We start from the raw sequence: 461,373 nt of genomic DNA, 5'->3' as shown, positions 1-461,373 counted from the left end.
ATTTGAACTGGTGTGAAGTTACTGAAGTTATAAGGATCTGCTTTTGCGTTTTTCTCTAGACGTTCAGCATTCACTTCTTGAGCATTTTTATATTTGCTCTTGTTGTAAGTGTAACCTAAAAAGAGTTGCCAGTTTTCAGTGAGATTGCCTGTAGCTTCGATTTCAAAGCCCTTACTTTCAACTCTTCCTATTGGTTTCGCAATGGTTTGGAAAGAGCCTTGTCTACCTGTAAAATCAGGAACAAAACCAAAATTAACAACGGTTCTATTCTTTTGCTCTAAGGTAAATAAAGCCAATGACGCATTTAAACGATTGTCTAAAAATGCTCCTTTCCAACCGACTTCGTAATTTGTTCCAACAAGGGGTGGCAAGGTTGTTTTTGTTGTGACATCAACATTATCTTGTTGCTTAAAGATTTTGGTATAACTCGCATAAACGCTGTGATTATCAGTAAGATCATAAGTTATCCCCAAATAAGGCGTAAACTTATGCCCCGTCATACTGGCTTTATAATGTTCATTATCCGCTTTAACATTACTGGCTGACTGGAAGTTTTGCTAGGTTCACCATAACGAACAGGCATTTCTTTCTGCTGTGAAGTGGTAAAATGTACAAAACTTAACCCAGTTAAGACATGCAATTTATCTGTGGCATTAAAGCGGTTACTTGCTGTAATGGTGTGAGTTTGATTTTTGTTAAAATATTTAGCGTAATTATATTGTGCCAACATATAATCATCTGGGATTTTAACTTGTTTATAAACAGGTGTAGTACCTGCAAAACCAAAAAAAATAGGATTGCCTTTTTCATCAACTTCCTGAATCTTATTACCATTGGCATCAAGTTCATAAACTGGCTCTAAAGCAGGTACTTTATTACCAATAATCATCAATTTTATAAATTTGTTTACCACTGGCATCAAGCATCGGTTTATATTTGGTTTTAATGGCATTTTTACAATCTGGTTCATAGATACTCACATTTCCATATTCATTATATTTATCCCAATCCAGCTCACGATTTCCTTTTTCTGTTGGTAGTTTATTACTACCTAATGGATGTACTTCACATAAGCCATCAAATTGGGCATGAATAGTTCCAGTACTTGGGCGTGGTCTATATTTCTTTTGGAAAATTTCAAGATAAGTTGATTCTATATTTTCATTGTTATAAGCATAACCAAGATAAAAATCGTGGCTTCTATCAAAGAGTTCATAGTTGCCTTTTAAATTTAATTTAATACCATATTGTTTATCCTTTTTTTGATATCTCATTGGCATATAGTTAAATCGACGATTTATCACATCTCGATTATTATAGGCTGAATCATATAAACGATTAGGGAAGCGTTCATTTGGATTATCACTAATTCCCTGATCGGCAAGCACTTTATTAATAAAATCTTGTTTGTATTCTTCATCAGTCAAGGCAGGATAATAACCATCGCAGAAGAAATCCAATGTTCCCCCATCAATACATTGCTGGCGTAGTAAAGTGCGGTCATTTATACGTTTATTTTTATATTGCTCAAAATCTTGTTGATTAAAACCATTCTTTAAATAATCTGCTTTTTTAGATTCAAATTCTGTTTTGGCGTCTTTGCGATATGAAGCTAGTTTTTCTAATGCTTTATCTTTAGGCTCAAAGGGAATTACTTCACCTTTTTCAGTTAAAAAGCTTGTAGCATCTGCGCCAGAAACCCCTGCTGCATGTTCATCTTTAATAAAATATTGCCCCACTTTGGCATCGGAATTATTTTGTGTATAAGAAAGTTCTAAACTTAATTCCCAATCATTATCTAAAAATAATTTTGTTTCAGAGAAAAGATTATATTTATCACCTTTTAATCGAGACCAATTTTCGCCTAAGTATGTACTTCGTGGAAATTTAAGAGGATCTTGGCAAGCTGGGCGAGAAGAAAATGCCGCAACTTTTGGATTCTCACAAGGCAACATAACACCGGAAAAATCTGGTACTTCATTAATTTTTTGATACATACCGCCAAGGGTAAATAAACCTTTATCACGGATATTGCTCTCAAATAAGCCATAAACCATTTGTTTACTGCCTTTTACATCTTGCTTGAAAGAATGTGATTTTTCATCCACGCCCTCGTACGTTTTTTTCTTTATTCATTGGACCTGACACATCAAGCATAGTGCGAACACTGCCACGGTGATCTACGGTAATTTCACCTAAATGTTGGAATTTATCTGTTGTGCGTTTGCGAATAAGATTAATGGTTCCGCCTGGTTCGGAATTAGAATTAGATTGAGTTAAACCAGTTGCACCGCGTACTACTTCAATATGATCGTAAACGGCTAGATCTGTGCTCGGCACCACATCAATTTTAGCGGTATAACCTGAATGCCCGCCTACATTGGTAGTGATACCATCTTCACCAATTTGATCCACATAGAAACCACGAGAGAGAAAACGGGTTTGTAAACCAGAATCATGCACAACATTCACACCGGTAGCGTTTTTCATTGCGTCTTCAAGGGTATGAATCGCGCGATCATCAAGTTGTTTTCTTGTTACCACACTCACAGATTGTGGCGTGTCTTTACCAGAAATACGCAAGCCAGTGGCTGTATTCATTGATTTGATAGTATAGCTTTTACTGCCAGCTGTGGAGTTAACAGGGCTTTCATCAACAACATTGATTTGCTCTAAGCTTTCAGCCTAAGCAAAGGGATGAAAAGCAAATATCGCTAAAGAAATGAGACTTAAAGAAAAGCCTAGGATAGGGGTAGGATTTGTTTGTTTGTTTGTTTATTTGTTTGTTTGTTTGTTTGTTTGTTTGTTTGTTTGTTTGTTTGTTTGTTTGTTTGTTTGTTTGTTTGTTTGTTTGTTTGTTTGTTTGTCAAAGACTACATTATTCGGCATAACTTACTCCAGTTGTTTTCTTGTGTTCCATACATTTCTCCATTTGCTTACATCATTGAATAATTATAAAAAAGAAAGAATAGAGAATACCCTAAAGTTATATTAATGATAATGATTTGCATTATTTTAGTAAAGTATAAATTTAGATTTTTGAGTGAAAAAGAAAATCGGCGAACCAAAAGAACCACCGACTTATCAAAAAAGAAAAATATTGCGTTTATTTCACCGCTTTTTCAAGCTCCGCAGCAATAATCTCCATGGATTCCAATCCTCCAAAAGCCAAATACCAATTTGCGGCATCTAAATATACGATATGGTTGTTTTTAAAGGCGTTTGTTTGTTGAATGAGGGAATTATCAAGCACTTTTTGTGCGTTATTTACTTTGTCGGTGACTGCCGCTGTGCGATCCACCACAAGTAAATAATCTGGATTTTTTTCTAAAATATATTCGAAACCAACGCTCATTCCGTAAGTGGAAGATTTAATATTCGGATCCGCTGGTTTAAAGCCAAATTTTTGATACACCATGCTATAACGCGAGTTGTCGCCAAATGCGCTGATTTTGCTTTCATTTACTAATACGAGCAACGCCGTTTTGCCTTTCGCATCTTTTGCCACTTGCACTACTTTGTTTTCTAAAGCATCCAATTTTTCTTTTGCCACAGTGTCTTTATTGAAAATTTTACCAAGCGCGGTCACATTTTCTTGGAAACTGGGGTAGTAATTGGCGTAGTCATTTTGTACATAGAACACCAGCGCGATTTCTTTCAATTTATCCAACAATTTTTGTTGGCGCGGCGATAATTAAATCCAGATTGAGTTCGTTGATGGCTTCAAATGCTGGTTCAGGTAGGGTGCCGATGTTTTTGAATTTGTCTTGGTTGAACTCAGCCAAATACGCTGGAATATGCCCTGCTTTCGGGAAGCCCACGATTTTACCAGCATCGCCTAAGGCGCGGATGATATCCGCTACGCCAAAATCCAGCACCACTACTTTTTTTGGATTTAGTGGCACGATTTGTTCACCATCTGCATTTTTTACAGTGATGTCTTGTGCGTTTGCCGTTGCCGCTGCGAAAACTGCAATGCTAAGTGCGGTGAGTTTTTTCAATGTTTTCATAGTGTTTCCTTGTGTAATGTTATTAAGGTAAAGAATGCTTCGCTCACCCTGTTTACAGAGGAGGTGCGCAAGTTGAGAAGGGAACTCTATATGGTCCCTTCCTCCCTTTGGGCACGTTATTCGCTACGCTCACCCCATAGGGTTCGTTGGCAAAGCCAACATTCAAAATGCTACGCATTTTGTCCCCCACAAGCAGTGGAAGGGCAAGATAATTTTTATTTAATAAAAGATCATTCCTGACGAAAATAAACCGCAATCTTTCTCCCATCAATTTCTTGAATCGGAATCGTCATTTCGTAAATATCCTGCAGCACTGGTGATTGCATCATTTCTTCCACAGAACCTTGCGCAACGAGCTTACCTTGTTTCATGGCGATAATGTAATCAGAATAACAGGACGCAAAATTGATATCATGAATCACAATCACGACGGTTTTATTCAGCTCCGTGACGAGTTTATGCAGCACCTGCATAATTTGCACGGAATGTTTCATATCCAAATTATTGAGCGTTTCATCGAGCAAAATATAATCTGTATCCTGCGCTAAAGTCATCGCAATATAAGCACGCTGGCGTTGTCCACCACTTAGGTTTTCAATGTATTGATGGCGAATTTCATCTAAATTCATATAAGCAATAGCGTTGCTAATAAAAGTGCAGTCATTTTCGGTGAGATTTCCTTTAGAATAAGGAAAACGACCGAATGCCACCAATTCTTTCACGGTAATGCGCAAATTAATGTGATTGGATTGTTTTAAGATGGCTAATTGGCGCGCAATGTCAGTACTTTTTTGTTCATTCAGTAACTGATTATTCAGATACACTTCGCCGCTATCGGCTGCTAACAATCGGCTGATAATGCCTAGAAGGGTGCTTTTCCCTGCACCATTCGGGCCGATAAAAGATGTAATTTTCCCAGTGGGAATGGTGAGTGATACATCATCCACCACTTTTTTGAACCGTAAGATTTATGAATATGTTTGATTTCTATTGCCATTTTTTATTTGCTCTCAATAACAGAGAAAGGAAATATATGCCGCCCACAAAATTAATTATCACGCTCAGTGGTATGCTGAAAGTAAATACTTGCGCCAATAAAAATTGTCCGCTTACTAAGGTAAAAATAGAAAGTAACATAGCTGCTGGAATAAGGAATTTATGACGATAATCACGCATAAATTCAAAGGTCACATTCATCACCAGCAAGTCTAAAAAAGTCAATGGTCCCACAAGCGTGGTGGAAACAGACATTAAAATTGCCACAATAATCAGCAGTTTTTTAATCATCGGTTGATAATCCACGCCCAAATTAATCGCCTGTTCGCGCCCCAGTGCCAGCACATCCAAGTATTTCCAATAACGCAAGCTAAACAGTATGACGACAATCAAAATCACCAACGCTAACCAAAGAATATGAGTATTAATTCGGTTGAAACTGGCAAAGCCAATATCTTGCGAGATTTGGAATTCATTGGGGTCAATCAATACTTCCATAAAGGTCGTCAGGCTGCCAAAAAACGTGCCAAACACAATCCCGACGAGCAATAAAAAGAAAATATTCTGTGATTCCTTTTTGAACAGAAAATGATAGAGTGCAAGCATAAAGCAAATCATCACGCTAGTACTGCCGAGAAAAAGCGTAATCGGATTGATGGAAAGTAGCGTGTTCGAACCGAATAAAAACAAAATGCCTGTTTGGATTAATAAATACAGTGAATCCACCCCTAAAATGCTCAGCGTGAGAATGCGATTATTTACCACTGTTTGGAAAAGCATCGTAGCTAACGCAATCGCAATGCCTGTTACGACAAGCGCCGTTACCGATAAAACGCGATTGGTTAAAGCATATTGCCAGCGATTTGGTAAATGATAGCCAAGATATAAGGCAATGCTCACGAGCACTAGAACCCCTAAAATCACTAAATGAAGGAACGATGATTTACGCATAACGATCCCGTTTTAGTAAGAAATACAAGAAAATGCCACTGCCAATCACGCCAACGACAGCATTAATAGAAATCTCGTAAGGGTAAATTAGGCTTCGTCCCAAAATATCGCAGAACAACACAAAAACAGCACCTAAAAGTGCGGTGTGAGAAAGGTTTTTTTCAAGTTATCACCCAAATACAATGTGACGAGATTCGGCACAATCAAGCCTAAAAAAGGAATTACGCCGACAGATACAATAATAATCGACGACACCGTTGCCACAATCATCAAGCCAACATAAAGCACTTGGTTATAATTTAAGCCGAGATTGGTCGCGAAATCTTTACCCATTCCGACGATAGAAAAACGATGCGCAAACAGATAAGACACAATCAACATAGGGATGCTGAAATAAAGCAGCTCGTAGCGGCCGCTCATGACAAGAGAAAAATATCCTTGTAACCAGCAGGAAAGGTTCTGCAAGAAATCTTGTTGATAAGCGATAAAAGCAGTGATCGAACTAATGATATTGCCGAACATCATCCCAACTAAAGGTACAAAAATCGTATCTTTGAACTTCAGGCGGGATAGGATCATCATAAATAACAGCGAGCCAAGGAAAAACACCAGTACCGCGATAGTGGTTTTCAGCAATATCGAGGCACCTGGAAAAAATAGAATCGCCAGCAAAATCCCAAGACGCGCGCTATCCATTGTGCCAGCGGTTGTTGGCGATACAAAACGATTTCGGCTCAGTTGCTGCATCACCAAGCCACAAATGCTCAACGACGCGCCCGCAATCAAAATACTCACTAAACGTGGCACGCGACTATCAAGAAAAATCTGCCATTGATTGCCTTTAAAATGGAGCAATCCCTGTAAACTAACCGTACTTATGCCAAGAAAAAGAGAAATAGCGGAAAGTAAAACTAATAGAAAAACTAAGTATCGCCGTTTAAACATCTTAAAATGAGAATGATTCGTAATGAAAAAAAGGATAACATATCAAAGTTAAAAAAGAAAAGGAGATAGTACGATTATTAATAATAACCAATTACATCAATTTATAGCATTCTTCATAAAAATTAGGCAAAATACGGAAAATTTTTGAGTTCAAAAAGGATCAAACTATGACTAAACATTATGATTACATCGCCATCGGCGGCGGTAGCGGCGGTATTGCTTCGCTTAATCGTGCAGCAAGCTATGGCAAAAAATGCGCTATTATTGAAGCTAAACACCTTGGCGGCACTTGTGTAAATGTAGGTTGCGTACCTAAAAAAGTAATGTTTTATGGTGCACATATTGCAGAAGCAATTAACAATTATGCGCCAGATTATGGTTTTGATGTTGAAGTGAAAAAATTTGATTTTTCAAAACTAATTGAAAGTCGCCAAGCCTATATTGGTCGTATTCATACATCTTATAACAATGTATTAGCAAAAAATAACATTGATGTAATTAACGGTTTCGGAAAATTTGTCGATGCCCATACTATTGAAGTAACACTTGCTGATGGTACAAAAGAGCAAATAACCGCAGATCATATTTTAATCGCAACAGGTGGTCGCCCATATCGTCCAAACATTAAAGGACAAGAATTCGGTATTGATTCAGATGGTTTCTTTGCATTAACCGAATTACCAAAACGAGCTGCTGTTATTGGTGCTGGCTATATTGCCGTTGAACTTTCTGGTGTATTAAACAGCCTAGGCGTGGAAACGCATTTACTAGTGCGTCGCCATGCGCCAATGCGTAATCAAGATCCATTAATCGTAGAAACATTAGTGGAAGTGCTTGCACAAGATGGTATTCAATTACATACCAATTCTACACCATCTGAAATTGTTAAAAATGCAGATGGCTCTCTTACAGTAAAATGTGATGGTCAATCTGATGTTATTGTAGATTGCGTTATTTGGGCAGCAGGTCGTGTTCCTGCGACAGATAAAATTGGCTTAGAAAATGCTGGCGTAGAAACGAATGAACGCGGCTATGTCAAAGTAGATAAATATCAAAATACTAATGTGAAAGGCATTTATGCAGTAGGCGATATTATCGAAAACGGCATTGAATTAACACCAGTTGCAGTTGCAGCAGGTCGCCGCCTTTCTGAACGTTTATTCAATAATAAACCGACTGAACATTTAGATTACAATTTAGTTCCAACCGTTGTATTCAGCCATCCACCAATCGGCACTGTAGGTTTAACTGAACCTCAAGCTATTGAACAATATGGCGCTGAAAATGTTAAGGTATATAAATCCTCTTTCACAGCAATGTACACTGCGGTCACTCAACATCGCCAACCGTGCAAAATGAAATTGGTTTGTGTGGGTAAAGATGAAAAAGTTGTGGGTTTACATGGTATTGGTTTCGGTGTAGATGAAATGATTCAAGGATTTGCCGTAGCAATCAAAATGGGCGCAACAAAAGCTGATTTTGATAACACCGTGGCTATTCACCCAACGGGTTCAGAAGAATTTGTGACCATGCGTTAATCTTTAGAGCAAACAAAAAAGGGTTGTAAATTATCGCTCAGCCCAAAAAGTTAAACTATTAAATCAAGAAGAACTAAGCTCTCTAATTAATGAGCTTAGTTCTTTTAGTTTACACTGAATACGCTTATGATTGTAATCATGAATCGTTTTTCGACCGGCTCAAAAGTATCAAATTATTTTACATCGCAGCACGCTGTTTTTAACAGCCCCAAAAGTTCTCTATGGCCACATTATCTGAACAATTTCCTTTTATCGACATACTTTGTCGAATACAATTTTCAACAGGATTTCTTGATAACTTCCCATTTGATATTGCCACACTTGAGCAAAATGTAAAATAGGTGTTGTTCCCTCAAGTCTTGATAACGCTTTCTATATCATTCAGATAATTTGCTCAGAATTAAGGCTCATTAATAAATCATTAATTGTCAATAAATAAAGCTTACCTTCGATACCTTTAAATTCACTGAGGTTTGTTACCCATTTTTCATTCTGTCAGCTTGTAGCAATTTTCTCTCTTATATTTCTCTTAATGTCCAATATATTCATCATACGTTGGACTTTTTTATGATTGATATTGAGTTTTTAGTGTAAAGTAACACAAGATAACCATAACATTCATGATTATCACGATAAATCCGCATAATTTGTTGTTATATCGTTGTATCTTTATTGATTTTTTCAAATGATAAAAGAAAACATCGCGTGCTAAACCCAATATCTGAAGCGGAAAGTTCCACCTTAATACCTTTACGACAGAGGCTTTTTCTGTATTTTTTTGTTGGTTAAGAGCCTACAACTTTTTAGAATCGTATTCTCCGCACGGAGTTTGAGGTTCTCTAATTCCAACATCACCTCTCATATTTTAGGCTTAGGTGGCATTTTGGCGTAGTTAGGTTTCATACTCGGAGGAGCTTTAGATTTCGGCATTAAGCCGTTTATATCTTGTCTTTCAAAGGGGGAATCATGAGTGATTATACTTGAATTGGCAATACATATTGGCACATTCCGTATTGAACCGCTTGAATAACTGTGAGTTTAAATTCTAAGAATACGTTTGTTTCTCACTCACTACTGACAATCCATTGCCCCTACTATGATTAGATTGTTTAATCCAGTGTCTTAATGTTTTATCAGCAAAATAAAAATATTTTTTGTAAGTGAACTATTTTTACCGTTTTAAATATAAAAATCGATCACCTGTTGTTTGAAAGATTAGTTGTATTTAGTCATAAAAAATCTACACCTTAATCAGTTGGTTGTTTAGCCCAACTTTTGAGGTGCAGATCAAATCAAGGCTTAGTTTTATATACAAAATTGTTTGTATTTAAGTACAAACAATTTTAACTGCAAGTCCACCTTGCGATGTTTCGCGATACTTAGCATTCATGTCTTTGCCTGTTTCATACATTGTTTCAATCACTTTATCCAAGGTTACTCTTGGATTAGTGGTACGGCGTAAAGCCATACGTGATGCATTGATTGCTTTTACTGAAGCAATCGCATTGCGTTCGATACAAGGTACTTGAACTTGACCGCCGACAGGATCGCAAGTTAATCCTAAGTTATGCTCCATTGCAATTTCAGCTGCGATGCATACTTGCAGTGGATTACCTCCCAGAATTTCAGCTAGTCCTGCAGCAGCCATTGAACAGGCTACACCCACTTCACCTTGGCAACCTACTTCTGCGCCAGAAATCGAAGCATTCATTTTATAAAGTGAACCAATCATTCCTGCTGCTAATAAATAGCGTTCAATGATTTCAGGTGTTAATGGTGAAATGAACTTCTCATAGTAAGCTAATACGGCAGGAATAATCCCACATGCACCATTAGTTGGAGCAGTGACTACACGTCCGCCCGCTGCATTTTCTTCATTGACAGCAAGCGCAAACATATTAACCCAGTCGATCACTCGCATTGGATCGTTGGACAAATTAGTATTTGCTTGCAACATACGATAAAGAGATGCTGCACGACGTGGCACTCGTAATGGCCCAGGTAAAATCCCTTCAGTATGAATACCATGTTCGATACAAGCTTGCATCGTCTTCCAGACATTCTCTAGATGAGCACTGACAGCTTCTTTTCCATGCAAGGCAACTTCATTTTCCAACATCACAGTGGAAAGCATTAAGCCGTTATCACTGCAATGTTTCAAAATATCTTCTGCATTTTTGTAAGGATAAGGTACTTGGACTATAGTTTTTTCTTCTTGACCAAAATGGGCTTCATCGACAATAAAACCACCACCGATCGAATAATAGGTTTGGCGATAAAGTTCTGTGCAATTGTCATCAAGTGCGGTAATTGTCATGCCATTTTCGTGCAGTTTTAAAAAAGTGCGGTGGAAAATGAGGTTATTTTCAAAATCAAATTTTACCGTTTTTTGACCAACATTAATTGGTAAAAGCGCAGTTTGTTTCACTTTCTCGATGAAACCTGAAATCATATCGATATCCACATTATGTGGTAAATAACCCGCTAACCCCATGATGATGGCGATATCTGTACTGTGACCTCTCCCTGTCATCGAAAGAGAACCATAAACATCCACATGAATTTCAGCGGTTTGTTCAAACTGATTTCGTTCAATTAAGTCATCTATAAATTGTTTGCCAGCTTTCATTGGACCAACCGTGTGGGAACTGGATGGACCAATTCCCACTTTAAACATATCAAATACGCTAATCATAAATTTCTCAAAATTCGCTAAACTTTAAAGGGCGCTTATAATAATCCATAAACAACCGCAGAGATAGCGATTAATCCCATAATCGTTACAAAAACATTGCTGAAACGTCCGCTGTAGCGTTTCATTGCTGGGATTTTGCGAATCGCGTACATTGGCATGATAAACAAAATCATCGCAATGATTGGGCCGCCAAGAGATTCGATTAAGCCTAAGATGCTAGGATTAATAATTGCAACGCCCCATAACGTTAATAAGAAGAAAAGTGCGGTCGCATAATTGAGTTTTTTACGATTTACAGATTCGCCTTTCATTTTTAAATATAAGCCTTCTAAGCCTTCACGTGCGCCCATATAGTGGCCGAAGAATGAGCTAGTAATCGCTAAGAATGCGACAAGCGGGCCAAAATAAGAGATATATGGATTATCAAATTTATTCGCTAAGAAAGACAAGATACTGATATTTTGTGCTTTTGCTGCCACTAATTCTTCTGGCGTTAGTGTTAATACACAGCTAAATACGAAGAACATTACAAAGAATAACAAAATCGTTGAGGCGCCTTTTTCTGTATGGCTGATATGGCGTTCTGCACCATCGAAAGTTTTGTATTCACGGAATTGTGAGCAAGTGAAAGATGAAATTGCTGGTGAATGGTTAAATGAGAATACCAATACAGGAATAGTAAGCCACAATGTTGTGACAAAACCGCCTGCTGTTGGGAATTCATGTAACATCGCACCATTCCATTCTGGAATTAAGTAAATAGAAAGTGCGAATAAAATTAATACTAATGGGTAAACAAGCCATTCTGTGATTTTTAACATCACTTTTTCATTAAATAGCATGACGGAAATCAATATTGCAATTAATACAAAAGAGAGAATCGCTCGGTTTGGTGATGCCATACCAAGTTGATTCACAATGAAAGAATCAACTGTGTTAGTAATACCGTTTCCGTAAATTAAAAGAATGGGAAAAATCGCGAAGAAATAAAGTAGGGTGATAAGTTTACCCGCTGTTTTACCAAAGTGTTCTTCCACTACTTCAGTAATATCGCTGCCAGGATTTTTTGATGAAAGTACAAAGTAGGCTAAGCCACGGTGAGCAAAATAGGTCATTGGTCCGACGATAATTGCCATTAAAACTAACGGCCAGAATCCCCCCATCCCTGCGTTAATCGGTAGGAATAAGACACCAGCGCCAACCGCCGTACCGAAAAGGTTTAACATCCATGTTGCATCAAATTTGTTCCATTTGAGTTTTTCTGTTGGTTTCATAGTTTGCTCCAAAGCATAAATTACTTAAATTTGTCAATTTGCAGAGCAAAATATGCCCTAACAAAATTTGAGTATTATGTTACGCCGATAAATAGAGAATCTCAAAGAGCAAATTCTAAAATTGTGATCAAGTTAAAATTTTTTTATAAAAAGTGCGGTAATTTTCTGCGACAAAAAAATCGGTGTGATCACGACACCGATTGCGCATAAAAATAAATAAAATTAAAACCGCACTTTTTTCAACCTTAAGGCGTTCATCAATACGGAAATTGAACTCATCGCCATCGCAGCGCCTGCAATGACTGGATTTAGAAAACCCAAAGCGGCAAGAGGGATGCCGAGAATATTGTAAATCAAAGCAAAAAATAGATTTTGTTTGATATTTTTCAAGGTTGCTCTTGCAATAAAAAGCGCATCTATAAGTTGATTCACTGAATGTTGCATAAGTGTTGCAGAAGCCGTTTGCTCTGCAATATCTGAACCTGATTTCATCGCAAAACTGACGTTTGCAGCAGATAAAGCAGGCGCATCATTTATTCCATCCCCTACCATTGCTACAACATGACCTAGAGATTTCAGGTTTTGAATTTTTTCCGCCTTATCTCTAGGACTGAGGCCTCCAAAGGCTTTCTTAATGCCGAGCTGTTTTGCTATGTAATCCACGACAGATTGTTGATCGCCACTCATAATTACTACATCAATATTTTGCTGTTGTAAGCGTTGAATGGCGTGCAAGATATCGTTTTTTAAGGTGTCCGTCAGCGCAAATGCGCCAATAGGTTCATCATTTATAGATACCGCGACAATGCTCGCAATTTGCCAGATATCCTCTAAATTTTTAGGCAAGATTAAACCGCAATAATCAGGTTTACCGACTTTTATTGTTCCCACTTGTTCTAATTCGGCTTGAATTCCTTGGCCGACTTCCATCTTTGAAAAAAGTGCGGTAGGAATTTCTAACATTTTTTGTTCTGCTGCTTGCACAATAGCTTTTGCAATTGGGTGGTTAGCTTGTTGTTCAACGGCTGCGGCAAAACGATACAAATCTTCTTCAGAATACCCCGCACTTTGTGGCTGCCATAGTGCTGAAATTTCAAGCTCTCCCTTTGTTAGTGTGCCAGTTTTATCAAATACAACAGTATCCACGTGGGCGGTTTCCTCCATTGCTGCCGCATCTTTAAACCATACGCCAGCATTGACCGCTTTACCTAAACCAACCATTATGGCGGCTGGTGTGGCTAATCCCAAGGCACAAGGGCAGGCAATCACAAGCACGGATACCGCGTGAATAAGTGAAGACACACTATCATTAGTTAGAACGTAAGTGAGGGCGAAAGTAACAAGTGAAATCAGTAATACAGCAGGTACAAACACTGACGCAACTTTGTCAGCAAATCGTGCAATTGGCGCTTTTGAGCCTTGCGCATCTGATAATGCATTCATCATATCGCCAAGTAAGGTTTGGCTACCAAGCTGATTTGCTTGATAGATAATAGAACCTTCTGTTACCATCGCCCCCGCTAATACTTTTCCACCTTTCTGTTTTTCTTCTGGACGAGATTCGCCCGTTAAATGACTTTCATCACACCATCCATTTCCATTTTCAATTATGCCGTCTGCTGCAATACGCTCGCCTTGATTCGCACGAATGATTTCGCCGATATTTACTTGGTCAAGGGCAATCTCAGTCCATTTGTCATTACGTAGAGCGGTGACTTTTTTCGGTGTCAGTTGCAAGAGCATGCTTAAGCTATTTAGGCTGTGCTTTTTAGTGCGATCTTCAAGAAATTTTCCAAGACTGACAAAACCAATCACCATAACAGAAACTTCAAAGTACACATGTCCCATTGCATGATTGTCGTGGTAAAACAACATGAAAGCAGAATAAAGATAAATGGTGAGCGTTCCTGTACTGACAAGGACATCCATATTGGCAAGCCCACCACGAATACTACCGATTGCTCCGCGATAAAATGGAATAGCTAACCAAAGTTGCACAATGCTCGCTAATGCAAATTGCCAAATAGGTGGCAACATTAAGTTATATGAGCCACTCATCATGCCAAGCATACCAATCAGAAATGGAATATTGATTATCCAAAGTATGATTAATCGCCAAGGGATGGATGTATTTTTTTCTTCTATTGGCAATTCATTGGCTTGTTTGATATGAGCAGAAAAACCTGTTTTATGAATAATCTCTATAATTTCAGTTTCGCTTACTTGCGTAGAGTCAAATACAACTTGTGCTTCTTCGGCGGCAAAATTCACTCCCGCTTGTTGCACAAATGGTTTTTTATTTAAAACTTTTTCAATACGATTGGCACAAGATTGGCAGGTCATCCCACCAATCTGAATCGAAATTTTTTTACTCTGTGGCGTCAAATCCGGCATCTTCAATGACCTCAATCAACTGTGCAAGATTGACTCGATTTTCATCAAAAGTAATATTTGCTTTCCCTTCTAGTTGCACATCAGCAGATTGTACGCCATCTAATTCAGTTAAAACTTGAGTAAGACTTTTTACGCAACAGCCGCAATGTATGCCTTTTATGTTTAATGTGATAGTTTTCATTTTTACTCCTTGTGAGTTGTTTTATTGAGGGCTACACTATAAACCTTTACGTAAGGTTAAGGTCAAGAAATTTTTTATGAATATTAGTGAAGCCGCAAAATTAGTAGGTTTATCTACAAAACAAATCCGTGATTATGAAAAAATGGGTTTAATTAAACCCGCTGTGCGTAGTTTGTCAGGTTATCGAAATTATGGAGAAAGTGATTTAGAAAGGTTGCATTTTATTCGTCACTCACGCAATGTTGGGTTTTCGTTACATCAAATCGCACAATTATTAGCACTACAAGATAATCCTAAGCGTAGCTGCCGAGAAGTGAAAGTGCTAACTGCTCAACATATTGCGATGTTGAATCAACAAATAGAACAGTTACAAAAAATGGTACAAGAATTGCAGCGTTGGCATGATAATTGTCAGGGCAATGACTACCCTGAATGTTCAATTTTGAATGGCTTGAACGGATAAGTGAAAAGTGCGGTTAATATTCCCAACTTTCTGGGTCGACACCTAATTCGCGCATAAGCACTTTGGCATCTTCGGGAATTTCATCATTACGCTCTTTCATTAAATCTGCATCGGTGGGCAAAGGTTGACCAGTGAATGCATGCAAAAATGCTTCGCAAAGTAATTCACTGTTGGTTGCATGACGTAAACTTTTTAATTGGCGGCGAGTGCGTTCATTTGTCAAAATTTCCAATACTTTGATTGGAATAGACACAGTGATTTTTTTTACTTGCTCGCTTTTTTTGCCATGTTCTGCATAAGGGCTGATATATTTTCCGTCCCAATCCGCCATAATTTACCTTAGTGCTTATTGATAACCTTACAAATTGTCCGTATTCTAATGAAAAATCAAATAAATAACAATCTAGACGGCTAAACTTCTATGTTAAAAAGAGAAAGAAAAGTGTGGTAATTTTTTAGATTAAATATAAAGAAACGCTAGACAGTACTGGGTTTTAGTGGTAATTTACGCGCCATTCAAAGGGTGCAAGCCCACCATTCGAATCATCAATTCTTATTATATTCATTATGCATTTAACTGAACTTAAAAATACGCCTGTTTCTGATCTTGTGAAACTTGGTGAAGAACAAATGGGCTTAGAGAATTTAGCTCGTTTGCGTAAACAAGATATTGTCTTCGCAATTTTAAAACAGCACGCCAAAAGCGGTGAAGATATTTTCGGCGGTGGCGTGTTAGAAATCTTACCAGATGGTTTTGGTTTTCTTCGTTCTGCTGACAGTTCCTACCTTGCAGGCCCTGATGATATCTATGTTTCCCCAAGTCAAATTCGTCGTTTTAACCTTCAAACTGGTGATAAAATAGAAGGTAAAATCCGTCCGCCAAAAGAAGGCGAACGCTATTTTGCACTTTTAAAAGTTGATCAAGTTAATGATGACAAACCTGAAGTTTCTCGTAGCAAAATCTTATTTGAAAACTTAACGCCATTACATGCTAACTCTCGTTTAAGAATGGAGCGAGGCAATGGATCAACAGAAGATTTAACCGCACGTATTTTGGATTTAGCATCACCAATTGGTAAAGGTCAACGTGGTTTGATTGTTGCTCCGCCAAAAGCAGGTAAAACCATGTTGCTGCAAAACATTGCACAAAGTATCACGCATAATTATCCTGATGTAGAGCTTATCGTATTATTGATTGATGAACGCCCAGAAGAAGTGACAGAAATGCAACGTTCAGTAAAAGGCGAAGTGATAGCCTCTACTTTTGATGAGCCTGCAACTCGTCACGTTCAAGTGGCAGAAATGGTAATCGAAAAAGCGAAACGTTCAGTTGAGCATAAAAAAGATGTGGTAATTTTGCTTGACTCTATTACACGTTTAGCACGTGCTTACAATACAGTCACTCCAGCTTCAGGTAAAATTTTATCTGGTGGTGTGGATGCTAATGCATTGCATCGTCCAAAACGTTTCTTTGGTGCTGCGCGTAACGTGGAAGAAGGTGGTAGTTTAACGATTATTGCGACTGCGCTAGTTGATACCGGTTCGAAAATGGATGAAGTTATTTTTGAAGAATTTAAAGGTACAGGTAATATGGAATTACACCTTTCTCGTAAAATCGCAGAAAGACGTGTATTCCCAGCCATTGATTTTAAACGCTCAGGAACTCGTAAAGAAGACTTACTCACAACATCTGATGAATTACAAAAAATGTGGATTCTTCGTAAGATTCTTAATCCAATGGATGAAGTGGATGCAATGGAATTCTTGATTGATAAACTCATGATGGCGAAAACTAACGAAGAGTTTTTTGAAGTGATGAAACGTTCGTAAAAGTAACCGCATTTCTATGAAGAACAAGGGGAAAATATTATGTTTTCCCCTTTTTAATATCCGTAATATTTGACGAAATAAATTATGATAGCCGATAAGTTCATAAAAGGGGCAAAAGGTAAAAATTCTTTTTTCTTCCTATGAATAAGCGAAAAACATATTCCAAGAACTGAGGCTAATAATAAAAAGTGCGGTAAAGTTTCTAAATGAATAAAGCTTCCTAATGCCATTGCCAACCAATAATCTCCCCGTCCAAAGGCTTCTTTTCCGTAATAGAATTTTGCAAGCCAATAGATTGCGTAGAAAACAATAAAAAAACTTGCCGCACTTTTTATGCTTTCAGATAACGTAAACAATGAAAAGTGATTGTCTGCTCCAAATAATCCGAGAGTAAGTAACCATAAACAGGGCGTAGTAGAAATAAGTTGATAGTGCCAATCAAGATAACTGATTGCCCAAAGGATAAGAAGTGTGAGTCCGAACCATACAGCAAAAATAGAGTCCTTGAAGGCAATTTGTAAAAATATAAACCCAACTCCAACACTTAAAAAATACCTCAAAATATGACCACACTTTTTTTGTTGAATAGAGGCAAAGTGCGGTTTAAATGGAGAACGGTTTTGTGGAAATAATTCAACGTAAGTCGCATAAATCTCTTGCTGTGAACGCGTAATAAAACCAGATAGGTAGAACCACAATGCGCTCCCTAATATACAGCCTAATAAAAACATTGCGAAGTAAATCATTGAATAACAGAGCCCATATTAAAGATAGGTAAATACATTCCCATCATAATAATTCCAATCAGACTGCCGATGATCACCATCATTAATGGTTCTAGCATTTGTGAGAGTAAGTCAATTTGATGATTAAGTTTTTCTTGGTTATTATCCGCGATGTGTTCTAGCATCAAAGCGAGTTTTCCGCTTTGCTCACCAATTTGGAGCATTTGTTGTGCTTCCATCGGGAAAAGATCGCTACTTACACTATGAGAAAACGAATAGCCTTGAGAAACCCATTGTAAAATTGACCGCACTTCTTTATCTAATACGATGTCATTTACAAGCGTTTTCTTGGTTTGCCACGTTTGTGTGCGAGGGAGAAAACTCTCTAGTGCTTGATTAAGCGGTACTCCGGCCTGCAACATAATTTGTAAACTTTGACTAAAGTTCACTAAACGTGAAAGCTTTTGAATTGTGCCAAAAATAGGCGTGATAGAAATAAGTTTATTTTTCTTTTGATAAAACCAGGTCTGGCGTTTTAGATAGAAGTAATAAAATAGAACAAAACTAAAAGCGAAAAATAGCAAAATGCCAATATTTTGCTTAAGAAAATTGGATATAAAGAGCAATATTGCGGTTATTGTTGGTAATTCGGCATTATTGCCACTGTACATTTCAGCAAATTGAGGCACGATAAAAAGCAGTAATGCGAGTGTCAATAATAGAGAAATTCCCAACACCATTGATGGGTACAATATAATTTTCTGTAATTTGCGTTGTAATGCTAAAGATTGGCTACGATGCGTGGCTATTTTTTTACAAACAACGGAAAGTTTTCCTGTCATTTCTCCCACTTGAATCAGTTGAATTTCTTGTTGTGTGAGGTATTTCCCTTGTTGTTCAATGGCTTGTGATAATGCTAAACCAGATTCAATAGATTGAAGCAGCCGCTCAAGCCACTCATTGAGCATAATTTGAGTGCAATTTTGTTGCAAAATTTGCAGACTGTTTTTTAACGGAATTGCGGACTGTAGCAATGTTGCTAATTGATTGAGTAATTCGCTAATTTCTGGATTTTTGGGGTTTGCCCCAAATTGCCAGTTTTGTTGTAATTTGATGTGAGTAAGCCCGCGGCTTATTAATTGAAAGTGTGCTTGTTGTTTTGTATCCGCAATAATTGAGCCTTTTTGTTTCTGATTTAATGCGTTACTACCTTGATAATAAAAGAGTTTTTTAGTCATGAGTTTTTACCTAACACACGTTCAATTTCTTTCTCATCTGTTATACCTTGGCTAACTTTTTCTAGACCACTCGCATGTAAATTTTTAAAATCGGTTTGATAGCCATTCTGCTGCCAATGTAGAAATTGATAAACACCGATTCGACCTCGATAACCTTGATGGCAATCACAAGAATTTATTAAATTTCCACCGCACTTTGGACAGATTTTTCGTACAAGACGCTGCGCAATAACGAGCAGTAAACTGTTTTCAATTTCATGTTGTTGAATACCGAGTTGTTGTAAACGAGAAATGGCAGATATTGCATCATTAGTATGTAAAGTTGAAAGCACTAAATGCCCAGTTTGGGCGGCACGTAGTGCCATCATTGCACTTTCTTCATCGCGAATTTCACCTAGCATAATGATGTCGGGATCTTGGCGTAAAAAAGCGCGCAATAGACGGCTAAAATCCAATCCAATCTGTGGATTAATTTGGCTTTGAATAATGCCATCAAGCTCAATTTCAATGGGATCCTCAGCGGTCATAATATGTTTATCAGGCGTGTTTAGCCACTGAAGTGCAGTGTAAAGTGAGATACTTTTCCCACTTCCTGTTGGGCCGGTTACTAAAATTAATCCTTGTGGTTGGCTAAGCGCCCGTTGAAATGCTTGTTGCTGACTCTTGGTCATTCCTAGTTCAGAAAAGCTGAGTTCCACTGGTTTATTTTGCTGTGCTCTCAGGACAACTTTCTCTCCCCAATGAGTTGGTAACGTTGAAAGACGGAAATCAAGAATATCGGAAAACGTAGTTTTAAATTGAAATCGCCCATCTTGTGGAAGGCGGGTTTCACTGATATCTAATTTAGCGAGAAGTTTTAGGCGAGAAATAATTCGATTAGCCAAATTTTTGCTAAGTCTAGGCTGAGCTTGTAAAACACCGTCAATTCTAAACCGCACTTGGAAATGATCCGATAAGGTCTCCAAATGAATATCTGAGGCATTATTTTGTAAAGCAGATTCAAAAATTTGATTAAGCAAGCGAATGACAGGCTCATCATCTTGTTGTTCTAGATGAGTCTGTTCTTGATGTTGGTAATATTTAACTTGCTCTTCCACTTTAGGTTGATTAGGAGCAAGTTGCTGTAATAGTTCTTTAAGTTGATTGCTTTCTAATAAGACAGGCTCAACAAGCTTGCCAGTTATAAACGCAATAGTTTCACAGGCGGAAAGATTAGAAAGAGAATCAACACCTAACCAAAGACGATTATTTTCTTCTTTGAGTGGTAAAGCAAAATAACGTAACAGCAGTGACTGTTGTTGCTGATTACGCCCCCATAACTCTGGCGAGATCGTAAATATCTCGCCATTTTGTGCTTTTACTCGAGGTTTTGCACTAGTTAAGTCGATCATTTTGAACAGAATCCAGCAGGGAAAATATCGGCATTCGTTGTGCCACAGGTGGTTTTCCATGTAATGCCTTTTGCACTATCGCCTTCCGCTGTGAGTGTGTAACTCATTCCATCTAATGTACCATTACCCGCTACTGTTATTGCACCGTTGCTTGTTGTCACTGATTTTACATAGCCTTTTGCTGTTGTAATATCAGCAGCAATTCCATTGCTTCCTCCCGAGCAAGTGGAAGGGGCACCTGTGCTATAAACGCATAATTCCACATCTGACTTATAAGGTGCGGAAGCTTGCAGTAATTCGGATACTGCGGCTTTTTTGGTATAATTTTGATAAGAAGGAATAGCGATAGTGGCTAAAATCGCGATGATGGCGATGACTATCATTAATTCAATTAAGGTAAACCCTTTTTTCAAGGTTGTTTGTGTAGTTAGTTTCATTTATTTTCCTTTCGTTAAGCCTTTATTGGCTGAAATATTGTGAAAAGGGAAAATTGTTTTGTAAAACAGACCGCACTTTTTCTGCGATCCTGATCGCAAAAATAGGAAAAATGTATGCGAAAAATAAAAGATATTGAGAAAGGATTGCTGACTAATTGTCGACAAATTCCATCTCCGCATTTTGACGAACGCCCAGATTTACAAGATATTTCACTTCTTGTGATCCATTACATTAGCTTGCCGCCAGAACAATTTGGTGGCGGATATGTGGATGATTTTTTTCAAGGGAAATTAGATCCTAAGATTCATCCTTATTTTGAAGAAATTCATCAAATGCGTGTTTCTGCCCATTGTTTGATTGAACGAGATGGGCGAATCACGCAATATGTTAATTTCAACCATAGGGCTTGGCATGCAGGATTATCTAGCTTTCAAGGGCGAGAAAAATGTAATGATTTTGCCATTGGAATTGAGTTAGAAGGTAGTAATGAACAACCTTTTACTAATGAGCAGTATTTGGCATTGCAAGAACTAACTAACTTAATCATGAAAAGTTATCCTAAAATTACGAAAGAGCGGATTGTTGGGCATAGTGATATTTCGCCAGGACGTAAGATCGATCCAGGCCAATATTTTGATTGGGAACGTTATTTTGCCAGCCTAAAATAATTTGTTTAAAAATTAGACATTAAAATTTAGGGACTTCTGTGTATTACAAATATTGTAATATTTTATCTATAAGTGATTGAATTTAAATGGATAAATTTTATCTTGAAATTATATTAGAAAGGTTTGTTTGAGTTATACAACATTATGGATTTTCTCAACCACAATTTTATCCACAGAAATATTGAATAACTCAAAGAGATGACCAAAAGATCTTTGATGAATGGAATCGCTTTAAAAATTGTATTTTTTTACCGCACTTTCTTGCATTTTTGTGTGTAAAAAGTGCGGTTTATTTTTGTTTTAGATCTTTTGATTGGAAATAACTCAATTTATTTTCAAGTTTGATGAGATAAGGCTCCTTCTTTGTTTTTACGTGATCAATTCACAATCAGAAATCCATTATTCACAATGTTATCCACAATCTGTGTATTTTCTTGTGTAACCAGCCCTTTGGTTGATAAAAACACTGATTTATGAAACAATCTGCAGATTATTTTTATATGAAAAATTTAAGGTAAAACGATAGTGATCGATTTTGATGGCTACCGTCCAAATGTGGGTATTGTGATTTGTAATCGCAAATGGCAAGTACTTTGGGCGAAGCGTTGTGGGCAAAATTCGTGGCAGTTTCCGCAAGGTGGCATTAATGATAATGAAAGTGCCGAGCAAGCGATGTATCGTGAGCTGTACGAAGAAGTTGGTCTACAGCCTAAAGATGTGCGCATTTTATATGTATCTAAGCATTGGTTGCGTTATAAATTACCAAAACGTTTGTTGCGTTATGACAGCAAACCGATGTGTATAGGACAAAAGCAACGCTGGTTTTTGTTGCAGCTTGTTGGCGATGAAAAAAATATCAATATGCAAACAACCAAATCACCAGAATTTGATGGGTGGCGTTGGGTGAGTTTTTGGTATCCTGTTCGTCAGGTCGTATCTTTCAAAAAAGAAGTGTATCGCAAAGCAATGAAACAGTTTTCGGGCATATTGTTCTCAGAAAATCCTCCTGTATATCAACCTACACGAGAATTGGAGCAAAAATCTTATACTCATCCTAAAAAATATAATGGTTCAAAATTTCCAAAACGTTCTTTTAATAAAACAAGGAATTCATAATGCTTAGCTTTATTTTACTTTGTTTGCTTGTGGGGGCGGTTGCTGGCTTTTTTGCGGGGCTTTTTGGTATTGGTGGTGGATTGCTGATTGTTCCTGTGTTGGTGTATTTATTACCAATGGTGGGTGTGCCTGAATCTTTATTAATGTCTACCGCACTTGGAACTTCTTTCGCAACGATTGTTATTACTGGTTTTTCTTCGGCTCAACGACATCATAAGTTAGGTAATGTTGTGTGGAGCGCGGTGAAGATCCTTGCTCCGAGCATTATGGTTAGCGTATTTATTTGTGGTTTTTTTATCGGAAAACTTGATCGCGATATTTCTAGTAAATTATTTGCCTGTTTAGTGGTTTATCTCGCAGTTAAAATGGTCCTATCTATTAGACCTAAGACAAATAAAACAGTTAAACCTTTAACGACTCAATCATCTATTATCGGTGGAATTCTAATTGGCATGGCATCTAGTGCTGCAGGTATCGGTGGAGGCGGATTTATTGTGCCGTTTTTAAATTCTCGCGGTATCGATATGAAAAAGGCTATTGGTTCCTCGGCTTTCTGTGGCATGTTACTCGGAACTTCTGGAATGTTCAGTTTTATGTTAAGTGGCTGGGGGAATGCTGCAATGCCAGAATATTCTTTAGGTTACATTTATTTCCCTGCAGTGTTATGTATTACTGCCTCATCGTTTTTCACGTCAAAACTTGGTGCGACAGCCACCTCAAAACTACCAGTGCCAACTTTAAAGAAAGGGTTTGCACTTTTATTAATTACCATTGCTGTTGATATGTTTATTAGATAGAGAAAATTATGAATTCAAATTACTTGCTTCTGCCTCATTTTGATCCAACCATTTTTACTCTTGGCGATAGCAATATCGGCTTACGTTGGTATGGTTTGATGTACCTTTTAGGTTTTATTTTTGCACGCTGGCTTGCGGTTCGTCGTGCTAATCGCCCAAATAGCGGTTGGACAGTAGATCAAGTTGATACCTTACTGTTCAATGGTTTTATGGGCGTATTTATTGGAGGACGTGTTGGCGATGTATTTTTTTATAATTTGGAGCGTTTCTTACAAGAGCCGCTTTATTTGTTCCGTGTTTGGGAAGGTGGAATGTCTTTCCATGGCGGCTTAATAGGCGTCATTGTTGCCATGATTTGGACGTCTTATTCACAAAAACGTAATTTTTGGCAAACGGCTGATTTTGTTGCGCCTTTGATTCCGTTTGGTTTAGGTTTAGGTCGAATTGGTAATTTCATTAATCTTGAACTATGGGGACGCGAAACGGATGTGCCTTGGGCAATGATTTTCCCGAATGATCCGCTATTACTTCCTCGTCATCCATCACAACTTTATGAAGCTTTTCTAGAAGGCATAGTGTTGTTTGCAATTCTGAATATTTTTATTAAAAAGCCACGTCCAATGGGCTCTGTTGCAGGCTTATTCTTAATTGGTTATGGCGTCTTCCGTTTTATTGTGGAATATGTGCGTGAACCTGAAGTTGAAAATTTCTTTGGGGTTATTACGCGAGGACAAGCGCTTTGTTTACCAATGATTATTGGTGGTGCTTTAATTATGGCTTGGGCTTATTCACACAAAAGTGCGGTAATAAAATAGGAGATTTTTATGAAGCAATATCTTGATCTTTGTCGTCGCATTATTAATGAAGGTGAATGGGTTGCCAATGAGCGTACAGGTAAGCGTTGTCTAACGGTTATTAATGCAGATTTAGAATATGATGTGGCGAATAATCAATTTCCGTTGATAACCACGCGTAAAAGTTATTGGAAAGCTGCAATTGCCGAATTTTTAGGTTACATTCGTGGATATGACAATGCCGCTGATTTCCGCGCACTTGGTACTAAAACTTGGGATGCTAATGCGAATGAAAATGCCGCATGGCTTGCGAATCCGCACCGTAGAGGCGTTGATGATATGGGGCGTGTATATGGTGTGCAAGGCAGAGCATGGCGTAAGCCTAATGGAGAAACCATCGATCAGTTACGCAAAATTGTTAATAATTTGACCAAGGGCATTGATGATAGAGGAGAAATTTTAACCTTCTTTAACCCAGGGGAATTTGATCTTGGTTGTCTTCGTCCTTGTATGCACACTCATACTTTTTCCCTTGTGGGCGATACTTTACATCTTACTAGTTATCAACGTTCTTGTGATGTTCCACTTGGATTGAATTTCAATCAAATCCAAGTGTTTACTTTTTTGGCGCTTATGGCACAGATTACGGGTAAAAAAGCCGGCAAGGCATATCATAAAATTGTGAATGCGCATATTTATGAAGATCAGCTTGAGTTAATGCGTGATGTGCAACTTAAACGCGAGCCTTTCCAATTGCCAAAATTAGAAATCAATCCAGATATAAAAAGCCTTGAAGATTTAGAAACTTGGGTCACGATGGATGATTTCAAAGTCATTGGCTATCAATCTCATGATCCGATTAAATATCCGTTTTCTGTATAATGGATGCAGCAAAAGTGCGGTCAGAATTTGACGAGAAAATGATGCGCTATGCCCTTGATCTTGCCGATAAAGCAGAAGCGTTAGGTGAGATTCCTGTGGGGGCGGTTTTGGTTGATGACGCTGGAAATATTATTGGAGAAGGTTGGAATCTCTCCATTGTTCAAAGTGATCCTACCGCACATGCTGAAATTATCGCTTTGCGTGACGGAGCAAAACATCTCCAAAATTATCGTTTACTGAATACTACGCTTTATGTGACATTAGAGCCTTGCACAATGTGTGCTGGGGCAATTTTGCATAGCAGAATTAAACGCCTTGTGTTCGGCGCTTCTGATTATAAAACTGGTGCGGTTGGATCACGTTTCCATTTTTTTGATGATTATAAGATGAATCATACTCTGGAGATTACATCTGGTGTATTAGCAGAAGAGTGTAGTCAGAAATTAAGCGCATTTTTTCAGAAGAGACGCGAAGAGAAAAAAATAGAGAAAGCATTGTTAAAAAAGTCTGATTGATATTAAATCTCCATTTTCTCCCACTTCTTAGCTTTTAAAAACCAGGGTTTATTGTTATCTCAAGTCGTTTTACATGCGGAAATTCTTCTTGAATAAGTTTCAATAATTCAGTCCGTCTGAATAAAATTCCTTGGCGAACAATGGCATTTGCAGTCTCAATAAAAATTGAGTTATCTGTCATATTACCAATACGAAATTTGCCGTGAAATTCTTGTGGAAAAATGCGGTTAAATTTTTGATTCAGTTCATTGATGGCAAGACCTTTTTTCATTATTTTGGCAAAGGGCGATTGCTCAAGCACATCCATAATATTAACTGCTTTTTGATAACGCTCAGCCTTGTTTTCCATAAAGTCTGCCCTCAGTAAATGACATTAGTTTAGATTTCCGCTACAATACACGCAATTTTCATAATAAACAACGAGACGATGATTTCAGGCACTGTCAAACCGACTTTTTGGTCGCGATTACTTTTAAGTATTATCGCGATTTTTGCTTTGCCTAACGCACAAAGTTTTGAAAATCAAAATAATGCGGAAAATTATTCCTCGAGTGTTTCGATTCAACAAGTGTTGGAAACGGTAAAAGTTTCACGTGAAGTGCAACGGCAAGCCATTCCTCAACCTTCAATTTCCCACCAAACTGAAAAACAACTTAAAATTCAACCGCACTTTTTAGCAGATGTGTTGAATCTTAGTGCGCCAATTCGAGCTGGCCCCTTGCTTATTTAATTTTCTGTTTTCTGTAAAGAATATTGCTATTGAAATAGCGATATTTTAAAAAATTATTGTGCATGAAAAAAAGTATTTCATACGCATTTAACTATTTAACTTATATATTTAAAAAGAGAAATTATGAGCATTTTAACGAAAATTTTTGGCAGCCGTAACGACCGTATTTTACGTAAATTAAGAAAACAAGTTGCAAAAATCAATAAATTAGAACCTGAGTTTGAAGCCCTCACAGATGAACAACTTCGTGCAAAAACAGATGAATTCCGTCAACGTTTAAGTGCGGGCGAAACTTTGCAACAAATTTTACCAGAAGCATTTGCAACGGTACGTGAAGCAAGTAAGCGCGTGCTTGGTATGAGACATTTTGATGTTCAGCTTATTGGTGGGATGGTATTGACTAACCGCTGTATCGCAGAAATGCGCACTGGCGAAGGTAAAACATTAACTGCGACTTTGCCTTGTTATTTAATCGCACTTGAAGGTAAAGGCGTTCATGTTGTGACGGTGAATGATTATCTTGCTCGCCGAGATGCAGAAACAAACCGTCCGTTATTTGAATTTTTGGGCATGAGTGTAGGCGTAAATATTCCTGGTTTACCGCCTGAAGAAAAACGTGCAGCTTATGCAGCAGATATTACTTATGCAACCAATAGTGAACTTGGTTTTGATTACTTACGTGATAACTTGGCTCACTCAAAAGAAGAGCGTTTCCAACGAACTTTAGGCTATGCGCTGGTGGATGAAGTGGATTCCATCTTAATCGATGAAGCGCGTACACCATTGATTATTTCTGGTCAAGCCGAAGACAGTTCTGCGCTTTATATTGCAGTCAATAAACTGATTCCAAACTTAATTAAGCAAGAAAAAGAAGATACAGAAGAATATCAAGGCGAAGGGGACTTTACTTTAGATCTTAAATCTAAACAGGCGCACTTAACTGAACGTGGCCAAGAAAAAGTGGAAGATTGGTTGATTGCCCAAGGTTTAATGCCTGAAGGGGATTCTTTGTATTCTCCTGGTCGAATCGTGTTGCTTCATCATGTTATGGCAGCCTTGCGTGCGCACACATTGTTTGAAAAAGATGTCGATTACATTGTGAAAGATGGTGAAATCGTGATTGTTGATGAACACACTGGTCGTACGATGGCAGGGCGTCGCTGGTCAGATGGTTTACACCAAGCCATTGAGGCGAAAGAAGGGGTGGAAATTAAGAGCGAAAACCAAACTGTTGCGTCAATTTCTTACCAAAACTACTTCCGTTTATATGAGCGTCTTGCGGGTATGACGGGAACGGCGGATACCGAAGCGTTTGAGTTCCAACAAATTTACGGATTGGAAACTGTTGTGATTCCAACAAACCGCCCAATGATTCGTGATGATCGCACAGATGTGATGTTTGAAAATGAACAATATAAATTTAATGCGATTATTGAAGATATCAAAGATTGTGTTGAACGCCAGCAACCAGTATTAGTGGGGACGATTTCAGTAGAAAAATCAGAAGAATTATCTAAGGCCTTAGATAAAGTGGGTATCAAACACAATGTGTTGAATGCGAAATTCCACCAACAAGAAGCGGAAATCGTGGCAGAAGCTGGTTATCCCGGTGCTGTGACTATCGCAACGAATATGGCGGGTCGCGGTACGGATATTATCCTTGGTGGTAACTGGAAAGCACAGGCTGCTAAATTAGAAAATCCAACTCAAGAACAAATTGAAGCGCTTAAAGCTGAGTGGGAAAAGAATCATGAGATTGTAATGAAAGCAGGTGGTTTGCATATTATCGGTACAGAGCGTCATGAATCTCGCCGTATTGATAACCAGTTGCGTGGTCGTTCTGGTCGTCAAGGTGACCCAGGTTCTTCTCGTTTCTACCTTTCTTTGGAAGATGGCTTAATGCGCATTTATTTAAATGAAGGTAAACTCAATTTAATGCGTAAAGCGTTCACCGTGCCTGGTGAGGCTATGGAATCGAAAATGTTGGCGAAAGTGATTGCATCTGCTCAAGCAAAAGTTGAGGCCTTCCACTTCGATGGTCGTAAAAACCTACTTGAATATGATGATGTAGCAAATGACCAACGTCATGCCATTTATGAGCAACGCAATTATTTGCTTGATAATGATGATATTTCTGAAACTATTAACGCCATTCGCCACGATGTATTTAATAGCGTGATTGATCAATATATTCCACCGCAATCTTTGGAAGAACAATGGGATATTAAAGGGCTTGAAGAACGTTTAGCTCAAGAGTTTGGTATGGAATTACCAATTTCTCATTGGCTGGAAGAAGATAATAATCTGCACGAAGAAAACTTGCGTGAACGCATAGTCGAAGTCGCCGAAAAAGAATATAAAGAAAAAGAAGCACTAGCTGGTGAAGAAACCATGCGCAACTTTGAAAAAGGTGTCATGTTACAAACCTTAGATGAGCTTTGGAAAGAACACTTAGCGGCGATGGATTATTTACGCCAAGGTATTCATTTACGCGGTTATGCGCAAAAAGATCCAAAACAAGAGTATAAAAAAGAATCTTTCCGTATGTTTACAGAAATGTTGGATTCTTTAAAACACCACGTTATCACGACTTTAACGCGTGTGCGTGTGCGCACTCAAGAAGAAATGGAAGAAGCTGAACGTGCTCGTCAAGAAATGGCTGCTCGTATCAATCAAAATAATTTACCAGTGGATGAAAATGGTCAGGCAATCCAGAATTCAGATTCTGAAGATTATTCAGATCGTCGTATTGGACGCAATGAGCCTTGTCCTTGTGGTTCGGGTAAAAAATATAAGCATTGTCATGGCAGTCGTGCTGCTCGCCATTAATGATTAGCCAAAGTGCGGTGATTTTTCACCGCACTTTTTTCATAGGTGCTATTGGATAGAAGAAATGGATAAAAAAATTATACCAGTTGCTGCGGGGATTATTCGTAATGAGTTTGGTCAGATCTATTTAACGCAGCGTTTAGAAGGACAGGATTTTGCCCAATCTTTAGAATTTCCTGGTGGAAAAGTGGATGCGGGAGAAACCCCTGAACAGGCTTTAAAACGTGAGCTGGAAGAGGAAATTGGAATTGTTGTATTAAATGCAGAACTTTATGAGCGTTTCCAATTCGAATATCCAACAAAGATTATTTCTTTTTTCTTTTATGTCGTAGATGAATGGATTGGTGAGCCTTTTGGGCGAGAAGGGCAAGAAGGTTTTTGGGTTGATCAACATGCATTAGATGCGGGACAGTTTCCTCCCGCTAATGCAAAATTAATTCATCGGTTATTGAATGAAATTCTCCATCCTATAAACTAAAACCCTAGTCAAACTAGGGTTTATATAACATCTATTGATTCTTTTCCAAATTATTTCGGCATTGCTGCTTTCATTTGTTTAAGTTGCTCTGCCGCTTGATTACAAGCCTGATCTTGTGCCGCTGCGGGCATTGATGCAAATTGTTGTTTGCTTGATTCATATTGTGCTTTCATTGCATTTGCTTGCGCAGCTGGCATTGATGCTAAGAAAGAATCAATTTCAGCGAAATAAGTTTTACAACTTGCAGACAAATCAGCTGCAGAAGCTGAAAAACCAAATCCCATTAAAATAAGTGTAGCTAGTGTTTTTTTCATCATGATATCCTCACGAAAATTAATTAATAAGTTATTGCCGATATGGCGTTTTATTATACCGCTTTAGTGCAAAAAAAAAACAATAGCAATTATAAACAAATTTTTACAGATAAATCAGCGAGTTTAATCCACACTTCATCGCTAAACTCTTGCTTAGCAAGACGTTCAATATTGGCGAGCTCTTGGATAATTTCGTAGAGTTTTTGGTAGGTTAAACGTTGAATCGCACTTAAAAAGAGCGGTCGGCGATTTTGCCAGATTTTTAGACGGTCAAATTCAGTCTTAATTTGTTGAGTTGGAAGTTTTTCCGTTGTCATAATACGTTGCTGTGGTTTGGTGAGTTCAAGCAACGTAAATAATTCTCTCTGTAGCGTGCGTAATAAAATAACAGGTTGCACATCTTCAGCTTGTAACCCTTTTAAAATACGTTTAGCACGATTTGCTTTTCCCATTAGCAAAGCATCAATCCATTGAAATGGTGTAAAAATTGAGGATTGTTCGACTACGCTAATGACACGATTATAGTTAAGTTTATGGTCAGGATAGAGCAAATCTAAAAGCTGCAGAGCTTGTTTGAGTGCGAGCAGGTTATTCTCATAACTGTAACAAAGTTGTTGGATTGCTTCATCATCAGCGTCTAATCCCATCGCTTTGGTACGATTTTTTACCCAACGAGGGAGATTTTCAGTCGTAGGTGTTTGGCAATTTACGAGAATCGCACTGGTTTCATATTGGTTTAGTTCAACAAACCATGCTTGGTTTTCATTTGCTTTGGCTAGCTTTGCAATTTGTAAAATCAGCAAGATATCGTCATGTAGAACCGAAATAAATTCTTGCAGATTTTTCTGTAAAAGTGCGGTGAAATTTTCAGGTAAATTTAATACCATGACTTGTTTATTAAAAAACAATCCCATGGATTGACAGGATTCTATGAGTTGTGCCCAGTCAGTTTGGCTATCAATCTGAATGTTATTTTTCTCATCGAATCCTTGTTGGTTGGCTATTTTATAAATGGCATCTTCACTTTCACTCAGTAACAATGGATCTTGCCCTACCAAAAAGTAAACTTTGGCTAAACGTTGGGAAAGATGTTGATTAAGTTGCTCAGGGAAGATGCGATTCATTATTTGTTTTTCACTTGTTTTTCTAATGCGACCATTTTAGTAATGAGCTGACGTGCAGCTTGTTCTCGCATATCATTCCAAATTACTTCTCGTTCGCTAGATTTAGCTAATGCTGCGCGAGAGTTATCAAAGAAAGTGCGGTTGACTTTTGCCGTGATTGGATGGCTTTCACCATTCGCTAAACGAATGCTAGCTTCCACTTCTAACATCAATACTTTTTCAGCTTCGCGTCCGCGTTTAAAGACAGAGGCAACTTCATCATTTGTGCGGAATTTATTTATGCGCAAAACAGGAATGCCTTGAGTCAAATTGACGAGCTGAATGTTGTTCGCTTGTAGTTGATTACGCATCGCAACTGATATTTCGCTGTATGGATCGGGGCTCTCAAATGTAAGAGTACGTAATTCTTGTGGAATTAATGTACCGTTTTGAAAATGCCAGCCGCAAGCAGAAAGCGCGGTAATGCTTGCCACAATGAACAATACTTTGATTGATTTAATCATAAAAATTACCTTTATTGTGGAGTGTATGAATTTAAAATCCATACACTAATAAAGATAGAATCTGTGAAATATCAATATTCCACAGATTCTACGGATTATGGTTTAACCACAAAATTCAACATTTTTAATGGAATATAGATTTCTTTAAGAATTTCTTTTCCATTAAGGAATTTTGCAACATTAGGATCTGCTTTGGCTGCTGCTTTAATTTCTTCTTCTGAAGAGGTTGCTGGGACAGTAACTTTTCCACGAACTTTGCCATTTACTTGCACAACAATGAGTTTTTCATCTTCTACCATTGCTGCTTCATCAGCTTTCACCCATTCAGCGGTATCGATGTTGCTTTCATTTCCTAGCGCTTGCCATAATTCAAAGCAGATATGTGGCGTAATTGGATAAAGCATACGAACAACTGCACTTAACGCTTCCGCCATGACAGCACGATCTTGATCGCTTTCTAAGGAAGCCTTAGTCAGTTTATTCATCAACTCCATTACTGCTGCAATTGCAGTATTAAATGTTTGACGGCGACCAATATCATCACTCACTTTTGCAATGGTTTTATGTACTTCACGACGAAGCGCTTTTTGTGTTGCTGAAAGTGCGATGATATCTAGGCTAGTTTTTGCTGGATTTTGTTGATATTGATATACCAAATTCCAAACACGTCCTAAGAAACGTTTCGCACCTTCTACGCCAGATTCTTGCCATTCCAAGGTCATTTCAGCTGGAGAGGCAAACATCATAAACAGACGAACAGTATCGGCACCATATTTTTCTACCATTTCTTGTGGGTCAATACCATTATTTTTGGATTTCGACATTTTGGTCATGCCACTATGGACTAGTTCACGCCCTTCAGGATCGGTGGCTTTAATGATGCGACCTTTCTCATCACGCTCAAGGGTCACTTGAGTTGGACTTACCCAAATACGCTCGTTAGTCGGACTGGTGTAGTAGAAGGCATCTGCAAGCACCATACCTTGACATAATAATTTATCGGCTGGTTCGTCACTGGTTACAAATCCCGCATCGCGTAATAATTTGTGGAAAAAACGGAAGTAGAGTAAGTGCATTGTTGCGTGTTCAATACCACCGATATATTGATCCACTGGTAACCAATAGTTTGCTTCTTCCGCATCAAGCATGCCATTTTGATATTGTGGACAAGTGTAGCGAGCGTAATACCAAGAGGATTCCATAAAGGTATCAAAGGTATCAGTTTCTTTTAATGCTGGTGCGCCGTTAAGGGTTGTTTTTGCCCAGTTAGGATCAGCTTTAATTGGACTTTTCACGCCATCCATTACCACATCTTCAGGCAGAATAATAGGTAAATCTTCCATTGGCGCAGGCACTACATCGCCATTTTCAAGGGTTAGCATCGGAATTGGTGCCCCCCAATAACGTTGGCGCGAAACGCCCCAGTCACGTAAACGGTAATTCACTTGGCGTTTTCCAACACCTAATTTTTCTAATTTATCTGCAATGCCGTTGAATGCACCATCAAAATCTTTACCATCAAACTCGGCTGAGTTCACTAATTTACCGTGTTCAACAAAAGCTTGTTTGGTTAAATCAATTTCTTCATCTGCAAGCGGTGCGATCACTTGTTTAATTGGCAAACTGTATTTTTGAGCAAATTCAAAGTCGCGTTGGTCGTGAGCTGGAACAGCCATTACCGCGCCGGTACCATAGTGCATTAACACGAAATTAGCGACCCAAATCGGTAATTTTTCACCCGTCAATGGATGAATAGCAAATAAGCTCGTTGCCATTCCTTTTTTCTCCATTGTCGCAAGATCAGCTTCTGCTACTTTGGCGTTTTTCGCTTCTTGGATAAAGGCGGCTAACTCGGGATTGTTTTGAACTGCCAAACTTGCTAATGGATGTGCTGCCGCAATGCCTAAATAACTCACGCCATAAAAGGTATCTGGACGCGTGGTGTAAACTGCTACTTTTTCATTGGTATCTGCAACATCAAAGGTAATTTCTACCCCTTCAGAACGACCGATCCAGTTACGTTGCATGGTTTTTACCATGTCAGGCCATTGTGGAAGAGTATCTAAACCACCTAATAATTGCTCGGCATAGTCAGTAATTTTGATAAACCATTGTGGGATTTCTTTTTGTTCCACCGGTGTATCACAACGCCAGCAACAATCTTCGTGTACTTGCTCGTTTGCGAGTACGGTTTCATCATTCGGACACCAGTTTACGGTTGAGGTTTTTTTGTACACTAATCCTTTTTTGTAAAGCTCAGTGAAGAACCATTGTTCCCATTTGTAGTATTCTGGTTTACAGGTTGCGATTTCACGATCCCAGTCGAAACCAAAGCCTAAAAGCTGAAGTTGTTTTTTCATGTAGGCGATGTTTTCGTACGTCCATTTAGCAGGCGCAGTTTTGTTTTTAATTGCGGCACCTTCTGCTGGTAAACCGAAAGCATCCCAACCAAATGGTTGTAATACGTTTTTGCCTAGCATGCGTTGATAACGAGAAATTACATCTCCGATAGTGTAGTTGCGCACATGCCCCATATGCAGACGGCCAGAAGGATACGGGAACATAGAAAGACAGTAATATTTTTCTTTAGATTCGTCTTTGATTGCTTTGAAAACTTTATTTTCTGCCCAGTATTGTTGAACCTTTGGTTCGATCATATCGGGGCGATATTGTTCTTGCATAAAATCACCTTAAATTTTAACCGCACTTTTGCAGCATTTTGATAATAGAAAATGTGGTATAGAATACCGTAAAAAGGCATAAATTGATAGGGCAGGAGACCAAAGTGCGGTGATTTTTTTCTTTGTTTTTACAATAGATTTTGAATTTCTTTTGGAATTAATTTGGGTTCAGGAATCCAAACTTGTTTGTGTCTGCTCAATTCCCCTTTTTCTAAAATAATACTGCTTTTAGGCACTTTGAAGGATTTACTTAAAAATTTCAATAAATGCGCATTTGCTTGACCATCAACAGGTGGCGCAGTAATGGTAATTTTTAGTTCATCATCGTGAATGCCAGCAATATGATCTTTACTGGCTTTTGGTTGTAAGAATATTCTTAATCTAATACCGTCTTTATTTTGTTCAATAGCAGACATAAATTTTTTGTTTTGTTTATTTTTCTTTATTATAAAAATGAATTAAGTAAAAAATAAAGTATGGATTAAGGCTCGCTAATCCATAGCAAGCAAATACAACTTATGATATAGTTCACAGCCGAATTTATAGGGATCTTTTTATAATAAAAATAATGATAGAACTCGATCAAAACAATATTCCAAAACACGTTGCCATTATTATGGATGGTAATGGGCGGTGGGCAAAACAGAAAAATAAAATGCGAATTTTTGGCCATACCAATGGTGTATCTGCAGTTCGCCATGCGGTAAGTTATGCTCGCCAAACTGGAGTAAATTTTCTTACACTTTATGCCTTTAGTAGCGAAAATTGGAATCGACCAGAGCAAGAAGTCAGCGCATTAATGACGCTTTTTATGCAAGCTTTAGATCGCGAAGTGAAAAAATTACATAAAAATAATATTCGCTTGAAAATTATTGGCGATGTATCTCGTTTTAGTGAATCTTTACAAGAAAAAATTGCAAAAGCGGAAAATTTAACAGAAAAAAATACCGCACTTACGCTCAATATCGCTGCAAATTACGGCGGTTGTTGGGATATTGTACAAGCGACAAAACAACTCGCAGAAAAAGTAAAAAATAATGAAATGAACGTTGAAGAGATTGATGAAATTACTTTTCAGTGTCATTTGGTTACACAAGATGAACCACCAGTAGATCTGTTGATTCGTACCAGTGGTGAACAACGAATTAGTAATTTTTTATTATGGCAAATTGCATATGCGGAACTTTATTTTTCCGATGTGCTGTGGCCAGATTTTGATGAGGCGGAATTTAACCGCGCCATCGCATGTTATCAACAACGTCATCGCCGTTTTGGTGGGACAGAATAATTCAATAAATGGATTAAAATTATGCTTAAACAACGAGTTTTATCTGCCATTGTGTTAATCGCAGCGGTGTTATGTGCACTATTTTTATTCACGCCTTTTTATTTTGCCCTTGCGTTAGGTGCTGTGGCGACTTTAGGCGTTTGGGAATGGACTCAGTTTGCTCGCCTTAAACAGCCTTTAGCGCGTTTTTGTGTCGCGGCTTTTTTAGGCGCATTTATCTTTTTATGGCTCTATACTGAGGGCAACTATTTAGATGCCGGTCGTGTGTTTGAACAGCATCTCCAGCTTTTATTGATGAATGCTGTTGGTTGGTGGGGTTTAGCTTTATTGCTTGTGGTGAGTTATCCTAAATCAGCTAAATTTTGGTCTAAAAATCCTCTTTTACAGCTTTTACTTGCCTTTTCTACTTTGATTCCATTTATCGCGGGTGTATTACGTTTACGTTTAGAACACTATACCCATGATCCTTATCACGGCTTATTTTTATTACTTTATGTATTTGTGCTTGTTTGGGCGGCTGATTCTGGTGCTTATTTTAGCGGACGAGCATTTGGTAAACGTAAACTTGCGCCAAAAGTTTCACCAGGCAAAAGCTGGGAAGGCGTTGTTGGTGGTTTAATTACTGCGTTAGTGCTTGCTTTTGTGTTTATTCATTTCTCTGGCGATGCTTTAGTTGGTGAGCGAAATATCACTGGATTCGTTATCCTTTCCGTTGCAACAGTTGCAATTTCGGTATTGGGTGATTTAACTGAAAGCATGTTTAAACGTGAGTCTGGTGTGAAAGACAGCAGCCAATTAATTCCTGGTCATGGTGGTGTATTAGATCGTATTGATAGCTTGACTGCAGCGGTACCTTTTTTCAGCTACTTCTATTTCTTTGTGTTATAAGGATTTTGAATGTCATTTTTGTGGTCGCTAGGTTCTTTTATCATTGCTATTGCGGTATTAGTATCCGTTCACGAATATGGTCACTTTTGGGCTGCTAGAAAGTGCGGTATAAAAGTCCATCGTTTTTCAATTGGCTTTGGTAAGGTAATTTGGAAACGTATCGATAAGCATGGTACAGAATTTGCGGTTTCAATGATTCCTTTAGGCGGCTATCTAAAAATGCTTGATGGACGCAATGAAGAGGTTCCAGTTGAACAAAAGCCACAAGCATTTGACAGTAAAAGCGTATTACAACGCGCATTTGTGATTATCGCCGGTCCTTTGGCAAATTTTATTTTCGCGATTTTTGCCTATTGGGTCATCTATCTTTACGGAATACCAAGTGTTAAACCTGTGATTGAATTGATAACGCCAAGTTCAATCGCGGCACAATCGCATATTGAACCCAATACACAAATTCTAGCGGTTGATGGCGAAGAAACTCAAGATTGGGAAACTATCAATATGCTGCTTGCCACAAAAATGGGGGAGCCTAATGTTGAGATTACCCTTTCTTCTTTTGGTTCCAATATTGAACAACAACGGACTTTAAATCTTGCAAATTGGACGTTTGATCCTGAAAAAGAAAGTGCGTTTGAGGCATTAGGGATTATGCCTATGCGTCCTAAAGTTGAAATGGTGCTTTCTAAAGTTGTTCAAGGTTCTCCCGCTGAGAAAGCGGGTTTACAAATCGGTGATAAAATTTTAAAAGAAAATTTAACCGCACTTCCTTGGCAAGATTTTATAAAACAGGTCGAACAAGGCGAATCTTTTTCTATTAAAGTTGAACGTAATGGGGAAACGCTTGACAAAATTATCACTCCAGTGCGTAATCAGAGTGGAAAATGGTTTGTGGGTTTAAGCCCAACTTTCGTAAAATTATCTGATGAATATCGTACAGAATTAAAATATGATATTCTTGACGCCTTGCAAAAAGGCATTGAAAAAATTGGCCGACTTTCTGTGTTAACCTTGAAAGTGTTAGGGAAATTAATCACGGGTGATTTGTCATTAAACAATTTAAGCGGTCCGATTTCCATTGCTAAAGGTGCTGGTGCATCTGCTAATATTGGATTGGTGTATTTTTTAAGTTTTATGGCATTGATTAGTGTGAATTTAGGCATTATGAATTTATTCCCATTGCCTGTATTAGATGGCGGCCATTTAGTTTTTTTAGCTATGGAAGCTGTTAAAGGAAAACCTGTTTCTGAACGGGTGCAAAGCATCTGTTATCGAATTGGCGCAGCGCTGTTATTAAGTTTAACGGTGTTTGCATTATTTAATGATTTTTTACGTCTATAATTTATATAGGATACAATCGATGAAAAAACTTCTAATCGCAAGTTTATTATTCGGTACGACAACGACTGCGTTTGCCGCACCTTTTGTGGCAAAAGATATTCGTGTGGATGGTGTTCAAGGTGACTTAGAACAACAAATCCGAGCAAGTCTACCTGTTCGTGCTGGTCAGCGTGTGACTGACAATGATGTGGCTAATATTGTCCGCTCTTTATTCGTAAGTGGTCGATTCGATGATGTGAATGCACATCAAGAAGGCGATGTCCTTGTTGTTAGCGTTGTGGCTAAATCGATCATTTCAGATGTTAAAATCAAAGGTAACTCTGTTATTCCAACTGAAGCACTTAAACAAAACTTAGATGCTAACGGTTTTAAAGTTGGTGATGTTTTAATTCGAGAAAAATTAAATGAATTTGCAAAAAGTGTAAAAGAACACTATGCAAGTATAGGTCGCTATAACGCAACAGTTGAACCTATTGTCAATACGTTACCAAATAATCGTGCTGAAATTTTAATTCAGATCAATGAAGATGATACAGCAAAATTAGCATCATTAACTTTCAATGGTAATGAATCTATTAGTAGCAGTACGTTGCAAGAGCAAATGGAATTACAACCTGATTCTTGGTGGAAATTATGGGGTAATAAATTTGAAGGCGCTCAGTTCGAGAAAGATTTACAGTCAATTCGTGATTATTATTTAAACAATGGTTATGCCAAAGCACAAATAACTAAAACTGATGTTCAGTTAAATGATGAAAAAACGAAAGTAAATGTAACCATTGATGTCAATGAAGGTTTACAGTATGACCTTCGAAGTGCTCGTATTGTTGGTAATGTGGGTGGTATGGCTTCTGAACTTGAACCGTTACTTTCTTCATTACATTTAAATGACACTTTCCGTCGCAGTGATATTGCCGATGTTGAAAATGCGATTAAAGCAAAATTGGGTGAACGTGGTTACGGTAGTGCAACGGTGAATTCTGTACCTGATTTTGATGATACAAATAAAACTTTAGCCATTACTTTTGTTGTTGATGCTGGTCGACGTTTAACTGTTCGTCAACTACGCTTTGAAGGAAATACTGTTTCAGCAGATAGTACTTTACGTCAAGAAATGCGCCAACAAGAAGGGGCGTGGTATAACTCGCAATTAGTTGAGTTAGGTAAAATCCGTTTAGATCGTACAGGATTCTTCGAAACTGTAGAAAACCGAATTGATCCTGTAAAAGGTACGGATGACGAAGTCGATGTCGTGTATAAAGTTAAAGAGCGTAATACAGGTAGTATCAACTTTGGTATTGGTTACGGTACAGAGAGTGGTATTAGTTATCAAGCTAGTGTTAAACAAGATAATTTCTTGGGAACTGGTGCTTCAGTTAGCCTTGGTGGAACACGTAATGACTACGGTACTAGCGTAAATTTAGGTTATGTTGAGCCGTATTTCACGAAAGATGGAGTCAGTTTAGGTGGCAATGTTTTCTTTGAAAACTATGACAACTCTAGAAACGATACCTCTTCTAATTATAAACGTACGACTTATGGTGGTAACGTTACTTTAGGTTTCCCTGTCAATGAAAATAACTCTTACTATGTAGGATTAGGTTACACCTATAATAAAATTAGTAATTTTGCGAAAGAATATAGCCGTGAATTGTATATGAAATCGATGAACTTTAATGGAAATGCCATTAAAACAAATGACTTTGATTTCTCATTCGGTTGGAACTATAACAGTCTTAATAGAGGATATTTCCCAACTAAAGGGGTTAAAGCAAGTCTTGGTGGACGAGTTACAACTCCTGGTTCTGATAATAAATACTATAAATTAAGTGCAGATGTTCAAGGATTCTATCCATTAGATCGAGATCATCGCTGGGTAATGTCAGCAAAAGCATCGGCTGGTTATGCAAATGGATTTGGTAATAAACGCTTACCGTTCTATCAATATTATACTGCTGGTGGCATTGGCTCTTTACGTGGATTTGCGTATGGTGCTATTGGACCTAATGCTATTTATTTAAATCCAACCCAAAATAAATGGGTGCCAAGCACAGATGTTGTTGGTGGTAATGCAATAGCTACAGCTAGCGCAGAGTTAATTGTGCCAACTCCATTTGTCGGTGATAAAGGCCAAAACTCTGTTAGAACTTCATTATTTGTGGATGCAGCAAGTGTGTGGAATACAAAATGGAAATCCGATAAAGCATTAAATGCAAGTATTGCTGCGTTAAATTTACCTGATTATGGAAAATCTAGTCGAGTTCGAGCCTCTGCCGGGGTAGGTTTCCAATGGCAATCACCTATTGGACCATTGGTATTCTCTTATGCCAAACCGATTAAAAAATATGAAAATGATGATGTAGAACAATTCCAATTTAGTATTGGTGGTTCTTTCTAATTAGATTGAACTTTTTTCATCATTCGAATGTCAAAGATAGCATTCTCTGCCTAATTTTGTTAGGCAGAGAAAATACTAAACTAACCACAATTTAATTAAGGATCTTTATCAAATGAAAAACATCGCAAAAGTAACCGCACTTGCTTTAGGTATCGCACTTGCTTCAGGATATGCAGCAGCTGAAGAAAAAATTGCTTTCATTAATGCAGGTTATATTTTCCAAAATCACCCGGATCGCCAAGCGGTAGCGGATAAACTTGATGCTGAATTTAAGCCTGTAGCTGAAAAATTAGCTGCAAGTAAAAAAGCAGTTGATGATAAAATTGCAGCTGCTCGTAAAAAAGTAGAAGCAAAAGTTGCAGCTTTGGAAAAAGATGCGCCTCGTTTACGTCAAACAGATATTCAAAAACGCCAAGAGGAAATTAATAAATTAGGCGCGGCTGAAGATACTGAATTACAAAAATTAATGCAGGAACAAGATAAAAAAGTTCAAGAGTTCCAAGCGCAAAATGAAAAACGTCAAGCAGAAGAGCGTGGTAAATTATTAGATAGTATTCAAACTGCTACAAATAATTTAGCAAAAGCGAAAGGTTATACTTATGTGCTTGATGCAAATTCAGTTGTATTTGCGGTAGAGGGTAAAGACATCACAGAAGAGGTCTTAAAATCTATTCCTACTAGTGAAAAAGCAGTACCTGCTAAAGCAGAAGAGAAAAAATAATAGGTTCTCATAATGCAAAAATCCTATTCTTTACAAGAATTGGCAACTCAAATCGGCGCTACCGTTCGCGGTAACGCCGATGTTGTTGTTGAGAATATAGCTCCACTCGATAAAGCCCAATCAAATCAACTTACTTTTATTTCTAACGCAAAATTTCGTGCGTTATTGAAAGATTCTAAAGCTGGAATTTTGGTTGTTTCTGAAGAGGATATCGAACACTGCTCTCCAGAAAGCAATTTACTTATTGTTAAAGATCCTTATGTAGCTTACGCAATTTTGGCTCAATATATGGATAGCACACCAAAGGCTGCGCAAGACATTGCAAAAAGTGCGGTGATTTTTGATAGTGCTTCTTTAGGTGAGAATGTTTCAATTGGCGCTAATGCTGTTATTGAAGAAGGCGTTTTACTTGGTGATAACGTGATCATTGGTGCAAATTGCTTTGTTGGTAAAAATACCAAGATCGGTTCAGGCACTCAACTTTGGGCTAATGTAACTGTTTATCATAACGTTGAGATTGGCACTAATTGCTTAATTCAATCAGGAACAGTCATCGGTAGTGATGGTTTTGGTTACGCAAATGATCGTGGTCGTTGGGTTAAAATTCCACAAGTAGGGCAAGTAATAATTGGTAATAACGTTGAGATTGGTGCGAATACCTGTATCGATAGAGGCGCATTAGACGCAACGATTATTGAAGATAACGTGATTATCGATAACCTTTGTCAAATTGCGCATAATGTTCATATCGGTACTGGTACAGCTGTTGCGGGAGGCGTTATTATGGCGGGTAGTTTGACTGTTGGGCGTTATTGCTTAATTGGAGGTGCAAGTGTGATTAATGGCCATATGGAAATTTGCGATAAAGTCACGATTACTGGAATGGGAATGGTTATGCGCCCAATTACAGAGCCTGGTGTATATTCCTCTGGTATTCCATTGCAAACGAATAAAGAATGGCGTAAAACAGCAGCTCTGACGTTAGGTATTGATGGAATAAATAAACGTTTAAAAGCGTTAGAAAAGAAAATTTCTTAATTTCTTCTGAAGTTTTATTACAAAATAAACACTTTAAAAGTTTACTATTAAAGTGTGGATTTTTTATTTTACTAAACGTAACTAAAAAAGTTTAAGCCCGTTAATTAAGTAGCTTATCCTATAAAACAAATAAGCCCAACTTAAGTTGGGCTTATTAACATATCGTTATCTTTAAAGAATTACGCGTTACCGCCAGTGATTTTTGCAACTTCAGCTGCGAAGTCTTCTTCTTTTTTCTCGATACCTTCACCCACTTCTAAACGGATGAAATTAGAAACTGAAGTGTTTACTGATTTTAAGAAGTCACCTACAGATACAGAAGGATCCATTACGAATGGTTGGCCAGTTAATGAAACTTCACCAGTGAATTTCTTCATACGACCTTCAACCATTTTCTCTGCGATTTCTTTTGGTTTACCAGAGTTAACTGCGATGTCGATTTGGATTTGACGTTCGTGTTCAACTACTTCTGCTGATACATCTTCTGGATTTACGAATTCAGGTTTAGATGCAGCTACGTGCATAGCTACTTTTTTAAGTTCATCTGCAGAACCTTGACCTGCAACTAATACACCGATTTTCGCGCCGTGTAAGTATTGAGCAATTACTTGACCATCTAAGTAAGCAACACGACGGATGTTCATGTTTTCACCGATTTTAGCTACTAATGCAGCACGTTTTTCTTCGAATTGTGCTTGTAATGCTTCGATAGTTGTACCTTTGTTTGCTGCTGCGAAATCAGCTACTTCGTTTGCTAAACCTAAGAAACCAGCATCTTTTGCTACGAAGTCAGTTTCACAGTTCATTTCAACTAATACACCGAAACCATTTTCTACACGAGCAAGGATAACACCTTCAGCTGCAACACGGCCTGCTTTTTTAGCTGCTTTAGCTTGACCAGATTTACGCATGTTGTCGATCGCTAACTCGATATCACCGTTTGCTTCAACTAATGCTTTTTTACATTCCATCATACCTGCGCCGGTACGTTCACGAAGTTCTTTTACTAATGATGCTGTGATTTCAGCCATTTTTAAAATCCTCTGTCGAAAATGCGGTTTATTTTGACCGCACTTTTAGATAAAAATATAGGGGCTAAATTTTAGCCCCTATGCCAATTAATCGTTTGATTATTAAGGGCTTCGCCTTATTGCAAGGCTTAAATTATTCTGCGTCAGCTGCTAATTCTTCAGCAACTTGAGCTTCATTACCACGACCTTCTTTAACCGCTGCTGCAGCTGCAGAAAGGTAAAGTTGGATAGCACGAGTCGCATCATCGTTACCTGGGATAACGAAATCTACGCCAGCTGGAGTTGAGTTAGTATCAACGATAGCAAATACAGGAATACCTAAGTTGTTTGCTTCTTTAACTGCGATATGTTCATGGTCTGCTCCGATAACAAATAATGCATCTGGTAAGCCGCCCATATCTTTGATACCGCCAAGGCTTAATTCAAGTTTTTCCATCTCACGGCTACGCATTAACGCTTCTTTTTTGGTTAATTTATCAAAAGTACCGTCTTGAGACTGGGTTTCTAAATCTTTTAAACGTTTAATTGATTGACGAACGGTTTTCCAGTTAGTCAACATACCACCTAACCAACGGTGGTTTACGTAATATTGCTGACAATCTAATGCTGCTGCTTGAACCGCTTCAGACGCTGCACGTTTTGTACCAACGAATAATACTTTACCGTTGTTGCTAGCAATACGAGTTAATTCCGCTAAAGCTTCGTTGAATAAAGGTAAAGTTTTTTCTAAGTTGATGATATGAACACCGTTACGAGCACCAAAAATGAAAGGTTTCATTTGTGGGTTCCAGTAACGAGTTTGGTGTCCGAAGTGTACGCCCGCGTTGATCATGTCGCGCATTGAAACTTGTGCCATAATATTTTCCTTTTGTTGGGGTTGAGCCTCCACATATCAGCTCATCGACCGTTTGGCACCCCGATGAAGCCTTGATGATATGTGTGTGTTGTTTAAGTTAAAAATTTTACTCTTTTCTAATGGTAAAAAGAGCGGTGCGATTTATATCATAAAGTGCGGTGAAATTCTAGTTTATTTTTTGACTATTTTCGCTTGAAGCTTGTTGCAATGCATGCAAGGTTATCATTGCAATATCGGCTTTTTCATAAGGTACAAAAATATGATCGTGACAATTTCCAGCCACGACATTACAACTTATATTCGCTTCGCCTAATACTTTGGCAAAGGCGGCGGTTAAGCCTACAGCGGCGAGATCGGAATGAACGGTCAAGGTAATCCAAGCTACTTTAAACTGCACTGCTAGTTTGTAATTTTGGGCAGTTTCTTCTGTGACAACAACGGATAAACCTTCTTCTTCACGAATAGTAGCAATGAGTGCAGAAAGCGGTAAATCTTGCTCAGGTTTTAAGGTGGCGAAATAATAAATGCCCGCATTTAAAGTGGGTTCCATTGAGGCTAAGAGGAGATTAAGATTCGTTATTGGATTTTTCATATTTTCTCTCTATTTTTTTGTCGCTTTTATAAATAATAACACGGGGCGATGCTGTAAATCTTTAAATTCTGCTTGCCATTCAGTTTTTTCTGCCAGCATAGGTTCTGCCATTTGTTCTATTTGGAAATCTTTTTCTATCAAATTATTAATAATTGTGGCGGTAGTGCGATGATAGGTTTTGAAAGGTTGTTGAAACCAATTTCTCTCTCTCAGTCCTTCATCACGGTAATGATTTAAACGATAAGCGAGTTGCTGTTTTTTCTCATTTTTTTCCCAGCGTTCCCCTTCTTTATGGCAAGTCGTAATCGGATGCTCTTGGGAAAAAACTAATGTGCCGTTAGGTTTAAGTTTGTTGGCAATAGAAGCTAATAAAGCGAGAAAATCTTCAATATAATGAAAAGCAAAAGAGCTGGTAATGATATCAAAATCACTTTCTGGCAATTCTGCTAATTTTTCCATCGGTAACTGATATAACGAAAAACGTCCAGAAAATTGGCCGCATTTTTGCAGATCTTTTTCAGCTTGTTCGAGCATTTTTTCGGAAAGATCGGTTCCTATCACTTTAGCCGCACCTCGTTCTAGATAAAGTTGTAAATGCCCTCCCGTGCCACAGCCTAAATCGAGTAATTTTTTCCCTTTTAAATCAGGCAACAGTGAGAGCATGGTAGGCTTTTCAACAATTTCATTGAGACTAATTGGATTTGCGCGGAGTTTCTGATAAAGCTCAAAGAAGTTTTCTTGGTCATAAACGCTAGTTTTATTATTCATCTCGTATCCTATATTACAAATAAAAAGGAGAATATTGATCTGTTGCCCCCAAATTTATATTAGACAACTAACTGATTAAAGTGTAGATTTTTTATGACTAACTACAAGCAACTCTTCAAACAATAAATGCTCAATGTTTATCTTCAATGCAGTAAAAATCATTCTCTCCCCTAAGGCATCTTAAACGTCCCGAACAAACATTACATCGTTGAATGTAAACAATTTAATCTTGGTAGAATCAATGGTTACAAGTCTTTGAAAGACAAGGTATAAACAGCTTAATGCCTAAAAGGCATCCAACGCACTAAAATGCTACTTAAGTCCAAAATACGAGAAGAAACGTTGGAATTAGAGAAGCTCAAACTTTATGCGGAGAATGCTATTCTAGAAAAGTTATAAGTCTCAAATAACAGAAAAAGCCACCATCGTCAAAGCATTAAGGATGGGCTTTCTAATTCAGATATTGCTTGATTTAACGGCGTTAGCACTCAATGTTTTCTTTTGTCATGAAAAGTGGATATTCATTATTACCACCATGAGAGTATTCGGTGTAAACTAAAAAACTAAGCCCTGTGAATCACAGAGCTTAGTCCTTGATTTAATAACTTAACTTTTTTTGGAGGGATAAAATTTCACCGCTCTTTTGCTTTTCTTTGTTTAGTTTATTTTCAATACTAGTTTTCAAACGAATCTTTTAAGCGTTCATCTGCTCGTCGAGATTCACTTTTATGTTGAAGTTTATTAAGCTGACGTTCCAATTTTTCTTCAACTTCATTAATTGCTTTATACATATCATCTGAGGTTGCACTTGCCAATAAATTGCCTAGTGGCGTGCCAATAGATGCTTCTACAGTAAATCCATTCGGTACTTTGTTTAAAACAAAATGCGGGTTAATTAACTGTGTTTGCCATTTACCTAATTTCGCGAGTCTTTCCTCCACGTGTTCACGAATTGCAGGGGTGATTTCCATTTGTTTGCTGGTGATATTAAGTGTCATAGTATTTACCTCTTTGTTGCGTGATTTACAGTTTTCTTTAATTACAAAATAGCTTTGTTAATTCAGGTTTTCAAGGGCTTTAAGAGGAAATGTCAAAGTAATTTTTAAAAATATGATCTATGTCTAATTTCTAAAAAAAGTTGCTTTTCTTTCTAAGATAAGTTGTTAAGATAGGAAATTGCGATAAGAAAAAAGGTGTGGATATTGACTGTATCCACACCTTTTTTCATTTGATTATTCTACGATTTCGTCTTGATCGTGATGATTTATTTTCAATCGTTGGAAATAATCTTTTGTTTCTTCAATCACAACTTTTCGCAATCCAATGAGTGCGATGAGATTTGGAAAGGCCATTAAACCATTTACGATATCGGCGATAATCCAGATTAAATTTAAGTGTAAGAATGAGCCTAACCCTACCAACACAATATAAGCTAAACGATATAGTTTTACGCCGCGAATACCAACGAGATAAACAAAGCAACGTTCACCGTAGTAACACCAGCCTAAAATAGTTGTGAATGCAAAAAATAATAAACCGACGGTTACAATCGTTGCGCCAATTGATGCTCCTAAACCTTGTGCAAAGGCGTAGTTTGTTACTGTTGCACCCGCTAATTCAGGGTTATTCCAAGCGCCTGTTAACACTAATACAATGCCTGTCATTGTACAAACGATGATGGTATCCAAGAATGTACCTGTCATGGAAATTAAGCCTTGGCGAACAGGTTCACGAGTTTGTGCCGCTGCAGCTGCAATTGGTGCGCTTCCTAAACCTGATTCATTGGAGAATATACCTCGAGCGACACCTGATTGAATAGCCTTCATTACAGTGAAGCCAACAGCGCCACCTAGCGCAGCTTGCGGATCAAAAGCGCTATAAATAATTAATGAGATCGCATCTGGTACTTTTTCTATATTTAAAAGGATAATAACCAGTGAAGTAGTGACGTATAAAATCGCCATAAACGGCACAATTACCGATGATGCGGTTGCGATACGTTTTACACCACCAAGAATGATTAAGCCGACTAAAAGCGTCACAATAATTGCAGTAACTAAAACGGGAATATTAAACGTATCTTGCATTGCATGGGTAATCGCATTGACCTGTGGGAATGTACCGATCCCGAAAAAGGCAACCATTACACCAAATAATGCAAATAATTTTGCTAGCCACTTGATACCTAGACCGTGTTCAATGTAATACATTGGACCACCAGCCATAAAGCCATTTTTATCGCGAACACGGTATTTAACTGCGAGTAAACATTCTGCATATTTTGTTGCCATTCCTAACAAGGCGACTACCCACATCCAAAAAATAGCGCCAGGCCCACCTGCTTGTACAGCAGTTGCAACGCCCACAATATTCCCAGTTCCGATCGTTGCAGCTAATGCGGTACAAAGTGCGGCAAAAGATGACACATCGCCTTTTCCGCCTTTATCTTTTTTAAATAAATAACCTAGCGCACGTGGTAAATAGCGAATTTGAATAAAGCCTAAACGTAGCGTTAAATAGAGCCCCGTGCCCGATAAGAGTATGAGTAGCGGTGCACCCCAAATAAAGCTATCAATAGCTGAAAGAATTGACTCAATTGTCATGTGATTCCTCGTCGTTTAAATCAAAAATAAACACGACAAGAAGACGAAAAGATACAATAGAAAAGAAAGTGCGGTGAAAAGATAGATAATTTCCACACTTACGATAGATTGTCTTTTGCCCCTGTCCTTTTGCCTGAGCGTTTGAAAAACGATTGAAAAATTAACCGCTCTTTTGCGCCTTCGGCGTCCATTTCTAAAATGGATCTCTCCAAGGGTTCGTCCAGTAACAGTCCCTGCCATCGCACCTGAAAGATTTTACATCGTCGGTGTGGGGTCAATTCCCCGCTCTCCAGCTACCTTCATCCGAACTCACTTTTCATTGTGACAATCACAATGAAAGCGTATGGATTCTATCAAAATGGGAAATTAATTTCAAAAAGGAATTTTAAAATAGTCTCTCAGTTGATAGAAATAATGACTTTATTCTATATCCCCACAAAAACGATATCCTTCACCATGCACCGTCATAATGATATTTGGGGTATTAGGATGATCTTCAAAATGTTTTCTGATACGTCGAATTGTGACATCTACAGTACGATCCTGAGGTTTCAATTCACGTCCCGTCATTTTTTTTAGTAATTCTTCGCGAGTTTGTAATTTTCCTGGATTTTCACAGAAATGTAGCATTGCACGAAATTCACTGCGAGGAAGTTTAAATTCTTGACCTTCTGGCGTAATTAAACTGTGGCTATTTAAGTCTAATTTCCAGCCGTTAAAACGATAGAATTCTCGACCAAATGTATTTTCTTTTTCTTGATGCGGCATTGTTCGATGCAATAGATTACGTGCACGGATAGTCAATTCTCGAGGGTTAAAAGGCTTGGTTAAATAATCGTCGGCACCGATTTCTAGCCCTAGAATTTTATCGACTTCATTATCACGACCAGTTAAGAATATAAGCGGCAAGTTGAGTTCTTCGCGGAGCTCTCTTGCTAATAATAAACCGTTTTTACCCGGTAAATTAATATCCATCACCACCAAATTTATATTGTGGTTTTCTAACATGTGATGCATCTCTGCACCATTTTCTGCTTCAAGCACATCATACCCTTCCGCTTCAAAAATCCCTTTAAGCGTATTTCGGGTAACGATTTCATCTTCAACAACGAGAATTTGTGGAGTAGCCATTTTCCATCCTTATACTTATTTTGGTGTATGCTATCATGATTCCATTCTAGCGGTGTAACATTGTTGTAACAATAAAAAAGTGCGGTTATTTTTTATAAGATTTTCCTTTTTATGATCTAAATCATAGTTTTAGGTATTCAAATTTCTTTGTGATAGAATTTCGCGCATTTTTACTTTTACTTTCAATTCTATGAAAAAACTTTTTCTTTTTTTTACACTGATTTTTACCGCACTTGCAACTAACGCAGGTCTATTTGATAAAAAACAATCTTTCTTGAAAGTAGATGATGCTTTTGCATTTTCTGCCACTTTATCTACGGATAAAAGTCAATTACAGGTTCATTGGGACATAGCTGATGGCTATTATTTATATCAAGATAGGATTAATGCTGAATTAGTGGGTAAATCGGATGCTCTCACTTTGTATGCTCAACAAGCAGCTGAATTACATCAAGACCCTTATTTTGGTGAAGTGAAGGTGTTTACTCGCTCAATTGATGGCGTATTTAGCGGCGCATTTAGCGGCGCATTTAGCAATGCTGATGAGCAGGTTGAAATAAGTTATCAAGGATGTACCGAAGGTTTTTGCTATCCGCCTGAAACTAAAGTATTACGAATTGGGGATTTAGCTATTTCTCAAGAGAAAACTGTCGAAAAAACAGTTGAAAAAAATACCGCACTTTTATCTGAACAAGATCGTTTAGCTGATGGTTTATTCCATAGTAAATGGACAATCTTCGGTTTCTTTTTATTGGGATTGGGGCTGGCTTTTACGCCTTGCGTATTGCCAATGTTACCGTTGCTTTCTGCCATTGTTATCGGTCAGCAACAACGTCCAAATATGATGCGAGCGTTTAGTTTAGCTTTTCTTTATGTTCAAGGCATGGCACTGACTTACACCTTGTTAGGGCTCGCAGTAGCGGCTATCGGTTTGCCGTTTCAAATTGCCTTGCAACATCCTTATGTGATGGTTGGGCTTTCTATTTTATTTGTTGTTCTTGCTCTTTCAATGTTTGGCTTATTTACTATTCAATTGCCAAATAGCTTACAAAATAAATTAAATACATGGAGCCAAAAACAAACCTCGGGTGCTTTTGGCGGTTCCTTTGCGATGGGCATGATTGCTGGGCTTGTGGCATCACCTTGTACATCTGCACCACTTTCTGGTGCTTTACTTTATGTGGTGCAAAGTGGTGATTTATTCACCGGCGCAGCAACCCTTTATTTACTCGCACTTGGTATGGGCGTGCCGCTAATGTTAATCACATTGTTTGGTAATAAAATTTTGCCAAAATCAGGTGAGTGGATGAACACAGTGAAACAAACATTCGGCTTTGTTATGTTAGCGTTACCTGTGTTTTTAATTTCTCGTATTTTGCCTGAAGCATGGGAGCCACGCTTATGGGCTGGATTAGCGACAGCATTCTTTATTTGGTTTGCGTTGCAGATGCCTAAGAGTGGTTTTGGCTATGCCATTAAAATTATTAGTTTTGCGTTGGCTATGGTTTTCGTACAACCTTTGCAAAATTGGATTTGGCAAACTCAAACTACAACACAAAGTGCGGCAGAAAATAAGCCTGCTTCTCAGGTTAAATTTAAGCAAATTAAAAATATTGAAGAACTTGACCGCACTTTAGCTGAAAATCTGGATTCGATCGCGATGTTAGATTTATACGCGGATTGGTGTGTGGCTTGTAAAGAATTTGAAAAGTTGACTTTTTCAGATCCAAAAGTGCAACAGCAATTTCAGAATATTTTGTTATTACAAGTGAATATGACAAAGAATAGCCCAGAAAATAAAGCATTAATGGAACGCTTTAATGTGATGGGATTACCCACAATTTTATTTTTTGATAAGCAAAATAATGAGATTCAAGGAAGTAGAGTAACGGGCTTTATGGATGCTGATTCTTTTTCTAATTGGATTGAAAAGCTACTTTAGTTATTTTTTACTTTTAATAAAAAGTATTTTTCAATTTTAATTATTGTTTAACTATCCGTTAAAGATTAATATGGCGCTGTTTTAATTCATCTTTAAACAAAAGGAAAGCAAATGAATAAGCTTGAAAAATATCGCCCTTATGTATTAGCGCTATTACGCATCACTGCGGCTTACATGTTTATCTTACATGGCACAGCAAAATTTTGGGAGTTTCCAATTTCTATGACGGGTGGAAATGGCCCGGTCGGTGATTCAATGATGATTGTAGGTGGCGTGATTGAAATTGTCGGCTCAATCTTATTAATTTTAGGATTATTTACGCGCCCAGCTGCGTTTATTTTATCTGGCCAAATGGCTTTTGCATATTTCTTTATGCATGTGGCTGGAAAAGGGAATTTACTATTCCCAATTACAAATGGCGGTGAGCTTGCGTTACTTTACTCTGTACTCTTCTTATATTTTGTATTTTCTGGCGCTGGTGCTTGTGCCTTAGATAACAAGTTTTTTAGAAAGTAGTTTAGTTGTAGTTTCATAATTTAATCCTTTTATTTGCCCACATTTATGTGGGCTTTTTTATGCTTGAAATTTACCGCACTTTATTCTGATTACATTTTATTTAATCTTTTCTATATTTGAGCAAACGTTTGCTTTATAATTCCCCGTGCTTATTTTTAACCATTTAATTAAAGGAAAATGTAATGACAGATTGTCCAATTCGTCAGGCTTTACTGAGTGTTTCTGATAAAACCGGTATCGTAGAATTTGCTCAAGGCTTAGTACAGCGTGGTGTAAAACTACTTTCCACAGGCGGTACCGCAAAATTGTTGGAGCAGCATGGTTTGCCGGTGACTGAAGTGTCTGATTATACGGGGTTCCCTGAAATGATGGACGGTCGCGTGAAAACCTTGCATCCAAAAGTGCATGGCGGGATTCTTGGTCGTCGTGGTACAGATGATGCCATCATGCAGCTACATGGCATTGAAGGCATTGATATGGTGGTGGTGAATTTATATCCATTTGCATCCACCGTGGCTAAACCAGATTGTACCTTGGCTGATGCAGTAGAAAATATTGATATCGGTGGACCAACCATGGTGCGTTCTGCAGCGAAAAACCATAAAGATGTGGCGATCGTGGTGAATAATCATGATTTCAATGCAATTCTTGCAGAGATGGATAAACATCAAAACAGCCTAACGCTTGAAACCCGTTTTGATCTTGCGATTAAAGCATTTGAACATACTGCTCAATATGACTCTATGATTGCCAACTACTTTGGACAAATGGTGAAACCATATCATGTAGCAGAGGAAGAAGATGCGAATGCGAAGTGCGGTCAATTCCCACGGACTTTAAACCTTAACTTCGTGCGTAAACAAACCATGCGTTACGGTGAAAACGCCCATCAAAATGCTGCTTTTTACGTTGATTTGAATGTGAAAGAGGCGAGCGTGGCTACGGCTAATCAACTCCAAGGTAAAGCCTTGTCTTACAATAATATTGCAGACACCGATGCAGCGCTTGAATGCGTGAAAGAATTTGATGAGCCAGCTTGTGTAATCGTTAAACATGCCAATCCATGCGGTGTAGCTTTAGGTAAAGATATTTTAGACGCCTATAATCGCGCTTACCAAACCGATCCAACTTCTGCATTTGGCGGCATTATTGCGTTCAACCGTGAATTAGACGAAAAAACCGCGAATGAAATTGTGGAGCGCCAATTCGTTGAAGTGATTATTGCGCCGAAAGTTTCTGCTGAAGCGCAAGAAGTCGTGAAACGTAAGAAAAATGTTCGTTTGCTTGAATGTGGTGAATGGACGTCACGTTCCGAACGTTTAGATTTCAAACGCGTGAACGGTGGCTTGTTAGTACAAGATGCCGATTTAGGCATGGTTGGTTTGGATGATTTAAAAGTGGTGAGTAAACGTCAACCAACTGAACAAGAATTAAAAGACTTATTATTCTGCTGGAAAGTGGCGAAATTCGTGAAATCCAATGCCATTGTTTACGCCAAAGATAATCAAACTATCGGCATTGGTGCAGGCCAAATGAGCCGTGTGTATTCGGCCAAAATCGCAGGTATTAAGGCGCAGGACGAAGGCTTAACCGTAGCCGGTTGTGTGATGGCATCTGATGCTTTCTTCCCATTCCGTGATGGCATTGATGCGGCGGCGAAAGTAGGGATTCAATGTGTGATTCATCCGGGTGGCTCAATGCGCGATCAAGAAGTTATCGATGCAGCAGATGAACATAATATGGTGATGGTATTAACTGGAATGCGTCATTTTAGACATTAATTTATCTAACTATCCCCCTCTTTCGTAAAGAGGGAGCAGGAGGGAGATTTAAACGGTGCTAAATATACTATGAGGTTGAAATAACTTCTGCCAAATCTCCTCTATCCCTCTTTGCTAAAGAGGGGATTAAATTCAAAAAGATACAAGGAGTATTATGAACATCCTCATCATCGGAAATGGCGGTCGTGAACACGCCTTGGCTTGGAAAGCAGCACAATCTCCATTAGCGGACAAAGTTTTCGTTGCACCGGGCAATGCCGGAACGGCATTAGAACAAAAGGTCGAAAACGTTAATATCAGTGCAACGGATATTCCTTCATTGGTTAAATTTGCCCAAGATAACCACATTGGTTTAACGATTGTAGGGCCAGAAGCACCACTTGTGATTGGGGTGGTGGATGCGTTTCGTGCTGCGGGTTTAAACATTTTCGGACCAACGCAAGCGGCGGCGCAATTGGAAGGTTCAAAAGCTTTTACCAAAGATTTCTTAGCCCGTCATAAAATCCCAACAGCGGAATATCAAAACTTCACTGAAGTCGAACCGGCATTGGCTTACTTGCGTGAAAAAGGCGCGCCAATTGTCGTTAAAGCGGATGGCTTGGCGGCAGGCAAAGGCGTGATTGTAGCGATGACGTTGCAAGAAGCGGAAGAGGAGGTGCGCGATATGCTTTCCGGCAATGCCTTTGGTGAAGCAGGCAGTCGAGTGGTCATTGAAGAATTTTTAGATGGGGAAGAAGCGAGCTTTATTGTCATGGTGGACGGCAAAAACGTTGAACCTATGGTGACCAGCCAAGACCACAAGCGTGTGGGTGAAAAAGACACGGGCTTGAACACCGGCGGCATGGGGGCTTATTCCCCTGCGCCTGTGGTAACACATGAAATTCATGCGCGCGTGATGCGTGAAGTGATCTATCCAACGGTCAACGGCATGGCAGCAGAAGGCAATGTTTATACTGGCTTCCTTTATGCAGGATTAATGATCATGCCAAATGGCCTGCCAAAAGTGATCGAATTTAACTGCCGTTTCGGTAATCCGGAAACCCAACCGATTATGTTGCGTTTGGAATCGGATTTGGTGGAACTTTGTCTTAAAGCCTGTGATGGCAAATTGGACGAAGTGAAATCTCAATGGAACCCTAAGGCTTCTTTGGGTATCGTATTGGCAGCAGAAGGCTATCCGGGGGATTATCGTAAAGGTGATGAAATCTCCGGTTTGCCACAAAGTGCGGTCGAAAATGAAAAAGTTTTCTTGGCGGGCGTAGAATCGAAAGCGGGCAAGTTAGTCACTAACGGTGGTCGTGTACTTTGTGCTACAGCATTGGGTGAAAGCGTATTTGAGGCACAACAGAAAGCGTTAAAATTGGCTGAGCAAATTCAATGGTCTGGACGTTTTTACCGTCGAGACATTGGTTACAGAGCTGTAGAACGAGAGTTGCAAAAATAATTCATATCATTATGATGAATTAATTTCATTTAAGTGATGAAAATTTAGGAATGAAATTTTAATTAAGTTTTTATCTATAAACAGTTAAACTATCTGCCATAAATTACATAACAGGAGAACACAATGTTTACTAGAAATATGACTATCGCTGATTACGATCTGGTATTGTGGCAAGCGATTCAAGATGAAAATCGTCGTCAAGAAGAGCATATCGAACTAATTGCATCTGAAAACTATGCTAGTCCGCGTGTGATGGAAGCTCAAGGTTCACAATTCACTAATAAATATGCTGAAGGCTATCCAGGTAAACGTTATTACGGTGGTTGTGAGTATGCAGACATTGTGGAACAGTTAGCAATTGACCGTGCGAAAGAATTATTTGGTGCTGATTACGTGAATGTTCAACCGCACTCTGGCTCACAAGCAAACGCTGCAGTGTATGGTGCATTGATTAATGCGGGCGATACTATTTTAGGTATGGATTTGGCTCACGGTGGGCACTTAACTCACGGTGCAAAAGTCAGTTTCTCTGGCAAGATTTATAACTCTGTGCTTTATGGAATTACTGCGGATGGCTTAATTGATTATGAAGATGTTCGTCAAAAAGCATTAGAATGTAAACCAAAACTTATCGTCGCTGGTTTCTCGGCTTATTCACAAATTGTGGATTGGGCGAAAATGCGTGAAATCGCAGATGAAGTTGGTGCGTATTTATTTGTGGATATGGCGCATGTAGCGGGATTAATTGCAGCGGGTTTATATCCAAATCCACTGCCTCATGCACATGTTGTGACAACAACAACCCATAAAACATTGGGCGGTCCGCGTGGTGGTTTAATTCTTTCATCTTGTGGTGATGAAGAAATCTACAAAAAATTACAATCATCTGTATTCCCTGCAAACCAAGGTGGTCCATTAGTTCATATTATTGCAGCAAAAGCAGTTTGCTTTAAAGAAGCATTAGAGCCTCAATATAAAGAATACCAAGCAAATGTGTTGAGAAATGCAAAAGCAATGGTTGAAGTATTTAAACAACGTGGTTATGACGTTGTGTCAAATGGTACTGAAAACCACTTGTTCTTAGTAAGTTTCATCAAACAAGGATTAACTGGTAAAGCAGCTGATGCAGCATTAGGTAAAGCAAATATTACAGTGAATAAAAATGCTGTACCAAACGATCCGCAAAAACCATTTGTTACTTCAGGTATCCGTGTAGGCACACCATCTGTGACTCGCCGTGGTTTCAATGAAAATGATGTGCGTGAATTAGCTGGCTGGATGTGTGATGTTTTAGATGCTTTAGGCAAAGAAAATGAAGAACAAGTGATTGCTGAAACTAAAGAAAAAGTATTAGCAATTTGTAAACGTCTTCCAGTTTATCCGAAATGATTTATTTTCTTTCGTTGATTATATGGTTAGCGGCGATCAATATCGCCGCTTATTTTTTATGTGGAGAGATAAAATTCGGGCCGTGCGTAACGAGTGGAGAATTCCTGAAAAAACGTTTTTTCTTCTAAGCCTTTTAGGTGGCTTTATGGGAATACATTTAGCTATGAAACATTTTCGTCATAAAACGCTGCATTTTAGTTTTAAATTTATTGTTGTCATTAGCGCATTTCTTTGGGTTGTTATTTTTCCATGGTTATATTTTTCTTTTATTTTTCAATATGTAAAAGCATGATAATGTAGACAAACTAATTTGTTATGCCTCTCGAAACATTGTGCTTGGAGAACTGATTTTTACTAGCGTTATTTTGTATAATATTGGAAATTTTTTTATGGGAAATCATATGACTTATATTGTTGGCTTAACTGGTGGCATTGGTAGTGGTAAAACAACGATTGCTAATTTATTTGCCAATCTTGGCGTACCTCTAGTGGATGCAGATGTGGTTGCTAGAGAAGTCGTCGCGAAAGATTCCCCTTTATTGTCTAAAATTGTTGAACATTTTGGTGCTCAAATTTTAACGAAACAAGGCGAGCTTAATCGCGCGGCTTTACGAGAGCGAGTGTTTAGTCATGATGAAGATAAATTGTGGTTAAATAATCTTTTACATCCCGCTATTCGTGAACGAATGAAACAACAATTAGCTGAACAAACTGCGCCTTACACATTATTTGTCGTCCCTTTATTAATCGAAAATAAATTAACCGCACTTTGTGATCGTATTTTGGTGGTGGATGTTAGTCCGCAAACTCAACTTGATCGTTCATCGCAACGAGATAACAATAATTTTGAACAAATTCAACGAATTATGAATTCTCAAGTTTCTCAACAAGAGCGTTTAAAATGGGCGGATGATGTGATTAACAATGATGCTGAACTGGCCCAAAACTTACCGCACTTGCAACAAAAGGTGCTAGAATTGCACCAGTTTTATTTACAACAAGCGGAACATAAAAATGTCTGACGAAATGATTGAAGTGCCTTGTCCGATTTGCCAAAAATCGGTGCCTTGGACAAATGAAAGTACTTTTCGCCCTTTTTGTAGCAAACGTTGCCAGTTAATCGATCTTGGTGAATGGGCGGCTGAAGAAAAAGCGATTCCAAGTGATACTGCTGATTTTGCAATGGATCCAAATATGAGTGACGAATGGAGCATTAAATAAAAATTAACCGATAGGAAACCCTATCGGTTAATTTTTATAAGTGCGGTCCTTTTTTGAGGATTTTCCCTAAGCATGCTATGCTAAACGTAATTTTATTATTCTAAAATGTGATTTTTATGCAACAAGATTATTTAAGCCAACAACGATTCTCCGATCTTCCTCTACACCCGATTGTACGAGATGCTTTGGCAAAAAAAGGCTTTGATTTTTGTACCCCAATTCAGGCTTTATCCTTGCCTATTAGTTTAAATGGACGAGATGTCGCAGGACAAGCTCAAACTGGTACAGGCAAGACAATGGCTTTTTTAACGGCTACTTTTCACCACCTTTTAACTCACCAAGATCCTAATCTTGAATATCCTCACCCAAGAGCTTTGATTTTAGCGCCTACTCGAGAATTAGCAGTGCAGATTAGTAATGACGCAGAATTTCTTGCCAAAGCGAGTGGATTAAAGACCGCACTTGCCTATGGTGGCGATGGTTATGATAAACAACTACAAGCGATTGAGCGTGGCGTCGATATTTTGATTGGTACGACTGGGCGAGTCATTGATTATGTAAAACAAGGCGTAATTCGTTTAGATGAAATCCAAGTTGTCGTGCTAGATGAAGCGGATCGAATGTTCGATCTTGGATTTATCCGTGATATTCGTTATTTATTGCGTAAATGCCCCATTCCACAAGCGCGTTTAACGATGTTATTTTCAGCGACGCTTTCTTATAAAGTGCGTGAATTAGCATTTGAAGATATGAATGCCCCTGAATATATTGAAATTGAACCAGAACAAAAAACAGGACATAGAATTAAAGAAGAACTTTTTTATCCATCTAATCAGGATAAAATGGGTCTTCTCTTAACCTTAATGGAAGATGAATGGCCTGAGCGTTGTATTGTATTTGCTAATACGAAACATCGTTGTGAAGAAATTTGGGGTTATTTGGCAGCAGATGGTCATCGTGTTGGTTTATTGACTGGTGATGTAGCACAGAAAAAACGTTTGTCGTTATTGAAACAATTTACTGATGGTGATTTAGATATTTTAGTGGCAACAGATGTTGCCGCTCGTGGCTTGCATATTTCTGATGTGACTCATGTTTTCAATTATGATTTACCCGATGATCGAGAGGATTATGTTCACCGAATCGGCCGTACTGGACGAGCAGGGGAAAGTGGTGTTTCTATTAGTTTCGCTTGCGAAGAATATGCGATGAATTTACCCGCAATTGAAGAATATATAGGCCATTCTATCCCAGTGAGCCAATATGAAACAGAAGCCTTGCTTGAACTGCCGAAACCATATCGGTTAAAACGTGCAGTACCACCGCAAGGGCATACAAGACATCGTTCTTATCACACAAAATAGTGATATAATTTTTTAGTCTCAATAATTAATAAGGAAATCATTATGGCTATTTTAGTGACAGGTGGCGCCGGTTATATCGGTTCTCACACAGTTGTAGAATTATTAAATGCTGGCAAAGAGGTGGTGGTGTTAGACAATCTTTGCAATTCATCGCCAAAATCCCTTGAGCGTGTAAAACAAATTACAGGCAAAGAAGCAAAGTTTTATGAAGGTGATATTTTAGATCGTGATTTATTACAAAAAATTTTTGCAGAAAATGAGATTAACTCTGTTATTCACTTTGCTGGATTGAAAGCTGTAGGGGAAAGTGTTCAAAAGCCGACAGAATATTACATGAACAATGTAGCTGGCACCCTTGTATTAATTCAAGAAATGAAAAAAGCGGGTGTTTGGAACTTTGTATTTAGCTCATCTGCAACGGTTTATGGTGATCCAAAAATTATTCCAATTACAGAAGATTGCGAAGTCGGTGGTACAACCAATCCTTATGGTACATCTAAATATATGGTTGAACAGATTTTACGCGATACAGCCAAAGCGGAACCAAAATTTAGCATGACCATCTTGCGTTATTTTAATCCAGTTGGGGCACATGAAAGTGGCTTAATTGGTGAAGATCCAAATGGTATTCCCAATAATTTATTGCCTTATATCAGCCAGGTCGCTATTGGTAAATTAGCACAGCTTTCTGTATTTGGTAGTGATTACGACACTCATGATGGAACGGGTGTGCGTGATTATATTCATGTAGTGGATTTAGCCGTGGGGCATTTAAAAGCGCTTCAACGTCATAAAAATGATTCTGGTTTACATATTTATAACCTTGGTACAGGCCATGGTTATTCCGTATTAGACATGGTAAAAGCCTTTGAAAAAGCCAACGACATTACCATTGCATATAAACTTGTAGAGCGCCGTCCTGGTGATATTGCGACATGCTATTCAGATCCTAGTTTAGCTGCAAAAGAGCTTGGTTGGGTGGCCGAACGTGGTCTTGAAAAAATGATGCAAGATACGTGGAACTGGCAGAAAAATAATCCGAAAGGGTACAGAGATTAATATTCTCTCATATTTGTTTTCTTCTTTATGAAGAAGAACGATAAACATTGGGGGATGTGATTAAAAATCCCCCTAAGTTTTACACTTATCCTTTAATTGAAAGGCGAAATTTCTAAAATACAACCAAAATTAACCGCACTTTATGTCAAATTCCCTTTCTTCTCAAATTTTTACACGCAAGATGTTGATTTGCGTATTCACAGGTTTTAATTCTGGTTTGCCATTATTTGTGTTATTGCAAATGTTGCCTGTTTGGCTGACAGATAAACATCTTTCAATTGAGCTTATTGGTGCAGTAACGGGTGTGATGTTGCCTTATGGATTAAAATTTTTGTGGGCACCATTATTGGATCGTTATTTTCCGAGTTTTTTAGGGCGTCGTCGTAGCTGGATGTTGCTTTCACAAGTGGCATTATTGATTTTACTTTACATAATTAGCCTTTTTGATCCGCTCACACAACTGAGCACAGTGGCAAATATTGCTTTGCTTATCGCCTTTTTTTCAGCCACACAAGATATCGTGTTGGATGCGTATCGTCGTGAAATTTTGAGTGATCATGAATTAGGTTTGGGAAACACTATTCATATTAATGCTTATCGAATTGCAGGATTAATTCCGGGTGGATTATCGCTATATTTGGCGGCGATTTATCCTTGGGAAACAATCTTTTTATGGACCGCACTTTGTATGTTAGCGGGCATCTTCATGGCACTCTTTTTAGCAAAAGAGCCTAAAATAAACATACAGCAATCTAATCAGCCGTTCTATCAAGCATTTTGGATTCCATTACAAGAATTTTTCCAGCGTAAGGGCGTTGTTCAGGCTATCGGTTTTTTACTGTTTTTGTTTTTGTATAAGTTCGGGGATTCTTTTGCCACAACGCTACAAACCAAATTTATTTATGATATGGGGTTTAGCAAAGAGGATATAGCCATTGTTGTAAAAAGTACTGCACTTTGGTCAAGCATTTTATCTGGGCTTGCTGGTGGTGTGATAATGCTAAAACTGGGTATTAACCGTGCATTGTGGCTATTTGGGCTTGTACAGATGGTGACAATTGGTGGCTTTATTTGGTTGGCCGCTTTCGGTCATTTTGATGTTATTACATCAGCCGAGTTATGGAAACTGGGTGTTGTGATTGCCGCAGAATATATCGGCGTTGGACTTGGCACCGCAGCTTTTGTGGCTTTTATGGCGCGTGAGAGTAATCCTCTTTATACCGCAACACAGCTTGCACTTTTTACAAGCCTTTCAGCTTTGCCAAGTAAAGTGTTAGGTATGCTTTCTGGTTATGTTGTGGGAGCAGTGGGGTATTATCAGTATTTTTGGTTTTGTTTATTTTTAGCGATTCCAGGCATGCTTTGTTTATTTTGGGTAGCGCCTTGGAATCAAGAAAATAATACGGCAAATTCACTATAAAAGTGCGGTAAAAATTATAAAAAATTTGACCGCACTATGCTTTATCAGTATCTTAATCACGTTTTTTATTAATGGAGATTTTTTATGAAAATTATTCTTTTAGGTGCACCAGGCGCAGGTAAAGGCACTCAAGCACAATTTATTATGAACAAATTTGGTATCCCGCAAATTTCAACTGGCGATATGTTCCGTGCTGCAATCAAAGCAGGGACTCAACTTGGCAAACAAGCCAAAGCATTAATGGATGAAGGTAAATTAGTACCAGATGAATTAACCGTTGCCCTTGTAAAAGATCGTATTGCTCAACCTGACTGCGCAAATGGTTTCTTGTTAGATGGTTTCCCTCGGACTATTCCTCAAGCGGATGCATTGAAAGATTCAGGCGTTAAAATTGACTTTGTTTTAGAATTCGACGTGCCAGACGAAGTGATTGTTGAACGTATGAGTGGTCGTCGTGTACACCAAGCGTCTGGCCGTTCTTACCACATCGTTTATAATCCACCAAAAGTGGAAGGTAAAGATGATGTAACTGGTGAAGATTTAATTATTCGTGCAGATGATAAACCAGAAACTGTATTAGATCGTTTAGCCGTATATCATAAACAAACCAGCCCATTAATTGATTATTACCAAGCAGAAGCGAAAGCGGGCAATACTCAATATTTCCGTTTAGATGGTACACAAAAAGTAGAAGAAGTTAGCCAAGAGTTAGATAAAATCTTAGGCTAAAAATAATCTAAAAAATAAACCGCACTTTGGGTGACCTAAGTGCGGTTTGTTTTTTCTATGTTTTAATTAGTGGGTTGTTTTATTTTCATCAAAAACCGGTAATGGTTTATGTTCGGTTGCGACATAGCTATATACCACAGGCAATACGAATAAGGTGAAAATAGTACCAATGGATAATCCCGCTACAATCACTATCCCCATACTAAAGCGAGATACCGCTCCCGCACCTGTTGCATAGAGTAAGGGAATTAAGCCAGCGACCATTGCAGCGGTTGTCATTAGAATTGGGCGTAAACGTACTTTTGCAGCATGAGTGATTGCCTCAATTCGCGTTTTACCATGGTTTAGTTGTTCTTCTTTTGCCACTTCACACATTAAGATACCGTGCTTGGTGATTAATCCTACGAGAGTAATCAACCCAACTTGAGAGTAGATATTTAATGTTGTTCCCGCGATACCAAAGAAGGATAAAATATTTAAGCTCACTAATGCACCACTTACGGCTAATGGTACGGAAATCATAATTACCATTGGGTCACGTATAGATTCAAACTGAATGGCAAGTACCAAGAATATGATGATAACAGCCAATGCAAAAGTGACGGCTAATGCATTACCTTCTTGTACTAATTGACGTGCTTCAGATTTAAAATCAAACGTATAGCCTTGCGGTAAATTGTCAGTCGCATATTGTTGTAGCCATGCAACAGCATCTCCCGTTGATGAACCTGGCATTGGTACTGCGCTAATCCGTGCTGAGTTTAATTGGCTAAAGCGCGATAATGAAGTAGGCTGTGTTTCTAGCTTCATTGTGATTAAACTGCTTAATGGCACAGATTGCCCATTACTTGCCGTTAAGTAATAGTTTTTGAATGCTTCGGGCGATAAACGGTCATCACGTTTGACTTGCGAAATGACTTTATAAGCTCGTCCATCCACATCGACTCGCGTAATCGTTGCACCAGATAAGAAACTTCCTAAAGTATTACTAATTTGTTGCATCGTAATACCGTAAGTCCCAGCTTTCTCTTTATCGACTGAAATTGTCATTTGTGCCGTGTCATAGGTCAAATCTAAATCCGTATAAATAAATTTACCCGAGTCTTTCATCGCACTTAGGAATTTCTCTGCGGTATTTGCCAAAGATTTATAATCTTGAGCAGTTTTTAACACAATAGCGATTGGAGGGCCTTGTTCCCCTGTATCAATTTCAGGAAAGTTAAATGCAGATACGGAGACTTCTGGAATTGATTTCGCTTTTGCGTTGATTTCATTCATTACGGCAGATTGTTTACGTGAGCGTTCTTTCCAGTCTTTCAATGTGATGATATTTAACGAACCATTAGAATTTGGCGCGCCTGCAATACTCATACCAAAAGAAACTTCAGGTGTTTCCATTACATTTTTCATGTACGGTTTCATTGCATTTTGAATGTAATCCACATTCACGCTAGATGGTGCGTTACCAATTGCAATAAATGCACCTTTATCTTCATTTGGTGTTAATTCATTGGAAAGTGAATTAAACAAAAATGGGAGCGTTGAGAAAATCACCACCGCAAAAGCTAGCATTGATTTACGATTGAGCATAACGAGATCAAGCATGTATTCGTAAATACGATTTACTTTACCTAAGGTATGTTCTACGCGTTCTTCCATCCATGTTGGTTTAGCATTGGATTTGAGTAACTTACTACTCATCATTGGCGATAACGTTAATGCCACAATACCAGAAATAAATACCGCACCAGCAAGGGTTAAAGCAAACTCTTTAAACAATGTGCCAGTAATGCCACCCATTAAAGCCATCGGTGAATAAACTGCGATCAATGCGATAGTCATGGAAATTACAGGCACGGCAATTTCACGAGTACCAATAATTGCAGCGCGGAATGGTGTTTCTCCTTCTTTAATATGGCGATCTACGTTTTCTAACACCACAATCGCATCATCTACGACTAAACCGATAGCGAGAATAAGTGCTAATAATGTCATTAAGTTAATAGAAAAATCTAAACTTTGTAGCATCATTAAAACACCGATCAACGAAATCGGAATGGTGAGAACTGGAATTAAAATTGCGCGAAGCGATCCAATAAACATCAAAATAACCACTAATACAATAACAGTTGCTTCCACAATAGTTTTAATTACTTCATGGATTGAACTATTAATCGCAATAGTACTGTCATAAAGAATGTCAGTTTCCATACTATCTGGTAGTTGCTTTTTGATGTTTTCAAAGAGCGGTCGGATTTTTTCTGCAACGGTTAATGGATTAGCTGATGAAGTAGGATTAATGCCTAATACGACAGAATCTGCACCATTTGCCGTTGCACGAGAATTATCGCTTTCTTTGTTCAATTCAATGGTTGCGATATCGCGCAGGCGTACCAAATCATCACCACGAGAAGCAACAATTAAGTTACCTAATTGCTCAACGGATTTGGTCGTTGTTTCAACTTTGTTGCGGTAAGTGACATAGTAGCCGTTATCATTACCAGCCGCCGTTTGTACATTATTTGCAGAAAGGGCAGACATCACTGTTGGCGCAGAAAGATTTTGTGACGCCATTTTTTGAGGATCTAGCCAAATACGTAATGCATATTCCGCTGCACCAAATACTTGTACTCCAGCTACGCCTTCAATCGTAAAGAATTGAGGTTTGACTACACGATTAATGTAGTCTGTTACTTGACTTGAGTCTAGTTTATTGGAGCGGAAACTTATATACATAATCCCCGTACCACCTGATGAAGAGGCTACGCTTGGTGCTTCAATTCCACTTGGTAATTCAGAACGCACAGCATTTACTTTTGCCAATACATCAGCAAGTGCTCCAGCAGGATCGGTATTCAGTTTCATTTTGACTGTAATAGTCGATGCATTTGGTGCGCTGCTAGATGACATATAGTCAATGTTATCTGCTTGAGCGATAGATTCTTCTAATGTAGAAGTAACAAATGCTTGAATTAGATTTGCATCAGCACCAGGGTAGGCGGTTGTTACCGTAATTACCGTGGTGGTCATTTTGGGGTATTCACGCACTGCCAATTTCGAAATAGCTTGCAAACCTAAAATAATAATAAGCAAGCTAATTGAAATCGCTAAAACAGGACGACGAATAAATATATCGGTAAATTTCATTCGTATTTCCTAGTTAATTAAAGGTTAGTTTTATTTACTGGCTCTGTTGCACCTACAATGTCTTTTTCAATCCATTCTACAAGACTGCCATTGCCGATACCTTGTTGACCGCCAGTGATAATTTTATCACCAGGTTTTACCTCATTACCTTGTAATTGAGAATAAATGCCTTGGCGATCTTTAGTGAATACTGTGATTTGTTTTGCTCGATATAAACGATCTAATTTTTTATTCTCCGCCATTTTCTCCTTGTCTTCATCAGATAATGGTGTGAGTAAGTAAGCAATTTCACCATACATGTTGTAGCTAATAGCTACTTGTGGAACGACAACTTGATTTGTTTCAGTTGGTAGCGCTATGCGTAAGCGAGAGAACATACCAGAAAGCAATTTACATCCATCTTCAGGATCAAATGTAGCCTGAACATCAACTAAACCAGTTGATGAATTAATGGCTGGTTCAATAGCCGTGATTCGAGCTGAAAATGTTTCGCCCAAACGAGCATCTGTTGTCGCTGTGACGCGTTGACCGATATGCAATTTATCTAAATCATTTTGTGAAAGAGCAAAATCCACTTTCATTGAGCTAGTATCTTCTACACGCACAATTTCTGTTCCAACATTTACATATTGACCAACGTTTACTTTCACAATACCTGCTTTGCCATCAAATGGCGCAACGATTTTACGGCGTTCAATTGCTGCTTTGAGAGATTCGATATTGGCTAATTGAGCATCATAAGCCGCTTTTGCGTTATCCATTTCTTGTCGTGAAACGGCATTGCTTTTCAATAAATTCGCATAACGTTGATAAGTTTGACGAAGAGCTAGAAGTTGTGCTTGTGCAGCTTGAAGGCTTGCATGTTCTACTGAACTGTCGAGTTCAATGAGTAAATCGCCTTTTTTAACTTGTTGGCCATTTTGCACGAGCACTTGAGAAATCGTACCTGCATTTTGTGTACTGAGCATCGCGCCTTGATTTGGACGCACAAGACCTGTTGTGTTGATAACTGGCGTCCATTCACGAGGTTGAACTTCAAGTGCGGTCACTGGGTTTGAAGGTTCTGGCATTCCTGCGATTGCTCGGCTTATCATTACGCCTTTTATCATATTAAAACCGATGACACCGGCAAAAATTAAGACAAATACCACTAAAATTATTTTCATAAAGAAAATATGTGAGCGTTTTGGTCTTTGATGTTGAGTTTGACTCATGTTTAAAGCTCCGTTATAAAATAACAACTATTATTTCTGAATTGCACGCCAAGAGCGTTCAATCACAAATTCTAAAATTTCAGGCTTAAGATCGAAATCGATAAATTTTGCATCAGAGGCTAAATTTATCGCCGTTTTCAAACTTAATAAAAAGAGAATATCTTCAGATAATTCTGCTAATAAGCCAGCCTTTTGGGCTTGATGACAAAATAAATCCCAACGGCAATTTTTAACGTTTTTACAAATATCCTTGAAATTAGGCAAAGATTCATATTGCTTTAAATTGGATAGAATGGTGGGATTTTCTTGTAAGAAATACCAAATGTTTTTCCACATTTGTCGATACTGTTCGAAAAAAGGCTTAGATTCATCAAAATCTTTTTCAAGTGTTGCCATAAACATTGAAAACACTCTATGTGCAAATTGTTCAAGCAACTCATCTTTGTTTTTGAAATAAAGGTAAATCGTTCCTGCTGCTACATTTGCTTCTTTAGCAAGTTTGTGCATAGAAAGTTGATTCAACCCTTCTTTTGCCATTAAACGATCTGTCACTGAAAAAATCTGTTCAGCTAGGTCTGTTTTAGATTGTCGCATAAGATCCTTGAGTAAAATAAGGAGCAATAATTGCTCAAAAATGAATGAGCGTTCATTTTATTTATTTTTTGTTTTTTGGCAAGTTAAAAAACACAAAAATACAACGAAAATGGGCAATATTTAAAAGCTAGATTTTTGAATCAACTTTTAAATATTGCCCATTTTGACCGCACTTTTGATTAGTGAGAATAAACAGCTAAATTGGTTCTAGTCCTAACACTTTACGACCGTTAATACTTGCAATATTGACCATTTCATCTAAGTGTGGGAAACGGCAACCCGCAGCCAATAGGCTTAATTCTTGCCATAAATCGCCTTCACATAGAAGAACCATGTAATCACAAATATTATCTGTGCCTAGGGCAACAGTGATACCTTCGGGAATCATTTCATCTGCAGGCGTAAGTGTATTATGGAATGGCATAAGATCTTCTTTGCGATTACTGTCAATCCATGCCATCGGACAGGCTATCATCATCATTTTGGCTTTACGCATTTTTTCGTAAAGTTTGTAGCGATATTCTTTTGAATGTGAGCCAATGGAAATACCGTGGATACCCACAACTCGCCCCTCCATTCCGTGTTCAATGGTTTTGTCGCAAAGTTGCTCAGTTTCTTTTTCACTTGGATTGTTGAATTGGTCGACATGTACATGACACATAATTCCAAGCGATTTAGCCTTATCTAACAAGATATCCATCGCCTCTAGGCCACGTCCATAATCCAATTCATCACGATATGGTAAGCCACCAATCATATCTACCATTTCTGCACCAATATCAAACCATTTACGCGCAGTGGGTTCGATTACCCCTTTTAAAGTTTGATTGGCAAATTTTAAAATAATGTCGTGTTTATACACTTCGCGAGCTTTGTGTGCGGCAATAATTGCACGATCTTCACAAATAGGGTCTATATCGACAAAGGTACCAAATGCGGTTACACCTTGGGATATCATTAATTCAATGGATTGGCAAAAACGTGCGTAATAATCACCAACACTGGAAGTGCGTTTTACTTCATCAACCAAATCCCATTTTTGTTGCAAATTACTGCTATGATAAATCCCAATTTTCTCTGGCGTCATCGTAAAAGCGCGGTCAGCATGTGCATGGGCATTTACCTATCCGCCTTTTTTGATAATTTCATCGCGAATATAGGTTTTAAAACTACGAACGTGGCTTTTCATACAAACTCCATAAAAAAGAAAGGATAAAAAGACGAGAATGTATATTAATTGAAAGGTGCTGTAAGTACGGCGAGAAGCATTATGATAATGTTATGAAAAACTCACGGATTTTCATTAATAACATTTTTCAGTCTTAAACTTAGTCGTGAGTATAAAGGCTTAAGGGCAAAAAATCTATTCTTTTATGCCCTTATAGATTATTTTTCAAAGAAGAAATTTTGTAATTGGAAGGCTTCTAAGAAGATCCCAAGTGGCGGTCTGTCTGAAGATTGCTCGATATAATCTTTATCGAATTTTTTGTAATTACCTTTGCGATCAATATGATATTGTGTTCCATCAGGTTGAATCACCACATTCCAGTGGAAATTAGAAGCAAGCACCCAGTCATCCCCCTTAAGATCAAAGAGATTACGTCCCTGACTATAATCCATCAACGGGTTTTCTACGCTGAACACTGTTTGCATTAATGCAGAAAAAATATCAGCATGATTACTTAATCCATTCTGTTTGCCTACCGGTAAATCTTTCCAATATACAAGCAATGGCACTTGAACTTCATCGCGCCCAAAGTAGTTTTCTCGCTCTTTTTCATTCATTTCATTAAAGGTTACACCATGCTCTGACGTGATAATGACTAACGTATTTTCAAGCGGTGTAGTTTCTAACGTTTTTGCTAAAAGAGAATCAATGTCCTGCAAAGTGCGGTCATAATCTGATGGATTTTTACCCTCCAAGGCTAAATCCAAATAAGCAAACCAAGGGGAGTCTGTTTTTTGCGCTTTAATAAAATCATTGAGATTTTTTACCGCACTTTCATTATTTGGTTTGTTGGTTTTATTTGATGGAAGTTTTATTTCACGAAATAATGCTTGGCGGAAGACGCTATCTTTGAAATTCGTAGAAGAAAATAAACCCAATTGATAATTTTCAGCACGTAATTTTTCGATTAAAACAGATTGGGTATGATTGCTTAAAATGCTATCTGTGTAATTTGCATTTAGCCCGTAAAATAATCCAATTAAGCCTGCGTTGTTACTGTTACCTGTGCTGTAATGATTAGTGAATTCTGTTGAACTTGTCGCAAATTCAGCAAGTTTTGGCATCTTTTCACTAGAAATCGCATCATAGCGCAAACCTGAAACCGTTACGATCAGAATATTAGGTTTGTACGTAATGGGTGCGTAAGTGAGTTCTTTTTTCGGATAATCAATTTTTAAGGCATCTAAACGACCTTCTTGCGCCAATTTTTGCGTATATTCTTCTCCATCCAAGAAACCGTGTTTTTCTAAAAAAGAACGAGCTGTCATTGGATAAGATAAAGGGAAATTAGAGCGTTGCATGGTGATAGGACGATACAAATAAGCATCTGCCCAAGCATAAATTAAATGCGTCGCAATGAACATTGCGGTTAAGAATATGCCGGTGCCTTTTAGCCATTTTTGGCGTTCAAGACTGCGTAATTTTTCCCAACTCCAGCGAGAAAATAACATTTGTGCCAGTAAAACTATTGGCATTGGTGCAAAGAATATTTGCCAATCGCGTGACATTTCACCATTTTCTGGATTGACCAGCAAATTCCATACAACAGAGGATAAATGCAGATTAAAACGATTGAAAACAGCAGTATCAAATAATAATAAAGTTGTACAAATGGTGGAAAAAATTACGGTTAATCCGCGAAAAGTGCGGTGATTTTTAACAATGAAACTCAGTGGAAAGACAACGAGTAAGTACAACGCAAAAACATTGAAACTAAAATGCCCGAACAAACTCACAAAGAAATAAAGTTTTCCTGCTAGAGTATCTGGCCAGTCAATGATAAAGGCATAACGAGTGCCAATAAGAATAGCAACAATAATATTAAAAAAGGCAAACCAATGGCCCCACGAAATTTTTCGTGAAACGTCATCGCGGTATTGTTTGCCGCTGAAGGTGCCTTTTTTAATCCATTTCATATTAACGTGTTTTTACTGCATTGATTAAGGAATTAGAAAACGCTTGAGCCAATGCCTCGCGTTGAGTTTGTGGCACACTGGTGGTTAATAAATTGCTTGCCATGTTACCCAGAGCGATTAAAGAAAGATCTACTGGTGCTTTATGTTTTTCTAATACTGTGATCATATCGTTTACAATCGCACTTAATTGAGCATCAGAATATTTAGAATGTTGAGCCATAATGTCAAAAATAAAACAAAAAATTTGGCTTATGATACCCGATTATTTCGTAGAACCTAAATAATTTCTTTTTTCTTGCTGAAAAAGTGCGGTTATAATTTGCGACAAATTTTTCAAAGGTGACAAAAATGAGTATTACCGTTAATCAAATTGTTTTGCATCAGTTAGTCAAAAATGTGGATGGCGATAGCATAAAAATGGAAAGCGTATTACGCGATGAGTTGCTGTTAATTACGCCAGAAGTAGAACAAATGATGTTGCAACTTCATCAAGGCTATCAAAATAAAGCTAAGGCTTTTGGTGTGTTTCAGGAAAAGTCTATATTTGCACAACATTTAAATCGTTTATTGGAACAAGAAATTGAGTTTTTAGGTTTTAGTCAATATTCAACAAAATTGCTTGCAGATGAGCTAGGTAAATATAACTTTGCAGACAGTGGAACCTTGATTTTATGTCAATATAATTTCTTAGCGACAGATTATTTGTTTATTGCATTACTTGATAGCCGTCATAGCATGTTAGTCGATGAGCATTTAGATATTCGCCGTACAGAATATCTTGATATTACTCAATTTGATATTGCGGCAAGAGTGAATTTGACGGATTTGCAGGTGAATGCGAACTCTAATCGTTATTTAACTTTCATAAAAGGCCGTGTAGGTCGCAAAATTAGTGATTTCTTTATGGATTTTTTAGGTGCCGAAGAAGGATTAAATCCACAAGTACAAAATCAGTGTTTATTGCAAGCAGTGAGTGATTACTGCGATCAAGGCGAACTCAACAAAGAGCAAACTCAAGCAGTGAAAAAACAAGTGTTTGAATATTGCAAAGCTCAACTTGCTGGCGGTGATGAAATTGAATTGCAGGAACTTTCTGATTCCTTACCCACTCTAAACGAACAGCCTTTTGTTACCTTTGCGGGAGAACAAAACTATGGCTTGGAAGATAGCATTCCGCCAGTACGTTCAACCTTAAAATCCCTAACGAAATTCACTGGATCAGGAAAGGGAGTGAGTATTAGTTTCGATGCCGATTTATTAAATACTCGAATTCAATGGGAACCGATGACGGATACGCTTACTATCAAGGGTTTACCGCCGAATTTAAAAGATCAATTACAAAAGGCTTTAAAATCAGAGAATTAATTTGGAAATATGCTCAAACTTGGGTATTATTTGACAGTACTTTTGCACAAATAAGGTAAAGAAAATGCAAGTTAAAACACTTTTAGGCGCAACCTTTTTAGCATTAAGCGTCGCTTCTTGTTCCACCGTTGAAAAAGTTGTATATCGAATTGATGTACCACAAGGCAACTATTTAGAAGCGACTACAGTTGCTCAAGTTAAAGAAGGCATGACTGCTCAACAAGTACAATATTTGTTGGGTACGCCAGTATTAATCGATCCTTATAATAGTCAGACTTGGTACTATGTGTTCTTACAACAACGTGCTTATGAAACACCTGTTCAACACACTTTCACGGTAAAATTTGATCAACGTGGGATGGTGACTGAAACCAATCTAGATAAACCTTTGCCAGAAGTTTCGCAACAAGGCGAGAATAACACCATTATTCAAACTGGTGAGAAAGCAAAATCAAGCTGGTGGCAATTCTGGAAATAATCTTTCTATTTTCACCGCACTACAACAAGAACTATTGATAAAAAGAAATCCCCAATGTCAAAACTCTTGCTCGTTGATGATGATGTTGAATTGACGGAGTTACTTTCATCTCTTTTAACGCTAGAAGGGTTTGATGTTCAAACAGCAAATAATGGATTAGAGGCATTACAAAAACTGGATGAAAGCCATGAGTTGGTTTTACTTGATGTGATGATGCCTAAGCTAAATGGTCTTGATACATTAAAAGAAATTCGTAAAGTCTCTAATGTGCCAGTGATGATGCTTACTGCAAGAGGTGACGATATCGATCGCGTGCTTGGCTTAGAATTGGGGGCAGATGATTACTTGCCTAAGCCATTTAATGATCGTGAATTAGTGGCAAGAATTAGAGCGATTTTGCGTCGAAGTGTGTCGCCATCAAATAATGTTGACGATACAAAAGAAATATTATCTTTTGAGAATGTAACCTTATATTTGACTCGCCAAACTGTAATGCATGGTGAGGAAAACTTAAATTTAACGGATTATGAGTTTAAGATCCTTCAGCGATTAATAGAATCAAAGGGGGATATTGTTACTCGTGAAGAATTAAGTTTAGAAGTGCTAGGAAAAACATTAAGTCCGTTCGACCGCTCTCTTGATATGCATATATCTAATTTGAGACGAAAGCTACCAGAGCGAGAAAGCAAATTGCCTTGGTTTAAAACTTTACGCGGAAAAGGCTATCTTTTAGTCACTTAGTTTTATGAAATTGCGTAGTTTTTTCTGTTTAAATCAACTTGCAATCAGAACATTTGCTATGTTCTGGTTTTCTTTTTTTATCATGATGAGCCTTGTGATCGTGCTACCCAATCTCGATCTTAGACTCTATTCTCCTCTAGAAGAAGCAGATATTGTTAACTATCAAAAAAAAATCCTAAATATCGTTCGTAATGGTCAATTACAGGGGCTAATTTCAGAAGTTCCTGATTTACCTTCAGATAAATTTCAACCTTCTAGACCAGTTCTGATTAATTTACAAACTAAAGATATTCTAGGTGAATTACCCGAGGAAACCACCTATATTCGAAGATTTACGGAGGCATCCAATAATTTTTCAGAACCTAAACGTAAAAATTTCAATGAAGTACAGATATCAGGTCCATTTCAAGTATATTTAGGGGATGGGGCCAATTCTTATGCCTTATACTTTATTTCTTACGTTAACCCACAGCGTGAGATCTTTAATTATGTTTTTGATAGACCTATTATATTGATTCTGCTTATTCTTTTAATTACTAGCCCGTTACTTTGGTGGTTTACAAGAATGCTGACTAAGCCGATTTCTCGCTTGCAAGAAGCAGCGAATTCAGTGGCATTAGGCAATTTTAAAATTGATAAGAGCTTAGTGGCTAATGGTCCATTAGAATTACGTCAAGTTGGTCAAAGTTTTAATCGAATGGCAGCCTCTATTGATCATCTAATCTCTAATCAACAAACACTACTTTCATCTATTTCACATGAATTAAAAACACCACTCACTCGTTTACAGTTGACTACAGCGCTTGTTCGCCATGAATGTGGTGAAACAGATAGCGTAAAACGCATTGAAAGAGAAATTGGGCGCATGGATAAAATGATTAGTGAATTGCTTCTACTTTCACGCCAGCAAATGAATAGCCAAATGGAACGGGATATTTTTTATGCCAATACGCTTTGGACTGATATTATCAACGATGCAAAATTTGAGGCAGAGCAACGTGGTATAGCGTTTCTCACAAATATTCGTTTACCAAAAAATGAATTACAACTTAACGGCAATTTTAGATTGCTAGAAAGTGCGATCGAAAACATTGTGACAAATGCGCTTAAATATACCAAGGATAAGATCGAACTTCATATTTTTATCCAAGAAGAAGAAGAAGAAGAAGAATTTCTCAGGATCCGTATAGATGACAACGGATCTGGAGTCCATCCAGATGAATTTGAAAAAATCTTCAAACCATTTTATCGAGTAGATGAGACGCGAACTAGAACGACTGGCGGTACAGGACTAGGATTGGCGATTGTGTCTAATGTTATTCAGGAACATCAAGGAAAGGTCTGGGCTGAAAAAAGCCCACTAGGCGGGCTTACTGTTACTATACGATTGCCGTTATGGCTCAGTAAATAAAAATAATAATCCGCACGTAAAACGTGCGGTTTTTAGGCTCCCCTATAAGGGCCTATACTTCACAAGCCCCTCAAGGGGCTTGTGAGAACTGACAACTGCGTCTAATTATTTCCTTGATTACCCCTTAAAGGGGTCAACATGTTCTTTCGTTGATAAATTATCTTGAACCATATCTTCTTTTTCTTGGTTTCTTATATAATCCTCTACCACTTTTGTATTTAACCCTACTGTGCTTACAAAAAATCCTTTCGCCCAGAAATGCCTATTTCCATATCTATATTTTAAGTTCGCGTGTCTTTCAAAAATCATCAGCGCTGACTTCCCCTTCAGATAGCCCATAAAACCTGATACTGATATTTTAGCTGGGATTTTTAAGAGCATATGGATATGGTCTGGCATTGCATGCGCTTCTATTATCTCCACATTTTTATAGTCACATAACTGCCTCAATATTTGACCTATATCTGCTCTTAACTTTCCATAAATTGCTTTTCTTCTATACTTCGGGATAAATACAATGTGATACTTACAGTTCCATTTTGTGTGTGATAGACTTGAATCGTCACTGGTTTTACTTACCATGATAATCCTCCTATATGTTGAATTTTGGTTGTCAGCCTTGTTCATTATATAGCGAGGATTTTTTCTGTTTATCGCTTAAGCTATTTGGCTCCATACGCATAGCGTATGGTTTTTATAGCCAGACTTTTGTCTGGCTATAATCAAAAGTGCGGTAAATTTTCACCGCACTTCTCGTCTAGGCATTATCCACGGCAAAAGAAATCACTTCATTAATTTTTTCACAACCTAACGCAACCATAATTAGACGATCGACTCCCAGCGCAACGCCAGAAGAATTTGGTAAGCCAGCTTCCAATGCAGCCAGAAAACGTTCGTCAATATCTCGAACTGGCAATCCATGTTTCTTTCTTTGCTGATTATCTAATTCAAAACGATGTCTTTGTTCTCGTGCATCTGTCAATTCATGGAAACCATTTGCCAGTTCCAAGCCTTTGTAATAAAACTCAAAGCGTTCTGCAACCCGCTGATCTTCTGGGCTCACTTGTGCTAGGGCGGCTTGTGTTGAAGGGAAATGATAAACCGCAACAGGTCGATCTTTTCCTATTTGAGGTTCAACGACTTCACTAAATAAGAACTGCAATAAAGTATCGCGTTCTTCATCATCTTCAGCAATAAAGTTATGTTTACGCGCGGTTTCGATTAATTCTGAACGTTCTGCAGATAAAGGATCTAAGCCTACATATTCTTGGAAAACAAATTGATAGCTTAAACTTTCTGCAGGTGGGCAATCTAAAATTTGTTGGAGTAAATCATCCACTTCATTAATTAAACGATGCATACTAAAGTGCGGTCGATACCATTCCAACATGGTAAATTCTGGATTGTGGCGATTACCAGCTTCTTCATTACGGAACACTTTACTGATTTGGAATATTGGTCCACTGCCTGCAGCAAGCAAGCGTTTCATATGATATTCAGAGCTTGTAGAAAGCCAAAGTGTTTTGGATTGTTCACCAAAAGGCGCGAGAAATTCCGTGCTAAATGTGGAAAGGTGCAAATCAGTAACGCCAAATTCACTTAGAACAGGCGTCTCAACTTCAAGCAAGCCTCGCTCTGTAAAAAATTGACGAATTTCAGCAATAATTTTTGCACGTTTAAGCAGATTTTTTATATCGGCAGAAGGTTGCCAATGAGTAAGTGCGGTCATTTTTATTCCCATTTTTAAATTTGCATCATTGTAAACGAGAGCTCTTCTCAACTCAATCTAAGCTTTTTTGAGGTAGATCACAAAATCATCTTTTTCCCCTTTCCCTACATAAAAAACGTTATTAATTTGTAACAAAAAATGGCAGAATGACCTCCTAGATTACCCTTTTAGGGTGATTTCTATTTTTTACTTTCTACATTTATTGGAGGATATCGTGCAAACAGTTAATGTCGATATTGCAATTGTTGGCGCTGGTGGCGGCGGTTTACGTGCAGCGATTGCAGCTGCAGAAGCAAATCCTAACTTAAAAATTGCATTAGTTTCAAAAGTGTACCCAATGCGTAGCCATACTGTGGCAGCAGAAGGTGGCGCAGCGGCAGTTATCAAAGAAGAAGATTCTTACGATAAACACTTCCAAGATACTGTTGCTGGTGGTGACTGGCTTTGCGAACAGGATGTTGTGGAATATTTCGTACAACACTCACCAGTGGAAATGACTCAATTAGAACGTTGGGGATGCCCTTGGAGCCGTAAAGCTGATGGCGATGTAAACGTGCGTCGTTTCGGTGGGATGAAAATCGAACGTACTTGGTTCGCGGCAGACAAAACCGGTTTCCACTTATTACATACTCTTTTCCAAACATCCATTCAATATCCACAAATTCAACGTTTTGACGAGCACTTCGTTTTAGATATCTTAGTTGATGATGGTCATGCTCGCGGTATGGTAGCAATGGATATGATGGAAGGTTCCCTTGTTCAAATCAACGCAAACGCGGTTGTGATTGCAACTGGTGGTGGTTGTCGTGCATTTAAATTCAATACCAACGGCGGTATTGTAACAGGTGACGGGTTATCTATGGCGTATCGTCATGGTGTACCACTTCGTGATATGGAGTTTGTTCAATATCACCCAACAGGTTTACCGAATACCGGTATCTTAATGACTGAAGGTTGCCGAGGTGAAGGTGGTATCTTGGTTAATAAAGATGGCTATCGCTATCTTCAAGATTACGGTCTAGGACCAGAAACACCAATTGGCAAACCACAAAATAAATATATGGAACTTGGCCCTCGCGATAAAGTTTCTCAAGCATTCTGGCAAGAATGGAAAAAAGGTAATACCTTAAAAACTGCGAAAGGCGTAGATGTGGTGCATTTAGATTTACGTCATCTTGGTGAAAAATATTTACATGAGCGTCTGCCATTCATTTGTGAATTAGCAAGTGCTTATGAAGGTGTAAATCCAGTGAATGAACCAATTCCAGTTCGTCCAGTTGTTCACTACACGATGGGCGGTATTGAGGTTGATTTTAACAGCGAAACTCGTATCAAAGGTTTATTTGCTGTAGGTGAATGTGCATCTTCAGGTTTACATGGTGCAAATCGTTTAGGATCTAACTCTTTAGCTGAACTTGTTGTGTTAGGTCGTGTAGCAGGGGAATATGCGGCGCAACGTGCAGTTGAGGCTCAATCTGTAAATCAAAGTGCGGTTGATGCTCAAGCAAAAGATGTTGTTGCTCGTTTAGAAGCCCTTCATAAACAAGAAGGTAATGAATCTTGGTCTGAAATCCGTGATGAAATGGGTTCTGTAATGGAAGAAGGCTGTGGTATTTACCGTGACCAAGCAAGCATGCAAAAAGCAGTAGATAAAATTGCAGAATTAAAAGAACGTTACAAACGTATTCGCGTAGCAGATAACTCAAGCGTGTTCAATACAGATGTACTTTACACAGTTGAGTTAGGCTACATCCTAGATGTTGCACAATCTATTGCAAATTCAGCGATTGAACGTAAAGAATCTCGTGGTGCCCATCAACGCTTAGATTACACTGAACGTGATGATGTAAATTATTTAAAACACACACTTGCTTTCTACAATGAGAATGGTGCGCCTCGCATTGAATACAGTCCGGTGAAAATTACTAAATCTCAACCTGCAAAACGTGTTTACGGTGCGGAAGCAGAAGCTCAAGAAGCAGCTGCGAAAGCTAAGGAGCAAGCAAATGGCTAATTCACCAGTAATGAATGTTGAAGTATTACGCTACAATCCTGAAATCGATCAAGAGCCGCATCTAAGTACCTATCAAGTACCTTATGATAATCAAACTTCATTGCTTGATGCGTTAGGTTATATTAAGGATAAACTTGAGCCATCTCTTTCTTATCGTTGGTCTTGCCGTATGGCGATTTGTGGTTCTTGCGGGATGATGATAAATAATAAACCGAAATTGGCTTGTAAAACGTTCTTACGTGATTACAGCGGCCATATGCGTATTGAGCCGTTAGCAAACTTCCCAATTGAACGCGACTTAGTGGTTGATTTAAGCCACTTTATCGAAAGTTTAGAGGCAATTAAACCTTATATTATTGGTAACGAAGCACCTGCATTAGATGGTAAACCGCATCCATCGAAAGAATTGCAAGCAAGTCGCACTAAACAAACACCAGCACAGCTTGAGAAATATCGTCAATTCTCAATGTGTATCAACTGTGGTTTATGCTATGCCGCTTGCCCTCAATTTGGTTTAAATCCTGAATTCTTAGGCCCAGCAGCTATTACTATGGCTCATCGTTATAATCTTGATAACCGTGACCATGGTAAAGCAAAACGTATGTCATTATTAAATGGTAAAAACGGGGTTTGGAGTTGTACTTTCGTTGGCTATTGCTCAGAAGTTTGTCCAAAACATGTGGATCCTGCTTCTGCAATTAACCAAGGAAAAGTGGAAAGTGCCAAAGATTATGTTATCTCTATGCTAAAACCAAAAAGCTAAGGGGGAAGGAATGTCAGTAACAGTGAGTAAACGTAAAAAATATGTTCGTCCAATGACAGCGACTTGGTGGCAAAAATTGGACTTCTACAAAGCTTATATGCTACGTGAAGCGACTTCAATCTTTGCTGTATGGTTTTGTATTGTATTGCTTTATGGTGTTCTTTGCCTTGCAAGCAATCTAATGCCAGGCTTAGGCATCTTGAGCTTTATTGAGTTTTTAAGAAACCCAATTGTGGTGTTCTTAAATATTATTACGCTTATCGCAACGCTTTATCATACGGTAACATATTTCTTAATGACCCCGAAAGTGATGAATATCATTGTAAAAAATGAACGCTTACCACACACTGTTGTAAGAAATGCACTTTGGGCGGTAACCGCATTAGTTAGCGTGATTGCGTTAGTTTTAGTTTATATTTAAGGGAGAGAAAAAATGGTTGATCAAAATCCAAAACGCTCCGGCGAACCGCCAGTATGGTTAATGTTCGGTGCAGGCGGCACAGTGAGTGCAATTTTCTTCCCAGTCGTTATTTTAATTATCGGTTTGTTATTACCATTTGGTTTAGTCGATGCGCATAATTTAATTACTTTTGCTTATTCTTGGATTGGTAAATTAGTTATTTTAGTGCTTACTATTTTTCCAATGTGGTGTGGTTTACACCGTATTCATCACGGTATGCACGATCTTAAAGTACACGTGCCAGCAGGTGGATTTATCTTTTATGGTTTAGCCACAATTTATACTGTTTGGGTATTATTTGCGGTAATAAACCTGTAATAAAAATGATATAAATAAAAAAACGAGTCTAAGACTCGTTTTTTTATTTTATATATCAAGTAAACATTTTTTAGTTTGTTTTACTTTATAAATTTGATTGAATTTTTTATAAATGGCTTAAGTATTCAGTACCTAAATTTCCCATTTGTCTCAAAATCCAAGCTTGTTTTTTACGAACTAATAAGCTTGGCTTATTTACTTTATAAATGATTGGATTGGGTAACACAGCAGCTAAAAGTGCGGCTTCATTTTGAGATAAATTTTTAGCGGATTTTTTAAAGTAATAGCGACTTGCCGCTTCCACACCAAAAATACCGTTCCCAAATTCTGCAATATTTAAATACACTTCTAAAATACGTTTTTTTGACCAAGTCAGCTCGAGCAACATAGTTGCTGGAACTTCTAAACCTTTTCTTAGCCAATTTTGTCCATGCCAAAGCATTAAGTTTTTAGCGGTTTGCTGGGAAATGGTTGATGCCCCTCTAATTCCTTTTTTAGATTTTTCGTTATACCGAATTGCTCGTTGGATAGCCTCAAAATCAAAGCCTAAATGTTCAGGAAAACGCTGATCTTCTGATGCAATCACGGCTAGCTGAATATTGGGAGAAATATTTTCTAGGCTGACCCAGTCATATTGAATTTGGTATCGAAAATCGCCTTGTAAAAGATTAGCGACTTTTTGTTGTACCATATAAGCGGAAAATGGAATAGGTAAAAAGCGAAAAAGCAGCAACAAAGCAAAAACGGCGAAAAAAAAACGAAAGACAACTCGCTGCCAGTTTTTTTTCCACCATTTAGGACTAAATAAGTGAGAAAGTGCGGTAAAAATTCGCTTAGTTTTTTTTAATGAGATCAATATGTTGTTTCATCCATTGCATAAAATCAGGCTCCATCGTTTTAATCATATTGGAACCTCGAGTGATTGTTGCAGCACTTGTATTCAGATTTTGTTGAATTTCACGCTGAGGCATATTTTTATCAATCAGCTGAGAGACAATCTGCAAGCGTAATCCTACTGCATCCCGTTCGTCTGCCGTTAATAATAAGGTTAGAAATTCCTGCGCTTTGTTTTCTTCAAAGGCAGTTTTTAGCATTTGAAGAAAGGCATTCCATTGTTCTAAATTGCGGCTGATATACATAATTACGCTCCCATTCCACACTATTAAACTAGTGCGTTTAGTATAGCCGATTCAATTCTTCTTGGCTAAATATTTGTGGGTTTTCTTTATTTTGTAAAATTTGATAGTAAAAATCATAAGTGACTACATTTTGCACATAACCACGAGTTTCGTAAAAAGGAATGGAGGAAACAAATTCGTCTAATGCAAGTTTTCCATTAGCGCGGCTTAACCATTTTTCTACTCTATTTGCCCCTGCATTGTAAGCTGCTGCAATCAATATTCGATTATTAGGATATTTTCCATTGAGTTCATTCAGATGTGTGGTACCTAGCAAAATATTATTCAATGGTTTGAATAAATCTTGTTCGCCTTGATAAGATAGTTGATTATTCTCTGCAGTCAATTTTGCCGTGCTTGGCAGAAGTTGCATTAAGCCCCGCGCATTTGCAGAAGATTGTGCCATTGGATTCCAAGCACTTTCTTGACGGGCTATTGCCATAGCAAAAGTTTTGCTGATATTTAAATCCTGTAATGCTGCATTGAAGTATTCAGGATAAGCATTTGGCAGTCGAAGGGTCAGGTAATCCCGCGCTTTTGCAACAATAGAAGCATCAACAGTTAATTCAAACCATTGTTGGTTTTCAGCATATTCTGCAAGTTTTAGCTGTGTTGTGAAATCAGCGTTATCAAGTAAAATTCTCCAACGTTGTTTTGCTAAACCATTTCGTCCAAGTTCTCTAAGCTCTCGAATCATCGCGAAAACTTGCTCGAAAGGAAGTTGTTCTTCTACGGTAAAACTTGGTGCTACTGGAAAATCGACTTTATATGCTTGCTTTAATTGTGCAGCAGCCAACATTGGATAGAATCCCCGCTCTTTTGAAAGTGCGGTCAGTTTTTCTATATTTTTTGATATATCTTGTTTAGCTTCCCAATAACGCCATTCTTGTTTTGCTTTTCCTTCAGTAGTAAGTGAATTAAGCCACGGAGAAAGCTCTGTCTTCTGCCAAATTGCCATTCGTAAACGGCGTTCGGTTAGATTATCAGTTTTTAATTGTTGGATTTGTTCATCACGCCATTTTTGAAAATCAACATTTTCATTATCAAAAAAACGATTTAAAAAGGCTGTTTTCCACTGTTTGATTTCATCTTCTGAGAGTTGCCAAGTTTCAGCCCATTGCTGATAGAGTTCAAAACTTGGATTCTCTATTTCTTCCGATAATGTTTTTAGATAACGAGGAAAAGCGTCGATTAATATACTTTTATATAAAGTGCTAGGATTGCTGTTCTTTATAATCTCAGCAAGTTGTTTAGGATTTTCTACTTGATTTTGTTCTTCTTGAACCCTGTTATTTTCTTTAGCATTATCAGACGTTGCTGATGTTTGTTGTTCCTCTAACGTGGATAGTTTTTGTAATAAGGTTTGAAATGCTGGCGTCACAAAAGGGTAATTTTGTTGCACTAATGCATTGAGTTCATTTATTGCTTGTTGTTTGCCCTGAATGTCATCATTTTTTAAAAAGGCGATTTTGGTTTCCCAAAAGCGTGCTAGTAAATCATATTGCAAAGGATAGCCTTGCAATGAGTCTATTAAGGTTTTTGTGATATTTTGAGTCGTTTCAGAAAATTGCTGGCTTTTTACCGCACTTTTTAGCAAACCTTCAACCTGCAAAAAGGTTTCACGTTGTTTCAAATGTTTTAAGTAGTCTTGATGCTGTGCTGACGCCCAGTTTTGTTTTTCTTGCTCAAGATTGATGGATGCTGTTGCCGTGTTAGGTGAATCGGCAAAAGCAGAAAGTTCGGTCAAAATGCAGAGAGAAATTAAAGCGACTTTTTTCATGTTAGCTTATTAGAATTGAGGATGGCTAAAATACTTTTTTAAATGGTTTTACAATAACATTACCATATACGCCAGCTTCTACATAAGGATCTTGTGCCGCCCAGTCTTTTGCTGCTTGTAAGTTTTCGAATTGTACAATTACGGTTGAACCAGTAAAACCTGCCTCTCCAGGATTTTCATCGTCGATAGCTGGATTGGGACCTGCCGTAAGTAAACGGTTTTCTGCTTGAAGTTGTTTTAAACGAGCTAAGTGTTGCTCGCGTACGGCAAGACGTTTTTCTAATGTATTTGGAATATCTTGAGCAAAAATCACATAGAACATCATTATTTCCTTATATTAACAGGCGTTTTGTTCCGCCTCTAACTCCGCAATTGAGGCTAATGCTTTTTCTAATTCGTGATTATTTTCACGAGGAATCGTGCGTGAGCGACTATTATTATCTACTGCAACGAAAGTAAATACCGCATCAGTCACGCAATAACGTTCACCAATTGGCTCACTTGCCACTTTTTTCACCCATACTTCTACTTTAATTTTAATAGAAGAGCGTCCTACTTTTAGACATTGACCGTAGCAACAAACCACATCGCCTACAGAGATTGGTTTGATGAAATTCATGCTTTCAACCGCAACAGTAACTACGCGCCCATGTGCGATTTCTTTTGCTAAAATCGCACCGCCCATATCCATTTGAGACATGATCCAACCGCCGAAAATATCTCCATTAGCATTGGTATCAGAAGGCATTGCTAAGGTTCTTAGTAATAGAATCCCTTTGGAATGGCGGCCATTTTTATCAGTAAAATTGGAAGACATTATTTTTCTCCATCTTTTGAATTTGAATCATCTTTAGGTAAATAGCGATAGATATAAGCACCTGAAATAATCGTTGCAATCACCGTCATTCCAATAATTCCGAAAGATTTGAAATCAACCCAAGCTTCTTCCGACATATTATGGCTGATATAAATATTCACCAACATACAAATAATAAAGAATAATGCCCAGCCGAGGTTAAGTGTATTCCAAGCCTTTTCGGGCAGTTGTAGCTCTTTGCCAAGTAATTTCTTGATTAATGAGGTTTTAAATTGAAATTGTGCGACGAGTAAAACAATAGCAAACAAGGCATTGATAATTGTCACTTTCCATTGCAAATAGCGGATTTCATTAAAGTAAGCAGTTAAAAGTCCAAAAAAAACGACCGCACTTGCCATGATTTTTTGTTGTTTTTCAACTGTTCCGTATTTCCATTTTAAAATCACGATCTGCAAAATTGTTGCAACTACTAATACGATGGCTGCTTCACGTACACCACCAAGTTTGTAAGTGACAAAAAATAAAATTAAAGGGATAAAGTCAAGGAGTTGTTTCATATTGATTAATCCTTCATAAATAAACTGTAGAAACGATAAGTCACTACTAGCATAAAAATATTAAGCAATGTGGTGAAAATACCTATTACTATATCAAATACAGCGTTATTGGAAAATGCGCTTAATTGGAAAATGAGAACTGGCACTAGAAAATAAACCAGTAGAGTGTAAATAAACAATACGCCTTTTCGAGTATTTCCTCGCATCCAAATTTTTCGGATAGTTTGCGAAAGTGTATCTTGAGTCGAAAGATAATGTACTACCGTTAAATTTAAACGGGCGAAGAACCAAACACCAACAATCATCGCGATAAGAGACATTATAGAGGGAGATTTTTTTGTGAGTAACGCAGCAAATGCTTCTCCAAGACCAAGTAACATTGGGGCAACCATTAATAGATCTAACAGTATTACGCCTACAAAACGACGCAAGGTAAGTGAGAAGGTTTCACCCAAAGTGCGGTAAATTTGTAAGCTAATTTTATGGATTGAGGTTAATCCCCAAGCTGCAATAAAGCTCGTTAAAATTTGAGTGATTGCAACTGAAAAGATAAAACCAGTGATATCTGTATTGGCGAGATTTAATACATCATTTTTATTTTCATCATTAACTAGAAAACTTAAAAGTGCACTGGCGCTTTGCACAATAAATAAAATTGCGACAAATTGCAGCATGATTTTTTGTTGATTACGGAAAAAGTTCCAACTGTCTTGCAATACTTGTGTAAAGTTAATTTGCATGATTATCTCTCTATAAAAATGGTGGCGCAATTATACAAGGTTTGCTGATTATTGCATAAATATCGTTAGTGAGGTTATGAATTCACGTTGAATTGAGTATATAAGACAAAAGTGGGCAAGTATGCCCACTTTTTTGTTACCCTTAGGGAGGTTGTTTGTATTATTTTTTCTTCGCGTATTTTAATGAGTCAATGGCTACCGCTAGAATAATAATGCTTCCTTTGATGATGTATTGCCAGTAAGGGTTTACACCGATGTAAGTTAAACCGTAGTTGATAACAGTAAAGATAATAACACCTGTGATAACACCAATTACGGTACCTACACCACCAGCGAAAGACACACCACCCACTACGCAAGCGGCGATAGCGTCTAATTCATACATGAAACCTAAGTTGTTAGTTGCAGAACCGATACGACCAGCTTCGAGCATACCGCCAAAGGCATAGAACATACCTGCAATCATATAGATTACAACTAAGTTACGTGCAACGTTTACACCAGATACTTTCGCTGCTTCTGGGTTCCCCCCAATAGCAAAGACGTTTTTACCGAAGCGTGTTTTGTTCCACATAATCCATACTAATAATGCTGCGATAGCTGCATAGATCGTGATGTAAGAGAGTTTAAAACTACCGATTCGGAAGAAACCTTGTGCGAATATTGAAAAATTTTCGCTAAAACCTGCGATTGGGGAACCACCTACTGCATCATAGTAAAGTGAGTTGAATCCATATACGATAATCATTGTGCCCATTGTCGCAATAAATGGAGTCACATTTAAATAAGCAATAATTAAACCATTAATCAAGCCGATTAGCGCACCCACCGCGCATACTGCGAGAATTACGACAGGAATTGGAATTTCTCCCATTTCAGGGAACACTCGGTTCATATTTTCCATTGACTGCAACATGGTTGCAGAGATAACCGCAGCCAAACCAACTTGGCGACCAGCAGATAAGTCTGTCCCTTGTGTAATCAACAATCCAGCAACCCCGAGAGCAATAATTAAGCGCACAGAAGATTGGGTTAAGATGTTACTGAAGTTGATTAAATTTAAAAAGGTTGGATCTTGCGCAATAATAATGCCGAGCAAAATCAGCAAGACAAAATAAATCGCATTTTGTTTTAATAAATCAAAGGATTTGTTTTTTTGTAAGGCACTCATGATTTGTTCCTTTTATCTTTATAAATATTTCGCAGCGAGTTGCAAGATTTCTTCTTGTGAAGTTTTTGCAGTTTCTACAATACCCGCTAATTTACCGTTACTCATCACTAAAATACGGTCAGTTACACCTAGTAATTCAGGCATTTCTGATGAAATCATAATAATGCCTTTATCTTTTTTAGCGAGTTCTTGAATGAGTTGGTAAATTTCAAATTTTGCCCCGATGTCGATACCACGAGTCGGCTCATCAAGCATCAGAATTTCAGGTTGAGTTAAAAGCCAACGACCGATAATGACCTTTTGTTGGTTGCCGCCAGAAAGAGAACCAATTGCTGTTCTATGTGATGGCGTTTTAACATTCATTGAATCAATTACCCACTGGGTATCACTTTTCATTTTCTTCGTGCTAAGTAATTTCCATGGTGTGAGATAAGATTTCATATTTGAAATCAAAGAGTTAAATTCAATGCTTAAATTAGAGTAAATACCTGTTGAACGACGCTCTTCAGTTACCAATGCAAAGCCATTATTAATCGCTTCAAGTGCGGTATGATTTTTCACGGTTTTTCCGTGTAACTTGATCGTTCCTTCGGTTAATTCACGTACGCCAAAAATAGCTTCAACGATATCGGTACGTTTAGCCCCTACAAGACCTGCAATACCGAGAATTTCACCTTTTCGTAATTCAAAAGATACGTCTTGAATGGATGGTTGATTTTTAGCGGTAAGATTTTCTACCTGTAAAATTACTTCTTTTGGCGTGTTTGTTTTTTCAGGGAAACGCTGTGTTAATTCACGACCAACCATCATTCCGACAATTTGTTCCATGCTGGATTCTTTCACGTTTACCGTATTGATCCATTTACCGTCGCGTAGAATAGTAATTTCATCACAGATTTTGAAGATTTCATCCATTTTGTGAGAAATATAAATAATGCCACAACCGCGTTGTTTTAATTTGTCGATAATTTTAAACAGATGCTCAACTTCTTTTTCAGAAAGCGAGGATGTTGGTTCGTCCATAATTACGATTTTAGCGTTGTATGAAAACGCCTTCGCAATTTCGATCATCTGCATTTGAGAAACTGAAAGTTTGGCGACTTTTTCTTTAGGATCTACATCAATATCCAATTCATCAAAAATCGCTTTAGTATCACGGTACATTTTGGCGTGATCGACAAAAGGTCCTTTAAGTGGATAGCGCCCAAGCCACAAGTTATCCATTACGCTAGTTTGGCGCACTAGGTTGAGTTCTTGGTGCACCATTGAAATACCATTCTCAAGGGCTTCTTTAGATGTTTTAAAGTTGACGGGTTGACCTAGGAAAAGGATTTCACCTTCATCTTTGGCATAAATGCCAAATAAGCATTTTAATAATGTAGATTTGCCCGCGCCGTTCTCACCCATTAAGGCATGAACAGAATGTGATCGAACCGTTAAGTTTGCGTTATCTAAGGCTTTTACACCTGGAAAGGACTTGCAGACATTGGTCATTGTGAGCAGCACTTGGCTGTCTTGACTTTGAGTTTGAGATGTCATATCCAACCTCGTTAAAAAGGGGAAGGGTAACTTCCCCTTGGATTACAACAAAAATTGATGAGAAATTATTTTAAGAAGTCACCTAAGTTGTCTTTATCTACACCAACATAAGGGATACGTACAACACGATCTTTTAATTCCCATTTTGTGCCTTCAGTTGCTGCTTTGCCTTGTGCTAAGTTGTTAGATAATTGAACAACCGCTTTACCTTGGTTCACACCATCGTTTAACACAGTACCAGCAAGTTCACCTTTTTTGATGAGTTGTAATGCTTCTGGTAATGCATCTACACCGAAGATAGGGAGTTTTTTACCATGTGCTTTGGTTGCTTCTAATGCGCCTAATGCCATGCCATCGTTGTTAGAAATAATGACTTCAATGTCGTTCGCTTTAGAGCTAGATAACCAAGCATCTACTTTATCTTTCGCCATTGCAGCATCCCACATACCAGTATCAATAAATAATTGTTCAGTTTGGATACCTTTCGCATTAAGTTCTTCAACTACGAATTTTGTACGAACTTCAGCATCTGGGTGACCTGGTTCACCTTTTAATAATACAAATTGGATTTTACCATCTTTATTTAAGTCTAGAGCTGGATTCGCTTTCCATTGTTTTGCAATTAAATCCCCTTGAATTAAGCCAGATTCTTTTGGTTCAGTACCTACATAGTAAGCGTGTTCATAAGAACCGATAACTTTTGCACCTGGGTCTTTATTAAAGAATACAACAGGAATGTTATCTGGTTTTGCTTTGCTAATAATAGTTGGTGCTGCAGCTGGGTCAACTAAGTTAATTGCAAGAGCTTTCACACCTTTGGAAAGTAATACATCAACTTGGTCATTTTGAATTGATTGTGCATTTTGGGAGTCATTCATTAAAAGTTTAATACCGCCAACTACTTTAGCCTCTTTGTCGATCTCTTTACGCATTAATGACATAAAATTATCATCATATTTGTAAATAGTGACGCCGATTTTACTATCGGCTGCAAAACTTGAAGATACTGCTCCTAAACCGATAGCCAAAGCAACCGCACTTAATACTGCTGTTTTTTTCATAATAACGCTCCTATTTTGGAATGTTGATGTTAGAGGGAAATATTGCATTACATTCTGCAATTAATCCCATATTAGCGAATAATTTACTCGGAATCTGTGATCAAACTCACATAAAATGAAAACGATTACATTAAAAATTCAGATTTGTGATCACTATCACATTTTATGAGTGATCACCTTCAAATTTAGATAGATTCCACAGAAAAACGACGTACTAATGTTGGGTTAAATTGAATTGTTGATGGCGTTCCCACCTCATTATCGACAAGGCTTAATGCAAGATTAGCCGCATAAGTTGCCATTAAATCAATAGGATAGCGAATAGTTGTCAATTTCGGAATTAAATAACGAGCAATTGGCATATCGTCAAAACCAATGATTGAAAATTGGCTTGGTACACTAATATTATTTTCATTGAGAACTGAAATGGCTCCCGCAGCCATCGAATCATTATAAGCCACAACTGCAGTGAGATCTTTGTTATAACTAAGCAAATCAATCATAGCTTTTTCTCCACCTTCGAAGTCTGGTGAATTGTGCGTGATGGCATGCTCAATAATTGGATAATTGTGATCTTTTAATGCAGTCAGATAACCATCTCGACGCTCAATTTCATCGAAAATTGCATGGTTAGATCCAATATATGCGATATGTTTATGACCACAACGGATAAGCATTTCCGTTGCTAAGTAGGTTCCTTTTTTATTATCTAAACTTACGCAACAATTTTCATAGCCTTGAATCACTCGGTTGATAATCACCATTCCTGGTACTGTTTTCAAATAATGGCTAAGTTCATCGTCAGATAATGCTTTGGAATGCACAACTAAACAACTACAACGCTTGCGAAGTAAAGTATCAATAGCTTCACGCTCCTTCTCTGCATGGTGATAGCCAATGCCAATCAAAATTGTTTTACGATGTGCTTCTGCAACTTTATCTACGGCTTTCACTAAAATAGCAAAAAACGAGTCTGTTACATCGGTAACAACCACACCAATCGTATCGGTGTTTTGTATTGCAAGGGCTTTAGCATTTGCATTTGGTTGATAATTAAGTTGCTCAATTGCTTGTCTTACGGCAAGGCGGGTATCTTCACTCACTGAGGGATGTTGATTTACAACGCGAGAAACAGTAGCAATAGATACATGGGCTAATTCGGCTACATCATGAATGGTGCTCATAGAATGCTCTCCATAATGAAATCACGTTTCTTATTATGTTCTTTCTAAATAAAATTGAAAGCGGTTACTTTCTGATTTGTAACCGAGATCACAAAAAACTTTTAGAGATTTTCCCATTATGTGATACTGATCACGGTTTATTTTTTTGAATTTGCTATCTTATGCGCAGTATTTTGTGTAATCGTTTACAATTTAGCAAGGGAGCCAATTATGAGTGATATTTTTGAACCAACAGAGCATCCACATCGTCGCTATAATCCGTTAATTGATCAATGGGTTTTGGTATCACCACATCGTGCTAAGCGTCCATGGCAAGGGCAACAAGAAAAAGTGAATGAAGAACAAAAACCAAGTTATGATCCAACTTGTTATCTTTGCCCGAGTAATAAGCGTATTACAGGTGAATTAAATCCAGATTATCGTAAACCTTATGTGTTTAAAAATGATTTTTCCGCGCTTTTAGAAGATACGCCAGCCCCTGAAAAATCCTCAGATCCACTTTTCCAAAGTTCCCAAGCCCGTGGTGAAAGTCGAGTCATTTGTTTCTCTCCAGATCATAGTAAAACATTGCCATTATTGACCGCACTTGAGATTGAAGAAGTGATTAAAGTATGGCAAGAACAACTTCGTGAACTCGGCGCAAAATACCAATGGGTGCAAATTTTTGAAAACAAAGGGGCAGCAATGGGGTGTTCGAACCCACATCCACATGGTCAAATTTGGGCGAATAGTTTCTTGCCAAATGAAGTTGCTCGTGAAGATCACACGCAACGCGATTATTTATTAAAACATGGTTCAGTAATGTTAGTGGATTATGTGAAACGAGAACGGGAGTTACAGGAACGTATTGTCGTTGAAACTGAGCATTGGGTAGCTTTAGTGCCTTATTGGGCTGTTTGGCCATTTGAAACATTGCTTTTACCAAAAACGCATGTAAAACGTTTAACTGAATTAAGTGACGAACAATCAAAAGATCTTGCGGTTATTTTGAAAAAATTGACAACCAAGTACGACAATCTATTTGAGACCTCTTTCCCATATTCAATGGGGTTTCATGCCGCACCATTTAATGGAGAAGATAACGAACATTGGCAGCTACATGCTCATTTTTACCCTCCTCTTTTACGCTCAGCAACCGTGCGTAAATTTATGGTTGGATATGAAATGTTAGGCGAAAGTCAGCGCGATTTAACGGCAGAACAGGCTGCAGAGCGATTACGTGCTTTGAGTGAAGTTCATTATAAAGAAAGAACTAAATAATATAGCCAGCCTCCTCTTTAGCAAAGAGGGGGCAGATCGAGTACAGATTTAATATAAAGGATAGAAATATGACCCCAATCCAAAATGCTCAACAAATTTTCAATAAACAGCATAAAAATTTGCCAGAAATTACCGTCTATGCACCTGGCCGAGTAAATATCATCGGCGAACATACCGACTACAACGACGGCTTTGTTATGCCTTGTGCGATTAATTTTGGTACAGCCGTTTCTGGTACAAAACGAGATGATCATATTTGGAATGTTTATGCGGCGGATCTTGATGAAACTGATGAATTTTCTCTCAATGTTGAAATCCCTAAGAGTGAACACAAATGGGCTAATTATGTGCGTGGGGTTGTAAAATTTATCCAAGAACGTTACCCGCACTTTCAACAAGGTGCAAATTTAGTGATTTCTGGAAATGTGCCGCTTTCTTCTGGATTAAGTTCATCTGCAGCGTTAGAAGTTGCGGTGGGTAAATTCTGCCAACAACTTGGCGATTTGCCGCTTTCTCACACGGATATTGCACTGAATGGGCAAAAAGCAGAAAACCAATTTGTTGGTGCTAATTGTGGCAATATGGATCAGTTAATTTCTGCGCTTGGGCAGGAAAATCACTTACTGATGATCGATTGTCGTAGTCTTGAAACCACTCCAACACCCGTGCCACAAGATGTTGCCGTTATTATTGTGAATTCAAACGTACCGCACGATTTGGTAACGGGTGAATACAATACTCGCCGTCAGCAATGTGAAGAGGCGGCAAAATTTTTTGGGGTAAAAGCATTACGTGATGTTTCAGTTGAGCAATTCCAAAAAAGAGAAGCGGAATTGACCGCACTTTCTCTGTTAGTAGCAAAACGTGCTCGCCATGTCGTAACAGAAAATCAACGAGTACTCGATGCAGTGGAAGCATTGAAGAAAAATGATTTGACTCGTTTAGGTGAGTTAATGGGGGAATCTCATGATTCAATGCGTGATGATTTTGAAATCACCGTGCCACAAATTGATTATTTAGTTGAATTAGCTCAACTTGTTATTGGCAAAAGTGGCGGTGCACGTATGACGGGCGGCGGTTTTGGTGGTTGTATTGTCGCACTTGCGCCGCATGATAAAGTCGATGCAGTTCGTAAAATTATTGCGGATAATTACGAGAAAACGACTGGTTTAAAAGAAACTTTTTATGTGTGCACAGCATCTCAAGGTGTTCGAGTGATTTAAGAGAAAATGATGTTAGAACAAACCACTTTTAATGCGCCTGATGGTGCCCCTTATCAGCTTATAACCCTGCAAAATGAAAATGGGATGCATGTTCAATTTATGGATTGGGGGGCCACTTGGCTTTCTTGTAAAGTGCCAGTGAATGGCACTTTACGCGAGGTTTTATTGGGTTGTAAGGTAGAGGATTATCCCACTCATCAAAGCTATTTAGGCGCAAGCGTAGGGCGTTATGCAAATCGTATTGCAAATGCACAATTTGAATTGAATGGTGAACTCATTCAATTGAAAAGTAATCAAGGTAAACATCAACTTCATGGTGGAGAGGGCTTTGATAAACGCCGTTGGAAAATTCAAGAGTGCGGTGAGAATTTTGTGTGCTTTTCATTACATTCAGAGGATGGTGATCAAGGTTTTCTTGGTAATGTGGATGTGTCTGTAACCTATACGCTAACAGATGATAATAGCGTAAAAATTGAATATGCAGGGATGAGTGATAAGGATACTGCATTGAACTTAACGAATCATGCCTATTTCAATTTAGAAAATGCAGAGCAAGGCAGTGACGTGCGTGAACATACATTACGTTTAAATGCTGATTTTTATCTGCCTGTAGATAATGAGGGGATTCCTAATTCTCCATTAAAGCACGTAGTGAATACGAGTTTTGACTTCCGTATTGCTAAACCCATCAAACAAGATTTTTTACAAGGAGATCAGCAAGCAACAAAAGGTTACGATCATTCCTTTATTGTCAATAAAGCTTGGCAAAAGCCTTGCGTGTTACTAACTTCTCCAACTGGTGATTTAAGTTTGGAAGTAAGAACCTCGCAAGCCGCATTGCAGGTTTATACGGGTAATTATCTTGCAGACACACCAACGAGAAATGGCGGACAATATGCCGATTTTTCTGGCATAGCACTAGAAACTCAATGCTTACCCGACACACCAAATCATCCTGAATGGCAAAATTACGGCGGAATTCAAAAAGCAGGCGAGCAATATTATCAATGGACAGAGTTTAAGTTCTTATAGAATTGAAGTGCGGTAGAAAATAAAGAGATATTTCACCGCACTTTTCTTTTATCTTGCTTTATCTTTTGCGAAGATGATCAAAATATGATACTTTTTCGCCGTCAATAAGACATCAACTACAAACCAATATGAACGACGAACAGCAAAATTCAAACCAATCTGAAAATACAAAAAAAACTTTTTTCCAATCTTTATTTGGTCGCTTTTTTCAAGGTGAACTAAAAAATCGTGAAGAACTTGTCGAAGTGATTCGCGATTCAGAACAAAACGATTTAATTGATCAAAATACGCGTGAAATGATTGAAGGCGTGATGGAAATCGCGGAGCTTCGTGTTCGCGATATTATGATTCCTCGTTCACAAATTATTTTTATTGAAGATCAACAAGATTTAAATACTTGTTTAAACACAATTATTGAATCCGCTCATTCTCGTTTTCCTGTGATTGCCGATGCGGATGATCGCGATAATATCGTAGGTATTTTGCATGCGAAAGATTTATTGAAATTTTTACGTGAAGATGCCGAAGAGTTTGATTTATCTTCATTATTACGCCCCGTCGTGATTGTTCCAGAAAGCAAAAGAGTGGATCGTATGTTGAAAGATTTCCGCTCTGAGCGTTTCCATATGGCTATTGTGGTGGACGAATTTGGCGCGGTATCCGGCCTTGTTACCATTGAAGATATATTAGAACAAATTGTTGGCGATATTGAAGATGAATTTGATGAAGAAGAGGTCGCGGATATTCGTCAGCTTTCTCGTCATACTTATGCTGTGCGTGCGCTCACAGATATTGATGATTTTAATGCGCAATTTAATACGGATTTTGATGATGAAGAAGTGGATACCATTGGTGGGCTGATTATGCAGACTTTTGGTTATTTACCAAAACGTGGTGAAGAAATTACGTTGAACAATCTTCAATTTAAAGTCACCTCGGCAGATAGTCGCCGATTGATTCAACTTCGAGTCACTGTGCCAGATGAACATTTGGCAGAAATGGATGATGTGGAAGAAAAAGCCGAATAGCATTTTATCATCCTTAAATGATGGCGCGCGTTTTATAACGCGTGCTTTTTATTTACTTGAAATGGAATTTTAAATTTCAACACAAAAGACGCTCGTGAGGGCGTGCAAAATATAATTGAATCTATGAATAAATATTTTACTTATCTTATCGCGATTACGTCTGGTTTACTCGGTGTTTTTGCCTTCTCGCCATTTGATTATTGGCCTTTAGCCTATGTGTCTTTACTCGGTTTACTTTATGTCGCTAAAAATCCTAAAAAATCCACCGCACTTTTAGCGACGTTTTTGTGGTCGATGGGATTTTTCTGCTTTGGGGTGAGTTGGCTTAATGTCAGTATTCACCAATTTGGCGGTGCGTCTTTAGGTGTGAGTTATTTCCTTGTCGGTTTACTTGCGGCTTATCTTGCGCTATACCCGATGCTCTTTACCTATTTGGTTCAGCGTTTCAACGTTCAAAGTGCGGTAATTTTCGCCGTGATTTGGACATTGACAGAATTTTTACGAGGTTGGATTTTTACCGGTTTTCCTTGGCTTCAGTTTGGTTATACACAAATTGACAGCCCATTTTATGGCATCGCTCCGATTTTTGGAGTAACAGGATTGACGTTTTTTACCGTTTGGGCAAGTGCGGTGGTTTTTAATTTTGTTTTATCTTTGTTTAAAACAAAAAATCTTAAATTAGTCTTGGCGAATGTTTTGTTATTGATCATCGTGGGGGGATTAAGTGCTTATTCATCCCGAATTCACTTTGTAAAATCTGTTGAAGATAAGGCAATTTCAGTCACACTTGCGCAAGGAAATATTGAACAAAATCTAAAATGGGATCCGGCTTATTTTTATTCTACTGTGGCGATTTATCAAAAATTAATCGTAGAAAATCTTGGTAAAACCGATTTAATTATTTTGCCTGAGTCAGCATTACCAACTCTTGAAAATGCGATTACGCCATTTTTTGAAGGATTAGATCGAGCGGCTAAAGAAACGAAAACGGAGATAATGGTTGGAACCGTATTCCAAGATACGAAATCTGGTAAGTTGCTTAATTCTATTATGACCGCTGGAAACCCAGATTTTCCTTATCAGCCAGATACGTTAAATCGTTATAGTAAGCATCATCTTGTGCCTTTCGGTGAATATGTTCCGCTAGAAAGTATTTTGCGACCACTTAATTCCGTGTTTAATTTGCCGATGTCTGCATTTCAAAGCGGGGAGGCGATTCAGCCCTCTTTAATGGCAAAAAAACGCGCTTTTTCGCCAGCAATTTGCTATGAGATTATTTTCGGTGAACAAGTGCGACAAAATTTGAAACAAGATACGGATTATTTGCTCACAATTTCTAATGATGCCTGGTTTGGTGATTCGATTGGGCCTTGGCAACATTTACAGATGGCAAGAATGCGGGCTTTAGAATTGGGTAAACCGCTTATTCGTGCAACGAATACGGGGATTTCAGTCTTTGTTGATGCACAAGGTAAGGTGTTGGCGCAGGCACAGCAGTTTATTGAAACAACGTTGACGCATAAAATTGCACCAGCGGAAGGCAAAACCCCTTATTCTGTGTTGGGAAATATGCCTTTATATGCTTTATCATTGTTGTTTTTAGTATTACACGGCATGATGGCGTTTGTTCGTCGTAAGATGAACCTTTCACAAAAACGCTAGTCAAAACGACCGCACTTTTTATTTATAAACGAGATTTTAATGAATCAAAATCTAATTGAAGTTAAGAATCTCACCTTTAAACGCGGTGATCGCGTGATTTACGATAACCTGAATTTGCAAGTAAAAAAGGGAAAAATCACTGCGATCATGGGACCGTCGGGGACTGGTAAAACCACCTTACTTAAATTGATCGGTGGGCAGCTAATACCAGAACAAGGTGAAATTTTGTTTGATGGGCAAGATATTTGTCGCCTATCTAATAGTGAACTGTACGAAGTACGCAAGCGGATGGGGATGTTATTTCAATCCGGTGCGCTTTTTACGGATATTTCTACTTTTGATAATGTCGCCTTTCCAATTCGTGAACATACACATTTGCCTGAAAGTTTAATTCGTCAAATCGTATTGATGAAATTGGAAGCGGTTGGGTTGCGAGGCGCTGCCGCATTGATGCCTTCAGAACTTTCTGGTGGTATGGCTCGTCGAGCTGCATTAGCACGCGCTATTGCGCTTGACCCTGATTTAATTATGTTTGATGAGCCATTTACTGGGCAAGATCCAATTAGTATGGGCGTAATTTTGAGCCTGATTAAACGATTAAATGAAGCGTTAAATTTGACTTCTATCGTGGTGTCACACGATGTGGAGGAAGTATTGAGTATTGCAGATTATGCCTATATTATTGCAGACCAAAAAATCATCGCAGAAGGAACATCTGAGCAGCTTGTACAAAGCCAAGATCCGCGAGTGGTGCAATTCTTAAAAGGTGAATCTGATGGTCCTGTGCGCTTTAAGTACCCAGCGCAAGATTATGTGAAGGAATTGTTTGAATGATCGTCAATTTTATTTCTGCTTTAGGAAAACAGGTGATCGACTTTTTCCGTGCATTAGGGCGAGCAGGTTTTATGTTATTTGGCGCATTGATCGGCAAGCCACAAATTCGTAAGCATTTTCCTTTGCTTGTGAAGCAAATGCATGTTTTAGGTGTCCAATCGTTACTCATTATTTTGTTGTCCGGTTTATTTATTGGGATGGTATTAGGACTACAAGGTTATGTCGTGTTAGTCGATTTTTCTGCTGAAACAAGTTTAGGTCAGCTTGTGGCGCTTTCTCTTTTGCGAGAATTAGGGCCTGTTGTTACCGCACTTTTATTTGCTGGTCGAGCAGGTTCTGCATTGACGGCTGAAATAGGTTTAATGAAAGTCACTGAACAACTTTCTAGTCTTGAAATGATGGCTGTTGATCCTTTACGTCGAGTGATTGCACCTCGTTTTTGGGCCGGCGTTATTTCCATGCCAATTTTGTCAATCTTGTTTATCGCAATTGGTATTTGGGGCGGTTCCTTAGTCGGTGTGGATTGGAAAGGTGTTGATTCAGGCAGCTTTTGGTCTGTGATGCAAAATTCCGTGAGTTGGAGCTATGATCTTTTAAATGGATTTATTAAAGCGGTTTTCTTTGCGGTTGCTGTAACTTGGATTGCGCTGTTCAATGGTTATGATTGTATGCCAACATCAGAAGGTATTAGCCAAGCTACAACACGAACAGTTGTGCATGCATCTCTTGTTGTTCTTGGATTAGATTTTATTTTGACTGCTATTATGTTTGGAGCAGGTTAAGGATTTTTTATGAGACAAACAATTAAATATGAATTTTGGGTTGGGTTATTTTTATTACTTGGTATTGGCGCTTTGGTTTTTTTAGGTTTGCGCGTAGCCAACGTACAAGGTTTTGGTGAGACGAAATCTTATACTGTGACGGCAACTTTTGATAATATTGGTGGACTTAAAGTACGTGCACCATTGAAAGTTGGTGGAGTGGTTATTGGGCGTGTGAGCGGTATTACGCTTGATGAAAAAAGCTATTTACCAAAAGTCAGTATTGCTATTAACCAAGAATATAATGAAATCCCAGAAAACAGTTCTTTATCAATTAAGACATCTGGTTTATTAGGTGAGCAATATATTGCATTAACAATGGGATTTGATGATGGTGAATCGGCAATGCTTAAAGAGGGTAGCCAAATCCAAGATACAAAATCTGCTATGGTGTTGGAGGATTTAATCGGCCAATTCCTTTACGGCGATAAAAAATCTGATGGTAACAGTGAAAAGACTGAGCCTACAGTACAATAACAACTAACATTTATTTAGGAGATTTATGATGAAATTTTTCCAAGTGAAAAAATGGTTTGCAATTTTAACTTTAGTATTTACCGCACTTTTTGCTGCTGGTACTGCTATGGCTGAAACAAGTCCTTATATATTAATGCAACAAGCGTCAGATAAATTGTTTTCTGATATTCAGACAAATCAAAACCAGATTAAAAAGAATCCAAATTATTTACGTACTATCGTTCGTAATGATTTACTGCCTTATGTTCAAGTCAATTATGCAGGTTCTTTGGTGCTAGGTTCTCATTTCAAATCTACTACACCTGAACAACGCGAAAAATTCTTTAAAGCTTTTGGTGATTTTATTGAACAAGCTTATGCACAAATATTAACGGCATATTCAAATCAACAAATTCAAATCGAGCCAGAAAAAGCATTAGGCGATAAAAACTTAGTAAATATTCGTGTGAATATCATTCAAGTTAACGGAGCTGCGCCAATTAAATTAGATTTTAAATGGCGTAAAAATAGTAAAACTGGTGAATGGCAAGCTTATGACATGGTTGCTGAAGGTGTGAGTATGGTTGTGACAAAACAACAAGAATGGAGTGGTATCTTACGTCAACATGGCATTGATGCATTAACTGCACAAGTACAAAAATCAGCAGCCCAACCTGTAACATTAAGCAAATAATCTTGTTGCCATGTTAAATTGGGATTTAAAAAAAAATGATGATAAGATAGCGCTCCTTTTGTCTGGGGAGCTATCTCGCAACACGTTGTTGCCTATGTGGCAGCAACGTGATGTTTTTTTATCAGCTAATGTGCTTAATAAAACGGTTGTTGAATGGGATTTGTCTGGTATTCAACATATTGATTCAGCTGGTTTTGCAGCTCTTTGTGATTTTTTACGAGAGTGCCAAAAGCTTAACAAAACAGTGCGATTAGTTTATCCACCAAAACAATTATTAACCCTTGCGGATCTTGTTGGTTTATCTGATTGGATCGCAAATTTTACAGATCTTAATTAAATGGAAATCTGATGGAACTTCAAGAAATTGAACGAATTTTAAAAGATGTGCTAAACGTAGAAGAGGTTTATGCTCAAGGTGAAAATGCGCATTTTGGCGTGATTGTAGTGAGTGATGAAATTGCCGCACTTTCTCGCGTAAAACAACAACAAACAATTTATGCTCCGTTAATGACTTATTTTACTACTGGCGAAATTCACGCGTTAACAATTAAAACTTATACCACTGAAAAGTGGAAACGTGATCGTGCATTAAACCAACTTAATTAAGGATTCAAAAATGGAAAAATTTCGTGTTTATGGGCAATCTCGTTTAAGTGGAACCGTGAATATTTCAGGTGCAAAAAATGCCGCACTTCCAATTCTTTTTGCCGCTATTTTGGCAACAGAACCAGTTAAACTCACGAACGTTCCTGCGCTTAAAGATATTGAAACTACGTTGAAAATTTTACGTAAATTAGGCGTGGTTGTGGATCGTGATAAAACTGGCGCAGTTTTATTAGATGCATCGAATATCGATCATTTCACGGCTCCTTATGAATTGGTCAAAACCATGCGTGCTTCGATTTGGGCATTGGCGCCTTTAGTTGCTCGTTTTCATCAAGGCCAAGTATCGTTACCTGGCGGTTGCTCTATCGGTGCTCGTCCAGTTGATCTCCATATTAGCGGTTTAGAAAAATTAGGCGCGGACATCGTTCTCGAAGAAGGATATGTAAAAGCACAAGTATTAGATCGCCTTGTGGGAACAAGCATTGTAATGGAAAAAGTAAGTGTAGGTGCAACTTTATCTATTATGATGGCAGCAACGCTTGCGAAAGGAACCACAGTGATTGAAAACGCGGCTCGTGAGCCTGAAATTGTAGATACCGCAAACTTCCTTAATAAAATGGGCGCGAAAATATCTGGTGCAGGTTCTGATCACATCACGATTGAAGGTGTTGAATGTTTAACTGGTTGTGAACATAGTGTCGTGCCAGATCGTATTGAAACGGGTACATTCTTAATTGCCGCAGCAATTTCGGGCGGTCGTGTTGTTTGTCAAAATACTAAGGCTGATACTTTAGATGCAGTGATCGATAAACTTCGCGAAGCTGGCGCTCAAGTTGATGTTACAGAGAATAGCATCACTTTAGATATGCTTGGAAAGCGCCCTAAAGCAGTGAATATTCGTACGGCACCACATCCAGGGTTCCCTACTGATATGCAGGCTCAATTCACCTTATTAAATATGGTAGCAGAGGGTACAAGCATTATCACTGAAACGATTTTTGAAAATCGTTTTATGCATATTCCTGAATTAGTTCGCATGGGTGGTAAAGCTGAAATTGAAGGGAATACTGCGGTATGTCATGGTGTTGAACAGTTATCTGGCGCAGAAGTGATGGCGACAGATTTACGCGCATCAATCAGTTTAGTTCTTGCAGGTTGTATCGCAACAGGTGAGACTATTGTAGATCGTATTTATCATATCGATCGTGGTTATGAGCATATCGAAGATAAATTACGAGGTCTAGGTGCGAAAATTGAGCGTTTTTCTGGAAGTGATGAAGCGTAATTAGGTACGCTACTTTTCTATTAGACATTACAAGTTTATTTATAATCTTAAATTTCTATTAATGCCTTTCTTTAGAAAGGCATTTTTTTACTGAAATTTTATAAGAGTAGATTGAACACATTGTTTAGAAACCTGTTTTTCTATAAGAAAGTGCGGTAGATTACTTTTTTATTTTGATAGTAATCAGTCATATCGCTTTTTTATAACTAAAATTTATAAACTATAAATAAATAATCTTGTTTTTTCATAAGTTTGGTTTTTATAATCACGCTTAGACAAACACAACACAAGGAAGAAAAAATGAAAAAATTATTTTTTACAACCGTACTTTTAGGTGCTGGTATTGCTTTCTCAACATTTTCTCACGCTGGTGAAATTGCTGACCGCGTTGAAAAAACTAAAACTTTATTAGTGGGAACTGAGGGTACTTATGCGCCATTTACTTTCCATGGTAAAGACAGCAAATTGACAGGTTTTGATGTAGAAATCATTGAGAAAGTGGCAGAAAAATTAGGTTTGAAAATTGAATTTAAAGAAACCGCTTGGGATGGAATGTATGCAGGTTTGAATGCAAAACGATTTGATGTTATTGCAAACCAAACGAATCCAAGTCCAGAGCGCTTAAAAAAATATGATTATTCTGCGCCTTATAATTATTCTGCTGGTGTTATTGTGACGAAAGAAAATAATAACAGCATTAAGACTTTCTCTGATTTAAAAGGGAAAAAATCAGCTCAATCAGCAACGAGTAACTGGAGCAAAGATGCTCGTGATAATGGCGCGATTATTGTGACAGTGGATAGCCTTGCGCAAAATCTTGAAGCTGTCAAACAAGAACGTGTTGATGCAACAGTGAATGATAAATTAGCTGTGCTTGATTATTTCAAAAAACAACCAAATGCAGGTTTAAAAATTGCCGTTGAGAGCGATAAGAAAATCCCAACAGGTTTCGCATTTTTGAAAGGTGAAGAAGAACTCATTGCAAAAGTGAATAAAGCACTAGAAGAATTACGCCAAGACGGTACATTAAAACAACTTTCAATTAAATGGTTTGGTGATGACATTACTCAATAATTTGTTAGCGAGTCTTCCATTTATGAGTGCAGAACGAGCTGATTATATAATCAGCTCGTTTTGGCCTATGTTGGAAGGCGCAATTTTATATACGATTCCCTTAGCCGTTATTTCCTTTTTTTGTGGCTTATTTATTGCGGTAATTGTTGCCGTAATTTGTACGCTCCCTCATCCAAATTTTATGACTAAACTTTTGCAAAGTATTTGTCGCGCTTATATTTCTATTATTCGTGGTACGCCAATGCTTGTGCAGATTTTTATTATTTTCTATGGATTGCCTGAAGTCGGCATTAAACTCGAGCCTTTCCCAACTGCAATTATTGCCTTCTCAATCAATATTGGTGCTTATGCTGCAGAAACAGTGCGTGCATCAATTATTGCAATCCCAAAATGGCAGTGGGAGGCTTCTTATGCTATAGGAATGAATTATCAACAGGCATTTATTCGAACGATTATGCCACAGGCATTACGCATTTCCGTCCCATCGCTTTCTAACACTTTTATTAGTACGGTGAAAGATACTTCTTTGGCTTCCTTAGTATGGATTGCAGAACTGTTTCGTGTCGCACAAAATATTACAGCTGAGAATTATGAGTTTATTTTGATTTATAGTGAGGCTGCATTGATTTATTGGGTTTTCTGCCTTGTGTTATCTATTGGTCAAATGCGTTTAGAAAAACGCCTTTCTCGTCACTTGTAAGGATTGTCTATGTTAAAAGTAAGTAATATTCATAAAAACTTTAATGGCAATCATGTGTTAAAAGGCATTGATTTTGAAATTAATAAAGGTGAAGTGGTCGCAATTTTAGGACCTTCTGGTTCTGGAAAAACTACCTTTTTACGTTGCTTAAACTTGCTTGAGAGACCAGAGCAAGGCATTTTGGAATTTACTGATGGTAGTCTAAAAATTAATTTTAGCCAGAAAATTAGTAAAGCAGATGAATTGAAGTTGCGCCGACGTTCATCAATGGTATTTCAACAATATAATTTATTTCCTCATCGCTCCGCCCTTGAAAATATCATGGAAGGAATGGTTGTTGTGCAAAAACAAGATAAGAGTCAGGCTAGAGAAAAGGCTCTTAGCTTGTTAGAGAAGGTAGGACTAAAAAATAAAGCGGATTTATTTCCATCCCAACTTTCTGGTGGCCAGCAACAGCGAGTCGGGATTGCCCGAGCCCTTGCGGTTAAACCTGATATTATTTTATTAGATGAACCTACATCGGCGTTAGATCCAGAATTGGTTGGCGAGGTGTTACAAACACTAAAAATGCTCGCTCAAGAAGGCTGGACAATGATTATTGTTACTCATGAAATGCAGTTTGCGAAAGATGTTGCGGATCGTGTAATTTTGATGGCAGATGGGCATATTGTAGAACAAAATACAGCAAATAAATTCTTTTCTTGCCCACAACACGAGCGGACTAAACAGTTCTTATTACAAGCCAAAATAGCACTTGATCCAGATTATTGCATTTAAAGTGCGGTGAATTTTTAGAGAGTTTTCTGAACAATGGATTATTTAGGATTTAATTGAAACGTGATGAATTTCACAAGTTGAGAATTAAATGTCTCTGAATCTTTACATTATCAACAAACAATGCAAGAATGCTCGCATTCAAATTTAAGTCAACAGGAGTAAATCATGACTTTGGCAGAACGTTTAAAACAAGAATTTGTTTCTGGTTGGAAACCTTTTGAGGTCGTTTGGCTTGCGCTTTTCATCATCGCGCAAATTTGGGCTTATGTACAAGCGCCAGATTCTTGGTTAGCAATGATTTCTGGTATTTCCGGTATTTTGTGTGTGGTATTGGTAAGTAAAGGTAAAATTAGTAATTATTTCTTTGGATTAATTTTTGCTTACACTTATTTTTATGCCGCTTGGGGATCAAATTTCTTAGGCGAAATGAATACCGTACTCTATGTATATTTGCCATCTCAATTTATTGGTTACTTCATGTGGAAAGCCAATATGCAAAAGAGTGATGGTGGAGAAAGTGTGATTGCCAAAGCTTTAACTGTTAAAGGATGGATGACATTAATTGTTGTGACTACGCTTGGTACTTTGCTTTTTGTTCAAGCATTACAAGCGGCTGGTGGAAGTTCAACAGGTTTAGATGGTCTAACTACCATTATTACGGTTGCTGCACAGATTTTAATGATTTTGCGTTATCGTGAACAGTGGTTGTTATGGATTGCTTTAAATATCCTTTCTATTTTCTTATGGGCAGAAACACCAGCGATGTACTTAATGTATTCAGCCTACTTACTTAACTCGTTGTACGGTTATTATAACTGGACGAAATTGGTTAAACATAGCTAACTAAACATACTTAAGCAAAATTAAAAAACCAAAAGAGTGGTAATAATGAAGCTGTCCTCCCAAAAATCAGACTGTTTAATCAAAGTCCAAACTCTTGATTAAACAGTCTGATTTTTTGGGATAGATCATTTTTACAAGGCTTTGTTATCAGATCTAAATATTATCTAGCACTACAGAATCATTTTCACCAATTTATCCGCTTTAATTCGTGCAAATTTTTTCAAAAGTTTTTGCACTGGTTCTGGGTATTGATTCAATTCTCCTAATTCAGTGTAATGTTTTAATACTTTTGTATGTTGGCGAATTTGGTTTTGCTCTTTTTCCACTTGAGCTAAAAGCTGTTGTTGTGGATCGTAAATTAATAAGCCATTTTCTGCATCCAAACGCCATGCTCGAGGGTTAAGATTATTTCCCGTAAGTAAAATATAACGGTCATCTACCCACACACCTTTTAAGTGGTAGGTATTATCGCCATCACGCCATAAACGCACCACAAGCTGACCATTTTCAATTTGAGTCTCAAATTTTTCACAGAAACGGCGAAGATTACTTTCATAAAGATAAGGTAACGCTCCCGCCATTTTGAATGGTTGTTCTGGTGGAATGTAAAAATCGTTTGCGACTTTATCGCCAACAATAATTTCTACTCGTTTACCGTTTTCCAATAACGTTGCTATTTTATGTTGCAATGTGCGTGGGAAATTAAAGTATGGCGTACAAATCACCAATTTTTCTTGTACTTGCAAGAATAAATCTTCAATCACTTGATTTAATTCATTGCCTGATGCCCCTAAGCCAAAGAGCGGCGATACACTTAAAACATTCGGTAATTTCACCGCACTTTTTAATGAATATTCACCATTTTGAGCAAGATCTTTACGATAAGCGCGAATATTTCCTCGGATCTCTTTGGTGCGAGGGCGGTTGGTGACATCAAGTGGATAAACTGCACTGAAATCTAACAAGTAATCATTGATGAAATTCACCATCGAATCAGCTAATTCGGCATGAGTGATTTTTTGATAGCGGTCGTAACGATATTTTTCAAATTGATGAAGATAAACATTATTAATGCTTGCACCGCTATAAAGCACCGTATCATCAAATACAAAGCCTTTAACGTGCAATACACCAAAAACTTCGCGTGTATTAATTGGCACGCCAAAGAACATATTCGGATCATCAGGCAACTGATAAGTTTGGCGTTGCTCGCAATACCAATCTGCATTAGTGGCCGATTTTTCCGCCCCTAATAAATTGCGTTGTGCGCGATGCCAATCTATGAGAATTTTTACATCCAAATGTGGATTTTCTTGCTTCACACGATAAATTTCATCGAGGATTTCCTGCCCCGCTTCATCTTTTTGCCAATAAAGGGCGGTGACATAAATACGTTTTTTTGCGTTTCTGATTAATTCAATAATTTGAGTTTTAAATTCAGCTGGGCTACCCAAAAATTCAATTTGCTCAGCTTGCAAGGCAAGGAATGGCAAATTATTTAAATTTTGTTCAGCTCGTTTGGTTTTATTGATTAACATAATCCATCTCGTGATTAAAGACTAGTGCGTTAGTTTACAATATTTCACGCGCTTATTAATAGAAAAAAGGCTTTTTTTCGTTATAATGCTCACAAATTTTAGCATTTTTCGGCTAAAAAATAGCCATTTTTATTCAGGAAAACCCTATGAACGACAAACACAAACCGTCTTTTCAATCCGCTGGCAGATCCTTTCAAGAACGCTCAGTAGGTGAAAAATACAGAGAAAAACCAACTCAAAATCGACCGCACTCTAATGATAAATTTAATGGAAATAGAAACGAAAAATCTCGTTTTTCTCGTGATAAACAAGAAGTGAAAGAAACTAAAATTACGCAACTTTCTTTATCTCGTGTGCCATCAAATAAAAATGTAGAACAACCTAAAGTTCAAGTGACGATAAAAAGTACGGGTACGGTTTATAAAACAAAAGAAAAGAAAACGGGTGCGCTTTCTCCTCGAGCACCTGAAAAAATTAAGAAAAACCGTGCGGAAGAAATGAAGGTTTACGGTGAAAATGCCTGTTTAGCTTTATTTGCAGAACGCCCTGAAAGTATTGTTCGATTGTGGGCAAGCGTGCAAATGTCACACAAAATTGGTGAGGTATTGAGTTATTTAGCCGAAAACAAGAAGGCTTATCATGTTGTAGATAGCGAAGAATTAGCTCGAGTGAGTGGAACAGAACATCATGGTGGCATTTGCTTATTGGTGAAGAAACCGCGTGCTTTCACGTTGCAAGGGTATTTGGATATTCCTCGTGAAGAGGATTGTTTAGTGCTATTAGATAACGTGAATAATGCGCAAAATATTGGTGGGGTATTGCGTACTTGTGCTTATTTTGGCGTGAAAAATATTGTCGCCGATAATGTGGAAAATCTGTATTCGGCAGCCTCAATGCGCGTAGCAGAAGGTGGCGCGGAATATATTCGTGTGTTAGAAACGGATTATATTGATTCCGCTTTAATGCAATTGCGCAAATCAGGCTATCAAATCGTATATGTGTCGCACAATAAACAAGGCGAGCCGTTGGATAAAGTGCGGTTAAAAAATAAAGTGGTTTTTGTGCTAAGTGAAAGTTCTACGGAAAGTTTAGCGACTTCAGAAGACACACAAGTGCGTTTAACGCTTGCAAGTCCAATTAAATCAGGCTTAAACATTGCAGTGAATGCTGGGGTGTTGTTGGCGAAGTGGTATTTTAGATAGTGTATGATTTAAAGGGGAAAATGATTTCCCCTTTAAAATTTCAAATAAAAGTCTTTAGTCAATTCAATAAACTCTTCAGTGTATTGGTTATCCTCATCATAAATTACCAATTGATCTTGTATTGAAACTTGGGGTTGTTTAGAAAACGTGAGTAGCATTCTTTGGGGAGTTTTCCCACTTTAGTAATGACATTCGTCTGTTTTATGCAAAAAAGTGCGGTGGATTTTATAAGCATTTTTCCTGCATCATAAGGCAAAACAAAACTTATTCTCCCATTTTCCGATAAGCGCGTGTCAGCCCATTCTAACCAATTTAAGTGGCTTTGCTTGGTATAACGAGCCAATTCTCGTTCCTCATTCTTACAAGCAATACCTTGTTCAAAATAAGGTGGATTGGCTACAATTAAATCAAAGGTTTGTTCAGTGGTTTGTAAAAAATGTTGTATATCCGTTTGAATAAGTTGAATGCGATTTTTCCACACAGAATCATTGATGTTTTCTTGCGCTTGTTTTGCTGCAATGGGATCCAACTCAACCGCTTGAATTTGGCAGCTTTCTTTTGTTCGTTGTGCCAACATTAAAGACAATAATCCTGTGCCGCTCCCCATATCTAAAATATTTTTACAATGCTTTATATCTGCCCAAGCACCTAACAAAATGCCATCAGTGCCGACTTTCATGGCACAAGAATCTTGATTAATATGGAATTGTTTAAAGGTAAACTCGCTCATAAATTTTTCGTAAATTGACCGCACTTTTAGGTGCTTTTCGGGTATAATTCGCGCCAATTTTAACAAAGAACCGCACAATAATGAATTTACCCCAATTTGAACAATTCGATCTTTCTCCTGAGCTTTTAAAGGCGCTTGAGAAAAAAGGTTATTCCCGCCCAACAGCTATTCAGATGGAATCCATTCCTGCCGCAATGGAAGAGTGTGATGTATTAGGCTCTGCTCCAACGGGAACAGGGAAAACTGCTGCTTTTTTATTACCTGCGCTACAACATTTATTGGATTATCCATGCCGTAAACCAGGTCCACCGCGTATTTTGGTATTGACACCAACCCGTGAACTGGCAATGCAAGTAGCTGAACAAGCGGAAGAATTAGCGCAGTTCACCCATTTAAATATTGCGACAATTACAGGTGGTGTGGCGTATCAAAATCACGGCGATGTATTCAATACCAATCAAGATTTAGTGGTGGCTACGCCCGGTCGTTTATTGCAATACATTAAGGAAGAAAATTTTGATTGCCGTTCCGTTGAAATGCTGATTTTTGACGAAGCCGATAGAATGTTACAAATGGGATTTGGACAAGATGCGGAAAAAATTGCGGCTGAAACCCGTTGGAGAAAACAAACCTTGTTATTTTCTGCAACCTTGGAAGGGGAGTTGTTGGTCGATTTCGCGGAGCGTTTGTTGAATGATCCTGTGAAAGTAGATGCAGAACCAAGTCGCCGCGAAAGAAAAAAAATCAATCAATGGTATTATCACGCAGACAGTAATGAACACAAAATCAAATTGCTTGCGCGTTTTATTGAAACTGAAGAAGTGACGCGTGGCATTGTGTTTGTTCGTCGTCGTGAAGATGTGCGTGCACTTTCAGAAACATTGCGTAAACGAGGCATTCGTTCCGCGTATTTAGAAGGCGAAATGGCACAAACTCAACGTAACAATGCGATTGATAAATTGAAATCAGGTATTGTGACGGTATTGGTTGCAACCGATGTGGCGGCGCGCGGTATTGATATTGATGATGTAAGCCATGTAATGAATTTTGATTTGCCATATAGTGCGGATACTTATTTACATCGAATTGGACGTACAGCGCGAGCAGGTAAAAAGGGCACGGCAGTCTCTTTTGTAGAAGCTCATGATTATAAGTTACTGGGTAAAATCAAACGCTATACTGAGAAAATTTTAAAGGCGCGCATTTTAGAAGGTTTAGAACCTCGCACTAAGCCACCAAAAGATGGTGAAGTGAAATCTGTCAGCAAAAAACAAAAGGCACGTATTAAAGAAAAACGTGAAGAAAAGAAAAAAACAGAGGCGAAGAAAAAAGTAAAATTACGTCATAAGGATACGAAAAATATCGGCAAACGACATAAGCCGAGCAACTCAAATACTGAGCAATAATTCAATAATTAGAGAGCCTTTCCTCATATTTTTGGAAAGGCTTTTGTCTATGCTTGATTTAACCTCTGTCTAGGCAAACATTATTCAATAAAAAGTGCGGTAAATTTGTAATATGATTTTATAGTCTAGTTTTTTCGCCACCAAATTCATCTAATAAATTTTCGGTGAGTTTGGCTAAAATACCTGTCATCAGTACAAAATCTGCATCGAAACGCTGTGCAAAATCTTCTTTCAGAATATCATCATTTTTTTCACGTACACTATCTGCAAATTTTAAACGTTTGAGGGTGCAATCCTCGTTAAAAACGAAAGTTAAGGTATCCTCCCATTCTAAGGCTAATTTGCTTACTACTTTTTTGCCATCTTGCAGAAGGGCGAGAATTTCTTCATTTTCTAAGGGTTGTTTTTTACAACGGATAACGCTGTCTTCCTGACTGCCACGAAGCTCGGCTTCTTCTAATGCAAGTAACCAATGCGGTAAGCTATCTTGAATGATCCAATTGGTTAAAATCGTGCTGGGTTCATTAGCAAAGGTTAAAGGCACGACAGGAAACGAACCTAAGGATTTGCGCAGTAATGCGAGCGCATCTTCCGCGCGTTTACTCGATGCGGCATCAACATGAACAAAATTATTTTCCGTATCAATCCACAGTGCCGTATGCTGATTTTTACTAAATGCACGAGGCAATAAATTCATAACAACATCATCTTTTAATGTCTGTTTTTCTACCTTTTTAAGTTTGCGATTTTCTTTTTTTTCAAGGGTTTCAATGCGGTCATCTAATTCACGTTTGACCACATTTGCCGGCAAGATTTTTTCTTCTTTTTTGGCGATTAATAGAATTTGTTTTCCAACAGAAAAATAGAGTAAATCAGCGCCTCGTAATGGGGCTGACCAGCCAAATTTACTTTGATCTTGAGCACCGCAAGGATGGAATTGACAATCTTCCAATTGAGTTTGTAGCTGTGCAAGATCCCAATCTAGCGGTTTAGTCAGCCTATAAGTCATTAAATTTTTGAACCACATCGTAACACTTCCTTCAATATAGGGTAGAATGTGCGACATTATAGCCCATAAAAGTAGGAAAAACGATGCAACACAAATTGATTGCCTTTATTGGCGGCGGCAATATGGCGCAGGCTATTATTCTTGGATTATTGAAACAAGGTTATCCTGCCGAGCAAATTATTGTGAATGATCCGAATGAGGAAAAAAGAGCATTTTTTGCTAATCTTGGCGTGGCAACTTCAGAAAATAATGTGGAAAGTGTAATCAAAGCAGAAGGTGTATTGCTTGCGGTAAAACCTCAAATGATGGCTGATGTTTGTTCGCCACTAAGTGCGGTGGATTTTTCCGATAAATTATTAATTTCCATTGCTGCGGGCATTTCAACTGAACGTTTGAACGCATTAATTCCAAGCGTAAAATCAATAGTGCGCGTCATGCCAAATACGCCCTCATTGGTGGGGGAAGGCATGGCGGGGTTATTTGCACCGAAAAATACGAGCGAAAATTACCGCACTTTTGCACAAGATTTATTGGGCGCTGTGGGAAGAACAGTTTGGGTGGATGATGAAACTCAAATGCACGCAGTAACCGCCGCTTCAGGAAGTAGCCCAGCCTATTTCTTTTTAATGCTGGAAGCAATGCAGCAGGCCTTAATCAAAATGAATATTGATGAGAAAACTGCGCGTGAATTAGTGCAGCAATCCATGCTTGGTGCAGCAAAAATGGTGACAGAGAATCCGCAAATTGCACTTTCAACTTTGCGTGAAAATGTTACCTCGAAAGGTGGCACCACTGCGGCAGCGTTAGCAGTATTTGACGCACAACATTTTAATCAAACAATAGAGCAAGCTATGCAGGCTTGTTTGTCTCGTTCACAAGAAATGGAAACTTTATTCTGATGCAAGTTCGTCCTTTTTATTGGCTCGCACTGAGCTTTCTAGGTTACTACTGCGCTTATGGTGTGTTTTTGCCGTTTTTCCCCGCATGGTTGAAATCACAACAATATGGCGAAGAAATGATTGGTTTGGTGATCGGGAGTGCTTATATTTTCCGATTTGCGGGCGGATTATTTTTTTCATCGCTAATTAAAAAAGCCAATCATATTATTATTTCCTTACGTCTATTGGCGTTAGCATCGGCCATTATTATGGCTGCAATGAGTTTAGTTGCACATAATTTTTGGCTGTTATTTATTGCTATTGGTTTGCATGCCTCTGTGAATTCAGCGGGAATGCCGATTGGGGATTCTTTGGCATCTACTTGGCAACGCCAAATCGGCTTGGATTATGGCAAAGTACGTTTAATTGGCTCTTCTGCCTTTATCCTTGGGGTAGTGGTATTTGGTGGCATGATTGGCTGGGTTGGTGAACAAAATATCGTGTGGATTTTGACCGCACTTTTATCCTTCTATACCATCATTCAGCTTTTAAAACCGAGCATTCCCCCAAAAGATGAAATACCTGAAGGTGGCGCTCCAAATGATGTTGGTTTTATTGCTTTACTGAAAAATCCTATTACATTGCGAGTCATGATTGCAGTAGGGCTGATTCAAGGCTCTCATGCGGCTTATTATGTTTATAGCACGATTTATTGGACAAGCATTGGAATTTCTGTTTCACAAACTAGCTTACTTTGGGGCATTGGCGTATTAGCGGAAATTGTATTATTTTTCTTCTCTCGTCGCTTATTTCAAAATATTTCTATCAGTGTGCTGCTTTATATTTCTGCGTTTGCGTGCATCGGACGCTGGGCTGTAATGGGATATATTGAAGATTTTTGGTTGGTATTCTTATTGCAACTTATGCACAGTTTAACCTATGCCGTTTGCCATTATGCGATTGTTCGCTATATCACCACTCAACCGCAAAGCCATATTGCGAAGTTACAAGGTTTGTATAATGGTTTATCGAATGGTGTGCTTATTGCCATTTTCACTGCGATTGCTGGCATGATTTATCCAACATCGCCGGCGATGACATTTGTATTTATGAGTATCATTGCAGCTGCAGCATTTTTTGTGATTCCTCGTAAGTTAAATGCCTTTTTGATTGTTCAGCATAAATAGGATGCATCGCTTGCCTTGTAGAAAAGTAATATGAAAAATCTTGCGCTCATTGATTTGTTTCTTAACGAATATTGGATTGAAAAAGGGCTTTCAGAAAATACCGTTCAATCTTATCGTTTGGATTTAACCGCACTTTGTGATTGGTTGAATAAAAACGACTTGTCTTTGGAAACTTTAGATGCTGTTGATTTGCAAGGTTTTCTGGGTGAACGTTTGGAGAAAGGTTACAAAGCCACGAGCACTGCGCGAATGTTAAGTGCAATGCGTAAACTTTTTCAATATTTATATCGGGAAAAATACCGAGTTGATGATCCAAGTGCGGTGCTAAGTTCGCCTAAATTACCCAGTCGCCTGCCAAAATATTTAACTGAGCAACAAGTGTCTGATTTGCTCAATACGCCAGATGTTGAAGTGCCTTTGGAGTTGCGTGATAAAGCAATGTTGGAGTTGCTTTATGCAACGGGGCTTCGTGTAACTGAGTTAGTTTCGCTGACGATTGAAAATATGAGCGTGCAACAAGGCGTGGTGCGAGTGATTGGTAAAGGGAATAAAGAGCGTATTGTGCCAATGGGGGAAGAAGCTGCCTATTGGGTTCGTCAATTTATGCTTTATGGTCGCCCTGTGCTATTAAATGGACAAAGTTCTGATGTTGTGTTTCCAAGTCAGCGTGCACAGCAAATGACTCGTCAAACTTTCTGGCATCGTGTAAAACATTATGCCATTCTCGCGGATATTGATGCTGATGCACTTTCCCCACACGTTCTTCGCCATGCTTTTGCCACCCATTTAGTAAATCACGGTGCGGATTTACGCGTGGTGCAAATGTTGCTAGGGCATACAGATTTATCCACAACACAAATTTATACTCACGTGGCAAAAGAAAGATTGAAACGATTGCATGAAAGGTTTCATCCTAGAGGATAGATAAATCTAACAAGGCTTTACATGCTAATTGTGGTTTTCTAATTGAGTTCATTGACCAAATCAGGTAAACTACCGTCCCGTCTTTGATAGCTAGTTATCTTCGATTTTTGACCGCACTTTTGGTTGATTTTGTCTGTAAGATGATTAGCTATAATCATTTATATCCCAATACAGATTAGGTTCCCTATGGCTACAAATTATATTTTCGTCACTGGCGGTGTGGTTTCATCGTTAGGTAAAGGCATTGCGGCAGCATCATTGGCGGCAATTTTAGAAGCTCGTGGTTTAAACGTAACTATTATGAAATTAGATCCATATATTAATGTGGATCCAGGTACGATGAGCCCAACCCAACATGGGGAAGTTTTCGTTACTCAAGATGGTGCTGAAACAGATTTAGACTTAGGTCACTATGAGCGTTTTATCCGCACGAAAATGACTAAACGTAATAACTTCACCACGGGTAAAATTTATTCTGAAGTATTACGTAAAGAGCGTCGTGGCGATTATCTTGGTGCAACAATTCAAGTGATTCCACATATCACCAATGAAATTAAAGATCGCGTCATAGCTGGCGCTCAAGGTCACGATGTTGTGATTGTTGAAGTGGGCGGTACCGTTGGCGATATTGAATCACTCCCATTCTTAGAAGCATTGCGTCAATTAGCCGTTCAAGTTGGTCGTGAACACACCTTATTTATGCACTTAACTTTAGTGCCTTATATTCCAACAGCGGGTGAAGTAAAAACTAAACCAACTCAACATTCTGTAAAAGAATTGCTTTCTATTGGTATTCAACCTGATGTGTTGATTTGCCGTTCAGATCGCATGATTCCGCCAAATGAACGTGCGAAAATTGCTTTATTCTGTAACGTTCCAGAACGTGCAGTCATTTCATTAAAAGATGTAAATTCGATTTATCAAATCCCAGCATTATTAAAATCTCAAGGTTTAGATGATTTTGTCTGTGAACGTTTCCGTTTAACTTGTCCTGAGGCGGATCTGTCTGAATGGGAGCAAGTGCTTTACAAACAAGCTAATCCAGTGGGTGAAGTGACCATTGGAATGGTGGGTAAATATACTGAGTTACCAGATGCCTATAAATCAGTAAATGAAGCATTGAAACATGCAGGCTTAACTAATCGTTTAAGCGTTAACATTAAATATATTGATTCCCAAGATGTTGAAACCAAAGGTGTTGAAGTATTAAAAGGCATTGATGGCATTCTTGTTCCTGGTGGATTCGGTTATCGTGGTGTGGAAGGTAAGATTCGTACCGCCCAATATGCACGTGAAAACAAAATTCCTTACTTAGGCATTTGTTTAGGTATGCAGATCGCGTTGATTGAATATGCACGTAATGTAGCGGGTTTAACTAAAGCAAATTCGTCTGAATTTGATAAAGATTGTGAACAACCTGTGGTTGCATTAATCACGGAATGGCAAGATGCAGATGGTAATACAGAAGTGCGTACCGATGAATCTGATCTTGGCGGAACAATGCGTTTAGGCGCGCAGCAATGTCATTTGGTGTCAGGCAGCCGTGCTCGTGAGCTTTATGGCAAAGAAACCATTGAAGAACGTCATCGTCATCGCTATGAAGTGAACAATACCTTGCTTCCACAAATTGAAAAAGCAGGATTGAAAGTAACGGGTTTATCTGCAGATAAAAAATTGGTAGAAATTATCGAAGTGCCAAATCATCCTTGGTTTGTCGCTTGCCAATTCCATCCAGAATTTACTTCTACGCCTCGTGATGGTCATCCGTTGTTTGCAGACTTTGTAAAAGCAGCTTATGAAAATCACAAACAATCTTTGAAGTAATGGATTAAATTAGAGTAAAAAGAGCGGTGAGAAACAACGAATTTTTTCGGTATTATGTAGCAGTTGCACAAAGTCCGAAAATTGACTAATTTACCGCGTAAATTTAAATGCCTTTCCGAATGAAAATCGTGAAAGGCATTTCTTTTACCTAAAATTCTAACTTCAACCTCGCAATTTTTCACATCAATTTTCCATTTTTTCAAACTCAAGGCGTAGCTATTCCGCTCAACCTTCATTCGATAAGCTATTTCTTTCTATCTAAGTCTATTGCGTATATAAGATTCTCTAAGTCTATTAGCGTATATAAGATTCTATGCTGCCATCAGAATTTCATCGTATGCAGCTTGTTCTTCAAGTCGCTTAAAGTAGAGTGATGAAATTTCGTTAGGTGCAAAGGCTTTCATACCGAGAAGCTCACCTTCACGATGATTTCCCTGCCAATAACCAACCCACTCTTTGAGCGGCAATACCCATAAGCAACGTTTGAGAACATCTTCAAAGAGTTCCCCATTCGATTTACGGCGATTATCTGAAAAGAATGCAGCTTGATTGGCATAGTGTAAGGCATATTTATTGTCGGCTTTATGGTGTGTACCACGCATTAAATCACGCATTCTGGCATTAAAAGATTCCGCAAGGTTATTATTTACACCTTTCGCACTATAAGCCTCTTGAAGATTCACCGACCAACGGGTGTAGTGAAAATCAAGGCTTTTATAAGCAGGGTTTTCATCACACATAATATCACTGCCTGCTTTTACAAAGCGTTGATTCAATGCAAAAACAGTATCCGCATTTTCGGTGTAATCCATTGCAACAATGGTACGATTTGCTCCAGATATATTACTATCATTTGCAGCACGTTGTGTAATAGCGAATAGACAACGTTTAGTCGTTCTAAATTTAGGATATTTGCAACCTTTCTCATCGGCTTTTTGACGTTGTTTATGATTGTTTTTACGAAAATTAGTTGGACGCAAGGTAAAGTTGATCCACATTCCATCTTCGTGAATTTCGCCTGACAATGAACTTAAATCGCGCGTTTTAAATAAAGCTTCGCGAACTTTCCCACAAAGTACAAATGCCGTTTTGTAGTTCAAATTAAGATGACGACTAACATCAATCGCACTAATGCCTTTTGAGCTATTTACCATCATTAAGATGACAGCAAGAATATCGACTAAATCAACTTTATGAAAGGCAAAGGCTGTATTTGTTGTAATATAAAAATGGCGTTTGCAATGTTTACAACACCAACGTTTACGAGAAGGAAGGAAATAGGCTTCGTGGCGAATACCACAATGCGGACAGCATACATCACGAACATTATTAGGGTTTCCCCAACGGTGAGTTTTTAAAAGGTGAAAAGCATCTTCTTCTGTAAGGCGTAAAATATCTTTTAAATTGATGTTTTTTGATTTGCTTGAAAGTAAATAATGTTGAGCCATTGCGAATTTCCTTGTGTAGTACAAGGCATTCGAGATTTGCTAAACGCCAGACACAAAAAAAACCACCCATCTGAAAAATCAGATCGGCTCAAAGCGTTTATGCCTCGAATACCGTACTGTCACAAGAAAATTTGTGAACTAAGCGCCTAGACAAACTCATTGCAGCATTCGCCCATGATGTGCAAGATGCTCAATTTTTGCGGTTTATCTATCTTCCCCATTTTAAGGGAAGCTAAAGGCAAAATAATTATTTCGTTGGCAAATTGTAGTCATTCTCGGAGGGAGTTTTTCCCTAAAGAACGAGATTTGAATGTAATCCTAAATTACGGATTCGTCAAGTAAAACAATTCCTTTGAGGGGATATCTTATTTTACTACCTACCTTTTAGTATTTTTAATTAACTATTTAGTTAATATATTTTTAAATTAGCTTATAATGCAATGAAACCTTAATTTTTTCATGGCAAGATAAGATACGATTATGACAATAAGACATATTACTTACCACATCTTACATAAAGAGCAAAACGGTGAAGCTAAGTTAGAGCTTAACCCTAGTCTACTTACCCCAAGTGAAGCTCATCATAATTTCTTGGAAACATTAACAAAAGCATATAGAGTTCGGGCAGGGAAAGGGTTTGGTTCATTTGATGGTGATGAAGACAATTTCCCAATGCCTAGATTCTTAAATGATTATTTGGGAGATGATGACTTTCAACACTTAACAGTAAGAATGATGAATACTCTTCTAGTAAAGATTCAAAGCCAATCTTTTGCCACAGGTGGAAAAGTATTTATCGCGCATTATGAAAATCAAGACAGCAATTACCTATTAATTGCCATTTTAGCTGACCGTGTTGGTTTCTCTGCTCAAAACTGGGAAATGTTAGAAAATGAAATGCTGGATATTGAGCATCTCAAATACGCTGGACGTATTGATTTAACTGCTTGGCAAGCAAATGAAACTCGTTATATTAGTTTCCTTAAAGGACAAGGTGATGTATCTGTTTACTTTAAAGAATTTTTATCTTGTAACGATGCTCTTGTTGCACGAGAAGAAACTAAAAAATTGGTAGTCTTGCTTGAAGAATTTACTCGTGAACAAGGTTATGAGTTAGAGCAAAAAACAGCATTCTTTAATGACATAAAATCTTATTTAACAGATATTAGTAATAATGGCGGATCATTTAATACTGAGGAGTTTACTAATCGAGTCTGTCCAAGCAATCCGCAGATTTTACAAGAAAAATTAAGTGATTTAGAACATGGTGTATAAGATGGATTTACGCCAGATAAAGTTTCACTTAAACGATTAGTTACTTTTGTAGGAAAAACAAGAAATTGGCGGTTATCATTTGATCGAAATGCGATGTCAGAAGGTGATATTACTCAAGAAAATGGTAAAATCATTATACATAACCCAACACCTGAATTATTAGAAGCATTTAACGAATGAGCGTAACTTTTTCTGATTTAATACAAATTTATCGTAGTTCTGAACCTGTAAATGGTTCAGATATGCGTGCTTTTTATATTCAAACAGAAGAAGAGTTAAATTTGCTTAATCAATTATTATCTGATGAAAATTACGATAATACTGCATTAACATCTGACAAAACACCTCAGCTTGATATGGTGATTAACCTCACTTTCGGAACGCCTAAACTTCAATTTGGACGTTTTTTTGACAAAATAGAAAACTTAATAAAAGGTGACATAGCTCAATTTAATAATACTTTACTTTCTCAATCTCCTTATTTTATAAAATCTGAAAACATTGCTTCATTTGATCAAAATATCTCTATTTTAGAATCCTATCAAGTTGTTAAAGAATTTTTGCAACAACTGATTTTAATGGATTCATATACAGATATTGTAAATAAAAAACTTATATTTTTTAGTAAAAAGACGTTTGAATTATCCATTGACGTAACAAATAAATTAAGTGAGTTTGTTCAGATTATTAAAAATCTTGACATCAGCAAGCGTAAACTGATTACCGACTTTCAAGAATGGATGAATGATGAATCCACCAGTAGCCATATAGATGAAAAGAAATCAATTTTAGCCTTTGTCTTATCAGATTCTTTATCACAAGAGGCTAATTTGTTAGATGTAATTCAGAATATTCAACATATAAGTGAATCAGTGCAAGCACAATATGCTTTGTACTTAGAAAACTTTAGTTATGAGAAATTTGTTAAAAAATTAGAGGAAAATACAGAAAAATTTGTATCAAAAATCAATGACACAATTAGTAAAGTTCTTCCTCAATTTTTAGGATTACCATTTCTTACTGCCGTACCATCAGCTTTAAAATCAGGTGATAATTGGCTTATCTATCTTGCCCTCATTATATATTGTTTAATATGCGGATATGGATTATCTAATCAGAAATTGATTTTAGACAATCTTAGACAAGATGTAGATAGATTTGAAGAAAAAGGGAAGGTTCCTGAAAAGTTAAAAGAACAATGGAAAGAAGATAAAGATAGAATAAGTAAGTTACTTCTAAAACAAAGACACCTATATCGAATACTCTTTATTTCTTTATTATTCTTTTTATCTTACGGTATTTATAAATTTATATCTATTATATATAGTTCATTTGTTTGTAACTAATGGCGAGCGCATGATGAAAATTAGAACCTATGGCTGGATTCAAAATCCATCGTCTTTTCAATCATTAAAAAAGGTAGTTCAAATCTTTGATACTGCATCACAGCATTATCAAAACTTAAAGGATAATTTAATTAACTCAATCTATAATGAAGTAATTCGTAATAACTTGAAAGATAAGTTAATTAATAATGAAAATGAATTTACTTACCTTGAATTGGTAGGAACTTCTAAAAACAAACAAGGTAAACCGCCTTCATCAAGAAAAGATGCGGTAGCTGATGCACTTATTCAAATTAGTATCGAGCCACAGCAAATAAAATCGACAGGGAAAACTTGGACAGATAACTGGACCGCCGATGGTTTTCTAAGATGGGCTGTTAGTTTTAATTTTATCAAAGTAGATAGAGAAAAAGATACTTTTAGTATCACTGAAAAAGGTCTAGCTTTTTCACAAGCCAATGATGAAGAACAAGAATTAGATATACTAAGAACAGCTTTACTTGCGTATCCACCTGCAACTCAGATTCTATCGTTGTTAGAAGAGAATGGTGATTATTGTACAAAGTATTATCTCGGTTCTAAATTAGGTTTCCGTGGTGAAAAGGGATTTACTTCATATAATGAAGATATTATGTATGATTGGCTTGCATCTTCATCAGCTGTCGAGAAAAAGAAAATTAAATCGGATATTGAAGGAACAAGTGATAAGTATGCCCGTGGAATCTGTAACTGGTTAAAAAATGTCGGTTTTGTCCAAACAAAACAAGTGAAAAGAAAATTTCAAAATGGACAAAAAGAAAGTCTTCAAGGATATAAAATTACTGGCAGAGGAATCATAGCTTTACACCGTTCAATAGGGCATTCTAGCAATCGGCGTATTGAAAAATTCATTATGTGGGAATTTTTTGCCACCGATGGACATAACAGGGATTACATAAGGTCTCGACGTGCTAATATTGTAAAATTATTAATATCAACTATTTCATTTAAAAATTTAGTCTCTGAAATGAGAAATAATGGCTTTCAAGATCCAGAGGATATATTTTTATCTGATATTGATGGTTTAAGATTATTTGGTTTACGTATAGAGCTTAAAAACAATAAGTTTAGATTACTAGATAAAATTTGTGATTTTTCTATTCCAAAATTAAATTTAACAGAAGAGCTACGCGATAAAGTAATAGAAGAGCAAAAAGCGATTTTTTTACAAAAAACTAAATTGCCACTTTCATATATAGAACTTCTTGAAATTGCTAGGGATGGTAAACGCAGTAGGGATTTTGAGCTTATTACAATGGAATTATTTAAAAATATATATAAAATCAATGCCAGTATATTGGGTGGTGCTCGCAAACCTGATGGTGTTTTGTATATGCCAGAATTTGGGGTCATTGTTGATACAAAAGCTTATGCAGATGGATATTCGAAAAGCATTGCTCAAGCCGATGAAATGATACGTTATATCGAAGATAACAAACGTCGAGATCCAAGTAGAAACTCAACGAAATGGTGGGAACATTTTCCTACATCAATTCCTGCAAATAACTTTTACTTTTTATGGGTATCGAGTGTATTTGTGAATAAATTTCACGAACAACTTAGCTATACAGCACAGGAAACCCAAACAGTAGGTGCAGCACTTAGCGTTGAACAGCTACTGTTAGGGGCAGATTCTGTTCTTAAAGGTAATTTAACAACTGAAAAATTCATAGATTCGTTTAAGAATCAAGAAATTGTTTTCGCACCTTCAATATTGCATAGTTAGTAGTTTGTAATGAGCACTTCTACGCTTTCCTGCTTAGAAGTGTTATATGAAGCATTACCATAATGAAAATCTAAGTAATGAACTTTAAAGCCATGTTTCGAAATGAAGTCTTTCAGCATATCATGGCTTTTACCTTTATGCTCTAAAACATTACTTAAAGCAAAACGAATACCTTTTTCGTTTAATCTAAGTATTAATTGATACATTTCTAATTCCTGCTCTTCACCCCAGTCTTGAAATCCTCTATTTCCATCGTTATAACTACCTGTTGTGATAAGATAAGGAGGATCGAGATATACAAAATCCTGTGTATTCAGTTCACTTATATCAAATTCATGAATAAAATTATCGGTAAATGTTGCATTAAGTCCTTTCAAGCGTTGAGTGAAGTAACATAAGTTTTCTTTCATCCTTTCGTTGAAGCTACTTCTATTCCTACCAAATGGATTATTAAATTGCATTTTGCTATTAAAGCGGAATTGATAATTATAACTAAATGAAGATAAAACATATAAATCAAGAGGATTAGGGTTGTTATTATAATCTGATCTAAATTTAAGAAATCCTTCTTCATTAGTTTTACTTAACTGATATTGACTAATTCTATACTCAATTGAGGATAGGATAGTTTCTATTGGCATTTTTTGGAATAATCTGAACATATCATTAATAAGATAATTCATATCATTAAAAATATATTTCTCAGCTTCAACATTAATGCCAACATTAGCTCCACCACTCAATAGATCAACAAAAGTTTTTATGTTTTTAGGAAATAATGGTAGAATTTGTTTTAATAGTCTATACTTCCCTCCAATATAATTTAATGGACTTTTTACCCACTTTTTTTGAGGGAAATAATCTTGAGTTAGTTTAAATTCTTCGTCATTAGGTATTATAGTTTGTTTTTCTTTAAGAGGTTTTTTTTGAATATAAAATAGTAATTCACATAATTCAGTATCTAACGGTTTATTCTTTGATTTATACTTTCTATATGGTATTCTTTCCAATTCAACATGCTTATTTATAGAATATTTCTTTAATAATTCCAATAGTTCTTTTTCTGGAATAATGCCTTCAGTGTTATAACTTAACAAGATATGTGTAGCATCAATATTTGAGATTAAATCTTCCATTGCACTTTTAGCACTTTTTGCTGTTGAAAAATCACTTTTAAGCTGGCTCCAATCGAAAATTTTAGTTTTACCTTTTAAAGTAGGCTTAGTATGTCTAGCTACATTTTCCAATAAATGATAATTTGAAGCGTATTGGCGGTTATTATAAGGCGTATCAATATAGGCTATATCGACGCTAATTTTTTTTATTAGTTCGTTAGCATTCTCATTAAATGAACGATTAGGACGATTATTATCTATAACAGATGGGAATATTAAATCTAACTTGTTTAAAGAACGTTTATCCCAATGTTTCAGATAAGCGCCGTAAGTTCCAGTGATATTACTAACAGATGGCAAAGCTTCAATAAGTGAGTTTAAAAGATATAAGTATTCTTGTTGATTTACATAACCATCTTTTTTCCAAGAATCTAATGTTGAATGGATAAAATCTATTCTTTTAGCATTTTCCACAGTAAGATACATAGCATCCCCAGTGGGAGAATAGCTAGATTCATAGTATCCGATAGATAAGTGAGTTATAGGGGTGTCTGCTAAATATGATAGCGGGTCATTAATGCCAATTTGTTTTAATCCTTCAAAAGTAGGACGAGAATTGCCCTCAATTAAAACCTTTGCATTGATATGACTAAAATAAAGCAAATCATTACTATAAATAGTATAGTAAGGTTTAAAAAATAGCCCAACAGTATTTGTACCTGCGAACAAATCTAAGAAAGTTTCTTCTGTTCCATTAGTATGTTTATCCAACATATTTTTAATATGCTGTAATAATAGTTTTTTAGAACCGATATAGCGCATTTTAACATCCCTCAACATCCTACCTCCTAGTTTAACAGTGTTAAAGTTGCTTAACAAGCAAGCCACTCTTGTTATGCTGCTAATAAATAAACAATAAGTAGGTAACTCTAGCAATTAGGTGATTTCTGTCGAGAAATGCGTTTCAATTTTTCAAGTTAGATCGCAAAAATAACATTTTTTCTCATCAAAAGTACGGTTTTATGATTATCTTTGCATTTCAGATAACACTTTAAACGATACATCAAACGCAGTTTGCATATCATTCGACATCATTCGGTAGTGATTGATAAGGGCTTGTTCTTTTGCTTCTAATTCATCATTAGGCAAGCTGCGGTACATTTTTCCTTCACCAGTCAGCAACCAAGTGATACTAATCCCTAGTGCTTCATAAATTTTAATTAACCCATCAACATTAGGATCACGCCCTTCATTTAAGTAATTCATCGCTGAACGATATGAGATCCCTGTTACGTTGGAAAACTCAGTAACAGTCATATTTTTAGCATCTAAGACCTGTTTTAAACGTTCTAATATGCACACTATTTCACATTCCTATTGAAAAAAGTAAATGATTGTGACATTTTATGCACAACCAATATGAATAATGTTTCATATTTTAGTTTAATCAAGGTGTGATCTCAATACTATGACCCAACATTTTCTTCTTTCTAGCAAAGCTCGCACGCTTTCTTCCTACGAGATTGCACAACTCTCAGAAGAAGAAGCGTATGATTTGCTTTGTGAATTAAGATGGGGTGGAAAAGAGTTCATTACTTGTCCTAAATGTGTGGGGTACAACACAAGCCTTATTATATTTCTACACGTAAACAATGGCGTTGCAAACATTGTAATCACACTTTTAGTGTCACTTCTGGCACCATTTTTGCCAATCGCAAGAAACCGATTAAGGTTTATCTCTATGCTTTAATGGAGTGGGTAAATGCCGTCAAAGGCTTATCTTCCCTTCAATTAGCTCGTAATGCAAAACTTAATCCTCGCACGGCATTTGTTTTATCGCATAAATTCCGCAAGGCATTACTGGAAAGTCGTGATATGAAACCCCTTTCAGGTGTAGTGGATATGGACGGCACTTATGTTCATCCTGCACCACGTAAAGCAAATAAGAAATCTGACCGCATTGACTATCGTTTAAAGGAAAATCAGAATCCTGATAAACGTTGTGTCATGGTTGCACGTGAGCATTATTCGCCAGAAGAAAAAGCCAGTAATGTGCTGCATTGTGGGGCAAAACGCTCTCACGTTTTTGTAGCGCATACTGAATCGCAATCGGTAGTGAAAAGTTTTGCCGATAAATTCATTAAACCGAATACACAAATCAATACCGATGAAAGCACGGCTTATAATGTCTTGTTACCCTACTATGATTTGAGAACGGTAAACCATAAGGAAGAATATCGTAGCGACTTAGGTGTAACAAACAATCAGGCAGAAAGTCTATTTAGTCGTTTCAAACGTATGTACTACGGACAAGTTCACCGTATCAGCAACGAGTACCTACTTAACTATGCTAACGAAATTGCGTACCGTGAGGACAATCGCCGTACCTCAAATAAAGCGCAGTTTATTGATGTATTAAGCCGATGTTTGAAAACCACCAACGATAGCAATGAATGGTGCAGTTATTGGCAACGAAAAATTATTCATCAAGAAGTGATTTGGCAGTAGATATATGGCATACAACCTTGATAAGAAACTCAAAGAGTTTGAGTTTGAACGTAAACAGGTATTGCATCATCTTGCATTACTTGATGCGAACATTGCCACATTAAAACGTGCTATTGAGCTTACTCAACAGGAAAGTGATGTAGCCCTTTATAATACGGACAACTTTGTGTACCGTTCCAAATATAAGCTCTTTAAAGGGAAAATTCGTAAATACATCGTACAAATGATGCGAGAAGCACCCAATAAAGCCTTTACAATTGCAGAACTCACGCAGCGCATTTTCGATATTGAACAAAACCCTGATACACCGTCCGAAAAACATCTTGATTCCGTTCGTAAACAACTGAATGAGTTTTATAAAAGGGAATGGATTAATAGAGTTCAAATCAGCCGAAATGAGGTTCACTGGCAATGGAAACAAAAATAGCGGTATTTCTACCGCTATTTACTATCCTTGCTCAAGTGTTCTCAATCGCCAATGTTGTGAGTTATCTATTAAGCATTTTTCCACTAACGATTTATACTTTAAATAGTTTAATGTACAAGCAATCGTTTGTGATTGTTTATACGGTATGACTTCTTCAATCTCTTGCCCATCTAACTTCATCGCCAGATATGTAATCTCCTTCACACTTAACCATTTTGAAGGCTCTTGTTTTAGTACCTGAGCAATCAACTGTTGAGGCGAAGTTTGAAAACGAAGATTTCTAAATTTGGGGTTTGACGGTAAAGGCGGTTCTTCCCGACCCTTTGCGTGATTTAATGCCACACGATAGTCTGAAATCTTCCGATCAAGATCTTTTAATTCTTTATGGAGTTGCTTGATTTGCGCTGCAATTTCTTTCTTTTCGGTTTCAATTTCTTCAATCGCTTCTTCAAGCGCATTTTCCAAAGTTGATTTTTGTTTTGTCATTGGCTATTCTTACCTTTCGTACATAAAAGATAAGAAAATGTAGCAGAAACAACAAATTAAATCTTTGTGCAACTGCTACATAATACCGAATTTTTTCACCGCTCTTTTATTTTGTAAAAATAGATAAAGATCAAAGCATACGCATTTTTTACAAGACAAAATCTCAAAATAGCTTTATCATATCGCCTGTTTTAGGCTCGCCTAACCCGTTTTAATTAACTTAATTGAGGAAAATAAAAATGGCAAAAATCGTTAAAGTGATTGGTCGCGAAATCATCGACTCACGCGGTAATCCAACTGTTGAAGCTGAAGTTCACTTAGAGGGTGGTTTTGTTGGTTTAGCTGCGGCTCCATCTGGTGCATCAACTGGTTCTCGCGAAGCATTAGAATTGCGTGATGGTGACAAATCTCGTTTCTTGGGTAAAGGCGTATTAAAAGCTGTAGCAGCAGTAAATGGTCCAATTGCTGAAGCAATTCTTGGTAAAGATGCGTCTAACCAAGCTGAAATCGACCAAATCATGATCGATTTAGACGGTACTGAAAACAAATCTAACTTCGGTGCAAACGCTATCCTAGCGGTATCTTTAGCAAACGCAAAAGCAGCTGCAGCGTCTAAAGGTTTACCACTTTACGCTTACATCGCAGAATTAAACGGCACGCCAGGCGTTTACTCTATGCCATTACCAATGATGAACATCATCAACGGTGGTGAACACGCCGACAACAACGTGGATATCCAAGAATTCATGATTCAACCAGTTGGTGCGAAAACATTACGTGAAGCACTTCGTATCGGTGCTGAAGTATTCCACAACCTTGCGAAAGTATTAAAATCTAAAGGCATGAGCACAGCAGTTGGTGACGAAGGTGGTTTCGCACCTAACTTAGCATCTAACGCAGACGCTTTAGCATGTATCAAAGAAGCAGTAGAGAAAGCAGGTTACGTATTAGGTAAAGACGTGACTTTAGCGATGGACTGCGCATCTTCTGAGTTCTACAACAAAGAAACTGGCAAATACGAAATGAAAGGCGAAGGCCGTTCATTCACTTCTCAAGAGTTCACACACTATCTTGAAGAATTAACTAAACAATACCCAATCGTGTCTATCGAAGATGGTCAAGATGAATCTGACTGGGAAGGTTTCGCATACCAAACTAAAGTGTTAGGCGACCGCGTTCAATTAGTGGGCGACGACTTATTCGTAACTAACACCAAAATCTTAAAAGAAGGTATCGAAAAAGGTATCGCAAACTCTATTTTAATCAAATTCAACCAAATCGGTTCTTTAACTGAAACTTTAGCAGCAATCAAAATGGCTAAAGATGCAGGTTACACCGCTGTGATCTCTCATCGTTCAGGCGAAACCGAAGATGCGACTATCGCTGATTTAGCGGTTGGTACAGCAGCAGGTCAAATCAAAACGGGTTCTATGAGCCGTTCTGACCGTATTGCGAAATACAACCAATTAATCCGTATCGAAGAAGCATTAGAACGCGCGGGTACTCCAGCGGCATTCCCTGGCTTAAAAGCGGTTAAAGGTCAAGCGTAATTCACGCTGAATTTACTGTAAAATCTCACCGCACTTTGTATAAAAGTGCGGTGTTTTTTTAGGGAATTTTTATGAATACTCAATCTAATTCATTGCTTACTGAACCTTGGTTATCTTGGGCGATTGAAATTCAAAGTATTGCACAAAGTGGCTTGGCTTATTGTAAAAATATTTATGATATAGAACGCTATGAGCGTCTTCGAGATTTAGCAGCTGAAATGATTAGCCATAAAATGGCAATACCAAAAGAAACGGTTAAAAATCTTTTTTGTAATGAGGATGGCTACCAAACTCCAAAAATAGATACTCGGGCAGCGATTTTTCAAGACGATAAAATTTTGTTAGTGCTAGAAAATGATGGACTTTGGTCATTGCCTGGGGGATGGGTTGATGTATTGGAGACACTTCATAGTAATACAGTAAAAGAGGTGTATGAGGAAGCAGGGCTTGATGTGAAGCCAACTTTTATTATTGCAATCCACGACCAGCATAAGCATAACTATCCACCTTTGGCTCATCGTGTACAGAAGGCTTTTATTATGTGTGAAAGATTGTCAGGTGAATTTAAGAAGAACAGTGAAACGTTGGACTCTGCTTATTTTTCCTTGGATAAACTTCCACCAATGAATGATGCAAAAAATACAAAAGCTCAAGTAGAGCTTTGTTTTCAAGCATATAATAGTTGCCATTGGATTACACAATTTGATTAGGAAAGATTATGTTACATTTAACTTTAGAGGATGAACTCTTTTTAGGAACGCCAAAGCAAGTGGGAACGCATTCTACGGTATTTGAGCATTTTGCTGTAATGTTTGAAGATGACGGTGAAACGGGCTATTTTTATGCACTTGATATGCGTCAAAATGCTCAACCGATAGTGGATATGTTGCATGTGTATAATGTTGATTCAACCTCTAATCATCATGAAGCGCGCAAACTTGAAATTTGTTGGGATGAGAGTGGTTATTTAGCATTGTTGCTTATTAATGGCTATCCTCATGCCGTATTTGATTTTGCTCGTTTAGTCGGCTATAACAGCAATAAATATCCACAACCAGATTTAATGAGTATGTGGACTTGTGAAGAAATTACCAATAAACAGGCCGAGCAATGGCTAGGCGTGAAAACCATTCGATAAAAATTGAGAACAATGAAAAAGAAAAATCAGATTTTAGTTAGTTTATCTATTGTGGCCTTATTAGGAGGCTGTTCAGAAGAACAAGTACAACGTGATGTGTATCAGTCTTTAGATGATTGTTTAGCGGATTGGAAAAAAATTGAGCTTTGTGAGGCAGATAAAAATACCGAGAGTACTCAGAAAACTAAAACCACATCACAACAGGGGCTTGGTTTAAATATTCGTGATAATGGTAATGAAGAAAGTGCGGTAAAAAATTCAGCTGAAAATAATGCACAAGCGAATCAAAGCGAGAACAATGTCGAATCAACTGCAAAAGCTGAAAGTACCGATCCTTCTTTAGGGGCCGCGATTGCTGGTGGAGTTATGGGGTATATGGCCGCTCGTGCAATTAGTAGTTTCCTTGGCCCAAGTTATCATCCTGGAAATCGAGCTGTCACCACGCCAACAGGGCAAGTTGTGCAACCGCAAACAAATCGTTCTGTTGGAAAACCAATGCTTGTGAAAGGAAATGCAGGAAGCATGAATAGCAAACCTGTATCTCGTGGTGGTTTTAGTAGCCCAAACAATACTAATCGTAGCAGTGGGGGCTAAATGAAACGTGTAACAGGGTTTCCTACTCGACCAGATATGGTGCAACAGCTACTTAATGTTGGATTTGATTATTATAACTTACCTTCCAGTGATGGATCTCATTATTGGTCTGATAATGTTGCCTATGAATTTACTTTAGCTGAAATTGATCGCATTGAGGATACAACTAATGAATTGCATTCAATGTGTTTAGATTTTGCGGCGGATGAAATTAAAAAAGGCGATTATGAAAATTATCGTTTTACGAAGTTGCAAAAACAGCTTATTGAAACCTCTTGGCGTAATCAAGATCCTTATTTATATGGACGCTTTGATTTTGGCTATGATGGCGACAACCTAAAAATGTTTGAATATAATGCCGATACGCCAACATCTTTGTTGGAGGCCGCGGTTGTTCAATGGCAGTGGTTAGAACAAATTGAGGGCTTGAAGCATCGTGATCAATTTAACTGGATTCATGAAGAATTAATTAAACATTTCCAATTTTTGAAACAACAAAGTGGTAAAACAGATTTCCATTTGAGTGCCATGCAAGATGCTGGCCGTGAAGATTGGGGCAATGTGAATTATTTAGCTGATGTGGCTTATAACGCAGGTTGGAATATTCATCAATTAGCGGTGGAAGATATTGGCTATAACAGCGAGACAGAAAAATTTGTAGATTTAAATGATCAGCCTATTGAAATGTTATTTAAATTGTATCCGCTAGAATGGCTAAGCCACGCTGAGTTTGCTCGCCATATTACTTCAGCTGAAACACGATTTATTGAGCCTGCGTGGAAAATGCTGTTAAGTAATAAAGCACTATTGGCAAAACTTTGGGCGCGTTATCCTAATCATCCGAATTTATTGCCTGCTTATTTTACGCCTTTTGAATTACCAAAAGATTTATCGATGTGGGTTAAAAAACCATTGTTAGGTCGAGAAGGTGCCAATGTCTTCTATTATGAGAAAAACAATGGCGTAGAATTTGCAGCGAAAGGAAGCGAACACTCTGCGTTTTATGCTAATTCAGGCTATGTTTATCAACAAAAATTTGAATTGCCGAGTTTTGATGGAATGTATCCAATTATCGGCTCTTGGGTTGTGGGTGATGTTGCTTGTGGTATGGGGCTACGCGAAGATTTTACTGCAGTGACAGGGAATGATAGCCATTTTATACCTCATTATTTTGTACCTTAATGTGTCCTGAGTATTGCTAAAATAACCAGAAAACTAACCGCACTTTTGTCTTTTTTGATAAAAGTGCGGTTATTTTTTTACCTAAAAACTATTACTAAAGAGTTATGGTTATTTTATCTGAAAAAATCTTGCAAAATATCAAATTTTGTTGAACTAAATAGTAGTTTTCTTTGCAATACTAGGGGAGGAGAGTAAAATGGTGACGGTTGTAGAAGTATTTGAAGTTGTAAACCTATTAGAAGTATTAAATTTTCATTCACTTTTTCAATATTTGGAGTTTGATTATGGCATCAGAAAATCAAAAACTATCTTCTGTTGCGCTCACACCTGTTGAAGCAACGGATTATGCAGAAAATACAGCGACTTATAAAGCAAATAAACGTCCATTTTTATCGTTTATGTCTGGCATTAGTGCTGGAGCTTGTATTGCTTTAGCTTTTGTATTTTACACGACAACACAAGCTGCTAGTGCTGGAGCACCTTGGGGGCTGATCAAATTAGTGGGTGGGTTAGTATTCTCATTAGGTGTGATTATGGTGGTGATATTAGGAGCTGAATTATTCACCTCTTCTACTTTAACATTAGTTGCCCGTGTTAGTGGTAAGATAACCACAAGGCAAATGATCCGAAATTGGATTGTAGTATATTTAGGCAACTTTGTGGGCGGTTTATTTATTGCTACAGTGATTTGGTTTGGGGGGCAAACCATGGCAGCAAATGGCCAATGGGGTTTAACAATTCTTGCAACTGCCCAACATAAAATTCATCACACGTGGTTTGAAGCATTTAATCTAGGTATTTTATGCAACATTATGGTGTGTGTGGCGATTTGGATGTCTTATTCAGGTAAGACTGTTACAGACAAAGCTTTTATTATGATTATGCCGATTGGTTTGTTTGTTGCGTCAGGATTTGAACACTGTGTGGCTAATATGTTTATGATTCCGATGGGAATTATTACCGCACATTTTAGTACTCCTGAATTTTGGCAACAAATCGGCGTTGATCCGATGAAATATGCAGATTTAGATTTGTATCATTTCATTGTGAAGAATTTAATTCCCGTAACGTTGGGAAATATTGTCGGCGGGGCAATTTGCATGGGGGTATTCCAACGTTATTTAACCAAAACGCATTAAAGATTTATTTACTTATTTATTAATTAACAAAGGAAATGACTATGTCAGAACTTAATGAAGCGCAAAAATTAGCGTGGGCTGGTTTTACTGGTGGTGATTGGCAAGAAAATGTCAATGTACGTGACTTTATCCAAAAAAACTACACTCCATATGAAGGTGATGATTCTTTCTTAGCGGGTCCAACTGAAGCGACAACAAAACTTTGGGAGACCGTAATGGAAGGAATCAAAGTTGAAAACCGCACACATGCGCCATTAGATTTTGACGAGCATACGCCTTCAACAATTACTTCTCACGCACCAGGTTACATTAACAAAGACTTAGAAAAAATCGTTGGTCTTCAAACTGATGAACCTTTAAAACGTGCCATTATGCCATTCGGTGGTATCAAAATGGTGGAAGGTTCTTGCAAAGTTTATGGTCGTGAACTTGATCCAAAAGTGAAAAAAATCTTCACTGAATACCGTAAAACACATAACCAAGGTGTATTCGATGTTTATACGCCAGATATTTTACGTTGCCGTAAATCAGGTGTATTAACTGGTCTTCCAGATGCTTATGGCCGCGGTCGTATCATCGGTGACTACCGTCGTGTAGCACTTTACGGTGTAGACTTCTTAATGAAAGATAAATACGCACAATTCTCTTCTTTACAAAAAGATTTAGAAGATGGCGTAAATCTTGAAGCAACAATTCGTTTACGTGAAGAAATCGCAGAACAACACCGTGCATTAGGCCAATTAAAACAAATGGCTGCAAGCTATGGTTATGATATTTCCAACCCAGCAACTAATGCTCAAGAAGCCATTCAATGGATGTACTTTGCTTATCTTGCTGCAATCAAATCACAAAATGGTGCTGCAATGTCATTTGGTCGTACTGCAACCTTTATCGATATCTATATCGAACGTGATTTACAAGCAGGTAAAATTACTGAAACTGAAGCGCAAGAATTAGTTGACCACTTAGTCATGAAACTCCGTATGGTTCGTTTCTTACGTACACCTGAATACGATCAGTTATTCTCAGGTGACCCAATGTGGGCAACAGAAACCATCGCAGGTATGGGTTTAGACGGTCGTACATTAGTAACCAAAAATACATTCCGTATTTTACACACCCTTTACAACATGGGTACTTCTCCAGAACCAAACTTAACCATTCTTTGGTCTGAACAGTTGCCTGAAAACTTCAAACGTTTCTGTGCAAAAGTATCGATTGACACCTCATCAGTTCAATACGAAAACGATGATTTGATGCGTCCAGACTTCAACAATGATGACTACGCAATCGCATGTTGTGTATCACCAATGGTTGTGGGTAAACAAATGCAATTCTTCGGTGCGCGTGCAAACTTAGCGAAAACATTGTTATACGCAATCAACGGCGGTATCGATGAAAAATTAGGTATGCAAGTAGGTCCGAAAACTGCACCAATTACTGATGAAGTATTAGATTTCGATACAGTAATGACTCGTATGGACAGCTTTATGGATTGGTTGGCAAAACAATATGTGACTGCCTTAAACGTAATCCACTATATGCACGATAAATATTCATACGAAGCAGCATTAATGGCATTACATGATCGTGATGTATACCGTACCATGGCTTGTGGTATTGCAGGTCTTTCTGTTGCGGCTGACTCACTTTCAGCAATCAAATATGCGAAAGTTAAACCAGTTCGTGGCGACATCAAAGATAAAGATGGCAATGTTGTTGCAACTAACGTAGCAATCGACTTTGAAATCGAAGGTGAATATCCACAATATGGTAACAACGATAACCGTGTTGATGACATCGCCTGTGACTTGGTTGAACGTTTCATGAAGAAAATTCAAAAACTTAAAACTTACCGCAACGCTGTGCCTACACAATCTGTATTAACCATTACTTCTAACGTGGTTTATGGTAAGAAAACTGGTAACACCCCAGATGGTCGTCGTGCTGGTGCACCATTCGGACCAGGTGCTAACCCAATGCATGGTCGTGACCAAAAAGGTGCGGTAGCATCATTAACTTCTGTAGCTAAACTTCCATTTGCTTACGCGAAAGATGGTATTTCTTATACCTTCTCAATCGTACCAAATGCGTTAGGTAAAGATGCAGAAGCACAACGTCGCAACCTTGCTGGCTTAATGGATGGTTACTTCCACCACGAAGCAACAGTTGAAGGTGGCCAACACTTAAATGTGAATGTGTTAAACCGTGAAATGTTGTTAGATGCAATGGAAAATCCGGATAAATATCCACAATTGACTATCCGTGTATCTGGTTACGCAGTACGTTTCAACTCTTTAACTAAAGAGCAACAACAAGACGTTGTAACTCGTACATTTACTGAGTCTTTCTAAGTAAATAATATTATGTTTTAATATAAATCACTCACAGACTAGTTTTGTGAGTGGTTTATTTTTATATATAGGAGAGCAAATTATGCTAACAGTTATTGCCCAATTTTCAGTAAAAGCGGACAAAATTAATGATTTTCTAACTCAATGCCAAGAGTTAATTAAGCATACTCGTCAAGAAACAGGATGCGTATCTTATGAATTACAACAAAATAGCGAGCAGGCTAATCATTATGTTTTTATTGAGCAATGGAAAAGCAAAGCCGACTTAGAACAACATTTTGCAACGCCACACTTTACCTCAATTGTACCTGTATTGGTCGAGTATTGTGAACAAGCACCAGTGGTGCAAACCTTTCAAAAAGTCAGCGAATAATGACCGCACTTTGATAAATATATTTTAATTATGAGCCTGATTTAAATCAGGCTCATTTTTTATAGACTAAATCTTTGGTAAAATTTAGCTATATCTAATTTTAGGAAATTTATGTATGTCAGTTCTTGGAAGAATTCACTCTTTTGAATCTTGTGGCACTGTAGATGGGCCCGGTATTCGTTTTATTTTATTTATGCAAGGCTGCTTGATGCGTTGCAAATATTGCCATAATCGTGATACTTGGGATTTTGAAGGGGGTAAAGAAATCAGTGTAGAAGACTTAATGAAAGAAGTCGTGACTTATCGCCATTTTATGAATGCTACTGGCGGTGGTGTCACTGCATCTGGTGGTGAGGCTGTGTTACAAGCAGAGTTTGTGCGCGATTGGTTCCGTGCTTGTAAAGCAGAAGGGATTAATACTTGCTTAGATACAAATGGTTTTGTACGTCATTATGATCATATTATTGATGAATTATTAGATGTAACGGATCTTGTTTTACTCGATTTAAAAGAGCTTAATGATCAAGTTCATCAAAATCTTATTGGAGTACCAAATAAACGTACCCTTGAATTTGCAAAATATCTGCAAAAACGAAATCAACGTGCATGGATTCGTTATGTTGTGGTTCCTGGTTATACTGATAGCGATCACGATGTGCATTTATTAGGTCAGTTTATTGAAGGTATGACCAATATTGAAAAAGTTGAACTTCTTCCTTATCATCGATTAGGTGCGCATAAATGGAAAACCCTTGGGTTAGATTATGAGCTTGAAGATGTATTACCGCCAACCAAAGAATCGTTAGAGCATATTAAAACAATCCTAGAAGGTTACGGGCACACTGTAAAATTTTAGAATGAATGTCAGCTAACATAAGGAGTAAATAATGAAAAAAATTATTTTAATATTGTCACTTGGGTTACTTACTGCCTGTTCTGCTCAAACTCAAAAGGCTGAACAAAATGATGTGAAACTGACACCGCCGACTGATGTGCGAAGCGGATATGTACGTTTGGTGAAGAATGTAAATTATTACATCGATAGTGAATCGATCTGGGTGGATAATCAAGAGCCACAAATTGTACATTTTGATGCTGTGGTGAATTTAGATAAGGGATTGTACGTTTATCCAGAGCCTAAACGTTATGCACGTTCTGTTCGTCAGTATAAGATTTTGAATTGTGCAAATTATCATTTAACTCAAGTGCGAACTGATTTCTATGATGAGTTTTGGGGACAGGGTTTACGGGCAGCACCTAAAAAGCAAAAGAAACATACGTTAAGTTTAACACCTGATACAACGCTTTATAATGCTGCTCAGATTATTTGTGCGAATTATGGCAGAGCACAGCCTTCAGATAAAAAATAACAAAATCTCGCGGATAAAAAAATACGGTGAAATTTCACCGTATTTTTTTAATTAAATATTCTTCTTTGTTTTCGTGTTTTGACTACTTGCACTATTAATAATAAAGCAAGAATTATCACATATACTGCAAAAATAAATACCAACCATTGCACCATCGTCACACCGAATAATGACCATTGACTTTCATTACAAGAGCCAGTCGGGCTAAACATAAACGGAAGCCATTGGTGAAACGGTAAAGTTTCAGGAAAGTTTGGAATAAATTCACATTGTTTCCAAGGGGCTGGATTCATTTGTAAATCAAGATGACGGAATGAAACCAATAATCCCTTAATGCCACTAAATAAGCCTAATGCCAAAGCGATTAATCGAATGATTAAAGCGCGAGGTTGAAGTAAACCTATAATGCCCGCAATAAGTAACCCAATTATTGCTAAACGTTCATACACGCAAAGTACACAAGGTTGCAATCCCATTCCATATTGGAAGTAAAGTGCGGTAGATTCTAGTGCTAAACTTGAGAATGCCAGCAGAAACCATGCAGAACGTTTTTCAGAAAATTGTTTTAAAGGTGCGAGCATTTTTTCTCCTTAAATTGGAAAAATTAAACCTAAGTTTGCTAGCCAAATAGTAGCAGCTGGTAAGATAAATTCAATAGCCAGTAACCCAATGATCGAAAGTACAATAGTGTAAGGTAAAGCCATATAAACCATTCTTCCATAAGAAAGTCGAATTAATGGTGCTAGTGACGAAGTCAATAAGAACAAGAATGCAGCTTGTCCATTTGGTGTCGCAACTGACGGCAAGTTTGTCCCTGTATTGATTGCAACAGAGAGCAATTCAAATTGGTGCGGCGCAATTACGCCATTCGTTAATGCTGCTTTGGCTTCATTGATGTAAACCGTTGCGACGAATACGTTATCAGAGATAGAAGAAAGTAAGCCGTTAAATACATAGAATAAGGCAAGCTGTGTATTTTCTTCTGAAGAAAGAACGAAGTGAATGATTGGCGCAAAAAGTTTTTGATCAATAATTACAGCAACCACTGAGAAGAATACTACGAGTAATGCAGTGAAAGGCAAGGATTCTTGGAATGCTTTACCGATAGTGTGTTCGTCTGTAACACCAGTGAATGCAGTGGCAAAAATGATGATACTTAAACCAATTAAGCCTACCGCCGCAAAATGGAACGCCAATCCAAGAATTAACCAAATCGCGATTAACGCTTGTACGCCTAATTTAATTTTGTCTTGTTTAGACATTTTCTCTGAATTAGTGCGGTCTAAATCTGACAAGATTTTCCATACGTCTTCAGGTAATTTTTCACCATAACCGAATAATTTGAATTTTTCGACTAGGAAGCAAGTAAGCAATCCGCAGATAAATACTGGAATAGTAACTGGTGCCATGCGGAAGAAAAATTCGATGAAGTTCCATTTGGCTTGTTCTGCAATGATTAAGTTTTGTGGTTCACCCACCATTGTCATCACACCACCAAGTGCAGTTCCGACACCAGCATGCATCATCAAACTACGTAAGAACGAACGGAATTTTTCTAAGGTTTCGTGGTGTTGTGTCGCGATTTTTCCATCATCAGCAATATCAACGGCATCAATTAAATTATTGCCTGATGCGACTTTGTGGTAAACGCCATAGAATCCCATTGCTACGCTGATAATTACGGCAACAACCGTTAATGCATCAAGGAAAGCGGATAGAAAGGCTGCGCTGAAACAGAAAGCTAAAGAAAGCGCGATTTTTGAACGAATTTTGACAAGTAGTTTCGTGAATACGTAGAGAAGCAGTTGTTTCATGAAGAAAATTCCTGCCACCATGAACATTAATAGCAATATCACTTCAAAGTTTGCCATAATTTCCGTTTTTACGTGTTCTACGTTAGTCATCCCTATAATAATAGCTTCAATTGCTAATAAGCCACCGGGTTGTAATGGATAGCATTTTAATGCCATTGCTAGCGTAAAAATGAATTCAGCAACGAGCAACCAACCCGCAAGAAAGGGACTGATAAAAAAGAAAATAATTGGATTAACAATGAGAAAAACGACAATGGTCAGTTTGTACCAATCTGGGCTCGCTCCAAGAAAGTTTTTCATAAAGGCTTGTGTGTTTGTCATAGAGCACTCCATTATTTTTTATTGCGCTAACATTGTAATATATCCCCCTTTAAAGGATAATAAAAAGTGAGTAATTTTTTTATAAAATTGCATTTTTTTGATTTTTATCTGATTTTTTAATATATGCAACATGATAATGACATTTTGAAAGCCCAAAGCCCAGCCGCTTTAGCTGAAGAATATATAGTGAAAAGCATTTGGCAAGATGTTTTCCCTGCGGGCAGCAATTTACCCTCAGAGCGTGATTTGGCTGATAAGATTGGTGTAACTCGTACAACTTTACGTGAAGTTTTACAGCGTTTAGCTCGCGATGGTTGGTTGACGATTCAGCACGGTAAACCCACAAAAGTAAATAATATTTGGGACACAGCGGGGCCGAATATTATTGAAACACTAATCGGTTTAGATATGCAGTCAGCACCTTTGATTATTGACAATATGTTATCTTTACGCAGTAAAATGTCTGAATCTTATATTTATGAGGCAGTAAAAAATTCTCCTCAACAATCTGTCGCACTTTTTGCTGAATTAGATCAATTACAAAATACGGCGCAAGATTACACAGAATTTGATTACAAATTATTTCGTCAATTTACCGTAGTGGCGAATAAACCCTTTTATCGTTTAATTTTTAATAGTTTGAAAGGGGTTTACCAACGAATTGGTTTTTTATTTTTTAAAGAAGAAAAACATCGAGAACTTACAAAAACATTCTATTTAGAAATGCAGCAAATTTGCCTTGCGGGAAATGCTGATGCGGTCGTGGATTGTATTCGTAAACATAATTTACGTTCTTCAACTTATTGGAAAGCTATTCTAGAGCGATTACCGCAGAACCTTTCGGATTAATTTCAACATCAAAAGTGCGGTGAAGTTTAACCGCTCTTTTTCATTAATATAGATAAACATTATGCGCATACCAAGAATTTATCATCCTGAATCCCTTGAAAATCAAGCTCACTGTCACCTTTCAGAAGACGCGACAAGCCATGTGGGGCGAGTGTTAAGAATGACAGAAGGCGAGCAAATTGAACTCTTTGATGGTTCTAATCATATTTATCCAGCCAAAATTATTGAGTCGAATAAAAAAGCTGTAAAGGTAGAGATTTTGGGGAGTGAACTTGCGGATAAAGAATCCAATTTAAAAATTCATTTGGGACAAGTGATTTCTCGCGGAGAGCGAATGGAATTTACCATTCAAAAATCGGTGGAATTGGGAGTGAATGTGATTACGCCATTATGGTCAGAACGCTGTGGCGTAAAGCTTGATGGTGAACGTATGGATAAAAAAATCCAACAATGGCAAAAAATTGCGATTGCTGCTTGTGAACAGTGTGGCCGTAATATTGTGCCGGAGATTCGTCCACTGATGAAATTGCAAGATTGGTGTGTAGAAAATGACGGAGCGTTAAAATTGAATTTGCATCCATGCGCGCAATATTCGATTAAAACGTTACCGAATATTCCTGTTGAAGGCGTTCGCTTATTAATTGGTTCAGAAGGTGGATTATCTGCACAAGAAATTGCACAAACTGAACAGCAAGGATTTACTGAAATTTTATTAGGAAAGCGTGTTTTGCGTACTGAAACTGCATCGCTTGCGGCGATTAGTGCACTACAAATTTGTTTTGGAGATTTAGGTGAATGATGGAGTTACAAGGGAAATTTTTGATCGCGATGCCACACTTAGACGATTATTTTAATCGTACTGTGGTGTTTATGTGCGAGCATAATGAGCAAGGCTCGATGGGGTTAGTGATTAATCAGCCCACTGATTTAAGCATTGCGGAACTTTATTCAAAACTCAATTTTATGATGAAAAATGACCGCACTTTTAGCAATGAAATGGTGGTAGCAGGTGGCCCTATGCATAGCGAAAGAGGTTTTATTCTACATAAGAATACACCTAATGAATTCCAGCATACTTATAAAATCACGGATGATCTTTCAATGACAACCTCTGCTGATGTGATAGAAACGCTAGGTTCTGAACTTGCGCCAGAAAAATATCTTATCGCACTTGGGTGCTCTAGCTGGGAGGCTGGGCAATTAGAAAAAGAAATCACTGATAATGCTTGGTTAGTCGCGACTGCGAATGATCAGATTTTATTCGATATGCCTTATGATGAGCGCTATGTTGCGGCGAATCAATTACTTGGTATTCACCCACATAATTTTGTGTTTGCTCAAGTGGGACATAGCTAATGGGGATTACTGCACTTGCTTTTGATTTTGGTACCAAAAGTATTGGCTGTGCTGTAGGGCAAAGTATTACCAGCACCGCACAAGCCTTGCCTGCTTTTAAGGCGCAAGATGGTATCCCAAACTGGGATGCGATCGAAAAATGCTTGAAAGAATGGAAACCAGATGTTGTCGTTGTTGGTTTGCCTTTAAATATGGACGGAACAGAACAAGATCTCACTTTGCGTGCTCGTAAATTTGCAAATCGTTTACAAGGTCGTTTTGGTGTTAATGTTCAGCTACAAGATGAACGTTTAACAACAACAGAGGCTCGCAGTGAAATTTTTGACAGAGGCGGTTTTCGTGCCTTAAAAAAAAGTAAAGTAGATGGGATCTCTGCTTGTTTGATTTTAGAAAGTTGGTTTGAGGTCGCAGAATATTCGGAATAAAAAAAGCCCTTTCAAAAGCTGAAAGGGCAAAAATATTTGGAGTCATACTATGAGTTGTTGAATTAATAAATCAGGTATGTGGCGTATTATAATAATAAAATATAAAAATGCAACATTTTTTTAACAAATAATTTTTTGTCATTTAATTATGTGGATTTCTTGTATTGCTATTGACTAAATTACGCATTAATAAGGCGTAGTCTAAGTTGATATCTTGTGGTACGTCTAAGAACACAAAATGCCCATCACCTAGTGCTGCATCAACCGCTTCATTTTTACGATTTAGCATTTTTTCAATTTTGAAATTGATATTACCTTGAGTGGTCATCATTTCCACTTCATCACCAAGCAAGAATTTGTTCTTCACCGCCACTTCAGCCATACCTTGCTCGTTACGTTTGCCAGTAAATTCACCGACAAACTGTTGACGATCAGAAATAGAATAACCGTATTCGTAATTTTGGTATTCATCGTGCGTATGACGACGTAAGAAACCTTCGGTATAACCACGATGAGCAAGGGATTCCAAGGTATCCATTAAGCTTTCATCAAATGGTTTTCCTGCTGCCGCATCATCAATGGCTTTGCGGTAAACTTGAGAGGTTCTTGCGCAATAATAGAATGATTTAGTACGACCTTCGATTTTTAAAGAATGCACACCAAGTGCGGTCAATTTTTCCACGTGTTGTACTGCACGCAGATCTTTTGAGTTCATAAAGTAAGTGCCGTGCTCATCTTCAAAAGCCGTCATTTGCTCGTCTGATTTTTGTGATTCGGTATAAAGGAAAACTTTGTTCGTTACCGCACCTTCACCTAAGGTTGGCGCGACATTTTTCACTTCAATTTGTTGAGCTGGATCGATTTTAGGCACGATGTTGCCCACTTCATCTATGGTGCCTTCTTCCATTTTGTATTCCCAACGGCAAGCATTGGTGCAAGTGCCTTGGTTTGGATCGCGTTTATTGATATACCCAGAAAGCAAGCAACGGCCAGAATATGCCATGCACAACGCACCGTGTACGAAAATTTCGAGTTCGATATCTGGCACGTGTTGGCGAATTTCAGCAATTTCATCTATTGAAAGTTCGCGAGATAAAATAACACGAGTTAATCCCATTTGTTTCCAGAATTTTACCGTTGCCCAGTTTACCGCATTCGCTTGTACAGAAAGATGAATATCAATATCTGGGAAGTTTTCACGCACCAACATGATTAAGCCTGGGTCGGACATAATTAAGGCATCAGGACCCATGTCGATCACAGGTTGTAAATCTTTGATAAAGGTTTTGAGTTTGGAGTTATGCGGCGCAATATTCACCACTACATAGAATTTTTTACCAAGTGCATGGGCTTCATCTATCCCGATTTTTAAATTGGCGTGATTAAATTCATTGTTGCGTACACGTAAGCTGTAACGAGGTTGGCCTGCATAAACGGCATCTGCGCCATAAGCAAAGGCGTAGCGCATATTTTTAAGGGAGCCTGCAGGGGAAAGTAATTCTGGTTTGAATTGGGTTGTCATAATATTCTCTTTTGTCTGATTTCAGGTCAGGGATTTGCGCTAGGCAAATCGTTAGGTGGGGTATTGTAGAGAAAATATTTGGCTTGTAAAGGAAAGTGCGGTCAAATCCTAATTAGAAATTCAGTTTATCTTGTTCTGATATAAAGATTTAACCGCTTGAAATTACCCTATATTAAATAAAATTATGGGCCCAAATTTTGCCCTATGACAATTGCTTGTCTTTTATTTTGATTATAAGTTTGCAGCATTATTTTCTTCCTTTAAAGCTTGCGTTGCTGATTTTATATCATTTGACTGAGTGATAGCTGTGATTACCGCAACACCATCAGCGCCATATTTTCGTAAGGTTTTCACATGTTCTAGTTTTATTCCTCCAATCGCTACAAGAGGTTTGGTGATGCCTCCATTTCTCAAGGTTTGAATAAATTCCATTCCTAGAGTCGGGGAAGGATTCTCTTTTGATTGGGTAGAGAAAATTGGACCAACACCAAAATAATCGATATCAGATATTTCCTCACCGATTTTTGCTTCATCTAAGCGGTTAACTGACCAACCAATAATCAGTGGTTTATTAGTTTTTGCTCGAATCGTTTTTACAGGCGTATCGCTTTGTCCAACATGAATTCCATCCGCTTCAATTTCCAATGCCAAATCAACATTGTCATCAACAATAAATGGCACATTATATTGACGACATAAGTCTAGGCAGTTAATAGCTAAGGCTAGTTGTTCATCTGGTGAATTTTCTAGTGAGAATTTGCCTTTATCGCGAAATTGAAAACAGGTAATGCCACCTTCTAAAGCTTGTTTAAGAACAGAAAGCAAGTTATCTGTTGGATTATCACCTAAATGTCGGCAATCTTGTGTGCCTGCTACAAAATAGAGCGGTAAAATTTCTTGAATATTTTTCATCTTTCAATCCTTAAAGGCGACTGTAAGCCCAATGATTTGTTGGTCCATGTCCATGACCAATATTCAATGGGTGAGAGATGGCTGCAGTGATAAAATCTTTAGCTGTTTTCACCGCACTTTTTAATGGTGCGCCTTTGGCTAATTCAGCTGTTAAGCAAGCTGAAAAAGTACAGCCTGTGCCGTGAGTATGTGGTGTATCGAAACGCACGCTTTCTAAAACAAAATGCTCACCATTTTGTAAAAAAATCCAATCTTGGCATTGCTGACTTTGTGAATTCAGCGAATGTCCGCCTTTAATAATCACATTCTTTGCGCCTTGTTTTTGCAAGTCTAACGTGGCTTGTTGAATGCTGGCTGTATCAGAAATCTTAAAACCAGTTAAAGCTTCTGCTTCAGGAATATTAGGTGTAATCACGTCGGCTAGTGGTAATAAATATTTGATTAATGCGGAAACTGCTTGTTGTTGCAATAAAGGCGCACCACCTTTCGCAATCATCACGGGATCAACCACTAATGTGCCAAATGGGCGATGACTTAAGAAATCAGCAACACATTCAATAATATCTGCTGTGCCAAGCATGCCAATTTTGGCACTTGCAATTTGAAAGTCATTTTTTACCGCTTTTAGCTGTGCCTGAATTGTTTTCAGTGGAATGGGGTGAATATCAAATACCCCAAGCGTGTTTTGTGCAGTCACTGCAGTAATCACTGAGGTTCCAAATACACCTTGCATTTGAAAGGTTTTCAAATCTGCTTGAATGCCGGCGCCGCCGCCACTGTCCGAACCAGCAATAGTCAATGTTTGTGGAATGTTAGACATATTTCACCTCCGCGTTTTGTTCTATTAAATCAGGTGTTAAGGCTGCCAATTCATCAAGCAAGCGAATTTGGAACTGACCGACTTGCGTGGTTAAGTTTTTAGCCGCAATCTCCCCTGCAACGGTGTAAGCGGCACAGGCTTCGATGGTTGCTGAAAAATGTTTTCCTTCATCAACGGCTAAAAATGCTGCACATACTGCACTTAATAAACAACCCGATGCAGTGACTTTTGGAAATAGCAGTGTACCATTATGGACTGTGGCCGTTTGTTGTCCATCACTGATAATATCGACCTCTCCACTAATCAACACTGTACAGTCATAGCGTTGTGCAACACGTTGAGCAACTTCTTGTAGATTTGTTTTACCTTGTCCTACATCCACGCCTTTTGCTTGCCAGTCTTCACCTGCAATCGCTGCAAGTTCACTGGCGTTACTTCGAATTAGGGCAAATTTCACTTCTGCCAATAATTGACGGATAGTTTCGCGTCGGCAGTTCGTAGCGCCCACTCCAACCAGGTCAAGCACCACTGGAATACCTATTGAATTAGCTGTTTTACCCGCTAGTAACATAGCATCTCGTTCTTGCCCGATGACTGTACCGATATTGATGACTAATGCTTGTCTGATTTTAGGTAGTTCAACCATTTCTTCAATATTAGCAGACATCAACGGTGAAACACCTAAAGCAAGTAAACCATTGGCACTAAAATTTGCCGCGACAATATTGGTAATATTATGAATCAACGGATTCTGTTCACGGATTTTTGATAAATAAACTGATTTCATTTTACACCTTCATTTTTATGCTAAATCCAATCTCATTTGCCAAAATCCAATTTCCATTCGAATGGCTGTGGTAAAAATCTGTTGGATATTAGCGAGTTGAGAATCATTAAGTGGCTCACAAAGTGCGGTAAGAAAATCAACAGTTTCTTGTGCGGCTTGTTGATATTCTGGTGCTGAGTATGCGTCAATCCACGTTTGATAAGGATTGCTTGGTAGTTTTGGATAATTTTCTGTGATGTAGCGGGCGACTTGTGCGTAACCTAAAGCACAAGGCGTCACGGCGGCATATAGCTCTGGTAATCCACCCATCATTCCACAATCAAGTAAGTAACGTGTATAGGAAATGCATGCCGCACTTTCTGGTGTTTGGAATATTTCCTGTTCACTGATTTCCCATTGTCGGCAGTAATCCAAATGTAATTGGATTTCTTGGCAAAGAATGTCGAGCGTTTTACGCGGCATGTCCATTTCGGCAAAATTTCTCGCCTTAAAGATGCCTAAAGCAAAAGCACGAGTGTAATGGAAAAGATAGATGTAATCTTGTTTTAAATAGTGTTGAAAACAAGATTTTGGCAAGGTACCTTTTGCAAGATGTTGCACAAATTCATGCTCAACATATTGTTTCCAATAAGGTTGCGCTTGCTGAATGAGTTGGTTGATCATCATTTTCCCTTACTGTAATTCGACAGCATAGTATTTCAATTCAAGTGCTTTTGGAATCAAGCCTTTTTGATGCATAAATTCCGCCATTTGTTGATAACGTTTGGCATCCAATTGACGAGGTTTAGCTGCTAGTAAAGGCAAGGTATCTTTCCATACTAATTGATTTAATTCTGTATTAAGCTCTTTTGGTTTATAGCTCATAAATGCTTGCCATGCGTCATTTTGGTTGTTTTGTAGGTAGGTTGTGGCTTGTTCAAGTGCGGTAAAAAAAAGCGGAAATTTTTTTAGAGGCAAGGTTGTTTTTGTTCGCTACTAAAATCAATTCATCATAAGCTGGCACACCATATTGCTCAGGGAAAAATGCCACGCCTTCTTGTTTTTCTAAATGGATCTGATTCAGTTCAAAATTACGGAATGCTCCGATGACAGCATCGACTTGTCCCATTAAAAGAGAAGGGGAAAGTGACCAATTCACATTCACTAATTTTACGTCTTGGTTGCTGAGTCCGATGGAATGGAGCATGGTATCGAGTAATACATTCTCAAAGCCACTGACAGAATAGCCTACTTTTTTACCTTTCAGATCGGCAAGTGTTTTGATCTTGCTATTTTTGAGTACTACTACGCTATTTAATGGACTGGAAATCAGAGAGCCTACACGCACTAAAGGCAATCCTTCAGCGACTTGTTGATAAATTTGAGGTTAATAATTAATGGCTAAATCCACTTTTCCTGCTGCAACTAATTTAGGCGGTAATGATGGATCAGCGGGTTCGATAATATCGACGTCTAAGTTATTTTTTTCAAAAAAGCCTTTTTGTTGTGCCACGATGATTGCTGCGTGATCTGGGTTTACATACCAATCAAACATTAAGCTAATTTTCTCTCTTGCCAAACTGGTAAAACTGGCGCTGATTCCAATTACAAGACTGAAATAACGGATGATTTTCTTCATTTTTGTCTCCTTTTGTCATGAAGCGTTAAACGTGCCAAATAAAATGGCGTAGTAGCCAATCGATACTGAATGAAATTGCCACTAAGATCAGCAACGCAGCGAACATTAAATCCACCTGCATACGAACATTGGCGTGGATCATTAAATAGCCAAGCCCTTCTGATGAACCCACCCATTCTCCGATTACAGCACCAATCGGGGCGACTGAAACGGCAATGCGAAAGCCTGATGCAAGTGCAGGCAATGCGGCAGGCAAGCGTACTTTAAGTAATAAACGTAAAGGTGAGAGTTTGAACGTTTTAGCGAGATCGAGCCAAGCTTTAGGCGTGTTGCGTAATCCATCGTAACAAGCTGCAGTTACAGGGAAATAGATAATGAGAATAGCCATAACAATTTTTGATGGCATTCCATAACCTAGCCAAAGTACGAGTATTGGGGCGATGGCGAAAACAGGAATCGCTTGAGATATCACCAAGACTGGTAGTAACAAAGAAGATGTTTTTGGCGAAAAAGAGAGTAACAGGGCTGATGACAATCCAAAAATAAAACCCAGTAGCAGCCCTAAGCCAATTTCAATTAAGGTGATTTGTGTATGCTGCCAAAGTAGTTCTATATGGGAAGTCAATTGCAGCCATACGTCTTGGGGAGAAGGAAATATGTAATGTGGAAAATCACCTAATACACCAATAAGTTGCCAGAGACACAGCAATATAATTCCAATAAAGAGTGGTTTAAGAAGGCTAAGTTTCATCTTTTTCCCTCTAATAACTCATTTAATAATTGCTGTTGGAGCATCCACAAATTTTCTTGGTTAAGTTCGCGTGGTGCTTTACCTTCAGGTTTTATGACGTCGGATAATGCTGGTTGATTAGGCTGCGGTGAACGTAATACAAAAATACGCTGGCTTAAGCGCAATGCTTCTTGAGGATCATGTGTAACCAATAACACTGATTTATCTTTTAATAGTTCATAGACCAAGTTTTGTAATTGGTAACGACTAATCGCGTCAAGGGCAGAGAAAGGTTCATCAAGTAAAACTAAATCAGCGTTTTGCATTAATACTCGAGCGAGAGCCACTCTTTGTTTTTGCCCTACAGATAATTGAGCACAGTTTTTCTGCAGATGCTCTGACATACCCGCTCGAATGGTTGTTTTTGCAGATTTATTCCCAAATAGTACGTTTTCTAATTGGACGTTATCAACAATTGAAAGCCAAGGATAAAGGGTGTTTTTTTGTGGTATCCATGCTACTTTAATGTTTGGATTAGAGATAATATTGCCTTGAACTTTTCCCTGTATATCAAGCCCTGCAATTAATCTCAAAAGCGTTGATTTACCTACGCCAGAGCAGCCAAGTAAACTCACCCATTCATTCGATAAAAGAGTTAAATCAAGATGTTCAAATAGTACTTGCTCTCCAAAAGCAAGACTAAGATCCTGAATATGCACCATAGCATTAACCTAAGGATTAATGGCTAAAGGCAACGACAGAAAAGGAATGAAAATAGGTATGAAGAATGAGAAAGTATTTTGGCATATTAGTTTCCTACGTCAGTGCTAACTGTTTCAGGTTCACGGGTATCATCTCAGCCATTTTGTGGCACCCCGACTAAAATTTAAAAGAAGTTTACGCCTGTTTTGCGGAAAAAACAAGCGGTCAAATTTTTCCCTCATTTTGCAAATAATGAGGAGAATTTGACCGCATAAATAGAAAACTAAATTTGTTTAATTAAAAACGGTAACGTACACCGAAAGAGGCTTCGTGAGTTTTAAAACGCACGTTTTCTAAACGTCCCCAATCGTTATAACGATAACCTAAGTCTAAGGTAATACTCTGTGTAATGTCATAGCCAATACCACCAATAAAACCAAAGCCAATGCGTCTTATGTTGCGACTATCGTGATAAGGAGGGTGTACATCTTTTACAGGACCTACTGTAGAGCTACCATTTTGTGGTGTAACAGTGGTTTGTACTTTGTCATCTAAATAAACGCTATGTCTGATTTTACCTACGCTGATACGAATACCAGCATAAGGTTTAAATTTTGAATTAAGATCTAAATCATAAATAGCAGAGATGCCATAAGAAGAACGAGCTTGGAAAGTGCCTTGATCAAAATGGATTGCTTTAATATTAACTGTATTGGTACGAATTGTATTATTCTTTTCAAGAATAATACGTTTACTATGGCTCCAGCGATCATAATGGGAGTAATCTAATGCTAAACGCCAGTTATCGAAATCATAACCAATGGAAAAACGTGGGTGGTTGGAATGGGTTTTGAACTTTTTATAATCATTGAAAAGTGGAGCGTTTTGTTCAGGATAATTATGGTCTACTTTTTCACGAGCGTGCACCCAATCAGCTTGTACATAAATCCCTTTTCCATTATCTTCCTTTGCTTGTACAGCAGAAGAGAAGAGAAGAGAAGAGAAGAGAAGAGAAGAGAAGAGAAGAGAAGATTTCTCAATTCGAATATTCATTAGGGTTCCTCCAACGGATTTTTGTTAAAAATAAAATTTTCATAGTCAATTTTTGAGAATCGTGCTTCATTTTACTCTATTCTATAACATAAGTAAAAATGTTTTAATTAAAGCATAAAATAACAGAAAAATTTGACTGATTGGTTTTTTATGCTTTCTATCAAACTATATTATTTATAAAAAAATGCCTTTCCTATTTATGAACGGAAAGGCATTTTTATTGAATGAATTTCAGTGCTTTTTATTGCTACAACAATAATACACCGCAGAAATTAACCGCACTTTTGTCATCTAAACGATTATTTTACGCGAGAGACGTATTCACCAGAACGAGTATCAACTTTGATTACTTCGCCGATTTGAACGAAAAGAGGTACTTTTACTACTGCGCCAGTGCTTAATGTTGCTGGTTTACCGCCAGTACCTGCTGTATCGCCTTTAAGACCTGGGTCTGTATCGACGATTTCTAATTCAACAAAGTTTGGTGGAGTAACAGCAATTGGCGCACCATTCCATAAAGTCACGATACAATCTGCTTGGTCTAATAACCATTTTTCTGCATCACCTACAGCTTTTGCATCAGCAGAGTATTGTTCAAATGTTTCTGGGTGCATGAAGTACCAGAATGCATCGTCTTTGTATGAATAAGTTAAGTTAAGATCCATAACATCAGCAGCTTCAACCGAAGTACCAGATTTGAAGTTTACGTCTAATACTTTACCTGAAATTAATTTACGAATACGAGTACGGGTGAAAGCTTGACCTTTACCTGGTTTTACGAATTCATTTTCAACGATTACGCAAGGTTCACCGTCTTGCATAAATTTTAGACCTGGTTTGAAATCACTGGTAGTATATGTAGCCATATTTTTAATATCCTAAAAATTAGAGATGGTTTGAAAAGTGCGTATTTTAACCCAAGAACCCGTCATTAGAGAAGAACAAAATTGGCTCACAATTCTAAAAAATGCGATTTCAGATCCTAAATTATTGCTAAAAGCCTTAAATTTACCAGAAGATGATTTTGAGCAATCCATTGCTGCGCGGAAACTTTTTTCGCTCCGTGTGCCACAACCTTTTATTGATAAAATGGAAAAAGGCAATCCGCAAGATCCCCTTTTCTTGCAAGTGATGTGTTCTGATTTAGAGTTTGTGAAAGCTGAGGGATTTAGTACAGATCCCTTAGAAGAAAAAAATGCCAATGCGGTGCCGAATATTCTTCATAAATATAAAAACCGATTGCTCTTTATGGCGAAAGGCGGTTGTGCAGTAAATTGTCGTTATTGCTTCCGCCGACATTTTCCTTACGATGAAAACCCAGGAAATAAAAAAAGCTGGCAGCTGGCATTAGATTACATTGCGGCGCATTCTGAAATTGAAGAAGTGATTTTTTCAGGTGGCGATCCTTTAATGGCGAAAGATCACGAATTGGCGTGGTTAATAAAACATTTGGAAAATATACCGCACTTACAGCGTTTGCGTATTCACACCCGTTTGCCTGTTGTCATTCCGCAGCGGATTACTGATGAATTTTGTGCCTTATTAGCAGAAAGTCGTTTGCAAACAGTTATGGTGACACACATTAATCATCCGAATGAAATTGATCAAATTTTTGCTAATGCGATGCAAAAATTAAAAGCCGTGAATGTCACGCTTTTGAATCAATCTGTTTTGCTAAAAGGCGTGAATGATGATGCGCAAATTCTAAAAATATTGAGCGATAAACTTTTTCAAACAGGTATTTTGCCTTATTACTTGCATTTGCTGGATAAAGTGCAAGGGGCGAGCCATTTTCTGATTAGCGATATTGAAGCTATGCAAATCTATAAAACCTTGCAATCGCTGACTTCTGGCTATCTTGTTCCTAAACTTGCACGAGAAATTGCGGGCGAGCCAAATAAGACTTTATACGCAGAATAAGATCTAATAAAATACGCCTAATTTTCTCGCCGCACTTTTGGGCTTCTCAATTTTGTGGCTAATTAATATGAATAAGAACAAGCATCAGGGACAATCCAGTGAATTCTATGGATAAAAATGAACAATCATCTCAAAATGAATTAGATTTAGGGCTTAATCAAGAGCCAATTACACCAAAGAAAACAATTCAGCCAAGTTCGTCAATTTTAGGTAAAGCAAAAGGGTTATTTGCCAAAAAAAATCACGTGCAAACTAACTTTCAGCAACGTAAAGAACCTACTTTTGGCGATTCATCAACGCAAGAAAATGATCCTTTAATTCCGAGTGAAAATTTGAAAACAGCACAAGAGCCAGTTCTTCAGACTTCTTTCACAGAAGAAAATATTTCTTCGGTTGATGAAGAAATCAGTGCTGAAAATAACGCGGATGAACCCGTCGAAAAGGCTGAAAAACCTATTTTAGCCCAACCAGAAAAATGGAAAGTATTACAAGTATTGCCAGCAAAACATCGTCGTTTGTTTATGGCTATTTTTGTGTTGGTTATTTTATTAATTATTTTCTTCGCATTAAAACCAAGTTCTGACACCGTTGAGTCTTTCACTCAATCTAACAGCAATGAAATCCCAGTGCAGTTCCAATCTTTAGATCAAAATCAACCAGTGGAAACCACGATTTTAGATAATCCTCCTACACAAAATCAGATGGCTACAGAGCAAGCTAACCAACCTGAAAATGCGCCAAAAGCAGATGAATTGGCTAATAGTGCGACTGCTCAAAATCAACCTGCAGAAAACATGGCTGCTCCACAAAACATGGCTGCTCTACAAAACATGGCTCAAGTTCCAGTTCAAACCTCAAATACAATGGATTCAGCTAAACCTATGCAAGCAGCTCAACCTGAGCAATCACAAACTCAAGCCCAACAAGCTCAAGTGGAACAGCCAAAAGCGCCAACTGTTGTAGCACCAGTTCAACCGGTGAAAAAAGTAGTAGAACAACAAGTGGCACATAAAGATATCGCGAAAAAAGAAGTGAAAGTTGCTGAAAAAGCACATGTACCAGCAAAAGTAACTGAACAAACTGTCGCTAAAACAGCTGGAAAAGCACCAATTGTTGAAGCTAAACCGGTTCAAGTTAAAAAAGAAGCTAAAGTTCAAATTGTTGATGCAAAACCTGCAATGAAAGCAGCTGCACCAACTGCATCGGCGAAAACATTAACTGTGCCTAAAGGCGTTTCTCTTATGCAAGTATTCCGTGACAATCAACTTAATATTTCGGATGTTAATGCAATGAGTAAAGCAGCTGGAGCGGGCAATGTTTTAAGTAGCTTTAAACCAGGTGATAAAGTTGCGGTATCTGTGAACAGTCAAGGGCGAGTAAATGAAATGCGCTTATCTAACGGTACGCGATTTGTTCGTCAGTCTGATGGTTCTTATGAATATAAAAAATAATTTTTAGGGCGAGCAATCGCCCATTTTTCTTTTTCAAGTAGGATTTTATGTTTAAAAAAACGTTTCTAATTTTAACCGCACTTTGCTTGGCCGGTTGTGCTCAAAGTAATTTACCAAAGAAGCCAGAGCCGCAAAAGATGCAGGTGGAAAAAGTAGATAAAGCTTTGCAAAAAAGTGAAGCTAAAGTTTATTTATGTAAAGATGATAAGCAAGTTCGTGTGGTTCATTCCACTCAAAAAAAACGTAAAAAATCATTGCATCACATTACGGTGACTTTCAATTCTATGTCAGAAAAATTGACATTAATGATTTCTGAGCGCGGTAAAAATTACGGCAATATTCGTTGGACATGGCAAGAGCGCGAGGATTTCAGTGTGCTAAAAACCAATTTAGGTGAAGTTTTAGCGGAACAATGTGTATTACAACCCGTAGAGCGTTTATCCGGTAATTAATTGTGCAAACCGAACTCCAACGTGGCTTTATTCTTCATCGTCGCCCTTATAGTGAAACGAGTCTTTTAGTCGATTTGTTTACTGAAGAAAGTGGTCGCCTAACCGTGATCGCCAAGGGCGCACGATCAAAGCGTTCATCTTGGAAGTCGGTTTTGCAGCCTTTCACACCTTTATTGTTGCGTTGGACGGGAAAAAGCTCATTGAAAACCCTCACTAAAGCAGAACCAGCCGCAATTACACTTCCTTTACAACAAACCGCACTTTATAGCGGTTTTTATGTGAATGAGTTATTGACTCGTGTCATTGAGCCTGAAACGCCGAATCCTTCGCTGTTTCAACATTATTTAAAATGCTTAACGGACTTGGCAACTAAACCCAATGTTGAGCCAACGTTGCGTCTTTTTGAATTTCAACTTTTACAAATTCTCGGTTACGGCGTGGATTTTCTGCATTGTGCAGGGTCTGGCGAACCAGTCGATTGTACAATGACATATCGTTATCGTGAGGAAAAAGGTTTTATTGCTTCCTTAGTGAAAGATAATCTCACCTTTTACGGAAGAGATTTATTAGCCTTTGAAGCCCTTGATTTTTCCGATGAGGCGGTACGTCAAGCGGCAAAACGTTTTACTCGTATTGCGTTGAAACCTTATCTTGGCGATAAATCGTTGAAAAGCCGGGAATTATTCACTCAAAATATTTTACTTCTAAAATAATGGTTCTTCTTTATACTCCAAAGCAAAAAACAAACAATGTTCAAACCATTACGGCGGATATTCTTGATTTAGATTATCAAGGTTTAGGCGTCGCGAAAATTAATGGTAAAACTTGGTTTATTGAAAATGCGCTTCCGCACGAAAAAGTGGAATGTCGTATTCTGGAGAATAAACGCCAATATGGGCATGCTACGGCAAAAAAATTGCTAGTAAAAAGTCCTGAACGTTTAGCACCAAAATGTGCTTATTTTATGCGTTGTGGTGGTTGCCAAGGACAACATATTCCTATTGAAATGCAGAGGAAAGCGAAAGAATCCGCATTGTTTAAACGATTAAGTAAATTACAGTCAGAGCCGATTTCATTTCAACCTATGATTTGTGGCGATGCTTGGGCGTATCGTCGTCGTGTGCGTTTGAGTTTATGGTTTAACCCAAGCACAAAACAAATCGAGATGGGCTTTCGTCAGAAAAATACCAATGATTTAATTACCGTTCAATCTTGCGAAGTGGCAGAACCTGCAATTAATTATTTACTGCCTAAATTAACCGCACTTTTAGAACAATTCTCTGCGCCGAAACAGCTTGGGCATATTGAACTTGTGGCGGCTGATAATGGCGTTGCAATGTTGTTACGTTACACGAAAAAACTTGCAGAAATTGACCACACTTTATTGCTCAAATTTGCTGAACAAGAAAAGTTAATGTTGTTTTTACAAAGCGATGAAGGCATTGAACAAAACTATGGCGATGCGCCTTATTATCAATTTTCTGATGGCATAAAATTACATTTTGATATTCGTGATTTTATTCAAGTAAATAGTGCATTAAATGAACGTATGGTAAATACAGCCTTGGATTGGCTTGAATTGAGCCAACAGGATTGCGTGTTAGATTTATTTTGCGGTATGGGAAATTTTACCCTTCCTCTCGCCAAACGCGTGAAAAGTGCGGTAGGAATTGAAGGTGTTTTTGAAATGGTACAAAAAGCGGAGCAAAATGCCGTCAGAAACCAAATCAAGAATATTGAATTTTTCCAAGCTGATCTTGACCAATCCTTTGTTGAACAACCTTGGTCACGTCAGTCGTTCAATAAAATTTTGCTTGATCCTCCACGCAGTGGTGCAGCTTTCGCGTTAAATGCCTTGTGCGAGTTGAAAGCAGAGAAAATTTTATATGTGTCTTGTAATCCTGCAACATTAGTGCGTGATGCGGAAATTTTACGTGATTTTGGCTACAAGATTGAAAAAAGTGCGGTGATAGATATGTTCCCTCATACGGGGCATTTGGAATCGATAACGTTATTCACTACAAAATAACGTAGAGTGGGCTTTCTAATCCACCGAAACAGCATTAATTTCAATGGTAGGTAGGAAATCCCCCAAATTCCTATCCCTTGCTATTAATTTCTTCTGACTGCTGAATTAATTCGCTTGCAGAACACTTCAATCCATTCGCCAATTTAAAAATTGTTGTTAAAGACTGTTGTTACTGACCAAGCTCTAATTTACTCACATCAATACGTTGAATATTCGCTTCAAATTTAAGTTGTTCTTGCGTTAAGCCCTGCTCTTTTCTGAGCTTGCGAATGGCTTTACCAAAAGAAAGAATAACATTACCCCAAATTGCTCACTTAATTCAATTCCTGCTATTGTAGGAATTTCACCAGTACGCTAAACTTTAACCTCCGTATAACTAATTTAAGAGACTGACGTAGATTAGCCCTAAATACCACACTATTTTCTCAATGTTTTAAATTGTTCTTTTAGTACTCCAAAGTTAAACCCAAATTCACATTCCTTCAAGAAGGATGGAAAGTTTTTTCGGTCAATTCCATTATATTTTCGGAGTATTATCTTCGCCTGACTCCAGAAATTTTCTATTCCATTTATGTGGTTTTATTTTACCGCAAATAGTTCAGAATGATTGATGCGTTCGTGGTGAAATTTGCTCACATCAAGGGCATCATGGCTTCGATAAATATCGGTATAAACCCAGCTATTAGGCTTGATTTTCCTCACAATAACAGGCATTAATGTCTCTTTTTGGTATTTTCTCCCACCACAGTAAATACTTTTCCTTGTCACTTTAACAAACCGAATACGGCAACTTTTCCTGCGGCTCCTCGACCTCGTTTTCCTTTACGATGACCGTCAAAATAGCTTTCACCAAGCTCAATTTGACCATCAAAAATCTCATCGGCTTCAAGGGCTAAATGATAGCTAATGACTTTAGGAATTTTTCGGAAAAACAAAATTGCTGAATTGGCCTGGATACCTAGTAAATCAGCCTCTGCTCGGGCTGTAATTTCTAATATAAAAAATTAAAGGAGCTTATTTTGTATATATTTCTTTAATTTAGAATGAGTTATCTTCATTTTATAGACTGATACACTTGCTAATCTACATCAGCCCCTAAATTATTATTCAATAATCTATTAATCTCTAACCCGTAATCATCCAAAGCCCACCTAACATATCAAGCATTAGGTTATTTAAGAACAATAAGATAAATACGACGACCATAGGGGAAAAATCAATCATGCCAAATGTTGGCAAGAATCGACGGATAGGTCTTAAAAGTGGTTCAGAGAGTTGATAAAACGCATAAATCACAGGGCTATTGCCACGATTAAACCAGCTTAAAACTGCCCCAATAAAAAGCACATAAAAAATTTCTAAACCAATGCTTTTCAATACAGTTAACACACCCAATACTAAGAGTACATTTACTGATAAACCAAAATAAATAATACCTTTCAACATACCGATAATAAATACTAACAGTAAAGCAGATGTATCGATATTTTTCACTGTAGGCACAATTTTACGCAGAGGTTTTAATACTGGATCAGTCATTTTTACTGCAAATGTTGAAACAGGGTTGTAATAATCCACCCGAGCAAACTGTAACCAAGCTCGTAAGATTAAGACAAGTGCATAAAGATTAATAATTGATCCGATAAATAATGCAGTTTGGGATAATTCCATCATAACCATCCTTTTCTTTTAAAATAAATATATGGCGTCAATGCGGCTGCGATCATTAACCCAATTGCCATTGGATACCCATATTTAAAATGTAATTCAGGCATAAAATCAAAATTCATACCGTAGGTAGACGCAACTAATGTTGCAGGAAGGAACATCACAGAAACAACTGAGAAGAATTTCATAATTTTGTTCTGTTCAATATTGATGTAACCCATTGCAGCTTGCATTAAAAAGTTTACTTTTTGGAACAAGGATTCATTATGCGGCTGTAAAGATTCAATATCTCGTAAGATTTCCCGTGCTTGTTCTAACTGATTAGTTGGTAATCGAGTTTTGCGAACCAAGAAACCTAATGCACGTTGGGTATCCATTAAGCACAAACGAACTTTTGAGCTCGTATCTTCTTGTTCCGTGAGTGTATTTAATGCTTCATCAAAGGCTTCATCTTGTTTTCCGTTTAAAATAACGCGACTCAACTCTTCCAAATCCGCATAAACATTTTCAATCACGTCCGCTAATTGCTCGATTTTCGTTTCAAATAAATCCAGTAAAACTTCATAAGAATTACATTCTAATAAACGCTGGCTACGTGAGCGCATACGATATAAACGGAATGCGGGTAGCTCGCGATCACGCAACGTAAATAAACGACCATCACGAATAGTAAAAGCGACGCTAGCTAAATCAGCATAATTGTCTTCATCTTCGCAATAAAAAAATGAGTGAAGGTGTAAACCATCTTCATCTTCAAAGAAACGGGCGGAAGCTTCGATATCCTCCAATTCTAGAAAAGATGCTAAGCTCTGGCCTAAGCCTTCTTGTAGCATTTCACGTTCTTCGCCTGTTGGCTCAAGTAAATCAAGCCAAATGGCAGTATTGAGATCAGTTTGGTCTTCGTCAATGCGAACCAAGCGGGAATCATTGATAGCAAACGCGTTGATCATTTCATACTCCTTATAGGATTATGAACAGCTAACAGTGAACAAATTAAAGAAGAAACGAAAGTGCGGTGAAAAATCGCAAAGTTTTCGTTAAGAGATGCCGAAACAACGGTAAATTTACCGGCGAACGCGCGCCGATAATAAAAAGGCGGGCGTCTAGAGCGATATTCGGTATCGACTATGACTGTCCAAAGTGTGTGTCCTTCTCGTTAAAAAATCGGGCGAATGTTACGCTTGAAAGCGGTATACGTCAAGTTTTATCAAAAAACTATGACAACATTTCGACCTTATTTGAAAACTAATCTCTAAAATTATTAAATTGGAATGGTTGGCCTAATTCAGCGCCTTTAACAAGTTGAATGACTGCCTGTAAGTCATCACGTGACTTACCTGTCACACGCACTTGCTCACCTTGAATTTGAGTTTGAACCTTGATCTTAGAATCTTTTACTAATTTAGTAATTTTCTTCGCCATCTCTGTTTCAATACCCTGTTTAAGTTTGATTTCTTTACTATAAAGTTTACCGTGGTGTTCGCTTTCTGCAGGAATATCTAAAGAACTGTGCTCAATACCACGTTTAATACAAGATCCAATTAAAATCTCAATTAATTGTTCAAGTTGGAAATCAGATTCTGTGGTAATTTTAATCGTTTCATTTTTTTCATTTAATTCAATTACCGCTTCTACACCACGAAAATCATAACGCGTGCTAAGCACACGGTTTGCATTTTCCACTGCATTACGGACTTCGTGCAAAGTGATTTCAGAAACAATATCAAAAGATGGCATAGTCTTCTCCCATTTTATTAAATTCTATCATTAGCACTTAAAAGGCATAAAAGTGCGGTTACGTCGGCGAAGTTTACCACAATTTGCGCTTGTTGTTGCACTTTAGGTTTAGCATGGAACGCAACACCTAGCCCCGCCACATTCATCATTGCCAAATCATTTGCACCGTCGCCGATAGCAATAGAATGTTGTGAATCAATACCGTATGCCTCTAACAAATGTTGCAATGTTTTGGCTTTGTATTGGGCATCAACCACATCGCCTTTAACTAAGCCAGTGAGTTTTCCATCTTCAATATCAAATCGATTTGATGCAGCAAAATCAAGCTGTAATAAGGCTTTCAAATAATCCGCAAAATAAGTAAATCCGCCTGAAGCAATTGCTGTTTTCCAGCCATATTTCTGTAAGGTTTGGATCGTTTCAACTAATCCTGGCATTAGCGGTAAATTCTCTCTAACTTGCTGCAAAATACTTTCTGGCGCACCTTTTAATGTACCCACTCGACGACGCAAACTTTGCTCGAAATCTAATTCGCCTCTCATTGCGCTTTCCGTAATCGCAGAAACAAGTTTGCCAACACCCGCTAGTTTCGCAATTTCATCAATACTCTCAATTTGAATAGCGGTAGAATCCATATCCATCACCAACAACCCAGCTTGAGACAATTTAGGAGTAAAATTTAATTTAGCAATATCCACTTCAACATCATGAGCAAAGTTAACAAACTCAGCAAACCACTGGCCTTTCAATAAAACGACAATATTTTGCTCCACTATCCAAACATCAAAAATCTGAAAATTTTGACCGCACTTTTGTTGAAATTTTTCCAGCTTAGTTATGTCCAACTTTGTGCCGTATAAGATAAAAGGTTCCCTATCCTGTATAGGAGCCCCATTAACTAAAAGTGCGGTAGGAAATTGTGGGTATTTTTGTGTAATGCTTTCGAAACGTTGAATTTGCATAAAAATCCTGTAAATTGTGGCAACTGGAAAGATTTTAACCGATGTGAGTTGAAAAAGTGCAAATAATTAAAGAAAAACTAATCAAATCAACCATGCTTGCAACGATTATTGTGCTAAGCCTAACTGCACTTGGCGTTATCTTATTTGGTGTAAAACAATTTAAGCTGAGCTCACAATTTGCGAGCGTAAACCAAGTGGCGAACATCTCACATATTTTGGTTCGTCAGCAAGCCAATTTATTTTCAGTTTTACTTACAAACAATGCTAAAACAGAGCAATTAACGGATAATCTTGATCAAATAGTCAAAGAAGACTTTATTTTAGATGCGAGCTTATATGATGGCGAAGGAAAATTACTGGCTCAAAGTCGTGAAATGAGCAATTCACCCGATGCAAACAATCAACAAATTGTAGAGCCACTTTACGCGCAAAGCGGCATTAAAGGATTTTTACGTGTCACCATTGATGCCCAATATACGCAATCTAACCAATCAAAAATTAATCAAATCTTTCACCAATTATATGGTGAGCTTATTATTGTCTTTTTACTTGGCGCAGTGATGACAAGCTCTATTCATTATTTTTTAAGTCACTATCGGCGCACTTACCGCAACCCCAAAGAGAAAAAAAATGCGGTAAATTTGAACGTAAAATCGAGTAGCGCTCGTTTTCACCAGCGTCGCCGTAGAATTTGATTATTGTCACAAACTATTAAATTGAGTGCGGATTTTTGCTAAATTTCCTTCAGAAATAAGGTAGAATGCGCAAGATTATTTTTTCAAAGCGAATTATAACAGGAGAACAAAATGGCAACTCGTAGACAATTAGCCAATGCAATTCGTTTCTTATCAATGGATGCTGTGCAAAAAGCTAAATCTGGTCACCCTGGTGCACCAATGGGGATGGCGGATATTGCAGAAGTATTATGGCGTGACTTTTTAAAACACAATCCGACCAATCCTAAATGGGCTGACCGAGATCGTTTTGTGCTTTCTAACGGCCATGGCTCTATGTTGATTTATAGTCTTTTACATTTAACTGGCTATGATCTTTCTATCGACGATCTAAAACAATTCCGTCAATTACATTCTAAAACCCCTGGCCACCCAGAATATGGTTATGCCCCAGGTGTTGAAACCACAACGGGTCCGTTAGGCCAAGGTATTACTAATGCAGTGGGGATGGCGATTGCTGAGAAAACCTTAGCAGGCCAATTTAACCGTGAAGGTCATGAAATCGTGGATCACCACACTTATGTATTCTTAGGTGATGGCTGTTTAATGGAAGGGATTTCTCACGAAGCCTGCTCTTTAGCGGGAACCTTAGGTCTTGGTAAATTAATCGCATTCTACGATGACAACAACATTTCGATTGATGGTCATGTAGATGGTTGGTTCAGTGATGATACCGCTGCACGCTTTGAGGCTTATGGCTGGCAAGTAATCCGTAATGTGGATGGCCACGATGCAGAACAAATTCGTCAGGCTGTTGTACTTGCACAATCAGAAAAAGAAAAACCGACTTTAATTATTTGTAAAACCATCATCGGTTTCGGCTCGCCAAACAAATCTGCATCACATGATTGTCACGGTGCACCATTAGGCGATGAAGAAATCGCGTTAACTCGTAAAGCGCTTGACTGGGAATATGCTCCATTTGAAATTCCAGCTGAGTACTATGCTGAATGGTCTGCAAAAGAGAAAGGAGCTACAGCAGAAAAATCTTGGGAAGAAAAATTTGCTGCTTATGCAAAAGCATATCCAGAACTTGCCGCAGAATTTACACGTCGTGTAAACAGTGAATTACCAGCAAACTGGGTGGCAGAATCTAAAGCGTTCATTGAAAAATTACAAGCAAATCCAGCGAGTATTGCAAGCCGTAAAGCATCACAAAATGCAATCGAAGCATATGCTCATGTGTTACCTGAATTCTTAGGTGGTTCAGCAGACTTAGCAAGCTCCAACTTAACGTTATGGAGCGGTTCTAAACCTATTCGTGCGCATGAAAACGTAGGTGGTAACTACATCAACTACGGTGTTCGTGAATTTGGTATGTCTGCCATTATGAACGGTATTGCCTTGCACGGCGGATTCATTCCTTACGGCGCAACCTTCTTAATGTTCTACGAATATGCACACAACGCAGTACGTATGGCTTCATTAATGAAACAACGCTCATTATTCGTTTATACTCACGACTCTATCGGTTTAGGTGAAGATGGTCCAACTCACCAACCTGTCGAGCAAACTGCATCACTACGCTTAATTCCAAACCTTGAAACATGGCGTCCATGTGATCAAGTGGAATCAGCTATCGCATGGCAACAAGCGGTTGAACGTCAAGATGGCCCAAGTGCGTTGATCTTTACTCGTCAAAACTTAGCACAAATGGACCGCACTTCTGCACAATTAGATGCAGTTAAACGTGGTGCTTATGTATTAAAAGACTGCGAAGGTACACCAGAATTAATTTTCATCGCGACAGGTTCTGAAGTGGAATTAGCAGTGAAAGCAGCAGATGTATTAAGTGCTGAAGGTAAAAAAGTACGTGTCGTTTCTATGCCAAGCACTAACCGTTTCGATAAACAAGATGCAACGTACCGTGAAAGCGTATTACCTGCATCTGTAACCAAACGTGTTGCAATTGAAGCGGGTATTTCTGAATTCTGGTATAAATACGTTGGATTCAACGGCCGTGTAGTAGGTATGAATAGTTTCGGTGAATCAGCACCAGCGGATCAATTATTCAAACTCTTTGGTTTCACTGTTGAAAACGTGGTAGCGAAAGCGAAAGAAATTCTTTAAAATGGAAGCTCCTTGATAACTCAAGGAGCTTTTTTATCACTTTATATTATAAGGATTCTGTAACGAAAAAACTCTATCCAATCTTATTATCTGTCAGCGTTTTAGCTTTATCTGGTTGTGCAACCGAGGGTTCTCGTACTGTTGAAGTTCAAAAAGTAACGAGCTATAACACCGCGTATAACGGTGTGAAAGCCCCTATTTCTGTGGGTAAATTTGATAATCGTTCAAGCTATAACAATGGCGTATTCTCTGACGGCGTAGATCAATTAGGTAATCAAGCCAAAACCATTTTAGTGTCTCACTTACAACAATCAGGTCGTTTTAGTGTGTTGGATCGCACTAATATGTCAGAAGCAGCAACAGAAGCAAAAATCAAAGGTCAAAAACAAAAATTAAAAGGTGCGAATTATGTGGTGACTGGCGATGTGACTGAATTTGGTCGTAAAACAGTAGGCGATCAGCAATTATTTGGTATTCTAGGTCGCGGTAAACAACAAGTGGCTTATGCAAAAGTAACATTGAATGTGGTGAATACTCAAACTTCAGAGGTGGTTTATTCTGTTCAAGGTGCTGGTGAATATAATCTTTCAAACCGTGAAGTGTTAGGTTTTGGTGGCACTGCAGGTTATGATTCAACTCTTAATGGTAAAGTATTAGATTTAGCTATTCGTGAAGCCGTAAATAACCTTGTTTCTGGTGTTGAATCAGGTCAATGGAAGCCTTCAAATTAAGGATTTTATTATGAATAAACTAAAACTTTTTATTTGTTTATCAGCTGTTGCTGTGGCGAGTGCCTGTTCATCAGGAAATAAACAAAACACATTGTATACTTGGAATGGAGATACCTATCCAACTTCCGTATACCAATACCTCACTCAAGACGGTGAACCACAAGAACAGATTAAAAAATTAGAAGAAATTGCTCAACTTGATAGCGGTAAAAAAGTACCACCTGGACTGTATGCTCAGATTGGTCTTTTATATGGTCAATTAGGCAACGCTGGCAAAATGGCAGAAGCCTATCAAAAAGAAATGACTTTATTTCCTGAATCAACTCAATATATTAACTTCTTGTTAAATAAAGGAAAAAAAGTGGATACGAGTACAGAAAGCACTGGAAATAAAAAAGTGAAAAAAGGAGCGAAAAAATGAAAAAAATCTCTCTCTATTTGGTAATAGCTTGTACCCTTTTGCTTTCTGCCTGTTCAACAATGAAACCAACGCCTTATGACTATACAAACTATCAGGAAAGTAAACCACGTTCTATCTTGGTATTACTTCCTACGGATACAACAAATGATGTTAAAGGTTCTCCTGCTGTATTGGCACATACAATTTCTCCATTAGCGGAAGAGGGGTATTATGTTTTCCCTCCTGCGCTTGTGTATGAAACTTTTAAGCACAATGGTTTAACACAGGCTCAAGAAATCCATAATGTAAATCTACAAAAATTACGTGATATTTTTGGTGCTGATGCAGTTCTTTACATTAATGTAGATGATTACGGTGTGAATTACCAAGTATTTGATAGCGTTACTAGAGTAAGAGTAAGTGGTAAACTTGTTGATTTACATAGTGGTAAAACCTTATGGGAAGGTACAGGCTACGCAGACGATGCAGATCGCAATAACAACGGTAATGCCATCGCAATGCTAATTACTGCTGTAGTAAAACAAATTGCGAACAATGTATCCGATAAAGGGTACAAAGTTGCTGCGTGGGCGACAGGAAATATGCTTAATGGACCTTGCAATGGTTGTTTGCTTTATGGTCCGAGACATCCATTGTATGGACAAGATCCACAATTACAGCCTCAACAAAAATAAAAAATTTAGGGGCTAATCTACGCCAGCCCCTTAAATAATTAGCTTCTTGATATTCAAGAAGCTTTTTTATTTTCTGCATTTTCTGGCTCTAAATCTAATTTTGCCATTAATAACTGATCGCCATCTTCTTCTGGGTTACCTGTGACAAGTAATTTATCGCCATAGAAAATAGAATTAGCACCCGCCATAAAACACATTGCTTGCATTTCTTCACTCATATCACTACGACCTGCAGAAAGGCGAACATAGCTTTTGGGCATGGTAATACGTGCAACAGCAATCGTTCGCACAAACTCTGTCCAATCTAATTCTTCCGCATCGGCTAATGGTGTCCCTTCAACCTTAACGAGTTGATTAATCGGCACCGATTCAGGTTGCGGATCAAGGTTTGCAAGGCTCGCAATTAATCCAGCCCGTTCTTTGCGAGTTTCATTCATCCCCACAATGCCACCACAACACACTTTTAATCCAGCTTTGCGTACTTTTCCTAACGTGCTAAGGCGATCATCGAAACGACGAGTACCAATCACTTCTGCATAATGTTCTGGCGCTGTATCAAGATTATGATTGTAATAATCTAAACCAGCTTCTTTTAAATCTTCTGCCATACCGTCTTGCAATAAACCAAAAGTACCACAGGTTTCTAAACCAAGCGATTTCACTGCTTTAATAATTTCTGTGACTTTCTCAATATCTTTTGGCTTAGGTCCTCGCCACGCAGCTCCCATACAAAAACGCCCTGCTCCACGCGCTTTCGCAATTTTTGCTTTCGCGACGATCTCATCAACATCTAATAACTGCTGATTTTGTACACCAGTATGATAACGAGCTGATTGAGGGCAATAACCACAATCTTCTGGACATCCCCCCGTTTTGATAGACATTAACGTGGATAATTGAATCGCTCGAGGATTAAAATACTTACGATGAACTTGCGCAGCACGGTAAACCAATTCCAAAAATGGCGTTTCAAATAACACCTCAACTTTGCAAACAGACCAATATTCAACGCTTGGATGTGGTGTAATAGAGTTAATTTGTAGTTTTTCAGTTAACATATTTTTCCTTTGAAAGTGCGGTGAATAATCACCGCATTTTTGTATCTTATCTTTATTCAGTTTATAGGCAGGTATTGATAGCCATTGAATAGATTCATCGGTTATAAAATCTATATAATTTTACGTCTCTTTTTGCAATTGACTTATCTGACCATTTTCCACCAGCAATACTCGATCTATCGTATCAACTAATTCCGATGGTTGATGGGTAACAAGTAACAACGTCAGATGTTTCTCATCACAAAGTTTGGCAATTAAAGCAAGCATTTCTATACGAAGTTTCTGATCTAATGCGGAAAAAGGCTCATCTAATAACAAGATGGGTTTATCTCGCAACAAACAACGCGCCAATGCCACCCGCTGTTTCTGACCGCCAGAAAGAGAATTCGGTAAACGTTGCAAATAATCGCCCAATCCTACTGAACAAGCGACCTGTTCAATTTTTTCCTGTTCAAGTGCGGTTAATTTTAAAGAGGGTTTTAAACCCAACGCAAGATTTTGCTGTACGGTTAAATGAGGAAATAAATTATTTTCTTGAAATAACATGGAAACGGGGCGCTCGTAAGGTGCGCTACGAGTATGATTTTTATCGTTTAACCAAATTTCTCCTTGATGAGGAAATTCAAATCCAGCGATTAAATTCAATAAGGTACTTTTCCCCGCCCCACTTTCTCCAATAATTGCGACACGTTCGCCAGTATTTACGCTCAAATTAAAGCACATCGGTAAGGTTTTATCGTTCAAAATCACATTATTTAGATAAATCATCGTCATCCCTATGTGTGTGAATAAAGGCAAACAATATGCCACAAAGCAATAATAAAATCCCTGCAGTTACAGCTGCATCTTGATTACGATAATTCCCTAGCTGCTGATATAACAAGTGTGGTAGAGAAGTAAACTCTTGATTGCCGAACAACGCAATAGCCGTAAAATCCCCTAAAGATAGCGCCAAGGCTAAAGCAAAAGCATAACGCAATGGTGCACGTAAAGTTTGCCACTCAATCAGATAAAAACGTTGCCACCCCACAATCCCCAGACTATTACACAGATTTTCGTAATAACGCATATTGTTATGGAAAGGTGCACTCAAAATACGTAAAACAAAAGGCATTGCACTTAACGCATTGCAAAGTACAACAATGGCAAACAAATCAATATTCGAAAAATCACGCTCTTGTAATAATAAAAATAACCCCATTGCGAGTACTAAAATCGGGATTGCCAAAATCACCATTCCAGCATTAATAATAAATTGCGCAATTTTCTGATAATGCAACCATTCTAAACGGCGTGATAAAAGCAATAAGGCAATCGCCATCATTAATGCAAGTAATGCGGACAGGGGCGCGATAGAAAGAGAATACCCTAACGCACGCCAGAGCTGAGAATTATGCCAAACTGTGAGCAAACTTGATGAACTCAATGCGCTGACAAGAATATTCAACACGGGCGAAAAAAGGAAGAATATAAAAACAAGTAAGATAAAAACATGGAAAATTTTGACCGCACTTTTAGGTTTTTCAAACCAAGGATTACGATTACTCAAGCCATTTTGATTAGAAGGAGAAAAACGCGACGTTAAGCTGAATAAAACTAAGCAAAATACAAATTGCAACATGGCAAAAAGTGCTGCTTTTGGCAGATCAAATTCAAATAAAATCGCTTGGTAGATTGCGGTTTCTAATGTTGTATATTGAGGCCCACCACCTAGCGTAAGAACAACGGTAAAACTGGTGAAGCAAAGCATAAAAATCAAGCTGAATGTGGGCAAACATTGCTGACGAAAAACAGGCCATTCCACCAATTTAACAAATTGCCAACCTTGTAAATTGAGTTGCGCAGCAAGCTGACGTTGCTGATAAGGAATACTTTGCAAACTTTGTAAGAAAAGTTGCGCTGCAAGCGGGATATTGAAAAAAAGGTGCGCAATTAAAATTCCCGAGAGCCCGTAAATATGCCCCAGCCACGGTATTCCCCAAAGGTTAGCAAACCAAGCTAACCAACCGCTTGAACCATAAATGCCGATCAAACCAAAAATTGCCACTAAAACAGGCAAAACAAAGGTCAGCGACATTAATTTTAATAGCCACTTTTTTCCTGAGAATGGTTGATAAAACAATGCTCGAGCGAGAAGCAGCCCCCCAAAAATAGATAAAACGGTAGAAAGTAAGGCTTGTCCAAAACTGAAAAGAATTAGATGCTGTAGGTAATCATCCGTGAACCACGTTTTCCATTGTAACTCATCGCCCAATGCAAAGATCGAACTTAATGCGCTACCATAAAAAAAAGTAATAAAGCTAATGACAACAACCCCGCCCACATAATGACGAGGGCGGAGTTGTGGATGATGAAATAACGACAACATCAAACTATTTTGTTAATGTAGTTTGCCAAGTGCTAATCCAATTTTTTAATTGTTCCGCATTCACCATTGGATTGATTGGAGTTTGAGTTTTTTGTTGAGCTTTAAGCGCATCAAAGTGCGGTTCAATTTCACCTTGAATGACTGGCAACATAATATTGGCTGTCACAATATGTTTTTGTGCCGTAGGTGAAATTAAAAATGCCATTAAATCATCCGCACATTGATTTGGATGGTTGGCGACTCGAGCCGCTAATTCCACTTGGGTAATATGCCCTTCCGCAAAATCTGTCGCTACATAATTATCTTTTTTCTCAAAAAGTTGGTGATAAAGTGGTGATGTACTGTAACTTAACACTAAATCCGCTTCGCCTTTTAAGAATGCACCGTAAGTATCTGACCAGCCTTTACCCACGGTTACCGTATGTTTATCCAACGCTTTCCAAGCAGATTGAATTTTGGTCGCAGGATAAACTGCATTCATCCAAACCAATAGACCGCGCCCCACACTGCTGGTGCGAGGATCTTGATAAATTACACGGATATCTTGGCGTTCAACCAATTCTTTCAAACTTTTCGGCGGGTTTTGTAATTTAGTTTTGTCATACACAAAAGCATAGTTACCGAAATCGAAAGGTAAGAAGGTTTTATTCGTCCATTTTGTTGGCAGATCAAGTTGAGTTAAATCTACTTTATTTGGCGTGAAAATACCTGTTTTTTCAGCTTGCTCTAAAACAAAGTTATCTAAACCTAGCACAATATCTGCTTTAGTTTTCTTTCCTTCCAAGCGAACTCGATTGAGTAACACGCCACCACTTTCAAAAGGCGTAAAATTAATAGCGCATTGTGGGTGCGCTTTCTCAAAATCTTGTTTTACTTTTGGACCCGCTCCCCACTCAGACGTGAAAGAATCATAGCTATATACGTTAACACTTTGCTGTGATTGAGCTAATGCTGTGGTGGAAAAAAGTGCGGTAGAAATTAAGGTTAATTTAAGAAGTTTCATTATTACATCCTTATTTATATCAAAAGGCAGCAATAATGACGGGAAGGAGATAAGGTTGTATTCCTAGTTTCCTACGTCAGTATTAACTGTTTCAGGTTCACGGGTATGATCTCAGCATATTGCACCCCGACTAGGCTTTTTAGTGTATTAAAATTTACTTAGATTGCCAACGGATTTTTAAAAAGAAATAAACTTTCTACATTTTCTGAAAAAAATAAAAAAGCCCTGTGAAACAGGGCATCCATACGCGGTTTTAAAATTAAAAAGTTATTCGATCACGGTTTCTTTCAAGCGTTGCTTTACCAATCCCTTGCACTTCTAATAGCTGTTCAGCACTCGTGAAATTACCGTGTTTTTCACGATATTGCACAATCGCTTCTGCTTTTTTCGCACCAATTCCAGTTAAGGCTTTTTGAATTTCACTCGCAGTTGCCGTATTGATATTCAATTTATCATTCACAGTAACTGATACTACTTGAGCCTCAGTTTGAGTTGCTACAACAGGTTGAACAGCCTGCTCTGCAGCTTTTTCCTCAGCAAAAGCCAAAGACGCACCTAAAGCCCCGCACAATATCACCGAAGTAAATAATGTTTTCATTAATTTCATAGAGGTTTCCTTATAATATGAACATGTTGATGTTGACGAGCATATCAACACAGTCATTTTTTATGCTTTCAAGAAAACGCTCAAGATTCTTACCGCACTTCTGCGATTCAGATCGCAAAAATTCTTAATTTGCATGAAAAAACAAAGGGCTTATCATTTACGACAAGCCCTTAAGATTAGTTAACTTCTTTTATTCTCAGCTCTTTTGGAACCTCAAAGAACATATTTTCTTCTAAACCTTGTAGTTCTTCTATGGTATTCACACCAAACTCTTTTAAGCGGGAAATAATCGATTGAACTAATTCTTCTGGTGCAGACGCGCCAGCTGTAATCCCAATGGTTTTCACATCATTAAACCAATCCTCTTGAATATCGGAAGGATCATCAAGAAGCTGTGATTTAACCCCCATTCGAGACGCCAATTCAGCTAAACGATTTGAATTTGATGAATTTTTAGAACCAACAACCAGCACTAAATCTGATAATTTTGCCAATTCTCGCACCGCTTCTTGACGATTGGTTGTCGCATAACAAATATCGTTTTTGTGTGGCCCTTGAATAGCAGGATATTTTTCCTTTAATGCAGCAATGGTTTCAGCCGTATCATCTAGCGACAACGTCGTTTGCGTCATAAAGGTTAAATCATCATTTTCTTGCATTGGCAAACGCGCAATATCTTCTACTTTTTCAATCAGGAAAATACCGCCATCTTCGTTGCTATACTGCCCCATTGTGCCTTCAACTTCAGGATGCCCTTTATGCCCAATCAAAATCGCTTTTGTTCCCTTTCGACTTGCACGCGCAACCTGCATATGCACTTTAGTTACCAAAGGACAGGTTGCATCAAATACTTTGAGATTACGATCTTTCGCTTCTTGTCGAACCGCTTGAGATACACCATGCGCAGAAAAAATCACGATCGCACCATCAGGTACCTCGCTTAATTCTTCTACAAAGATTGCACCACGATCACGCAATCCATTCACAACAAATCGGTTATGCACCACTTCATGACGAACATAAATCGGTGCGCCATGAATTTCTAAGGCTAGTTCAACAATACTAATAGCGCGATCTACACCGGCACAAAATCCTCGTGGATTCGCTAAAATTATCTTCATTTCTGACCGCACTTTTCTACTTGTTTATCTTGTACTTTTTTCTTTTCGTTCTTAAAAGCATCCAATGCTAATAACCCTGCGCCAATACAAATGGCAATATCAGCGATATTAAACACTGGATAATGGTAAATATCCCAGTAGAAATCAAAAAAATCCACGACGAAACCATTGTAAGCACGATCCACCATATTAGCTAACGCCCCTCCAATAATGAGAGCATAAGCAGAATTTTGGATTTTTTGTTCAGCATTATTTTTTGCTAAAAAATAAACCAACATGCCTGAAATAACTAATGCTAACAAAATAAAGAAATATTGTTGCCAGCCACTATGATCCGCTAAGAAACTAAATGCCGCACCATAATTGCGAACATAGGTGAGATTGAAAACAGGCAATACATTAACGCTTTCATACAAATCAAATTTTTGCACCACAATGTATTTAGTAAGCAAATCAACCACAAAAGCAACCGCACTTAACCATAAAAATGAAAGCCCTGATTTTTTGGACATAATATTTCCCTTTTAAAAAAATTGCGCTAATTCTAGCATAAGCCGATAAATGATAAAGCACGATCTCATTTACTGAACGGCTTTTGGTAATTTTGCTGGATCATCAGCCAACTCTTTGACATTCACCACTTTCTTCCAATCAAATACCTTAATTTCTTGTTTTTCAGGATGGAAGAAATCCACGCCTTGTAAATGTTTTTCCTTAATCCCCATCCAATCAGCAAAACCATAAACAAAATTAAATGCAGATTGTGGCGTTTTTATTTTTTCTACCTTTTGGCTATCACTCGAAAACATAACGAAAGGAATTTCATAATCTTGTTTATAAAGATTATTTGGATGTAATGATAAGCCTTTAGAATCCTCATAATGAGCAAGCCCATGATCAGAAAAATAAATCACCGAATAGGGTTCATTTTGCGCCACTAATTGAGAGTTTAATTTTTCTAAAAACTGATCCGTATATTTAATCGATTCTAAATAACAAGACATAGATTGATTAATAAAATAATTTTTAACCTCGTATGGAAGACGCTCACAAAAGGCTGGATGTGAGCCCATTAGATGAATCACAATTAATTTTGGATTCGTAATATTTTCTTTTAAGGCTTTATCTAATACAGGCAACATTTCGTCGTCATAAACTTTTTTAGAGTTATAACCTAACGGCTTCATAAAAATCGTTTTATCCGCACTTTGCCCAATACGGGATGCCATCGTATCAAATTCCCCAATTTTGCCTTGATTAGAAATCCAATAGGTTTTCACGCCCGCTTTTTTGGCTAAAGAAATAATATTATCCGTATAAACCGTTTCCCCTTTATCTGCTCGATATAAGGTGCGTTGTAAAGACGGTTGCGTATTTGGTGCCGCAGAATAATAATTTTCAAAAACTGTGCCTTTCACACGCTCTAAAAATGGCGTGGTTTTCAATGGAAAGCCATATAACGACATATAATCTTTTCGCATGCTTTCACCGATAATCAAAATATAATTTTTATATTTTGGCGTAAAAGATTGAATATTCCATTGAGAAGGCGCATTAACGGATTGATTTAGAAAATCTCGTTGTTCTAAATACAGGTCATTCATACGATCAAATTCTGAGTAGAAAAGAACTGGATAAAAACGGAATTTATATGCATAGTTCCAATCAGAAAATTGATTGTAAGAAAAAACTAATAATATGCCGATAGCAACAGTATTTAGCCATTTTAATGCTTGTTGTTTAACATGAAAACTTAATTTCATTAAAGCAACAAACAGGATGAAATAAGTAGCTTGAAATAAAAATATCCAAAAAGGAATGGTTGTGTAGTATTCCAAGGTTTCATTAATATTCGTTTCATAAACAGAAGCGATAATACCCAAAGATGGAATACCATAGAAAAAACCAGCAGAGCAATAAAATAGTGCGCTGAGGAATAATACGGTGATTAATATTCGCCCAACCAAAGGGGTGAAATAAAAAGAAATCGCCGTGATAACAAATAAAATTGCGTAATCTGAAACAGGAATATTCTCACTTAATACATTACCCAACCCCATATTAGTAAAAATGGAGAAAATAACCAATAAGAGATAAAACCACATTGTTTTAGAGCGAATCATTTCTTTCCCTAACATAATCTCTATTTCCTTTTGTACAAAAGTAAAAAAGTGCGGTTAAAATAAACCGCACTTTTCTGTTTTACAACGAATTTAATTATGCAAAATGGCGCACTTCACCATTACCCGCCACATTTTCTATACAACGTGGACAAAGTGTTGGATGTTCTGAATTTACACCAATTTTGTCAGAATAATGCCAGCAACGTGGGCATTTTTCACCGTTAGAACGTGCTACGCTTACCACAATTCCCTCTAACTCACCCGCAGCCACATCCGCAGGTTTGTCTGCTAATGCTTTCACTTCTGCTTTTGAGGTAATTAACACGAAACGTAACTCATTGCCTAATTGCTCTAACAATGCACAATATTCATCGTTAGCATAAACCGTTACTTCTGCTTCTAAACCACCACCGATCACTTTGTCGTTACGGGCGATTTCTAATACACGGTTTACTTCAGAACGAACTTTAATGAGTTGTTGCCAGTAAGCATCATCTAATTTTTCATTCTCGCCTAAACCAAATAAGCCTTCATAGAATTCTTCAGTGAAGACGAATTCTGCACGTGCAGTTGCCGTTTGTGGCAAGTAGCCCCAAATTTCATCTGCCGTGAATGATAAGATTGGTGCCATCCAACGTACTAAAGCTTCCGCAATGTGCCATAACGCAGTTTGACAACTACGACGAGCAAGGCTGTCGGCTTTGGTGGTGTATTGACGGTCTTTGATAATATCTAAATAGAATGAACCCATTTCTACCGAACAGAAACGCATTAAACGTTGTACCACAGTGTGGAATTGGTAGTTATCGTACGCATCTTTGATTTCTTTTTGTGCATCTAATGCACAAGCTACTGCCCAGCGATCTAGGCTAATCATTTCTTCTGGTTTAACTAAATCACGTTTTGGATCAAAACCATTCAAGTTAGCTAGTAAGAAACGTGCAGTATTACGAATACGACGATAGCTGTCCGCAGCACGTTTTAAGATCTCATCAGAAACAGTCATTTCACCCGTATAGTCTGTTGAAGCAACCCATAAACGTAAAATGTCACCACCGAATTTATCCATCACTTCTTGTGGTGTCACGATGTTACCGATAGATTTTGACATCTTACGGCCTTGACCATCCACGGTGAAACCGTGAGTTAATACTTGCTTGTATGGTGCTTTGCTATCTGTTGCCGTAGAAAGCATTAAAGAAGACATAAACCAACCACGGTGTTGGTCAGAACCTTCTAAATACATATCGATATCTTGACCGTTAAATTCCGGACGATTCGCGACAACAGAAGAATAGGTTGATCCTGAGTCGAACCATACGTCAAGGGTATCAGGCACTTTGCGATAGGTTTCTGCATCTGCCCCTAATAATTCTTTTTCGTCTAAATCCCACCATGCCTGAATACCGGCTTTCTCTACACGTTTAGCCACTTCTTCAAGTAATTCTAAAGTACGCGGATGAAGCTCTTCGGTTTCTTTGTGCACGAATAAGGTCATCGGCACGCCCCAAGTACGTTGACGAGAAATACACCAGTCTGGGCGATTTTCAACCATTTTCTCAATACGTGCTTGACCCCAATCTGGAATCCAACGAACTTGTTTGATTTCACCTAAGGCTTGTTGACGTAAACCTTGCGTTTCCATACCGATAAACCATTGTGGAGTCGCACGGAAAATAATCGGGGTTTTGTGACGCCAGCAGTGTGGGTAGCTGTGTTTGATTTTCTCTACTTTTAATAAGTTGCCCACTTCTTGTAATTTTTCAACAACCAATGGATTGGCTTCAAATACACCTTTGCCTGCGAAGAATTCAGTGGTTGAAATAAATTTACCGTCGTTCCCCACTAAACCAGCCATAGGGATATTGTATTGTTTACTCACAATAAAGTCGTCTAAACCGTGGTCTGGTGCAGTATGTACTAAACCTGTACCACCATCAGTGGTAACATGATCGCCTAAAATCACTGGTACCGTAAAATCATAGAACGGATGATGGAAACGGGTTAATTCAAGATCTGAACCTTTTACAGAACCCAGAATTTCAACGCTCTCAATCCCCACCGCTTTTGCCACAGACTCAACTAATTCAGCGGCTAAAATCACACGCTCATCGCCAAGTTGTACTAAGTTGTATTCTAAGTCTGAATTTACCGCAATCGCACGGTTAGATGGCATTGTCCAAGGTGTGGTTGTCCAAATAACAGCAGATAATTTACCTTGTCCTTTACCTTGAGCAGCAAATTTAGTTTCAATTTCATCCGCACTTTCCGCAGGGAAACGCACGTAAATTGACGGAGAAACTTTGTCTTCATATTCCACTTCAGCTTCAGCCAAAGAAGAACCGCAGTCTAAACACCAGTGCACTGGTTTTGAACCTTTATATAAGTGGCCATTCGCAATCACTTTACCAAGGGTACGGATGATGTTTGCTTCGGTATCGAAGTTCATCGTTAAATAAGGATTATCCCAATCGCCCAACACACCTAAACGGATAAAGTCTTTTTTCTGACCTTCTACTTGTTCCGCTGCATATTCACGACATTTTTGACGGAATTCAGCCGCCGTAATTTTCTCGTTTGGTTTACCTACTAAACCTTCTACTTTTAATTCAATTGGCAAGCCATGACAGTCCCAACCCAGGATATAAGGCGAATCAAAACCTAATGCCGTTTTGGATTTAATAATAATATCTTTCAGAATTTTGTTTACTGCGTGACCAATATGAATGTTACCGTTCGCATACGGAGGGCCATCGTGCAGAATAAAAGATTTTTTGCCTTTGCTCGCTTCACGAATTTTTTGGTAAAGATTTTTCTCGTACCAATTTTTCAACATATCAGGTTCGCGCTTAGCTAAATCACCGCGCATTGGAAAGCTGGTTTCCGGTAGGTTAAGAGTGTTTTTGTAATCGACTGTCATTTTATTTTCCAATTTTTACATTTTAAAATTAACTGTTAAAAAACGCTTTCGCAGTTTCTACGTCTTTCTCAATTTGCACTTTCAAATCATCAAAAGACGGAAATTTAATCTCGTTTCTAATCTTGTGGCAGAATTCAACTTCTACCATTTGGTCATAAATATTCTGAGAAAAATCAAACAAATGAACTTCTAATAATTGCATTAATCCATTTATAGTTGGGCGTTTTCCCATGTTTGCCACGCCGTTAAAAATCTCGTCCGATTTTAACCGCACTTTCACCGCATAAACTCCTTTTACTGGGTTCACTTGGCGATGTAAGCGAACATTCGCGGTAGGAAAACCAATGGTTCGCCCTAATTTATTGCCGTGTATCACTCGTCCAAAAATACGATAAGGCTTACCGAGTAAATTTTCCGCATGCTGTAAATCATCTTTAGCCAACGCTTCACGGATAGCGGTGCTACTGATACGTAACTCATCTAAACAGAAGGTGCGGCTGTCTTCTACTTCAAAACCAAACTGCTTTCCAGCTTGTTGCAACATCGCAAAATTGCCTAAACGTTTCGCACCAAATTTGAAATCATCACCAATACTGAGAAACTTCACATTTAATTTGCGTACAAGCCAATCTTCAATAAATTGTTCTGCTGGAAGATCAGCAAAAGTGCGGTCAAATTTCGCGACGATCACCACATCCACACCCGCCTGAGCCAAATAATGCAATTTATCTCTTAAACGCATTAAGCGCGCAGGGGCTTTGTCGCCCATAAAATATTCACGCGGTTGTGGTTCGAAAAGCATCACCGCCATGGGTAAATTCAGCGCATTCGCTTTCTGACGAAGATGACGCAAAATCGCCTGATGCCCCAAATGCACCCCATCAAAATTGCCAATGGTTAATGCGCACCCTGACAAATATGGCTGTGAATTATGAAGCCCACGAATTAATTGCATTACATCTTATTCCAAAAAACGAAAAATAATCGGTGCATTATAGCGGTAACTTAATGTTTTGTCAGTAAATGGTGTTTACGAACACCTAATAGCACCAATACGCCTAAATAAACAACTGCAGCCAGTCCAATTAACCAAACCAACCAATAGATACGCATTAAAAATGTCATGGCTGCCCATTCTTCAATTGATGGGCAGTTATACCAAAGCAAGCCGCCCATGGCTAAGGCTGCGCCTAAAACTTTCAGAACAAAGACCGCACTTTTACGTGAAAAATGGTATACATCCTCTTTAGCTAAACCACGATAAAGCAAATAAGCATTTAAGGTTGCTGACATGGCAGAAGCAATCGCTAAACCCACATAACTAAATGGAATCGCTAATACGTTAAAGCCCATATTGCTCACCATGGCGACGATCCCGATTTTCACGGGCGTTTTAGTGTCTTGACGTGCGTAATAGCCATTAGCCAAGATCTTAATCAGCATAAAGCTAAGTAAACCCGCATTGAATGCCCATAAAGAATAAGAGGCGGCATGTACATCACTTAAAGTAAAACTGCCACGCATAAATAATACGAGTAACATTGGTTGGGCTAACACGGCAATACCAATCGCAGCCGGCACGCCGAGTAATAAAATCATTCGTACGCCCCAGTCCATGGTGTTGCGAAAATCAACCGCACTTTGGGAAGAATTATCTTCTCGATTCACATGATGGCGAGCAAGTGTCGGTAAAATCACAGTGGAAATTGCGATACCAAATAAACCAAGAGGAAATTCTAGTAAGCGGTCGGAATAATACAACCAGCTAATTGAGCCCGTCATTAAAAAGCTTGCAATCACTGTATCCAGTAAAAGATTAATTTGACTTACCGATACACCAAATAACGCAGGGATCATTAATTTACGAATTTTAGTTACCCCTTCATCTCGCCAAGCCCATTTGGGTTTCACCAGTAAACCGGCTTGTTTCATAAATGGAATTTGGAATAAGAACTGTAATAAGCCGCCTAGAAAAATACCGATAGCCAACGCAAGATCTGGATTATCCATTTGTGGCGCAAGGAAAAGTGCGGTGGCTATCATCGCTATATTTAATAACACTGGTGAAAAGGACATCACGCCGAATTTTCCAATCGTGTTAAGCACAGCTCCAGAAAGCGCGACAAAAGTGATAAACCATAAATAAGGAAAAGTTATTTTAAGTAAAAGGGAAGCTTGTTCAAATTTATGTGCATCAGGGCCATCATTCATCCAATCGGTGAACCAGCCCATCCCAAATAAAGCGGCAACGACAGGCGAGCCAACCATCGCGAGGAGCGTAACAATACTGACCAATCCCCCAAGGGTACCAGAAACTTTTCCAATAAATTCACGGGTTTTATTAATATCACCAGATTTTTGATATTCTGCGAGAACAGGTACAAAAGCCTGTGAAAAAGCCCCTTCAGCAAATAAACGACGAAGAAAATTTGGGATACGGTTAGCGAATAAAAACACGTCTGCCGCCGCACCTGCCCCAATGAGATGAGCGATAACTACATCGCGCACAAGACCTAACACTCTAGATAATAAAGTCATAGAACTAACAACAATGCTAGATTTTAAAAGTCGTTTACTCAAAATATTCTTCTCTACCCTAAAATTTTTGCCTAATTGTATAGAAATTTTGTTTTTACGCTATATTCCGTGAAAAAAAACTGATAAAATCCGCTGCACATCGTTTGTGTGAGCCCATATTGAAAGAGCTTGTAAAAATAACGATACTTATTTTCGGTTGTGTCTCACCGAAATCAACACAAATTTTCCATTGACAAAAGTATAAAAAATCGGCATATTGACGCCCTTTATTTTGTCTATCAATCAACAGAAATTTTAGGAGTTTGACCTTGGCTAATATTAAGTCAGCAAAAAAACGCGTGGTTCAATCTGAAAAACGCCGCCAACACAACGCAAGCCAACGCTCTATGATGCGTACTTACATCAAAAAAGTATATGCTCAAGTAGCAGCAGGTGAAAAAGCAGCAGCTGAAGCAGCATTCGTTGAAATGCAAAAAGTTGTTGACCGTATGGCTTCTAAAGGCTTAATCCACGCTAACAAAGCAGCAAACCACAAATCTAAATTAGCTGCACAAATCAAAAAATTAGCGTAATTTTTAGCTAGAAAGAATGAAAAATAAAACCGCACTTTAAAGTGCGGTTTTTTATTCCATTGAATTTTAGGCTAAAGCAACAACATCGATCCCCATTTGATAATATCAAAGAAAAATTTATTTTCATTCGTCGCGATACCATCTTGATTTTTTGGTGTGCCATCTTCATTTTTCTGTACTTCCACCATGCCATTTTTATATTGACCTTTCACGACAGCCAAATCATCGCGCGCTTCATTACGTAATTTTAAACACGCCTGTTCAGTTAAAGGTTCAACATTACCCACTTCGGTACGGAATTTTTTAAACTGATAGCTTGCATAATTCATTGATTTTTCATCACCTTGAATAATCTTCACATATTGCTCGCCAATAATTTTTTCCAATGGGTAGAAAAAGACATATTGTGAATGAATATAGCTATCTTCTTTAGAAAAATGCTGTTGCAAAATCCGAGTTAAATTTGGGTAAACGCATTGTTCTGCTTGCTTACTTGCAATCGCCCATTGTTTTGCATATTGATCGGAAAGTTGGTAATCCGCCCCCGCAAATTCACCAGGGATTGCGGATTGTGAGCTACCAAACATTGAGCAGCCAGACAGCAATGCTGCCATACCTAAGGTTGCAATTAATTTCACATTTGATCCTTATAAAAGTGAGAATGCGCAAAATTCTAGCAATATCTTCACAACAGATAAAGCAGCAAATGAATTTAGTTTTCCCGATCCGAAAAACTTCCGCTATAATGACCGCACTTTTTTACGTTAATTAAAAGGAATTCTCATGCAAAATCCAAAAGATGATGTGTTATATGCGCCTGTTGAATGGGTCGATCACAGTGAAGGCTACAGCGATATTCGTTATCATAAATCCACTGATGGTATTGCTAAAATCACGATTAACCGCCCGGAAGTTCGTAATGCATTTCGTCCACAAACAGTAAAAGAAATGATCACTGCATTTTCTGATGCACGCTTCGATGAAAACATTGGTGTCATTGTCTTAACCGGCGAAGGCGAAAAAGCATTCTGTTCTGGTGGTGACCAAAAAGTGCGTGGTGATTACGGCGGTTACAAAGATGACAGCGGCGTACATCACTTAAATGTATTAGATTTCCAACGCGATATTCGTTCTTGTCCAAAACCAGTTGTAGCAATGGTGGCAGGTTATGCAATTGGTGGTGGCCATGTATTACATATGCTTTGTGACTTAACGATTGCTGCTGAAAATGCTATTTTTGGTCAAACAGGGCCAAAAGTTGGTTCATTCGATGGTGGTTGGGGTGCAAGCTATATGGCTCGTTTAGTGGGTCAGAAAAAAGCGCGTGAAATTTGGTTCTTATGCCGTCAATATAATGCACAAGAAGCATTAGACATGGGCTTAGTCAATACTGTTGTGCCTTATGCTGATCTTGAAAAAGAAACTGTGCGCTGGTGTCGTGAAATGTTACGCAATAGCCCAATCGCGATCCGTTGTTTGAAAGCAGCATTAAATGCTGACTGTGATGGCCAAGCGGGTCTTCAAGAATTAGCGGGTAACGCGACAATGTTGTTCTATATGACTGAAGAAGGTCAAGAAGGTCGCAATGCGTTTAACGAAAAACGCGCCCCAGACTTCAGCAAATTCAGACGTAACCCTTAATTTATCGTTATAAAGTGCGGTTAAAAATCTTCGTGAATTTTGACCGCACTTTTGTATTGGGAGCAAGCATGGCTGAAAAATCATTTAATCTTTACCGTTATTCCATCCCCGTTGATAGTCAACTTATTCTGCGTGATCGCTTTTTAAAACGCCGTGAAGGCTTAATCGTAAGAGTGAGTTACAGCCGAGACGGTTGGGGAGAAATAGCCCCGCTACCTGGTTTTAGCAAAGAAACCTTAGACCAAGCTCAAGAACAAGCAATTGAATGGCTAACAACATGGTGCAATGCAAGCTGTGATGCACCTCGCGTACCATTAGATGGCACCTACCCCTCCGTTGCTTTTGGTATCAGTTGCGCAATGGATGAAATGAAAGGTTATTTACAAGCTGAAGGCAATTACCATACAGCACCACTTTGTTATGGCGATCCAGACGAACTATACGCCAAACTTGCGAGCATAGAAGGCGAAAAAGTGGCAAAGATGAAAGTGGGCATATACGAAGCCAATCGCGATGGATTAATTGCCGATATGTTTTTAGAAGCGATTCCCGATTTACAATTACGGCTTGATGCAAACCGCCATTGGTCGTTAGAAAAAGCGTTACAATTTGCCGCTAAAGTCAAACCGCAACATAGAAAACGTATTCAATTTTTAGAAGAACCTTGTAAAACACAAGAACTCAGCCGTGAATTTGCTGCTCAAACCGACATTGCAATAGCATGGGATGAATCCGTGCGAGAGCCTAATTTTTGCATGGAAAAAGAACCGCACTTATCGGCTGTCGTAATCAAACCCACTTTAATTGGTTCAATTCAACGTTGTGCTGAACTCATTAACCAAGCACATTCGTTAGGTCTAAAAACGGTTATTAGTTCAAGTATCGAAAGCAGTTTAGGCCTATCCCAGCTTGCGCGAATTGCACAACAATACACCCCGAATGTAACGCCAGGCTTAGACACGTTAGATTTGATGGAATATCAAGTGCTACGCGCTTGGCCGGGTTCTGATTTACCTATTGTGAATTTAGAATCTGAGTTTATCACTAAAATTATCTGATTCGACCACCCAAAATCGAAAAACCAGTATAATGCGCTATACAAAAAAGGATTAAAAATGTCGCAAACACACAGAATTTTGCTGTTAAATGGCCCGAACTTAAATATGTTAGGGGCTCGCGAACCAAAACATTATGGCAGTATTTCTCTTGCATCCATTGAAGAGAAAATGCAAGCCTTAGCCACTCAACACAATGTAAAAGTGGAATGTTTTCAAGCAAATAGTGAAGAAAAATTAATTAATAAGATCCACGAAAGTTTTCAACAAGTCGATTTTATTTTAATTAATCCTGCTGCTTACACCCATACCAGTGTGGCATTGCGCGATGCACTTTTAGCTGTTTCAATTCCTTTTGTGGAGATTCATTTATCCAACGTGCATAAACGTGAATCATTTCGTCATCATTCTTATTTTAGCGATGTGGCTGAAGGCATTATTTCCGGTTTGGGCGCAAAAGGTTACGAGTTTGCCTTTTTATTTGCTATCGATTACCTTGCTAAAAAATAAGAAAATCGAGCATTTTTGGCGAAATTCACAGAATTTTATCGCAAATTTGCAAAATTTAAGGTAATCTTTGCAACACAAAAATAAGTTTATTCATAACCGCACTTTTCATTTAAAAGTGCGGTTAAAATTTCAATCTTTTTAGGAAGAACGTATGGACATTCGTAAAATCAAAAAATTAATCGAATTAGTAGAAGAATCTGGCATTACTGAATTAGAAGTGCAGGAAGAAGAAGGTACAGTACGTATTAGCCGTGCAGCGCCAGCAATTGCTCCAGCAGCAGTTCAATACGCTGCAGCGCCAGTAGTAGCACCGGCTCCAGCTGCTGTGCCAGCTCAAGCGCCAGAAGCGGCGACACCAGCACCAGCTGCATCTGATGAATTATCAGGCCATCTTGTACGTTCACCAATGGTGGGAACGTTCTATCGCAGTCCAAGCCCTGAAGCAAAAGCATTCGTTGAAGTAGGTCAATCTGTGAAAGTTGGGGATGCGCTTTGTATTGTTGAAGCAATGAAAATGATGAACCGTATTGAAGCGGACAAAACTGGCATAGTAAAAGCAATTCTTATCAACGACGGTGATGCGGTTGAATTTGACGAACCATTAATCGTTATTGAATAATTTCCAATATTTTCGTCGGGCAGACTTTAGTCCGCCTATTTCATATACAAACAATTAGAGCGAATTTATCGTAGGCGATATAAATTAAAATCTGTTCACACCAAATTTTATAGGGAGAACAATATTTCAAGAACCTACATAAAAATTCACGTCTATCTGACTAAACGGACTCTTTTATGTTAGAAAAAGTTGTGATTGCTAACCGCGGTGAAATTGCACTACGCATTTTACGTGCTTGTAAAGAATTAGGTATTAAAACTGTGGCGGTTCACTCTACCGCTGATCGTGATTTAAAACACGTTTTACTCGCTGATGAAACTATTTGTATCGGGCCAGCACCTTCCGCAAAAAGTTATTTAAATATTCCAGCTATCATTGCTGCCGCCGAAGTAACAGGCGCAGATGCAATTCATCCAGGATACGGTTTCTTATCTGAAAATGCTGATTTTGCTGAACAAGTTGAACGTTCAGGTTTCACTTTCATCGGCCCAACAGCAGATGTCATCCGTTTAATGGGCGATAAAGTTTCAGCTATTAAAGCAATGAAAAAAGCAGGTGTGCCTTGTGTACCGGGTTCGGATGGCCCTGTAGGTAGTGATATTGCTAAAAATAAAGAAATCGCTAAACGTATTGGCTATCCAATCATCATCAAAGCATCAGGCGGTGGTGGAGGTCGAGGAATGCGTGTTGTTCGTGGCGAAGACGCATTAGAAGAATCTATCGCAATGACCAAAGCAGAAGCAAAAGCTGCATTCAACAATGATATGGTCTATATGGAAAAATACTTAGAAAATCCACGTCACGTGGAAATTCAAGTGTTAGCAGACACTCATGGCAATGCAGTTTATTTGGCTGAACGTGACTGCTCAATGCAGCGTCGTCACCAAAAAGTTGTGGAAGAAGCGCCAGCTCCAGGTATCACTGAAGAAGTTCGCTGCGATATCGGCTCTCGCTGTGCAAAAGCTTGTGTAGAAATCGGCTATCGTGGAGCTGGTACGTTTGAATTCTTATATGAAAATGGCGAATTCTATTTCATTGAAATGAATACACGTATCCAAGTAGAACACCCAGTAACTGAAATGATTACAGGTGTAGATTTAGTGAAAGAGCAATTACGCATCGCAGCAGGCTTACCTATTTCCTTTAAACAAGAAGACATCAAAGTTAAAGGCCATGCAATAGAATGCCGCATTAACGCAGAAGATCCAAAAACATTCTTACCATCTCCAGGCAAAGTAAATCACTTACATTCGCCTGGCGGCTTAGGCGTTCGTTGGGATTCTCATGTTTATGGCGGCTATACAGTGCCTCCACATTACGACTCTATGATCGCAAAACTTATCACTTATGGTGATACACGTGAAGTTGCAATCCGTCGTATGCAAAATGCATTATCTGAAACCATTATTGACGGTATCAAAACCAACATCCCACTTCATGAATTAATTCTTGAAGATGAAAATTTCCAAAAAGGTGGAACAAACATCCACTATTTGGAGAAAAAATTAGGGATGCATGAATAATTAAATTTTAAATGGCTAACAGGTGTTAGCCATTTTCGCATGTTCCTAAACTTTATTTAATGGTAATAAACACTAGAATCAGCAAAACATTTTGAATTATTCAAAAAAGTTGTAAGATTAGCAAACACAAGGGGCGTATGAAATATACGCCCCTTATACCATTCAAAAATATACTTTCACTTATAAAAAATTTAAGGAAGAAACATGACATTAAAACAACGTTATCAACAAGCTGCCAAGGAGGCTAATTGGGCATTAGGCCTATCTATTTTATATGTGATAGGTTGGTGCTTATGTGCTTATTTGCCTAAAGAAACTCAAGGGCCGATTGGTTTCCCTCTCTGGTTCGAGCTCTCTTGTATTTATTTGCCTATTCTGTTTATTGTAATTGACCATTGGATTATCAAAATTATTTATCAAGATATCTCTCTTGAAATCAAGGATGAGGAGAATCAAAAATGAATTTAGGTATTATTCTCCCTTTAATTATTTATCTTGCATTTATATTTGGGGCTGCGATTTTCGCTTATGTAAAACGAACCAAAGGCGATTTCCTAACGGAATATTATGTAGGTAATCGCTCGATGACGGGTTTTGTGCTCGCAATGACAACTGCGTCAACTTATGCCAGTGCAAGTTCTTTTGTCGGAGGGCCTGGTGCAGCTTATAAATACGGATTAGGCTGGGTATTACTGGCGATGATTCAAGTACCTGCTGTGTGGCTTGCATTAGGTGCATTAGGTAAAAAATTCGCGCTATTATCAAGAGAAACCAATGCGTTAACGATTAACGATCTTTTCCTTTATCGTTATAAAAACAAATATTTAGTCTGGCTATCAAGCCTTGCTCTTCTTCTTGCATTTTTTGCGGCTATGACCGTGCAATTTATTGGTGGTGCGCGTTTATTAGAAACAACCATCGGCATTTCTTATACTCAAGCATTGCTCTTATTTGCTTTAACGGTAGGTATCTATACATTTATCGGGGGATTCCGTGCTGTCGTACTCACGGATACCATTCAAGGTACCGTCATGATTTTAGGTACCATTATTCTCCTTGTAGGAACCATTTATGCACTCGGTGGTGTAGAAAGTGCGGTTACTAAATTAACAGAAATCGATCCTGCGTTAGTCACGCCTTACGGGCCAAATGGAATGTTAGATTTTCAATTTATGGCTTCCTTCTGGGTGCTCGTCTGTTTCGGGGTCGTAGGTCTTCCACATACTGCTGTTCGATGTATGGCATTTAAAGACAGCAAAGCCTTACATAGAGGGATGCTAATTGGAACAATTGTTCTTTCCATCATTATGTTCGGTATGCACTTAGCCGGTGCGCTTGGTCGTGCTGTTATTCCAAATTTAACAGTATCAGATCAAGTAATTCCAACTTTAATGCTAAAAGTATTACCACCTATTATTGCAGGTATTTTCTTAGCCGCACCAATGTCAGCAATTATGTCCACAATTGATGCGCAACTTATTCAATCTTCTTCTATTTTTGTAAAAGATTTATACCTTTCTACAAAACCAGAAGCCGCAAAAAATGAGAAAAAAGTAAGTTATTTCTCATCTATTATCACGCTGATTTTGACCGCACTTTTAATCTTTGCCGCCCTCAACCCACCAGATATGATTATTTGGTTAAACCTATTTGCCTTTGGTGGACTCGAAGCCGCATTTTTATGGGTGATTGTGCTGGGTATTTACTGGGATAAAGCAAATGCTTATGGTGCGTTAAGCTCAATGATTATCGGGTTAGGGAGTTATATCTTACTCACTCAACTTGGCGTAAAATTATTTAACTTCCATCAAATCGTACCGTCATTAGTATTTGGATTAATTGCATTTTTAGTGGGTAATAAATTGGGCGAACGTCGTATTGAAAAAACTCAATTAAAAGTTACCGCACTTTAAGCATTAATCAATATGCTGTCACCCTCTTCTAAATTAGAGGAAGGTGATATTTAATTTTCTCACTTTCAGTAAGTTCTACGCTAAAACATAAAATTGGAACAATTCACAGGGATACATCAATGCTCTATCAAATTCTTGCGCTACTTATTTGGAGCAGTTCATTAATCGTCGGTAAACTCACTTATTCGATGATGGATCCTGTGCTTGTTGTGCAAGTGCGGTTAATTATTGCAATGATTATTGTCATGCCACTCTTTTTACGTCGTTGGAAAAAAATTGATAAACCAATGCGTAAACAGCTTTGGTGGTTGGCATTCTTTAACTATACCGCCGTATTTTTATTGCAATTCATCGGACTAAAATATACATCCGCATCCAGTGCAATCACCATGATTGGGTTAGAACCGCTGCTCGTTGTATTTGTTGGACATTTCTTCTTTAAAGACAAAGCAAAATGGTTTCACTGGCTATTCGGCGCAATGGCATTTATTGGCGTGGCAATTTTAATCAATGGTGGAAAAAATAATGAAGGCATTGATAACATCAGTTTATTTGGCTGTTTATTAGTGCTAAGTGCTGGGATCATTTTCGCAGCCGTGTTACGTTGGACACAGCGAGTTGTGGCCAAAGTCTCAACGCAAGCTTATACCTCCGTCAGCATTGTACTTGGGACCATCACAACGTTGCCATTTACGCTATTACTCACAGAAAACTGGCAAATATCATTAAATTCCACAAGTATTGCAGGTTTATTATATCTTGCCATTGGCTGTAGTTGGCTTGCCTATTGGTTATGGAATAAAGGCCTTAATAGTGTGGATGCCAATATCTCCGGTATTTTAGTTGCACTTGAGCCGTTATTCGGCATCTTATTTGCTGTATCATTACTTGGCGAAACGCTGTCATTTTCAGCCGCACTTGGTATAACAATCATCATGCTTGCCACACTTGGCTCGACTTTACTGCCGAAACTTTTGAAAAAATCGGTATAATACGCCCCATTTTATGAAATAAAGGAAAAACAAATGGCTTGGATTCAAATTCGCCTAAATAGCACTAATGAAAAAGCAGAACAAATGAGCGATTTTTTAGAAGAAATCGGCTCCGTTTCTGTGACTTTTATGGATAGTCAAGATACCCCGATTTTTGAGCCTTTGCCTGGTGAAACTCGTTTATGGGGCAACACCGATGTTATTGCGTTATTTGATGCAGAAACAGATATGGCAGAAATCGTCCGCTTATTAAAAGAAGCAAAACACTTAGATAGTAATACGGCATACAAAATTGAACAAATAGAAGATAAAGACTGGGAGCGCGAATGGATGGATAACTTCCACCCAATGCAATTTGGTCAGCGTTTATGGATTTGTCCAAGTTGGCGTGATGTGCCTGATGAAAGCGCCGTCAATGTGATGCTTGACCCAGGCTTAGCGTTTGGTACAGGTACTCATCCTACAACCGCGCTATGTTTAGAATGGCTAGATGGCCTAGATTTAAAAGATAAAACCGTCATTGATTTTGGTTGTGGTTCAGGTATTTTAGCCATTGCTGCATTAAAACTTGGTGCGAAAAGTGCAGTGGGAATTGATATCGATCCACAAGCGATTCTAGCTAGTCGTAATAATGCCGAGCAGAATGGCGTAGCTGATCGCCTACAACTGTTCTTATCTGATGAAAAACCCGCTGATTTAAAAGCAGATGTCGTGGTGGCAAATATTCTTGCTGGCCCTCTCAAAGAACTTTACCCAATCATTAGCCAACTTGTTAAACCGAATGGCGATCTTGGTTTATCGGGCATTTTAGAAACTCAAGCTCAATCGGTATGCGATGCCTATGCGCAAACATTTGCGTTAGAGCCAGTCGCGGTGAGAGAAGAATGGTGCCGAATTACGGGTAAGCTAAAAACGCTTTAATTTCTTTTTGTCAACCAAAAAAAGTGTATTTTTTAAACAAATTTCACTTTGCAAAGTAAGGCAAAATGCGTATTATAGCCAGCCTTGTCGGTCGTCGACCAGTTCGACACTAATTAGATTTAGGCTTGCTAGGAAGGTAACGTAAAATGCGAATCGGTTCATACCAATTAAAAAATCGTGTTTTACTTGCACCAATGGCAGGCATTACCGACCAGCCTTTCCGTCGTCTTTGTGCATATTATGGTGCTGGGCTCACATTTTCAGAAATGATGTCCACAAATCCGCAAGTTTGGCATACCGAAAAATCCAAATTGCGTTTGGCACATAGCGAAGATTTAGGTCTCAATGCCGTGCAAATTGCAGGTAGTGATCCACTCGAGATGGCGCAAGCCGCTGCTATCAACGTGGAATATGGCGCTCAAATCATTGACATTAATATGGGGTGTCCTGCCAAAAAAGTAAATCGCAAACTCGCAGGCTCTGCGTTGTTGCAATTTCCTGATCTCGTAGAAAAAATTCTGCGTGAAGTGGTGGCTGCCGTGAATGTGCCGGTGACCTTAAAAATTCGTACAGGCTGGGATAAATCTAATCGAAACTGCGTTCAAATCGGCAAAATTGCAGAACAATGTGGCATACAAGCATTAACGGTGCATGGTCGTACACGCGCTTGTCTTTTTGAAGGCGAAGCGGAATATGACAACATCAAAGCCGTTAAACAAGCAATTGCCATACCGGTTATAGCCAATGGTGATATTGATTCTGCTCGGAAAGCAAAATTCGTTCTCGATTATACCGGAGCGGATGCCATTATGATCGGTCGTGCTGCACTAGGTAACCCTTGGCTATTTCAAGCTGTGGAAAACCTAATTGAGCATGATTCGATAAACCAAATGCCAAGTTTAAGCGAAAAGTGCGGTCAAATTTTGTGCCATATTCAAGAATTACATCAATTCTATGGCGAACAAAAAGGCTATCGCATTGCGCGTAAACATATGGCTTGGTATTTACAGGGAATTCAACCTGATTCCGTTTTTAAACAGACTTTTAATGCAATTAGTGATCCAAAAGAGCAACTCATTGTATTAGAAGATTTTTTCAATTTAATTTTGGATAAAGAAAAATGTTAGAACAACAACGTAGTCCTGCTGATGCTTTAACAGTATCAGTATTAAATGCGCAATCACAAGTGACCAACAAACCATTACGCGATTCAGTAAAACAGGCATTGCGTAATTATTTAGCGCAATTAGATGGTCAAGATGTGAATGATCTTTATGAATTAGTATTAGCGGAAGTTGAACATCCGATGTTAGATATGATTATGCAATATACTCGTGGTAATCAAACCCGTGCGGCAAATATGCTTGGTATCAACCGTGGTACATTACGTAAAAAACTAAAAAAATACGGTATGGGCTAAGTTATACTTTTTTATATAGCAAAGGGTGAACATTTTAATGTTCGTCCTTTTCATTCAATCACGATAAAGCACAAGCTATAACCTGTGCTTTAAATTTATCTTAAAATCAACCGCACTTTATTCTACGGTAACTGACTTCGCTAAGTTACGAGGTTGATCTACGTCAGTACCTTTAATTAAAGCTACATGATAAGAAAGCAACTGCATTGGAATAGTATAAAAAATCGGTGCAACAATATCATTGACTTTTGGCATCGTGATGATTTTCATTCCTTCACTTGGTGTAAAGCCCGCTTCTTTATCGGCAAATACGTATAATTGGCCACCACGAGCACGAACCTCTTCAATGTTCGATTTTACTTTCTCTAATAATTCATTATTTGGCGCCACAACAATTACTGGCATATCGGCATCAATCAACGCTAATGGACCATGTTTCAATTCTCCAGCTGCATACGCTTCAGCGTGAATATAAGAAATCTCTTTCAATTTCAAAGAGGCCTCTACGGCAATTGGATAAAATGCACCACGACCTAAGAAAAGTGCATGATGTTTTTCAGCAAAATCCTCAGCCAATGCTTCAATTTCGGTATCGAATGCTAACGCTTTTTCAATTTCAGCAGGCAAAGATTGCATTGCTTTGATAATCTCATGCTCTTTTTCTGCAGAAATATGACCTTTAACTTTACCAAGTGCCGTTACCAACATTAATAACGCAGCGAGCTGGGTCGTAAATGCTTTTGTTGATGCAACCCCAACTTCAACACCGGCACGCGTCATAAATGCAAGATCTGATTCGCGTACTAGCGAAGATCCAGCAACATTACAAATTGTTAATGCCGCCATATAGCCCTTTTCTTTCGCTAAACGAAGTGCAGCTAAAGTATCGGCTGTTTCGCCAGATTGAGAAAGGGTAATCAATAAGCTATTTGGGCGTGTAACAAATTTGCGATAACGAAACTCTGATGCAATTTCAACATCACAACTCACGCCAGCCAAAGATTCAAACCAATAACGCGCCACCATACCTGCATTATAAGATGTACCACAAGCAACAATTTGAATATGCTCAACTTTTTCTAAAAAACCTTTTGCACCATTACCAATTGAATCGACAATAACATTTTCATGATTGATACGTCCTTCCATTGTATTGATAAGTGCGGTTGGCTGTTCGTAAATTTCTTTCTGCATAAAATGACGGAATTTACCTTTCTCTGCCGCGTCATTTTCAAGATTAGATTCGTGAATTTCACGCTCAACTTTATTTCCGTAAGTATCATAAATATCAACTGTACGACGTGTAATTTCTGCAATATCCCCTTCTTCTAAAAAGATAAAACGGCGGGTAACACTTAAAAGTGCAAGTTGATCTGAAGCTAAGAAATTTTCACCAATACCTAAGCCAATCACTAGCGGACTACCAGAACGAGCCGCAACTAAATGCTCAGGATGACGACTATCCATTACCACCATACCGTATGCACCAGTGAGTTGTTTTACTGCTTTTTTCACAGCGTCTAAAAGTGAATCCGTGCTACGCATTTCCCACTCAACGAGGTGAGCAATCACTTCAGTATCGGTTTGCGATAAAAATACATAACCACGAGATTTTAATAATTCTCGAAGCTCTTCATGATTTTCAATAATACCGTTATGTACTACGGCAAAAGTGCCTGACGCATGGGGGTGAGCATTGGTTTCTGATGGTTCACCATGTGTTGCCCAACGCGTATGCGCAATGCCTGTACCACCAATCAATGGTTTCTCCGATACAGCCTCACCTAATGCTTTAACTTTACCTAAGCAGCGCACGCGTTGTAATTCATGATCTTCATTTACCACTGCAACGCCTGCAGAATCATAACCACGATATTCCAAACGATGTAAACCATTAATTAAGATTTCCGCTACATCACGTTGCGCTACCGCGCCGACAATACCACACATAAGCTTTCCTTATTGTTAATTAAATAAAAAATACGTCTACTTTTTTAACCGCACTTTATACGCAAATTACTTCTACGCCATGAGCTAAAATGGCTTGTTTATCTTGTTCTGACAATCCTGTATCAGTAATAAGCACATCAATTTGTTGCCAAGTTAATTCTAAATTTGGCATTTTTCGACCAATTTTCTGAGATTCCACCATCACAACAACTTCACGAGAAACTTCCGCCATCACCTGGCTTAATCCTACAAGTTCATTAAAAGTCGTAGAACCTCGCGCTAAATCAATGCCATCGGCTCCAATAAAAAGTTGGTCAAAATCGTAAGAACGTAGCACCTGCTCTGCTACTTTCCCTTGAAACGATTCTGAACGAGTATCCCAAGTTCCACCAGTCATCAGCAACGTTGGTTCATTTTCTAATGCTCTCAATTCTGTTGCCACCGAAAGTGAGTTCGTCATTACAACTAAGCCTTGTTTTAAATTAAGTTGCTTAATCAGAGCTGCCGTAGTACTTCCGCTATCTACGATAATACGGTTATGATCACGAATACGTTCGGCGGCGGCTTTCGCTATAACAAACTTTCGTTTCGTAAGTTCATCATTTTCGTTTTCATCAATAATTTCTTTCGGCATTAAAATTGCGCCACCGTATTTACGCAATAAAAAATCATTTGTTTCTAGCTCACTTAAGTCTTTACGAATAGTCACTTCAGATATATCAAAAAGCTGCACGAGCTGTTCTACACTCACCTCGCCCTGTTCTTGCAAAAGTTGCATAATTGTATGGCGACGTTGTTTAGTATTACGAGGCTGGCTACTTTTTTTCATAAAGCTATCCTTAAATGCAATAAATTTCGATTCGAAAGTTTATGTAAACAATATTGTTTTGTAAAGTAAATTTTAGGTAACAAAAAACCCTGCTTATTGGCAGGGTTTAAAATCATTCAAATATTAATTATTTGATTGCATCTTTTAATGCTTTACCAGATACAAATGCTGGTACTTTAGATGCTGCGATTTGGATTTCAGCACCAGTTTGAGGATTACGACCAGTACGCGCAGCACGTTCATTTACTTTAAATGTACCGAAACCGATTAATTGTACAGGTTCACCTTTTTTGAGGCTTGCAGTAATCGCGTCTAAAGTCGCTTCTAACGCAGCCTTAGCTTGTTTCTTGTTTAATTCTGCAGCACTTGCAATTGCATCAATTAAATCTGTTTTGTTCATAAATTTGTACCTTCTGTTAAATAAAAATTCGATTCTTTAAAATACGCCAGCGGACCAGCCGCAAAAGCTCTGCAAAGGATAATCTAACTTTCTCTTAATTAAAAGAAAGATTTATAAAATTTGTGACGAATCTCACGTTATTGATGAAATTCTATACCAATATTAGATATCCCCTCGGCTCGGATCTCATTTTTTAAATCTAAAATTAATTCAATATCACGTTTTTCACATTCTTTAAGTAAACGATAAATCTGCCATTGCACATCGAGTTCAGCTTGAATATCTTCACTTTCTTTAAGTTCACTTTCCGACCAATCTCGCCCCGTTTCAGTTTCCAATAAACTCGTTACCGTTCCTAAAGAAATTAAGCTAATTTCCACCGCTCTTTCTAATGTTTCACCCGCGGTAATAGCATGTAAAATTTCAGCTAAAGCCTGACAAGCATCTAACGCTGGCACAACACCAAAACTCTCGTAATCATTCACATCAGGAATAATTGTTTCCAATTTCTCCAACTGATTTTCAAAGTTGATCTTGGCATCTTTAACCGTTAAATATTCCCACACCAAATTGAGAATATTTTGATACGTTTTGGCTTCAGCACTAAGCTCGTTCATTTGACAGAACAATTTAAAATTTGGTGCCATACGTTCACATAAAGCAGCCATAAAAGTAAGATGTTGCCAACTTTCTAAGTTTTCTAAGCGTTTATGAATCGGATTTCGCATCTTATTTCCTTAATTCGTAAGGGGGAGTATCTATTAATCGCATTTATGTTCCACTTTACAGAGTTCAAGCGTCGCATGAATTAATTTGCGAGCGATAGTACCTGTTGGCGGTAATTCTGGCAAGGGTTGATCATAAGAAAACCACTGCGCATCATGAATTTCACTTTCCTGCAAAGTAATTTCACCACTCTCATAATCAGCCAGAAAACCGACCATTTGAGAATTCGGAAATGCCCAAGGCTGGCTACCAAAATAACGAATATTTTTTATCAAAATCCCTGTTTCCTCAAAAACCTCTCTACGCACCGCTTGTTCAAATGTTTCACCGACCTCTACAAAACCTGCAAGAGTGGTATACATTCCTCCATTCGGACGATAATGACGTTTGTGATTAGCAAGCAATATTTCTTTTCCACGTCGAACCGCAACAATAATGGATGGGCAAATTACAGGATAAGTTCGATACCCGCAGTGAGTACATTGCACGGCGAGCTCTTCTTGAATTTGTTGTGTTTTATGACCGCACTTTCCACAAAATTTATGGGTTTTCAAGAAATGATTAATTTCCACACCTCGGCTTAATACATGGAATTCATCCTCTGGCAGTGAAAGTAATCCACGCAAACTTACATATTCTCGTTCATCACTTTCTTGCTCAGCCACAAGCCACAACGGATGATTTTTCCATTCCCCGATTTGCATTGCCTGCAATCCTTCCATTCCAAGGGTTTTAGCCGTACCACAAGGCAACTCATTATTCAGCAAATAAAGATTCGAACCTTGAGTAAACAACCAATAACCAAAATCATCTGGATGAAGTGTTTTCATTTTTTACTCCATAAAAATAACCGCACTTTCAAAGTGCGGTTATTATAAATCTTCTTTTTACCACTCACTAATAATAAGAGTGCTCTCCACGCTGATGTTCGGTTACATCTTTTGCACCTTTTAATTCATTCGGGAATAGGCTAATAAGTTGTTTTTCTACGCCATCTTTTAAGGTAACATCCACCATTGAGCAACCATTACAGCCACCACCAAATTGTAAAATTGCGTAACCATCTTCAGTAATTTCAATTAAGGTTATGCGTCCACCATGACTTGCAAGCTGTGGATTAATTTGAGTTTGAATCACGTATTCTACTCGTTCAATTAGTGGTGCATCATCAGCCACCTTACGCATTTTGGCATTTGGCGCTTTTAAGGTAAGTTGTGCGCCAAGCTCTTCGGTAACATAATCAATTTCTGCTTCTTCTAAGAAAGGTAGACTGACCTCATCAATAAATGCAGAAAAAGTATCATATTTCATTTCAAAATCACTTTCTTCCACGGCATTCGGTGGGCAATAAGATACGCCACATTCTGCGTTAGGGGTGCCAGGATTAACTACAAAAATACGAATATTCGTTCCTTCTTCTTGCGTGTCTAAAAGCTTACGAAAATGCGCTTGTGCGGCATCAGAAATAGCGATTTGCTGGGTTGCTTGTTCCATAATTATGTCCTAAATACTTGAGAGAAAGTATCGGGAATAATACGCCCATCGCGCTTTTTTTTCCAGAGCTTTATATTAAGCACGCGCCAGTCCCCACACTTGGATCTCCTCCACACCTAATTTTCGCAACAATTTTGATATTTCATTGAGTGTAGAACCAGTAGTAATTACATCATCCACCAACGCAACACGACGATAAGGAAATTCATTTTTCGAAACAGCAAGAGAAAAGGCATTTTTTAAATTCTGACGACGATCTTTTGCGCTCAAACCACGTTGAGTATGGGTGTGTTTCACGCGCTTTACGATATTATTCAAATTAGGAATATCTAGCCAACGACTTAATTGCCGAGATAATAAATCTGCCTGATTATAACCCCGTCGCCATTGACGAAAATGATATAAAGGCACTGGAATGATTGCTTCTGGCAATTTAAGTTGATGCGTTCGTTTAGCATCACGCACCGCAAGATATAAAAGCCGAGCTAAAGTGCGGTCAATCCAAAATTGATTTTGAAATTTAAAACGGTGAATCAATACAGAAAGTGGTTCAATATAATGCCCAATAATGACTATCTTATCCCAACTAGGTTCTTGTTTAAGGCAATTACCACAATGCTGTGCATAATATTGCAATTCCGCACCACAATGGCCGCAATAAGGAAAAGATTTAATTTGTTTTTGGCAACGTGAACATAGCCCATTTTTTGCGATATGAAGATTGCCACGACAGTGGATACAGCGAAAATTAAAAAAATTCATTATCTAAAAAAGTTATTTTTTACCCGCACTTTTTTGCTTCAAAACCTCTAACGTTTCTCCTGCTTTTAAAATATGCGGCGTCACGAAAATCACTAGTTCACGTTTTTGATGTCGTTCACTTTCTTTACTAAACAATCGTTTAATCCCTGGTATATCGCCAAGTACTGGCACTTTATCTTCGCTTTTCGTGATCGTATCGTGGAACACTCCGCCAAGCACAATGGTTTCCCCATCTTTGGCAAAAACTTGAGTATTAATTTCTTGCTTATCAATAGAGACCACCTCGTTTTGTCCATAAGCGACACGAGAACCTGGTGAGTTTTGACTCACTAATAAATCAAGCAAAATATTGTTATCTTTAGAAATATGTGGCGTCACTTCCAAACCAAGCACTGCCTCACGAAATTCCACAGATTGCGTATCATTACGAGTATTACTCACAACATAAGGAATTTCTGTCCCCTGTTTAATGCTTGCACTTTTCTTATTCGTGGTTAGTAAGCGAGGACTTGCGATAATTTCTACATTATTTTCACGCTCCAAAGCGCTCAATTCTAAATCAAGCAATCGCCCATTAATTTTCGCAACTTGTAATGCTATCGAGCCAGCTGGTGTCGTCGTTATCGCAAAATTTACATTAAGATTATCCGTAATATTTTCAAAACCATTGCCTGCGAGGCTACCCGCTACACGCCCCGCATTTTCCGTTGGATTAAAAATCCCCCAGCGAATGCCAAGTTCTTTCAAACTCTCATCCGTAATTGTCACAATACGCGCTTCAATAGCGATCTGCTCAATAGGTTTATCCATTTCAGAAATTAGTTTTTTGATATTTTGCACAGAACGAGGTTCATCCTGAATAACCAGTAAATTACTGCGGTCATCAAAGGTAATGCTCCCAGCAGGAGAAAGTAAAGAGCCACTTCCTGTCGTTAAGGACTTCATTAATTCAGAAGCTTTAGCAAAATGGAGTTTAACCGTATGACTCACTAAGTGCGGTTCATTTGTAGTAAGATTTCCTGCAACCTGACCTTTGCCTGATTGCCCTCCATTCAGATAGTAAATGCCCTCATCTTTATTCAAAGTAAGCTTCTTACTTTTAGCGATTATTTGTAGCAAACGTGGTATATCAATATTATCTAATTTCAAAGAAATATTGCCTTCTAGAGTCTCATCCATCACTAAATTGACATCATGTTGAAAAGCTAATTGCTCCAGTGTTTGCGCTAAAGGCGCTTGCGATAAACGAATAAAAAAACGTTCGTTATCAGTTTTTGGATTAGCAAAAACGATTAATGGCAACCAAAAACACATTAAAAAACAACCGCACTTTAAAAGATATTTCTTCATAATCTTCCTTTAAAAACTTAATTCTTTCTGTTCAGTGCTATCACATTGCACACCAGACTTGCGCATAAATTGAACTTTATTTTGATTGATTTTTGTTACAACATATCCTTCTTGAGCTACATCAACGCCCTCTAAAACGCTGTAAATTTGCAAATCCTGATCTAGCAATAACGCAAACGTTTTATCTTTAGAAATCACTACCCCCACCAATTTTAAAGCGTTCAAAGGAATTTCAGCCGCTTGGCGATTTTCATCCACTCCGCATAGATTATTAGGTACATCAGAGGAAATTATTTCTGTCTGCTCCATTACTGTTTGTGCATTATCAAACTGAGAATGGGTACGCTGTGTTTTATCGAAAGGATCTTGTCCCCAACTGCAATTCATAAAAAATAATGCAACTAGGAAAAAACAATACTTCATTTTGCCTCCTTATCTAGCTGAAAAATGATCTCGATTTGCAATGGGCTGTCTTCTGGTTTGATAAACTGCAATCGACTCACTGAAAGCTGTGACGTATTAGCTAAAAGTGAGGTTAAAAATGTCTTCGTTTTTTCAAAATGCCCTAGAAGCTGTAAATGCAAAATAGGCTGTTGCCCCATTTCCCAACGTAAATTCTGAGATAAACCGTTACGCGCAGCTAAACGTTGAATTTGTTTATTCAACGGCATAATTTGTGCAGCCAGTTCTGGAGAAAGTTTTCGACTTTCCGACTGCTGCTGTAAAGAGTTTAAAATTTTCTGTTGATGCAACAATTCTGATCTTTTCCCTGCTAATTCACTTTCGATTTCATGGAAACGCGAGCTCCCCTCGATATAATCTAAAACGGGGCGAGAAATCACCGCACTTAATAACAATAAAAAAGTTAAACCGTGCACATAAAAAGGCTGACTTAGCCATTTTCCAAAAGGTGTAAAAGGATCGTTAAAAAAGGCTTTCACTTTTCCTCCCCTTGTTCCACATTAAAGCGAAAAAACAATGTATCTTGTTCAGGCTGAACCTGACTTAATTTCACATAGGGAAAATGTTTCTTTAAAAATTGATGTACCGACTCAAATTCCGTTTGATCTTGTGCTCGACCTTCCAAGCTTAAGTTATGGGCATCTTGTTTAAATCGGTTTAATTCGCCTTTCTGAAGAGGCAATTCACTTAATTGCTGCAAACTATTTTGAACTTGCCTATTCGTGAGAGAGTGCAAAATTTCACCAACTTTCACCGCACTACGTAACTGTTCAATTTGCGTGGTGGTTTTGTAAAGTTGCTGATTAAGTTGATCAAAAGACTTTTGCTGTGTCTGCAAATTTTGTTTCTGTTGTTCAATTAAATTGTTAAAAGCCAACATTAAATTAATAGCAAGCAAGATAAATAAAGCGAAATAAAAAACTAAACGACGTAAACGCTTTTGATGTTGATAAGTACGCCAAGGCAATAAATTCATCGACATTTAGCTACTCACTTTTTGTTGATGTAAATCTTTTTGCCATAGTGCGTTGCCGAGTGCAATAAAGGGCAAATCCGTTTCTACTCTCTGCCAATTTTCTGGTAATGACATATGACTTGAAGGAGTTTGATAAACCAAAATTCGTTCAATTTGCCCTTCAAAACGTTCGGTAAATTGCTCATAAAGTGCGGTCAAATTTTCGTGAGATTGTAAAATTTGCGATTGCTGAGATCTTTCACAAATCGCCAAACAATAGTCATCTTCTTGAAATAAAAACAAAGCATTTTCTGACCGCACTTGTGTATTCAACAAATACTGAAATGCACGCAAGATGCTATGAGGAACAACATCTAACACACTAATTTTAAATGGCTGAAAATCTTGCAAATAAGTTTGAGCACTCGCCTCTCGAATTGCCGTAATCTCTAAACGAAAACCTTGCTTTAACGGAGTAGGAATATAATCAAACCACAATTCCTCTAAAGAAATGGGCAACTCTTTCTCAATCACAAATTTACATTGTTGATGACATTCTTGCGCATTTAATATTTGCGGTAACATTAATACTTTCGACCAAGTCAAGTGAGCAGAAATACTTGCCACAAACCGCAAAGAAAAGGTTTTCCCTTGAGATTGTGTTTTTAAATGTCGCAAAAAACGATTTTTTAAATCACTGTCATTGATAAAGGCTTGATAACATTGTGGCTGTTCAAATTCATCAAACCACACAAAATCAAAATCACCTTGCTTACGGTGAATACCAATTTGTAAAGTGCGGTGATTTTTCCAGGAGAATTGCATATTCTTTCCTATTTTTTAAAGGCTGAATCTTTTATACTTAGCAGCTAAATCATAGGTCTCTTGACAAGAATATTCATTAATGAAGCGAGAATTTTACGATGCGGATCGCAAAATTAATATTTAGTACCCTATTAACTTTATGTATTTTAGGTTTAGTCGCAGGCGGAATGCTGTATTTCCACCTAAAATCAGAATTGCCCTCAGTAGAAGCATTAAAAACCGTTGAATTACAACAGCCAATGCAGATTTATACGGCCGATGGTAAATTAATTGGTGAAGTGGGTGAGCAACGACGTATTCCAGTGAAATTAGCTGAAGTACCACAACGCTTAATTGATGCATTTTTAGCGACAGAAGACAGTCGTTTTTACGATCATCACGGATTAGACCCTATCGGCATTGCCCGTGCGTTATTTGTCACAGTGAGTAATGGCGGTGCATCACAAGGCGCAAGTACAATTACCCAACAATTAGCACGTAACTTTTTCTTAACTCCAGAAAAAACTATTATTCGTAAAGCTCGTGAAGCCGTGCTTGCGGTAGAAATTGAAAATACCCTCACTAAACAAGAAATCTTAGAGCTTTATTTAAATAAAATCTTTTTAGGCTATCGTTCTTATGGTGTTGCGGCTGCTGCACAAACCTATTTCGGTAAATCATTAAATGAATTAACGTTATCGGAAATGGCCATTATCGCAGGCTTACCAAAAGCACCTTCAACCATGAACCCACTTTATTCTTTAAAACGTTCAGAAGAACGCCGTAATGTGGTGCTAAGCCGAATGTTATATGAAAAATACATCAGCAAAGAAGAATATGATGCAGCATTAAAAGAGCCAATCGTCGCCAGTTATCATGGTGCAAAATTTGAATTTCGTGCTGATTATGTCACTGAAATGGTACGCCAAGAAATGGTTCGCCGTTTTGGTGAAGAAAATGCCTACACCAGTGGTTATAAAGTATTTACCACTGTACTTTCAAAAGACCAAGCTGAAGCACAAAAATCTGTGCGTAATAACTTGATTGACTATGATATGCGTCACGGTTATCGCGGTGGTGCACCTTTATGGCAAAAAAGTGAAGCAGCTTGGGATAATGATCGCATTGTCGGTTTTCTACGCAAACTGCCAGATTCTGAGCCATTTATTCCCGCCGCCGTGGTTGGAATAACAAAAGGTGGCGCGGATCTATTATTAGCATCTGGTGAAAAAATGACGCTCTCCACTAATGCAATGCGTTGGACTGGCAGAAGCAATCCTGTAAAAGTAGGTGAGCAAATTTGGATTCGTCAACGCACTAATGGTGAATGGCAATTAGGACAAATTCCTGCAGCCAACTCAGCATTAGTATCGCTTAACTCAGATAATGGTGCGATTGAAGCTATTGTTGGTGGCTTTAGCTATGAACAAAGTAAGTTCAACCGTGCGACACAATCCTTAGTTCAAGTGGGTTCTTCTATCAAACCATTTATTTACGCTGCAGCATTAGAAAAAGGCTTAACGCTTTCTAGCGTATTACAAGACAGCCCAATTTCTATTCAAAAACCAGGACAAAAATTGTGGCAACCCAAAAACTCACCTGATCGTTATGATGGTCCAATGCGTTTACGCGTAGGATTAGGTCAATCCAAAAATATGATTGCTATTCGTGCTATCCAAACAGCAGGTATTGATTTCACAGCAGAATTTTTACAGCGTTTTGGCTTTAAACGTGATCAATATTTTGCAAGTGAAGCTTTAGCTCTTGGCGCTGCCTCTTTCACACCATTAGAAATGGCTAGAGCTTATGCGGTGTTTGATAATGGCGGTTTCCTCATTGAACCTTATATCATTGAAAGAATTCAAGATAACGCGGGTAAAGACTTATTTGTTGCAAACCCTAAAATTGCTTGTATTGAGTGTAATGATATCCCTGTTGTTTATGGTGAAACGAAAGACAAAATCAACGGCTTTGCGAATATTCCTTTAGGCGAAAATGCCTTAAAACCATCAGATGACAGTACAAACGGTGAAGAAGTTGATCAACAACCTGAAACTGTACCTGAACTGCCAGAATTACAGTCAAACGTCACCGCACTTAAGGAAGATGCAATTGATTTAATGGCAGCAGCAAAAAATGCCTCGTCAAAAATAGAATATGCACCACGTGTCATTAGTGGCGAGTTAGCATTTTTAATCCGCAGCGCCTTAAATACTGCGATTTATGGCGAACAAGGTTTAGACTGGAAAGGAACTAGCTGGCGTATCGCACAAACGATTAAACGTGGCGATATAGGTGGAAAAACAGGTACCACCAACAGTTCAAAAGTGGCTTGGTATGCGGGATTTGGTGCAAACTTAGTAACCACAACTTATGTCGGGTTTGATGATAACAAACGTGTACTTGGGCGCGGAGAAGCAGGGGCGAAAACAGCAATGCCTGCTTGGGTCGCTTACATGAAAACGGCATTGAGCGACAAACCAGAACGTAAATTACCATTACCACCCCAAATTATGGAAAAAAGTATTGATACTATGACTGGATTGCTTTCGCCATCTGGTGGACGAAAAGAATACTTTATTGTAGGTACTGAACCGACACGTACCTATCTTTCGGAAATGCAAGAGCGTGGTTATTATGTTCCTACAGAGTTACAGCAACGCTTAAATAATGAAGGTAATACGCCAACGCCTGCTGCACAACCAGAAGAACTCTTCTAAAAATGACCGCACTTTAAGTGCATAATCAGGCGAGTCAATTGGCTCGCCTTCGTTATTAAACAAAGGATATATTATGCTGAGTTATCGTCACTCATTCCATGCGGGCAATTATGCAGATGTCTTGAAACATATCGTCTTAATGCTCATTTTGGAAAATCTTAAACTCAAAGAAAAAGGCTTTTTTTATTTGGATACGCACTCTGGTGTAGGTCGTTATCGTTTATCCTCAAACGAATCAGAAAAAACGGGGGAATATAAAGAAGGCATTGGACGTCTGTGGGATCAAACCGACTTACCCGAAGATGTTGCTCGTTATGTAAAAATGATCAAAAAACTCAATTATGGTGGCAAAGAACTACGTTATTACGCTGGCTCACCGTTAATTGCTGCGGAATTGTTGCGCTCACAAGATCGCGCTCTATTGACCGAACTTCATCCTAGCGATTATCAGATCCTTCGCAATAATTTTAGTGACTACAAAAATGTCACCATAAAATGTGACAATGGCTTTCAACAAGTCAAAGCAACGCTACCTCCAAAAGAACGCCGTGGCTTGATGCTAATTGATCCGCCTTATGAATTAAAAGAAGATTATGATCTTGTTGTCAAAGCCATTGAAGAAGGCTATAAGCGTTTTGCCACTGGTACCTATGCGATTTGGTATCCCGTTGTATTACGCCAACAAACTAAACGTATTTTTAAGGGCTTAGAAGCAACGGGGATTAGAAAAATTCTAAAAATTGAACTCGCTGTTCGACCTGATAGCGATCAACGAGGTATGACGGCAAGCGGTATGGTGGTAATTAATCCACCTTGGACATTAGAAACCCAAATGAAAGAAATTTTGCCTTATCTCACAAAAACATTAGTTCCAGAAGGTACTGGTAGCTGGACTGTCGAATGGATTACACCTGAATAACCGTCTCTTCCCATTCTAAACCCCACTAAATTTCACCGCACTTGACTTCAAAAGTGCGGTGAAATTTTCTGAGATTTTAAATACCCCAAATCATTAACCCCACTGTTCCCAAAAGCCCATTTTTTCGCTAGAATGCACGCAATTTTTGACTTAATAAAGGATAACATTATGTTTGGAAAAGGCGGTTTAGGCGGCTTAATGAAACAAGCCCAACAAATGCAAGAAAAAATGCAAAAAATGCAGGAAGAAATCACGCAACTAGAAGTAACGGGTGAAGCTGGTGCAGGTTTGGTGAAAATCACAATTAATGGTGCACATAACTGCCGTCGCATTGACATTGATCCGTCTTTAATGGAAGACGATAAAGAAATGTTAGAAGATTTAATCGCGGCCGCTTTTAACGATGCGGTGCGTCGTGCAGAAGAATTACAAAAAGAAAAAATGGCATCGGTTACCGCTGGAATGCCATTACCTCCAGGAATGAAGTTTCCGTTTTAATTGTTAGGCGCGTGAAGATAAGATTCACGCGTCATCTCTCATTTGCCTCTCATTAAATCACTATGCAAAGCAGCCCACTTTTAGAACACCTTATTGAAAACTTACGTTGTCTTCCAGGCGTAGGGCCTAAATCTGCGCAACGTATGGCTTATCATCTTTTACAGCGTAATCGTAGCGGTGGAATGAATTTAGCTCAAGCACTTACAGAAGCCATGTCTAAAATTGGCCATTGTTCACAATGTCGAGACTTTACGGAAGAAGACACTTGCAACATTTGCAATAATCCACGCCGTCAAAATTCAGGCTTGCTTTGTGTCGTTGAAATGCCAGCAGATATTCAAGCTATTGAGCAAACGGGGCAATTTTCAGGACGTTATTTTGTCTTAATGGGACACTTATCACCACTTGATGGTATTGGGCCTCGTGAAATTGGCTTAGATTTACTGCAAAAACGCTTAGTAGAAGAATCTTTCCACGAGGTGATTCTTGCAACAAACCCAACAGTGGAAGGTGATGCAACAGCAAACTACATCGCTGAAATGTGCCGCCAACATAATATCAAAGTGAGCCGTATCGCTCATGGCATTCCTGTCGGTGGTGAACTAGAAACTGTGGACGGCACAACGCTTACTCACTCTTTTCTTGGTCGTCGTCAAATCGACTAATCTTCTCATACCATTATGCGTTTATTTATCGCCGAAAAACCAAGCTTAGCTCGCGCTATTGCTGACGTGCTTCCAAAGCCCCATCAACGCGGTGATGGTTTTATTAAATGTGGCGATAATGATGTGGTAACTTGGTGTGTAGGGCATCTGCTTGAGCAAGCAGAACCCGATGCCTATGATCCTAAATTCAAACAATGGCGTTTAGAACATCTCCCTATCATTCCTGTAAAATGGCAACTTTTACCGCGAAAAGAAGTAAAAAAACAACTTTCTGTGGTAGAAAAACTGATCCATCAAGCCGATACACTTGTTAACGCAGGAGACCCTGATAGAGAAGGACAATTACTTGTAGATGAAGTGTTCAGTTATGCTAATTTATCTACCGAAAAACACGATAAAATTTTACGCTGCTTGATTAGCGACCTGAATCCAAGTGCGGTAGAAAAAGCGGTAAAAAAATTACAACCCAACCGTAATTTTATTCCTCTTGCCACCTCAGCTCTCGCACGAGCCCGCGCCGATTGGCTTTATGGCATCAATATGACGAGAGCCTATACCATTCGTGGCAGACAAACTGGCTATGATGGCGTGCTTTCTGTTGGGCGAGTACAAACCCCAGTGCTAGGTTTAATTGTGCGCCGAGATTTGGAAATTGAACATTTCCAACCGAAAGATTTCTTTGAAGTACTAGCTTGGATTAATCCAGAGAATAAAGAAGAAAAAACTCAGGAGAAATCAACCGCACTTTTCAGTGCCTTATGGCAACCTAGCAAAGCTTGTGAAGATTATCAAGATGATGATGGCAGAGTGCTTTCTAAAGGCTTAGCAGAAAACGTTGTAAAACGTATTACAAATCAACCTGCGGAAGTAACCGAATATAAAGACGTTCGTGAAAAAGAAACGGCCCCCTTGCCTTATTCTCTTTCTGCGTTACAAATTGATGCAGCAAAGCGATTCGGCATGTCCGCTCAAGCCGTATTAGATACGTGCCAACGCCTATATGAAACTCATCGTTTGATTACTTATCCGCGTTCTGATTGTCGCTATTTGCCCGAAGAACATTTTTCAGAACGCCATAACGTATTAAATGCAATTTCAATCCATTGTGAAGCTTATCAAGTCTTACCAAATGTCATTTCAACTGAACAGAGAAATCGCTGTTGGAATGATAAAAAAGTAGAGGCTCACCATGCAATTATTCCGACTGCCAAAAATCGCCCAGTAAATCTAACACAAGAAGAACGTGATATTTACAGCCTTATCGCTCGCCAATATTTAATGCAATTTTGTCCTGACGCAGAATATCGTAAAAGCAAAATCACATTAAATATCGCCGGCGGTACTTTTATAGCTCAAGCGCGAAATTTACAAACGGCTGGGTGGAAAGAATTGTTAGGCAAAGAAGACGACACAGAAAATCAAGAACCCTTATTACCAATAGTAAAGAAAGGACAAATTTTGCATTGTGAACGCGGAGAAGTCATAAGTAAAAAAACTCAGCCCCCCAAGCCTTTTACAGATGCAACTTTGCTTTCAGCAATGACGGGGATTGCACGATTTGTACAGGATAAAGAACTTAAAAAAATTCTGCGAGAAACGGATGGGTTGGGCACAGAGGCTACTCGAGCTGGCATCATTGAATTACTTTTTAAACGCGGTTTTTTAACGAAAAAAGGGCGAAATATTCATAGCACAGAAACTGGAAGAATTTTAATTCAGGCATTACCAGATATTGCCACCCAACCAGATATGACGGCTCATTGGGAATCGCAACTCACAAATATTAGTCAAAAACAAGCAACTTATCAACAATTTATGCATAACTTGAATCAAATGTTGCCTGATTTAGTCCGTTTTGTAGATCTTAATGCATTAAGACAATTAAGCCGCATTAAAATGATTAAATCCGATAGAACAAAACCTAAAAGTGCGGTAAAAAAATCGAGTAAATCAAACGGTCAAACTGATTAAAGTTAAACCAATTAATATTTTTTTTATGCAAAGCACTTGCGAGAAAATTGAATTTTCTATAACATTCACGACCAGTTTTCTTGCAAAATTGCAAACTTAGAGAGAAAAAATGTATCAAGTTCTTTTATTTATTTATGTTGTTGTCGCGATTGCCTTGATCGGGTTTATTCTCGTTCAACAAGGTAAAGGAGCAAGCGCTGGCGCATCTTTTGGTGGTGGCGCATCAGGTACAATGTTTGGCTCTGCTGGTGCAGGTAACTTTTTAACACGTACTAGCGCGATTTTAGCAACCGCATTTTTTGTTATTGCTCTTGTTTTAGGTAACATGAATTCACATAAAGGCAATATTCAAAAAGGTGCTTTTGACGATTTATCACAAGCTGCAGAGCAAGTTCAGCAACAACGAGCGGCTCCAGCTAAAGAAAATAAAAATAGTGACATCCCACAATAAAATAGGATTAGCATAAAAATTAAGGCTCTGGTGGTGGAATTGGTAGACACGCTATCTTGAGGGGGTAGTGACCACAGGTCGTGCGAGTTCAAGTCTCGCTCAGAGCACCATTTGACTAAACAAAGCCCCGCGAAACCAATCGCGGGGTTTTGTTTTATCCAGGTTCCACAAGGGTTTATAGCACTTTCACCCATCATATCTAATCGTCTCTAATTGTCTTTAATCGCAAATTTTAGTAACCAAAATAGTAACCAAAACTTATAATGGTTACTAAAACCTTATCAGTGAAATTACAAGATGGCCAGAATAGTAAAACCTTTATCTCCGACTGAAATCAAAAATGCTAAACCAAAAGAGAAAGAATATACCCTATCTGATGGTGAGGGCTTATTGCTGCTAATCTTACCTAGTGGTTCTAAAAGCTGGCGATTTAACTACGCTAGACCAGTAACCGGGAAAAGAACCAAAATGGCCTTAGGCAGTTATCCAGAATTATCGTTAGCAGATGCTCGTACTAAACGTGAAGAATATCGTGCGTTACTTGCTAAAGGTATCGATCCACAAGAAGAAAAAATCCGCATCCAACAAGAATATGAAAACCGCCTAAAAGATACGTTCCATTCTGTTGCAGAAAGTTACTTTAATGGTATTTACAAAGAAAAAGCTAAAAATCCAGAAACACGAGAAAAGAATTGGGAACGATTAAAAAATCATATCTTCCCTTATATTGGCGATAAGCATGTATCAGAAATAAAAGTTAAAGAGTTAGTTAGCATTTATGAAAAAATAGCAGATAGAAGTAACACCCTCAAAAAAATACACCAGCTTGTCGGTGCAATTATGGATCATGCAATAACAAAAGGTATCATCGAAAGCCATAACTGCAGATTGGCCGTGAAAAACTTCTATATAAAATCATCTACGCCACATCCCACTATTAAACTTGATGAACTCTCAAAATTATTCCAAGACTTAGAAAATGCTCGTATAGGGAAGAAAACCTATTTATTAATTTGTTGGTCATTCTTAACAGCATTACGACCAAAAGAGGCGGTAAATGCGGAATGGTCAGAAATTGATTTTGATAACAAGTTGTGGAATATCCCCAAAGAAAAAATGAAAGGACAAGCAGATAAAAAACGACCGCATACTGTGCCTTTATCTTCACAAGCAATTCAGCTTTTAGAAGTGATGAAACTGTTTTCAGAAAATAGCTCTTTTGTTTTTGCTGGCCGCTCATCAAAAAATCAACCAATGAATAAAGCAACCGTAAATGTAGCTCTAAAACGTATCGGCTATAAAGATAAATTAACTGCTCACGGCATCCGTGCGTTTATTAAAACATTCTTAGCCTCTAATAAAGTTGAACGCAATGTATCTGAAACTATTCTCTCTCATTTATTAGAAGGCGGAGACGACTTAGAAAATACTTACAATCGATATAATTATTTAGAAGAAAGAAAACCCATAATGCAACTTATCGGTGATTATTGTGAATCTTGCGGAATGAACTTAAATTTATAATTAGTATATTAAAAAAGTTTTTTATAGGTTTTAGTCTTCACCTCTTCACCTTTGGTGTTTTTCATTTGTAAATCAATACTTTAAGTGGTGAACACTACCCATTTGACTCTTCACCAAGTCTTCACCAAAAGGTGAACACTCAATAAAAAAGCGGGTTTTAACCCGCTATTTTTAACTAAACATTTCATTTCGAAAACTATCAAAATCCTTAAAATGGATATTTGTCCTACGTCCAGTTTTGGTATGTCTCTTGATGAAATCATGTTTATTGCCATTCTGTTTTAAGGCTTGCTCAACCCCTATTACAAAGTTGTTCAGCCCTAATTCACCGATATTCATCGCCTTTGTATAGGCTAAATAGGCTGGGTAAAGGTGCGTTCTTATTTTGTCTAATCCCATGTTTGTAACACCAATAAAAAGCCCATCTGTTTGCTCTGTCGTGTAGAAATAACCGAAGAAGTCTGTAAGTGGATCAGATAGTTTTTTAACTTCTAACGCCTCTTGGCTTTCCATTTGTGCTTTTAAAGCCTTTTTCGCATCATTTGGATCAGGGAATGAATCAAACACCTTGCGAATAATTCCGCCTACTTCTAGAGTGATTTTATCCATAAAATGCGGATCGCGTTCATCTTCTGGTACTATCTTTTTGAAGTCAAAAATAACACGTCTTCGATCAACTCCACCAGAACGCTCTGTAAATGAACAAGGTCTATTATTTATCAGCATAACTAGGGCTGTGATTTTTACATCAAATGGATCTTGATAATTATATCTCACCCTTACAGTATCCCCGCCAGTGATAGATTTTAAACCGCTGCCGTCTCCAGCATATTTTGATTGTTCAGGGCATAAAATCAGCGTTTTATTTTCAAGCCCAGATAGTCCGCGTTCATCATCAAACTTTTCTAAGTTACTTGATGCAGTGTTTTTTACACCAGCCAATAAAGTGGCGATACTGGCAAACACAGATTTACCACTTCCCCCTTTTCCTGTAATTTCAAAGAACATTTGCCAGTTATAACGATTGGTTAAGATCGCATATAAAACGGCTAGAATGTTTCTTGCTTTCTCTTTGTTTCCATCAGATACAAAGCTCAACCATTTGTCAAAGTGCGGTGTATCTGTAACATGCTTATCATACTTATGAGGAATACAAGAGATTAGCCAGTTTTGCCGATTATGAGATTCAAATTCCATTGTATTGCGATTTAACACGCCATTCTCAAAGGCTATCAAATCGTTAGACATTTCTCCCATTCTTGGCAATTGGGCTTTTAATGTCTTGATTAACCGCTCTATTGTAGAATCGCTATAGTTAAATTCATTTTCATCAAGAAATTTAACTGCCTTCTCTTCCAAGTCATCATTTTCTTGTTTATTCCACGTTTTACCATCATAAGCATAGATTTCTCTGCAACCACGCTGTAGTGCCATATCTAAATTTAACCACTTTTGAAAGGCTCGTGATTTTTTGTTCGTTCCGTCTTTTTCTTTTAATTTCTCTGGCGGTGCTAATTGCTCTGCGAGATCTGCAGTATCTTTATCATTGCGTAAGCGTTGAATATAACCACTTAAATCTTCTTTAGTCTGCGCTGCAGCATCAAGAAGTTTGACATCTATCGCATCAGAGTTTTTAGCTAAGTTTTGGCAAATAGCCGTTATTTCAGCTTGTGCCAGTTCACCATATTGAACAAGTTTTACTGATTGTTGATCTTCTTTGACTATGCGGATAGAAGAAATATTCTCTAACTGGCTTTCAGCAAGAATAACTGGTTTTATATTTCTATCTAATCCGTGAATAAAAGAACATAACAAGAGCCATTCTTCACCCTTTCCATTATCCCACGCTTGCCAGGCTTTACGCCCAGCAAGAATAAAAATATCAGAGTAAGGTTCATGAACTTGATCCGCAAGGTGCGGTGCATTGATTAATTTAGCCATTGTTTGCCTCCTTGCTCCGCATCAATCCCCAATCCAATCCCTGCACATTGCTTAAATAAAAATGCGTCCTTGAACTGAATCACTCGAATTTGAGCGGTAGGGTAGATTGTTTTGAAAGGCGCTATCGCCTCCTCAGCCTCGGCACGTTCTCTTTTTCCCTCTGCGTGAATAATGGGCGCGCGTGCATTGCCTAAGCTAATTTCTAGCGTGTAATGATTTAAATTAATGGCTCTGATATTCGTGAGTTTCCCTTGTTGAGCATAAGCGCGATGAAGGCTTAAAATATCCCCTTTGGTTTCTCGCATTGCGACAACAGTCAGCATAAATAAATCATCAATAACATGATAGCCAGCAGTTAAAATAAAAGCGGTTTTACTCATTATTTCCCCCCTTGCAATTTATCACCCTCAATGCGTTCAATATTGAGTTGGTTTATTTGCGCGATAACTTCACCGAACTTATGAATTAAGTAGTCATTAGCTTGATTAAAGTTTCTGATTGTTTCTTGGTTATTTGAGCTAAGTTTTGCACCTTGCGCCTTAACCATTTCATTAAATAACTTTCCGCCTGTTTTTAATCTCACCACTAAATCAGTAAGTTCATCTCTAAATTTGATTTTGTGATGAAAGTCATCAGGATAAACCTCTAAACACTTGCGATTACTGTCTAAAATCAACTTGAATTGGCGTGACAGCTGGGCGAATTTAAAAGATAAGGGATTAGCGTAGAGTTTCCCTTGATATTTGTTTTTGGTCTCGCTACCTACGTTTCCTTGCGTATTTTTAACCAATCCAGAATTGGTTTGGTTGGCACTTTTAACCGCACTTTTAACGAGCTCATTTTTGAGCTTGTTACTTTTTCCGTTGTTCGCTTTCCATTGTTGAAGTTGTTGCATTGGGTTACTTGGTTTCATGTTGTGCCACCTTTCTAATTGTTGCTGCTTTCTTGATTTGTTCGATTGATACCGCCAGTCCTTTGTAGTGTCCAGAGTGTAGATAATCTTCTGCAAAGGCTAAGAATTGTTTAATACGTTTGTAAGATTTCTCTAACTGCTCGGGTGTCGGTGTATATGGTGCTTTGAATGCTTTGATTTTTTTAGCTTTCATTGTCTTCCCCTTTCAAAATCGTGATCACTTCTAACACCCGACCGCAAATATCAGCTTGTCCTATTTCGTGCTTACATCTGATTTTTGCCTGTAACGCCTCTCTAAGCGTGCCATATTCGCCCGCTATGAATTGGTCGCCATCGTCATAAACAAAGATTAATTGATAGGGTAGGTTCGGTTTAATCATCATTTCTTTCAATCTCCCCATCTAAGCCACCAGCAAGATAATATTCGCTCAAGCTAGCGGTTTCTCTTAACGCATTGAGTAGATAGGCATTTGCCTTGATTAATCCCCCGATATGTTTCACGTTATCGTTACTCATTGCCTCGCGTGTAAAATCCTGCTCTGTGTCGGCAAGGTTCCCCAGCGTTTGCATTAAGTCGCCTAAGTGCATCAATCCATATTCGATAGATTCACATAACATTTCAGATTCATTGCACAAGTCTGTTAATTTTTCCTTGCTTATTGGTACAGGGATTTGCTTGTAGTTGTTAATGTCATTAAATTCCGCTATCTCTTGTAGTGCAGATAAAATTGATTGATTAAACATTTGCGCCCCCTTGTGTTGCAGATACAGAAAGGGTAGGAAGTGCCGCTAAAGTGCGGTTATTTTTGGGGTAGATTTTCATTGTTGGATTTCCGTTTAGTTTATTAGTAAAGAGATTGCCATAACCTGTAGTAAGGTGTGACAAGGGTTCAACTACAACACTAAACGGGTGATTGCTCGCCTTATTCGTGCGGATAAACTCCGCCTTATTTCGGCGTATAGACCTTGCCACAAATTCGGCTTGCGACAACGCCCCCAATTTTTCGGGAACGTATGAGAAAGGAATTTGGGGTATAAAAAATCCGCATTGATAACGGCTGCGGTTTCCGCCGTTTTGTGTTGTAGTGCTTTCAATACTACCTACATCTTCACATTTCGGCAAGCTGTGATTATTTACAGAGAGAGGAAAACGCGCGGCTAAAGTGCGGTTGTTTTGAGGATTGATTCTCGCCACCACCGCAATAAAACGATAATCAGCAGATAGGCTCAAACGTGCCTGTTCTTCGGTGGTGGAATTAAGAGATATGACGCATAAGTTAAAATGCGATTGTGTGCGATTGACGCAAAGAAATTTGTAAATCATTTCTGCGGTGTCCTTGTATAAATTTTTAGGAACTACCGCTAGACTTTCCACGGTCGGGCGGTAGCACGTAACAGGGTGGAAAACTGCCATACAAGGAAAGCAGCCAACCACTAAGGGTTGCCCATTACGCGCTACCATTGAGAATAGTCTATCAAAAGATAGATTATTTTTGAGAGGTGCGTAAACGCTACGAACAAAAAAAGCACGATTAAATGGCGTGCTATCGTTCGCCTTGTATAAATTCAGCTTTCCACGGCTGGCAATCACTTTTTCTGATTGCGAGGAAATCATAGCGACTTTCTGGAACGCTGGCAAGCTGTGATTATTTCCATTAGTTGAAAACGTGCGGTTGTTTTTGAGTGGGTTTTGGTTGATTCTGCCAATAAATAACAAGGTATCGCCATCGGTAAAACGTGAGCGTGCTTGTTGTTCATTATCGGCAAGAAGTCTGATTTTGATTTGAGGTGCGCGAATAAGCGCGAAAATGAATTGATACATTTTGCGTAACTCCAATTGTAAACACTTGAGAGTTACCGCGGAAAGTTTGCAGGCTTTGGCGGTAACGTGTAACGGTCTGCAAAACTGCGACAATTGGAACACAGCAAAGGGCGAACCTTTGCCGCTACACGCTACCATTGAGAGAGATTTGTAGATTTGATGAATAAAAACAAAATCCGCAAATTCTTTAGGTGTGCGAATGTTACGCATAAAAAAACACGCTTTAGGCGTGCTCTGCGCCAATTGTAAATAAGTCGAGTTTGCAGGCTCGGCAATCGTTTTTTGCGACTGCGGGGAAATAATGCCAAATTTCACCGCACTTTGTAAAGGTTTTTTTATAAAGATTTCTGATAAAATAGTTTTGTAACCACCCATATGGTTACCTCCTTAAATTAGAATCGTTTCTAAATTGTTACGCCATAGTTTCTTCTTCCTTGCTATGGCGTTTTTCTTTTCTATTAACCAATGATTAAGCACGTGCAGCCTTCTGTTCTTCAATCCATTGATTCACTTCCTCTAAATCCCAGCGGACAAAGTTTTGTGAAAAGCGGATTGGTTGAGGGAATTTCTTGGCTTTTACAAGCAAATTGAGTTTGGTGCGACCAAAGCCAACAATATTGCAGGCGATTTCACCAGAGATTAGTTTTTGTTGTGGGTTTAATTTCAGATTTAATTTTTGAGCTTCGTTCATCCCGTAACCTCTATAATTGTTGATTAATAACATTGAGCTATTCAATAACTCGGTTGGTTGCGTAACGTTACGGAGAGATATGGTAGAAGTGAGGTGATAGAAATTCGGGAAATTTCCAGAGATTTCCAGTAATTTCCCGAATTTGATTATTTCGAGGTGTCTAAGTCGATGCCTTTTACCCAGTTATTAAGGGTTCTTCCTGAAGGTAAGTATTTATCCAATCCATGTAGTTCAAAGCTTTTTTGAATTGAACCGTCTTTCCCTTTTTCGCTACTATTTGGGTCATAGATATGCGGGCGTGGGTTGCTGGCAACTTCTTCACCGTAAAGAATTTGTAGTAAAGATTTTATAAAAGCATTCTTCTTGTTATTTGAGGCAGTATCTGCCTTTATTGAAGAATTATTTAGAGATAGCTTTAATTGCGCTATTTCTTCATCTTTTTTCTTTAGCTGGGCTTGTAATGATTTAATTTCCTGCTGTGAACTTTTATTAAAGTACTCTTGTGGTAATAATTTTAATAAATCGTCATGGCTAATTTTTATATCTTTTTCAGTTATAGCTTGCTCTAAATTTAATAGATTTATATTAAGTTTTTCAGTGGTTAAATTTTCTTTATTTTTATCTAGTGAATCATCTTCGTCATTAATGTTTAGAAATGAAAATATTTCTTTTTTATCAAAAAAATATGTTTCTAAGCGATATATCTCAAAATCTTCAAATTTATATTCATCACTCCAACACCCCGGAGTGTTTGGGTCACAGAAATATTTATATAAATTTTCTAACTCTTTCCACTCTCCGTGTAATTTTGGAGTAAGCTTAAACCTATAACTTCCGCCATGCTGCCCGTACACATTAATTTCTTTTTGATTGTTACCATAATTTAATACCTTCTCAAATAATATAAACATGGAATTAGGTAAGTCTAGTTTATATTTTTCTCTTAATAGTTTTAGGGTGTCAAATAAAGTAAACTTATTTATATGATCAAAATTAGTTAGATTAAATCCCATAATAATGCCCCTTTCGCATTCATCCTTATTGGTAGGAGCGCATCAACAAAGTAAGGTGCTTTGCTTTCGGGAGCTACCCTAGATGCGCTTTATTTGATTAATTATTCCTTTAAATTAATGGTGATATTGCCTAATCGAGTTTCTTTTCCGTCATTTCCAATATGCGTTATTGTTCCGCTAATGAACGGTTTATTTTCCTCTTGTTTTTTCCTAAATTCATCTTCTATTTGCTCAAGGGTTTTCTCCATTATCATTTTTTCTTCCGCCTCTTTGCTCGCTTTTTTTTCAATCCACCAAAACCATACAATAAAAGCGATAAATATAGGGACTGAATAAAACCCTAATGCTGCAATCATAAGAAAACACAAGAAAACTAAAAATATTATTAGTAAACCATCAAACATAAGCCGTTATCCATTAAGCTTTTCATGAAAATATTTTATCAAAGTTTAGATCCGTTAAGCTACGATTGTTTTTTTTGTTATTTGGTTTGAGATATAATAAGAACGTTCAGAAATGAACAAAGTGGTAGATGATGGCCACTTGACCTGTAAGTCAGATGTTGTTGCAAAAAAGCCCGCTTAGTCGGGCTTTATTTTTTTAATTTAGTTTTTTCATTTCACTAATGAATACTTTTTTTGCAGTATTAATAGCCCTTGATTTCCCTTTACCCCATGCTCTTTCCATAAAATGTGCACCGCTCATTTTTTTCGTTCCACGATCTAACATAAACCAATAAAAAGGGTCGGTGCGGTCTTTGGTGTTATCTCGAACGCTTGCCATTCTGCGGCCTTTAGTTCGGCGTATGCGCACAATAGTTACCCCACCGCTTTTATCTTTAAATAATCTTGTTCTGTGGCGCACATTGTTTTTTACCGTGCCTTTTTTTCTAAAATCAGTACTCTTGGATAGAGTTGGAACAATAGGCTTAATTTCATCTTTTAATACTTGTGCTGCTGCGTTTAATGCTTTTTTGATCGCCTTTGGTTGTTCTGTCATTAACTGATTTTCAATCTTTATTCTAAATTGTTCAATTGCGTTACTAAAGTCGCCCATTTTATTCCTCCTATAAATCAATACCATTAAATTGTTCTAATGCGTGTTTGTGTTCATCTGAAAGTTCGAAAATTAAATCGCCATATTCAAGTTGATAAGTGCCGAATGACATCAGAAAGGCTACGGCTGGGTCTATTTTGTTTGCGGCTTTCTTCTTGTTTGGTTTAATGTTGGCGTTGGCATCGGTTTCCATCACCACATTGGATAGCGCCCAGGTAAGCACTGGATCGCCATGATGTTCTATCATCTGTCTATTTATTAATACTTCTGCACTTTTCGCCACTGGGCTAAATCGTTGATAGGTTTGCGGGAAGGGTTCAACCTCAAGCCCAGCCGCTTGTAATTGTGTGCGTAAATGGGTTGCATTCCATACGTCAAAGCCAATCATCTTAATATTGAAACGTTGTGCATCTTTCAAAATATCATCTCTGATTTTGTCATAGTCGATACAGTCGCCCTCTGTTGCAATCAGCCAGCCACTACGCACCCAGTTTCGATACATTGCACGGTTTTTATTTGCCACGTTATTAAGTTGAAATTCGGGGATATAATGCCGAGTAACCAACCGCACTTTCTTCCCTTGTGGAAAGGTATAGCAAAGACTGGTTAAGTCATTGGTGCTAGATAAATCCAGCCCTAAGTAACAATCTTGGTGAAGTAAATCGCTTTCAGTGTACTGCCGTTCGCATTGCGCCCAGTTTCCTTCGCCGAGCCACGGGGTTGTGCCTTGACACCATACATTAAATCGCTTGGTAAGCATTTCCACCCATTCGGAAGGAATTCCCCTCGCTTTCTTGATAGTGTTCTCAAAATCAAGGTAAGGAATGGATTTACCAATATTGGGATTGGCTTTTATCCAATTTTCTTGACTGTCGATTTCGCTTTCTTCGTCCAATTCAAAAATCAATACGAACAAGCTATCGTTCTGCTCATTCCCTTCAAGGATTTGTGCACAATAATCATAGTGCTGTTTGCAAGCGGAAATCACATTACTGCCAGCCGTTGTAATGGCAAAGAGCAAACCTTCTGGGCGTGCGCCTTGTCCTAGCTCTAATGCGCTATAGACGCTGTTGTCCGTGTGTAGGTGGTATTCATCAACAATCGCTAAACTAGGGTTTGTGCCTTCAATGGTTGAAGATTTAGCGGCCAATGGGCGCATGATACTGTTGTTCTTCGGGTTGATGAGTTTGTGCTGTTGAATGTTAAGGCGTTTTTTCAGTAAAGGCGAAAGTAAGCACATTTGACGCGCATCATCAAAAACGATTCGGGCTTGGTCTCGGCTCACGGCTGCCGTATATATATCCTGTTGGCCGCCTTCCATCACCAAAAACCAATTGGCTAAAACGGCTGCTACCGTTGATTTTGCATTTTTTCTTGCCACTTGAACGTAAGCAGAGCGATATTTTCTTAATCCTGTATCTTTTCGTTTAAAGCCGAGAATGTTAGCAAAGAGAAAAACTTGCCAATCTGAAAGAATAATCGGCTCACCGCGCAAGTGTCCTTTAACGTGTGGGCATAGTTTCGAGAAAGCGATAAATTTTTCTACCGCACTTTGATCAAAGAAATAATCGGGGTTGTTTAAATCGTTAAAATAACGCGCTACGGCTTGTTTTATCTTCTTACAAGCCACTATTTCACCTGATTGAATTTTCTCTGCGTATTCGTGCCAGATTGCCATATTTAGCCTACATTGTGAGGATTTCATCAATCATATCGGTTGAATCAACTTCAACAGGATTTTTTCTACGGCTAACTGGATCAAAGCCTAACAGTGAGGACATTTTCACCATCACTTTTTCTGCATCGGCTTTCGCGGATAATGCGGGGTTTCTTGATTGCGTGCCTTGGCTATTGACGATTGAAAAGCCGTTTTTGTGAATATCTTCAACGGCTGCACGGAAAAGAGAATAGTTCACGCAATATAACTCAAGGTGAATTAAATCTGCATCTTGAATATCGCCACGTTCAAGAAGTTGAGGGATGCGCTCTTTCCATACTGATTTAGCAATCGGATCTAAAAAACTTGGCGGGGTGTGTAAATTCTTCTTTTTGGCTGTCATTGTGTTTCCTTATTTTCAAAAAAATTACCTTGCATAAAAATTAAATGGGGCGGGCGGTTCTTTAGGCTTGCCACTTTCTTTTAAAAACTCCCCCTACCCGTAAAAGTTTGATATAAATCAAATTTAACCAACGCAATTTTGCGTCGGCTGGTAGGCGAATTTTTTCGCTTACCATATGCAACAGTTGAGGTTATAACGACCTCTCCTCAATTTTGAGGGCAGCTTTATTTCTTAGTACCATAGCTCAGTTGTTACCATATGGCCACAACTCAACTATGGTCATATGACCATAACTCAACTGTGGATATATCACCATCATTCAGGTGTTGCGATATCGAAACACCTCAACTGTGTACATATGCTCATAATTCAGTTGTACACTTATGTACTCAACTCAACTGTGTACATATGGACATGCTTTAATTGTTTCGATATCAAAACGGTTTACTTCTTCGCACCAAATCCGCGTTGGTCTATCACTCGTGTTTTATAGCTATGGCAATCACGGCATAAAGATTGATGGTTAGATTCAACCCAAAATAGCGGATCTGCTTGTCCATTCTCTACAGGCTTGATATGGTCTATCACTGTAGCGGGCGTGTAGATACCTTTCTCTAAGCACATCACGCAAAGAGGATGATGCTTTAAGTATTGTGCTCGGTATTTGCTCCACTTATGATCGTAACCTCGTGCGCTGCTGTTTGGGCGGTTGTCCTTTGGCTTATGCTCTTCACATCTACCCGACTTCACTTTATTTCTACATCCTGGATAACTACAACGTCTTAACGGTTGATAAGGCATATCGGTTACTAAATCCTTAGTAAGCGCAAGGCTCTCTATAGACTTCCCATAATGCGGAAATCGTCATGGGTGCTTGTTTAAGATTGGCTAAGTCTGTTATAGCCTCACGGTTTGTGTAGAGGTAGGCGATATACATTAAGCAGCCGACTTTAATTGATGGCGTAAACGGAACTGTATTTTCTGTTTCCTCATCACCAAAGGTTTTGCCAATATGCTTTTGGCATACTTCCAATGTAGCGACCTTATAGGTTTCGAGTAAGTCATCATCTAAAGCATGATCAAGATTTAAATGCGCTTTGATGTCATCTAGGGTTAAATTAATATTCGCCATAAGCCTCGCCCTCTTTACACATTAACTGCAATTCTCGGTGTGATTCCATACTGTCTATCACTGAATAAATATCAAATAGTCGTTTACCGTATTTAATCCGCATTTTGTTTGTAATGCCCTCAATGTAGCGAATGCGAATGCGGATGATGCTTTCACCCATTTGAAACGGGCCACTAAAATACTCTCGCCCTTGCAATGGCTCTACACTGGCGCGAACGGTCGCAATATGTTTCCAAAATGCTTTGTGTTCACCGTGTAGATTGGTTTCTCGCTCTCGGGGATAGTTTCTCGCCTCAATGGTGATGACCTTGTTATATTTCCCCGCTTTAAGCATCACTGCCATTGCTTGCCCCCTGTTCTTGTTCATCACCATGTTTAACTTCTACGGTTTGTTTCCAAGCCTGACTAAATTCATTCCCACCTTCATAAGGCGGTAAACCTTCACGTCTACGAACTTCATTTGGAGACATTACACCCGCTTTGATTGCTACATCATAGCTACTGAAACGTTCGCTTTGACTGGTGCGCAATAAGTCGCTTGTATCAAATTCGATTAAGTAACGTTTCTTGCTGTTGCTACCTAAATCAATCATTAAGGCATCTTTGAGTTGTTGCTCAAAGTTAGTAAGCCAAGGGCGCAAGGTTTGAGAAAGAAATGCGCGGCTTGCCTCACTGAAATTCGCATAGCTACTATTTGAATAATCTTGTAAGAAAATCGGGCTAATATTGTAGATTCGGGCTATATCGGAAATGGTGAACGTGCGACTGGCTAACCATTCTGCATCTTGGTTTGTCATGCCTAATTGTTTATATTCCATTGAGCCTTCAAGAATAGGGGTTTTACCTGCATTCTTCGCACCCTTGTAACGTTCTAGGGCTTTGACGGCTTTCTGTGCTTTTGCATCATCTAACCATTCAGCCGTTGAAATAAGCCCGCTTGCCATCAATCCGTTTTTCATAATGGCTGCGCCATGGCGTTGTTGGGCTAAACCTAATCCGACCGTTTCACGGCAAACTGTTATCGGGGAACGCCCCATAAATCCATCAACAGAACTATGGCGTAAATGCAAAATCTCATCTTGAAGATAGTTTTTTGTTACCCCGTTTAAGTCTGTGATTTGATAAATATATTCACCAGTTACTTTACGGAAGATATTTACCGCACTTGGTTGATAGGGAGTAAGGCTTATTGGTTCGCCTTTGTTATTCCACTCAATCACGGCATAAGCGTTACCATTTAGCAAACAATGGCGCATCATCGTATTTTTGAATTGATACGGTGTTTGGCTGCGGTTTGGCATTTCATTGAGAAGATATTCAACAGGATGACGATAGATTCTTTCTCGGCCATCTTCTTTTAGTGCGTATAAGATAACAAGGCATTGATGCGACCGCCTCTGAAATGACGGTAACAGCATTCATCACGGCAGGTAACGATTCTGCAGTTTGTGGACTGACAAATTCGCCCGCACCTGTATTGTTTACGCCCATGTAAGATAAAAGCTCTTCAATCGTAGTTGGCTCGCTGCGTTGCTCTTTTCGTCTAAAAGGATTCCACATATTAAGCCTCCATCACATCAAGCCACTGTTTCAAAAGTGCGGTAGAGTGTTCTTGTGTTTTTTCTTTGGCCGCGACCATCGAACGCTTAGCAATTTCTACGCTACTTTCAGGATAGGCGGGAATGCTTGTTACGGTAACTTCAAAGAGTTCGGCTTTTTGTACGGTTCGTTGGCAAGGCTCTGCATCAAAATCCCATTCTTCTTGACTGGCTCTAAATCCAAAGGACATGCCTGTAATATCACCGCGCGAGACACTCACCAATAAATCTTTCCCAATCGTTGTATTGGGCGGCGTGAGTTCAAAACGTAAGCCGATTGAATCTTCTTCTAGTTTTAATGTTCCCGCACTAGTGCGACCGAGTAACTTGGTGTAGTCGTGTTCAAAGAGTGCACGAACATCTTCGCCACTGGCTAAACTTTCACTGAATGCTTTAGGCGCAAAGGATTCTACAAAATCACAGTAAAGCACTTGTGAAGGACTGTTCCATTTGACCGCATAACCAACGAGCTTTTGATTCTCTTCATCGGTAGCAATGGTTGCAGAGCGGATTTCAAATTCTTTCTTCATTTTTCACCTATTAAGCAAAAAAGGGGCTTTCGCCCCTCTATGATTTATGCCGTTGTCTCAATCACTTTAATTGCGTTGGAATCTACCACGCCACCACCCAAATATTTATCGGTGTGAACTTTATAAAATCCTGGCTCGGTTAAGTTGTCTGGTCGAGTTCGCACGCCTGTTTCATGATCGACAATGAAATAACCACGTTTGAAATCACCAAAGGCAATCACTGCTTGATTTGCACCACCTGTCGGCATTGTCTCTAAGAAGTAAACTGGACGGCCTAATAATGTAGCAGGTGCATCGGTTGTTAAACCATCGCGCCAAATGTAATCGCCATTTTTGTTTTTGAGTTTTTGTAATGCTGCTGCAATGGTTGATGACATCACCCATACGGCATTCTTGCGGTATTTACTGTGAAGGGTATAGAACGCATCGATTAAAGTGTCTGCCTCAATTTTTGCCGCACCTGCCACTTCGATTTTTTGAAGTTTGCCGAATGGGCGCACTTTATCGTTTTCAGTTGTGCGTTCGTAGGTCAATAAACCTTTTGATTTTTTGTTACCATCACCAGAGGTTAAATCTACTTCTTCTGTTTCAGTGAAGGTCTCAGTGATTTCATCAGTAAGCCAACCTAAAACATCAATGCTTGAGAAGTCCAAAATCTCTTGAGTGGTTTTCGGATAAGCATAGATTGAATTCAAAGCAATGGTTACTTCGTGAAGTTTCGGGGTTGCTGTGCCGTTGCGTGCTGTGCCCTCTGTGCCATGCTCAACGGTTGCACCGCCAGCCGATACTAATTTTTTGTATTCTTTCGCACCGATAGGTAAGCGAACGACATTACAAAGCTGGCGCATGACGCTATCATCTGTTAAGCGTTTCATGACCTCTTTGTCTAATTGCGGGATAACTGAATAGCCGCCATCTTCACCGTTAGCTGTCGTTAAATTGCGAAGTTCACCGGTTTTAATGTAATGGCGCAATTCATCATTTGAAAATTGTTTCGTGCTGCGAGTTTCTAATGGGTTAGATTGCGAACCAAGATTACGTTCTTCATCTGCTACGGTTTCGTATTTACTGATCTCATCACTCAATTGTTTCACTAAATCTTTCGATTTATCAAAATCTACTGATTCAGTTTCATCCAATGAACGATTTTCTTTTTCTGCTTTATCAAGCATTGCACGCATTTCTGCGACTTTTTCTGCCTTTTGTTGGCGTAACTCAATTAATTTTTTAAACATAAGTTTTCCTTGCGTTATTTGATTGGGGCTCGACCATATTCAATTAAGTAAGAAAGCGTACCATTCATCCAAGAAGCATTATCCTCATCATAGCCATAACGGTATTGAATCCCTCTGACAAATTGAATATGGCGATAACCTGTAAATGTAATAAGGCTATTAACCTTCTCTGCAATCCGATCAATGTTGGGTTCTCCCTCGCTATATGGAAGGAAGATTGAGATATTGAGTTCTGCTTGCCATTCGGATTCTCCCATTACCTTAAAATCACATTCTGCATCATCTAAGAATACTGAAATTGCAGGTAGTTGCTGTTTTAAGCTCGTGAAGAATGCTCTACCGTTATAAACATTTCCAATCTCTGGAATGTTATTCTTGATTAGCGTAACGATTTCGTTTCTAACTTCGTTGTGAATAAGCATTTTTTACCCTTATTTGTTCTTAATTAAGAGGGCTTATAAAAAGCCCATAGAACAATATATATACAAAAAATATAAAGTAAACACCTTAAATTTCAATAGTTTAGATACGATTAGATACGTTGAGTAAAATATTTTATTCAGTGATTTTTTTAGGTGATTTTGGGTTTGAAAAGATAATTTAAGATAGGAATTTATCTATTTTTTATAGGTGAAGACTTGGTGAAGACTTGGTGAAGACTTGAATAAGTAGTCTTCACCATTATAAATATATAATAAATAAGGATTTTTTCTTATTTTTTTAGCAAAAGTGAAGAGGTGAAGACTATAATAGAAAAAAAGTTTTTTGATATACTGTGATTTATCAGATTTTGCCTTAGTAACCAAAATAGTAACCAAAAATAAATAAACTAAAATAAACTTATTTTAAATCAATATCTTATATAACTAATTCACTTCTCGCTCAGGCACCATTTGACTAAACAAAGCCCCGCGAAACCAATCGCGGGGTTTTGTTTTATCTACTATTATTGGATTTATCTTATTTCCCGTCTCATATTCCATCACAATACGATCTCTAGGATTCAATATCAAAAACAACAAACTATAGAAAATAAAACCTGCTTATTAGATATAGCAAAGAGTTTTCCTTGAATCCCATCCAAAGGCCTTATTTCATTATTACAAGCTATACAACATATCAAAGAAATTATCCCTTCTATAAGACCTAATCCTTATAAATGTACACAAGGTCCATATGAACGTTTTTCTTTATTAATTCAGCTCATCAATGTAAATACAAAAGAAAGAAGATAAAGAAAAGAATTAATTCTGATGCTTAATAACTTCCGTTTTAAATGGAGAAATGATTTATGTGCTGGAACAAAAGATAGCAAAAAGCCGCTAAATTTCTTTACCGGCCTTTCTGAATTTGGCTCCTCCTGCGGGACTCGAACCTGCGACATATGGATTAACAGTCCACCGTTCTACCGACTGAACTAAGGAGGAAATGGTGCCTCGAGGCGGAATCGAACCACCGACACGGGGATTTTCAATCCCCTGCTCTACCGACTGAGCTATCGAGGCGTTATCGTTATTGGCTACTGCCTGACAACGGAGCGTATTAGACTATTTTTTCGGGATTCGGTCAATACTTAAATTTAAAAAAATACAAAAAAACGTTGCGTTTGAATAGTTAATCATCAATATGTTTATTAAAACAACGAAATAATAAAATTATTTCAAAATAAACCGCACTTATTATAAAAATGCTCGATGGTATTTCCCAACGTGCATTTTTGATTATCTGAAAAATTTCAATTATCGTCTTACACGGAATTTTTTCTGTGCCTTATCAACTTTCAACAAATAATTGCGAGCCTGTGATGATGGGTGAGCCGTCGTTAGAATGCGATAAACTTGCTCTGGATACATTTGGTTAATTTTGTAAATCGCCATATCCTTATCATTATCAAAAACACGTAATACAGCGCCAGCACCACTATTATAAGCAGAAATCATTGCAAAACGTTTTGAGGTTGGGTTTGTAATCCCATCTAAATATTGATTTTGTAAAATCCACAAATAAGATACGCCAGCATCAATATTATTCGCAGGATCATATAAATAACGCGTTGATGGTTGACCGCCCTTTCCTTTCATTGCAAACACATCTCGACCTGCCGTATGAGGCACTACTTGCATTAATCCAATAGCATTTGCGTAGCTAATCGCATATGGGTTAAAACTCGATTCTGTTTGCATAATACCTAAGATCAAACTTTCATCAATGCCATAACGTTCAGCCGCTTTACGAACTAATGGTAAATATTTCTGTGCACGTACTTCTACGTGATTTGCAATCATTGGAATCGCAACAAATTGCACAGTATGCCCGTTTTGTAATCGACGAGTTTGTAATTTATTTTGAATCAAGTAAGTTGCGAAATTACTTGCGATAACTTGATTAGCAATTTGTTGCCCTTGATTATCCACAACCTGCCCCAAAAGGAATGGGCGAGAGCTAATCGGCACATCTCCAGATGCAAATAAATCAATACCTTTTGCATCCGCCCCCATTAACAAGGTATGGACAATAGCATTATGTAAATGATTTAGATCTTGTTGGGTTTCAATAACGATATTACCTTCATCAAAACTCACGTGGCTACGCGTATAAAAAGAATCTGTATATTTCACATAATCTTTTCGACTGGCCACTAACAATTCATTGACGCCCCAAATGCGGTCAATATTATGCGAGAATTGCCCTGTGAGGATATCTAACCCTTGCGTGTCTTTTGCAAAGGATTCATCATAATTCATGCCCCCACGATTCAATGAATCGCTACAAGCATACAAAAGCGGTAATAACGCTAATACTAGATACTTTTTCATTGTATAACAGCCAATTAATTTGATGGAGGAACATAACCTTCAATATGAACATCTTTACCTTCAAATAAAAAATTTACCATTTCTTGTTCTAACAATTTACGGTGTTCCGCATTCATCATATTGAGTTTTTTCTCATTCACTAGCATTGTCTGTTTCTTAATCCATTCGCCCCAAGCTTTCTTACTGACTGAATCAAAAATTCGTTTACCTAGTTCTCCAGGATAAAGTTGGAAATCTAAACCTTCCGCTTCTTGTTTGAGATACTCACAAAATACCATTCTTGCCATAATAATTCCTTGCAAATTGTATTAAAAGATTCTTCACAGGCTGAGCCAGCCCGATCTGTTCAGGATTTTGCGGATCATACCAATATTTAACCGCACTTGATAGATTTGATTGATATTCTTTTGGACTTTCCACAACTTTGCGCCAATCTAAATTAGCTTGCTCAATATTAATTCCACCGTTCATTTCTGCATAAATAGGATAGATATCTAAATGGAAATGGCTAAAGGTATGACGAAAAGCTGGCCATTCTTGATAATAGCTGACTTTTTCCTGAGCTAAAAAATTAAGTAATGAAGCTTTATCTTCAAATTGTGGAAAACAAAACAATCCGCCCCATAATCCCGAGTTTTCTCGCTGCTCCAAGCACACTTTGCCATTTTTAGATAAAATCAAAAAATAAGTGTCTTTTTCAGGCATATTTTTTTTAGGTTTTTTGACAGGAAACTTTTCCCAACTATGATTTTGATAAGCTAAGCACTCCAAATTTAATGGGCAAAGCTCACATTTTGGTTTGGTTCGCGTACATACCATCGCACCAATATCCATCATAGCTTGATTAAAATCCGCGACACGATCTGTGGGAGTAACCTGTTCCGTCAGCGTCCACAAATGATTTTCTACTTTTTTCTCACCAGGCCACCCTTCAACAGCAAAATAGCGAGCTAACACTCGCTTTACGTTGCCGTCTAAAATCGGATAAGGTTGATTTAATACAGAAGATAAAATAGCCCCAGCTGTCGAGCGCCCCACGCCTGGTAACGCCCAAACATGCATAAAATCTGTCGGAAAATTTCCATTAAATTCATCCCGCACTTTTTGGGCTGCTTTATGCAAATTACGCGCCCGGGCGTAATAGCCTAAACCAGACCATAAATGCAAAACTTCGTCTTGCGAAGCATTGGCAAGTGTGGTGATATTTGGAAATGTTTTAATAAATCGCTCAAAATAAGGAATCACTGTCGCGACTTGTGTTTGTTGCAACATCACCTCAGAAAGCCATACGCCATAAAGCGTTTTATCTTGTTGCCACGGCAAATGTTTACGGCCAAATTTGTCATACCATTTCAGCACAGATTGTGCAAAAGGTGCGTTACTTGAAGATTTTGCTAACATAAAAGAAAAGTGCGGTTAAAAATCTCAACGATTTTACACGAAAATAGGGCTTGTTTATCTGTATTTTTTCAGTATAATCCGCGATCTATTTGGTGCCAATTATGGCGTATTATTAACTCACGCGGTGTGGGAAGAAAGTTCTTATAGCGGCGTGGCTTCATTTTGAGGTTTTCTATGAAACAAGGTATTCATCCTGAATATAAAGAAATCACAGCAACCTGTTCTTGTGGTAATGTGATCAAAACTCGTTCAACTTTAGGTAAAGACATCAATCTTGATGTATGTGGTAACTGCCACCCATTCTACACTGGTAAACAACGTGTTGTTGATACTGGTGGTCGTGTTGAGCGTTTCAACAGCCGTTTCAAAATTCCAAGCACAAAATAATTTGGACTTGTTTAAAAAACCCCGCCAATTTGCGGGGTTTTGTTTTATCAAGAAGATAAAATTTTGCTCATTTCAACAAACTAGTTTACAAACTCATCGCATTCTCAACCTGAACAAAAAATCCTTTATCATTCAAAATAACACTGTAATCTGTTTGATAACTTTTTCCATCCGTCACCACTAAAGCATGGCAGCTTCGAATGCCTTTTTGTGGATAAAATTGCGTTTCTCTTGCTTGAAGAATTTGTTTCACCATCATACTGGTTTTAGTTGAATCGCCTTGCTGCTTAAATGCATCAGATAACACTTTTGACACAGAAAAATCATTACATTGTGGCACAATCACTAGCTTATAAACTGGTTTCTCCTTTGCTGCTTTTTCATGTTTTGCTGAAACAACTGTTGTCGGTTTTTTCTCGATAGATGTCTTAGGTTTCGAGCTAATTTCCTTTACCAAAGCTTTAGGCTTTTTGTCTGTCAATTTCACAGCTTGTTTTTTATTTTTAGTACTAATTTTCTTGGTTAGAACTAATTTAGTTTCTTTCGTTTTTTTAGTTTGTTGTTTTTTATCTAAAGATTTGGTTACTACAATTTTTTTATTTATTTGATTTTTATGTACTGGCACTGCATTAACTGATGTCGTAAAAAATGGCAACAACACCAAAATGAACGTTATCAATTTTCTCATTCATGTCTCCTTAAACATAAAGTGCGGTTAAAATTAACCGCACTTTGAATGTTAAATTAAAAAAGTAAAGCGATAAATTAAAGGTAGTAGTGTTCTACGTAATTTAATTTATCATCTAGTTTTAATACTAAAGGTTGGCCTGTTGGAATTTCAAAATCCATAATTTCAGCATCAGAAATACCGATAATATGTTTTGCCAACGCACGGAGTGAGTTACCGTGAGCAACAACTAAGACACGTTTACCAGAAAGCATTGCTGGTGCAATTTGGTCTTCCCAGAATGGAAGTGCACGCTCTAAAGTAATTTTTAAGTTTTCTGCATTTGGCACTACGTCAGATGGAATATTTGCGTAACGGCGGTCATTGTGTGCAGAATTTGGATCTTGTGGATCTAGATCTGGTGGAGAAATGTCATAAGAACGACGCCAAATATGAACTTGTTCGTCACCGTATTGTTCCGCAGTAGCTTTTTTATCTAAACCTTGTAAAGCACCATAATGACGTTCATTTAAACGCCAATTTTTCACTTGAGGAATCCATAATTGATGGGATTCTTCTAACACGATGTTACAAGTTTTGATTGCACGAGTTAGCACAGATGTAAATGCGATATCAAACTCATAGCCAGCATCTAATAATTTTTTGCCCGCTGCTTTTGCTTCTTCTACGCCGCGTTCTGTTAAATTTACATCACGCCAACCAGTGAACAAGTTTTTCGCATTCCATTCACTAAAACCGTGACGGATAAATACTAATTCCATAAGAATCTCCTAAAATTTAAGTAAAAGATAATTCGCACTTTATAGCAAAAATTGAGTATGTTTAAAAGCAAAAAGGCGAGTTTTCCTGATCTTTAGCAAAAAATAGGGGCTAAACTTTTTCGCCTTTTAACAAATATGATAAGATTTGTGCAATTTTAAGAATTTAGGAAAAATTATGCTGTATTCGGGATTAAACAAAAAAATATTGCCATTTTTTACCGCACTTTTTAATAGCGGTTTGTTGATTTTTTCCCCAATAAACCATGCTTCCGATCTTAACCAGATTCAAAAGCAAATTAAGCAACAAGAATCTAAAATTGCTGAACAAAAACGCGAGCAAGCTAAGCTACAAGCTAATTTGAAAAACCATGAAAGTAAAATTAATGCTGTCGTGGGTGAGTTACATGAAACAGAAATGAGCTTGAAAGAAATTCGTAAGCAAATTTCTGACTCAGATAAACAACTCAAACAATTGGAAAAACAAGAATCTGAACAAAAATCACGCTTAGCGAAACAAATGGATATGATTTATCGCTCAGATTTAAATCCTTCCGTTATTGAAAGAATGTTTTCTAAAAATGCGGAAAAAGCAGAACGCATGAAAGTGTACTATCAACATTTAAACCAAGTTCGAATCGAAATAATTGATAGTTTAAAAGCAACACAAGCTCAAATTGTATCCCAAAAAGAATCAATTTTAGGTCAGCACAAAAATCATCGAGATAAACTTTTAACGCAAAAAAAACAACAACAAGAATTACAAAAATCACAACAAGAACGTCAATCTACGCTAAATGAACTTAATAAGAATTTAGCGAGAGATCAAAATAAATTGGATAGCCTAAAGGCTAATGAACAAGCGCTCCGTCAAGAAATTCAACGTGCGGAAAAAGTGGCCTTAGAACAAGAAAAAAAAGAGCGTGAAGCGCTTTCACAACGACAAAAAACTGAAGAAAAAAGGACTTCAAAACCTTATCAACCGACAGCACAAGAACGTCAATTGCTTAACAGCACAAGTGGTTTAGGGATTGCCAAAAAACAATATTCTGCACCAGTTTCAGGGCTAACTTTACATAATTTTGGAACTATTCAGGCCGGTGAAGTTCGTTGGAAAGGTATGGTTATTGGGGCAGCAGCCGGAACTGCAGTCAAAGCCATTGCTGCTGGACGTGTAATTTTAGCTGGGTATTTGAATGGCTACGGTTATATGGTCATCGTTAAACATGGAGAAACCGACTTAAGTTTATATGGTTTCAATCAAGCTGTATTAGTAAAAGTTGGTCAACTAGTTTCTGCTGGGCAAACTATTGCTCAAGTGGGTAATACTGGTGAAATCTCTCGTTCCGCACTCTATTTTGGAATTAGCCGAAAAGGCACACCAGTGAATCCAACTGGATGGATTCGTTAATGAAACTTCTCATAAAAAGTGCGGTGAAAATTTTCATCATTTTTTCTACCGCACTTTATACTTCCATCTCTCTTGCACAAAATAAACTTGCAATTGTTATTGATGATGTCGGCTATCATCTCAAAGAAGATGCAGCTATTTTTGCAATGCCGCGTGAAATTTCCGTCGCAATTATTCCTGCTGCACCTCATGCTCGAGCACGTAATCAAGAAGCAAAATCTCAAGGCCGAGACATTTTAATTCATATGCCGATGCAACCGGTGAGTGCGGTGAAAATAGAAGATGGAGGACTACATTTAGGAATGTCTTCAGCGCAGGTCAATGATCGGGTAAATACAGCAAAAAATATCGTGAATTATGCCATTGGCATGAATAATCACATGGGCAGTGCGGCTACGGCTGATCCCCAATTAATGACTTATTTAATGACCGCACTTCAAGAAAAACATTTGTTCTTTTTAGATAGTCGAACAATAGGAAAATCTGTAGCAGGGAAAATAGCAAAAGAACAAGGTGTTCGTTCCTTAGATCGTCATATATTTTTAGATGACAGTAACGAACTAGCTGACGTTCAACATCAATTTCAAGCTGTAATTCAATATGCAAGGAAACATGGTACCGCGATTGCGATAGGACATCCTCGTCCAAATACCATTGCCGTGTTACAAGCAGGAATTAACAGTTTACCTGAAGATATCCAACTTGTCGGAATGAGCAACTTATGGCGTAATAAAAAAGTAATCCCGCCTAAACCCTTTGTTTTATTATTTACAGAAATGCCTGCCCCAACTTCAATGGAATCTTTTGAACCCGTAGGATTACTACGTGGAATTCCAAAATAAAAACCTGATTTTACAATCAGGTTTTTGTTTTATTTAGAAAGTGCATTTCTTAATTTACCTCGATGTCTTTCTAATAATGCCTTAGCCTCTAATTTTGATAAATTACTTAAAATCATCATAATTGCAAGCTTGGCATTTTGATCTGCTTCAATTAATGTCTGCTCAGCGAGCACTTTATCACAATCTGTTGCTTGCATCACAATGCGTACAGCGCGTGCTTTAAGTTTCTCGTTACTGGCTTGTACATCGACCATCAAATTCTCGTAACATTTACCCAATAAAATCATACTTGCTGTGGTCAGCATATTCAGTACCATTTTTTGTGCGGTACCAGATTTTAAGCGACTAGATCCCGTCAATATTTCAGGCCCAACAATAGTCTCAATCGCAATATCGGCTATCTCAGCCATCGCAGATTTTGGATTACTCGCAATAGAAATTGTCAAAGCACCAATAGATTTAGCGTACTGAAGACCCGCAATAACATAGGGTGTGCGGCCACTTGCTGCAATTCCTACTAATACATCATTTTTTGAAAAATTTATGCTTTGTAGATCCTCAATTACAGCTTTCGTATTGTCTTCCGCCCCTTCTACGGGATGACGAATAGCATGTTCGCCCCCCGCAATGATACCTTTGACCATTTCCGAAGATATACCAAATGTAGGAGGACATTCTGATGCATCCAATACGCCAAGACGACCGCTCGTCCCAGCTCCAATATATACTAGACGCCCGCCCTGTTGGAAAGCATAAACGATTTTATCTACCGCTAACGAAATCTCAGGCAAACATGCCTCAATAGCTAAAGGAATTTGTTTATCTTCCTTATTCATTAATCGAACAATATCTAAAGCACTTTGACGATCAATATCAACTGAATTCGGATTTCTCTGTTCCGTAATTAACGTGGATAAACTTTTTAATATAATGTCATTCATATTTTGGCCTTAGTCTTTAGGAAAAATAGCCCCCAAACTAACCGCTCTTTTCGCGCCAGTTACGCTAGACAAGTTTGCTGGTAAATTGTTCATTCGACAATAAGCTAACCAAGCAAAAGCAGCGGCTTCCACATAATCAATATCAAAGCCTTGCTCTGTCGTTGTGCTGACCTGCCAATCGAGTAAATTATCATGCAATCCACGCATAATTAAGCTATTCTTGGCACCGCCGCCACATACTAGTAAATGTTTTGGTAAATCTGTTTGGAGTTGATTTAGTGCATTAACAATGCTTGTTACTGTCAATTCAACAAGCGTCGCTTGCACATCTTCTGGGGCTAATGTCATTTTAGATGAAAGAGCGGTAAGTTCTACAGATGCTTTTTCTACTTTGTCCATTAACCAATCAAGATTAAATAGCTCTCTCCCTGTACTTTTGGGAGCGGGTAAAGAGAAAAAAGGTTCATTTAATAATTCCTCAAGCAGAACTTGATTCACGTTGCCTTTTGAAGCCCACTCACCATTTTTGTCATAGCGAAGACCTTGGTGTTTTTCTATCCATTGATCTAATAATGTATTACCTGGACCTGTATCAAAGCCAATTACAAGTTGATTAGGAAACAATATAGAAACATTACTAATCCCACCAATATTTAAAACAACTGTAGCAAAATTAGCATTTGAGAATACAGCTTTATGGAAAGCGGGTACAAGAGGAGCCCCCTGTCCGCCTAATGCCATATCTTTACGACGAAAATCACCAATAACCGATATTCCTGTTTTAGCTGCCAATAAATTCATATCACCTAGTTGCATCGTAAAAGGAAATACTGAAGCAGGAGAGTGCCATACTGTCTGTCCATGACAACCAATAGCTTCAATTTGACTTGGAATAAGATTATATTTTTGTAGAAAGCTATGTACACAATCACAATACAGTAAAGCAAGCTCATGATCGAGCTCGCCTAAATTTTGTAGAGTTGTTTCACCAGCTTGAATGAGTTTGGTTAATTTCTGGCGTAAATTTTCTGGCATAAGAAAAAAATCAGATAAGATAAGTCGAGGCTCTAGAGAAAAATCAACAAGAGCAACATCCACTCCATCTAGACTAGTTCCAGACATCATGCCAAGATAGTATTGAGGTTTCATACTAATTATTTTTATATTTAAAATTTGATAATTATATATCTAATTCAAAAAGAAAAATAAAAAGAATTATTAAATAATATGAAAAAGATATGAGTATAAAGATATTTTATGATTAATTGAAAAGAATATTTTAATGGCAGGGGCGGAGAGGCTCGAACTCCCAACACCCGGTTTTGGAGTTATGCAAACTGTGAATAGTTGGTAGCCATTAAGAAAATAAATAACAAATAATTCAATCAGTTATCCAATCAATCAAAACTGCAACACTTTTAATATACCATAAAAAAAATCTCACTCAACGCCACACTGACGACACATCTATACACATAATTTTTTTGCTTACCTAAAGATCTGATTTTTCACTTTTCTGCGTTTGTTTGCGTTGAAAGATCTGAAATAAAGGATCTGAAAGGCGCTATTACTGAAAAGGCTTTGGAAAGGATCTAAAATTGCGTTGAAATCGACATCTTTAGTGTGCGGGCGTGGCGAGGGTTTGACTGCGATTTTTCATGCGTACAATTGGGCGAAAAATCGGACTGAAATAAGGATTTAAGATTTGTCATATTGATTGATTTGATATAATACATTGGGGTCGTACTAATACTATACAGGACAAAAACAGCTCTTTTAGCAATAAAAAACCCGCATTTCTGCGGGCTGTTTATTTTTGAAAGGATCTAATTTAGTAATTTGTAATCGGAGAACGTGATCACTTCTTCCCCTACCCAACTATTAATCTCTTTCAATCGTTCCTGCAATGGAATAATCTCATTGATAAAGAATACTCGCGTTGCCTTTTCAACATCACCAAAACCGCCTGTATTATTCGGCACAATTCCCATCAGTTGCGGTGGCACACGGTGCGCAGCTAACACATCATCACGGCTAGCGTTCTTAATGTTTAGGAAGTCATCTTTAGCAATAGCATCAGACAACGGAATAACTTGCATCCCATCTTTCTTCCCATTTGGGATATACACAAATAAATTTTTAAAGTTGCCAGTGCCCTTGGTTTGTCTGATTTGCGTTTTGATTGCTTCAATATCGTCTTGGTTCTGTGTTGGATCGGTCATGTAAATAATCGAACCCGCATGCGCGCCATTCAGATAATATTTACGGCGGAACAATGTGGCACTTTCATTTAAAAAAGCAGATTGAAGTGCGGCCAAATATTCTGGCACACCATAAATCTCTTGATTCACATCGGGATTAATCAAGTTAAAGACAGAGCCTTTTTTAAATTCATATTCATCAAATCCATTCACAATCTGATAAAACACGCCAGCTTCAACACCGACACGCATATATTTAGCAAGGGGGGATTTGAGTGATACGACTTTACCAAACGAATTTACAGTTTTCTCAACATAAGCATTGCCAAAGACCAAGTAATCTTGCACCAGTTTTTCTAATTGAGTACGAGGTAAAAGTGCGGTTGTTTTGCATGTTGAAAGTAAAATGTTTTTCTTCACCGTGATCGCACTGTTGTGATGGGCTGAGGCATTTAAGGCTTTAGCCAAGTAACTTAAATTAATTGGCGGATTGTAATATTTTTCATACATCAACACGCTTTCGAAATAATTCAGTACTTCTGCACGGTCAAGCACTGGAATAGGTTCACCAAAGCTAAATGCCTGTGCTTGATTTCCAGTAGAAAGTGCGGTGGATTTTTTTGTGTTTTTGCTCATTGGGTTATCCTATTCAAAGGTAAATATTGTTGATTTGTTGCTTGATACATCGCCGCCTAAACCATAAGGCACATTTAAAATACAGTTCATGATTGCCCATGATAAATCGCCGTGGCTTGCATCTTCCGAACGGTCCGAAACATAAGTAATTTTCCCTGTGCCAGTAATGCGTTTTTTCACCGTCATAAAACTACTCACGATGTCATTGTCACCACTATCAAATTTAAGGCGACGTTTTTGAATTAAGTTTTGTGTTTTTAACACCATTTCATTTTTAAGATCGGCGTTATACTCTAGGCCCTGCGCCATTGGATAAAACTTTCTCACTTCCTGATAAACGCCCGACCCCATACCCGTTTTATCAATCACGATGCGAGTTACATTGTAATCATCACAAAACTGCTTAATGCGGCTTGCTTGTGTTTCGTAATCCATACCGTGAAAAGTTTGTTTATGTAAAACGCGATAATCTCCCCCTTCCACTTTCGGCGGTGCAACAATCACTAAGGCTGCACGGTCGCCAGTAAAAGCAGGATCATAACCTAACCACACTTCACGATTGCCGAATGGGCGTTGATAAAATGGCTTGTAATCGTACCATTCTTCTAAGCTATCCACTTGGCAAAGTTGCAGGTCCGAAAACTTGAAAGCAGAACTGTTGTCATCGGCAAATTGGCACAAAAACAACTGTTCAAATTCTTCTTTGCTGTTTTCTGCGATCAAATCGTCAATATTGAATAGGTTGCACCCACCTTCCATTGCATCATAAATACTTACAATCTGCTTCCATTGACGGTCGGCACAAAGTTTTCCGCTTTTTAAATTCTCGTGCGAAATGTCAATTTCAACTTTGTCCGCCTTGGCCCGATTTTTATTAAATGCTTTTCCAGAGAAAAACGCATAAGCAGGATGTGCAATCGTGGTCGGCGTTGAAAAATAGGTTTGGCGATACATTTTTTGCGCCGCCATACCTGATGCCACTTTTCGCATCACATCAAATTTAGGCACCCAAAACACTTCATCGAAATACAAATTGCCGTGGTAGGATTGAGCCGTAGCGGAGTTCGTGCCAAGGAAAATCAATTCTGCCCCATTTGGAAGTTTGATGGTTTCGCCTTTTAAATCTACATCTGCCGTTTGCTTGGCGTAATTCACAATGTACGATCGAAACTGCAAAGCCTGTTTTTTACTGGCAGATAAAAAAATCTGATTGTGCCCCGTCGTCAAGGCATCAATAAAGGCTTCGTGGGCAAAATAGTAAGTCGCACCGATTTGTCGGCTTTTCAAAATATTTCTGATTCGGTGTTCTTTCGCCTTGTGCCAAATTCGCTGATAATTAAACATTCCATCAAGAAAGCCATTAATCAGAGATTCTTCTTGCTCTTGATCAATGGCATTCGGTTCAGCTTTCTTCCGTTCGCCTTTGTTACGATTAGCCAGTTTGGGATTCAAATCCACTTCATTGCCGTCACCAAAAGAATATTTTTTCACTCTCGCCATCCGTTCCATTTGGCGACCAAGCAAATCAATTTCTTTATAATCTGAACCGCTCTTTTCTTCTTTCGCAATCAGCAAATTTAATCTTGTCTCAAGTGCTAATTCCACCCGACCGACAGGCGCAATATCGTCCCACTTTTCTCTGTCTTTCCAACTGGCTATCGTTGATGCAGGAATATTTAACTGGCGTGAAATTTCCGCGATTTTATAACCACTGAAATACATCTGCTGTACTTTACGTTTGATTTCCGCCGTCACTTCGGGGGAAGGTTGATTAATAACTTGTTCGTCCATTCCTAATCCTTTCTATTTACAACCGCATAATAGAAAGGGGGCGAATGTTAGTCTTTCCGCTTACTCTGTGAATCGACATACAACAAAAGCAACTCATAGACCACCAAAATTAAACCTTTCAGAATAATGGCAATCTTTGAATCAAACCAACCATCGCAAGGATAACCAATGGCAAAAAAATCTAAATGGGTCATTGTTGCAACTGAAGGGGCAACAACTGACGGCCGCACAATTCAACGCAACTGGATTGAAGAAATGGCCGAAAGTTACGATCCAAAAAACACCTATGGTGCACGTATCAATCTCGACCACATCAAATTCTCTTTATACATGCCAGAACTAGCAAATTCTCATTGCTTTGGTGATGTATTAGCCGTGAAAGCAGAAGAACGCGAAGATGGCAAATTACAACTTTTAGCTCAATTACAGCCAACTGATGCACTTATTGCCTTAAACAAAGAAGGGCAAAAAGTTTACACCTCCGTAGAAATTGACACCAATTTTGCAAATACAGGCAAAGCCTATCTCGTTGGTTTAGCTGTAACGGATAACCCTGCGAGCCTAGGCACAGAAATGTTGAGTTTCTCGCACAATGGCTTAAATGCCCGCAAGTTAAAAGAAGATAATATCTTCTCTGCAGCCATTGAAACAGAATTAGATTTCGAAGGTTGGAATGGAGATGAACATCAATCTGTATTCGCAAAAATCAAAGCATTATTTTCTAAAAAAGAAAAATCAGACGATGAACGCTTTGCTGATCAAACACAAGCCATTGAGCTTCTAGCTGAGCAAACCAAAGAAACCTTGGAAAAATTAACCGCACTTTCTAACGATTTAGCCAAACAAAAAGCCGAAATCGAAGAAATGAAAGCGGGTAATGAAGAAATCCAAGCAACCTTTGCAGAACTCAAAAAGCCGGTTGAATCCGAAAATCCTCGCCCTTTAGTTTACGGTGAACAATCTGAAACTGACGGCCGCTTCTTTTAATTTATCGTAGGAAAAAACCAAATGAATAAATTTACCAAACAAAAATTTAATGCTTACCTTTCTGGTGTTGCAGCAGATAACGGCGAAGATGTGGCATTCGTTGCGAATGGCGGTCAGTTTACCGTTGAGCCAACTATTCAACAAAAATTAGAAAATGCCGTGCTTGAAAGTTCTGATTTCTTGAAACGCATCAATGTCGTCATGGTGCAAGAAATGAAAGGTTCCGCATTACGTTTAGGCGTGCTTTCACCAGTGGCAAGTCGCACCGACACAAACACAAAAGCACGTGAAACCACTGACATTCACAGCTTGCAAGAAAACACCTATTCTTGCGAACAAACCAACTTTGACACACATTTAAATTATGCAACCTTAGACAGTTGGGCAAAATTCCCTGATTTTGCCGCACGTGTGGGCAAACTCAAAGCCGAACGCATTGCATTAGACCGTATCATGATCGGTTGGAATGGCACAAGTGCAGCCGCAACCACAAACCGCACTGAACATCCATTATTGCAAGATGTGAATAAGGGTTGGTTAGTCCAAATCGAAGATAAAGCCAAAGCCCGTGTGTTAAAAGAAATTGAAAAAAGCAGTGGCAAAATCGAAATCGGTGCAGGTAAAACCTATAAAAACCTTGATGCCCTTGTCTTTGCATTAAAAGAAGATTTCATTCCAGCACAATACCGCGACGACACTAAACTGGTTGCAATTATGGGGAGCGACTTATTAGCCGATAAATATTTCCCATTAATCAACCAAGAAAAACCAAGCGAAATTTTAGCAGGCGATACCGTCATTAGCCAAAAACGTGTGGGCGGGTTACAAGCCGTATCTGTGCCATTCTTCCCGAAAGGCACTGTGTTAGTTACATCGCTCGACAATTTGTCAATCTACGTGCAGGAAGGCAAAGTGCGTCGTCACTTAAAAGATGTGCCAGAACGCAATCGTGTGGAAGATTATTTATCGTCAAACGAAGCCTATGTTGTAGAAAACTACGAGGCAGTCGCCATGGCGAAAAATATTACCATTCTTGAGGCACCTACGCCTATTTCGCCTGTGGCAGCATAACGGAATCAATTATGCGCCCAACTAAACGCCATTTTCTAGAAGTTTCTGCCGCTATTGCTAATGCGGCAGAAACCGAAGATCTAAGCGACTTTACGGAATATGACAAAATGTGCCGTATTCTTGCTCGCCATCGAAAGGATTTAAAAAACATCCAATCGACGGAACGCAAAGCCGCATTTAAAAAGCAAATTTTGCCTGACTATCTGCCATGGATTGAAGGGGCGTTATCTGTTGGAAGTGGCAAACAAGATAATGTCTTAATGACATGGTGCGTGTGGGCAATTGACTGTGGCGAATATCATCTTGCCTTACAGATTGCTGATTATGCCGTTTTTCATGATTTACGTTTGCCAGAGCCATTTACCCGAACGCTTGGCACCTTGTTGGCAGAAGAATTTGCCGACCAAGCCAAAACCGCAAGAGCAGCCAATAAACCGTTCGACGAATCTTACTTAGCGCAAATCCAACGCATTACTGCCGATTGCGATATGCCAGATGAAAGCCGTGCGCGATTATTGCGTGAATTGGGCTTGTTATTGGTTGATAAGCACCCTGAACAAGCACTGGCATATTTAGAACGTGCTTTGGGATTAAACCAATCCATCGGTGTAAAAGGTGAGATTAAAAAATTGAGAAAACAGCTTAATTTGATTTTACAAGACGAATAACACGAATGATAAAAAAGAATGATTTTTCTAAATATTGTTATTTTATAGCAACCATCATATTCATTATAGGGTTCATTTCCCATTAATTATTAAAACCGAGCAAACCACGCAGCCGTCGGGCGGATTAAAAGTGCGGTCAAATTCTGACGGATTTATTGGCCGTACTTAATTTAATCCTCACCCGACTTTTTTATAAGGGTAAATCAATGAGCGACGGCACAATATCAGTCAAACTTGCCCCTGATTATGAAATGGGCGAAGTGCAGCAACAGTTAAATGATTACGATACGTCAGATGACATTATCAGTAATGATGGTTTCTTCCCCGATATGTCACTTGCTCAATTTCGTAATCAATACCGTGCAGACGGCACCATTACCACACAACGTTTACAAGATGCCTTGATTGAAGGAATGGCAAGCGTCAATGCGGAACTCTCCACGTTTAAAACACAAAGTAAACACGACGGTTTAGAACAGATCGCTGCCCCCTACATCAATGGCGAAAGCGTCCTGATTTATCGTTATAAACGTGCGGTAAGTTGCTTGGCTCTGGCAAACCTTTATGAACGCTATGCAAGCTATGACAGCACCAATGATGGCGAAAAGAAAATGGCACAACTCAAAGACAGCATTGATGAATTACGTCGTGATGCTCGCTTTGCGATTAGCGACATATTGGGCAGAAAACACGTCGATGCGGAGTTAATCTAATGCAAGTTTACGCACAACAAAATGACAATTTAGATGCCATCCTTTATCGCCATTTTGGACGAAGTGAAGGCTTACTCGAAATAACCTGCGAACTCAATCCGCATTTAATGGATAAGCCCATTATTCCCATTGGTACCCCTGTCATATTGCCAGAAGCTGATACAGAAAAAATCAGTGTTGCAAATGACACAATTCAACTTTGGAGCTGATATGCACGACACACCATCAAGAGCGTCTTACACATCAGGAATATTCTCTTTCTTAATTGGACGCATTGCCAATATGTTCTCAAATGTAAATTGGGCTGATGTCGCATCGATTACAGGTATTGTGATTGCTGTCGCCACCTTTCTTGTGAATTGGTATTACAAGAAAAAAGATTTTGAATTAAAAGAAAAAGAACTCGAACAACGGATCCATCATCATGATTAAACGTTCAGCTAAATACATCTGCGCCATATCCGCCGTTATTGGACTGGTGATTGCCACTCATGGGAATGAAATTCGAACCTCAGAAAAAGGCTTGTTACTGATTGGCAATGCAGAAGGTTGCATGAAAAAGCCCTATCAATGCCCTGCCGATGTTTTAACAGTCGGCATAGGCATAACCGATGCCGTTGAAAAAATTGAGCGCAATAAAATTTACACTTTGCAAGAAATTGCCGAATTATACGTAAAAGGCATTAAACAATCGGAAAAATGCGTTAATCAATATGCCAACGGGCAAACCATGCCACAAGGTGCATTTGATGCCTTAGTTTCCATCACCTTTAACGTAGGATGTGGCAAATTAAAAAATAGCTCACTTTTTAAAATGGCACGCCAAGGCTACAGCAAAGCTATGTGCGGTCAATTCGAACGTTGGATTTACGCAGCAGGAAAACCGCTAAAAGGATTAATTGAACGCCGTCAAAAGGAGAAAAACCTATGTTTAATTTCTTAACCGCCAAAGAACGAGGCATTTTACTTATCGGGCCAATATTGCTTGTACTCCTCATTATTTTCCTGGGATTTGAGGCGAATTATTGGCGAAAAGAAATGCTTAAAGAAGAACAGCTAAAACTGAAATGGCAAAACTCTTACATTGAGTTAAATCATAGCGTGCAACAATTTGCCGAACAGCAAGCACAGCTCATCCAAGCCGTAAATAACCTCAAAGCAAACCAAAATCAACAAACACAGGATTTAAAAAATGTACTTAAATCAAACCAAGATTGGGCTGACCGCCCTTTGCCTGATGATGTTAAACGCGTGCTCAACTCAACAGGAAGTCATTAAATCACCGATTCTTTGTCCGCAAACCACAGAGTGCAGTGCATATTCGCCACAAATTCGCACCAATGGCGAATTAGCCGAAGCCTATTTACAGACACAGCACCACCTTGATTTGTGCATTATCGAGAACTCAAGTTTAAAAAAATGCATGGATGAATTTAATAAAAAGGAACAGCCATGACAGATCAATTCGACCGAGCACAACAGCTCGAAGAAATGCAACGTGAAATCGCCTTGAAAAAACACCGCACTTTTAAAGCAGTAAGTCGCCTTTATTGTGAAGATTGCGATGCACCCATCCCAGAAAAGCGCAGACAAATGATTCAAGGCGTAACACGTTGCGTAGCTTGCCAACAAAGATTTGAAATGCAACAACGGAATTTCAAAAAATGAGAAGAACCACACTTTTCCTTGCTATCACTGCCGCATTGCCTTGTTTAGCAAATACCTACACCGTGCCATTTAGAGATACCGCATTTGGTAGATATTCAAATTATCCTGATGGAAGAATTACAGAAGTTTGCATTCATCAAGTCGGTTATTTGATGACAGACAATGGACATTTGACTGTGGCAGTGGATAAAGATAACCGTCCATTAATTTGCAGAGATACGCAAAATGAAAAAGCCCAACCAACTGCGCAAAATCCTTGAACAAAGTCACCCCGATTTTGTAAAAAATCCCGATCATCTACAACTTTATGTGGACGGTGGGCAAATCGTCGCAACGGGTGCCGCATCATTTAGTTTTGAATATCGTTATACACTCAATGTTGTAGTGACTGATTATGCAGGCGATATTGCCGCCTTGATTGTGCCAATGCTGGCTTATCTACGCACAAATCAACCTGAAATATTCGAAAATCCGCAAATTCGAGAAAATGCCTTTAAATTCCAAGTAGATTACAACAATAACCACACCGCTGACATTAGTTTCGAAATCCAACTCACTGAACGTGTCGTGTCGAAAAAAGACGGGAATAACGTACAGATCCATTACGCAAAAGAACCAGTATGGGACGAACCAACCCGAGTAAAAGTCTATTTGGAAAACTGGGATTCGCCAATTTTTGAGGGGGATATCGTCTAATGGCAACAGTAGAAGAAGTTCAGGCAAAATTGACCGCATTTATTGCCAATCTTTCTCCGCAGGCACGTAGACAACTTGGGCGAAAAATCGGGCAAGCCTTACGAAAAAGCCAATCGAACCGAATTGCACGCCAACAAAATCCCGATGGTTCTGCCTTTGAACCGAGAAAACCACGTAAAGAATTTAGAAAAAAGAAAGGGCGAATCAAACGCAAAGCCATGTTCGCCAAACTTCGCACCGCTCGACATTTAAAAGTGCGGTCAAATGGTAACGAAGTTTCAGTGGGTTTTAATGGTGGAGATGCTGCGATTGCTGCAATACATCAATACGGTTTAAGCTCCAGCCCATCTAAATATAAAGATTTCAAGGTGTTATATGCCCAGCGTGAATTACTGGGCTTTACAGAAGAAGATATTGAAATGATTGAAGATTTAATTATTGAGAAATTAAGTCTTTAGATTTGAGGTGTTTGCGAATGATGTGTATCCAATAGGCATAAACAGCTAATGCAGCCATACCGAGAAAAAAATTAACTTCGACAAGCCACAATACTGAGCCAATCATCAACATATAAATGAAAATAGCTGGAGCAGCAATGATCAGAGAAACAAACCAAGGCACTGCAATTACACCAAAACCAATTGCAAGCCCAAGTAAGCCAACAGACAGAATAAATAATGAAAGTATTGCAATCATATTTCCCCCTTTGCTTACTCGATTATTGAGCTAAATAATTAATCTTGTCAATAGTAAAGTGAATAAAAATGAATAATTTACAACTTACCGTCTTATTAAATGCCATTGATAAAATGTCTGCTCCAGCTCGCAGTGCATCTAAAAGCGTTCATGAGCTATCGGCAAAACTAAAAGAAAGCAAATCGATTCAGCGGCAACTAAATCAGCAAAATAAACAGCATCAAGCTGCAATGAAACAATATGCTTCTACTATCAACCCATTGAAATCAAAATTAGATTCACTAAATCAAGAATTAGAGCAAGCCAAACAAAAAGCAGCGTCTTATGCTCAATATATGAAGAATGCTCAACATCCTACTGCAGGACTTCAAAAGGAAGTAGAGAAAGCGAAAAGTGCGGTAAAAAAACTCAAGCAAGAACAAATTGATGCAGCAAATAAATTACAGCAAGCACGCCAAGAATTAGCAAAATCAGGCATTTCTGCAGAAAAACTCGCGCAAAAGCAAAGAGAACTGCAGAAAAATACCAAAAGTGCAACGGATCAAATTAAAAATCAAGAAGCCGCATTGAAAAAACTCAACGCTAAGCAGGCTGCTTATAATCAATATCGTGGGCAAGTTGAAACTCTCAAAAGTATTAGTGGAAAAGCACAAATTATTGGTGCCCAAGCCTCTGCTGCGGGTACAACGATCACTGCACCAATTGTCAATTCCATTCGAGATTTTATGTCGTTTGAAGATGTTATGGCGGGGGTTGCTCGCCAAGTTCCAGGGCTAAAAGACAAATTTGGACAATTTACCCCTAAATACGATGAATGGAAAAACAAGATTAAACAGCTTTCAACTGAATTACCTCTTACCACAAATCAAATTGGTGACATGGTTACTGCTGCAGCGAGAATGGATATTCAGGAAAATGAATTGGAAGATTTTATTCGCTTAAATACCCAAATGGCAACAGCATTTGATGCAGAAAACCCCGATGAATTAGTAGAGTTATTTGGTAAAGTACAGAAAAACTTTAAATTAACCACCAAAGATGCCAAAGAGCTAGCCGATACTATTAACTATTTAGATGATAATGCCATTTCAAAGGGGACAGATATTATTAATTTCCTAAATAACACATCAGGAATTGGTAATTTAGTCAAAATTAGTGAAAAGAATCTTGCTGCACTAGGTTCAACTTTATTAACGGCAGGAAACGAAGCCAGTACATCAGCCAAAGCAATCGAAAGTACGTTCAACCGTCTAAGTAAAGCCACTAGAATGAAACCCGTTAATAACGGACTAAAAGCGTTAGGTTTAGATCCAAAAGCGATTCAAAAAGCAATGGTAAAAGATGCTCAAGGTACGTTAATGATGATTGTTGAAAAAATAAAAAAATTGCCTAAACATTTACGGGCTGGCGTAATTAGCGATATTGCAGGCGGAAATTATAATACCCAATTAGCAGGGCTTGTTGCCAATACCGAAGAATGGCGCAGACAAATTGAACTGGCAAATAGTGAAGAAGCTAAAAATAGTATGGCTAGGGAATTCCAAACCCGAATGACTACTTTATCAGCAAAATGGCAATTATTTAAAAATCGTTTATTCAATGTAAATAGTTCTGTAGGAGCCAGTTTAAAAGATACGATGACTAGCTTAATGGACGGAGTTGGCTATTTGCTTGATAAAATCCAGACGTGGATTGATAAACATCCTAAATTAACCTCTACTATAGCAAAAACTGCAGCTGTAATCGGGGGAAGTTTAAGTCTATTAGGTGCATTAAGCCTTGCTTTAAGTTTTATACTCTATCCAGCTGCACGGCTATTTTTAGGCTTATCCAAACTAAATGTAATTCTTCCTAAATTTTCAGGACATTTATCATCTACAGGGCGGCTAATATTAAGAGGATTACTTTCCCCGCTAAAATTAATTGCACTGGCTATCAGTCCACTAGGGATAGCTTTATTGACCCTTGCTACATTAATTTATAAATACTGGCAACCTATTAAAGCCTTTTTCAGCGGTTTTTGGGAGGGCTTAAAATCAGGTCTCGCCCCCGTCCTTAAAAAATTCCAACCGCTTGGCACTGCATTTGGTGTGGTCGTTGGCTGGATTGAAAAAGCGGTAAAATGGTTTACTGATTTATTGTCTCCAGTACAAAGTACTAAAGAAGATTTAGAAGCTGCAGCCAGTGCAGGGAAAAAATTCGGAAATGGAATGGCGAAAGCGATTGAGTTTATTCTGACGCCATTAACACGATTAATGGATGGTATTAAATGGATTTCTGAAAATATGCCAAGTTGGGAGGGAATTAAAAATAGTGTATCTAGTGCATGGGAAAGCACAAAAAACACTTCGAGCAACGCTTGGCAATCAACAAAAGAAACGGTAGGAAGTGCTTGGGAATCATTTAAAGATTTCACTGGCTTTGGTTCAAACGGCAAAAAATTACCAAGTCAAAATTGGTCTGGCGGTTACACTGGCAATGGCGGCAAATATCAACCAATGGGCATTGTTCACGGTGGCGAATATGTGATGACCAAAGAAGCCACATCACGCCTTGGCGTCAATACACTCAACGCCCTTAATTACGGCAAACAAGCACTTATTGCGGGCGGTTTAGGTATCAGCGTTGCAACTGCCGCCCCTGTGCAAGTTGATACTCGTGCGCCCATTTCTGCTCGTCCAATGATTGCACAAACCAGCCAACCAATGAGCGTAAATATTACTGTCAATGCTGCACAAGGCATGGACGAACGAGCCATTGCACAGCAAGTGGCAAAAGAAATACAACGCATCGAAAACCAACGCCAAGCAAGGGCTAGAAGTTCAATGTGGGACAGAGCATAATAAAAGGGCGAAAGCCCTTTTTTGTTGTTTATTGTAAATAGAAGTGCTAGGATCGGCGAAAAATAGGAGGGTATCAATGAACAACAATGCACCTTTTATTCGTGAAATTATTGACCGCACGTCGCCAATAAAAGGCGAACGTGTGAAGGGTGACAATGCCAAAGATATTAAGGCAAATGTTCAAACCATTTTAAAAGCGCAACTTAGAGCCACACAATTAAATGCTAGAACGCAAACATATTCAATTAGGTAATAAAAAATAAAAGGGCGAAAGCCCTTTTTTGTTACCTATTATTCCACACTCTCCCCCACTCGCCACACCACACAATATTGCCAACAATAAGGCATTTTCTTTAACTGTGAATGCCTATGTCTGCTGAATTACAACGAAAACTAGACAACATTATCCGCTTTGGGGTGATCGCTGAAGTGAATCACGCTACCGCTCGTGCTCGTGTAAAGAGCGGTGACATTCTGACAGAATTTTTACCATTCATCACACTTCGTGCGGGTACAACTAAAACATGGTCGCCGCCGACGGTGGGCGAACAATGTGTGATGTTATCGGTTAGTGGCGAATTTACCACTGCCTGCATATTAGTTGGGCTTTACACTCAAAACAGCCCTAGCCATTCAGCCGACGAACACGTTATTGAATTTGCTGACGGTGCCAAAATTACCTATAACCAATCAAGTGGCGCATTAGTTGTGACAGGCATCAAAACCGCCAGTATTACTGTCGCTAATCAAATTGATATTGACTGCCCTACTATCAATATCAAAGGCAATGTGAATATTGACGGCTCTTTATCAACCACAGGCACAAGCACCACAAAAGGCAATATCAGCACACAAGGCAGTGTGACCGCAAGCGGTGATATTAAAGGTGGCTCAATTAGTTTACAAAACCACGTTCACGTTGAACAAGGCGATGGCCAACGAACCTCTAACGCGAAGGCATAGCATGAATCGATACACTGGCGAAACATTAAAAAACGAAAGCGACCACATTAAACAATCCATTGCCGATATTTTGCTAACGCCAGTTGGTTCACGTATTCAGCGGCGTGAATATGGCAGTTTAATTCCTCTGCTAATTGACCGCCCGATTAGCCACACATTGTTATTACAACTGGCGGCGTGTGCTGTTACAGCGATTAATCGTTGGGAACCACGCGTACAGATCACACAATTTAAACCAGAGTTGGTTGAAGGTGGCATTGTGGCAAGTTATGTCGCACGCAGTCGCAAAGATAACCAAGAAATGCGCAACGAAAAACTATTTTTAGGACATAAACAATGAGCGAATTAGTCGATTTATCAAAACTAGATGCACCGAAAGTGCTAGAAGATTTAGATTTTGAAAGTTTGCTCGCAGACAGAAAAGCGGAATTTATCGCACTTTTCCCACAAGATGAAAGAGCATTTTGGCAAGCACGATTAAGTTTAGAAAGTGAGCCTATCACAAAATTATTACAAGAAGTGGTTTATCTACAGCTGATGGAAAGAAACCGCATCAACAATGCGGCAAAAGCCACAATGTTAGCCTATGCAAGCGATTCAGATTTAGATGTGATTGCAGCCAATTACAATGTAAAAAGACAAGTCATTCAAGAGGCGAATAATAATGTTACGCCTAAAATCCCCGAAATTTTAGAAGATGACACCTCATTAAGATTGCGTACGCAATTAGCCTTTGAGGGGCTTTCTGTGGCGGGTCCTCGTTCTGCTTATATCTTCCACGCACTTTCTGCACACCCTGATGTTGCAGATGTGTCGGTGGTTTCCCCTCAGCCCGCTAATGTTACCGTGACAATTTTAAGTCGCAATGGACAAGGCGAGGCAGAGGAAAGTCTTTTAAATGTGGTTCGGGCAAAACTTAACGATGATGACATCCGCCCTATTGGCGACCGCGTTATTGTCCAAAGTGCGGTGATCCAATCCTACGAAATCCGCGCCAAATTACATCTTTATCGTGGCCCTGAATATGAGCCAATCAAAGCTGCAGCTCTAAAAAAATTGACGGCTTACACCGAAGAAAAACACCGTTTAGGGCGAGATATTAGTCTATCGGGTATTTATGCCGCATTACACTTAGAAGGGGTGCAGCGGGTAGAGCTTATCTCGCCTACCGCCGACATTGTGCTACCAAGCTCAAAATCAGCCTACTGCACGGCAATTAATTTGGAGATCGTGATAAGTGATGATTACTAATTATTTACTGCCGATAGGCTCAACCCCATTAGAAAAACGTGCGGCAGAAATTCTAAAAAGTGCGGTAGCAAATCCCATTGTTATTGCAGATTTAATCAACCCTGAACGCTGCCCTGCTAATTTACTGCCTTATTTAGCTTGGGCGTTTTCGGTGGATAAATGGGACGAAAACTGGACGGAAGAAGTTAAACGCATTGCGATTAAACAATCTTATTTTGTACACAAACACAAAGGCACAATTGGCGCAGTAAAACGTGTGGTTGAGCCAATAGGCTATCTTATTGAACTGAAAGAATGGTTTCAAACCAACCCACAAGGCACGCCAGGAACATTTAGCTTAACCGTGGAAGTGTCTGAAAGTGGTTTAAATGAACAAACCTATAACGAACTTGTGCGGCTTATTAACGATGTTAAACCCGTCTCAAGACATCTCAATCAGCTCGCTATCGCCCTCTCCCCAACAGGGACACTTAGTGTCTTTGTTGGTCAGCAGTGGGGAGAAATCATCACGGTATATCCACAATAGGAATATTTATGGCATCACAATATTTTGCAATCTTAACCGACTACGGAACACGGGCTTTTGCTCAGGCATTAAGCCAAGGGCAGTCATTACAACTTACTCAATTTGCTGTGGGCGATGGCAATGGACAAGCGGTTACACCAACAGCAAGTGCCACAGCACTTGTGCATCAAACACACATCGCACCTGTAAGTGCAGTTTCTCTGGATCCTCGCAATAATAAACAAGTCATCGTTGAATTAACCATTCCTGAAAATATCGGTGGTTTTTACATCCGAGAAATGGGCGTATTTGACGCACAAAACAAACTCATTGCCTACGCAAACTGCCCTGAAAGTTTTAAACCAACAGAAAGTAGTGGCAGTGGTAAAGTCCAAGTACTACGAATGATTTTAAAAGTAGAATCCTCTAGTGCAGTGACATTATCCATCGATCACAGTGTGATTTTTGTGACTCGCCAACAAATGGCACCGAAAGCCATTACTGCCACAACGCAAAATGGATTTGATGAAAGCGGTCACACTCACGAAATTGCTAAAGCAACCTTGCAACAACAAGGCATAGTCCAACTCACCAACGACACAGGCCTTGAAAGTGAATCTCTTGCACTCACTGCGAAAGCGGGGAAAAAACTTGCTCAACAAACTGCACAATTACAGTTAAATGTCTCGCAAAATTACATCCAAAACAGCAAAAAATCCTCTGCCGTAGATAGCAATAGTGCAGACACAGTTGCAACCAGTGCAGCGGTTAAAACGGCTTATGACCTCGCAAATAGCAAACAATCTCCCGCCACAACCTTAGCGGGCTATGGCATTGGAAATTTTAAAGTTGAACCTTTTGTTGGCGATATTAACACCCTTAAAACCGATGGTATTTATGCGATTACACAAGCAAGCCGTTCACAAAATCTACCTGTAGCTGGCAATAGTTGTCACATCCAAGTTATTGCAGGCGGTGATGGTCATTGGTGTCGTCAAATTGCCTATATTGCTTATAGTACAGATATGTATGAGCGACATCAAACAAGTTATCAGACAGACAGTTGGTCGGCTTGGAAAAAACTCAATACCGATGGCATTCCTATTGGTGCGGTGGTGTCATTTCCGCGCGCGGTAACCAATCCAGTTGGCTTTTTAAAAGCCAATGGTACGACATTTAACCAACAAACCTTTCCTGATTTGTATCGTGTGTTAGGCAACAGCAACAAACTCCCTGACTTAACCCGTAGCGATGTGGGGATGACCGCTTATTTTGCCGTGGATAATATTCCTGCTGGTTGGATTGCCTTTGATGAGATTGCCACACAAGTTACCGAGCAACGTTACCCTGAGTTATATCGTCACTTAGTCGGCAAATATGGCTCTATTGCTCGTGTGCCTAAAGTAGCAGATAGATTTTTGCGTAATGTGGGTGATGGGCTATCGGTAGGACAAACACAAGAAGACGAGTTAAAACGACATGTACATAGAGTACCGATAGACTACGATTCTTGGTTCGACGACTCAAGTCAAGGAAGAAATAATTCGTATTTTGACTATACAACATTTACTCATTCTTCAGATTTGTGGAGTGTCAATAGTTATGATGATAGAGATGGCGATAATGGTTTTGTTTCACCTAAAAACACCTCTCAAATGGCAACAGGTGGTGCCGAAACTCGCCCTAAATCATTAATCCTCAAATTATGCATCAAAGCCATTAATAGTTTTGATGATGTAGTCTTTTGGATTAAATCTCACGGCGAGGTAACTAATACTGGTGAGCTTGATGCTGGGCGATTAGCGCAAGGACTGCAAAATAAAGCAGACCGTAATCATACCCATACCGTTAGCCAGATTACGGATTTTAATCAAGCTACCTCTCAAATTATTAATGAGTCAATTACCTATCAAAGAATTGGTAATGTTGAAATTAGAAAATATCCTGACGGGACGATGATTCAAACAGGTTTAATTGTTTTTACTCGAGGCAATACTACAGTGCATACAGATCTCGTGCTGCCGATTGCATATGTAGATAAAGAGTATCGATGTTTTATTACAGAACGATACGAATCAAGGGCAAGCGGTAAGGGAGAATATAACTGGGTATTTATGCAAGCCAAAACGAATACAACAGCGACAGTAACAAGCTGGTATTTAGGGTCTGCAGATTGGATGACTATTGGGAGATGGAAATAATGACTATGTACTACAAAAACGGCTTTTTTGATGACGCAGACGGTGGTTTTGTCCCAGAAGGTGCGGTAGAAATTAGCCAAGATAAATATATTGAGTTACTTAACGGACAATCTCAAGGCAAGCAAATCATTGCAGATAAAACAGGCAACCCCGTATTAATTGACCCACAACCCAGTGCAGCACACGAGTTAAATCTTGATACGCTCACCTGGGAAATTTCAGCCGAAAAACAAACCGCTCTTTTTGCACAACAAAAAGCAGGCTTACTCAATAAGTTAGCGGACAAAGCTGACCAACTTAAAAATAGCCTACTGACGGGCTATCCACAAACAGAAATTGAAAGTTTTTATCGACAAGAAAAAGAGGCTCTCGCATGGCAAGCCGACCACAACACACCGACACCCATGCTTTCACAAATTGCGCGTGTACGTGGTGTGCCGCTAGAGATGTTAATTGAAAAAGTGATTGAAAAATCTGCTCAGTTTGCTGTGGCGATTGGCATCATTATAGGGCAACGTCAAGCCTTTGAAGACCGCTTACTGGCGTTAAAAACCCCCGAGGAATTAACCGCACTTGAACAGGAGATTGAGCAATGGCAATTAAACGCAAATTAACACGCTATGGCTATCACGTTGTGATTGCCATAGACCAGCTGTTTAACACCCTCACAGGGGGCGCAGCAGATGAAACCCTCTCCAGTCGCACTTATCGGGGGGCAATATTAGCCGAGAACCCGAAAAAACGTTGGCAGGTGTTATATCGTTTCATCAACGGCATTTTCTTTGACCGCAATCACTGCAAAACGGCCTATGAAAGTGAGGTTTCAGGCAAACAACATGATGAACGCTTTAAGGCGGTGCAACATGGCTGAGATTATTTTTAACTGGATTCGCGGTGATGACGAAGCGGAAACCTTAGTATTTACCGAAGAAAACGGCGAACCCTTAGATTTTACAGGCAGTCGGTTTGATTGCGATATTGTGCCTTTAGGCAGTGCAAGCGAGATGATTCGCTTATCAACAGACAACCAAGGCATTCTTATCAACGTAAATGAAGTCAGCCTTATCATCACCCATGAGCAAACAGAAAATGTAACGTGGAAAGAGGCAAGATTTGACCTGCAACAAACCACGCCAGACGGCAAAATTAAAACGTGGTGTAACGGAAAAGTGCGGTTACAACACGATATTACGCGGAGAGTATGATGCAAACTATCCAAGTAAAACCTAAACAAACTGTGCAAATTAAGGTGAAGCCTTGTGTAAAACTGGCAAGCCTTGCACTGTTTGATACAGCACTTTTAAAGATTTATAACCAAGCTAAAGAGGACTACAAACATGGAAAAACTAGAAATTAACCAACAAGACCAAGGTTTTGCCTATCAAGTTGGCAAAGATATTGCTCAATTACAAGAGACGGTGGCAGCCTTACAAGCCGCGGCTACCGCTCAACAGGGGACAAAAACCCAATGGGTGCAGAAAGTGACGTTAAAACCGGGTACAACGGAGTCTTGGGCAAAAGTGAAAGTTAATCCTGAATTAGTGGGGAAAGTGGGGATGGCATTATCTGGCAACGAGACTATGGAAAAAGTCTATTTCAAAGATATTTACGAAATGCCTGCTGATGCGTCACTTTTTCCAGCGTATCTCATTGCTTTTGCAGACCCTGAACAGGTGGATTTTGTGAGTGAGGTGGGGTAATAAATGTGACGGCGGGTAATTCCGCCGTTTTATCCATCCAAATCTACCTAACCGCCCTTTGTTAGTTTAAATACCACAACGCCAAGCGCTACCCCTCGATTTCAAATCCTTACAAAATAGCCACATCTTTTCAAACCATAGAAACCATAGGGCTAAAATTATGTCTGATGAATATCTCCATGGGGTCAAGGTAACGGAAATTTCCGAAGCCTTGCGAACACTCACCACATCATCCACTGCAGTTATCGGTTTAGTGGCAACCGCACCAGATGCAGATGCATCGGTTTTTCCACTCAACAAACCCACTCTTTTAACTGGCATCACCGCTGAAATGCAAGCCAAAGCAGGTAAACAAGGCACGTTATCTCGTGCATTAGACGGCATTGCGGACATTGTGAATTGTAAAGTTGTCGTCATTCGCGTGGAAGAAAACGAAGATGAAAGCACCATGAAAGCCAATGTGATCGGAACTGTAGATAACGAAGGCAATTACACTGGCTTAAAAGCGTTCCTCGTGTCTGCTGCAGTTTGTGGTGTCAAACCACGTATTTTCTGTATCCCGAAATATGACAGCCAAGACGTAACCACTGAATTGTTAAGCGTAGCGAAAAAACTCAATGGCTTTGTGTATGCCTCTTGCGGCACAGCAAAAACCAAAGAAGAAGCAGTGACATACGGTCGCAATTTCTCACAACGTGAATTAATGCTAATTTTCGGTGATTTCTTATCGTTTAACCCAAATACCAAACAAACCGAAGTGGATTATGCCGTTGTTCGTGCTGCCGCAATGCGTGCATATCAAGATAAAGAATACGGCTGGCACACCTCAATCTCAAACAAAGGTTTAACTGGCGTGACAGGTGTCACCAAGCCGCTTTCTTTCGATATTAACGACAGTGCAACCGACGTGAACTATCTCAATGAACAAGGCATTACTTGTTGTGTTAATCACAATGGCTTTAAGTTCTGGGGATTACGCACTCGTTCGGCTGACAAATTATTTATCTACGAAAACTACACTCGCACGGCACAAGTGTTGAAAGACACCATTGCACAATCCTTTGACTGGGCGATGGATAAAGACATTTCCGTGAATCTTGTAAAAGAAATCGTAGAAGCGATCAATGCAAAATGGCGTGAATATGTGGCGCAAGGTTATTTAATCGGTGGGAAAGCATTTATCAATGCCAACCTCAACACAGCCGCAACCTTGAAAGATGCAAAATTGCTTGTGTCTTATGACTACTGCCCTGTTCCACCGTTAGAACAACTTGGCTTTAACCAATACATCAGCGATGAATACCTTGTGGAATTTGCCGCAAACATTGCAAAAGTAGGAGCGTAAAAAATGGCATTACCTCGTAAACTCAAATTAATGAATTTTTTGGCTGACGGTAACTCTTACCGTGGCCAAGTCACCGAAATCACCCAACCTAAATTAGCCATGAAACTGGAAGAATACCGCGCAGGCGGAATGTTTGGCCCAGTAAAAGTGAATTTAGGGGTAGAAGGCTTGGAAGCGCAATTCAAGATGGGCGGTTATATGACCGAACTTATCAAAGAATTTGGCGGAAAAATTGACGGCACAGCATTACGTTTTGCGGGCGCCTATCAACAAGACGACACCGAGGAAGTGGTTTCAATCGAACTGGTCATGCGTGGTCGTTTCAGCGAAATTGACAACGGCACCAGTAAATCGGGTGATGACACCGAACAAAGCTACACCGTGCCATTAACCTACTACAAAATCATCGAAAACGGCAAAGACCTCGTGGAAATTGACCTAATCAATTCCGTTTTCATTGTCGGTGGGGTTGATCGTCTCGCAGAGCACCGCGCAGCAATCGGCATTTAATTCACACACACCTTGCCCCGAAAGGGGCTTTTATTAAATCCCCTCCCCTCTTTACAAAAAAGAGGGATTTTAAAGGAAACATAAAATGAAAATAGAAAACACCAAAATCATCACCTTAACCAACCCTATTACTCGTGGCGAAAACCAAATCACGGAAATCACCGTCAATAAACCGACTGTGCCCGCATTAAAAGGCTTAAAAATGTTTGACGTGTTGCAAATGGATGTGGACGCATTACAAGTTTTACTTGCACGTGTCACCACTCCTGTTTTGCATAAATCAGACTTTGTCACTATGGAAGTGGCGGACTTCACCGAGCTTGCTGCGGCGGCTGTCGGTTTTTTAGGGAAGAACTCGGAAGTGGAAACCGAAGCGACCGAGTAATGATTGCCGCAACAGTGGAAGATGCCATGGCAGACATTGCCATCATCTTCCACTGGCAACCACAAGCCTTCGAGCAAATGACATTTTCCGAATTAATGCAATGGCGAGAAAAAGCAAGGGAACGAAATGAAACAGAAACTGATTGATTACCTGTCAAATTTGCCAAGATACCTTGTATGGCGAGGGATAATCACCCTCTCGATTGTCTTTTGGCTGCTTGTCGTTTTCGGCATCGCGTTTTTATTTTGCTAATTCACCAAGTGCGGTAGAAATCATGGGATTTTTTGACCGCACTTTTCACAGGATTTTATTATGCTTAAATCATTACATTTTTTAGATTTTATTCGCGAATTTATTCTTTTTTCTGTTGTTCTTGCCGTATTTATTATCGGCAGTTCAAGCGCTCAAATCACCTTAATTTGGATAATTACCATTTTATCCATTCTGGCTTGGATTGGTACGGCGGTAAACTATCAAAAGAAGAAGATCAGATATACAAAAGCAAAAACTACATTTGAGATGTATACGTTAATTTTATTAAGCACGATTTTTGTTTATTTTGATCATTGGATTATTGGTACTTTTATATTGTTTTCAAACTTTATTTTTATTATCAGTTGCACGGAAGACAATGCCAAAAAGGAAGAATAAATGTTCCAAAACTTCGCACTTGCCACATTGGGTATGTTTGTTTTTACTCGGCAAACTGTACCTTTTCAAAGTTTGGACCGCACGTCAAATTGGCGACATCCAACCAATGCCATTGTCGGGGCAATGCCAAAAACACAATTCACGGGCAAAGAAAGCGAAACCGTCACGATAAGTGGCAGATTAATCCCAGAAATCACAGGCGGTAGATTTTCCATTAAAGCTCTGGAATTAATGGCAGACAGTGGCGGTGCATTTCCTCTTATTGATGGAGCAACCTTTGAAATTATCGGTTTTTTTGTAATTGAAAGCGTACAAGAAACCCGAACAGAGTTTTTTGGCGATGGTGCAGCCCGTGCGATTGATTTTAGCATGAGCCTAAAACGCACTGATGACCCCATGTTAATTGCCATTGCAGAGAGTTTAATGAGTAGCCTTTAATGTTTGATTTAAATCTTAATGACAATCATCGCACGCCTGCTTTTAAAGTCCAGATCACCACGAAAGACAAAAAACAGCAAGACATCACACAAGTGATTTCGAGCCGTTTAATTAGTTTGTCTTTAACGGATAATCGTGGCTTAGAGGCAGATACACTCGACCTAGAATTATCCGACCATGACGGCAAACTCGCCTTGCCGCCACGCAATGCCACAATCCAAGTTGCGCTAGGTTGGAAAGGCAAGCCGCTGATTGACAAAGGGCAATATTCCGTCGATGAAGTGCAATTTTCAGGCGGTGCAGGATCGGCAGACCGATTAACCATCAGAGCAAGAGCGGCTGATTTAAAAGGCTCATTTTCCGAACAAAAAGAGCGGTCATTTGATAAAAAAACGTTGGGCGAAATTATTGACAGCATCGCCAAAGAAAACCAACTCAAAAGCCAGTGCGAGAAAAAACTGGCTAACACCTTTATTGCGCACATCGACCAAACCAACGAAAGCGACATTAATCTATTAAGCCGTCTAGCAGAAGAACACGGGGCAATGTGCACCGTTAAAAATGGCACGCTATTATTTATGCCGCTAGGACAAGGCAAAACCGCCACAGGCAAGCCGATTCCACTGCGTAAAATCACTCGCAAAAGTGGCGATAACTACAATTTCTCCATTGCAGAAAGCGAAAACTACAAAGCCGTGCGGGCGTATTGGCACGATACGGACACAGGCAAACGTGGCGAAATTACGGTAGATGAAAACACCAAGATAGTGAAAAAACAGCGTATGACGAAAGGCAGAACGCTAGCAGATGGTACAGTAAAGGGCAGACGATTAACGAAAAGAAAATATAACACTATTGAACAAAAAGCCCCTGTGGAAAGCGACAACGATAAAATTAAAAACCTTCGTGTTACTTATCCTTCGGAAGCGAGAGCTATCACTGCCGCCAAATCCGCCTTTGACAAACTCAAACGAGGTGTAGCAACATTTAGCCTAAACCTTGCCTTTGGCGAACCCGATTTAATCCCCGAAACACCGATTGAACTTTCAGGCTTTAAAGCAGAAATTGACGCAACAAATTGGCTGATCACTAGAGTAACGCACAATCTTTCAGACGGTGGCTTTACCAGTCAAATTGAATGTGAACTGAAAGTGGAAGATGAAGAAGTGGAAGTGAAAAAAGAGAAAAAATAAAACGGTCGATTGACCGCTATTTTTTCAATAAACCATGAGGGAAAATATCAATATAATTTACAAACAACCTTTGATACCATTTTATTTTGGTCATCATCTCTCGTGGAAGACCTTCGGCATTAAGTTGTTCGTTATAACAAATTTGTTCTAACACCACTAAAACAGGTGGCTCCTCCAAATCTATTCGATTGATTCCGGTTTTAATTTCGTTACAAAGTGTTAGGGTAAGAGGTTCTGCAATTAAGCGTTCTTTCAAGCGTAGGAACTGTTGGCTAAAATCACGGTGGTCGCGTGCTTTCTCACTAAACCCAATAACTAAACTCAAAGAAGAACATACCGTCAGGGCAATACTCACCGCGATTGCAATAGATTGATGTGATTGCAATATGGCATAAAGCGTACCGGAACCGAACAATACAGATAAGAAATTCGTGCCACGCTCCCAGCATTCAAAAAAATGTTGTCGTTTCCTATTGTAACGAATCGAACGTTCTATGCTAAAAAGTAGGTTTTTCTTTCTTGCCTCTAAATTAATCGTCTTGTTGGTCATTTTCTCGTTTATCGTCATCAGCGTCCTCCTCATAAGGGTCTGGCATTAATTGCGCAGTCAATATTGCCAACTTTTCATCGTTATTGAGGAGTTTATTATTATCCGACATATTTTTTACCTTTATTTTGTTGTGAACAATGACCTAACCAAATTAAATTTATAGCAAATTACTTATCTACACACATTCTCACAAGGCACGCCATCGTGATCGCGATCAAGCTTTTTCATACCACATTGCTTAAGATGAAACATTGCATCATCGCAACTTTCCATATCTCCACATACTCGCTTTCCATCATTACAACTGAATTGCTGTTCTGATTCAGAATTTGATTTTTTGTGCGCCTTAGCAAACACTGCAGGTGATACGGCAAGGGAAAGTGCGGTTAAAATTAAGAAAAGTTTTTTCATAGAATATTTCCTATAAAAAAGCCCGTTATAAAACAGGCATACAATAGAATTAAGATTTTGGACGAGTGAATAAAACAAATAAGCCGAGAATAATATCACCGATGACCCACAAGCCAAGAATCATGCTTAACCCCAAGCCAGTGCCGATTGCCGCACCCGCTTTTTCTGCATCGGTCGCTGCGCTATTTATCACTTCTGCGCCCCCGCCCAAACCAGTGAAAAGGCTATACACCATGAACAAGTTGAACAGAATAAACAACCATTTAAAAACCTTGCCCATAAAGGTGCGTTTAGGTTTTCTTAGTTGTTTACCACAAGACGGACATTTGAAAGCTTGATCACTTACTTGATTGTTGCATTCAGGACAGTTAATTAATGCCATAATATTTCCTTATGTTGTTGTTAATAAAGCTCTTTTATTTTATGGAGGAGGTTCACCACCGCTTCATCGTCAAACTAAACACCACGTGACCTAATCCACGATAACAGCCGTTTTACCCAGCTTGGCCGTTGTTGTTCAGCCAGTAAATCACGCAAGTGGCAGGCAAATTCGTGCATTGCTTGCAACTCGGTTTCTTTCATTTCTTTAAAATAGTGTGACCCATAACATTTATCGGCATGTGTATTGATCACAAATTCAAGGTGCGCAGAACAATTACGCACAGCAAGAATTTCAGCTACTAATCTGGTGCGCGGAAAAGGGGCGCTTTCTTTATGATAGATATTCGTGATGTTCACATCTCGCCCAGCAAGATGGTGTACTGTGCTGTTTTCAATGGTTTGTTTTGTCATGGGCGGGTTACTTCTTGCCTATATTGATATCACGCCCCGCCACATTCTCAATAATACTGTTAGAAACTGTTTGCCCTGAAAGTGCGGTAGGGCTTTGTAGATTTTTCTCTTGCTCCCATAATGTATTAAAATCTCCCTTTATTAACCCTGCTTCAAGCATTGCCATAAAAGTGATAGCACTAGTTTTTTGCCCATCTTTAACCAAACGATTAAATGCCAACAATACTGTTCTTTCTAACGGTTCTAAACTCTCTTTTGTCCGTTCACCTGTAAACAAATAATTAATATCCGCACCTAATTTAGAAAAAGCCATTAAGAAGTCTGAACTAGCAGCCCTCTCTCCATCTTCATAATAGTTATAAGTTCGCTTAGAAACTCCACAAAATCTAGCTATTTCATCTTGAGTAAGACCTAAACGCATACGTTCATTTTTTAACATTTGAGAAAATTGCACCATAATTCAAATTTTCCTATTGTAAGTTGCACAATTATGCAATAAAATATTTCCAAAATAAGATAACAAGGCTTAAAACGGATCGTTTTGATAAATACTCTAACAATATCAACAAATTCAGGAGGTGTCTATATGGAAAAAAATGATCTTAGTCATAAAACTAAGCGTAAACCTCGCCCTATACGCGAGGTTTCTGTGGCATTTCACATAACGTTAAACACAGAAGAAGGCGAAGTTTTTGAACGCAAACGGGAAAACTTGGGATTAGCAACCAAAGCCGCATTGGGGCGGATGTTGATTCGTCAAGGATTGGGACTAGCAGATTAATAACCGTGCAATCCAAGGCAAGGTGCGATGTTAAAAGATAACGCTATGTCAACCCATATTATCGGCGATAACAATACGGTTGCCGGGCGAGATGTGAATATTACAAATGTTGTAGTGAATGTGTCTATTTATCTTCAGCGTAGCATTCCTACAGAATCGACATTGGAAACCGAAGTAAAGCCTAATGATGGATTGGGCAGTGATTCGGAATAGTTAAACAATGGAAAAAAACACGAAAGCTATGCTTTTTCAATGTAAACAATTTATTGCACGTTATGTGGCGTGGCTTGCGTTAAAAATGTTGTACCGAGTTTCTCTTGGAAAATCGCAAGCGCCCGCAGCATTTCTTGTGTTGCCTGCGGTGTATAGCGAAAAGTCATCTTCGCCTGTGGCGCACCTGAAACAAACTGAAAACATTCCACCGTCATTTCTCCTGTCTCGGCATGGAAAGTGATGTTGAGCGGTGAATCAACTTCAATGGGGATAACCAGTGTTTCGTCAGTCATGGGAGTTCCTTATTTTTATGGAGAAATTAATGACGACTATTTCTGTTCAAAGAGATCTTGTAGTGAACGTACATATTCACGCCCCTGTTGATCTTCAGGAGGCAGTTCAGAAAGAAGTTTTGCGTATAGAAGGCGCTGTTGCTCAAGAAGTGGCGAAAATGATGGCTGAACGTGAAGCAAGTCCTCGCGGATCTTTGAAAGATAAAGAATAGTGCTTTGCAATTCGGTTTGTTGATAAATCAATTCAAATAGCAAGTTTTGACGTTCAATACGCTTTTGCATTTGCGCTTCAAGTTTTTCGAGACGTTCTTCAATGGAAAGTGCGGTCATAAAAATCCTCAGGGTAAGAGAACACATAATTATTAGTGACTGAGTATAACAAAGTAAACAAAAACAACAAGGAAAAGAGTATGGCGAAAACAGAAAAAAAACGCGAACTAAAATCTGAAATTATTGCGTTTCGTGTAACGGCAAGTTTTAAAGAAAAGTTACAAGAAATGGCTCAAGCGGATAAACGGGAATTGAATGATTTTATCCGTTTGAAATTGGAAGAATGTATTAATTAATCAGTCAGTAAGATGACATTAAGCCAAACAATTCCAGCAACAATAGACCAGTTAAGGATAAATATGAGAAATCGTAAAAATCGAGTCAGCATGGCATACCTCGTGGCGTTATTTTCAATGGTGTCGTGCTTTATGGTGTTGATTATCTTTTAATTTTAATAACCGTGCAATCCATATTGGGGAATGTGGAGAGTATAGGACAGAAGAAGGTGTGTGATATGGCTGTTGAAGTGTTATGTCCAAAGTGTAAAAAAAGTACCAGTACGAGAACATCAACTCAAATTACGCCGACATTAAAAAAAGCGATTGTGTATTGCCCAAACTGTTTGAATATGCTTGGCAAGATAACCATTAATTTTGATGAAGTTTATGATTTACATAAATCTCTCAATTTGGAATCGCTCACTTGGTCGGACTTTCCTAATGAAAGCAAAAAGAAAAATGCTGACGAAAGGCAAATTGATATTTTTGCAGATTGGAATGACTGGCCTGGGAACAAATAACCCTATCTATTTTTAATCAAAACAATTTTTAACCACCGTCGTTTGAAGAAATTCATTCGACAGGATTTTTGCAACCAAAATTTAGGAGTTTGAGCAAATGGCAAGCAGTAATTATGTGTATGACAACGGTAAAAAACGCCATAACCGTGTGAATGTGTGGCAGTTAAACAAAACCGTGCAAGAACAGGCTCGCAACATTCAACTGTTGCAACGAGCGATTTCTCACCAAGCAAACGTGAATGCACAGCAAGTATTGCTGAATGAATCACTGAGTGATCGTATTGCATTACTTGAAAAAGTACAGTGGAAACGTGAACAAAGTATTTTCCAACGCTTTGCACGGTGGTTCCGTAAATAAATGAATGGGGGTGAGTGATGGCCTTAATGCCTTATTGCTTTGACGATGAAACGGAATCTGCCGCTGAAAAATGGTGCCGTGTAAATCAAGTAAAGGTGCCTGAAATCCGAAGTTTTGATGATGTGCTGCACTTGTTAAGTAAAAGCCAATTCCGTGTAGAACGAGAGTTTGACGGTTTACAACAAGGCTTTCGAGAAATGCTGTTGGAATTAGCCGATTTAGATTTTTCAGATTTACGTGCAGGGCATTTAACAGGCACTAAGCTCCATCACTACACAGAACAAGGACAACGCAAAATAGCCCGTGCACTACGTAAAGTGCGGTTACTTTCGGGAATGTTTTCACAAGGCGTAACAGAGCGGGAATTTACTCAAATTGATACTCAGGAAGATAAAAATGGAAACACAAATGAATAAATCCGCACAGAAATGGTATCGCAAATATCGTCGTTTTTTAGCCTTGTGGGGACATTTAAAACAACAAGGGAAAGATGACATCGCCGCGCTTGTTTATTCAAAAATCATCGAATCCGCCAATATGACGGTTTACTTAGCGAGAAATGCAAAATGAAAAAATTAGCGATTAAAACTTATTTAGACCATGCGCAACACGCAAAAGAAAGTGAGCAACAAGGCAATTATGGGTTAGCCGCAAAACAATGGCGTTCAGCGTGGATAGCTGCACCAACCGAAACACAAACAAACTGGAGCTTTGCACGCGCTGAATATTGTTTCAAAAAAGCGATTGAGGAAGGGCAAATCAAACAGGAAAAGACCCGCCAATATGACTTTAAGCAATTTATGGAGAAATGTGATGTGTGAGCTTTTTTTGATGTGTTTAGCGGTGGTATTGACTGTACTTGGTATAGCTTTGACGGCAATGGGATTAACTGCGTTGATTGCCGATTGGTTAGATAAACGCTGGTAAGGAGGAATGATGGAAAACAATATTTATATTCCGCTTGATTGTGGTGTGACATTGGGAGTTAGAACGATGAATTCACGTTTTCAGGTGTTTGAGATGATTGAAGGGCAAGCGCCACAAAATATCGGTGAATCACTTGGCACTGTTTTAGATGTCGTTGAGGCATTGCGCCATTATGACTTAACACAGCAAGAAATTTCAACTCTAGATGAATTCGTTAGTGCCGTGAAATCCACTAACAACAAAATCAAAGAATATTTTGAATATCACAGTGAATATTTAGCCAATACGGCAATGTAAGGATTCTTGATGATGAACTGGGAACTTGAGTGCAATGCTAATCTTGCCAAACGTGAGCAAGCGATGGCAGATGCACGTGCAGTGATGATGCAAAGTGCGGTGAATGTTGACCGCACTTTAGATACTGCTCAAGCGACATCAGCGCAAATGGAATTATTTTCTGTTGCGCCGCACCAGTTCGATTATGTTGAAAAACTGCTTTCTGCGCTCCCTCGCAAACGCCAACGTGAGCATTTTCGCCATGTGTGGTTGCGTGCGTTCAATGGCGTGAAAGATGATGGTTCTATCGGGTTTAAATTCGGCAATAAACAGGCAGCGTATGCGAATACCTATTTGCGTGAAATCCTCACCAATCGCCTGAAAGCCGTTTTTCAACATTATCACATTAGCCTTGATTGGTTGATTGACCGTGATACGCATTCACAGGTGGTCGCACTTTCTAAAGGCAAAAAAGCGGCTAACTTTCCGTTTTATTTATTAGGTGAACATCAGCTAAAAGAAATGGCAGACAAATTAGCCATGTTGTTTACGAAATTACAGTCTGATTTTGTCAGCGAACAAGCCGAGCGGAAAGAACGTGGCGAAATATCTCTTGATGATTTCACCGCACTTTCTCGTGACCTTTATCGCTTAGTAGGCGAAGTGTGTGCGGATATTGGTTTTCCGTTAAAACACTGGTTCGCTTATCAAGATAACCGTTTCTTAGATGTGAATGACATTGAGGTTGATCTTAATAAATCAGTTTGCCCAACACACTGGAAACGACAACTTACTACCGCACAAAAAAGATTGAAAGAACATGTGGAGATTGGCTGTGGTGCAGTATCGGCAAAAGTGAGCCCTTATGTGTCGCAAACTGCATTTAATGACTACCGTGCGCAACGTGCAGATAACCTCGAATATCTGCAACAAATGGTGTTGGAAAATCTAGACGATAGCACCGAACAAATGCCGTTGATTGAAATGTGGAAAAAATCGGTGGCAAATCCTGCTATCCGTTTTCAGGAAACCATGAACCGCTTGCGTGGGATTGATGAATGGGCGATAGAAAATTCATTTGTGTCACTCTTTCTTACGCTGACTGCCCCATCCTCTTTTCACGCAACCCATGAAACAGGTAAAAACAATAAAAAATGGAAAGGCGCAAGCCCTCGTGATACGCAACGTTACTTAAATAAAGTGTGGGCGCAGTTGCGTGCACAGTTTGCCAAACGTGGAATCGGTTTTTTTGGCTTTCGTGGCGTTGAACCGCATCACGATGGCACACCGCATTGGCACTTGCTGATGTATGTAAAACCTGAACATAAAGATGACGTTATTCATCTATTCCGCAAGAAAGCATTGGAATTAGATGGCGATGAGTTTGGTGCGAAAAAATACCGTTTCAAAGTAGAAGAAATTGACCCAACCAAAGGTTCTGCCATTGGCTATGTAGCGAAATACATTGCCAAGAATATCTATGCAGGTAAGCAAGGCAAAGAAATGTCCGATGAAGTAGAAAATCTGACATTACTTGAAAACGTACAACGTGTCAGTGCATGGGCAAATCTTTGGGGCATTCGTCAATTCCAGTTTTACGGCACACCGTCAATTTCAACGTGGCGTGAACTTCGCAAAATTGATGATGCCATGGCAGCCGTTGCGGACGATGAAGTATTAGATATTGGTCGCACGGTGGCTGATGTGAGTTGTTTTGGTAGTTATTTAAAAGTGCAAGGTGGCGCAATGACAAAACGTTGTGAACAGCCGATTTGTATTGAGTATGAGGAATGCGAACCGAATAAATACGGGGAGATTCGTAAGAAAATTGTGGGGGTAAAAAACAGATTCACAGAAAAGAAAATCATCACCAAATTAAAAAACTGGGTGATTAAATCAGCGAAAAGTGCGTTGGGTTCCACCGCACTTAATTCGGAGTCCACCGAAACAAACAAGGCGCATCGCGCCGCTTGGACTTGTGTCAATAACTGTAACCGTTCAAAAATTGAACAACAAGCTAATTTGTTGATGTTGCCTATTGGTGCGCCATTAAAACCGTCACAAATTGACCTTTTAATGCGCCATGGAAGGTTACGGCTTAATGACTATCGGTGGATTTGTTGTGAAAACGATGAAGTTTTCATTAAAGAAGAAAAAATTCCGTTGGCTCAAGCCTTTGGTTGGGGCGAGAGCTTGGGGGATTTTAGAGTGAATTGATTAAAAGTGAGGTTAAAAATGAGAAAAATTGTTCAAATTGCAGTAGCTGAATGTATGGCTTATGACAATGACTGTGGGGATTTAGAGCAATCAGAAACAATTGTTGCACTGTGTAATGACGGGACATTATGGCGTAGATGGTTAAACACTACTGGTGCTAATAGAAATGAACCTAAATGGGTGAAGATTGAAAATGTTCCACAGGATTAAGGAAAATACCATGACCAATATTCAGTTAATTGATGGTAAGCGATACGTGGTGCTGGAGTGTGAATTTGCTAGAGAATGGCAAGTTGGGAGAGAAAGTCGAACAACCGTGACTTATAGCGAAGCAGAAGAAATCGCAGACCATTACAGAAAATATTTAAAAATTCCACCTGAGCGAGTCCTAATTGTGGAAGTACCTAATGTGATTAAAGGTAGAGATTGAAAAGGAAAGAAAAATGGCAGAATTACAACAACTTATCAAAAACATTGAACAATGGGCAGAAGATCGCAATTTGATTGAGGGTTCTACACCGCAGAAACAATTTATTAAATTGATGGAAGAATTTGGTGAGCTATGTAGTGGCGTAGCAAAAAATAAACCTGATGTAATTAAGGATAGCATTGGGGATTGTTTTGTGGTGATGGTGATTTTGGCTAAGCAAAATCATATTGATAGCGTCTTAGAAACAATTAGTAATCTAGATTCATTTCAACCTGTTTTTAAATTAGACGTTGAAGAAATTATCGCAGAAACAGTCGTTAGCCTTGGTATGCTAGCAAGTGAATTAATGGGTCAAAACCTAGAAATACCGACAAAAGTTGATGCTATATTTGGGTGTCCTTGCTTATCACTTAAATTAATTAGCAGAAAATATAATTTAATGCTAACAGATTGTGTGCAAGCAGCTTGGGATGAAATCAAAGACCGCAAGGGACGTATGATTGATGGCGTGTTTGTGAAAGAGGGGGATTTGTGATTACAGAGGAAAACACAACAAAATCCGAGCGCACTTTAACAATTAAGGAGGTCGCTGACCTCCTTAATTTAAGTTACAGCACTGTTTTCGCTCACCGTTTTAAATGGGGCTTTTTTCAGATAGAAGGTTCGAAAGCGTGGCGAGTTTTTAGGGAAGATCTTGACCGTTGTAGAAAAAGAAAAAATAATGTCATCCGATTGGTTGGATTGACTGATATAAAAAATGGAGGAAAAAATAAATGTCAATCTACAAGAGAGGAAGTACATATTGGCTCGATATTACAACACCGAGTGGCGAACGAATTAGACGAAGCGCTGGGACTGAAGTAAAGAAAAAGGCACAAGAATTACACGATAAGATCAAAGCAGAATTATGGGATATGGCGCACCTTAACAAGAAACCGCCAAAACTCTTTGAAGAAGCCTTGTTATTATTTGTGGAAGATGCCAAGTTGAAAAAGGATTTTGATACTAACCGCAGACACGCTATTTATTGGCGTGCTGTTTTTGGCGGTTGGAAATTGAGTGATATTACAGGCGAAGATATTATGAATAATTTGCCGACATACTCAACCACTCATAAAAAACCATTGTCGCCTTCGACAAAAAACCGCTATCGTACGTCCATTTTGCGGGTTCTTTCACTGGCTTATAAAAATGGTTGGATTGATAGAATCCCTTATGTGAAAAAATTCGTTGAGCCAAAAGTCCGCGTGCGTTGGATTACAAAAGAGCAAGCCACAACACTGATTTCAAATTTGAATTTAGCGTGGATGAAAAATGTTTGTTCTTTTGCTTTATTCACTGGCGCGCGTATGACAGAGATTTTATCAATGACATGGGATAAAGTGGATTTTGAACGTAGTATCGCGATTGTTTCAAATGATGTAGCAAAATCAGGTAAAGCAAGAGCATTACCATTGAATAACACTGCTTTGGACTTATTGCAAAAATTATACCAAACTCGCCGCAGTGAATTTGTTTTTCATCGTGGTACAGATAAACAAATTGGGCGTATTGATTGGCATGATTTCCATCAAGCATTAGAAAAAAGCAATATTCATAATTTTCGCTTTCATGATTTGCGCCATACTTGGGCAAGTTGGCACGTTCAAGCAGGCACGCCGCTTTATACGTTAAAAGAGATGGGTGGTTGGGAAACATTAGAAATGGTAAAAAAATATGCACATTTAAATGCAGATCACATGATAGAGTTTGCGAACAATGTCACATTTACGCCACACGAAGACGATGATTTCTCACAAGAAAATTTTTACAATGTAGTAAATTATTGAAAATGAAATGCTTTTTAATGGCAGGGGCGGAGAGGCTCGAACTCCCAACACCCGGTTTTGGAGACCGGTGCTCTACCAATTGAACTACGCCCCTATTGGTATGAATAAATTGGCGGAATGGACGGGACTCGAACCCGCGACCCCCTGCGTGACAGGCAGGTATTCTAACCAGCTGAACTACCACTCCGCTAAATGTGGTAATTGGCAGTGCCTTACTCTCACATGGGGATACCCCACACTACCATCAGCATTACAACATTTCACTTCTGAGTTCGGTATGGTATCAGGTGGATCTATTGCACTATCTCTGCCAAAAATTTTTATTTTTTTAATTTACTCAATAAATAAACTAAAAAAATAAACCTGGCGGTGCCCTACTCTCACATGGGGAAGCCCCACACTACCATCGGCATTACAGCGTTTCACTTCTGAGTTCGATATGGTGTCAGGTGGTTCCACCGCACTATTGCCGCCAGGATAATCCTTTGATAACTCGTCTTTTCTCTTTTATCTTTCGCTACTCAGCTCTTACTCTACCTTTCACTCGTTCTTATTGGCCACAAGCTGAACTCAATTTTCTTTCTATTACGTCTTCTATATTTAATTTGTTTGTCTAGTCTTCTCTTTTTCGCTCTTTTCCAAAAACACTTGAGCGTTGTATAGTTAAGTCCCTCGGGCAATTAGTACAGGTTAGCTCAATGACTCACATCACTTACACACCCTGCCTATCTACGTCTTAGTCTTAAACAACCCTTACAGATTTATAATCTGGGAGAACTCATCTCTTGGCAAGTTTCGTGCTTAGATGCTTTCAGCACTTATCTCTTCCGCACTTAGCTACCCGGCAATGCGTCTGGCGACACAACCGGAACACCAGTGGTGCGTCCACTCCGGTCCTCTCGTACTAGGAGCAGCCCCAACCAATTCTCCTACGCCCACGGCAGATAGGGACCGAACTGTCTCACGACGTTCTAAACCCAGCTCGCGTACCACTTTAAATGGCGAACAGCCATACCCTTGGGACCTACTTCAGCCCCAGGATGTGATGAGCCGACATCGAGGTGCCAAACACCGCCGTCGATATGAACTCTTGGGCGGTATCAGCCTGTTATCCCCGGAGTACCTTTTATCCGTTGAGCGATGGCCCTTCCATTCAGAACCACCGGATCACTATGACCTACTTTCGTACCTGCTCGACTTGTCTGTCTCGCAGTTAAGCTTGCTTATATCATTGCACTAACCTCACGATGTCCGACCGTGATTAGCAAACCTTCGTGCTCCTCCGTTACTCTTTGGGAGGAGACCGCCCCAGTCAAACTACCCACCAGACACTGTCCGAGACCACGTTTCGTAATCTTCGTTAGAACATCAAACGTTAAAGGGTGGTATTTCAAGGACGCCTCCACAATCACTGGCGTGACTGCTTCAAAGGCTCCCACCTATCCTACACATCAAAATTCAATGTTCAGTGTCAAGCTATAGTAAAGGTTCACGGGGTCTTTCCGTCTAGCCGCGGGTACACCGCATCTTCACGGCGATTTCAATTTCACTGAGTCTCGGGTGGAGACAGCCTGGCCATCATTATGCCATTCGTGCAGGTCGGAACTTACCCGACAAGGAATTTCGCTACCTTAGGACCGTTATAGTTACGGCCGCCGTTTACTGGGGCTTCGATCAGGAGCTTCTCTTTCGATTACACCATCAATTAACCTTCCAGCACCGGGCAGGCATCACACCCTATACGTCCACTTTCGTGTTTGCAGAGTGCTGTGTTTTTAATAAACAGTTGCAGCCAGCTGGTATCTTCGACCGGTTCAACCTTCGCCCGCGAGGGACTACAATCTACGCCGGCGCACCTTCTCCCGAAGTTACGGTGCTATTTTGCCTAGTTCCTTCACCCGAGTTCTCTCAAGCGCCTGAGTATTCTCTACCTGACCACCTGTGTCGGTTTTCAGTACGGTTTAGTAAAGCCTTTCGCTTAGTGGCTTTTCCTGGAAGTGTGGTATCAGTTACTTCAGCTCCGTAGAGCCTCGTCATCATCTCTCAGTGTTAAGGAAGTCCGGATTTGCCTAAACTTCCCACCTACCAACTTAAACGCACATATCCAACAGTGCGATAACCTAACCTACTCCGTCCCCACATCGCAGCTTTACCAAGTACAGGAATATTAACCTGTTTCCCATCGACTACGCTCTTCAGCCTCGCCTTAGGGGCCGACTCACCCTGCCCCGATTAACGTTGGACAGGAACCCTTGGTCTTCCGGCGAACGGGTTTTTCACCCGTTTTATCGTTACTTATGTCAGCATTCGCACTTGTGATACGTCCAGCATGCTTCTCAACACACCTTCTTCCGCTTACACAACGCTCCCCTACCCAACAGACTTTCGTCTGATGCCGCAGCTTCGGTGCTATATTTCAGCCCCGTTACATCTTCCGCGCAGGCCGACTCGACTAGTGAGCTATTACGCTTTCTTTAAATGATGGCTGCTTCTAAGCCAACATCCTAGCTGTCTAAGCCTTCCCACTTCGTTTCCCACTTAATATAGACTTTGGGACCTTAGCTGGCGGTCTGGGTTGTTTCCCTCTCCACGACGGACGTTAGCACCCGCCGTGTGTCTCCTGAGTATCACTCTTTGGTATTCGTAGTTTGCATCGGGTTGGTAATCCGGGATGGACCCCTAGCCGAAACAGTGCTCTACCCCCAAAGGTGTCCGCTCAAGGCTCTACCTAAATAGATTTCGGGGAGAACCAGCTATCTCCCGGTTTGATTGGCCTTTCACCCCCAGCCACAAGTCATCCGCTAATTTTTCAACATTAGTCGGTTCGGTCCTCCAGTTAGTGTTACCCAACCTTCAACCTGCCCATGGCTAGATCACCGGGTTTCGGGTCTATACCTTGCAACTAGACGCCCAGTTAAGACTCGGTTTCCCTTCGGCTCCCCTATTCGGTTAACCTCGCTACAAAATATAAGTCGCTGACCCATTATACAAAAGGTACGCAGTCACCCTTTCAGGCTCCCACTGCTTGTACGTACAAGGTTTCAGGTTCTATTTCACTCCCCTCACCGGGGTTCTTTTCGCCTTTCCTTCACAGTACTGGTTCACTATCGGTCAATCAGGAGTATTTAGCCTTGGAGGATGGTCCCCCCATCTTCAAACAGGATATCACGTGTCCCGCCCTACTTCTCGTTAACTTAGTACCACAGCCTGGATGTCGAGTACGGGGCTATCACCCTGTGTCGCTAAGCTTCCCAGCTTATTCCTCTATCTCTGCTGCTATCATTAACTGGCTCTTTCGCTTTCGCTCGCCGCTACTGACGAAATCTCGGTTGATTTCTTTTCCTCGGGGTACTTAGATGTTTCAGTTCTCCCGGTTTGCCTCACTTACCTATGGATTCAGTTAGTGATAGTAGATTCTTCATCTACTGGGTTTCCCCATTCGGATATCTTGGATTAAACGCCTCTTATCGACTCATCCAAGCTTTTCGCAGATTAGCACGTCCTTCTTCGCCTCTGATTGCCAAGGCATCCACCTTGTACGCTTAGTCACTTAACTATACAACCTCAAATGCTTTCAACCACTTTAAGTTTTCACTTGAAAGTGCGGTCAATTTGATGCGTATTTTCATTCAACTAAACACTTGATTGCTTTTGTTCAATCAAGATTTTATGCAAAACAGTTTTATTTCAGTTTTCTTTTCAGTTTACTGTTTACTGCCTTGCCTACTCAGACTTTCTCTCGAAAATCTCTTGTTTTCAGCTTGTTTCCAATTTTTTAAAGAACAGTAAGATAATCTAACAAAGTTATCTTTAATTGGCGTCCCCACGGGGATTCGAACCCCGGTTACCGCCGTGAAAGGGCGATGTCCTAGGCCTCTAGACGATGGGGACATCAATTAAAGATACTCTATCATATTTCTTATCTTTCAACGTTGCTTTCGCTTCGTTTCAAATCTTGTCTATAACTATCAGCCAATCTGTGTGAGCACTCGCTGTCTCTCGTCTTGGGTAAGGAGGTGATCCAACCGCAGGTTCCCCTACGGTTACCTTGTTACGACTTCACCCCAGTCATGAATCATACCGTGGTAAACGCCCTCCCGAAGGTTAAGCTATCTACTTCTGGTACAACCCACTCCCATGGTGTGACGGGCGGTGTGTACAAGGCCCGGGAACGTATTCACCGCGACATTCTGATTCGCGATTACTAGCGATTCCGACTTCATGGAGTCGAGTTGCAGACTCCAATCCGGACTTAGACGTACTTTCTGAGATTCGCTCCACCTCGCAGTTTCGCCACCCTCTGTATACGCCATTGTAGCACGTGTGTAGCCCTACTCGTAAGGGCCATGATGACTTGACGTCATCCCCACCTTCCTCCAGTTTATCACTGGCAGTCTCCTTTGAGTTCCCGACCGAATCGCTGGCAACAAAGGATAAGGGTTGCGCTCGTTGCGGGACTTAACCCAACATTTCACAACACGAGCTGACGACAGCCATGCAGCACCTGTCTCATGGTTCCCGAAGGCACTCCCGTATCTCTACAGGATTCCATGGATGTCAAGAGTAGGTAAGGTTCTTCGCGTTGCATCGAATTAAACCACATGCTCCACCGCTTGTGCGGGCCCCCGTCAATTCATTTGAGTTTTAACCTTGCGGCCGTACTCCCCAGGCGGTCGATTTATCACGTTAGCTACGGGCACCAAGCTCTAAGCCCAATCCCCAAATCGACAGCGTTTACAGCGTGGACTACCAGGGTATCTAATCCTGTTTGCTCCCCACGCTTTCGCACATGAGCGTCAGTACATTCCCAAGGGGCTGCCTTCGCCTTCGGTATTCCTCCACATCTCTACGCATTTCACCGCTACACGTGGAATTCTACCCCTCCCTAAAGTACTCTAGTTACCCAGTCTGAAATGCAATTCCCAGGTTAAGCCCAGGGCTTTCACACCTCACTTAAATAACCGCCTGCGTGCCCTTTACGCCCAGTTATTCCGATTAACGCTCGCACCCTCCGTATTACCGCGGCTGCTGGCACGGAGTTAGCCGGTGCTTCTTCTGTATTTAACGTCAATGACGTGTACTATTAGCACACATCCCTTCCTCAATACCGAAAGAACTTTACAACCCGAAGGCCTTCTTCATTCACGCGGCATGGCTGCGTCAGGGTTCCCCCCATTGCGCAATATTCCCCACTGCTGCCTCCCGTAGGAGTCTGGACCGTGTCTCAGTTCCAGTGTGGCTGGCCATCCTCTCAGACCAGCTAGAGATCGCAGGCTTGGTGAGCCTTTACCTCACCAACTACCTAATCCCACTTGGGCTCATCTTATGGCATGTGGCCCGAAGGTCCCACACTTTAATCTTTCGATATTACGCGGTATTAGCTACAGTTTCCCGTAGTTATCCCCCTCCATAAGCCAGATTCCCAAGCATTACTCACCCGTCCGCCACTCGTCAGCAAGAAAGCAAGCTTCCTCCTGCTACCGTTCGACTTGCATGTGTTAAGCCTGCCGCCAGCGTTCAATCTGAGCCATGATCAAACTCTTCAATTCAAGTTCAATCGCTCAATATATTGCTTAGCTATAAATAAAAATACTACTTAAAAAGTAATTATGAATTTTCAGTTAAGCACCTATTAAGACTTCAAAATTAAAAAATATTTTTAAAACAAGTCAATCAACAAGTGCCCACACAGATTGTCTGATACATTGTTAAAGAGCAAAAAACAACGACGCACTTGTAAACTTAAATACTTCACAACAGTGCGTCGTTGTGTGCGGTGCATTATAGGGATTTTCAAATCCCTTGCAAGTACTTTTTGCAAAAATATTTAAAAAAATGATCTTTTGATGGAAATATAAACATTTCATTAAAAAGTGCGGTTAGAAATACAATAATTTTCCAATTATTATTTTTTCCAATAGCTTGGAATAAACAGCACAATTAATGAAAATATTTCTAAACGTCCACAGATCATAGCAAAACTAAAGACTAATTTAGCACTTTCTGGAACATCAATAAAACTTTCATGAATAAAGCCAAGTCCCGGTCCTGCATTCGTTAATGTGGCGAATACAGCCCCCATCGCATCAAAAACATTCATTCCACAAAGAATAACAGCAAAAACACACCCCCAATAAACCAGTATAAAAATAATGAAGAATGCCCAAATACTTTCTACCATTCTTAGTGCTAGACGATTTTTACCTATTCGAATTGGTTGTACTAAATTTGGATGAATTAGACTATGCAGTTCTCGATCGATTTGTTTCCACAATATAAGTGTCCGTATCGCTTTTAATCCCCCAGTTGTTGAACCGCCACAACCACCAATTACCGCAGAAATCACCAGTAAAAGCCCAATAAAAGGCGGAAGATTATTAATGTCAAAAATTGTATAACCAGAAGTCATTGACATTGATGTTAATTGTAATGCACCTTTTGTTACTGCCTCGTTCATATCTGAAACTAAACCGTAACTATATAAAGATAGAGATACAATACCAATAAAAATAATTTGCATTGTTAGAAAAAAACGAAATTCGGGATCTTTCCAATAATTTCGCCAAATATTTCTTTTACCTAGTGCAAGAAAAGCGGAAATGTGCAGGTTAAAATTTACACCACAAATTAGCATAAAGATCGTTGTAATCCAATAGATAGAGGGCTGATTAAAATAGCCGATACTTGCATCGTGCGTTGAAAATCCTCCATTTGAAATTGTCGAAAAACTATGCCCAATGGCATCAAAAAGATTCATTCCTGATAGCCAATATGCAATGGCACAAAGAACAGTTAATGAAGCATAAATAATCCATAGAGCTTTCGCCACTTCTGAAATTTTAGGCAAAGATTTTTGATCTTTAAGAGGGCCTGAAGATTCTGCTCGATATAATTGTGTCCCACCAATTCCCAACAGCGGAATTATCGCCACAGCCAATACGATAATCCCCATACCACCTAACCATTGTAAAAACTGACGATAAAACAAAATAGATTTAGGTAAATTATCCAGCCCCGTCATCACCGTTGCACCAGTAGTAGTTAAGCCAGAAAATGCTTCAAATACAGCTGAAGCAATAGTTAAATGTGGTGAATCGAACAATAAAAGAGGCAATGTTGCCAAGCTTCCTAAAACTAACCAAAAAGCCACAACAATCAAAAAACCATCACGGGATCGTAATTCTTGTTTATGGTGATGGCATGACCACCAAAGCAATGTGCCCGCTGTCAAGCTCAAGATAAAAGCCTGCATAAATGCCTTGCCGCCACCATCGCCATAAATCAGTGCGACAAATGCTGGAATCAGCATCGTGCCAGAAAAACACATCACAAGAATACCAATAATTCGGATAATCGATAAAATATGCACTATTATTCGCCTGTCTCTAAAAGTTGGATGACTAATCTGCCCGCAGATTTTTCCGTTAATTCTGAAGAAAAAACATCGACTGTTTTTTCACTAATACCTAAAATCAAATGAATATTTACCTGAAAATCTTGAGATAAAATCTCAACCTGATATTTTTCACAAAGTTGTTGGACTAAATTTAGCTGGCCATAGTCACAATCAAGTTTGAAAGAGGCTCGTTCAACTTTAATTTCGCTTTCAATCAGCTTTAACGCTTGTTGAACACCATTGCCGTAAGCACGAACTAATCCGCCCGTTCCAAACAAAATACCACCATAATAGCGAACCACCACCGCACTAATTTCACCTAATTGACTACCTTGCAATGCACTCAACATTGGCTTTCCTGCCGTTCCAGCAGGTTCGCCATCATCAGAAAAACCAAGTTGTAGAGAATCTGTTGGCTTACCTGCTACGGCAGCCCAACAATGATGCCGAGCATTTGGATGTTCTTGTTTAATCTTTGCCCAAAAAGCTCTTGCGTCTTCTAAACCTTCGGTGTGTTGTAAATAAGTAATAAAACGGCTTTTCTTAATTTCTTCTTCAAAAACAACCGCACTTTTAGGAACGAGGTATTCCGCCATTTATTTTTTCAAGGTAATTTCGGTAGCACTAGTCTATCACTGATAACTGGGATTTGTCGAAATTTTGCCGTAAGTGCGGTATGATATGGCTCTGTTTTTCAAAAGAAAAAAGAATATGTCTGAAATTTCCGTCACACAAACCCTAGATACTTTAGGATTACGTTGCCCAGAACCTGTCATGCTTGTTCGTAAAAATATTCGTCATCTTAACGATGGAGAAATACTTTTGATTATTGCTGATGATCCTGCAACAACAAGAGATATTCCAAGTTTCTGTCAATTTATGGATCACACATTACTGCAAAGTGAAGTGGAAAAACCACCGTTCAAATATTGGGTGAAAAAAGGAAAATAAAAAATCGGCCTCATTAAAGTGCGGCCGATTTTTTTGTAATTATTAAAGATTGCGTAAGGCTTCAATACGCTTCTCGAGTGGCGGATGACTCATAAAGAGTTCACTGCGTTTACCATTAATCATAAAGGCATTTAAAGAACCTTCAAGATTTTGAGGTTCGTGAAGTTGTTGCAAACGTTGCAATGCCATGATCATTTTTTCTTTGCCTACTAAACTTGCGGAACCTGCATCTGCACGAAATTCGCGGTAGCGTGAGAACCACATTGCGATAATACTCGCAAGCACACCAAAGAGTATTTCCAATACCATCGAAACCAAGAAATAAATACCTGAACTGCGCGTTTCTTCTCCATTATTGTTACGCGAACTTGCCACCGCCGTTGCAATAACGCGAGATAAGAAAATCACGAAAGTATTCAATACACCTTGCAATAACGCCATCGTCACCATATCGCCGTTGGAAATATGAGAAATTTCGTGCGCTAAAACAGCTTCAGCTTCAGCCTCCGTCATGTTGTTTAATAATCCCGTACTCACTGCCACCAAAGAATTGCTTTTTGTCGCGCCTGTAGCAAAAGCATTCACATCGGGAGAATGATAAATCGCCACGTCTGGCATCGGAATCCCCGCTTTCTGCGCTTGGCGACTAACGGTATCAATTAACCAACGTTCAGTTTGATTACGAGGTTGAGTAATCACTTCTCCATCTACAGAACGTAATGCCATCGTTTTAGACAGGAATAATGAAATTAATGAGCCAGCAAAACCAAATAACAACGCCATAATTAAAATGCCGCCGGTGCTATTTCCTGCAATACCAGTCACACTTAAAATAATACCTAATACCAGCATTACAGCCATATTGGTTGCTAAGAAAAGAAGAATACGCATCATAATGTGTTCTCTCAAAGTTAGGGTTAAGTATTTCCTTAGTGGGGAAAATTCATAAAAAATTCAAGGTGTAATGTAAAATTTTTGTTATCAGCATACAAACAAAAAGTGCGGTCAAAAACATGCGAGTTTATGACCGCACTTTTAAGTAGAGATTGCCAAACAGAAAATTATTTTCTTACAGCAATCGCTTCAATTTCTAATCCCACATCTTTTGGTAAACGTGCAACTTCTACGCAAGAACGAGCAGGGAAGTTAGGATGATTATTTTCTTTAAAGAAACGTTCATATTCTGCATTAACTGCTGCAAAATCATTAAGATCTTTCACAAAAACCGTTGTTTTTACAATATCTGCGACGGTTAAACCCGCTTTCTCAATAATCGCTTTCACGTTTTCTAAAGATTGGCGTGCTTGTGCAACGATATCCGTAGGCACTTCACCTGTTGCAGGATTCACTGGAATTTGCCCTGAGGTTAAAACTAAATTGCCAAGATCAACCGCTTGAACATAAGGGCCAATAGCTGCCGGTGCTTTTTCAGTATGAATAATTTGAGTCATCATTTTCTCCTTAGTTGATAAAAAGTGCGGTTATTTTTCACCGCACTTTTCGTTTATTAATCAATTTCTTTTAGCACGTCATCAGAAAGCGATTCTTTATTTTCTGTTGATTTGCCATCACTTACTTTAAATTGTAAATTTTGGTAATACGCTTCTCTAAAGGTTACATATGGATCTTGAGCTTGGCGTAACAACTCCGCGTTATCGATATTTTTCGCACGAGCATCCACCGCTTGCACACCATATTTCACTAACGACCACGGACCGCCCACCCATTCCCAGAATGGATACATATAAGCCGCATCAACCACTGCGCCCGTTAATTGTCGTGGCGTTGTTGCATTATAAATCGGTAGAACAATATAAGTGCCTGCATCTACGCCGTAGCTACCTAATGTTTCACCAAAACCACGTTGGTTATCTACGCGTAGCTCTTTACTTGCGCTCGCAAAATCAATAAAGCCACCTAGACCAAATACAGTGTTAATCCAAAAGCGATTAAAGTGAACAAATGCTTTTTTCGGTTCACCTTCAATTAAGCGGTTTACAAAACTTACCGGCTCATCAAGATTATTGGCAATGCCAGCAAGACCAGAAGAAATAGGCTTGGGCACATAGTTATTCCAACCTTTTGCAGCGGGTTCTAACACATAGCGATCCATAACGTTATAGTTAAATTTCCACATGATTCGATTGAACCCTTCAAGGGTGTCATTACGCTCACTCGCTTGTTTAATATCGTTCTTATTTGCACAACCTGTCAGCACAATTACGCCGAAAAGTGCGGTCAAAATCGTCTTTATTTTCATTTTGAATCCTTATATAAATGTGGGCTTATTCTACCTAATTTGCCAAGTAACAACAAAATAAATCTTGCCCATAAAACATATAAAAAGTGCGGTAAAAAACCATTATTTTTACCGCACTATCTCATTCCTAACATAAAACTAATTTCGTTTTCTGACCTTTCAGATAATTGACAATTTCTTCAGGAACATCATCCGTAAACAAATATTCTACATCACTTAATTCGCCCAATCGAACAATCGCTTGGCGCGTAAATTTAGAGTGATCGGTCACTAATAAGGTCTGACGTGAACTTTCAATAATCGCTCGCTTTACTTGTACTTCATGGTAATCATAATCCAATAATGAACCATCAGCATCGATCGCGCTAATCCCTAAAATACCGAAATCTAGGCGAAATTGAGAAATAAAATTCACTGTAGCTTCGCCAATAATTCCACCATCCATTCGTAACGATCCACCCGCCATAACAATATCAAAACTTTCATTTTGACGTAAAAGATGAGCAGCATTCAGATTGTTCGTCACAATTCGGAGTTTTTCGTGACCAAGCAATGCATTGGCGACAGCCTCAGGCGTGGTACCAATATCAATAAACAACGATGCGCCGTTAGGAATCAACTTTGCGACTTCCTGTGCAATATTATTTTTTTGTAATGAAAAGAATTGCTTACGATCCACGTAATCAGAATTTTCTGCAGAAGATGGCGATGCCGCACCACCGTGATGGCGACGGATTAAATCCAACTCCGCCAAAATATTCAAATCACGGCGAATCGTTTGGGGGCTAACATCTAAGGCAGCAACCAGTTCTTCCGTGCTTAAATAGCCAGCTTGCTCCACTAGTTTAATAATTTTTTGATGGCGTAACGATTGTTTCATAGCGAATCCTTTATCCAAATAAAACAGGCTTACTCTAGCGAATTTTTACGTAATTTGCTATCAATAAATCCCCAAATCAAGCCGATAATCAGGCCTGAAATATGCGCTGCATTTCCCATTTCAACACCAAATAAGGGGCTAATAAAACCTAATGCGATCCCCACTAATAACATTGTGAAAAAACCTTCTGGCAGATCAAATAAATGATGATTCAATTTATCGCATATAAATACATAACCCAACACAGCATATACAACACCAGAAAGCCCAAAGAAAGCGGGGCCAGACACATAATTTTGCACATATCCTGTTATAGCGGAGGTTACAACATACAACATCAATAATTTGATCGAACCAAAAGTGCGCTCAATCATTCCACCGAAAATAAAAAACCAAGACAGATTAAACAAAATATGCAAATTAGATAAATGTACCAGTGTATGTGAAATATAACGCCACGCTTCGCTATCTTGCTCTTCGTAAGCGGAGTAATGCATCAAATACATAATATCGTCTTCAAACCCCAGCTGCTGAGCAATATAAATAAGCGCGCAAAGTGCGGTGAGAATTAGCGTGATTTTTCCTTGTTGAGCTAAAAAGTTTTTCATTCGTGATCTCGTGCTTCTGCGCAAATTTAAAAATCGGACTTCGCATTAAAGGTCATTACTTCCCCTGTAATAGGATGGGTAATCGTCAATTCTTCTGCGTGCAAACATAATCTTAGCGACATCGCTTTAGCCTGAGGATGAGAATAAAATTTATCGCCTAGAATTGGATGTCCCAATGCTAACATGTGCAAGCGTAATTGATGAGATCGGCCTGTCACGGGCGTCAGTTTCACGCGAGTACTATTATTGGAAAAACGTGCTAAAACTTCGAATTTTGTAACCGCTCTTTTTCCTAAAACGAAATCCAAACGTTGGCGAGGTCGATTTTCCCAATCACAAATCATCGGCAAATTTACCTCACCATAATCTTTCTCCAAATGTCCCCAAACAATCGCTTGATAATGTTTTTTAGGTTCACGTTCGCGAAATTGACGTTTTAATTCTCGATCCGCCGCCTTACTTAAAGCAAACACAATAATACCGCTCGTGGCCATATCCAAACGATGAGCTGGCTCACAAAAGCCAAATTTTTCTTTTACTCGACTCATTGCACTATCGTAATATTGTGGTTGATTGCCTGGCACGGAAAGCAAACCGCTAGGTTTATTCACCACGCACAAATGATTATCTTGATAAATAATATCCAAATAAGGTTCAAGAGGCGGATTGTATTCAATCAATGCCATTTTTATTCCTTGTTCGTCACAATGACACGCAAGCAATCCAAACGCCAATTTGCTTTAGAAAGCTCGTCAAGTGATTGTATTCGTTGTTGTTCCAAAGTATCAATTTCGCTCTGGCGAATATTTTTATTCACTGCTCGCAAAGCCTGCAAACGGTTAATTTCTGCACTTAATTGTTGATCTGCTTGATTTTTAGCTTCGGCAATAATCGGTTCAGCTAAAGATTTTACGAGCTGATCGCCTCGTGTAATCAAGGCTTCAATATTGGCCCGTGCCATTTTCACCATTTGATTAGCAATATTTTTACCAAGCGGTTTCAATTTGCTATGTAATGTTTCAAAGGCAACCTGCTCACCAATGTTATTTCCTTTGTTATCAAGCAACAGACGAATAGGCGTTGGCGGCAAGAAACGATTGAGCTGTAATCCTTTTGGCGATTGGCTTTCCACCACATAAATCAATTCAATTAATAAGGTTCCAGCTGGCAGTTGTTTATTCACAAGCAATGCCATTGCGGCTTTGCCAATATCCCCTGAAGCAACAAGATCAATACCTTGACGAATCATAGGATGATCCCAAGTCAAGAATTCCATTTCTTCGCGAGCAAGGGCAAGTTCTCGATCAAAGGTAACCGTCACACCTTCTTCTTTTAAACCCGGAAAATCGGGCACAAGCATTGTCCCAGTTGGGCTAATCACAATACTATTTGCCCCAAGATCTTCTTGCTCTACGCCAATAATATCAAATAATTTTAAAGCAAAATTCACAAGCTCAGGCGAATTATCTTCATCAGCAATTTGATCCGCTAACGCTTGTGCTTGCTCACCGCCATGAGAATTTAGCTCTAATAAACGATCTCGACCTTTTTCTAACTCAATCTTGAGTTTTTCTCGCGCAATTTTAGTTTGTTTTAATAATTCAGAAAATTCATTCTCTGAAAGCGCGGTAGAATTTGACCGCACTTTTTCCAATTCATCGGCAAACTGAGAAAATAATGCCATTCCCATTGGACAAGTTTGTTCAAAAGCATTCAATTCCTCATTGTACCAACGAGCCAAACGACTTTGAGGCGAATCTTTCGCACAAGGCACATAAATTTGCACATCACGTTTTTGTCCAATACGATCTAATCGGCCAATACATTGTTCCAATAAATCAGGATTTGTCGGTAAATCAAATAACACTAAATTTGCAGAGAATTGGAAATTACGCCCTTCCGAACCAATACTCGAGCTCAGTAAAACCTGTGCGCCGTTTTCTAAATCCGCAAAATAAGCCGCGGCTCTATCCCGTTCGATAATCGACATTTTTTCGTGGAACACTGCGGCACGAATCGCCTCACGTTCACGCAAAATTTGTTCTAACTGAATCGCTGTTGCCGCTGTCTGGCAAATCACAAAAATTTTTTCATCGCGATGTAGTTTGAGGAAGTCAATCAACCAATCAATTTTATCATTCTCTTCCGAGAGTGTAATTTGGTGGTAAACACGGTGCGGAAAACCTTTCACACCTTGACGTGTATTGCGGAATAACATTCGCCCCGTGCCGTGACGATCAATTAAGGCTTGAATCAGTTCCTGACGGGCACGATGCTGTTCTTCATCATTATTTGATGCAATCGCTTTAAAAAGTGGCTCGACATCTTGTTCAAGCAATAAATCAGAAATATGATTTTTTTCGACCGCACTTAATGCCTTATTTGCCAACAAAGATTCAACGGCATTAACCACAGGTTGATAGCATTCCTGCTCTTTCACAAAGGTTTGATAATCAAAGAAACGTTCTGGATCCAGTAAACGCAAACGAGCAAAATGACTTTCTTGCCCAAGTTGTTCTGGGGTTGCAGTGAGTAACAAGACGGATGGAATGATACGAGCAAGCTGTTCAACTAATAAATAAGCTGCACTTGGTGAAGATTCTAACCACACGAGATGATGCGCCTCATCCACAATTAAACAGTCAAATTGAGCATTGAGCGCCTGCTCCACTCGGTTTGGATGAGTTTCTAACCAATTCAGAGAACAAATAATTAAGCTTTCCGTTGTAAATGGATTAACGGCATCAAGATCAAAATCGTTGCAACGTTCTTCATCAAAAAGTGAAAAATGCAAATTAAAACGACGAAGCATTTCCACCAACCATTGATGTTGCAACGTTTCTGGCACGATAATAAGAACACGTTGCACTTTCTCAGCAAAAAGTTGATTCTGCAAAATCATTCCTGCTTCAATGGTTTTTCCTAAACCAACCTCATCCGCCAATAACACGCGAGGATTAACTCGATTACCGACTTCAGCGGCAATATGAAGCTGATGAGGAATTAAACCCGCACGCGTTCCGCGTAAACCACGCAATGGCGATTTAAATTGTGCTTGCTGATGACAAAGAGTGCGATAACGCAATGCAAAATGACTGCTACGATCAATTTGCGCTGAAAACAGACGCTCTTTCGCTTGGCTAAAAGAAATAATCGATGAAATATCACGTTCTTGCACAATGACATCTTCACCTTGCGGATTTTTAACTAAATAAAATAGCAAACCGTTCATATTTTGAACGTCTAAAATCTCGCCTTGCCAGCCAGCTTGATGGGATAATGTTTCACCTTTACTAAATACAATTCGGCTTAAAGGCGCTTGTGCAGCAGCATATATACGCGTTTCATCCGCAGCAGGGAAATAAATCGTGACGGTTCGTTGATCTAATGCGGTAATGATACCTAGTCCTAAAGCGTTTTCACTTTCACTCAACCAGCGCTGACCAATAGCAAAGGGCATAATAATTCTCTTTCTGATTTATATTGATAAAATTTGGGGGCGTATTGTAGCTTGCTTAAATAGCAAAAGAAATTAATAAAAGAGAATAAAAAATGGATTAAAGAAATAAATGGCACGCCCTAAAGGATTCGAACCTTTGACCCACGCCTTAGAAGGGCGTTGCTCTATCCAGCTGAGCTAAGGGCGCATTCAAAGGATTTCTTTTGTACGGAATTTCAAGACAATATAAAAGAAGTGGTCGGCGAGATAGGATTTGAACCTACGACCCACTGGTCCCAAACCAGTTGCGCTACCAAGCTGCGCTACTCGCCGACGAGTGCGCTTAATTATAGGTTTGTTTTTATCTCAGTCAATTAATTTTTTGATTTTTTAATTTAATTGTTCAAAATTATTCCACTTTAGGAAAAACGCCCCCTTTTTCGTTGTAAAAAAATCATTGTCCGTTAAAATAGCAAACGCTTTCTTTCCCATCATTCAAAAGGACAGCCCAATGACCGCACAAATCATCTCTGGTACCGCACTTTCAAAAAAAATTAAAGCCTATGTGGCAGATAAAATCACCCATTACGTTAAGCAAGGAAAACGCGCGCCTGGGCTTGCAGTCATTCTCGTGGGTGCAGATCCTGCTTCGCAAATCTATGTCGGTAATAAACGTAAAAGTTGTGAAGAAATTGGCATTCTCTCTAAATCTTATGATCTGCCAGATACCACTATACAAGATGAATTATTATCGATTATTGACCAGCTTAATGCTGATAAAAATATTGATGGTATTTTAGTGCAGCTACCGTTACCCAAACAAATTAACACAGAAGCAATAATTGAAAGAATCGACCCGAAAAAAGATGTGGACGGTTTCCATCCTTACAATGTTGGGCTTTTATGCCAACGTATTCCAACTTTACGTGCCTGCACCCCTTATGGAGTAATGAAACTATTAGAAACAACGGGCATTGACTTACATGGCAAACACGCAGTAATTGTAGGCGCATCCAATATTGTCGGCCGTCCAATGTCTTTAGAATTATTATTAGCAGGCGCAACTGTCACAGTAACTCATCGATTCACCAAAGATTTAGAAAACCATGTTCGCCAAGCAGATATACTTGTCGTCGCGGTAGGTAAGCCGAATTTGATTCCTGGCGATTGGATCAAAGAAAGTGCGGTCGTCATTGATGTCGGAATTAACCGTGTAGATGGAAAATTAGTAGGCGATGTAGAGTTTGACAAAGCAGTCGAAAAAGCGGCTTATATTACCCCCGTTCCTGGCGGTGTTGGGCCAATGACTGTTGCAATGTTAATGAGCAATACACTTTACGCTTATGAACACAACAAATAGCTTTGTATAAAAGAATCTTATAGCAAGAAAAATGGGTTAAAGCCTGATTAGCTTTAACCCGTTCATTTTAATCATTTAAGAATTCTGTAAATAATCAATCTAAATTAATTATTCAACCAGAACATATAACCGACAGTCGCAATTACGACGATACACACTAAATTCAATACGAAACCAGCTTTTACCATTTCACTTTGTTTCACTTGTCCAGAACCAAATACAATAGCATTTGGTGGCGTCGCCACTGGTAGCATGAAGGCACAAGATGCACTAAGACCAATAATTAATGCTAAACCAATTTCGGGCATACCCAATGATTGGGCGATAGAAATAAAGATCGGAACGAGCAGTGCCGCACTTGCGGTGTTAGAGGTAAATTCAGTTAAGAAAATAATAAATGCTGCAACTAACAAGCCAATAAGATAGAAATGCTGTCCTTCAATCATAAAGACAATGCTATCTGCTAAAATTTTACTTGCTCCAGAATCCTTCAATACCGCACTTAATGTTAATCCACCACCGAAAAGCATTAATACGCCCCAATCGGTACTTTCTTGAATTTGTTTCCAGCTTGCAATGCCCGTAGAACAAATCACAATAGCTGCTAATAAAGCGACGACACTATCGAAGCTAGCAATATTTTTCTGCAAACCAAGTAGGCCTGAAATCAGCGGATTAATTTGCCCACTAAATACCCAAGTTAAAGCAATCACAACAAAGATAACAAGTGTTAATACACGCACTGAATTCATTTCAATGCTTTCAAAAGATTGCTCAAAATTAATATGAAGTTTTGGCTTAAAAATAATGTAAAGCGTACCAATCATCAGTGGTAGCAAAATGATCATTATCGGTAAACCGTACCATAACCAATCTGCAAAAGTTAAATGCAAGTTACTTGCTACAATCGCATTCGGTGGACTACCCACAAGGGTTCCCATACCACCAATTGATGCACTATAAGCAATCCCTAACAACACAAACACATAAGTATTATGTTTTTTCTCACGATCAAGTTGGCTTAAAATTCCCATTGCAAGTGGTAACATCATAGCTGCAGTTGCCGTGTTACTCATCCACATAGAGAGGAAGGCTGTAATCAAAAATAGATAAATAATGGCAATAAATAAATTACCACGCGCTAACGCCATAATTTTATTAGCAATCATTTTATCGAGTTTTTGAATGTGCAAGGCTGTAGCCAAAGAAAAGCCACCAAAGAATAAAAAGATTGTAGGATCAGCAAAAGCCACTAAAGCTTGCTTAGTACTCACTAAATCTAGCGCAATCGCCAATAATGGCACCAATAATGCGGTAACCGTAACATGTAATGCCTCGGTTAACCAAAGTACAGCGACAAAAGCCAATAACGCGAAACCAGCACTAGCCTTTGGCTCATAAGGTAGCGCTTTTAATAACACAAAAAATAGCACTATATCTAAAATAAAAATAATGCCATTTTTGTGATTTTTGAAAGATTTCATCTCAGTCATAAAGCTCCTCCGTTAGTGTTCTAACTCGAACGGACTACAATGTTAAATGAATGTTAATAAGTTGCAATGCTCAATTTTCAGAAATGTGATCTAGTGCAATAAATTTCGATAAAAAAAGTGCGGTTATTTTTCACCGCACTTTTGCTCTTTCGTATTATTCGTCCGAATCATCTAAATCTAAGGGCTCTTGCGAAAGTATAATTCCTGTCAGATCTGCGTAAATATAATCTTCTGGGAAAAAGGTTACACCACCAAAATTCACTGGAACATCACTCTCACCAGCGCTGCTCTCATCTGCACTAACTGGAATTGGCGCAAGGGCATGAATACCAATATCGAGGTTTTCTAATTGCTGAATTTGGCGTACTGCACCATATACAATAATGCCTTCCCAACCATTATCAACAGCAAGTTGAGCCAATTCTGCATCAATCAAACCACGGCGTACCACACCACCGCCATCAATGACAAGCACTCGATCTTCGCCGTTTTCTTCTAATACTTCAGCAATTAATCCATTACTTTCAAAGCATTTTACCGTAGTGACTTTACCGTAAAAATGACTTACGCTACCAAAGCTTGAAAAAATTGGCTCCACTACATCCACTTGTTCTGCATAAAGATCGCAAAGTTCTGAAGTATCAATAAACATAACTTTCCCCTATCGATTGTTGAAATTTTGTTTGCTTTAAGTATATGCCGATTTAGCCGATAAGCAAGCCTAAACTAAACAAGATATTGATTAATAACGAAATCATAGACATTTGAGCCAACATTGGACGCAATTCACTTGGCAGCTGACTGCGATAAACAAAGAGCGCATGCTTAGCTAACAACGGCATTGCCAGTACAAATAAATAATTTGTCCAAGAAATGGCTGTTGCCACCACAAATGCTAAATAACATAGGGCCGCCACACTTAATAAAATACAGTAGTAAACTCGCCCCTTATATGCACCTAAACGAACGGCTAGGGTATTTTTGCCAGCTTTCGCATCCTGTTCAATATCGCGTAAATTATTAATATTTAATACCGCACTTGCCAATAAGCCGGAGCCAATAGCAGGTAAAATTATGTGACTATCAATACTGTGAGTTTGCAAATAATAAGTGCCGCCAACACCAAGCAAACCAAAAAAGACTAATACAGAGATATCGCCCAAGCCCATATAGCCATAAGGTTTTGCCCCAACCGTGTAAGTAATGGCCGCAACAATAGCTAAAATGCCAAGCCCAGCGAAAGCGAATAAATCCGAGAGGTTTTCATAAGCAATTCCAATCAAGAAACTTCCTGAAAGAAAACTGGCCACCACCATTAGAATTAATCCCCATTTCAGTTCTTTTGCTGAAATTGCGCCTTTTTGAATGCCACGTAATGGCCCAATACGTTCTTCAGTATCTGAACCTTTTTGATGATCCCCATAATCATTAGCAAAATTAGAAAGCACCTGTAATAAAATTGTCGTGAGTAAACAAAGCGCCATTACAAACCCATTAAAACCTTGTGGATTCGCCCAATAACCTAATGCCGAACCAGTGAAAATCGATGCCAACGCTAAGGGCAAAGTTTTCGGTCGAGCCGTTTCCCACCACATTTTCAATTTTTCATTTGTCATTTTTTTTGACCGCACTTTTGATTACAATAGGTCGCGTATTCTACACTAAGACACCCAATTTATGAATGATTTAACCTTATCGCCTATCGCCATTATCCACACGCCTTATAAAGAAAAATTCTCCGTACCACGCCAACCTAATTTAGTTGAAGACGGTGTAGGCATTATAGAACTTTTACCGCCGTATAATTCGCCTGAAGCTGTGAGAGGATTGGAACAATTCAGCCACCTTTGGTTAATTTTTCAATTCGACCAAATCCAACAAGGAAAATGGCACCCCACTGTACGCCCTCCGCGGTTAGGCGGTAATCAACGAGTTGGCGTGTTTGCTTCACGCGCAACGCACCGTCCGAATCCTCTTGGGTTGTCCAAAGTCGAATTACGTCAAGTAGGATGTATCAACGGTAACGTTTTTCTCCATTTAGGTGCGGTGGATTTAGTGGATGGCACGCCAATTTTCGATATCAAACCCTATATTGCCTATGCAGATAGTGAGCCAAATGCGCAATCGAGCTTTGCTCAAGAAAAACCACCAGCAAAACTGATTGTTGAATTTACCGAGCAAGCCCAAAGTGCGGTAAAAAAACGAGAAGAAAAACGACCGCACTTAAGTCGTTTCATTCGCCAAGTGCTAGAGCAAGATCCTCGCCCTGCCTATCAACAAGGTAAACCGAGTGATCGTATTTATGGTATGAGTTTATACGAATTTAATGTGAAATGGCGAATTAAAGCGGGTACGGTGAATTGTGTAGAAGTGATTGAAATAGAAAAAGACAAATAGATGGAATATGTAATAAGGCAGGGAATCCCTGCCTTAGTCGATTTAAATGCCTTATTTTAGGAAAAACTGCCCTTTAGCTAATTTAATAATCGTCATTAGAACTAATAAGCCAATCATTAAATTTGAGAAAATGAAGGCAAAAATTGACACGCCTTGTAAAACATTACCATTATAGAAAGCGATAGCACTGTTTGCCATAGACGCTAATCCGAATGAGAATCCCCATAAGCCAATGTTAAGTCCTTTTTCCACAATCCAAGGGAATAATCGCAATAAGAAAAATAATTGCAAGAATCCATATCCCCAAAGAATTTTAACTAAAGTATCCACTTCGCCATGATTGAGTGACAAATAAGCAGATACACACACAAACGCAGGTGCTAAAACAATCCCCATTGTGGCTCTAAATTGTGGCTCAAGAGATGAAATACGTAAATGTTGTAATAATACAGGTTCAAAAATAATCCAAGCAATCATTCCTGCACCAAAGAACAAATAACCTAAATCCTGGTAATCCAGTAATGCCAATGAACTTGCGCTGGTAAAATTAGCAGCTACCGCAGGCAAATAAAACGGAGGACGGGTAGATTTTTGCTCAAATACGCCACCTTGCCATAATTCACTGACACGTAATGTTGAGAAAAGCAATTGACCAATCGTTCCAATCCAAATCAAAACTTCGGCAATTAAAGGGTTCCAACGATAAAGAATATCGCCCACCAACATAGTTGTAATAGGAATCAATGCAATAAAGGAAAAACGAACTGGGCAATGATACTCTGCACAAACTTCTTCAAAGTAATAACGAAGTTTATACGCATACATTAAAATAAATAAAATCCAGACCGCACTTGCTACGATGCCAAGAACATCACTTACCATTCTCGCAGCAGGAAATAAGTTTTCTAAATGAAACCAAGCCAAAGATAAGGCAGCCAAACCAAGAGGAATACCAAAATATCCCGTTGGAAGAGGAAAAGGTTTTGTTGTATTCATAATATTATCCTTATTTTGAAAAATTTGAGCAAAGTGTAGCACAGCCATCAACAAGGGACTTTTCTAAAAATCTCAAATTTTTGTGAAATTTCTATAGAGAAACATACTTATTGTTCTGGAATAAAGCATCTACCAATTTTCATATAAATAACAATCCGCACGTAAAACGTGCGGTTTTTAGGCTCCCCTATAAGGGCCTATACTTCACAAGCCCCTCAAGGGGCTTGTGAGAACTGACAACTGCGTCTAATTATTTCCTTGATTACCCCTTAAAGGGGTCAACATGTTCTTTCGTTGATAAATTATCTTGAACCATATCTTCTTTTTCTTGGTTTCTTATATAATCCTCTACCACTTTTGTATTTAACCCTACTGTGCTTACAAAAAATCCTTTCGCCCAGAAATGCCTATTTCCATATTGTGGGGTAGTGACAATATTTGCATAAGGAAAAAGAAAAAATTTGGTGGAAAAAATTGGCTGGATCCCCTGTTTGTGGGGCTTTGGCGTTTTTAGGGGGAAAGTTTATGCAAAAATGGAAAATGGTGGGGATTGGGGGAAAATGGTCGAAAATTGGGTTTTATTTTGCATAAAAGTTGGCGGTAAATTGTTAGGTTTTAAACATTTTTAAAAATTTAAAGTTTATTTTAAAGTTAGTTTAAAACGGCTTTAAACTGAATAGATCATTGAGTTTTGCTACTAAGAATTTACCTTAAATTTCTAACCAGAGACGATAACTTAGAAGCTAACTTACAAACTCACTAAATAAAAAAGGCGGTTTCAGTGGCATAAATCGCCTTTTTTGTTGGTTTTTGGGGCTATTTTGGTGCGTTTAGATGAAATTTAGCGGTTTATTGTGTGTGATTTGGGTAGAATTTGCGAAAATGCGCTATTATTTGAGCGTGTTTTTGGGAAACACGGGCATCCTTGCTCTTGAGTTTAAAAATGGCGTAAAAGCACGCGCAGCATGGTTTTGGTTGATGTGACCACAACCATGTCGGCAATATACGCCTTTATGCCGCATTTAGCTGATGATTCTCAAGTGGTTGCGCCTCGGTTTCTTTTTTCTCTTGTAAGGCTGCCATGGTTTCTGCAGTGGAAATAATGGCTTCCTGCCCTTCTTTGCTGGCTTTGCGAAAGCATTGCAGCAAACGCTGTTCAATTTGGCTTAAGCCTTCATTATTGGGCGTTTGCGCGTTGCTTTTGGGCGTGTTTTCCAGTTCTTCTAAGGCTTTTTGAACAATCGACATGGCTTGTTCTAGGGTTGGGGTTTGCGTTATTTCGGGCTGTGGCTCTACCTGCTGCGGTTTGCCAGCAAAGCCTAGTGCCTGTTGCACGGCTTTGGGCATATCGCCAACATAATATTCAAACACATTGCCTTTTACGCCTTTCTTTCGGCGTCTTTTCCAATTTTCTCTTTTCGCATTAAGTAACACACCTTGTGGCGTACTAGCTAAACCAGCCACTCCTAGTAGATCTTTCAATAGAACCCACTCTTTCATTTAAAACTCCTTAAAAGAAAGTAACTTTATATTAAAAATTTTAAAATTTATTTCTTTAATAATCAAAAGGTTAAAGTCAATAAATGCATTTTAAAAGAAATTTTTAAAAGAAAGCATTTGACTTTCATTTAGCTTTCTTTTAACATTTAAATGAAAGCTAAGAGTAACGCTTTTAGTTTACACCAAAGTTTAACCTAAAGTGGGTTTAATTTAAATGCAAGGAGATATTTATGCAGAAAAAAGATTGGAGCTGGAAGCGCATTGTGTATGAGCTGCACGAGCGAAATATTACGTTGCATTCGCTTTCGATTAAATCGGGATTAGCCCCTTCCACGTTGAAAAATGCACTGCGTGTGAGCTACCCCAAAGGGGAACGCATTATTGCTGCCGCGATTGGCGTGGCACCACAAGAAATTTGGGCGACACGTTACGCGGAGCGGGAGAACCGCTTATGTGGCTAACAACTCAAGAACTACTTGGATTGCCTTTTATGCCAAAAACAACTCAAGGCATTACTTTTAGGGCAAAACAAGAAAATTGGCAGAGAAGACGTAGAGAAGGTGTGAAAGGCAATGTATTTGAATATCACTTATCTGATCTCCCCGAAGAAACCCAAAAAGCCATCCGCCTAAAATTCGCCATCAAAACTGTGGCGAAAAAGCCGAAACCAGCATTGCCAGCGGGGCGGGATACGTTTGATTTGCGCACATGCAGCCAAAAGCAAATCAGTATTTCGGATGCGCGAATGGCAGTGGCGCGTTATGTGTTGAGCCTTGAAGGCACAGAAAAAGGACAACGGCGCAATTTAATAGAGTTGGTATGCGATCAGGTGAAATTAGCCACCTTGCCTGAGCCTGTGCTGGATATGGTGCGTCTTGCCAATGCCAAACCGCGCAATGGTTTATCGCTTTCGCCACGCACGCTGTATGACTGGGTGTTGGCGTATGAAAAAGCGGAAACGCCGGAAGAACGCTTGAAAGCCCTTGTACCGAAGGGCTTTGGGGTGAAGAAAAAAGAATGGCACGAGTGGACGTGGATGCACGATTTTCTGCCGTTTTATCAAATCTTCACCGGTGTGACGGTGGCGCACGCATATAAACGCTTTATTGCCGCTTATGACGGCGAAAAACCGAGCCTGTACCAAGTGCGACGCGTAATGAGTGAAGTGCCGGAGATTGTATTACAACGCGGCAGATTAACTGGCGCAGCGTATTCACAAAAAATGCCGGTGAGACGGCGTGATTGGGAAGTGCTTGGGCTGTTTGATGTGTATGTGGGGGACGGACACGGCTTTAAAGCGAAAATTCGCCATCCGGATCATGCACACGGTTTTCAACCGGAAGTGACGGCGATTATTGATGGACGCACCCGTTATTTAGTGGGCTGGAGCTTGGCGAAATCGGAAAGCGTGATTGCGGTGGGTGATGCCTTACGCCACGCCATTGAGCGATGTGGCTTGCCGTTGATTTATTACTCGGATAACGGCGGTGGGGAAAAGAATAAACGGTTGGATTGTGAAGTGACCGGTTTATTCGCCCGATTAGGCATTACGCACAAAACCGGACGACCAGGCAATCCGCAGGGGCGTGGCATTATTGAGCGATTGTGGGAAACCACGCTGATCCCCTTGGCACGAGAGTATGAAACATCGGTAGTAAAAACAGTGGATAAATCTACCGCACATTTGATTCACCGAAAAATTGAAAGTGCCGTGAATGCCCTTGAAAAAGGCAAAGAACTGACGGCAGAACAACGCCGATTCTATAACAAGATGCCGCGTTGGGAAGAATTTATCGCCGATGTGGAGCGCGTGTTTGAAGAATACAACCGAAACCCACATAGCGAATTGCCGAAAAAGGTGGACGGCACGCATTTTAGCCCATTGGAATATCGGGAATGGATTATGCAGCACGAACAACCGCAACAACGCTGGCTTACCGCGTTTGAATGTGAATTATTATTCCGCCCTGAAGAAATTCGCACGGTGGCTCGCGCTGAAATTGAGTTGTTTACCAACCGTTATTCCAGCACCGACTTGGCGGAATACCACGGTGAGAAAGTGAAAGTGGGCTTTGATATTCACGATCCGTCTTATGTGATTGTGAAAACCTTAGATGGCAGATGGATTTGTCGTGCGGAATTAAACGGAAATAAATCGCCTGCCTTTGCGCAAAGTGTAGTGGAGCAAGCGCGAGAGAAAAGTATTCAAGCGGCGAATAAACGCCTTGAGAAGAAAATTGAGCGCAATAGCCGCGAGTTGCAGTCGGTGCATACGATTGAAGAAGCACCTGATTTTTCAATACTCGTGCCAAAAGTGAAGCAAAAAATCCCAGCCAAGCCGATTTTCCATAACTTAACGGAGAAAGAAGAGTGGGAAGCGGAACAGGCAAAGTTAGTGAATGAATAAGGAGAACAAGATGAAGAATTTTATTGAAAAAGAACGTAAAGCGCGCGCCAAAAGACGATTTAAATGCGCTAAAAGGTTGATTAAAAGAGATTGGTCGAAAATAAACGATTTCCCAGTTTGGATTTTAACCCCTAGTGGCGTTGCCCCAAATTTAGCATTGCAATCAACGGCTCTAGATATGAATCAAGGTACGTCTTCATATCCGTCGCAACAAAATCAGGCACATCAGTGCTTTGTAACAAAAGACGAAGCTGATCGTGCGAATCGCCCTGAAATTGAAGCAGCGCAAGTTGATCCTGCTCGGCAAGTTGAACAATTAGCGAGCGAATTAAAATCTGTTGTACAGCAAGCCGACCGTTTAGTGCAGAAAGTTGTTGCTGTAAGTCTTCGAGTTGAGTTTGCGACATAAGGTTCTCCTTGGTTTAGGTAGGTTTAAAACAGAATTATAACGAGGTTAAAAATGAAAAACAAAGAACTGCAACGGTTTATGACCAATAGCGGCATGACACAAAAGCAGATTGCGCAAGCGTTAGCGGTATCAGTGGGGACAATTAGTCTTTATTTGAAAGGACAATACGCAGGCGATGTGCAACGCCTTGATGACAAGGTGGCGGAGTATTTGGCACGCCAAGATCAGAAAATTTTAAATGCGCGTTACAACAAGCAATTTGTGCCAACGTTTCTCGCACGTAAAGGGATGGAAGCGATGGAATATGCACATACGGAAGGCGAGATGGTAGTGATTTATGGTGCGGCAGGGTTAGGCAAAACCCAGTTGTTAAAAGAATATGTGCGTACGCACCCTTCTGCAATGTTGATTGAAACCGATCCAAGTTATACCACCAAAGTCTTATTACGCAAGATTGCGGAGGCTTGTGGTGTGGTTGTGCAAGGCGTAAACAATGACTTTTTCGAGAAGATAGTGGAGCGTTTGGAAAATTCAGAACGGTTATTAGTGATTGACGAAGCGGAGTTGCTTTCTACACGTTCTTTAGAGTTTGTTCGACGATTACGAGATAAAACCAATATTGGCGTGGTGCTTGCTGGTATGCCGCGTTTAATGGTGAATTTGTGCGGTAAAAACAACGAACTGGCACAGTTATATAGCCGTGTAACTCGACCGTTTGATTTAGGCAATGCCCTTCCAGAGAAAGATTTAGCGTTATTAACGGAAACAGCACTCGGCACGGCTGAATTTAATGCGCCTTTTATTAAGTTTAGTAAGGGCAATGCACGTCGATTAAGTAACCTCATTAAAGGTGTGGTGCGATTGGCTGAAATTAATGAGTGTGAAATCACTTATGAAATGGTTGAAGAATACAGCAAAGTATTGATTGGCTAAGGAGACCAAAATGTTACAACCCAATACAACTAAACAATTAAACAAAAACAATGCCGTGATGTTGGCTTATTTAGAACAAGTGGAAAAAGCCGTGAGACGCTTAAATGAAATGGGGCTTACGGTAATTAATGTGCACTTTGAGAAGATAAAACCGACGGTGCGTGTGATGAATAATGCGGTAACAGAAAAGCTAGAGAAAGACCAACGGGCTTATGTGTATCACGTGGGGCGTGATGTGGCTCGATACCAAGAAGCGCAATTTACAGTGGAAGGTATCCGTGTGGTTTGGCGGAAATATTTGAACTAGGAGGAGGAATGGCAACGCGTCGGCAAATTTATGCGGTCTATCGTGGCGAAAAGAATTTGGGTGACGGGACTGCGGAAGAATTAGCAAAGAAACTCAATGTGAGCGAAAAAACGATTTACAGCTCGGCAACAGTCGCCCGATGTAAACGTGATAAAGGTAAGCGACTTGTGGTGATTAAGTTAGATAAAGAGGAGCTCTAAATGAAGCAGATGATTGAAGGGAAAGAATACTGGCGTGATGCAAGAGGCAATTTAACCCCTGCTGAATTGGTGAAAGACATCGACAAAGCACGTGATGTGCTTGTGCGTGAATGGGTGGAAAAAGGCGTGTCCTTAAATAAGGAGATGCGCAATTTTAAAGAAGGCATTTTTGGTGATGTACAAGCCTTTATTGAACTTTCTGCCGAAAAGTATGGTGCAAAAGTGGGCGGTAGTAAAGGCAATATCACACTTTATAGCTACGACGGTAAATACAAAATCCAACGTGCGATTAACGACCATTTGCAATTTGATGAACGTATTCAGGCGGCAAAAGTGTTGATTGATGAGTGTTTGAATGAATGGAGCGAAGGCTCTCGCCCTGAATTAAAAGCCTTAATTGAACGTGCGTTTAATGTAGATAAAGAGGGAAACCTCAACACTTCACGAATTTTAGGTTTGCGACGGGTAGATATTCAAGATGAACGTTGGCAAAACGCGATGCAGGCGATTAGCGAAAGCGTGCAAGTAGTGAGTAGTAAGGCTTATGTTCGACTTTATGAACGTGTGGGCGAAACCGATCAGTATGTGCCGATTGCGTTAGATGTAGCGGGGGCGTAGATGAGTGAGTCTGGCATCGTTTTAATTTGTCTTTTTGCACTATATGCGTGGTTAGCATATTTGATTATAAAACTTATTTAAATGCCCTTTAAATCTCCCCTAACCCCTCTTTACAAAAGAGGGGGATGGGATGAGGGGCATTCATAATGGGCTTTAAACCAACAGGAGAACCTTATGAACAAAAACATCAACAAGTTTGATCGCTTTAAATATTACAGTGAACAAGCGGCAAACAGTGAACGTAGAGGTGAACTGCAAGACGCCAAAGAGCAATGGGCGATTGCGGAACTTAACGCACCTAACGCACGTAACCGAGAGTGGTGCAAACACCGCGCCGCGTTTTGTGAACGAGTATTAAGAAGACCGTTTTAGGAGGATTTATGGCTGATTATATCGTGCGCCTTTATGGCGTAATTGAAGTGAAAATGAAAGCGGAAACACTAGAACAAGCTATTGAGTTGTGTGATTTAAACACCGCTCCGCCATTAACTGGTTTAGTTGTGGAAATTGATTCAGTGATTGAAGGGGAGGAAGTATGAGTGAATTAACAAAAAATGATTTAAAAATAGGTCGCTTTTACTCAGCTAAACGACCGCAACGTTTCGGTTTTTTCCGCTTACTTAACGACAGAGAGATTATTTGGTTAAGCGATACCCACGTGAAATATGATAGCCCAAGTGTGAAATTTGGCGCGAAATACCCGATAGTGACTATCGAAAGATTTTTGAAATGGGTAAAAGAAGATGTAACAGAGCAAATGCCGAAAGATGAATGGAGACGAGCAGGATGACAGAACAAGAAAAAGTGCGGTTGGATGAAATATTGCAACAAGCAGCAATGCAGCTTATTAAAGCACAAACCTATCTTCGCACAGGGCAAGCGCAACACGCAGCGGTATATGTGGGAAATGTACAGAATTTGTTGCCAGGGTTGAGAATGAGATTGGTGAAAGTATGAAAGTGCTAGATGAACACATCCTTGAATATATCTGGGACGAAACATTAGACCGTATTGCGCAAGAAACCTTAGTGACTTATATCGGTGGCAGTGTTGGCACGTATAGCGACGACCAAGCAAAGAAAAAGGCAGAAGACTTTGCAATATTGAGTGTAAGCCGACTTATTGCAGGATCTGGATTAAGCGATAGTCAATTTAGGAAACGGGTTAAAAAACTAATGGCACAAGGCATTTTATTGCAACGCATTTGGCCAAATAGCTTTGTGATTAACTCAGAGGTGATTAAAGACGTAGCGGTACAAGCCGCACGATGTTGGCGTGCAATCGGCGTACCATATGGTATGGACGATACCGGAAAAGCCTGTAAAACCTTACATATTAACGCTCTACCGAGAAGCATTTTTGAGTTAAAGACAAATTGTTATCGGATTTTGAGATCTGAATATCCAAGTTACAAAAGAAAAGGTGTAGAAAATGAGCAATGAAATAACCCAAAAAGTCCGCATGACAATCGAAGTTGAAATGGAAGACTACCAACGTGACCAACTCGAAATATCAAAAAATACGCAAGTGTTAGGCGGAAATATCGTGCAATTAGACTGGGAAGGAGGAGTGTTTGACGAAGTCGATGACTATCGCAAATTATTTGAAGCAGTTGATTCGAGTCTGATGGGTATTGCATTTGACAATATGGAGGATGAGGCCTTTATAGGCGAATTGCAACTGGCGATTAAACGGGTGGTTACGCCAATTATTAAAGCAAAACGTAAGGCGATTATGGAGGCAGAAAATGAGTGAAAACAATGGATGGATTAAGTATGACTCTTGCCCGCCAAGTGAAGATAGCTTTTTTATCGTATATTGCCCGGAATATGCCATACCTGTGAAGGTTGCATTTTACGATGCAGACTTGTGCGGATTTACTGAGTTTACAGATGATGAAGTAACCCACTGGCAACCACTACCACAACCACCGGAGGAATAAATTATGGATATCGAATACGAATGGTTACTTATTGATGATCTAGATGACGAAGATCAAGAAGAAGTAGAGAAAATTATTAAAGAGTGGTTGGAATTTGACCGAAAAAAACGACCATTTTATTTAGCATCAAGTGTCGTCAAAGAATTATTTATGCGTAATTATAGCAAATGGGAGTGTTATGAAGAGGATGAATATGTTTTCCTCACCATCAGAGAACAAGGGAGTAAACGGTACTCAATTTTCCGTGTGAGCCCATGGTATTGGTTAGCGCCGAACGTTGATGAAATTTATTTTGAGGACTAAAACCCATTTACAGCCTATTAAATCTCCCCTAGCCCCTCTTTACAAAAGAGGGGGATAAGTGAGATGAAGTGGGCTGAGTAATGTGTTTTAAATCAAGTTTGAGGGAACAATAATGAAACTATGCCGTTGCCCTATTTGCCACAGTGATATCCATTTAGATGCGTTGTTGGAAGATGATGCGGGGCGTGAGATGTTGGGGTTAATATCCAATTTGGGTGGGCGTAATGCGCGTGCGTTGGTGAGTTATATTGGTTTGTTTCGTCCTGAAAGATCGGCGCTATCTAATGGTCGGGCATTGAGATTAATGAAAGATGTGTTGGAGATGTATCAACCTAGTCCGCTACTCGCCCATGCGTTGAATGAAACGGTGCAAGCGGTGATGAAAAACCGTCGGGAAACACGCAATATTCAGGCGTTATCGAATCATAACTATTTGAAGAAAGTGTATGAATGGGCGAAACCCTTGTTTGCTGTGGTGCGTAATGAAGGCAAAGCTGAAATGCAAAGCGTGGCAGCGCAAGAAGAGGATCAACGTATGGCAGCCATTCAATATATTGAACGTTATGCCGCTGTTGGGCAGTTGCAATTTGTGGAAAATATGCCTGAGTTTGCGGTTTGGAAAGCCTGGAAAGCGGAACAGGAGAAAGGCTATGTTGCGTAAAAATTTAATCGCTAAAATCCATATTGGAAAAAGCCAATTAGGCCTTGATGATGAAACCTATCGTCAATTACTGGTGAGTACAACGGGTAAAACAAGTTGTACTGAAATGACGGAGATTGAATTGCAACAGGTGTTAAATGTTATGGTGCAAAAGGGGTTTAAATCCAGTTCAAGTTTTTGGGGAAATCGTGCGGCACCACGTGAAGATAAGAAAATTTATTTGGCGAAAGTTACCGCACTTTTAGCAAAACATGGTTTACCGAAAGAATATGCTGATGGTATTGCGAAACGTTCGTTTAAAGTGGATTTTGTGCATTGGTTACAGCCGTGGCAGTTGAAAAAGGTGGTGCAGATGTTGGCGGTGTATGATCGCAATCGACAAAAATCGTAAAACTTTTTGCATAATGTTGGGTAGAAAACCTTGATTTCTGATTAAAAAAAGGTTAATTTTGCGATCAGGGTATCAAAAGCCCAGCAATACGGTCGGCACAACCGTGATTTCGTGCTATTTTTTTGCCTGAAGTTTAGGTAAAAAAATTAAAACCAATTTATCAATGACCGACAGTGCGAGGAATACAATACCGCAAGGGAATAACTCCGCTGTTTATTGCACAGTTTTGAGCTGTCGGTCGCCCTACTCAAAATAGGGTCTCTATTCAGAGGTATGCAATTATGACAAATTTCCAAATTCAAACCTTCACTGGTTCAATTCAAAATCAATCTGTTCAATTAGTCAATGCTCGTGATCTTCATAAATTATTAGGAAACGGCAAACAATTTTCTGACTGGATTCAACACCGCATTAGCAAGTACGGATTTGCTGAAAACCTTGATTTTACCGTGCTTCACCAATTAGTGAACGTCGATAGAGGTTTCTTTGGTATTAGACAAGAAACACTCAAGGAATACCACATCACCCTTGATATGGCAAAAGAGCTGTGTATGCTGGAACGATCTGAAATTGGTCGCCAAGCTCGTCGCCATTTTATCAAAATGGAACAGCACGCTATTGCTTTAGCTACTGAAATGCAAGCGCAAATGCTCGCCATTCCTACATTTTTACGCAACAATCCAGATGAATTGGCACGTTTAATTACCACTGCGCAAACTGCCTTTTTAACGGCAAACCCACAAGCGAAAGACTTTTTACGCTATCGTGAAATGGGCTTAAGTTATCGTGAAATTGGTACGCTATTAGGCAAAACCAAAGATAGCGTGAAATGGATGGCATTTAAAATGCGGAATTTGGGCTTTTTTTCCTCCACATTACCAAAAACAACTGCGGTGCAGTTGGATTTGTTGGCGTAAGGGGGGCGAAGATGAGCATCGGATATGAATTAGAACATCAATTTGATGAAATTCAAAGTAGCCTTGGTGGCTTGCACTGTTTGCGCCAGTTCTTGGAAATTACTGACAACACGGCTGATACCTTAAGTTATAGCCAACTTGCGGGGATGATTGCGGTGTTTACCGCAGCATTGGATTGCCAAGTTAGCACGGTGCGACAGTTAGTGAAAGAATTGCCCATTAAGGCATAAAGATAATCCCACTTCGGTGGGATTTTTTTATCTTTTTTTTCAAAAATACCGCCTTTTTAAAATTTCCGTGTGAGAATTGCGTAAAACAATTTGCGGAGGTGTTTATGGTTGAATCTTTGGAAGATGTGGCTGAATTACTGCCTGAAACGGTGCAGCAGATGGTGGATTTGGTGGGCTTTGCTGCGGTGGAGAAAATTATTACAAATTTTGGTGGGGCTACCTTTCGATTTACTGATGGGGTGCATTATTTTCCTAAGCTTAAAGCATTAATTGGTTTGGAAAGTGCGGTGAAATTACGAGAGGTTTTTCGTGGGGAGTGGCTGTATATTCCTCGTTGCCAAACAGCATTGCGTGTGGTGCGTAATTATCGTTTTAAAGCCGATTATGATTATCTTACCCAGCATTTAAATAAATCAGGGCGTATGGCTATGCTTGAGCTTTGTCCGAAATATCAACTTTCTGATCGGAGCGGTTGGGAGATTTTGGCACAAGTACGCCATCTTGAAGAAACCCATAATCTTGCCTTGTTTTAGTGCTGAAACCGCTCCTCTCTTCTCTTTACTCTGCTTTTAAGACAATACCCTTAATCATTAATAGATTAAGGGTGTTTTTTTATGTCGACGTTAACTTTTCTAGATATTTTTAACCGTTTAATTGGGCATGAGGGGGGGTATGTTAATGATCCCCGCGACCCAGGCGGGGAAACCAATTGGGGGATTACTAAACGCACAGCTTTGGCAAATGGTTATCAGGGCAATATGCGTGTGATGACTCGTGAGCAGGCTTTTAAAATCTACTACTCCGCTTTTTGGCTACGTTATCAATGCGACAAGATGCCTGAAGCGGTGGCTTTCCAGTTTTTTGATGCAGCGGTAAACCATGGATTAGGCAATGCAAGCCGTATGTTGCAACGTGCGGTGGATGTGGCGGATGACGGCATTATTGGCAATATGACCATTGCAGCGATTAAGAAGATGGCGATATCTGATGTGATTATGCGTTTGAATGCAGAACGCCTGGAGTTTTATTGCAAACTTGGCACTTTTGCAACCTTTGGTAAAGGTTGGGTGCGTCGTGTGGCGGGCAATCTTAAATATGGGGCAATCGACAATGAAGTTTAAGTTTTTAGGCGTGTTTAAACGTGTTTTAAATTGGTTTCAAAAGCCTCAAAAAGTCACGCAATATCGACCGCACTTTTACAGTAAAAATGCGTGGAGTTATGTATCTAGAGGGAAACCGACTGCAGCCCAAATGATTATGTGGAGATTATGCCGATGAATAAGTTGCTTGAACTTTTTACCAATGTTGATGGCCGAGCCAGTACAACGGGATTTATTCAGTTTTTCGGCTTTTTGGTGATGGCGGGTGTATTAATTTATGCGGTCTATCTTGACCGTTCTACGGTCACTGATTTGTTTTTTTATTTTGCTTGTTTTTGTGGTGGTTCTGCTGCAACCAAAGGGGCGGTGATGGCTTTTCAAGCCAAACAAGCAAAACCAGAAGAACCGATTACCGGTGAAACCTATGTGGAGCCAGAACAAACGGATAGACCAAGGGGGATTTGATGAGTATGCAGATTATTTTAGCGGGGCTCGGAATTTTCGCACTATTGGGTGCGTATGTGATGTTTAAGCTGAAACATGCACACCGTGAGATTGAGCAATTATTAAAAACCAATGCGCAGTTGCAAGCGCAGAAAGCTGTCGTTGAAACTCAAGTGAAACATTTTGAAGTGAGAAAGAAAAATGAAGAAAACACTCGTATCACTAGCCGTGATGATGTCATTAACCGCTTGCAGCAATCAGGCGATCTCCGTGATTAATCCAAGTTGCAGTGGATTTGGCATTATTACTGCCAGCAGACAAGATACCACGGAAACCTTACGACAAATTGCGGTACATAATGCGACTTATCGTGAGATTTGCACTAAAAATAAGGAGTCAAAATGATTGACGATAAAGTGTTTATTGGGATTGGCACGACGTTGATTATGACATTAGTCGGCTGGGTGTGGAAATCAGTAAACGATAAAGTGGCTGAAAATGAGCATGCGATTAAAGCCTTAGAAAAGCAAATGCAACAGGATTTTCAGAGTAAAGAGCTTGCTGAAGTAAAAGATAAACACTTTGAAAGCATTTTGAAAGAGGTGCGCGATCAGTTGAAAGAAATCAATCAGAAGTTAGATAAAAAGGTGGATAAATAATGTCAGCAAGAGAGCGAAAACGATTAGAGCAATTGGCAGAAAAACAAGAAATTAATGCCAAATTAGATGAGATTCTGGTTTTAAGCCGACAAGCGAACCATAAAATCGACCGTTTAGACGGTCGAGTGGATGATATTGATGCTCGCTTGGCAAAGGTAGAAAACAGTATGGCTAAATTGGGTGTGCGATCCGCTTTAGTTGGCGGTCTGGGCGGTTTATTAGTATCGGTTGGATTTGAGCTAATCAAAGCCAAATTAGGAGGCTAGTGAATATGGCACATGATGAAAAAACCAAGGCAGATGTGCGCCGTTATTATGTGTTTGATTGCTTAACGCTGGAATTAGCCGCAGAAAAAGCCAAAGTGTCCTATAACACTGCTCGACGCTGGAAACGTGAAGCCGAAGCTCGTGGCGATAATTGGGATAAAGTGCGTGATGCGAACACGATGGCAAGTGGCAAAGTAGAAGATGTGGCGCGCGGCATGCTGACTGCATTTGTGCTTTATTTTGAAAACACGATGGATGAGATTAAGCGCGCGGAAGCATTGCCTGTGAGTGAAAAAGCGAAGTTGATTCAGGGCTTGGGCGATAGCTATTCGAAAATGGTGGCAAGCAGTAAACGGTTATTACCTGAAGTATCTGAATTAGCTACTGCGATTAAAACGGTGAAACTCTTTGGGGAATATATCCAAACCAATAAACCAGAACTAACAGGTGATTTTTTAGATTTGCTCAATGGATTTGGTGAAACATTAAGTAAGGAATTTAAAGCATGATGGAAGGTTGGAATGGTTCACTGGCATCCGAAGGTTGGGAAGTATAATGGGTGTAGAGGATAATTGTGAAGAATAAAGAGTTATTAGCAGAATTAAAAGCCTATTCGGACAGCTTGCGACAAAAGGTCGAGGCAAAGTTTGAGGGGTGGGATGATTCTCTTGCTGCCATTAGTGAGCGACGCAAAAAGGTGCTAGATCCTGTTTCGGGCTATGACTTTTTTGTGTCGAATTACTTTCCGCATTATGTGCGCTCCCCTTATCGTTCGGAGTTGCACGATTACTTGTTCAAAACCCTTCCGGAAATCCTGCAAGATCCGAAGTCGGTCAATATGGCGACTGCTGCGCCTCGCGGTGAAGCAAAATCCACGTTGGTGTCGCAGTTGTTTACGCTTTATTGCTTAGTAACTCAAAAAAAACGCTATGCACTCATTGTGATGGACTCTATCAATCAGGCTTATCCGATGTTGGAATCTATCAAAGTAGAACTGGAGTTTAACCAACGCCTGCGCATCGACTTTCCAGAAGTCGCTGGACAAGGTCGTGTATGGCAGGCAACGACAATTTTAACCAAAGCGAATCAAAAGGTTGAAATTGCCGGTTCGGGTAAAAAATTACGTGGTTTGCGACATGGGGCTTATCGTCCTGATCTTGTAGTGTTGGACGATATAGAGAATGACGAACAAGTCCGCAGCGCAGAACAGCGCGATAAGTTGCACGAATGGCTTAAAAAGACCGTACTTCCATTGGGTGTCCCTGGTGAAAAACTGGACGTGGTCTATATCGGGACTATCCTGCACTACGACAGCGTACTGAACCGCACTTTAAGCTCCAAAGCATGGAAAACCGCTAAATTTAAAGCCTTAAAGAAAATGCCTGATGACATGGCGTTGTGGGACAAGTGGGAGGACTTCTACTTAAATGAAGGCGAAGCGGTAGCTGATGCTTTCTATACACAAAATCAAGCGGCAATGGATAAAGGCGCAGTGGTGAGCTGGGCTGCTCGTCCCATCTTAACCTTGATGAAAATTCGGGCACGTGATGGGCATGCCACCTTTGATTCGGAATATCAAAATGACCCGTTAAGCAGTGATGATGCGATGTTTGCCAATAGTTTGACTTATTGGACGGAATTGCCAGCAAATTTAATTTATTTCGGTGCGCTTGACCCATCCTTAGGAAAAGCAGGGGCAAGTCGTGACCCATCGGCTATTTTAGTGGGCGGGTATCACCGAGAAACAGGCAAGTTATATGTTGTGGAAGCGCAAGTGAAAAAACGTCTGCCTGATTTAATTATTGAAGATGTGATCCGTATGCAGAAGCAATACCACTGTCAGCGGTGGTTTGTTGAAACGGTGCAATTCCAAGAATTCTTAAAAGACGAATTAGTGAAACGCTCGGCACAACGTGGCATTCCTGTTCCAGCGACGGCAACTAAACCAAATACAGACAAAATGTTGCGTATTGAGAGCCTACAACCCCACATGGTGAATGGCTTAATTTTGTTGCATAGCTCACAAGCTACGCTGATTTCCCAGTTACGCCATTTTCCGAAAGCAGACCATGATGATGGCCCAGATGCGCTGGAAATGTTGTGGCGTAATGCCGTGGGTAGTTCGGCAGCGATTGAGTGGATTGGGTTAAATCAACTGAATGAGATTGAATCAGATGAATACGAAGATGAAGACGATCTTTATTCAATATGGAAACATTAAAGGCGGATTAAATGGGATTTATTGATAAGGTTAAAAACCTTTTAAAAGGTAATGAAACAGAGCCAACACAAACCGATGATGCGGAAGTAACTGCAACGGGGCGTGTATTAGATGATCACCCCTCTGCAAAAATTACGCCAACAAAATTAAAGCAGATTTTAGAGGATGCCGAAAACGGTGATATTCAGGCGCAGCATCAACTTTTCATGGATATTGAAGAGCAAGATAGCAGCATTGCCGCCAATATGATGACACGTAAGCGTTCAGTTTTAACGCTAGATTGGCGTATTGTTGAGCCACGTAATGCCACTCCTGCGGAAGAAAAATTGCAAGCAGAGATTGATGAGTTATTTTACCAATATCCTAACCTTGAGGATTTATTTGTAGATCTCATGGATGCGGTCGGTCATGGCTTTTCTGCCCTTGAAATCCAATGGGCGCAGGTGAATGGCAAATGGGTTCCAAAAGGCTTTAAACCTTGTCCTCAGTCTTGGTTTAAATTGGATAAAGACGATAGTTTATTATTACGCACGCCAGCTAATCAAATGGGTGAGCCTTTACGTCCTTTTGGTTGGGTGGTACATCGCCATAAATCTCGTTCGACACAGTTGGCTCGTGATGGGTTATATCGCACATTGGCATGGATTTATATGTATAAGCATTATTCTGTGCGTGATTTTGCCGAGTTTTTAGAGCTTTATGGTATGCCGATTCGCATTGGTAAATATGGTGCTGGTGCCACTAATGCGGAGAAACGAACATTATTGCGTGCGTTGGCCGAAATTGGGCATAACGCGGCAGGCATTATGCCTGAATCGATGCAGATTGAACTGCATAACGTCGCTAATGCGGGGGCTGCATCGGGTAATAATCCATTTTTACAAATGGTTGATTGGTGCGAGAAATCTATTGCTCGGTTGATTTTGGGGCAAACCTTAACATCGGGGGCGGATGGTAAAAGCTCCACCAATGCGTTAGGTAATGTGCATAATGAAGTGCGTCGTGATTTGATGATTAGCGATGCGAAACAAATTGCGCAAACCATCACTCAACAAATCATTTTGCCGTATTTGCAAATTAATGTTGATCCAAATATTGCACCACATCGTGTGCCTTATTTTGAGTTTGACACAAAAGAATATGAAGATTTATCGGTCTTTGCAGATGCCATCCCTAAACTTACGGGCATTGGGGTGCAGATTTCGGAAAGCTGGGTGCGGGATAAATTAGGTATTCCTGAGCCACAAGAAGGTGAGTTGATTTTAAGCACAGCGCAAGGCGAGAAAACGGACGAAAAAACGACCGCACTTTCTGCCATGTTGAACCACGGCAAAGGCTGTACTTGCGGTTGTCGTGCTGCTGCGTTGTCGGTAGGTAATGTTCAAGACTTAGGTGATATTAATTTGTCTCCACAACAGTTAAATCAGCAAATGCAACCTTTAGTCGTAGATCTTGCACAGGCATTCCGTCAAGGAAAAAATTATGAAGATGCGATGGCTGCCGCATTATTGGTTTACCCGACCTTATCAGATGAGCAATTAGTACAAGGGTTAGCACAAGCTTTATTTGTGGCGGATATTTGGGGAAGAATTAACGGAGCAAAACAAAATGGATCTGAATGATTTTTTCTTTGCGATTGGTTTACCGCCCGAGAAAGCCATTGAATATTTGTCTTCTAAAGGTTATGCCGTTGGCTTTCATTGGCATGAAATATGGCAAGAAGCTCACACTAAAGCCTTTACAGTTGCAGGTATTTTAAAACAGGACATTCTTACCGATATTCATCAGAGCCTAATTGAGGCGCAAAAAACAGGGATACCACAGCAACAATGGGAAAAAAATATTGGAAAAGTGCTTTATGATAAAGGTTGGCTAGGAGCAGAAGCGCAATTATTGGGTGATGAAAACGGTGAGTTGATGGGAAAACGTCTTACGCCTCACCGTTTAAATACCATTTACCAAACTAATATGCGAATCGCAGAACGTGTCGGTGAATATCAGTCGATGAAAGAAGTTGCGCATTTGCGTCCTTATTGGCGTTATGTCGCTATGTCCGATGCACGTCCAAGCCATGCCGCATTGCATAATTCTGTTTATCCTGTTGATGATCCTTTTTGGGATACCTTTTATCCGCCTAACGGTTGGAATTGTCGCTGTAAAGTCTTTGCCGTAAAAGAGCGTGATTTAAAGGAAAATGCTGACTGGCAGTTGCGTAAAACCACTGAAGAAGACTACGAGCAATATGTGCAAAATATCGGTGGTATTGATCGCATAATGACAGCTTATAAGCTACCTGACGGTCGATTATTTAGAACTGATGCTGGGTTTAATTATAACCCTGGTAAATCATACCTTGCTAATTTAGGGCAAACCATGCTTGAAAAGGGGGTTAATGCACCACCTAGAGTTGCGGCAGTCGCAATTAATGAAACATTTAAACACCCACGTCTTATGCAGGAAGTAAAAGCTAATTTTGCCAATGAAGTCACAAATATAGCCAAAAATCTTGAACAAGGTATTGCTCGCCCTACAGGACGTTTACATTTTGTTGGCGCATTGTTGCCAGAGGTTGTAGCAAATTTACAGCAACAAAATATCGTTTTAGATAGTGCAATTATAGCTATCGAAGATACTGTAATTTATCATGCATTACGCAATGACAAAGCAAATCGAAAACAAGGTGATAAACGCTTGCCTAGCGTGTTTTGGGAAAACTTACCCGAAATGTTGTTAAAGCCAAAAGCAGTGTTAAGGGATAAAACGCACCGAAATCCAGAAACAAAAGAAAATTCGTTGCTGTATGTGTTTATAACCCCGCAAGGTAAAGTATCAGTGCGATTTAACTACAAGACACAAGGAGAAAAATTAAATAGTATAAGAAGTGGTGAAATTGTTTTAGATATGAAAACATTAAAAGATAGCAATAAGTTTGAATTGATATCTGGAAGTTTAGATTAGAACTTGAATTGATGGCAGGACTCGAACCTACATAACCGGGCTTTTACCCCCTCCCTTTCCCCATTGGTAACAATCAATTCAAGCTTTCTAATCATATCTCGTCTTTTTAAGGTAAGCAATAGATGATCAAAATTGAAATCGAAAATGCAGAAAATATCTCAAGGTTATTAGGCAAAGTTGCCGAAAAAACGCAAAACCGTCAAGATTTAATGGCAGATCTTGCAGAAACGATGCGCCTTGCCGTGGATAAAAACTTTGAAATGGAAGGTCGCCCTGATTGGCAGGGTTTAGCCCGCCCCAATAAAAGTGGAAAAATCTTACAAGGTAAAAGCCGAGATTTACGCTCAAAAATTATCTCCAAAAGTGATAATAGCGAAGCGATTGTAGGAAGTAACAAGGTTTATGCGGCTATCCATCAATTCGGCGGTAAAGCTGGACGAAATAAAAGGGCAGAAATTCCTAAACGTCCTTTTCTAACACTTACAGAAGAAGATAAGGAAGATTTATTAGATGATGTGCAAGGCTACTTCCAACGCTTAATTAAATAAATCAGAAAATTGCCCTAAATCGCACGTAGGGCGATTTTTTACTTTTAGGGTATAAGATTTCATCTTTAAATTTTTAAAGCAATTTAAAACGGTTTTAAAGCGTTTTAAAATGGGTTTGGGTTGTTTTCAATCATTCAATCTTTCACGTCTTTAATGTGAGGCTTGTTCCTCATTGTCTAAAATTTCAAATTATTTGGTTGCGCTGAAGCCAGTCATCTCTTGTTATCTCGTTCAATTCGATATTCTGCCATCCTAGATTGAGTTTTTAAGGATGGTTTCAGATGAAATTAACAGTTGCCGCTTGTAGTTTTGAAATTGACAAGGCGAAGTATGGTCGTATCCAACTTTTACCTTATGGCAAATTTCGCGCCACAGACGGCAGACCAACCGATGTGGAGGCATGGTATGTAACCGATACGAACGGGGCTGATGTTGTGGCATTAGCTAACAGTCAGAAAAATCCCCTACCCATTGACTACGAACACCAAATCTTACATTCCCAACAAAACGGCAAAGAGGCTCCTAGCGCAGGTTGGATGGAATATCTCTATTTTAACCCGCAAGGGATTTTTGCTGATGTGCGTTGGACGGATAAAGCCGCGGAATACATCAAAAATGGCGAATATCGTTATATCTCTGCCGTGTTTGCATATGACACGAATGGTTATATTCGCAAAATCTTTCACGCCGCACTGACCAACAACCCCGCTTTAGACGGTATGGATGAAGTGATGGTTGCCGCCAGTGTGCAACTTTTAAATCAACAAAAGGAAAAGCCAGAAATGGACAAAAAATTAGTGGAAGCCTTGTGTGCGTTGTTTGCTTTGAAAGCTGACGCAAGCGAAGCTGAAATTACCGAAAAAGTGACCGCACTTTCTGCCGCCAAAGGCGACAGCCAAGTGGCGGTGTTAGATGTGTATGCCAAGTTAGCTGAAAAAGAACAATCTGTTGCGGCATTAACCGCGCAAGTGGGTAAGCCTGACCCAGCTAAATTTGTGCCAGTCGAACAGGTGGTTGCATTGCAGGCTGATTTTAATGCGCTTAAAACATCTGTAAAAGCGGACAAGAAAGAGGCATTAATCACAGCGGCATTATCGCAAGGCAAACTGGCTCCTGCATTAAAAGATTGGGCGCAAAGTTTATCTGTTGAGGCATTAAGTGCTTACTTAGAAAAAGCACCTGCAATGGCCGCATTAAGTGGTGAGCCACAAGCAAAAGGCGATCCAGAGCAGAAAGTGGCAGCGTTAAGTGCGGCTGAACAAGCGGCAGCACGTGCGCTTGGTATGACTGAAGCGGAATTTATGGCAGAACATAAGGAGCAAAAATAATGAACTTTAAAAAATCAGAAGTTTTAAAGGCAATTGAAACCCAGTTTAAAAAAGACTTTGTAGCGGGTTTAGGTTTAATTAAACCGCAGTGGGACTTAATTGCAATGAAGGTATCCTCTAACACTAAAGTGAACACCTATGGTTTCTTAGGCCAGTTCCCGAAAATGGTGGAATGGGTAAATAAACGTCAGCGTAAAGCAATGCAAGCACAAGGTACCAGCATTGAAAACAAACTTTACGAAAGCACGGTGGGTATTCCGCGTACCGATATCGAAGATGACCAAGTAGGTTTATTCCGTCCAATGGTGCAACAGGCAGCACAAAGTGCGGCTGAATTGCCTGATGATTTGGTGTTTAGTTTGTTAAAAGCCGGTAAAACCACGCTTTGTTATGACGGCCAAAATTACTTTGATACTGATCACCCGGTTTACCCAAATGTGGATGGTACAGGTGCAAGTAAAGAGCAAAGTAACTTAACGACTGGCACAAAAGATGGTGCACCAACATTCTATCTTTTCGACACCACCAATGCGATTAAACCGTTAATTTGGCAAGAACGCACTGCGCCAGAAATTGAAACGAAATTTGATCCTTCCAAGTCTGACACCGTATTTAACGAAGATATTTACGAATGGGGTGTGCGTGCTCGTGGTGCAGCTGGTTTTGGTTTCTGGCAGTTAGCGCACTGCGTGGAGAAAACTGAACTTACTGCGGAAAACATCATGGATGTCATTGCCAAAATGCAATCCTTAAAAGGTGACGGTGGCAAGTTATTGAACATTCGCCCAAATGTGATTTTAGTGCCACCTGCACTTGAATTCAAAGCACGTCAAATCTGCGAAGGTGAATTAATTAACGGCACGACTAATATCTTAAAAGGTCGTTTGAAAGTGATTGTGTCTCCACAAATCATTGCGGAATAACCATCAATAAGGGCGAGCAATCGCCCTTTAGGAGCAAAAATGGCAAAGGAACAGCAAGATGAAGTAAAAGCTGAGACGCAAGATGAAACTGCAGAAAACACATCTGATGTTTTGGTAGAAGGCAGTGGGGTAATTAACCCAATTGCCTATGCGGTGACGTTACGTGCAATTCATCCGCAAGACTCTTATGGTCGCTGCGGCTATCGTTTTAACAAAGAAAGTGCGGTGGAAATTCCAGTTGAAAACTTGACGGGTGAGCAAGTCATTATGCTTGCTGAAGATCCCTGGTTGGAACTTATTCCCATCTGCGAAAAATAAGGATGAGTGATGCATTACGCCAGTGCAGAAGATTTTGTGTTACGTGTAGGGGAAGTGCAAGCCATTGAACTGACCGACCGCGATTTGACTGGGCAAGTTAATGACAATTTGCTTGATGTCGCATTGTCTGACAGCTCAAGCCAAATTGATGGTTATTTGGCAGCACGTTATACCCTCCCTCTTGTGAGTGTGCCACAAAACTTAGTGCGACTTTGTTGTGATTTGGCTCGTTATCGTTTAGCGAGTATGTCTCATGTGACGATTACAGAAGAAATTATTACACGCTATAAATTAAGTTTAAAAGAACTTGAGGATATCAGTGTGGGTAAGATTTCACTTGGGTTGCCGCCTACAGAGAATAATGATGCCAACGAACAAGACAATGGTGTGATCTTTACTAATCCGAAAAACAGGATTTTTGCGCGTGATCACTCAAATTGAAAATGCCCTTGTAGAACGCCTACAGCGTGGCTTAGGGCGTTTAGTCAATACTGTTAAAAGCTATGGCGGTGAGCTCGATGATGAAAGTCTTGGGACATCACGTTTGCCGATGTGTTTAGTCACTTTTGGGGGCGCACGTATCGAACGTATGGGCACCAATTTGAAGCGCCATCAATCCACAGCAAACTTTGTCATTATCGTGGCAGTAAATAGCTTGCGTAGCAATATTGCGGCACGACAAGGCGGAGCGGATAAACGAGAGGTGGGCGTTAATCAGTTGATTACAGCCGTACGCCGTTTGTTAGATGCGCAAACCTTGGGGCAATTAGTTAAACCATTGAAACCGACAAGGGTGCGCACGCTTTTTAATAATGCCACTTTTAAAGGTGGGGCGATAACGGCTTATGCGATTGAGTATGACGCAGTCTATGACGATTTGAGTCCGTTAGAAGATGGCCGTTATCCTGAAATGACACAGGATAGCAAAAATCCTGATTATTTGTTTACGCATTATCATGGTGAGCTATCGCCACCAGATCCGATGCTAGAACGTATTGGTAACAACATTTATGACCCAATAAGCGGTGCTAGAGTGCCGTTTGAGGTGGAGACACAAAATGAAAGTGAAAGCAGTAATAGGCATTAAGGTGCCGATGGAACATCAACCTTATACCTATATTGAACAAATACCGGTAGAGGTAGAGCCGTCGATTTATTATCAGCGCCGTATTAATGATGGCGATTTGATTGTAATCACAGACACACGTTCACGCAAAGAACAGGAGAAAGACAATGGCTGAAACGAATATTGATTTTGATAATATCCCGACGAGTCTTCGTAAACCGGGTGTTTATACAGAATACAACTCACGCAATGCAGTGAGTACTTTGCCAACAAATGAGCAAAACGTCTTAATTGTGGCACCGATGTTAAATGCAACAAAAACATTTAGCGCACCGACACCGATTTATTCGGATGTAGATGCAAAAAATACATTTGGTACTGGGTCTTGGGCTCACTTAATGGCGCGTATTGCTATCCAAAATAATGCCATGATCCGTTTAACGGTAATTGGTTTAAAAGAGAGTGATTCAGGTGTGGCAGCAACTGGCACCATTACGCTAACAGGCACAGCAAGCAACGCTGGCGTGCTTAAAGTTATCATTGGTGGTCTTGATTATGCGGTGGCAATCGCTAAATCTGAAACCGCTGCCAACATTGCTGCCCGTTTAAATGCGGTGATTAATGCGGGGGAATATTGTCCTGTCAGTGCAACAGTCAGTGAAGGTACTGTTACGCTTACTGCGAAATGTAAAGGCGAAATTGGCAATGAGATTAGTGTCAATGCCACATTAAGCGCAAATGATATGGCGGTGAATGTTTCTGCCCTTGCAAATGGTGCCGAAAATGCCGATTTAGCGACGGCATTAGCATCAGTGGCTGGTCAGCACTATCACGTGATTATCTCCCCTTTTGCGGATGATAAAAATGTGAAAGCCTTGCGCGAACATTTAGAGTCGGTAGCAAGTCCTGTTGAGAAAAAACCGGGTGTTGGCGTATTAGGTTTTAATGGCACATTGGCAAGCGGTACCACTTATACTGAAAAGATCAATGCAAATCGCATTACCGTGGGTTGGTATAAAGGGGCGGTTGAATCTAATGCCTTAATCGCTGCGGGATATGGGGCGGTTATTGCAGGCGAAGAAGACCCCGCTAAACCGTTAAATACGCTTGAGATTAAAGGTTTAACCCCTGTTGATGCCACTCAAACACCGTTAAAAACCGAAGTCAATCAGGCACTTTTCCATGGTTTAACCCCTATTACAGTGGTGAATAATCGTGTGCAAATTATGCGTGCAATTACGACTTATACCAAGTCACCCGCGAATGTGGATGATCCTGCGTGGTTAGACTTAACCACAATTCGTACACTGGACTATACGCGTAAAGCGATTGAACAGCGTATTGAGTTACGTTTCCCTCGTGCGAAATTATCTAATCGTACCCCACAAAAAGTGCGGTCAGAAATCCTTGATGTGCTCTATCGTTTAGAGCAACAAGAGATTTTAGAAAATGTGGAGGCGAACAAGGGTAAATTGCTTGTTGTTCGCAATGGCCAAGATCCAAATCGTTTAGATACGGCAATTCCAGCGGATGTGGTAAATGGCTTACACGTTGTCGCTAACCGAATTGATTTAATTTTATAGGGGGCGTAAATGGAAAAATATGCAGGTTCGGCTGTGCTTGAAGTGGACGGCACAGAAATTGAAATCACCGATTTAAACGTGACAAAACAAACCGGGCGTAAATTAGTCAAAACCATGAACTCTGAAGGGCGTGCACGTGGTTTTGCCAAAGGCATTGCGACTTGGGAATTATCATTGACGGCAACAATGCCTGTGGATGGTTCGGAAATTGATTGGGCGGGTATCAGTGATGCGAAAATCACGGTATATCCGCTTAATCAAGAAGATAAGCGCACATCCTACCTTGGCTGCTTTACTACGCAAGTAGGCGAGAAATACACGGTGGATAACGAAGCCGTTATTGATATCCAGATGAATGCGCTTAAAGAGGTGAAAGAATAATGCGTTTATTGCTTGGTATTCCTTACGGTGATCGTCGTTATTTTGACTTTGACGTGCGATTACTAACCTTGGGGGGCGAATGTGCCGCCCTTGAGAAAGTCGCCGAGCTTGGTTTAGATGAGAAAGAAAACCTCACGAGAGCGGAGCAAATGCTCGTGGACTTGGCTTATTTATCTGAACAGCTTGATATTATTGGTATTGCGCAAGATAAGCTCACGCCACAGTTTTTACTGGATAACCTTGCCACGGATGATTATGTGCTGATTACGCAAGCTATCGCAGAACTGCGAAAAAAGCACATCGACGCTGGGGAAAACCCGAGCAAAGCCGAAACCGAATAAAACAACATTACGGTGTGTTTGATGCCGAGAAGAATTACCGAAGTGCGGTTATTTTATTGGCTAAATTTGGGTTTACTGCTGAAGAAGTACGAGCAATGTGTCATGCGGAAGTTGCTGCGTGGGTGGCAAGTTGGCAACATTCGCAAGGTATTAAAACTCAGTCAGAAAAAGGCAACACGGTGCATTACAACCTTATGCGTCGTAAAACTAAGGGGGCGTAAGCCCCTTTTTTTGTGGATTTAAAATGAGTTTAAAGAGGGTTTAAAAATGGCTGAGTTGAATTTAGCGTTGACGCTAAAAGCACGAGACCAAGCAAGCCGAGTTTTTCAGCGGGCACAATCGCAGATTAAGCAAAGCACAAAAGCAATGGCAAGTGCACGCGAAGCGTTGGGCGTGCGAAGTGAACATAAAATCCAACAAGAAATTAATCATACCATTGCCGCTTATAACCGATTGAAACGTAGTGGCACAGCCACTAGTCGCGAATTAGCGCGTGCGGCTGAAGCGACGCGCTCAAAAATTGCTGGGCTTAATGCGGAAATGGGGAAAACCTCTTGGGGGCAACGATTAGGCAATATCGGGCGAAATATTGCTGGTGCAACAGTAGGTGTTGCCGCTGGTGCAGCGGTTGCTGTGCCCAAAATTAGAAAGGCGGCAGATTATGATCTTGAAGTAGCAAAAATTGCAAATACAGCTTATTCAGGTGCAAGTATAGAAGAAAAGACAAAAGGTAAAGAAAAAATCCATGGCGCAATTAAAGCGTCACTAAATTATGGCGGAACAAAAGAAGATGCATTAGGGGCTGTTGGACGTTTAATTGGTGAAGGCAATGTTTCGGTTGAGGACGCATTAAAACTTTTGCCAACGATTCAAATGAACGCTACTGCAACAGGGGCAAGCACTGATGATATTTCCGCATTAGTCAATTCATTGCTAAATTTCGGCATTAAAGTTGATGATATTCAACAAGCACTTGATTATGCCAGTGCCTCGGGTAAAGCGGGCGGTTTTGAATTAAAAGATATGGCGCGTTATGCCCCTGAATTTCTTTCAGCCGCAGGCAATACTGGCTTGGGGGGATTGGAAGACTTAAAACAGGTGTTTAAAGGTGCGCAACAAGTTTATAAGGTTTCAGGCGGTACGGGACAAAGCTCAACTAACTTAGTCAATTTCTTTTCAAAACTGCGTTCTAGTGATACAGCAAAAAAATTTGAAAAATTAGAAGTTTATGATCCCAAAACCAAGAAAACCCATGGCATTGATTTTGAAAAATCCATGACCAACGAAATGAAAACAGGCAAAAATGCGATTGAAGCCTTTATGAGCATAATTGATCAGGTGCTTGCAAGCGATAGAACGTATCAAAAACTGCTAAAAAAACTTAATAACGCAAAAGACGATAAAGAAGCGCAAGCTATTGCAGAGCGTATAGCGAAATATGTGGAAACCACAAAACTTGCTGAAGTGATGCCAGATATTCAAGCAGGCACGGCAATGTTTGCAATACGCCGTGATAAAAATACGGCTCAAAATGTAGATGAGCAATATGCCATTGCTGAAAAAGGCAACTTCAACAAAGAAGATTTTGATTTTATGCGCCAACAAAATTCAGTTCGTTTTCAGATTGCTAAAAACAAACAGGAAATGAATTCAATTGAAAACTGGAATGGTGCAAATGATAGATTAGGAAATGCCGCAGACTGGTTAAGTGAAAATATAGAAGAATTTCCAAATTTAACCAAAGCCGTTGTTGGAGCAACAGACGCGTTACAAATTTTCAGTGCAGGACTTGCTGGGTTTTCTCTAATTGATTTATTAACGGGTGGGAAAATGGGGGGCGGTGCTTTAGGTAAAGTGACCCAAGGTGTAGCAACAACATCCGCGATTGCGAATGGAGCTGGCAAATTACTCAATATCGGCGGAAAAGTCGCTACCACAACAAGTGCGGCAATGGGTGTAGGTGGTTTAATGATTGCTGGAGAACAACGTACAACAGAAGAAGCGAAGACTGAAGAAAAAACCGAAGCCAAAACTGCACAAGAAAAGCAGTTAGAAAACCAATTTTATGCCAATGCTTACGGGGGCAATAAACCGGCCACAACCCATTACGCACCGCAAGGTTTCGGTTATAACAAAAATTCAGTCTGGGGAACGGCTGGACGTTCAGGCGAAGTAGCTGAAATCGCACGTAAAGATGAAGTGGCCGCTTTACGCCTTGAGCGAGGCACACTCACGCAAGCTCAATATGATGAGCGCACGCGCCAAAGTGCGGTGAAAATTGCGGAAATTCGCAATCAGGGGAAAGGCTATTCAGGTTTATCTGTAGCGGCTAATGACACCGACTCCGCTTTAAGTCGCACACTGGGAGATTTATCTGGCTTGGCTAACTATCAAGCGGATTTTCAGCATTTTGGGCAAACCATTAGCGACGGATTAAAAACCGCCATTGAAAGCCAAAATTTCACAATTCAAAATCAAATTAAGATTGATATGGATGGGCGACCTGTTTATGAAGGGGTTGCTGAAAATATCTATCAATCAATGAAACGGGGGTAACTATGGGTTGGACAATACCTGTACAACGTGCAAGTTTTCGCGGCGTGCGTTTTGATGTGCTTTCGGTGGATGATGATGTCTATCGCTCGACCATTGAGCATGCTTATCCTTTCGTCAATGGTGCAGATGTGGAAGATTTGGGGTTAAATCCATTAACCGTGCGTATGCAAGCCGTATTTTATGGGCCAGGCTATTATACGGACTTTAAGACGTTTTTAAGCGTGCTACAAAAATCAGGGACAGCAACATTAGTGCATCCGATTCGTGGGCGTTTGCAAAATATGATTTGCACTGGGGCGAGTTTTCACCACGAAGCGGAGATGATTGATTATGTGGCGTTAGATTTGACTTTTATTGAATCTACGCCAGCTAAACCGATTTTTGTCTTTAATTATTCCCTATTGGCAAAAATAGATGCCTTACTGACTGAATTAGAAAACGTTGTTGATGATGCGATGGCATTGTATGGCGAATTTATGGAGATTGTTGCCTTTGCCGCTAATACAAAATCACGTTTGTTGGGCGTGTATGGCGCATTATTTGGCTGTTTTGAGCAAGTGCGCGGGTTATTTGATTTTGACAAAACTAAGTATGGGGTGTCGCCTGTCGTGACACAAGATAACTTTAAAGCAAAATCTAGCCGTGCTGTGCGTGATTTGGTGACAATGATTGATTCGGGGTTGCGCCAAATTGCTGCGCGCAAGGACTTAACTACCCGAGCAAAATTTGATGAGGTACTCCGCACAATACGTCAAATTAAGCATATTCCTGCAGATTTGGTGAGTGGTAAGAATATTAAATCTGCCAAAGAACAAGCCGCGTTGAAATCATTAACGACCTCTTTTAGTAAGAGTGATACAGAATCTGTGCATTTAATGATGCAGTTAGCCTCTAGTGTTGCTTTGTTGCGTATTGCCACTGAATTGGTAGAGGACGATGATTTATTGCCACAGGATATTGATTACATCACGACTCAAGTGCGGTCACAAATTATGGATAATTTACAATTGTTACGCAAACAAGTGGACGATGAACATCGTGGGGAAAATATCACGGTATTAAGCACACCCAATACGAGTTTTTATACGGCTGCACACAATACAGCAGAGCAATTACGCAATAAAGTGCATAAGTTTACTCAACTTGCCCTTGCGGCAATTAATCGTAAACCGCCTTTAATGGTTCGCGAGGTGCCATTTAGCGGTACTGTGCAACAAATTGCACATGCATTTTATCAGGATTACAAACGCGCAGATGAATTATTAAGATTGAATCCGCAGATCCGTTATCCGAATTTTGTTGAGCGTGGGGAGTGGTTAAACAGCTATGTCAAATAATTACCCTTATGAAAATGATGTTACGGTGGAAGTGGATAGTAAAGCCCACAATAGCTGGAAAAGTTATGATATTGATAGTGACTTTTTAATCCCTGCCGATGCCTTTAAATTTGATTTGGGCGTGCCTTCAAATAGCACGGTTTTACCTGACTTTTCGGGGGCAGAAGTGAAAGTGCGTATTAATGGCGAGTTGGTGATGACAGGCATCGTGGATACGACACAGCATACTATTAGTAAAACTAACCGCACTTATAGCCTCAATGGGCGAGACCGTGCGAGTATCCTTGTGGATTGCTCTGCCCCAATCACCAATGTAAAAGGCTTGACTGTGTTGGATGCAGTAAAAAAAATTGTTGAACCCCTTGGTATTAAAAAAGTGGAATTGCGTGCGGAAAATAACCCAACATTAGATAAAGTCGATATTGACGTGGGCGAAACAGCATGGAACGCGGCAATGCGTTGTGCAAACTCGGCAGGCTTGCACTTGTGGTTTGAGCCAAATGGGGAGCTGATTGTGGGCGGTGCGGATTACAGCACACCACCTGTGGCCACCTTGTGTTGTATGAAAGACGGCAAGCGAAACAACTTTGAGCAGGCAGATTTAACGTTTGATGTATCAAATCGTTTTAGCGAAGTCACTTTTCTTGCGCAAAGCCACGGCAAGCAAGGGCAAGACAATAAAAACGATCTGAAATGGGTTTATCACGATCCTGAAATGACCACTTACAAGCCGAAAACCGTGGTGGTATCTGATGTGGATAACTTGGAAGCCTTGCAAAAATGGGCGAAAAAATACATTGCGGACAGTATGTTAGAAGGTTTTACCCTTACTATCGTTGTTCCCGATCACAAAATGCAAGACGGCACATTATGGCAACCCGGGCAACGTGTACATGTAATTTGCGAGGAATATGATATTGATGCCATTTTCTTTTTGATGGGGCGATGTTTTATGTTGAGCCGTAATAGTGGCACGCAAACGGAGTTGCGCTTTAAACAAGACGGCATCTGGACACCAGACGCTTACAGTGCAAAAGCGGAAAAAGCCCGTAAACGCAAAGGCAAGAAATTAATGGCTACTAACGGATATGGCAGCTGGGTGGCTGCGAATTAAGGGGACAAAATGAGACGATTAAGCCAAGCCATTCAACAAAAGGCGCAAAGTGCGGTGGACGAAATCCGTCAAGCCTTTCGTGGTGTACTGCACTTGGTGAAAAGTGCGGACAATATTCAGAAAGTTCAGGCTTCAGGGCTTGCCGATGAAACCTTGCAAGATGTGGAATTGATGCAGCAGTTTGGCTTTACCTCTGTGCCTCCAGCAAACACGCAAGCAGTGATTTTACCCATTGGCGGACAAACTACCCACGGTATTGTGATTGCAACCGAGCATGGATCTTTCCGCGTGAAAAATCTGCAAGATGGCGAAGTCGCGGTTTACGATGAAAGTGGCTCTAGCATTGTATTAAAAAAGGGGCGGTTGATTGAGATTGATTGCGATGTATTAAAGATTAACGCTGCAACAAAAGTGGATATATCAAGTCCACTGGTTGAAACCGATCAGGTCTTTACTGCCCAAGGGCAAATTAACGGTAACGGCGGTATGGCTGTGCAAGGTGGCAGTGGTGCGAGCTTTACTGGTAATGTAGAACAACGTGGCGGTAGCTTTACGACCGACGGCGATGTGGAAGCTGGTACAATTTCGTTAAGGAACCACAAACATACTTGCGATAGCGGAGGAAAAACCAGTAAACCTGAATAATCTAACCTTAAAGGAGATGCTGAAACCCTGCATCTCCTTTCTTTTTACCTCTTATCTTATCCTGTCAATATGGACAGAGAGATCAGCCCGCTTACCGGGGACTATACAAGTAAACAAATCAGTACGCTTGCCAATGCAGCGTATATCAGATTGACCACACCATTAGGCTCTTGGTGGGCAGATGGGCGTGTAGGCTCTCTGCTTCATCTTATTTCGCGCGAAAAAGATTTGTCGCGCATAGGTTTAATTGCACAACAATATGCCGAAGAAGCCTTGCAACCCTTGATTGATGATGGACGTGCAGAGGAAATTATTGTCAATCATACCCAACCACATAACGGTGTATTGATTTTAGATATATCCATCCGAGATAACCGGGGCGAAACCTATCATTTTAAACACCCGGTAAAAGTCATTTAAAAAGGGTTTAAACCATGTTTATTGTGCCGAGTTTAGAAGATATTCGCCAAGCGATTTTGCGCGATGTGCAGTCATTAGAGCCGAGTGCTGATGTGAGCATAGATAGTGACTATTATGCACGTGCCAGTAGCCTTGCTGCTGTAGCGGAAGGTATTTATGCCCATCAAAAATGGATTATTAAACAATTCTTTCCCGACACTGCCGACACAGATTTTCTTGAAAAACATGCGGGCTTGCGTGGTATTCGCCGTCGTAATGCGACTTATGCTAGTGGTCGTGGCGCAACAGTGACAGGTACCCCTGATGCAGTACTTAAAGCTGGATTACAAATTAAAACAGACAACCGATTTTATGAAACCACCGAAAGTGCGGTGATTTCTGCAAGTGGTTCTGCCGTTGTTGCCGTGCGAAGTCTTGCGACAGGTGCCAGCCAAAATATTAAAACTGCGACAAAAGCAAACTTTATGGCGGCACCTTTAGGTGTGCAATCCGACGTGGTGCTAAATGAGGTGATTGGTGCAACGGATGCAGAAAGCGATGCGTCTTTGCTCGAACGTTTGCTTGAGATTATTCGCCGACCACCTGCTGGGGGTAATCGTTATGACTATCGTACATGGGCGTTATCGGTGGATGGTGTGGATGCTGCTTATGTTTACCCGTTGCGTCGTGGGCTTGGTACGGTAGATATTGCGATCACATCAAATAACGATGTACCAAGCGATGAAACAATACGTCGCTGCCAAGAATATATTGACGATGTGCGCCCTGTAACCGCACGAGAAAGCAAAGTGGTGAAACCTGATGTAACAAAAGTCAATTTTAATATTCAGGTGAAAATCAGTGGCGTAACCTTACCTGAAATTAAGGCCGCTATTTCCACCGCACTTGCGGATTATTTTAATACGTTAATCCCCGGTGATGATTTGATTGTGTCGCAATGTGAAGCGGTGGTGAATAACTTGGTAGGTGTGGTTGACCGTAAGTTTACGGTACCTATCACTAATCTAAAAGCGGATGTGCGTACAAAAATTGAGTGGTTTCGGTTAGGTCAAATCACCGTTACGGAGATGGCATGATGCAAACTGACCACAAAAAGGTGTTAGCAAAACTTTATCCGCCTATTTCGTACAACGTTAATGGGGAGCGTTTTTTAGCGCAGTGTGAGGTGGATGGTAATGCCTTTGACCGATTACAAAAAAGTGCGGTGGATTTGTTACAAATTATTGAACCAGCCACCTCCAATACGATGTTGTCCGATTGGGAACGTTTATGCGGCATAAAAACAGATTATACCAATAACTATCAAGCACGAGTAAAACGTGTCATTGCCAAGTTAAATGCGATTGGGGGCTTATCCATTCCCTATTTTAAACGTATTGCCGAAAGTATTGGATATCGCATCGAAATTAAAGAGTTTTCTCCCCTTGCGAATGATTTGCCAACGACGGGAGATTTAGCGCAATTTCGCAATGAAGCTCGCGACAACTTGATTTTTATGTGGCGAGTATCGGTGCTTAATGGGGATGACAATATTGTGTATTTTCGCGCAGGTAGCTCCTTTGCGGGTAATCATTTAGTGGAATTTGGTGACCCGATTATTGAGGAGTTCTTCCGAGACTTAAAACCTGCACATACTTACTGTTATTTTGCTTATCAAACAGGATCTTAATATATGAAAAGTTTAATGCCTCAAATTGATTCAAATGATGGCCTTTTCCACAATGGTAATCCAGCAACAGGCGAACAAGGCACGCGAGTAACCGATACGTGGCTTAATAATTTGCAAGACCGAGTACGCGATATACAAGCGGAAGCGCATTATGTGTTGCAAAAAGCGGAATTTACCCCGAAGGAAGAAACACAAACGCAGTTATATCAAGCGATTGTGAAGATTATTGATGATAACCGAAAAACGGCAAGTTTAACTCAAAAAGGCGAAACCAAACTCCACACAGGCTACGATAGCCAAAGTGAAGATTTAGCATTAACGCCTAAAACCGCTTATCAGCTAAAACAGCTTATTGACTCCAACATACGCTCTCTTGGCAATGTTATCCCTAACAGCAAAAAATCCTCTGCCGTAGATAGCAATAGTGCAGACACAGTTGCAACCAGTGCTGCGGTTAAAACGGCTTATGATCTCGCAAATAGCAAACAATCTCCCGCCACAACCTTAGCGGGCTATGGCATTGGAAATTTTAAAGTTGAACCTTTTGTTGGCGATATTAACACCCTTAAAACCGATGGTATTTATGCGATTACACAAGCAAGCCGTTCACAAAATCTACCTGTAGCTGGCAATAGTTGTCACATCCAAATTATTGCAGGAGGTGATGGTCATTGGTGTCGTCAAATTGCCTATATTGCTTATAGTACAGATATGTATGAGCGACATCAAACAAGTTATCAGACAGACAGTTGGTCGGCTTGGAAAAAACTCAATACCGATGGCATTCCTATTGGTGCGGTGGTGTCATTTCCGCGCGCGGTAACCAATCCAGTTGGCTTTTTAAAAGCCAATGGTACGACATTTAACCAACAAACCTTTCCTGATTTGTATCGGGTGTTGGGTAGCAACAAACTCCCTGACTTAACCCGTAGCGATGTGGGGATGACCGCTTATTTTGCCGTGGATAATATTCCTGCTGGTTGGATTGCCTTTGATGAGATTGCCACACAAGTTACCGAGCAACGTTACCCTGAGTTATATCGTCACTTAGTCGGCAATATATGGCTCTATTGCTCGTGTGCCTAAAGTAGCAGATAGATTTTTGCGTAATGTGGGTGATGGGCTATCGGTAGGACAAACACAAGAAGACGAGTTAAAACGACATGTACATAGAGTACCGATAGACTACGATTCTTGGTTCGACGACTCAAGTCAAGGAAGAAATAATTCGTATTTTGACTATACAACATTTACTCATTCTTCAGATTTGTGGAGTGTCAATAGTTATGATGATAGAGATGGCGATAATGGTTTTGTTTCACCTAAAAACACCTCTCAAATGGCAACAGGTGGTGCCGAAACTCGCCCTAAATCATTAATCCTCAAATTATGCATCAAAGCCATTAATAGCCTTGATGATGTGGTGTTTTGGATTAAATCTCACGGCGAAGTAACCAATGCTGGTGAGCTTGATGCAGGGCGATTAGCGCAAGATCTGCAAGATAAAGCAGACCGTAATCATACTCATACCGTGAGTCAGATTACGGATTTTAATCAAGCTACCTCTCAAATTATTAATGAGTCAATTACCTATCAAAGAATTGGTAATGTTGAAATTAGAAAATATCCTGACGGGACGATGATTCAAACAGGTTTAATTGTTTTTACTCGAGGCAATACTACAGTGCATACAGATCTCGTGCTGCCGATTGCATATGTAGATAAAGAGTATCGATGTTTTATTACAGAACGATACGAATCAAGGGCAAGCGGTAAGGGAGAATATAACTGGGTATTTATGCAAGCCAAAACGAATACAACAGCGACAGTAACAAGCTGGTATTTAGGGTCTGCAGATTGGATGACTATTGGGAGATGGAAATAATGACTATGTACTACAAAAACGGCTTTTTTGATGACGCAGACGGTGGTTTTGTCCCAGAAGGTGCGGTGGAAATTAGCCGAGATAAATATATTGAGTTACTTAACGGACAATCTCAAGGTAAACAAATCATCGCAGACAAAACAGGCAACCCCGTATTAATTGACCCTCAACCCAGTGCAGCACACGAGTTAAATCTTGACACACTTACGTGGGAAATTTCAGCTGAAAAACAAACCGCTCTTTTGGCTGAAACCCAAACTCGCCTTATCGCCAACATTGATGAGCACGCGGCAAAAATCTACAGCACTTGGACGAGGTTTGAATCTGAGTACCGTGAACGCCAAGCAGCTGCAGAAGCCTTTAAATCCGCAAATTATGAGGGCGAATGCAGTCGATATATCTCAGACTTTGCACAACGTGCAAAACTGGATAACAAGACCGCCACAAACTTGATTTTGACACAAGCAGCAGGACTCGAAAAATTGCAGGTTGAATTAGCTAATCAACGTATGCGCAAGTATGAACTTAAAGCCCCTAATCTCACTCTTGAGCAACTACAATCAATCTACGATAACATTATCAAGCAAATGGATAACTTGATGGAGGCATATCAAAATGGCTAAGGTTTATTTGGCGATGTACAAACACAAACGAGACTGGCGCAAAGAGCCAGTCAAAGCGATAGCCGACCGCATTACTCGATTTTGCACAAAGGGCAAATACTCGCACTGCGAGATTGCCATTGAGCGCATTGAGTTTACTAACGGACACCATTATGAGCATCAAACGGTGTTTAATTGCTACTCATCCAGCGTGCAAGATGGCGGGGTGCGCTGCAAACAGATTGATGTGTCTGATAACACCAAATGGGATTTAATCCCACTCAGCGATGTCACCGAGGCGCAAATTAAAGCCTATTTTGACCGCACTTTGGGTTGTAAATATGACTGGTGGGGTGCGCTAGGAATCGTACTTGGCATCAAACAAAAACGCTCAAAATATTTTTGTAGCGAATGGTGCTTTAATGCAATTTGTGGCGGGGAAAACGGCTGGCGGTTTAGTCCGAATCAACTTGCCGTAATGTTCAATAAAAGAAGAATTTAAAGGAGAGTTTACCCTGCACAAAGTTTAAAAAGACGGCGATAACAACGGCACTAGGAATGCTCGTTGTTACCAGCTACGCAGAACGTGCCTTCATATAGCCATACGCCGCCTACCTTGCGCAAGGCGGGCGGATTGTAACAAATCTTTTGATTAGGAGAAATATATGCAGTCAATTAAAGCAATCCGTTGCACATTTTGTAACAAATTATTGGCAAAAGTGGGGATAGTTGGTTATTTAGAAATCAAATGCCCTCGTTGCAAAACCGTTAATACTACACGTTAATTTGATTTGAGTGTCGGAATGCCTTGAGCATCGGAACGCCATAGAATAGAAAGGAAAAACTATGGCAAATCAAAACACCTTTAAACAAGCCCCGCTGCCATTTATCGGACAAAAACGAATGTTTCTCAAACAATTTGAGCAGATTTTAAATGAGAACATTCCCGATGACGGTGAGGGCTGGACAATTCTTGATACCTTTGGCGGTTCAGGCTTGCTCAGCCATACCGTCAAACGGTTAAAACCGAAAGCCCGAGTGATTTACAATGATTTTGATGGCTATGCGGAAAGATTGGCACACATTGATGATATTAACCAGTTGCGAGCCGAGCTTTACTCTGTAGTTGGTAACGCTACGTCAAAAAATAAACGTATGACGAAGGATTAAAGCAGAATGCATCAGAATTATTCAAAACTTCAAAGGATATAAAGATCTAAATTGCTTAGCGAGTTGGTTATTGTTCAGTGGGCAACAAGTGGCAACGCTTGATGACTTATTCCAACATAATTTCTGGCATTGTATTCGTCAATCTGATTATCCAAAGGCTGATGGCTATTTGGACGGCGTAGAGATTGTGAAAGAATCATTCCACACGCTTTTGCCTAAGTTTAGCAATGATCTGAAAGCGTTGTTTGTATTAGATCCACCTTACCTTTGCACCAAGCAGGAAAGCTACAAACAAGCCACTTATTTTGATTTGATTGATTTCTTGCGACTGGTCAATATTACGCGACCACCTTATATATTCTTCAGTTCAACGAAGTCGGAGTTTGTGCGGTTTATTGAGTATATGCAGGAAGATAAGATTGATAATTGGCAAGCCTTTGATAATGCGCAACGAATTGTAGTCAATGCCTCAGCAAGCTATTCAGGTAAGTATGAGGATAATATGGTTTACAAGTTCTAAACTCTGTAAAATTTAAACGCCCTTTAATGATGATTTAAAGGGCGTTTTTATCTAGGTTTAATCTGTGATTTATTTTGCATAAGCGTTTTAGTTTTATGCAAAATAAATCCCAACTTTATGCAAAAAGTTTTGCGAACTTATAATATCTATATTTTAAGTTCGCGTGTCTTTCAAAAATCATCAGCGCTGACTTCCCCTTCAGATAGCCCATAAAACCTGATACTGATATTTTAGCTGGGATTTTTAAGAGCATATGGATATGGTCTGGCATTGCATGCGCTTCTATTATCTCCACATTTTTATAGTCACATAACTGCCTCAATATTTGACCTATATCTGCTCTTAACTTTCCATAAATTGCTTTTCTTCTATACTTCGGGATAAATACAATGTGATACTTACAGTTCCATTTTGTGTGTGATAGACTTGAATCGTCACTGGTTTTACTTACCATGATAATCCTCCTATATGTTGAATTTTGGTTGTCAGCCTTGTTCATTATATAGCGAGGATTTTTTCTGTTCATCGCTTAAGCTATTTGGCTCCATACGCATAGCGTATGATTTTTATAGCCAGACTTTTGGCTGGCTATAATAAAAAACCCGAACTTTCATTCGGGTTTTCTTATATAGGAAATTAATTATTCTGCATCATCTACCATGTTAAGCATTTCAGCTAAGTTTGCACTTGCATCATCTGCAGTCATAACAAATTCATCAGCGATAGCAGCTTCATCTTCTTCAGATAATTTCGCTACGACATCATCAACTAAGCGATGTTTGTGACGATTTTGATGATACGCAAAACCTGTACCCGCAGGGATTAATCGACCCACGATTACGTTCTCTTTCAAGCCACGTAATTCATCACGTTTACCTGCCACTGCTGCTTCGGTAAGAACACGAGTAGTTTCTTGGAACGATGCGGCAGAGATGAAGGATTCAGTCGCAAGAGATGCTTTGGTGATACCCAATAATTCGCGTTCAAACTCAACTGGTGGTTTGCCTTCTGCTTCACGTTGACGGTTAACGATTTTCACACGAGCAACTTCTACTTGTTCCCCTTCAAGGAATTCTGAGTCGTAAGCTTTAGTAATTACCGCTTTACGTAACATTTGACGAACGATAACTTCGATATGTTTATCGTTGATTTTTACCCCTTGTAAGCGGTAAACATCTTGTACTTCGTTCACAATGTATTCAGTTACTGCGCGCACGCCACGTAAACGTAAAATATCATGTGGTGTTTCAGCACCATCAGAAATTACGTCGCCACGTTGTACCATCTCACCTTCAAATACGTTGAGCTGACGCCATTTTGGAATCATTTCTTCGTAAATTTCGCCTTCCGCAGGAGTAATTAATAAACGGCGTTTACCTTTAGTTTCTTTACCGAAAGACACGATACCAGAAATTTCAGCCAAGATAGCAGGCTCTTTTGGTTTACGTGCTTCAAATAAATCTGCAACGCGTGGTAGACCACCGGTAATATCTTTAGTACCCACAGATTCTTGCGGAATACGTGCTAATGGTTCACCCACTTTTACTGCTGCGCCATCGTCTAAACTTACGATTGCTTTACCAGGTAAGAAGTACTGTGCAAGAACATCAGTTTCAGGTAAGAAAATATCGTTGCCATTTGCATCAACCAATTTAATGGTTGGACGTAAATCTTTACCCGCAGTAGCACGTTCCCCCACATCTTGAACCACGATTGATGATAAACCTGTTAATTCATCAGTTTGACGCGTTACAGTTAAACCATCAATAATATCAACGAATTTCACAAAACCAGATACTTCAGAAACAACTGGCATTGTATGTGGATCCCAATTTGCGATAGTTTCGCCTGCTGTTACCTCTTGACCGTCACCTTTGCTTAACACCGCACCGTAAGGCACTTTATAGTGTTCTTTAGTTCGACCAAATGCATCGGTAATAGTTAATTCAGTATTACGAGACGTTAATACTAATTTACCTTCATCATTAGTAACGAATTTTGCATTCATTAAGTGTAATGTACCAGTGTTTTTAACTTGTACACTAGATTCTTTCGCTGCCGCAGATGCCGCACCACCGATATGGAACGTACGCATGGTTAACTGTGTACCAGGCTCACCGATAGATTGAGCAGCAATAACACCCACTGCTTCACCTTGGTTAATTAAATGACCACGAGCAAGATCACGACCATAACATTTCGCACATACACCAAAATCAGTATCACAAGTTACAACAGAACGTACTTTTACGCTGTCTACAGAGTTTGCATCCAACACATCACAGAGTTTTTCATCTAATAACGTGTTACGAGGAATTAATACTTCTTCTGTACCTGGTTTTAAAATATCTTCTGCAGCTACACGACCTAACACTAATTCACGAAGTGGAACTTTTTCATCACCACCTTCGATTAATGGGGTCATGACTAAGCCTTCGTGCGTACCACAGTCATCTTCTACGATCACTAAGTCTTGTGCTACATCAACTAAACGACGAGTTAAGTAACCTGAGTTCGCTGTTTTTAATGCAGTATCCGCCAAACCTTTACGTGCACCGTGGGTTGAAATAAAGTACTGTAATACGTTCAAACCTTCACGGAAGTTTGCTGTAATTGGAGTTTCGATGATCGAGCCATCTGGACGTGCCATCAAACCACGCATACCCGCTAACTGACGAATCTGAGCTGCAGAACCACGCGCACCAGAATCAGCCATCATAAAGATACTGTTAAAAGATGCTTGTTTTTCAGGATTACCTTCGCGGTTGATGACTTCTTCTTGAGATAAGTTTTCCATCATCGCTTTCGCTACGCGTTCATTCGCTGCAGCCCAAATATCGATTACTTTATTATAGCGTTCGCCTGCAGTCACAAGACCTGATTGGAATTGTTCTTGGATCTCTGCCACTTCTTCTTCCGCTGCAGAAATAATTTCGTATTTCTTCGCTGGAATTTCCATATCATCAATACCAACTGATGAACCAGAACGTGCCGCATAAGCAAAACCGGTATACATAATTTGGTCAGCAAACATTACCGCTTCTTTTAAACCTAAACGACGATATGCTTCGTTAATCAGTTTAGAAATAGCTTTTTTACCTAATGTTTGGTTGAACAATGAATAAGGCATGCCTTTCGGCGCGATCATCCATAAAATTGCACGACCGATAGTTGTACCAGTCAGCGTGGTTTTCGCATCAAATTCGCCAGCTTCATTCTTCACATATTCAGTAATACGTACTTTCACGCGAGAATGTAATTCTGCTTCACCTGTACGATATGCTTTTTCAGCTTCGCGAGGATCTTGCAATAACATGCCTTCGCCTTTACCGTTCACTTTTTCGCGGGTCATATAGTAAAGACCTAATACCACGTCTTGTGATGGAACGATAATCGGATCACCGTTTGCTGGTGAAAGCACGTTGTTGGTTGACATCATCAACGCACGAGCTTCTAATTGAGCTTCAAGCGTTAATGGAACGTGTACCGCCATTTGGTCACCATCGAAGTCCGCGTTGAACGCCGCACAAACGAGTGGGTGTAATTGAATCGCTTTACCTTCGATTAAGATCGGTTCAAATGCTTGGATACCCAAACGGTGAAGTGTTGGCGCACGGTTCAATAGAATTGGGTGTTCACGAATAACTTCTGCAAGAATATCCCAAACGATCGCATCTTCACGCTCAACCATTTTCTTAGCCGCTTTGATTGTCGTTGCATAACCACGGCTTTCTAATTTAGCGTAGATAAACGGACGGAATAATTCCAATGCCATTTTCTTTGGTAAACCACATTGGTGTAAGTGCAAGTATGGACCAACAGTAATTACAGAACGACCTGAATAGTCAACACGTTTACCTAATAAGTTTTGACGGAAACGACCTTGTTTACCTTTGATCATATCCGCTAATGATTTTAATGGACGACGGTTAGAACCCGTAATTGCACGACCACGGCGACCATTATCTAATAATGCATCAACAGATTCTTGTAACATGCGTTTTTCGTTGCGCACAATAATATCTGGCGCAATTAAATCTAATAAACGTTTTAAACGGTTGTTACGGTTGATTACACGACGATATAAATCGTTCAGATCTGAAGTTGCAAAACGACCACCATCAAGTGGTACTAATGGACGTAAATCTGGTGGAAGAACTGGTAATACAGTCATTACCATCCACTCTGGTTTATTACCAGATTGAATAAATGCTTCTAATAATTTTAAACGTTTAGTGATTTTTTTACGTTTAGTTTCAGAGTTAGTTTCTTGTAATTCTTCACGTAATTTTTCACATTCAACTTCAAGATCCATACCTTTTAAAAGATCTTGAATCGCTTCAGCACCCATTTTTGCTTCGAATTCATCTTGCCAACGATCTTCAGCATCAAGGTATTGTTCTTCAGTTAATAATTGACCGCGCTCTAAGTCTGTCATACCTGGTTCAGTCACGATGTACATTTCAAAGTAAAGTACACGTTCGATATCACGCAATGGCATATCTAAAAGTAAACCAATACGAGATGGTAACGATTTTAAGAACCAAATATGTGCAACTGGTGATGCAAGTTCAATGTGCCCCATACGTTCACGACGAACTTTAGTTTGAGTGACTTCAACACCACATTTTTCACAAATCACACCACGGTGTTTTAAACGTTTATATTTACCACATAAACATTCGTAATCTTTTACAGGCCCGAAGATACGTGCACAGAAAAGACCATCACGTTCAGGTTTGAACGTACGGTAGTTAATGGTTTCAGGTTTCTTCACTTCACCAAATGACCAAGAACGGATCATATCTGGGGAAGCTAACCCAATTTTAATCACATCAAAATCTTCACTGGTTTTTGATTGTGCTTTTAAAAACTTAACTAAGTCTTTCACAAATGTTCTCCTGTCGGAGTTAAAGGTTTAAAGTGCGGTTGAAAATTTCGATGTTTTTCTACCACACTTCGGCGATTTTTTTTCGTAAGGCGAGTGAATCATAAATTCTTCACTCCCCTACTGATTACTCTTCGTCTAACTCGATATTTAAACCAAGTGAGCGGATTTCTTTCATAATTACATTGAAAGATTCCGGTGTGCCTGGGTCCATGTGTTGATTACCACTTACGATATTTTTATACATCTTCGTACGACCATTCACATCATCAGATTTCACCGTTAACATTTCTTGTAAGGTATAAGCTGCACCATATGCTTCAAGCGCCCATACCTCCATCTCACCGAAACGTTGACCACCGAATTGAGCTTTACCACCCAATGGTTGTTGTGTAACAAGGCTATAAGAACCAGTTGAACGAGCATGCATTTTGTCATCAACTAAGTGGTTCAATTTGAGCATGTACATATAACCTACTGTTACTGGACGCTCGAATTTCTCGCCTGTACGGCCATCATATAAAGTGATTTGACCTGAAGTTGGTAATCCACCAAGTTTTAATAACTCTTTGATTTCAGCTTCAGCTGCACCATCAAATACTGGTGTCGCAACTGGTAAACCTTTACGTAGATTTTCAGCTAAACGCAATACTTCTTCATCAGTGAAGGTACTTAAATCCACTTTTTGTGAGCCATTACCTAAGTCATACGCTTTTTGAATATAACCACGTAATTTTTCCACTTCTTGTTTTTGTTTAAGCATTGCATTGATTTGATCACCAATACCTTTCGCAGCTAAACCTAAGTGGGTTTCAAGGATCTGACCGATGTTCATACGAGATGGTACGCCCAGTGGGTTCAATACAATCTCAACGGGTTGGCCATTCTCATCGTATGGCATATCTTCAACTGGGTTAATTTTCGAGATAACACCTTTGTTACCATGACGCCCCGCCATTTTATCACCTGGTTGGATTTGACGTTTCACCGCGAGGTAAACTTTAACCACTTTTAACACGCCCGGTGCAAGATCATCACCTTTGATGATTTTCTTACGTTTCACTTCAAGTTTATGTTCAAACTCTTTACGAAGTTCTTCGTATTGCTCTGCAAGCTGTTCTAATTGATTTTGTTTTTCTTCATCTACAATGGTTTGTTCTAACCATTTAGTGCGATCTACTTTATCTAATTGCGCTGCATCAGCACCACTAGAAATAAGAAGATTACGAACACGAGCAAATAATCCAGCTTCTAAAATCTCTAACTCTTCAGTTAAATCTTTTTTCGCTTCACGAAGCTGCATTTCTTCGATTTCTAATGCACGTTTATCTTTTTCTACGCCATCACGAGTAAAGACTTGAACATCAATAACTGTACCTGATGTACCGTTTGGCACACGCAATGAAGAATCTTTAACATCAGAAGCTTTTTCACCAAAGATTGCGCGTAAAAGTTTTTCTTCTGGGGTTAATTGAGTTTCACCTTTAGGCGTTACTTTACCTACTAAGATATCACCACCTTTAACCTCTGCACCAACATAAACAATACCAGATTCATCAAGTTTGCTTAACGCTGATTCACCTACGTTTGGAATATCCGCAGTGATTTCTTCTGCACCTAACTTGGTATCACGTGCAACACAAGATAATTCTTGAATATGGATGGTAGTGAAACGGTCTTGTTGAACAACACGTTCAGAAACTAACATTGAGTCTTCGAAGTTATAACCGTTCCAAGGCATGAACGCCACTCGAATATTTTGACCTAATGCAAGCTCACCTAAATCAGTCGAAGGACCGTCTGCTAATACTTCACCACGATTGATTGGATCGCCTAAATTCACACAAGGAATTTGGTTAATACAAGTATTTTGGTTAGAACGGGTATATTTAATTAAATTATAAATATCAATACCAGCTTCACCTGCAATGGTTTCATCTTCATTTACTTTAATAACGATACGAGAAGCATCGACGTACTGAACTGTACCACCACGTTTTGCAACAACCGCAACACCTGAGTCAAGTGCGATTGGTTTTTCCATACCTGTACCAACTAATGGTTTGTCAGCACGTAATGTTGGAACTGCTTGACGTTGCATGTTCGCCCCCATCAACGCACGGTTCGCATCGTCATGCTCAAGGAATGGAATCAATGCAGCCGCAACAGATACCACTTGTTGTGTCGAAACGTCCATATAGTGAATATCTTCAGGTTTATATAAACCTGATTCACCACGTTCACCACGTGCAGTAACAAAAGCATCAGTAAAACGGTTATTTTCGTCTAAATTTGAGTTTGCCTGTGCAATGATATAGTTTGCTTCATCAATTGCAGATAGGTATTCAATTTCTTCAGTAACTTGGCCATCAACCACTTTACGATATGGTGTTTCTAAGAAACCATAATCATTCGTACGTGCAAAAGCAGAAAGTGAGTTGATTAAACCGATGTTTGGACCTTCAGGGGTTTCAATCGGACATAAACGACCATAGTGGGTATTATGTACGTCACGCACTTCAAAGCCTGCGCGCTCACGCGTTAAACCGCCTGGACCTAATGCAGAAATACGACGTTTGTGCGTGACTTCTGATAATGGGTTATTTTGGTCCATAAATTGCGAAAGTTGTGAAGAACCAAAGAATTCTTTCACCGCTGCAGAAATTGGTTTTGGATTAATTAAGTCTTGCGGTGTGATTGCATCTAAATCACCTAAAGATAAGCGTTCTTTCACCGCTCTTTCTACACGCACTAAACCAATACGGAATTGGTTCTCCGCCATCTCACCTACGCTACGGATACGACGGTTACCTAAGTGGTCAATATCATCCACTTCGCCGCGACCATTACGGATGTCGATCAATTTACGCATTACCGCAATAATATCTTCATTGCTTAAAGTGCCTGAACCTTCACCTTCTGCGATCGCTAAAGAACGATTGAATTTCATACGACCGACAGCAGATAAATCATAACGCTCTGCAGAGAAGAATAAATTATTGAATAATGCTTCTGAAGATTCTGGTGTTGGTGGTTCACCCGGACGCATCATACGATAAATTTCGTAAAGCGCACTGGTTTTATCATAAGTTGGATCGACACGCAGCGTTTCAGAAATATATGGACCGTAATCTAAATCATTAGTAAATAAAGTTTCGATCGTGGTGTAACCTGCTTGCGCTAATTTTGCAAGAGTCTCTAAAGAAATCTCACCGTTTGCAGGGCAAATAATTTCACCAGACTCTAAATCAACATAATCTTTCGACGCAACTTTACCTAAAATATATTCAGAAGGTACAACGACTTGTGAAATTTTATCTTTTTCTAATGCCTTGATATGGCGTGCAGTAATACGACGACCACGTTCAACATAAACTTTGCCATTTGCTTCAATATCAAAAGAAGCCGTTTCACCACGTAAACGTTCTGGCACTAAAGTCATTAACAATTTATCGCCAGCGATTTCAAAGGTAATTTTATCAAAGAATAAGTTTAAGATTTCTTCAGTGGTGTAGCCTAATGCACGAAGAATGATTGTTGCTGGTAATTTACGACGACGGTCAATACGCGCAAATAAGTTATCTTTTGGATCGAATTCAAAATCTAACCAAGAACCACGGTAAGGGATAATACGTGCGTTATAAAGCACTTTACCTGAAGAATGGGTCTTACCTTTGTCAGAATCGAAGAATACGCCTGGACTACGGTGTAATTGTGAAACGATAACACGCTCGGTACCATTAATTACGAAAGTACCGTTATCAGTCATTAATGGGATTTCACCCATATAAACTTCATTTTCTTTAATATCTTTAACTGCGCGTGAAGAAGATTCTTTATCGTAGCTCACTAAACGTAATTTTACACGTAAGCCTGCTGCATAAGTTGAGCCACGAATTTGGCACTCACGTACATCAAATTCAGGTTCTTCTAAACGATAATCTACATATTGTAATTCTGTATAGCCATTATTGCTTACAATAGGGAATACAGAACGGAATGCCGCTTCTAAACCTTGCTGACCTTCAGGATCTTTTTGAATAAATTTATCAAAAGAATCCAACTGAATGGTTAATAAATAAGGAACATTTAAAACTTGCGGACGTTTACCGAAATCTTTACGAATTCGTTTTTTTTCAGAATAGGAGTAACCCATTGGTTTTCCTCTGCTAACTGTTCAGTGACCTAGCCACAAACTAACTGTGACGTGAATGACCGTTAAAATGACCGCACTCTGAACCTTACTTCTGTAGTGGGGTGACAACTCAAATTACATAGGACGACAATTTGAGCAAAACAACGACAATAACGGTGAATTTGTCATTGTATGGATGTGCTTTCTATCAAAAACACGGTTAAATTAAACAATAAAAGGTCAAAATTAATTAAAAATCAATCTAAATCTTTGCTAATTTTAAGGCGGTAAATTTTAAATGAATGCAGCTTTCTCGTCAAGTTTAAAACTTATATAGAAATTTTATGAAACAAAAAACCGCACTTTAAAAAAGTGCGGTTTAAAATCTATCAATTCTTTAAATTATAAAGAAGTTTGATCAACAGCAACACCTGCACCCATAGTGCTAGAGATGCTTACTTTCTTGATGAAGATACCTTTAGCAGTAGTCGGTTTTGCTTTGTTTAAAGCAGCCAATAATGCTTGAAGGTTTTCTTTTAATTGAACTTCAGAGAAGTTTGCTTTACCGATAGTGGTGTGGATGATACCGTTTTTATCATTACGATAACGGATCTGACCAGATTTAGCATTTTTAACTGCTTCAGCAACGTTTGGTGTTACAGTACCAACTTTAGGGTTTGGCATTAAACCACGTGGGCCTAATACTTGACCTAATTGACCAACAACACGCATTGCATCAGGAGAAGCGATAACAACATCAAAGTTCATTTCGCCTTTTTTGATTTGCTCTGCTAAATCTTCCATACCTACTAAATCAGCACCTGCTGCTTTAGCCGCATCTGCGTTAGCACCTTGAGTGAACACAGCTACGCGTACTTCACGACCAGTACCGTGTGGTAATACAGTTGCACCACGAACGTTTTGGTCAGATTTACGAGGATCGATACCTAAGTTTACTGCAACGTCAACACTTTCAACGAATTTAGCTGTTGCGAATTGTTTTAATACCGCGATCGCTTCGTTGATTTCGTATGCTTTAGTAGAATCTACGCCAGCTTTGATTGCTTTCATTTTTTTAGTCAATTTAGCCATCGTATTATTCCTCCACCACTAAGCCCATAGAGCGAGCAGTACCAGCAATTGATTTCATTTTGGTTTCGATAGACGCGCCAGTCATATCTGCTGCTTTAGTTTCAGCGATTTGACGAACTTGATCTAAAGTTACTTTACCCACTTTCTCTTTGTTCGGTTTACCAGAACCAGATTTGATACCTGCAGCTTTTTTCAATAATACTGCTGCTGGTGGAGTTTTAGTTACGAAAGTAAATGAACGGTCTGCATATACAGTGATAACAACTGGAATAGGTAAACCTTTTTCTAAACTCTCAGTACGAGCGTTGAATGCTTTACAGAATTCCATGATGTTCACACCTTGTTGACCTAATGCAGGACCAACTGGTGGTGATGGGTTTGCCATACCAGCTGCAACTTGCAACTTAACGTAGGCTTGGACTTTTTTTGCCATTTTAGTTTCCTCTAATTGGGTAATAACGCTATTAAATAGCTCCCCGATAATTTTCAGTGCAACATTCATTGCACCACACAAAAATATGAGCCTCGAAAGGCTCATAATGGGCGCGTATTATATAAAAAGTGCGGTTGTTTTTCAAGCGCTTATTAAATCCACTATAAGAAATTATTGTGCATCACCAATTAATACTGAATCCAAAGCAATTTCAATCATATCATTGAATGTTAATTGACGCTCTTCTGCTGTGGTTTGTTCGTGTGTACGAATGTGATCAGAAACAGTACAAATCGTTAATGCTTTAGCACCATATTCTGCAGCCACACCATAAATTCCTGCCGCTTCCATTTCCACACCTAAAATGCCGTATTTTTCCATTACATCGAACATTTCTACATCAGGTGTATAGAATAAATCCGCAGAGAATAAATTACCTACACGAACTGCTTTTCCTTTTGCTTTTGCAGCTTGAACAGCGGCTTGTGCCATATCGAAGTCAGCAATAGCTGCAAAGTCGTTATCGTTGAAACGAATACGGTTTACTTTTGAATCAGTACATGCGCCTAAACCGATAATTACATCGCGCACTTTTACGTCCATACGAACAGCACCACAAGAACCTACACGGATAATTTTTTTCACACCGTATTCAGTGATTAATTCTTTCGCATAAATAGAGCAAGATGGAATCCCCATACCGTGGCCCATAATAGAAATCTTACGACCTTTGTAAGTACCGGTATAACCAAGCATATTACGAACATTTGTTATCTCTACTGCATCTTGCAAAAACGTTTCTGCAATGTATTTTGCACGAAGTGGATCGCCTGGCATTAAAACAACATCAGCAAATGCGCCTTCAGGAGCGTTAATATGTGGAGTCATAATTTTCCTTCCTTTTTTCAAATGTAAAAATAAAAAGTGCGGTCATTTTTCACCGCACTTATCCGAGAATTAAAGCGCTGCTGCACCGAGTCCGATGAACAAGCCTGCAATCGTTGCACTCATTAAGTTTGCTAAAGTACCTGCAATTACCGCTTTTAAGCCTAAACGCGCAACATCACTACGACGGTTTGGCGCCATTCCACCTAAACCACCGATTAAGATCGCAATTGAGCTGAAGTTAGCAAAACCACAAAGTGCGAAAGTAATAATCGCTTTGGTTTTTTCAGTTAATACAATCGCAGAATCTGGTTGCAAGTATTTTGCAAATTCAAGGTAACCTACGAATTCGTTAACCGCTAATTTCATCCCGATCATTTGTCCTGCGATACCCGCTTCGGTACCGTCAGTTACACCGATTAAGTATGCTAATGGTTTGAAAACTAAACCAAAGATAGATTGTAAAGTTACGTCGCCATAGCCGAACCAGCCACCAACGCCACTTAAAATACCGTTAATTAATGCAATTAAACCAACGAATGCGATTAACATTGCACCCACGTTTAATGCAATTTGCATACCTGCACTCGCACCACCCGCCATTGCTTCAAGTACGTTAGTTAGTTTTTCTGAATCATTGTCTTCCGGTTGTTTATCAGAGAATTGTTCTGTTTGTGGGAACATTAATTTCGCAAATAATAAACCAGCAGGTGCCGCCATAAATGACGCTGCGATTAAGTATGTCAATGGCACGCCCATTCCAGCATAACCAGCCATTACTGAACCCGCGATAGACGCCGTACCACCCACCATGATGGCAAATAATTCAGATTGGGTCATATTTTTAATGTAAGGGCGAACCACCAATGGTGCTTCAGTTTGACCAACGAAAATATTAGCCGCAGCAGACATGGATTCTGCTTTTGAAGTACCCAATGCTTTTTGTAATGCACTGCCTAATACTTTAATCACCACTTGCATAATGCCAAGATAATAAAGCACGGAGATTAAGCCAGAGAAGAACACAATAATTGGTAATACTTTCACTGCAAAAATGAAACCAGAAGGTTTACTTGGATCAGCTAAACCACCAAATACAAAGTTAATACCTTCGTTACCGTAAGCAATAACATTTGATACGGCATCAGCAGTTGCACCAAGTGCTTGTTTACCTGCTGGCACATATAAAATAAGGGCGGCAAATCCAACTTGGATTGCTAACGCCCCGAGCACGGTTCTGATACTAATCGCTTTACGATTATTGGAAAGTAACACGGCAATAGCGATTAATACGACCATTCCCAAAATGCTGCTTAACACACTCATTTGATTCCCCTAGATTGGTTAAGTTAATAAAAAAGTCGGCTTATTCTACTTGTTTTCTCACAAAAAGTCGGCGAATTTTCACCGCACTTTTTTGTAAACGACTACAAAATAGTCAAAACCTTGTTAATTCCACATTGACGCGCATAAGCAGCCAATGCATTAGTTTCTTCCGCACTTGGAATATGCGTTGATAACCCAGTTTCATCGCGCGCTCCTTTACTATGCACACGGATAATTTTTAATGCCACATCAGGATAATTTAGTAAAAGTAACGCAACTTTGCCCACCAAATATTCAGCATCAAAAAAATTATTTAAAAAAACTAACCGCACTTCTTCCACTTTATTTAACGGCAACAAGGCTGTCAGATTTTGTAAATTTCGCTCAAGTTTATCGTTCTTTATATGTAAACGTTCTGGTATTACTTGCTGTGGTACAATGCCCGCTTGATTTTGTCGGTCAAAACAGAGCGTTTGTAAACCAGCGCCCTCCCCTTTCAGATCGAATAAAAATTTATCAGTGACATCGATTAATGAACGAATACGATCAAACTCAAAAAAGCCACTACTATCCAAATAACAAGTCAATCCTTGCGAACGTAAAGCCTCAAATAGTGGCACCAGTTTTTTATGATGGATAGTCGGTTCACCGCCTGAAATTGTGACACCTCTAATAAATGGAACCGCTTCCATAACCTGTTCATACAAATACTGCAAACTAACCAATTTCGCATTTTCCGTATAACGAGGAATAGTTTCTGGATTATGGCAATACAAGCAATTTAGCTTGCAACCTTGCAGAAAAATACTCGAACGATTGCCTTGCCCCTCTACATTTGAAAAAGGAATAATCCGATGTAACGGCACAAAAATCTCAGATAGTGCGATCATTTTTCCAATTATTTTTCAGCGGTGACATCTTTTTCATCGCGTAATTGGCGATCAAACACGTTGGCACATTCATCCGTACCCGAACCATACCAGGTTGTATCGCGTAATGCGACTTCGCCTTTACGGTATTTTTCAACTTCACTTTTCTTCACTAGATAACCTGTAACGCGAATTAAATCCGTATTTTTCAAATAGGTGGTAATGTAGCGATAGCCCAAAGAGAATGCACCATCAATAATATCTACGACCGCATCGCAGTGATCCACATAGGTTTGATCAAAGGCGAATAAATCCCCTGTACCAGATGGGAAATATTTATGGAACGGTGCAGACTGTTTTAAATGTGCAAGTAACGTTGGCTCTTCGCCCACACGAATACGATGAGCCGGTGCGTTACGTTTGTCTTCTTCGTGGTTACTTGCGCCAACTTGCGCGTGTAATAAATAACGATTGCCAGTGCGTTCAGCATAAACCCCTTCATGTGCCTCGGTGATTTCTTTAAGTTTATCCATAATTGCTGTCGCAATTTCATCACCACGAGCACTCTTACCAAAGGTTTCATTTAATCCCTCACATTGCAATAAATGATTCGCTGCATCTGCCAAGCCCACAATTGCAAACATCCCCGTAAAATTAGTACGTTTGATAAAGCCTTCTTTTTCGAGGAATGAACTGTTAAAGAAATTACTTTCTTCCACTACAAATTTATGTCGTTTATCCATGGTTGAAAGAGCACATTTCGCCACATGTGGTAGTAATTCGTTTACCATTTCATCTGCACTTTTACACGCGCGAGCAATCGTCCCTAGACGTAAACGCGTTAATGTGTAAGCACCGCCACATTCTGGAAGTGCGTTATAGCAACTTGCTACGCCATATTCTTCACCTAGATCGGAAATATAATAAGCATCGTTTGCAAAAGATGGCTTAGAAACCAATAAACAGGCTTTTGCTGCAAGTTCAGCAAACTCACGACTCGTTTTAGATTTGTCATAACGAATGGTCATATTCGGTGTTGGCGCGTTAAGCTCAATCACCGCGCGTAAAATCAAGCGACCTGCTTTCGTATCATAAGGCCCAACATTGGCATGACAAAATGAATCAGGCACAGTTTTGTCGATATGATTTAAGAAACGTTTAATTTTTATGTAGTCTTTTTCTTCACCGGTAATGAAAGGTTCGAGCAATACATCAAGACGACCAACATAAACAGGATAAGTCGTAATCGATGGCACATGAGAGTAAAGAATCAATAATCCATCAAGTGCCTCATCTAGATCTTTTGGTGGCGGTAATTCTAAAAATTCGCAGCCTTTTTGGATATACACATTGTAATCAGGCAGGATATAACGAGGACGATAAATCGCGTAACCTTCACATAAATCACAGATCATCTGATTCTGTAAAAAGCCCCATTCTTCATCGGTATAACCAAGCAAATCACGAGGATCAAATAAACGCTCAGCAATATTGCCTAATGTCATTAATTTTTGATGATAAGTCAGATTATTGGCTTTTACAGTATCGAGAATATCTTGAAGTGAAGCTAACATAATGTCCCCCTTTAAAAATGGTTTTGTATTGTACGCAATGGTAACAAAATAGACAATTTTGAAAATGTGAGCGAGATCACATTTTCAGAAATAAAACCTGAGGCAAACGATTAACCATTAAAATAAAAAATATAGAATTTAGATGGTAGAGAGAAAAGGATTTTACTGGCAGAACAGAAAATGTCCGCCAGTTTTAATTTGATTGGTGCATTTTAAATGTTACCACTTGGATAACACATTTTATTAACAAAAGGGATTATCTCTTGTAATGCTTGTTGAATAGAAATTAGCCCTAGATTCATTTGAGTCTCTTTTCCTGCGGGTGGGCAAAATGCAAGATGCTTATCGACATCATTAATCGGTTTCCAGCGTCTCGGCTGAGAAGAACGGCTATTTGGATAAAATCCGATTGTCGGAATATTAAAAGCACTACTCAAATGCAATGGCCCAGTAGATCCCGCAATAAATAAATCCGCACAAGCCAAAGAATGAGCAAAATCCACTAAACCTTTATTCTTATCGTAAACGACTACACGTGAATCATTCACCAAATTTGCCAATTCATGGGCTTTTTCACTTTCGCCAGGTCCTGCTGTCAGCACAACATTGCAATCAAACTCAGCCAATAAGCCTTTAATTAAATCTGTATATTGCGCTAAAGAAAGATTCGTAGCTGAACCACCAGAACCGCTATGCACAAAGATCCATTTTTTATTTGCGGAAAGCCCTAAACTCTCTTGCAAGAAAATGCGTTGATTTTCCACCGCACTTTTCTCAAAGGTTAAATAAGGCGGTTTAGGTTCAACAATTGGCATATTATGCTTTTGCAAAAAAGCTCGAACTAAATCTTGATTGTATTCTGCTTCCGATTTTTCAGAACAAGAACGGCGTTGTGTTAAACGGTGATTATAGAGAATTTGAACCCATTTAGTCGCAGGCACAAGGCGATATTTAATCCCGCTTTTCCAAGCGAGCTTTCCATTATGGGTATTGGAAAAGAAACTAATCATTCCATCAAACTGCTGCGCTTTGATTTCCTGCACAAGACGATTGAAATCCGTTTTATCATTTTTTTTGCTATCAATAATAACACTATCAATAAACGGACAAACTTCCGCTAAAGGCGCAGTATAACTCGGAACAAGTGCGGTTAATTTTAAAGAAGGATTCGATAACTTCAACATAGCAAAAGCGGGCCATGCTTGCATAAAATCGCCTAATTTATCATTACGAATAACTAAGATCTTTTCCATAATTTCTCCGCTAAAATAAAAAACCGCACTCGAAAGTGCGGTCGTATTTTATGTTATTTTTGTGGATTATAAAACATCAACACAATTTAAGTCTTCGAAAGATTGTTCTAAGCGTTTAGACATAGATTCTTCCATTTTACGTAACCAAACACGTGGATCGTAGTATTTTTTGTTTGGTGCATCTGGACCTTCTGGGTTACCTAATTGACCTTGAAGATAAGCTTCATTTGCTTTATAGAAGTTCAAAATACCATTCCAAGATGCCCATTGAGTATCGGTATCAATGTTCATTTTGATTGCACCGTAGCTAATTGCTTCGCGGATTTCTTCGCGGCTAGAACCAGAACCACCGTGGAAAACGAAGTTAATTGGTTTAGCAGGAAGATTACGTTCTTTCGCAACGAACTCTTGTGATGCACCTAAAATAGATGGTTTTAATTTTACGTTACCTGGTTTGTAAACACCATGTACGTTACCGAATGCAGCAGCAACGGTAAAGTTAGGACTTACTGGATTTAATTGATCGTAAACATAAAGTACGTCAGATGGTTGAGTATATAAACGCGACTCATCAACACCAGAATTATCTACACCATCTTCTTCACCACCGGTAATACCGATTTCAATTTCAAGGGTCATCCCCATTTTATCCATACGAGCGAGGTATTCACGGCAGATTGCCATATTTTCTTCCATTGGCTCTTCAGAAAGGTCAAGCATGTGAGAAGAGAATAATGGACGGCCAGTTTCTGCGAAGTGTTTTTCACCAGCATCAAGTAAACCATCAATCCATGGAAGTAATTTTTTTGCAGCGTGGTCAGTGTGAAGAATAACAGGAACACCGTATTCTTTAGCTAAAGTATGAACGTGTTTCGCACCAGCGATCGCACCAAGTACATCAGGACGAGCACCGCTTGCAGGTTTAATACCTTTACCCGCATAAAACGCCGCACCACCGTTAGAAAATTGGATAATAACTGGCGCTTTTACGCGTGCAGCAGTTTCTAACACGGCATTAACTGAGTCAGAACCTACGCAATTTACCGCAGGGATAGCAAAGTTATGCTCTTTTGCATAAGCAAAGATTTTTTGCACATCTTCACCTGTTACTACACCAGGTTTCACGATATCTAATAATTTAGCCATACTTGTGTTTCCTTTTTATGTTTAGCGAGACAAACCCGCAATTTGAGAATTTTTTGACTTTTTTATTGATGGCGACATTTTAATGCTCGCCATCGATATGTCACATAGGAAAAGTGCGGTTAGTTTTTCGCACGTTTTTCAAGAATTTCTACTGCAGGTAATACTTTGCCTTCTACGAATTCTAAGAACGCACCGCCACCCGTTGAAATGTAAGAGATCTTGTCTGCAATACCGAATAAATCGATAGCCGCTAATGTATCACCACCACCTGCGATAGAGAATGCATCGCTGTTTGCAATTGCGTGAGAAATAATTTCGGTCCCTTTACGGAAATTAGGGAATTCGAACACACCAACTGGGCCATTCCATAAAACGGTTTTTGCATTTTTGATGATTTCTGCCAATTGTTCTGCAGATTTATCACCAATATCGAAGATAGATTCCTCATCTTTCACTTCGTTTACTGCTTTTTCTGTTGCAGCTGCAGTTTCAGTGAACTCCAAACCAACACGTACATCAACTGGCACAGGAATATCTGTATTTGCAGCTAATTCTTTCGCAACTGGAATTAAATCAGCTTCATGTAAAGATTTACCTACATTGTGGCCAGCTGCCGCAATGAAAGTATTTGCAATACCACCGCCCACAATAATTTGGTCAGCGATTTTTGAAAGAGAATTTAATACTTCTAATTTAGTTGAAACTTTAGAACCACCAACAATAGCCACCATTGGACGAGCAGGTTCTTTTAATGCTTTACCTAATGCATCTAATTCAGCAGCTAATAATGGACCTGCACAAGCGATTGGTGCAAATTCTGCAACGCCATAAGTTGAAGCTTGCGCACGGTGAGCGGTACCAAACGCATCCATTACAAATACATCGCAAAGTGCGGCATATTTTTTACCTAATTCTGGATCGTTTTTCTTCTCACCTTTGTTCACGCGTACGTTTTCTAAAACAACAATTTCGCCTTCTTTAACATCTACGCCATTTAAATAGTCTTGTTCTAAACGAACATTAAAACCTGCGTCTTTTAAGTAATCAACAACTGGTTGTAAAGAATCTTCTGGTTTGAATTCACCTTCAGTTGGACGACCTAAGTGAGAAGTTACCATCACTTTTGCGCCTTTTTCTAAGGCTAATTTTAAAGTAGGAATGGTCGCACGAATACGCGCATCTGAGGTCACTTTGCCATCTTTTACTGGCACATTAAGATCCGCACGGATAAATACACGTTTACCGGCTAAATCTAAATCGGTCATTTTGATTACTGACATAATCTATCCTCTTGTTAAGTTAAAATTAAAATTGAAAACTTTTCGTATTATACCTACTTCGCGCTAGGTTGTAACGATTTAGATCAAAGAAATTCTTATTTGCTTTGGCAATTCATTACCTGCCATTTTTTATCATAACAAATGAATAATTCGTTTCGGCTTGCTCCTAAATAAGCATTTTTTAATTGTGGATTATGTTGTTTCATCCAACGAAAAAGTTCATTACGGCTTAAATTTTGATTCGGTAATTTTAATGAGCTAAATAATTCCTGCTCCTTAGCAAAATATTGCTGGGCAGAATCAAATGCACAGCTACCATGTTTTTCCCATTCACCTTGCAATAATTGTTCACCTGGTGAGATAGCCAAATATTGTGCTAATAAATCTTTTGGCAAGGCTAGTAAATCACCCTTGCAAAAACGTGGATGATCCGTCACTGAAAGTGCATTTGCATTTTGAGGCCACAGCCCATGAACGACCCAACCTAAAGAGCGGTTATTTCCACATTGATATTGAGAGGAGGAAGGTAGCTGATTACCATATTTTTCACGCTGAATATCACAAAACCCAGGAGACCAAGATAATGCCAACATATAATAATCGACAGACGCCTTTGCGTTTTGCCCGATAGGATCATCACGCATAATCACATCATAATTGGCAAAAACATTCGGATTTTTCACCGCACTTTTTTCAATATCCGTCTGTTTTGTCTCAAATTTAGGCTCAGATACTTGTGTTTGCTTAGTCTGTTCGATTACGGGAGAAGATGATTGATTTTTAGCTTTAGTTGAATCGGTAAAATACTGCCAAATTGCTAATACAACGAGGACAATAAGAGAAAGGGAGGAAGTGAATTTTTTCATAAATTTTGTTTAGTTTTTGTCAATCAAGTTTTTGTCGGCTATAATTCGCCGCTTTCAATTTTCTATTAAGGATCACAATGGCATTACTCATCACTAGCAAATGTACCAATTGCGATATGTGCTTACCAGAATGCCCGAACGAAGCCATTTCTATTGGCGATGAGATTTATGTGATCGATCCTGTACTTTGCACGGAATGTGTCGGCCATTACGAAACGCCAACCTGCCAAAAAGTTTGCCCAATCACTAACTGTATTAAGCCCGATCCTGAACATCAAGAAACTGAAGAACAGCTTTGGGAACGCTTTGTGATGATTCATCATTCGGATAAATTGTAATTTTTAAAGCAACTGAAATATGACTTATTATCTTCTAAAAGAGTGTGGTTAATTTTGAGCTTATTTTTATTATCAAAAAACTGAAATTTTTCACCGCACTTTTATCTATAAAAAGAACTATATTGAGTGACTTTTCTTCACATTATCCCGCTACGGCTGGTAAATATCCCCATTGAATTAAAAATGGAATGACCATAATCATCACGCCAATCAATAACGCAAACACCAAAGCAAAATTACCGCCAGCAACACGATATGGCAATGTTGGATTTTCAATACGTGTACGCCATGCCAGGCCAATTGGTAAAATTAAGCAATAGAAAGCACACAACAAACCGGCGTAACTTAATGCAGTAATAAATCCTTCAGGATAAAACAATGCAAATACAAGTGGCGGTAAAAATGCGGCAATGGTTAATACAAAGCGATTATGTGGCAAATGATAGCGTTTGAATAAATCACCTAAACCTTCAAACACACCAAGCATTACGCCTAAGAATGAAGTAATTAAAGCGAGTGATGAGAACACGCGAACCACTTCCCCCATAAAATGAGAACCTGTAATTTCACGTGTTGCATTCACTAAGCCATTTAGCGTTGGGTCGGCTCGTAAAATACGTATAAATTCACTTTGACTTAATACACCATGAGTTGCTAACTGCCACACAAGATAAGCAGCTAATGGAATCGCGGTACCAATCAAAATAGCACGACGGAATTTTTCTACACTTCCACCTAAGTAGCTATTTACACTCGCCATAATGACGTGGAAACCGAAAGAGGTGAAAAATATCGGAGCAGCAGAAACCACAAAAGCATAATCCAAAGGCAATGCCATTAAATTATCTGTTGCCACTTTTGGAAGCATCATAAATAGCACAAAAGCAAAAGCGACTAACTTACCAATAAATAACACGCGAGTTAAACCATCCACGCCTTTCGTTCCTACAACGACAAAAGAACCCAGTACAACAGTGAAAATAACAATCGCAGTTTTTAGCGAAATCGCTTCCATTCCAAACGCAGTTGGCAAGCCTGAAAGCAAAGATCCCCCCCCCGTAATATAAGCGGCTGAAAGCGCATAAAGTAAAATTAATAAACTCAATGTTGCTAAAATACGTCCCAGAACGCCAAAATATTTTTCAGCTAGCGTGGCCACACCGTCATCTAACTGATCCGCTGTTTGATACACTTCTACAAACAACAATCCACTGTAAACCAACAAAGCCCACAAGCCCACGAGCAATAACACGGTGTAACCAAAACCCATGCCCGCTGATGTAAGCGGCATAGCAAGCATACCTGCTCCAATGGTTGTGCCTGCAATAATCAGCGCACTCCCAAATGTTTTATTCTGTAACATAAAATTATCCTTATAGTGTTGTGTTTGAAAACTTAGTGTTGTGTTTGAAAACTAATTTAAAGTTGACCGCACTTTTCTTTATAGTGTAAACGGCAAACAGAAAGGTAAGAGTCATTGCCCCCAATTTGAATTTGCGCACCTTCTTTAATGACCTCACCTTGATCATTTAAGCGCAGAACAAAGTTAGCCTTGCGGCCACAATAACAAATTGTTTTTAATTCTTCGAGTTGATCCGCCCAAGCCAGTAAATATTTACTTCCTTCAAAAAGTTCCGCTTGGAAATCTGTACGCAAGCCATAACAAAGCACAGGGATTTTGAGTTTATCAACGACATTACTCAACTGGTAAACTTGTTGTTTGCTAAGAAATTGAGCTTCATCCACCAGCACGCAATGCACTTTTTCTTTTTTTAAGTGCTCATTGATTTCATCAAACAAATTGGTTTCCGAGCGAAATAAAAAGGCATCTTGCGAAATGCCAATACGCGATGTGACTTTCCCCACACCAAAACGATCATCAATCGCAGCCGTATAAACTAATGTGTTCATATCGCGCTCGCGATAGTTATAGGAAGATTGTAGCAACGTCGTTGATTTTCCAGCGTTCATTGTGGAGTAATAGAAGTAGAGTTTCGCCATTTTTTCTCCTAAATTACCGGTAATTCCGTCATTACCCAACGAGGCTTAACATCAATAGCCAGATCGCTATGCTGACCTTGTTTTAAACGTAAAAAACCTGTGTAAGCAATCATCGCCCCATTATCTGTACAAAATTGAGGTTGAGGATAAAACACTTCACCGCCTAAATTTTGCATTAAGTGCGCAAGCGTTTCTCGGAGTTTTTTATTTGCGCTCACCCCTCCCGCAATCACTAAACGTTTATAGCCAGTTTCTTTTAATGCGCGCTTACATTTAATGGCAAGTGTATCCACCACCGCATCTTGGAAAGCATAAGCAATATCCGATTTAGTTTGTTCTGTCAGTTCACCTTCATTTTTAATCACTTGACTAATCGTATTCGCGGCAAATGTTTTTAAACCTGAAAAGCTAAAATCAAGACCCGCACGATCTGTCATTGGACGTGGAAATATGAAACGATTTGGTGTGCCTTTTTCTGCTAAACGAGAAAGTGCCGCGCCACCTGGATAATCTAACCCAAGTAATTTTGCTGTTTTATCAAAGGCTTCACCTGCAGCGTCATCAATGGATTCACCAATCACTTCATATTTTCCTACGCCATCTACACGTACCAATTGAGTATGACCACCCGATACCAACAAAGCAACAAAAGGAAAGTACGGTGAGTTTTCATCAAGCATCGGCGCAAGTAAATGCCCTTCCATATGATGAACACCAATCGCAGGAACATTCCACGCATAAGCTAAAGAACGCGCAATCGTAGCGCCGACGAGCAATGCGCCGACAAGCCCTGGACCACTCGTATAAGCCACGCCATCAATATCACTTGCCGTTAACTTAGCTTCTTCTAACGCAGCTTTAATGAGAGGAGCTGTTTTACGAATATGATCGCGCGATGCTAATTCGGGAACCACACCACCATAATCTGCATGCAGGGCAATTTGAGTATAAAGTTGATTAGCAATTAACCCTTTTTCTTCATCATAAATCGCCACGCCCGTTTCATCACAGGAGGTTTCAATGCCTAAGATTTTCATTGATTTTCTTAATTTATTACCTAAAATGTTGCGCGATTTTACCCTGTTTAAGCGGTTTTAACCAGTTGAAACCACAAATATTAAGGTGAATTGGCATTCTTTCCTTTACTTTTTTCCTAAAAGTAGATTAGAATTGCGTCCTTTATTAAATTTACCATTTGCACAATGGTGCTTTGGTGAAAATAAAATTTTAAATTGCAATTAAATTAAACTCATTGAGGTGATTGGCTTATGCCTGTAATTAAAGTACGTGAAAACGAATCATTTGACGTAGCTTTACGTCGTTTCAAACGCTCTTGCGAAAAAGCGGGAATCTTAGCTGAAGTACGCGCTCGCGAATTTTACGAAAAACCAACTACAATTCGTAAACGTGAAAATGCAACACTTGCAAAACGTCACGCAAAACGCAACGCTCGCGAAAACGCGCGCAATACCCGTTTATACTAATTTATAGTATTTTCTGACTCGAGTTAAGACAAACCGTGAATCCTTTGGACTCACGGTTTTGTTACTTTAAGCCAAACAAAAATCTACGCCAAAAACGACCGCACTTTCACACCACAATCACGGAGGCTCGACAATGAAAGGTTCTATTCCACGCCCCTTTATTGATGATTTGCTGACAAAGTCCGATATTGTCGATGTGATTAACACGCGCGTAAAACTAAAAAAAGCCGGCCGTGATTATCAAGCCTGCTGTCCTTTCCATCACGAAAAAACACCATCCTTCACGGTTAGTCAAAAGAAACAGTTTTACCATTGCTTCGGCTGTGGCGCACACGGTAATGCCATTTCCTTTTTAATGGATTATGACAAACTTGAATTTGTAGAGGCTATTGAAGAACTTGCAGCGATGGCAGGGCTTGAAGTACCTTACGAAAAACGCGCTAATAACAGCGGGAAACCTCAAGCTAATTATCAAACCAAACGAAATCTCTATGAATTAATGCAAGAGATTGCCAAGTTTTATCAAAGCCAATTGTCATTAAATACGCAAGCGCAAGAATATTTACAACAACGTGGGCTTTCGACTGAAATTATTGAGCGTTTCCAAATTGGGTTTGTACCGAATGCAATGGATACGGTACTGCGTAAATTTGGTGTTAATCGTGAAGAACAACAAAAACTCATTGAGCTAGGTATGCTTTCTCGAAATGATCGTGGCAATATTTACGATAAATTCCGAAATCGCATTATGTTTCCAATTCGCGATAAACGTGGTCGCACAGTAGCTTTTGGTGGTCGAGTATTAACGGATGAAAAGCCGAAATATCTGAATTCGCCAGAAACCATTACTTATCATAAAGGTAACGAGCTTTATGGTTTGTACGAAGCCTTACAAGCCAACGATAAACCAAAACAATTACTTGTTGTTGAAGGTTATATGGATGTGGTCGCATTAGCACAATTTGGCGTGGATTATGCGGTCGCTTCTTTAGGTACATCCACTACATCAGAACAAATTCAACTTATTTTTCGTTCGACTGAGCAAGTTGTTTGTTGTTACGATGGTGACCGCGCAGGCCGTGATGCGGCTTGGCGAGCATTAGAAAATGCGTTGCCTTATTTAGAAGATGGCAGACAACTCAAATTTATTTTCTTGCCTGATGGAGAAGATCCTGATACCTACATTCGCCAATATGGCAAAGAAAAATTTGAAGAATATATCGAAAGTGCACAATCTTTAAGTGAGTTTATGTTTGCTCACTTAAGTCCACAAGTTGATTTTTCTAGCAAAGAAGGGCGCGGAAAATTAGTTGCTCTGGCTGCACCGTTAATTCGCCAAATTCCAGGAGAAATGCTTCGCTTATCGCTGCGCAATATGTTGGCTCAAAAGCTAGGAATTTTTGATCAAACGCAGCTAGAAAATCTTATTCCAAAACAATTAGAACACGCCAATACACAACAAAAAGTTGCTAATAATAAGATCAAGAAGACACCAATGCGAATGGTCATTTCATTGCTTCTGCAAAACCCTGAATTAGTGAAAAGAATATCTGAAAGTGGCGTGCAAGCATTACGTGCAGAAGCTGGCTTTGAAATTCTGGAAAAATTGACCGCACTTTGTCGCCAACAAAAAGGTATTACGACAGGACAGATTTTAGAGCACTTCCGTGATACGCCTTACAGCAATCCCCTTGAAATACTGGCAACTTGGGATCATTTATTAGACGAAACAGAAATGATCAATGCATTTTCACAAAATTATCGTCGCTTAAATATTCAAGCCATTGAGCGAGACATTGAAATGCTTATTGCTAAAGAACGAGCAGAAGGCCTTACTAACGATGAAAAAACAGTGCTTGTTCACCTTTTGGCAGGTAAAGAACAGCAGAAAAAACAGTTAGTTAATCCACAATAACAATGATAAAATTCTAAGTTCGTAACAAGAATTATATTGCTACTATCACATCAAGCAAAACGGATATAAAAATGGAAAAAAATCAACAATCTACAGCTGAACAATATTCAGAACAAATTGAACAACTGATGGAATTAGGTCGCACTCAAGGTTATTTAACCTATGCAGAAATTAATGATTTATTACCAGAAGATGTCATCGACCCTGAATATTACGATAAGTTGCTACAAACGCTACAAAATGATGCAGGGATTCCGGTTTTGGACGAAGCCCCTGAAAGTGATGAGATGATGTTGAATGACACCATTCCGGATGAAGATGCGGTAGAAGAGGCAACCCAAATTCTTTCAAATGTAGAATCTGAAATCGGTCGAACAACCGATCCTGTCCGTATGTATATGCGCGAAATGGGGACGGTTGATCTTCTCACTCGTGAAGATGAAATCAGCATTGCAAAACGTATTGAAGAAGGAATTGATGAAGTTCAAACATCCATTGCCGCATATCCTGAAGCTTTAAATGGGTTGCTAAAAAATTATGATGATGTGGAAAAAGGAAACTTCCGTTTAGCTGACTTAATTACAGGTTTTGTCGATCCAAATGCCGAAATAGAAGAACATAATGTCATTGATGAAAGCTTTTCTGAAGACGGAGAAAAATCAGAAAGTGCGGATGTTGAAAACAATGAAGATGAAGACGAAAGCGAATCTGATAATAGCATCGATCCAGAGGTCGCGAGAGAAAAATTCCAACAGTTAAAAGATCAGCACACAAAAACGCTTACTGTTATTGAAAAACATGGTCGCTCAGGAAAACGTGCCCAGAATCAAATCGCACAGCTTGGTGAAATCTTTAAACAATTCCGCTTAGTACCAAAACAATTCGATTTACTCGTTTTGTCAATGAAAGAAATGATGAAACGTGTACGCTACGAAGAACGTCAATTGCAAAAAATATTAGTTGATATTGCAGGAATGCCAAAAGATGATTTTGAAAAACTCATTACTACTAATGGCAGCAATACTGAGTGGGTACAAAAAGCCTTAAAATCCAGTAAGCCATGGGCAAAACGCTTACCAAAATATGAAGAACGTATCCTAGAAGCATTAAGTAACTTAGCTGGTATTGAAGAAAATACGAAACTTACCATTACCCAAATGCGCGATATTTGTGATGCAGTCGCCCGAGGTGAACAAAAAGCTCGTCGTGCAAAAAAAGAAATGGTAGAAGCTAACTTGCGTTTAGTAATTTCCATCGCGAAAAAATACACGAATCGCGGTTTACAATTCCTAGACTTAATTCAAGAAGGGAATATCGGCTTAATGAAAGCGGTAGATAAATTTGAGTATCGCCGTGGTTATAAATTCTCTACATATGCGACTTGGTGGATTCGACAAGCCATTACACGCTCTATTGCGGATCAAGCTCGTACAATCCGTATTCCAGTACACATGATTGAAACAATCAATAAACTTAACCGCATTTCTCGCCAGTTATTACAAGAAATGGGACGAGAAGCAATACCAGAAGAATTAGCTGAGCGTATGGGAATGCCGGAAGATAAAATCCGTAAAGTATTAAAAATTGCAAAAGAGCCAATTTCTATGGACGCGCCTATCGGTGATGACGATGACTCACATTTAGGTGATTTTATTGAAGATTCAACCTTAGAACTTCCTTTAGATTCTGCAACAGCACAAAGTTTAAGAGTCGCAACCCATGAAGTTCTTGAAGGCCTAACACCACGAGAAGCAAAAGTATTGCGCATGCGTTTTGGTATCGATATGAATACCGACCATACGCTTGAAGAAGTGGGTAAACAATTCGACGTTACACGCGAACGTATTCGTCAAATTGAAGCAAAAGCGTTACGTAAATTACGTCATCCTAGCCGATCAGAAACATTAAGAAGTTTCCTTGACGACTAAAAGTTACAAATAAAAAGGAGCTATAGCTCCTTTTTTATTACGTTAAACTAATAATAAAAAACCCGATCTAAGACCGGGTTTTATTTTGCCTATCTGACAAATTATTCTGCAACAACGATTACATCTAATGTTGCAAATACTTCACCGTGAAGTTGGAAACGAACATCGTGGTCACCAAGAGTACGGATTGGACCGTTTGGTAAACGAACTTCACTTTTCACAATTTTAACGCCTGCTGCAGTTACTGCTTCTGCCACATCACGAGTAGTGATTGCGCCGAATAAACGACCTTCATCACCTGCTTTAGATGCGATAGTCACAGAACCTAATGCAGTAACTTCTGCTGCACGAGCTTGAGCCGCTGCAAGATTTGCTGCTGCTGCCGCTTCTAATTCTGCACGACGTGCTTCAAAGTGTTCAATGTTAGCTTTAGTTGCCATAACTGCTTTACCTTGTGGGATTAAGAAGTTACGTGCAAAACCTGATTTAACATTTACTTGATCGCCCACTTGACCTAAGTGAACAATTTTATCTAAAAGAATTACTTGCATTACCGTATCTCCTTAATTACTGATGATTGTCAGTGTATGGAAGTAACGCTAAATAGCGAGCGCGTTTGATTGCACGAGCTAATTGACGTTGGTACTTCGCACGAGTACCGGTAATACGGCTAGGTACAATTTTGCCGCTTTCTGAAATATAGTTCTTTAATGTAGCGATATCTTTGTAATCGATTTCAACAACATTTTCCGCTGTGAAACGGCAGAACTTACGACGACGGAAATAACGTGCCATTTGGCTAGTCTCCTAATCTATAAATTCGATTTGCTCGGCATGTAAAACTAATTGGCATAACCCACTTTGGGTTTTATGTGATGTAATAAATCCCACCACCAAAATTTTACTACCGACCGTAATGCTTTGAGTTTTTTCTATCAATTGATTACCACTAATTTGAACTGGCATCTTTAACCAAGCTTGACGTGTGAAACCACTTTCAATCTGATCAGAACGATGTTCTAACAAAAACTTGCAATGCTCAATTCCACTAGGGCTTTTTAATCGCTTTGGTAACTGAGAAACGACTCCCATAACCGAAAAACGATTATCAATTTTCAAATTACTCTTCAGCATCCTCAAAATCGTTGTTTTCAACTTCAGCTAAAGGTTTACGTTCTTCTTTAGCCGCTTTCATTGGGGACGCTTCTGTTACGGCGTGCTTAGTATGGATAACAAGACTGCGTAATACAGCATCGTTATAACGGAAAGTCGTTTCTAGCTCGTCGATGACTTGTTGAGGCGCTTCTACATTCATAAGCACGTAGTGTGCTTTGTGTAATTTATTAATTGGGTACGCTAATTGGCGACGACCCCAATCTTCTAGGCGATGAACTTGACCACCAGCTTCTTTTACAGAACCGGTGTAACGTTCGATCATACCTGGTACTTGCTCGCTTTGGTCCGGATGAACCATAAACACGATTTCGTAGTGACGCATTACTGCTCCTTACGGGTTAATCAGCCTTTGACGTAGATCAGCCACCAATCTGCAAAGGCAAGGAACGAAAAATTCAATGTGGCTAAGGGTTGCGGATTATACCGATTTTTTTACGTTCCGCAACCCGTTTGAGTTCTTTTTGACCAAAAAGAAGGCCGATATTGTAATAATATCGGCCTATCTCAAATCTTCAGTGATTAACGACTGCGGAAAATAATACGACCTTTACTTAAATCATAAGGGGTCATTTCTACAGTCACCTTATCCCCAGTCAAAATACGGATATAGTTTTTACGCATTTTTCCAGAAATATGCGCAGTAACCACGTGACCGTTTTCCAACTCCACGCGGAACATAGTATTCGGTAAAGTCTCTAAAATTGTGCCTTGCATCTCAATGCAATCTTCTTTCGCCATTGTATCCTCTAAAAATAATCGATTTTTTATCCGCACTTTAGGCGGAAAAGTTAAGAAAAACGGGCGGATTATAGCCGTTTTTAGCTTTCTACGAAAGAAAAAATAATATTGTTCACAAAAAACTCAACTTGGCATAAGTTAACAATGATTTACAAAGCCAAAACAAGCCCTATAATAACCGCACTTTTCTTATTAAATAATACTTATGAATTCAAAAAAACACTTAGGCCATACGGCGCGTAAACGCTTTGGGCAAAACTTTTTACATGATACTTCCGTGATTCAAGGTATCGTGGCGGCGATTTACCCACAACCCAATCAATTCTTAGTGGAAATTGGTCCGGGACTTGGCGCATTAACAGAGCCTGTTGGTGAACTTGTCGAGCATCTGACTGTGGTAGAGCTTGACCGAGACCTTGCAGAACGTTTACGTCACCATCCATTTTTACATCAAAAGCTCACCGTTATTGAAACGGATGCCATGCAATTTGATTTTGGTGCGCTTTATACAAAAGAAAATTTGGCAGAAAAAGGGCAAAAATTGCGTGTATTTGGTAACTTGCCTTACAACATTTCTACTCCATTGATGTTCCACTTGTTTAAGTATCATGATGTGATTCAAGACATGCACTTCATGTTACAAAAAGAAGTGGTAAAACGCTTATGTGCTGGGCCAAATAGCAAAGCTTACGGTCGTTTAACTATTATGGCGCAATACTTCTGTCAAGTGATGCCTGTGCTTGAAGTCCGACCTTCTGCATTTAAACCTGCACCGAAAGTGGATTCAGCTGTTGTGCGTTTAATTCCGCATAAAGAATTGCCGCATCCTGTAAAAGATTTATATTGGTTGAACCGTGTTTGCTCCCAAGCGTTTAATCAACGTCGAAAAACACTGCGCAATGCACTTTCAACACTATTTTCACCTGAAAATCTGACCGTACTTGGTATTGATTTAAATGCACGTGCAGAAAATTTGGCTATCGCAGATTATGCACGTTTAGCAAACTGGTTAGCGGATAATCCTCCAGCTGATATTAATAAAGATGAAATCTTAGATTCAGAAGAGTAAAAAGAGCGGTCAAAAATGGCAACCTATTTCGTCGGTGATTTACAAGGCTGTTATGATGAATTACAGCTTTTATTAGAGCGTGTAGATTTCAATCCTACGCAAGATAAACTTTATCTTGTGGGGGATCTTGTCGCGCGTGGGGATAAGTCACTTGAATGTCTTCGTTTTGTTAAATCCTTTGGAAATGCAGCGCAAACCGTACTAGGGAATCACGATTTACACTTAATTGCGACCGCACTGGGTATTAAAAAAGTGAAACCTCGTGATCATGTCGATGCTATTTTTAATGCACCCGATTTTGATGAGCTGATTCATTGGTTACGCCATCAACCATTACTTGTGCATAATGAAGAATTAAACTTTCTGATGGCGCATGCTGGTATTTCGCCTGATTGGGATTTGAAAACTGCGAAATCTTGTGCAGCTGAAGTTGAACAGATTTTACAGCACGGCGATTTTCATTATCTCATTGAAAATATGTATTCTGAACAGCCTACTCGCTGGTCGCCAGATTTACAAGGCTTAGCGCGTTATCGTTACATTATTAATGCTTTCACTCGAATGCGTTTTTGCTATTTAGATCATCGCTTTGATTTTGCTTGTAAATCCCCTTTAAAAGATGCACCAGCGGAACTCACGCCTTGGTTTAATTTAGATAATCCACTTTATAAACAAATTTCCATTGTCTTTGGGCATTGGGCAAGTTTAGTCGATGAGCCCACTCCACAAGGTATTTATGCCCTAGATACTGGTTGTGTATGGAATAATCGAATGACTATGTTGCGCTGGGAAGACAAACAATGCTTCACACAAAGTGCGGTCAAAAATTACAGTGATTTTTAAGGAAATGCTATGCTCTCTCTTACGGCTGAATCTTGTGAACTGTTCAATATTCCTTTCTACCAATTTGCCCAAATGAAAAAATTCTGCCCGGAAGATATTCTGGCGATTAAAGCGGATTACAAATTACATTGGGATAACTGGAAAGCGATTATTCAAGAAGTGGCAAAGCAGCTTGGCACACCTTTTGCGAAACCGCATATTGAAAGTTGGACCAATGGTTGGCAGGTACGTGCGCATTTCTTCGCTTATTTTAAATACGAGTTTAATCAAAATTCTGCAGCAATCTTTTCCGTACTATTAAATCGTCGTCGATTAAGAGTGTGCTTAGATTGGCATTGCTATCGTGCAGATCGCTCACAAATTAATGTGCAACAATATAATCAGTGGTTTGAGCAATTTGATTTCAAACAATTTGCTGATTTTGATATTTGGCGAGAAGATGAAAGCGAATATGATGATTTTCGCCAAGTGAAGGACATTTCTGAAAAAGATCTCCTCTTACGTTCAGATGAAGATTTTTGGTGCATTGGAAAAAGCATTGAAAAAGCTGAACTTCATCAAATCGACCCAGTTTCATTTATCACCCAAACCATTCAACAGTTACAACCGCTTTACGATCGCTGCCATCAATAAAGTGCGGTCATTTCCATTAAATTTTTTCGTCTTTTTATTTGTTATGCTATCATTACATTAGTTTAACATTTTTAACAATTTTGCTTTTAGGAGTACTTTATGAAAAACGTCGTGATCGTTGGCGGTGGCGCCGGCGGCATAGAGTTAGCGACATTTTTAGGCGATAAATTAGGTCGCAAAAAACAGGCTAAAGTGACGCTTGTGGATCGCAATGCGACCCACTTCTGGAAACCCTTATTACATGAAATTGCCACAGGTGTGATGGATGATGGCACCGATTCTCTGAGTTATCGTGCACACGGTAAAAACCACTATTTTAGCTTTGAGCAAGGTTCAATCACACGTATTAATCGTGAGCAAAAATATGTTGAACTTGCTCCTGTTTATGGGCAAGAAGGCGATATGCTCGTGGTTGCGCGTCGTATTCCTTATGATTACTTAGTGATTGCGATCGGTAGTAAATCGAATGATTTCAATACAAAAGGTGTGGCCGATAACTGTATTTTCTTAGATAGCTCTGATCAAGCACTTCGCTTCCAACAAAGAATGTTGGAATTATTCCTTAAATTTTCAGAAAACCGCGCATTAGATGATATTGGTGAAGAAGAATTTAAACAGAAATTAGTGGATGAAAGCAAAGTCAATATTGCGATTGTTGGCGGAGGTGCAACTGGTGTAGAATTAACTGCGGAGCTTTATCATGCCACGGAAGATTTATCTTCTTACGGCTATGGCAAGATTGATAACTCTTGTTTACAAGTCACACTCGTTGAAGCAGGGCCTCGCTTACTGCCAGCTCTGCCAGAAGATTTATCTGCTGCTGTATTAGACGAATTGCAAGAAATGGGCGCGAACGTGAAATTAAATACGATGATCACGGAAGCCCAACCAAATACACTTATCACCAAAGATGGCGAAGAAATCAAAGCTGATCTTATTGTGTGGGCGGCGGGTGTTCGTACCTCAACGGTGACACAGCAATTTGATGGGTTAGAGCTTAACCGCATCAATCAATTAGTGGTAAAAGATACCCTTCAAACTACGGTGGATGACAGTATTTTCGCGATTGGTGACTGTGCAGCATTAATGCAACCAAACGGTAAATTAGTCCCGCCAAGAGCTCAAGCCGCACACCAAATGGCAAAAGCTTGTGCAAAAAATATCTTTGCACTTTTTGAGCAAAAACCATTAAAAGCATTTAAATATAATGATAAAGGTACCTTGGTTTCTCTTTCGAGCTTTACTGCATTAGGCAGTATTTCGAATAAATTTGGAAAAAATCCACTTACCGTTCAGGGTAAATTTGCACAATTTGCCTATGTATCCTTATATAGAATGCATCAACACGCTTTGCATGGTTGCATTAAAATTGGATTGATTATTTTGGTTGATAAACTTAATCGTTATTTAAAACCAAGATTAAAATTACACTAATCTTTAAAAACAAAAGTGCGGTGAAAAATCACCGCACTTTTTATCAAAATTTAACTTCTTGTACAATACGCTTAGCTGCAGCTATGGGCAATTGCCCGATAAACGTAATTTCTTTTCCGCTACGCACTTCACTATAAATTGTATATGCCCCTTGTTTCCAAGTATTTTCCGGCAAAACATTTGAGCCTGCGTTAGAAACAAATAGCGTAAAAGTGAACAAACCATCGCTATATAGCGCACTATCTATCACTTCATTTTCCAATGTTTCTTGAGTATACCGAATTAAAGAAAAACCTTGTGGCACCCAACCAGCAGACCAAGTTATATCTGAACTTTGTTCATTTTTACTTTCTTTCAACAAAGGGGGCATTGAGACTTTGTTAATATACTCCGTTAATCCTCTTAGTCTATCGTCGATATAAAGCGTTACAACTCTAAACTGATCAAGTAATTTACCTTCACTATCAAGCATATCGCTACGTAATAATAAACCATTTTCTTCATCGACAAACACTAAATACTGATATCGGAAATCATCTTTAGGGACGATACGGATCGTGTCAGCAAAACGCCCAGCCACTCGATCTTTGCCTATTTTTATAAAATCATAAACTGAAGAAAGTTTATCAAAATCAGAGCGAACAATGGCCGGTATTGCATCGACGATATTGCCACTATTAAGCGTAAATGCTTGAGTATTTGGCTGAAAATAACTGACTAAATTATCACGTTGAATAATTTCTTGTTGACGACCATCAAGCGTCACTAATTGCGCATAAGTTTTATTATCTTTCTTAATATGACGATAGCGAAAGGAATCCATATTTGATGGAGTTGTTTGAACAAAAGCAATTTCATAATTGAGATTATCCAATGCTTGTGTCATTTTATCTAAAGACTGCTTCGCAGAAAGCTCTTCAGCAGAAGCAATGCTACTTAATAGCAAAGAAAGAGAAAGTGCGGTGAATTTTAACGCGATTTTTTTCATAAAAATAAATTTAAAGGATAAAAATTCACCACGCTAAATAACATATTAGGTGGTGAATTAACATAAACTAACTGAACTAATCGTATTATTTCTGACTATTACTACTTACATTTAATGCATCGGCATGCATACGACGTTGTAATTCATAGTTCTGTAACATCGCACCAATACGGCGACTTTTTTGTTCAAGCTGATCTGATGTCAATGTATCTTTACTCGGCGCATTGTAGCTCACCTCTTGAACCGCATTATTAAATGGCAAGGTTTGCAATACTGGAGTCTCAGGTAAATTAGACGCATCGTTTTTATTATTGAAAGATTGAACACCAAGTACCGCCACTAAACATACACCAGCAGCAACCGCAACTTGCGTCATTGGCGCAAAGAACGCTTTTAATTTTTGCATAAATGCAGAATTATGTGCATCTTCTGGTTCAGGTTGAGACACAGCAATGACATCGACTTTCTTCACTTCTTCAGATTCAATTAAACCTGCCATTTTAGCGGTAAAATCAGCCCCTAGAAACAAATCACTTTCTTTACGCATCACTGCTCGTACAGCATGGAATGCCTGCCAAGATTCTTGTAATTCTTCGTCTTTCAATAAAGCATCTGTCAAGCCAGCCTCGACTTGTTCGCCATCCATATAGGCTGAAAGTTGCTCTTTTTGCATAGTAAACTCCGACATTTTTATTCGCGTTGCATCAGTGGCTGAATTTTATTCTCAATAATTTCCCTTGCGCGGAAAATACGAGAACGAACAGTACCAACAGGGCAATCCATAATTTCTGCAATCTCTTCATAGCTTAAACCTTCTAACTCTCGCAAGGTGATTGCTGTTTTTAAATCTTCTGGCAAACTGTGAATCGTACTAAACACAATTCGTTCAAGTTCACTAGATAACATTTCATTTTCGGGTGTATCTACATCCCGCAAGTGCGTACCCACATCATAATTTTCAGCATCCTCAGCTAAAATATCTTCATTAGGTGGACGACGCCCTTGAGCCGTTAAATAATTTTTTGCCGTATTGACGGCAATTCGATAAAGCCATGTATAGAAAGCACTTTCGCCACGAAAAGATTCAATTGAGCGATAAGCCTTTATAAAGGATTCTTGCACCACATCAGGAATATCGTTACGTGATACATAGCGAGTCAAAAGCCCCGCCACTTTATTCTGATAACGAGAAACCAACAAATTGAAGGCTTTCTTATCCCCTTGCTGCACTCTTTCTACCAAAGCCTGATCTGTTAGCTGTTCAGCCATATTTCTCCTGTGCCAATATCTAACACGCCTTAATATTCAAGACAGCAAGCTCTTGTTACAATCTCAGACACAAGTGTGTGAAAAAAGTTCATACGTATCTTAATAATTTTAATTAGTTGTGATTTTTTGTACGTTTTGGATATATTCCACCATAGATTGAATTTCTGAATCTGATGATTGACCACGATTAAAAAACCAAGAAAACAGCTGCAGATCTGTACTTGCTAATAAACGAATAAATATATCTTTTTTGTCATTTGTTAATTCATCAAAATGCTTCAAATAAAAAGGCATAATGATTTTATCCAACTCCAACATTCCTCGGCGGCAATCCCATTCAATACGGAGTTTATTATATTTTTCCATTTTTAATTCCTTAAATTTTAGGGGGCGATTATAGCCTAAAAAATAACAATAAAAAAAGGTTGGCATATTTACCAACCTTTATTTTTCAATCTCATTATTTATTCTTTAATAAATCACGAATTTCTGTGAGCAAATCTTCTGATGTAGGGCCAGCTTTTTTCTCTTCTGGTTTTCTCACTTTATTAAGTGCCTTAATCATCATAAAGATTGCAAAAGCAATAATAATGAAATCAATCACATTCTGAATAAACACACCGTAGTTTAAAGTTACAGCTGGAACATCGCCTTGTGCTTGAGCTAATACAAATTTCATATCTTTGAAATCAATGCCACCCGTTAAAATGCCAAGCACAGGCATAAAAATATCACTAACAAGTGAACTTACGATCTTACCAAACGCACCGCCGATAATCACACCGACAGCCATATCTACAACATTACCGCGCATTGCAAATTCGCGAAATTCTTTAATAAAACTCATAATAATTTTTCCTTTAGAGATTGAATAAAAAAGCGCCTATTATAATGAGTCGCTCTTAAAAGTAAATAAATCGTTAAATGAAGAATGCACTTGGCTGGAACAATTTTTCAATTTCAGGCACATTCTTCTTATCACTCAAATAAATCACCACATGATCGTCTTCTTCAATCACAACTTGGCGTCGAGCAACAATTACATCATTCTCACGCAATAAAGCACCAATAATTGTCCCCATAGGCAAACGCAACTCACCTATTTTACGCCCGACCACATTGGAGGTGCTTTCATCACCATGCGCTACAATTTCAATGGCTTCAGCAATACCATGTCGTAATGTAGCCACATTTTTCACATCCCCTTTACGAACATGTCCAAGTAAAGCAGAAATTGTCGCTTGCTGTGGTGAAACGACAATATCAATACTTCCACCTTGAATCAGGTTTATATAAGCAATTCGTTGAATCAGTACCATTGCCTTCTTGGCACCCAAACGTTTTGCCAATAAAGCGGACATAATATTCGCCTCATCATCACTACTCAATGAAAGGAACACATCGACATTTTCAATATGCTCTTCAAACAATAAATTTTGATCAGACGCATCACCATAAAAAACCAAGGTTTTTGAAAGTTTTTCAGCTAACAAATTAGCACGTTCTTCATCACGCTCAATTAATTTTACAGTACAGACATTTTCCAAACATTTCGCAACGCCAGCGGCAACATTTCCGCCCCCAACAATCATTACTCGTTTATAAGGTTTTTCTAAGCGTTGAAGTTCACTCATTACAGCTTTTATATGCTCAGTTGCACAAATAAAAGTAATTTCATCACCAGCTTCAACAATAGTAGAACCCTGCGGACGAATCGGTTTGCCGTTACGCAAAATAGACATAATACGACAATCAATATGTGGCATATGTTCACGAAATGCGGAAAGCGCATATCCAACCAAAGTACCACCATAATAAGCTCTTACCACAACCATGCTAATACGATTATTAGCAAAATGGGCAACTTGTAATGCCCCTGGATAAGCAATTAAGCGTGTAATTTCATCTGTCACAAGATTTTCAGGCGAAATCAAATGATCAATAGGTACATTCTCATCATTGAATAACTTATCTTTTTCACGCAAATATTCTGAATTACGAATACGGGCAATACGCGTTGGTGTATTAAATAATGTATAGCCCATTTGGCAGGCTACCATATTAATTTCATCCGAAGCTGTTACGGCAACCATTAAATCTGCATCGGACGCACCTGCATCACGAAGCACTTTTGGTGATGATGGCGAGCCTTGCACCACACGCAAATCATGCTTTTCTTGTAAGGCTTGTAACTGTGGAGACTCATTATCAACGAGTGTGATATCGTTATCTTCACTAACCAAATTCTCGGCAAGCGTTGTTCCTACCTGACCAGCGCCCAAAATAATAATTTTCATCGTTTACTCCGTTCGTTCTAATACAAGAGGACGAATGCCTATTTCAGATGAATTTAGACCACACTTTAATGCGTTAATTTGGCGACAAATTTCATCTGTCACCCCATTAGCCTGCGCCATTTGTTCTTCAGTAATCTCCTGTGGCGCTTTTTGGAATAAAATCGCGTCCAATAGCCGTTCTGCATGCATTCCATCTCTGCAATAATTAAGTACGCCAACATTATTAAATAGCGTTGCAACCTTAGCTATCTTAGTTGTCGCAATACCTAGTGCGCCATCTTCACCGCCTAATTGACGAAATAATTTATCTTGTGGAAATCCGCCACATGCCAAGAAAAAATTGCGACGAAATACTGTATTCCCTCCACCAGTCATCCGCATATATTGCCATGCAAACTCAAAATTAGGATGTTCAGCGTAACGCGCGGGCAAATCAATTGGTTTTAATGCTAAACGTACCACTGAGGTATCTGGTTGAAAATGAAAAGTCGCAGCCGCAACTTCTAATGCGCCCTGTTCATAAGCATCATCAGCGTCTAAAAAAGCAATAAATTCATTACTTGATTGCAACGCTCCCCAATTGCGAGCTTTAGCCACGCCACTATTTTTCGGCATAGACTCAACAACTATCTTTTCTGGATACTGCTCTGCCCATTCTCGCGCCAAAACTAACGTGTTATCTTTAGAGCCGTCATCAATCAACCAAATTTTCCCCAAATAAGTTTGAGACAATACGGACTGCAATGCGCGTGATAGCGTTTGTTCTGCATTATAGCAAGGAATAATGACATCAATATTGGAAAACATTTCTATCTCTAAGCACATTTACGTAACTTCGCATAATAGAACCCATCACCACTATTTGGTTGCGGAATGAATTGAAAACCCACCGCACTTTTATCATCACCAAAGGGTAATGACAATAACTCCGCATCCGCGTGAGCATTTAAAAATGCTTGGATTTGTTCGCAATTTTCTTCTGGCAATACAGAACAAGTAGCATAAAGCAAAACACCGTTTGGCTTAAGTTTTTCCCAAAGTGCACTCAGAATCTTCTTCTGTAGTTCAACAAGCTGAGCGATATCGGTTTCTTTACGTAACCATTTTATATCGGGGTGACGGCGAATCACTCCTGTTGCAGAACAAGGCGCATCAAGTAAAATTCGGTCAAATTTCACCGCACTTTTACCAATTTCAGCTAACCATTCGTCAGGTTTACTCGCATCACCACACACCACTATCGCTTGCTGATTTAAACGTGCAAGATTTTCTTCTACTCGTTTTAAGCGATGCGCTTCTACATCTAATGCGATCACATTAGCTTGAGGTGCCAATTCCAAAATATGAGTTGTCTTACCGCCCGGTGCAGCGCAAGCATCGAGGATCCATTCCTCATTTTTTGGCTCAAGCAACGTTGCCGCCCATTGTGCACTCAAATCTTGTACTGTTACGGCACCTTCTTCAAAGTGCGGTAATTTTTGCACAGCAATCGGTATATCTAAACATAGCGCATTAGGATGGCGACTTGTTTTTGCAGAAATACCTTGTTCTTCAAGTAAAGTGCGGTAAGTTTCTAGGGTGTTTTTTTGTGAATTCACACGTAGCCACATTGGTGGTTTCTGATTGTTCGCCTCAATGATCTCACGCCAATTCGGATAGGCTTTTTTTAATTTATTCACGAACCATTCAGGGTGAAGCGTTTGCCAATTTTTATCGATAATTGCCAAAATTTCATCTTGCTCACGTAAAAATCTACGCAAAACCGCATTCACTAATCCTCTAAAACTATCAGATTTTAATGATTTTGTTGCGTTCACAACTTCATCAACTGCCGCATGAGCAGGCACTCGCATGTAAAGCAATTGGTATAACCCTACAAGCAACAGGCAATGAACAATGCGAGTTTTACCTTTAAGCGGCTTATCCACAAGACGTTTGATAATTTGCTCTAAGCGAGGCAATACGCGACACACGCCAAAACAAATTTCTTGTAGTAAAGGCAAATCTTGAGCTTTTACAGAAAGTTGCACTTCAGGGATTAACGCTGACAAGGATTTGCCCTCATCCAATACTTGCAAAATTAAGTTTGCTGCAATAGCTCTGGCCGAAAGTGCGGTCATTTTTACTGAGTTTTTTGCTTTGATAGTTTTAGAAGAGAATTTTTTCATTATGCAAGCACCTTACCAATAGTAAACCATTCTGCACGACCATTTAATAAATCTTGTGCAGACATAGGCTTTTTACCTGAAGGTTGTAATTGCAATAAGTTTAAGACGCCATCGACAGTCGCAATTTGAATGCCATTTTTATCCGCACTTAAAATAGTTCCCGCTGGTTTATCTTGATGAGGCAATACTTCCGCTTGATACACTTTTAAAGTTTGTGCATTGCTATCCTTATCTTCTGTTGAAAAATAAGCAATCGGCCAAGGATTAAAGGCGCGGATATTACGCTCAAGTTGCATTGCTGGAAGCGACCAATCCAATTGAGCCTCTTCTTTAGAAAGTTTTTCTGCATAATTGCTTTGACTGTCATCTTGTTTTTCGGCTATAAATTTACCGTTTTCAAGATTATCTAAAACATCGATTAATTCCGATGGAGCAAGCTCTGCCAGTTTGTTATAAAGACTTGTTGAAGTTTCAGTCGGTAAAATATCACAATAGACTTTGTGTAATAAATCACCTGTATCTAAACCTTCATCCATTTGCATAATAGTTACGCCAGTTTGTGCATCACCAGCCCAAATTGAGCGCTGAATGGGTGCAGCTCCTCGCCAACGTGGAAGAATAGAACCATGCACATTCAAACAACCTAAACGAGGGGCGTCTAATACAGCTTTCGGTAAAATTAATCCATAAGCCACAACAACCATTACATCTGCATTTAACGCTTTTAGTTCAGACTGCGCCTCTTCTTTACGTAAGGATTTAGGTTGATAAACGGGAATGTTATTTTGCTCAGCAAGTTGCTTAACAGGGCTTGCTTGCAATTTTTTACCACGACCAGCTGGTTTATCTGGTTGAGTATAAACAGAGATCACGTTATGTTGAGAATTTAGAATGGCTTGTAAATGCTGTGCAGCAAAATCTGGTGTACCAGCAAAAATAATATTAAGGGATTTCATAATGTTCTACGTTATGGTGATTGATAGGAAAAAGTGCGGCTAAAATCAACCGCACTTTAATTAAGAATCAGAAGCTTATTGTTTCGCAATTTGTTTTTTATATTTCACCAATTTTTCTTTAATACGTTGGCGTTTAAGTGGCGAAAGATAATCAACAAATAAAATTCCATTAAGATGATCGATCTCGTGTTGAATACAGATCGCAAGCAAACCATCCGCATCTAAAGTAAATTCTTTACCATCACGATCTAACGCTCTCACTTTCACTTTTTCTTTACGAGGAACCAAAGCACGGAACCCTGGAATGGATAAGCATCCCTCTTCAATTCCCGTTTCACCTTCAGAAACTAAAATTTCAGGATTAATCAAGACAATCTGATTTTGTTTATCACCTTCAACATCAATAGTAATAATACGTTGCAAAATATCTACTTGAGGTGCAGCTAAACCAATACCTTTCTCTTGATACATCGTATCAAACATATCATCAACAATTTTACGAATTGCATCATTAACTTCAGTAACAGGCTCACAGACAACCTTTAAGTGATCATCAGGATAAATTAAAACATTAAGTGCGGTCATAATTTCTCTTGTTTTTAAGGGTAGAATTTTAGCGAGATTGTAGCACAGCTAATAAAATATTTATAGGATATGTGACTTCATATGAGTTGAAAAATCACTTACTTATTGAAAATTAAAATTAGAGTTTTATTTATTTAAATAATGAATAAATTATAAAAAAACAAAAAACCTAGCTTTTCAACTGGGGTTCTTATCTTTTATTCTACTCTGCTTTATTCTATTTATGTATTTGGTAACCTGGCGGTGCCCTACTCTCACATGGGGAAGCCCCACACTACCATCGGCATTACAGCGTTTCACTTCTGAGTTCGATATGGTGTCAGGTGGTTCCACCGCACTATTGCCGCCAGGATAATCCTTTGATAACTCGTCTTTTCTCTTTTATCTTTCGCTACTCAGCTCTTACTCTACCTTTCACTCGTTCTTATTGGCCACAAGCTGAACTCAATTTTCTTTCTATTACGTCTTCTATATTTAATTTGTTTGTCTAGTCTTCTCTTTTTCGCTCTTTTCCAAAAACACTTGAGCGTTGTATAGTTAAGTCCCTCGGGCAATTAGTACAGGTTAGCTCAATGACTCACATCACTTACACACCCTGCCTATCTACGTCTTAGTCTTAAACAACCCTTACAGATTTATAATCTGGGAGAACTCATCTCTTGGCAAGTTTCGTGCTTAGATGCTTTCAGCACTTATCTCTTCCGCACTTAGCTACCCGGCAATGCGTCTGGCGACACAACCGGAACACCAGTGGTGCGTCCACTCCGGTCCTCTCGTACTAGGAGCAGCCCCAACCAATTCTCCTACGCCCACGGCAGATAGGGACCGAACTGTCTCACGACGTTCTAAACCCAGCTCGCGTACCACTTTAAATGGCGAACAGCCATACCCTTGGGACCTACTTCAGCCCCAGGATGTGATGAGCCGACATCGAGGTGCCAAACACCGCCGTCGATATGAACTCTTGGGCGGTATCAGCCTGTTATCCCCGGAGTACCTTTTATCCGTTGAGCGATGGCCCTTCCATTCAGAACCACCGGATCACTATGACCTACTTTCGTACCTGCTCGACTTGTCTGTCTCGCAGTTAAGCTTGCTTATACCATTGCACTAACCTCACGATGTCCGACCGTGATTAGCAAACCTTCGTGCTCCTCCGTTACTCTTTGGGAGGAGACCGCCCCAGTCAAACTACCCACCAGACACTGTCCGAGACCACGTTTCGTAATCTTCGTTAGAACATCAAACGTTAAAGGGTGGTATTTCAAGGACGCCTCCACAATCACTGGCGTGACTGCTTCAAAGGCTCCCACCTATCCTACACATCAAAATTCAATGTTCAGTGTCAAGCTATAGTAAAGGTTCACGGGGTCTTTCCGTCTAGCCGCGGGTACACCGCATCTTCACGGCGATTTCAATTTCACTGAGTCTCGGGTGGAGACAGCCTGGCCATCATTATGCCATTCGTGCAGGTCGGAACTTACCCGACAAGGAATTTCGCTACCTTAGGACCGTTATAGTTACGGCCGCCGTTTACTGGGGCTTCGATCAGGAGCTTCTCTTTCGATTACACCATCAATTAACCTTCCAGCACCGGGCAGGCATCACACCCTATACGTCCACTTTCGTGTTTGCAGAGTGCTGTGTTTTTAATAAACAGTTGCAGCCAGCTGGTATCTTCGACCGGTTCAACCTTCGCCCGCGAGGGACTACAATCTACGCCGGCGCACCTTCTCCCGAAGTTACGGTGCTATTTTGCCTAGTTCCTTCACCCGAGTTCTCTCAAGCGCCTGAGTATTCTCTACCTGACCACCTGTGTCGGTTTTCAGTACGGTTTAGTAAAGCCTTTCGCTTAGTGGCTTTTCCTGGAAGTGTGGTATCAGTTACTTCAGCTCCGTAGAGCCTCGTCATCATCTCTCAGTGTTAAGGAAGTCCGGATTTGCCTAAACTTCCCACCTACCAACTTAAACGCACATATCCAACAGTGCGATAACCTAACCTACTCCGTCCCCACATCGCAGCTTTACCAAGTACAGGAATATTAACCTGTTTCCCATCGACTACGCTCTTCAGCCTCGCCTTAGGGGCCGACTCACCCTGCCCCGATTAACGTTGGACAGGAACCCTTGGTCTTCCGGCGAACGGGTTTTTCACCCGTTTTATCGTTACTTATGTCAGCATTCGCACTTGTGATACGTCCAGCATGCTTCTCAACACACCTTCTTCCGCTTACACAACGCTCCCCTACCCAACAGACTTTCGTCTGATGCCGCAGCTTCGGTGCTATATTTCAGCCCCGTTACATCTTCCGCGCAGGCCGACTCGACTAGTGAGCTATTACGCTTTCTTTAAATGATGGCTGCTTCTAAGCCAACATCCTAGCTGTCTAAGCCTTCCCACTTCGTTTCCCACTTAATATAGACTTTGGGACCTTAGCTGGCGGTCTGGGTTGTTTCCCTCTCCACGACGGACGTTAGCACCCGCCGTGTGTCTCCTGAGTATCACTCTTTGGTATTCGTAGTTTGCATCGGGTTGGTAATCCGGGATGGACCCCTAGCCGAAACAGTGCTCTACCCCCAAAGGTGTCCGCTCAAGGCTCTACCTAAATAGATTTCGGGGAGAACCAGCTATCTCCCGGTTTGATTGGCCTTTCACCCCCAGCCACAAGTCATCCGCTAATTTTTCAACATTAGTCGGTTCGGTCCTCCAGTTAGTGTTACCCAACCTTCAACCTGCCCATGGCTAGATCACCGGGTTTCGGGTCTATACCTTGCAACTAGACGCCCAGTTAAGACTCGGTTTCCCTTCGGCTCCCCTATTCGGTTAACCTCGCTACAAAATATAAGTCGCTGACCCATTATACAAAAGGTACGCAGTCACCCTTTCAGGCTCCCACTGCTTGTACGTACAAGGTTTCAGGTTCTATTTCACTCCCCTCACCGGGGTTCTTTTCGCCTTTCCTTCACAGTACTGGTTCACTATCGGTCAATCAGGAGTATTTAGCCTTGGAGGATGGTCCCCCCATCTTCAAACAGGATATCACGTGTCCCGCCCTACTTCTCGTTAACTTAGTACCACAGCCTGGATGTCGAGTACGGGGCTATCACCCTGTGTCGCTAAGCTTCCCAGCTTATTCCTCTATCTCTGCTGCTATCATTAACTGGCTCTTTCGCTTTCGCTCGCCGCTACTGACGAAATCTCGGTTGATTTCTTTTCCTCGGGGTACTTAGATGTTTCAGTTCTCCCGGTTTGCCTCACTTACCTATGGATTCAGTTAGTGATAGTAGATTCTTCATCTACTGGGTTTCCCCATTCGGATATCTTGGATTAAACGCCTCTTATCGACTCATCCAAGCTTTTCGCAGATTAGCACGTCCTTCTTCGCCTCTGATTGCCAAGGCATCCACCTTGTACGCTTAGTCACTTAACTATACAACCTCAAATGCTTTCAACCACTTTAAGTTTTCACTTGAAAGTGCGGTCAATTTGATGCGTATTTTCATTCAACTAAACACTTGATTGCTTTTGTTCAATCAAGATTTTATGCAAAACAGTTTTATTTCAGTTTTCTTTTCAGTTTACTGTTTACTGCCTTGCCTACTCAGACTTTCTCTCGAAAATCTCTTGTTTTCAGCTTGTTTCCAATTTTTTAAAGAACAGTTGATAAAACCTTTCAGTTATCATCGCTAAATAAACTAAATGAATATCAATAAAATCTTAAACACTATATTAGTTTAAACTAGTGCTCATGACTTTCTTCTCTATTCTCTCTTAATTTACTTAACGATGATAAGTGGTGGAGATAAGCGGGATCGAACCGCTGACCTCCTGCGTGCAAGGCAGGCGCTCTCCCAGCTGAGCTATATCCCCATGTCATCGTTTATTTATTACCTTATTCACCTTCATCACTCACTCAGTTTGAGTGGTGGGTCTGAGTGGACTTGAACCACCGACCTCACCCTTATCAGGGGTGCGCTCTAACCACCTGAGCTACAGACCCAAGGGAATAACGGCTTTCTGCTCGATATTGTCTACAATATATCAATCAATCTGTGTGAGCACTCGCTGTCTCTCGTCTTGGGTAAGGAGGTGATCCAACCGCAGGTTCCCCTACGGTTACCTTGTTACGACTTCACCCCAGTCATGAATCATACCGTGGTAAACGCCCTCCCGAAGGTTAAGCTATCTACTTCTGGTACAACCCACTCCCATGGTGTGACGGGCGGTGTGTACAAGGCCCGGGAACGTATTCACCGCGACATTCTGATTCGCGATTACTAGCGATTCCGACTTCATGGAGTCGAGTTGCAGACTCCAATCCGGACTTAGACGTACTTTCTGAGATTCGCTCCACCTCGCAGTTTCGCCACCCTCTGTATACGCCATTGTAGCACGTGTGTAGCCCTACTCGTAAGGGCCATGATGACTTGACGTCATCCCCACCTTCCTCCAGTTTATCACTGGCAGTCTCCTTTGAGTTCCCGACCGAATCGCTGGCAACAAAGGATAAGGGTTGCGCTCGTTGCGGGACTTAACCCAACATTTCACAACACGAGCTGACGACAGCCATGCAGCACCTGTCTCATGGTTCCCGAAGGCACTCCCGTATCTCTACAGGATTCCATGGATGTCAAGAGTAGGTAAGGTTCTTCGCGTTGCATCGAATTAAACCACATGCTCCACCGCTTGTGCGGGCCCCCGTCAATTCATTTGAGTTTTAACCTTGCGGCCGTACTCCCCAGGCGGTCGATTTATCACGTTAGCTACGGGCACCAAGCTCTAAGCCCAATCCCCAAATCGACAGCGTTTACAGCGTGGACTACCAGGGTATCTAATCCTGTTTGCTCCCCACGCTTTCGCACATGAGCGTCAGTACATTCCCAAGGGGCTGCCTTCGCCTTCGGTATTCCTCCACATCTCTACGCATTTCACCGCTACACGTGGAATTCTACCCCTCCCTAAAGTACTCTAGTTACCCAGTCTGAAATGCAATTCCCAGGTTAAGCCCAGGGCTTTCACACCTCACTTAAATAACCGCCTGCGTGCCCTTTACGCCCAGTTATTCCGATTAACGCTCGCACCCTCCGTATTACCGCGGCTGCTGGCACGGAGTTAGCCGGTGCTTCTTCTGTATTTAACGTCAATGACGTGTACTATTAGCACACATCCCTTCCTCAATACCGAAAGAACTTTACAACCCGAAGGCCTTCTTCATTCACGCGGCATGGCTGCGTCAGGGTTCCCCCCATTGCGCAATATTCCCCACTGCTGCCTCCCGTAGGAGTCTGGACCGTGTCTCAGTTCCAGTGTGGCTGGCCATCCTCTCAGACCAGCTAGAGATCGCAGGCTTGGTGAGCCTTTACCTCACCAACTACCTAATCCCACTTGGGCTCATCTTATGGCATGTGGCCCGAAGGTCCCACACTTTAATCTTTCGATATTACGCGGTATTAGCTACAGTTTCCCGTAGTTATCCCCCTCCATAAGCCAGATTCCCAAGCATTACTCACCCGTCCGCCACTCGTCAGCAAGAAAGCAAGCTTCCTCCTGCTACCGTTCGACTTGCATGTGTTAAGCCTGCCGCCAGCGTTCAATCTGAGCCATGATCAAACTCTTCAATTCAAGTTCAATCGCTCAATATATTGCTTAGCTATAAATAAAAATACTACTTAAAAAGTAATTATGAATTTTCAGTTAAGCACCTATTAAGACTTCAAAATTAAAAAATATTTTTAAAACAAGTCAATCAACAAGTGCCCACACAGATTGTCTGATACATTGTTAAAGAGCAAAAAACAACGACGCACTTGTAAACTTAAATACTTCACAACAGTGCGTCGTTGTGTGCGGTGCATTATAGGGATTTTCAAATCCCTTGCAAGTACTTTTTTGTAAAAATATTTAAAAAAATGATCTTTTGATTAAAGCACAAGCGATTAGAGCAAAATATAGATATTTTGAGCTATTTTTTTAATCGTTTTAAAATTCTCGGAAGCTCAACGATAGAATCTAACACATAATCCGCTACTCTCTCGCCTTCCTCTGTTACTGTTTTACCTGTACGAACTAATACGTTCATTTTCACCTTCGCGCCAATTCCCGCTTTTAGATCTTCAACTTTATCTCCAACCATAATAGATTGCGTAGGATCGATCTTTAATTCCTTGATCGCTTGCAGTAGCATACCAGGTTTGGGTTTCCTGCAATCACAGTCTTCTTTATACTCACCTTTTCCCTCGGGATGATGTGGGCAATAATAAATACCATCCAAATCCACATCTTGTTCAGCCAATGACCAATCCATCCATTCTGTTAACTGTAAAAACTGCTCCTCAGAAAAATAACCACGCGCAATTCCAGATTGATTGGTAACCAACACCAACATATATCCCATTTTCTTTAATTCTCGCAATGCATCAATCGCACCATCAATAAACTTAAAGTTATCAATTTCGTGTACATAACCATAATCAATATTTAACGTGCCATCGCGATCTAAAAAAATAGCCTTATTCATTCTCTTACCTTTCATACGTATCAAATTGACGAAAATTATCTATTTAATCCAAGCAATTAGCAAATATAACTCATAACCAATCTGTCTAAAAAAGATAATTTGACATATTGACATAGCAATCTAGACGTCTAGAATACCGAAACAGATTTAAAAACAGTAAATAAAAAGGGCTTATATGATTAAGCTAAGCAATATAACGAAGATTTTTGAGCTGCCTAGCAAGAAATTGACTGCGCTTGATAATGTCTCATTAAACATCGAAAAAGGTCAAATTTGTGGCGTAATTGGTGCATCTGGCGCAGGAAAAAGTACATTAATTCGATGTGTGAACTTATTAGAAAAACCAACTAGTGGTTCCGTTATTGTTGATAGCGTAGAATTAACAGGGCTTTCTGATCGCGAGTTAGTACGTGCTCGTCGTCAAATCGGAATGATTTTTCAGCATTTCAATTTACTAAGTTCCCGCACTGTATTTGAAAACGTGGCATTACCCTTAGAATTGGAAGGTGAGCCAAAAACAAAAATCCAAGAAAAAATTACCGCACTTTTAGATCTTGTTGGTTTAAGTGAAAAACGTGATGCTTACCCAAGTAATCTTTCTGGTGGGCAAAAACAACGTGTAGCCATTGCACGCGCCTTAGCCAGCGATCCTAAAGTCTTATTATGTGATGAAGCCACTAGCGCATTAGATCCTGCAACGACACAATCTATTCTGAAATTATTAAAAGAAATTAACCGCACTTTAGGTATTACGATTTTGTTAATTACCCATGAAATGGAGGTTGTTAAACAGATTTGTGATCAAGTTGCTGTCATTGATCAAGGTCGCCTCGTTGAACAAGGTACTGTCGGTGAAATTTTTGCAAATCCTAAAACAGAATTAGCACAAGAATTTATTCGTTCGACCTTCCACATCAGTCTACCTGATGAATATTTGGAAAATCTTACTGATACGCCGAAGCATAGCAAAGCGTATCCAATTGTCAAATTTGAGTTTACGGGTCGCTCAGTTGATGCACCGTTACTTTCTCAGGCATCAAAAAAATTTGGCGTGGAGCTTAGTATCTTAACCTCACAAATTGATTATGCTGGAGGCGTGAAATTTGGTTATACCATTGCTGAAGTAGAAGGCGATGAAGATTCCATTACGCAAACCAAAGTTTATTTAATGGAAAACAACGTGCGCGTGGAGGTGCTTGGTTATGTTCAATGATTTCTTGGCAACATTCAGCCAGCAATTAACACCTCAGATGTGGGGTGTTGTCGCAACCGCAACTTATGAAACGATTTATCTCAGCTTTGCATCTACTTTACTTGCCGTAGTAGTCGGCGTGCCTGTTGGTGTATGGACTTTCTTAACTGGAAAAAATGAGATTTTACAAAATAACCGCACTCATTTTGTGTTAAACACGATTATTAATATCGGGCGCTCTATTCCATTTATTATTTTGCTCTTAATCTTATTACCTGTAACACGTTTCATCGTAGGAACCGTATTAGGTACAACGGCAGCAATTATTCCATTAAGTATTTGTGCGATGCCATTCGTAGCTCGCTTAACTGCTAATGCATTAATGGAAATTCCAAATGGTTTAACCGAAGCCGCTCAAGCAATGGGCGCGACTAAATGGCAAATTGTACGTAAATTCTATTTGCCAGAAGCACTACCGACACTCATTAATGGCATCACGCTCACGCTAGTCACTTTAGTTGGTTACTCTGCAATGGCGGGGACGCAAGGCGGCGGTGGCTTAGGTAGCCTCGCTATCAACTACGGCGTATATCGCAATATGCCTTATGTCACTTGGGTGGCAACCATTATTATTGTGCTATTCGTTATGATTAGCCAAAAACTCGGCGATGTACTGGCTAAAAAAGTGGATCATCGTTAATTAAACACAACTCTTAACTTAAACAGGAAGGAAATCCTATGAAATTAAAACAACTTTTTGCAATCACTGCAATCGCATCAGCTCTCGTTTTAACAGGCTGTAAAGAAGATAAAAAACCTGAAGCTGCAGCTGCAGCTGCACCACTTAAAATCAAAGTCGGTGTGATGTCTGGACCTGAGCACCAAGTTGCAGAAATTGCAGCAAAAGTCGCCAAAGAAAAATATGGTTTAGACGTTCAATTCGTTGAATTCAATGACTACGCATTACCAAATGAAGCTGTATCTAAAGGCGATTTAGATGCAAACGCAATGCAACATAAACCTTATTTAGATGAAGATGCAAAAGCGAAAAATTTAAATAACTTAGTCATCGTGGGTAATACTTTCGTCTATCCATTAGCGGGTTATTCTAAAAAAATCAAAAATGTGAATGAATTACAAGAAGGTGCTAAAGTTGTTGTTCCTAACGATCCAACAAACCGTGGCCGCGCATTAATTCTTCTTCAGAAACAAGGTTTAATCAAATTAAAAGATGTAAATAACCTTCTTTCAACTGTATTAGATATTGTTGAAAATCCGAAAAAATTAAACATCACTGAAGTAGATACTTCTGTTGCGGCACGCGCATTAGACGATGTTGATTTAGCTGTAGTAAACAACACTTATGCGGGTCAAGTGGGCTTAAATGCACAAGATAACGGTGTATTTGTAGAAGATAAAGATTCTCCATATGTGAATATTATCGTTTCTCGTACCGATAACAAAGACAGCAAAGCTGTTCAAGATTTCGTAAAATCTTATCAAACAGAAGAAGTTTACCAAGAAGCTAAAAAACACTTTAAAGATGGTGTTGTAAAAGGTTGGTAATTTCTACCGCACTTTAAAGCATTACTAAATCCCTTGCCTGCAAGGGATTTTTTATATCTTATTTCCCTCTACGGCCAATTAATTTCTAGAATTAAAGATCACACAAGCAATACATACCTTAATAAATTCAAAACATGAAAAAACCGCACTATAAAAGTGCGGTAATTTTTTAATTATCCTTAATCAAGGATTAATGTATTTTTTCTACTTGAGCAAATTCTAGTTCAACTGGTGTTGCACGACCAAAGATTGATACAGAAACTTTTAAGCGACCTTTTTCATAATCCACTTCTTCTACTGTACCATTAAAGTCTGCAAATGGACCTTCAGCTACACGAACTTCTTCACCAGGATGATACTCATTGCGGTGACGTGGTTTATCTGTAGTCTGTTCTAATCGATTTAAAATAGTATCAGCTTCTCGTTTAGAAATTGGCGCAGGTTTATCAGGTGTACCACCAATGAATCCCATAACACGCGGAACACTTTTCACCAAGTGCCATGTTTCATCATTCATTTCCATTTCTACAAGCACATAACCAGGGAAAAACTTACGTTCGCTTTTACGACGTTTACCTGCAACATTCTCAACGACTTCTTCAGTTGGAACTAACACTTCACCAAATTGGTCTTCCATTTGTTGCTGTTTAATATATTCACGCAAAGTTAAAGCCACTCGGCTTTCAAAACCAGAAAACGCCTGTAGTACATACCAACGTTTTTTTGATACAGTTGTTTCTTCAGTCATTTTAGAATCTCAAATCAGTTAAGAAATTAATTACTGTGACAATAATCGAATCTGTCGCCCAGAAAAATAAGGATGCAATGATTGTTACCCCAATTACGATTAATGTAGTTTGACGCGCTTCTTGGCGAGTTGGCCATACCACTTTTTGCACTTCTATTTTTGAATCTTTAAAGAATGTACGAGCTTTTGTACCTTGATTAGTAATTGCTGCAAATGCAAAAGCAATCACTAACGCAATGACGACACCTACTACACGAATAGGTAATGAATATACTTTTTGGAAATAAACATTACCAATTGCAGCCGCCGCAAAAAAGACTGCGACTAAAATCCAAAGAAGGGTATTTAACCCTTTAGATTTACCTTCTACCACCGTCTCTGGTACATTTTTCTTTTTATCAACAATTTCAGTTGCCATAAATTGAATCCGTTATTTACTTAGGAAAATAAGAATAAAGTTATAAGAATGTGCGATTGTAGCATTTTCTTTTCGCCTTGCCTATTGAAAATCATCAAGCAAGATAGAAAACATAAGGAAAAACAACCGCACTTTTCTATTAAGAATGATATTCTAATTTTGGAGCGGTATTATCTACAATGGTACTTTCATCCACGACTACTTTACGTAAATTTTCGATAGATGGTAAATCATACATCGTATCAAGCAATACAGCCTCGACAATAGAACGTAACCCACGCGCGCCTGTTTTTCTTTCAAGCGCTTTCTTCGCCATTGCTTTTAAAGCTTCAGGGGTGAATTCTAACTCCACATTTTCAAGTCCAAATAAAGCTTGATATTGTTTAGTCAAGGCATTTTTAGGCTGTGTAAGAATTTGCACAAGGGCTTCTTCATCTAATTCACTTAGTGGAGAAATCATAGGTAAACGCCCAATAAATTCCGGAATCAAACCAAACTTCATTAAATCATCTGGTTCTACTTGACGGAATAATTCAGAAAGAGACTTTTCTTCTTTATCCTTTTCTACTTTCGCACTAAAACCGATACTCGTACTTGTTTGTGTACGTTTACTGATAATTTTATCCAATCCCGCAAATGCACCACCACAGATAAAGAGAATTTTTGACGTATCTAATTTCACCATTTCTTGCTGCGGATGTTTACGCCCGCCTTGAGGTGGAATAGACGCTACAGTACCTTCAATGAGTTTTAACAACGCTTGTTGTACACCTTCGCCAGATACATCTCGAGTAATTGATGCACCTTCCGATTTACGGCTAATTTTATCAATTTCATCAATATAGATAATGCCTTGCTCCGCTTTTTCAGTATTATACCCACAGTTTTGTAAAAGCTTTTGTAGGACATTTTCTACATCTTCACCCACGTAGCCAGCTTCAGTCAATGTTGTCGCGTCAGCCATCGCAAACGGCACATTTAAGCGACGAGCTAATGTTTGAGCAAGCAATGTTTTACCACTACCCGTTGGTCCAATAAGCAAGATATTACTTTTACCGAGCTCAACATCGTTATTTTCATGATTAGTTCGTAAGCGTTTATAATGATTGTAAACTGCGACAGAAAGCACTTTTTTCGCATAATCTTGGCCAATAACATAATCATCTAGATGAGCACGAATTTCGTGAGGAGTTGGTAATTTCTCCTCATTTTCTGCCGCACTTTCGTCTACACTCTCATCATTACTTTCTTCAAGCATTGAATGACAAAGTTCAATACACTCATTACAAATATAGCCGTCTGTACCAGCAATTAATTTATCTACTTCGCCTTTTTCTTTTCCGCAAAAAGAGCAATGTAAATCTTTATCTTTGTCTGACATGTGTTTCCTTAACGTTTAATTAAAACTTCATCAACTAAACCATATGCTTTTGCTTCGTCAGCTGACATAAAGTTATCGCGATCTGTATCTTTCTCAATTCGTTCGATACTTTGCCCAGTATGGAATGCTAGACGATCGTTTAAGGTGTGTTTAATTTTCAAAATCTCTTGTGCATGAATTTGAATATCCGATGCTTGACCACGGAAACCGCCCAACGGTTGGTGAATCATCACACGCGCATTTGGTAACGCAGTTCGTTTGCCAGCTGTTCCGCCAGCAAGCAAGAATGCGCCCATTGAGCATGCCTGACCGATACAAAGTGTACGAATATCTGGCTTAATAAATTGCATTGTATCGTAAATAGCCATACCCGCGGTCACAGAACCACCGGGAGAGTTGATATAGATATTTATATCTTTAGTTGGATCTTCAGACTCTAAAAAAAGCAGCTGAGCCACAATAAGATTTGCCATACGATCTTCCACTTCACCACTTAGGAAGATCACACGCTCTTTTAATAAACGGGAATAAATGTCGTATGAACGCTCGCCACGCGAAGTTTGTTCAACAACCATAGGAATTACACTCATTTTCTTACCTTTTTCTCTAAAATTACTAATTATTTTACTCTAAATAACCTACAAATAAAAATGCGGTCGCTTTTGTTAAAAAGAGCGACCGCACTTTTATTCAATCATAACGATATTAATTAATCATTATGCCTGTGGATTCATAATTTCATCAAATGAAGAAACTTTTTCAGTCACTTGTGCTTTAGCAAGTACTGCATCCACTGCTTGTTCTTCTAATACTACGTTACGAATATTGTTCATTAACTCTTCGTTTTTGCTATAGTATTCAACAACCTCTGCTGGTTGCTCGTAAGCTGATGCAATATCTGCAATCATTGCTTTAGCGCGTTCTTCATCAGCTTTTAATTCATTAGATTTAATCACTTCAGAGAATAATAAACCTACTTGAACACGACGAGTTGCTTCCGCTTCAAATAATTCACGTGGTAACTGTGCAGCTTGTTGTGCATTGCCACCAAAACGTTGAGCCGCTTGATTGCGTAATACATTAATTTCTTCTTCTACAGCAGAAGCTGGAACTTCAATTAGATTTTGTTCAATTAACCCATTGATTACTTGTTGTTTAACACGTGAAACTAATGCATTTTTCAATTCACGTTCCATATTCTTACGAATTTCTACACGTAAATCTGCAACAGATTTAGTATTCGGACCGAACTTAGCAACAAACTCATCTGTTAACTCAGGTAACACCATGTTTTCCACTTTTTTCAAGGTGATTGCAAATTTTGCCGCTTTACCTTTTAAGTTTTCAGCATGGTATTCAGTTGGAAAAGTTACATTAATATCAAATTGCTCACCTGCTTTATGGCCTACGATACCATCTTCAAAACCAGGAATCATACGACCTTGTCCCATAAATAATACGAAGTCAGATGCTTTACCGCCTTCAAACTCTTCGCCATCTACAGAGCCAACAAAATCAATAGTTACGCGATCATCTGCTTTTGCAGCAGAGTCGGTTTCTGCCCAAGTTGCTTGTTGTTTACGTAACACATCAACCATTTTATCAATATCAGCTTCTGTGATTTCAACAGTTGGTTTTTCAACTTTAATATTCTCTAAACCTTGTAATTTAACTTCTGGATAAACTTCAAAAGTTGCGATAAAAACTAGATCTTTACCTTCTTCAAAAGTTTCAATACCAAAAGTTGGACGACCAGCAATATTAATCTTTTCTGCAATCACGGCATCAAAAAAATGACGTGGTAATAAATCGTTTAATACATCTTGACGGATTGATGCACCGAAGCGTTGCTCGATGATGTGTGCAGGAACATGACCTTTACGGAAACCATCTACACGCACATTTTTTGATGCACGTTTAAATTCTTCACGAACTGCTTTAGATACAGTTTCAGCTGGAACGGTGATCGCTACACGGCGTTCTAAACCTTGAGTTGTTTCAATATTTAATGACATTTGTTACCTCAATTAATTTGCACTCGGTAAAAATCCACACCGAACACGTTTGTTAAATAAAATAAGACGTTCAATTATAACGAAAGAAATGTAACCAGTCGATAAAATACTGATTAAAAAATCACATTTTGATAACTTTCAAATATCACCTATAAACAAAAAGTGCGAAGAACTTTCCCCGCACTTTCTTTTGTCTTCTCTATGTCCTTAAGACATTCAAGAATACATCAATTATTTGATGATTTTCGCAACAACGCCAGCACCTACTGTACGGCCACCTTCACGGATTGCGAAACGTAAACCTTGGTCCATCGCGATTGGGTGGATTAAGCTTACTGTCATTTTGATGTTATCACCAGGCATTACCATTTCCACGCCTTCTGGTAATTCGATTGTACCAGTTACGTCAGTTGTACGGAAATAGAATTGTGGACGGTAACCTTTGAAGAATGGAGTGTGACGACCACCTTCATCTTTTGATAATACGTAAACTTCTGATTCGAAATCAGTGTGTGGAGTGATTGAACCTGGTTTCGCTAATACTTGACCACGTTCGATTTCTTCACGTTTTGTACCACGTAATAATGCACCGATGTTCTCACCTGCACGACCTTCGTCAAGTAATTTACGGAACATTTCAACACCAGTTACAGTTGTTTTCGCTGTTGGTTTGATACCTACGATTTCAACTTCATCACCAGTACGGATGATACCACGCTCAACACGACCAGTTACTACGGTACCACGACCTGAGATTGAGAACACATCTTCGATTGGAAGAAGGAACGGTTGGTCAATCGCACGCTCTGGCTCTGGGATGTAAGTATCTAAGTGGTTTGCTAACTCAAGAATTTTTTCTTCCCATTCTGCTACGCCGTTTAATGCTTGTAATGCAGAACCACGTACGATTGGAGTATCGTCACCTGGGAAGTCATATTGAGAAAGAAGTTCACGAACTTCCATTTCTACTAATTCTAATAACTCTTCGTCATCTACCATGTCGCATTTGTTTAAGAATACGATGATGTATGGAACACCTACTTGGCGACCTAATAAGATGTGCTCACGAGTTTGTGGCATAGGACCATCAGTTGCTGCTACTACTAAGATAGCACCATCCATTTGTGCCGCACCAGTAATCATGTTTTTAACATAGTCCGCGTGTCCTGGGCAGTCAACGTGTGCGTAGTGGCGAGTTGGAGTATCGTATTCAACGTGTGAGGTGTTGATGGTGATACCACGCGCTTTTTCTTCTGGTGCGTTATCAATTTGGTCGAATGCACGAGCTGCACCACCGTAGTGTTTTGCTAATACGGTTGTGATTGCTGCTGTTAAAGTTGTTTTACCGTGGTCAACGTGGCCGATTGTACCCACGTTTACGTGCGGTTTTGTACGTTCAAATTTTTCTTTAGACATTTAAAGAGTCCCTCTAAATAGACACGGTTATCGATGGGTAAATAAAACCACATTAACCAATAAAATTGTTTATTCTAAATGAAGGAAAGAGAATTGAAGGATGGTGCTGATAGGCGGATTTGAACCGCCGACCTCACCCTTACCAAGGGTGCGCTCTACCAACTGAGCTATATCAGCGTTTGGAGCGGGCAGCGGGAATCGAACCCGCATCATTAGCTTGGAAGGCTAAGGTAATAGCCATTATACGATGCCCGCAAGTCCTAAATTCGTCTGTCCCATCAGGATTCATCTAAAAGATGGTGGAGGGAGAAGGATTCGAACCTTCGAAGGCTGAGCCAACAGATTTACAGTCTGCCCCCTTTGGCCGCTCGGGAACCCCTCCACGCTAAATGAATACTTGTGTACGAAAGAATGGTGCCGACTATCGGAATCGAACTGATGACCTACTGATTACAAGTCAGTTGCTCTACCTACTGAGCTAAGTCGGCGTGTCGTAAGCAAGTGAGGCGTATTATATGGAAAAAACTTTTCGTGACAAGTTTTTTTTCTAAAAAAATTATTTTTTTTGCGTGTTCGTTTAAATCACAAGCAAAAATGTGAATTTTTAACCAAATTTTATTAAATTTACTGAAAAATAAATGCGAACATGGCGGTTATAGAGTATATTTTTCTTCGTTTATTTAGCTATCAAATAAAATTATTGTGGAATTTTCAACTCAGCAAACACCTTTTTTAAGCTTTAATCGTGAACAATGGGCGGAATTACGTAAATCCGTTCCATTAAAATTGACAGAACAGGATCTCAAACCACTTTTGGGTTTTAATGAAGACCTTTCATTAGATGAAGTAAGTACGATTTACCTACCGTTAACTCGTCTTATTAACTATTACATTGATGAAAATTTACATCGCCAAACGGTACTACATCGTTTTTTAGGCAGAAATAATGCCAAAACACCTTACATAATTAGTATTGCTGGCAGTGTTGCCGTGGGGAAAAGCACTTCTGCACGTATTCTACAATCTCTACTTTCTCATTGGCCAACTGAAAGAAAGGTTGATCTCATCACAACAGATGGGTTTCTTTATCCATTAGACAAGCTTAAACAAGATAATCTTTTACAAAAGAAAGGTTTTCCCGTTTCTTATGACACACCTAAACTCATTCGCTTTTTAGCAGATGTAAAATCAGGTAAAAGCAATGTTACAGCACCAATCTACTCTCATTTAACATACGATATTATTCCCGATGAATTTGATGTGGTAGATAAACCCGATATTCTCATTTTAGAAGGATTAAATGTTCTTCAAACAGGCAATAACAAAACCAATCAAACCTTTGTATCGGATTTTGTTGATTTCTCTATTTATGTCGATGCAGAAGAAAAATTATTGAAAGAATGGTACATCAAACGCTTTTTAAAATTCCGAGAAAGTGCATTTAATGATCCTAATTCTTACTTTAAACATTACGCAAGTTTATCAAAAGAAGAGGCAATTGCGACGGCAAGTAAAATTTGGGATGAAATTAACGGGTTAAATCTCAATCAAAACATTCTTCCAACCCGTGAGCGAGCAAATTTAATTCTAACAAAAGGTGAAAACCATCAGGTAGAGTTAGTTAAGTTGAGAAAATAGATTAAAAGTGCGGTAAAAATAAAAAGTCTACACTATTTACTAAAGGACGGATGACAATATTGTTTTGAAGACAGTCCTTTTAATATTAGTTAAATTCCAGCCTATATTTTTATTGTCCAAGGAAACGTACCATTGCTGCATTATCCAAACAGTTTCCTTCTTAGACATACTTTGATTCAGCAAGGATTCGACGATAAGCTAGCTATCTTAGACTAAATGTAAAATGTTCCCACGGGATTTATGTTTTGTTCTTTTTTGTTACCTAACAATAGTTCAAACATAATTCCCCAAAAAGTTAATATCAATAGCAATATTCAGCTATTTAAAATATCAGCCTCTTCTAACAAAAAATCGCACCTGTAACAGTGCGATTTTTTGTTGTCTTAGTTTAGGACATTCTACCATTCTCAATGCCAATCACCTGATCACAAATAGCCATAGTGGATTGGCGATGACTCACGAGAATAATCAATTTTTCTGCTTTCACGTTCAACAATGATTTCAAAATCATCGCTTCGTTTAAGCTATCCAAATTACTGGTCGGTTCATCAAGTAAAATAATCGGTGCATTGTGCAAGAATGCACGAGCAATTCCAATACGTTGTTTTTCACCATCAGAGAGATTACCACCCAATTCCGTCATTTTTGTTTGATAACCTTGTGGCAAGCTTAAAATGAAATCATGAATTGACGCTTTCTTCGCGGCTTCCATAATTTCTTCTAATGTTGCATCACGGCGTGCAAGGCGAATATTTTCCTCTATAGTTTCGTTGAAAATGTAGGTTTGCTGGGTAATGTACGCCATATTGTCACGCAAACTACGGGTGTTGATGTTCGGTAAGGTTTCACCGTTAATTTTAATGCTACCTAATTTAGGATCGTAAAAACGCATTAGTAGTTTTAACAGTGTACTTTTACCACTGCCACTTCTGCCGTGAATACCTAAGATTTCACCTTTTTTTACTGACAAGCTGACATCCGATAAAATTTGTTCTTCACCATAGGCAAAACTTACATTCTCAACATCAATACGAGAAACCTCTTTCAAATCGACCGCACTTTCTACATCTTTTAATTCGGGCTCTTCTGCTAGCAAGCTCAATACACGCTCACCAGAAGCCAAGGTTTGTAACAAGTTGCTTGAAAGGTTACTTAACGCAATAACTGGACCGTAGCTCGACATTAATAAAATCACGCCAATTAAAAAGGCAGAGAAATTAATTTTATCTAAGCTAAATAAAATTAAGCCAATAAATAGCATAATAATGTTGAAAACAGATACTGCCACTTCAGTGTAAACGCGTACTTTCGCTTCTTGATCTTTGATGCGCTCAAAAGCCGTATCGATTTTTTGGCTGCGTTGTTGGATTTCTGCTAAGCGTTGTTTTGCATAACCAAAAAGCTGAATTTCTTTCATACCACGCACGCTATCGAGGAAGAAGTCATTCATTTCGCCTACTAATTCACGATAGCGTCTGCCATCTTCACGCGCCAATTTGGTGGTAATAATCGGTAGAATCACTCCCACCGTTAAATAAGCGGCTAACGCGACAACTACAAACCAACCAGAAAGATGCGCAAAGACCAACAATAAAATCGCAGAGGTAAAGAATGCAATCATAATTGGTGCAATGGTGTGTGCATAGAATACTTCAAGTAATTCGATATCGTTGGTGACTAATGACACTAATTGCCCTGCTTGTTTATCTTGCAACTTCACAAAAGCTAGGCGACGCAAAGAAGAAAACACTTTGTCGCGCAATAATGCCAATAATTTAAAAGCAATATAATGCCCTGACATTTGCTCTAAATAACGCAATGCGCCACGAGCCACCGCCAATACGATAAGTGCGGTCAAAATTCCAGAGAAACTTAAATGAGTGTCAAAGTTAAGAAGATTTACTAACCCCATCGCACCCAGCACCATAATAAAGATGGCAGCCAGAAAACCGAGCGTTCCCATCGTGATGGTAAACGCCATAATGTGCGCCAGAGGAGTCACTAATTTCAACAAATGCCCCATTACAACAAAACCATTTTTACGCATTTGCCACCTCTCTAATTTGTTCTAAATCTTTTTGTTGTTGGAACATTTCAGCATACGCACCTTGTTTTGCCATTAAGGTTTCGTGTGTGCCTTGCTCAATCAATTTGCCTTGGTCAAGTACGTTAATACAGTCCGCATTTACCGCATTTGCCAAGCGGTGAGAAATCATCACAATGGTTTTTTGTTGTTTAAATTGTTGAATGAACTGCAAAATAATCTCTTCGCTTTCCACATCAATGTTACTGGTCGCTTCATCAAAAATATAAAGTTCGGCATTGTGTAATAAAGCACGCGCTAAGGCTAAACGTTGAATCTGACCACCCGATAAATTTGCGCCACGGCTTAATAATTGCATATCTAAGCCGCCATTTTCGCGTACAAATTGGGCAAGATTCACTTGTTCTAAACACGCATAAATTTGTTCATCTGTGGCATCAATTTTCGCCATCGTCATATTTTCACGCAGCGAGCCTTTAAACACGTAGCTGCTATGGCTCACCAACGATACTTTTTGATAGAAAGAAGTGCGGTCTATTTCAGAGGCATTTTGTCCATTAAACAAAATCTCACCTTGTTGCACTTGATTAAAGCCCATCAACAACGAAACTAAGGTTGATTTACCGCAACCACTTTTACCCACAAACACAGAAAGTTGGTTTGGTTGAATAGTTAAAGTTAAACCTTGAATTGCCAGTTTTTCTGCAGAATACGCAAAATGTAGATCTTTAATTTCCACTTGAACGTTATTTTTGGCTTCAAAATTTACCGCACTTTGTTGTGTTTCCACTGGTGTATCAAGCAATGTGAAGATCTTATCTGAAGCCGCTTTACCATTCATCGCAACATGGAAGAATGAACCAAGCAAACGAAGCGGAATAAAGAACTCGGAGGAAAGTAGAATAAATAAAATCACGCCTAACACGCTGAGTTGTGCATCTTGGAATTGCAATAATGCAGTTAAAATCCCGATTGTCGCGCCGCCATAAGCGAGTAAATCCATCAGTGAAACCGAGTTAAGCTGCATAGTAAGCACTTTCATGGTAATTTTGCGGAAATGCTCAGCCTCTTTATCCATCGCTTTCGCTTTATAAGCATCATCTTGATAGATTTTTAGCGTAATTAAACCCTGTAAGTTATCTAAAAAGCTGCTGCCTAATCCCACATAAATCGACCAATATTTTGCCAAGAGTTTTTTCGCAATTTTATTCACCGCAATAATCGACATAGGGATAAGCGGCACGCAAATTAATAAAATAATAGCTGTTTTAAAACTGAAAAAGATCAGGAAAGCAAAGAGTGTAAGCGGTGCAAGCAAGCTATAAAAAAGCTGTGGCAAATAACGCCCAAAGTAGATTTCAAGCTGTTCTACACCTTCTGATGCCACTTGGATAATGCTTGAAGTAGATTGTTGATTCACTTGATTAAGCGGCATAGAAGCCAATTTACGATAAATAAGGCTACGCAATTCATGCTTCACTTTTGTGCTGGCAAAATAAGACGCCTGCACTGATTTTTTACCCGCAAAAGCACGTAGTGCCAATGCCACAATTAAAATCACACCTAAACCCACCGCACTTGACATCGTCAACTCTTTAAAATAAGCGGCCTGTAAAATATAAGAAAACACGACGGCACTAATAATCCCGCCAACTAACGCCACCCAATTCCACAACACCGTGACACCAATCCATTTTTTACTATCGACCACCGTGTTAATTAGGCGTTTATCTATCATCATAATGATTGCTCCTAAAAAAGAAGTACGCAATCAATGCGCACTTTTCATTTAATAGTGAAATTTAAAACGATTGCACATGCTTTCTAACATGAACAATCGATGGCTTGCATTATAGAGAACAAGTGGACTTAAATATAGAGCATAATGAGAATAATTTTTATTGTTTGATTTTAATCAAAAACAAGATTTTCTGATTGTGAGAAAATGTTTTCCCCTGTACTATATTTAATAATTATTATCATTTTCTTTATCATGGACTTAAACATGCCCAACTTTAGATTAAATCTGCTTGCATGTTCCGTTATGCTTGGACTGACAGCAGAAGCTGTTTACGCCAACGAACTTGAACAACTGCAGGAAATTAATGTTTCAGGGAATACAGAAACAATAAATGTGAAAAAAAAAAAAGTTGGTGAAACCCAAATCACGGCTAAAAAACTATCTAAACAACAGGCTTCCGATTCTCGAGATTTAGTACGTTATGAAACGGGTATTAGTGTTGTTGAAACAGGAAGAACAGGAGCAAGTGGTTATGCTGTTCGAGGAGTTGATGAAAACCGTGTAGGTATTATGGTTGATGGACTTCGTCAATCTGAAACTTTAAGTTCACAAGCATTTAAAGAGCTATTTGAAGGCTATGGAAATTTTAATAATAATCGTAATGATGTAGAAATAGAGAATGTTAAAACAGCGACCCTTACCAAAGGTGCTGACTCTTTAAAATCAGGTAGTGGGGCATTGGGTGGTTCGGTTATCTTTGATACAAAAGATGCTAGAGATTATCTAATAGGAAAAGATCATTACTTCAGTATTAAACGTGCTACTCAAAGTATGAATAGTCAAGATTCGGTATCTCTTACTGCAGCTGGCCGATATAAAGGGTTTGATGCATTAATTGTTCATACTGAACGTAATAGCAATGAAATGAAGAATTATGGTTATGAAAGTTATGATGATAAGGTTGTCGGAATTAAAAGAGAAAAAACAGATCCTTATTCCATTTCCCGTAATAGTACTTTAGTGAAATTAGGGTTTGAACCAACAGAAAATCATCGATTTAGTGTAGCTGTTGATAAATCAACATTAAAAACTGATGGACAAGATTTATCTTATTCATTACGCCCTAGTTCTTATGTTAATACTGAAATCCGTCAAGGAGAACGATTTATTCACGATAAATCTAAACGAGAAAATATCCAATTTTCTTATGAAAACTTTACACAAACTCCATTTTGGGATCACTTTAAACTAACTTATTCATCTCAAAAAATTAAAAATAAAGCTCGTAGTGATGAATATTGTGCCTCAGCTAATTGTGCTGGCGTTATTAATCCACAAGGATTACATCTAGATGATTCAAATGGTGTATATAAAATTTTAGATAAAGATAACAAAGAACTCACAGGGAAATATGATTGGGGCACAATCTATAAAAATTCTAGAAATGAAGATGTTACTAATAATATTTTTGAGCGCTCTGTAGAGTCTTTATCAATAGATTGTGATAAGTTAGATTGCAATAAGAAATTTAGAGTTTTCTCTGCAAATAAATTAGATGGAGAGTATGATTATACCAAAAATTATAAATTTGAAGATAGAAAAATTAATATTAAAACTCTACCTAATGGTAAAAAATATGGTCAACTTGAATTAGCTGAAAGACCTAACCCTTTTGATTCAACCCTAAAACAATATGAAGAAGCCTTTTATTTACTTCCTAAATCTAGTGGATATAGTAGAAATGAATACAATGATCGTGATTTAAACACAAATACAAAACAATTTAACTTTGACTTTGATAAATCTTTTTCTGTAATAAAAACAGATCATGCTTTACGATATGGTGGGTTATACTCCGAAACAGAAAAAAGCATGGTTAATCTTCAGGGTTACAAAGGTGGGAATGTTCAATGGTGGGCTGATGACTTTATTTGTAATAAATTAGAGAATGGAATGAGAATACCCTCTCCTCAATATTATCCTACCAGTGACTGTACGGGAGCTTTAAAGGAAAGTAATTTAGGTAAAACGAGTTACTTAGTCCCAGTTAAAACTAAAAACCATGCATTTTATTTAGGTGATAATTTTACAGTAACGAATTGGCTTGGTTTTGATTTAAATTATAGATATGACAATGTTAGACATTTGCCACATTATCGCTTAGGGCAAGATCCTGAAATTCCACGTGGATTATTAGCTGGTACAATGATCCCTATTCCAGATAGTGCATTAACTGGAGGCAGTGGCTGGTATAATTATAATCATCCCGATTATATAAAAAATGTACAAGACAATTTAAATGCAATTCAAAAATCAACAGCATTTAAGCACCATTCCTATAATTTAGGATTAAACTTGGATCCAACAGATTGGTTAAGAATACAGTTTAAATATTCTAATGGTTTTAGAGCGCCAACGCCTGATGAAATGTATATGACATTTAAACATCCTCAATTTTCAATTTTGCCAAATACTAATTTAAAAGAAGAAAAAGCTAAAACAAAAGAAATCGCCTTTACTTTTTATAGAGAGCGTAGCTATTTCACTACTAATTTATTCCAAACCAATTATAAGAATTTTATTGATTTGGCATATTTAGGTGAACGTCCAATTGATCAAAGTAAATCGTCTTATTATCCATTCTATCAGAGTTTGAATCGTGATAAGGCAAAAGTAAACGGAATTGAAATTTCTACTCACCTAGAAATAGGAGACCTTACTGAAAAATTAGAAGGATTCCATTTGGGTTATAAGTTGACTTATCAAAAAGGTCGAATAAAAGATAGTAAGCCATTAGAGGGATATAAAAAATTATTAGAACATAACCCTAAATATATGAATATGGTCTTGCAAGACCAGCCAATGAATGCTTTGCAACCGACCACATCCGTATACAATTTAGGTTATGATTCACCTAATAAAATATGGGGATTAGATTTTTATATTACCGACGTCTCAGCCAAAAAGGCAAAAGACAGCTTTAACCCTCAATGGCATAGCATGATTGAACGTCAAGCAGAAAATATTAATACTGGTGCAATTGAAACAGTGCCAGCAAAAACAGTAAATGGTAACGAAAAAGTTATTGATAGAAGAGCATTATGGCGCAATAAGCATTACACTGTGATAGACGCCATTGCTTACTGGAAACCAATTAAAAACCTTACATTTACAGCTGGTGTTTATAATTTAACAAATCGAAAATATCTTACTTGGGAATCAGCCCGATCTATTCGAACTATCGGTACAATCAACCGAATAGATACTGAAACAGGTATAGGCTTAAATCGTTTTTACGCACCAGGTAGAAATTATAGGGCATCTATTCAATTAGAATTTTAGGTGTACTCTTATCTAACCGCACATAATAATAGTAGTGATAGTAAATGTGCGGTTAATTTAAATTCATAATTTAATTTACATATTATCTTTAACGAGAGAGAAAAATGACCAATTTTAAATTAAACCTGCTGACATATTCCGTTATGCTTGGGCTGACGACAAGTGTTGCTTATGCTGACAAACCAACTCAACCGCAGCTTGAGGAAATTAATGTATCTGGTTCTACCGAACATAGTGATCTGAAAACACCTCCAAAAATTGCCGAAACTGTAAAAACAGCGAAAAAATTAGAAAAAGAACAAGCGCAAGATGTTAAAGATCTTGTACGTTACGAAACAGGGATTACTGTCGTAGAAGCAGGACGTTTTGGAAATAATGGCTTTGCAGTTCGAGGAGTGGAAGAAAACCGTGTAGCCGTTCAAATTGATGGACTGCATCAAGCTGAAACTATCTCTTCACAAGGGTTTAAAGAATTATTTGAAGGATATGGAAATTTTAATAATACGCGTAATAGCGCAGAAATAGAAACGCTAAAACAAGTTACGATTCGAAAAGGAGCTGATTCTTTAAAATCAGGTAGTGGCGCATTAGGTGGTTCTGTTAGTTTTGATACAAAAGATGCAAGAGATTATTTACTTAACAAAAATTACTACGCTTCCTATAAAAGAGGCTATAACACAGCAGATAACCAAAATCTTCAAACGCTCACTCTTGCTGGGCGTTATAAGTACTTTGATACAATTGCTGTAATTACATCACGTAAAGGCCATGAATTAGAAAACTATGGTTATAAAAATTATAACGATAAAATTCAAGGAAAAACTAGAGAAAAAGCAGACCCTTATAGAAGAACCCAAGATAGTGCGCTTTTAAAAGTTGGTTTCCAACCAACAGAAAATCACCGTTTCTCAATTATTGCAGATTTATATAAACAAACTTCTAAAGGTCATGACTTTTCTTATACTCTAAAACCAAATACACAGTACATGACATATGATGAAAAAGAATTACGTCATACTAACGATAAAGTAGAGCGTAAAAATATCGCTTTTGTTTATGAGAATTTTACTGAAACACCATTTTGGGATACGTTAAAAATCACCTATTCCCACCAAAAAATTACTACAACAGCAAGAACGGACGATTATTGCGATGGAAATGAAAAATGCGATTTGGTCAATAATAAACTTGGGTTACATTACAATAATGAGAATAAACTGGTAGATAAAAATAATAATCCTGTTGTATATAATAAAAAAGATATTCCAAAGAGAAATTATTACTATGTTACTGAAGAAAAATATCGTCAGTATTATGATTTTGGCGTACCTAAAGAAGATGCGGATTCAATGGGAATTAAACCTATGTGGGGCGACTATGTGCTAGATCCTTCGTTAAATGGTTATGCTTGTAATAAGAAATTCCAGAAAGGAGATGGTAACCCTGATAAATGTGAAATTGCCGTAAACTCATCATTAAATGTTGAAACACTAAAAGCTAATGGAATAACTTATGATCTAACGGATCCTAAAAATAGTAAACTTATTAATAAATGGCGTGATCATGAACGACATATTATTTCTTGTGATGGAATCAATTGTAATAAAGAAATGATTTCTGGATATAAAATTAATGGTGAACCAATTGATATTCCATTCACAATTAAGAAATTTAAAGGAAAAAATGTTGCTTATATAGATAAGCAGTTGAATAAACAATTTGAAAATGATTGCTGGCTGAAAAATGGATGTCAAAAAACTCCAGAAAAAGCAAACTATCTTATTATGCCAGGATCTATAGGTTACCGACCTAACTTATGGTCACAACGTGATCTTATAAGTCAAACTAAACAACTCAATATAGACTTAACTAAACATAAAGTCTTATTTAATACAGAGCATGATTTTTCTTATGGTGGATTATGGTCACAAATGAAAAAATCAATGGTAAATATTTCCGGAGATCAACCTCTTGATCAAACATGGTTTGTTGATCTACCTGAAACTTGCGATACTTATGTCAATGGCAAACTTAATTTAGATCGTACACATACATTATGTGATAATAAAAATACTTTCTCATTTTTAATACCTGTAAAAACTAAAACAGGTGCTTTATATTTTATTGACGATTTTAGAATTAATGACTATCTTGCCTTTAATCTAGGTTACCGATATGACAGAGTCAAATATAAACCAGAATATACCCCAGGTAAAACACCAAAAATTCCTGATGATATGGTGACAAATCTTTATATCACCACACCAGAATTTAATGCAAGTCAAGCTGATTCAGATCCTAATGAATCATTGAAAAAAGAAGCCAATGCTGCAGCAAATATTAAAGAAATTGCACAACCGAAAAAATTTTCTGCAAGTTCCTACTCTTTTGGTACAACACTTGATCCGTTAAATTGGTTACGTTTACAAGCAAAATATAGTAAGGGATTCCGAGCACCAACAAGTGATGAAATCTACTTTACATTCAAACACCCAGATTTTTCTATTCGACCAAATAGAGATCTTCAACCAGAAACAGCAAAAACCAAAGAGTTATCTTTAACTGTGCATAATGATATGGGATATATTACAACTTCTGTTTTTGATACCCGATATCAAAACTTTATTGATTTATCCTATCAAGGGCGTCATGATGTTCATGGACACTCAAAACTAATACCATTTCATTTTTATCAAAATGTAAATAGACCAAATGCTAAAGTAACTGGTTTTGAAATTGCTTCACAAATATCCTTAGGAAATATTACTAAATTATTCAATGGTTTCAGTTTAAGCTATAAATACACCTATCAAAAAGGCAGAATAAATGGCAATATACCAATGAATGCAATTCAGCCTAGAACAGCTGTTTATGGAGTAAGTTATATTCACCCTGATGATAAATATGGTGTGGATCTTTATGTTTCTCATGCATCAGCTAAAAATGCAGAAGATACTTATAATATGTTCTATAAAGAAGAAGGTAAAATAGACCGCACAATTAAATGGAGAAGTGAATCTTATACAACCATTGATTTGTTAGGATATATCAAACCAATTAAAAATCTTACTTTAAGAGCTGGTGTGTATAACTTAACTAATAGAAAATACATTACTTGGGATTCAGCTAGATCAATTAGACCATTTGGTACAAGTAATATGATTAATCAAGATACGGGATTAGGTATCAACCGTTTCTATGCTCCAGGCAGAAACTATAGAATGTCAGTTCAGTTTGAATTCTAATTGTATCTAAAAGCATAAAAGTGCGGAGAAAATAATCTGCACCTCAAAAGTTGGACTAAATTACCAATAATTGAGGTGCAGATTTTATTATAGTCAGATAGTGTAGCTATAAAAATATTCGCTAATGAAGCAATGGAAAGTTTCTTTGAACGATTAAAACGGGATGTTTTATGGCTGGCTATTTAACCGTAGAGAGAAGATAGTTGATATAGTAAGGGATTATTTGGTGGGGGAATTGTCGATGAATTCAACTGAAATTAAAAGGACTGAGTCTAATACAATATGCTCGTCAGTCCTTAAGTAAATAATCTAGGTTTTTAGGCGCGGCTGATTTTTACCGCACTTTTAATTAACTGAAAATTAATTTTTTGCTGCTGCCGCTGCTTTTACAATTACTGCAAATGCTGGGGCTTTTAATGATGCGCCACCCACTAATGCGCCGTCGATGTCTGGCTGAGTAAATAATTCAGCTGCATTTGCATCATTTACAGAACCGCCGTATTGAATAATCACTTGGTCTGCCACAGCTTGTGATTTCGCAGCGATGTGACCGCGGATAAATGCGTGAACAGCTTGCGCTTGTGCTGGAGTCGCAGATTTACCAGTACCGATCGCCCAGATTGGTTCGTATGCGATCACTGCACCGTTGAATGCTTCAACACCTAATGCATTGATTACCGCATCAATTTGACGCGCACACACTTCTTCTGTTTTGCCTGCTTCGTTTTCTGCTTCAGATTCACCGATACATAATACTGGCACTAAGCCTGCTTCTTTAAGTGCGGCGAATTTTTTCGCTACGAATTCGTCGCTTTCTTTATGATAAGTGCGGCGTTCAGAGTGACCAATAATGATATATTTTGCGCCGAAATCTTTTAACATTTCGCTAGAAATATCACCAGTAAATGCGCCTTTTACGTTCACATCTACGTTTTGTGCACCTAATTGAACCACACTTTTACCGCCACAGCTGCAACCACAACCAGAAAGTGCTTCTTCAGCCGTACCTAAATACATAACGGGGGGGGCAATTGCTACATCACAACCTGTTACATCATGTAATTCTGCTTTTAATCCTTCGATTAATTCTTTGGTGAACGCTTTGGAACCGTTTAATTTCCAGTTACCCATAACTAAAGGACGACGTGCCATTTTTGTTTCTCCATAGTTGATAAAATTAACTCGCCTACTATACCAAAATTTCGCCACGATTCTTTGCAGAAGATCATAAAATTAAAAAAATTCTCATAGAAAGATGATTATCTTGTGCTAAAAAGCTACAATTACCTGTATGGAACCAATAAAAAATAACCAATTATGAAACTTTTCAAAGCTGAACAATGGAATATTGACGTGCTTCTTCCTCTTTTTGAAGCCTATCGCCAAGCCTATGGACAAGCAGAGAATCCAGAACGCACCTTGGCTTTTTTAACTAATCGCATGCGTTTTAATGAAAGCCTGTTTTTTATTGCGGTGGACGAAAATGAAAAGGCTATCGGCTTTGTGCAGCTTTTCCCTCGCCTTTCTTCTTTACAATTACAACGCTATTGGCAAATCACCGATATTTTTGTGTTGGAACATGCTCAACAAACAGAAATTTATGAGGCGTTGATTTCTAAAGCAAAAGACTTTGTGCATTTCACGCAATCAAATCGTTTAGTTGCAGAATTAGCGCAAAATCAATATTCAATGTTGGAATCGGAAGGGTTTAAATTGAACCCGAAAGAACGTTTATTTGAATTGAGTCTGTAATGCTAACAGCGTTAAATCGTTATTGGGATTATTTGCGGATTGAACGCCAAATGAGCCCTCACACGCTTACCAATTATCAACATCAACTTGATGCCATCATCAAAATCTTAGCACAACAAGATATTCATGCTTGGGCACAAGTAACACCCAGCGTGGTGCGGTTTATTTTGGCGGAAAGCAAAAAACAAGGCTTAAAAGAAAAAAGCTTGGCTTTGCGTTTATCGGCATTGCGTCGATTTCTCAGTTTTTTGGTGCAACAAGGCGAATTGAAAGTGAATCCCGCCACCGGCATTTCTGCACCGAAACAAGGCAAGCATTTACCGAAAAATATGGATGGCGAGCAAGTTCAACAGTTGCTTGCCAACGATAGCAAGGAGCCAATTGATATTCGTGATCGTGCTATTTTGGAATTAATGTATAGTTCAGGTTTACGTTTATCTGAATTACAAGGCTTAGATTTAAACAGCATTAATACCCGAGTGCGGGAAGTGCGTGTTATTGGGAAAGGCAACAAAGAGCGTGTGGTGCCGTTTGGGCGTTACGCTTCGCATGCCATTCAAGAATGGTTAAAAGTGCGGACATTATTTAACCCAAAAGATGAGGCATTATTTGTTAGCCAGCTTGGAAATCGTATTTCTCATCGAGCGATTCAAAAACGTTTGGAAACTTGGGGCATTCGTCAAGGCTTAAATAGCCATCTTAATCCGCACAAATTACGTCATTCTTTTGCGACGCATATGTTGGAAGCCAGTTCAGATTTACGCGCCGTGCAAGAATTGCTTGGGCATAGCAACCTGTCCACCACTCAAATTTATACTCACTTAAATTTTCAACATCTGGCGGAAGTGTACGATCAAGCTCATCCAAGAGCGAAACGTAAGAAATAACAATCCACAGGTAAAACCTGCGGATTGTTATTATTCAGTAATCGAATAAGGTAACTGCACTCGCTCTAACAATATTTCACTATTCAGCAATCTAAATTGTTGTTCTGAATCAATGTCATTATTCATCACAACTTGCAACCATAAAACACCGTCTAAATTGACCGCACTTGTAATCGTGCCTGTTTTTCGCCAATTGGATTCAATCTGCATTTCGATTTCACTGCCAATTTCCGCTTCCTGCTGGGTTTGCGTTTTAAAGATAAACATTGCGCGTTTATTCGCACCACGATATTTCGCACGAGCTACCGTTTCTTGTCCAATATAGCAACCTTTGGTAAAAGAAATGGCTTGCTCAATAACTTGTAAATTTAGAACCTGTGGGATAAATTCATTTTGCGTTTGCGGACTTAAATTTGGCAATCCCGCTTGAATATCGGCTATATCCCAAATTTTTTCATCGCCATTAAAATTCACAGGTAATTCAGTTTCATTCAATAAAATTGAACGTATCCCATCAATTTCCAATGAAAAATGCGGTGTGATTTTTCCACATTTTTCACCTATTAAGCCGATGATTTGCCAATCACGTAAATCAAAACTCACTTTGGAAAATACCGCATATTTTTTCAAGGCATCTAGCCCACTTGGCAATAGATCTTTCTTAATCAGCAAAAAGAATTGTTCACTACTTACTTTAAACAAACGGTAAATTGCATTCATTTTACCTTTTGGATCGCAGTGAGCCGTAAGTGTTGTTGCTCCACTTGCTAATCGCACAACATCCGTCGTTAACTGCCCTTGCAAATATTTTTCTGCATCCGCACCATGCGCCTCAATCAGTTGATATTGAGTAAGAGAAATAAATTGAGACATTCTACTTTCCTATTCTAAATTCTGGATTTGCTCACGCATTTGTTCTATAAGCACTTTTAGCTCAACCGCAGAAGCCGTGATATCTGCATTAATGGATTTGGACGCAAGGGTATTCGATTCACGATTCAATTCTTGCATCATAAAATCTAATTTACGACCAACTGCGCCGCCTTTTTTCAAAATATTCGTGGTTTCTTTCACGTGCATTTGTAAACGATCGAGCTCTTCCGCCACATCAACGCGTTGAGCGAGTAAAATCATTTCTTGTTCCACACGTTGCGGATCAAGATTGATTTGAGCATCTTCAAAACGTTGCAATAAACGTTCACGTTGCCATTGCAAAACTGTCGGCATTTGTGACCGCACTTTATCCGCTTCCACGGCAATAGCATCTAAGCGTTGTTGAATAATATCGTTCAGTTTTTCGCCTTCACGACCACGCATTGCAATAAAATCTGTCAGTAAATCATCAAAGGCTGTCAACAAATCTTGACTAATCGCATCTAAGTCTTGCTCTTGCGCTTCCACCACACCAGGGTAACGCAACACGTCTGTCAAATTAATTTCACCTTCTCCAGCTTGAGTTTTAATCCATTGCAAAGACTGAATCACTTGATTCGCAAGCTCTTTATTTAAATTCAATTCGGCATTTGTTTGTTTTTTAGTTTCAATGCGCAAAGAACATTCAATTTTACCGCGAGTAAGACTTTGACGAAGTTTCTCACGCAACGTGTTTTCTAATCCGCGAAATTGCTCGGGCAAACGGAAAAAGTTTTCTAAATAACGTTGATTAACGGAACGAATTTCCCATACTGCATTGCCCCAATCTTTTTTCACTTCAAGGCGTGCAAAGGCGGTCATACTGTAAATCATAAGCTCTCCTATTTTTAGTTTTATCTTAGTTGATTCGCCAAGTATTGTAACGAGATGAACACAGAAAGGGAAAAGAAAAGTGCGGTAAATAATAAAGATATTTTGTATTCTGTTGTTTACACGGTGTAAATTTTAAAATACAATCGCCGTAAATTTATTATTACACAATAAGGAAGCAAACATGAACAAAACTGTAGGCAGCACACTTCTTGTTGCTGGTACGATGATTGGAGCGGGAATGTTGGCTATGCCACTCACTTCCGCCGGCATCGGATTCGGCTTTACTTTAGTCTTATTATTAGGGCTTTGGGCATTATTAACTTTTAGCGCACTTTTATTCGTTGAACTCTATCAAACTGCGGAAAGTGATGCGGGTATCGGTACACTCGCTGAACAATATTTTGGTAAAACAGGACGCATTATTGCCACGGCAGTGCTAATTATTTTCTTATACGCATTAATTGCCGCCTATGTCAGCGGTGGCGGTTCACTACTAAAAGATTTATTACCAGAAAGTTTTGGCGATAAAGTTAGCATCTTATTATTTACCGTAATTTTCGGTTCATTTATCGTCATCGGTACACATAGCGTAGATAAAATTAATCGCGTGTTATTTTTTGTAATGCTTGCGGCCTTTGCCGTGGTGTTAAGCTTAATGTTGCCAGAAATCAAATTTGATAACTTAATGGCGACACCAATTGATAACGCTTTAATTATCTCTGCAAGCCCTGTATTTTTCACAGCATTTGGTTTCCACGGCTCGATTCCAAGTTTAAATAAATACTTAGACGGCAACGTAAAAGCATTACGCATTTCTATTTTGGCAGGTTCAGCAATTACCCTTTGCGCTTATATTTTGTGGCAAATGTCGACGCACGGCTTACTCACACAAAATGAGTTTTTACAAATCTTAAAAGAAGATGCGACCTTAAATGGCTTAGTAAAAGCAACACTAGCTATCACTGGTAGTAATGTCATTGCTGGGGCAGTAAAATTATTCTCAACTTTGGCGCTGGTTACTTCTTTCTTAGGCGTAGGGCTTGGCTTGTTGGAATGTATCGAAGATTTATTAAAACGATCTTTTAATATTTCTGCAGGGCGTATCTCACTTGGCTTAATGACGTTCATTCCACCACTCGTCTTTGCGCTTTTCTATCCTGAAGGTTTTATTTTAGCACTAGGCTACGCAGGCCAAATGTTTGCATTCTATGCCGTAGTATTGCCAGTTAGCCTCGTTTGGAAAGCTCGTCGAGCTTACACCAATTTGCCATACAAAGTATGGGGAGGAAATCTGACTTTAATTATCGTATTGGTATTAGGCGTAATCATTACATCTATTCCATTTGCGATTCGTACGGGTTACTTGCCATTTGTTGTGGGTTAAAAAACAAAGTGAAAATCCACCGCACTTCTTGATCTCCATAAAGCAAAACGCCGTTCAATAATGAACGGCGTTTTATATTTAATCATGACGTTAAAGTGCGGTAAATTTTTAATGCGTTTTATGGCTCGTGCTATACAAAATTTTGTCCGTATAAGCTAAAGCAATCGCCGATACTAAAAAGCCCAAGTGCAACAATAACTGCCACATCATCGTTTTTTCTGGCATATTGCTTGCATTCACAAAGGTTTGCAGCATATGGATAGATGAAATGCCGATAATAGACATAGAAAGTTTAACTTTCAACACAGTTGCATTTACATGGCTCATCCATTCAGGTTGATCGGGGTGATTACGCGTACGCAATTTAGAAACGAAAATTTCATAGCCACCGATAGTCACCATCACCAGCAAGTTTGCGATCATCACAACATCAATTAAATTCAACACGCCTAACATAATTGTGTTGGAATCCATATCATTTACATTAATCACTAACTCCCATAAGCCTTTAATAAACTTATAAGAGTAGATTGCAAGGGTTACAATCAAGCCCAAATAAATCGGCACTTGCAACCAGCGACTCGCAAAAATTATTTTCGCGATAATATTCGATTGTTCGTTATATTTCGCATAAGGATCAACAGGTTTGTTTTCTTCCATAAGATTTTATTCCTAAATTAAACAGTGGGTTAAATAAACAAAAAAACCGCAAGAAAATAGCAGTTTTTTTGAAAATAGCAATAAGGAAATTGAGTTATTCTTATTTTATTTATATGTTTGAAGGGGTAGAAATTGATCCTCTCAAAATACAGGTCGGCTCTAACACTAAAGTGCGGTAATTTTCATTAGGATTTTTAATTCGTTGCAATAGTGCTTCTACAGCAAGTTTGCCAAGTTCAGCTTTCGGTTGGCAAATGGTGGAGAGAGGAGGCGAGAGATAACGAGCCAATTCAATGTCATCATAGCCCATAATTGAAAGATCTTGCGGAATACGTAAGCCTTGTTGCTGAATAGCTTGGTATGCACCAACAGCAATAGTATCACTACAACAAAAAACTGCTGTTGGACGTGAGGATTGAGTAAGTAAAGATTGTATGCCAAGTACACCGCCTTCAAAGTCAAAATGACTTTCGACAATCCAATGAGGATTTAACGCAATTTTTGCTTCCGACAGCGCATTTTTATAACCTTGCAAACGATTTTGTGCGACAGATTTTTTGAGATTTCCCGTAATAATGCCAATTTTACGATGTCCTGCATCGATTAATGCTTTTGTCGCCAAATAGCCGCCAAGTGCTGAATTTTCGAGTATTTTATCTGCATTTAACTCAGTAAACCACCAGTCCATCACAACGAGTGGCAGCGAAATGGCTAACTCTATATCAGCCTGAAAACGGCTATCACCACACATCAAAAGCAAACCATCCACTTGTTTGTGCATTAGAGTTTGCAGATTTTGTTGTAGGCGTTTGGCATCGCCACCAGTGGTGGCAATAATAAGATTATATTGATGCTGCTGACAATATTGTTCCACGCCTGCCATCACTTCCGCAAAGAATGGATTATTTGTTGCGGTGACAAGTAGCCCGATAGTTTTGGTTTCGCGCACCTTAAGACTTCGTGCAACAGCTGAGGGGGTGTAATTCAGTTCAGCGACAATACGCATCACTTTCTCATGAATTTCATCGCTAACAAAACGAGATCCATTAATGACGTGAGATACTGTGGAAGTCGAAACTTGCGCCAGTCGTGCAATATCTTTCATTGTCGCCATAAAAACACCCTAAAAATTCACCGCACTTTAAGCGTATTCAAGAAAATCTAAAGTTTCTTGACGCGTTGGAATAGAGGATTGAGCCCCTTTTTTCGTCACACTAATCGCAGCGGCAGCTTGACCAAAACGAATGGCTTCATCAAAGGATTTTTCTTCCAATAAAGCTGTAACAAAACCGCCATTAAATGTATCACCAGCTGCAGTAGTATCTATTGCTTGCACGCAAAAGCCCTTAATGATGCGGCTTTTACCTTTTCGACTGACAAACACACCTTTCGCGCCAAGGGTAATCATTACGGTTTCAATGCCTTTATCGTGAAAAACACTTGCAGCTTTCACCGCACTTTGCTCGTCGGTTACCGTTACCCCCGTCAAGATTTCAGCTTCTGTTTCATTTGGTGTAATAATATCAATCAAACTCAATAATTTGTCCGATAAAATCTGCGCTGGAGCAGGATTTAGCATAACCTTAACACCATTTTTCTTAGCGATTTGAGCAGCCAGCTCCACACCAGAAAGTGGGGTTTCTAATTGCATTAACAAGCAATCCGATTGTGCAATTTGCACCTCACTTTGACGAACAACTATCTCACCCAAATGTGCATTTGCACCGCTAGCCAGCACAATACTGTTCTCGCCCGATTGGGCAACTTGAATAAATGCCATTCCTGTCATTTCCTGTGAAACGGTACTAATATGGGTTGTATCAATCCTTTCCTTGGCAAACGCATTTTTCATTGTTTCGCCAATGCTATCTGATCCAATGCAACTAATGAAAGCTACTTTTGCCCCTAAACGAGCGGCGGCTACTGCTTGATTGGCACCTTTGCCACCATAGGCAATTTGATAATTTTGACCTGTTAGCGTTTCACCGGGTTTAGCAAAGTAAGGCACAGAAATAACGTGATCAGCATTGATACTACCGAGAACCGTGAGGGTTTTTCTCATTATTTTATCCTGTATTGTTATATTTTTTCTTTCTACACAATGGGACAAATATAATTTGCCCCATAATGTGATATAACGAGCTTATTCAGTAGATAGATTATTCGCTTATTACTTTCAAATCTACTGGAATTTTCGCTTCAACTTTTTCGCCCTTTAAGATTTTATCAGCGGTAACAACACCTAATGAACCAATAAGCTCGGGTTGTTGTGCGATAGTTGCCGCCATTTTGCCACTTTTTACAGCTTTTACTCCATCATCGGTACCATCAAAACCTACGATAAGGACTTTTTTATTTGCTGCTTTCACCGCACGCAATGCACCTAATGCCATTTCATCATTTTGCGCAAAAATTGCTTGAACATCACCTTTAGATGCCAACAAATTTTCCGTTACATTCAAACCTTTTGTTCGATCAAAATCTGCTGGCTGACTGGCAAGCACATTGAATTTATGAGCATCAATAGCTTGTTTGAAACCCTCGCCTCGTTCGCGTGCTGCAGATGTTCCCGCAATACCTTCAAGTTGAATCACCTTGGCATTATCGCCTAATTTCTGTGCGATAAAATCACCTGCCATTTTACCACCTGCGATATTGTCAGATGCAATATGGCTCACTACGTTTCCTTTAGCTGCGCCACGATCTAATGTAATTACTGGAATATGCTTACGGTTTGCAATCGCCACTGCGTTGCCAACTGCTTCAGAATCAGTTGGATTGATCAATAATATTTTTGCACCACGCACAGTTAAATCTTCGACATTAGCTAATTCTTTAGCAGGGTCATTTTGTGAATCAAGCACCACTAACTTATAACCTAATTCATCCGCTTTTTTCTGTGCGCCATCTTTTAACGTTACAAAAAATGGGTTATCTAATGTAGATACTGCCAAAGCGATTGTGTCTTGTGCAGAAGCAGAGCCAGAAACAGCCAAACCTAATAATACAGCAGAAGTAAGTGCGGTTAGTTTTTTCATAGTTTCTCCTTAAAGTGAGTTACAGTTTTTTTGTACCAAGATAGTTATCGGCTAAAACAGCAACCAAAATAACCAACGCTTTTGCTATCATTTGATAGTAAGATGAAATATCTAATAGATTTAATGCATTGTTTAAAAATCCGATGATTAATGCACCGATGAGAGTTCCCATTACACGACCTTTTCCTCCCATCAAACTGGTTCCACCGACTACCACGGCAGCAATTGCATCTAATTCATAAGATACGCCAGCAGTGGGTTGAGCAGAAGATAAACGTGAAGTAACAATTAAACCTGCTAATGCAGAAAGAAATCCACTGGCAGCAAAAACAAATACTTTGATTTTATTGACATTAATACCAGAAAGTTGAGTTGCTGATTCATTACCACCGAGCGCGTAGATATAACGACCAATAGGCGTGTGTTTTAAAATATACCAAGCGACAGCAAACACGATACTCATAATCCAAATTGGTACTGGGATACCTAAAAAATAGCCTGTACCAATGCTAGCAAATAGATCAGCATTATCCGAAAAACCTGTCGTAATAGGACGACCATCTGTATAAACCATTGTTATACCACGTAGTAAGGTCATGGTAACCAAGGTAGCAATAAACGCCTGAACTTTTCCCTTTGCAACAATTACGCCACTTATGCTACCAAGAAGTGTTCCAATCAATAAAACCACAGGAATTACTAAAAAAATAGGCAATTCAAGACTTACCATTGAGGCTGCAATAGCGCCAGTCAATGCCAATACAGACCCCACAGAAAGATCTATACCTGCAATTAAAATAACAAAGGTCATCCCCACTGCAATAATCGCATTAACCGAAGTTTGACGTAAAATATTCAAAATATTATCTACACTGAAAAAATCGGGATTAATCATTGATACAATCGCAATAAGAATAATCAATGCAATAAAAGATCGTTGTTCAATCAAAAATTTGCCTATTTGGATAGAAGATGTTTCAGTTTTCATCATATTTACCTACGCTTATTTACCGATAGCTGCTGCTAATAATTTTTCTTGAGTTGCCTCTTCACGAGAAAATTCTGCACTGATTCTGCCTTCTCGCATAACCAAAATGCGATCACTCATACCAAGCACTTCTGGCATATCAGATGAGATCATTAAAATACTCAACCCCTCTTTCTTAAATTCGTTAATCAACTGATAAATTTCTTTCTTCGCGCCGACATCTACGCCACGAGTTGGTTCATCTAAAATCAACACATTTGGACGAGTCATTAATCCACGAGCAATTGCCACTTTTTGTTGATTTCCACCAGATAGCAAACCTACTTGTTGATCACGGTTAGGCGTTTTAATGTTAAACATCAAAATAAAGTCATCTACTGCCATTTTTTCCGCTTGATGGCGAATACTGCCTTTTTGTGAAAAATGATCGAGCGATGTGAGCGACATATTTTCTTTAACCGACATGCCTAAAACCAAGCCATCACTTTTACGATCTTCAGAAATATATACAATGCCATTATCCAAACCATCTTGCGGACTACGATTCTCAATCTCTTGATTTTTTAACCGCACTTTCCCCGCTGTTTTTGGCAAAGCACCGTAAAGTAGCTTGCCGAGTTCCGTTCTACCCGCGCCCATTAAGCCTGATACGCCGACAATTTCACCGGCATGCAATTTGAAGGAAACATCATCAATGCCGTTTCCGCTCACATGTTTCACATCCAATACACATTCGCCTTTTTCTTGTGATAAATGCGGATATTGTTCATCAAGACGACGACCAACCATCATTTCAATTAAATCATCTTCTGTAATCTCTGCCACAATGCGTTCACCGATAAATTGACCATCGCGTAAAACCGTCACATCATCACAAATTTGGAAAATTTCTTTTAAACGATGAGAGATATAAACAATGCCGCGATTTTCTGCTTTGAGTTCACGAATCACATTGAATAGGGCTTCGGTTTCCGTATCTGTGAGTGCATCGGTTGGTTCATCCATAATGATAACTTTGGATTCAAAACTTAAGGCTTTGGCTATCTCCACCATTTGTTGCTCACCAATAGAAAGTTCAGCGCAAAGCTGTTTACTGCTGTGAGTTACCCCCAAACGCGCAAGCAGCTTGTCTGCTTCTTGGTGCATTTTCTGCCAGTTAATCGCTCCCCAAGGGGTTTTAAATTCACGACCAAGAAAAATATTTTCCGCAATAGTGAGATTGCCAACTAAATTAAGTTCTTGGTGAATGATACTAATACCAGCTTCCTGTGAGGCTTTAGGTCCATTGAAATTAACCGATCGATTAAGATACTCAATTGTGCCTGCATCTTTGGAATAAATACCAGTAAGCACTTTCATCAACGTTGATTTACCCGCCCCATTTTCCCCCATCAATGCCATTACACGTCCAGCGTAAACAGATAAACAGGCATTATTCAAGGCTTTCACACCCGGAAATGACTTATCAACACCACTAATTTTGAGTAAAGTTTCCATAATTTCACCCTGATTAAAATGGCACACCAGAATATAAAATTACATTGGCATAAGGTGAACATTCGCCAGTACGAACAATAGCTTTACTTTCAAGGGTAAATTTTTTAAAAGTTTCGTGCGATACAAATTCCACTTGTATTTGATTACCCTGATGACTTTCAAGTTGTTGAAGTTGTGTTAAAAGTGCGGTCAATATTTCTGGATTTTTTTCTTTAATTTCTTCTGCAATAACAACGCGTTCAACATACATTTCATTCGTTACTACATTCAACGTTTGTAGAAAACTTGGTACACCTGCAGTTAATGCGAGATCGATACGTTCCACACTTAACGGAATTGGAAGTCCAGCATCGCAAATCGTCAAACTTTCCGTATGACCAAGTGTAGCAATGCAATGCGAAAGTTGCGCATTCAATAAAGCTGTTTTTTTCATCTAAAAGCTCCTTTTTTGTTATCGAAACGTTTCGATAAGACAAATATAGATAACAAAAATAGAAAAACAACTAAGAAATTTCAAATTTGGGATATTGATCACAAAATTTCTAGATAGGACAAAAAATTCTCCAACCAAATTTGCATTCAATCGGAGAATAAATTATTGAAGATTTTCTTGATTTAAGACATTCAACCTCGCCAAATCCACCTGATTATTTAACAACTCCACATCGGGCATTGTTTTATTGGCTTTTGCGGAAAGGGTTTTAAATCGTTCTACTTTGCCAACTAAACCTTGTTGGCCAACAAGAGCGGTGACTGTGCTGTTGTATTGATTGCTGACAGTGGAAAGCGTATTGCCAAGCTTACTTAAACGTTCTGCAACCAAGCAAATTTGGTTATAAATTTCACCCGCTTTTTCAGCGATTTCTTTTGCCTCTGCATTACCGCGTTCGATGCGCCACAAATTTGCTACGGTACGTAAAATCGGCATTAAGGTGGTGTGAGAAACCATAATGACATTACGTTCATAACCATAATTAAATAAGGCGGGATCAGATTTTAAAGCCTCAATATATGCGGGTTCCACCGCAATAAACATGAGAACAAAATTCGGGCTACGCATACCAATAAGATTACTGTAATCTTTTTTATGCAGATCATTAATATGGCTTTTCAATGCGGATATATGTTCTTTTAGTAAACGCTCACGTTCAAAATCATCCTCAGAATTCACCGCACTTTCGTAAGCCACCAACGACATTTTGCTATCGATAATTAAGTGTTTTTCATCAGGTAAATTCAACACAAAATCAGGGTAATTGCGTCCGCCTTGTTCATCTTTAAAATGTGCTTGAGCACGGTAATGCACATTTTCTTCAAGCCCAGCCAGTTGCAACGCTCGTTCTAATTGCACTTCGCCCCAGTTGCCTAAAGTTTTCTTTTCACCTTTCAGTGCAGAAGTTAAATTACTCGCCTCTTGCGACATATTCAGACCGATTTCCAGCACTTTTTTAATTTCAGCTTCCAAGCCAGCATTACCTTTCACAGATTCGGAGTGAATTTCATTGACGCGTTTTTGGAAACCTTCAATTTGCTCTCGGAAAGGCTTGAGCAACGTTTCCAAGGCAGTTTGATTTGATTGACTAAATGATCGACTTTTTTCATCCAAAATCCGATTGGCTAGATTTTGAAATTCCACGCCTAACTGCTGCTTAGATTGTTCAAAGTTCTGTTGTTGCTCTGAAAAATGTTTTTCTTTTTCTGCTAACGTTGTTTTTAATCCTGTTAATTCTTGAGAAAGTGCGGTCAATTTTTCAGTTAAATGTTGTTGTTCCTGTTCTTTACGAGATAACTGGCTTTGGCTATGTTGCAACTGGGCATTCAAACTTTCAGCTTGCGCAGAAGCGATCCCGAAGCGTTCTTTTAATGCGGTAATTTGCTCTGCGATGGCGGAATGGCGAGATTGTTCTTCATCCAGTTCTTGAGTGAGATAATGAATTTTTTCATCACGTTCATTGAGTCGAACTAACAAGCCTTGGCTTTCTGTTTGAGCTTTGATGGTTTGCTGCTCTAGCTGATTTTTGATGCTGCTAAGTTCATCGAATTTACTAGCAAGTTGATTATAATCTTGAGTCGTTTTCGATAATTCTTGATGAAGATGTGTATATTTTTGCTGGCGTAGAATAAGCAATAAAATCAATAGAATAACTATTACTAACAAGCTAAAAAGCCACAAATTCTCTGACATATATCCCCCTTAAAATGATGCCGTAAATTGTAACATAGAAATATGAGTTAAATTTTAGCTTTAAGTGCGGTGAAATTATCTTACTCACCGCCCTTATCATAGGCTGCATCAGTCAATGTTTTCAAAAACGCTTCCAACGCATCAATTTCTGCATCGGTAAGCGGTTTACCTTTAAGATCGCTATGGCTTATCGTTGGCGCATATTCTGCTGCCGACCAAGGTTTACCCATTTCAGGATTTATCTTACGCTCAGGGTTATTATGGCTATCTAAAAATAATAATACGGTGCGCAATTCTTTAAATACGCCGTTATGCATATAAGGCGCAGTAACGGCGACATTACGCAATGTCGGCACTTTAAATTTGCCTTTTTGAGCAATATCACCTTTCACCATTGGATTATCTAACAATCCATTATCCACCCAATCTTCGCCTAATTTATTATGAGCAATCAACGCCTCATTTTTCGGCACACCGAGATTGAAATAACGATAATTTGTAAAAGTTTCTTCACGATGATCTTTATCATTCAGCTGATGACAATTACTGCAAGTTGTTTTTTCTTTATCAAAAAATAACGCCTTGCCTAATGCTTCTTGCTCAGTAAATTTATCTTGCCCTGCCAAAGTGCGGTCATATTTAGAACTGAACTGAGCAAACAAATCTAATTGCTGAAATGCAGCAAGTGCCTGTTCCATAATGGCATAAATTTTCTCATCATCTTGCCAAATTTCCTCGCCCCAATGCTTGGTAATGTAATCTTTCACTGCCTGATTTTCGGTAATACGTTTTACCACGCTGGCTTTGTCTTTCATGCCCATTTCAACAGGATTGAGTGGAGGCCCCCCCGCCTGCTCAGCTAAATGTTTTGCTCGACCATCCCAAAATTGGCCGCCAACATAATCCTTAATTTTTTCATCGAAATGAAAATCAGGGGAATATTTTGCATAAATGGCTGTTGGTGTGTTGCGATTACCAAACTTTGTCGGATCATCACCTTGCGAAACCATTTTATCTATATCATTTTCACGTAAATCCGCAAAAGCTGCTGCAGGCATATGGCAAGTGGAACAACTCTGCGTTTTGTTGTAAGAAAGTGATTTATCAAAAAAGAAAGCCTGACCCAATCCAAGCAATGCGGGATTTATGGGTTCTTCTTGAGCAAAACAAAAAATAGGTAAGGCAAATAATGACAAGAAATATTTTTTCATTCTAACTCCATGAGCATAAAAAATAACTGCACTTAGTCAAAGTAAATTTACTATTATAAATTTAGACTGCGCATAAATTAACTTAAACATTGATATCTTACGCCAAACTCAAATTTTTAAACCTTTTCTTACATACTTAAACTTAATAGTAGAAAAGCAATGCTTTTGGGAATTGAAGAACTGTTAAAACATTTTTTAGCTGAGCTTTTTTGATGATCTTAATCAAAATAACCTACTGTTTTAGTCAATTACTTTGTTATAGGTATTACTTTAACGTCATAATACCCGATATAATTAGTTGGGTATTTTGCTTTATGTAAAATATTTACCTATAATTTTAAATAGGAAGTTAATTTTTCAATAACCTAGGAGTGATAAAATGGGGCAGTATAAAAAGTTCTGGTACCTATTAGTCGCCGTATTGATTGGAGCATTCTCCATTCTCGGTTACTATGGGTTTGAAGTTTATCGTGAAGCACCACCAATTCCGCAACAATATGTTTCAGAATCAGGTGAAAAAGTGATTACTCACGATGAAATTTTACATGGTCAAACTGCTTGGCAAACCACTGGTGGTATGCAAGTAGGTTCTGTTTGGGGTCATGGTGCATACCAAGCGCCTGACTGGACTGCAGATTGGCTACATCGTGAATTAACCAACTGGTTAGATATCACCGCAAATAAAGAATTTGGTAAAAACTTTGCAGATCTTAATGAAGAACAACAAGCTTTATTAAAAGCACGTTTAACTAAAGAATACCGTAGCAGCAAAGTTGAAAATGACACCGTTGTGCTTTCAAATACTCGTTTAGCGGCAATGGAAAAAACAGCACAATACTACATTTCTTTATACGGCGATGATCCTGCTACTAAAGTCACGCGTGAACACTTCGCCATGAAGGATAATACCCTTCCTGACTTACAAGCGCGTAAAGACTTAACAAAATTCTTCTTCTGGACTGCATGGACTGCCTCTGCAGAACGTCCAAATACAAATGCAAGCTACACCAACAACTGGCCACATGAGCCATTAATCAATAACGTGCCAACACCAGAAAACGTAGTTTGGTCTATTGCGAGTGTGGTATTCCTGATTGCGGGTATTGGTTTCGTTGTTTGGATTTGGTCATTTAAAAAACGTGAAGATGAACAAGATCCACCGATTCCGGAAGTTGATCCCCTCACAAAACTACAGTTAACCCCTTCTCAACGCGCATTAGGCAAATATCTCTTTACGGTGCTTGCATTATTCTTACTGCAAGTAAACTTAGGGGCGATTGTTGCTCACTATACCGTTGAAGGTCAAGAATTCTATGGTATTGATATTTCTCAATACTTACCTTATTCATTAGTGCGTACATGGCATATTCAAGCTGCATTATTCTGGATTGCGATGGCATTCTTAGCCGGTGGTTTATTCCTGGCACCGATCATCAATGGCGGTAAAGATCCAAAATTCCAGAAATTAGGCGTAGATATTCTATACTGGGCATTAGTAGTATTAGTAATAGGTTCATTCACTGGTAGCTACTTAGCGATTGCGCATATTCTTCCTGAAGAATGGAGCTTCATGTTCGGTCATCAAGGTTACGAATTCATTGACTTAGGTCGTTTCTGGCAAGCGGTGAAATTTGCAGGTATCTTATTCTGGTTAGTCTTAATGCTTCGCGGTACAGTGAACGCATTCAAACAACCGGGTGATAAAAACTTATTAGCGTTATTCTTCGCTTCTGTGATTGCGATCGGTCTATTCTATGGTCCAGCATTATTCTACGGCGAGCACACTCACATTTCTGTGATGGAATACTGGCGTTGGTGGGTAGTTCACCTATGGGTAGAAGGCTTCTTCGAAGTATTCTCTGTAGCGGCACTCTCATTCATTTTTGTAAGTTTAGGTTTAGTTTCACGTCGTACTGCGACCGTAGCAACCATTACTGAAGCGGCATTGTTCTTAATCGGCGGTATTCCTGGTACGTTCCACCACCTATACTTCGCAGGTGCAACCACCCCAATTATCGCAGTAGGTGCGTCATTCTCAGCACTAGAAGTGGTTCCATTAGTGTTATTAGGTCATGAAGCTTGGGAACACTGGGCAATGCAACAAAAAACACCTTGGATGGACCGTTTAAAATGGCCTCTTTACTGCTTCGTAGCTGTCGCATTCTGGAATATGTTAGGTGCAGGTGTATTTGGTTTCTTAATAAATCCACCAATTTCACTCTACTATGTTCAAGGCTTAAACACGACTGCCGTTCACGCGCACGCTGCATTATTCGGTGTGTATGGCTTCTTAGCATTAGGCTTCGTATTCTTAATCGCGCGTTATTTACGTCCGGATACACCATTTAACGATAAGTTAATGAAATGGGGCTTCTGGTTATTAAACGGTGGTTTAGTGCTGATGATCGTATCCAGCTTATTACCTATCGGTGTTATCCAAGGATATGCAAGTATCTCTGAAGGCTTATGGTATGCACGTAGTGAAGAATTTATGCAACAACCATTATTCGATACCTTACGTTGGGTTCGTTTAGGTGGTGATGTGGTATTCATCTTCGGTGCACTAGCCTTCTTCTGGCAAATCTTTACGATGATTTTCTTCAGACCTAAATATTCTTAGTTAGGTTATCCCCCAAAGCGACTTATGTGAAAGTAGGTCGCTTTTTTATTCTCATCTACCATATTTTATATAAGCTTACAAAGTTTTTTTACATAAAATTAACATTACATAAACATTAAAAATATCAGAGGCTGAAGTAGATTAGCAATTATGTTAATCTGATTCAGCCCCTTAAATAATATCGAATAATGTTTGTTAATAACCTACACCTTAATCAATTGATTATTTAGTCCAAATTTTGGAGACAGATCAAAGTGCGGTCAGATTTATGATTATTCTTCTTTTGGTAATCGAATCAGGGCGTAAACCAATCCACCCCATACCAAAGCGAGAGACACGATCATCATAATAATTGCACCAGTACTCATTTTATTCTCCTTTAGTTTCATCAATGGTTAACTTGGTTTCGCTTTTCCATTTTAAGCGAGAAAGGAAGAATGCCACGACAAGTAAGCTAATGGACATCCCCCAACCAAAGGTGTTTACAAACCAGTTTGGATAACCTTCATAACCTTCAGAGAAGACTTTTGCCCCTTCGCTGAAAAGCATGAAGGCTAAAACACCACTCGTTAATACAATACATAAACGCCATAAGAAACCAACTTTGAAAGATGACGTTTCGTTTAAGTGATTACCCAATAAACCGAGTTTTTCATTTGCCACAATCGCAATTAAAGAAGCAAATGCTACGGCAACAATACCGAAATAGTTTACGAATTTATCAAACACATCTAACATTGGTAAGCCAGTTGTCGTACCAAATAAAATGACAGAAACGAACATCATTGGTACTCCCACGATAAACGTTACTTTCCCACGACTAATACGAATTTTATCTTGAATTGCGGAAATAATTACCTCAATTACTGAGATGAATGAAGTCAATGCAGCAAAGGTTAGTGAACCGAAGAACAATACGCCTAATACTTCACCAAATGGTGCTTTGTTGATGATGGTTGGGAACGCAAAAAATGCTAAACCAATTCCGCCTTTTGCCACTTCGCTAACTTCTTGACCTTGCGCAGTAGCAATAAAACCTAATGCTGCAAATACGCCGATACCCGCTAACACTTCAAAGCTACTGTTAGCAAAACCTACAACCAAGCCGCTACCAGTCAAATCGGATTCTTTTTTAAGATAAGAGGCGTAAGTCACCATAATCCCAAAGCCGATAGAAAGAGAGAAGAAGATTTGCCCATAGGCCGCAATCCACACACTTGGATTAGAAAGTTTCGACCAATCTGGCGTAAATAATGCATCTAAACCTTTTGCCGCACCTGGTAAGAATAAGGAATAAATCACAAGGGCCATAAACATTACAACGAGCACTGGCATTAATACAGAAGATGCTTTAGCAATCCCTTTTTGAACGCCCATAGACAGCACGCCTAACGCAACAATCCACATCGCAATCAATGGGCCAGTTACCATACCGACAAATTCAAAACTAACGCCGTTTTTAATGTCGCCCATTTTTAAGAATTCACCGATGAAAAAATCAATTGGTTTATCGCCCCATGCGCCAGTGAAAGAAAAATAGGTGTAGCTTGCCGCCCAGCCTAATACCACAGCGTAATATAATCCGATGATGACATTCACCATCATTTGCCACCAGCCAAACACTTCAAAGTGCGGGCTAACACGGCGGTAAGAAAGTGGTGCGCCACCACGATTGCGGTGACCAATGGCATAATCTAAAAATAAAAGGGGAATCCCTGCGGTTAACAACGCGATAAGGTAAGGAATGATAAATGCCCCACCACCATTTTCATAAGTGGTATAAGGGAAACGCCAAATATTACCAAGACCGACGGCCGAACCAATCGCGGCCATAATAAATGCACGACGACCAGAAAAAGTCTCACGCTTTTGCGCTTTTTGGACTGAGTGCGCCATAAATTATCCTATGTAGTAAAAATGAAAAGAGTTTCAATATAATGAAATCTAATCATCAGTCAATAAATAAGCCAAAAGAGCGGTAAAAATTCACGAATTTTTTAATAAAAAGAACATAAACATTCAAAACAAGCCAATTTTCGCCACAATTTTTTCGTTTTTTTTTCGCACCAAGCCCTACCAATGACTCGAAATTTCGCTACAATGCTGAACTTATCCCAAAATAAAAACAACAGGAAACAAACACAATGACAGGTGCACAACTCATCATGGAGTGCCTGAAAGCACACCATGTCACGACTCTTTTCGGCTATCCCGGTGGCGCAATCATGCCAACCTACGATGCCCTTTATGACGCAGGCTTAGATCACTTACTTTGTCGTAATGAACAAGGGGCTGCCATCGCAGCGATTGGTTATGCTCGCTCCACGGGAAAAGTGGGCGTCTGTATTGCAACATCAGGCCCTGGTGCCACCAATTTAGTTACTGGATTAGGTGATGCCATGATGGACTCCATTCCAGTTGTCGCCATTACCGGTCAAGTTTCCTCTCCATTAATCGGCACGGATGCATTCCAAGAAGCGGATGTTCTAGGACTTTCCCTTGCTTGTACTAAACACAGCTTTATCGTTCAAAGTGCGGATGAATTAGCCGATGTTTTTGCAGAAGCCTTTGAAATTGCCCAAAGCGGACGCCCAGGCCCAGTTCTTATTGATGTGCCTCGCGATATTCAAATTGGTGAAGTTCCTGCGAATGTAAAAACCTACGTTAAAACACTCGAAAAACCGACCGCACTTTCGGCAGATAAACTTGCTGAAGCGAAAGAATTATTAAAAAATGCTAAAAAACCAGTGCTTTATGTGGGTGGCGGCGTTGGTATGGCGAAGGCTGTTCCTGCCTTACGTGCATTTTTAGCCCAGACCCAAATGCCATCAGTCTCCACTTTAAAAGGTTTAGGTGTAATTGATCCAAATGATGATGTGTATATGGGAATGATTGGTATGCATGGCACAAAAGCTGCTAATATTGCCGTGCAAGAAAGCGATTTATTACTCGTATGCGGTGCGCGTTTTGACGATCGTGTAACAGGTAAACTTGATACTTTTGCGCCTCATGCCAAAGTGATTCATTGTGATATTGATGCAGCGGAAATTCATAAATTACGCCGTGCAGATGTCGCCCTACAAGGGGATTTAATCCAAGCACTAAATGCACTCAAACAAGATCTTGATATTGAACCTTGGCGTGAACAAATCAGAAATTTCAAAGCAAAATTAGATTTCACTTATATTAAAAATCAAGGTCATCGCCTGATTGATCCTTGGGCATTACTCAACACCCTATCTAATCGTAAACCAAATAATGCGGTAATTTGTACTGATGTAGGTCAGCATCAAATGTGGTCAGCGCAACATATGAAGCATTTTGCTCCAGAGAACTACATTACATCGGCAGGTTTCGGCACAATGGGCTTTGGCTTACCCGCCGCTGTGGGTGCAAAAAAGGCACGCCCTCAAGATGAAGTCATTTTGGTTACGGGTGATGGCTCACTCATGATGAATATCCAAGAATTGGGTTCAATCAAACGTGGCAATTTACCTGTAAAAATTTTGCTACTGGATAACCAACGCTTAGGTATGGTTCGTCAATGGCAGGATTTATTCTGGAATAAACGTCGCAGTGAAACTATTTTAGACGACAACCCAGATTTTGTGATGCTTGCTAATGCGTTCGGTATTCCTGCAGAACGTATTGAGTCAGCCGATGATGTGGATGCAGCACTCAACCGATTATTAAACAGCAAAACAGCCTATTTATTACAAGTATGTATTCCACCTGATGAATGTGTATGGCCACTTGTGCCACCGGGTGCATGTAACGCGGATATGGTAGAGGAGATGAACTAATGAATGAATATAAACTTGAACTCGTCGCTCGCCATCGTCCTGAAGTACTAGAACGCATTTTACGCGTAGCACGCCACCGCGGATTTACCGTTACAACAATGGACATGACACTAATTGAAACCCAAGTACGGTTAAAAATCACCGTAAAATCTGACCGCGCTTTAGATCTATTAGTGAATCAGTTGGCGAAATTGCCAGATGTTGTGGAGATTAGATAAATGAATCTGACAGATGTTTTAATTAAGATCCCTGATAATGAAATTGAAACCTTTTCGGCATTCATCAAGCAAAAAAGAGATGAATTAATTTCATCACCTAAAGATACGGCAAAGAAAGCAACAGAAGTTAATCAAAAGGAAATTTCTACTCTCTTAAATAAGAAACAATTTTCAAAAGCAATTATTTTGTTAAGAGAATATTCTTATCAAGAATTTTTAAAAGAAGAGGCGGCATTTAATGGGGTCATTCTTAAAGAATTAAGTAAAAAATTTAAAACACCCCATAACCTTATTGAGAAATTAAGTAATCATTTTTTTCAGCTTAATATTCAAGAGAAGACAAAATTTCAAGAACAGCTGATTAATACTCTTGGGGAATATACGGGATCAATTAGTCCCTATATTTATCAACTATGCTTAAGCAATACACAATCTAGACGTTCAAGGGCTGGAAAAATTTTTGAAGGAATCATTTATTATCTTTATGAATACCTAGCATTTAGTTTTGACTCACAGGCTCAAGTAGGTAAAAAAACTTTCACTGATCTTGGTTTAGGAAAATTAGTAGATTCTGTTTTACCAGGGATTGCAGAATTTAATTCAAGGAGAGATAAAACCATTATTGGAACGATGAAAACAACATTAAGAGAGCGTTGGCAAGAGGTCGTAGAAGAAGTTAGTCGTTCAAATATACCAAATATTTACTTACTTACAGTTGATAATGATATTTCAGATAATAAAGCTGTACAGATGGGAACGCACAATATTGTGTTAGTTGTATTGAATGAAGTTAAAAATCAAAAACATTTAAAAGACAAACGTAGTGTCATTGATTTTGAAAGTTATTTTCTTGATGAAATTCCTAACATAATGAAATATTGGAAAAAATGATGATAAAAATAGTAGATCTATTTGCAGGTATTGGTGGTATAAGATTAGGTTTTGAACAAGCATTTAATAATGTAGATTGTGTTTTTAGTTCTGAAATAGATAAATATGCTATTCAAACTTATAAAACTAATTTTAAAGATGAATTTGTTTTTGGCGATATTACTCAAATTGATGAAAAACTTGTACCAGATCATGATATTTTATTAGCAGGTTTTCCTTGCCAACCTTTTTCTCAAGCTGGACTAAAAAAAGGTTTTAGTGACACAAGAGGTACGTTATTTTTTGATATTGAGAGGATTTTACTTGAAAAAAAACCAAAAGCCTTTTTGTTAGAAAATGTTAAACAATTAAAAGGTCATGATAAAGGAAATACGCTGAAAGTAATTTTAGAGCATTTAGAAAAAGCAGGATATAAAGTTTTTTATGATGTTTTAAGAGCTAAAGATTTTGGGATTCCACAAAATAGAGAAAGGATTTATATTGTTGGTTTTTTAGATGGTAAGGTAAATTTTGAGTTTCCCAAGCCACTAAATATACAAACAAAAGTAGGCGATATATTAGAGGAGAAAGTTGATGACAGGTATACTATCTCCGATAAATTATGGGCTGGGCATCAGCGTCGCAAAGAAAACAATAAAAGAAATGGAAAAGGCTTTGGGTATGGTTTATTTAGTGCTGATTCAATTTACACCAATACCATATCAGCAAGATATTATAAAGATGGTAGTGAAATTCTTATTCAGCAAACAGGGAAAAACCCAAGAAAACTTACCCCGAAGGAAGCATCTAGGTTACAAGGATTCCCTGAAGAATTCAAAATTCCTGTCTCGGATACTCAAGCATATAAGCAGTTTGGTAATACTGTATGTGTGCCTGTAATTAAAGCAATTGCAGAAGAAATAAAAAAACATATTTAAATTTAACCCTAAATTTTACTCGGAGAGATTATTTATGCCAAAACTACGTTCAGCGACCAGCACACAAGGTCGTAATATGGCAGGCGCACGTGCCTTATGGCGTGCGACAGGAATGAAAGAAAATGACTTTGGTAAACCGATTATTGCGGTGGTGAACTCTTTCACCCAATTCGTACCAGGGCATGTGCATTTAAAAGATATGGGGCAGCTTGTTGCCGCAGAAATTGAAAAAGCGGGCGGCGTAGCAAAAGAATTTAACACTATCGCAGTGGATGATGGTATCGCAATGGGTCACGGTGGAATGCTTTATTCTTTACCAAGCCGTGATTTGATCGCTGATAGCGTAGAATATATGGTTAATGCTCACTGTACTGATGCGATGGTGTGTATTTCCAACTGTGACAAAATCACCCCGGGAATGTTAATGGCGGCAATGCGCTTAAATATTCCGACAATTTTTGTCTCAGGCGGCCCAATGGAAGCAGGCAAAACTAAACTTTCGGATCAATTAATCCGCTTAGATTTGGTTGATGCGATGATTGAAGCAGCCGATCCGAATGTGTCAGATGAACGAATTGATGTCATTGAACGTAGTGCGTGTCCAACCTGTGGTTCTTGCTCGGGCATGTTCACCGCTAACTCCATGAACTGCTTAACCGAAGCTTTAGGTTTATCTTTACCGGGCAATGGTTCGATGTTAGCCACTCACGCAGACCGCAAAGAATTATTCTTAAAAGCAGGTCGTCAAATTGTTGAGCTTTGCAAACGTTATTACGAACAAGATGATGCAAGCGTATTGCCTCGTTCAATCGGTACCTTTGATGCCTTTGAAAATGCAATGAGCCTCGATATCGCAATGGGTGGTTCAAGCAACACGGTTTTACACTTATTAGCGGCAGCACAAGAAGCAGGCGTAGATTTTAAAATGGAAGATATTGACCGTTTATCGCGCAAAGTACCTTGTTTAAGCAAAATTGCACCAAACACCAATAAATACCATATGGAAGACGTACACCGTGCAGGCGGTATTATGGGATTGTTGGGTGAATTAGATCGCGCTGGATTAATTCATAAAAATACACACACCGTGCTTGGAATGAGCATGGGAGAACAACTAGACCAATACGATATTATTCGCAATCAAGATGAAGAATTACATAAATTCTTCCGTGCAGGCCCTGCAGGTATCCGCACGACTCAAGCATTCTCACAAGATTGTCGCTGGGATACCGTCGATAATGATCGTGTAAACGGTTGTATTCGCAATAAAGAAAATGCGATTTCACAAGAAGGTGGCTTAGCCGTATTATTCGGTAATCTCGCTGAAGATGGATGTATCGTTAAAACCGCGGGCGTAGATGAATCTATTTGGAAATTCACCGGCACCGCAATCGTATTTGAAAGCCAAGAAGATGCTGTTGCAGGCATTTTAGGTGGCAAAGTCAAAGAAGGTCATGTCGTTGTTATCCGTTACGAAGGACCTAAAGGCGGACCGGGTATGCAAGAAATGTTATACCCAACCAGTTACTTAAAATCGATGGGCTTGGGCAAAAAATGTGCTTTATTAACGGATGGTCGTTTCTCTGGTGGTACATCAGGCTTGTCTATTGGACATGCTTCACCAGAAGCCGCTTCAGGCGGTGCAATCGGCTTAGTTCGCGATGGCGATATTATCAACATTGATATTCCAAACCGCGCAATTAACTTAGAAATCAGTAATGATGAACTCGCAGCACGCAGAGCTGAACAAGATCAAAAAGGTTGGCAACCAGCTCACCGTGAACGTGAAGTATCTTTCGCTTTAAAAGTATTCGGTCACTTTGCGACCTCAGCGAACAAAGGTGCGGTACGCGATAAAACATTATTAAAATAATTTAATGGTTTCCCCTCCTTCATAAGAGGGGGATAAAACAAAGGAAAAACTAACCGCACTTCATCATCAAAACAAACACTATGAAAAACCTACTCACCAATCCTCAACCCTCTCAATCAGATTACATCAACGCTATTGTTAAACTTGGTTCACGCGTATATGAAGCCGCGCAAGTAACCCCTTTACAAAAAATGGGAAAACTTTCTGAACGACTGCACAATAATATCTGGATCAAGCGCGAAGATCGCCAACCAGTAAATAGCTTTAAACTACGCGGCGCTTACGCAATGATTTCTAGCCTTTCAGCAGAACAAAAAGCAGCTGGTGTAATAGCCGCTTCTGCGGGTAACCATGCGCAAGGTGTGGCATTATCAGCGAAACAATTAGGCTTAAAAGCATTGATCGTCATGCCACAAAACACCCCAAGCATTAAAGTGGATGCTGTGCATGGTTTTGGTGGCGAGGTGTTGTTGCACGGTGCTAATTTCGATGAAGCCAAAGCAAAAGCGATTGAGCTTTCAAAAGAAAAACACATGACATTTATTCCACCATTCGATCATCCATTGGTAATCGCAGGGCAAGGCACGTTAGCGATGGAAATGCTACAACAAGTGGCAGATTTGGATTATGTGTTTGTACAAGTCGGTGGCGGTGGTTTAGCTGCAGGTGTAGCAATTTTGCTTAAGCAATTTATGCCAGAAATTAAAATCATCGGTGTAGAATCAAAGGATTCTGCATGCTTAAAAGCCGCTCTCGACAAAGGCGAACCAACAGATTTAACCCATGTTGGATTATTTGCGGATGGTGTTGCCGTAAAACGCATTGGCGACGAAACATTCCGCCTATGCCAACAATATCTTGATGATATGCTATTGGTTGATAGTGATGAAGTGTGCGCAGCAATGAAAGATTTGTTTGAAAACGTTCGTGCTGTTGCGGAGCCATCAGGTGCATTAGGTTTAGCTGGTTTGAAAAAATATGCAAAACAAAACCATATTGAAGGCCAAAATATGGCGGCAATTTTGTCTGGCGCGAACTTGAATTTCCACACATTACGTTATGTATCTGAACGTTGTGAAATTGGTGAAAACCGAGAAGCTTTATTAGCCGTTACCATGTCTGAACAACCTGGTAGTTTCTTAAAATTTGCTTATGTATTAGGTAACCGAGCTGTAACCGAATTCAGTTACCGTTATACAGATGATAAACGTGCTTGCGTGTTTGTTGGGGTAAGAACGACAAATGAGCAAGAAAAAGCAGACATTATTGCAGACCTCACTAAAAATGGTTTTGATGTTGAAGATATGTCTGATGATGATATTGCGAAAACGCATGTTCGCTATTTAATGGGTGGTCGTGCAGCCAATGATAATGAACGCTTATATACGTTCGAATTCCCAGAGCAAAAAGGTGCGTTATTGAAATTCTTGGAAACGTTACAAAATCGTTGGAATATTTCATTATTCCACTATCGTGCCCACGGCGCGGACTATGGAAATATCCTTGCTGGTTTCCAAATTGAAGAACGCGAACAAGCAGAATTTGAACAGGCACTTGCTCAACTCAATTATGTTTTTGAAGATGTAACAGAAAGCAAATCTTATCGTTATTTCTTACGTTAATCTTATAAAAAAGGCGTGATATTTTTCACGCCTTTATATTATTCAAACTCTAATTCCACCGCACTTTCGCCAAGTAAATTCACTAATTCCGTCAGAATTTCATCTGTTGGAATAATCGACCATTGCACGCCCAAACGTAGCAACGCACGACCTTTCGGACTTTGATAATACACGTTAATCGGCAACGTTCCACCACTCACTGGCTCAAGTAATGCTTTAAGTTGTTTAATAAAACTTGGTGTAATTTGATGCTCAGAAAGACTAATAGCTAAAGATTTGACATAACGAGAACGAGCCTCATCTAAAGTCATTAATTCTCGCACCGTCATTTTTAAGCCACCAGAGAAATCATCAAAGCTCACCTGCCCAGAAGCAACAATCACTGTATCTTTTTGTAATTTCTCACCAAATTGTTCTAGGCTTTCACCAAATAATGTTAAATCTAAGCGACCTGAACGATCATCTAATGTTGCAATGCCTAGACGATTGCCTTTTTTCGTCATGGCAATTCTCGATGCCACGACTAGCCCTGCCACAGTGCTAATTTGTCCACGACGATTTGGTGCAAGATCTTTCAACCGCGTTGATGTGTAATGAGAAAGTTCTTTCAAATAGCGGCTAACAGGATGGCTGCTTAAATAAAGCCCCAAGGTTTCTCGTTCACCATCAAGGATTTGTTTTTCGGTATAGGGTGGTGTATTAGCATAGGCATTTTCCACTTCTTCATGGGTTTCAGTCAGCACACCGAACATATCCGTTTGTCCCATGGCTTCGTCTTTCGCATGCTGATCGGAAGCTCTAAGCGCATCTTCTAAATTCTTAGAAAGTGCGGCGCGATGTGGGCCTAATTTATCAAAGGCGCCCGACATAATTAAGCTTTCAAAGGTACGGCGGTTAATTTTTTTCAAATCTACACGAGCGCATAAATCGAATAAATCTTTGAAAATCCTCCCTTCATTTCTTGCCGTCACAAGTGCGTCAATCGGTCCTTCCCCCACACCTCTAATCGCGCCAATCCCATATACAATCTCACCTTGTTCATTGACACTAAAATGGTGTTTGCCGATATTAATATCTGGCGGCGTTACTTTTAAGCCCATACGCAAACATTCGTCGTACAACCCTACGATTTTATCCGTGTTATCCATTTCAGATGTCATCACTGCTGCCATGAATTCCGCAGGGAAATGAGTTTTTAACCAAAGGGTTTGGTAAGACACCAAGGCATAAGCAGCGGAGTGAGATTTATTAAAACCATAGCCAGCAAATTTCTCCACCAAGTCGAAAATCTTCATGGATAGCTCGCCATCTACGCCGTTTTTCTCTGCACCTTCTTTAAATACAGAGCGCTGTTTTGCCATTTCTTCTGGTTTCTTTTTACCCATCGCTCGACGCAATAAGTCAGCTCCACCCAGCGTATAACCAGCCAACACCTGCGCAATTTGCATCACTTGTTCTTGATACAAAATAATGCCGTAAGTCGGCTCAAGAATAGGTTTCAAGCTTTCATGTTGATATTCTGCGTCAGGGTAAGATACTTCTTCTCGTCCGTGTTTACGGTCGATAAAGTTATCCACCATGCCTGATTGCAACGGGCCAGGACGGAACAATGCCACCAACGCGATAATATCTTCAAAACAGTCAGGCTGCAGACGCTTAATCAAATCCTTCATTCCGCGCGATTCCAACTGGAACACTGCGGTGGTTTCGGAACGTTTAAGTAATTCAAAAGATTCAGGATCATCAAGTGGAATAGCGGTAATATCTACTCGAGGCTTGCCTTCACGCACCATACGAGCATTAATCATATCTAATGCCCATTTAATGATAGTGAGAGTACGCAAGCCTAAGAAGTCGAATTTCACAAGCCCTGCATATTCCACATCATTTTTATCAAAGTGAGTAACAGGATGTAAACCTTCATTATCACAATAGAGCGGTGCAAAATCAGTAATTAAGGTTGGCGAAATGACCACGCCACCAGCATGTTTACCCGCATTACGCGTCACGCCCTCCAGCTTGCGTGCCATGTCAATCAACGCTTGCACTTCTTCATCGCTATCGTACGCGGTCTGTAATTGTGGCTCAGCCTCAAATGCTTTCGCAAGCGTCATACCAGGATCTGGCGGAATTAATTTCGAAATACGATCAACAAAACCATACGGATGCCCCAATACGCGCCCCACATCACGAATCACCGCTTTCGCCGCCATGGTTCCAAAGGTGATAATTTGTGATACAGCACCACGGCCGTAAGTTTCAGCAACGTGCTCAATTACTCGGTCTCGACCATCCATACAGAAATCCACGTCGAAATCGGGCATAGACACACGTTCTGGATTTAAGAAACGTTCAAATAGCAAATCAAACTCTAGCGGATCTAAATCAGTGATTTTTAATGCATAAGCCACTAATGAACCCGCACCAGAACCACGACCCGGCCCAACAGGAATGTCGTTATCTTTCGACCACTGAATAAACTCCATTACGATCAAGAAATAACCAGGGAATCCCATTTGGTTAATTACATCCAGCTCAACTTGCAAGCGTTCATCATATTTTGGTCTTTTTTCTAACCGCACTTTTTCATCAGGGAATAAAAAAGCTAAACGCTCTTCCAAACCTTCTTTAGCTTTTTGCACCAAGAAATCTTCTGTACTTAAATCGCCAGTTGGAAACTGAGGCAAGAAATATTGACCAAGGCGCAAGGTGACACTACAACGTTGCGCGATTAATAATGTATTTTCTATTGCGGAAGGAATGTCAGCGAATAACTTGCACATTTCGTCTTCGCTGCGGAAATATTGTTGTGGGGTATAACGTTTTGGACGTTTAGGATCGTCTAAAGTATAGCCATCGTGAATCGCTACGCGAATTTCGTGGGCTTCAAAATCCTCTGCATTCAAAAACATCACATCATTAGTTGCGACTAGTGGTAAATTACAACGTTCTGATAATTTCAAAGCTGCTTGGATATAACGTTCTTCATCAGGTCTTCCAGTACGAGTAAGCGCAAGATAAAAATGATCAGCAAAAAATTCTTGGTAAAAAGCAACCGCACTTTCAATTTCTGCAGCGTTTTCTTTCAACAATTTTTTACCCACATCGCCTTGCGTCCCCCCTGATAAAATAATCACGCCCTCGCGATGTTCAATCAACCAATCTTGATCAATATAAGGTAAATCGTTATAACCTCGTTGATAAGCCTTTGATAACAATAAAGTAATATTTTTATAGCCTTCATTATTTTTAGCCAGCAAAGTAAGATCAAAGTATTCATCGCCACACAATGCACTTTTTACTTTTACATCTGCACCGATAATTGGCTTCATCCCCGAAGAAAGCATTTCGCCATAAAAACGTACCACACCGCAAAAATTAGTAAAATCCGTTAATCCCATCGCAACCATTTCATTGGCAGCACAAGCTTTCACGAGAGGTTTCACTTTGACGATACTGTCAATCATCGAAAAATCTGTGTGCGTGCGAAGATGGACGAAACGAGGCTGGGATGACATTGAAAATCCTTAAAGTGCGGTTAAATTTTGCCGTAAATATTGAGGCGATATTATAGCGAATTTTTCAAACAAATGCCTATGCAACAAACGGCTTTCCTAATTAGCTCGGATAACCGATTGCGTGAACAAAAAATGTTAAGTAGATCAAAATTTTGATAATTATCCGTTCCCATTTTGGGTGATTTCGGCTAGTCTACCAGCGATTTATTTATTTCAAGAGAATAAGGATGATCCTATGACAACTCTTTTTCATGTAGCGCAAAATTGGTTAAACCAAGATCCTGACACAGAAACTCGTGCAGAATTAACCGCACTTTTAGATGCCGCAAAAGGCGGAGATAAAGCGGCAGAAGCAGAATTGCACGCACGTTTTGATGGTCGCTTACAATTTGGTACAGCAGGTTTACGTGGCCGTTTACAAGCTGGCTCAATGGGGATGAACCGAGTTTTAGTTTCTCAAGCTGCTGTCGGTTTAGCGGAATATTTAAAAGATTACGATAAAGAACCATCAATCGTAATTGGTTACGACGGCCGTAAAAACTCTGATATTTTTGCCCGTGACACGGCTGAAATTATGGCGGGTGCAGGCGTAAAAGCTTATTTATTACCACGCAAATTACCTACGCCAGTTTTAGCTTATGCTATCCAATATTTTGATACCACTGCAGGTGTAATGGTAACAGCAAGCCATAACCCACCGGAAGATAACGGCTATAAAGTGTATTTAGGTAAAGCAAATGGTGGCGGTCAAATCGTTTCACCGGCAGATAAAGACATCGCAGCATTAATTGATAAAGTTGCGGCTGGCAATATCCAAGATTTACCACATAGCGATAATTATGTGGTGTTAAATGATGAAGTAGTAGATGCGTACATTGCAAAAACAGCATCATTAGCTAAAGAGCCAACTTGCGACATTAACTATGTTTATACCGCTATGCACGGTGTTGGCTATGAAGTTTTAAGTAAAACGCTAGCAAAAGCAGGCTTACCACAACCTCACGTAGTCGCAGATCAAGTTTGGCCAGATGGCACATTCCCAACGGTGAATTTCCCAAATCCAGAAGAAAAAGGCGCGTTGGATTTAGCAATTAAAGTGGCAAAAGAAAAGAATGCTGAATTTATCATTGCTAATGACCCAGATGCAGACCGTTTAGCCGTTGCTGTGCCTGATGCACAAGGCAACTGGAAATCACTACATGGCAATGTGGTAGGCTGTTTCTTAGGTTGGTACTTAGCAAAACAATATCAAGGTAAACAAGGCACATTGGCTTGCTCACTTGTTTCTTCTCCTGCGCTCGCTGAAATTGCGAAAAAATATGGTTTCCAATCAGAAGAAACCTTAACTGGTTTCAAATATATCGGTAAAGTATCTGGCTTATTGTTTGGTTTTGAAGAAGCATTGGGCTATTTAGTAGATCCAGACAAAGTACGCGATAAAGACGGTATTTCTGCAGCAATCGTGTTCTTAGATCTTGTGCGTAACTTGAAAAAACAAGGCAAAACTTTAGAGGATTATGCTGATGAATTTACCAAAGAATTTGGTGCTTATGTGAGTGGACAAATCTCTATTCGAGTAAGCGATCTTTCAGAAATTGGAAAATTAATGACCGCACTTCGTAACAATCCACCAGCGGAAATCGCTGGCGTGAAAGTGGCACAATTTATCGACCATACTAAAACAGATCGTCAAAGCGATATCCTTGTATTTAACTTGGAAAATGGCGGACGCTTAATTGCTCGTCCTTCAGGTACTGAACCAAAAATTAAATTCTACTTAGATGCGCGCGGTAAAGATCCAAAAGATGCAGATCGCGTATTAGCAGAATTTGATGAAGGTGTTCGTCACATTCTTCGCCAAGATGTTTATGGCAAACAAGATTGCTAATTGCTTCTAAAAATAACAATCCGCACTTTTTACGTGCGGATTGCTATTGGGTTTAATTCAGTACTAACCCGCAACAGCGATACGTTTCATATCTGTCATATAACCACGTAATTCTTGACCGATTAATTCAACAGGGTGGTTACGAATTGCATCGTTTACATCGCGCAAGGTGATGTTATCGATTTCCGCTACTGGAGTAGGCTCGCCCAAGTCACCTTTTTGAAGGTTAGGGATAATTTCTTTTGCAAGAATTGGAGTCGCTACGTTAGAGAATAAGTAGTTACCATATTCTGCAGTATCAGAAATTACCACGTTCATTTCGTATAAGCGTTTACGTGCGATGGTGTTCGCAATTAATGGTAATTCGTGAAGTGATTCGTAGTAAGCTGATTCTTCATAAATACCGCTTGCAACCATCGCTTCAAAAGCTAATTCCACGCCAGCTTTTACCATTGCAATCATTAATACGCCGTTATCAAAGTATTCTTGTTCGCTAATTTTGCCATCATATTTTGGTGCATTTTCAAAGGCGGTTTTACCTGTTGCTTCACGCCATGCGAATAAGTCTTTGTCGCCATTTGCCCAGTCAGCCATCATGGTCGCAGAGAAGTGACCGCTGATGATGTCATCCATGTGTTTGTAATATAAGAAACCAAGGCTTTCTTTGATTTGCTCAGCAAGTTCAAATGCACGTAATTTTGCACTGTTTGACAAGCGATCCATCATTAATGTGATACCGCCTTGTTTTAACGCTTCGGTAATGGTTTCCCAACCGTATTGGATTAATTTACCTGCGTATGCTGGATCTTTACCGTCTGCCACTAATTTGTCATAACATACGATAGAACCTGCCTGTAACATACCGCAAAGGATAGTTTGCTCACCCATTAAGTCAGATTTTACTTCTGCCACGAATGACGACTCTAAAACACCCGCTTTATGACCGCCAGTTGCAGCAACCCATGCTTTTGCGATCGCCATGCCTTCGCCTTTCGGGTCATTTTCAGGGTGGACTGCGATTAATGTTGGCACGCCGAAACCACGTTTGTATTCTTCACGAACTTCAGTACCCGGGCATTTTGGCGCAACCATCACAACCGTAATGTCTTTACGGATTTCTTCGCCAACTTCAACAATGTTGAAACCGTGTGAATAACCAAATGCAGAGTCTTTTTTCATTAAAGGCATCACATCAGCAACTACTTTAGAGTGTTGTTTGTCTGGTGTTAAGTTTACGACTAAATCTGCAGTTGGAATTAATTCTTCATAAGTACCCACTTTAAAGCCATTTTCAGTTGCACGTTGGAATGAAGCACGTTTTTCTACAATCGCTTCAGGGCGTAAGGCATAGCTAATATCTAAGCCAGAATCACGCATATTCAAACCTTGATTTAAACCTTGTGCACCACAGCCCACGATAACGATTTTTTTGCCTTTTAAGAAGTTTGCTTCATCTGCAAATTCTTCGCGATCCATAAAACGACAACGACCTAATTGGTCTAATTTTTGACGTAAATTTAATGTGTTGAAATAGTTAGTCATTTTCTTGTCCTTAATTGTGTAAGGTGAATAATTGTATGATGTTGTGTTTGCATATTTTTTTGTTGTGGGTGGGATTATAAAGTTTTTTGTGGTTGCGTAAAGTGATATTATAGGAATGTAACGTTGCGATTTGTGCAATTATGTTGTTTTTTTGTGGATTGGCATCGTATTTCGCTCGATGAGAGACCTACTTTCTTTTACTCGTGTAAAAGAAAGTAGGCAAAGAAAACACGCCCCAATTAAATCGCAGTTCTTTGCTTTGTTTCAATTTTCTTAACGGCAATTTGCTGAACTCGCTGCGCTCAAACAGACGCAAATTGCCTGAAAATTGAAAGTCGCAAAGGCGATTTATATGGGGATCAGAATATATCAGAGCGTTATTAAAAAGTGCGGTTAGTTTTCTGGTATTTTTTTAAAATACGCTAAATTTTACCCGCACTTTAAATTGAAGAAAGAACAAATTAGCTCCCTTCTTTGCCGCCTGAAAAATTGGAAATTTGTAGGAAATTTTCGTCTGTTTGAGCGTAGCGAGTTCAGAAAATTTCCGTTAAGCAAATTTCCAATTTTTCAGGAAGTAAGGCAAAGTAGGGCGTGTTTTCTTTTTGCCTACTTTTGCTTTGCACGAGCAAAGAAAAAGTAGGTCGCCGTCAGGCGAAACCCTGACTCAAATAAAATAGATATCATTATGGACTTCAACGATCTCAACTTATTCATCAAATTATCAGAAACCCAAAACTTCGCCAAAACTGCCGCCCAAAACCATATGTCTCCCTCTACGCTTTCCCGTCAAATTCAACGATTGGAAGACGAGTTAGGAAAAACGCTTTTTATCCGTGATAATCGCCAAGTAAAACTCACTGAATATGGCGAGAAATTTTTGCAATTTGCTAAAACAGAATGGCAAAACTGGCAACAATTTAAACAACAGCTCAAGGATGAATCAGATGAACTTTGCGGTGAAATTAAACTTTTTTGCTCTGTAACCGCATCTTATAGCCATCTTCCGCACGTACTTAAAGAATTTCGCCAGCGTTATCCTAAAGTGGAAATTCAACTGACGACGGGCGATCCAGCTCTTGCATTAGAGTTGATTCAAACACAACAAGTTGACCTCGCTATTGCGGGTAAGCCGAATAATCTGCCATCCAGCGTGGTATTTCATAAAATTGATGATATTAGCTTATCTTTAATTGCACCGCGTGTGGCTTGTTTGGCGACACAATTACTGCAAGAAAAACCCATTAATTGGCAGCAAATGCCTTTTATTTTCCCTGTTGAAGGGCATGCTCGACAACGGATTGAACAATGGCTACGGGAGAAACATATTAAACATCCGAAAATTTATGCTACCGTTGCGGGGCATGAAGGGATTGTTCCAATGGTGGGATTGGGATTCGGATTAGCGATGTTGCCTGATGTGGTCATTGACAATAGTCCAATGAATAATCAAATTTCCAGACTTAATCTTGATAGGACTGTTGAGCCTTTTGAATTGGTTATTTGTACCCAAAAAAGGAATCTAGAACAGCCCTTAATCCGTGCATTTTGGGCGATATTAGAATAGAATGATTAGTTGTTTAGAATAAGGATTTCTTATGTTTAAAGGTGTTCTCGTTTCATTACTTGCCTCATTTCTATTTGGCTATATGTATTATTTTTCTACGCTGTTGAAACCTTTGAGTGGCACGGATATTTTCGGTTATCGGATGATTTTTACGTTTCCCTTTGTTGTCCTTTCCGTGTTTATGTTTAAGCAGAAAAATGCGTTGATTCATCGCTTAAAACTTATCAAAAAACAACCGCACTTGGCATTGCCCTATCTATTTTGCGGCTTATTGATGGGGTTTCAAATGTGGCTTTTTCTTTGGGCGCCGAATAATGGTAGTTCGTTGAGCGTGTCTTTTGGTTATTTGCTTTTGCCTATTTTGATGGTGGCAGCGGGTCGCTTAATTTTTAAAGAACGTATTTCAACGTTCAAATTTATTGCAGTCGTAATTGCCGCATTGGGTGTGATTTCTAATATTGTGCTAAAAGGCGGGCTTTCCTGGGAAGCCATTGTGATTTGTGTTGGCTATACCACTTATTTTTCCGTTCGAAAAGCATTAAAAAATAGTGATCTCGCTTCTTTTTGTTTAGAGATGTTGAGCCTAATTCCAATTAGCATTTATTTTGCGTTGCAAACAGATTTCGCAGTGGTTGAACAAAGTAATCCTAATATTTGGGGGCTGCTTGTGTTGCTTGGATTAATTAGTGGCACGGCATTGATAGCTTATGTGATTGCCAGCAACATGTTACCAATGAATTTGCTTGGCTTACTTGGCTATGTGGAAACCATTATGATGATTTTCGTATCGTTTTTTATCGGTGAACAAATTGACGCCGAAAGTTATCCGCTTTTTATTTGTTTAGTGCTCGCTATGATTCTTGTTGTGCTTGATGGTGTGTACAAACAGCACGCAAAAGGAAGTTTATAAATGTCATTTAAAGAAATTACGCCACAACAAGCGTGGGAAATGGTCCAGCAGGGGGCGGTGTTAGCCGATATTCGCGATGATGCACGCTTTACCCACTCGCATCCTAAAGGTGCTTTTCATTTAACGAACCAAAGTTTTTTGCAATTTGAAAAATTAGTCGATTTTGACTCCCCCATTATTGTGAGTTGCTATCATGGCGTGAGCAGTAAAAATGTAGCGACCTTTCTAGTGGAACAAGGCTATGAAAATGTGTTTAGTATTATTGGTGGATTTGATGGCTGGGAGAAAGCAAATTTACCAGTAGAAAGAGAATATTAATTTAAATTGTAAAAATATATTGAATTAAGAATTTTATTCATGATTGTATTTAGTAATCTGTCCTTAAAACGAGGGCAAACCGAATTGCTCGAGAATGCCACGGCGACCATCAATCCAAAACAAAAAGTCGGTTTGGTGGGTAAGAATGGTTGTGGTAAGTCTTCTCTTTTTGCCCTATTAAAAAAAGAATTAACACCAGAGGGCGGCGAGGTCACTTATCCATCCAACTGGCGGGTATCTTGGGTGAATCAAGAAACGCCGGCATTGGATATTCCCGCCATTGATTATGTGATCCAAGGGGATCGTGAATATTGCCGTTTGCAACAAGAGCTTAATCAGGCAAATGAACGCAATGACGGTAACGCCATTGCGCGCATTCATGGGCAATTAGAAACCTTGGATGCGTGGACAATTCAATCTCGTGCAGCGTCTTTATTGCATGGTTTAGGATTTAGTCAAGAAGAAACAACACAGCCAGTGAAAGCCTTTTCGGGCGGTTGGCGAATGCGTTTGAATTTGGCTCAAGCTCTGCTTTGTCCATCAGATTTATTATTACTTGATGAACCGACGAACCATTTGGATTTGGATGCGGTTATTTGGTTAGAACGTTGGTTAGTGCAATATCAAGGCACCTTGGTATTAATTTCCCACGACCGTGATTTTCTCGATCCAATTGTGACAAAAATCCTCCATATCGAAAATCAGAAACTCAACGAATATACGGGCGATTATTCTTCCTTTGAAGTGCAACGAGCCACTAAATTGGCACAACAAACAGCGATGTATCGTCAGCAACAACAAAAGATCTCTCATTTACAAAAATATATTGATCGCTTTAAAGCCAAAGCTACCAAAGCCAAACAGGCGCAAAGCCGTATGAAAGCCTTAGAGCGCATGGAACTAATTGCACCAGCTTATGTGGATAATCCTTTTACTTTTGAATTTCGTCCACCGCAATCCTTGCCGAATCCGTTGGTGATGATTGAACAGGCGAGTGCGGGTTATGGTAGTGGAGAAAGTGCGGTAGAAATTTTAGGTAAAATTAAGTTGAATTTAGTGCCGGGGTCGCGCATTGGTTTACTCGGGAAAAATGGTGCGGGAAAATCAACCTTGATTAAACTTTTAGCGGGAGAACTGACCGCACTTTCAGGCATAGTGCAGTTGGCAAAAGGTGTGCAACTTGGCTATTTTGCCCAGCATCAATTAGATACTTTGCGCGCAGACGAATCTGCTCTGTGGCATATGCAAAAACTCGCGCCTGAGCAAACGGAGCAACAGGTTAGAGATTATTTGGGCAGTTTTGCGTTCCACGGCGATAAAGTAAATCAAGCAGTGAAATCCTTTTCAGGAGGAGAAAAAGCCCGCTTGGTGTTGGCTTTAATTGTTTGGCAACGACCGAATTTGCTATTACTTGATGAACCAACCAACCATTTGGATTTGGATATGCGTCAAGCATTAACGGAAGCGCTGGTGGATTACGAAGGTTCTTTGGTGGTGGTGTCTCACGATCGTCATTTATTACGCAATACCGTGGAAGAATTTTATTTGGTTCACGATAAAAAAGTGGAAGAATTTAAAGGCGATTTAGAAGACTATCAAAAGTGGCTGAATGAACAAAACAGCACGTCTGAAAATAAAGTCTCAGAAAAAGTGGGTGATAATGAAAATTCGGTTCAAAATCGTAAGGAACAAAAACGCCGTGAAGCAGAGTTACGCCAACAAACTGCGCCATTACGTAAAAAAATCGCGCAATTAGAAGAAAAAATGAATAAATTTTCTTCTGAGCTTGCGAACATAGAAAATCAGTTGGCTGATGCTGAATTATATAGTGCAGAAAATAAAGAAAAATTGACCGCACTTTTGGCACAACAAGTGGATGTGAAGAAAGCATTAGATGATGTAGAAACGGAATGGATGACCGTACAGGAAGAATTGGAAGAAATGCTTCAAGCATAAGGACAGATTATGAATCAAAGCCTTTTTCATCATAGCAAACAACAGGAATATTGCCCTCAATGTGGTGCGCCTTTGCAAATTAAACAAGGCAAAAAAGGGCTGTTTTTAGGTTGTTCTGCTTATCCTGAATGTGATTATTTGCGTCCTTTGCAACGGGCGGAACATAAAGTATTAAAAACACTTGATGAAATTTGCCCGAAGTGCGGTAATTTATTGCAGTTGAAACAAGGCAGTTTTGGGATGTTTATTGGTTGTAGCCATTATCCTGAATGTGATTTTGTGGTGCGGGAAGAATCTGAATCTGAGGAAAAAATTACTTGTCCTGAATGTAAAACTGGACATTTGATTTCTCGTCGAGGTCGCCAAGGAAAAATTTTTTACGGCTGTGATAATTTCCCTAAATGTAAATTTTCTTTGCCTGCCAAGCCTTATACCGTGCCTTGCCCAACGTGCCATTTTCCACTTTCTTTGTTAAAAAGCGAAGATGGGGAAAAACAAATTTTCCAGTGTGTAAATAAAACTTGCCGTCATATTTTTGAGCAATAAAAGTAAAAGAGTGAAATGAATAGAGAACAAATTGCCGAGACTCTTCGACAAAATCAAGTGGTTGCTTATCCCACTGAAGCTGTGTTTGGCTTGGGCTGTAATCCGCAAAGTGAAAGTGCGGTAAAAAAATTACTTGATTTGAAGCAACGCCCAGTGGAAAAAGGGTTGATTTTGGTGGCGCCTAGCTTGGATTTTTTCCGTCCTTTTGTCGATTTTGAGCAGATTAACGATGAGCAGCTTTCTCGCCTGCAAGGTAAATATGAACGCCCAACTACTTGGATTGTGCCAGCTAAATCGACCACCCCACATTTTCTCACAGGTAAATTTGATAGCATTGCAGTACGTTTGTGCGATCACCCGTCTGTGAAAGCTTTGTGTGAAATCACAGGTTTTGCATTAACTTCGACTAGCGCCAATCTGACTGGTGAGCCACCTTGTCGCACCGTCGATGAAGTGCGGTCACAATTCGGTGCAGATTTTCCAGTATTAGATGAAACTGTGGGCGGTGCACTCAATCCATCCGAAATTCGAGACTTGCGCACAAATCAACTTTTTAGACAGGGATAATTTATGGATCTTTATGCTGTATGGGGGAATCCGATTGCGCAAAGTAAATCCCCGTTGATTCAAAGTAAGTTAGCCGAGCAAATGCATCAAACAATAGAATACATTGCAAAATTAGGTGATCTTGATGCTTTTGAACAACAACTTTTGGCATTTTTTGAGGATGGTGCGAAAGGTTGCAATATTACTTCGCCTTTTAAAGAACGTGCCTATCAGCTGGCAGACGAATATAGCCAACGAGCAAAACTGGCAGAAGCCTGTAATACGCTAAAAAAACTCGATGATGGTAAACTTTATGCAGATAACACTGATGGGATCGGTTTGGTGACGGATTTACAATGTTTGAATTGGCTTCATCCAAATCAGCGCGTATTAATTCTGGGAGCAGGCGGAGCAACAAAAGGCGTATTATTGCCACTTTTACAAGCTCAACAAAATATTCTCCTTGCCAACCGCACTTTCTCGAAAGCCAAAGAATTAGCCGAAAGATTTCAGCCTTACGGCAATATTCAAGCTGCTTCAATGGATGCTATTCCGCTACAAACTTATGATTTGGTGATTAATGCAACTTCTGCTGGATTAAGTGGTGGAATTGCCCCAGTTAATGGTGAAATTTTAAAATTAGGCTCCGCTTTTTACGATATGCAATATGCGAAAGGCGAAGACACGCCATTTATTGCATTATGCAAAAGTTTAGACTTAACCAACGTTAGCGATGGCTTTGGAATGTTGGTCGCGCAAGCTGCACATTCTTTCCATTTATGGCGAGGCGTAATGCCAGATTTTGTGACGGTTTATGAACAGCTTAAAAAGGAGATGTTATGAGTACTCGATGCCCTTGGGTTGGTGAACAACCTATTTATATTGATTATCATGACAAGGAGTGGGGAAAGCCTGAATTCGATAGCCAAAAGCTATTTGAAAAAATTTGTTTGGAAGGGCAGCAAGCGGGGCTTTCGTGGATTACGGTTTTGAAAAAACGTGAATCTTACCGTGTAGCCTTTCATCAATTTAATCCCCAAAAAATCGTAAAAATGACCGAACTTGATATTGATGCTTGTATGCAAAATTCAGGATTAATTCGCCATCGAGCCAAGTTAGAAGCGATTGTCAAAAATGCTAAAGCTTATTTGGCGATGGAAAAGTGCGGTGAAAATTTCAGTGATTTTATTTGGTCATTTGTGAATCATAAAACGATTGTGAATGATGTGCCTGATTTGCGTACTGTACCAGCTAAAACAGAAGCATCTAAAGCTCTTTCTAAAGCCTTAAAAAAACGTGGTTTCGTCTTTGTTGGCGAAACCACATGCTATGCGTTTATGCAGTCTATGGGATTAGTGGACGATCATTTAAATGATTGTCCTTGCAAAACTCGGTAGTGTTTATGCTGATCACGCTCCCATAAATCGGCGTATTTTACAAAGGTTGAATGCGCTGATAACACCGCTAATAAAAATCCTTGTTTACCATCTAAAAAACCCGCTTTTAACAAATACATCTTCACAAAACAACTGAGCGCATGCGTGATTCCTTGCCAAAGTGTGGCTTTTTTTCCTTTTGCTTGGCGTTGGTCTGCCCAGGCTTTTGCATAACCCGCTGATTTCACTAGATAATGATGAATGCTTTTATAAGTGAAATGCTCTAAATCACCTGTCAATTTTTCTACTTTTGTCCCAGCAGGAAATTCCACTTTTTCATGCACAAGTGAGTCGTTATATTGCGCATAATTTGTGCGATAGAGACGAACCACATAATCGGGATACCAGCCTGAATGGCGAATTTCACGCCCAAATACTTCACTCACTCGTGGAATTTCATAAACGGTATTTTCTTGATCATTTTTAACCGCACTTAAGATAGCCTGTTGTAGCTTGGGTGTAATGCGTTCGTCTGCATCTAACCAGAGTACATAATCACTGGTTACATATTGTTGGGCTAATTGGCGTTGTTTACCAAAGCCCGACCAGTCGCTATTTTCATAGAATTTCGCCTCATAACTAAGCGCAATTTCTTTGGTGTTATCTGTGCTGCCGGAGTCTAGAATGATAATCTCATTCACCCAATCTTTCACGGTATCTAAGCAATTCGCTAGGTCTTGTGCTTCATTTTTTACAATCATCGCTACGCTAATTGTAGGCATATTTTCAATCCTTTTTTTGCTATACTAGCCGAAATTTTTTCAAGTATAACCGAATTTCATTTATGTGGCGTTTTTTTTATACGAGCTTGATGTATCTGATTCAACCGTTGGTGCTGCTCTTTATGTGGCTACGTGGATTTAAGGCACCGAATTACCGAAAAAGGCTTGGTGAGCGTTATGGTTTGTATGCTTCACTGACACCGCCTAAGGCTGGTGGTATCGTTATTCATGCGGCATCAGTGGGCGAGGTTATTGCTGCTACACCACTCGTGCAAAAACTCCAAAAAAATTACCCACACTTACCTATTACTTTCACTACGGTCACTCCTACGGGTTCTGATCGTGTCAAAGCGGCTTTTGGCGATAGTGTTTTCCATTGTTATTTGCCTTACGATATACCTTACGCCATTAATCGTTTTATCGACTTTGTTCAGCCAAAACTTTGTATTGTGATTGAAACCGAACTTTGGCCAAATTTAATCCAACAATTTTCTCGCCGTGATATTCCTTTTGTGGTGGCAAATGCACGCTTGTCTGCCCGTTCTGCTCGTCGTTATGGAAAAATTAAACCGCGTTTGCAAAATATGTTTTCACAAATTGATTTAATTGCACCTCAAGACAAAATTAGTAGCAATCGTTATTTGGATTTAGGTTATCGCAAAGATAAATTGAAGGTGACGGGCAATATTAAATATGATCTTGCCATCACGGATGAGTTACGCGAAAAGATTGATGCTTTACGAACACTTTGGGTAAAAAATCGTCCGATTTGGATTGCTGCGAGTACCCATGAAGGCGAAGAGCAAATTATCTTACAAGCACATCGCCAATTATTGGAAAAATACCCAAATTTATTGTTATTGCTCGTTCCTCGACATCCAGAGCGTTTTAATGTCGTGGCTGATTTACTTAAAAAGGAAAAATTCCAATTTATTTGCCGTTCTACAAATGAGTTACCAAATGAGAATACTCAAGTGATTTTGGGCGATAGCATGGGTGAACTGATGTTGATGTATGGCGTTTCTGATATTGCTTTTGTGGGTGGAAGCCTTGTGAAACACGGTGGGCATAATCCTTTAGAACCTCTTGCATTCAAAATGCCAGTGATTACCGGCAAGCATACTTTCAATTTCCCTGAGATATTTCGAATGCTGGTGGAAGTGCAAGGTGTGCTGGAAGTTAATTCCACAGCAGATGCCTTAGAGCGCGCGGTAGAAGCCTTATTAAATTCAAAAGAGGCGAGCGAGCGTTTAGGCAATGCTGGCTATGAAGTGCTGATGGAAAACCGAGGCGCATTACAGCGTTTGTTAGATTTATTAAAACCTTATTTGGAGCGCAATGTATGACGAGCGTGATTTATCCCGGTACTTTTGACCCGATTACGAATGGTCATTTAGACATTATTGAAAGAAGTGCGGTGATTTTTCCTCGTGTTTTAGTGGCGGTGGCGAATAGCCCAAGTAAAAAGCCGCTATTTTCGTTGGATGAACGCGTAGAACTTGTGCGTCAATCTGTTGCATATTTATCCAATGTGGAGGTTTTTGGCTTCTCTGATTTGTTGGCTAATGTGATTAAACAGCACAATATTTCTGCCATTATTCGCGGAGTACGCACAACAGCAGATTTTGAATACGAACTTCAATTAGCTGCCCTTAATCGTTTATTCACAAAAGGCGTAGATAGTTTGTTTTTCCCACCAGCAGAAAAATGGGCGTTTGTTTCTTCCACCATTGTGCGTGAAATTTATTTGCATGGCGGTGATGTCGCTGAGCTAGTTCCTGAGCCTGTGTTTAATGCGTTAAAAGCACGATGATAAAAATCTTTATCTTTTTAACCGCACTTATCGCTTTATCTGGTTGTGGTTCCGTGGTTAAACTTATCGATCCAACAGAAAAATATACCGCCTATGCAGGGGCTGCTTATGATCTTGAAATGGCTCAACAATGGGGATTGTCAATCTTAGATTTGCTTCTCTCATTTTTATTAGACACCGTATTACTGCCCTATGCGTGGGCCCAATAATTCTTATGAAACTCAATCCTCAACAACAACAAGCCGTTGAATATGTGACAGGCCCTTGTCTTGTTCTTGCTGGCGCTGGCTCAGGCAAAACTCGCGTAATCATTAATAAAATTGCCCATTTAATTGAAAAGTGCGGTTATTCTCCGAAACAAATTGCAGCTGTTACTTTCACCAACAAAGCCGCACGCGAGATGAAAGAGCGAGTGGCCCATTCCATTGGCAAAGAACAATCCAAAGGCTTGCTTGTTTCCACTTTTCATACGCTCGGTTTTGACATTATTAAGCGTGAATATAAAGCGTTGGGCTTTAAATCAAATATGACCTTGTTTGATGAGCATGATCAATTTGCATTGTTAAAAGAGCTAACCGCTGATGTGTTAAAAGAAGATAAGGATTTATTGCGTGAGCTAATTTCAGCGATTTCTAACTGGAAGAACGATTTGATTTCGCCAAAACAGGCATTTGCGTTGGCGCGTGATGCAAAATATCAAACTTTCGCAAAATGTTATGAGCGTTACGCCACACAAATTCGAGCTTACAACGCCCTTGATTTTGATGATTTGATTATGCTTCCGACATTATTGTTCAAGCAAAATGAAGAAGTGCGGTCAAAATGGCAGGCAAAAATTCGTTATTTGTTGGTGGATGAATATCAAGATACCAACACCAGCCAATATGAGCTGATTAAACTTTTAGTGGGGGATCGTGCTTGTTTCACTGTAGTGGGCGATGATGATCAATCTATTTATTCGTGGCGTGGCGCACGACCAGAAAATATGGTGCGTTTACGCGATGATTTTCCTCGTTTACAAGTGATTAAGCTAGAGCAAAATTACCGTTCAACCCAGCGTATTTTACATTGTGCCAATATCTTGATTGATAACAATGAGCACGTGTTTGATAAGAAACTATTTTCAACCATTGGAAAAGGGGAGAAATTGCTTGTTATCGAAGCAAAAAATGAAGAACACGAAGCAGAGCGGATTGTCGCCGAGTTGATCGCACATCGTTTTAGCCGTAAAACCAAATATAAAGATTATGCGATTTTGTATCGAGGCAATCATCAATCCCGATTACTTGAAAAAGTACTGATGCAAAACCGTATTCCTTACAAAATTTCGGGCGGTACTTCTTTTTTCTCTCGTGCAGAAATCAAAGATATGATGGCGTATTTGCGCTTGGTGGTGAATCAAGATGATGATGCCGCATTTCTGCGTATTGTAAATACACCGAAGCGTGAAATTGGCACCGCGACGTTACAGAAACTTGGTGAGCTGGCTCAAGAAAAACACATCAGTTTGTTTGATGCTATTTTTGAGTTTGAACTTATTCAATGCATCACGCCAAAAGCCTATGATTCATTGCAAAAATTTGGCCGTTGGATTGTAGAGCTTAATGATGAAATTCAATGTTCTGAACCAGAACGTGCAGTACGTTCAATGTTATCCGCAATTCATTATGAAGAATATTTGTACGAATACGCGACAAGCCCTAAAGCGGCAGAAATGCAAAGTAAGAATGTCGCCACGCTATTTGATTGGGTTGCGGATATGTTAAAAGGCGATGAAACCAATGAACCGATGAACCTTAATCAAGTAGTAACCCGCCTAACATTACGTGATATGTTGGAGCGAGGCGAAGACGATGATGAGAGCGATCAAGTTCAACTGATGACATTGCACGCATCTAAAGGATTGGAATTTCCTTATGTTTATTTGATTGGTATGGAAGAAGGCATTTTGCCCCATCAAACCAGCATTGATGAAGATAACGTGGAAGAAGAACGCCGCTTGGCCTATGTGGGGATCACAAGAGCGCAAAAAGAGCTCACTTTTTCCTTATGCCGCGAGCGCCGTCAATATGGTGAATTAGTTCGCCCAGAACCCAGCCGATTTTTAGCTGAATTACCCAATGACGATGTGCTATGGGAACGCGATAAACCAAAACTAACCACCGAGCAAAAACAAGAAAAAACACAAAACCAACTTGATCGATTAAGGGCGATTTTGAAAAGTTAATAAAAATCGGCAGGGAAATTCTGCCGATTTTTTTATTTTAAAAGTGCGGTCATTTTTCGTGTAATTTCCACTAATTTTTTACCACATTTTTCAATTCCAACTAATGTAGCCAATGTAGGGTGGGCGTAAGCCCACGCGTATTATTAATAATATTCTTTTTTCGTGGGCTTACGCCCACCCTACGGGCTAATAATCACTCAAGCAAACGTTTACTATTTAATGAATAGGAAATAAATAGAGAAAATTTGAATTAAATGACATTTTTTGTTCAGTCTTATGCTAAAATCCCCCCTCTCTATTTATTTTTGCTTGACAAAGGAAAATTTATTATGAAACTCGAAGCAAGCAAGCAAGCAAGCAAGCAAGCAAGAAAAAGTTTAATTTTTTTCTTGATTACATTTAGTTTGTTTATCCCTCGTTTTAGCTTTGCATATCCTGAATTTTTTGAAAAATATTGGAATGAGCGGGGAATTCAGTATCAGGGGAACGGATTTCACGCAGCTGCACTTTATTCATTAGAAGATATGCTAAATCCAAATTCGGTGGCTTGGCGTCGTATTCCTAAACAAGTTATTGATTATATAGCAAATTCTGACGCCTGTAATTTCTCCCCTTTATCTGATAATCCTAAAGATGGTTGTGAACTATTCGGCATTAATACTTACGAAAGAAAAGGGTACTTTACAGATTTAGAGGAGAATAGATATGGTGCAGAAAAAGAGGGGGATAAATATGATTTTAATGTACCATATGCGAAACATTTTATGAATTCTTTCCGAGAAAACGCTCCTTGCGAAGGGGGGTGTTTACCCGTTTTGTATCAGTCTTACCTTTATGATGCCGATGAAGCTGGCAAAACAAGTCGACCATTAAATGCATTAATCAATAACAGGGTATATGATTTTAATGTACTTGCCATTGACAACTATCGATTTAAGTTTCCAGGTGAAACAAGAGGCTTAACACTTACCGTGAAAAACCAAAGTGAAGTGCGCGGTGCCACCCTTCAGTTATTAAAAATGGTTTTACAAGATTCTCTTTGGGAGCCACGCTTTGACTCTGATGTACATCATTTAGAAACACAAAATGCCAATATTCGCTTTAATAGCACAAACACAAGATTAACCGTGCATGAGAATTACCAGGGAGACGGCTCTCACTTTTTTATTAAATTTGATCCCAAAGAAGCAACTAAACCTGTTTTAACTTTTGATAAAAATGTGACAGGAACGTCTAACATTGTTTTTGAAAAGCCAATAGACGATTTAAAAAGTCTAGATGGACATCAAATTATCAAAGTAAATGGCACAGCCGATAAACACGCATTCCGTCTTTCTGGCAAACATCAAAAGGGAATTTATACGCTCTCTTTACAACAACGCCAAGATGGCTTTTTTACCAAAGTACAAGAACGCGATGATATTGCGATTTATGCACAACAGGCTCAGGCGGCGAATACCCTATTCAACCTACGTTTGAATGATAAATATAGCAATATTTTTGACCGCACTTTACCTCGTAAAGGCTTGTGGTTGCGTGTGATTGACGGACATTTAAGCCAATGGGTACAAGGTAAAACGGCACCTGTAGAAGGCAATCGTAAAGGCATACAACTTGGTGGCGATGTGTTCTCCTTACAGAATCAAGACTATCAACTTTCCTTTGGCTTAATGGGTGGGCAAGCAGAACAACGTAGCACTTTCTGTAACCCAGATACAGACAATGTTACAACAGGAAGTATGAAAGGTTATAGCACCGGAATTTATGCAACATGGCATCAATTACGTGATAAACAAACTGGTGCATATATTGATAACTGGATGCAGTATCAACGTTTCCGCTATAACGTCAATAGTGAAGATGGGGTAGAACGCTTTACTTCAAAAGGTATCACCGCCTCAATTGAAACAGGTTACAATGCTTTATTAGCAGAACACTTAACGGGGAATGGGACTCAAATTCGTTTTTACCTACAACCACAGGCACAACTGACATATTTGGGTGTAAATGGTGGCTTAACCGATAGTGGTAATAGTAAAGTGAATTTACTTGGCTCTCGCCAATTACAAACTCGAGTTGGCGCACAAGCTAAAGCGCAATTTTCTTTTACTAATGGTGTCATTTTCCAACCATTTGTTGCCGTCAATTCAATTTATCAACAAAAGACTTTCGGCGTGGAAATAGACGGTGAACGTCGAGTGATAGACAATAAAGCGGCAATTGAAAGTCAATTAGGTGTAGCAGTGAAAATTAAATCTCACTTAACTTTACAAGCCTCATTCAACCGCCAAACAAGCAAACATCATCAGGCTAAACAAGGCGTGCTGAATTTACAGTGGACGTTTTAAGTTTAGTGGTAACAAAATAAAATCGGCAGGAAAATTCTCTGCCGATTTTTTATTTAGCTTATAACCGTTAATTTAACAACTTCCCCATAAATCATATTCATCAGAATTTGTGATGGTTACTTTAATCACGTCGCCGACTTTTACATTGATTCCGCTTAAATTATCGACATAAACTAACCCATCAACTTCAGGGGCATCTGCTTTAGAGCGTCCAATAATGCCTTCTTCGTCAATTTCATCCACTAATACATCAAGGGTTTTGCCGATTTTTTGTTTTAAACGATTTGCAGAAATTTCTTGTTGTAATTGCATGAAACGATGGAAACGTTCTTCTTTCACATCTTCTGGTACTTGGTCAGCCATCTCTGTTGCAGGTGCGCCTTCAACGGGGCTGAATTTGAAACAGCCTACGCGATCAAGTTGGACTTCTTTTAAGAAATCGAGCAATAATTGGAAATCTTCTTCTGTTTCACCTGGGAAACCTACAATAAAGGTGGAGCGCAATGTTAAATCTGGACAAATTTCACGCCATTGTTTAATGCGTTCTAAAGTGCGGTCAATACTGCCAGGTCTTTTCATTGCTTTTAAGATTTTTGGGCTGGCGTGTTGTAATGGAATGTCTAAATACGGCAAGAGCGTGCCGTCCGCCATTAACGGAATTAAATCATCCACATGCGGATAGGGATACACATAATGTAAGCGAACCCAAATGCCAAGTTTGCCAAGCTGTTTACAAAGCGTCATTAAATCATTTTTAATTGGCATGCCATTCCAGAAAGCCGTTTTTACACCGCCCTCTTGGCGTTTTAAGTCCATAGAATAAGCGGAAGTGTCTTGTGATACCACAAGCAATTCTTTTACGCCTGCTTCGGCTAAACGTTTTGCTTCGTCCAAAACTTGCGTAATAGAACGGCTTTCCAAATCACCACGCATAGATGGAATAATGCAGAATGTACAACGGTGATCACAGCCTTCAGAGATTTTCAAATAGGCATAATGTTTTGGTGTGAGTTTTACGCCTTGTTTTGGTACTAAGCTGGTGTAAGGGCTATGTGTCGGTTTTGGCACGTATTTGTGAACTTGAGCCATCACTGTTTCATAACTATGTGGGCCGCTGACTTCCAAAACTTTAGGATGCACTTCACGAATTTGGTCTTCTTTTGCCCCCAAACAGCCAGTTACAATGACGCGTCCATTTTCTTCTAATGCTTCGCCAATCGCTTCGAGTGATTCCTGCACGGCACTATCAATAAAGCCACAAGTGTTCACAATCACTAAATCGACATTTTCATAGCTTGGCACAATGTTGTAACCATTGGTGCGTAGTTCCGTTAAGATTCGTTCAGAATCTACTAAGTTTTTTGGGCAACCAAGGCTTACAAAGCCAATGCTTGGGGTTGAATTTTGCATAAAAATAACCGTTCTTTCGCTCTATAAAATTTCAAACGCAAGATTCTACTCAATTTTCGCAAGAAAGGCGATAAATTAAAGGCTTGGAAGGGTAAAGATTTTAAGCTAAGTGATGTAGAATAGACGACTATGTCGGACTCATTTTTATTATTATGGAAAATTCATCTTTACTTTTAACCGCACTTTTCGATCCTTATCACTTAATTATTTTTAGCAAAATGCTCTTGGCGATGGTGCTCGGTAGTGTTATCGGCTTAGAGCGTGAGCTTAAGCGCAAACCTGTGGGCGTAAAAACTTGTGCCATTATTGCCGTCACCACTTGTGTGCTAACGATTGTTTCGATTCAAGCTGCAGAGCATTATGCGCAAGTTTCAGAAAATATTCGTACGGATCCGATGCGTCTTGCGGCTCAAGTGATTAGTGGCATCGGTTTTTTAGGTGCAGGTGTGATTTTGCATAAGAAAAATGATGCGATTTCAGGTTTAACCACGGCGGCGATTATTTGGGCTTCTGCGGGGATCGGTATTGCTGCTGGTGCGGGCTTCGTGTTTGATGCGGTCATCGCCACTGTGATGATTTTGGTGTCTATTCGATTAAGTCCGTTGGTTCAACGTTGGGTACATCGTAAATCACAACCTCGTCGAACAAAATTCAATATTCTTGTCAATGGTGCGGAAAGCATTGGAAAAGTCACCCAATTGTTAGTAAACAATCAGTATCGTATTGAACATATACAGGTGAAAGATCAAAGTAGTGGTGAAGTGCGGTTACAAATTCGCTGTTTTTCCATTGATTCCACAATGTTGAAAGATGCGTATTCATTGTTGAAAGCGGAAGAAGGTGTGATAAGTGTTGAAGTAGATAACTAGAAAAAGAGCGGTCAAGTTAAATTTTCTTTTAAATTGACCGCTCTTTTTTATTTCTTATTTAATTTCTTTCGCAAAATGTAAATTTCCATGAAAAATACTTGATTTTGCTAACGCTATCTTGTAATTAATAATTCTATTCAAACACAACAAACTAAGGAAACAACAATGAAAAATGTAGGCTTTATCGGCTGGCGCGGAATGGTGGGTTCCGTATTAATGGATCGTATGTCGCAGGAAAATGATTTTGCGAATCTTAATCCCGTATTTTTTACAACTTCACAAGCAGGTCAAAAAGCACCTGTATTTGGTGGCAAGGATGCAGGCGAACTTAAAAATGCATTCGATATTGAAGAACTCAAAAAATTAGACATTATCGTGACTTGCCAAGGTGGCGATTACACCAATGAAGTTTATCCAAAATTAAAAGCAACAGGTTGGGATGGTTATTGGGTTGATGCTGCTTCTGCACTACGCATGAAAGATGATGCAATTATTGTGCTTGATCCAGTAAACCAACACGTGATTTCTGAAGGCTTGAAAAAAGGCATTAAAACTTTCGTAGGTGGTAACTGTACGGTAAGCTTAATGCTTATGGCTATCGGTGGTTTATTTGAAAAAGATTTGGTGGAGTGGGTATCTGTCGCAACTTATCAAGCAGCTTCAGGTGCGGGCGCAAAAAATATGCGTGAATTACTTTCACAAATGGGTTTATTAGAACAAGCGGTTTCAAGTGAATTAAAAGACCCTGCTTCATCTATTTTAGATATTGAACGTAAAGTGACTGCAGAAATGCGTTCTGATAGTTTCCCAACCGATAACTTCGGCGCAGCATTAGGTGGTAGTTTAATCCCTTGGATTGATAAACTTCTTCCAGAAACTGGACAAACTAAAGAAGAATGGAAAGGCTATGCAGAAACCAATAAAATCTTAGGTTTAAGCGACAATCCAATTCCTGTGGATGGTTTATGCGTACGTATCGGTGCATTACGTTGCCACAGCCAAGCGTTCACCATTAAATTGAAAAAAGATTTGCCATTAGAAGAAATTGAACAAATTATTGCATCACATAATGAATGGGTGAAAGTGATTCCAAACGACAAAGAAACTACATTGCGTGAATTAACGCCGGCCAAAGTAACAGGTACATTAAGCGTACCGGTTGGTCGTTTACGTAAATTGGCAATGGGTCCTGAATATTTGGCTGCCTTTACTGTGGGTGACCAATTATTATGGGGAGCGGCAGAGCCAGTTCGCCGTATCTTAAAACAATTGGTGGCATAATCGGCAGAGTGCGTGAGGTAAAATCTCACGCACTTTTTCTTTCTTTTGCATGCGTTGATGTATCCTATCTAAAAACTTATGAATCGAGAATCCAACTTTACTCAATTTGCCTTTACCGAACTATTACCTTTTTTTAATCAATTTCTAACGCAATATTTCACTGGCAAAAATAATGTTCAAATCGCTTATCGTCATTTAGTCCACGCTAAAAGTGCGGATAGAAAATTGATGATTTTAGTGAATGGTCGTGCTGAAAATATGTTGAAATGGTCAGAGCCAGCTTATGATTTTTATCATCAAGGTTATGATGTGTTGCTATTTGATCACCGGGGTCAAGGATATTCAACCCACTTGCTGAAGGATTCTGAAAAAGGGCATTTAGATGAATTTCGTTTCTATGTCGATGACATGGCGAAAATCATCGAAAAAGTGACCGCACTTTTCAGCTATTCAATGCAGCATTTGCTTGCTCATTCGATGGGCGCATTGATTGCAACCTATTATTTGGCGAATTGTGATCATCGCATTAATAAAGCAGTGCTTTCTTCACCTTTTTACGGTATTCCTTTAAAACACCCTATTAGAGATGAACTGATTATTGCCCTGATGAATATGTTAGGGCAAGGCGAGCGTTATGTTTTTGGTAAAGGGCCTTATCAACAAGCCTATTTAGAATACAATGAACTAAGTTTCTGTAAAACCAGAATGAAATGGATGAATCGTGTAAATCGTAAGAATCCAGCAATTTATCTTGGCGGACCAACGTTCCGTTGGGTACATTTGTGTTTGAATGCAATTAAACGCTTGCCGAAAGTTATTCCTAAGATTGAAATTCCAATCCTAATTTTACAAGCCGACAAAGAAAAAATAGTAGATAACAAAAATCTTGAAAAATTAACCGCACTTTTTCCGAATGCTCAATGTAAAGTTGTATTGAACGCGAAACATGAGGTGTTATTTGAAAAAGATAATGTTCGAAGAAATGTACTTAAAAGTGTTAATCATTTTCTAAATGTTCAAAGTTGATATTAAGCATTATCTATTGATTTATATAATGTTTTTCTGATGGGTATAACATTTTCCCTTGAGAAATATCAAGGTTTTTTATTTACAAAACTTCTACAATCAACCCTAACCCTAAGTAGTTAGGGTTGTTTTTTTATTATTATTTGATTGGAGTGACTATGTCAAAAATGAAAAAAATAGTAACCGCACTTTGTTTAGTCGGTGTCGGTGCAACGGCATTATTGGGTTCCCAGTGGATAATGCACAAAACGAGTACACCAGAGTTTTGTGCTAATTGTCATTCAATGAGTTATCCACAACAGGAGTGGGAAGGCTCTAGCCATTTTGCTAATGCAAAAGGGGTTAGAGCACAATGTTCAGATTGTCATATTCCAAAAGAAGGCTGGCATTATGTGAAAGCTAAGTTCATGGCATTGAAAGATTTGTGGTATGAGGCTCAAGGAAAAATCGATAATAAAGAAAAATATGAAGCACATAGAGCGGAACTTGCTCAAATCGTATGGGATGAAATGAAGGCTAACGATTCTGAAACTTGTCGTTCTTGCCATAGTTTTGATGCAATGGAACTTTCAAAACAAACTAAGTTAGCTAAGCAAACTCATACGGAGGCGCAAACAAACGGTCAAACCTGTATTGATTGTCATAAGGGCATTGTTCACTTCCTTCCTGAAGTGCATGGCGATCAAAATGTACAAAAATCCTCTGAAGCAAAAGGTGGATCTATCTCTGATGGTTCAGCGATTTTTGCTACTGAAATGGTAAAAGCGACCAATGCTAAAGGAAATGAGGTTCGCCTCATGCCTTATGCAGAATTAATGCAATGGAAAGTGAATGGTGATCAAGTTCAAGGCACCTTACATGGTTGGCAACAAGTAGGAGCTGAAGCGGTTGTTTATCAAGAATTAGGCAAACGTATCACGCTTGCTTTAATGGACGAAGATGCACGTAATCATGTTCAAGTATTAAAAACAGTTCATGATGCAGTAACAGATTCTGATTGGAAAAAAATCAGTGTTGCGGTGAATGTAGCTAAAGAAAAAATGACATCAGATTTAACCGCACTTAATCAATACGGTAATCAGTTAAACCAAACTCAATGTAGTGGTTGTCATGCTGCAATTAGCACTGATCATTACACCGCTAACCAATGGATTGGCGTGGTGAATTCCATGAAAGACCGTACATCAATGAATAAAGATGAAGTACGAGCGTTAACTATTTATTTGCAACGCAATGCCAAAGATATGGCAAAAAAATAATTACTGAGTATCTAAAACGAGGCTGAAATGAAAAAGAATAACGTAAACGAACAACGTCGTGATTTTCTGAAAAAAACATCTTTAGGTGTGGCTGGTAGTGCCCTTTCCAGTGGCGTGGTGGGCATCGTATCAAAAAGTGCGGTAGCAAAAGAAGCTGAAATGAAAACGGTAGTGACTGCCGCTCACTGGGGATCTCTTGGGGTTGTTGTACAAGATGGTAAGGTCGTGAAATCTGGTCCTGCTATTGAGCCTGCAGTGCCGAACGAATTGCAAACAGTTGTTGCCGATCAATTGTATAGCGAAGCTCGCGTGAAATATCCAATGGTGCGCAAAGGTTTTTTAGCTAATCCGGGAAAAAGTGATACTACAATGCGTGGTCGTGATGAATGGGTGCGCGTTTCTTGGGATGAAGCGTTAGATTTAGTACACAATCAACTTAAACGTGTACGTGACGAACATGGACCAACAGGTATTTTTGCTGGTTCTTATGGTTGGTTTAGTTGTGGTTCATTGCATGCTTCTCGTACGTTATTACAGCGCTATATGAATGCTACCGGTGGTTTTGTAGGACATAAAGGGGACTACTCTACGGGTGCTGCGCAAGTAATCATGCCGCATGTGCTTGGTACTATTGAAGTCTATGAACAACAAACTAGCTGGGAATCAGTGTTAGAAAACAGCGATATTATTGTGCTTTGGTCTGCAAATCCACTCACAACCATGCGTATTGCTTGGATGTCCACTGACCAAAAAGGGATTGAATATTTCAAGAAATTCCAAGCGAGTGGTAAACGTATTATTTGTATCGACCCACAAAAAAGTGAAACTTGCCAAATGTTGAATGCAGAATGGATTCCGGTGAATACCGCAACGGATGTACCATTAATGCTTGGTATTGCGCATACGTTAGTTGAACAATGTAAGCACGATAAAGATTTCTTGAAAAAATATACGTCGGGTTACGCTAAGTTTGAGGAATATTTATTGGGTAAAACAGATGGCCAACCAAAAACAGCGGAATGGGCGGCTAAAATTTGTGGTGTGCCAGCAGAAACCATTAAACAACTTGCAGCTGATTTCTCCAGTAAACGTACCATGTTAATGGGTGGCTGGGGGATGCAACGTCAACGCCATGGTGAACAAACCCATTGGATGTTAGTAACCCTTGCATCTATGTTAGGACAAATTGGGTTACCGGGTGGCGGTTTTGGCTTGAGTTATCATTATTCAAATGGTGGGGTACCAACGGCGACAGGTGGTATTATTGGCTCAATTACAGCAAGCCCATCAGGCAAAGCAGGTGCAAAAACATGGTTAGATGATACGTCTAAATCTGCTTTCCCATTGGCGCGTATTTCAGATGTGTTGCTCAATCCTGGCAAAAAAATTCATTATAACGGTACTGAAATTACTTACCCTGATATCAAAGCAGTATATTGGGCTGGCGGTAACCCATTTGTTCACCATCAAGATACCAATACCTTAGTGAAAGCTTTCCAGAAACCTGATGTGGTGATTGTCAATGAGGTGAACTGGACGCCAACTGCACGCATAGCAGATATTGTGTTACCAGCTACGACGAGTTATGAACGTAATGACTTAACCATGGCTGGCGACTACTCCATGATGAGTGTTTATCCAATGAAACAAGTGGTTCCCCCACAATTTGAAGCGAAAAATGACTACGATATTTTCGTTGAGCTTGCTAAACGTGCCGGTGTGGAAGAACAATACACAGAAGGTAAAACTGAAATGGAGTGGTTGGAAGAATTCTATAATGCAGCCTTTAGTGCCGCACGTGCAAACCGTGTAGCAATGCCACGTTTTGACAAATTCTGGGCAGAAAATAAACCATTAAGTTTTGAGGTGGGTGAAGCTGCGAAGAAATGGGTGCGTTATGGTGAATTCCGTGAAGATCCATTGCTTAATCCTCTCGGCACACCGTCAGGTAAAATTGAAATTTTCTCTGATATTGTTGAGAAAATGAATTATAACGATTGTAAAGGTCATCCTAGTTGGATGGAGCCTGAAGAGTTTGCGGGTAATGTGACGGAAGAATATCCATTAGCTTTAGTGACACCACATCCTTATTATCGCTTACATAGCCAATTAGCGCATACTTCATTACGTCAAAAATACGCAGTAAATGATCGTGAACCAGTGATGATTCATCCTGAAGATGCGGTCACACGTGGAATTAAAGAAGGTGATATTGTTCGCATTCATAGCAAACGTGGACAAGTGCTTGCGGGGGCTGTTGTAACAGAAAATATCATCAAAGGTACTATTGCTCTACATGAGGGCGCATGGTATGACCCACATGAACTTGGTAAAGGTGAAAAACCATTATGTAAAAATGGTTGTGCAAATGTCTTAACTCGAGATGAAGGTACATCTAAATTGGCACAGGGTAATTCTCCAAATACTTGTATCGTTCAGATTGAGAAATTTACAGGTGTAGCACCAGAAGTTACGGTATTTAAACAACCTAAACAGGTGGCGTAAAACTATTAAAAATATAACCGCACTTCAAAAAGTGCGGTTCTTCTTTTAAGAATAGAACGAAGGGGCATTAACAGCACTAAATTCTAAACATGAGGTGTTATTTGAGCAAGATGAATTGAGACGGGAAACAATATCTAAGATTTTAGTATTTTTGAATAATGAGTAGATTTTTATTCAATAATATATTTAATGTGTAGATAAAATATTCAAACAGGTATGTTTTTCAAAAAATGGTTTGACATATTTTCTAAAAAACGTATTATACCGCTCACACCGATTGTGGTGAGATGGCCGAGCAGGCTGAAGGCGCTCCCCTGCTAAGGGAGTATGGGGTTAAAAAGCTCCATCGAGGGTTCGAATCCCTCTCTCACCGCCATTGTTTGTTTTATTTATTCTGCACCCGTAGCTCAGCTGGATAGAGTACTCGGCTACGAACCGAGCGGTCAGAGGTTCGAATCCTCTCGGGTGCGCCATTTTAAAGCGACTCTATCTTATTAAAGTGGTTATGAATAATTAAAGCATCATCTACGCACCCGTAGCTCAGCTGGATAGAGTACTCGGCTACGAACCGAGCGGTCAAAGGTTCGAATCCTTTCGGGTGCGCCATTTCATTTTATTCAAGTCTATAGATTTCCACTTACTTTCTAATGATCACAGTATTTGTTATATTGTAATTATCTTTTATTTGTAAAATTTTTAAATTATGACAAGACAATCTTTGCCTCGTGGCTTTAGTTTATTTTCTTGGGGATTAGCTGTTTTTTGTGCCCCTGTATTGTTATGTCCAATGGCTCTGTTGCTTTCAACTACATTTGATAAAAATCCTAGCTTGGAAACTTGGCAAGTTAATTTATTTTCAATATTTTTTTGGATTTATCCTATTATTCTTGCGGTAGTAGCTCGAATTTTATATCGTCTACATCAGAAAAAACCAAAATTGGCTTTTAAATTATTGGTATTAAGTGCGGTCATTTTTTATATAGCTTTAATTACGATTTGTAAAATCGGTTTATAAAAAAATCCTACGATAAAACGTAGGATTTTTTTATGTTATTATAGCCAGCCAAAAGTCTGGCTATAAAAACCATATGCTATGCGTATGGAGCCAAATAGCTTAAGCGATGAACAGAAAAAATCCTCGCTATATAATGAACAAGGCTGACAACCAAAATTCAACATATAGGAGGATTATCATGGTAAGTAAAACCAGTGACGATTCAAGTCTATCACACACAAAATGGAACTGTAAGTATCACATTGTATTTATCCCGAAGTATAGAAGAAAAGCAATTTATGGAAAGTTAAGAGCAGATATAGGTCAAATATTGAGGCAGTTATGTGACTATAAAAATGTGGAGATAATAGAAGCGCATGCAATGCCAGACCATATCCATATGCTCTTAAAAATCCCAGCTAAAATATCAGTATCAGGTTTTATGGGCTATCTGAAGGGGAAGTCAGCGCTGATGATTTTTGAAAGACACGCGAACTTAAAATATAGATATGGAAATAGGCATTTCTGGGCGAAAGGATTTTTTGTAAGCACAGTAGGGTTAAATACAAAAGTGGTAGAGGATTATATAAGAAACCAAGAAAAAGAAGATATGGTTCAAGATAATTTATCAACGAAAGAACATGTTGACCCCTTTAAGGGGTAATCAAGGAAATAATTAGACGCGGTTGTCAGTTCTCACAAGCCCCTTGAGGGGCTTGTGAAGTATAGGCCCTTATAGGGGAGCCTAAAAACCGCACGTTTTACGTGCGGATTGTTATTTTATTTTTTCTTTGTTGGTCGTTGCCAATCTTGAATATGGCGTTGAGGAATTCGTGTAATCACTAATTCATTTTCACCTACATCGCGTGTAATTGTTGTTCCGGCACCAATAGTTGCGCCATTTGCGACTTTCACTGGCGCGACTAATTGTGTATCAGATCCAACAAACACATCGTCACCGATGATCGTTTTAAATTTATTTGCACCATCGTAATTACAGGTGATGACACCCGCACCAATATTACAATTTGAGCCGATTTCTGAATCGCCAACATAGGTTAGGTGATTTACTTTAGAACCTTTACCAACGGTAGATTTTTTAATTTCTACAAAGTTACCGACATGCGTTTCAGCTGCGAGTTCTGCACCTGGGCGTAAACGAGAAAATGGACCAATTGCGGCTTTTTCTCCCACTACAGAATCCTCTAGCACAGAATAGGGTTTTATTTCTACATCATTGCCAATAACAACATTTTTTAATACGCAACCTGCGCCAATTTTTACGCGATCGCCGAGTTTAACACTACCTTCGATAATAACATTAACGTCGATTTCTACATCTTTTCCATGCTCTAATGTTCCACGTAGGCCAAAGAGAGCGGGATCGTAGATCATTACGCCTTCAAGTAATAGTTTGGAGGCTTGTTTATTTTGGAAATAACGTTCAAGTGCGGCTAATTGTAAGCGATTATTTGCACCTTCAACTTCCATGACATCTGTTGCTTGTACCGCAACAACTTGGCAATTATCTTGGTTTGCAAGAGTAATAAGATCCGTTAAGTAATATTCGCCTTGAGCATTATTATTGCCTACACGAGCTAGCCATTTTTTGAAACTTGCACCATCGGATACCATAACGCCAGTATTTACTTCTTTAATATTTAGTTGATCAGCATTTGCATCTTTTTGTTCTACAATTGCTACAACATTCCCATTTTGACGGATAATTCGTCCATAGCCTGTTGGGTTATCTAAATTTACGGTAAGCAATGCAATGCCATTTTCTGGTTTCGCTTCAATTAATTTTTCTAATGTTTCTTTAGTTATTAATGGTGCATCGCCGTAAAGTACAACAATATTTTCGTTATCTTTAAAGAAAGGTGCCGCTTGTTGAACTGCATGTGCTGTGCCAAGTTGTTCTGTTTGTAATACCCAATTTACTTGTTCATTTGCAAGATGGGTACGCATTAAGTCTCCACCATGGCCATAGATTAAATAAATATTTTCTGCGCCTAATTGATGCGCAGTATCAATTACATGTTTTACCATTGGTTTACCAGCTATTGTATGTAGTACTTTTGGTAAATCGGAATACATGCGCGTTCCTTTTCCGGCTGCTAAAATTACCGCACTTAATGCTTTTGTAGTCATAGATTTTCTCTTTATTTATCAATAATAGGGGATATTCTATCGTAGAAAGGAGAAGATGATAAGTTTTTAAATTAAGGAAGTTACGGCTTTTTAGATAGGAAAAAACCGATGGTTTCCCATCGGTTTTCTGAATTTTAAAGTGGTTAAAATAGAAATTATTTAACTTCTACTTGTGCACCAGCTTCTTCTAATTCTTTCTTAAGTGCTTCAGCTTCTTCTTTAGAAACACCTTCTTTTAATGCTGCTGGAGCAGATTCAACTAAATCTTTAGCTTCTTTTAAGCCTAAACCAGTTGCACCACGTACTGCTTTGATTACTGCTACTTTGTTAGCACCAGCTGCTGCAAGAATTACGTCGAATTCAGTTTTTTCTTCTGCTGCCGCTGCGCCGCCTGCTGCTGGAGCTGCTGCTACTGCTGCCGCTGCTGAAACACCAAATTTTTCTTCCATCGCTGCGATTAATTCAACGATTTCAGTTACAGTTTTTGAAGCAATCGCTTCAATGATTTGTTCGTTAGTTAATGACATAACAATCAATTCCTAAAATAAATAAAGTTAGATGAAGTAAGAAACGCTTAATGATTAAGCTGCTTCTTGTAATTTGTCGCGTAATGCCGCGAAGGTGCGAGCAAGTTTGCCTGCTGCAGCTTCTTTCATTGTGCTCATTAAACGTGCAATCGCTTCTTCGTAAGTTGGTAATGTTGCCAAGAATTCAACATCTTGGATTTTACCTTCAAAGGCTGCACCTTTAATTTCAAACTTATCGTTTGCTTTAGCAAACTCTTTGAACAAACGAGCAGCTGCGCCCGGGTGTTCGTTAGAGAACGCGATAAGTGTTGGACCTACAAACGTATCTTTTAAGCATTCGTAATCTGTGCCCTCAACTGCGCGACGTAATAAAGTATTACGCACTACACGCATTGTAACGCCAGCTTCACGTGCTGATTTACGTAATTCAGTCATTTTCTCAACAGTTACACCGCGAGAATCCGCGATTACTGCTGAAAGTGCACCTTTGGCTGCTTTATTTACTTCAGCAACAATTGCTTGTTTGTCTTGAAGATTTAATGCCATTGGCTTTTAGCTCCTGAATACACTCCGATTACTCGGAATTAATTTACCTAATCCTAAGACTAGGATGACTTCGGCGCCCAGAAGCAAGAAAAATTCTTATTCTGTTCACCATCTACGTAGGATAATTAAGATTACTCCCCTACGGTCTTGGATGGGGCTTGAATAGGTCAAGCACCAACCAGAAATTTGTTAGATTGACTAACACAGGCGCAAGATTATAGAGAAAAGCTATGTTCTTGTAAAGAATATTGTTGTAAAAAGAGCCAAATTCCTATGATAGTTTCTCTACTAATTCCACTGCAGCCCCAATATAAGTAGTGGGTGTTAATTTTTGTAAACGTAATTTTTCTTCTTGTGGAATATCTAAGTTATCAATAAATTCACGCATAGCCTGTTCTGTCACTCGTTTACCTCGCGTTAATTCTTTTAATTTTTCGTAAGGTTTTTCTATTCCGTAGCGACGCATTACGGTTTGAATTGGTTCAGCCAAAACTTCCCAATTTTGATTGAGTTCTTCTAATAAGTGCGGTTGATTTACTTCAAGTTTACTAATGCCTTTGCGTGTTGAAGCATAAGCGATCAAACAATAACCTAATCCTACGCCTAAATTACGTAATACGGTTGAATCCGTTAAGTCACGCTGCCAGCGAGAAATTGGTAACTTTTGACCTAAATGGGTCATCACTGCATTCGCTAACCCTAGATTGCCCTCTGAGTTTTCAAAATCAATTGGATTGACTTTGTGTGGCATGGTAGAAGAACCGATTTCGCCTGCAATAGTCCGTTGTTTAAAGTGATTTAATGCAATGTATCCCCATAAATCCCGATCAAAATCAATGATAATGGTATTAACGCGTACTACAGCATCAAAAAATTCAGCGATGTAATCGTGCGGCTCAATTTGCGTGGTATAAGGATTCCATTGAATACCTAATGAAGTGACAAATTCTTCGCTGAATTTATGCCAATCGATATTAGGATATGCCGATAAATGCGCATTGTAGTTACCTACCGCGCCATTGATTTTACCTAAGATTTCTGCATTCTGAAGTTGTTTAAATTGACGTTTTAGGCGGTAAACGACATTCGCCATTTCTTTTCCCACTGTGCTTGGTGAAGCTGGTTGGCCATGTGTGCGAGAAAGTAATGGAATCGTTTTATATTCTTCTGCAAGACGAGTGATTTCATCAATCAGTTTTTTCCATTCTGGTAAAATCACTTCGTCACGAGCGGTGCTTAACATTAATGCATAAGAGAGGTTGTTAATATCTTCTGAGGTGCAAGCGAAGTGAATAAATTCGGATACTTTCACTAGTTCCACTTCATTTTGAATTTTATCTTTCAGAAAATACTCAACGGCTTTTACATCGTGATTAGTTGTGCGTTCAATTTCTTTAATACGCGCAGCATCTGTCTCATTGAAATTAGCCACAATTCCATCTAAAAAAGCATTTGCTTGCGTAGAAAATGGCGGTACTTCAGTAATGTCTGCCGTTGAAGCTAATTTTTGTAACCAACGAACTTCCACAGCTACACGGAATTTCATTAACCCGAATTCGCTAAAAATAGAGCGTAATGGAGTTACTTTATCTTGATAACGACCATCAAGAGGGGAAAGTGCGGTCAGTGTAGAGAGTTGCATAAATGTTTGCTCCAGAATTGTATTAATAAATAGAAGAATAAATCTGTTTTGCGGTGGCAAGTAATTTTCTGCGGAAAAATAAAATTTGCCATTTCGTTCCGCCCATTTGTTTCCACAGCACGGCAGAGCGAATGCCTGCAAGTAAAACTGCACGAATTTTATTTTGTACGAGTTCTTGTCGCAAATAATCAGGCGAGCCTAGGATGTGAATTTTTTTGCCCAATGGACTAATAACGTCGCTGTAAATATTTGCCATAATAGATAGCATTGTTTCACTATCGCGAGCGTAATGAATTTCTTGTTCTTTTAGGCGAGAAATTCGATTGCCCAATGCTTGTTTGGCATCGGGATTTTTCGATAATTTTCCTTCTAATGCTAAAAGGCTTAGCCAATAGCGAGTTAAATTTTGATCGCCTTGCGCGTTGAGCTGATGAATTAAGGTTTCTAGACCTAATTTTAAATGACGAACTTCGCCACCAAAAACATCTTCGATTCGTTGTGGTTGGGTAATGAAAAGACTATTAAGTGCGGTTAAAAATGTATCTGAATCTGCTCGACTTTCTGTTGCAAGTTGATGAACCAATTTTGCTGATTGGCACACTCCAGCAAGGGCAAGAACAATATCGTGGTAGTTTTTCATTCGAAATATTAGGAAAACGTTTTCGTTAAATATAGCATTTTTAACCTAGCTTTTGAACTCGAACATTAAAAAAGCCTAGAGTTTCTGATATGATGTGCGAACAGTTTTAAGGTATTAAGGATTGATTATGGCAAAACCAATTGTTTTTAGTGGCGTGCAGCCTTCTGGTGAATTAACTATCGGAAATTATTTGGGCGCGTTGCGCAACTGGGTGAAAATGCAAGAGGATTATGAATGTATTTTCTGCGTAGTTGATTTACATGCGATCACTGTGCGTCAAGATCCTGTTGCCCTTCGCAAAGCAACGCTTGATGTGCTTGCACTTTATTTGGCGTGCGGAATTGATCCAAATAAAAGTACTATTTTTGTTCAATCTCATGTTCCAGAACACACGCAATTAAGCTGGGTGTTAAACTGCTACACCTATTTCGGTGAAATGAGCCGAATGACCCAATTCAAAGATAAATCAGCGTGTTATGCAGAAAATATTAACGTGGGTTTGTTTGATTATCCAGTGTTAATGGCGGCGGATATTTTACTTTATCAAGCAAAAAGCGTGCCTGTTGGCGATGACCAAAAGCAACACTTAGAAATTACGCGTGATATTGCAAACCGCTTTAATGCAATTTATGGCAATATTTTCACCATTCCTGAAATTTTCATTGGAAAAGCTGGTGCGCGTATTATGTCATTGCAAGATCCTGAAAAGAAAATGTCAAAATCAGATGATAACCGCAACAATGTAGTGACACTTTTGGAAGATCCAAAATCTGTGGCGAAGAAAATTAAACGTGCCGTAACAGATTCAGATGAGCCACCTGTTGTTCGTTATGATGTGCAAAATAAAGCGGGTGTATCCAATCTTTTAGATATTCTTTCTGCGGTTACGGATAAACCTATTGCTGAGCTTGAAAAAGAATTTGAAGGTAAAATGTACGGACATTTAAAAACAGCAGTGGCGGATGAAGTATCAACTTTACTTGCTGGTTTACAAGAACGTTTCCATCAATATCGTAATGATGAAGCTTTATTAGATAATATCTTACGACAAGGTGCGGAAAAAGCGCGTGCAAAAGCACAAGAAACCTTGGCGAAAGTGTATGAAGCAGTAGGTTTTGTCGCTGCAAAATAATCTGAATAAAAGGGATAATATTATGACAATTCAAACTGAAAAACCGATTGAATGTGTAGGTTGTAACACATTTGATATGAAATCACTTTTCGATAATCGTGATTGTAGTCAGGTTATTGAATATATTTATGACAGTAAAGAACAAGCGCAAGAAGCGCTCGCGTTTTTTACTCTGAAAGCGCGTGATGTAGAAAGTGAACCTTGTGAAATTCAATCTGAAATTACAAAAGTGGATGATGGCTATTTATTAAAGGCAGATTTCACTTTCTGTTGCCAAGCTGAATTGGTGATTTTTCAAATGCGTATTGCGTAAGAAAAATCGCTGAAAAATAAGCCGCACTTTTGCGGCTTATTTTGCCCCTATCCCAAACTTTATATAAGCATTCATTTCTGATTAATGATAACCGCTTAATCAATTATTAATAATCTTACCTTTTTATGAATATAAAAAGGTCTGCACCTTAATCAGCTGGTTGTTTAACCCAACTTTTTAAGTTGCAGACCAATTTTAAACCAATACAACCTTTCTAAGATTAATCGTCTTTGTCGGATGAAAAACCACGATCTATTTCTTCACGCTCTTCTTCAGTTGCATCATCATAAAGATCATATAATCTTTCATTCTCATCTTTATCGTAATCATACATATAAAACTCCTTACTTTATTAAGTTAGTTTCCCTTGCTAATTGTCTAGAATTTAATTCAAACGTGTCATTGATTTTTTGACGTTCAACTTGAATATTTAACCATTGAATTTCTTGATGATGTAGCATTTTCATAAAATCTAACTTCTTAGATAAAAATTCTAATTTATCTTTAATTTCAGAAGAATTAGTAATTAAGTTATCTAACTGATTTAGGAAATTTATTTCTTCATCTCGTAATTCAAACATAGTTATTCTCTACTTTTTCAGCAAGGCACTTCACTTCCTATGTCAATAGGAAGTGAAAGAAGTATACTTCTTTGAAAATTTAGTGATATTTTGATAAGTAGAAAAGGATATAAAATATCAGTGTATTTTTTATACTTAGACGGTTTTCTGTTGTTTTCGATTGAACAATTATTATATCTCGACAAAATGCAAGGCGGTTTCAACTACTTCAACTCCCGCACCTTGTTTAAACGCATTTTCGCTTAAATAGCGTCGCCATTGACGGGCACCTTTGCAATTTTGGAATGCGCCTAACATATGACGGACGATATGATTAAGGTGTATGCCTTGGCTAAGTTGTTGTTCAATATAAGGAAGCATTGACTGTACTGCTTCATGAGCGGTAACAATTGGTGCGTTAGGATCAAATAAGGCTTGGTCAATTTGCCCAAGTAAACTTGGATTTTGATAGGCCTCTCGCCCAACCATCACGCCGTCTACATATTGCAAATGTTGCTTCATTTCTTCAATGGTTTTTATGCCACCATTAATTGCGATAGTTAGATGGGGAAAATCACGTTTTAGTTGATAAACCCGAGCGTAATCTAATGGCGGAATTTCTCGATTTTCTTTAGGGCTTAACCCTGAAAGCCATGCTTTTCGTGCGTGGATAATAAACTCTTGACAACCTTTTCCTTGAACCTTTTCAATAAAATCACATAAAAATTCATAGCTGTCCAATTCATCAATGCCAATACGCGTTTTCACAGTGACGGGAATTTTGACCGCACTTTGCATTTGTTCCACACAGTCTGCCACCAAATTTGCTTTCGCCATTAAGCAAGCGCCAAACATTCCATTTTGTACGCGATCAGAAGGGCATCCTACATTAAGATTAATTTCGTGATAGCCTCGTTCCTCAGCAAGTTTTGCGCAATATTTGAGTTGTTCAGGATCGCTTCCTCCTAGCTGTAACGCAACGGGATTTTCTTGTAAATCAAAATCCAAGTGATCGTATTTGGCATGGATAATCGCAGGCGCAGTGACCATTTCAGTGTAAAGTAACGCATGCTTTGAAAATTGGCGATGAAAATAACGACAATGGAGTGTTGTCCAATCTAACATTGGCGCAACAGAAAAACGGCCGCGGTAAAAGTACGGTAGATTTTGAGGCATTTTTATTTCTCTTGTTCGGTTTTGCTGCGTAATTCTTCGGCTTGGCGAGCTTGCATTTGCTGGCGAAAACGGCCTGCAGCAAAGTGGTAAAATGGTTTTGGGCTAAATTGGCGCGAGATTATGGATGCAATAATGCTGGAAATCAAGAGCCAAATGAGAACGGGTTGTGCGCCCGTCATTTCCATTACAACAACACTGGCAGTAACTGGAGATTGTGTGCCGCCAGCTAAAAACGCCGCCATACATAAAATCACTAAAAAACGTTGATCGACCATACCGCCACTAAAATCCCAAAGCATTGTACCAATGCCCGCTCCTGTTGTCAGTGATGGGGTAAAGATACCACCGGCAATACCATTCCAATAAGTGGTCACCGTTGCCAAAAGTTTAAGAATGCCAATTTCAGGATTTATGGCTTGCCCTTCTAGAGCGTGCGCAACAACCTCATAGCCAGTACCATAAGTTTGTCCGTGAGTGTAACTGCCGAGTGCGGCAAGCACTAAACCCAATAATAAAGCAATATAAATAGGGTGTTGGCGAATCCAACCACGCCATTTTTCAGGTGATAATCCTGCGAGACCTTTTGCTAACAATCGTCCGAATATGCCACCTAGAATGCCACAAGCCACCCCACAAATTGCAAGCCAAAGATAGAGATAAGAAACAGATGTTGCCCCTTGATAACGTGGAAAATAAGGGCTGTTTCCTTGAATCGCGACAAGAATAAAACCAGCAGCTAATACGCCCATCAATACGCGTCGTTCCCAACGTAACATTACGCCACGTCCAAGTTCTTCAATCGCAAATATCACCCCAGACAAAGGTGCATTAAAGGCTGCAGCAAGCCCACCCGCTGCACCTGTGGCAAGTAATTCATTAGTGCTTAATCCTCTAAACGCTAAATTATGTTTTCTACAATAATTACCCCATGCAAGCATGACAGCCGCACCAACTTGTACTGATGGACCTTCACGCCCAACTGATGCACCGATAAGCATAGCCAAAAAGGTAAGAGGAATTTTCCAAATAGTATGGCTGAATTCAACTAATTTGGTTTTATAGCTACTATGAGGAAGATTAATTGATGCAATGACTTGCGGAATACCACTTCCTCCAACATAGGGTGTATATTTTTTCGTAAACCAAGTCAGGCAAGCCATACCTAGGGGTAACACAAACCAAACTGCAATAGGATATTTAGATGACCAGTGAGTGTTTAGTTCTAGACCAAGATCGGATAATTTAGCAAAGCCAAATGAAAAAAGTGAGACAAATGTCGCCCCTATAATTAGGCAGATAAATTCTAAACTTTTGTGGGAAATTCGGTGTGTTTGGCGTAGCTTTTTATGGAAGAAATAGCGTAAGTGAAATTTGAGCGAGCGTAACATAATCATTGTAATTTAATACTAATTAAGTAGAAATTATAAAACTGTCATTTCGCTGGGGCAATTGGTTTGGCATTTTGAATAAAAAGTGCGGTGAATTTTGGAAGTGTTTTTTGTACGCAACCAAAGATCCTTTCACGGATCTTTGGCTCTGTTTAATTATTGACAACAAACCTCAGAACGATTAAAATTCGCCGTCTATTTCTGTATGGAAGTAGATTTTTTGAACAACATTCTATTATTGAATAACATTTAAACTGGAGCTTTTTTAATGGCAACTATCAACCAGCTAGTACGCAAACCGCGTGTGAAAAAGGTTGTAAAAAGCAACGTTCCTGCATTAGAGGCTTGCCCGCAGAAACGTGGTGTATGTACTCGTGTATATACTACAACTCCTAAAAAACCAAACTCAGCGTTACGTAAAGTATGTCGTATCCGCTTAACTAACGGTTTTGAAGTAACTTCTTATATCGGTGGTGAAGGTCACAACCTTCAAGAGCACAGTGTTGTATTAATCCGTGGTGGTCGTGTTAAAGACTTACCGGGTGTGCGTTACCACACAGTACGCGGTGCATTAGACTGCGCAGGCGTTAAAGATCGTAAACAAGGTCGTTCTAAATACGGCGTTAAACGCCCTAAAGCTTAATGGTTCTCCGTTAAGTAAGGCCAAACGTCTAAATTAGCAAAACAATTTAAACCATAAACTCCAGTCAAAAAGCGCTTTGCGCTGCAAATTTTCTCAAAGAGAAATATTGCTGATGGGTTTTGGATATCCTGAAGATTAAAATACGGAGAAATTCGCAATGCCACGTCGTCGTAGTGTTGAAGCACGCAAGATTCTTCCAGATCCGAAATTCGGTTCGGAATTACTTGCAAAATTTATTAATGTAATCATGGTAGACGGTAAAAAATCCGTTGCTGAATCAATCGTTTATGGTGCTTTAGAAACTTTAGCACAACGCACAGGTAAAGAGCCTTTAGACGCGTTCGAAGTTGCACTTGAAAACGTACGTCCAACTGTTGAGGTTAAATCTCGTCGTGTTGGTGGTTCTACTTACCAAGTACCAGTTGAAGTGCGCCCTGTACGTCGTAATGCATTAGGTATGCGTTGGATTGTTGAAGCAGCACGTAAACGTGGTGATAAATCAATGGCTTTACGCCTTGCAAACGAATTATCTGATGCTTCAGATAATAAAGGTGCAGCAGTGAAAAAACGTGAAGATGTTCACCGCATGGCTGAAGCTAACAAAGCATTTGCTCACTACCGTTGGTAATAAGTTTTTGAATTTAAAGGGCTTCATCATTGATGAAGCCTTACCCTTATATAAACTGATATTAAATAAACAAGGTTATAATAATGGCTCGTACAACCCCTATTGAAAGATATCGTAATATCGGTATCAGTGCGCACATTGATGCGGGTAAAACCACTACTACTGAGCGTATCTTATTCTATACTGGTGTTAGCCACAAAATCGGTGAAGTGCACGATGGTGCAGCAACGATGGACTGGATGGAACAAGAACAAGAGCGTGGTATCACCATTACCTCTGCGGCAACAACTGCATTCTGGTCTGGTATGTCACAACAATTCCCACAACATCGTATCAATGTTATCGATACTCCAGGACACGTGGACTTTACTGTTGAAGTAGAACGTTCTATGCGTGTTCTTGATGGTGCGGTAATGGTTTACTGTGCGGTTGGTGGTGTTCAACCACAAT

At 39.1% G+C, this 461,373-nt stretch carries 470 protein-coding genes, 17 tRNA genes, 7 rRNA genes, 15 pseudogenes and 3 riboswitches (2 of these 512 cut by a window edge); of the genes and pseudogenes, 269 read left to right on the top strand and 240 right to left on the bottom strand.

The features are described from left to right. The 9 genes and pseudogenes from AC6H0A_RS10930 to AC6H0A_RS10890 form a co-directional block, all read right to left on the bottom strand. Positions 1-500 carry the 5' portion of a TonB-dependent siderophore receptor gene (locus tag AC6H0A_RS10930; protein WP_005640083.1) on the bottom strand. 289 nt of this gene lie to the left of the window's left edge, so only the first 500 of its 789 coding nucleotides appear in the window; it begins with the start codon at positions 498-500; its stop codon lies off the left edge, out of view. Further along, entirely contained in the window at positions 497-919 is a 423-nt protein-coding gene (locus AC6H0A_RS10925; RefSeq protein ID WP_497512648.1) for a hypothetical protein, read from the bottom strand. Before AC6H0A_RS10925 ends, AC6H0A_RS10930 begins: the two co-directional genes overlap by 4 nt. Continuing rightward, entirely contained in the window at positions 876-2,108 is a 1,233-nt protein-coding gene (locus tag AC6H0A_RS10920) for a TonB-dependent siderophore receptor (protein WP_257008532.1), read from the bottom strand. Before AC6H0A_RS10920 ends, AC6H0A_RS10925 begins: the two co-directional genes overlap by 44 nt. Next, positions 2,101-2,601: a TonB-dependent receptor plug domain-containing protein gene (locus tag AC6H0A_RS10915; RefSeq protein ID WP_179230998.1), complete on the bottom strand. Its 501-nt coding sequence runs from the start codon at positions 2,599-2,601 to the stop codon at positions 2,101-2,103. Before AC6H0A_RS10915 ends, AC6H0A_RS10920 begins: the two co-directional genes overlap by 8 nt. Positions 2,602-3,106: 505 nt before the next feature. Then, a pseudogene (locus AC6H0A_RS10910) lies at positions 3,107-4,010 on the bottom strand (siderophore ABC transporter substrate-binding protein). Between the two features lie 230 nt (positions 4,011-4,240). Further along, a pseudogene (locus AC6H0A_RS10905) lies at positions 4,241-5,007 on the bottom strand (iron ABC transporter ATP-binding protein). Beyond that, positions 4,998-5,957: an iron chelate uptake ABC transporter family permease subunit gene (locus AC6H0A_RS10900; RefSeq protein ID WP_179230839.1), complete on the bottom strand. Its 960-nt coding sequence runs from the start codon at positions 5,955-5,957 to the stop codon at positions 4,998-5,000. Before AC6H0A_RS10900 ends, AC6H0A_RS10905 begins: the two are co-directional and overlap by 10 nt. Continuing rightward, positions 5,950-6,078 carry an iron chelate uptake ABC transporter family permease subunit gene (locus tag AC6H0A_RS10895; RefSeq protein ID WP_290438345.1) on the bottom strand — a complete coding sequence of 43 codons (129 nt, stop codon included), beginning with the start codon at positions 6,076-6,078 and terminating at the stop codon, positions 5,950-5,952. The genes AC6H0A_RS10900 and AC6H0A_RS10895 overlap by 8 nt, the downstream gene beginning before the upstream one ends. 11 nt (positions 6,079-6,089) lie before the next feature. After that, positions 6,090-6,902 (bottom strand): ABC transporter permease, encoded by an 813-nt coding sequence (locus AC6H0A_RS10890; RefSeq protein WP_005640096.1) that lies wholly within the window; start codon positions 6,900-6,902, stop codon positions 6,090-6,092. Positions 6,903-7,069: 167 nt separating this feature from the next. On the opposite strand from AC6H0A_RS10890, the gene gorA reads away from it, so the two are divergent. Next, complete coding sequence (gorA, locus tag AC6H0A_RS10885; RefSeq protein WP_179230840.1) at positions 7,070-8,440, top strand: glutathione-disulfide reductase; 1,371 nt, start codon at positions 7,070-7,072, stop codon at positions 8,438-8,440. Positions 8,441-8,503: 63 nt separating this feature from the next. Here gorA and AC6H0A_RS10880 read toward each other — a convergent pair. The 5 genes and pseudogenes from AC6H0A_RS10880 to AC6H0A_RS10860 all read right to left on the bottom strand — a co-directional run bounded on the left by AC6H0A_RS10880 (position 8,504) and on the right by AC6H0A_RS10860 (position 14,984). Beyond that, positions 8,504-9,640 (bottom strand): annotated as a pseudogene (locus tag AC6H0A_RS10880) (transposase family protein). Between the two features lie 127 nt (positions 9,641-9,767). After that, the gene (locus tag AC6H0A_RS10875; protein WP_005640103.1) at positions 9,768-11,135 is read right to left on the bottom strand and encodes an L-serine ammonia-lyase; all 1,368 of its coding nucleotides are present in this window, start codon (positions 11,133-11,135) and stop codon (positions 9,768-9,770) included. 35 nt (positions 11,136-11,170) lie between these two features. After that, positions 11,171-12,409: an HAAAP family serine/threonine permease gene (locus AC6H0A_RS10870; protein ID WP_005640105.1), complete on the bottom strand. Its 1,239-nt coding sequence runs from the start codon at positions 12,407-12,409 to the stop codon at positions 11,171-11,173. Between the two features lie 222 nt (positions 12,410-12,631). Next, positions 12,632-14,803 carry a heavy metal translocating P-type ATPase gene (locus AC6H0A_RS10865; protein WP_005640107.1) on the bottom strand — a complete coding sequence of 724 codons (2,172 nt, stop codon included), beginning with the start codon at positions 14,801-14,803 and terminating at the stop codon, positions 12,632-12,634. Beyond that, a complete protein-coding gene (locus AC6H0A_RS10860) occupies positions 14,778-14,984 on the bottom strand; it encodes a heavy-metal-associated domain-containing protein (RefSeq protein WP_005640109.1) in 207 nt (68 codons plus the stop codon). Before AC6H0A_RS10860 ends, AC6H0A_RS10865 begins: the two co-directional genes overlap by 26 nt. Before the next feature lie 76 nt (positions 14,985-15,060). Between AC6H0A_RS10860 and AC6H0A_RS10855 the strand changes: the two genes are divergently transcribed. Continuing rightward, entirely contained in the window at positions 15,061-15,447 is a 387-nt protein-coding gene (locus AC6H0A_RS10855) for a Cu(I)-responsive transcriptional regulator (protein WP_005640111.1), read from the top strand. A gap of 13 nt (positions 15,448-15,460) precedes the next feature. Here the strand turns inward: AC6H0A_RS10855 and metJ are convergent, their stop codons facing one another. Then, entirely contained in the window at positions 15,461-15,778 is a 318-nt protein-coding gene (metJ, locus tag AC6H0A_RS10850) for a met regulon transcriptional regulator MetJ (RefSeq protein WP_005634287.1), read from the bottom strand. A gap of 236 nt (positions 15,779-16,014) precedes the next feature. Here metJ and rho point away from each other — a divergent pair, with 236 nt between their 5' ends. Further along, positions 16,015-17,277 (top strand): transcription termination factor Rho, encoded by a 1,263-nt coding sequence (rho, locus tag AC6H0A_RS10845; protein WP_005629550.1) that lies wholly within the window; start codon positions 16,015-16,017, stop codon positions 17,275-17,277. Between the two features lie 53 nt (positions 17,278-17,330). On the opposite strand, the gene AC6H0A_RS10840 is transcribed toward rho, so the two are convergent. Genes AC6H0A_RS10840 through ppdD form a run of 4 tightly spaced genes read right to left on the bottom strand, consistent with a single transcriptional unit; the run spans position 17,331 to position 21,068 of the window. Beyond that, complete coding sequence (locus AC6H0A_RS10840; RefSeq protein WP_005640118.1) at positions 17,331-18,023, bottom strand: prepilin peptidase; 693 nt, start codon at positions 18,021-18,023, stop codon at positions 17,331-17,333. Then, on the bottom strand, positions 18,020-19,240 hold the full coding sequence (locus tag AC6H0A_RS10835; RefSeq protein WP_179230842.1) for a type II secretion system F family protein: 1,221 nt from the start codon (positions 19,238-19,240) through the stop codon (positions 18,020-18,022). The genes AC6H0A_RS10840 and AC6H0A_RS10835 overlap by 4 nt, the downstream gene beginning before the upstream one ends. Then, the gene (locus AC6H0A_RS10830) at positions 19,237-20,631 is read right to left on the bottom strand and encodes a GspE/PulE family protein (protein ID WP_179230843.1); all 1,395 of its coding nucleotides are present in this window, start codon (positions 20,629-20,631) and stop codon (positions 19,237-19,239) included. The genes AC6H0A_RS10835 and AC6H0A_RS10830 overlap by 4 nt, the downstream gene beginning before the upstream one ends. After that, positions 20,628-21,068: a prepilin peptidase-dependent pilin gene (gene ppdD, locus AC6H0A_RS10825; protein ID WP_005640126.1), complete on the bottom strand. Its 441-nt coding sequence runs from the start codon at positions 21,066-21,068 to the stop codon at positions 20,628-20,630. Before ppdD ends, AC6H0A_RS10830 begins: the two co-directional genes overlap by 4 nt. Before the next feature lie 114 nt (positions 21,069-21,182). Here ppdD and ampD point away from each other — a divergent pair, with 114 nt between their 5' ends. The 6 genes from ampD to tadA all read left to right on the top strand — a co-directional run bounded on the left by ampD (position 21,183) and on the right by tadA (position 25,841). Further along, complete coding sequence (gene ampD / locus AC6H0A_RS10820; RefSeq protein ID WP_005640129.1) at positions 21,183-21,737, top strand: 1,6-anhydro-N-acetylmuramyl-L-alanine amidase AmpD; 555 nt, start codon at positions 21,183-21,185, stop codon at positions 21,735-21,737. Between the two features lie 525 nt (positions 21,738-22,262). Next, positions 22,263-22,853 (top strand): RNA pyrophosphohydrolase, encoded by a 591-nt coding sequence (gene rppH, locus AC6H0A_RS10815; protein WP_005640133.1) that lies wholly within the window; start codon positions 22,263-22,265, stop codon positions 22,851-22,853. Next, positions 22,853-23,650 (top strand): sulfite exporter TauE/SafE family protein, encoded by a 798-nt coding sequence (locus AC6H0A_RS10810; protein WP_005640135.1) that lies wholly within the window; start codon positions 22,853-22,855, stop codon positions 23,648-23,650. Before rppH ends, AC6H0A_RS10810 begins: the two co-directional genes overlap by 1 nt. Positions 23,651-23,658: 8 nt before the next feature. Next, the gene (gene lgt / locus AC6H0A_RS10805) at positions 23,659-24,465 is read left to right on the top strand and encodes a prolipoprotein diacylglyceryl transferase (RefSeq protein WP_005640137.1); all 807 of its coding nucleotides are present in this window, start codon (positions 23,659-23,661) and stop codon (positions 24,463-24,465) included. A 9-nt stretch (positions 24,466-24,474) separates the two neighbouring features. Next, a complete protein-coding gene (locus AC6H0A_RS10800; RefSeq protein ID WP_005640139.1) occupies positions 24,475-25,326 on the top strand; it encodes a thymidylate synthase in 852 nt (283 codons plus the stop codon). Further along, positions 25,326-25,841 (top strand): tRNA adenosine(34) deaminase TadA, encoded by a 516-nt coding sequence (gene tadA, locus AC6H0A_RS10795; RefSeq protein WP_005640142.1) that lies wholly within the window; start codon positions 25,326-25,328, stop codon positions 25,839-25,841. Before AC6H0A_RS10800 ends, tadA begins: the two co-directional genes overlap by 1 nt. A gap of 34 nt (positions 25,842-25,875) precedes the next feature. Here the strand turns inward: tadA and AC6H0A_RS10790 are convergent, their stop codons facing one another. After that, complete coding sequence (locus tag AC6H0A_RS10790) at positions 25,876-26,190, bottom strand: DUF721 domain-containing protein (protein WP_005640144.1); 315 nt, start codon at positions 26,188-26,190, stop codon at positions 25,876-25,878. Between the two features lie 78 nt (positions 26,191-26,268). On the opposite strand from AC6H0A_RS10790, the gene secM reads away from it, so the two are divergent. The 3 genes from secM (at position 26,269) to mutT (ending at position 29,878) form a co-directional block, all read left to right on the top strand. Continuing rightward, positions 26,269-26,571: a secA translation cis-regulator SecM gene (secM, locus tag AC6H0A_RS10785; RefSeq protein ID WP_005640146.1), complete on the top strand. Its 303-nt coding sequence runs from the start codon at positions 26,269-26,271 to the stop codon at positions 26,569-26,571. Between the two features lie 123 nt (positions 26,572-26,694). Next, positions 26,695-29,400 (top strand): preprotein translocase subunit SecA, encoded by a 2,706-nt coding sequence (gene secA, locus AC6H0A_RS10780; RefSeq protein WP_005640148.1) that lies wholly within the window; start codon positions 26,695-26,697, stop codon positions 29,398-29,400. 64 nt (positions 29,401-29,464) lie between these two features. After that, a complete protein-coding gene (gene mutT / locus AC6H0A_RS10775; RefSeq protein ID WP_005640149.1) occupies positions 29,465-29,878 on the top strand; it encodes an 8-oxo-dGTP diphosphatase MutT in 414 nt (137 codons plus the stop codon). A gap of 50 nt (positions 29,879-29,928) precedes the next feature. On the opposite strand, the gene AC6H0A_RS10770 is transcribed toward mutT, so the two are convergent. The 5 genes from AC6H0A_RS10770 to yggU form a co-directional block, all read right to left on the bottom strand. Further along, a complete protein-coding gene (locus AC6H0A_RS10770; RefSeq protein ID WP_044232187.1) occupies positions 29,929-30,192 on the bottom strand; it encodes a DUF5339 domain-containing protein in 264 nt (87 codons plus the stop codon). An 89-nt stretch (positions 30,193-30,281) separates the two neighbouring features. Next, positions 30,282-31,316 carry a DNA polymerase III subunit delta gene (gene holA / locus AC6H0A_RS10765; protein ID WP_005640153.1) on the bottom strand — a complete coding sequence of 345 codons (1,035 nt, stop codon included), beginning with the start codon at positions 31,314-31,316 and terminating at the stop codon, positions 30,282-30,284. Beyond that, positions 31,316-31,819, bottom strand: a complete 504-nt coding sequence (locus tag AC6H0A_RS10760; protein WP_044232191.1) for an LPS-assembly lipoprotein LptE — start codon at positions 31,817-31,819, stop codon at positions 31,316-31,318. The genes holA and AC6H0A_RS10760 overlap by 1 nt, the downstream gene beginning before the upstream one ends. A gap of 95 nt (positions 31,820-31,914) precedes the next feature. After that, positions 31,915-34,500, bottom strand: coding sequence for a leucine--tRNA ligase (gene leuS / locus AC6H0A_RS10755; protein WP_005640157.1), 2,586 nt, complete (start codon positions 34,498-34,500; stop codon positions 31,915-31,917). Between the two features lie 128 nt (positions 34,501-34,628). Beyond that, complete coding sequence (yggU, locus tag AC6H0A_RS10750; protein ID WP_005631228.1) at positions 34,629-34,916, bottom strand: DUF167 family protein YggU; 288 nt, start codon at positions 34,914-34,916, stop codon at positions 34,629-34,631. Positions 34,917-35,068: 152 nt separating this feature from the next. Here yggU and uppS point away from each other — a divergent pair, with 152 nt between their 5' ends. The 6 genes from uppS (at position 35,069) to lpxD (ending at position 42,174) form a co-directional block, all read left to right on the top strand. Continuing rightward, complete coding sequence (uppS, locus tag AC6H0A_RS10745) at positions 35,069-35,788, top strand: polyprenyl diphosphate synthase (RefSeq protein WP_005640159.1); 720 nt, start codon at positions 35,069-35,071, stop codon at positions 35,786-35,788. A 21-nt stretch (positions 35,789-35,809) separates the two neighbouring features. Continuing rightward, on the top strand, positions 35,810-36,676 hold the full coding sequence (locus AC6H0A_RS10740; RefSeq protein ID WP_005640160.1) for a phosphatidate cytidylyltransferase: 867 nt from the start codon (positions 35,810-35,812) through the stop codon (positions 36,674-36,676). 9 nt (positions 36,677-36,685) lie between these two features. Next, on the top strand, positions 36,686-38,017 hold the full coding sequence (gene rseP / locus AC6H0A_RS10735) for a sigma E protease regulator RseP (RefSeq protein ID WP_005640162.1): 1,332 nt from the start codon (positions 36,686-36,688) through the stop codon (positions 38,015-38,017). 19 nt (positions 38,018-38,036) lie between these two features. Further along, positions 38,037-40,415, top strand: a complete 2,379-nt coding sequence (gene bamA / locus AC6H0A_RS10730; RefSeq protein ID WP_005640164.1) for an outer membrane protein assembly factor BamA — start codon at positions 38,037-38,039, stop codon at positions 40,413-40,415. Positions 40,416-40,527: 112 nt separating this feature from the next. Further along, positions 40,528-41,136, top strand: coding sequence for an OmpH/Skp family outer membrane protein (locus tag AC6H0A_RS10725; protein ID WP_005640166.1), 609 nt, complete (start codon positions 40,528-40,530; stop codon positions 41,134-41,136). 12 nt (positions 41,137-41,148) lie between these two features. Further along, entirely contained in the window at positions 41,149-42,174 is a 1,026-nt protein-coding gene (gene lpxD / locus AC6H0A_RS10720; RefSeq protein ID WP_005640168.1) for a UDP-3-O-(3-hydroxymyristoyl)glucosamine N-acyltransferase, read from the top strand. Between the two features lie 179 nt (positions 42,175-42,353). On the opposite strand, the gene tsf is transcribed toward lpxD, so the two are convergent. From tsf to AC6H0A_RS10700, 4 genes are all read right to left on the bottom strand, one after another. Then, entirely contained in the window at positions 42,354-43,205 is an 852-nt protein-coding gene (gene tsf, locus AC6H0A_RS10715; protein WP_005627519.1) for a translation elongation factor Ts, read from the bottom strand. Positions 43,206-43,338: 133 nt separating this feature from the next. Continuing rightward, positions 43,339-44,061 (bottom strand): 30S ribosomal protein S2, encoded by a 723-nt coding sequence (gene rpsB / locus AC6H0A_RS10710; RefSeq protein WP_005640170.1) that lies wholly within the window; start codon positions 44,059-44,061, stop codon positions 43,339-43,341. A gap of 166 nt (positions 44,062-44,227) precedes the next feature. Then, positions 44,228-44,653 carry an ACT domain-containing protein gene (locus AC6H0A_RS10705; RefSeq protein WP_005640172.1) on the bottom strand — a complete coding sequence of 142 codons (426 nt, stop codon included), beginning with the start codon at positions 44,651-44,653 and terminating at the stop codon, positions 44,228-44,230. A gap of 9 nt (positions 44,654-44,662) precedes the next feature. Beyond that, positions 44,663-45,421, bottom strand: a complete 759-nt coding sequence (locus tag AC6H0A_RS10700; protein WP_005640175.1) for a class I SAM-dependent methyltransferase — start codon at positions 45,419-45,421, stop codon at positions 44,663-44,665. Positions 45,422-45,657: 236 nt separating this feature from the next. Here AC6H0A_RS10700 and AC6H0A_RS10695 point away from each other — a divergent pair. Next, positions 45,658-45,935, top strand: a pseudogene (locus tag AC6H0A_RS10695) (IS3 family transposase); the annotation flags it as partial. Positions 45,936-46,095: 160 nt separating this feature from the next. Here the strand turns inward: AC6H0A_RS10695 and raiA are convergent. The 3 genes from raiA to arcA form a co-directional block, all read right to left on the bottom strand. Next, complete coding sequence (gene raiA / locus AC6H0A_RS10690) at positions 46,096-46,419, bottom strand: ribosome-associated translation inhibitor RaiA (protein ID WP_005640177.1); 324 nt, start codon at positions 46,417-46,419, stop codon at positions 46,096-46,098. 234 nt (positions 46,420-46,653) lie between these two features. After that, entirely contained in the window at positions 46,654-48,024 is a 1,371-nt protein-coding gene (locus AC6H0A_RS10685; RefSeq protein ID WP_005640178.1) for an alanine/glycine:cation symporter family protein, read from the bottom strand. Positions 48,025-48,135: 111 nt separating this feature from the next. Next, positions 48,136-48,246, bottom strand: a riboswitch (glycine riboswitch). A 198-nt stretch (positions 48,247-48,444) separates the two neighbouring features. Further along, entirely contained in the window at positions 48,445-49,155 is a 711-nt protein-coding gene (gene arcA, locus AC6H0A_RS10680; RefSeq protein ID WP_005627543.1) for a two-component system response regulator ArcA, read from the bottom strand. Between the two features lie 190 nt (positions 49,156-49,345). Between arcA and AC6H0A_RS10675 the strand changes: the two genes are divergently transcribed. From AC6H0A_RS10675 to adk, 12 genes and pseudogenes are all read left to right on the top strand, one after another. Next, on the top strand, positions 49,346-51,097 hold the full coding sequence (locus AC6H0A_RS10675) for a protein-disulfide reductase DsbD (RefSeq protein WP_497512647.1): 1,752 nt from the start codon (positions 49,346-49,348) through the stop codon (positions 51,095-51,097). Between the two features lie 111 nt (positions 51,098-51,208). Next, on the top strand, positions 51,209-51,613 hold the full coding sequence (locus AC6H0A_RS10670; protein ID WP_179230845.1) for a DoxX family protein: 405 nt from the start codon (positions 51,209-51,211) through the stop codon (positions 51,611-51,613). Between the two features lie 182 nt (positions 51,614-51,795). Continuing rightward, positions 51,796-53,394, top strand: coding sequence for a bifunctional phosphoribosylaminoimidazolecarboxamide formyltransferase/IMP cyclohydrolase (purH, locus tag AC6H0A_RS10665; protein ID WP_005640185.1), 1,599 nt, complete (start codon positions 51,796-51,798; stop codon positions 53,392-53,394). 154 nt (positions 53,395-53,548) lie between these two features. Then, the gene (purD, locus tag AC6H0A_RS10660) at positions 53,549-54,838 is read left to right on the top strand and encodes a phosphoribosylamine--glycine ligase (protein WP_179230846.1); all 1,290 of its coding nucleotides are present in this window, start codon (positions 53,549-53,551) and stop codon (positions 54,836-54,838) included. A gap of 123 nt (positions 54,839-54,961) precedes the next feature. Continuing rightward, complete coding sequence (glyA, locus tag AC6H0A_RS10655; protein WP_005640189.1) at positions 54,962-56,227, top strand: serine hydroxymethyltransferase; 1,266 nt, start codon at positions 54,962-54,964, stop codon at positions 56,225-56,227. Continuing rightward, a pseudogene (locus AC6H0A_RS10650) lies at positions 56,224-56,519 on the top strand (DUF1294 domain-containing protein). The gene glyA and the pseudogene AC6H0A_RS10650 overlap by 4 nt, the downstream one beginning before the upstream one ends. Positions 56,520-56,628: 109 nt before the next feature. Further along, entirely contained in the window at positions 56,629-57,249 is a 621-nt protein-coding gene (gene coaE, locus AC6H0A_RS10645; RefSeq protein WP_044232210.1) for a dephospho-CoA kinase, read from the top strand. Beyond that, entirely contained in the window at positions 57,242-57,448 is a 207-nt protein-coding gene (gene yacG / locus AC6H0A_RS10640; RefSeq protein ID WP_005640195.1) for a DNA gyrase inhibitor YacG, read from the top strand. The genes coaE and yacG overlap by 8 nt, the downstream gene beginning before the upstream one ends. Positions 57,449-57,564: 116 nt before the next feature. Next, on the top strand, positions 57,565-58,812 hold the full coding sequence (gene rhlB, locus AC6H0A_RS10635; protein WP_179230847.1) for an ATP-dependent RNA helicase RhlB: 1,248 nt from the start codon (positions 57,565-57,567) through the stop codon (positions 58,810-58,812). Positions 58,813-58,854: 42 nt separating this feature from the next. Further along, positions 58,855-59,871: a UDP-glucose 4-epimerase GalE gene (galE, locus tag AC6H0A_RS10630; protein WP_005640198.1), complete on the top strand. Its 1,017-nt coding sequence runs from the start codon at positions 58,855-58,857 to the stop codon at positions 59,869-59,871. A gap of 142 nt (positions 59,872-60,013) precedes the next feature. Then, entirely contained in the window at positions 60,014-61,291 is a 1,278-nt protein-coding gene (locus AC6H0A_RS10625; RefSeq protein WP_005640200.1) for an MFS transporter, read from the top strand. Positions 61,292-61,375: 84 nt separating this feature from the next. Further along, positions 61,376-62,020, top strand: coding sequence for an adenylate kinase (gene adk / locus AC6H0A_RS10620; RefSeq protein WP_005640202.1), 645 nt, complete (start codon positions 61,376-61,378; stop codon positions 62,018-62,020). Between the two features lie 66 nt (positions 62,021-62,086). Here the strand turns inward: adk and acrB are convergent, their stop codons facing one another. The 6 genes and pseudogenes from acrB to AC6H0A_RS10590 all read right to left on the bottom strand — a co-directional run bounded on the left by acrB (position 62,087) and on the right by AC6H0A_RS10590 (position 70,339). Continuing rightward, positions 62,087-65,167, bottom strand: a complete 3,081-nt coding sequence (gene acrB / locus AC6H0A_RS10615) for a multidrug efflux RND transporter permease subunit AcrB (RefSeq protein ID WP_005640204.1) — start codon at positions 65,165-65,167, stop codon at positions 62,087-62,089. A 17-nt stretch (positions 65,168-65,184) separates the two neighbouring features. Beyond that, positions 65,185-66,381 carry a multidrug efflux RND transporter periplasmic adaptor subunit AcrA gene (acrA, locus tag AC6H0A_RS10610; RefSeq protein WP_005640206.1) on the bottom strand — a complete coding sequence of 399 codons (1,197 nt, stop codon included), beginning with the start codon at positions 66,379-66,381 and terminating at the stop codon, positions 65,185-65,187. Positions 66,382-66,411: 30 nt separating this feature from the next. Then, the gene (acrR, locus tag AC6H0A_RS10605; RefSeq protein WP_497512646.1) at positions 66,412-66,975 is read right to left on the bottom strand and encodes an efflux transporter AcrAB transcriptional repressor AcrR; all 564 of its coding nucleotides are present in this window, start codon (positions 66,973-66,975) and stop codon (positions 66,412-66,414) included. A gap of 196 nt (positions 66,976-67,171) precedes the next feature. After that, positions 67,172-68,164 (bottom strand): annotated as a pseudogene (locus AC6H0A_RS10600) (amidohydrolase family protein). Positions 68,165-68,361: 197 nt separating this feature from the next. Beyond that, positions 68,362-70,119, bottom strand: a complete 1,758-nt coding sequence (locus AC6H0A_RS10595; RefSeq protein WP_005640212.1) for a DUF3413 domain-containing protein — start codon at positions 70,117-70,119, stop codon at positions 68,362-68,364. 1 nt (position 70,120) lies between these two features. After that, entirely contained in the window at positions 70,121-70,339 is a 219-nt protein-coding gene (locus AC6H0A_RS10590; protein ID WP_005640214.1) for a YejL family protein, read from the bottom strand. Between the two features lie 128 nt (positions 70,340-70,467). On the opposite strand from AC6H0A_RS10590, the gene yejK reads away from it, so the two are divergent. The 4 genes from yejK (at position 70,468) to cpxA (ending at position 74,114) form a co-directional block, all read left to right on the top strand. Next, positions 70,468-71,484, top strand: a complete 1,017-nt coding sequence (gene yejK, locus AC6H0A_RS10585) for a nucleoid-associated protein YejK (RefSeq protein ID WP_005640216.1) — start codon at positions 70,468-70,470, stop codon at positions 71,482-71,484. 64 nt (positions 71,485-71,548) lie between these two features. Continuing rightward, positions 71,549-71,962: an outer membrane protein assembly factor BamE gene (gene bamE / locus AC6H0A_RS10580; RefSeq protein WP_005640218.1), complete on the top strand. Its 414-nt coding sequence runs from the start codon at positions 71,549-71,551 to the stop codon at positions 71,960-71,962. A gap of 54 nt (positions 71,963-72,016) precedes the next feature. Continuing rightward, positions 72,017-72,703, top strand: a complete 687-nt coding sequence (locus tag AC6H0A_RS10575) for a response regulator (protein ID WP_005640221.1) — start codon at positions 72,017-72,019, stop codon at positions 72,701-72,703. A gap of 4 nt (positions 72,704-72,707) precedes the next feature. Next, entirely contained in the window at positions 72,708-74,114 is a 1,407-nt protein-coding gene (cpxA, locus tag AC6H0A_RS10570) for an envelope stress sensor histidine kinase CpxA (RefSeq protein WP_497512645.1), read from the top strand. Between the two features lie 117 nt (positions 74,115-74,231). On the opposite strand, the gene tnpA (AC6H0A_RS10565) is transcribed toward cpxA, so the two are convergent. Both tnpA (AC6H0A_RS10565) and epmA read right to left on the bottom strand, forming a co-directional pair. After that, positions 74,232-74,696 (bottom strand): IS200/IS605 family transposase, encoded by a 465-nt coding sequence (gene tnpA, locus AC6H0A_RS10565; protein WP_005639541.1) that lies wholly within the window; start codon positions 74,694-74,696, stop codon positions 74,232-74,234. Positions 74,697-74,871: 175 nt separating this feature from the next. After that, positions 74,872-75,843, bottom strand: coding sequence for an elongation factor P--(R)-beta-lysine ligase (gene epmA, locus AC6H0A_RS10560; protein WP_044232465.1), 972 nt, complete (start codon positions 75,841-75,843; stop codon positions 74,872-74,874). A 214-nt stretch (positions 75,844-76,057) separates the two neighbouring features. On the opposite strand from epmA, the gene frdA reads away from it, so the two are divergent. Genes frdA through frdD form a run of 4 tightly spaced genes read left to right on the top strand, consistent with a single transcriptional unit; the run spans position 76,058 to position 79,398 of the window. Then, a complete protein-coding gene (gene frdA, locus AC6H0A_RS10555) occupies positions 76,058-77,857 on the top strand; it encodes a fumarate reductase (quinol) flavoprotein subunit (RefSeq protein ID WP_044232468.1) in 1,800 nt (599 codons plus the stop codon). Continuing rightward, positions 77,850-78,620: a succinate dehydrogenase/fumarate reductase iron-sulfur subunit gene (locus tag AC6H0A_RS10550; protein ID WP_005640847.1), complete on the top strand. Its 771-nt coding sequence runs from the start codon at positions 77,850-77,852 to the stop codon at positions 78,618-78,620. The genes frdA and AC6H0A_RS10550 overlap by 8 nt, the downstream gene beginning before the upstream one ends. Before the next feature lie 10 nt (positions 78,621-78,630). Next, positions 78,631-79,041: a fumarate reductase subunit FrdC gene (frdC, locus tag AC6H0A_RS10545; protein ID WP_497512644.1), complete on the top strand. Its 411-nt coding sequence runs from the start codon at positions 78,631-78,633 to the stop codon at positions 79,039-79,041. Positions 79,042-79,053: 12 nt separating this feature from the next. Next, complete coding sequence (gene frdD / locus AC6H0A_RS10540; RefSeq protein WP_005631316.1) at positions 79,054-79,398, top strand: fumarate reductase subunit FrdD; 345 nt, start codon at positions 79,054-79,056, stop codon at positions 79,396-79,398. 106 nt (positions 79,399-79,504) lie between these two features. Here the strand turns inward: frdD and mtgA are convergent, their stop codons facing one another. The 11 genes from mtgA to AC6H0A_RS10485 all read right to left on the bottom strand — a co-directional run bounded on the left by mtgA (position 79,505) and on the right by AC6H0A_RS10485 (position 89,425). Beyond that, positions 79,505-80,254 carry a monofunctional biosynthetic peptidoglycan transglycosylase gene (gene mtgA / locus AC6H0A_RS10535; RefSeq protein ID WP_070047024.1) on the bottom strand — a complete coding sequence of 250 codons (750 nt, stop codon included), beginning with the start codon at positions 80,252-80,254 and terminating at the stop codon, positions 79,505-79,507. Beyond that, positions 80,232-80,537, bottom strand: a complete 306-nt coding sequence (trpR, locus tag AC6H0A_RS10530; RefSeq protein WP_070047023.1) for a trp operon repressor — start codon at positions 80,535-80,537, stop codon at positions 80,232-80,234. Before trpR ends, mtgA begins: the two co-directional genes overlap by 23 nt. Before the next feature lie 37 nt (positions 80,538-80,574). Continuing rightward, positions 80,575-82,356 carry a transglycosylase SLT domain-containing protein gene (locus AC6H0A_RS10525; protein WP_179230775.1) on the bottom strand — a complete coding sequence of 594 codons (1,782 nt, stop codon included), beginning with the start codon at positions 82,354-82,356 and terminating at the stop codon, positions 80,575-80,577. Positions 82,357-82,381: 25 nt separating this feature from the next. Beyond that, positions 82,382-82,678, bottom strand: coding sequence for a YciI family protein (locus tag AC6H0A_RS10520; protein ID WP_005641130.1), 297 nt, complete (start codon positions 82,676-82,678; stop codon positions 82,382-82,384). Positions 82,679-82,693: 15 nt separating this feature from the next. Next, positions 82,694-83,173 carry an acyl-CoA thioester hydrolase YciA gene (gene yciA / locus AC6H0A_RS10515; protein WP_005641128.1) on the bottom strand — a complete coding sequence of 160 codons (480 nt, stop codon included), beginning with the start codon at positions 83,171-83,173 and terminating at the stop codon, positions 82,694-82,696. Beyond that, positions 83,173-83,730 (bottom strand): septation protein A, encoded by a 558-nt coding sequence (locus tag AC6H0A_RS10510; protein ID WP_005641126.1) that lies wholly within the window; start codon positions 83,728-83,730, stop codon positions 83,173-83,175. Before AC6H0A_RS10510 ends, yciA begins: the two co-directional genes overlap by 1 nt. Before the next feature lie 5 nt (positions 83,731-83,735). Beyond that, positions 83,736-84,470: a hypothetical protein gene (locus AC6H0A_RS10505; protein WP_005641124.1), complete on the bottom strand. Its 735-nt coding sequence runs from the start codon at positions 84,468-84,470 to the stop codon at positions 83,736-83,738. 160 nt (positions 84,471-84,630) lie between these two features. Further along, complete coding sequence (gene mglC / locus AC6H0A_RS10500) at positions 84,631-85,641, bottom strand: galactose/methyl galactoside ABC transporter permease MglC (protein ID WP_005641122.1); 1,011 nt, start codon at positions 85,639-85,641, stop codon at positions 84,631-84,633. An 18-nt stretch (positions 85,642-85,659) separates the two neighbouring features. Then, positions 85,660-87,180, bottom strand: a complete 1,521-nt coding sequence (gene mglA, locus AC6H0A_RS10495; protein WP_005641120.1) for a galactose/methyl galactoside ABC transporter ATP-binding protein MglA — start codon at positions 87,178-87,180, stop codon at positions 85,660-85,662. 65 nt (positions 87,181-87,245) lie between these two features. Next, on the bottom strand, positions 87,246-88,241 hold the full coding sequence (gene mglB, locus AC6H0A_RS10490) for a galactose/glucose ABC transporter substrate-binding protein MglB (protein ID WP_005641118.1): 996 nt from the start codon (positions 88,239-88,241) through the stop codon (positions 87,246-87,248). A 185-nt stretch (positions 88,242-88,426) separates the two neighbouring features. Beyond that, entirely contained in the window at positions 88,427-89,425 is a 999-nt protein-coding gene (locus AC6H0A_RS10485) for a substrate-binding domain-containing protein (RefSeq protein ID WP_005641116.1), read from the bottom strand. Between the two features lie 210 nt (positions 89,426-89,635). Between AC6H0A_RS10485 and galT the strand changes: the two genes are divergently transcribed. From galT to pnuC, 16 genes are all read left to right on the top strand, one after another. Next, complete coding sequence (gene galT / locus AC6H0A_RS10480) at positions 89,636-90,685, top strand: galactose-1-phosphate uridylyltransferase (RefSeq protein WP_005641114.1); 1,050 nt, start codon at positions 89,636-89,638, stop codon at positions 90,683-90,685. 68 nt (positions 90,686-90,753) lie between these two features. After that, positions 90,754-91,908 carry a galactokinase gene (gene galK, locus AC6H0A_RS10475; protein ID WP_005641112.1) on the top strand — a complete coding sequence of 385 codons (1,155 nt, stop codon included), beginning with the start codon at positions 90,754-90,756 and terminating at the stop codon, positions 91,906-91,908. A 9-nt stretch (positions 91,909-91,917) separates the two neighbouring features. Then, positions 91,918-92,940, top strand: coding sequence for a galactose-1-epimerase (gene galM, locus AC6H0A_RS10470; protein ID WP_497512643.1), 1,023 nt, complete (start codon positions 91,918-91,920; stop codon positions 92,938-92,940). Between the two features lie 128 nt (positions 92,941-93,068). After that, positions 93,069-93,968, top strand: coding sequence for a CNNM family magnesium/cobalt transport protein CorC (gene corC / locus AC6H0A_RS10465; RefSeq protein WP_005641108.1), 900 nt, complete (start codon positions 93,069-93,071; stop codon positions 93,966-93,968). 123 nt (positions 93,969-94,091) lie between these two features. Continuing rightward, a complete protein-coding gene (gene lnt, locus AC6H0A_RS10460; protein ID WP_005641106.1) occupies positions 94,092-95,630 on the top strand; it encodes an apolipoprotein N-acyltransferase in 1,539 nt (512 codons plus the stop codon). 39 nt (positions 95,631-95,669) lie between these two features. Next, a complete protein-coding gene (gene mlaF / locus AC6H0A_RS10455) occupies positions 95,670-96,464 on the top strand; it encodes a phospholipid ABC transporter ATP-binding protein MlaF (protein WP_005641104.1) in 795 nt (264 codons plus the stop codon). Continuing rightward, positions 96,461-97,246 (top strand): lipid asymmetry maintenance ABC transporter permease subunit MlaE, encoded by a 786-nt coding sequence (mlaE, locus tag AC6H0A_RS10450; protein ID WP_005641102.1) that lies wholly within the window; start codon positions 96,461-96,463, stop codon positions 97,244-97,246. Before mlaF ends, mlaE begins: the two co-directional genes overlap by 4 nt. 9 nt (positions 97,247-97,255) lie before the next feature. Next, complete coding sequence (gene mlaD, locus AC6H0A_RS10445) at positions 97,256-97,762, top strand: outer membrane lipid asymmetry maintenance protein MlaD (protein ID WP_005636837.1); 507 nt, start codon at positions 97,256-97,258, stop codon at positions 97,760-97,762. A gap of 25 nt (positions 97,763-97,787) precedes the next feature. After that, positions 97,788-98,435: a phospholipid-binding protein MlaC gene (gene mlaC, locus AC6H0A_RS10440; RefSeq protein ID WP_005641100.1), complete on the top strand. Its 648-nt coding sequence runs from the start codon at positions 97,788-97,790 to the stop codon at positions 98,433-98,435. Positions 98,436-98,445: 10 nt separating this feature from the next. Continuing rightward, positions 98,446-98,772, top strand: a complete 327-nt coding sequence (locus AC6H0A_RS10435) for an STAS domain-containing protein (RefSeq protein ID WP_070047020.1) — start codon at positions 98,446-98,448, stop codon at positions 98,770-98,772. An 11-nt stretch (positions 98,773-98,783) separates the two neighbouring features. After that, positions 98,784-99,041: a BolA family protein gene (locus AC6H0A_RS10430; protein ID WP_005641094.1), complete on the top strand. Its 258-nt coding sequence runs from the start codon at positions 98,784-98,786 to the stop codon at positions 99,039-99,041. A 10-nt stretch (positions 99,042-99,051) separates the two neighbouring features. Beyond that, positions 99,052-100,326, top strand: a complete 1,275-nt coding sequence (murA, locus tag AC6H0A_RS10425; protein WP_179230774.1) for a UDP-N-acetylglucosamine 1-carboxyvinyltransferase — start codon at positions 99,052-99,054, stop codon at positions 100,324-100,326. Positions 100,327-100,626: 300 nt separating this feature from the next. After that, positions 100,627-101,400, top strand: coding sequence for an amino acid ABC transporter substrate-binding protein (locus AC6H0A_RS10420; RefSeq protein WP_005641090.1), 774 nt, complete (start codon positions 100,627-100,629; stop codon positions 101,398-101,400). Beyond that, positions 101,384-102,100 carry an amino acid ABC transporter permease gene (locus tag AC6H0A_RS10415; protein ID WP_005641087.1) on the top strand — a complete coding sequence of 239 codons (717 nt, stop codon included), beginning with the start codon at positions 101,384-101,386 and terminating at the stop codon, positions 102,098-102,100. The genes AC6H0A_RS10420 and AC6H0A_RS10415 overlap by 17 nt, the downstream gene beginning before the upstream one ends. 9 nt (positions 102,101-102,109) lie before the next feature. Further along, the gene (locus tag AC6H0A_RS10410; RefSeq protein ID WP_005641083.1) at positions 102,110-102,877 is read left to right on the top strand and encodes an amino acid ABC transporter ATP-binding protein; all 768 of its coding nucleotides are present in this window, start codon (positions 102,110-102,112) and stop codon (positions 102,875-102,877) included. Positions 102,878-103,042: 165 nt separating this feature from the next. Further along, a complete protein-coding gene (gene pnuC, locus AC6H0A_RS10405; protein WP_005641075.1) occupies positions 103,043-103,720 on the top strand; it encodes a nicotinamide riboside transporter PnuC in 678 nt (225 codons plus the stop codon). A gap of 170 nt (positions 103,721-103,890) precedes the next feature. Here the strand turns inward: pnuC and pssA are convergent, their stop codons facing one another. Beyond that, positions 103,891-105,258, bottom strand: coding sequence for a CDP-diacylglycerol--serine O-phosphatidyltransferase (gene pssA / locus AC6H0A_RS10400; protein WP_005641073.1), 1,368 nt, complete (start codon positions 105,256-105,258; stop codon positions 103,891-103,893). 146 nt (positions 105,259-105,404) lie between these two features. Between pssA and AC6H0A_RS10395 the strand changes: the two genes are divergently transcribed. Next, positions 105,405-106,460: a tRNA/rRNA methyltransferase gene (locus tag AC6H0A_RS10395; RefSeq protein WP_005641067.1), complete on the top strand. Its 1,056-nt coding sequence runs from the start codon at positions 105,405-105,407 to the stop codon at positions 106,458-106,460. A gap of 32 nt (positions 106,461-106,492) precedes the next feature. Here the strand turns inward: AC6H0A_RS10395 and AC6H0A_RS10390 are convergent. After that, positions 106,493-107,190 (bottom strand): annotated as a pseudogene (locus tag AC6H0A_RS10390) (tRNA1(Val) (adenine(37)-N6)-methyltransferase). A gap of 80 nt (positions 107,191-107,270) precedes the next feature. On the opposite strand from AC6H0A_RS10390, the gene srmB reads away from it, so the two are divergent. Further along, entirely contained in the window at positions 107,271-108,596 is a 1,326-nt protein-coding gene (srmB, locus tag AC6H0A_RS10385) for an ATP-dependent RNA helicase SrmB (RefSeq protein WP_497512642.1), read from the top strand. Between the two features lie 118 nt (positions 108,597-108,714). Here srmB and rdgC read toward each other — a convergent pair whose 3' ends face one another. Next, a complete protein-coding gene (rdgC, locus tag AC6H0A_RS10380; RefSeq protein WP_005641058.1) occupies positions 108,715-109,623 on the bottom strand; it encodes a recombination-associated protein RdgC in 909 nt (302 codons plus the stop codon). Positions 109,624-109,688: 65 nt separating this feature from the next. Here rdgC and proC point away from each other — a divergent pair, with 65 nt between their 5' ends. The 4 genes from proC (at position 109,689) to pyrG (ending at position 114,418) form a co-directional block, all read left to right on the top strand. Then, the gene (gene proC / locus AC6H0A_RS10375; RefSeq protein WP_005641056.1) at positions 109,689-110,504 is read left to right on the top strand and encodes a pyrroline-5-carboxylate reductase; all 816 of its coding nucleotides are present in this window, start codon (positions 109,689-109,691) and stop codon (positions 110,502-110,504) included. Continuing rightward, positions 110,504-111,670, top strand: coding sequence for a 3-phenylpropionate MFS transporter (locus AC6H0A_RS10370; RefSeq protein WP_005641054.1), 1,167 nt, complete (start codon positions 110,504-110,506; stop codon positions 111,668-111,670). Before proC ends, AC6H0A_RS10370 begins: the two co-directional genes overlap by 1 nt. Positions 111,671-111,700: 30 nt before the next feature. Continuing rightward, positions 111,701-112,594, top strand: a complete 894-nt coding sequence (xerD, locus tag AC6H0A_RS10365) for a site-specific tyrosine recombinase XerD (protein WP_005641053.1) — start codon at positions 111,701-111,703, stop codon at positions 112,592-112,594. 186 nt (positions 112,595-112,780) lie between these two features. After that, positions 112,781-114,418: a glutamine hydrolyzing CTP synthase gene (gene pyrG, locus AC6H0A_RS10360; RefSeq protein ID WP_179230773.1), complete on the top strand. Its 1,638-nt coding sequence runs from the start codon at positions 112,781-112,783 to the stop codon at positions 114,416-114,418. 311 nt (positions 114,419-114,729) lie between these two features. On the opposite strand, the gene AC6H0A_RS10355 is transcribed toward pyrG, so the two are convergent. Next, positions 114,730-115,866, bottom strand: a complete 1,137-nt coding sequence (locus AC6H0A_RS10355; RefSeq protein ID WP_005641051.1) for an IS1595 family transposase — start codon at positions 115,864-115,866, stop codon at positions 114,730-114,732. Positions 115,867-116,346: 480 nt separating this feature from the next. Here AC6H0A_RS10355 and AC6H0A_RS10350 point away from each other — a divergent pair. From AC6H0A_RS10350 to AC6H0A_RS10340, 3 genes and pseudogenes are all read left to right on the top strand, one after another. Beyond that, positions 116,347-117,321, top strand: a pseudogene (locus AC6H0A_RS10350) (nucleoid-associated protein). Continuing rightward, positions 117,318-118,487 (top strand): hypothetical protein, encoded by a 1,170-nt coding sequence (locus tag AC6H0A_RS10345; RefSeq protein WP_005641049.1) that lies wholly within the window; start codon positions 117,318-117,320, stop codon positions 118,485-118,487. The pseudogene AC6H0A_RS10350 and the gene AC6H0A_RS10345 overlap by 4 nt, the downstream one beginning before the upstream one ends. Before the next feature lie 13 nt (positions 118,488-118,500). After that, positions 118,501-120,252, top strand: coding sequence for a restriction endonuclease FokI recognition domain-containing protein (locus AC6H0A_RS10340; RefSeq protein WP_044232573.1), 1,752 nt, complete (start codon positions 118,501-118,503; stop codon positions 120,250-120,252). On the opposite strand, the gene AC6H0A_RS10335 is transcribed toward AC6H0A_RS10340, so the two are convergent. Both AC6H0A_RS10335 and AC6H0A_RS10330 read right to left on the bottom strand, forming a co-directional pair. Next, the gene (locus AC6H0A_RS10335; protein WP_083034797.1) at positions 120,249-122,189 is read right to left on the bottom strand and encodes a Dam family site-specific DNA-(adenine-N6)-methyltransferase; all 1,941 of its coding nucleotides are present in this window, start codon (positions 122,187-122,189) and stop codon (positions 120,249-120,251) included. The genes AC6H0A_RS10340 and AC6H0A_RS10335 overlap by 4 nt on opposite strands. Positions 122,190-122,393: 204 nt before the next feature. Further along, complete coding sequence (locus AC6H0A_RS10330) at positions 122,394-122,729, bottom strand: helix-turn-helix domain-containing protein (protein ID WP_005639794.1); 336 nt, start codon at positions 122,727-122,729, stop codon at positions 122,394-122,396. Positions 122,730-122,835: 106 nt separating this feature from the next. Between AC6H0A_RS10330 and AC6H0A_RS10325 the strand changes: the two are divergent. Next, positions 122,836-123,875, top strand: a pseudogene (locus tag AC6H0A_RS10325) (IS1595 family transposase). Positions 123,876-123,879: 4 nt separating this feature from the next. Continuing rightward, the gene (locus AC6H0A_RS10320; protein ID WP_005626903.1) at positions 123,880-124,302 is read left to right on the top strand and encodes a hypothetical protein; all 423 of its coding nucleotides are present in this window, start codon (positions 123,880-123,882) and stop codon (positions 124,300-124,302) included. Between the two features lie 21 nt (positions 124,303-124,323). Here AC6H0A_RS10320 and AC6H0A_RS10315 read toward each other — a convergent pair whose 3' ends face one another. Beyond that, on the bottom strand, positions 124,324-124,788 hold the full coding sequence (locus AC6H0A_RS10315; RefSeq protein ID WP_005639789.1) for a hypothetical protein: 465 nt from the start codon (positions 124,786-124,788) through the stop codon (positions 124,324-124,326). Positions 124,789-125,027: 239 nt separating this feature from the next. Between AC6H0A_RS10315 and eno the strand changes: the two genes are divergently transcribed. The 10 genes from eno to AC6H0A_RS10265 all read left to right on the top strand — a co-directional run bounded on the left by eno (position 125,028) and on the right by AC6H0A_RS10265 (position 134,488). Next, a complete protein-coding gene (eno, locus tag AC6H0A_RS10310; protein WP_005635098.1) occupies positions 125,028-126,338 on the top strand; it encodes a phosphopyruvate hydratase in 1,311 nt (436 codons plus the stop codon). A gap of 71 nt (positions 126,339-126,409) precedes the next feature. Continuing rightward, positions 126,410-127,048, top strand: a complete 639-nt coding sequence (locus AC6H0A_RS10305; RefSeq protein ID WP_005639787.1) for an NUDIX hydrolase N-terminal domain-containing protein — start codon at positions 126,410-126,412, stop codon at positions 127,046-127,048. A gap of 8 nt (positions 127,049-127,056) precedes the next feature. Continuing rightward, complete coding sequence (locus tag AC6H0A_RS10300; protein ID WP_005639783.1) at positions 127,057-127,476, top strand: DUF2251 domain-containing protein; 420 nt, start codon at positions 127,057-127,059, stop codon at positions 127,474-127,476. A gap of 12 nt (positions 127,477-127,488) precedes the next feature. Further along, complete coding sequence (locus AC6H0A_RS10295) at positions 127,489-128,070, top strand: DUF1190 domain-containing protein (protein ID WP_005639781.1); 582 nt, start codon at positions 127,489-127,491, stop codon at positions 128,068-128,070. Beyond that, positions 128,071-129,252, top strand: coding sequence for a glutathionylspermidine synthase family protein (locus AC6H0A_RS10290; RefSeq protein ID WP_497512641.1), 1,182 nt, complete (start codon positions 128,071-128,073; stop codon positions 129,250-129,252). A gap of 284 nt (positions 129,253-129,536) precedes the next feature. Next, a complete protein-coding gene (gene focA / locus AC6H0A_RS10285; RefSeq protein WP_005639778.1) occupies positions 129,537-130,391 on the top strand; it encodes a formate transporter FocA in 855 nt (284 codons plus the stop codon). 41 nt (positions 130,392-130,432) lie between these two features. Next, positions 130,433-132,745, top strand: a complete 2,313-nt coding sequence (gene pflB / locus AC6H0A_RS10280) for a formate C-acetyltransferase (protein ID WP_044232077.1) — start codon at positions 130,433-130,435, stop codon at positions 132,743-132,745. Positions 132,746-132,827: 82 nt separating this feature from the next. Then, positions 132,828-133,118: a putative quinol monooxygenase gene (locus AC6H0A_RS10275; protein WP_005636456.1), complete on the top strand. Its 291-nt coding sequence runs from the start codon at positions 132,828-132,830 to the stop codon at positions 133,116-133,118. Positions 133,119-133,233: 115 nt separating this feature from the next. Beyond that, entirely contained in the window at positions 133,234-133,974 is a 741-nt protein-coding gene (gene pflA / locus AC6H0A_RS10270; RefSeq protein WP_005639772.1) for a pyruvate formate lyase 1-activating protein, read from the top strand. 31 nt (positions 133,975-134,005) lie between these two features. After that, the gene (locus AC6H0A_RS10265) at positions 134,006-134,488 is read left to right on the top strand and encodes a surface-adhesin E family protein (RefSeq protein ID WP_005639770.1); all 483 of its coding nucleotides are present in this window, start codon (positions 134,006-134,008) and stop codon (positions 134,486-134,488) included. Positions 134,489-134,535: 47 nt separating this feature from the next. Here the strand turns inward: AC6H0A_RS10265 and dsbB are convergent, their stop codons facing one another. Then, positions 134,536-135,069: a disulfide bond formation protein DsbB gene (gene dsbB / locus AC6H0A_RS10260; protein ID WP_005639768.1), complete on the bottom strand. Its 534-nt coding sequence runs from the start codon at positions 135,067-135,069 to the stop codon at positions 134,536-134,538. 9 nt (positions 135,070-135,078) lie between these two features. Beyond that, positions 135,079-136,623 carry a Na(+)/H(+) antiporter NhaB gene (gene nhaB, locus AC6H0A_RS10255; protein ID WP_044232074.1) on the bottom strand — a complete coding sequence of 515 codons (1,545 nt, stop codon included), beginning with the start codon at positions 136,621-136,623 and terminating at the stop codon, positions 135,079-135,081. Between the two features lie 123 nt (positions 136,624-136,746). Here nhaB and fadR point away from each other — a divergent pair, with 123 nt between their 5' ends. The 4 genes from fadR to ruvX all read left to right on the top strand — a co-directional run bounded on the left by fadR (position 136,747) and on the right by ruvX (position 139,253). Beyond that, positions 136,747-137,472, top strand: a complete 726-nt coding sequence (gene fadR / locus AC6H0A_RS10250; protein ID WP_005639764.1) for a fatty acid metabolism transcriptional regulator FadR — start codon at positions 136,747-136,749, stop codon at positions 137,470-137,472. A 61-nt stretch (positions 137,473-137,533) separates the two neighbouring features. Then, complete coding sequence (gene rsmE, locus AC6H0A_RS10245) at positions 137,534-138,271, top strand: 16S rRNA (uracil(1498)-N(3))-methyltransferase (protein ID WP_005639762.1); 738 nt, start codon at positions 137,534-137,536, stop codon at positions 138,269-138,271. Then, on the top strand, positions 138,268-138,828 hold the full coding sequence (locus AC6H0A_RS10240; RefSeq protein ID WP_005627726.1) for a YqgE/AlgH family protein: 561 nt from the start codon (positions 138,268-138,270) through the stop codon (positions 138,826-138,828). Before rsmE ends, AC6H0A_RS10240 begins: the two co-directional genes overlap by 4 nt. Beyond that, on the top strand, positions 138,828-139,253 hold the full coding sequence (gene ruvX, locus AC6H0A_RS10235) for a Holliday junction resolvase RuvX (protein WP_005639760.1): 426 nt from the start codon (positions 138,828-138,830) through the stop codon (positions 139,251-139,253). The genes AC6H0A_RS10240 and ruvX overlap by 1 nt, the downstream gene beginning before the upstream one ends. 142 nt (positions 139,254-139,395) lie before the next feature. Here the strand turns inward: ruvX and trhP are convergent, their stop codons facing one another. The 10 genes and pseudogenes from trhP to efp form a co-directional block, all read right to left on the bottom strand. Then, positions 139,396-140,775, bottom strand: a complete 1,380-nt coding sequence (gene trhP / locus AC6H0A_RS10230) for a prephenate-dependent tRNA uridine(34) hydroxylase TrhP (RefSeq protein WP_005639758.1) — start codon at positions 140,773-140,775, stop codon at positions 139,396-139,398. A gap of 231 nt (positions 140,776-141,006) precedes the next feature. Beyond that, positions 141,007-141,687, bottom strand: coding sequence for a thiamine phosphate synthase (thiE, locus tag AC6H0A_RS10225; RefSeq protein WP_005639756.1), 681 nt, complete (start codon positions 141,685-141,687; stop codon positions 141,007-141,009). Between the two features lie 10 nt (positions 141,688-141,697). Beyond that, a complete protein-coding gene (gene thiD / locus AC6H0A_RS10220; RefSeq protein ID WP_005639754.1) occupies positions 141,698-142,507 on the bottom strand; it encodes a bifunctional hydroxymethylpyrimidine kinase/phosphomethylpyrimidine kinase in 810 nt (269 codons plus the stop codon). Then, complete coding sequence (gene thiM, locus AC6H0A_RS10215) at positions 142,500-143,294, bottom strand: hydroxyethylthiazole kinase (RefSeq protein ID WP_005639753.1); 795 nt, start codon at positions 143,292-143,294, stop codon at positions 142,500-142,502. Before thiM ends, thiD begins: the two co-directional genes overlap by 8 nt. A 15-nt stretch (positions 143,295-143,309) precedes the next feature. Next, on the bottom strand, positions 143,310-143,957 hold the full coding sequence (tenA, locus tag AC6H0A_RS10210) for a thiaminase II (protein WP_044232070.1): 648 nt from the start codon (positions 143,955-143,957) through the stop codon (positions 143,310-143,312). A gap of 9 nt (positions 143,958-143,966) precedes the next feature. Beyond that, a pseudogene (locus AC6H0A_RS10205) lies at positions 143,967-144,912 on the bottom strand (ABC transporter substrate-binding protein). Between the two features lie 25 nt (positions 144,913-144,937). Further along, complete coding sequence (locus AC6H0A_RS10200; protein WP_005639743.1) at positions 144,938-145,663, bottom strand: ABC transporter permease; 726 nt, start codon at positions 145,661-145,663, stop codon at positions 144,938-144,940. Further along, the gene (locus AC6H0A_RS10195) at positions 145,660-146,364 is read right to left on the bottom strand and encodes an ABC transporter ATP-binding protein (RefSeq protein WP_005639741.1); all 705 of its coding nucleotides are present in this window, start codon (positions 146,362-146,364) and stop codon (positions 145,660-145,662) included. Before AC6H0A_RS10195 ends, AC6H0A_RS10200 begins: the two co-directional genes overlap by 4 nt. Before the next feature lie 74 nt (positions 146,365-146,438). Beyond that, positions 146,439-146,530: riboswitch (TPP riboswitch) on the bottom strand. Between the two features lie 111 nt (positions 146,531-146,641). Then, positions 146,642-147,397 (bottom strand): opacity family porin, encoded by a 756-nt coding sequence (locus AC6H0A_RS10190; RefSeq protein WP_070047016.1) that lies wholly within the window; start codon positions 147,395-147,397, stop codon positions 146,642-146,644. Between the two features lie 299 nt (positions 147,398-147,696). Then, a complete protein-coding gene (gene efp / locus AC6H0A_RS10185) occupies positions 147,697-148,263 on the bottom strand; it encodes an elongation factor P (RefSeq protein ID WP_005641354.1) in 567 nt (188 codons plus the stop codon). 37 nt (positions 148,264-148,300) lie between these two features. Here efp and epmB point away from each other — a divergent pair, with 37 nt between their 5' ends. From epmB to rlmD, 5 genes are all read left to right on the top strand, one after another. Further along, positions 148,301-149,317, top strand: a complete 1,017-nt coding sequence (gene epmB, locus AC6H0A_RS10180; protein WP_070047015.1) for an EF-P beta-lysylation protein EpmB — start codon at positions 148,301-148,303, stop codon at positions 149,315-149,317. 98 nt (positions 149,318-149,415) lie between these two features. Next, positions 149,416-150,768, top strand: a complete 1,353-nt coding sequence (gene oapA / locus AC6H0A_RS10175; protein WP_044232634.1) for an opacity-associated protein OapA — start codon at positions 149,416-149,418, stop codon at positions 150,766-150,768. Between the two features lie 47 nt (positions 150,769-150,815). Next, complete coding sequence (locus AC6H0A_RS10170) at positions 150,816-151,220, top strand: hypothetical protein (protein WP_005641348.1); 405 nt, start codon at positions 150,816-150,818, stop codon at positions 151,218-151,220. Positions 151,221-151,222: 2 nt separating this feature from the next. After that, on the top strand, positions 151,223-151,933 hold the full coding sequence (recO, locus tag AC6H0A_RS10165; protein WP_005641346.1) for a DNA repair protein RecO: 711 nt from the start codon (positions 151,223-151,225) through the stop codon (positions 151,931-151,933). Then, the gene (rlmD, locus tag AC6H0A_RS10160; protein ID WP_005641344.1) at positions 151,933-153,249 is read left to right on the top strand and encodes a 23S rRNA (uracil(1939)-C(5))-methyltransferase RlmD; all 1,317 of its coding nucleotides are present in this window, start codon (positions 151,933-151,935) and stop codon (positions 153,247-153,249) included. Before recO ends, rlmD begins: the two co-directional genes overlap by 1 nt. 169 nt (positions 153,250-153,418) lie before the next feature. Here the strand turns inward: rlmD and AC6H0A_RS10155 are convergent, their stop codons facing one another. The 7 genes from AC6H0A_RS10155 to serB form a co-directional block, all read right to left on the bottom strand. Next, the gene (locus tag AC6H0A_RS10155; protein WP_367208826.1) at positions 153,419-153,520 is read right to left on the bottom strand and encodes a helix-turn-helix domain-containing protein; all 102 of its coding nucleotides are present in this window, start codon (positions 153,518-153,520) and stop codon (positions 153,419-153,421) included. A 308-nt stretch (positions 153,521-153,828) separates the two neighbouring features. Continuing rightward, entirely contained in the window at positions 153,829-154,017 is a 189-nt protein-coding gene (locus AC6H0A_RS10150) for a transposase (protein ID WP_167351477.1), read from the bottom strand. Further along, positions 154,014-154,184, bottom strand: coding sequence for a transposase (locus AC6H0A_RS10145; protein ID WP_144064297.1), 171 nt, complete (start codon positions 154,182-154,184; stop codon positions 154,014-154,016). Before AC6H0A_RS10145 ends, AC6H0A_RS10150 begins: the two co-directional genes overlap by 4 nt. A gap of 190 nt (positions 154,185-154,374) precedes the next feature. Beyond that, on the bottom strand, positions 154,375-154,920 hold the full coding sequence (locus AC6H0A_RS10140; RefSeq protein ID WP_044232632.1) for a YggT family protein: 546 nt from the start codon (positions 154,918-154,920) through the stop codon (positions 154,375-154,377). After that, positions 154,920-155,867 (bottom strand): magnesium/cobalt transporter CorA, encoded by a 948-nt coding sequence (corA, locus tag AC6H0A_RS10135; protein ID WP_005641340.1) that lies wholly within the window; start codon positions 155,865-155,867, stop codon positions 154,920-154,922. Before corA ends, AC6H0A_RS10140 begins: the two co-directional genes overlap by 1 nt. 295 nt (positions 155,868-156,162) lie before the next feature. Further along, the gene (locus AC6H0A_RS10130; RefSeq protein ID WP_005629625.1) at positions 156,163-156,654 is read right to left on the bottom strand and encodes a YajQ family cyclic di-GMP-binding protein; all 492 of its coding nucleotides are present in this window, start codon (positions 156,652-156,654) and stop codon (positions 156,163-156,165) included. 17 nt (positions 156,655-156,671) lie between these two features. Beyond that, entirely contained in the window at positions 156,672-157,616 is a 945-nt protein-coding gene (gene serB / locus AC6H0A_RS10125; protein ID WP_005641337.1) for a phosphoserine phosphatase, read from the bottom strand. A 56-nt stretch (positions 157,617-157,672) separates the two neighbouring features. Here serB and AC6H0A_RS10120 point away from each other — a divergent pair, with 56 nt between their 5' ends. The 5 genes from AC6H0A_RS10120 (at position 157,673) to AC6H0A_RS10100 (ending at position 162,246) form a co-directional block, all read left to right on the top strand. After that, positions 157,673-158,311, top strand: a complete 639-nt coding sequence (locus tag AC6H0A_RS10120; protein WP_005641336.1) for a YtjB family periplasmic protein — start codon at positions 157,673-157,675, stop codon at positions 158,309-158,311. Positions 158,312-158,422: 111 nt separating this feature from the next. Further along, positions 158,423-160,420: a transketolase gene (tkt, locus tag AC6H0A_RS10115; RefSeq protein WP_005641334.1), complete on the top strand. Its 1,998-nt coding sequence runs from the start codon at positions 158,423-158,425 to the stop codon at positions 160,418-160,420. Between the two features lie 80 nt (positions 160,421-160,500). Then, positions 160,501-161,151 carry a CsgG/HfaB family protein gene (locus tag AC6H0A_RS10110; protein ID WP_179230777.1) on the top strand — a complete coding sequence of 217 codons (651 nt, stop codon included), beginning with the start codon at positions 160,501-160,503 and terminating at the stop codon, positions 161,149-161,151. Positions 161,152-161,161: 10 nt separating this feature from the next. Continuing rightward, positions 161,162-161,572: a DUF4810 domain-containing protein gene (locus AC6H0A_RS10105; protein WP_005641332.1), complete on the top strand. Its 411-nt coding sequence runs from the start codon at positions 161,162-161,164 to the stop codon at positions 161,570-161,572. Continuing rightward, positions 161,569-162,246: a DUF799 domain-containing protein gene (locus AC6H0A_RS10100; protein WP_005641330.1), complete on the top strand. Its 678-nt coding sequence runs from the start codon at positions 161,569-161,571 to the stop codon at positions 162,244-162,246. Before AC6H0A_RS10105 ends, AC6H0A_RS10100 begins: the two co-directional genes overlap by 4 nt. A 53-nt stretch (positions 162,247-162,299) precedes the next feature. On the opposite strand, the gene bioB is transcribed toward AC6H0A_RS10100, so the two are convergent. From bioB to murJ, 11 genes are all read right to left on the bottom strand, one after another. Next, positions 162,300-163,304: a biotin synthase BioB gene (gene bioB / locus AC6H0A_RS10095; RefSeq protein WP_005641328.1), complete on the bottom strand. Its 1,005-nt coding sequence runs from the start codon at positions 163,302-163,304 to the stop codon at positions 162,300-162,302. A 120-nt stretch (positions 163,305-163,424) separates the two neighbouring features. Then, positions 163,425-164,072 (bottom strand): thiamine ABC transporter ATP-binding protein, encoded by a 648-nt coding sequence (gene thiQ / locus AC6H0A_RS10090; RefSeq protein WP_005641326.1) that lies wholly within the window; start codon positions 164,070-164,072, stop codon positions 163,425-163,427. Continuing rightward, positions 164,056-165,672: a thiamine/thiamine pyrophosphate ABC transporter permease gene (thiP, locus tag AC6H0A_RS10085; RefSeq protein ID WP_005641324.1), complete on the bottom strand. Its 1,617-nt coding sequence runs from the start codon at positions 165,670-165,672 to the stop codon at positions 164,056-164,058. The genes thiQ and thiP overlap by 17 nt, the downstream gene beginning before the upstream one ends. A 4-nt stretch (positions 165,673-165,676) precedes the next feature. Then, the gene (gene thiB / locus AC6H0A_RS10080) at positions 165,677-166,675 is read right to left on the bottom strand and encodes a thiamine ABC transporter substrate binding subunit (RefSeq protein ID WP_497512640.1); all 999 of its coding nucleotides are present in this window, start codon (positions 166,673-166,675) and stop codon (positions 165,677-165,679) included. A 51-nt stretch (positions 166,676-166,726) separates the two neighbouring features. After that, positions 166,727-166,814: riboswitch (TPP riboswitch) on the bottom strand. Between the two features lie 120 nt (positions 166,815-166,934). Beyond that, positions 166,935-167,282 (bottom strand): helix-hairpin-helix domain-containing protein, encoded by a 348-nt coding sequence (locus AC6H0A_RS10075; RefSeq protein ID WP_005641320.1) that lies wholly within the window; start codon positions 167,280-167,282, stop codon positions 166,935-166,937. 176 nt (positions 167,283-167,458) lie between these two features. Then, positions 167,459-168,403: a 4-hydroxy-3-methylbut-2-enyl diphosphate reductase gene (gene ispH, locus AC6H0A_RS10070; RefSeq protein ID WP_005641317.1), complete on the bottom strand. Its 945-nt coding sequence runs from the start codon at positions 168,401-168,403 to the stop codon at positions 167,459-167,461. After that, on the bottom strand, positions 168,400-168,915 hold the full coding sequence (gene lspA, locus AC6H0A_RS10065) for a signal peptidase II (RefSeq protein WP_005641315.1): 516 nt from the start codon (positions 168,913-168,915) through the stop codon (positions 168,400-168,402). Before lspA ends, ispH begins: the two co-directional genes overlap by 4 nt. 69 nt (positions 168,916-168,984) lie before the next feature. Continuing rightward, complete coding sequence (locus AC6H0A_RS10060) at positions 168,985-170,541, bottom strand: phosphoethanolamine transferase (protein ID WP_005641313.1); 1,557 nt, start codon at positions 170,539-170,541, stop codon at positions 168,985-168,987. A gap of 79 nt (positions 170,542-170,620) precedes the next feature. After that, entirely contained in the window at positions 170,621-173,446 is a 2,826-nt protein-coding gene (gene ileS / locus AC6H0A_RS10055; protein WP_005641311.1) for an isoleucine--tRNA ligase, read from the bottom strand. A 28-nt stretch (positions 173,447-173,474) separates the two neighbouring features. After that, positions 173,475-174,401, bottom strand: coding sequence for a bifunctional riboflavin kinase/FAD synthetase (gene ribF, locus AC6H0A_RS10050; protein WP_005641309.1), 927 nt, complete (start codon positions 174,399-174,401; stop codon positions 173,475-173,477). 50 nt (positions 174,402-174,451) lie between these two features. Continuing rightward, positions 174,452-176,026, bottom strand: coding sequence for a murein biosynthesis integral membrane protein MurJ (gene murJ, locus AC6H0A_RS10045; protein ID WP_005641307.1), 1,575 nt, complete (start codon positions 176,024-176,026; stop codon positions 174,452-174,454). A 266-nt stretch (positions 176,027-176,292) separates the two neighbouring features. Between murJ and rpsT the strand changes: the two genes are divergently transcribed. Then, positions 176,293-176,556, top strand: a complete 264-nt coding sequence (gene rpsT / locus AC6H0A_RS10040; protein WP_005641305.1) for a 30S ribosomal protein S20 — start codon at positions 176,293-176,295, stop codon at positions 176,554-176,556. A 71-nt stretch (positions 176,557-176,627) separates the two neighbouring features. Here the strand turns inward: rpsT and AC6H0A_RS10035 are convergent, their stop codons facing one another. Then, a complete protein-coding gene (locus AC6H0A_RS10035) occupies positions 176,628-177,194 on the bottom strand; it encodes a DUF5358 domain-containing protein (RefSeq protein WP_005641303.1) in 567 nt (188 codons plus the stop codon). Positions 177,195-177,339: 145 nt separating this feature from the next. Here AC6H0A_RS10035 and menB point away from each other — a divergent pair, with 145 nt between their 5' ends. The 11 genes from menB to fis all read left to right on the top strand — a co-directional run bounded on the left by menB (position 177,340) and on the right by fis (position 187,150). Next, the gene (gene menB, locus AC6H0A_RS10030) at positions 177,340-178,197 is read left to right on the top strand and encodes a 1,4-dihydroxy-2-naphthoyl-CoA synthase (RefSeq protein WP_005630980.1); all 858 of its coding nucleotides are present in this window, start codon (positions 177,340-177,342) and stop codon (positions 178,195-178,197) included. 68 nt (positions 178,198-178,265) lie between these two features. Beyond that, the gene (menC, locus tag AC6H0A_RS10025) at positions 178,266-179,255 is read left to right on the top strand and encodes an o-succinylbenzoate synthase (RefSeq protein WP_044232626.1); all 990 of its coding nucleotides are present in this window, start codon (positions 178,266-178,268) and stop codon (positions 179,253-179,255) included. A 57-nt stretch (positions 179,256-179,312) separates the two neighbouring features. Beyond that, entirely contained in the window at positions 179,313-179,762 is a 450-nt protein-coding gene (gene aroQ, locus AC6H0A_RS10020) for a type II 3-dehydroquinate dehydratase (RefSeq protein WP_005641299.1), read from the top strand. 151 nt (positions 179,763-179,913) lie between these two features. Beyond that, positions 179,914-180,381, top strand: coding sequence for an acetyl-CoA carboxylase biotin carboxyl carrier protein (gene accB, locus AC6H0A_RS10015; RefSeq protein WP_005641297.1), 468 nt, complete (start codon positions 179,914-179,916; stop codon positions 180,379-180,381). A 176-nt stretch (positions 180,382-180,557) separates the two neighbouring features. Then, positions 180,558-181,904, top strand: a complete 1,347-nt coding sequence (gene accC, locus AC6H0A_RS10010) for an acetyl-CoA carboxylase biotin carboxylase subunit (RefSeq protein WP_005641294.1) — start codon at positions 180,558-180,560, stop codon at positions 181,902-181,904. Positions 181,905-182,108: 204 nt separating this feature from the next. Further along, positions 182,109-182,366 carry a YhdT family protein gene (locus tag AC6H0A_RS10005; protein WP_005641292.1) on the top strand — a complete coding sequence of 86 codons (258 nt, stop codon included), beginning with the start codon at positions 182,109-182,111 and terminating at the stop codon, positions 182,364-182,366. After that, on the top strand, positions 182,363-183,817 hold the full coding sequence (gene panF, locus AC6H0A_RS10000; RefSeq protein ID WP_005641289.1) for a sodium/pantothenate symporter: 1,455 nt from the start codon (positions 182,363-182,365) through the stop codon (positions 183,815-183,817). The genes AC6H0A_RS10005 and panF overlap by 4 nt, the downstream gene beginning before the upstream one ends. A 119-nt stretch (positions 183,818-183,936) precedes the next feature. After that, positions 183,937-184,809: a DMT family transporter gene (locus tag AC6H0A_RS09995; RefSeq protein WP_005641287.1), complete on the top strand. Its 873-nt coding sequence runs from the start codon at positions 183,937-183,939 to the stop codon at positions 184,807-184,809. A gap of 33 nt (positions 184,810-184,842) precedes the next feature. Further along, a complete protein-coding gene (gene prmA, locus AC6H0A_RS09990) occupies positions 184,843-185,730 on the top strand; it encodes a 50S ribosomal protein L11 methyltransferase (RefSeq protein ID WP_005641285.1) in 888 nt (295 codons plus the stop codon). A 146-nt stretch (positions 185,731-185,876) separates the two neighbouring features. After that, positions 185,877-186,857 carry a tRNA dihydrouridine synthase DusB gene (gene dusB / locus AC6H0A_RS09985; RefSeq protein WP_497512639.1) on the top strand — a complete coding sequence of 327 codons (981 nt, stop codon included), beginning with the start codon at positions 185,877-185,879 and terminating at the stop codon, positions 186,855-186,857. After that, positions 186,851-187,150 (top strand): DNA-binding transcriptional regulator Fis, encoded by a 300-nt coding sequence (fis, locus tag AC6H0A_RS09980; protein ID WP_005646807.1) that lies wholly within the window; start codon positions 186,851-186,853, stop codon positions 187,148-187,150. Before dusB ends, fis begins: the two co-directional genes overlap by 7 nt. A gap of 117 nt (positions 187,151-187,267) precedes the next feature. On the opposite strand, the gene glmS is transcribed toward fis, so the two are convergent. The 12 genes from glmS to AC6H0A_RS09920 form a co-directional block, all read right to left on the bottom strand. After that, the gene (gene glmS / locus AC6H0A_RS09975; protein WP_005641279.1) at positions 187,268-189,100 is read right to left on the bottom strand and encodes a glutamine--fructose-6-phosphate transaminase (isomerizing); all 1,833 of its coding nucleotides are present in this window, start codon (positions 189,098-189,100) and stop codon (positions 187,268-187,270) included. A 55-nt stretch (positions 189,101-189,155) separates the two neighbouring features. Continuing rightward, complete coding sequence (locus tag AC6H0A_RS09970) at positions 189,156-189,929, bottom strand: DeoR/GlpR family DNA-binding transcription regulator (RefSeq protein ID WP_005641277.1); 774 nt, start codon at positions 189,927-189,929, stop codon at positions 189,156-189,158. 127 nt (positions 189,930-190,056) lie between these two features. Next, entirely contained in the window at positions 190,057-190,329 is a 273-nt protein-coding gene (locus tag AC6H0A_RS09965; RefSeq protein WP_005641275.1) for an HU family DNA-binding protein, read from the bottom strand. A 137-nt stretch (positions 190,330-190,466) separates the two neighbouring features. Continuing rightward, positions 190,467-191,057 carry a YjaG family protein gene (locus tag AC6H0A_RS09960; RefSeq protein WP_179230763.1) on the bottom strand — a complete coding sequence of 197 codons (591 nt, stop codon included), beginning with the start codon at positions 191,055-191,057 and terminating at the stop codon, positions 190,467-190,469. Between the two features lie 33 nt (positions 191,058-191,090). Next, positions 191,091-191,885 (bottom strand): NAD(+) diphosphatase, encoded by a 795-nt coding sequence (gene nudC, locus AC6H0A_RS09955; protein ID WP_179230762.1) that lies wholly within the window; start codon positions 191,883-191,885, stop codon positions 191,091-191,093. A 67-nt stretch (positions 191,886-191,952) separates the two neighbouring features. Continuing rightward, entirely contained in the window at positions 191,953-192,549 is a 597-nt protein-coding gene (gene nfuA / locus AC6H0A_RS09950; protein ID WP_005634545.1) for a Fe-S biogenesis protein NfuA, read from the bottom strand. A gap of 75 nt (positions 192,550-192,624) precedes the next feature. Then, entirely contained in the window at positions 192,625-193,311 is a 687-nt protein-coding gene (locus AC6H0A_RS09945) for a ComF family protein (RefSeq protein WP_005641268.1), read from the bottom strand. A gap of 12 nt (positions 193,312-193,323) precedes the next feature. Then, positions 193,324-194,661, bottom strand: coding sequence for a type IV pilus secretin PilQ family protein (locus AC6H0A_RS09940; protein ID WP_179230761.1), 1,338 nt, complete (start codon positions 194,659-194,661; stop codon positions 193,324-193,326). A gap of 9 nt (positions 194,662-194,670) precedes the next feature. Beyond that, on the bottom strand, positions 194,671-195,084 hold the full coding sequence (locus AC6H0A_RS09935; protein WP_005641264.1) for a pilus assembly protein PilP: 414 nt from the start codon (positions 195,082-195,084) through the stop codon (positions 194,671-194,673). Further along, entirely contained in the window at positions 195,081-195,602 is a 522-nt protein-coding gene (gene comC, locus AC6H0A_RS09930) for a competence protein ComC (protein ID WP_005641262.1), read from the bottom strand. The genes AC6H0A_RS09935 and comC overlap by 4 nt, the downstream gene beginning before the upstream one ends. Continuing rightward, positions 195,599-196,105 carry a hypothetical protein gene (locus AC6H0A_RS09925; RefSeq protein WP_005641260.1) on the bottom strand — a complete coding sequence of 169 codons (507 nt, stop codon included), beginning with the start codon at positions 196,103-196,105 and terminating at the stop codon, positions 195,599-195,601. The genes comC and AC6H0A_RS09925 overlap by 4 nt, the downstream gene beginning before the upstream one ends. Next, positions 196,106-196,903 (bottom strand): type IV pilus biogenesis protein PilM, encoded by a 798-nt coding sequence (locus AC6H0A_RS09920; protein WP_005641258.1) that lies wholly within the window; start codon positions 196,901-196,903, stop codon positions 196,106-196,108. It abuts the gene before it with no gap. A gap of 98 nt (positions 196,904-197,001) precedes the next feature. On the opposite strand from AC6H0A_RS09920, the gene AC6H0A_RS09915 reads away from it, so the two are divergent. The 8 genes from AC6H0A_RS09915 (at position 197,002) to AC6H0A_RS09880 (ending at position 205,630) form a co-directional block, all read left to right on the top strand. Continuing rightward, on the top strand, positions 197,002-199,602 hold the full coding sequence (locus tag AC6H0A_RS09915) for a penicillin-binding protein 1A (protein WP_179230760.1): 2,601 nt from the start codon (positions 197,002-197,004) through the stop codon (positions 199,600-199,602). A gap of 73 nt (positions 199,603-199,675) precedes the next feature. Beyond that, on the top strand, positions 199,676-200,521 hold the full coding sequence (locus AC6H0A_RS09910; RefSeq protein WP_005641253.1) for a 23S rRNA (adenine(2030)-N(6))-methyltransferase RlmJ: 846 nt from the start codon (positions 199,676-199,678) through the stop codon (positions 200,519-200,521). Positions 200,522-200,689: 168 nt separating this feature from the next. Continuing rightward, entirely contained in the window at positions 200,690-201,019 is a 330-nt protein-coding gene (locus AC6H0A_RS09905; RefSeq protein ID WP_005641251.1) for a YbaB/EbfC family nucleoid-associated protein, read from the top strand. A 62-nt stretch (positions 201,020-201,081) separates the two neighbouring features. After that, the gene (gene recR, locus AC6H0A_RS09900; RefSeq protein WP_005641249.1) at positions 201,082-201,684 is read left to right on the top strand and encodes a recombination mediator RecR; all 603 of its coding nucleotides are present in this window, start codon (positions 201,082-201,084) and stop codon (positions 201,682-201,684) included. 15 nt (positions 201,685-201,699) lie between these two features. Next, positions 201,700-203,655 carry a DNA topoisomerase III gene (locus AC6H0A_RS09895; protein ID WP_005641248.1) on the top strand — a complete coding sequence of 652 codons (1,956 nt, stop codon included), beginning with the start codon at positions 201,700-201,702 and terminating at the stop codon, positions 203,653-203,655. A gap of 109 nt (positions 203,656-203,764) precedes the next feature. Next, complete coding sequence (gene secG, locus AC6H0A_RS09890; protein WP_005641246.1) at positions 203,765-204,106, top strand: preprotein translocase subunit SecG; 342 nt, start codon at positions 203,765-203,767, stop codon at positions 204,104-204,106. Positions 204,107-204,130: 24 nt separating this feature from the next. Next, positions 204,131-204,216: transfer RNA gene (locus AC6H0A_RS09885), tRNA-Leu, on the top strand. A gap of 187 nt (positions 204,217-204,403) precedes the next feature. Next, positions 204,404-205,630 carry a tyrosine-type recombinase/integrase gene (locus AC6H0A_RS09880; RefSeq protein WP_497512638.1) on the top strand — a complete coding sequence of 409 codons (1,227 nt, stop codon included), beginning with the start codon at positions 204,404-204,406 and terminating at the stop codon, positions 205,628-205,630. Positions 205,631-205,801: 171 nt separating this feature from the next. Here AC6H0A_RS09880 and AC6H0A_RS09875 read toward each other — a convergent pair whose 3' ends face one another. From AC6H0A_RS09875 to gpU, 20 genes and pseudogenes are all read right to left on the bottom strand, one after another. Then, entirely contained in the window at positions 205,802-207,571 is a 1,770-nt protein-coding gene (locus AC6H0A_RS09875) for a DNA primase family protein (protein ID WP_497512637.1), read from the bottom strand. Then, positions 207,559-207,951: a hypothetical protein gene (locus tag AC6H0A_RS09870; protein ID WP_497512636.1), complete on the bottom strand. Its 393-nt coding sequence runs from the start codon at positions 207,949-207,951 to the stop codon at positions 207,559-207,561. The genes AC6H0A_RS09875 and AC6H0A_RS09870 overlap by 13 nt, the downstream gene beginning before the upstream one ends. Further along, complete coding sequence (locus AC6H0A_RS09865; RefSeq protein ID WP_497512635.1) at positions 207,951-208,484, bottom strand: hypothetical protein; 534 nt, start codon at positions 208,482-208,484, stop codon at positions 207,951-207,953. The genes AC6H0A_RS09870 and AC6H0A_RS09865 overlap by 1 nt, the downstream gene beginning before the upstream one ends. Next, the gene (locus AC6H0A_RS09860) at positions 208,471-208,677 is read right to left on the bottom strand and encodes a hypothetical protein (RefSeq protein WP_065264680.1); all 207 of its coding nucleotides are present in this window, start codon (positions 208,675-208,677) and stop codon (positions 208,471-208,473) included. Before AC6H0A_RS09860 ends, AC6H0A_RS09865 begins: the two co-directional genes overlap by 14 nt. Further along, on the bottom strand, positions 208,667-208,867 hold the full coding sequence (locus tag AC6H0A_RS09855) for a hypothetical protein (RefSeq protein ID WP_065264681.1): 201 nt from the start codon (positions 208,865-208,867) through the stop codon (positions 208,667-208,669). The genes AC6H0A_RS09860 and AC6H0A_RS09855 overlap by 11 nt, the downstream gene beginning before the upstream one ends. Continuing rightward, complete coding sequence (locus tag AC6H0A_RS09850; protein ID WP_005656483.1) at positions 208,857-209,228, bottom strand: hypothetical protein; 372 nt, start codon at positions 209,226-209,228, stop codon at positions 208,857-208,859. The genes AC6H0A_RS09855 and AC6H0A_RS09850 overlap by 11 nt, the downstream gene beginning before the upstream one ends. Beyond that, entirely contained in the window at positions 209,221-210,681 is a 1,461-nt protein-coding gene (locus tag AC6H0A_RS09845) for a host cell division inhibitor Icd-like protein (protein WP_497512634.1), read from the bottom strand. Before AC6H0A_RS09845 ends, AC6H0A_RS09850 begins: the two co-directional genes overlap by 8 nt. 94 nt (positions 210,682-210,775) lie before the next feature. Beyond that, positions 210,776-210,997, bottom strand: a complete 222-nt coding sequence (locus AC6H0A_RS09840) for a helix-turn-helix transcriptional regulator (RefSeq protein WP_497512633.1) — start codon at positions 210,995-210,997, stop codon at positions 210,776-210,778. 146 nt (positions 210,998-211,143) lie between these two features. Then, positions 211,144-212,010 (bottom strand): hypothetical protein, encoded by an 867-nt coding sequence (locus tag AC6H0A_RS09835; RefSeq protein ID WP_497512632.1) that lies wholly within the window; start codon positions 212,008-212,010, stop codon positions 211,144-211,146. A gap of 101 nt (positions 212,011-212,111) precedes the next feature. Continuing rightward, a complete protein-coding gene (locus AC6H0A_RS09830; RefSeq protein WP_497512631.1) occupies positions 212,112-212,414 on the bottom strand; it encodes a hypothetical protein in 303 nt (100 codons plus the stop codon). Between the two features lie 196 nt (positions 212,415-212,610). After that, on the bottom strand, positions 212,611-213,066 hold the full coding sequence (locus tag AC6H0A_RS09825) for an HK97-gp10 family putative phage morphogenesis protein (RefSeq protein ID WP_005641228.1): 456 nt from the start codon (positions 213,064-213,066) through the stop codon (positions 212,611-212,613). A 10-nt stretch (positions 213,067-213,076) separates the two neighbouring features. Then, positions 213,077-214,744, bottom strand: coding sequence for a terminase large subunit (locus AC6H0A_RS09820; RefSeq protein WP_179230754.1), 1,668 nt, complete (start codon positions 214,742-214,744; stop codon positions 213,077-213,079). A 7-nt stretch (positions 214,745-214,751) separates the two neighbouring features. Beyond that, entirely contained in the window at positions 214,752-215,126 is a 375-nt protein-coding gene (locus AC6H0A_RS09815) for a phage terminase small subunit P27 family (protein WP_005626376.1), read from the bottom strand. Between the two features lie 444 nt (positions 215,127-215,570). Beyond that, positions 215,571-215,927, bottom strand: a complete 357-nt coding sequence (locus AC6H0A_RS09810; RefSeq protein WP_044232607.1) for an HNH endonuclease signature motif containing protein — start codon at positions 215,925-215,927, stop codon at positions 215,571-215,573. Between the two features lie 16 nt (positions 215,928-215,943). Continuing rightward, positions 215,944-216,258, bottom strand: coding sequence for a head-tail connector protein (locus AC6H0A_RS09805; RefSeq protein WP_005641222.1), 315 nt, complete (start codon positions 216,256-216,258; stop codon positions 215,944-215,946). Further along, a complete protein-coding gene (locus AC6H0A_RS09800) occupies positions 216,245-216,601 on the bottom strand; it encodes a phage head closure protein (RefSeq protein ID WP_179230753.1) in 357 nt (118 codons plus the stop codon). The genes AC6H0A_RS09805 and AC6H0A_RS09800 overlap by 14 nt, the downstream gene beginning before the upstream one ends. Further along, a pseudogene (locus AC6H0A_RS09795) lies at positions 216,585-217,818 on the bottom strand (phage portal protein). The gene AC6H0A_RS09800 and the pseudogene AC6H0A_RS09795 overlap by 17 nt, the downstream one beginning before the upstream one ends. A gap of 1 nt (position 217,819) precedes the next feature. Continuing rightward, the gene (locus AC6H0A_RS09790) at positions 217,820-218,386 is read right to left on the bottom strand and encodes an HK97 family phage prohead protease (protein ID WP_005641216.1); all 567 of its coding nucleotides are present in this window, start codon (positions 218,384-218,386) and stop codon (positions 217,820-217,822) included. Positions 218,387-218,430: 44 nt separating this feature from the next. Next, positions 218,431-219,621 (bottom strand): phage major capsid protein, encoded by a 1,191-nt coding sequence (locus AC6H0A_RS09785; RefSeq protein WP_005641214.1) that lies wholly within the window; start codon positions 219,619-219,621, stop codon positions 218,431-218,433. Between the two features lie 14 nt (positions 219,622-219,635). After that, the gene (gene gpU, locus AC6H0A_RS09780; RefSeq protein WP_005641212.1) at positions 219,636-220,043 is read right to left on the bottom strand and encodes a phage tail terminator protein; all 408 of its coding nucleotides are present in this window, start codon (positions 220,041-220,043) and stop codon (positions 219,636-219,638) included. Between the two features lie 651 nt (positions 220,044-220,694). On the opposite strand from gpU, the gene AC6H0A_RS09775 reads away from it, so the two are divergent. Next, a complete protein-coding gene (locus AC6H0A_RS09775; protein ID WP_367208820.1) occupies positions 220,695-220,856 on the top strand; it encodes a hypothetical protein in 162 nt (53 codons plus the stop codon). Between the two features lie 116 nt (positions 220,857-220,972). Here AC6H0A_RS09775 and AC6H0A_RS09770 read toward each other — a convergent pair. The 5 genes from AC6H0A_RS09770 to mutY all read right to left on the bottom strand — a co-directional run bounded on the left by AC6H0A_RS09770 (position 220,973) and on the right by mutY (position 223,838). Beyond that, positions 220,973-221,048: transfer RNA gene (locus AC6H0A_RS09770), tRNA-Asn, on the bottom strand. A gap of 2 nt (positions 221,049-221,050) precedes the next feature. Beyond that, positions 221,051-221,126: transfer RNA gene (locus AC6H0A_RS09765), tRNA-Phe, on the bottom strand. 234 nt (positions 221,127-221,360) lie between these two features. Further along, positions 221,361-222,437, bottom strand: coding sequence for a membrane-bound lytic murein transglycosylase MltC (gene mltC / locus AC6H0A_RS09760; protein ID WP_005641208.1), 1,077 nt, complete (start codon positions 222,435-222,437; stop codon positions 221,361-221,363). 14 nt (positions 222,438-222,451) lie between these two features. After that, the gene (locus AC6H0A_RS09755; RefSeq protein WP_005625838.1) at positions 222,452-222,724 is read right to left on the bottom strand and encodes an oxidative damage protection protein; all 273 of its coding nucleotides are present in this window, start codon (positions 222,722-222,724) and stop codon (positions 222,452-222,454) included. Beyond that, positions 222,702-223,838: an A/G-specific adenine glycosylase gene (mutY, locus tag AC6H0A_RS09750; RefSeq protein ID WP_005641207.1), complete on the bottom strand. Its 1,137-nt coding sequence runs from the start codon at positions 223,836-223,838 to the stop codon at positions 222,702-222,704. The genes AC6H0A_RS09755 and mutY overlap by 23 nt, the downstream gene beginning before the upstream one ends. Positions 223,839-224,012: 174 nt before the next feature. Here mutY and rpmE point away from each other — a divergent pair, with 174 nt between their 5' ends. Then, positions 224,013-224,225 carry a 50S ribosomal protein L31 gene (gene rpmE / locus AC6H0A_RS09745; protein WP_005625828.1) on the top strand — a complete coding sequence of 71 codons (213 nt, stop codon included), beginning with the start codon at positions 224,013-224,015 and terminating at the stop codon, positions 224,223-224,225. 85 nt (positions 224,226-224,310) lie between these two features. Here rpmE and AC6H0A_RS09740 read toward each other — a convergent pair whose 3' ends face one another. After that, the gene (locus AC6H0A_RS09740; RefSeq protein ID WP_044232603.1) at positions 224,311-224,913 is read right to left on the bottom strand and encodes a hypothetical protein; all 603 of its coding nucleotides are present in this window, start codon (positions 224,911-224,913) and stop codon (positions 224,311-224,313) included. Positions 224,914-224,990: 77 nt separating this feature from the next. After that, entirely contained in the window at positions 224,991-225,674 is a 684-nt protein-coding gene (locus AC6H0A_RS09735) for a 2,3-diphosphoglycerate-dependent phosphoglycerate mutase (RefSeq protein ID WP_005625827.1), read from the bottom strand. 175 nt (positions 225,675-225,849) lie between these two features. Here AC6H0A_RS09735 and envC point away from each other — a divergent pair, with 175 nt between their 5' ends. Then, complete coding sequence (gene envC, locus AC6H0A_RS09730; RefSeq protein WP_044232600.1) at positions 225,850-227,082, top strand: murein hydrolase activator EnvC; 1,233 nt, start codon at positions 225,850-225,852, stop codon at positions 227,080-227,082. Next, on the top strand, positions 227,082-227,924 hold the full coding sequence (locus AC6H0A_RS09725; protein ID WP_044232599.1) for a divergent polysaccharide deacetylase family protein: 843 nt from the start codon (positions 227,082-227,084) through the stop codon (positions 227,922-227,924). Before envC ends, AC6H0A_RS09725 begins: the two co-directional genes overlap by 1 nt. A gap of 29 nt (positions 227,925-227,953) precedes the next feature. Here the strand turns inward: AC6H0A_RS09725 and murQ are convergent, their stop codons facing one another. The 4 genes from murQ to AC6H0A_RS09705 all read right to left on the bottom strand — a co-directional run bounded on the left by murQ (position 227,954) and on the right by AC6H0A_RS09705 (position 233,493). Further along, positions 227,954-228,865: an N-acetylmuramic acid 6-phosphate etherase gene (murQ, locus tag AC6H0A_RS09720; RefSeq protein WP_005641200.1), complete on the bottom strand. Its 912-nt coding sequence runs from the start codon at positions 228,863-228,865 to the stop codon at positions 227,954-227,956. 9 nt (positions 228,866-228,874) lie between these two features. After that, entirely contained in the window at positions 228,875-230,014 is a 1,140-nt protein-coding gene (locus AC6H0A_RS09715) for an anhydro-N-acetylmuramic acid kinase (protein WP_005641199.1), read from the bottom strand. A gap of 677 nt (positions 230,015-230,691) precedes the next feature. Further along, entirely contained in the window at positions 230,692-231,702 is a 1,011-nt protein-coding gene (locus AC6H0A_RS09710) for a phage portal protein (protein WP_005641196.1), read from the bottom strand. Positions 231,703-231,711: 9 nt separating this feature from the next. Beyond that, positions 231,712-233,493: a terminase large subunit domain-containing protein gene (locus AC6H0A_RS09705; RefSeq protein WP_005641194.1), complete on the bottom strand. Its 1,782-nt coding sequence runs from the start codon at positions 233,491-233,493 to the stop codon at positions 231,712-231,714. Positions 233,494-233,661: 168 nt separating this feature from the next. Here AC6H0A_RS09705 and AC6H0A_RS09700 point away from each other — a divergent pair, with 168 nt between their 5' ends. The 13 genes from AC6H0A_RS09700 (at position 233,662) to AC6H0A_RS09640 (ending at position 239,754) form a co-directional block, all read left to right on the top strand. Further along, positions 233,662-234,480 carry a GPO family capsid scaffolding protein gene (locus AC6H0A_RS09700; protein WP_005641191.1) on the top strand — a complete coding sequence of 273 codons (819 nt, stop codon included), beginning with the start codon at positions 233,662-233,664 and terminating at the stop codon, positions 234,478-234,480. 21 nt (positions 234,481-234,501) lie between these two features. Further along, positions 234,502-235,551 (top strand): phage major capsid protein, P2 family, encoded by a 1,050-nt coding sequence (locus tag AC6H0A_RS09695; RefSeq protein ID WP_005641188.1) that lies wholly within the window; start codon positions 234,502-234,504, stop codon positions 235,549-235,551. Between the two features lie 11 nt (positions 235,552-235,562). Beyond that, a complete protein-coding gene (locus AC6H0A_RS09690) occupies positions 235,563-236,219 on the top strand; it encodes a phage terminase small subunit (RefSeq protein ID WP_005641184.1) in 657 nt (218 codons plus the stop codon). 206 nt (positions 236,220-236,425) lie between these two features. Beyond that, positions 236,426-236,932 carry a head completion/stabilization protein gene (locus AC6H0A_RS09685; RefSeq protein ID WP_005641180.1) on the top strand — a complete coding sequence of 169 codons (507 nt, stop codon included), beginning with the start codon at positions 236,426-236,428 and terminating at the stop codon, positions 236,930-236,932. Beyond that, positions 236,932-237,141, top strand: coding sequence for a tail protein X (locus tag AC6H0A_RS09680; RefSeq protein WP_005641176.1), 210 nt, complete (start codon positions 236,932-236,934; stop codon positions 237,139-237,141). Before AC6H0A_RS09685 ends, AC6H0A_RS09680 begins: the two co-directional genes overlap by 1 nt. 1 nt (position 237,142) lies before the next feature. Further along, positions 237,143-237,364, top strand: a complete 222-nt coding sequence (locus AC6H0A_RS09675; RefSeq protein ID WP_005641173.1) for a phage holin — start codon at positions 237,143-237,145, stop codon at positions 237,362-237,364. Further along, complete coding sequence (locus AC6H0A_RS09670) at positions 237,357-237,875, top strand: lysozyme (RefSeq protein WP_005641170.1); 519 nt, start codon at positions 237,357-237,359, stop codon at positions 237,873-237,875. The genes AC6H0A_RS09675 and AC6H0A_RS09670 overlap by 8 nt, the downstream gene beginning before the upstream one ends. After that, positions 237,860-238,210 (top strand): hypothetical protein, encoded by a 351-nt coding sequence (locus tag AC6H0A_RS09665; RefSeq protein WP_005641167.1) that lies wholly within the window; start codon positions 237,860-237,862, stop codon positions 238,208-238,210. Before AC6H0A_RS09670 ends, AC6H0A_RS09665 begins: the two co-directional genes overlap by 16 nt. Beyond that, complete coding sequence (lysC, locus tag AC6H0A_RS09660; protein WP_005672206.1) at positions 238,125-238,388, top strand: Rz1-like lysis system protein LysC; 264 nt, start codon at positions 238,125-238,127, stop codon at positions 238,386-238,388. Before AC6H0A_RS09665 ends, lysC begins: the two co-directional genes overlap by 86 nt. Continuing rightward, a complete protein-coding gene (locus AC6H0A_RS09655; protein WP_005641165.1) occupies positions 238,385-238,600 on the top strand; it encodes a TraR/DksA family transcriptional regulator in 216 nt (71 codons plus the stop codon). The genes lysC and AC6H0A_RS09655 overlap by 4 nt, the downstream gene beginning before the upstream one ends. After that, positions 238,597-238,860 (top strand): hypothetical protein, encoded by a 264-nt coding sequence (locus AC6H0A_RS09650; protein WP_044232595.1) that lies wholly within the window; start codon positions 238,597-238,599, stop codon positions 238,858-238,860. The genes AC6H0A_RS09655 and AC6H0A_RS09650 overlap by 4 nt, the downstream gene beginning before the upstream one ends. Then, on the top strand, positions 238,826-239,296 hold the full coding sequence (locus AC6H0A_RS09645; protein ID WP_005641162.1) for a phage tail protein: 471 nt from the start codon (positions 238,826-238,828) through the stop codon (positions 239,294-239,296). The genes AC6H0A_RS09650 and AC6H0A_RS09645 overlap by 35 nt, the downstream gene beginning before the upstream one ends. Then, entirely contained in the window at positions 239,296-239,754 is a 459-nt protein-coding gene (locus AC6H0A_RS09640; RefSeq protein WP_179230751.1) for a phage virion morphogenesis protein, read from the top strand. Before AC6H0A_RS09645 ends, AC6H0A_RS09640 begins: the two co-directional genes overlap by 1 nt. Here the strand turns inward: AC6H0A_RS09640 and AC6H0A_RS09635 are convergent. Beyond that, positions 239,732-239,992: a hypothetical protein gene (locus AC6H0A_RS09635; protein WP_005641158.1), complete on the bottom strand. Its 261-nt coding sequence runs from the start codon at positions 239,990-239,992 to the stop codon at positions 239,732-239,734. The two genes, AC6H0A_RS09640 and AC6H0A_RS09635, sit on opposite strands and share 23 nt — an antisense overlap. Before the next feature lie 68 nt (positions 239,993-240,060). Here AC6H0A_RS09635 and AC6H0A_RS09630 point away from each other — a divergent pair, with 68 nt between their 5' ends. The 19 genes from AC6H0A_RS09630 to AC6H0A_RS09540 all read left to right on the top strand — a co-directional run bounded on the left by AC6H0A_RS09630 (position 240,061) and on the right by AC6H0A_RS09540 (position 253,977). Next, positions 240,061-242,835 carry a phage tail tape measure protein gene (locus AC6H0A_RS09630; protein ID WP_497512630.1) on the top strand — a complete coding sequence of 925 codons (2,775 nt, stop codon included), beginning with the start codon at positions 240,061-240,063 and terminating at the stop codon, positions 242,833-242,835. Positions 242,836-242,911: 76 nt separating this feature from the next. Further along, positions 242,912-243,088, top strand: a complete 177-nt coding sequence (locus tag AC6H0A_RS09625) for a hypothetical protein (RefSeq protein WP_005641154.1) — start codon at positions 242,912-242,914, stop codon at positions 243,086-243,088. Between the two features lie 110 nt (positions 243,089-243,198). Next, the gene (locus AC6H0A_RS09620) at positions 243,199-243,798 is read left to right on the top strand and encodes a phage baseplate assembly protein V (RefSeq protein ID WP_005641152.1); all 600 of its coding nucleotides are present in this window, start codon (positions 243,199-243,201) and stop codon (positions 243,796-243,798) included. Position 243,799: 1 nt separating this feature from the next. Then, the gene (locus tag AC6H0A_RS09615) at positions 243,800-244,138 is read left to right on the top strand and encodes a GPW/gp25 family protein (RefSeq protein ID WP_005641150.1); all 339 of its coding nucleotides are present in this window, start codon (positions 243,800-243,802) and stop codon (positions 244,136-244,138) included. Further along, positions 244,135-245,049: a baseplate assembly protein gene (locus tag AC6H0A_RS09610; RefSeq protein WP_005641148.1), complete on the top strand. Its 915-nt coding sequence runs from the start codon at positions 244,135-244,137 to the stop codon at positions 245,047-245,049. The genes AC6H0A_RS09615 and AC6H0A_RS09610 overlap by 4 nt, the downstream gene beginning before the upstream one ends. Further along, complete coding sequence (locus AC6H0A_RS09605) at positions 245,039-245,575, top strand: phage tail protein I (protein ID WP_044232587.1); 537 nt, start codon at positions 245,039-245,041, stop codon at positions 245,573-245,575. Before AC6H0A_RS09610 ends, AC6H0A_RS09605 begins: the two co-directional genes overlap by 11 nt. Positions 245,576-245,583: 8 nt before the next feature. After that, positions 245,584-247,755, top strand: coding sequence for a phage tail-collar fiber domain-containing protein (locus AC6H0A_RS09600; RefSeq protein WP_497512629.1), 2,172 nt, complete (start codon positions 245,584-245,586; stop codon positions 247,753-247,755). Beyond that, positions 247,755-248,369 (top strand): HI_1402-related protein, encoded by a 615-nt coding sequence (locus AC6H0A_RS09595; protein WP_497512628.1) that lies wholly within the window; start codon positions 247,755-247,757, stop codon positions 248,367-248,369. The genes AC6H0A_RS09600 and AC6H0A_RS09595 overlap by 1 nt, the downstream gene beginning before the upstream one ends. After that, positions 248,348-248,626 (top strand): hypothetical protein, encoded by a 279-nt coding sequence (locus AC6H0A_RS09590; RefSeq protein ID WP_044233037.1) that lies wholly within the window; start codon positions 248,348-248,350, stop codon positions 248,624-248,626. The genes AC6H0A_RS09595 and AC6H0A_RS09590 overlap by 22 nt, the downstream gene beginning before the upstream one ends. Then, a complete protein-coding gene (locus tag AC6H0A_RS09585; protein ID WP_005642258.1) occupies positions 248,619-248,960 on the top strand; it encodes a hypothetical protein in 342 nt (113 codons plus the stop codon). The genes AC6H0A_RS09590 and AC6H0A_RS09585 overlap by 8 nt, the downstream gene beginning before the upstream one ends. Continuing rightward, positions 248,957-249,112: a hypothetical protein gene (locus AC6H0A_RS09580; RefSeq protein WP_497512627.1), complete on the top strand. Its 156-nt coding sequence runs from the start codon at positions 248,957-248,959 to the stop codon at positions 249,110-249,112. The genes AC6H0A_RS09585 and AC6H0A_RS09580 overlap by 4 nt, the downstream gene beginning before the upstream one ends. Further along, on the top strand, positions 249,093-249,455 hold the full coding sequence (locus AC6H0A_RS09575; RefSeq protein WP_044233040.1) for a hypothetical protein: 363 nt from the start codon (positions 249,093-249,095) through the stop codon (positions 249,453-249,455). The genes AC6H0A_RS09580 and AC6H0A_RS09575 overlap by 20 nt, the downstream gene beginning before the upstream one ends. Positions 249,456-249,615: 160 nt before the next feature. Next, positions 249,616-250,800, top strand: a complete 1,185-nt coding sequence (locus tag AC6H0A_RS09570; protein WP_005642259.1) for a phage tail sheath subtilisin-like domain-containing protein — start codon at positions 249,616-249,618, stop codon at positions 250,798-250,800. A gap of 3 nt (positions 250,801-250,803) precedes the next feature. After that, positions 250,804-251,310 (top strand): phage major tail tube protein, encoded by a 507-nt coding sequence (locus AC6H0A_RS09565; RefSeq protein ID WP_005642260.1) that lies wholly within the window; start codon positions 250,804-250,806, stop codon positions 251,308-251,310. Positions 251,311-251,395: 85 nt separating this feature from the next. After that, complete coding sequence (locus tag AC6H0A_RS09560; RefSeq protein WP_005642261.1) at positions 251,396-251,695, top strand: phage tail assembly protein; 300 nt, start codon at positions 251,396-251,398, stop codon at positions 251,693-251,695. Beyond that, a complete protein-coding gene (locus AC6H0A_RS09555; protein WP_005633772.1) occupies positions 251,695-251,841 on the top strand; it encodes a GpE family phage tail protein in 147 nt (48 codons plus the stop codon). Before AC6H0A_RS09560 ends, AC6H0A_RS09555 begins: the two co-directional genes overlap by 1 nt. Positions 251,842-252,007: 166 nt before the next feature. Then, entirely contained in the window at positions 252,008-252,346 is a 339-nt protein-coding gene (locus tag AC6H0A_RS09550) for a hypothetical protein (protein ID WP_005642263.1), read from the top strand. Further along, positions 252,347-252,784 (top strand): phage tail protein, encoded by a 438-nt coding sequence (locus AC6H0A_RS09545; RefSeq protein WP_005642265.1) that lies wholly within the window; start codon positions 252,347-252,349, stop codon positions 252,782-252,784. Next, the gene (locus AC6H0A_RS09540; RefSeq protein ID WP_005642267.1) at positions 252,784-253,977 is read left to right on the top strand and encodes a phage late control D family protein; all 1,194 of its coding nucleotides are present in this window, start codon (positions 252,784-252,786) and stop codon (positions 253,975-253,977) included. The genes AC6H0A_RS09545 and AC6H0A_RS09540 overlap by 1 nt, the downstream gene beginning before the upstream one ends. Before the next feature lie 16 nt (positions 253,978-253,993). Here the strand turns inward: AC6H0A_RS09540 and AC6H0A_RS09535 are convergent, their stop codons facing one another. The 6 genes from AC6H0A_RS09535 to AC6H0A_RS09510 form a co-directional block, all read right to left on the bottom strand. Further along, the gene (locus AC6H0A_RS09535; protein WP_044233042.1) at positions 253,994-254,527 is read right to left on the bottom strand and encodes a hypothetical protein; all 534 of its coding nucleotides are present in this window, start codon (positions 254,525-254,527) and stop codon (positions 253,994-253,996) included. Continuing rightward, positions 254,508-254,636, bottom strand: a complete 129-nt coding sequence (locus AC6H0A_RS09530; RefSeq protein ID WP_256867607.1) for a hypothetical protein — start codon at positions 254,634-254,636, stop codon at positions 254,508-254,510. Before AC6H0A_RS09530 ends, AC6H0A_RS09535 begins: the two co-directional genes overlap by 20 nt. 62 nt (positions 254,637-254,698) lie before the next feature. Beyond that, the gene (locus tag AC6H0A_RS09525) at positions 254,699-254,938 is read right to left on the bottom strand and encodes an excalibur calcium-binding domain-containing protein (RefSeq protein ID WP_005642271.1); all 240 of its coding nucleotides are present in this window, start codon (positions 254,936-254,938) and stop codon (positions 254,699-254,701) included. Between the two features lie 49 nt (positions 254,939-254,987). Then, complete coding sequence (locus AC6H0A_RS09520) at positions 254,988-255,320, bottom strand: zinc ribbon domain-containing protein (RefSeq protein ID WP_005642272.1); 333 nt, start codon at positions 255,318-255,320, stop codon at positions 254,988-254,990. A gap of 74 nt (positions 255,321-255,394) precedes the next feature. After that, positions 255,395-255,730 (bottom strand): hypothetical protein, encoded by a 336-nt coding sequence (locus tag AC6H0A_RS09515; RefSeq protein ID WP_044233044.1) that lies wholly within the window; start codon positions 255,728-255,730, stop codon positions 255,395-255,397. A 7-nt stretch (positions 255,731-255,737) separates the two neighbouring features. Further along, positions 255,738-256,187, bottom strand: coding sequence for a helix-turn-helix domain-containing protein (locus AC6H0A_RS09510; RefSeq protein ID WP_005642274.1), 450 nt, complete (start codon positions 256,185-256,187; stop codon positions 255,738-255,740). 129 nt (positions 256,188-256,316) lie between these two features. Between AC6H0A_RS09510 and AC6H0A_RS09505 the strand changes: the two genes are divergently transcribed. Next, positions 256,317-256,511 (top strand): hypothetical protein, encoded by a 195-nt coding sequence (locus tag AC6H0A_RS09505; protein ID WP_005642276.1) that lies wholly within the window; start codon positions 256,317-256,319, stop codon positions 256,509-256,511. A gap of 45 nt (positions 256,512-256,556) precedes the next feature. After that, positions 256,557-256,724: a hypothetical protein gene (locus AC6H0A_RS09500; protein WP_167351484.1), complete on the top strand. Its 168-nt coding sequence runs from the start codon at positions 256,557-256,559 to the stop codon at positions 256,722-256,724. 50 nt (positions 256,725-256,774) lie between these two features. Here AC6H0A_RS09500 and AC6H0A_RS09495 read toward each other — a convergent pair whose 3' ends face one another. After that, positions 256,775-257,017, bottom strand: a complete 243-nt coding sequence (locus AC6H0A_RS09495; RefSeq protein ID WP_005642278.1) for a hypothetical protein — start codon at positions 257,015-257,017, stop codon at positions 256,775-256,777. 36 nt (positions 257,018-257,053) lie between these two features. After that, complete coding sequence (locus AC6H0A_RS09490; protein ID WP_005642280.1) at positions 257,054-257,347, bottom strand: hypothetical protein; 294 nt, start codon at positions 257,345-257,347, stop codon at positions 257,054-257,056. 80 nt (positions 257,348-257,427) lie between these two features. Between AC6H0A_RS09490 and AC6H0A_RS09485 the strand changes: the two genes are divergently transcribed. The 12 genes from AC6H0A_RS09485 (at position 257,428) to AC6H0A_RS09430 (ending at position 264,123) form a co-directional block, all read left to right on the top strand. Next, on the top strand, positions 257,428-257,583 hold the full coding sequence (locus AC6H0A_RS09485) for a hypothetical protein (RefSeq protein WP_005633752.1): 156 nt from the start codon (positions 257,428-257,430) through the stop codon (positions 257,581-257,583). A 218-nt stretch (positions 257,584-257,801) separates the two neighbouring features. Continuing rightward, positions 257,802-258,086 (top strand): PaaD-like zinc ribbon domain-containing protein, encoded by a 285-nt coding sequence (locus AC6H0A_RS09480; RefSeq protein ID WP_044233048.1) that lies wholly within the window; start codon positions 257,802-257,804, stop codon positions 258,084-258,086. 97 nt (positions 258,087-258,183) lie between these two features. Beyond that, positions 258,184-258,444 (top strand): hypothetical protein, encoded by a 261-nt coding sequence (locus AC6H0A_RS09475; RefSeq protein WP_005642282.1) that lies wholly within the window; start codon positions 258,184-258,186, stop codon positions 258,442-258,444. 17 nt (positions 258,445-258,461) lie between these two features. Further along, on the top strand, positions 258,462-258,860 hold the full coding sequence (locus tag AC6H0A_RS09470) for a hypothetical protein (RefSeq protein ID WP_005642285.1): 399 nt from the start codon (positions 258,462-258,464) through the stop codon (positions 258,858-258,860). After that, positions 258,853-259,014, top strand: coding sequence for a hypothetical protein (locus AC6H0A_RS09465; RefSeq protein WP_157997919.1), 162 nt, complete (start codon positions 258,853-258,855; stop codon positions 259,012-259,014). Before AC6H0A_RS09470 ends, AC6H0A_RS09465 begins: the two co-directional genes overlap by 8 nt. Continuing rightward, positions 259,011-259,265 carry an ANR family transcriptional regulator gene (locus tag AC6H0A_RS09460; RefSeq protein ID WP_005642287.1) on the top strand — a complete coding sequence of 85 codons (255 nt, stop codon included), beginning with the start codon at positions 259,011-259,013 and terminating at the stop codon, positions 259,263-259,265. The genes AC6H0A_RS09465 and AC6H0A_RS09460 overlap by 4 nt, the downstream gene beginning before the upstream one ends. A 115-nt stretch (positions 259,266-259,380) precedes the next feature. Next, positions 259,381-259,668 carry a hypothetical protein gene (locus AC6H0A_RS09455; protein WP_005642289.1) on the top strand — a complete coding sequence of 96 codons (288 nt, stop codon included), beginning with the start codon at positions 259,381-259,383 and terminating at the stop codon, positions 259,666-259,668. Positions 259,669-259,677: 9 nt separating this feature from the next. Then, on the top strand, positions 259,678-261,864 hold the full coding sequence (locus AC6H0A_RS09450; RefSeq protein ID WP_005642291.1) for a replication endonuclease: 2,187 nt from the start codon (positions 259,678-259,680) through the stop codon (positions 261,862-261,864). A gap of 18 nt (positions 261,865-261,882) precedes the next feature. Then, entirely contained in the window at positions 261,883-262,074 is a 192-nt protein-coding gene (locus AC6H0A_RS09445) for a hypothetical protein (protein ID WP_005642293.1), read from the top strand. A gap of 10 nt (positions 262,075-262,084) precedes the next feature. Beyond that, positions 262,085-262,294 carry a hypothetical protein gene (locus AC6H0A_RS09440; RefSeq protein ID WP_005642295.1) on the top strand — a complete coding sequence of 70 codons (210 nt, stop codon included), beginning with the start codon at positions 262,085-262,087 and terminating at the stop codon, positions 262,292-262,294. A gap of 13 nt (positions 262,295-262,307) precedes the next feature. After that, positions 262,308-262,829 (top strand): MazG-like family protein, encoded by a 522-nt coding sequence (locus AC6H0A_RS09435; protein WP_005642297.1) that lies wholly within the window; start codon positions 262,308-262,310, stop codon positions 262,827-262,829. Between the two features lie 238 nt (positions 262,830-263,067). Continuing rightward, complete coding sequence (locus AC6H0A_RS09430; protein WP_005642299.1) at positions 263,068-264,123, top strand: tyrosine-type recombinase/integrase; 1,056 nt, start codon at positions 263,068-263,070, stop codon at positions 264,121-264,123. Positions 264,124-264,141: 18 nt separating this feature from the next. On the opposite strand, the gene AC6H0A_RS09425 is transcribed toward AC6H0A_RS09430, so the two are convergent. The 9 genes from AC6H0A_RS09425 to AC6H0A_RS09385 form a co-directional block, all read right to left on the bottom strand. Next, positions 264,142-264,217, bottom strand: a tRNA-Trp gene (locus tag AC6H0A_RS09425). A gap of 16 nt (positions 264,218-264,233) precedes the next feature. Beyond that, a tRNA-Asp gene (locus tag AC6H0A_RS09420) sits at positions 264,234-264,310 on the bottom strand. Between the two features lie 12 nt (positions 264,311-264,322). Beyond that, positions 264,323-264,438: ribosomal RNA gene (gene rrf, locus AC6H0A_RS09415) — 5S ribosomal RNA — on the bottom strand. Positions 264,439-264,484: 46 nt separating this feature from the next. After that, positions 264,485-264,600 (bottom strand): 5S ribosomal RNA (rrf, locus tag AC6H0A_RS09410). A gap of 182 nt (positions 264,601-264,782) precedes the next feature. Further along, a 23S ribosomal RNA gene (locus AC6H0A_RS09405) occupies positions 264,783-267,679 on the bottom strand. A 259-nt stretch (positions 267,680-267,938) separates the two neighbouring features. Further along, a tRNA-Glu gene (locus AC6H0A_RS09400) sits at positions 267,939-268,014 on the bottom strand. A 118-nt stretch (positions 268,015-268,132) separates the two neighbouring features. Further along, positions 268,133-269,672, bottom strand: a 16S ribosomal RNA gene (locus tag AC6H0A_RS09395). The 16S, 23S and 5S rRNA genes sit together here with 3 tRNA genes alongside, the layout of an rRNA operon. A 356-nt stretch (positions 269,673-270,028) precedes the next feature. Further along, the gene (locus AC6H0A_RS09390) at positions 270,029-271,492 is read right to left on the bottom strand and encodes a TrkH family potassium uptake protein (protein WP_070047045.1); all 1,464 of its coding nucleotides are present in this window, start codon (positions 271,490-271,492) and stop codon (positions 270,029-270,031) included. A gap of 2 nt (positions 271,493-271,494) precedes the next feature. After that, the gene (locus AC6H0A_RS09385; protein WP_005641570.1) at positions 271,495-272,115 is read right to left on the bottom strand and encodes a YigZ family protein; all 621 of its coding nucleotides are present in this window, start codon (positions 272,113-272,115) and stop codon (positions 271,495-271,497) included. A gap of 115 nt (positions 272,116-272,230) precedes the next feature. Between AC6H0A_RS09385 and tusA the strand changes: the two genes are divergently transcribed. Then, on the top strand, positions 272,231-272,470 hold the full coding sequence (gene tusA / locus AC6H0A_RS09380; RefSeq protein WP_005630802.1) for a sulfurtransferase TusA: 240 nt from the start codon (positions 272,231-272,233) through the stop codon (positions 272,468-272,470). 42 nt (positions 272,471-272,512) lie between these two features. Here tusA and htpX read toward each other — a convergent pair whose 3' ends face one another. The 9 genes from htpX to AC6H0A_RS09335 form a co-directional block, all read right to left on the bottom strand. Continuing rightward, complete coding sequence (gene htpX / locus AC6H0A_RS09375) at positions 272,513-273,367, bottom strand: protease HtpX (RefSeq protein WP_171898289.1); 855 nt, start codon at positions 273,365-273,367, stop codon at positions 272,513-272,515. A 164-nt stretch (positions 273,368-273,531) separates the two neighbouring features. Next, positions 273,532-273,921: a RidA family protein gene (locus AC6H0A_RS09370; RefSeq protein ID WP_044232724.1), complete on the bottom strand. Its 390-nt coding sequence runs from the start codon at positions 273,919-273,921 to the stop codon at positions 273,532-273,534. Positions 273,922-273,977: 56 nt separating this feature from the next. Then, the gene (locus AC6H0A_RS09365; protein WP_005641562.1) at positions 273,978-274,730 is read right to left on the bottom strand and encodes an MlaA family lipoprotein; all 753 of its coding nucleotides are present in this window, start codon (positions 274,728-274,730) and stop codon (positions 273,978-273,980) included. A gap of 127 nt (positions 274,731-274,857) precedes the next feature. Next, on the bottom strand, positions 274,858-275,610 hold the full coding sequence (locus AC6H0A_RS09360) for a DeoR/GlpR family transcriptional regulator (RefSeq protein WP_179231025.1): 753 nt from the start codon (positions 275,608-275,610) through the stop codon (positions 274,858-274,860). A 29-nt stretch (positions 275,611-275,639) separates the two neighbouring features. Next, a complete protein-coding gene (locus AC6H0A_RS09355; protein ID WP_179231024.1) occupies positions 275,640-276,218 on the bottom strand; it encodes a rhomboid family intramembrane serine protease in 579 nt (192 codons plus the stop codon). A gap of 26 nt (positions 276,219-276,244) precedes the next feature. Further along, entirely contained in the window at positions 276,245-276,904 is a 660-nt protein-coding gene (rluA, locus tag AC6H0A_RS09350) for a bifunctional tRNA pseudouridine(32) synthase/23S rRNA pseudouridine(746) synthase RluA (protein ID WP_044232722.1), read from the bottom strand. Between the two features lie 2 nt (positions 276,905-276,906). Beyond that, positions 276,907-279,678 (bottom strand): RNA polymerase-associated protein RapA, encoded by a 2,772-nt coding sequence (gene rapA, locus AC6H0A_RS09345; protein WP_005641555.1) that lies wholly within the window; start codon positions 279,676-279,678, stop codon positions 276,907-276,909. Between the two features lie 110 nt (positions 279,679-279,788). Continuing rightward, positions 279,789-279,865, bottom strand: a tRNA-Arg gene (locus AC6H0A_RS09340). 48 nt (positions 279,866-279,913) lie between these two features. Then, positions 279,914-279,990, bottom strand: a tRNA-Pro gene (locus tag AC6H0A_RS09335). Positions 279,991-280,168: 178 nt separating this feature from the next. On the opposite strand from AC6H0A_RS09335, the gene folD reads away from it, so the two are divergent. After that, complete coding sequence (gene folD / locus AC6H0A_RS09330; protein WP_070047046.1) at positions 280,169-281,017, top strand: bifunctional methylenetetrahydrofolate dehydrogenase/methenyltetrahydrofolate cyclohydrolase FolD; 849 nt, start codon at positions 280,169-280,171, stop codon at positions 281,015-281,017. A gap of 104 nt (positions 281,018-281,121) precedes the next feature. On the opposite strand, the gene AC6H0A_RS09325 is transcribed toward folD, so the two are convergent. The 3 genes from AC6H0A_RS09325 to menA form a co-directional block, all read right to left on the bottom strand. Further along, on the bottom strand, positions 281,122-282,510 hold the full coding sequence (locus tag AC6H0A_RS09325; protein ID WP_005641551.1) for a DASS family sodium-coupled anion symporter: 1,389 nt from the start codon (positions 282,508-282,510) through the stop codon (positions 281,122-281,124). A gap of 154 nt (positions 282,511-282,664) precedes the next feature. Then, a complete protein-coding gene (gene rraA, locus AC6H0A_RS09320; protein WP_005641549.1) occupies positions 282,665-283,162 on the bottom strand; it encodes a ribonuclease E activity regulator RraA in 498 nt (165 codons plus the stop codon). 52 nt (positions 283,163-283,214) lie between these two features. After that, the gene (gene menA, locus AC6H0A_RS09315; protein ID WP_005641547.1) at positions 283,215-284,126 is read right to left on the bottom strand and encodes a 1,4-dihydroxy-2-naphthoate octaprenyltransferase; all 912 of its coding nucleotides are present in this window, start codon (positions 284,124-284,126) and stop codon (positions 283,215-283,217) included. Between the two features lie 61 nt (positions 284,127-284,187). On the opposite strand from menA, the gene tsaA reads away from it, so the two are divergent. Then, positions 284,188-284,907: a tRNA (N6-threonylcarbamoyladenosine(37)-N6)-methyltransferase TrmO gene (gene tsaA, locus AC6H0A_RS09310; protein WP_005641546.1), complete on the top strand. Its 720-nt coding sequence runs from the start codon at positions 284,188-284,190 to the stop codon at positions 284,905-284,907. Between the two features lie 51 nt (positions 284,908-284,958). Here the strand turns inward: tsaA and tehA are convergent, their stop codons facing one another. Together tehA and AC6H0A_RS09300 are read right to left on the bottom strand one after the other, a co-directional pair. Beyond that, positions 284,959-285,903: a dicarboxylate transporter/tellurite-resistance protein TehA gene (gene tehA, locus AC6H0A_RS09305; RefSeq protein ID WP_044232719.1), complete on the bottom strand. Its 945-nt coding sequence runs from the start codon at positions 285,901-285,903 to the stop codon at positions 284,959-284,961. A 262-nt stretch (positions 285,904-286,165) separates the two neighbouring features. Continuing rightward, positions 286,166-286,324 (bottom strand): annotated as a pseudogene (locus tag AC6H0A_RS09300) (transposase); the annotation flags it as partial. A gap of 43 nt (positions 286,325-286,367) precedes the next feature. Here AC6H0A_RS09300 and AC6H0A_RS09295 point away from each other — a divergent pair. Further along, the gene (locus tag AC6H0A_RS09295; RefSeq protein ID WP_167351481.1) at positions 286,368-286,532 is read left to right on the top strand and encodes a hypothetical protein; all 165 of its coding nucleotides are present in this window, start codon (positions 286,368-286,370) and stop codon (positions 286,530-286,532) included. 382 nt (positions 286,533-286,914) lie between these two features. On the opposite strand, the gene AC6H0A_RS09290 is transcribed toward AC6H0A_RS09295, so the two are convergent. Then, positions 286,915-287,403, bottom strand: coding sequence for a DNA-binding protein (locus AC6H0A_RS09290; protein WP_005641543.1), 489 nt, complete (start codon positions 287,401-287,403; stop codon positions 286,915-286,917). 230 nt (positions 287,404-287,633) lie between these two features. Between AC6H0A_RS09290 and AC6H0A_RS09285 the strand changes: the two genes are divergently transcribed. The 52 genes and pseudogenes from AC6H0A_RS09285 (at position 287,634) to AC6H0A_RS09030 (ending at position 322,775) form a co-directional block, all read left to right on the top strand. Continuing rightward, on the top strand, positions 287,634-287,864 hold the full coding sequence (locus AC6H0A_RS09285; RefSeq protein WP_005641541.1) for a helix-turn-helix domain-containing protein: 231 nt from the start codon (positions 287,634-287,636) through the stop codon (positions 287,862-287,864). Next, positions 287,855-289,810, top strand: a complete 1,956-nt coding sequence (locus tag AC6H0A_RS09280) for a Mu transposase C-terminal domain-containing protein (protein ID WP_179230969.1) — start codon at positions 287,855-287,857, stop codon at positions 289,808-289,810. Before AC6H0A_RS09285 ends, AC6H0A_RS09280 begins: the two co-directional genes overlap by 10 nt. A gap of 10 nt (positions 289,811-289,820) precedes the next feature. Beyond that, positions 289,821-290,219, top strand: coding sequence for a hypothetical protein (locus AC6H0A_RS09275; protein ID WP_044232717.1), 399 nt, complete (start codon positions 289,821-289,823; stop codon positions 290,217-290,219). A gap of 51 nt (positions 290,220-290,270) precedes the next feature. Then, positions 290,271-291,152: an AAA family ATPase gene (locus tag AC6H0A_RS09270; protein ID WP_005641538.1), complete on the top strand. Its 882-nt coding sequence runs from the start codon at positions 290,271-290,273 to the stop codon at positions 291,150-291,152. A 10-nt stretch (positions 291,153-291,162) separates the two neighbouring features. After that, on the top strand, positions 291,163-291,459 hold the full coding sequence (locus AC6H0A_RS09265; RefSeq protein WP_005641536.1) for an HI_1482 family protein: 297 nt from the start codon (positions 291,163-291,165) through the stop codon (positions 291,457-291,459). Positions 291,460-291,467: 8 nt separating this feature from the next. Then, complete coding sequence (locus AC6H0A_RS09260; RefSeq protein WP_005641534.1) at positions 291,468-291,659, top strand: HTH domain-containing protein; 192 nt, start codon at positions 291,468-291,470, stop codon at positions 291,657-291,659. After that, on the top strand, positions 291,660-292,277 hold the full coding sequence (locus AC6H0A_RS09255) for a DUF3164 family protein (RefSeq protein WP_005641533.1): 618 nt from the start codon (positions 291,660-291,662) through the stop codon (positions 292,275-292,277). 174 nt (positions 292,278-292,451) lie between these two features. Next, entirely contained in the window at positions 292,452-292,649 is a 198-nt protein-coding gene (locus AC6H0A_RS09250; RefSeq protein ID WP_005641531.1) for an ANR family transcriptional regulator, read from the top strand. 8 nt (positions 292,650-292,657) lie between these two features. Next, the gene (locus AC6H0A_RS09245; protein WP_005688593.1) at positions 292,658-292,816 is read left to right on the top strand and encodes a hypothetical protein; all 159 of its coding nucleotides are present in this window, start codon (positions 292,658-292,660) and stop codon (positions 292,814-292,816) included. Then, on the top strand, positions 292,813-293,067 hold the full coding sequence (locus AC6H0A_RS09240; RefSeq protein WP_005688591.1) for a hypothetical protein: 255 nt from the start codon (positions 292,813-292,815) through the stop codon (positions 293,065-293,067). Before AC6H0A_RS09245 ends, AC6H0A_RS09240 begins: the two co-directional genes overlap by 4 nt. After that, positions 293,064-293,234 carry a hypothetical protein gene (locus tag AC6H0A_RS09235; RefSeq protein ID WP_167351482.1) on the top strand — a complete coding sequence of 57 codons (171 nt, stop codon included), beginning with the start codon at positions 293,064-293,066 and terminating at the stop codon, positions 293,232-293,234. The genes AC6H0A_RS09240 and AC6H0A_RS09235 overlap by 4 nt, the downstream gene beginning before the upstream one ends. Beyond that, a complete protein-coding gene (locus AC6H0A_RS09230; RefSeq protein WP_044232712.1) occupies positions 293,231-293,719 on the top strand; it encodes a hypothetical protein in 489 nt (162 codons plus the stop codon). Before AC6H0A_RS09235 ends, AC6H0A_RS09230 begins: the two co-directional genes overlap by 4 nt. Next, positions 293,709-294,032 (top strand): hypothetical protein, encoded by a 324-nt coding sequence (locus AC6H0A_RS09225; RefSeq protein ID WP_044232711.1) that lies wholly within the window; start codon positions 293,709-293,711, stop codon positions 294,030-294,032. The genes AC6H0A_RS09230 and AC6H0A_RS09225 overlap by 11 nt, the downstream gene beginning before the upstream one ends. Next, positions 294,025-294,219: a DUF551 domain-containing protein gene (locus AC6H0A_RS09220; protein ID WP_044232708.1), complete on the top strand. Its 195-nt coding sequence runs from the start codon at positions 294,025-294,027 to the stop codon at positions 294,217-294,219. The genes AC6H0A_RS09225 and AC6H0A_RS09220 overlap by 8 nt, the downstream gene beginning before the upstream one ends. Before the next feature lie 3 nt (positions 294,220-294,222). Beyond that, complete coding sequence (locus AC6H0A_RS09215; RefSeq protein WP_044232705.1) at positions 294,223-294,522, top strand: hypothetical protein; 300 nt, start codon at positions 294,223-294,225, stop codon at positions 294,520-294,522. A gap of 112 nt (positions 294,523-294,634) precedes the next feature. Then, positions 294,635-295,183, top strand: a complete 549-nt coding sequence (locus tag AC6H0A_RS09210; RefSeq protein WP_005641528.1) for an HI_1489 N-terminal domain-containing protein — start codon at positions 294,635-294,637, stop codon at positions 295,181-295,183. Further along, positions 295,173-295,574, top strand: coding sequence for a gp16 family protein (locus AC6H0A_RS09205; protein ID WP_005641526.1), 402 nt, complete (start codon positions 295,173-295,175; stop codon positions 295,572-295,574). The genes AC6H0A_RS09210 and AC6H0A_RS09205 overlap by 11 nt, the downstream gene beginning before the upstream one ends. Before the next feature lie 281 nt (positions 295,575-295,855). Continuing rightward, the gene (locus AC6H0A_RS09200; protein ID WP_005641524.1) at positions 295,856-296,491 is read left to right on the top strand and encodes an antA/AntB antirepressor family protein; all 636 of its coding nucleotides are present in this window, start codon (positions 295,856-295,858) and stop codon (positions 296,489-296,491) included. Between the two features lie 11 nt (positions 296,492-296,502). Then, positions 296,503-296,721, top strand: coding sequence for a hypothetical protein (locus AC6H0A_RS09195; protein ID WP_005641522.1), 219 nt, complete (start codon positions 296,503-296,505; stop codon positions 296,719-296,721). A gap of 104 nt (positions 296,722-296,825) precedes the next feature. Then, positions 296,826-297,254: a Mor transcription activator family protein gene (locus AC6H0A_RS09190; RefSeq protein WP_005641517.1), complete on the top strand. Its 429-nt coding sequence runs from the start codon at positions 296,826-296,828 to the stop codon at positions 297,252-297,254. An 81-nt stretch (positions 297,255-297,335) separates the two neighbouring features. Continuing rightward, positions 297,336-297,842, top strand: a complete 507-nt coding sequence (locus tag AC6H0A_RS09185) for a glycoside hydrolase family 108 protein (RefSeq protein WP_005641515.1) — start codon at positions 297,336-297,338, stop codon at positions 297,840-297,842. 153 nt (positions 297,843-297,995) lie between these two features. Then, positions 297,996-298,286, top strand: a complete 291-nt coding sequence (locus tag AC6H0A_RS09180; protein ID WP_005641511.1) for a DUF2644 domain-containing protein — start codon at positions 297,996-297,998, stop codon at positions 298,284-298,286. Continuing rightward, complete coding sequence (locus AC6H0A_RS09175; protein WP_005641509.1) at positions 298,286-298,543, top strand: DUF2681 domain-containing protein; 258 nt, start codon at positions 298,286-298,288, stop codon at positions 298,541-298,543. The genes AC6H0A_RS09180 and AC6H0A_RS09175 overlap by 1 nt, the downstream gene beginning before the upstream one ends. Before the next feature lie 123 nt (positions 298,544-298,666). Next, entirely contained in the window at positions 298,667-298,924 is a 258-nt protein-coding gene (locus AC6H0A_RS09170; protein WP_044233154.1) for a hypothetical protein, read from the top strand. After that, on the top strand, positions 298,924-299,190 hold the full coding sequence (locus tag AC6H0A_RS09165; protein WP_005642597.1) for a hypothetical protein: 267 nt from the start codon (positions 298,924-298,926) through the stop codon (positions 299,188-299,190). Before AC6H0A_RS09170 ends, AC6H0A_RS09165 begins: the two co-directional genes overlap by 1 nt. A gap of 5 nt (positions 299,191-299,195) precedes the next feature. Beyond that, a complete protein-coding gene (locus AC6H0A_RS09160; protein ID WP_005642599.1) occupies positions 299,196-299,699 on the top strand; it encodes a DUF1804 family protein in 504 nt (167 codons plus the stop codon). Between the two features lie 65 nt (positions 299,700-299,764). Further along, positions 299,765-301,411 (top strand): phage terminase large subunit, encoded by a 1,647-nt coding sequence (terL, locus tag AC6H0A_RS09155; RefSeq protein WP_005642601.1) that lies wholly within the window; start codon positions 299,765-299,767, stop codon positions 301,409-301,411. Positions 301,412-301,422: 11 nt separating this feature from the next. Next, entirely contained in the window at positions 301,423-303,033 is a 1,611-nt protein-coding gene (locus AC6H0A_RS09150; RefSeq protein ID WP_005642602.1) for a DUF935 domain-containing protein, read from the top strand. Continuing rightward, positions 303,020-304,369: a phage head morphogenesis protein gene (locus AC6H0A_RS09145; protein ID WP_005642604.1), complete on the top strand. Its 1,350-nt coding sequence runs from the start codon at positions 303,020-303,022 to the stop codon at positions 304,367-304,369. Before AC6H0A_RS09150 ends, AC6H0A_RS09145 begins: the two co-directional genes overlap by 14 nt. 122 nt (positions 304,370-304,491) lie before the next feature. Continuing rightward, the gene (locus tag AC6H0A_RS09140; protein WP_005642606.1) at positions 304,492-304,917 is read left to right on the top strand and encodes a phage virion morphogenesis protein; all 426 of its coding nucleotides are present in this window, start codon (positions 304,492-304,494) and stop codon (positions 304,915-304,917) included. Positions 304,918-305,198: 281 nt separating this feature from the next. Beyond that, positions 305,199-306,245 (top strand): phage protease, encoded by a 1,047-nt coding sequence (locus AC6H0A_RS09135; protein WP_005642607.1) that lies wholly within the window; start codon positions 305,199-305,201, stop codon positions 306,243-306,245. Continuing rightward, positions 306,245-307,168, top strand: a complete 924-nt coding sequence (locus AC6H0A_RS09130; RefSeq protein WP_005642609.1) for a Mu-like prophage major head subunit gpT family protein — start codon at positions 306,245-306,247, stop codon at positions 307,166-307,168. Before AC6H0A_RS09135 ends, AC6H0A_RS09130 begins: the two co-directional genes overlap by 1 nt. A gap of 39 nt (positions 307,169-307,207) precedes the next feature. After that, positions 307,208-307,486: a hypothetical protein gene (locus AC6H0A_RS09125; protein ID WP_005642611.1), complete on the top strand. Its 279-nt coding sequence runs from the start codon at positions 307,208-307,210 to the stop codon at positions 307,484-307,486. Between the two features lie 9 nt (positions 307,487-307,495). Then, a complete protein-coding gene (locus tag AC6H0A_RS09120) occupies positions 307,496-307,927 on the top strand; it encodes a gp436 family protein (RefSeq protein WP_005642613.1) in 432 nt (143 codons plus the stop codon). Beyond that, positions 307,911-308,573, top strand: coding sequence for a DUF1834 family protein (locus AC6H0A_RS09115; RefSeq protein ID WP_005642615.1), 663 nt, complete (start codon positions 307,911-307,913; stop codon positions 308,571-308,573). The genes AC6H0A_RS09120 and AC6H0A_RS09115 overlap by 17 nt, the downstream gene beginning before the upstream one ends. Then, complete coding sequence (locus tag AC6H0A_RS09110) at positions 308,545-308,727, top strand: DUF2635 domain-containing protein (protein ID WP_005642617.1); 183 nt, start codon at positions 308,545-308,547, stop codon at positions 308,725-308,727. Before AC6H0A_RS09115 ends, AC6H0A_RS09110 begins: the two co-directional genes overlap by 29 nt. Continuing rightward, the gene (locus AC6H0A_RS09105; protein WP_179230972.1) at positions 308,720-310,135 is read left to right on the top strand and encodes a phage tail sheath subtilisin-like domain-containing protein; all 1,416 of its coding nucleotides are present in this window, start codon (positions 308,720-308,722) and stop codon (positions 310,133-310,135) included. Before AC6H0A_RS09110 ends, AC6H0A_RS09105 begins: the two co-directional genes overlap by 8 nt. A 9-nt stretch (positions 310,136-310,144) precedes the next feature. Next, positions 310,145-310,516 (top strand): phage tail protein, encoded by a 372-nt coding sequence (locus tag AC6H0A_RS09100; protein WP_179230973.1) that lies wholly within the window; start codon positions 310,145-310,147, stop codon positions 310,514-310,516. Then, positions 310,516-310,857 (top strand): hypothetical protein, encoded by a 342-nt coding sequence (locus tag AC6H0A_RS09095; protein WP_133498445.1) that lies wholly within the window; start codon positions 310,516-310,518, stop codon positions 310,855-310,857. The genes AC6H0A_RS09100 and AC6H0A_RS09095 overlap by 1 nt, the downstream gene beginning before the upstream one ends. A 14-nt stretch (positions 310,858-310,871) precedes the next feature. Beyond that, positions 310,872-311,078, top strand: coding sequence for a hypothetical protein (locus AC6H0A_RS09090; RefSeq protein ID WP_040034148.1), 207 nt, complete (start codon positions 310,872-310,874; stop codon positions 311,076-311,078). A 46-nt stretch (positions 311,079-311,124) separates the two neighbouring features. Beyond that, the gene (locus AC6H0A_RS09085; protein WP_179230974.1) at positions 311,125-313,413 is read left to right on the top strand and encodes a phage tail tape measure protein; all 2,289 of its coding nucleotides are present in this window, start codon (positions 311,125-311,127) and stop codon (positions 313,411-313,413) included. 2 nt (positions 313,414-313,415) lie between these two features. Then, the gene (locus AC6H0A_RS09080) at positions 313,416-314,750 is read left to right on the top strand and encodes a DNA circularization protein (RefSeq protein WP_005642630.1); all 1,335 of its coding nucleotides are present in this window, start codon (positions 313,416-313,418) and stop codon (positions 314,748-314,750) included. Then, the gene (locus AC6H0A_RS09075; protein ID WP_179230975.1) at positions 314,740-315,864 is read left to right on the top strand and encodes a phage baseplate assembly protein; all 1,125 of its coding nucleotides are present in this window, start codon (positions 314,740-314,742) and stop codon (positions 315,862-315,864) included. The genes AC6H0A_RS09080 and AC6H0A_RS09075 overlap by 11 nt, the downstream gene beginning before the upstream one ends. 9 nt (positions 315,865-315,873) lie before the next feature. Further along, positions 315,874-316,509 (top strand): phage baseplate assembly protein V, encoded by a 636-nt coding sequence (locus AC6H0A_RS09070; protein WP_005642634.1) that lies wholly within the window; start codon positions 315,874-315,876, stop codon positions 316,507-316,509. 69 nt (positions 316,510-316,578) lie between these two features. Further along, complete coding sequence (locus AC6H0A_RS09065) at positions 316,579-316,929, top strand: phage GP46 family protein (protein ID WP_005642637.1); 351 nt, start codon at positions 316,579-316,581, stop codon at positions 316,927-316,929. 14 nt (positions 316,930-316,943) lie between these two features. Next, positions 316,944-318,005, top strand: a complete 1,062-nt coding sequence (locus AC6H0A_RS09060) for a baseplate J/gp47 family protein (RefSeq protein ID WP_005642638.1) — start codon at positions 316,944-316,946, stop codon at positions 318,003-318,005. Continuing rightward, entirely contained in the window at positions 318,002-318,598 is a 597-nt protein-coding gene (locus AC6H0A_RS09055) for a YmfQ family protein (protein ID WP_171898286.1), read from the top strand. Before AC6H0A_RS09060 ends, AC6H0A_RS09055 begins: the two co-directional genes overlap by 4 nt. 3 nt (positions 318,599-318,601) lie before the next feature. Further along, positions 318,602-320,192, top strand: a pseudogene (locus AC6H0A_RS09050) (pyocin knob domain-containing protein); the annotation flags it as partial. 290 nt (positions 320,193-320,482) lie between these two features. Further along, the gene (locus AC6H0A_RS09045) at positions 320,483-321,106 is read left to right on the top strand and encodes a hypothetical protein (RefSeq protein WP_497512626.1); all 624 of its coding nucleotides are present in this window, start codon (positions 320,483-320,485) and stop codon (positions 321,104-321,106) included. After that, positions 321,099-321,587: an enoyl-CoA hydratase gene (locus tag AC6H0A_RS09040; protein ID WP_179231035.1), complete on the top strand. Its 489-nt coding sequence runs from the start codon at positions 321,099-321,101 to the stop codon at positions 321,585-321,587. Before AC6H0A_RS09045 ends, AC6H0A_RS09040 begins: the two co-directional genes overlap by 8 nt. A gap of 163 nt (positions 321,588-321,750) precedes the next feature. Then, positions 321,751-321,870, top strand: coding sequence for a Com family DNA-binding transcriptional regulator (locus tag AC6H0A_RS09035; protein ID WP_005641687.1), 120 nt, complete (start codon positions 321,751-321,753; stop codon positions 321,868-321,870). Positions 321,871-321,931: 61 nt separating this feature from the next. Next, a pseudogene (locus tag AC6H0A_RS09030) lies at positions 321,932-322,775 on the top strand (hypothetical protein). 142 nt (positions 322,776-322,917) lie between these two features. Here the strand turns inward: AC6H0A_RS09030 and tnpA (AC6H0A_RS09025) are convergent. The 13 genes and pseudogenes from tnpA (AC6H0A_RS09025) to AC6H0A_RS08965 form a co-directional block, all read right to left on the bottom strand. Next, a pseudogene (gene tnpA, locus AC6H0A_RS09025) lies at positions 322,918-323,229 on the bottom strand (IS200/IS605 family transposase); the annotation flags it as partial. A 186-nt stretch (positions 323,230-323,415) separates the two neighbouring features. Beyond that, positions 323,416-327,666 (bottom strand): DNA-directed RNA polymerase subunit beta', encoded by a 4,251-nt coding sequence (gene rpoC / locus AC6H0A_RS09020; RefSeq protein ID WP_005639363.1) that lies wholly within the window; start codon positions 327,664-327,666, stop codon positions 323,416-323,418. 124 nt (positions 327,667-327,790) lie between these two features. After that, positions 327,791-331,819, bottom strand: coding sequence for a DNA-directed RNA polymerase subunit beta (gene rpoB, locus AC6H0A_RS09015; protein WP_005639365.1), 4,029 nt, complete (start codon positions 331,817-331,819; stop codon positions 327,791-327,793). A 381-nt stretch (positions 331,820-332,200) separates the two neighbouring features. Beyond that, the gene (rplA, locus tag AC6H0A_RS09010) at positions 332,201-332,890 is read right to left on the bottom strand and encodes a 50S ribosomal protein L1 (protein WP_005639367.1); all 690 of its coding nucleotides are present in this window, start codon (positions 332,888-332,890) and stop codon (positions 332,201-332,203) included. A gap of 4 nt (positions 332,891-332,894) precedes the next feature. Further along, positions 332,895-333,323, bottom strand: coding sequence for a 50S ribosomal protein L11 (rplK, locus tag AC6H0A_RS09005; RefSeq protein ID WP_005633053.1), 429 nt, complete (start codon positions 333,321-333,323; stop codon positions 332,895-332,897). A 171-nt stretch (positions 333,324-333,494) separates the two neighbouring features. After that, on the bottom strand, positions 333,495-334,211 hold the full coding sequence (gene deoD, locus AC6H0A_RS09000) for a purine-nucleoside phosphorylase (RefSeq protein ID WP_005639369.1): 717 nt from the start codon (positions 334,209-334,211) through the stop codon (positions 333,495-333,497). A gap of 69 nt (positions 334,212-334,280) precedes the next feature. Beyond that, the gene (locus AC6H0A_RS08995) at positions 334,281-335,534 is read right to left on the bottom strand and encodes a NupC/NupG family nucleoside CNT transporter (RefSeq protein WP_179230963.1); all 1,254 of its coding nucleotides are present in this window, start codon (positions 335,532-335,534) and stop codon (positions 334,281-334,283) included. Positions 335,535-335,635: 101 nt separating this feature from the next. Continuing rightward, positions 335,636-336,424, bottom strand: coding sequence for a 4Fe-4S cluster-binding domain-containing protein (locus AC6H0A_RS08990; RefSeq protein WP_005639374.1), 789 nt, complete (start codon positions 336,422-336,424; stop codon positions 335,636-335,638). Between the two features lie 8 nt (positions 336,425-336,432). Then, complete coding sequence (locus AC6H0A_RS08985) at positions 336,433-337,977, bottom strand: YjjI family glycine radical enzyme (RefSeq protein WP_005639376.1); 1,545 nt, start codon at positions 337,975-337,977, stop codon at positions 336,433-336,435. A gap of 212 nt (positions 337,978-338,189) precedes the next feature. Continuing rightward, positions 338,190-339,230, bottom strand: coding sequence for a glycosyltransferase family 9 protein (locus AC6H0A_RS08980; protein WP_005639378.1), 1,041 nt, complete (start codon positions 339,228-339,230; stop codon positions 338,190-338,192). Between the two features lie 66 nt (positions 339,231-339,296). Next, positions 339,297-340,376: a class II fructose-bisphosphate aldolase gene (gene fbaA, locus AC6H0A_RS08975; protein WP_005639380.1), complete on the bottom strand. Its 1,080-nt coding sequence runs from the start codon at positions 340,374-340,376 to the stop codon at positions 339,297-339,299. 119 nt (positions 340,377-340,495) lie between these two features. After that, a complete protein-coding gene (gene pgk / locus AC6H0A_RS08970) occupies positions 340,496-341,656 on the bottom strand; it encodes a phosphoglycerate kinase (RefSeq protein ID WP_005639382.1) in 1,161 nt (386 codons plus the stop codon). A 95-nt stretch (positions 341,657-341,751) separates the two neighbouring features. Further along, positions 341,752-342,522 (bottom strand): ribonuclease T2 family protein, encoded by a 771-nt coding sequence (locus AC6H0A_RS08965; RefSeq protein ID WP_005639384.1) that lies wholly within the window; start codon positions 342,520-342,522, stop codon positions 341,752-341,754. 77 nt (positions 342,523-342,599) lie between these two features. On the opposite strand from AC6H0A_RS08965, the gene AC6H0A_RS08960 reads away from it, so the two are divergent. Further along, a complete protein-coding gene (locus AC6H0A_RS08960; protein WP_005639386.1) occupies positions 342,600-342,860 on the top strand; it encodes a YfhL family 4Fe-4S dicluster ferredoxin in 261 nt (86 codons plus the stop codon). 142 nt (positions 342,861-343,002) lie between these two features. On the opposite strand, the gene AC6H0A_RS08955 is transcribed toward AC6H0A_RS08960, so the two are convergent. From AC6H0A_RS08955 to tsaD, 3 genes are read right to left on the bottom strand one after another with little or no spacing between them, the layout of a single operon-like run. Further along, a complete protein-coding gene (locus AC6H0A_RS08955; RefSeq protein ID WP_005639388.1) occupies positions 343,003-344,223 on the bottom strand; it encodes an aromatic amino acid transporter in 1,221 nt (406 codons plus the stop codon). 56 nt (positions 344,224-344,279) lie between these two features. Beyond that, complete coding sequence (locus AC6H0A_RS08950) at positions 344,280-344,861, bottom strand: thymidine kinase (RefSeq protein ID WP_005639391.1); 582 nt, start codon at positions 344,859-344,861, stop codon at positions 344,280-344,282. 8 nt (positions 344,862-344,869) lie between these two features. Continuing rightward, entirely contained in the window at positions 344,870-345,898 is a 1,029-nt protein-coding gene (gene tsaD / locus AC6H0A_RS08945; protein WP_005639393.1) for a tRNA (adenosine(37)-N6)-threonylcarbamoyltransferase complex transferase subunit TsaD, read from the bottom strand. Positions 345,899-346,129: 231 nt separating this feature from the next. On the opposite strand from tsaD, the gene rpsU reads away from it, so the two are divergent. The 3 genes from rpsU to rpoD all read left to right on the top strand — a co-directional run bounded on the left by rpsU (position 346,130) and on the right by rpoD (position 350,188). Continuing rightward, positions 346,130-346,345, top strand: coding sequence for a 30S ribosomal protein S21 (gene rpsU / locus AC6H0A_RS08940; protein ID WP_005627632.1), 216 nt, complete (start codon positions 346,130-346,132; stop codon positions 346,343-346,345). A gap of 133 nt (positions 346,346-346,478) precedes the next feature. Further along, entirely contained in the window at positions 346,479-348,260 is a 1,782-nt protein-coding gene (gene dnaG, locus AC6H0A_RS08935; RefSeq protein WP_005639396.1) for a DNA primase, read from the top strand. A gap of 71 nt (positions 348,261-348,331) precedes the next feature. Further along, positions 348,332-350,188: an RNA polymerase sigma factor RpoD gene (gene rpoD, locus AC6H0A_RS08930; RefSeq protein ID WP_005639398.1), complete on the top strand. Its 1,857-nt coding sequence runs from the start codon at positions 348,332-348,334 to the stop codon at positions 350,186-350,188. Positions 350,189-350,289: 101 nt separating this feature from the next. On the opposite strand, the gene rplI is transcribed toward rpoD, so the two are convergent. The 5 genes from rplI to infA form a co-directional block, all read right to left on the bottom strand. Then, entirely contained in the window at positions 350,290-350,739 is a 450-nt protein-coding gene (rplI, locus tag AC6H0A_RS08925; protein ID WP_005639401.1) for a 50S ribosomal protein L9, read from the bottom strand. Positions 350,740-350,755: 16 nt separating this feature from the next. Continuing rightward, a complete protein-coding gene (gene rpsR / locus AC6H0A_RS08920) occupies positions 350,756-350,983 on the bottom strand; it encodes a 30S ribosomal protein S18 (RefSeq protein WP_005598105.1) in 228 nt (75 codons plus the stop codon). 12 nt (positions 350,984-350,995) lie between these two features. Then, positions 350,996-351,322 (bottom strand): primosomal replication protein N, encoded by a 327-nt coding sequence (priB, locus tag AC6H0A_RS08915; protein WP_005639404.1) that lies wholly within the window; start codon positions 351,320-351,322, stop codon positions 350,996-350,998. Then, positions 351,309-351,686 carry a 30S ribosomal protein S6 gene (rpsF, locus tag AC6H0A_RS08910; protein ID WP_005627620.1) on the bottom strand — a complete coding sequence of 126 codons (378 nt, stop codon included), beginning with the start codon at positions 351,684-351,686 and terminating at the stop codon, positions 351,309-351,311. Before rpsF ends, priB begins: the two co-directional genes overlap by 14 nt. A gap of 197 nt (positions 351,687-351,883) precedes the next feature. Continuing rightward, positions 351,884-352,102, bottom strand: a complete 219-nt coding sequence (gene infA / locus AC6H0A_RS08905) for a translation initiation factor IF-1 (RefSeq protein ID WP_005627617.1) — start codon at positions 352,100-352,102, stop codon at positions 351,884-351,886. A gap of 205 nt (positions 352,103-352,307) precedes the next feature. Between infA and rsmA the strand changes: the two genes are divergently transcribed. The 4 genes from rsmA (at position 352,308) to AC6H0A_RS08885 (ending at position 356,081) form a co-directional block, all read left to right on the top strand. Beyond that, positions 352,308-353,171 carry a 16S rRNA (adenine(1518)-N(6)/adenine(1519)-N(6))-dimethyltransferase RsmA gene (gene rsmA, locus AC6H0A_RS08900; protein WP_497512625.1) on the top strand — a complete coding sequence of 288 codons (864 nt, stop codon included), beginning with the start codon at positions 352,308-352,310 and terminating at the stop codon, positions 353,169-353,171. Positions 353,172-353,186: 15 nt separating this feature from the next. After that, positions 353,187-354,014, top strand: coding sequence for a bis(5'-nucleosyl)-tetraphosphatase (symmetrical) ApaH (gene apaH / locus AC6H0A_RS08895; protein ID WP_005639409.1), 828 nt, complete (start codon positions 353,187-353,189; stop codon positions 354,012-354,014). Between the two features lie 9 nt (positions 354,015-354,023). Then, on the top strand, positions 354,024-354,647 hold the full coding sequence (locus tag AC6H0A_RS08890; RefSeq protein ID WP_005639410.1) for a glucose-6-phosphate 1-dehydrogenase family protein: 624 nt from the start codon (positions 354,024-354,026) through the stop codon (positions 354,645-354,647). A gap of 99 nt (positions 354,648-354,746) precedes the next feature. Next, positions 354,747-356,081 (top strand): NAD(P)/FAD-dependent oxidoreductase, encoded by a 1,335-nt coding sequence (locus AC6H0A_RS08885; RefSeq protein WP_179230962.1) that lies wholly within the window; start codon positions 354,747-354,749, stop codon positions 356,079-356,081. 43 nt (positions 356,082-356,124) lie between these two features. On the opposite strand, the gene rseB is transcribed toward AC6H0A_RS08885, so the two are convergent. The 16 genes from rseB to gmhB all read right to left on the bottom strand — a co-directional run bounded on the left by rseB (position 356,125) and on the right by gmhB (position 370,861). Beyond that, positions 356,125-357,069 (bottom strand): sigma-E factor regulatory protein RseB, encoded by a 945-nt coding sequence (rseB, locus tag AC6H0A_RS08880; protein WP_005639415.1) that lies wholly within the window; start codon positions 357,067-357,069, stop codon positions 356,125-356,127. 85 nt (positions 357,070-357,154) lie between these two features. Further along, complete coding sequence (locus AC6H0A_RS08875; RefSeq protein ID WP_005639417.1) at positions 357,155-357,742, bottom strand: sigma-E factor negative regulatory protein; 588 nt, start codon at positions 357,740-357,742, stop codon at positions 357,155-357,157. 17 nt (positions 357,743-357,759) lie between these two features. Further along, a complete protein-coding gene (gene rpoE / locus AC6H0A_RS08870) occupies positions 357,760-358,338 on the bottom strand; it encodes an RNA polymerase sigma factor RpoE (RefSeq protein ID WP_005627595.1) in 579 nt (192 codons plus the stop codon). Positions 358,339-358,446: 108 nt separating this feature from the next. Next, positions 358,447-358,704, bottom strand: a complete 258-nt coding sequence (locus AC6H0A_RS08865) for an FAD assembly factor SdhE (RefSeq protein WP_044231973.1) — start codon at positions 358,702-358,704, stop codon at positions 358,447-358,449. Positions 358,705-358,798: 94 nt separating this feature from the next. Then, entirely contained in the window at positions 358,799-359,185 is a 387-nt protein-coding gene (mscL, locus tag AC6H0A_RS08860) for a large-conductance mechanosensitive channel protein MscL (RefSeq protein ID WP_005630888.1), read from the bottom strand. A 73-nt stretch (positions 359,186-359,258) separates the two neighbouring features. Next, a complete protein-coding gene (trkA, locus tag AC6H0A_RS08855) occupies positions 359,259-360,635 on the bottom strand; it encodes a Trk system potassium transporter TrkA (protein ID WP_179230961.1) in 1,377 nt (458 codons plus the stop codon). Between the two features lie 3 nt (positions 360,636-360,638). Beyond that, complete coding sequence (locus AC6H0A_RS08850) at positions 360,639-361,442, bottom strand: glycosyltransferase family A protein (RefSeq protein ID WP_005639424.1); 804 nt, start codon at positions 361,440-361,442, stop codon at positions 360,639-360,641. A gap of 8 nt (positions 361,443-361,450) precedes the next feature. After that, a complete protein-coding gene (gene rsmB, locus AC6H0A_RS08845) occupies positions 361,451-362,803 on the bottom strand; it encodes a 16S rRNA (cytosine(967)-C(5))-methyltransferase RsmB (protein ID WP_005639426.1) in 1,353 nt (450 codons plus the stop codon). Continuing rightward, positions 362,803-363,759, bottom strand: coding sequence for a methionyl-tRNA formyltransferase (gene fmt / locus AC6H0A_RS08840; protein ID WP_005639428.1), 957 nt, complete (start codon positions 363,757-363,759; stop codon positions 362,803-362,805). Before fmt ends, rsmB begins: the two co-directional genes overlap by 1 nt. 75 nt (positions 363,760-363,834) lie before the next feature. Next, positions 363,835-364,344, bottom strand: coding sequence for a peptide deformylase (def, locus tag AC6H0A_RS08835; RefSeq protein WP_005639430.1), 510 nt, complete (start codon positions 364,342-364,344; stop codon positions 363,835-363,837). Between the two features lie 235 nt (positions 364,345-364,579). Continuing rightward, positions 364,580-364,695, bottom strand: a 5S ribosomal RNA gene (gene rrf / locus AC6H0A_RS08830). Between the two features lie 182 nt (positions 364,696-364,877). Next, a 23S ribosomal RNA gene (locus AC6H0A_RS08825) occupies positions 364,878-367,774 on the bottom strand. Between the two features lie 364 nt (positions 367,775-368,138). Continuing rightward, positions 368,139-368,214 (bottom strand) — tRNA-Ala (locus AC6H0A_RS08820). Between the two features lie 53 nt (positions 368,215-368,267). Next, positions 368,268-368,344 (bottom strand) — tRNA-Ile (locus AC6H0A_RS08815). Positions 368,345-368,426: 82 nt separating this feature from the next. Next, positions 368,427-369,966 (bottom strand): 16S ribosomal RNA (locus AC6H0A_RS08810). Between the two features lie 340 nt (positions 369,967-370,306). Beyond that, entirely contained in the window at positions 370,307-370,861 is a 555-nt protein-coding gene (gene gmhB / locus AC6H0A_RS08805; protein WP_044233327.1) for a D-glycero-beta-D-manno-heptose 1,7-bisphosphate 7-phosphatase, read from the bottom strand. Between the two features lie 175 nt (positions 370,862-371,036). Here gmhB and metN point away from each other — a divergent pair, with 175 nt between their 5' ends. Genes metN through AC6H0A_RS08790 form a run of 3 tightly spaced genes read left to right on the top strand, consistent with a single transcriptional unit; the run spans position 371,037 to position 373,619 of the window. Continuing rightward, complete coding sequence (gene metN, locus AC6H0A_RS08800; RefSeq protein WP_005643880.1) at positions 371,037-372,074, top strand: methionine ABC transporter ATP-binding protein MetN; 1,038 nt, start codon at positions 371,037-371,039, stop codon at positions 372,072-372,074. Next, complete coding sequence (locus tag AC6H0A_RS08795) at positions 372,064-372,753, top strand: methionine ABC transporter permease (RefSeq protein ID WP_005643879.1); 690 nt, start codon at positions 372,064-372,066, stop codon at positions 372,751-372,753. The genes metN and AC6H0A_RS08795 overlap by 11 nt, the downstream gene beginning before the upstream one ends. 38 nt (positions 372,754-372,791) lie before the next feature. After that, on the top strand, positions 372,792-373,619 hold the full coding sequence (locus AC6H0A_RS08790; RefSeq protein ID WP_179231040.1) for a MetQ/NlpA family lipoprotein: 828 nt from the start codon (positions 372,792-372,794) through the stop codon (positions 373,617-373,619). Between the two features lie 190 nt (positions 373,620-373,809). Here AC6H0A_RS08790 and nusG read toward each other — a convergent pair whose 3' ends face one another. The 10 genes from nusG to AC6H0A_RS08740 all read right to left on the bottom strand — a co-directional run bounded on the left by nusG (position 373,810) and on the right by AC6H0A_RS08740 (position 380,085). After that, positions 373,810-374,367, bottom strand: a complete 558-nt coding sequence (gene nusG / locus AC6H0A_RS08785; protein WP_005643877.1) for a transcription termination/antitermination protein NusG — start codon at positions 374,365-374,367, stop codon at positions 373,810-373,812. A gap of 1 nt (position 374,368) precedes the next feature. After that, entirely contained in the window at positions 374,369-374,785 is a 417-nt protein-coding gene (secE, locus tag AC6H0A_RS08780; RefSeq protein WP_005643876.1) for a preprotein translocase subunit SecE, read from the bottom strand. 139 nt (positions 374,786-374,924) lie between these two features. Continuing rightward, entirely contained in the window at positions 374,925-376,166 is a 1,242-nt protein-coding gene (gene clpX, locus AC6H0A_RS08775) for an ATP-dependent protease ATP-binding subunit ClpX (protein ID WP_497512624.1), read from the bottom strand. An 8-nt stretch (positions 376,167-376,174) separates the two neighbouring features. Then, positions 376,175-376,786: an ATP-dependent Clp endopeptidase proteolytic subunit ClpP gene (clpP, locus tag AC6H0A_RS08770; RefSeq protein WP_256867592.1), complete on the bottom strand. Its 612-nt coding sequence runs from the start codon at positions 376,784-376,786 to the stop codon at positions 376,175-376,177. Positions 376,787-376,882: 96 nt separating this feature from the next. Next, a complete protein-coding gene (tig, locus tag AC6H0A_RS08765; RefSeq protein ID WP_005643870.1) occupies positions 376,883-378,181 on the bottom strand; it encodes a trigger factor in 1,299 nt (432 codons plus the stop codon). Positions 378,182-378,412: 231 nt separating this feature from the next. Next, positions 378,413-379,597: an elongation factor Tu gene (gene tuf, locus AC6H0A_RS08760; protein WP_005635637.1), complete on the bottom strand. Its 1,185-nt coding sequence runs from the start codon at positions 379,595-379,597 to the stop codon at positions 378,413-378,415. A gap of 101 nt (positions 379,598-379,698) precedes the next feature. Continuing rightward, a tRNA-Thr gene (locus tag AC6H0A_RS08755) sits at positions 379,699-379,774 on the bottom strand. Between the two features lie 3 nt (positions 379,775-379,777). Next, positions 379,778-379,852, bottom strand: a tRNA-Gly gene (locus tag AC6H0A_RS08750). 42 nt (positions 379,853-379,894) lie between these two features. Next, positions 379,895-379,979: transfer RNA gene (locus AC6H0A_RS08745), tRNA-Tyr, on the bottom strand. A gap of 30 nt (positions 379,980-380,009) precedes the next feature. After that, positions 380,010-380,085: transfer RNA gene (locus tag AC6H0A_RS08740), tRNA-Thr, on the bottom strand. 214 nt (positions 380,086-380,299) lie between these two features. Here AC6H0A_RS08740 and coaA point away from each other — a divergent pair. Further along, complete coding sequence (coaA, locus tag AC6H0A_RS08735; RefSeq protein ID WP_005643885.1) at positions 380,300-381,235, top strand: type I pantothenate kinase; 936 nt, start codon at positions 380,300-380,302, stop codon at positions 381,233-381,235. Between the two features lie 388 nt (positions 381,236-381,623). Here coaA and AC6H0A_RS08730 read toward each other — a convergent pair whose 3' ends face one another. Both AC6H0A_RS08730 and AC6H0A_RS08725 read right to left on the bottom strand, forming a co-directional pair. Next, positions 381,624-383,282, bottom strand: coding sequence for an ABC transporter ATP-binding protein (locus AC6H0A_RS08730; RefSeq protein WP_005639869.1), 1,659 nt, complete (start codon positions 383,280-383,282; stop codon positions 381,624-381,626). After that, entirely contained in the window at positions 383,275-385,020 is a 1,746-nt protein-coding gene (locus AC6H0A_RS08725) for an ABC transporter ATP-binding protein/permease (RefSeq protein WP_005639866.1), read from the bottom strand. Before AC6H0A_RS08725 ends, AC6H0A_RS08730 begins: the two co-directional genes overlap by 8 nt. Positions 385,021-385,284: 264 nt before the next feature. Between AC6H0A_RS08725 and AC6H0A_RS08720 the strand changes: the two genes are divergently transcribed. Continuing rightward, positions 385,285-388,362, top strand: a complete 3,078-nt coding sequence (locus tag AC6H0A_RS08720) for a TonB-dependent hemoglobin/transferrin/lactoferrin family receptor (RefSeq protein ID WP_497512658.1) — start codon at positions 385,285-385,287, stop codon at positions 388,360-388,362. Between the two features lie 104 nt (positions 388,363-388,466). Further along, positions 388,467-391,607: a TonB-dependent hemoglobin/transferrin/lactoferrin family receptor gene (locus AC6H0A_RS08715; RefSeq protein WP_179230872.1), complete on the top strand. Its 3,141-nt coding sequence runs from the start codon at positions 388,467-388,469 to the stop codon at positions 391,605-391,607. Positions 391,608-391,967: 360 nt separating this feature from the next. Here AC6H0A_RS08715 and tpiA read toward each other — a convergent pair whose 3' ends face one another. Next, entirely contained in the window at positions 391,968-392,759 is a 792-nt protein-coding gene (gene tpiA, locus AC6H0A_RS08710; protein ID WP_044232112.1) for a triose-phosphate isomerase, read from the bottom strand. A 165-nt stretch (positions 392,760-392,924) separates the two neighbouring features. Here tpiA and AC6H0A_RS08705 point away from each other — a divergent pair, with 165 nt between their 5' ends. Further along, positions 392,925-393,359 (top strand): GNAT family N-acetyltransferase, encoded by a 435-nt coding sequence (locus tag AC6H0A_RS08705; protein WP_005639857.1) that lies wholly within the window; start codon positions 392,925-392,927, stop codon positions 393,357-393,359. Further along, entirely contained in the window at positions 393,359-394,246 is an 888-nt protein-coding gene (gene xerC / locus AC6H0A_RS08700; protein WP_005639855.1) for a tyrosine recombinase XerC, read from the top strand. The genes AC6H0A_RS08705 and xerC overlap by 1 nt, the downstream gene beginning before the upstream one ends. A 30-nt stretch (positions 394,247-394,276) precedes the next feature. Here xerC and ygfZ read toward each other — a convergent pair whose 3' ends face one another. Then, complete coding sequence (gene ygfZ, locus AC6H0A_RS08695; protein WP_005639853.1) at positions 394,277-395,119, bottom strand: CAF17-like 4Fe-4S cluster assembly/insertion protein YgfZ; 843 nt, start codon at positions 395,117-395,119, stop codon at positions 394,277-394,279. A gap of 9 nt (positions 395,120-395,128) precedes the next feature. Next, entirely contained in the window at positions 395,129-395,992 is an 864-nt protein-coding gene (locus AC6H0A_RS08690; protein ID WP_005639851.1) for a YicC/YloC family endoribonuclease, read from the bottom strand. Between the two features lie 181 nt (positions 395,993-396,173). Between AC6H0A_RS08690 and AC6H0A_RS08685 the strand changes: the two genes are divergently transcribed. After that, a complete protein-coding gene (locus AC6H0A_RS08685) occupies positions 396,174-397,376 on the top strand; it encodes an aromatic amino acid transporter (protein WP_005639849.1) in 1,203 nt (400 codons plus the stop codon). 108 nt (positions 397,377-397,484) lie between these two features. On the opposite strand, the gene AC6H0A_RS08680 is transcribed toward AC6H0A_RS08685, so the two are convergent. The 9 genes from AC6H0A_RS08680 to AC6H0A_RS08640 all read right to left on the bottom strand — a co-directional run bounded on the left by AC6H0A_RS08680 (position 397,485) and on the right by AC6H0A_RS08640 (position 406,955). Then, positions 397,485-398,036: a TIGR00645 family protein gene (locus tag AC6H0A_RS08680; protein ID WP_005632696.1), complete on the bottom strand. Its 552-nt coding sequence runs from the start codon at positions 398,034-398,036 to the stop codon at positions 397,485-397,487. A gap of 109 nt (positions 398,037-398,145) precedes the next feature. Further along, the gene (locus tag AC6H0A_RS08675; protein ID WP_005639847.1) at positions 398,146-399,150 is read right to left on the bottom strand and encodes a substrate-binding domain-containing protein; all 1,005 of its coding nucleotides are present in this window, start codon (positions 399,148-399,150) and stop codon (positions 398,146-398,148) included. A 27-nt stretch (positions 399,151-399,177) separates the two neighbouring features. Then, the gene (gene rbsK, locus AC6H0A_RS08670; RefSeq protein WP_005639845.1) at positions 399,178-400,098 is read right to left on the bottom strand and encodes a ribokinase; all 921 of its coding nucleotides are present in this window, start codon (positions 400,096-400,098) and stop codon (positions 399,178-399,180) included. A gap of 97 nt (positions 400,099-400,195) precedes the next feature. Further along, the gene (gene rbsB, locus AC6H0A_RS08665; protein WP_005639843.1) at positions 400,196-401,074 is read right to left on the bottom strand and encodes a ribose ABC transporter substrate-binding protein RbsB; all 879 of its coding nucleotides are present in this window, start codon (positions 401,072-401,074) and stop codon (positions 400,196-400,198) included. A 19-nt stretch (positions 401,075-401,093) separates the two neighbouring features. Continuing rightward, positions 401,094-402,062: a ribose ABC transporter permease gene (rbsC, locus tag AC6H0A_RS08660; protein ID WP_044232106.1), complete on the bottom strand. Its 969-nt coding sequence runs from the start codon at positions 402,060-402,062 to the stop codon at positions 401,094-401,096. 15 nt (positions 402,063-402,077) lie between these two features. Then, positions 402,078-403,559: a ribose ABC transporter ATP-binding protein RbsA gene (gene rbsA, locus AC6H0A_RS08655; protein ID WP_005639838.1), complete on the bottom strand. Its 1,482-nt coding sequence runs from the start codon at positions 403,557-403,559 to the stop codon at positions 402,078-402,080. A 13-nt stretch (positions 403,560-403,572) separates the two neighbouring features. Further along, entirely contained in the window at positions 403,573-403,992 is a 420-nt protein-coding gene (gene rbsD / locus AC6H0A_RS08650; protein WP_005639835.1) for a D-ribose pyranase, read from the bottom strand. A gap of 162 nt (positions 403,993-404,154) precedes the next feature. Next, positions 404,155-405,744 (bottom strand): DNA recombination protein RmuC, encoded by a 1,590-nt coding sequence (locus AC6H0A_RS08645; protein WP_005639832.1) that lies wholly within the window; start codon positions 405,742-405,744, stop codon positions 404,155-404,157. 80 nt (positions 405,745-405,824) lie between these two features. Continuing rightward, on the bottom strand, positions 405,825-406,955 hold the full coding sequence (locus AC6H0A_RS08640) for a cytochrome-c peroxidase (RefSeq protein ID WP_005639831.1): 1,131 nt from the start codon (positions 406,953-406,955) through the stop codon (positions 405,825-405,827). A gap of 379 nt (positions 406,956-407,334) precedes the next feature. On the opposite strand from AC6H0A_RS08640, the gene AC6H0A_RS08635 reads away from it, so the two are divergent. Beyond that, positions 407,335-409,575 (top strand): nitric-oxide reductase large subunit, encoded by a 2,241-nt coding sequence (locus tag AC6H0A_RS08635; RefSeq protein WP_005639830.1) that lies wholly within the window; start codon positions 407,335-407,337, stop codon positions 409,573-409,575. Between the two features lie 272 nt (positions 409,576-409,847). Here the strand turns inward: AC6H0A_RS08635 and AC6H0A_RS08630 are convergent, their stop codons facing one another. Both AC6H0A_RS08630 and AC6H0A_RS08625 read right to left on the bottom strand, forming a co-directional pair. After that, a complete protein-coding gene (locus AC6H0A_RS08630) occupies positions 409,848-409,943 on the bottom strand; it encodes a methionine/alanine import family NSS transporter small subunit (protein WP_005629210.1) in 96 nt (31 codons plus the stop codon). Position 409,944: 1 nt separating this feature from the next. Further along, positions 409,945-411,471 (bottom strand): sodium-dependent transporter, encoded by a 1,527-nt coding sequence (locus AC6H0A_RS08625; protein ID WP_005639829.1) that lies wholly within the window; start codon positions 411,469-411,471, stop codon positions 409,945-409,947. 248 nt (positions 411,472-411,719) lie between these two features. Here AC6H0A_RS08625 and ilvG point away from each other — a divergent pair, with 248 nt between their 5' ends. The 6 genes from ilvG to ilvA all read left to right on the top strand — a co-directional run bounded on the left by ilvG (position 411,720) and on the right by ilvA (position 418,899). After that, positions 411,720-413,378 carry an acetolactate synthase 2 catalytic subunit gene (gene ilvG / locus AC6H0A_RS08620; protein WP_005639828.1) on the top strand — a complete coding sequence of 553 codons (1,659 nt, stop codon included), beginning with the start codon at positions 411,720-411,722 and terminating at the stop codon, positions 413,376-413,378. Continuing rightward, positions 413,378-413,596 carry an acetolactate synthase 2 small subunit gene (gene ilvM / locus AC6H0A_RS08615; RefSeq protein WP_005639827.1) on the top strand — a complete coding sequence of 73 codons (219 nt, stop codon included), beginning with the start codon at positions 413,378-413,380 and terminating at the stop codon, positions 413,594-413,596. Before ilvG ends, ilvM begins: the two co-directional genes overlap by 1 nt. Beyond that, on the top strand, positions 413,597-414,487 hold the full coding sequence (locus AC6H0A_RS08610) for a type II restriction endonuclease (protein ID WP_005639826.1): 891 nt from the start codon (positions 413,597-413,599) through the stop codon (positions 414,485-414,487). It begins immediately after the preceding gene. Further along, a complete protein-coding gene (locus tag AC6H0A_RS08605) occupies positions 414,487-415,404 on the top strand; it encodes a DNA cytosine methyltransferase (RefSeq protein ID WP_044232104.1) in 918 nt (305 codons plus the stop codon). Before AC6H0A_RS08610 ends, AC6H0A_RS08605 begins: the two co-directional genes overlap by 1 nt. Before the next feature lie 34 nt (positions 415,405-415,438). Then, entirely contained in the window at positions 415,439-417,277 is a 1,839-nt protein-coding gene (ilvD, locus tag AC6H0A_RS08600) for a dihydroxy-acid dehydratase (RefSeq protein ID WP_005639824.1), read from the top strand. A gap of 80 nt (positions 417,278-417,357) precedes the next feature. Continuing rightward, complete coding sequence (gene ilvA, locus AC6H0A_RS08595; protein ID WP_005639823.1) at positions 417,358-418,899, top strand: threonine ammonia-lyase, biosynthetic; 1,542 nt, start codon at positions 417,358-417,360, stop codon at positions 418,897-418,899. 38 nt (positions 418,900-418,937) lie between these two features. Here the strand turns inward: ilvA and dnaE are convergent, their stop codons facing one another. Then, positions 418,938-422,417, bottom strand: a complete 3,480-nt coding sequence (gene dnaE / locus AC6H0A_RS08590; protein WP_179230871.1) for a DNA polymerase III subunit alpha — start codon at positions 422,415-422,417, stop codon at positions 418,938-418,940. A 235-nt stretch (positions 422,418-422,652) separates the two neighbouring features. Here dnaE and AC6H0A_RS08585 point away from each other — a divergent pair, with 235 nt between their 5' ends. Next, entirely contained in the window at positions 422,653-424,305 is a 1,653-nt protein-coding gene (locus tag AC6H0A_RS08585) for a phospho-sugar mutase (protein WP_179230870.1), read from the top strand. A gap of 63 nt (positions 424,306-424,368) precedes the next feature. Here AC6H0A_RS08585 and ilvC read toward each other — a convergent pair whose 3' ends face one another. Beyond that, positions 424,369-425,847, bottom strand: a complete 1,479-nt coding sequence (gene ilvC, locus AC6H0A_RS08580; RefSeq protein WP_179230869.1) for a ketol-acid reductoisomerase — start codon at positions 425,845-425,847, stop codon at positions 424,369-424,371. A 685-nt stretch (positions 425,848-426,532) separates the two neighbouring features. On the opposite strand from ilvC, the gene ilvY reads away from it, so the two are divergent. The 8 genes from ilvY to AC6H0A_RS08540 are packed head-to-tail and all read left to right on the top strand — an operon-like array spanning position 426,533 to position 433,084. Beyond that, positions 426,533-427,411 (top strand): HTH-type transcriptional activator IlvY, encoded by an 879-nt coding sequence (gene ilvY / locus AC6H0A_RS08575; RefSeq protein ID WP_005639819.1) that lies wholly within the window; start codon positions 426,533-426,535, stop codon positions 427,409-427,411. 31 nt (positions 427,412-427,442) lie between these two features. After that, complete coding sequence (gene rarD, locus AC6H0A_RS08570; RefSeq protein WP_005639818.1) at positions 427,443-428,321, top strand: EamA family transporter RarD; 879 nt, start codon at positions 427,443-427,445, stop codon at positions 428,319-428,321. After that, positions 428,322-428,639: a thiosulfate sulfurtransferase GlpE gene (gene glpE, locus AC6H0A_RS08565; protein WP_005639817.1), complete on the top strand. Its 318-nt coding sequence runs from the start codon at positions 428,322-428,324 to the stop codon at positions 428,637-428,639. It abuts the gene before it with no gap. 39 nt (positions 428,640-428,678) lie between these two features. Then, positions 428,679-430,595, top strand: coding sequence for an ABC transporter ATP-binding protein (locus AC6H0A_RS08560; protein WP_005639816.1), 1,917 nt, complete (start codon positions 428,679-428,681; stop codon positions 430,593-430,595). A 9-nt stretch (positions 430,596-430,604) separates the two neighbouring features. After that, positions 430,605-431,141 (top strand): DNA topoisomerase family protein, encoded by a 537-nt coding sequence (locus AC6H0A_RS08555; RefSeq protein ID WP_179230868.1) that lies wholly within the window; start codon positions 430,605-430,607, stop codon positions 431,139-431,141. Positions 431,142-431,156: 15 nt separating this feature from the next. Further along, positions 431,157-431,708 carry an L-threonylcarbamoyladenylate synthase type 1 TsaC gene (tsaC, locus tag AC6H0A_RS08550; RefSeq protein WP_179230867.1) on the top strand — a complete coding sequence of 184 codons (552 nt, stop codon included), beginning with the start codon at positions 431,157-431,159 and terminating at the stop codon, positions 431,706-431,708. A gap of 3 nt (positions 431,709-431,711) precedes the next feature. Then, on the top strand, positions 431,712-432,530 hold the full coding sequence (gene aroE, locus AC6H0A_RS08545; protein ID WP_179230866.1) for a shikimate dehydrogenase: 819 nt from the start codon (positions 431,712-431,714) through the stop codon (positions 432,528-432,530). Continuing rightward, positions 432,527-433,084, top strand: a complete 558-nt coding sequence (locus tag AC6H0A_RS08540; protein WP_179230865.1) for a DNA-3-methyladenine glycosylase I — start codon at positions 432,527-432,529, stop codon at positions 433,082-433,084. The genes aroE and AC6H0A_RS08540 overlap by 4 nt, the downstream gene beginning before the upstream one ends. Here AC6H0A_RS08540 and AC6H0A_RS08535 read toward each other — a convergent pair. Continuing rightward, entirely contained in the window at positions 433,051-433,845 is a 795-nt protein-coding gene (locus AC6H0A_RS08535; protein ID WP_005639811.1) for a glycosyltransferase family 2 protein, read from the bottom strand. The genes AC6H0A_RS08540 and AC6H0A_RS08535 overlap by 34 nt on opposite strands. A gap of 62 nt (positions 433,846-433,907) precedes the next feature. Here AC6H0A_RS08535 and waaA point away from each other — a divergent pair, with 62 nt between their 5' ends. The 5 genes from waaA (at position 433,908) to AC6H0A_RS08510 (ending at position 440,233) form a co-directional block, all read left to right on the top strand. Further along, the gene (gene waaA, locus AC6H0A_RS08530; protein WP_179230864.1) at positions 433,908-435,191 is read left to right on the top strand and encodes a lipid IV(A) 3-deoxy-D-manno-octulosonic acid transferase; all 1,284 of its coding nucleotides are present in this window, start codon (positions 433,908-433,910) and stop codon (positions 435,189-435,191) included. Continuing rightward, the gene (coaD, locus tag AC6H0A_RS08525) at positions 435,188-435,658 is read left to right on the top strand and encodes a pantetheine-phosphate adenylyltransferase (RefSeq protein ID WP_179230863.1); all 471 of its coding nucleotides are present in this window, start codon (positions 435,188-435,190) and stop codon (positions 435,656-435,658) included. The genes waaA and coaD overlap by 4 nt, the downstream gene beginning before the upstream one ends. Further along, positions 435,655-435,867 (top strand): YceK/YidQ family lipoprotein, encoded by a 213-nt coding sequence (locus tag AC6H0A_RS08520; protein ID WP_497512623.1) that lies wholly within the window; start codon positions 435,655-435,657, stop codon positions 435,865-435,867. Before coaD ends, AC6H0A_RS08520 begins: the two co-directional genes overlap by 4 nt. Positions 435,868-435,872: 5 nt before the next feature. Then, positions 435,873-437,885 carry a DNA helicase Rep gene (gene rep, locus AC6H0A_RS08515; protein ID WP_179230861.1) on the top strand — a complete coding sequence of 671 codons (2,013 nt, stop codon included), beginning with the start codon at positions 435,873-435,875 and terminating at the stop codon, positions 437,883-437,885. A gap of 329 nt (positions 437,886-438,214) precedes the next feature. After that, the gene (locus AC6H0A_RS08510) at positions 438,215-440,233 is read left to right on the top strand and encodes an autotransporter outer membrane beta-barrel domain-containing protein (RefSeq protein ID WP_497512622.1); all 2,019 of its coding nucleotides are present in this window, start codon (positions 438,215-438,217) and stop codon (positions 440,231-440,233) included. Between the two features lie 72 nt (positions 440,234-440,305). On the opposite strand, the gene rimO is transcribed toward AC6H0A_RS08510, so the two are convergent. After that, a complete protein-coding gene (gene rimO, locus AC6H0A_RS08505; protein ID WP_179230860.1) occupies positions 440,306-441,643 on the bottom strand; it encodes a 30S ribosomal protein S12 methylthiotransferase RimO in 1,338 nt (445 codons plus the stop codon). A 152-nt stretch (positions 441,644-441,795) separates the two neighbouring features. On the opposite strand from rimO, the gene AC6H0A_RS08500 reads away from it, so the two are divergent. From AC6H0A_RS08500 to tnpA (AC6H0A_RS08455), 10 genes are all read left to right on the top strand, one after another. Then, the gene (locus AC6H0A_RS08500; protein WP_179230859.1) at positions 441,796-442,512 is read left to right on the top strand and encodes an MgtC/SapB family protein; all 717 of its coding nucleotides are present in this window, start codon (positions 441,796-441,798) and stop codon (positions 442,510-442,512) included. 165 nt (positions 442,513-442,677) lie between these two features. Beyond that, positions 442,678-443,793, top strand: coding sequence for an aspartate-semialdehyde dehydrogenase (asd, locus tag AC6H0A_RS08495; RefSeq protein WP_106013704.1), 1,116 nt, complete (start codon positions 442,678-442,680; stop codon positions 443,791-443,793). Positions 443,794-443,871: 78 nt separating this feature from the next. Beyond that, a complete protein-coding gene (locus AC6H0A_RS08490) occupies positions 443,872-444,819 on the top strand; it encodes an alpha/beta fold hydrolase (RefSeq protein WP_179230858.1) in 948 nt (315 codons plus the stop codon). Between the two features lie 158 nt (positions 444,820-444,977). Then, positions 444,978-446,078: a NapC/NirT family cytochrome c gene (locus AC6H0A_RS08485; RefSeq protein ID WP_179230857.1), complete on the top strand. Its 1,101-nt coding sequence runs from the start codon at positions 444,978-444,980 to the stop codon at positions 446,076-446,078. A 27-nt stretch (positions 446,079-446,105) separates the two neighbouring features. After that, entirely contained in the window at positions 446,106-448,583 is a 2,478-nt protein-coding gene (torA, locus tag AC6H0A_RS08480; protein WP_179230856.1) for a trimethylamine-N-oxide reductase TorA, read from the top strand. 281 nt (positions 448,584-448,864) lie between these two features. Beyond that, positions 448,865-448,959 (top strand) — tRNA-Ser (locus AC6H0A_RS08475). Between the two features lie 20 nt (positions 448,960-448,979). Next, a tRNA-Arg gene (locus tag AC6H0A_RS08470) sits at positions 448,980-449,056 on the top strand. A 56-nt stretch (positions 449,057-449,112) separates the two neighbouring features. After that, positions 449,113-449,189 (top strand) — tRNA-Arg (locus AC6H0A_RS08465). 97 nt (positions 449,190-449,286) lie between these two features. Next, a complete protein-coding gene (locus AC6H0A_RS08460) occupies positions 449,287-449,598 on the top strand; it encodes a DUF5389 family protein (RefSeq protein ID WP_005639800.1) in 312 nt (103 codons plus the stop codon). Between the two features lie 178 nt (positions 449,599-449,776). Next, positions 449,777-450,241: an IS200/IS605 family transposase gene (gene tnpA / locus AC6H0A_RS08455; protein ID WP_005639541.1), complete on the top strand. Its 465-nt coding sequence runs from the start codon at positions 449,777-449,779 to the stop codon at positions 450,239-450,241. 116 nt (positions 450,242-450,357) lie between these two features. Here tnpA (AC6H0A_RS08455) and glmU read toward each other — a convergent pair whose 3' ends face one another. From glmU to hflD, 5 genes are all read right to left on the bottom strand, one after another. After that, positions 450,358-451,728: a bifunctional UDP-N-acetylglucosamine diphosphorylase/glucosamine-1-phosphate N-acetyltransferase GlmU gene (gene glmU / locus AC6H0A_RS08450; protein WP_005643427.1), complete on the bottom strand. Its 1,371-nt coding sequence runs from the start codon at positions 451,726-451,728 to the stop codon at positions 450,358-450,360. Between the two features lie 155 nt (positions 451,729-451,883). Further along, positions 451,884-452,255, bottom strand: a complete 372-nt coding sequence (gene rplL / locus AC6H0A_RS08445) for a 50S ribosomal protein L7/L12 (RefSeq protein ID WP_005626607.1) — start codon at positions 452,253-452,255, stop codon at positions 451,884-451,886. Positions 452,256-452,309: 54 nt separating this feature from the next. Further along, positions 452,310-452,801, bottom strand: a complete 492-nt coding sequence (gene rplJ / locus AC6H0A_RS08440) for a 50S ribosomal protein L10 (RefSeq protein ID WP_005643424.1) — start codon at positions 452,799-452,801, stop codon at positions 452,310-452,312. Positions 452,802-453,072: 271 nt separating this feature from the next. After that, positions 453,073-454,443: an adenylosuccinate lyase gene (purB, locus tag AC6H0A_RS08435; RefSeq protein ID WP_005643422.1), complete on the bottom strand. Its 1,371-nt coding sequence runs from the start codon at positions 454,441-454,443 to the stop codon at positions 453,073-453,075. Positions 454,444-454,465: 22 nt separating this feature from the next. Then, entirely contained in the window at positions 454,466-455,083 is a 618-nt protein-coding gene (hflD, locus tag AC6H0A_RS08430; RefSeq protein ID WP_005643420.1) for a high frequency lysogenization protein HflD, read from the bottom strand. A 127-nt stretch (positions 455,084-455,210) separates the two neighbouring features. Between hflD and trpS the strand changes: the two genes are divergently transcribed. After that, complete coding sequence (trpS, locus tag AC6H0A_RS08425; protein ID WP_005643418.1) at positions 455,211-456,215, top strand: tryptophan--tRNA ligase; 1,005 nt, start codon at positions 455,211-455,213, stop codon at positions 456,213-456,215. A 22-nt stretch (positions 456,216-456,237) separates the two neighbouring features. Continuing rightward, entirely contained in the window at positions 456,238-456,528 is a 291-nt protein-coding gene (locus AC6H0A_RS08420) for a YfcZ/YiiS family protein (protein ID WP_005643416.1), read from the top strand. 344 nt (positions 456,529-456,872) lie between these two features. Here AC6H0A_RS08420 and AC6H0A_RS08415 read toward each other — a convergent pair whose 3' ends face one another. The 3 genes from AC6H0A_RS08415 to AC6H0A_RS08405 all read right to left on the bottom strand — a co-directional run bounded on the left by AC6H0A_RS08415 (position 456,873) and on the right by AC6H0A_RS08405 (position 459,652). After that, positions 456,873-457,109 (bottom strand): hypothetical protein, encoded by a 237-nt coding sequence (locus AC6H0A_RS08415; protein WP_044233290.1) that lies wholly within the window; start codon positions 457,107-457,109, stop codon positions 456,873-456,875. Positions 457,110-457,280: 171 nt separating this feature from the next. After that, positions 457,281-458,264, bottom strand: coding sequence for a tRNA dihydrouridine(20/20a) synthase DusA (gene dusA, locus AC6H0A_RS08410; protein WP_179231031.1), 984 nt, complete (start codon positions 458,262-458,264; stop codon positions 457,281-457,283). 2 nt (positions 458,265-458,266) lie between these two features. Then, positions 458,267-459,652 (bottom strand): chloride channel protein, encoded by a 1,386-nt coding sequence (locus AC6H0A_RS08405; protein ID WP_100199130.1) that lies wholly within the window; start codon positions 459,650-459,652, stop codon positions 458,267-458,269. Positions 459,653-459,920: 268 nt separating this feature from the next. On the opposite strand from AC6H0A_RS08405, the gene rpsL reads away from it, so the two are divergent. From rpsL to fusA, 3 genes are all read left to right on the top strand, one after another. Continuing rightward, on the top strand, positions 459,921-460,295 hold the full coding sequence (gene rpsL / locus AC6H0A_RS08400; RefSeq protein ID WP_005543325.1) for a 30S ribosomal protein S12: 375 nt from the start codon (positions 459,921-459,923) through the stop codon (positions 460,293-460,295). 157 nt (positions 460,296-460,452) lie between these two features. After that, positions 460,453-460,923: a 30S ribosomal protein S7 gene (gene rpsG, locus AC6H0A_RS08395; RefSeq protein ID WP_005643409.1), complete on the top strand. Its 471-nt coding sequence runs from the start codon at positions 460,453-460,455 to the stop codon at positions 460,921-460,923. Between the two features lie 83 nt (positions 460,924-461,006). Beyond that, positions 461,007-461,373 carry the beginning of an elongation factor G gene (gene fusA / locus AC6H0A_RS08390; RefSeq protein WP_005643407.1) on the top strand. 1,736 nt of this gene lie beyond the right edge of the window, so the window shows 367 of its 2,103 coding nt (coding positions 1-367); its start codon is at positions 461,007-461,009; its stop codon lies off the right edge, out of view.

It is taken from the genome of Haemophilus sp. THUN1692 (genome assembly GCF_059704395.1).
This window is presented reverse-complemented; position numbering and strand designations above follow the sequence as displayed.

What these genes read in the sequence shown, in the direction of transcription:
- envC (WP_044232600.1), top strand. Translation starts at nt 225,850, where the DNA reads ATGCTGTATTCGGGATTAAACAAAAAAATATTGCCATTTTTTACCGCA.
- waaA (WP_179230864.1), top strand. Translation starts at nt 433,908, where the DNA reads ATGTGGCGTTTTTTTTATACGAGCTTGATGTATCTGATTCAACCGTTG.
- AC6H0A_RS09450 (WP_005642291.1), top strand. Translation starts at nt 259,678, where the DNA reads ATGATGAACTGGGAACTTGAGTGCAATGCTAATCTTGCCAAACGTGAG.
- AC6H0A_RS10370 (WP_005641054.1), top strand. Translation starts at nt 110,504, where the DNA reads ATGCAAGTTCGTCCTTTTTATTGGCTCGCACTGAGCTTTCTAGGTTAC.
- rho (WP_005629550.1), top strand. Translation starts at nt 16,015, where the DNA reads ATGCATTTAACTGAACTTAAAAATACGCCTGTTTCTGATCTTGTGAAA.
- pflB (WP_044232077.1), top strand. Translation starts at nt 130,433, where the DNA reads ATGTCAGAACTTAATGAAGCGCAAAAATTAGCGTGGGCTGGTTTTACT.
- AC6H0A_RS10595 (WP_005640212.1), bottom strand. Translation starts at nt 70,119, where the DNA reads ATGAAATGGATTAAAAAAGGCACCTTCAGCGGCAAACAATACCGCGAT.
- thiE (WP_005639756.1), bottom strand. Translation starts at nt 141,687, where the DNA reads ATGAAAAATATTCAAGAAATTTTACCGCTCTATTTTGTAGCAGGCACA.
- AC6H0A_RS10700 (WP_005640175.1), bottom strand. Translation starts at nt 45,421, where the DNA reads ATGAATAATAAAACTAGCGTTTATGACCAAGAAAACTTCTTTGAGCTT.
- AC6H0A_RS08790 (WP_179231040.1), top strand. Translation starts at nt 372,792, where the DNA reads ATGAAATTAAAACAACTTTTTGCAATCACTGCAATCGCATCAGCTCTC.
- ileS (WP_005641311.1), bottom strand. Translation starts at nt 173,446, where the DNA reads ATGACAGTCGATTACAAAAACACTCTTAACCTACCGGAAACCAGCTTT.
- tpiA (WP_044232112.1), bottom strand. Translation starts at nt 392,759, where the DNA reads ATGGCACGTCGTCCTTTAGTTATGGGTAACTGGAAATTAAACGGTTCC.
- AC6H0A_RS09430 (WP_005642299.1), top strand. Translation starts at nt 263,068, where the DNA reads ATGTCAATCTACAAGAGAGGAAGTACATATTGGCTCGATATTACAACA.
- AC6H0A_RS10195 (WP_005639741.1), bottom strand. Translation starts at nt 146,364, where the DNA reads ATGGTGCATATTCAGGATCTTAGTCTTGCTTTTGGAGAGCAAGTACTA.
- AC6H0A_RS08705 (WP_005639857.1), top strand. Translation starts at nt 392,925, where the DNA reads ATGAAACTTTTCAAAGCTGAACAATGGAATATTGACGTGCTTCTTCCT.
- def (WP_005639430.1), bottom strand. Translation starts at nt 364,344, where the DNA reads ATGACCGCACTTAATGTTTTAATTTATCCTGATGATCACTTAAAGGTT.
- xerC (WP_005639855.1), top strand. Translation starts at nt 393,359, where the DNA reads ATGCTAACAGCGTTAAATCGTTATTGGGATTATTTGCGGATTGAACGC.
- AC6H0A_RS09075 (WP_179230975.1), top strand. Translation starts at nt 314,740, where the DNA reads ATGTCAAATAATTACCCTTATGAAAATGATGTTACGGTGGAAGTGGAT.
- frdD (WP_005631316.1), top strand. Translation starts at nt 79,054, where the DNA reads ATGGTTGATCAAAATCCAAAACGCTCCGGCGAACCGCCAGTATGGTTA.
- AC6H0A_RS10060 (WP_005641313.1), bottom strand. Translation starts at nt 170,541, where the DNA reads ATGTTAGGGAAAGAAATGATTCGCTCTAAAACAATGTGGTTTTATCTC.
- ruvX (WP_005639760.1), top strand. Translation starts at nt 138,828, where the DNA reads ATGGGGATTACTGCACTTGCTTTTGATTTTGGTACCAAAAGTATTGGC.
- mlaF (WP_005641104.1), top strand. Translation starts at nt 95,670, where the DNA reads ATGAATCAAAATCTAATTGAAGTTAAGAATCTCACCTTTAAACGCGGT.
- lgt (WP_005640137.1), top strand. Translation starts at nt 23,659, where the DNA reads ATGAATTCAAATTACTTGCTTCTGCCTCATTTTGATCCAACCATTTTT.
- lnt (WP_005641106.1), top strand. Translation starts at nt 94,092, where the DNA reads ATGAATAAATATTTTACTTATCTTATCGCGATTACGTCTGGTTTACTC.
- AC6H0A_RS09635 (WP_005641158.1), bottom strand. Translation starts at nt 239,992, where the DNA reads ATGATTGCAATACTTTCATTATTTATTCTGTCTGTTGGCTTACTTGGG.
- yejK (WP_005640216.1), top strand. Translation starts at nt 70,468, where the DNA reads ATGAGTATTACCGTTAATCAAATTGTTTTGCATCAGTTAGTCAAAAAT.
- AC6H0A_RS10705 (WP_005640172.1), bottom strand. Translation starts at nt 44,653, where the DNA reads ATGAAAAATCCAATAACGAATCTTAATCTCCTCTTAGCCTCAATGGAA.
- rplI (WP_005639401.1), bottom strand. Translation starts at nt 350,739, where the DNA reads ATGCAAGTAATTCTTTTAGATAAAATTGTTCACTTAGGTCAAGTGGGC.
- AC6H0A_RS09360 (WP_179231025.1), bottom strand. Translation starts at nt 275,610, where the DNA reads ATGAAACAATCGTTACGCCATCAAAAAATTATTAAACTAGTGGAGCAA.
- AC6H0A_RS08890 (WP_005639410.1), top strand. Translation starts at nt 354,024, where the DNA reads ATGCTCTCTCTTACGGCTGAATCTTGTGAACTGTTCAATATTCCTTTC.
- AC6H0A_RS09585 (WP_005642258.1), top strand. Translation starts at nt 248,619, where the DNA reads ATGGCTGAGATTATTTTTAACTGGATTCGCGGTGATGACGAAGCGGAA.
- AC6H0A_RS09520 (WP_005642272.1), bottom strand. Translation starts at nt 255,320, where the DNA reads ATGGCATTAATTAACTGTCCTGAATGCAACAATCAAGTAAGTGATCAA.
- AC6H0A_RS09130 (WP_005642609.1), top strand. Translation starts at nt 306,245, where the DNA reads ATGAACTTTAAAAAATCAGAAGTTTTAAAGGCAATTGAAACCCAGTTT.
- AC6H0A_RS09445 (WP_005642293.1), top strand. Translation starts at nt 261,883, where the DNA reads ATGAGAAAAATTGTTCAAATTGCAGTAGCTGAATGTATGGCTTATGAC.
- AC6H0A_RS09260 (WP_005641534.1), top strand. Translation starts at nt 291,468, where the DNA reads ATGGCAACGCGTCGGCAAATTTATGCGGTCTATCGTGGCGAAAAGAAT.
- prmA (WP_005641285.1), top strand. Translation starts at nt 184,843, where the DNA reads ATGGCTTGGATTCAAATTCGCCTAAATAGCACTAATGAAAAAGCAGAA.
- AC6H0A_RS09605 (WP_044232587.1), top strand. Translation starts at nt 245,039, where the DNA reads ATGATTACTAATTATTTACTGCCGATAGGCTCAACCCCATTAGAAAAA.
- AC6H0A_RS08990 (WP_005639374.1), bottom strand. Translation starts at nt 336,424, where the DNA reads ATGATCGCACTATCTGAGATTTTTGTGCCGTTACATCGGATTATTCCT.
- AC6H0A_RS09785 (WP_005641214.1), bottom strand. Translation starts at nt 219,621, where the DNA reads ATGTTTAAAAAATTAATTGAGTTACGCCAACAAAAGGCAGAAAAAGTC.
- rluA (WP_044232722.1), bottom strand. Translation starts at nt 276,904, where the DNA reads ATGGCATTGATTGAATACAATCCGCCTCTTGAACCTTATTTGGATATT.
- rbsA (WP_005639838.1), bottom strand. Translation starts at nt 403,559, where the DNA reads ATGGAAACTTTACTCAAAATTAGTGGTGTTGATAAGTCATTTCCGGGT.
- serB (WP_005641337.1), bottom strand. Translation starts at nt 157,616, where the DNA reads ATGCAAATTCAACGTTTCGAAAGCATTACACAAAAATACCCACAATTT.
- ilvG (WP_005639828.1), top strand. Translation starts at nt 411,720, where the DNA reads ATGACAGGTGCACAACTCATCATGGAGTGCCTGAAAGCACACCATGTC.
- AC6H0A_RS10320 (WP_005626903.1), top strand. Translation starts at nt 123,880, where the DNA reads ATGGCATACAACCTTGATAAGAAACTCAAAGAGTTTGAGTTTGAACGT.
- AC6H0A_RS09545 (WP_005642265.1), top strand. Translation starts at nt 252,347, where the DNA reads ATGTTCCAAAACTTCGCACTTGCCACATTGGGTATGTTTGTTTTTACT.
- acrA (WP_005640206.1), bottom strand. Translation starts at nt 66,381, where the DNA reads ATGAGTCAAACTCAACATCAAAGACCAAAACGCTCACATATTTTCTTT.
- dusA (WP_179231031.1), bottom strand. Translation starts at nt 458,264, where the DNA reads ATGCCTCAAAATCTACCGTACTTTTACCGCGGCCGTTTTTCTGTTGCG.
- deoD (WP_005639369.1), bottom strand. Translation starts at nt 334,211, where the DNA reads ATGACTCCACATATTAACGCTCCTGAAGGCGCATTTGCTGATGTTGTT.
- AC6H0A_RS09145 (WP_005642604.1), top strand. Translation starts at nt 303,020, where the DNA reads ATGGATCTGAATGATTTTTTCTTTGCGATTGGTTTACCGCCCGAGAAA.
- AC6H0A_RS10890 (WP_005640096.1), bottom strand. Translation starts at nt 6,902, where the DNA reads ATGTTTAAACGGCGATACTTAGTTTTTCTATTAGTTTTACTTTCCGCT.
- AC6H0A_RS08485 (WP_179230857.1), top strand. Translation starts at nt 444,978, where the DNA reads ATGTCAAAAATGAAAAAAATAGTAACCGCACTTTGTTTAGTCGGTGTC.
- yacG (WP_005640195.1), top strand. Translation starts at nt 57,242, where the DNA reads ATGTCTGACGAAATGATTGAAGTGCCTTGTCCGATTTGCCAAAAATCG.
- rplL (WP_005626607.1), bottom strand. Translation starts at nt 452,255, where the DNA reads ATGTCATTAACTAACGAACAAATCATTGAAGCGATTGCTTCAAAAACT.
- AC6H0A_RS09610 (WP_005641148.1), top strand. Translation starts at nt 244,135, where the DNA reads ATGAGCGAATTAGTCGATTTATCAAAACTAGATGCACCGAAAGTGCTA.
- AC6H0A_RS10275 (WP_005636456.1), top strand. Translation starts at nt 132,828, where the DNA reads ATGCTAACAGTTATTGCCCAATTTTCAGTAAAAGCGGACAAAATTAAT.
- folD (WP_070047046.1), top strand. Translation starts at nt 280,169, where the DNA reads ATGACCGCACAAATCATCTCTGGTACCGCACTTTCAAAAAAAATTAAA.
- holA (WP_005640153.1), bottom strand. Translation starts at nt 31,316, where the DNA reads ATGAATCGCATCTTCCCTGAGCAACTTAATCAACATCTTTCCCAACGT.
- AC6H0A_RS08585 (WP_179230870.1), top strand. Translation starts at nt 422,653, where the DNA reads ATGACAACTCTTTTTCATGTAGCGCAAAATTGGTTAAACCAAGATCCT.
- rbsD (WP_005639835.1), bottom strand. Translation starts at nt 403,992, where the DNA reads ATGAAAAAAACAGCTTTATTGAATGCGCAACTTTCGCATTGCATTGCT.
- rplJ (WP_005643424.1), bottom strand. Translation starts at nt 452,801, where the DNA reads ATGGCATTAAATCTTCAAGACAAACAAGCAATTGTTGCTGAAGTAAAT.
- trhP (WP_005639758.1), bottom strand. Translation starts at nt 140,775, where the DNA reads ATGACAACCCAATTCAAACCAGAATTACTTTCCCCTGCAGGCTCCCTT.
- AC6H0A_RS09935 (WP_005641264.1), bottom strand. Translation starts at nt 195,084, where the DNA reads ATGAAGTATTGTTTTTTCCTAGTTGCATTATTTTTTATGAATTGCAGT.
- AC6H0A_RS09095 (WP_133498445.1), top strand. Translation starts at nt 310,516, where the DNA reads ATGCGTTTATTGCTTGGTATTCCTTACGGTGATCGTCGTTATTTTGAC.
- purB (WP_005643422.1), bottom strand. Translation starts at nt 454,443, where the DNA reads ATGCAACTCTCTACACTGACCGCACTTTCCCCTCTTGATGGTCGTTAT.
- AC6H0A_RS09490 (WP_005642280.1), bottom strand. Translation starts at nt 257,347, where the DNA reads ATGACCGCACTTTCCATTGAAGAACGTCTCGAAAAACTTGAAGCGCAA.
- pnuC (WP_005641075.1), top strand. Translation starts at nt 103,043, where the DNA reads ATGACTTTGGCAGAACGTTTAAAACAAGAATTTGTTTCTGGTTGGAAA.
- AC6H0A_RS10510 (WP_005641126.1), bottom strand. Translation starts at nt 83,730, where the DNA reads ATGAAACAACTCCTTGACTTTATCCCTTTAATTTTATTTTTTGTCACT.
- AC6H0A_RS09055 (WP_171898286.1), top strand. Translation starts at nt 318,002, where the DNA reads ATGATGCAAACTGACCACAAAAAGGTGTTAGCAAAACTTTATCCGCCT.
- fbaA (WP_005639380.1), bottom strand. Translation starts at nt 340,376, where the DNA reads ATGGCTAAATTATTAGATATCGTGAAACCTGGTGTAGTAACAGGTGAA.
- AC6H0A_RS09105 (WP_179230972.1), top strand. Translation starts at nt 308,720, where the DNA reads ATGGCTGAAACGAATATTGATTTTGATAATATCCCGACGAGTCTTCGT.
- AC6H0A_RS10130 (WP_005629625.1), bottom strand. Translation starts at nt 156,654, where the DNA reads ATGCCATCTTTTGATATTGTTTCTGAAATCACTTTGCACGAAGTCCGT.
- rplK (WP_005633053.1), bottom strand. Translation starts at nt 333,323, where the DNA reads ATGGCAAAAAAAGTCCAAGCCTACGTTAAGTTGCAAGTTGCAGCTGGT.
- AC6H0A_RS10240 (WP_005627726.1), top strand. Translation starts at nt 138,268, where the DNA reads ATGATGGAGTTACAAGGGAAATTTTTGATCGCGATGCCACACTTAGAC.
- AC6H0A_RS09940 (WP_179230761.1), bottom strand. Translation starts at nt 194,661, where the DNA reads ATGAAGAAATATCTTTTAAAGTGCGGTTGTTTTTTAATGTGTTTTTGG.
- cpxA (WP_497512645.1), top strand. Translation starts at nt 72,708, where the DNA reads ATGAAATTGCGTAGTTTTTTCTGTTTAAATCAACTTGCAATCAGAACA.
- rpoD (WP_005639398.1), top strand. Translation starts at nt 348,332, where the DNA reads ATGGAAAAAAATCAACAATCTACAGCTGAACAATATTCAGAACAAATT.
- AC6H0A_RS09645 (WP_005641162.1), top strand. Translation starts at nt 238,826, where the DNA reads ATGAAAAAGCCCAACCAACTGCGCAAAATCCTTGAACAAAGTCACCCC.
- AC6H0A_RS09365 (WP_005641562.1), bottom strand. Translation starts at nt 274,730, where the DNA reads ATGAAAATAAAGACGATTTTGACCGCACTTTTCGGCGTAATTGTGCTG.
- mlaC (WP_005641100.1), top strand. Translation starts at nt 97,788, where the DNA reads ATGATGAAATTTTTCCAAGTGAAAAAATGGTTTGCAATTTTAACTTTA.
- AC6H0A_RS09595 (WP_497512628.1), top strand. Translation starts at nt 247,755, where the DNA reads ATGACTATGTACTACAAAAACGGCTTTTTTGATGACGCAGACGGTGGT.
- AC6H0A_RS10305 (WP_005639787.1), top strand. Translation starts at nt 126,410, where the DNA reads ATGAATACTCAATCTAATTCATTGCTTACTGAACCTTGGTTATCTTGG.
- tkt (WP_005641334.1), top strand. Translation starts at nt 158,423, where the DNA reads ATGGCAACTCGTAGACAATTAGCCAATGCAATTCGTTTCTTATCAATG.
- tenA (WP_044232070.1), bottom strand. Translation starts at nt 143,957, where the DNA reads ATGATCAACCAACTCATTCAGCAAGCGCAACCTTATTGGAAACAATAT.
- AC6H0A_RS09220 (WP_044232708.1), top strand. Translation starts at nt 294,025, where the DNA reads ATGAGTGAAAACAATGGATGGATTAAGTATGACTCTTGCCCGCCAAGT.
- aroE (WP_179230866.1), top strand. Translation starts at nt 431,712, where the DNA reads ATGGATCTTTATGCTGTATGGGGGAATCCGATTGCGCAAAGTAAATCC.
- mlaD (WP_005636837.1), top strand. Translation starts at nt 97,256, where the DNA reads ATGAGACAAACAATTAAATATGAATTTTGGGTTGGGTTATTTTTATTA.
- infA (WP_005627617.1), bottom strand. Translation starts at nt 352,102, where the DNA reads ATGGCGAAAGAAGATTGCATTGAGATGCAAGGCACAATTTTAGAGACT.
- AC6H0A_RS10725 (WP_005640166.1), top strand. Translation starts at nt 40,528, where the DNA reads ATGAAAAACATCGCAAAAGTAACCGCACTTGCTTTAGGTATCGCACTT.
- dnaG (WP_005639396.1), top strand. Translation starts at nt 346,479, where the DNA reads ATGAAAGGTTCTATTCCACGCCCCTTTATTGATGATTTGCTGACAAAG.
- AC6H0A_RS10395 (WP_005641067.1), top strand. Translation starts at nt 105,405, where the DNA reads ATGAACGACAAACACAAACCGTCTTTTCAATCCGCTGGCAGATCCTTT.
- AC6H0A_RS08995 (WP_179230963.1), bottom strand. Translation starts at nt 335,534, where the DNA reads ATGAGTGTGTTAAGCAGCATTTTGGGAATGGTCGTATTAATCGCTATT.
- AC6H0A_RS09655 (WP_005641165.1), top strand. Translation starts at nt 238,385, where the DNA reads ATGACAGATCAATTCGACCGAGCACAACAGCTCGAAGAAATGCAACGT.
- AC6H0A_RS08980 (WP_005639378.1), bottom strand. Translation starts at nt 339,230, where the DNA reads ATGGAAAAGATCTTAGTTATTCGTAATGATAAATTAGGCGATTTTATG.
- AC6H0A_RS09355 (WP_179231024.1), bottom strand. Translation starts at nt 276,218, where the DNA reads ATGAAAAACTTTTTAGCTCAACAAGGAAAAATCACGCTAATTCTCACC.
- AC6H0A_RS10170 (WP_005641348.1), top strand. Translation starts at nt 150,816, where the DNA reads ATGTTTAAAAAAACGTTTCTAATTTTAACCGCACTTTGCTTGGCCGGT.
- AC6H0A_RS09840 (WP_497512633.1), bottom strand. Translation starts at nt 210,997, where the DNA reads ATGAACGAAGCTCAAAAATTAAATCTGAAATTAAACCCACAACAAAAA.
- AC6H0A_RS09170 (WP_044233154.1), top strand. Translation starts at nt 298,667, where the DNA reads ATGATTGACGATAAAGTGTTTATTGGGATTGGCACGACGTTGATTATG.
- AC6H0A_RS09205 (WP_005641526.1), top strand. Translation starts at nt 295,173, where the DNA reads ATGTTGCGTAAAAATTTAATCGCTAAAATCCATATTGGAAAAAGCCAA.
- rbsC (WP_044232106.1), bottom strand. Translation starts at nt 402,062, where the DNA reads ATGAAAACTGAAACATCTTCTATCCAAATAGGCAAATTTTTGATTGAA.
- AC6H0A_RS09235 (WP_167351482.1), top strand. Translation starts at nt 293,064, where the DNA reads ATGACAGAACAAGAAAAAGTGCGGTTGGATGAAATATTGCAACAAGCA.
- trpS (WP_005643418.1), top strand. Translation starts at nt 455,211, where the DNA reads ATGGCAAAACCAATTGTTTTTAGTGGCGTGCAGCCTTCTGGTGAATTA.
- AC6H0A_RS10420 (WP_005641090.1), top strand. Translation starts at nt 100,627, where the DNA reads ATGAAAAAATTATTTTTTACAACCGTACTTTTAGGTGCTGGTATTGCT.
- AC6H0A_RS09915 (WP_179230760.1), top strand. Translation starts at nt 197,002, where the DNA reads ATGCGGATCGCAAAATTAATATTTAGTACCCTATTAACTTTATGTATT.
- AC6H0A_RS09625 (WP_005641154.1), top strand. Translation starts at nt 242,912, where the DNA reads ATGAACAACAATGCACCTTTTATTCGTGAAATTATTGACCGCACGTCG.
- rlmD (WP_005641344.1), top strand. Translation starts at nt 151,933, where the DNA reads ATGGTTCTTCTTTATACTCCAAAGCAAAAAACAAACAATGTTCAAACC.
- AC6H0A_RS08635 (WP_005639830.1), top strand. Translation starts at nt 407,335, where the DNA reads ATGGGGCAGTATAAAAAGTTCTGGTACCTATTAGTCGCCGTATTGATT.
- AC6H0A_RS09825 (WP_005641228.1), bottom strand. Translation starts at nt 213,066, where the DNA reads ATGGGCGACTTTAGTAACGCAATTGAACAATTTAGAATAAAGATTGAA.
- AC6H0A_RS09685 (WP_005641180.1), top strand. Translation starts at nt 236,426, where the DNA reads ATGAGCGACGGCACAATATCAGTCAAACTTGCCCCTGATTATGAAATG.
- AC6H0A_RS10265 (WP_005639770.1), top strand. Translation starts at nt 134,006, where the DNA reads ATGAAAAAAATTATTTTAATATTGTCACTTGGGTTACTTACTGCCTGT.
- dusB (WP_497512639.1), top strand. Translation starts at nt 185,877, where the DNA reads ATGCGAATCGGTTCATACCAATTAAAAAATCGTGTTTTACTTGCACCA.
- tuf (WP_005635637.1), bottom strand. Translation starts at nt 379,597, where the DNA reads ATGTCTAAAGAAAAATTTGAACGTACAAAACCGCACGTAAACGTGGGT.
- AC6H0A_RS09640 (WP_179230751.1), top strand. Translation starts at nt 239,296, where the DNA reads ATGGCAACAGTAGAAGAAGTTCAGGCAAAATTGACCGCATTTATTGCC.
- AC6H0A_RS09550 (WP_005642263.1), top strand. Translation starts at nt 252,008, where the DNA reads ATGCTTAAATCATTACATTTTTTAGATTTTATTCGCGAATTTATTCTT.
- ribF (WP_005641309.1), bottom strand. Translation starts at nt 174,401, where the DNA reads ATGCAATTAATTCGTGGGCTTCATAATTCACAGCCATATTTGTCAGGG.
- AC6H0A_RS09485 (WP_005633752.1), top strand. Translation starts at nt 257,428, where the DNA reads ATGGCGAAAACAGAAAAAAAACGCGAACTAAAATCTGAAATTATTGCG.
- apaH (WP_005639409.1), top strand. Translation starts at nt 353,187, where the DNA reads ATGGCAACCTATTTCGTCGGTGATTTACAAGGCTGTTATGATGAATTA.
- tusA (WP_005630802.1), top strand. Translation starts at nt 272,231, where the DNA reads ATGTCTGAAATTTCCGTCACACAAACCCTAGATACTTTAGGATTACGT.
- tsaA (WP_005641546.1), top strand. Translation starts at nt 284,188, where the DNA reads ATGAATGATTTAACCTTATCGCCTATCGCCATTATCCACACGCCTTAT.
- AC6H0A_RS09620 (WP_005641152.1), top strand. Translation starts at nt 243,199, where the DNA reads ATGCCTATGTCTGCTGAATTACAACGAAAACTAGACAACATTATCCGC.
- AC6H0A_RS08535 (WP_005639811.1), bottom strand. Translation starts at nt 433,845, where the DNA reads ATGCCTACAATTAGCGTAGCGATGATTGTAAAAAATGAAGCACAAGAC.
- AC6H0A_RS09805 (WP_005641222.1), bottom strand. Translation starts at nt 216,258, where the DNA reads ATGGCGAATATTAATTTAACCCTAGATGACATCAAAGCGCATTTAAAT.
- AC6H0A_RS10625 (WP_005640200.1), top strand. Translation starts at nt 60,014, where the DNA reads ATGTCAAATTCCCTTTCTTCTCAAATTTTTACACGCAAGATGTTGATT.
- AC6H0A_RS09255 (WP_005641533.1), top strand. Translation starts at nt 291,660, where the DNA reads ATGAAGCAGATGATTGAAGGGAAAGAATACTGGCGTGATGCAAGAGGC.
- galM (WP_497512643.1), top strand. Translation starts at nt 91,918, where the DNA reads ATGTTAGAACAAACCACTTTTAATGCGCCTGATGGTGCCCCTTATCAG.
- AC6H0A_RS08885 (WP_179230962.1), top strand. Translation starts at nt 354,747, where the DNA reads ATGAAAAACGTCGTGATCGTTGGCGGTGGCGCCGGCGGCATAGAGTTA.
- AC6H0A_RS09085 (WP_179230974.1), top strand. Translation starts at nt 311,125, where the DNA reads ATGGCTGAGTTGAATTTAGCGTTGACGCTAAAAGCACGAGACCAAGCA.
- rep (WP_179230861.1), top strand. Translation starts at nt 435,873, where the DNA reads ATGAAACTCAATCCTCAACAACAACAAGCCGTTGAATATGTGACAGGC.
- rsmE (WP_005639762.1), top strand. Translation starts at nt 137,534, where the DNA reads ATGCGCATACCAAGAATTTATCATCCTGAATCCCTTGAAAATCAAGCT.
- AC6H0A_RS09570 (WP_005642259.1), top strand. Translation starts at nt 249,616, where the DNA reads ATGTCTGATGAATATCTCCATGGGGTCAAGGTAACGGAAATTTCCGAA.
- rplA (WP_005639367.1), bottom strand. Translation starts at nt 332,890, where the DNA reads ATGGCTAAATTGACTAAAAAAATGAAAGCAATCAAAGCTGGCGTAGAT.
- dsbB (WP_005639768.1), bottom strand. Translation starts at nt 135,069, where the DNA reads ATGCTCGCACCTTTAAAACAATTTTCTGAAAAACGTTCTGCATGGTTT.
- pssA (WP_005641073.1), bottom strand. Translation starts at nt 105,258, where the DNA reads ATGTTAATCAATAAAACCAAACGAGCTGAACAAAATTTAAATAATTTG.
- AC6H0A_RS08405 (WP_100199130.1), bottom strand. Translation starts at nt 459,652, where the DNA reads ATGTTACGCTCGCTCAAATTTCACTTACGCTATTTCTTCCATAAAAAG.
- bamE (WP_005640218.1), top strand. Translation starts at nt 71,549, where the DNA reads ATGCAAGTTAAAACACTTTTAGGCGCAACCTTTTTAGCATTAAGCGTC.
- AC6H0A_RS08795 (WP_005643879.1), top strand. Translation starts at nt 372,064, where the DNA reads ATGTTCAATGATTTCTTGGCAACATTCAGCCAGCAATTAACACCTCAG.
- AC6H0A_RS10865 (WP_005640107.1), bottom strand. Translation starts at nt 14,803, where the DNA reads ATGCCGGATTTGACGCCACAGAGTAAAAAAATTTCGATTCAGATTGGT.
- trpR (WP_070047023.1), bottom strand. Translation starts at nt 80,537, where the DNA reads ATGTATATCAGCCGCAATTTAGAACAATGGAATGCCTTTCTTCAAATG.
- AC6H0A_RS08730 (WP_005639869.1), bottom strand. Translation starts at nt 383,282, where the DNA reads ATGCGTAAAAATGGTTTTGTTGTAATGGGGCATTTGTTGAAATTAGTG.
- AC6H0A_RS08625 (WP_005639829.1), bottom strand. Translation starts at nt 411,471, where the DNA reads ATGGCGCACTCAGTCCAAAAAGCGCAAAAGCGTGAGACTTTTTCTGGT.
- AC6H0A_RS09820 (WP_179230754.1), bottom strand. Translation starts at nt 214,744, where the DNA reads ATGGCAATCTGGCACGAATACGCAGAGAAAATTCAATCAGGTGAAATA.
- recR (WP_005641249.1), top strand. Translation starts at nt 201,082, where the DNA reads ATGCAAAGCAGCCCACTTTTAGAACACCTTATTGAAAACTTACGTTGT.
- rbsB (WP_005639843.1), bottom strand. Translation starts at nt 401,074, where the DNA reads ATGAAAAAACTAACCGCACTTACTTCTGCTGTATTATTAGGTTTGGCT.
- ppdD (WP_005640126.1), bottom strand. Translation starts at nt 21,068, where the DNA reads ATGAAACTAACTACACAAACAACCTTGAAAAAAGGGTTTACCTTAATT.
- glpE (WP_005639817.1), top strand. Translation starts at nt 428,322, where the DNA reads ATGTCATTTAAAGAAATTACGCCACAACAAGCGTGGGAAATGGTCCAG.
- tig (WP_005643870.1), bottom strand. Translation starts at nt 378,181, where the DNA reads ATGTCATTAAATATTGAAACAACTCAAGGTTTAGAACGCCGTGTAGCG.
- AC6H0A_RS10925 (WP_497512648.1), bottom strand. Translation starts at nt 919, where the DNA reads ATGCCAGTGGTAAACAAATTTATAAAATTGATGATTATTGGTAATAAA.
- AC6H0A_RS08715 (WP_179230872.1), top strand. Translation starts at nt 388,467, where the DNA reads ATGACCAATTTTAAATTAAACCTGCTGACATATTCCGTTATGCTTGGG.
- lspA (WP_005641315.1), bottom strand. Translation starts at nt 168,915, where the DNA reads ATGTCCAAAAAATCAGGGCTTTCATTTTTATGGTTAAGTGCGGTTGCT.
- AC6H0A_RS08500 (WP_179230859.1), top strand. Translation starts at nt 441,796, where the DNA reads ATGGAAAATTCATCTTTACTTTTAACCGCACTTTTCGATCCTTATCAC.
- AC6H0A_RS09500 (WP_167351484.1), top strand. Translation starts at nt 256,557, where the DNA reads ATGTCAACCCATATTATCGGCGATAACAATACGGTTGCCGGGCGAGAT.
- aroQ (WP_005641299.1), top strand. Translation starts at nt 179,313, where the DNA reads ATGTCGCAAACACACAGAATTTTGCTGTTAAATGGCCCGAACTTAAAT.
- ampD (WP_005640129.1), top strand. Translation starts at nt 21,183, where the DNA reads ATGCGAAAAATAAAAGATATTGAGAAAGGATTGCTGACTAATTGTCGA.
- AC6H0A_RS09965 (WP_005641275.1), bottom strand. Translation starts at nt 190,329, where the DNA reads ATGAACAAAACAGATTTAATTGATGCAATTGCAAGTGCTGCAGAATTA.
- corC (WP_005641108.1), top strand. Translation starts at nt 93,069, where the DNA reads ATGAACGACGAACAGCAAAATTCAAACCAATCTGAAAATACAAAAAAA.
- AC6H0A_RS09370 (WP_044232724.1), bottom strand. Translation starts at nt 273,921, where the DNA reads ATGACTCAAATTATTCATACTGAAAAAGCACCGGCAGCTATTGGCCCT.
- AC6H0A_RS09210 (WP_005641528.1), top strand. Translation starts at nt 294,635, where the DNA reads ATGAAACTATGCCGTTGCCCTATTTGCCACAGTGATATCCATTTAGAT.
- rseB (WP_005639415.1), bottom strand. Translation starts at nt 357,069, where the DNA reads ATGAAAAAAATCGCGTTAAAATTCACCGCACTTTCTCTTTCTTTGCTA.
- nfuA (WP_005634545.1), bottom strand. Translation starts at nt 192,549, where the DNA reads ATGGAACAAGCAACCCAGCAAATCGCTATTTCTGATGCCGCACAAGCG.
- mltC (WP_005641208.1), bottom strand. Translation starts at nt 222,437, where the DNA reads ATGAAAAAGTATCTAGTATTAGCGTTATTACCGCTTTTGTATGCTTGT.
- AC6H0A_RS09280 (WP_179230969.1), top strand. Translation starts at nt 287,855, where the DNA reads ATGTGGCTAACAACTCAAGAACTACTTGGATTGCCTTTTATGCCAAAA.
- AC6H0A_RS10520 (WP_005641130.1), bottom strand. Translation starts at nt 82,678, where the DNA reads ATGTTCTATGTGATTTTTGCTCAAGATATTCCAAATACATTAGAAAAA.
- AC6H0A_RS10740 (WP_005640160.1), top strand. Translation starts at nt 35,810, where the DNA reads ATGCTTAAACAACGAGTTTTATCTGCCATTGTGTTAATCGCAGCGGTG.
- AC6H0A_RS09680 (WP_005641176.1), top strand. Translation starts at nt 236,932, where the DNA reads ATGCAAGTTTACGCACAACAAAATGACAATTTAGATGCCATCCTTTAT.
- glmU (WP_005643427.1), bottom strand. Translation starts at nt 451,728, where the DNA reads ATGACTACAAAAGCATTAAGTGCGGTAATTTTAGCAGCCGGAAAAGGA.
- AC6H0A_RS10340 (WP_044232573.1), top strand. Translation starts at nt 118,501, where the DNA reads ATGAAAATTAGAACCTATGGCTGGATTCAAAATCCATCGTCTTTTCAA.
- AC6H0A_RS09555 (WP_005633772.1), top strand. Translation starts at nt 251,695, where the DNA reads ATGATTGCCGCAACAGTGGAAGATGCCATGGCAGACATTGCCATCATC.
- AC6H0A_RS09800 (WP_179230753.1), bottom strand. Translation starts at nt 216,601, where the DNA reads ATGGCAGTGATGCTTAAAGCGGGGAAATATAACAAGGTCATCACCATT.
- rseP (WP_005640162.1), top strand. Translation starts at nt 36,686, where the DNA reads ATGTCATTTTTGTGGTCGCTAGGTTCTTTTATCATTGCTATTGCGGTA.
- clpX (WP_497512624.1), bottom strand. Translation starts at nt 376,166, where the DNA reads ATGTCAGACAAAGATAAAGATTTACATTGCTCTTTTTGCGGAAAAGAA.
- AC6H0A_RS09790 (WP_005641216.1), bottom strand. Translation starts at nt 218,386, where the DNA reads ATGAAGAAAGAATTTGAAATCCGCTCTGCAACCATTGCTACCGATGAA.
- AC6H0A_RS09865 (WP_497512635.1), bottom strand. Translation starts at nt 208,484, where the DNA reads ATGAAACCAAGTAACCCAATGCAACAACTTCAACAATGGAAAGCGAAC.
- tsaC (WP_179230867.1), top strand. Translation starts at nt 431,157, where the DNA reads ATGAATAGAGAACAAATTGCCGAGACTCTTCGACAAAATCAAGTGGTT.
- AC6H0A_RS09190 (WP_005641517.1), top strand. Translation starts at nt 296,826, where the DNA reads ATGGTTGAATCTTTGGAAGATGTGGCTGAATTACTGCCTGAAACGGTG.
- pyrG (WP_179230773.1), top strand. Translation starts at nt 112,781, where the DNA reads ATGGCTACAAATTATATTTTCGTCACTGGCGGTGTGGTTTCATCGTTA.
- ygfZ (WP_005639853.1), bottom strand. Translation starts at nt 395,119, where the DNA reads ATGTCTCAATTTATTTCTCTTACTCAATATCAACTGATTGAGGCGCAT.
- AC6H0A_RS08630 (WP_005629210.1), bottom strand. Translation starts at nt 409,943, where the DNA reads ATGAGTACTGGTGCAATTATTATGATGATCGTGTCTCTCGCTTTGGTA.
- AC6H0A_RS09270 (WP_005641538.1), top strand. Translation starts at nt 290,271, where the DNA reads ATGAAAAACAAAGAACTGCAACGGTTTATGACCAATAGCGGCATGACA.
- rpsB (WP_005640170.1), bottom strand. Translation starts at nt 44,061, where the DNA reads ATGGCACAAGTTTCAATGCGCGACATGATCAACGCGGGCGTACACTTC.
- uppS (WP_005640159.1), top strand. Translation starts at nt 35,069, where the DNA reads ATGATAGAACTCGATCAAAACAATATTCCAAAACACGTTGCCATTATT.
- pflA (WP_005639772.1), top strand. Translation starts at nt 133,234, where the DNA reads ATGTCAGTTCTTGGAAGAATTCACTCTTTTGAATCTTGTGGCACTGTA.
- priB (WP_005639404.1), bottom strand. Translation starts at nt 351,322, where the DNA reads ATGCTGAAGAGTAATTTGAAAATTGATAATCGTTTTTCGGTTATGGGA.
- AC6H0A_RS09860 (WP_065264680.1), bottom strand. Translation starts at nt 208,677, where the DNA reads ATGAAAGCTAAAAAAATCAAAGCATTCAAAGCACCATATACACCGACA.
- AC6H0A_RS09185 (WP_005641515.1), top strand. Translation starts at nt 297,336, where the DNA reads ATGTCGACGTTAACTTTTCTAGATATTTTTAACCGTTTAATTGGGCAT.
- AC6H0A_RS09035 (WP_005641687.1), top strand. Translation starts at nt 321,751, where the DNA reads ATGCAGTCAATTAAAGCAATCCGTTGCACATTTTGTAACAAATTATTG.
- AC6H0A_RS08955 (WP_005639388.1), bottom strand. Translation starts at nt 344,223, where the DNA reads ATGTTACAGAATAAAACATTTGGGAGTGCGCTGATTATTGCAGGCACA.
- AC6H0A_RS10830 (WP_179230843.1), bottom strand. Translation starts at nt 20,631, where the DNA reads ATGATCGACTTAACTAGTGCAAAACCTCGAGTAAAAGCACAAAATGGC.
- AC6H0A_RS08420 (WP_005643416.1), top strand. Translation starts at nt 456,238, where the DNA reads ATGACAATTCAAACTGAAAAACCGATTGAATGTGTAGGTTGTAACACA.
- rimO (WP_179230860.1), bottom strand. Translation starts at nt 441,643, where the DNA reads ATGCAAAATTCAACCCCAAGCATTGGCTTTGTAAGCCTTGGTTGCCCA.
- asd (WP_106013704.1), top strand. Translation starts at nt 442,678, where the DNA reads ATGAAAAATGTAGGCTTTATCGGCTGGCGCGGAATGGTGGGTTCCGTA.
- AC6H0A_RS09835 (WP_497512632.1), bottom strand. Translation starts at nt 212,010, where the DNA reads ATGGGATTTAATCTAACTAATTTTGATCATATAAATAAGTTTACTTTA.
- ilvC (WP_179230869.1), bottom strand. Translation starts at nt 425,847, where the DNA reads ATGACTAACTATTTCAACACATTAAATTTACGTCAAAAATTAGACCAA.
- AC6H0A_RS09675 (WP_005641173.1), top strand. Translation starts at nt 237,143, where the DNA reads ATGCACGACACACCATCAAGAGCGTCTTACACATCAGGAATATTCTCT.
- leuS (WP_005640157.1), bottom strand. Translation starts at nt 34,500, where the DNA reads ATGCAAGAACAATATCGCCCCGATATGATCGAACCAAAGGTTCAACAA.
- AC6H0A_RS10315 (WP_005639789.1), bottom strand. Translation starts at nt 124,788, where the DNA reads ATGACAAAACAAAAATCAACTTTGGAAAATGCGCTTGAAGAAGCGATT.
- AC6H0A_RS09180 (WP_005641511.1), top strand. Translation starts at nt 297,996, where the DNA reads ATGAATAAGTTGCTTGAACTTTTTACCAATGTTGATGGCCGAGCCAGT.
- AC6H0A_RS09165 (WP_005642597.1), top strand. Translation starts at nt 298,924, where the DNA reads ATGTCAGCAAGAGAGCGAAAACGATTAGAGCAATTGGCAGAAAAACAA.
- AC6H0A_RS09525 (WP_005642271.1), bottom strand. Translation starts at nt 254,938, where the DNA reads ATGAAAAAACTTTTCTTAATTTTAACCGCACTTTCCCTTGCCGTATCA.
- AC6H0A_RS09495 (WP_005642278.1), bottom strand. Translation starts at nt 257,017, where the DNA reads ATGACTGACGAAACACTGGTTATCCCCATTGAAGTTGATTCACCGCTC.
- ilvA (WP_005639823.1), top strand. Translation starts at nt 417,358, where the DNA reads ATGAAAAACCTACTCACCAATCCTCAACCCTCTCAATCAGATTACATC.
- coaD (WP_179230863.1), top strand. Translation starts at nt 435,188, where the DNA reads ATGACGAGCGTGATTTATCCCGGTACTTTTGACCCGATTACGAATGGT.
- AC6H0A_RS09945 (WP_005641268.1), bottom strand. Translation starts at nt 193,311, where the DNA reads ATGAATTTTTTTAATTTTCGCTGTATCCACTGTCGTGGCAATCTTCAT.
- AC6H0A_RS08610 (WP_005639826.1), top strand. Translation starts at nt 413,597, where the DNA reads ATGAATCTGACAGATGTTTTAATTAAGATCCCTGATAATGAAATTGAA.
- AC6H0A_RS09715 (WP_005641199.1), bottom strand. Translation starts at nt 230,014, where the DNA reads ATGAAACCTCAATACTATCTTGGCATGATGTCTGGAACTAGTCTAGAT.
- accC (WP_005641294.1), top strand. Translation starts at nt 180,558, where the DNA reads ATGTTAGAAAAAGTTGTGATTGCTAACCGCGGTGAAATTGCACTACGC.
- AC6H0A_RS10525 (WP_179230775.1), bottom strand. Translation starts at nt 82,356, where the DNA reads ATGAAAAAAGTCGCTTTAATTTCTCTCTGCATTTTGACCGAACTTTCT.
- ispH (WP_005641317.1), bottom strand. Translation starts at nt 168,403, where the DNA reads ATGAAGATAATTTTAGCGAATCCACGAGGATTTTGTGCCGGTGTAGAT.
- AC6H0A_RS09505 (WP_005642276.1), top strand. Translation starts at nt 256,317, where the DNA reads ATGGAAAAAAATGATCTTAGTCATAAAACTAAGCGTAAACCTCGCCCT.
- raiA (WP_005640177.1), bottom strand. Translation starts at nt 46,419, where the DNA reads ATGACACTTAATATCACCAGCAAACAAATGGAAATCACCCCTGCAATT.
- AC6H0A_RS09215 (WP_044232705.1), top strand. Translation starts at nt 294,223, where the DNA reads ATGGATATCGAATACGAATGGTTACTTATTGATGATCTAGATGACGAA.
- AC6H0A_RS09665 (WP_005641167.1), top strand. Translation starts at nt 237,860, where the DNA reads ATGTTTAATTTCTTAACCGCCAAAGAACGAGGCATTTTACTTATCGGG.
- proC (WP_005641056.1), top strand. Translation starts at nt 109,689, where the DNA reads ATGCAACACAAATTGATTGCCTTTATTGGCGGCGGCAATATGGCGCAG.
- rsmA (WP_497512625.1), top strand. Translation starts at nt 352,308, where the DNA reads ATGAATTCAAAAAAACACTTAGGCCATACGGCGCGTAAACGCTTTGGG.
- AC6H0A_RS09670 (WP_005641170.1), top strand. Translation starts at nt 237,357, where the DNA reads ATGATTAAACGTTCAGCTAAATACATCTGCGCCATATCCGCCGTTATT.
- dnaE (WP_179230871.1), bottom strand. Translation starts at nt 422,417, where the DNA reads ATGTCATCCCAGCCTCGTTTCGTCCATCTTCGCACGCACACAGATTTT.
- AC6H0A_RS10005 (WP_005641292.1), top strand. Translation starts at nt 182,109, where the DNA reads ATGACATTAAAACAACGTTATCAACAAGCTGCCAAGGAGGCTAATTGG.
- AC6H0A_RS08415 (WP_044233290.1), bottom strand. Translation starts at nt 457,109, where the DNA reads ATGTTTGAATTACGAGATGAAGAAATAAATTTCCTAAATCAGTTAGAT.
- AC6H0A_RS08865 (WP_044231973.1), bottom strand. Translation starts at nt 358,704, where the DNA reads ATGGAAAAATATAATAAACTCCGTATTGAATGGGATTGCCGCCGAGGA.
- AC6H0A_RS09150 (WP_005642602.1), top strand. Translation starts at nt 301,423, where the DNA reads ATGGGATTTATTGATAAGGTTAAAAACCTTTTAAAAGGTAATGAAACA.
- thiD (WP_005639754.1), bottom strand. Translation starts at nt 142,507, where the DNA reads ATGTCTAACATTCCACAAACATTGACTATTGCTGGTTCGGACAGTGGC.
- AC6H0A_RS09970 (WP_005641277.1), bottom strand. Translation starts at nt 189,929, where the DNA reads ATGAAAAAAAGTAGCCAGCCTCGTAATACTAAACAACGTCGCCATACA.
- tadA (WP_005640142.1), top strand. Translation starts at nt 25,326, where the DNA reads ATGGATGCAGCAAAAGTGCGGTCAGAATTTGACGAGAAAATGATGCGC.
- bamA (WP_005640164.1), top strand. Translation starts at nt 38,037, where the DNA reads ATGAAAAAACTTCTAATCGCAAGTTTATTATTCGGTACGACAACGACT.
- thiP (WP_005641324.1), bottom strand. Translation starts at nt 165,672, where the DNA reads ATGTTGTCGTTATTTCATCATCCACAACTCCGCCCTCGTCATTATGTG.
- purH (WP_005640185.1), top strand. Translation starts at nt 51,796, where the DNA reads ATGACAGATTGTCCAATTCGTCAGGCTTTACTGAGTGTTTCTGATAAA.
- AC6H0A_RS08645 (WP_005639832.1), bottom strand. Translation starts at nt 405,744, where the DNA reads ATGTCAGAGAATTTGTGGCTTTTTAGCTTGTTAGTAATAGTTATTCTA.
- AC6H0A_RS09925 (WP_005641260.1), bottom strand. Translation starts at nt 196,105, where the DNA reads ATGTCGATGAATTTATTGCCTTGGCGTACTTATCAACATCAAAAGCGT.
- secE (WP_005643876.1), bottom strand. Translation starts at nt 374,785, where the DNA reads ATGGCAACTGAAATTGTTGATAAAAAGAAAAATGTACCAGAGACGGTG.
- AC6H0A_RS09590 (WP_044233037.1), top strand. Translation starts at nt 248,348, where the DNA reads ATGGCAATTAAACGCAAATTAACACGCTATGGCTATCACGTTGTGATT.
- AC6H0A_RS09285 (WP_005641541.1), top strand. Translation starts at nt 287,634, where the DNA reads ATGCAGAAAAAAGATTGGAGCTGGAAGCGCATTGTGTATGAGCTGCAC.
- AC6H0A_RS09160 (WP_005642599.1), top strand. Translation starts at nt 299,196, where the DNA reads ATGGCACATGATGAAAAAACCAAGGCAGATGTGCGCCGTTATTATGTG.
- coaE (WP_044232210.1), top strand. Translation starts at nt 56,629, where the DNA reads ATGACTTATATTGTTGGCTTAACTGGTGGCATTGGTAGTGGTAAAACA.
- trkA (WP_179230961.1), bottom strand. Translation starts at nt 360,635, where the DNA reads ATGAAAATTATTATTTTGGGCGCTGGTCAGGTAGGAACAACGCTTGCC.
- AC6H0A_RS10505 (WP_005641124.1), bottom strand. Translation starts at nt 84,470, where the DNA reads ATGCAAATTAACTTTACACAAGTATTGCAAGACAGTTGGAACTTTTTC.
- AC6H0A_RS09580 (WP_497512627.1), top strand. Translation starts at nt 248,957, where the DNA reads ATGATGCAAACTATCCAAGTAAAACCTAAACAAACTGTGCAAATTAAG.
- AC6H0A_RS09510 (WP_005642274.1), bottom strand. Translation starts at nt 256,187, where the DNA reads ATGGTGCAATTTTCTCAAATGTTAAAAAATGAACGTATGCGTTTAGGT.
- AC6H0A_RS09875 (WP_497512637.1), bottom strand. Translation starts at nt 207,571, where the DNA reads ATGGCTAAATTAATCAATGCACCGCACCTTGCGGATCAAGTTCATGAA.
- AC6H0A_RS08520 (WP_497512623.1), top strand. Translation starts at nt 435,655, where the DNA reads ATGATAAAAATCTTTATCTTTTTAACCGCACTTATCGCTTTATCTGGT.
- fis (WP_005646807.1), top strand. Translation starts at nt 186,851, where the DNA reads ATGTTAGAACAACAACGTAGTCCTGCTGATGCTTTAACAGTATCAGTA.
- accB (WP_005641297.1), top strand. Translation starts at nt 179,914, where the DNA reads ATGGACATTCGTAAAATCAAAAAATTAATCGAATTAGTAGAAGAATCT.
- AC6H0A_RS08675 (WP_005639847.1), bottom strand. Translation starts at nt 399,150, where the DNA reads ATGGCGACAATGAAAGATATTGCACGACTGGCGCAAGTTTCGACTTCC.
- AC6H0A_RS09325 (WP_005641551.1), bottom strand. Translation starts at nt 282,510, where the DNA reads ATGACTGAGATGAAATCTTTCAAAAATCACAAAAATGGCATTATTTTT.
- AC6H0A_RS09695 (WP_005641188.1), top strand. Translation starts at nt 234,502, where the DNA reads ATGAATAAATTTACCAAACAAAAATTTAATGCTTACCTTTCTGGTGTT.
- AC6H0A_RS09910 (WP_005641253.1), top strand. Translation starts at nt 199,676, where the DNA reads ATGCTGAGTTATCGTCACTCATTCCATGCGGGCAATTATGCAGATGTC.
- AC6H0A_RS09045 (WP_497512626.1), top strand. Translation starts at nt 320,483, where the DNA reads ATGACTATGTACTACAAAAACGGCTTTTTTGATGACGCAGACGGTGGT.
- nhaB (WP_044232074.1), bottom strand. Translation starts at nt 136,623, where the DNA reads ATGACAAACACACAAGCCTTTATGAAAAACTTTCTTGGAGCGAGCCCA.
- tnpA (WP_005639541.1), top strand. Translation starts at nt 449,777, where the DNA reads ATGGTAAGTAAAACCAGTGACGATTCAAGTCTATCACACACAAAATGG.
- mutT (WP_005640149.1), top strand. Translation starts at nt 29,465, where the DNA reads ATGGATAAAAAAATTATACCAGTTGCTGCGGGGATTATTCGTAATGAG.
- AC6H0A_RS09815 (WP_005626376.1), bottom strand. Translation starts at nt 215,126, where the DNA reads ATGACAGCCAAAAAGAAGAATTTACACACCCCGCCAAGTTTTTTAGAT.
- galE (WP_005640198.1), top strand. Translation starts at nt 58,855, where the DNA reads ATGGCTATTTTAGTGACAGGTGGCGCCGGTTATATCGGTTCTCACACA.
- AC6H0A_RS09540 (WP_005642267.1), top strand. Translation starts at nt 252,784, where the DNA reads ATGTTTGATTTAAATCTTAATGACAATCATCGCACGCCTGCTTTTAAA.
- lpxD (WP_005640168.1), top strand. Translation starts at nt 41,149, where the DNA reads ATGCAAAAATCCTATTCTTTACAAGAATTGGCAACTCAAATCGGCGCT.
- rpsL (WP_005543325.1), top strand. Translation starts at nt 459,921, where the DNA reads ATGGCAACTATCAACCAGCTAGTACGCAAACCGCGTGTGAAAAAGGTT.
- rapA (WP_005641555.1), bottom strand. Translation starts at nt 279,678, where the DNA reads ATGCCCTTTGCTATTGGTCAGCGCTGGTTGAGTGAAAGTGAAAACGCT.
- ilvM (WP_005639827.1), top strand. Translation starts at nt 413,378, where the DNA reads ATGAATGAATATAAACTTGAACTCGTCGCTCGCCATCGTCCTGAAGTA.
- rpsG (WP_005643409.1), top strand. Translation starts at nt 460,453, where the DNA reads ATGCCACGTCGTCGTAGTGTTGAAGCACGCAAGATTCTTCCAGATCCG.
- AC6H0A_RS10410 (WP_005641083.1), top strand. Translation starts at nt 102,110, where the DNA reads ATGTTAAAAGTAAGTAATATTCATAAAAACTTTAATGGCAATCATGTG.
- AC6H0A_RS09230 (WP_044232712.1), top strand. Translation starts at nt 293,231, where the DNA reads ATGAAAGTGCTAGATGAACACATCCTTGAATATATCTGGGACGAAACA.
- AC6H0A_RS10800 (WP_005640139.1), top strand. Translation starts at nt 24,475, where the DNA reads ATGAAGCAATATCTTGATCTTTGTCGTCGCATTATTAATGAAGGTGAA.
- AC6H0A_RS09225 (WP_044232711.1), top strand. Translation starts at nt 293,709, where the DNA reads ATGAGCAATGAAATAACCCAAAAAGTCCGCATGACAATCGAAGTTGAA.
- AC6H0A_RS09880 (WP_497512638.1), top strand. Translation starts at nt 204,404, where the DNA reads ATGGCCAGAATAGTAAAACCTTTATCTCCGACTGAAATCAAAAATGCT.
- rpsU (WP_005627632.1), top strand. Translation starts at nt 346,130, where the DNA reads ATGCCTGTAATTAAAGTACGTGAAAACGAATCATTTGACGTAGCTTTA.
- AC6H0A_RS09110 (WP_005642617.1), top strand. Translation starts at nt 308,545, where the DNA reads ATGAAAGTGAAAGCAGTAATAGGCATTAAGGTGCCGATGGAACATCAA.
- ilvY (WP_005639819.1), top strand. Translation starts at nt 426,533, where the DNA reads ATGGACTTCAACGATCTCAACTTATTCATCAAATTATCAGAAACCCAA.
- AC6H0A_RS08555 (WP_179230868.1), top strand. Translation starts at nt 430,605, where the DNA reads ATGAATCAAAGCCTTTTTCATCATAGCAAACAACAGGAATATTGCCCT.
- rpsR (WP_005598105.1), bottom strand. Translation starts at nt 350,983, where the DNA reads ATGGCACGTTATTTCCGTCGTCGTAAGTTCTGCCGTTTCACAGCGGAA.
- AC6H0A_RS08985 (WP_005639376.1), bottom strand. Translation starts at nt 337,977, where the DNA reads ATGTTAGCTTCACTTCAAGATATTCTCGATACTGTAAAAGCCAATAAT.
- AC6H0A_RS09200 (WP_005641524.1), top strand. Translation starts at nt 295,856, where the DNA reads ATGACAAATTTCCAAATTCAAACCTTCACTGGTTCAATTCAAAATCAA.
- AC6H0A_RS09455 (WP_005642289.1), top strand. Translation starts at nt 259,381, where the DNA reads ATGGAAAACAATATTTATATTCCGCTTGATTGTGGTGTGACATTGGGA.
- AC6H0A_RS09125 (WP_005642611.1), top strand. Translation starts at nt 307,208, where the DNA reads ATGGCAAAGGAACAGCAAGATGAAGTAAAAGCTGAGACGCAAGATGAA.
- bioB (WP_005641328.1), bottom strand. Translation starts at nt 163,304, where the DNA reads ATGTTAACTGAAAAACTACAAATTAACTCTATTACACCACATCCAAGC.
- AC6H0A_RS10300 (WP_005639783.1), top strand. Translation starts at nt 127,057, where the DNA reads ATGTTACATTTAACTTTAGAGGATGAACTCTTTTTAGGAACGCCAAAG.
- tsf (WP_005627519.1), bottom strand. Translation starts at nt 43,205, where the DNA reads ATGGCTGAAATCACAGCATCATTAGTAAAAGAACTTCGTGAACGTACC.
- AC6H0A_RS10860 (WP_005640109.1), bottom strand. Translation starts at nt 14,984, where the DNA reads ATGAAAACTATCACATTAAACATAAAAGGCATACATTGCGGCTGTTGC.
- rpmE (WP_005625828.1), top strand. Translation starts at nt 224,013, where the DNA reads ATGAAACAAGGTATTCATCCTGAATATAAAGAAATCACAGCAACCTGT.
- AC6H0A_RS09175 (WP_005641509.1), top strand. Translation starts at nt 298,286, where the DNA reads ATGAGTATGCAGATTATTTTAGCGGGGCTCGGAATTTTCGCACTATTG.
- AC6H0A_RS10295 (WP_005639781.1), top strand. Translation starts at nt 127,489, where the DNA reads ATGAAAAAGAAAAATCAGATTTTAGTTAGTTTATCTATTGTGGCCTTA.
- AC6H0A_RS09850 (WP_005656483.1), bottom strand. Translation starts at nt 209,228, where the DNA reads ATGTTTAATCAATCAATTTTATCTGCACTACAAGAGATAGCGGAATTT.
- AC6H0A_RS10760 (WP_044232191.1), bottom strand. Translation starts at nt 31,819, where the DNA reads ATGATTAAATCAATCAAAGTATTGTTCATTGTGGCAAGCATTACCGCG.
- secA (WP_005640148.1), top strand. Translation starts at nt 26,695, where the DNA reads ATGAGCATTTTAACGAAAATTTTTGGCAGCCGTAACGACCGTATTTTA.
- AC6H0A_RS09855 (WP_065264681.1), bottom strand. Translation starts at nt 208,867, where the DNA reads ATGATGATTAAACCGAACCTACCCTATCAATTAATCTTTGTTTATGAC.
- AC6H0A_RS10900 (WP_179230839.1), bottom strand. Translation starts at nt 5,957, where the DNA reads ATGCGTAAATCATCGTTCCTTCATTTAGTGATTTTAGGGGTTCTAGTG.
- fadR (WP_005639764.1), top strand. Translation starts at nt 136,747, where the DNA reads ATGCAACATGATAATGACATTTTGAAAGCCCAAAGCCCAGCCGCTTTA.
- yggU (WP_005631228.1), bottom strand. Translation starts at nt 34,916, where the DNA reads ATGTCTGCTATTGAACAAAATAAAGACGGTATTAGATTAAGAATATTC.
- rpoB (WP_005639365.1), bottom strand. Translation starts at nt 331,819, where the DNA reads ATGGGTTACTCCTATTCTGAAAAAAAACGAATTCGTAAAGATTTCGGT.
- AC6H0A_RS10100 (WP_005641330.1), top strand. Translation starts at nt 161,569, where the DNA reads ATGAAAAAAATCTCTCTCTATTTGGTAATAGCTTGTACCCTTTTGCTT.
- yciA (WP_005641128.1), bottom strand. Translation starts at nt 83,173, where the DNA reads ATGTCTTCCAATTTTACTGATAAAAATGGCCGCCATTCCAAAGGGATT.
- AC6H0A_RS09070 (WP_005642634.1), top strand. Translation starts at nt 315,874, where the DNA reads ATGAGACGATTAAGCCAAGCCATTCAACAAAAGGCGCAAAGTGCGGTG.
- AC6H0A_RS08720 (WP_497512658.1), top strand. Translation starts at nt 385,285, where the DNA reads ATGCCCAACTTTAGATTAAATCTGCTTGCATGTTCCGTTATGCTTGGA.
- AC6H0A_RS08685 (WP_005639849.1), top strand. Translation starts at nt 396,174, where the DNA reads ATGAACAAAACTGTAGGCAGCACACTTCTTGTTGCTGGTACGATGATT.
- AC6H0A_RS10075 (WP_005641320.1), bottom strand. Translation starts at nt 167,282, where the DNA reads ATGAAATTAATGAAAACATTATTTACTTCGGTGATATTGTGCGGGGCT.
- AC6H0A_RS09040 (WP_179231035.1), top strand. Translation starts at nt 321,099, where the DNA reads ATGGCTAAGGTTTATTTGGCGATGTACAAACACAAACGAGACTGGCGC.
- panF (WP_005641289.1), top strand. Translation starts at nt 182,363, where the DNA reads ATGAATTTAGGTATTATTCTCCCTTTAATTATTTATCTTGCATTTATA.
- AC6H0A_RS09060 (WP_005642638.1), top strand. Translation starts at nt 316,944, where the DNA reads ATGTTTATTGTGCCGAGTTTAGAAGATATTCGCCAAGCGATTTTGCGC.
- AC6H0A_RS10590 (WP_005640214.1), bottom strand. Translation starts at nt 70,339, where the DNA reads ATGGCTCAACATTCTAAATATTCTGATGCTCAATTAAGTGCGATTGTA.
- corA (WP_005641340.1), bottom strand. Translation starts at nt 155,867, where the DNA reads ATGATCAACGCGTTTGCTATCAATGATTCCCGCTTGGTTCGCATTGAC.
- nusG (WP_005643877.1), bottom strand. Translation starts at nt 374,367, where the DNA reads ATGACTGAAGAAACAACTGTATCAAAAAAACGTTGGTATGTACTACAG.
- AC6H0A_RS10200 (WP_005639743.1), bottom strand. Translation starts at nt 145,663, where the DNA reads ATGAAACTTAGCCTTCTTAAACCACTCTTTATTGGAATTATATTGCTG.
- AC6H0A_RS09250 (WP_005641531.1), top strand. Translation starts at nt 292,452, where the DNA reads ATGAACAAAAACATCAACAAGTTTGATCGCTTTAAATATTACAGTGAA.
- fmt (WP_005639428.1), bottom strand. Translation starts at nt 363,759, where the DNA reads ATGAAATCCCTTAATATTATTTTTGCTGGTACACCAGATTTTGCTGCA.
- AC6H0A_RS09565 (WP_005642260.1), top strand. Translation starts at nt 250,804, where the DNA reads ATGGCATTACCTCGTAAACTCAAATTAATGAATTTTTTGGCTGACGGT.
- mglC (WP_005641122.1), bottom strand. Translation starts at nt 85,641, where the DNA reads ATGAGTGCCTTACAAAAAAACAAATCCTTTGATTTATTAAAACAAAAT.
- AC6H0A_RS09905 (WP_005641251.1), top strand. Translation starts at nt 200,690, where the DNA reads ATGTTTGGAAAAGGCGGTTTAGGCGGCTTAATGAAACAAGCCCAACAA.
- gmhB (WP_044233327.1), bottom strand. Translation starts at nt 370,861, where the DNA reads ATGAATAAGGCTATTTTTTTAGATCGCGATGGCACGTTAAATATTGAT.
- AC6H0A_RS09995 (WP_005641287.1), top strand. Translation starts at nt 183,937, where the DNA reads ATGCTCTATCAAATTCTTGCGCTACTTATTTGGAGCAGTTCATTAATC.
- AC6H0A_RS10685 (WP_005640178.1), bottom strand. Translation starts at nt 48,024, where the DNA reads ATGACAATTGAGTCAATTCTTTCAGCTATTGATAGCTTTATTTGGGGT.
- tehA (WP_044232719.1), bottom strand. Translation starts at nt 285,903, where the DNA reads ATGAATACAACAAAACCTTTTCCTCTTCCAACGGGATATTTTGGTATT.
- rdgC (WP_005641058.1), bottom strand. Translation starts at nt 109,623, where the DNA reads ATGTGGTTCAAAAATTTAATGACTTATAGGCTGACTAAACCGCTAGAT.
- glyA (WP_005640189.1), top strand. Translation starts at nt 54,962, where the DNA reads ATGTTTACTAGAAATATGACTATCGCTGATTACGATCTGGTATTGTGG.
- AC6H0A_RS08540 (WP_179230865.1), top strand. Translation starts at nt 432,527, where the DNA reads ATGAGTACTCGATGCCCTTGGGTTGGTGAACAACCTATTTATATTGAT.
- AC6H0A_RS10335 (WP_083034797.1), bottom strand. Translation starts at nt 122,189, where the DNA reads ATGCGCTATATCGGTTCTAAAAAACTATTATTACAGCATATTAAAAAT.
- AC6H0A_RS10550 (WP_005640847.1), top strand. Translation starts at nt 77,850, where the DNA reads ATGGCTAATTCACCAGTAATGAATGTTGAAGTATTACGCTACAATCCT.
- AC6H0A_RS09275 (WP_044232717.1), top strand. Translation starts at nt 289,821, where the DNA reads ATGAAGAATTTTATTGAAAAAGAACGTAAAGCGCGCGCCAAAAGACGA.
- AC6H0A_RS09705 (WP_005641194.1), bottom strand. Translation starts at nt 233,493, where the DNA reads ATGGACGAACAAGTTATTAATCAACCTTCCCCCGAAGTGACGGCGGAA.
- AC6H0A_RS09435 (WP_005642297.1), top strand. Translation starts at nt 262,308, where the DNA reads ATGGCAGAATTACAACAACTTATCAAAAACATTGAACAATGGGCAGAA.
- AC6H0A_RS09470 (WP_005642285.1), top strand. Translation starts at nt 258,462, where the DNA reads ATGGCCTTAATGCCTTATTGCTTTGACGATGAAACGGAATCTGCCGCT.
- xerD (WP_005641053.1), top strand. Translation starts at nt 111,701, where the DNA reads ATGAAAAATCTTGCGCTCATTGATTTGTTTCTTAACGAATATTGGATT.
- mglA (WP_005641120.1), bottom strand. Translation starts at nt 87,180, where the DNA reads ATGACATCTCAAACTCAAAGTCAAGACAGCCAAGTGCTGCTCACAATG.
- AC6H0A_RS09870 (WP_497512636.1), bottom strand. Translation starts at nt 207,951, where the DNA reads ATGAGTAAAACCGCTTTTATTTTAACTGCTGGCTATCATGTTATTGAT.
- AC6H0A_RS08965 (WP_005639384.1), bottom strand. Translation starts at nt 342,522, where the DNA reads ATGAAAAAATTCACTTCCTCCCTTTCTCTTATTGTCCTCGTTGTATTA.
- AC6H0A_RS10435 (WP_070047020.1), top strand. Translation starts at nt 98,446, where the DNA reads ATGTTAAATTGGGATTTAAAAAAAAATGATGATAAGATAGCGCTCCTT.
- AC6H0A_RS09120 (WP_005642613.1), top strand. Translation starts at nt 307,496, where the DNA reads ATGCATTACGCCAGTGCAGAAGATTTTGTGTTACGTGTAGGGGAAGTG.
- AC6H0A_RS08960 (WP_005639386.1), top strand. Translation starts at nt 342,600, where the DNA reads ATGGCATTACTCATCACTAGCAAATGTACCAATTGCGATATGTGCTTA.
- epmA (WP_044232465.1), bottom strand. Translation starts at nt 75,843, where the DNA reads ATGACCGCACTTACTCATTGGCAACCTTCTGCCGATATAAAAAATCTG.
- AC6H0A_RS09065 (WP_005642637.1), top strand. Translation starts at nt 316,579, where the DNA reads ATGGACAGAGAGATCAGCCCGCTTACCGGGGACTATACAAGTAAACAA.
- rpsF (WP_005627620.1), bottom strand. Translation starts at nt 351,686, where the DNA reads ATGCGTCACTACGAAATCGTGTTTATGGTTCATCCGGACCAAAGCGAG.
- AC6H0A_RS08560 (WP_005639816.1), top strand. Translation starts at nt 428,679, where the DNA reads ATGATTGTATTTAGTAATCTGTCCTTAAAACGAGGGCAAACCGAATTG.
- AC6H0A_RS09650 (WP_044232595.1), top strand. Translation starts at nt 238,597, where the DNA reads ATGAGAAGAACCACACTTTTCCTTGCTATCACTGCCGCATTGCCTTGT.
- AC6H0A_RS09735 (WP_005625827.1), bottom strand. Translation starts at nt 225,674, where the DNA reads ATGGAATTAGTATTTATCCGTCACGGTTTTAGTGAATGGAATGCGAAA.
- rhlB (WP_179230847.1), top strand. Translation starts at nt 57,565, where the DNA reads ATGCAACAAGATTATTTAAGCCAACAACGATTCTCCGATCTTCCTCTA.
- AC6H0A_RS09560 (WP_005642261.1), top strand. Translation starts at nt 251,396, where the DNA reads ATGAAAATAGAAAACACCAAAATCATCACCTTAACCAACCCTATTACT.
- eno (WP_005635098.1), top strand. Translation starts at nt 125,028, where the DNA reads ATGGCAAAAATCGTTAAAGTGATTGGTCGCGAAATCATCGACTCACGC.
- nudC (WP_179230762.1), bottom strand. Translation starts at nt 191,885, where the DNA reads ATGAAAACACTTCATCCAGATGATTTTGGTTATTGGTTGTTTACTCAA.
- AC6H0A_RS08725 (WP_005639866.1), bottom strand. Translation starts at nt 385,020, where the DNA reads ATGATGATAGATAAACGCCTAATTAACACGGTGGTCGATAGTAAAAAA.
- AC6H0A_RS09265 (WP_005641536.1), top strand. Translation starts at nt 291,163, where the DNA reads ATGTTACAACCCAATACAACTAAACAATTAAACAAAAACAATGCCGTG.
- gorA (WP_179230840.1), top strand. Translation starts at nt 7,070, where the DNA reads ATGACTAAACATTATGATTACATCGCCATCGGCGGCGGTAGCGGCGGT.
- rpoE (WP_005627595.1), bottom strand. Translation starts at nt 358,338, where the DNA reads ATGGCTGAACAGCTAACAGATCAGGCTTTGGTAGAAAGAGTGCAGCAA.
- AC6H0A_RS08875 (WP_005639417.1), bottom strand. Translation starts at nt 357,742, where the DNA reads ATGCAAAAAGAGCAACTTTCAGCCTATATGGATGGCGAACAAGTCGAG.
- AC6H0A_RS10575 (WP_005640221.1), top strand. Translation starts at nt 72,017, where the DNA reads ATGTCAAAACTCTTGCTCGTTGATGATGATGTTGAATTGACGGAGTTA.
- AC6H0A_RS10355 (WP_005641051.1), bottom strand. Translation starts at nt 115,866, where the DNA reads ATGGCTCAACATTATTTACTTTCAAGCAAATCAAAAAACATCAATTTA.
- mutY (WP_005641207.1), bottom strand. Translation starts at nt 223,838, where the DNA reads ATGTTAGCAAAATCTTCAAGTAACGCACCTTTTGCACAATCTGTGCTG.
- AC6H0A_RS10415 (WP_005641087.1), top strand. Translation starts at nt 101,384, where the DNA reads ATGACATTACTCAATAATTTGTTAGCGAGTCTTCCATTTATGAGTGCA.
- AC6H0A_RS08640 (WP_005639831.1), bottom strand. Translation starts at nt 406,955, where the DNA reads ATGAAAAAATATTTCTTGTCATTATTTGCCTTACCTATTTTTTGTTTT.
- AC6H0A_RS08510 (WP_497512622.1), top strand. Translation starts at nt 438,215, where the DNA reads ATGAAACTCGAAGCAAGCAAGCAAGCAAGCAAGCAAGCAAGAAAAAGT.
- gpU (WP_005641212.1), bottom strand. Translation starts at nt 220,043, where the DNA reads ATGCTTATTCACAACGAAGTTAGAAACGAAATCGTTACGCTAATCAAG.
- AC6H0A_RS10485 (WP_005641116.1), bottom strand. Translation starts at nt 89,425, where the DNA reads ATGAGCACCATTCATGATGTAGCCGAATTAGCCCATGTATCTATTGCT.
- pgk (WP_005639382.1), bottom strand. Translation starts at nt 341,656, where the DNA reads ATGTCAGTAATCAAAATGACCGATTTAGATTTAGCCGGTAAACGTGTA.
- AC6H0A_RS09290 (WP_005641543.1), bottom strand. Translation starts at nt 287,403, where the DNA reads ATGAAAGAGTGGGTTCTATTGAAAGATCTACTAGGAGTGGCTGGTTTA.
- AC6H0A_RS09810 (WP_044232607.1), bottom strand. Translation starts at nt 215,927, where the DNA reads ATGCCTTATCAACCGTTAAGACGTTGTAGTTATCCAGGATGTAGAAAT.
- AC6H0A_RS09755 (WP_005625838.1), bottom strand. Translation starts at nt 222,724, where the DNA reads ATGGCAAGAATGGTATTTTGTGAGTATCTCAAACAAGAAGCGGAAGGT.
- arcA (WP_005627543.1), bottom strand. Translation starts at nt 49,155, where the DNA reads ATGGCTACTCCACAAATTCTCGTTGTTGAAGATGAAATCGTTACCCGA.
- AC6H0A_RS09100 (WP_179230973.1), top strand. Translation starts at nt 310,145, where the DNA reads ATGGAAAAATATGCAGGTTCGGCTGTGCTTGAAGTGGACGGCACAGAA.
- mlaE (WP_005641102.1), top strand. Translation starts at nt 96,461, where the DNA reads ATGATCGTCAATTTTATTTCTGCTTTAGGAAAACAGGTGATCGACTTT.
- thiM (WP_005639753.1), bottom strand. Translation starts at nt 143,294, where the DNA reads ATGAAATCAGTTTATTTATCAAAAATCCGTGAACAGAATCCGTTGATT.
- AC6H0A_RS09690 (WP_005641184.1), top strand. Translation starts at nt 235,563, where the DNA reads ATGCGCCCAACTAAACGCCATTTTCTAGAAGTTTCTGCCGCTATTGCT.
- AC6H0A_RS08950 (WP_005639391.1), bottom strand. Translation starts at nt 344,861, where the DNA reads ATGGCGAAACTCTACTTCTATTACTCCACAATGAACGCTGGAAAATCA.
- AC6H0A_RS08460 (WP_005639800.1), top strand. Translation starts at nt 449,287, where the DNA reads ATGACAAGACAATCTTTGCCTCGTGGCTTTAGTTTATTTTCTTGGGGA.
- rraA (WP_005641549.1), bottom strand. Translation starts at nt 283,162, where the DNA reads ATGTTTATTGATACTTCAGAACTTTGCGATCTTTATGCAGAACAAGTG.
- AC6H0A_RS09515 (WP_044233044.1), bottom strand. Translation starts at nt 255,730, where the DNA reads ATGACAAAACAAACCATTGAAAACAGCACAGTACACCATCTTGCTGGG.
- tnpA (WP_005639541.1), bottom strand. Translation starts at nt 74,696, where the DNA reads ATGGTAAGTAAAACCAGTGACGATTCAAGTCTATCACACACAAAATGG.
- AC6H0A_RS09135 (WP_005642607.1), top strand. Translation starts at nt 305,199, where the DNA reads ATGAAATTAACAGTTGCCGCTTGTAGTTTTGAAATTGACAAGGCGAAG.
- glmS (WP_005641279.1), bottom strand. Translation starts at nt 189,100, where the DNA reads ATGTGTGGTATTGTCGGCGCGGTAGCGCAACGTGATGTAGCGGAAATC.
- AC6H0A_RS09600 (WP_497512629.1), top strand. Translation starts at nt 245,584, where the DNA reads ATGGCATCACAATATTTTGCAATCTTAACCGACTACGGAACACGGGCT.
- AC6H0A_RS08690 (WP_005639851.1), bottom strand. Translation starts at nt 395,992, where the DNA reads ATGATTTACAGTATGACCGCCTTTGCACGCCTTGAAGTGAAAAAAGAT.
- murQ (WP_005641200.1), bottom strand. Translation starts at nt 228,865, where the DNA reads ATGAATGACATTATATTAAAAAGTTTATCCACGTTAATTACGGAACAG.
- AC6H0A_RS09195 (WP_005641522.1), top strand. Translation starts at nt 296,503, where the DNA reads ATGAGCATCGGATATGAATTAGAACATCAATTTGATGAAATTCAAAGT.
- AC6H0A_RS09630 (WP_497512630.1), top strand. Translation starts at nt 240,061, where the DNA reads ATGAATAATTTACAACTTACCGTCTTATTAAATGCCATTGATAAAATG.
- AC6H0A_RS10870 (WP_005640105.1), bottom strand. Translation starts at nt 12,409, where the DNA reads ATGAAACCAACAGAAAAACTCAAATGGAACAAATTTGATGCAACATGG.
- rbsK (WP_005639845.1), bottom strand. Translation starts at nt 400,098, where the DNA reads ATGAGAAAAACCCTCACGGTTCTCGGTAGTATCAATGCTGATCACGTT.
- acrR (WP_497512646.1), bottom strand. Translation starts at nt 66,975, where the DNA reads ATGCGACAATCTAAAACAGACCTAGCTGAACAGATTTTTTCAGTGACA.
- AC6H0A_RS09475 (WP_005642282.1), top strand. Translation starts at nt 258,184, where the DNA reads ATGGCAAGCAGTAATTATGTGTATGACAACGGTAAAAAACGCCATAAC.
- AC6H0A_RS09615 (WP_005641150.1), top strand. Translation starts at nt 243,800, where the DNA reads ATGAATCGATACACTGGCGAAACATTAAAAAACGAAAGCGACCACATT.
- AC6H0A_RS10790 (WP_005640144.1), bottom strand. Translation starts at nt 26,190, where the DNA reads ATGGAAAACAAGGCTGAGCGTTATCAAAAAGCAGTTAATATTATGGAT.
- AC6H0A_RS10915 (WP_179230998.1), bottom strand. Translation starts at nt 2,601, where the DNA reads ATGAATACAGCCACTGGCTTGCGTATTTCTGGTAAAGACACGCCACAA.
- AC6H0A_RS09740 (WP_044232603.1), bottom strand. Translation starts at nt 224,913, where the DNA reads ATGAGAAAATTGATAACGTTCATTTTGGTGTTGTTGCCATTTTTTACG.
- AC6H0A_RS08490 (WP_179230858.1), top strand. Translation starts at nt 443,872, where the DNA reads ATGAATCGAGAATCCAACTTTACTCAATTTGCCTTTACCGAACTATTA.
- AC6H0A_RS10140 (WP_044232632.1), bottom strand. Translation starts at nt 154,920, where the DNA reads ATGGAATTATCCCAAACTGCATTATTTATCGGATCAATTATTAATCTT.
- menC (WP_044232626.1), top strand. Translation starts at nt 178,266, where the DNA reads ATGGCTGAAAAATCATTTAATCTTTACCGTTATTCCATCCCCGTTGAT.
- purD (WP_179230846.1), top strand. Translation starts at nt 53,549, where the DNA reads ATGAACATCCTCATCATCGGAAATGGCGGTCGTGAACACGCCTTGGCT.
- AC6H0A_RS10190 (WP_070047016.1), bottom strand. Translation starts at nt 147,397, where the DNA reads ATGAATATTCGAATTGAGAAATCTTCTCTTCTCTTCTCTTCTCTTCTC.
- acrB (WP_005640204.1), bottom strand. Translation starts at nt 65,167, where the DNA reads ATGAAATTTACCGATATATTTATTCGTCGTCCTGTTTTAGCGATTTCA.
- focA (WP_005639778.1), top strand. Translation starts at nt 129,537, where the DNA reads ATGGCATCAGAAAATCAAAAACTATCTTCTGTTGCGCTCACACCTGTT.
- secM (WP_005640146.1), top strand. Translation starts at nt 26,269, where the DNA reads ATGATTTCAGGCACTGTCAAACCGACTTTTTGGTCGCGATTACTTTTA.
- mscL (WP_005630888.1), bottom strand. Translation starts at nt 359,185, where the DNA reads ATGAGTTTTATTAAAGAATTTCGCGAATTTGCAATGCGCGGTAATGTT.
- menB (WP_005630980.1), top strand. Translation starts at nt 177,340, where the DNA reads ATGCAAAATCCAAAAGATGATGTGTTATATGCGCCTGTTGAATGGGTC.
- AC6H0A_RS10840 (WP_005640118.1), bottom strand. Translation starts at nt 18,023, where the DNA reads ATGATTTACTTCGCAATGTTTTTATTAGGCTGTATATTAGGGAGCGCA.
- metJ (WP_005634287.1), bottom strand. Translation starts at nt 15,778, where the DNA reads ATGGCGGATTGGGACGGAAAATATATCAGCCCTTATGCAGAACATGGC.
- AC6H0A_RS09920 (WP_005641258.1), bottom strand. Translation starts at nt 196,903, where the DNA reads ATGCAATTCTCCTGGAAAAATCACCGCACTTTACAAATTGGTATTCAC.
- AC6H0A_RS09140 (WP_005642606.1), top strand. Translation starts at nt 304,492, where the DNA reads ATGATCAAAATTGAAATCGAAAATGCAGAAAATATCTCAAGGTTATTA.
- torA (WP_179230856.1), top strand. Translation starts at nt 446,106, where the DNA reads ATGAAAAAGAATAACGTAAACGAACAACGTCGTGATTTTCTGAAAAAA.
- AC6H0A_RS09465 (WP_157997919.1), top strand. Translation starts at nt 258,853, where the DNA reads ATGAATAAATCCGCACAGAAATGGTATCGCAAATATCGTCGTTTTTTA.
- AC6H0A_RS09440 (WP_005642295.1), top strand. Translation starts at nt 262,085, where the DNA reads ATGACCAATATTCAGTTAATTGATGGTAAGCGATACGTGGTGCTGGAG.
- AC6H0A_RS08850 (WP_005639424.1), bottom strand. Translation starts at nt 361,442, where the DNA reads ATGTTTTCCAATATTGATGTCATTATTCCTTGCTATAATGCAGAACAA.
- AC6H0A_RS09080 (WP_005642630.1), top strand. Translation starts at nt 313,416, where the DNA reads ATGGGTTGGACAATACCTGTACAACGTGCAAGTTTTCGCGGCGTGCGT.
- rsmB (WP_005639426.1), bottom strand. Translation starts at nt 362,803, where the DNA reads ATGAAAAAATTCTCTTCTAAAACTATCAAAGCAAAAAACTCAGTAAAA.
- AC6H0A_RS10835 (WP_179230842.1), bottom strand. Translation starts at nt 19,240, where the DNA reads ATGACTAAAAAACTCTTTTATTATCAAGGTAGTAACGCATTAAATCAG.
- lysC (WP_005672206.1), top strand. Translation starts at nt 238,125, where the DNA reads ATGTACTTAAATCAAACCAAGATTGGGCTGACCGCCCTTTGCCTGATG.
- thiQ (WP_005641326.1), bottom strand. Translation starts at nt 164,072, where the DNA reads ATGATTTATCTAAATAATGTGATTTTGAACGATAAAACCTTACCGATG.
- AC6H0A_RS10290 (WP_497512641.1), top strand. Translation starts at nt 128,071, where the DNA reads ATGAAACGTGTAACAGGGTTTCCTACTCGACCAGATATGGTGCAACAG.
- adk (WP_005640202.1), top strand. Translation starts at nt 61,376, where the DNA reads ATGAAAATTATTCTTTTAGGTGCACCAGGCGCAGGTAAAGGCACTCAA.
- AC6H0A_RS10105 (WP_005641332.1), top strand. Translation starts at nt 161,162, where the DNA reads ATGAATAAACTAAAACTTTTTATTTGTTTATCAGCTGTTGCTGTGGCG.
- murA (WP_179230774.1), top strand. Translation starts at nt 99,052, where the DNA reads ATGGAAAAATTTCGTGTTTATGGGCAATCTCGTTTAAGTGGAACCGTG.
- AC6H0A_RS10345 (WP_005641049.1), top strand. Translation starts at nt 117,318, where the DNA reads ATGAGCGTAACTTTTTCTGATTTAATACAAATTTATCGTAGTTCTGAA.
- AC6H0A_RS09700 (WP_005641191.1), top strand. Translation starts at nt 233,662, where the DNA reads ATGGCAAAAAAATCTAAATGGGTCATTGTTGCAACTGAAGGGGCAACA.
- AC6H0A_RS09575 (WP_044233040.1), top strand. Translation starts at nt 249,093, where the DNA reads ATGGAAAAACTAGAAATTAACCAACAAGACCAAGGTTTTGCCTATCAA.
- mglB (WP_005641118.1), bottom strand. Translation starts at nt 88,241, where the DNA reads ATGAAAAAAACAGCAGTATTAAGTGCGGTTGCTTTGGCTATCGGTTTA.
- AC6H0A_RS09895 (WP_005641248.1), top strand. Translation starts at nt 201,700, where the DNA reads ATGCGTTTATTTATCGCCGAAAAACCAAGCTTAGCTCGCGCTATTGCT.
- AC6H0A_RS09530 (WP_256867607.1), bottom strand. Translation starts at nt 254,636, where the DNA reads ATGTCGGATAATAATAAACTCCTCAATAACGATGAAAAGTTGGCAATA.
- AC6H0A_RS09245 (WP_005688593.1), top strand. Translation starts at nt 292,658, where the DNA reads ATGGCTGATTATATCGTGCGCCTTTATGGCGTAATTGAAGTGAAAATG.
- AC6H0A_RS09830 (WP_497512631.1), bottom strand. Translation starts at nt 212,414, where the DNA reads ATGTTTGATGGTTTACTAATAATATTTTTAGTTTTCTTGTGTTTTCTT.
- menA (WP_005641547.1), bottom strand. Translation starts at nt 284,126, where the DNA reads ATGACAAATGAAAAATTGAAAATGTGGTGGGAAACGGCTCGACCGAAA.
- metN (WP_005643880.1), top strand. Translation starts at nt 371,037, where the DNA reads ATGATTAAGCTAAGCAATATAACGAAGATTTTTGAGCTGCCTAGCAAG.
- AC6H0A_RS09960 (WP_179230763.1), bottom strand. Translation starts at nt 191,057, where the DNA reads ATGCGAAATCCGATTCATAAACGCTTAGAAAACTTAGAAAGTTGGCAA.
- AC6H0A_RS09710 (WP_005641196.1), bottom strand. Translation starts at nt 231,702, where the DNA reads ATGAGCAAAAACACAAAAAAATCCACCGCACTTTCTACTGGAAATCAA.
- AC6H0A_RS10855 (WP_005640111.1), top strand. Translation starts at nt 15,061, where the DNA reads ATGAATATTAGTGAAGCCGCAAAATTAGTAGGTTTATCTACAAAACAA.
- AC6H0A_RS09240 (WP_005688591.1), top strand. Translation starts at nt 292,813, where the DNA reads ATGAGTGAATTAACAAAAAATGATTTAAAAATAGGTCGCTTTTACTCA.
- AC6H0A_RS09385 (WP_005641570.1), bottom strand. Translation starts at nt 272,115, where the DNA reads ATGGCGGAATACCTCGTTCCTAAAAGTGCGGTTGTTTTTGAAGAAGAA.
- galK (WP_005641112.1), top strand. Translation starts at nt 90,754, where the DNA reads ATGACCCCAATCCAAAATGCTCAACAAATTTTCAATAAACAGCATAAA.
- AC6H0A_RS10430 (WP_005641094.1), top strand. Translation starts at nt 98,784, where the DNA reads ATGGAACTTCAAGAAATTGAACGAATTTTAAAAGATGTGCTAAACGTA.
- AC6H0A_RS09460 (WP_005642287.1), top strand. Translation starts at nt 259,011, where the DNA reads ATGAAAAAATTAGCGATTAAAACTTATTTAGACCATGCGCAACACGCA.
- AC6H0A_RS10810 (WP_005640135.1), top strand. Translation starts at nt 22,853, where the DNA reads ATGCTTAGCTTTATTTTACTTTGTTTGCTTGTGGGGGCGGTTGCTGGC.
- AC6H0A_RS10675 (WP_497512647.1), top strand. Translation starts at nt 49,346, where the DNA reads ATGAAAAAACTTTTTCTTTTTTTTACACTGATTTTTACCGCACTTGCA.
- AC6H0A_RS10770 (WP_044232187.1), bottom strand. Translation starts at nt 30,192, where the DNA reads ATGAAAAAAACACTAGCTACACTTATTTTAATGGGATTTGGTTTTTCA.
- AC6H0A_RS10670 (WP_179230845.1), top strand. Translation starts at nt 51,209, where the DNA reads ATGAATAAGCTTGAAAAATATCGCCCTTATGTATTAGCGCTATTACGC.
- AC6H0A_RS09845 (WP_497512634.1), bottom strand. Translation starts at nt 210,681, where the DNA reads ATGGGTGGTTACAAAACTATTTTATCAGAAATCTTTATAAAAAAACCT.
- hflD (WP_005643420.1), bottom strand. Translation starts at nt 455,083, where the DNA reads ATGAAAAACTACCACGATATTGTTCTTGCCCTTGCTGGAGTGTGCCAA.
- AC6H0A_RS10875 (WP_005640103.1), bottom strand. Translation starts at nt 11,135, where the DNA reads ATGATTAGCGTATTTGATATGTTTAAAGTGGGAATTGGTCCATCCAGT.
- AC6H0A_RS08680 (WP_005632696.1), bottom strand. Translation starts at nt 398,036, where the DNA reads ATGGAAGAAAACAAACCTGTTGATCCTTATGCGAAATATAACGAACAA.
- srmB (WP_497512642.1), top strand. Translation starts at nt 107,271, where the DNA reads ATGAATTTACCCCAATTTGAACAATTCGATCTTTCTCCTGAGCTTTTA.
- thiB (WP_497512640.1), bottom strand. Translation starts at nt 166,675, where the DNA reads ATGAAACTTCTTAAATTAACCTTAATTTCTACCGCACTTTTTTCCACC.
- frdC (WP_497512644.1), top strand. Translation starts at nt 78,631, where the DNA reads ATGTCAGTAACAGTGAGTAAACGTAAAAAATATGTTCGTCCAATGACA.
- AC6H0A_RS09725 (WP_044232599.1), top strand. Translation starts at nt 227,082, where the DNA reads ATGAAACTTCTCATAAAAAGTGCGGTGAAAATTTTCATCATTTTTTCT.
- AC6H0A_RS09480 (WP_044233048.1), top strand. Translation starts at nt 257,802, where the DNA reads ATGGCTGTTGAAGTGTTATGTCCAAAGTGTAAAAAAAGTACCAGTACG.
- AC6H0A_RS09535 (WP_044233042.1), bottom strand. Translation starts at nt 254,527, where the DNA reads ATGACCAACAAGACGATTAATTTAGAGGCAAGAAAGAAAAACCTACTT.
- efp (WP_005641354.1), bottom strand. Translation starts at nt 148,263, where the DNA reads ATGGCTACATATACTACCAGTGATTTCAAACCAGGTCTAAAATTTATG.
- AC6H0A_RS08605 (WP_044232104.1), top strand. Translation starts at nt 414,487, where the DNA reads ATGATAAAAATAGTAGATCTATTTGCAGGTATTGGTGGTATAAGATTA.
- tsaD (WP_005639393.1), bottom strand. Translation starts at nt 345,898, where the DNA reads ATGAAAATCTTAGGCATTGAAACCTCCTGTGATGAAACGGGCGTGGCG.
- rarD (WP_005639818.1), top strand. Translation starts at nt 427,443, where the DNA reads ATGTTTAAAGGTGTTCTCGTTTCATTACTTGCCTCATTTCTATTTGGC.
- secG (WP_005641246.1), top strand. Translation starts at nt 203,765, where the DNA reads ATGTATCAAGTTCTTTTATTTATTTATGTTGTTGTCGCGATTGCCTTG.
- ilvD (WP_005639824.1), top strand. Translation starts at nt 415,439, where the DNA reads ATGCCAAAACTACGTTCAGCGACCAGCACACAAGGTCGTAATATGGCA.
- galT (WP_005641114.1), top strand. Translation starts at nt 89,636, where the DNA reads ATGAGTGATATTTTTGAACCAACAGAGCATCCACATCGTCGCTATAAT.